Source organism: Devriesea agamarum, from assembly GCF_900070355.1.
Taxonomy (GTDB): domain Bacteria; phylum Actinomycetota; class Actinomycetes; order Actinomycetales; family Dermabacteraceae; genus Devriesea; species Devriesea agamarum.
In genome coordinates, this window is the sequence record NZ_LN849456.1 from 2249190 (window position 1) to 2710562 (window position 461373).

General features: G+C 60.7%; 381 protein-coding genes, 1 tRNA gene and 1 pseudogene (2 of these 383 running past the window's edge). 231 read left to right on the forward strand and 152 right to left on the reverse strand.

Features of this window, described 5'->3' with window-relative positions; all coding sequences use genetic code 11:
- On the forward strand, positions 1-1507 hold the 3' portion of the coding sequence (locus BN1724_RS09540) for a dipeptidyl-peptidase 5 (protein WP_058235168.1). The gene continues 830 nt to the left of window position 1, outside the view; 1507 of the gene's 2337 nt are visible here — the last part of the coding sequence; its start codon lies beyond the left edge, outside the window; it ends in the stop codon at positions 1505-1507.
- An 88-nt stretch (positions 1508-1595) separates the two neighbouring features.
- On the opposite strand, the gene BN1724_RS09545 is transcribed toward BN1724_RS09540, so the two are convergent.
- The 5 genes from BN1724_RS09545 to BN1724_RS09565 form a co-directional block, all read right to left on the reverse strand.
- On the reverse strand, positions 1596-1955 hold the full coding sequence (locus BN1724_RS09545; protein WP_058235169.1) for a hypothetical protein: 360 nt from the start codon (positions 1953-1955) through the stop codon (positions 1596-1598).
- A gap of 288 nt (positions 1956-2243) precedes the next feature.
- Positions 2244-3914, reverse strand: a complete 1671-nt coding sequence (locus tag BN1724_RS09550) for an alpha-amylase family glycosyl hydrolase (RefSeq protein WP_084252948.1) — start codon at positions 3912-3914, stop codon at positions 2244-2246.
- Between the two features lie 16 nt (positions 3915-3930).
- The gene (locus tag BN1724_RS09555; protein ID WP_084252949.1) at positions 3931-4908 is read right to left on the reverse strand and encodes a CPBP family intramembrane glutamic endopeptidase; all 978 of its coding nucleotides are present in this window, start codon (positions 4906-4908) and stop codon (positions 3931-3933) included.
- Between the two features lie 170 nt (positions 4909-5078).
- On the reverse strand, positions 5079-6476 hold the full coding sequence (locus tag BN1724_RS09560) for a serine hydrolase domain-containing protein (protein WP_058235171.1): 1398 nt from the start codon (positions 6474-6476) through the stop codon (positions 5079-5081).
- Positions 6477-6635: 159 nt separating this feature from the next.
- Positions 6636-7832 (reverse strand): carbohydrate kinase family protein, encoded by a 1197-nt coding sequence (locus BN1724_RS09565; protein ID WP_058235172.1) that lies wholly within the window; start codon positions 7830-7832, stop codon positions 6636-6638.
- Between the two features lie 187 nt (positions 7833-8019).
- Between BN1724_RS09565 and BN1724_RS09570 the strand changes: the two genes are divergently transcribed.
- Positions 8020-9564, forward strand: coding sequence for a family 4 glycosyl hydrolase (locus tag BN1724_RS09570; RefSeq protein WP_058235173.1), 1545 nt, complete (start codon positions 8020-8022; stop codon positions 9562-9564).
- Positions 9565-9592: 28 nt separating this feature from the next.
- On the opposite strand, the gene BN1724_RS13205 is transcribed toward BN1724_RS09570, so the two are convergent.
- Together BN1724_RS13205 and BN1724_RS09580 are read right to left on the reverse strand one after the other, a co-directional pair.
- The gene (locus BN1724_RS13205) at positions 9593-10099 is read right to left on the reverse strand and encodes a glutaredoxin domain-containing protein (RefSeq protein WP_197671786.1); all 507 of its coding nucleotides are present in this window, start codon (positions 10097-10099) and stop codon (positions 9593-9595) included.
- A 71-nt stretch (positions 10100-10170) separates the two neighbouring features.
- On the reverse strand, positions 10171-10881 hold the full coding sequence (locus BN1724_RS09580) for an aspartate/glutamate racemase family protein (RefSeq protein WP_058235174.1): 711 nt from the start codon (positions 10879-10881) through the stop codon (positions 10171-10173).
- 164 nt (positions 10882-11045) lie between these two features.
- Between BN1724_RS09580 and BN1724_RS09585 the strand changes: the two genes are divergently transcribed.
- Positions 11046-11954 (forward strand): LysR substrate-binding domain-containing protein, encoded by a 909-nt coding sequence (locus BN1724_RS09585; RefSeq protein WP_058235175.1) that lies wholly within the window; start codon positions 11046-11048, stop codon positions 11952-11954.
- A gap of 61 nt (positions 11955-12015) precedes the next feature.
- On the opposite strand, the gene BN1724_RS09590 is transcribed toward BN1724_RS09585, so the two are convergent.
- Together BN1724_RS09590 and BN1724_RS09595 are read right to left on the reverse strand one after the other, a co-directional pair.
- Complete coding sequence (locus BN1724_RS09590) at positions 12016-12615, reverse strand: hypothetical protein (RefSeq protein ID WP_058235176.1); 600 nt, start codon at positions 12613-12615, stop codon at positions 12016-12018.
- A 30-nt stretch (positions 12616-12645) separates the two neighbouring features.
- The gene (locus BN1724_RS09595) at positions 12646-14163 is read right to left on the reverse strand and encodes a C1 family peptidase (RefSeq protein WP_058235177.1); all 1518 of its coding nucleotides are present in this window, start codon (positions 14161-14163) and stop codon (positions 12646-12648) included.
- An 801-nt stretch (positions 14164-14964) separates the two neighbouring features.
- Here BN1724_RS09595 and BN1724_RS09600 point away from each other — a divergent pair.
- Both BN1724_RS09600 and BN1724_RS09605 read left to right on the forward strand, forming a co-directional pair.
- Complete coding sequence (locus tag BN1724_RS09600) at positions 14965-15504, forward strand: TspO/MBR family protein (protein ID WP_058235178.1); 540 nt, start codon at positions 14965-14967, stop codon at positions 15502-15504.
- Positions 15505-15815: 311 nt separating this feature from the next.
- Positions 15816-17561: a pyruvate dehydrogenase gene (locus tag BN1724_RS09605; protein ID WP_058235179.1), complete on the forward strand. Its 1746-nt coding sequence runs from the start codon at positions 15816-15818 to the stop codon at positions 17559-17561.
- A gap of 93 nt (positions 17562-17654) precedes the next feature.
- On the opposite strand, the gene BN1724_RS12965 is transcribed toward BN1724_RS09605, so the two are convergent.
- A complete protein-coding gene (locus BN1724_RS12965; RefSeq protein ID WP_157085851.1) occupies positions 17655-17816 on the reverse strand; it encodes a hypothetical protein in 162 nt (53 codons plus the stop codon).
- 236 nt (positions 17817-18052) lie between these two features.
- Between BN1724_RS12965 and BN1724_RS09610 the strand changes: the two genes are divergently transcribed.
- From BN1724_RS09610 to BN1724_RS09670, 13 genes are all read left to right on the forward strand, one after another.
- On the forward strand, positions 18053-19660 hold the full coding sequence (locus BN1724_RS09610) for a polysaccharide biosynthesis tyrosine autokinase (protein WP_058235180.1): 1608 nt from the start codon (positions 18053-18055) through the stop codon (positions 19658-19660).
- Position 19661: 1 nt separating this feature from the next.
- Complete coding sequence (locus tag BN1724_RS09615) at positions 19662-20567, forward strand: glycosyltransferase family 2 protein (protein ID WP_231928216.1); 906 nt, start codon at positions 19662-19664, stop codon at positions 20565-20567.
- Positions 20564-21583, forward strand: coding sequence for a CgeB family protein (locus tag BN1724_RS09620; RefSeq protein WP_231928217.1), 1020 nt, complete (start codon positions 20564-20566; stop codon positions 21581-21583). The genes BN1724_RS09615 and BN1724_RS09620 overlap by 4 nt, the downstream gene beginning before the upstream one ends.
- A complete protein-coding gene (locus BN1724_RS09625; protein ID WP_058235182.1) occupies positions 21574-22770 on the forward strand; it encodes a hypothetical protein in 1197 nt (398 codons plus the stop codon). Before BN1724_RS09620 ends, BN1724_RS09625 begins: the two co-directional genes overlap by 10 nt.
- Positions 22767-23477 carry an acylneuraminate cytidylyltransferase family protein gene (locus BN1724_RS09630; protein ID WP_058235183.1) on the forward strand — a complete coding sequence of 237 codons (711 nt, stop codon included), beginning with the start codon at positions 22767-22769 and terminating at the stop codon, positions 23475-23477. Before BN1724_RS09625 ends, BN1724_RS09630 begins: the two co-directional genes overlap by 4 nt.
- Entirely contained in the window at positions 23474-25723 is a 2250-nt protein-coding gene (locus BN1724_RS09635) for an N-acetylneuraminate synthase family protein (protein WP_058235184.1), read from the forward strand. The genes BN1724_RS09630 and BN1724_RS09635 overlap by 4 nt, the downstream gene beginning before the upstream one ends.
- The gene (locus BN1724_RS09640) at positions 25714-26949 is read left to right on the forward strand and encodes a glycosyltransferase family 4 protein (protein ID WP_058235185.1); all 1236 of its coding nucleotides are present in this window, start codon (positions 25714-25716) and stop codon (positions 26947-26949) included. Before BN1724_RS09635 ends, BN1724_RS09640 begins: the two co-directional genes overlap by 10 nt.
- Positions 26931-28199: an O-antigen ligase family protein gene (locus BN1724_RS09645; RefSeq protein WP_058235186.1), complete on the forward strand. Its 1269-nt coding sequence runs from the start codon at positions 26931-26933 to the stop codon at positions 28197-28199. Before BN1724_RS09640 ends, BN1724_RS09645 begins: the two co-directional genes overlap by 19 nt.
- Positions 28196-29335 (forward strand): glycosyltransferase family 4 protein, encoded by a 1140-nt coding sequence (locus tag BN1724_RS09650; RefSeq protein WP_058235187.1) that lies wholly within the window; start codon positions 28196-28198, stop codon positions 29333-29335. The genes BN1724_RS09645 and BN1724_RS09650 overlap by 4 nt, the downstream gene beginning before the upstream one ends.
- Positions 29332-30282 carry a glycosyltransferase family 2 protein gene (locus tag BN1724_RS09655; protein WP_058235188.1) on the forward strand — a complete coding sequence of 317 codons (951 nt, stop codon included), beginning with the start codon at positions 29332-29334 and terminating at the stop codon, positions 30280-30282. The genes BN1724_RS09650 and BN1724_RS09655 overlap by 4 nt, the downstream gene beginning before the upstream one ends.
- Positions 30279-31397, forward strand: coding sequence for a glycosyltransferase (locus BN1724_RS09660; protein WP_058235189.1), 1119 nt, complete (start codon positions 30279-30281; stop codon positions 31395-31397). Before BN1724_RS09655 ends, BN1724_RS09660 begins: the two co-directional genes overlap by 4 nt.
- A gap of 60 nt (positions 31398-31457) precedes the next feature.
- Entirely contained in the window at positions 31458-33530 is a 2073-nt protein-coding gene (locus BN1724_RS09665; RefSeq protein WP_058235190.1) for a glycosyltransferase, read from the forward strand.
- 81 nt (positions 33531-33611) lie between these two features.
- Complete coding sequence (locus tag BN1724_RS09670; RefSeq protein WP_058235191.1) at positions 33612-34127, forward strand: acyltransferase; 516 nt, start codon at positions 33612-33614, stop codon at positions 34125-34127.
- Positions 34128-34431: 304 nt separating this feature from the next.
- On the opposite strand, the gene BN1724_RS09675 is transcribed toward BN1724_RS09670, so the two are convergent.
- Both BN1724_RS09675 and BN1724_RS09680 read right to left on the reverse strand, forming a co-directional pair.
- A complete protein-coding gene (locus BN1724_RS09675) occupies positions 34432-35580 on the reverse strand; it encodes a glycosyltransferase family 1 protein (RefSeq protein ID WP_157085852.1) in 1149 nt (382 codons plus the stop codon).
- An 8-nt stretch (positions 35581-35588) separates the two neighbouring features.
- Positions 35589-37433 (reverse strand): ABC transporter ATP-binding protein, encoded by a 1845-nt coding sequence (locus tag BN1724_RS09680; protein WP_058235193.1) that lies wholly within the window; start codon positions 37431-37433, stop codon positions 35589-35591.
- Between the two features lie 374 nt (positions 37434-37807).
- Here BN1724_RS09680 and BN1724_RS09685 point away from each other — a divergent pair, with 374 nt between their 5' ends.
- Complete coding sequence (locus BN1724_RS09685; RefSeq protein WP_231928218.1) at positions 37808-39322, forward strand: sugar transferase; 1515 nt, start codon at positions 37808-37810, stop codon at positions 39320-39322.
- A 189-nt stretch (positions 39323-39511) separates the two neighbouring features.
- Positions 39512-39724: pseudogene (locus BN1724_RS13345) on the forward strand (VanZ family protein); the annotation flags it as partial.
- A 94-nt stretch (positions 39725-39818) separates the two neighbouring features.
- Here BN1724_RS13345 and BN1724_RS09690 read toward each other — a convergent pair.
- Positions 39819-40679 carry a nucleotidyltransferase family protein gene (locus tag BN1724_RS09690; protein WP_084252955.1) on the reverse strand — a complete coding sequence of 287 codons (861 nt, stop codon included), beginning with the start codon at positions 40677-40679 and terminating at the stop codon, positions 39819-39821.
- Between the two features lie 109 nt (positions 40680-40788).
- On the opposite strand from BN1724_RS09690, the gene manA reads away from it, so the two are divergent.
- The 3 genes from manA to BN1724_RS09705 all read left to right on the forward strand — a co-directional run bounded on the left by manA (position 40789) and on the right by BN1724_RS09705 (position 43849).
- Positions 40789-41997, forward strand: a complete 1209-nt coding sequence (manA, locus tag BN1724_RS09695; RefSeq protein ID WP_058235194.1) for a mannose-6-phosphate isomerase, class I — start codon at positions 40789-40791, stop codon at positions 41995-41997.
- Positions 41998-42059: 62 nt separating this feature from the next.
- Entirely contained in the window at positions 42060-42413 is a 354-nt protein-coding gene (locus BN1724_RS09700) for a PqqD family protein (protein WP_058235195.1), read from the forward strand.
- Complete coding sequence (locus tag BN1724_RS09705) at positions 42410-43849, forward strand: phosphoenolpyruvate carboxykinase (ATP) (protein ID WP_058235196.1); 1440 nt, start codon at positions 42410-42412, stop codon at positions 43847-43849. Before BN1724_RS09700 ends, BN1724_RS09705 begins: the two co-directional genes overlap by 4 nt.
- A gap of 224 nt (positions 43850-44073) precedes the next feature.
- Here BN1724_RS09705 and BN1724_RS09710 read toward each other — a convergent pair whose 3' ends face one another.
- Together BN1724_RS09710 and BN1724_RS09715 are read right to left on the reverse strand one after the other, a co-directional pair.
- Positions 44074-45108: a MauE/DoxX family redox-associated membrane protein gene (locus BN1724_RS09710; protein WP_058235197.1), complete on the reverse strand. Its 1035-nt coding sequence runs from the start codon at positions 45106-45108 to the stop codon at positions 44074-44076.
- A 244-nt stretch (positions 45109-45352) separates the two neighbouring features.
- The gene (locus tag BN1724_RS09715; RefSeq protein WP_058235198.1) at positions 45353-46372 is read right to left on the reverse strand and encodes a LacI family DNA-binding transcriptional regulator; all 1020 of its coding nucleotides are present in this window, start codon (positions 46370-46372) and stop codon (positions 45353-45355) included.
- A 394-nt stretch (positions 46373-46766) separates the two neighbouring features.
- Here BN1724_RS09715 and BN1724_RS09720 point away from each other — a divergent pair, with 394 nt between their 5' ends.
- From BN1724_RS09720 to BN1724_RS09750, 7 genes are all read left to right on the forward strand, one after another.
- On the forward strand, positions 46767-48701 hold the full coding sequence (locus BN1724_RS09720; RefSeq protein ID WP_058235199.1) for a choice-of-anchor M domain-containing protein: 1935 nt from the start codon (positions 46767-46769) through the stop codon (positions 48699-48701).
- Positions 48698-50500 (forward strand): anchored repeat ABC transporter, substrate-binding protein, encoded by a 1803-nt coding sequence (locus BN1724_RS09725; RefSeq protein WP_058235200.1) that lies wholly within the window; start codon positions 48698-48700, stop codon positions 50498-50500. Before BN1724_RS09720 ends, BN1724_RS09725 begins: the two co-directional genes overlap by 4 nt.
- On the forward strand, positions 50497-51717 hold the full coding sequence (locus tag BN1724_RS09730) for a choice-of-anchor M domain-containing protein (protein WP_058235201.1): 1221 nt from the start codon (positions 50497-50499) through the stop codon (positions 51715-51717). Before BN1724_RS09725 ends, BN1724_RS09730 begins: the two co-directional genes overlap by 4 nt.
- Positions 51717-52640: an anchored repeat-type ABC transporter ATP-binding subunit gene (locus BN1724_RS09735; RefSeq protein ID WP_231928290.1), complete on the forward strand. Its 924-nt coding sequence runs from the start codon at positions 51717-51719 to the stop codon at positions 52638-52640. The genes BN1724_RS09730 and BN1724_RS09735 overlap by 1 nt, the downstream gene beginning before the upstream one ends.
- On the forward strand, positions 52637-53524 hold the full coding sequence (locus BN1724_RS09740) for an anchored repeat-type ABC transporter permease subunit (protein ID WP_058235202.1): 888 nt from the start codon (positions 52637-52639) through the stop codon (positions 53522-53524). Before BN1724_RS09735 ends, BN1724_RS09740 begins: the two co-directional genes overlap by 4 nt.
- A gap of 180 nt (positions 53525-53704) precedes the next feature.
- Positions 53705-56854: a choice-of-anchor M domain-containing protein gene (locus tag BN1724_RS09745; RefSeq protein WP_058235203.1), complete on the forward strand. Its 3150-nt coding sequence runs from the start codon at positions 53705-53707 to the stop codon at positions 56852-56854.
- 243 nt (positions 56855-57097) lie between these two features.
- Positions 57098-58498 carry a M48 family metallopeptidase gene (locus BN1724_RS09750; RefSeq protein ID WP_084252956.1) on the forward strand — a complete coding sequence of 467 codons (1401 nt, stop codon included), beginning with the start codon at positions 57098-57100 and terminating at the stop codon, positions 58496-58498.
- A gap of 82 nt (positions 58499-58580) precedes the next feature.
- Here BN1724_RS09750 and BN1724_RS09755 read toward each other — a convergent pair whose 3' ends face one another.
- Positions 58581-59261, reverse strand: a complete 681-nt coding sequence (locus BN1724_RS09755; protein ID WP_172797110.1) for an arsenate-mycothiol transferase ArsC — start codon at positions 59259-59261, stop codon at positions 58581-58583.
- Positions 59262-59400: 139 nt separating this feature from the next.
- On the opposite strand from BN1724_RS09755, the gene BN1724_RS09760 reads away from it, so the two are divergent.
- From BN1724_RS09760 to BN1724_RS12970, 7 genes are all read left to right on the forward strand, one after another.
- Positions 59401-60939: an aldehyde dehydrogenase family protein gene (locus tag BN1724_RS09760; RefSeq protein ID WP_084252958.1), complete on the forward strand. Its 1539-nt coding sequence runs from the start codon at positions 59401-59403 to the stop codon at positions 60937-60939.
- A 143-nt stretch (positions 60940-61082) separates the two neighbouring features.
- The gene (locus BN1724_RS09765) at positions 61083-62030 is read left to right on the forward strand and encodes a methylenetetrahydrofolate reductase (RefSeq protein ID WP_067635273.1); all 948 of its coding nucleotides are present in this window, start codon (positions 61083-61085) and stop codon (positions 62028-62030) included.
- Between the two features lie 161 nt (positions 62031-62191).
- Entirely contained in the window at positions 62192-64585 is a 2394-nt protein-coding gene (gene metE, locus BN1724_RS09770; RefSeq protein WP_058235205.1) for a 5-methyltetrahydropteroyltriglutamate--homocysteine S-methyltransferase, read from the forward strand.
- A gap of 90 nt (positions 64586-64675) precedes the next feature.
- Positions 64676-67501, forward strand: a complete 2826-nt coding sequence (locus tag BN1724_RS09775) for a hypothetical protein (protein WP_084252959.1) — start codon at positions 64676-64678, stop codon at positions 67499-67501.
- Positions 67502-67698: 197 nt separating this feature from the next.
- Positions 67699-68046, forward strand: a complete 348-nt coding sequence (locus BN1724_RS12675) for an RHS repeat domain-containing protein (protein ID WP_172797111.1) — start codon at positions 67699-67701, stop codon at positions 68044-68046.
- 30 nt (positions 68047-68076) lie between these two features.
- The gene (locus BN1724_RS09785; protein ID WP_157085854.1) at positions 68077-68643 is read left to right on the forward strand and encodes an RHS repeat-associated core domain-containing protein; all 567 of its coding nucleotides are present in this window, start codon (positions 68077-68079) and stop codon (positions 68641-68643) included.
- Between the two features lie 1095 nt (positions 68644-69738).
- Positions 69739-70164, forward strand: a complete 426-nt coding sequence (locus tag BN1724_RS12970; RefSeq protein ID WP_157085855.1) for a hypothetical protein — start codon at positions 69739-69741, stop codon at positions 70162-70164.
- A gap of 744 nt (positions 70165-70908) precedes the next feature.
- Here the strand turns inward: BN1724_RS12970 and BN1724_RS09790 are convergent.
- From BN1724_RS09790 to BN1724_RS09865, 16 genes are all read right to left on the reverse strand, one after another.
- Positions 70909-72417 (reverse strand): DHA2 family efflux MFS transporter permease subunit, encoded by a 1509-nt coding sequence (locus BN1724_RS09790; RefSeq protein ID WP_084252962.1) that lies wholly within the window; start codon positions 72415-72417, stop codon positions 70909-70911.
- Between the two features lie 550 nt (positions 72418-72967).
- Positions 72968-73447, reverse strand: a complete 480-nt coding sequence (locus tag BN1724_RS09795) for a prepilin peptidase (RefSeq protein ID WP_058235209.1) — start codon at positions 73445-73447, stop codon at positions 72968-72970.
- A gap of 160 nt (positions 73448-73607) precedes the next feature.
- Positions 73608-74348, reverse strand: coding sequence for a hypothetical protein (locus BN1724_RS13445; protein ID WP_058235210.1), 741 nt, complete (start codon positions 74346-74348; stop codon positions 73608-73610).
- An 80-nt stretch (positions 74349-74428) separates the two neighbouring features.
- Positions 74429-74989, reverse strand: coding sequence for a hypothetical protein (locus tag BN1724_RS09805; protein ID WP_058235211.1), 561 nt, complete (start codon positions 74987-74989; stop codon positions 74429-74431).
- Positions 74986-78852 carry a LysM peptidoglycan-binding domain-containing protein gene (locus BN1724_RS09810; protein WP_058235212.1) on the reverse strand — a complete coding sequence of 1289 codons (3867 nt, stop codon included), beginning with the start codon at positions 78850-78852 and terminating at the stop codon, positions 74986-74988. The genes BN1724_RS09805 and BN1724_RS09810 overlap by 4 nt, the downstream gene beginning before the upstream one ends.
- 2 nt (positions 78853-78854) lie before the next feature.
- Positions 78855-79460 (reverse strand): pilus assembly protein TadG-related protein, encoded by a 606-nt coding sequence (locus tag BN1724_RS13500; RefSeq protein ID WP_331709457.1) that lies wholly within the window; start codon positions 79458-79460, stop codon positions 78855-78857.
- Positions 79457-80050 (reverse strand): TadE/TadG family type IV pilus assembly protein, encoded by a 594-nt coding sequence (locus BN1724_RS09820; protein WP_084252964.1) that lies wholly within the window; start codon positions 80048-80050, stop codon positions 79457-79459. Before BN1724_RS09820 ends, BN1724_RS13500 begins: the two co-directional genes overlap by 4 nt.
- Positions 80047-80433, reverse strand: a complete 387-nt coding sequence (locus BN1724_RS09825; RefSeq protein ID WP_058235215.1) for a TadE family protein — start codon at positions 80431-80433, stop codon at positions 80047-80049. Before BN1724_RS09825 ends, BN1724_RS09820 begins: the two co-directional genes overlap by 4 nt.
- Positions 80430-80627, reverse strand: a complete 198-nt coding sequence (locus BN1724_RS09830) for a hypothetical protein (RefSeq protein ID WP_058235216.1) — start codon at positions 80625-80627, stop codon at positions 80430-80432. The genes BN1724_RS09825 and BN1724_RS09830 overlap by 4 nt, the downstream gene beginning before the upstream one ends.
- A gap of 100 nt (positions 80628-80727) precedes the next feature.
- Positions 80728-81624, reverse strand: a complete 897-nt coding sequence (locus BN1724_RS09835; RefSeq protein ID WP_058235217.1) for a hypothetical protein — start codon at positions 81622-81624, stop codon at positions 80728-80730.
- The gene (locus BN1724_RS09840; RefSeq protein WP_084252965.1) at positions 81621-82511 is read right to left on the reverse strand and encodes a type II secretion system F family protein; all 891 of its coding nucleotides are present in this window, start codon (positions 82509-82511) and stop codon (positions 81621-81623) included. The genes BN1724_RS09835 and BN1724_RS09840 overlap by 4 nt, the downstream gene beginning before the upstream one ends.
- Positions 82508-84028 (reverse strand): CpaF family protein, encoded by a 1521-nt coding sequence (locus BN1724_RS09845; protein ID WP_058235219.1) that lies wholly within the window; start codon positions 84026-84028, stop codon positions 82508-82510. The genes BN1724_RS09840 and BN1724_RS09845 overlap by 4 nt, the downstream gene beginning before the upstream one ends.
- Entirely contained in the window at positions 84025-84807 is a 783-nt protein-coding gene (locus BN1724_RS09850; protein ID WP_157085857.1) for a P-loop NTPase family protein, read from the reverse strand. Before BN1724_RS09850 ends, BN1724_RS09845 begins: the two co-directional genes overlap by 4 nt.
- Positions 84804-85556, reverse strand: coding sequence for an SAF domain-containing protein (locus tag BN1724_RS09855; RefSeq protein ID WP_058235221.1), 753 nt, complete (start codon positions 85554-85556; stop codon positions 84804-84806). Before BN1724_RS09855 ends, BN1724_RS09850 begins: the two co-directional genes overlap by 4 nt.
- 256 nt (positions 85557-85812) lie before the next feature.
- Entirely contained in the window at positions 85813-87273 is a 1461-nt protein-coding gene (locus tag BN1724_RS09860; RefSeq protein WP_058235222.1) for a glycoside hydrolase family 1 protein, read from the reverse strand.
- 82 nt (positions 87274-87355) lie between these two features.
- Entirely contained in the window at positions 87356-88738 is a 1383-nt protein-coding gene (locus tag BN1724_RS09865) for an MATE family efflux transporter (protein ID WP_058235223.1), read from the reverse strand.
- A 457-nt stretch (positions 88739-89195) separates the two neighbouring features.
- Between BN1724_RS09865 and BN1724_RS09870 the strand changes: the two genes are divergently transcribed.
- Positions 89196-93116 (forward strand): efflux RND transporter permease subunit, encoded by a 3921-nt coding sequence (locus BN1724_RS09870; RefSeq protein WP_058235224.1) that lies wholly within the window; start codon positions 89196-89198, stop codon positions 93114-93116.
- Positions 93117-93196: 80 nt separating this feature from the next.
- Here the strand turns inward: BN1724_RS09870 and BN1724_RS09875 are convergent, their stop codons facing one another.
- Positions 93197-95521, reverse strand: coding sequence for an exo-alpha-sialidase (locus tag BN1724_RS09875; RefSeq protein ID WP_084252966.1), 2325 nt, complete (start codon positions 95519-95521; stop codon positions 93197-93199).
- 414 nt (positions 95522-95935) lie between these two features.
- On the opposite strand from BN1724_RS09875, the gene BN1724_RS09880 reads away from it, so the two are divergent.
- The 3 genes from BN1724_RS09880 (at position 95936) to BN1724_RS09890 (ending at position 99952) form a co-directional block, all read left to right on the forward strand.
- Complete coding sequence (locus tag BN1724_RS09880) at positions 95936-97435, forward strand: MFS transporter (RefSeq protein WP_058235225.1); 1500 nt, start codon at positions 95936-95938, stop codon at positions 97433-97435.
- Between the two features lie 237 nt (positions 97436-97672).
- A complete protein-coding gene (locus tag BN1724_RS09885; protein ID WP_058235226.1) occupies positions 97673-98992 on the forward strand; it encodes an LCP family protein in 1320 nt (439 codons plus the stop codon).
- Positions 98993-99112: 120 nt separating this feature from the next.
- Positions 99113-99952, forward strand: coding sequence for a hypothetical protein (locus tag BN1724_RS09890; RefSeq protein WP_058235227.1), 840 nt, complete (start codon positions 99113-99115; stop codon positions 99950-99952).
- Between the two features lie 161 nt (positions 99953-100113).
- On the opposite strand, the gene BN1724_RS09895 is transcribed toward BN1724_RS09890, so the two are convergent.
- Positions 100114-101661, reverse strand: a complete 1548-nt coding sequence (locus BN1724_RS09895) for a pyridoxal phosphate-dependent decarboxylase family protein (protein ID WP_231928219.1) — start codon at positions 101659-101661, stop codon at positions 100114-100116.
- A 60-nt stretch (positions 101662-101721) separates the two neighbouring features.
- Here BN1724_RS09895 and BN1724_RS09900 point away from each other — a divergent pair, with 60 nt between their 5' ends.
- Positions 101722-103095, forward strand: a complete 1374-nt coding sequence (locus BN1724_RS09900; protein WP_084252968.1) for a glycerate kinase — start codon at positions 101722-101724, stop codon at positions 103093-103095.
- A gap of 170 nt (positions 103096-103265) precedes the next feature.
- Here the strand turns inward: BN1724_RS09900 and BN1724_RS09905 are convergent, their stop codons facing one another.
- Positions 103266-104810: a peptide MFS transporter gene (locus tag BN1724_RS09905; RefSeq protein ID WP_058235942.1), complete on the reverse strand. Its 1545-nt coding sequence runs from the start codon at positions 104808-104810 to the stop codon at positions 103266-103268.
- 291 nt (positions 104811-105101) lie between these two features.
- Here BN1724_RS09905 and dnaB point away from each other — a divergent pair, with 291 nt between their 5' ends.
- The 4 genes from dnaB (at position 105102) to BN1724_RS09925 (ending at position 108526) form a co-directional block, all read left to right on the forward strand.
- The gene (dnaB, locus tag BN1724_RS09910) at positions 105102-106475 is read left to right on the forward strand and encodes a replicative DNA helicase (protein ID WP_058235229.1); all 1374 of its coding nucleotides are present in this window, start codon (positions 105102-105104) and stop codon (positions 106473-106475) included.
- Positions 106476-106559: 84 nt separating this feature from the next.
- A complete protein-coding gene (locus BN1724_RS09915; RefSeq protein WP_058235230.1) occupies positions 106560-107000 on the forward strand; it encodes an NUDIX hydrolase in 441 nt (146 codons plus the stop codon).
- Between the two features lie 150 nt (positions 107001-107150).
- A complete protein-coding gene (locus BN1724_RS09920) occupies positions 107151-107348 on the forward strand; it encodes a CsbD family protein (protein WP_058235231.1) in 198 nt (65 codons plus the stop codon).
- 68 nt (positions 107349-107416) lie between these two features.
- On the forward strand, positions 107417-108526 hold the full coding sequence (locus BN1724_RS09925; RefSeq protein ID WP_058235232.1) for a hypothetical protein: 1110 nt from the start codon (positions 107417-107419) through the stop codon (positions 108524-108526).
- Between the two features lie 46 nt (positions 108527-108572).
- Here the strand turns inward: BN1724_RS09925 and BN1724_RS09930 are convergent, their stop codons facing one another.
- Positions 108573-109469 carry a hypothetical protein gene (locus BN1724_RS09930; RefSeq protein ID WP_058235233.1) on the reverse strand — a complete coding sequence of 299 codons (897 nt, stop codon included), beginning with the start codon at positions 109467-109469 and terminating at the stop codon, positions 108573-108575.
- 101 nt (positions 109470-109570) lie between these two features.
- Positions 109571-110554: a hypothetical protein gene (locus BN1724_RS09935; RefSeq protein WP_058235234.1), complete on the reverse strand. Its 984-nt coding sequence runs from the start codon at positions 110552-110554 to the stop codon at positions 109571-109573.
- 339 nt (positions 110555-110893) lie between these two features.
- Between BN1724_RS09935 and BN1724_RS09940 the strand changes: the two genes are divergently transcribed.
- The gene (locus tag BN1724_RS09940) at positions 110894-112309 is read left to right on the forward strand and encodes a serine/threonine protein kinase (RefSeq protein ID WP_058235235.1); all 1416 of its coding nucleotides are present in this window, start codon (positions 110894-110896) and stop codon (positions 112307-112309) included.
- On the opposite strand, the gene BN1724_RS13360 is transcribed toward BN1724_RS09940, so the two are convergent.
- On the reverse strand, positions 112300-112605 hold the full coding sequence (locus BN1724_RS13360) for a DUF488 domain-containing protein (protein WP_269447063.1): 306 nt from the start codon (positions 112603-112605) through the stop codon (positions 112300-112302). The genes BN1724_RS09940 and BN1724_RS13360 overlap by 10 nt on opposite strands.
- Positions 112606-112615: 10 nt before the next feature.
- Between BN1724_RS13360 and BN1724_RS13450 the strand changes: the two genes are divergently transcribed.
- On the forward strand, positions 112616-112750 hold the full coding sequence (locus BN1724_RS13450; protein ID WP_269447065.1) for a hypothetical protein: 135 nt from the start codon (positions 112616-112618) through the stop codon (positions 112748-112750).
- A 112-nt stretch (positions 112751-112862) separates the two neighbouring features.
- Here BN1724_RS13450 and BN1724_RS09950 read toward each other — a convergent pair whose 3' ends face one another.
- Positions 112863-114518, reverse strand: a complete 1656-nt coding sequence (locus tag BN1724_RS09950) for a serine hydrolase domain-containing protein (protein ID WP_084253156.1) — start codon at positions 114516-114518, stop codon at positions 112863-112865.
- A gap of 420 nt (positions 114519-114938) precedes the next feature.
- Between BN1724_RS09950 and BN1724_RS09955 the strand changes: the two genes are divergently transcribed.
- Complete coding sequence (locus BN1724_RS09955; RefSeq protein ID WP_058235236.1) at positions 114939-115220, forward strand: hypothetical protein; 282 nt, start codon at positions 114939-114941, stop codon at positions 115218-115220.
- 314 nt (positions 115221-115534) lie between these two features.
- The gene (locus BN1724_RS09960; protein ID WP_058235943.1) at positions 115535-116311 is read left to right on the forward strand and encodes a sulfite exporter TauE/SafE family protein; all 777 of its coding nucleotides are present in this window, start codon (positions 115535-115537) and stop codon (positions 116309-116311) included.
- Between the two features lie 507 nt (positions 116312-116818).
- Here BN1724_RS09960 and BN1724_RS09970 read toward each other — a convergent pair.
- The 4 genes from BN1724_RS09970 to upp all read right to left on the reverse strand — a co-directional run bounded on the left by BN1724_RS09970 (position 116819) and on the right by upp (position 123749).
- A complete protein-coding gene (locus BN1724_RS09970; protein WP_058235238.1) occupies positions 116819-118021 on the reverse strand; it encodes an SWIM zinc finger family protein in 1203 nt (400 codons plus the stop codon).
- Positions 118018-121404, reverse strand: a complete 3387-nt coding sequence (locus BN1724_RS13105) for a DEAD/DEAH box helicase (protein ID WP_058235239.1) — start codon at positions 121402-121404, stop codon at positions 118018-118020. The genes BN1724_RS09970 and BN1724_RS13105 overlap by 4 nt, the downstream gene beginning before the upstream one ends.
- A gap of 518 nt (positions 121405-121922) precedes the next feature.
- Positions 121923-122615 (reverse strand): winged helix-turn-helix domain-containing protein, encoded by a 693-nt coding sequence (locus tag BN1724_RS09980; protein ID WP_058235240.1) that lies wholly within the window; start codon positions 122613-122615, stop codon positions 121923-121925.
- Between the two features lie 495 nt (positions 122616-123110).
- Positions 123111-123749, reverse strand: coding sequence for a uracil phosphoribosyltransferase (gene upp / locus BN1724_RS09985; RefSeq protein ID WP_058235241.1), 639 nt, complete (start codon positions 123747-123749; stop codon positions 123111-123113).
- 216 nt (positions 123750-123965) lie between these two features.
- Between upp and BN1724_RS09990 the strand changes: the two genes are divergently transcribed.
- Positions 123966-124502 (forward strand): nucleoside deaminase, encoded by a 537-nt coding sequence (locus BN1724_RS09990; protein WP_058235944.1) that lies wholly within the window; start codon positions 123966-123968, stop codon positions 124500-124502.
- Between the two features lie 124 nt (positions 124503-124626).
- Positions 124627-126507, forward strand: a complete 1881-nt coding sequence (gene asnB / locus BN1724_RS09995) for an asparagine synthase (glutamine-hydrolyzing) (protein ID WP_058235242.1) — start codon at positions 124627-124629, stop codon at positions 126505-126507.
- Between the two features lie 122 nt (positions 126508-126629).
- Here asnB and BN1724_RS10000 read toward each other — a convergent pair whose 3' ends face one another.
- The 4 genes from BN1724_RS10000 to BN1724_RS10015 form a co-directional block, all read right to left on the reverse strand.
- Positions 126630-128069: a methyltransferase domain-containing protein gene (locus BN1724_RS10000; RefSeq protein WP_084253158.1), complete on the reverse strand. Its 1440-nt coding sequence runs from the start codon at positions 128067-128069 to the stop codon at positions 126630-126632.
- Positions 128070-128104: 35 nt separating this feature from the next.
- Positions 128105-129436: an MATE family efflux transporter gene (locus tag BN1724_RS10005; RefSeq protein ID WP_058235244.1), complete on the reverse strand. Its 1332-nt coding sequence runs from the start codon at positions 129434-129436 to the stop codon at positions 128105-128107.
- A gap of 133 nt (positions 129437-129569) precedes the next feature.
- Positions 129570-132467: an ATP-dependent RNA helicase gene (locus BN1724_RS10010; RefSeq protein WP_058235245.1), complete on the reverse strand. Its 2898-nt coding sequence runs from the start codon at positions 132465-132467 to the stop codon at positions 129570-129572.
- Positions 132468-132494: 27 nt separating this feature from the next.
- Complete coding sequence (locus BN1724_RS10015; RefSeq protein WP_058235246.1) at positions 132495-132986, reverse strand: hypothetical protein; 492 nt, start codon at positions 132984-132986, stop codon at positions 132495-132497.
- A gap of 337 nt (positions 132987-133323) precedes the next feature.
- Between BN1724_RS10015 and BN1724_RS10020 the strand changes: the two genes are divergently transcribed.
- Positions 133324-134205 (forward strand): hypothetical protein, encoded by an 882-nt coding sequence (locus BN1724_RS10020; RefSeq protein ID WP_058235247.1) that lies wholly within the window; start codon positions 133324-133326, stop codon positions 134203-134205.
- 116 nt (positions 134206-134321) lie between these two features.
- Here the strand turns inward: BN1724_RS10020 and BN1724_RS10025 are convergent, their stop codons facing one another.
- Entirely contained in the window at positions 134322-135125 is an 804-nt protein-coding gene (locus BN1724_RS10025) for a glycerophosphodiester phosphodiesterase (protein WP_058235248.1), read from the reverse strand.
- 28 nt (positions 135126-135153) lie between these two features.
- Here BN1724_RS10025 and BN1724_RS10030 point away from each other — a divergent pair, with 28 nt between their 5' ends.
- Positions 135154-135960, forward strand: a complete 807-nt coding sequence (locus BN1724_RS10030) for an endonuclease/exonuclease/phosphatase family protein (protein ID WP_058235249.1) — start codon at positions 135154-135156, stop codon at positions 135958-135960.
- 308 nt (positions 135961-136268) lie between these two features.
- Here BN1724_RS10030 and BN1724_RS10035 read toward each other — a convergent pair whose 3' ends face one another.
- From BN1724_RS10035 to BN1724_RS10065, 7 genes are all read right to left on the reverse strand, one after another.
- Positions 136269-136832: a TetR/AcrR family transcriptional regulator gene (locus BN1724_RS10035; protein ID WP_058235250.1), complete on the reverse strand. Its 564-nt coding sequence runs from the start codon at positions 136830-136832 to the stop codon at positions 136269-136271.
- 185 nt (positions 136833-137017) lie between these two features.
- Positions 137018-138556, reverse strand: a complete 1539-nt coding sequence (locus tag BN1724_RS10040; protein WP_084252972.1) for an MFS transporter — start codon at positions 138554-138556, stop codon at positions 137018-137020.
- A 3-nt stretch (positions 138557-138559) separates the two neighbouring features.
- The gene (locus BN1724_RS10045) at positions 138560-139663 is read right to left on the reverse strand and encodes a DMT family transporter (protein ID WP_269447058.1); all 1104 of its coding nucleotides are present in this window, start codon (positions 139661-139663) and stop codon (positions 138560-138562) included.
- 129 nt (positions 139664-139792) lie between these two features.
- Positions 139793-140920 carry a serine/threonine protein kinase gene (locus BN1724_RS10050; RefSeq protein WP_058235251.1) on the reverse strand — a complete coding sequence of 376 codons (1128 nt, stop codon included), beginning with the start codon at positions 140918-140920 and terminating at the stop codon, positions 139793-139795.
- A 187-nt stretch (positions 140921-141107) separates the two neighbouring features.
- Positions 141108-142091, reverse strand: coding sequence for a carbamate kinase (locus BN1724_RS10055; protein ID WP_058235252.1), 984 nt, complete (start codon positions 142089-142091; stop codon positions 141108-141110).
- Positions 142092-142103: 12 nt separating this feature from the next.
- Entirely contained in the window at positions 142104-143105 is a 1002-nt protein-coding gene (gene argF, locus BN1724_RS10060) for an ornithine carbamoyltransferase (RefSeq protein WP_058235253.1), read from the reverse strand.
- Between the two features lie 130 nt (positions 143106-143235).
- Positions 143236-144474: an arginine deiminase gene (locus BN1724_RS10065; protein WP_058235254.1), complete on the reverse strand. Its 1239-nt coding sequence runs from the start codon at positions 144472-144474 to the stop codon at positions 143236-143238.
- Positions 144475-144881: 407 nt separating this feature from the next.
- Here BN1724_RS10065 and BN1724_RS10070 point away from each other — a divergent pair, with 407 nt between their 5' ends.
- Genes BN1724_RS10070 through BN1724_RS10080 form a run of 3 tightly spaced genes read left to right on the forward strand, consistent with a single transcriptional unit; the run spans position 144882 to position 149419 of the window.
- Positions 144882-147272, forward strand: coding sequence for a RecQ family ATP-dependent DNA helicase (locus BN1724_RS10070; protein WP_067635259.1), 2391 nt, complete (start codon positions 144882-144884; stop codon positions 147270-147272).
- A gap of 45 nt (positions 147273-147317) precedes the next feature.
- Positions 147318-148136: a sugar phosphate nucleotidyltransferase gene (locus tag BN1724_RS10075; protein ID WP_231928222.1), complete on the forward strand. Its 819-nt coding sequence runs from the start codon at positions 147318-147320 to the stop codon at positions 148134-148136.
- Positions 148133-149419, forward strand: coding sequence for a galactokinase family protein (locus BN1724_RS10080; RefSeq protein WP_058235257.1), 1287 nt, complete (start codon positions 148133-148135; stop codon positions 149417-149419). Before BN1724_RS10075 ends, BN1724_RS10080 begins: the two co-directional genes overlap by 4 nt.
- 280 nt (positions 149420-149699) lie before the next feature.
- On the opposite strand, the gene BN1724_RS10085 is transcribed toward BN1724_RS10080, so the two are convergent.
- Genes BN1724_RS10085 through BN1724_RS10105 form a run of 5 tightly spaced genes read right to left on the reverse strand, consistent with a single transcriptional unit; the run spans position 149700 to position 152023 of the window.
- Positions 149700-150317, reverse strand: a complete 618-nt coding sequence (locus tag BN1724_RS10085) for an Asp23/Gls24 family envelope stress response protein (RefSeq protein ID WP_058235258.1) — start codon at positions 150315-150317, stop codon at positions 149700-149702.
- Positions 150318-150330: 13 nt separating this feature from the next.
- Positions 150331-150882 (reverse strand): DUF6286 domain-containing protein, encoded by a 552-nt coding sequence (locus BN1724_RS10090; protein WP_058235259.1) that lies wholly within the window; start codon positions 150880-150882, stop codon positions 150331-150333.
- Positions 150879-151307: an Asp23/Gls24 family envelope stress response protein gene (locus BN1724_RS10095; protein ID WP_058235260.1), complete on the reverse strand. Its 429-nt coding sequence runs from the start codon at positions 151305-151307 to the stop codon at positions 150879-150881. The genes BN1724_RS10090 and BN1724_RS10095 overlap by 4 nt, the downstream gene beginning before the upstream one ends.
- Before the next feature lie 4 nt (positions 151308-151311).
- Positions 151312-151494, reverse strand: a complete 183-nt coding sequence (locus BN1724_RS10100) for a DUF2273 domain-containing protein (RefSeq protein WP_058235261.1) — start codon at positions 151492-151494, stop codon at positions 151312-151314.
- Between the two features lie 28 nt (positions 151495-151522).
- Positions 151523-152023 carry an Asp23/Gls24 family envelope stress response protein gene (locus BN1724_RS10105; protein ID WP_058235262.1) on the reverse strand — a complete coding sequence of 167 codons (501 nt, stop codon included), beginning with the start codon at positions 152021-152023 and terminating at the stop codon, positions 151523-151525.
- A gap of 189 nt (positions 152024-152212) precedes the next feature.
- Here BN1724_RS10105 and BN1724_RS10110 point away from each other — a divergent pair, with 189 nt between their 5' ends.
- A complete protein-coding gene (locus BN1724_RS10110) occupies positions 152213-152929 on the forward strand; it encodes an RNA polymerase sigma factor (RefSeq protein WP_058235263.1) in 717 nt (238 codons plus the stop codon).
- A 119-nt stretch (positions 152930-153048) separates the two neighbouring features.
- Positions 153049-153639, forward strand: coding sequence for a hypothetical protein (locus BN1724_RS10115; RefSeq protein WP_058235264.1), 591 nt, complete (start codon positions 153049-153051; stop codon positions 153637-153639).
- Position 153640: 1 nt separating this feature from the next.
- On the opposite strand, the gene BN1724_RS12975 is transcribed toward BN1724_RS10115, so the two are convergent.
- Entirely contained in the window at positions 153641-154195 is a 555-nt protein-coding gene (locus BN1724_RS12975) for a hypothetical protein (RefSeq protein ID WP_157085859.1), read from the reverse strand.
- A 103-nt stretch (positions 154196-154298) separates the two neighbouring features.
- On the opposite strand from BN1724_RS12975, the gene BN1724_RS10120 reads away from it, so the two are divergent.
- From BN1724_RS10120 to BN1724_RS13600, 4 genes are all read left to right on the forward strand, one after another.
- Positions 154299-154655 carry a helix-turn-helix domain-containing protein gene (locus BN1724_RS10120; protein WP_058235946.1) on the forward strand — a complete coding sequence of 119 codons (357 nt, stop codon included), beginning with the start codon at positions 154299-154301 and terminating at the stop codon, positions 154653-154655.
- On the forward strand, positions 154621-155301 hold the full coding sequence (locus tag BN1724_RS10125) for a hypothetical protein (RefSeq protein WP_172797112.1): 681 nt from the start codon (positions 154621-154623) through the stop codon (positions 155299-155301). Before BN1724_RS10120 ends, BN1724_RS10125 begins: the two co-directional genes overlap by 35 nt.
- Before the next feature lie 181 nt (positions 155302-155482).
- Entirely contained in the window at positions 155483-155638 is a 156-nt protein-coding gene (locus tag BN1724_RS13110) for a hypothetical protein (RefSeq protein ID WP_172797113.1), read from the forward strand.
- Entirely contained in the window at positions 155635-156018 is a 384-nt protein-coding gene (locus BN1724_RS13600) for a hypothetical protein (RefSeq protein ID WP_407919304.1), read from the forward strand. Before BN1724_RS13110 ends, BN1724_RS13600 begins: the two co-directional genes overlap by 4 nt.
- Here the strand turns inward: BN1724_RS13600 and BN1724_RS13365 are convergent.
- The gene (locus BN1724_RS13365) at positions 155900-156352 is read right to left on the reverse strand and encodes a Rossmann-fold NAD(P)-binding domain-containing protein (RefSeq protein WP_231928223.1); all 453 of its coding nucleotides are present in this window, start codon (positions 156350-156352) and stop codon (positions 155900-155902) included. The genes BN1724_RS13600 and BN1724_RS13365 overlap by 119 nt on opposite strands.
- A gap of 425 nt (positions 156353-156777) precedes the next feature.
- Here BN1724_RS13365 and BN1724_RS13605 point away from each other — a divergent pair, with 425 nt between their 5' ends.
- Positions 156778-157047, forward strand: coding sequence for an HTH domain-containing protein (locus BN1724_RS13605; RefSeq protein ID WP_084252974.1), 270 nt, complete (start codon positions 156778-156780; stop codon positions 157045-157047).
- 1145 nt (positions 157048-158192) lie between these two features.
- On the opposite strand, the gene BN1724_RS10140 is transcribed toward BN1724_RS13605, so the two are convergent.
- Positions 158193-158642, reverse strand: coding sequence for a helix-turn-helix domain-containing protein (locus BN1724_RS10140; protein WP_058235267.1), 450 nt, complete (start codon positions 158640-158642; stop codon positions 158193-158195).
- 468 nt (positions 158643-159110) lie between these two features.
- Positions 159111-160517, reverse strand: a complete 1407-nt coding sequence (locus BN1724_RS10145) for an AI-2E family transporter (RefSeq protein ID WP_058235268.1) — start codon at positions 160515-160517, stop codon at positions 159111-159113.
- Positions 160518-160642: 125 nt separating this feature from the next.
- On the opposite strand from BN1724_RS10145, the gene BN1724_RS10150 reads away from it, so the two are divergent.
- Genes BN1724_RS10150 through BN1724_RS10160 form a run of 3 tightly spaced genes read left to right on the forward strand, consistent with a single transcriptional unit; the run spans position 160643 to position 163091 of the window.
- Positions 160643-161431, forward strand: a complete 789-nt coding sequence (locus BN1724_RS10150; protein WP_058235269.1) for a hypothetical protein — start codon at positions 160643-160645, stop codon at positions 161429-161431.
- A 5-nt stretch (positions 161432-161436) separates the two neighbouring features.
- Positions 161437-162465 carry an aminotransferase class IV gene (locus BN1724_RS10155; RefSeq protein ID WP_231928224.1) on the forward strand — a complete coding sequence of 343 codons (1029 nt, stop codon included), beginning with the start codon at positions 161437-161439 and terminating at the stop codon, positions 162463-162465.
- Positions 162462-163091, forward strand: coding sequence for a class I SAM-dependent methyltransferase (locus BN1724_RS10160; protein WP_231928225.1), 630 nt, complete (start codon positions 162462-162464; stop codon positions 163089-163091). The genes BN1724_RS10155 and BN1724_RS10160 overlap by 4 nt, the downstream gene beginning before the upstream one ends.
- 81 nt (positions 163092-163172) lie before the next feature.
- On the opposite strand, the gene BN1724_RS10165 is transcribed toward BN1724_RS10160, so the two are convergent.
- The 7 genes from BN1724_RS10165 to BN1724_RS10195 form a co-directional block, all read right to left on the reverse strand.
- The gene (locus BN1724_RS10165) at positions 163173-164132 is read right to left on the reverse strand and encodes a sugar-binding transcriptional regulator (RefSeq protein ID WP_058235270.1); all 960 of its coding nucleotides are present in this window, start codon (positions 164130-164132) and stop codon (positions 163173-163175) included.
- 402 nt (positions 164133-164534) lie between these two features.
- Complete coding sequence (locus tag BN1724_RS10170) at positions 164535-165302, reverse strand: ArsR/SmtB family transcription factor (protein WP_058235271.1); 768 nt, start codon at positions 165300-165302, stop codon at positions 164535-164537.
- A 4-nt stretch (positions 165303-165306) separates the two neighbouring features.
- The gene (locus BN1724_RS10175; protein WP_058235272.1) at positions 165307-166752 is read right to left on the reverse strand and encodes an MFS transporter; all 1446 of its coding nucleotides are present in this window, start codon (positions 166750-166752) and stop codon (positions 165307-165309) included.
- Positions 166753-166828: 76 nt separating this feature from the next.
- Positions 166829-167602, reverse strand: coding sequence for an ABC transporter ATP-binding protein (locus BN1724_RS10180; RefSeq protein WP_058235273.1), 774 nt, complete (start codon positions 167600-167602; stop codon positions 166829-166831).
- 3 nt (positions 167603-167605) lie between these two features.
- Positions 167606-168643: a FecCD family ABC transporter permease gene (locus tag BN1724_RS10185; protein ID WP_058235274.1), complete on the reverse strand. Its 1038-nt coding sequence runs from the start codon at positions 168641-168643 to the stop codon at positions 167606-167608.
- The gene (locus BN1724_RS10190) at positions 168640-169449 is read right to left on the reverse strand and encodes an ABC transporter substrate-binding protein (RefSeq protein WP_231928226.1); all 810 of its coding nucleotides are present in this window, start codon (positions 169447-169449) and stop codon (positions 168640-168642) included. Before BN1724_RS10190 ends, BN1724_RS10185 begins: the two co-directional genes overlap by 4 nt.
- 472 nt (positions 169450-169921) lie before the next feature.
- A complete protein-coding gene (locus BN1724_RS10195; RefSeq protein ID WP_197671787.1) occupies positions 169922-170896 on the reverse strand; it encodes a sugar-binding transcriptional regulator in 975 nt (324 codons plus the stop codon).
- Positions 170897-171099: 203 nt separating this feature from the next.
- Between BN1724_RS10195 and BN1724_RS10200 the strand changes: the two genes are divergently transcribed.
- From BN1724_RS10200 to BN1724_RS10230, 7 genes are all read left to right on the forward strand, one after another.
- Positions 171100-172098, forward strand: coding sequence for a phosphotriesterase family protein (locus BN1724_RS10200; protein ID WP_058235276.1), 999 nt, complete (start codon positions 171100-171102; stop codon positions 172096-172098).
- A gap of 5 nt (positions 172099-172103) precedes the next feature.
- Positions 172104-172784 (forward strand): 3-dehydro-L-gulonate-6-phosphate decarboxylase, encoded by a 681-nt coding sequence (locus BN1724_RS10205; RefSeq protein ID WP_058235277.1) that lies wholly within the window; start codon positions 172104-172106, stop codon positions 172782-172784.
- A complete protein-coding gene (locus BN1724_RS10210) occupies positions 172781-173680 on the forward strand; it encodes an L-ribulose-5-phosphate 3-epimerase (RefSeq protein ID WP_058235278.1) in 900 nt (299 codons plus the stop codon). The genes BN1724_RS10205 and BN1724_RS10210 overlap by 4 nt, the downstream gene beginning before the upstream one ends.
- Positions 173681-173714: 34 nt before the next feature.
- Positions 173715-174383, forward strand: coding sequence for an L-ribulose-5-phosphate 4-epimerase (locus BN1724_RS10215; RefSeq protein ID WP_058235279.1), 669 nt, complete (start codon positions 173715-173717; stop codon positions 174381-174383).
- On the forward strand, positions 174380-175330 hold the full coding sequence (locus BN1724_RS10220) for a sugar kinase (RefSeq protein ID WP_058235280.1): 951 nt from the start codon (positions 174380-174382) through the stop codon (positions 175328-175330). The genes BN1724_RS10215 and BN1724_RS10220 overlap by 4 nt, the downstream gene beginning before the upstream one ends.
- A 4-nt stretch (positions 175331-175334) precedes the next feature.
- Positions 175335-176681, forward strand: coding sequence for an MFS transporter (locus BN1724_RS10225; RefSeq protein WP_058235281.1), 1347 nt, complete (start codon positions 175335-175337; stop codon positions 176679-176681).
- A 166-nt stretch (positions 176682-176847) separates the two neighbouring features.
- The gene (locus BN1724_RS10230) at positions 176848-177936 is read left to right on the forward strand and encodes an isoaspartyl peptidase/L-asparaginase family protein (protein ID WP_231928227.1); all 1089 of its coding nucleotides are present in this window, start codon (positions 176848-176850) and stop codon (positions 177934-177936) included.
- Positions 177937-178078: 142 nt separating this feature from the next.
- On the opposite strand, the gene BN1724_RS10235 is transcribed toward BN1724_RS10230, so the two are convergent.
- On the reverse strand, positions 178079-179002 hold the full coding sequence (locus BN1724_RS10235; RefSeq protein ID WP_231928228.1) for a DMT family transporter: 924 nt from the start codon (positions 179000-179002) through the stop codon (positions 178079-178081).
- Between the two features lie 14 nt (positions 179003-179016).
- A complete protein-coding gene (locus BN1724_RS10240) occupies positions 179017-179409 on the reverse strand; it encodes a PLD nuclease N-terminal domain-containing protein (protein WP_058235283.1) in 393 nt (130 codons plus the stop codon).
- 50 nt (positions 179410-179459) lie between these two features.
- Between BN1724_RS10240 and BN1724_RS10245 the strand changes: the two genes are divergently transcribed.
- Positions 179460-179771: a DUF4229 domain-containing protein gene (locus BN1724_RS10245; protein WP_058235284.1), complete on the forward strand. Its 312-nt coding sequence runs from the start codon at positions 179460-179462 to the stop codon at positions 179769-179771.
- Here the strand turns inward: BN1724_RS10245 and BN1724_RS10250 are convergent.
- The 3 genes from BN1724_RS10250 to BN1724_RS10260 all read right to left on the reverse strand — a co-directional run bounded on the left by BN1724_RS10250 (position 179727) and on the right by BN1724_RS10260 (position 183127).
- Positions 179727-180626, reverse strand: coding sequence for a 1,4-dihydroxy-2-naphthoate polyprenyltransferase (locus BN1724_RS10250; RefSeq protein WP_058235285.1), 900 nt, complete (start codon positions 180624-180626; stop codon positions 179727-179729). The genes BN1724_RS10245 and BN1724_RS10250 overlap by 45 nt on opposite strands.
- Before the next feature lie 129 nt (positions 180627-180755).
- Positions 180756-182117: an AMP-binding protein gene (locus BN1724_RS10255; protein ID WP_084253160.1), complete on the reverse strand. Its 1362-nt coding sequence runs from the start codon at positions 182115-182117 to the stop codon at positions 180756-180758.
- A gap of 8 nt (positions 182118-182125) precedes the next feature.
- Complete coding sequence (locus tag BN1724_RS10260; RefSeq protein WP_058235951.1) at positions 182126-183127, reverse strand: 1,4-dihydroxy-2-naphthoyl-CoA synthase; 1002 nt, start codon at positions 183125-183127, stop codon at positions 182126-182128.
- 188 nt (positions 183128-183315) lie between these two features.
- On the opposite strand from BN1724_RS10260, the gene adhP reads away from it, so the two are divergent.
- The 5 genes from adhP to BN1724_RS10285 all read left to right on the forward strand — a co-directional run bounded on the left by adhP (position 183316) and on the right by BN1724_RS10285 (position 191416).
- Positions 183316-184335, forward strand: a complete 1020-nt coding sequence (adhP, locus tag BN1724_RS10265; RefSeq protein ID WP_058235287.1) for an alcohol dehydrogenase AdhP — start codon at positions 183316-183318, stop codon at positions 184333-184335.
- Between the two features lie 127 nt (positions 184336-184462).
- Positions 184463-185467, forward strand: coding sequence for an o-succinylbenzoate synthase (locus BN1724_RS10270; RefSeq protein WP_058235952.1), 1005 nt, complete (start codon positions 184463-184465; stop codon positions 185465-185467).
- 97 nt (positions 185468-185564) lie between these two features.
- Complete coding sequence (locus BN1724_RS13370; protein ID WP_084252977.1) at positions 185565-187676, forward strand: thiamine pyrophosphate-binding protein; 2112 nt, start codon at positions 185565-185567, stop codon at positions 187674-187676.
- A 116-nt stretch (positions 187677-187792) separates the two neighbouring features.
- Complete coding sequence (locus tag BN1724_RS10280; RefSeq protein WP_231928229.1) at positions 187793-189493, forward strand: S1C family serine protease; 1701 nt, start codon at positions 187793-187795, stop codon at positions 189491-189493.
- Between the two features lie 390 nt (positions 189494-189883).
- Complete coding sequence (locus BN1724_RS10285) at positions 189884-191416, forward strand: cell division protein PerM (RefSeq protein ID WP_058235290.1); 1533 nt, start codon at positions 189884-189886, stop codon at positions 191414-191416.
- 87 nt (positions 191417-191503) lie between these two features.
- Here the strand turns inward: BN1724_RS10285 and BN1724_RS10290 are convergent, their stop codons facing one another.
- Positions 191504-191914 (reverse strand): hypothetical protein, encoded by a 411-nt coding sequence (locus BN1724_RS10290; protein WP_157085861.1) that lies wholly within the window; start codon positions 191912-191914, stop codon positions 191504-191506.
- 160 nt (positions 191915-192074) lie between these two features.
- On the opposite strand from BN1724_RS10290, the gene purN reads away from it, so the two are divergent.
- The 3 genes from purN (at position 192075) to ppk2 (ending at position 195704) form a co-directional block, all read left to right on the forward strand.
- The gene (gene purN, locus BN1724_RS13375) at positions 192075-192842 is read left to right on the forward strand and encodes a phosphoribosylglycinamide formyltransferase (RefSeq protein WP_331709459.1); all 768 of its coding nucleotides are present in this window, start codon (positions 192075-192077) and stop codon (positions 192840-192842) included.
- Positions 192843-192850: 8 nt separating this feature from the next.
- Positions 192851-194515: a bifunctional phosphoribosylaminoimidazolecarboxamide formyltransferase/IMP cyclohydrolase gene (gene purH, locus BN1724_RS10300; protein WP_231928230.1), complete on the forward strand. Its 1665-nt coding sequence runs from the start codon at positions 192851-192853 to the stop codon at positions 194513-194515.
- A 277-nt stretch (positions 194516-194792) separates the two neighbouring features.
- A complete protein-coding gene (gene ppk2 / locus BN1724_RS10305) occupies positions 194793-195704 on the forward strand; it encodes a polyphosphate kinase 2 (RefSeq protein ID WP_058235292.1) in 912 nt (303 codons plus the stop codon).
- A 235-nt stretch (positions 195705-195939) separates the two neighbouring features.
- Here the strand turns inward: ppk2 and BN1724_RS10310 are convergent, their stop codons facing one another.
- The 4 genes from BN1724_RS10310 to BN1724_RS10330 form a co-directional block, all read right to left on the reverse strand.
- Positions 195940-197589, reverse strand: coding sequence for a polysaccharide deacetylase family protein (locus BN1724_RS10310; RefSeq protein WP_058235293.1), 1650 nt, complete (start codon positions 197587-197589; stop codon positions 195940-195942).
- A 327-nt stretch (positions 197590-197916) separates the two neighbouring features.
- Complete coding sequence (locus tag BN1724_RS10320; protein ID WP_058235295.1) at positions 197917-198933, reverse strand: malate dehydrogenase; 1017 nt, start codon at positions 198931-198933, stop codon at positions 197917-197919.
- The gene (gene aspA / locus BN1724_RS10325; protein ID WP_084252979.1) at positions 198908-200416 is read right to left on the reverse strand and encodes an aspartate ammonia-lyase; all 1509 of its coding nucleotides are present in this window, start codon (positions 200414-200416) and stop codon (positions 198908-198910) included. The genes BN1724_RS10320 and aspA overlap by 26 nt, the downstream gene beginning before the upstream one ends.
- 50 nt (positions 200417-200466) lie before the next feature.
- Positions 200467-202167 (reverse strand): FAD-dependent oxidoreductase, encoded by a 1701-nt coding sequence (locus BN1724_RS10330; protein WP_058235296.1) that lies wholly within the window; start codon positions 202165-202167, stop codon positions 200467-200469.
- Positions 202168-202488: 321 nt separating this feature from the next.
- Here BN1724_RS10330 and BN1724_RS10335 point away from each other — a divergent pair, with 321 nt between their 5' ends.
- The gene (locus BN1724_RS10335; RefSeq protein ID WP_058235297.1) at positions 202489-202782 is read left to right on the forward strand and encodes a DUF3017 domain-containing protein; all 294 of its coding nucleotides are present in this window, start codon (positions 202489-202491) and stop codon (positions 202780-202782) included.
- Positions 202783-202854: 72 nt separating this feature from the next.
- Here BN1724_RS10335 and BN1724_RS10340 read toward each other — a convergent pair whose 3' ends face one another.
- Positions 202855-203514, reverse strand: a complete 660-nt coding sequence (locus BN1724_RS10340) for a carbonic anhydrase (protein WP_058235298.1) — start codon at positions 203512-203514, stop codon at positions 202855-202857.
- Between the two features lie 89 nt (positions 203515-203603).
- Between BN1724_RS10340 and BN1724_RS10345 the strand changes: the two genes are divergently transcribed.
- The 3 genes from BN1724_RS10345 to galK are packed head-to-tail and all read left to right on the forward strand — an operon-like array spanning position 203604 to position 207323.
- Positions 203604-205001, forward strand: coding sequence for a threonine/serine exporter family protein (locus tag BN1724_RS10345; protein WP_157085862.1), 1398 nt, complete (start codon positions 203604-203606; stop codon positions 204999-205001).
- Between the two features lie 14 nt (positions 205002-205015).
- Entirely contained in the window at positions 205016-206080 is a 1065-nt protein-coding gene (locus BN1724_RS10350) for a lactonase family protein (protein WP_058235299.1), read from the forward strand.
- Between the two features lie 28 nt (positions 206081-206108).
- Complete coding sequence (gene galK / locus BN1724_RS10355; RefSeq protein WP_058235300.1) at positions 206109-207323, forward strand: galactokinase; 1215 nt, start codon at positions 206109-206111, stop codon at positions 207321-207323.
- A 277-nt stretch (positions 207324-207600) separates the two neighbouring features.
- On the opposite strand, the gene BN1724_RS10360 is transcribed toward galK, so the two are convergent.
- Positions 207601-208605 (reverse strand): adenosine deaminase, encoded by a 1005-nt coding sequence (locus BN1724_RS10360; protein WP_269447059.1) that lies wholly within the window; start codon positions 208603-208605, stop codon positions 207601-207603.
- 10 nt (positions 208606-208615) lie between these two features.
- Positions 208616-209860 (reverse strand): pyridoxal phosphate-dependent aminotransferase, encoded by a 1245-nt coding sequence (locus tag BN1724_RS10365; protein WP_058235301.1) that lies wholly within the window; start codon positions 209858-209860, stop codon positions 208616-208618.
- 245 nt (positions 209861-210105) lie between these two features.
- Between BN1724_RS10365 and BN1724_RS10370 the strand changes: the two genes are divergently transcribed.
- The 5 genes from BN1724_RS10370 (at position 210106) to rplA (ending at position 212637) form a co-directional block, all read left to right on the forward strand.
- Positions 210106-210178 (forward strand) — tRNA-Trp (locus tag BN1724_RS10370).
- Positions 210179-210242: 64 nt separating this feature from the next.
- Entirely contained in the window at positions 210243-210509 is a 267-nt protein-coding gene (gene secE / locus BN1724_RS10375) for a preprotein translocase subunit SecE (protein WP_058235302.1), read from the forward strand.
- Between the two features lie 77 nt (positions 210510-210586).
- The gene (gene nusG, locus BN1724_RS10380) at positions 210587-211381 is read left to right on the forward strand and encodes a transcription termination/antitermination protein NusG (protein WP_058235303.1); all 795 of its coding nucleotides are present in this window, start codon (positions 210587-210589) and stop codon (positions 211379-211381) included.
- Between the two features lie 102 nt (positions 211382-211483).
- The gene (gene rplK / locus BN1724_RS10385; RefSeq protein WP_058235304.1) at positions 211484-211915 is read left to right on the forward strand and encodes a 50S ribosomal protein L11; all 432 of its coding nucleotides are present in this window, start codon (positions 211484-211486) and stop codon (positions 211913-211915) included.
- A 5-nt stretch (positions 211916-211920) separates the two neighbouring features.
- Complete coding sequence (gene rplA, locus BN1724_RS10390) at positions 211921-212637, forward strand: 50S ribosomal protein L1 (protein WP_058235305.1); 717 nt, start codon at positions 211921-211923, stop codon at positions 212635-212637.
- A gap of 342 nt (positions 212638-212979) precedes the next feature.
- Here the strand turns inward: rplA and adhE are convergent, their stop codons facing one another.
- Positions 212980-215646, reverse strand: a complete 2667-nt coding sequence (gene adhE, locus BN1724_RS10395; RefSeq protein WP_058235306.1) for a bifunctional acetaldehyde-CoA/alcohol dehydrogenase — start codon at positions 215644-215646, stop codon at positions 212980-212982.
- Positions 215647-216320: 674 nt separating this feature from the next.
- On the opposite strand from adhE, the gene rplJ reads away from it, so the two are divergent.
- Together rplJ and rplL are read left to right on the forward strand one after the other, a co-directional pair.
- Positions 216321-216836 carry a 50S ribosomal protein L10 gene (gene rplJ / locus BN1724_RS10400; RefSeq protein ID WP_058235307.1) on the forward strand — a complete coding sequence of 172 codons (516 nt, stop codon included), beginning with the start codon at positions 216321-216323 and terminating at the stop codon, positions 216834-216836.
- An 89-nt stretch (positions 216837-216925) separates the two neighbouring features.
- Positions 216926-217312, forward strand: a complete 387-nt coding sequence (rplL, locus tag BN1724_RS10405; RefSeq protein WP_058235955.1) for a 50S ribosomal protein L7/L12 — start codon at positions 216926-216928, stop codon at positions 217310-217312.
- A 190-nt stretch (positions 217313-217502) separates the two neighbouring features.
- Here the strand turns inward: rplL and BN1724_RS10410 are convergent, their stop codons facing one another.
- The gene (locus tag BN1724_RS10410; protein WP_058235308.1) at positions 217503-218840 is read right to left on the reverse strand and encodes a glycoside hydrolase 5 family protein; all 1338 of its coding nucleotides are present in this window, start codon (positions 218838-218840) and stop codon (positions 217503-217505) included.
- 463 nt (positions 218841-219303) lie between these two features.
- Here BN1724_RS10410 and BN1724_RS10415 point away from each other — a divergent pair, with 463 nt between their 5' ends.
- The 8 genes from BN1724_RS10415 to tuf all read left to right on the forward strand — a co-directional run bounded on the left by BN1724_RS10415 (position 219304) and on the right by tuf (position 234863).
- Positions 219304-220641 carry a LacI family DNA-binding transcriptional regulator gene (locus BN1724_RS10415; RefSeq protein ID WP_058235309.1) on the forward strand — a complete coding sequence of 446 codons (1338 nt, stop codon included), beginning with the start codon at positions 219304-219306 and terminating at the stop codon, positions 220639-220641.
- A gap of 347 nt (positions 220642-220988) precedes the next feature.
- Positions 220989-224468: a DNA-directed RNA polymerase subunit beta gene (gene rpoB / locus BN1724_RS10420; protein WP_058235310.1), complete on the forward strand. Its 3480-nt coding sequence runs from the start codon at positions 220989-220991 to the stop codon at positions 224466-224468.
- A gap of 90 nt (positions 224469-224558) precedes the next feature.
- Positions 224559-228446: a DNA-directed RNA polymerase subunit beta' gene (locus BN1724_RS10425; RefSeq protein WP_058235311.1), complete on the forward strand. Its 3888-nt coding sequence runs from the start codon at positions 224559-224561 to the stop codon at positions 228444-228446.
- A gap of 359 nt (positions 228447-228805) precedes the next feature.
- A complete protein-coding gene (locus tag BN1724_RS10430; RefSeq protein WP_058235312.1) occupies positions 228806-229960 on the forward strand; it encodes a septal ring lytic transglycosylase RlpA family protein in 1155 nt (384 codons plus the stop codon).
- Between the two features lie 519 nt (positions 229961-230479).
- Positions 230480-230854 carry a 30S ribosomal protein S12 gene (rpsL, locus tag BN1724_RS10435; RefSeq protein ID WP_058235313.1) on the forward strand — a complete coding sequence of 125 codons (375 nt, stop codon included), beginning with the start codon at positions 230480-230482 and terminating at the stop codon, positions 230852-230854.
- A complete protein-coding gene (gene rpsG, locus BN1724_RS10440) occupies positions 230854-231324 on the forward strand; it encodes a 30S ribosomal protein S7 (protein WP_058235314.1) in 471 nt (156 codons plus the stop codon). The genes rpsL and rpsG overlap by 1 nt, the downstream gene beginning before the upstream one ends.
- Before the next feature lie 71 nt (positions 231325-231395).
- The gene (fusA, locus tag BN1724_RS10445) at positions 231396-233543 is read left to right on the forward strand and encodes an elongation factor G (protein WP_058235315.1); all 2148 of its coding nucleotides are present in this window, start codon (positions 231396-231398) and stop codon (positions 233541-233543) included.
- Between the two features lie 132 nt (positions 233544-233675).
- Complete coding sequence (gene tuf, locus BN1724_RS10450; protein ID WP_058235316.1) at positions 233676-234863, forward strand: elongation factor Tu; 1188 nt, start codon at positions 233676-233678, stop codon at positions 234861-234863.
- Between the two features lie 226 nt (positions 234864-235089).
- On the opposite strand, the gene BN1724_RS13210 is transcribed toward tuf, so the two are convergent.
- Positions 235090-235968 (reverse strand): general stress protein, encoded by an 879-nt coding sequence (locus BN1724_RS13210; RefSeq protein WP_197671788.1) that lies wholly within the window; start codon positions 235966-235968, stop codon positions 235090-235092.
- Positions 235969-236244: 276 nt separating this feature from the next.
- On the opposite strand from BN1724_RS13210, the gene BN1724_RS12990 reads away from it, so the two are divergent.
- The 37 genes from BN1724_RS12990 to BN1724_RS10630 all read left to right on the forward strand — a co-directional run bounded on the left by BN1724_RS12990 (position 236245) and on the right by BN1724_RS10630 (position 262822).
- Entirely contained in the window at positions 236245-236403 is a 159-nt protein-coding gene (locus BN1724_RS12990) for a hypothetical protein (RefSeq protein ID WP_157085863.1), read from the forward strand.
- Between the two features lie 152 nt (positions 236404-236555).
- Positions 236556-236864, forward strand: coding sequence for a 30S ribosomal protein S10 (gene rpsJ / locus BN1724_RS10460; protein ID WP_006946210.1), 309 nt, complete (start codon positions 236556-236558; stop codon positions 236862-236864).
- Positions 236865-236875: 11 nt separating this feature from the next.
- Positions 236876-237556 (forward strand): 50S ribosomal protein L3, encoded by a 681-nt coding sequence (rplC, locus tag BN1724_RS10465; protein WP_058235317.1) that lies wholly within the window; start codon positions 236876-236878, stop codon positions 237554-237556.
- A 5-nt stretch (positions 237557-237561) separates the two neighbouring features.
- Positions 237562-238245 (forward strand): 50S ribosomal protein L4, encoded by a 684-nt coding sequence (rplD, locus tag BN1724_RS10470; protein WP_058235318.1) that lies wholly within the window; start codon positions 237562-237564, stop codon positions 238243-238245.
- Positions 238242-238544: a 50S ribosomal protein L23 gene (gene rplW / locus BN1724_RS10475; protein WP_058235319.1), complete on the forward strand. Its 303-nt coding sequence runs from the start codon at positions 238242-238244 to the stop codon at positions 238542-238544. The genes rplD and rplW overlap by 4 nt, the downstream gene beginning before the upstream one ends.
- A gap of 45 nt (positions 238545-238589) precedes the next feature.
- Positions 238590-239426, forward strand: a complete 837-nt coding sequence (rplB, locus tag BN1724_RS10480; RefSeq protein WP_058235320.1) for a 50S ribosomal protein L2 — start codon at positions 238590-238592, stop codon at positions 239424-239426.
- Positions 239427-239441: 15 nt separating this feature from the next.
- Complete coding sequence (gene rpsS / locus BN1724_RS10485) at positions 239442-239723, forward strand: 30S ribosomal protein S19 (protein ID WP_058235321.1); 282 nt, start codon at positions 239442-239444, stop codon at positions 239721-239723.
- A 53-nt stretch (positions 239724-239776) separates the two neighbouring features.
- Entirely contained in the window at positions 239777-240142 is a 366-nt protein-coding gene (gene rplV / locus BN1724_RS10490; protein WP_058235322.1) for a 50S ribosomal protein L22, read from the forward strand.
- Positions 240142-240966, forward strand: a complete 825-nt coding sequence (rpsC, locus tag BN1724_RS10495) for a 30S ribosomal protein S3 (RefSeq protein ID WP_058235323.1) — start codon at positions 240142-240144, stop codon at positions 240964-240966. Before rplV ends, rpsC begins: the two co-directional genes overlap by 1 nt.
- A 5-nt stretch (positions 240967-240971) precedes the next feature.
- Complete coding sequence (rplP, locus tag BN1724_RS10500; protein ID WP_058235324.1) at positions 240972-241391, forward strand: 50S ribosomal protein L16; 420 nt, start codon at positions 240972-240974, stop codon at positions 241389-241391.
- Positions 241391-241624 (forward strand): 50S ribosomal protein L29, encoded by a 234-nt coding sequence (rpmC, locus tag BN1724_RS10505; RefSeq protein ID WP_058235325.1) that lies wholly within the window; start codon positions 241391-241393, stop codon positions 241622-241624. Before rplP ends, rpmC begins: the two co-directional genes overlap by 1 nt.
- A 17-nt stretch (positions 241625-241641) precedes the next feature.
- Entirely contained in the window at positions 241642-241941 is a 300-nt protein-coding gene (gene rpsQ / locus BN1724_RS10510) for a 30S ribosomal protein S17 (RefSeq protein WP_058235326.1), read from the forward strand.
- 1606 nt (positions 241942-243547) lie between these two features.
- Entirely contained in the window at positions 243548-244453 is a 906-nt protein-coding gene (locus tag BN1724_RS10515) for an ABC transporter ATP-binding protein (RefSeq protein ID WP_058235327.1), read from the forward strand.
- A gap of 1 nt (position 244454) precedes the next feature.
- Entirely contained in the window at positions 244455-245345 is an 891-nt protein-coding gene (locus BN1724_RS10520) for a hypothetical protein (protein ID WP_058235328.1), read from the forward strand.
- A gap of 518 nt (positions 245346-245863) precedes the next feature.
- Positions 245864-247870 carry a hypothetical protein gene (locus tag BN1724_RS10525; RefSeq protein ID WP_058235329.1) on the forward strand — a complete coding sequence of 669 codons (2007 nt, stop codon included), beginning with the start codon at positions 245864-245866 and terminating at the stop codon, positions 247868-247870.
- 207 nt (positions 247871-248077) lie between these two features.
- Positions 248078-248713, forward strand: a complete 636-nt coding sequence (locus tag BN1724_RS10530) for an ABC transporter ATP-binding protein (protein WP_058235330.1) — start codon at positions 248078-248080, stop codon at positions 248711-248713.
- A gap of 487 nt (positions 248714-249200) precedes the next feature.
- Positions 249201-249569, forward strand: a complete 369-nt coding sequence (rplN, locus tag BN1724_RS10535; RefSeq protein ID WP_058235331.1) for a 50S ribosomal protein L14 — start codon at positions 249201-249203, stop codon at positions 249567-249569.
- 2 nt (positions 249570-249571) lie between these two features.
- On the forward strand, positions 249572-249964 hold the full coding sequence (gene rplX / locus BN1724_RS10540) for a 50S ribosomal protein L24 (protein ID WP_058235332.1): 393 nt from the start codon (positions 249572-249574) through the stop codon (positions 249962-249964).
- Complete coding sequence (gene rplE / locus BN1724_RS10545; RefSeq protein WP_058235333.1) at positions 249964-250533, forward strand: 50S ribosomal protein L5; 570 nt, start codon at positions 249964-249966, stop codon at positions 250531-250533. The genes rplX and rplE overlap by 1 nt, the downstream gene beginning before the upstream one ends.
- A 1-nt stretch (position 250534) precedes the next feature.
- The gene (locus BN1724_RS10550) at positions 250535-250720 is read left to right on the forward strand and encodes a type Z 30S ribosomal protein S14 (protein WP_058235334.1); all 186 of its coding nucleotides are present in this window, start codon (positions 250535-250537) and stop codon (positions 250718-250720) included.
- A 67-nt stretch (positions 250721-250787) separates the two neighbouring features.
- The gene (rpsH, locus tag BN1724_RS10555) at positions 250788-251186 is read left to right on the forward strand and encodes a 30S ribosomal protein S8 (RefSeq protein WP_058235335.1); all 399 of its coding nucleotides are present in this window, start codon (positions 250788-250790) and stop codon (positions 251184-251186) included.
- Positions 251187-251208: 22 nt separating this feature from the next.
- Entirely contained in the window at positions 251209-251751 is a 543-nt protein-coding gene (gene rplF, locus BN1724_RS10560; RefSeq protein WP_058235336.1) for a 50S ribosomal protein L6, read from the forward strand.
- Positions 251752-251753: 2 nt separating this feature from the next.
- Complete coding sequence (gene rplR, locus BN1724_RS10565; RefSeq protein ID WP_058235337.1) at positions 251754-252140, forward strand: 50S ribosomal protein L18; 387 nt, start codon at positions 251754-251756, stop codon at positions 252138-252140.
- 34 nt (positions 252141-252174) lie between these two features.
- On the forward strand, positions 252175-252861 hold the full coding sequence (rpsE, locus tag BN1724_RS10570) for a 30S ribosomal protein S5 (RefSeq protein WP_058235338.1): 687 nt from the start codon (positions 252175-252177) through the stop codon (positions 252859-252861).
- Complete coding sequence (gene rpmD / locus BN1724_RS10575; protein WP_058235339.1) at positions 252858-253040, forward strand: 50S ribosomal protein L30; 183 nt, start codon at positions 252858-252860, stop codon at positions 253038-253040. The genes rpsE and rpmD overlap by 4 nt, the downstream gene beginning before the upstream one ends.
- Before the next feature lie 3 nt (positions 253041-253043).
- Positions 253044-253508 carry a 50S ribosomal protein L15 gene (gene rplO, locus BN1724_RS10580; protein WP_058235340.1) on the forward strand — a complete coding sequence of 155 codons (465 nt, stop codon included), beginning with the start codon at positions 253044-253046 and terminating at the stop codon, positions 253506-253508.
- 158 nt (positions 253509-253666) lie between these two features.
- Positions 253667-254974: a preprotein translocase subunit SecY gene (secY, locus tag BN1724_RS10585; RefSeq protein WP_058235341.1), complete on the forward strand. Its 1308-nt coding sequence runs from the start codon at positions 253667-253669 to the stop codon at positions 254972-254974.
- 56 nt (positions 254975-255030) lie between these two features.
- Positions 255031-255597 carry an adenylate kinase gene (locus tag BN1724_RS10590; RefSeq protein WP_058235956.1) on the forward strand — a complete coding sequence of 189 codons (567 nt, stop codon included), beginning with the start codon at positions 255031-255033 and terminating at the stop codon, positions 255595-255597.
- The gene (gene map / locus BN1724_RS10595) at positions 255594-256436 is read left to right on the forward strand and encodes a type I methionyl aminopeptidase (RefSeq protein WP_084252983.1); all 843 of its coding nucleotides are present in this window, start codon (positions 255594-255596) and stop codon (positions 256434-256436) included. Before BN1724_RS10590 ends, map begins: the two co-directional genes overlap by 4 nt.
- A gap of 187 nt (positions 256437-256623) precedes the next feature.
- Positions 256624-256845, forward strand: coding sequence for a translation initiation factor IF-1 (infA, locus tag BN1724_RS10600; protein WP_058235342.1), 222 nt, complete (start codon positions 256624-256626; stop codon positions 256843-256845).
- A 30-nt stretch (positions 256846-256875) separates the two neighbouring features.
- Complete coding sequence (gene rpmJ / locus BN1724_RS12700; RefSeq protein ID WP_084252984.1) at positions 256876-256989, forward strand: 50S ribosomal protein L36; 114 nt, start codon at positions 256876-256878, stop codon at positions 256987-256989.
- A gap of 216 nt (positions 256990-257205) precedes the next feature.
- Positions 257206-257580, forward strand: coding sequence for a 30S ribosomal protein S13 (gene rpsM / locus BN1724_RS10605; RefSeq protein ID WP_058235343.1), 375 nt, complete (start codon positions 257206-257208; stop codon positions 257578-257580).
- Positions 257581-257656: 76 nt separating this feature from the next.
- Positions 257657-258064, forward strand: a complete 408-nt coding sequence (rpsK, locus tag BN1724_RS10610) for a 30S ribosomal protein S11 (RefSeq protein WP_058235344.1) — start codon at positions 257657-257659, stop codon at positions 258062-258064.
- A gap of 121 nt (positions 258065-258185) precedes the next feature.
- Positions 258186-259190 carry a DNA-directed RNA polymerase subunit alpha gene (locus tag BN1724_RS10615; protein ID WP_058235345.1) on the forward strand — a complete coding sequence of 335 codons (1005 nt, stop codon included), beginning with the start codon at positions 258186-258188 and terminating at the stop codon, positions 259188-259190.
- A 25-nt stretch (positions 259191-259215) separates the two neighbouring features.
- Positions 259216-259746: a 50S ribosomal protein L17 gene (rplQ, locus tag BN1724_RS10620; protein WP_058235346.1), complete on the forward strand. Its 531-nt coding sequence runs from the start codon at positions 259216-259218 to the stop codon at positions 259744-259746.
- 533 nt (positions 259747-260279) lie between these two features.
- Complete coding sequence (locus tag BN1724_RS10625) at positions 260280-260582, forward strand: hypothetical protein (RefSeq protein WP_157085864.1); 303 nt, start codon at positions 260280-260282, stop codon at positions 260580-260582.
- Between the two features lie 200 nt (positions 260583-260782).
- Positions 260783-262822 carry an S-layer homology domain-containing protein gene (locus BN1724_RS10630; RefSeq protein ID WP_058235348.1) on the forward strand — a complete coding sequence of 680 codons (2040 nt, stop codon included), beginning with the start codon at positions 260783-260785 and terminating at the stop codon, positions 262820-262822.
- A gap of 102 nt (positions 262823-262924) precedes the next feature.
- Here BN1724_RS10630 and BN1724_RS10635 read toward each other — a convergent pair whose 3' ends face one another.
- Together BN1724_RS10635 and purL are read right to left on the reverse strand one after the other, a co-directional pair.
- Positions 262925-265675, reverse strand: a complete 2751-nt coding sequence (locus BN1724_RS10635; RefSeq protein WP_058235349.1) for a polysaccharide pyruvyl transferase family protein — start codon at positions 265673-265675, stop codon at positions 262925-262927.
- 186 nt (positions 265676-265861) lie between these two features.
- The gene (purL, locus tag BN1724_RS10640) at positions 265862-268276 is read right to left on the reverse strand and encodes a phosphoribosylformylglycinamidine synthase subunit PurL (RefSeq protein WP_231928231.1); all 2415 of its coding nucleotides are present in this window, start codon (positions 268274-268276) and stop codon (positions 265862-265864) included.
- Between the two features lie 1103 nt (positions 268277-269379).
- On the opposite strand from purL, the gene lanKC reads away from it, so the two are divergent.
- The 5 genes from lanKC to BN1724_RS10655 all read left to right on the forward strand — a co-directional run bounded on the left by lanKC (position 269380) and on the right by BN1724_RS10655 (position 276452).
- Positions 269380-271932: a class III lanthionine synthetase LanKC gene (gene lanKC / locus BN1724_RS12705; protein ID WP_197671789.1), complete on the forward strand. Its 2553-nt coding sequence runs from the start codon at positions 269380-269382 to the stop codon at positions 271930-271932.
- Positions 271933-272161: 229 nt separating this feature from the next.
- Entirely contained in the window at positions 272162-273760 is a 1599-nt protein-coding gene (locus tag BN1724_RS12710; protein WP_172797115.1) for an ATP-binding cassette domain-containing protein, read from the forward strand.
- The gene (locus tag BN1724_RS12715) at positions 273753-274472 is read left to right on the forward strand and encodes an ABC transporter ATP-binding protein (protein ID WP_172797116.1); all 720 of its coding nucleotides are present in this window, start codon (positions 273753-273755) and stop codon (positions 274470-274472) included. The genes BN1724_RS12710 and BN1724_RS12715 overlap by 8 nt, the downstream gene beginning before the upstream one ends.
- Positions 274473-274579: 107 nt before the next feature.
- Positions 274580-275746, forward strand: coding sequence for an FtsX-like permease family protein (locus tag BN1724_RS12720; protein ID WP_172797117.1), 1167 nt, complete (start codon positions 274580-274582; stop codon positions 275744-275746).
- Positions 275733-276452, forward strand: a complete 720-nt coding sequence (locus tag BN1724_RS10655) for a hypothetical protein (protein WP_157085866.1) — start codon at positions 275733-275735, stop codon at positions 276450-276452. Before BN1724_RS12720 ends, BN1724_RS10655 begins: the two co-directional genes overlap by 14 nt.
- A gap of 469 nt (positions 276453-276921) precedes the next feature.
- Here BN1724_RS10655 and BN1724_RS10660 read toward each other — a convergent pair whose 3' ends face one another.
- Positions 276922-279117 carry an acyl-CoA dehydrogenase family protein gene (locus BN1724_RS10660; RefSeq protein ID WP_084252990.1) on the reverse strand — a complete coding sequence of 732 codons (2196 nt, stop codon included), beginning with the start codon at positions 279115-279117 and terminating at the stop codon, positions 276922-276924.
- On the reverse strand, positions 279114-279992 hold the full coding sequence (locus tag BN1724_RS10665) for a TetR/AcrR family transcriptional regulator (protein WP_231928232.1): 879 nt from the start codon (positions 279990-279992) through the stop codon (positions 279114-279116). The genes BN1724_RS10660 and BN1724_RS10665 overlap by 4 nt, the downstream gene beginning before the upstream one ends.
- A gap of 77 nt (positions 279993-280069) precedes the next feature.
- Between BN1724_RS10665 and BN1724_RS10670 the strand changes: the two genes are divergently transcribed.
- From BN1724_RS10670 to BN1724_RS12995, 5 genes are all read left to right on the forward strand, one after another.
- Positions 280070-281386 carry an acetyl-CoA C-acetyltransferase gene (locus tag BN1724_RS10670; RefSeq protein ID WP_058235353.1) on the forward strand — a complete coding sequence of 439 codons (1317 nt, stop codon included), beginning with the start codon at positions 280070-280072 and terminating at the stop codon, positions 281384-281386.
- An 86-nt stretch (positions 281387-281472) separates the two neighbouring features.
- Entirely contained in the window at positions 281473-282903 is a 1431-nt protein-coding gene (locus BN1724_RS10675; protein ID WP_084253163.1) for a 3-oxoacyl-ACP reductase, read from the forward strand.
- Positions 282903-283820 (forward strand): MaoC family dehydratase, encoded by a 918-nt coding sequence (locus tag BN1724_RS10680; RefSeq protein WP_058235354.1) that lies wholly within the window; start codon positions 282903-282905, stop codon positions 283818-283820. The genes BN1724_RS10675 and BN1724_RS10680 overlap by 1 nt, the downstream gene beginning before the upstream one ends.
- Positions 283821-283829: 9 nt before the next feature.
- Positions 283830-285890 carry a pirin family protein gene (locus tag BN1724_RS13505; RefSeq protein ID WP_157085867.1) on the forward strand — a complete coding sequence of 687 codons (2061 nt, stop codon included), beginning with the start codon at positions 283830-283832 and terminating at the stop codon, positions 285888-285890.
- Between the two features lie 146 nt (positions 285891-286036).
- Positions 286037-287575 carry a class I SAM-dependent methyltransferase gene (locus BN1724_RS12995; protein ID WP_231928233.1) on the forward strand — a complete coding sequence of 513 codons (1539 nt, stop codon included), beginning with the start codon at positions 286037-286039 and terminating at the stop codon, positions 287573-287575.
- Between the two features lie 109 nt (positions 287576-287684).
- Here the strand turns inward: BN1724_RS12995 and BN1724_RS10695 are convergent, their stop codons facing one another.
- The 3 genes from BN1724_RS10695 to BN1724_RS10705 all read right to left on the reverse strand — a co-directional run bounded on the left by BN1724_RS10695 (position 287685) and on the right by BN1724_RS10705 (position 290273).
- Positions 287685-288353: a hypothetical protein gene (locus BN1724_RS10695; protein ID WP_172797118.1), complete on the reverse strand. Its 669-nt coding sequence runs from the start codon at positions 288351-288353 to the stop codon at positions 287685-287687.
- Positions 288347-289483, reverse strand: a complete 1137-nt coding sequence (locus tag BN1724_RS10700; protein ID WP_157085869.1) for a hypothetical protein — start codon at positions 289481-289483, stop codon at positions 288347-288349. Before BN1724_RS10700 ends, BN1724_RS10695 begins: the two co-directional genes overlap by 7 nt.
- Before the next feature lie 70 nt (positions 289484-289553).
- Positions 289554-290273, reverse strand: coding sequence for an ABC transporter ATP-binding protein (locus BN1724_RS10705; protein WP_172797119.1), 720 nt, complete (start codon positions 290271-290273; stop codon positions 289554-289556).
- 463 nt (positions 290274-290736) lie between these two features.
- Between BN1724_RS10705 and BN1724_RS10710 the strand changes: the two genes are divergently transcribed.
- Complete coding sequence (locus tag BN1724_RS10710; RefSeq protein WP_058235360.1) at positions 290737-291036, forward strand: hypothetical protein; 300 nt, start codon at positions 290737-290739, stop codon at positions 291034-291036.
- A 554-nt stretch (positions 291037-291590) separates the two neighbouring features.
- Here BN1724_RS10710 and BN1724_RS10720 read toward each other — a convergent pair.
- The 3 genes from BN1724_RS10720 to purS all read right to left on the reverse strand — a co-directional run bounded on the left by BN1724_RS10720 (position 291591) and on the right by purS (position 293635).
- Positions 291591-292349, reverse strand: coding sequence for a DeoR/GlpR family DNA-binding transcription regulator (locus BN1724_RS10720; protein WP_058235362.1), 759 nt, complete (start codon positions 292347-292349; stop codon positions 291591-291593).
- 303 nt (positions 292350-292652) lie between these two features.
- Positions 292653-293378, reverse strand: coding sequence for a phosphoribosylformylglycinamidine synthase subunit PurQ (purQ, locus tag BN1724_RS10725; RefSeq protein ID WP_058235363.1), 726 nt, complete (start codon positions 293376-293378; stop codon positions 292653-292655).
- Entirely contained in the window at positions 293378-293635 is a 258-nt protein-coding gene (gene purS, locus BN1724_RS10730; RefSeq protein ID WP_058235962.1) for a phosphoribosylformylglycinamidine synthase subunit PurS, read from the reverse strand. The genes purQ and purS overlap by 1 nt, the downstream gene beginning before the upstream one ends.
- A 72-nt stretch (positions 293636-293707) precedes the next feature.
- On the opposite strand from purS, the gene BN1724_RS10735 reads away from it, so the two are divergent.
- Entirely contained in the window at positions 293708-294475 is a 768-nt protein-coding gene (locus BN1724_RS10735; RefSeq protein WP_407919305.1) for an MBL fold metallo-hydrolase, read from the forward strand.
- A gap of 114 nt (positions 294476-294589) precedes the next feature.
- On the opposite strand, the gene BN1724_RS10740 is transcribed toward BN1724_RS10735, so the two are convergent.
- Both BN1724_RS10740 and purD read right to left on the reverse strand, forming a co-directional pair.
- Complete coding sequence (locus BN1724_RS10740; protein WP_058235365.1) at positions 294590-295480, reverse strand: phosphoribosylaminoimidazolesuccinocarboxamide synthase; 891 nt, start codon at positions 295478-295480, stop codon at positions 294590-294592.
- Positions 295477-296925: a phosphoribosylamine--glycine ligase gene (purD, locus tag BN1724_RS10745; protein WP_407919306.1), complete on the reverse strand. Its 1449-nt coding sequence runs from the start codon at positions 296923-296925 to the stop codon at positions 295477-295479. The genes BN1724_RS10740 and purD overlap by 4 nt, the downstream gene beginning before the upstream one ends.
- A gap of 61 nt (positions 296926-296986) precedes the next feature.
- On the opposite strand from purD, the gene truA reads away from it, so the two are divergent.
- From truA to glmM, 6 genes are all read left to right on the forward strand, one after another.
- Positions 296987-297850: a tRNA pseudouridine(38-40) synthase TruA gene (gene truA, locus BN1724_RS10750; protein WP_058235366.1), complete on the forward strand. Its 864-nt coding sequence runs from the start codon at positions 296987-296989 to the stop codon at positions 297848-297850.
- A gap of 401 nt (positions 297851-298251) precedes the next feature.
- Positions 298252-298695 carry a 50S ribosomal protein L13 gene (gene rplM / locus BN1724_RS10755; protein ID WP_058235367.1) on the forward strand — a complete coding sequence of 148 codons (444 nt, stop codon included), beginning with the start codon at positions 298252-298254 and terminating at the stop codon, positions 298693-298695.
- 54 nt (positions 298696-298749) lie between these two features.
- Entirely contained in the window at positions 298750-299244 is a 495-nt protein-coding gene (gene rpsI, locus BN1724_RS10760) for a 30S ribosomal protein S9 (protein WP_058235368.1), read from the forward strand.
- A gap of 199 nt (positions 299245-299443) precedes the next feature.
- Positions 299444-300679 carry a PTS transporter subunit IIC gene (locus BN1724_RS10765; RefSeq protein ID WP_197671790.1) on the forward strand — a complete coding sequence of 412 codons (1236 nt, stop codon included), beginning with the start codon at positions 299444-299446 and terminating at the stop codon, positions 300677-300679.
- Positions 300679-301671, forward strand: a complete 993-nt coding sequence (locus BN1724_RS10770) for a D-2-hydroxyacid dehydrogenase (protein WP_058235369.1) — start codon at positions 300679-300681, stop codon at positions 301669-301671. Before BN1724_RS10765 ends, BN1724_RS10770 begins: the two co-directional genes overlap by 1 nt.
- Before the next feature lie 112 nt (positions 301672-301783).
- The gene (glmM, locus tag BN1724_RS10775) at positions 301784-303130 is read left to right on the forward strand and encodes a phosphoglucosamine mutase (protein ID WP_058235370.1); all 1347 of its coding nucleotides are present in this window, start codon (positions 301784-301786) and stop codon (positions 303128-303130) included.
- A gap of 141 nt (positions 303131-303271) precedes the next feature.
- On the opposite strand, the gene coaA is transcribed toward glmM, so the two are convergent.
- Positions 303272-304276: a type I pantothenate kinase gene (gene coaA / locus BN1724_RS10780; RefSeq protein ID WP_058235964.1), complete on the reverse strand. Its 1005-nt coding sequence runs from the start codon at positions 304274-304276 to the stop codon at positions 303272-303274.
- A gap of 470 nt (positions 304277-304746) precedes the next feature.
- Between coaA and glmS the strand changes: the two genes are divergently transcribed.
- From glmS to BN1724_RS10815, 7 genes are all read left to right on the forward strand, one after another.
- Complete coding sequence (glmS, locus tag BN1724_RS10785) at positions 304747-306615, forward strand: glutamine--fructose-6-phosphate transaminase (isomerizing) (RefSeq protein ID WP_058235965.1); 1869 nt, start codon at positions 304747-304749, stop codon at positions 306613-306615.
- A gap of 97 nt (positions 306616-306712) precedes the next feature.
- A complete protein-coding gene (locus tag BN1724_RS10790; RefSeq protein WP_058235371.1) occupies positions 306713-307108 on the forward strand; it encodes a holo-ACP synthase in 396 nt (131 codons plus the stop codon).
- Positions 307105-308868 (forward strand): NAD(P)H-hydrate dehydratase, encoded by a 1764-nt coding sequence (locus BN1724_RS10795; RefSeq protein WP_058235372.1) that lies wholly within the window; start codon positions 307105-307107, stop codon positions 308866-308868. Before BN1724_RS10790 ends, BN1724_RS10795 begins: the two co-directional genes overlap by 4 nt.
- 298 nt (positions 308869-309166) lie before the next feature.
- The gene (locus BN1724_RS10800) at positions 309167-310471 is read left to right on the forward strand and encodes an alanine racemase (RefSeq protein WP_058235373.1); all 1305 of its coding nucleotides are present in this window, start codon (positions 309167-309169) and stop codon (positions 310469-310471) included.
- Complete coding sequence (tsaE, locus tag BN1724_RS10805; RefSeq protein ID WP_084252994.1) at positions 310471-311178, forward strand: tRNA (adenosine(37)-N6)-threonylcarbamoyltransferase complex ATPase subunit type 1 TsaE; 708 nt, start codon at positions 310471-310473, stop codon at positions 311176-311178. Before BN1724_RS10800 ends, tsaE begins: the two co-directional genes overlap by 1 nt.
- 72 nt (positions 311179-311250) lie before the next feature.
- Complete coding sequence (tsaB, locus tag BN1724_RS10810; RefSeq protein WP_058235374.1) at positions 311251-311949, forward strand: tRNA (adenosine(37)-N6)-threonylcarbamoyltransferase complex dimerization subunit type 1 TsaB; 699 nt, start codon at positions 311251-311253, stop codon at positions 311947-311949.
- Between the two features lie 133 nt (positions 311950-312082).
- Positions 312083-312607 (forward strand): GNAT family N-acetyltransferase, encoded by a 525-nt coding sequence (locus tag BN1724_RS10815; protein WP_058235375.1) that lies wholly within the window; start codon positions 312083-312085, stop codon positions 312605-312607.
- A 68-nt stretch (positions 312608-312675) separates the two neighbouring features.
- Here BN1724_RS10815 and BN1724_RS10820 read toward each other — a convergent pair whose 3' ends face one another.
- The 3 genes from BN1724_RS10820 to BN1724_RS10830 form a co-directional block, all read right to left on the reverse strand.
- A complete protein-coding gene (locus BN1724_RS10820) occupies positions 312676-314304 on the reverse strand; it encodes a hypothetical protein (protein ID WP_058235376.1) in 1629 nt (542 codons plus the stop codon).
- Positions 314289-315167 carry an ABC transporter ATP-binding protein gene (locus BN1724_RS10825; protein ID WP_407919307.1) on the reverse strand — a complete coding sequence of 293 codons (879 nt, stop codon included), beginning with the start codon at positions 315165-315167 and terminating at the stop codon, positions 314289-314291. The genes BN1724_RS10820 and BN1724_RS10825 overlap by 16 nt, the downstream gene beginning before the upstream one ends.
- A 257-nt stretch (positions 315168-315424) precedes the next feature.
- Entirely contained in the window at positions 315425-316660 is a 1236-nt protein-coding gene (locus BN1724_RS10830; protein WP_172797120.1) for a carboxylate-amine ligase, read from the reverse strand.
- Positions 316661-316733: 73 nt separating this feature from the next.
- Here BN1724_RS10830 and BN1724_RS10835 point away from each other — a divergent pair, with 73 nt between their 5' ends.
- Complete coding sequence (locus BN1724_RS10835) at positions 316734-318017, forward strand: AI-2E family transporter (RefSeq protein WP_084252995.1); 1284 nt, start codon at positions 316734-316736, stop codon at positions 318015-318017.
- A 267-nt stretch (positions 318018-318284) separates the two neighbouring features.
- Here BN1724_RS10835 and greA read toward each other — a convergent pair whose 3' ends face one another.
- Together greA and BN1724_RS10845 are read right to left on the reverse strand one after the other, a co-directional pair.
- The gene (gene greA, locus BN1724_RS10840) at positions 318285-318779 is read right to left on the reverse strand and encodes a transcription elongation factor GreA (RefSeq protein WP_058235378.1); all 495 of its coding nucleotides are present in this window, start codon (positions 318777-318779) and stop codon (positions 318285-318287) included.
- A 301-nt stretch (positions 318780-319080) separates the two neighbouring features.
- The gene (locus BN1724_RS10845) at positions 319081-319479 is read right to left on the reverse strand and encodes a DUF4307 domain-containing protein (RefSeq protein WP_058235379.1); all 399 of its coding nucleotides are present in this window, start codon (positions 319477-319479) and stop codon (positions 319081-319083) included.
- Between the two features lie 109 nt (positions 319480-319588).
- On the opposite strand from BN1724_RS10845, the gene mca reads away from it, so the two are divergent.
- Positions 319589-320428, forward strand: coding sequence for a mycothiol conjugate amidase Mca (mca, locus tag BN1724_RS10850; protein ID WP_058235967.1), 840 nt, complete (start codon positions 319589-319591; stop codon positions 320426-320428).
- A gap of 76 nt (positions 320429-320504) precedes the next feature.
- Complete coding sequence (locus BN1724_RS10855; protein WP_058235380.1) at positions 320505-320930, forward strand: hypothetical protein; 426 nt, start codon at positions 320505-320507, stop codon at positions 320928-320930.
- On the opposite strand, the gene trhA is transcribed toward BN1724_RS10855, so the two are convergent.
- Positions 320931-321701: a PAQR family membrane homeostasis protein TrhA gene (gene trhA / locus BN1724_RS10860; RefSeq protein ID WP_084252997.1), complete on the reverse strand. Its 771-nt coding sequence runs from the start codon at positions 321699-321701 to the stop codon at positions 320931-320933.
- 155 nt (positions 321702-321856) lie between these two features.
- Here trhA and uppS point away from each other — a divergent pair, with 155 nt between their 5' ends.
- Entirely contained in the window at positions 321857-322666 is an 810-nt protein-coding gene (gene uppS, locus BN1724_RS10865) for a polyprenyl diphosphate synthase (RefSeq protein ID WP_456236266.1), read from the forward strand.
- 163 nt (positions 322667-322829) lie between these two features.
- Here the strand turns inward: uppS and BN1724_RS10870 are convergent, their stop codons facing one another.
- Positions 322830-324236, reverse strand: coding sequence for a class II fumarate hydratase (locus BN1724_RS10870; RefSeq protein ID WP_058235381.1), 1407 nt, complete (start codon positions 324234-324236; stop codon positions 322830-322832).
- Between the two features lie 66 nt (positions 324237-324302).
- Positions 324303-325244 carry a carbohydrate kinase family protein gene (locus tag BN1724_RS10875; RefSeq protein ID WP_058235382.1) on the reverse strand — a complete coding sequence of 314 codons (942 nt, stop codon included), beginning with the start codon at positions 325242-325244 and terminating at the stop codon, positions 324303-324305.
- Between the two features lie 568 nt (positions 325245-325812).
- Between BN1724_RS10875 and BN1724_RS12725 the strand changes: the two genes are divergently transcribed.
- Entirely contained in the window at positions 325813-326394 is a 582-nt protein-coding gene (locus tag BN1724_RS12725; protein ID WP_172797121.1) for a DUF4245 family protein, read from the forward strand.
- 62 nt (positions 326395-326456) lie between these two features.
- Here the strand turns inward: BN1724_RS12725 and BN1724_RS10885 are convergent, their stop codons facing one another.
- Positions 326457-326765 carry an exodeoxyribonuclease VII small subunit gene (locus BN1724_RS10885; protein ID WP_058235384.1) on the reverse strand — a complete coding sequence of 103 codons (309 nt, stop codon included), beginning with the start codon at positions 326763-326765 and terminating at the stop codon, positions 326457-326459.
- A 157-nt stretch (positions 326766-326922) separates the two neighbouring features.
- Entirely contained in the window at positions 326923-328206 is a 1284-nt protein-coding gene (gene xseA / locus BN1724_RS10890) for an exodeoxyribonuclease VII large subunit (protein WP_058235969.1), read from the reverse strand.
- A gap of 331 nt (positions 328207-328537) precedes the next feature.
- On the opposite strand from xseA, the gene BN1724_RS10895 reads away from it, so the two are divergent.
- Entirely contained in the window at positions 328538-329548 is a 1011-nt protein-coding gene (locus BN1724_RS10895) for a 4-hydroxy-3-methylbut-2-enyl diphosphate reductase (RefSeq protein WP_058235385.1), read from the forward strand.
- Between the two features lie 62 nt (positions 329549-329610).
- On the opposite strand, the gene BN1724_RS10900 is transcribed toward BN1724_RS10895, so the two are convergent.
- Positions 329611-330900 carry a DNA recombination protein RmuC gene (locus tag BN1724_RS10900; protein WP_231928236.1) on the reverse strand — a complete coding sequence of 430 codons (1290 nt, stop codon included), beginning with the start codon at positions 330898-330900 and terminating at the stop codon, positions 329611-329613.
- A gap of 215 nt (positions 330901-331115) precedes the next feature.
- On the opposite strand from BN1724_RS10900, the gene ychF reads away from it, so the two are divergent.
- The 5 genes from ychF to BN1724_RS10925 all read left to right on the forward strand — a co-directional run bounded on the left by ychF (position 331116) and on the right by BN1724_RS10925 (position 336994).
- Complete coding sequence (gene ychF, locus BN1724_RS10905) at positions 331116-332219, forward strand: redox-regulated ATPase YchF (RefSeq protein ID WP_058235386.1); 1104 nt, start codon at positions 331116-331118, stop codon at positions 332217-332219.
- On the forward strand, positions 332216-333367 hold the full coding sequence (locus BN1724_RS10910; RefSeq protein ID WP_058235387.1) for a DNA adenine methylase: 1152 nt from the start codon (positions 332216-332218) through the stop codon (positions 333365-333367). The genes ychF and BN1724_RS10910 overlap by 4 nt, the downstream gene beginning before the upstream one ends.
- Before the next feature lie 13 nt (positions 333368-333380).
- The gene (locus tag BN1724_RS10915; protein ID WP_058235388.1) at positions 333381-334094 is read left to right on the forward strand and encodes an EcoRI family type II restriction endonuclease; all 714 of its coding nucleotides are present in this window, start codon (positions 333381-333383) and stop codon (positions 334092-334094) included.
- Positions 334095-334246: 152 nt separating this feature from the next.
- Positions 334247-336283, forward strand: coding sequence for a recombinase family protein (locus BN1724_RS13390; RefSeq protein WP_269447060.1), 2037 nt, complete (start codon positions 334247-334249; stop codon positions 336281-336283).
- Between the two features lie 444 nt (positions 336284-336727).
- On the forward strand, positions 336728-336994 hold the full coding sequence (locus BN1724_RS10925) for a hypothetical protein (protein WP_058235389.1): 267 nt from the start codon (positions 336728-336730) through the stop codon (positions 336992-336994).
- Positions 336995-337133: 139 nt separating this feature from the next.
- Here BN1724_RS10925 and BN1724_RS10930 read toward each other — a convergent pair whose 3' ends face one another.
- The 5 genes from BN1724_RS10930 to BN1724_RS10950 form a co-directional block, all read right to left on the reverse strand.
- Positions 337134-337745, reverse strand: a complete 612-nt coding sequence (locus BN1724_RS10930; protein WP_058235390.1) for a response regulator transcription factor — start codon at positions 337743-337745, stop codon at positions 337134-337136.
- Positions 337742-339205 carry a sensor histidine kinase gene (locus tag BN1724_RS10935; protein WP_058235391.1) on the reverse strand — a complete coding sequence of 488 codons (1464 nt, stop codon included), beginning with the start codon at positions 339203-339205 and terminating at the stop codon, positions 337742-337744. Before BN1724_RS10935 ends, BN1724_RS10930 begins: the two co-directional genes overlap by 4 nt.
- A 314-nt stretch (positions 339206-339519) precedes the next feature.
- On the reverse strand, positions 339520-340329 hold the full coding sequence (locus BN1724_RS10940) for an ABC transporter permease (protein ID WP_058235392.1): 810 nt from the start codon (positions 340327-340329) through the stop codon (positions 339520-339522).
- Positions 340326-341372 carry an ABC transporter ATP-binding protein gene (locus BN1724_RS10945; RefSeq protein WP_197671791.1) on the reverse strand — a complete coding sequence of 349 codons (1047 nt, stop codon included), beginning with the start codon at positions 341370-341372 and terminating at the stop codon, positions 340326-340328. Before BN1724_RS10945 ends, BN1724_RS10940 begins: the two co-directional genes overlap by 4 nt.
- A 525-nt stretch (positions 341373-341897) precedes the next feature.
- A complete protein-coding gene (locus tag BN1724_RS10950) occupies positions 341898-342644 on the reverse strand; it encodes an SAM-dependent methyltransferase (RefSeq protein ID WP_058235394.1) in 747 nt (248 codons plus the stop codon).
- A 379-nt stretch (positions 342645-343023) separates the two neighbouring features.
- On the opposite strand from BN1724_RS10950, the gene BN1724_RS10955 reads away from it, so the two are divergent.
- The 3 genes from BN1724_RS10955 (at position 343024) to BN1724_RS10965 (ending at position 348172) form a co-directional block, all read left to right on the forward strand.
- Positions 343024-345201, forward strand: a complete 2178-nt coding sequence (locus BN1724_RS10955; protein WP_058235395.1) for a family 20 glycosylhydrolase — start codon at positions 343024-343026, stop codon at positions 345199-345201.
- Between the two features lie 83 nt (positions 345202-345284).
- Positions 345285-346562 (forward strand): alpha/beta fold hydrolase, encoded by a 1278-nt coding sequence (locus BN1724_RS10960; RefSeq protein WP_331709463.1) that lies wholly within the window; start codon positions 345285-345287, stop codon positions 346560-346562.
- Positions 346563-346708: 146 nt separating this feature from the next.
- A complete protein-coding gene (locus BN1724_RS10965) occupies positions 346709-348172 on the forward strand; it encodes an amino acid permease (RefSeq protein WP_058235397.1) in 1464 nt (487 codons plus the stop codon).
- A 323-nt stretch (positions 348173-348495) separates the two neighbouring features.
- Here BN1724_RS10965 and BN1724_RS10970 read toward each other — a convergent pair whose 3' ends face one another.
- The 4 genes from BN1724_RS10970 to BN1724_RS10985 all read right to left on the reverse strand — a co-directional run bounded on the left by BN1724_RS10970 (position 348496) and on the right by BN1724_RS10985 (position 350953).
- Positions 348496-348807 carry a hypothetical protein gene (locus tag BN1724_RS10970; RefSeq protein ID WP_058235398.1) on the reverse strand — a complete coding sequence of 104 codons (312 nt, stop codon included), beginning with the start codon at positions 348805-348807 and terminating at the stop codon, positions 348496-348498.
- Between the two features lie 105 nt (positions 348808-348912).
- On the reverse strand, positions 348913-349350 hold the full coding sequence (locus tag BN1724_RS10975) for a hypothetical protein (protein WP_197671792.1): 438 nt from the start codon (positions 349348-349350) through the stop codon (positions 348913-348915).
- The gene (gene scnC, locus BN1724_RS10980; RefSeq protein WP_058235399.1) at positions 349343-350068 is read right to left on the reverse strand and encodes a thiocyanate hydrolase subunit gamma; all 726 of its coding nucleotides are present in this window, start codon (positions 350066-350068) and stop codon (positions 349343-349345) included. The genes BN1724_RS10975 and scnC overlap by 8 nt, the downstream gene beginning before the upstream one ends.
- A 30-nt stretch (positions 350069-350098) precedes the next feature.
- Positions 350099-350953, reverse strand: a complete 855-nt coding sequence (locus BN1724_RS10985) for an SH3-like domain-containing protein (protein WP_058235400.1) — start codon at positions 350951-350953, stop codon at positions 350099-350101.
- Between the two features lie 830 nt (positions 350954-351783).
- On the opposite strand from BN1724_RS10985, the gene BN1724_RS10990 reads away from it, so the two are divergent.
- Positions 351784-352587, forward strand: coding sequence for a response regulator (locus BN1724_RS10990; RefSeq protein WP_084253000.1), 804 nt, complete (start codon positions 351784-351786; stop codon positions 352585-352587).
- Here BN1724_RS10990 and BN1724_RS10995 read toward each other — a convergent pair.
- The 3 genes from BN1724_RS10995 to BN1724_RS11005 all read right to left on the reverse strand — a co-directional run bounded on the left by BN1724_RS10995 (position 352514) and on the right by BN1724_RS11005 (position 358022).
- A complete protein-coding gene (locus BN1724_RS10995) occupies positions 352514-353872 on the reverse strand; it encodes a sensor histidine kinase (RefSeq protein WP_084253001.1) in 1359 nt (452 codons plus the stop codon). The genes BN1724_RS10990 and BN1724_RS10995 overlap by 74 nt on opposite strands.
- Positions 353873-354020: 148 nt before the next feature.
- The gene (locus BN1724_RS11000) at positions 354021-356642 is read right to left on the reverse strand and encodes a plasma-membrane proton-efflux P-type ATPase (protein WP_197671793.1); all 2622 of its coding nucleotides are present in this window, start codon (positions 356640-356642) and stop codon (positions 354021-354023) included.
- 1155 nt (positions 356643-357797) lie between these two features.
- Entirely contained in the window at positions 357798-358022 is a 225-nt protein-coding gene (locus tag BN1724_RS11005) for a hypothetical protein (RefSeq protein WP_058235403.1), read from the reverse strand.
- A 501-nt stretch (positions 358023-358523) separates the two neighbouring features.
- Here BN1724_RS11005 and BN1724_RS11010 point away from each other — a divergent pair.
- From BN1724_RS11010 to BN1724_RS11025, 4 genes are all read left to right on the forward strand, one after another.
- Positions 358524-358955 carry a GNAT family N-acetyltransferase gene (locus tag BN1724_RS11010; protein WP_058235404.1) on the forward strand — a complete coding sequence of 144 codons (432 nt, stop codon included), beginning with the start codon at positions 358524-358526 and terminating at the stop codon, positions 358953-358955.
- Positions 358956-359295: 340 nt separating this feature from the next.
- Positions 359296-360603 (forward strand): hypothetical protein, encoded by a 1308-nt coding sequence (locus BN1724_RS11015; protein WP_058235405.1) that lies wholly within the window; start codon positions 359296-359298, stop codon positions 360601-360603.
- A 415-nt stretch (positions 360604-361018) separates the two neighbouring features.
- Positions 361019-361678, forward strand: coding sequence for a nucleotidyltransferase domain-containing protein (locus BN1724_RS11020; RefSeq protein WP_058235406.1), 660 nt, complete (start codon positions 361019-361021; stop codon positions 361676-361678).
- A gap of 292 nt (positions 361679-361970) precedes the next feature.
- Positions 361971-362861, forward strand: coding sequence for a CDP-alcohol phosphatidyltransferase family protein (locus BN1724_RS11025; protein ID WP_197671794.1), 891 nt, complete (start codon positions 361971-361973; stop codon positions 362859-362861).
- Here the strand turns inward: BN1724_RS11025 and BN1724_RS11030 are convergent.
- Positions 362803-363975 carry a hypothetical protein gene (locus BN1724_RS11030; protein ID WP_157085871.1) on the reverse strand — a complete coding sequence of 391 codons (1173 nt, stop codon included), beginning with the start codon at positions 363973-363975 and terminating at the stop codon, positions 362803-362805. The two genes, BN1724_RS11025 and BN1724_RS11030, sit on opposite strands and share 59 nt — an antisense overlap.
- An 84-nt stretch (positions 363976-364059) precedes the next feature.
- Between BN1724_RS11030 and tpx the strand changes: the two genes are divergently transcribed.
- Positions 364060-364560: a thiol peroxidase gene (tpx, locus tag BN1724_RS11035; protein ID WP_058235408.1), complete on the forward strand. Its 501-nt coding sequence runs from the start codon at positions 364060-364062 to the stop codon at positions 364558-364560.
- A 63-nt stretch (positions 364561-364623) separates the two neighbouring features.
- Here tpx and BN1724_RS11040 read toward each other — a convergent pair whose 3' ends face one another.
- From BN1724_RS11040 to pgi, 4 genes are all read right to left on the reverse strand, one after another.
- Positions 364624-366867: an NADP-dependent isocitrate dehydrogenase gene (locus BN1724_RS11040; RefSeq protein WP_058235409.1), complete on the reverse strand. Its 2244-nt coding sequence runs from the start codon at positions 366865-366867 to the stop codon at positions 364624-364626.
- Positions 366868-367018: 151 nt separating this feature from the next.
- On the reverse strand, positions 367019-368878 hold the full coding sequence (locus BN1724_RS11045) for an AMP-dependent synthetase/ligase (RefSeq protein WP_197671795.1): 1860 nt from the start codon (positions 368876-368878) through the stop codon (positions 367019-367021).
- Positions 368879-368888: 10 nt separating this feature from the next.
- Positions 368889-369917, reverse strand: a complete 1029-nt coding sequence (locus BN1724_RS11050; RefSeq protein ID WP_058235410.1) for a 6-phosphofructokinase — start codon at positions 369915-369917, stop codon at positions 368889-368891.
- A 240-nt stretch (positions 369918-370157) separates the two neighbouring features.
- Entirely contained in the window at positions 370158-371891 is a 1734-nt protein-coding gene (gene pgi / locus BN1724_RS11055) for a glucose-6-phosphate isomerase (RefSeq protein WP_058235411.1), read from the reverse strand.
- Positions 371892-372264: 373 nt separating this feature from the next.
- On the opposite strand from pgi, the gene BN1724_RS11060 reads away from it, so the two are divergent.
- The 6 genes from BN1724_RS11060 (at position 372265) to BN1724_RS11085 (ending at position 380591) form a co-directional block, all read left to right on the forward strand.
- Positions 372265-373887, forward strand: coding sequence for a peptide ABC transporter substrate-binding protein (locus tag BN1724_RS11060; protein WP_084253003.1), 1623 nt, complete (start codon positions 372265-372267; stop codon positions 373885-373887).
- A 185-nt stretch (positions 373888-374072) separates the two neighbouring features.
- The gene (locus tag BN1724_RS11065) at positions 374073-375002 is read left to right on the forward strand and encodes an ABC transporter permease (protein ID WP_058235413.1); all 930 of its coding nucleotides are present in this window, start codon (positions 374073-374075) and stop codon (positions 375000-375002) included.
- Positions 374992-375972, forward strand: a complete 981-nt coding sequence (locus BN1724_RS11070) for an ABC transporter permease (RefSeq protein WP_058235414.1) — start codon at positions 374992-374994, stop codon at positions 375970-375972. The genes BN1724_RS11065 and BN1724_RS11070 overlap by 11 nt, the downstream gene beginning before the upstream one ends.
- Positions 375969-377813 (forward strand): dipeptide ABC transporter ATP-binding protein, encoded by a 1845-nt coding sequence (locus BN1724_RS11075; protein ID WP_084253004.1) that lies wholly within the window; start codon positions 375969-375971, stop codon positions 377811-377813. The genes BN1724_RS11070 and BN1724_RS11075 overlap by 4 nt, the downstream gene beginning before the upstream one ends.
- A gap of 361 nt (positions 377814-378174) precedes the next feature.
- Entirely contained in the window at positions 378175-380094 is a 1920-nt protein-coding gene (typA, locus tag BN1724_RS11080) for a translational GTPase TypA (protein WP_058235977.1), read from the forward strand.
- Positions 380091-380591 (forward strand): hypothetical protein, encoded by a 501-nt coding sequence (locus BN1724_RS11085; RefSeq protein ID WP_058235415.1) that lies wholly within the window; start codon positions 380091-380093, stop codon positions 380589-380591. Before typA ends, BN1724_RS11085 begins: the two co-directional genes overlap by 4 nt.
- On the opposite strand, the gene BN1724_RS13395 is transcribed toward BN1724_RS11085, so the two are convergent.
- The gene (locus BN1724_RS13395; RefSeq protein ID WP_231928238.1) at positions 380588-380980 is read right to left on the reverse strand and encodes a hypothetical protein; all 393 of its coding nucleotides are present in this window, start codon (positions 380978-380980) and stop codon (positions 380588-380590) included. The two genes, BN1724_RS11085 and BN1724_RS13395, sit on opposite strands and share 4 nt — an antisense overlap.
- Before the next feature lie 106 nt (positions 380981-381086).
- Between BN1724_RS13395 and fdxA the strand changes: the two genes are divergently transcribed.
- The 3 genes from fdxA (at position 381087) to BN1724_RS11105 (ending at position 384472) form a co-directional block, all read left to right on the forward strand.
- Entirely contained in the window at positions 381087-381416 is a 330-nt protein-coding gene (fdxA, locus tag BN1724_RS11095) for a ferredoxin (protein WP_058235416.1), read from the forward strand.
- Between the two features lie 68 nt (positions 381417-381484).
- Positions 381485-382645, forward strand: coding sequence for a succinyldiaminopimelate transaminase (gene dapC / locus BN1724_RS11100; RefSeq protein WP_058235417.1), 1161 nt, complete (start codon positions 381485-381487; stop codon positions 382643-382645).
- A 459-nt stretch (positions 382646-383104) separates the two neighbouring features.
- Positions 383105-384472, forward strand: coding sequence for a citrate synthase (locus BN1724_RS11105; RefSeq protein ID WP_084253005.1), 1368 nt, complete (start codon positions 383105-383107; stop codon positions 384470-384472).
- 2 nt (positions 384473-384474) lie between these two features.
- Here BN1724_RS11105 and BN1724_RS11110 read toward each other — a convergent pair whose 3' ends face one another.
- Complete coding sequence (locus BN1724_RS11110; protein WP_456236268.1) at positions 384475-385290, reverse strand: hypothetical protein; 816 nt, start codon at positions 385288-385290, stop codon at positions 384475-384477.
- A 247-nt stretch (positions 385291-385537) separates the two neighbouring features.
- Positions 385538-386503, reverse strand: coding sequence for a 2,3,4,5-tetrahydropyridine-2,6-dicarboxylate N-succinyltransferase (gene dapD, locus BN1724_RS11115; protein ID WP_058235980.1), 966 nt, complete (start codon positions 386501-386503; stop codon positions 385538-385540).
- Between the two features lie 55 nt (positions 386504-386558).
- Here dapD and dapE point away from each other — a divergent pair, with 55 nt between their 5' ends.
- Genes dapE through BN1724_RS12735 form a run of 4 tightly spaced genes read left to right on the forward strand, consistent with a single transcriptional unit; the run spans position 386559 to position 389089 of the window.
- On the forward strand, positions 386559-387821 hold the full coding sequence (gene dapE / locus BN1724_RS11120; protein WP_084253006.1) for a succinyl-diaminopimelate desuccinylase: 1263 nt from the start codon (positions 386559-386561) through the stop codon (positions 387819-387821).
- A gap of 9 nt (positions 387822-387830) precedes the next feature.
- Positions 387831-388613, forward strand: a complete 783-nt coding sequence (locus BN1724_RS11125) for an LOG family protein (protein ID WP_084253007.1) — start codon at positions 387831-387833, stop codon at positions 388611-388613.
- The gene (locus BN1724_RS13000; protein WP_157085872.1) at positions 388610-388879 is read left to right on the forward strand and encodes a hypothetical protein; all 270 of its coding nucleotides are present in this window, start codon (positions 388610-388612) and stop codon (positions 388877-388879) included. The genes BN1724_RS11125 and BN1724_RS13000 overlap by 4 nt, the downstream gene beginning before the upstream one ends.
- A 39-nt stretch (positions 388880-388918) precedes the next feature.
- Positions 388919-389089 (forward strand): DUF3117 domain-containing protein, encoded by a 171-nt coding sequence (locus BN1724_RS12735; protein ID WP_084253008.1) that lies wholly within the window; start codon positions 388919-388921, stop codon positions 389087-389089.
- 310 nt (positions 389090-389399) lie between these two features.
- On the opposite strand, the gene BN1724_RS11130 is transcribed toward BN1724_RS12735, so the two are convergent.
- On the reverse strand, positions 389400-390068 hold the full coding sequence (locus BN1724_RS11130; RefSeq protein ID WP_058235418.1) for an O-methyltransferase: 669 nt from the start codon (positions 390066-390068) through the stop codon (positions 389400-389402).
- Positions 390069-390240: 172 nt separating this feature from the next.
- Here BN1724_RS11130 and BN1724_RS11135 point away from each other — a divergent pair, with 172 nt between their 5' ends.
- Positions 390241-390669 (forward strand): twin-arginine translocase TatA/TatE family subunit, encoded by a 429-nt coding sequence (locus BN1724_RS11135; RefSeq protein ID WP_058235419.1) that lies wholly within the window; start codon positions 390241-390243, stop codon positions 390667-390669.
- A 184-nt stretch (positions 390670-390853) separates the two neighbouring features.
- Here BN1724_RS11135 and BN1724_RS11140 read toward each other — a convergent pair whose 3' ends face one another.
- From BN1724_RS11140 to BN1724_RS11155, 4 genes are all read right to left on the reverse strand, one after another.
- On the reverse strand, positions 390854-391990 hold the full coding sequence (locus tag BN1724_RS11140; protein ID WP_058235420.1) for a P-loop NTPase: 1137 nt from the start codon (positions 391988-391990) through the stop codon (positions 390854-390856).
- Positions 391987-392757, reverse strand: a complete 771-nt coding sequence (locus tag BN1724_RS11145) for a DUF1003 domain-containing protein (RefSeq protein WP_084253009.1) — start codon at positions 392755-392757, stop codon at positions 391987-391989. The genes BN1724_RS11140 and BN1724_RS11145 overlap by 4 nt, the downstream gene beginning before the upstream one ends.
- A gap of 3 nt (positions 392758-392760) precedes the next feature.
- Positions 392761-394068 (reverse strand): magnesium transporter MgtE N-terminal domain-containing protein, encoded by a 1308-nt coding sequence (locus BN1724_RS11150; protein WP_058235983.1) that lies wholly within the window; start codon positions 394066-394068, stop codon positions 392761-392763.
- A 61-nt stretch (positions 394069-394129) separates the two neighbouring features.
- Positions 394130-395713, reverse strand: a complete 1584-nt coding sequence (locus BN1724_RS11155; RefSeq protein ID WP_058235984.1) for an aminopeptidase P family protein — start codon at positions 395711-395713, stop codon at positions 394130-394132.
- A 107-nt stretch (positions 395714-395820) separates the two neighbouring features.
- Here BN1724_RS11155 and BN1724_RS11160 point away from each other — a divergent pair, with 107 nt between their 5' ends.
- Together BN1724_RS11160 and BN1724_RS11165 are read left to right on the forward strand one after the other, a co-directional pair.
- Positions 395821-396687: a PHP domain-containing protein gene (locus tag BN1724_RS11160; protein WP_084253010.1), complete on the forward strand. Its 867-nt coding sequence runs from the start codon at positions 395821-395823 to the stop codon at positions 396685-396687.
- A gap of 53 nt (positions 396688-396740) precedes the next feature.
- A complete protein-coding gene (locus BN1724_RS11165) occupies positions 396741-397313 on the forward strand; it encodes a MarC family protein (protein ID WP_058235986.1) in 573 nt (190 codons plus the stop codon).
- A 146-nt stretch (positions 397314-397459) separates the two neighbouring features.
- On the opposite strand, the gene BN1724_RS11170 is transcribed toward BN1724_RS11165, so the two are convergent.
- The 4 genes from BN1724_RS11170 to BN1724_RS11185 all read right to left on the reverse strand — a co-directional run bounded on the left by BN1724_RS11170 (position 397460) and on the right by BN1724_RS11185 (position 402419).
- Positions 397460-398863: a thiol-activated cytolysin family protein gene (locus tag BN1724_RS11170; RefSeq protein ID WP_172797122.1), complete on the reverse strand. Its 1404-nt coding sequence runs from the start codon at positions 398861-398863 to the stop codon at positions 397460-397462.
- Between the two features lie 865 nt (positions 398864-399728).
- A complete protein-coding gene (hypB, locus tag BN1724_RS11175; protein WP_058235422.1) occupies positions 399729-400598 on the reverse strand; it encodes a hydrogenase nickel incorporation protein HypB in 870 nt (289 codons plus the stop codon).
- Positions 400599-400818: 220 nt separating this feature from the next.
- The gene (locus BN1724_RS11180) at positions 400819-401307 is read right to left on the reverse strand and encodes a hydrogenase maturation nickel metallochaperone HypA (protein WP_197671796.1); all 489 of its coding nucleotides are present in this window, start codon (positions 401305-401307) and stop codon (positions 400819-400821) included.
- 101 nt (positions 401308-401408) lie between these two features.
- Positions 401409-402419 carry an AraC family transcriptional regulator gene (locus tag BN1724_RS11185; protein ID WP_172797123.1) on the reverse strand — a complete coding sequence of 337 codons (1011 nt, stop codon included), beginning with the start codon at positions 402417-402419 and terminating at the stop codon, positions 401409-401411.
- Positions 402420-402791: 372 nt separating this feature from the next.
- On the opposite strand from BN1724_RS11185, the gene BN1724_RS11190 reads away from it, so the two are divergent.
- From BN1724_RS11190 to BN1724_RS11240, 11 genes are read left to right on the forward strand one after another with little or no spacing between them, the layout of a single operon-like run.
- Complete coding sequence (locus BN1724_RS11190; protein ID WP_058235424.1) at positions 402792-403496, forward strand: DUF1641 domain-containing protein; 705 nt, start codon at positions 402792-402794, stop codon at positions 403494-403496.
- A complete protein-coding gene (locus BN1724_RS11195) occupies positions 403493-404464 on the forward strand; it encodes an NADH-quinone oxidoreductase subunit B family protein (protein WP_058235425.1) in 972 nt (323 codons plus the stop codon). Before BN1724_RS11190 ends, BN1724_RS11195 begins: the two co-directional genes overlap by 4 nt.
- Before the next feature lie 40 nt (positions 404465-404504).
- On the forward strand, positions 404505-406112 hold the full coding sequence (locus BN1724_RS11200; RefSeq protein ID WP_058235426.1) for a nickel-dependent hydrogenase large subunit: 1608 nt from the start codon (positions 404505-404507) through the stop codon (positions 406110-406112).
- A gap of 3 nt (positions 406113-406115) precedes the next feature.
- On the forward strand, positions 406116-406733 hold the full coding sequence (locus BN1724_RS11205) for a hydrogenase maturation protease (RefSeq protein WP_084253012.1): 618 nt from the start codon (positions 406116-406118) through the stop codon (positions 406731-406733).
- A complete protein-coding gene (locus BN1724_RS11210; RefSeq protein WP_058235427.1) occupies positions 406726-409056 on the forward strand; it encodes a hypothetical protein in 2331 nt (776 codons plus the stop codon). The genes BN1724_RS11205 and BN1724_RS11210 overlap by 8 nt, the downstream gene beginning before the upstream one ends.
- Positions 409053-411602, forward strand: coding sequence for a carbamoyltransferase HypF (locus tag BN1724_RS11215; RefSeq protein ID WP_058235428.1), 2550 nt, complete (start codon positions 409053-409055; stop codon positions 411600-411602). The genes BN1724_RS11210 and BN1724_RS11215 overlap by 4 nt, the downstream gene beginning before the upstream one ends.
- 2 nt (positions 411603-411604) lie before the next feature.
- Positions 411605-412837, forward strand: coding sequence for a HypC/HybG/HupF family hydrogenase formation chaperone (locus BN1724_RS11220; RefSeq protein ID WP_058235429.1), 1233 nt, complete (start codon positions 411605-411607; stop codon positions 412835-412837).
- Positions 412838-412848: 11 nt separating this feature from the next.
- Entirely contained in the window at positions 412849-414012 is a 1164-nt protein-coding gene (hypE, locus tag BN1724_RS11225; protein ID WP_084253013.1) for a hydrogenase expression/formation protein HypE, read from the forward strand.
- A 47-nt stretch (positions 414013-414059) separates the two neighbouring features.
- Entirely contained in the window at positions 414060-414335 is a 276-nt protein-coding gene (locus tag BN1724_RS11230) for a HypC/HybG/HupF family hydrogenase formation chaperone (RefSeq protein WP_058235430.1), read from the forward strand.
- On the forward strand, positions 414332-415477 hold the full coding sequence (gene hypD / locus BN1724_RS11235; protein ID WP_058235431.1) for a hydrogenase formation protein HypD: 1146 nt from the start codon (positions 414332-414334) through the stop codon (positions 415475-415477). The genes BN1724_RS11230 and hypD overlap by 4 nt, the downstream gene beginning before the upstream one ends.
- Positions 415478-415485: 8 nt before the next feature.
- Positions 415486-416277 (forward strand): DUF6390 family protein, encoded by a 792-nt coding sequence (locus BN1724_RS11240; RefSeq protein WP_058235432.1) that lies wholly within the window; start codon positions 415486-415488, stop codon positions 416275-416277.
- Between the two features lie 172 nt (positions 416278-416449).
- On the opposite strand, the gene BN1724_RS11245 is transcribed toward BN1724_RS11240, so the two are convergent.
- The 3 genes from BN1724_RS11245 to BN1724_RS13115 all read right to left on the reverse strand — a co-directional run bounded on the left by BN1724_RS11245 (position 416450) and on the right by BN1724_RS13115 (position 419439).
- Positions 416450-418237 (reverse strand): DEAD/DEAH box helicase, encoded by a 1788-nt coding sequence (locus BN1724_RS11245; protein ID WP_084253014.1) that lies wholly within the window; start codon positions 418235-418237, stop codon positions 416450-416452.
- A 187-nt stretch (positions 418238-418424) separates the two neighbouring features.
- Complete coding sequence (locus BN1724_RS11250) at positions 418425-418646, reverse strand: DUF3107 domain-containing protein (protein ID WP_058235433.1); 222 nt, start codon at positions 418644-418646, stop codon at positions 418425-418427.
- A 172-nt stretch (positions 418647-418818) separates the two neighbouring features.
- The gene (locus tag BN1724_RS13115; protein WP_058235434.1) at positions 418819-419439 is read right to left on the reverse strand and encodes a TetR/AcrR family transcriptional regulator; all 621 of its coding nucleotides are present in this window, start codon (positions 419437-419439) and stop codon (positions 418819-418821) included.
- A 150-nt stretch (positions 419440-419589) separates the two neighbouring features.
- On the opposite strand from BN1724_RS13115, the gene BN1724_RS11260 reads away from it, so the two are divergent.
- Positions 419590-423207 (forward strand): UrvD/REP family ATP-dependent DNA helicase, encoded by a 3618-nt coding sequence (locus tag BN1724_RS11260; RefSeq protein WP_058235435.1) that lies wholly within the window; start codon positions 419590-419592, stop codon positions 423205-423207.
- Complete coding sequence (locus tag BN1724_RS11265; RefSeq protein ID WP_058235436.1) at positions 423204-426734, forward strand: ATP-dependent helicase; 3531 nt, start codon at positions 423204-423206, stop codon at positions 426732-426734. The genes BN1724_RS11260 and BN1724_RS11265 overlap by 4 nt, the downstream gene beginning before the upstream one ends.
- On the opposite strand, the gene BN1724_RS11270 is transcribed toward BN1724_RS11265, so the two are convergent.
- Positions 426731-427933 (reverse strand): phosphotransferase, encoded by a 1203-nt coding sequence (locus tag BN1724_RS11270; protein WP_058235437.1) that lies wholly within the window; start codon positions 427931-427933, stop codon positions 426731-426733. The genes BN1724_RS11265 and BN1724_RS11270 overlap by 4 nt on opposite strands.
- A gap of 177 nt (positions 427934-428110) precedes the next feature.
- Here BN1724_RS11270 and nudC point away from each other — a divergent pair, with 177 nt between their 5' ends.
- The 6 genes from nudC (at position 428111) to BN1724_RS11300 (ending at position 435640) form a co-directional block, all read left to right on the forward strand.
- Positions 428111-429409 (forward strand): NAD(+) diphosphatase, encoded by a 1299-nt coding sequence (gene nudC, locus BN1724_RS11275; protein WP_231928240.1) that lies wholly within the window; start codon positions 428111-428113, stop codon positions 429407-429409.
- Positions 429410-430276: 867 nt separating this feature from the next.
- A complete protein-coding gene (locus tag BN1724_RS11280) occupies positions 430277-430798 on the forward strand; it encodes a hypothetical protein (RefSeq protein WP_157085874.1) in 522 nt (173 codons plus the stop codon).
- Positions 430773-431033: a hypothetical protein gene (locus BN1724_RS11285; RefSeq protein WP_157085875.1), complete on the forward strand. Its 261-nt coding sequence runs from the start codon at positions 430773-430775 to the stop codon at positions 431031-431033. Before BN1724_RS11280 ends, BN1724_RS11285 begins: the two co-directional genes overlap by 26 nt.
- Positions 431034-431472: 439 nt before the next feature.
- The gene (locus BN1724_RS11290; protein WP_058235440.1) at positions 431473-433602 is read left to right on the forward strand and encodes an ATP-dependent DNA helicase UvrD2; all 2130 of its coding nucleotides are present in this window, start codon (positions 431473-431475) and stop codon (positions 433600-433602) included.
- 510 nt (positions 433603-434112) lie between these two features.
- On the forward strand, positions 434113-434376 hold the full coding sequence (locus BN1724_RS11295) for a WhiB family transcriptional regulator (RefSeq protein ID WP_058235441.1): 264 nt from the start codon (positions 434113-434115) through the stop codon (positions 434374-434376).
- An 880-nt stretch (positions 434377-435256) separates the two neighbouring features.
- Positions 435257-435640, forward strand: coding sequence for a M48 metallopeptidase family protein (locus BN1724_RS11300; protein WP_231928241.1), 384 nt, complete (start codon positions 435257-435259; stop codon positions 435638-435640).
- Here the strand turns inward: BN1724_RS11300 and BN1724_RS11305 are convergent.
- On the reverse strand, positions 435637-436233 hold the full coding sequence (locus BN1724_RS11305; protein WP_084253016.1) for an NUDIX hydrolase: 597 nt from the start codon (positions 436231-436233) through the stop codon (positions 435637-435639). The two genes, BN1724_RS11300 and BN1724_RS11305, sit on opposite strands and share 4 nt — an antisense overlap.
- The gene (locus BN1724_RS11310) at positions 436230-437960 is read right to left on the reverse strand and encodes a zinc-dependent metalloprotease (protein WP_058235442.1); all 1731 of its coding nucleotides are present in this window, start codon (positions 437958-437960) and stop codon (positions 436230-436232) included. The genes BN1724_RS11305 and BN1724_RS11310 overlap by 4 nt, the downstream gene beginning before the upstream one ends.
- Before the next feature lie 148 nt (positions 437961-438108).
- On the opposite strand from BN1724_RS11310, the gene BN1724_RS11315 reads away from it, so the two are divergent.
- From BN1724_RS11315 to BN1724_RS11345, 7 genes are all read left to right on the forward strand, one after another.
- Positions 438109-439320, forward strand: coding sequence for a YlbL family protein (locus BN1724_RS11315; protein WP_172797124.1), 1212 nt, complete (start codon positions 438109-438111; stop codon positions 439318-439320).
- A gap of 102 nt (positions 439321-439422) precedes the next feature.
- Positions 439423-440112: an HAD family hydrolase gene (locus BN1724_RS11320; RefSeq protein WP_058235444.1), complete on the forward strand. Its 690-nt coding sequence runs from the start codon at positions 439423-439425 to the stop codon at positions 440110-440112.
- 230 nt (positions 440113-440342) lie between these two features.
- Positions 440343-442025, forward strand: coding sequence for an energy-dependent translational throttle protein EttA (gene ettA, locus BN1724_RS11325; protein ID WP_058235445.1), 1683 nt, complete (start codon positions 440343-440345; stop codon positions 442023-442025).
- 128 nt (positions 442026-442153) lie between these two features.
- Positions 442154-444715 (forward strand): alpha-glucan family phosphorylase, encoded by a 2562-nt coding sequence (glgP, locus tag BN1724_RS11330; protein ID WP_058235446.1) that lies wholly within the window; start codon positions 442154-442156, stop codon positions 444713-444715.
- 352 nt (positions 444716-445067) lie between these two features.
- On the forward strand, positions 445068-445934 hold the full coding sequence (locus BN1724_RS11335; RefSeq protein WP_058235447.1) for a carbohydrate ABC transporter permease: 867 nt from the start codon (positions 445068-445070) through the stop codon (positions 445932-445934).
- Positions 445931-446845, forward strand: a complete 915-nt coding sequence (locus tag BN1724_RS11340; protein ID WP_231928242.1) for a carbohydrate ABC transporter permease — start codon at positions 445931-445933, stop codon at positions 446843-446845. Before BN1724_RS11335 ends, BN1724_RS11340 begins: the two co-directional genes overlap by 4 nt.
- Positions 446846-446891: 46 nt before the next feature.
- Positions 446892-448223: an ABC transporter substrate-binding protein gene (locus BN1724_RS11345; protein WP_058235448.1), complete on the forward strand. Its 1332-nt coding sequence runs from the start codon at positions 446892-446894 to the stop codon at positions 448221-448223.
- 107 nt (positions 448224-448330) lie between these two features.
- On the opposite strand, the gene BN1724_RS11350 is transcribed toward BN1724_RS11345, so the two are convergent.
- Positions 448331-449212 (reverse strand): acyl-CoA thioesterase, encoded by an 882-nt coding sequence (locus tag BN1724_RS11350; RefSeq protein WP_058235449.1) that lies wholly within the window; start codon positions 449210-449212, stop codon positions 448331-448333.
- 295 nt (positions 449213-449507) lie between these two features.
- Here BN1724_RS11350 and BN1724_RS11355 point away from each other — a divergent pair, with 295 nt between their 5' ends.
- The gene (locus tag BN1724_RS11355; RefSeq protein ID WP_058235450.1) at positions 449508-449990 is read left to right on the forward strand and encodes an acyl-CoA thioesterase; all 483 of its coding nucleotides are present in this window, start codon (positions 449508-449510) and stop codon (positions 449988-449990) included.
- Positions 449991-450023: 33 nt separating this feature from the next.
- Here the strand turns inward: BN1724_RS11355 and BN1724_RS11360 are convergent, their stop codons facing one another.
- A complete protein-coding gene (locus tag BN1724_RS11360; RefSeq protein ID WP_084253019.1) occupies positions 450024-451001 on the reverse strand; it encodes a mechanosensitive ion channel family protein in 978 nt (325 codons plus the stop codon).
- Positions 451002-451374: 373 nt separating this feature from the next.
- Positions 451375-453924, reverse strand: a complete 2550-nt coding sequence (gene pepN / locus BN1724_RS11365; RefSeq protein WP_058235451.1) for an aminopeptidase N — start codon at positions 453922-453924, stop codon at positions 451375-451377.
- A 277-nt stretch (positions 453925-454201) separates the two neighbouring features.
- Here pepN and BN1724_RS11370 point away from each other — a divergent pair, with 277 nt between their 5' ends.
- Positions 454202-454669: a hypothetical protein gene (locus tag BN1724_RS11370; protein WP_058235452.1), complete on the forward strand. Its 468-nt coding sequence runs from the start codon at positions 454202-454204 to the stop codon at positions 454667-454669.
- A gap of 128 nt (positions 454670-454797) precedes the next feature.
- On the opposite strand, the gene BN1724_RS11375 is transcribed toward BN1724_RS11370, so the two are convergent.
- From BN1724_RS11375 to BN1724_RS11385, 3 genes are all read right to left on the reverse strand, one after another.
- A complete protein-coding gene (locus tag BN1724_RS11375; protein ID WP_058235453.1) occupies positions 454798-455457 on the reverse strand; it encodes a DUF402 domain-containing protein in 660 nt (219 codons plus the stop codon).
- 162 nt (positions 455458-455619) lie between these two features.
- Positions 455620-457467, reverse strand: coding sequence for an ABC transporter ATP-binding protein (locus BN1724_RS11380; protein WP_058235454.1), 1848 nt, complete (start codon positions 457465-457467; stop codon positions 455620-455622).
- Positions 457464-459221 carry an ABC transporter ATP-binding protein gene (locus tag BN1724_RS11385; protein ID WP_058235455.1) on the reverse strand — a complete coding sequence of 586 codons (1758 nt, stop codon included), beginning with the start codon at positions 459219-459221 and terminating at the stop codon, positions 457464-457466. Before BN1724_RS11385 ends, BN1724_RS11380 begins: the two co-directional genes overlap by 4 nt.
- Positions 459222-459595: 374 nt before the next feature.
- On the opposite strand from BN1724_RS11385, the gene BN1724_RS11390 reads away from it, so the two are divergent.
- From BN1724_RS11390 to BN1724_RS11400, 3 genes are all read left to right on the forward strand, one after another.
- The gene (locus BN1724_RS11390; protein ID WP_058235996.1) at positions 459596-460204 is read left to right on the forward strand and encodes a DsbA family protein; all 609 of its coding nucleotides are present in this window, start codon (positions 459596-459598) and stop codon (positions 460202-460204) included.
- Positions 460205-460377: 173 nt separating this feature from the next.
- Positions 460378-460896 (forward strand): ribose-5-phosphate isomerase, encoded by a 519-nt coding sequence (locus BN1724_RS11395; RefSeq protein WP_058235456.1) that lies wholly within the window; start codon positions 460378-460380, stop codon positions 460894-460896.
- On the forward strand, positions 460896-461373 hold the beginning of the coding sequence (locus BN1724_RS11400) for an Fpg/Nei family DNA glycosylase (RefSeq protein WP_058235457.1). Its footprint extends 527 nt past the window's final position; 478 of the gene's 1005 nt are visible here — the first part of the coding sequence; its start codon is at positions 460896-460898; its stop codon lies beyond the right edge, outside the window. Before BN1724_RS11395 ends, BN1724_RS11400 begins: the two co-directional genes overlap by 1 nt.

The window sequence follows — 461373 nt, forward strand, 5'->3', positions numbered from 1 at the left end:
ACGTCTGCAGGATCAGGATTCGAGCCAGGTTGTGACCGGGGTGCTCGGTACCGTCGTCGACCAGGTTATTGCGGGGGATACGTCCACCTCGGTGGTGCAGCCCGAATGGCTCGATGACGACCGCCTGGTCTATGCCTCGGATACCAGCGGATGGTGGAACCTCTATGAGCACAACCTGACGTCCGGCACGACGCGAGCCATTGCGCCTCGTGAAGAAGAGTTCGCCGGGCCTATGTGGGGCGTTGGTGACACCTGGTTTAAAGTCCTGGATGCGAACACGTTGCTCGTGACGCATGGAACCTCCATGACCTCACTGAGCGTGCTGAATGTCGCCACGGGAGAGCTCACCCCCGTTGAAGCCCCGCTGACCGCTTATAGCAGCATTGCCATAGGCCCGAATGATCAGGTAGTTCTCACCGGTGCTTCGCCCACCATGCTGCGCTCGATCCTGAAGGGCACACTGGTGCGGCAGGATCCGAGCTCCGCCGGCGGCGCATCCGGCGTTGACAACTCCGGCGCACACGAAGCCAGCACGAACGCATCCAACCCACATGTAGCTAGTCCAAACGAAGCTGGCTCAGACGAAGCTGGCTCAGACGAATCCACGAACGCCATCGCCTACCGGATTGACGCCCTACAAACGGTGCGCAGCTCACGCGATGACGTGATTGATCCAGGAGCACTTCCGGTGCCGGAACCGATCACGGTGCGAGGTAAGGATGGTCGGGAGGTGCATGCGATTTGCTATGCACCGCGGCTCGATGGGTACAGCGGTCCGTCCGATGAATTGCCGCCGTACATCGCGTTCGTGCACGGTGGGCCGACCGCGCAGGTAAACGGGGTGCTCTCGCTCGGTGTCGCCTACTACACCAGCAGGGGCCTAGGCGTCGTGGATATCAACTACGGCGGGTCAACCGGTTATGGTCGGGCCTACCGCGATCGCCTCAAAGGTCAGTGGGGTGTGGTGGATGTTGAGGACACCGTCGCGGTGATGGACCATCTCGTGCGCGAGGGAATCGCTGATGGTGCACGGCTTGGGATTGAGGGTGGCAGCGCGGGTGGCTGGACCACGCTGGCCTGTTTGACCAGGACTGATCGTTTCTCCGCGGGCGTGTCGAGCTACGGTGTTGCGGAGCTGATCAACTTTATCCGCGATACCCATGATTTTGAATCGCGCTACATTGACGGCTTAGTCGGCCCCTATCCGGAGCGTGAAGATCTTTATCGTGAGCGTGCTCCGCTTAGCCACGTCGATGAACTGTCCTGCCCTGTGTTGCTGTTGCAGGGCGATGAGGACCGGATTGTTCCGCCCAGCCAGTCGGAAATATTCCGCGATGCGCTCGCAGCGAAGGGGATCCCGCACGCATACTTGCTTTTCCCCGGTGAGCAGCACGGATTCCGGAAAGCAGAATCGATAATCCGCGCGTTGGAGGCGTCGCTGTCCTTCTATGGCCAGGTGTTCGGTTTTGACACTCCAGGGATTCCCGCGGTGACGCTAGCTAGGTAGCGTCACCCGACTAGCGCAACTCGACTAGCGCAACTCGGCTACCGCGCAACCCGGTTTGCGCACTCATCCGGTAAACGCTCTCATCCGGCTAACGAACTCGGCTGGCGCGGTCACTCACCAGGGCGGTAGCGCCAGCCATCGTATTAGAGACCACTAAAACAGCTGGCCAGGGACCGATTTTTTTGGCCAGCGGATGGGATAGACCAAACGCGGCCAGGTAACCGGCGCCGAGCAATCCGGCGGCTGCGGGTCCGCCCCGCGCATGCCAGGAGCGAGCCGCCCACAGCCCGGCGGCACCGAACAGAACACCTCCGAGGGGCCTCATCCCGGTTTCGCGGGCAGTGAGCCAACCACCGATAAGGCCGACGGCGACGACCGCTGCTGTCGAGACCTGATCAGCCGGTTTCAACGCGTTGACATGAGATGGAGTTTTAGCGTGAGGTTTCATATTCGTACGCTACGCCGTGGCACTGACATTGTGCTGGACCTACCGGCATTGTGCTGGACCTACCGGATCCACTAACTCGCTCGCGCCAGCCCACTCCGCCTGTGGATTCCTGAGTTGCTCCCTGACCCTGCGCGTCAATTTCTGAACCGACCGTTCAGCCCGCGCGCGGATTTTTGGGTGTGCTGCTGTCTCCGCGTCGCTACCGACAGTCCCGTGTTGAGGACAGAACCGCATACCGGGAACGCATATATCCCAGATGCTCACACAAGCCGTAGTGCGAATGAGCCGTTAGCGGCACACCGCAATCCCCATGGCCGGAACGACGCCCCAGCTCTGATCTGACTCCCGGCCCTGCCCCGGTCCATGGCTACGCGCCGGCGCCTGGCCCTGCCGTTGGCTGCGCCCCGGTTCTTGACCCTGCCGTCGGCCTTGCCCCGGTCTTTGGCTTCGATGAGACTCTGCGTCATGCTCTGAGTTCGGGCTGGCTGATGGCGTTGCAGCGGGCGGCAACGGGCCCATGTCGCGATGCCGCCCGTCCTCGCCAAGAGCAGCGCGCTCGATGATCTCGCCAGGGGCGGGGAGATCGTCAGGGAGAAGATTTAACGCCAAGGTGAGCCGGTCAGAGCCTGTGCGTGAGCTCAGCAAGATATGAACATCACGGTTGGAAAGCTTCGTGACCTCGATATTCGCGTCATACAGCCAAGGGTGACGTCGGCGCAACCCGCAGAGCCGACGGTGGATTTCAAGCAGCGTGGATCCAAGCTGGCCCTGGCAGAGCCCTGTCTCATCGGGATGATCGGGCATAGCGGGGCGGACAGCATCATCACCGCCTTCCCGATCCTCTTTCACCCCGGTGAGCGCAAACTCATCGCCCGCATAGATGCAGGGCATCCCGGGAAGCAGGGTCAACAAAGCAGTGGCGTGAACGAGCTGCCGCGGATCATTGAGACGCGAGGCGATTCGAGTGACGTCGTGGTTCCCGATAAAGGTCCAGGGAACGAACGTGCGCAGGAAACCTTGGTGCCTGGTGAGGGCGTGGTCCAGCTCGAAGAAATTCTCGTCGGTGAGAGACGACCACATTGCTTTCCACAGCTCATACTGCGTGAGCGTATGTGCGTTCGACTCGTCAATGAATGCCGGATAGTCGCCATGGATGACCTCTGCGACGAGAAGTGATTCGGGGTGGCTACGGCGGATGGCTTGAAGAATTGGCGCCCACGCCTGAGGCCCTGCGGCATAGGCAGCATCCAGACGCCAACCGTCGATCCCGGTATCTAGCCAGTGACGCATAATGGCGAGTATCCAGTCGGCGACGGCTGGATGTTCCAGGTTGAGTTCCACGAGGGCGTCGTGCCCCTCAAAACACTGCGGGGCACCGTCGTGAGTCCACCGAATCCATTGGCCATCAGAGCTTGCGGGCCCGGCGGCTAGCGCGCGTTGAACAATGTGGTGCTCGCGTGAGACGTGGTTGAAGACTCCGTCGAGTAACAGTTTCAGGCCTCGCTCGTGGCAGGCGGTCAGCAGGTGAACGAGGTCGTCCGTATCGCCCAGGCGGGGGTCGATCCGCAGGTGATCGATGGTGTCGTAGCCGTGGGTGAGGGAATCGAACACGGGGTTTAACTGGATGAGGTTCGCCCCGATTGACACGATGTGGTTTAGCCAGCCCAACAGGTGAGGCAGACGATGCTGCACAGCGTCAGTGGCTTTGCCATCGGGAAACTCGTCGGCGCGGGATCTGGGGGCGCCGCAAAATCCCAGGGGGTAGATCTGGTAGCCAATTGCGTGCCGGGCCCACTGCGGCACATCTGGAACCTCGGTGCCCAGAACCTCCTCGTCAGGGATGCCGTTGAAGGGAACGTCGCCGCCGGCAGTATCAACGGATAGTGACCGATCAGCGACGCTATTCTCAACGGGAAGATCGGAAACATCACCTGACGCTGGAAGATACGGTTCGCGCATTCTTCGAGGGTACGGCCTAAGGTCGCACCGGCGGGAACCAGCGGCGCAGGAAGCCTCCATATACGGCGATGAGCACAACGGCCGCAATCACAATCCACCCGGGCCAGCCCATCAAGGTTGCGGTCAAGGTGCTGATGTGGTCGCCGGCGGTGGAGAACCACATGATGGCGCCGGGGACAACCGCATTGACGACGCCGTGCCCGTAGGCCGAGGCCCAGATGCTCCCAGTTCGTTCTCTCAACGCCACTAAGACCGCTGCGATGCCGAAGCAGAAGATGCACATCATGACTAAGCCGAGTAGCGGCGAATCTGGATAGTTGTAGCCGAGCAGGATGAGCGGCGCATGCCACAGCCCCCAGATCACACTGCTGATCACAAGCGCCCAGCGCGGACCGACGAGCTTGCGCAGCTGCGGGAACAAATAGCCGCGCCACCCGATTTCTTCCCCCAGGGTGACGGGAATGCTAATAGCTGCGTTTACCGTGGAGCCCAGAATGCTTCCGAGGACGACTATGCCCATGGGGATGGCTAGGGCAGGCGCTTGCTGCGGAGCCGCTTGCCCAGCCGCCGACAGCTGGGCATTTAACGCCTCCTGCATCCCCGAAAAGTGCTCTAAATCCGGGCGGTAGGTGCCGACCAGAACACTTGCGGCTATCCCGATGATCGCCATAAGGAAAAAGATCACCCATGCCAGGGGTAACCCGAGCAGAAGTCTGCGCCATCCGCGGTAGGGAACGGCCAATCCGAGTGTCCGCCACCAGCGACGTTCGCCATCGACAAATCGGCTGACGATAACCGCTGAGATTGCCGGGGTCCACATCATGCCCGTTACGACAAACAAGAAAAGGGGACTGAGTAAACCGTCGCCCAGCCATAGAGGCAGGCAGACCAGCCAAGCCAGGCCCATGGAGAGAATCGTGAAGCAGATGATCCCGCGCCAGGTTGCGGGATGTTCGGACATCGCCTGCGAGGGGGTGTGGGCTGTGGTCATCATTGGTACCTTCCGCAATGCGGACCCAGGGAACAAGGGAACGCGATGTGTAGAGGTGAGGTTGTGGACACACCGTATGCCCCGATGAGGGATGATACGACTTCGGGTTGAGGCCGGTGGGATTCTCGGTACCTCACCTGGGGTGTGCGTCGATGACCTTCTTTATTCTCGTTCTAGAGTGAGCGCGGGAGGCAGATTCTGTCGGGGAGGGAGAAGAACTCGTCTGCGATTTTGACTTCTGCCCCTTCGTGCATGGCGTATGGGCGTCCATCGACGTCATCGAAGCTCACAAGTTCCCCGTGGTAGCCGTAGCCGTTGTCCAACAGTGGTAACAGGTATTCGTCGTCAACTACTTCTAATTGTTCGATCCGATAAGAGGGCCGAACAAGAGACGGGTTGATGCGCCATAGGCGGTCACCGAGAACGATCAGATCGGAGGTCTCCCACATATTGCGGTAGCGTCCGCTGACGCGTTGGGCCATCTTCAGTGACTGTTGGTCTAAAGCTCCCACGCATTGGCCGCTGCCGGCGGCGATATTAAAGATATCGAGAATGCCGCGGGCTATTTCTTCAACTGCCCGCGTGATGGTATTTGTGAACACGGTGACCGCCAGGGGGCTGTCATTGAGTACCCAGGTGCGGCCCGTGTGTCCGGGGTGGATTCCGTCGTGTCCGAAACAGCGGGGTTCTTCAATTCCCTGCATGCCGAGGGCGTAGAAGTTTTTCTCGTCGAAAGTCCAGTGACGGTAGGTCATTAGGCGTCGGTGCAGGGATACTGTCAACCGTTGATTGTGGATGAGGTTGCCGAGCAGGGTTGCGGTGGAGGCGGCGGTTCCGGCCATGCCGACCGCCGGAGTGAGAGCACCTGCCGACACATGTTCGATGGGGTGGGCGGGTTCGTCGAACTCGGTGGAGGTGTGGCCTCGGGCGAGGATGTGGGCGTCGCGTTCGTCTGCGTCGGCGGTGATGTTTTCTATGGATAGGGGCCATAGCAGGCGTTCGTACAGCAGCTCCGAGAAGCTGGACCCGGTGGCCCGCTCGATGACGTGCCCCAGCAGGGCGTATCCGATGTTGGAAAATTTGAAGTGGGCGTAGCGGGGGATGACCCGGGCGGTTTTTGAGGTCATGAACTGCATCAGTTCGTGGATGTCTGGGAACGGCCGTTCGATGTTCCAGTAGCGGGCGTCGTGCCCATCGCGAGCGAGCCCTGACATGTGGGTCATCAGTTCCAGCAGGATCACATCGCCGCACGCTGTGCCATCGGTTTCCGGAAGGTGCGTTCGTACCGGGTCGGTGAGTTCGAGCAGGCCGTCCTGGCACAGCATCAAGGTGAGGGCGGCGGTTGCGCACATTGTGTGGGCGGACAGCCGGAATCGATGGTCGGTACGCAGCGGTGTGCCGGTTGAGAGGTCGGCGATTCCTTGGGCCTCGTCCAAGATGACGTCGCCGTCGTACCAGACAGCAATTTGTAGGCCGGGCAAGCGGTATGCCTGACGGCGAATCTCGGCCCAGCGAGGGATGTAGTCGCAAGCGGAGACCGCGGCTTCTCTGGAAATGGGCTGACCTTCCATGTGGTCAATTTTACGGTCAGTTTCGTGAGGACTTGGCTGTGAATTAACGTCGATGAAAATGACGTTTAACAGGAAGTAAACGTTCAGATATTTATATTCATTCTCATTTGTTTGCGTGTCGCAGAAAACCCCGGAAACATGTCAGCGCGAGACAGGCTGCTAGCAGTTGCGGCCCCCGTGTGACATCGCCCCATGCCCGGCATCTGAAGCGAGCGCAAACGTTCCCTCCGCACGACGCACACCCTGCACCCGGTGCCGCGGCACGATATCGTCGAGAAATCCATACTGGGCCCGCAAAGCCAGCGCGTCGAGATCACCCGCCTGAGCGCGATCCCTCACGCAACGCCACCAGTCAGAAATATCGCCCCAGCCGGGCGCAGCGAGCGACCCACCAAACTGCTGCACAGCGAGCGCAGAGCACAGCGCGGAAAAGCGGAGACGCTCATCAAGCGGCCAGTTCGCAAGCGTGCCGAGAACGATCGAAGCTGCGAACACATCGCCCGCCCCGGTGGGGTCAATCGCATTCACCGCAACCGCCGGGCAAAACGCTTCCTCACCGCTCAACTGATCGATGGCGTACGCCCCGTGAACACCGTCGGTGACAATCGCCAAGGGAACACGGCGAGAGAGTGCCCGTACCGCAGAGACCGGGCTGTCGGTGCGCGTATAGCGCATAGCTTCCACCGCGTTGGGCGTGAACGCATGACAATGTTCCAAAGGGTCGAGATCGCTGGGATCCCAACGATCAGTCTCATCGAATCCGATATCCGCGAAAATACGCGTGCCGCGATGCGCGAGCTCTCGCCACCAGGTGGTATCCCCGGCTAAATCCACTAAAGCTGTCGCCGCTCGGGGCGCCTGGGCGATATTTGCGGTGAGCGAGGACGGAAGATCATGCCCATGCGTCACCATCGCTCGATCACCCCCGTAAGCCATCGACACCGTGAGCGAGGAATGGAAATCTTTAAACCGCTGCGACGCGCTGAGATCTATGCGTTCTTGGTCGCGCAGGGTATCCCACATCCAGTCCGCGTAGGCATCGTCGCCGAAACCCGCGGCAAGACCGGTGCGCAGGCCAAGACGAGCCGTTGCGGTGGCGAGATTCGCAATTCCTCCCGGACACGATCCCAACCCCTTGCTCCACAGTTCCTCTCCAGGCCCCGGCATCCGGTCGAGACCGGTAAAAACAATGTCGAAGAAAATCGTGCCGGACAGTAAAACATCGAGCGGCGGATCGGAGTCTTTACGCTGCTGAGCGAGGGGATCCCACGACCAACACGCGGCACAAAACTCCTCGTCGTGCTCGGGCTCATGGCGGGTGGTGGATTGCCTGGGCGATGGCGGCAACGGATGCATGGCGACTCCTTCGCTGCAAAACATCCTGGCACGGTCCTCGGTGATGCGGAAGCCCTGATGAGTGCGGTGATCACTCGCGGCGACTGCGCATTCGGCGGGAATTGGGGGTAACGCGGAGACTATCGTGGAGATGAGCGCCCAGCCGGGTCCACTCGACGGTCTCCTATCCACTCGGAGGTGCACGACCATGCGGCTGACAATTCTTGGCGGCGGAGGATTCAGGGTCCCCTTGGTGTACGAAGCCGTTGCTCGCGGGGCGGCCACCCCCGGCACCGGCGTAGGTATGGGGATTGATGACGTAGTTCTGCACGATGTCGACCAACGCCGACTCACCGCGATCGAACACGTTATCCGCGGCGTGATCAGCGAGCTACCCGAACCGGCACGGGCCCCGCGACTGCGCACCACCACTGACCTTGACGACGCCGTCTCAGGAGCGGACTTTATTTTCTGTGCGATCCGGGTCGGTGGCGCTCAGGGCCGGACTGTGGACGAACGAGTGGCGATGAACCTCGGGCTTTTGGGGCAGGAGACGATCGGCCCCGGAGGGCTCGCTTACGCCCTGCGCACCATCCCGGTTGCCCACCACCTAGCGCAGACCATCGCGAATCGCGCACCAAATGCGTGGGTCATAAACTTCACGAACCCCGCGGGCATCGTGACCGAGGCGATGCAGGCCGTTCTCGGCGACCGCGTCGTCGGTATCTGCGACACTCCGATTGGACTCGTGCGCCGGGTTGTGCGGTTGCTGGACTTGGACCTCGTCGCTGAAGCCGAACGGATCGACTATGACTATGTGGGCCTGAACCACCTGGGATGGCTGCGCGGGGTTCGGATTGACGGTGCCGATGCCCTCCCCGGGATTATTGCGGACGACGCTGCCCTGGATGCGATCGAGGAGGCGCGGCTCATCGGTGCCGACTGGGTCCGAGCCGAGGGCGCCCTACCCAACGAATATCTGTATTACTACCTCTTCGCCGAGGATGCGCGCCGGCGGATTGCGGCGGCTGACACTACTCGCGGCGAGTTCCTGCTCGCGCAGCAAGGACATTTTTACGACGCCGTTGCCCGGCGCATCGATACTGGTCAGGCCGGTGTGGCTGATGATGTCTTGGCTGGTGGGTGCTGTGATAGCCCGCTGTCGCTGTGGCGGCGCACCTTGCGCCAGCGCGAAGCCACCTATATGGCCGAATCCCGTGAGCAGGATCAGCAACGTCGTGAGGAAGACATCGCGGGAGGGGGCTATCAGGAGGTTGCGCTCAGGCTCATGAATGCCATCGCGACGGGGCAGAAAGCCCGCATGATTCTCGACGTCGCTAACGGTTCACTGGGTTTTGCTGACGGTTCACTGGGCGATAACGGGTCATCCCGCAGCGCTAGTCCAGTGGGTGGCGACCGCGTTGTGCCCGAACTGCCCGCCGACCTGGTCATTGAAGTGCCGTGCGATGTGGACGCTGATGGAATCCATCCGCGGGCGGTGGGGCCGGTGAGGCTCGATCACCTAGGGCGCATGGCTCGTCTGCGGGCGAGTGAACGGCTCATCATGCACGCCGCACTCACGGGTGATCGCGAACGTGCCTGGCAGGGTTTTTCCTGTCATCCGCTGGTGGATTCTCCTCGGCTGGGACGCGCTCTGCTGGAGGGGTATGAAAAGGGGCACCCGGAGATTGCGGCACTGCTGCGGTCTGCATCGACGTCGCATACGGCGACTGGCCCCCGTGACCTGGGGTAGGTGCACTGCGCCGAGAACAGCCGTCCCCTTAGGCGGAGGTTGGCCCATCCTCCGCGAGGGCATCTAAGAGTTCGCTAACAGATGGGTTGGTCAGTACTCGCTCGCCCACCAAAACCGTGGGAACCAGTTCGTTACCGTTTTGGATGGAGCGCAGATAGGCTGCGGCCTCGTCATCCTGCCAAATATTTACCCAGGTGACGTCTTTGCGGGTACCGCGAAGCGCCATCTGTAGGCGGTTGCAGTATGGGCATGCAGGCTGGAACAAGATGATGGCGTGGTGGGGGCCCTTGCGCTCCATGGCCTGGGCGAGCGGGGTGTGCTGGCTTCGGTGCGCGGGGGATACCCAGTACGACATGAAGAGGAAAAAGCCCGCCACGACGATGGCGCCAACCGGTTGCATGCGGAACAGCAGAACCCCGAAGACGATGGCAAGCGCAATGAACACGAGCGATCGAGCCCACCGCCTGATGGAGTGGGACGAGGATTCACGGCGTGCGGACGCAGAACGGTCGTGGTACTCGGAAGAAGCGGTCATGGCCGAAGCGTAACCGGCGAATCCGAATGGCAAAAGGGCGAGTCTGCGAGGGGAAGCCGAAACCGGTGGGTTTAGTGCGGGTTGCCGTCCCAACGGCCGAGCACGAAGTCAGCGCATGCCTCGGCGTGGGAGTGCATGGAGTCGATGATGGGCAGCGGAGAGCATTCGTCGGTAATCAGGTGCTCGATTTCGGTGCAGCCCAAAACGATGGCTTGGGCACCGCGTTCTTTGAGACCTTCAATCATGCGGATGTAGTAGGCGCGTGAGGCATCGGTGACGGTGCCTTTGGTGAGTTCGTCGAATACGACCCGGTCAATGTCGGCGTGTTCGCAGGCGGGAGGTACCAGGGTGGTGATGCCGTGCTGGGCTAGCCGGTCCGTGTAGAAGGTCTCGCCCATCACCCATTTGGTTCCGATCACGCCGACGGTGGTGACCTCTTTGCGACGCGCTACAGCAGCAATGGCATCGCAAATGTGAAGGAGTGGAACAGTGACGGCGGCTTGGACGGCGGGGGCTGTGCGGTGCATGAGGTTGGTGGCGATGACGACGGTCTCAGCGCCCGCCTGTTCGAGTCGGCGTGCAGAATCGGCGAGTATTTTTTCGGCTCCGGGCCAGTCTTCGGCGACTTGGCATGCTCTCACTGGTTTGAAGTCCAGGGATTCGAGCAAGATCGGGGCGCTGTAGTGACCGCCAAGTTCTTGGGCGACGATCGTGTTGATGATGCGGTAGTACTCGATGGTGGAGTACCAGCTCATTCCGCCGATGATGCCGATGGTGCGCATGGTTTGCCTTTCGGGATGCACGTGGGTCCTGCGCGGACGGCGGGTCTAGGTGCAAGATCGCGCGTCCGTAATCCATCGTGACCGACGACAGCCCGCTTAGCAATACCTGTAATACTTGAAACATACATAAGCAATACCTTTGACTGTCGGGGTACTATATCCGTGTGGATCCTCGACGTCTTCTTATTTTTCGTACCGTTGTGCGCAACGGCTCCATCGGAGCGGGCGCACGTGAACTGGGGTGGACCCAGCCCGCCGTCAGTCAGCACCTCACCGCGCTGGAAAAGGAGGTGGGGACGCAACTCCTGCTGAGAAGCTCCTCAGGTATTACCCCCACTGAAGCGGGACGCCGTTTGCATGTTCATGCAGAAGCTATTGCCGCGCAGCTGCGCACTGCCGACGAAGAAATAGCAGACTTACTCGCCTTGCGCCGGGGCAGTGTTCGCTTTGCCGCCTTCCCATCAGCCGCCGCGACCATATTTCCCCCCGCGATTGCGCATGTCTCCTCCCATGCCCCCGGGGTCGAGATCACCTTCGATGAACTTGAGCCGCCCGATGCGATTGCTCGTCTACTCGGTGGCGAGCTCGACCTCGCCGTGATCTTCCGCTATTCGTGCACCGACATCGAATGCGAGGGGACGCTGGAATGGACGGAACTGATGGACGATCCGGTGCTGCTTGCGATGCCCGCCGATCACCCACTCGCGGACAAAGACGGGCTGCGTCTGAGCGACCTCGCCAGCGAGCAATGGATTGCGGGGTGTGAACGTTGCCGAGCCCACCTCTTGGAGACCGCCCGCGATGCCGGATTCACCCCGCGTATCCGACATTCCACCGACGACTATCACGTTGTGCAGCGCCTGATCACCCACGGCGCGGGGATTGCGCTCCTGCCGGCGATCGCGCTCGACGCCTACCGCTGTGACCGCGTGGCATTTCGGGCGCTCCCGGAACTGAGCAACCGGACGCTGGGCCTCGTGCACCGTCCGGGAGCTGAACGGATCCCTGCCGTGGCGGCACTGAAAACGGCCCTGGGCGAAGCGGCCCGCAACCACAGCCGCCAAGCCAGCTGAGACAAAGACCGGGGGTGAGGTCCTGATCAGGACCTCACCCCCGGCTATTATCGGCTATGAGTTAGTCGCCGATTTTGTCGATGAGCCAGCTGGATCCCTGCTTCACCATGTGAAACGGAACCGCTAACGCATCTTTTTCATCGGTTTTGACGGTCACGAGGGCTCGACCATCGCCTTGCTTCTGAAGCCTGAACTCCATCTTGTCAATGGAGCTCGCGGCGAATGGCCCCGACTCCCCTTGACGCCCGTAGAGTCCTTCGCATCCGCCAGGCACCTCATCCATGAGTTGGCGCGCTTGGGCGGTGAAGCTTCCGCATGCGGCCTTGGCGTCGTTGCGCATCAGCGCTTCAACGAAGGCTCGTGCGGCGCCCTCTGGTTTCTTAGAGTCCACGGGAACATCCTTTCCGAGGCGTGCGGGCCCAGACACCGTAGGGGCGGGTTTGGTCCCTTCCTCGGGGGCAGGATTAGTGCTCTCCGTGGCGGCCGGAGCTGTGTCCTTCGCTGGTGACGGCGTCGGTGATTCTCCCTGCGCCGAGCAACCGGTGGCAAGGGCCAACAGAACCAGTGCCGTGGCAGCAGCCCGGCGGACTGGTTTGGTCGAACCTGTGTTGAGGTTGATCGATTTGTTGAGGGAGCGTTGCGACATAGTCTGATGCTTCATCGTGATTCCTGAGTATATGGCGATCTAGACTCAGCGTGCGTTGACGGTGAAGGCCTTGAGCGCCACGTTGGTGTTGGACCAGTTCCTTGTGGCATCCGACCACTGGCTGCCATCGCCACTCACGAAGCTCTGGTTGGACTGCGCGGTGGCCCGCGATGCGAATCCCCAGACCGGGCGTTCGAGCGGGATAGAGGCCCGACCGCTGGGAGAGGTGACCTTCACGATCGGTGCGAAGTAGGAGCCTCCGGTGACCGGGACCGGGTTGAAGTTGATGACGTGGTAGCCGGCATCCTTAATGGTGCCTTTTGCAACCGGTTTGAGGTTGCTGTTCATCAGGGACCCGTTCACCTTCGGGTTCACGTAAATCTCGTAGGTGACGCCCGGCTCGGTGGTGTAGAATCCAGCGCCGTTGACGGACTGGTTCTTATCCGAGCTAAACACGTTCGAGAACCAGCTGGTCTTTCCGAAGGATGCGCCGGAGGTCATGCCCAGCGGATCGTACTGGAAGATGTTGTCGCTGGTACCGGTGTTGCGGGTCTTGTAGACGACGTTGTTCTGGCCGACGAACGCATCGTAGTAGGACACGTAGTAGTAGCCCTTATCGCTGCCGGGCCAGTTCGCGCCCCAGCTGTTGCGGACGATCCAGGCACCGTTTCCCGGGGGCGCCTGCAGGAAGTTCGACGCGGAGTAGTTGTCGTCCCAGCCCACGATGGCTACCGCGTGGTTGGACTGACCGTAGCCGGGGTTGTACGAGGCAGCAGTCTTCCGGTTGAAGACGCCATTTTCGTTGCCGTTGATGGTGGTCTCCACGGCGCCCGAGGTGTACACCGCTTCCTTGATCGGATCGAGGTTCGTACCGCGTCTGCCTTGATCGGGAACGTACTCGGCTTCGTAGAGATCCTTAACCCGCTTCAGGCCCTTGGGGGATACGAAGTTCTTGGGCTGGTATGGATCGTCTTTTTCAGCGATCGGGCCGCTCCATCGCGCCAGGTAGGCGGTGGAGATGCTGCGGTTGCCACCCTGCTCGGGTCCCCAGTCAAAACCGTGGGTGTTGCGCATATTGGCTTCGGAGAAGTCCTCAGGATCGCCGGGCATGAGGAAGGATTCGGCGGTGGCCATAGCGGCAAAGGCCCAGCAGGATCCGTTTGGTCCTTGGTTGCGGACGGGGGTGAGTTTGTTGTGCTCGCGAAGATCGTAGCGTTCAGGCAGGTCTTTGGTCGCGGTCACGGAGCGCGTTCTGGTTGCTGAGGTCGCGGTCGTGACGGGGTTCGGGATAGCCGCAGCGCCTTTGCCTTCACGGGTCAGCTGAGCTGCTGTTTTATCGGTGCCAGCCAAGCTGGACTTTTGCCCGGACAAAGCCATCCGGGTGACTTCAGCCGTGAACTTGGGGTTGACAGCGTTAAGCGTGACCCCCTGGGCTTTATGGTTGGCGTCTTTGACGGGTGATACTGCTTGGTCGGCGGACGCGGCGATAGGCATCAGTCCGGACGCGATCATGGTTCCGGATGCGGCCAGAGCCAGCGCGGTGGACCTTAGGGTTTTCTTCACTGGGGTTCCTTCAGCGAGATTTTAAGTGGGGACATCGGGTGTTCGCGCAGCGGTGCGCTCTCTACGGTATATAGCACACAGAGTGCGGGACACGGTTTACACGAGGGATGTTTTATTTTTTAAATAAGACCTCCATTTCGAGGTAAATAATGGGCATTCCCCAGTGTATGACTTTGAGGATAACTGGGTGGGAGAGGGCTCTCTATGAAATAGAGGGTACGACGGAATCTACTTCACGAAAACCGGCCCAAAGTTCGGAAGTTTTTGGCACTAAAGTACGCCTGCGAAAAGACGATATCTACGAGTGTGAGCAATTTGTGACGTGGAGGTTTAGAGCGTTTGATGTTAGGTAACGTGTTGAGATGAGACATGTTTCGCATCGTGAGCCCGGTTGCGAGGATGGTTGCTAAATGTGCATAGAACGACCTTTTCCTCGTTATGTGCAGCATTAGTCAAAGTTGGGTGAACCGCCAATTGGTGGTGATGTATCAAACAGGAATTAGAGTGTCGTGCATTTTTCAACCGTGATGTGCGTGAAACTATTTGCGCTATTAGCAGTAAGTAGCTGGTTTGTTCTTTGTTGGGGGATGTGAGGACGCCTGTCGGTTTTGGTTGTCAAGCTCTACAGGGGGGGGAGTGTCCGTTAGATGCGTCGTACATCACACGGGTGTAGTACGGTCGAGGGATCTAGATAGACGGTTTTGGGCTGTCTATGGTCGAGTTGCCTGGCCCCGGCCACTTCTCGGTCGAGTACACGCCGCCAGCTGTGCGCTGTGCGGCCCGTATCGTAAGGAGCGCGTCATGAAGCTGCGAAATAAGCAATCCAAGAACCGCCATGGATCCTCCCGGCGTCCCTGGGTGACAGCGTTGTTGACCACCGGAGCAGTGGCCGCCGCAGCAGGAATCGGAACTGCGGTAACCGATGCGGACGGGCACTGGTATCGAAATCTGAAGAAGCCGTCCTGGCAGCCGCCACGGATCGCATTCCCGGTGGTGTGGACCGGGCTGTACGGCGCCATCGCCTGGACCTCGACCCGCACTTTAAACCAACTCGATCGCGAAGGCCGAGATAAAGAACGTCGCGCGTTTTCTCGGGCGCTAGGGGCCAATCTCGCCCTGAATGCCGGATGGAGCGTGTTGTTCTTCGGGGCGCACAAGCTGCGCGCAGCCCGGGTGGAATCGGTAGTGCTGGCGGCAAGCTCCGCGGATCTGGTGCGCCGGGTGGGTGCGGCGTCGTCCGGGCGCGGGGTTCTGCTGGCTCCCTATGCCGCGTGGACGGCTTTTGCTGCATACCTGACCCATGACATCACCCGGCGAAATGCGGACTCTCACTCCGGCTAAATGCCCAGACGATCCGGTCGGCATGTATGCGCCTTGAGTGTGAGCCGCATACACACTCGGTGCTGCTTGGCCGGCTCGGATGCTGGCCGACGCCGGGTGGAACCTACGGGAATGCATTCAGCAGGATCTCGGAAAGCTTGCAGATTCTGAGGCGTACCGTCTAAGAACAAAAGCTTGCTCCGACGACCAGTCGCATTCGCTCCGCATCAGTCATGCGCCCAGTGCGCACCACGCCATGAGCGAAAGACCATGCCGCGGATGCCAGACGATCAGCGCGCTCCACCAGCGCGCCGAGGAAGGAACAGCGCCTCATGGCACGCACCACACTCGCCCGTCTCATCGTCACCCAACTACGCGATCTCGGCGTGAAACGCATTTACGGACTGGTTGGAGACTCCCTAAACCCCGTGGTCGATGCCGTCCGCACCACCGACGGCATCGAATGGATTCACGTTCGCAACGAAGAGGCCGCAGCCTTCGCCGCAGGAGCCGAAGCACGGATCACCGGGCGCCTGGCAGTGTGCGCGGGATCCTGCGGTCCCGGTAACACCCACCTCATCCAAGGCCTATACGACGCCCACCGCGACGGAGCCCCAGTCTTAGCCATCGCCTCGCACATCCCCAGCGGAAAGATCGGGACCGGATTCTTCCAGGAAACCCACCCCGAAAAACTCTTCGACGAGTGCTCGAATTTCTGCGAGATGGTGAACTCCGGAACCCACGGAGCAACCATGCTCCACATCGCCGCCCAAACGGCGCTGGCCACCAAAGGGGTCTCGGTCATGGTCCTGCCCGGCGATATCGCCGACGAAGAAGTGGACGCCCCATTTGGCCACACCCTCGTTACCGATTTCGGCACAGTGCAACCCACTGCCTCAGGCGTAGGCGCACTCGCAGACCTGATCAACGAGGCCCGGACGGTCACACTATTTGCTGGCGCCGGGGTCCGCGGTGCCCGCGACGAAGTCCTCGCCTTGGCAGAAAAAGTAAAGGCACCCATCGGCCACGCGTTCGGCGGCAAAGAATGGATCCAATACGACAACCCCTTCGATGTCGGTATGTCGGGACTGCTTGGATACGGTGCCGCCTACGAAGCTATGCATGAAGCAGACCTGCTAATTCTGCTCGGTACCGACTTCCCGTACAGCGAGTTCCTTCCCTCTTCCAACGGCGGACCCAAAGTGGTCCAAATAGATACCGACGGTTCTCGGCTAGGCCGTCGGGTTCCCCTAGAGCTCGGGATACACGGCAACGTGGCGCTCACGGTGCAGGCGGTGCTGCCGCTCGTACACGAAAAAGCGGACCGCTCCTTCCTCAACAAGAAACTGAAGGAGCACTGCAAAGCCCTAGAAGGGGTCGTGAAGGCATACACCCGCAACGTCGAAAAGATGAAGCCCATTCACCCCGAGTATGTCGCGAGTGTGCTCGATGACCTCGCCCGCGATGACGCCGTATTTACCGTGGACACCGGAATGTGCAACGTGTGGGCCGCGCGCTACATCACCCCCGGACCACATCGGCGCGTCATCGGCTCCTGGCATCACGGAACCATGGCTAACGCCCTTCCGCAGGCCATCGGGGTTGCCGCTTCGCATCCCGAACGCCAGGTCATATCGATGTCCGGCGACGGTGGGCTCGGCATGCTCATGGGCGAGCTCCTGACCGTACGCCTGCACGATCTACCTGTGAAGATCGTAGTCTTCAACAACTCAAGCCTCGGGATGGTCAAACTAGAGATGCTGGTCGAAGGCATCCCCGACTACGAAACCGACCATGCCGCCGTCGACTACGCCGCCATCGCCAACGGATGCGGGATTCCATCCGTGCGGATCACCGATCCCAAACGCCTACCGGATGAGCTCGCAGCGGCCCTGAATACCCCCGGACCAATGCTGATCGACGTCGTAACCGACCCCGACGCACTCTCCATGCCACCGAAGATTACCGCCCAACAGATCCGCGGTTTCGCCATGGCATCCACAAAAGTCCTGTTGACCGGCGGTGTCGGAAAGATGCTCGACATGGCGCGCTCGAACATTCGCAATATTCCTCGGTGACAAGCAGCAATCCTCAGCGAGAGCCAGCCTCCCTACGTGAAAAGCAATGGTTCGCCACGAGAAGCTGACCAGGGCTCCTGCCTAAGACGTGGATCAGGGCTCCTGCCCTAAACCGCGGACCAGGGCTTTCGCACTGAGGATGCCGTCAAGGACGTCGCCGAGGACGTCGCCGAGAATACGCCGCGAAAAGGCTGGCCGGGGCGCGAGCTGAACGTCAAAAGCGAGCGCGCCCCGACCGGAGTCAAGATGTTCCATGCGTCCCACTTGACGTCGGTCCGTTAAGGAAAACCGGGTCGCTGCCGGGCTTAGAGTGATTTAGCCCGTTGTTTGGTGTGCGAAATCATGGGCCTTGCGACTGTACGGTTGCGCGGAGATCGGTAGAGTAATGAGGTCAAACGCGTTGTAACGCCGTTTGGTGCCATCCCCACCCTAAGAAGCGTCACGCCGATGGCGTGAAGGCGCCAGGCTGACCTCAAGGAGATAGGGCGACCGTGACCATCGAAGACTTCTTCCGATTGACGCTGCGTCATATCGGAATACTGATCGGCTCGATAATCGTGTGCCTTGCGGCGTCATATGGGATGTTTTCCCTGCGCACGCCCGTCTATCAAGCTAGCGCCCTCGGCTACGTCTCGGCCAACGGAGGCACCGACAGCAACGGTAACCCGGTGACCCAGGCGAGCGGCAATATGCAGCTCCAGCAGGACAAAGCACAGTCCTACCTCCCGCTGTTCACCACCCGTGCCGTCGGTGAGGGAATTGTTAAGCGGCTGGACCTGGCCGATGCAAGCCCAGACGCTATCGCCGGATCCTTGAGTGTGACGGTTGCGCCGTCAGCACCCGTGATCACGGTGACGGCCCCGGCAGCAACCCCCGAGCAAGCCCGCGATATCGCCAACGCGGCCGTAGAGTCAGCCGCCGCTGAAGCCCGGAAACTGGAAGTCGGCAGCGACAATCCCAATGCACGACCGATTGTGGCGCTCGTTCCATATCAGACGGCACTGACCCCCGGCGCCCCCGTGTCGCCAAATTTGAAGAGCTACCTCGGTGTCGGTCTGATCGTCGGAATCGTGCTTGGCTACGCCATCGCCTGGCTGCTACATCGCTCCGATACCCGCGTGCGGTCAGTGGAAGACGTCTCCAGCCACTTCGACCTTCCCGTGCTCGGCGTGATGCCAGCAATGAAAGATATGAAGCGCTCCGCCGGCGAAGCACTGCCGGAGCCCACCCACTTCGCCGTCAAAGAATCGATCCGCAAACTACGCACAAACCTGCGGTACCTCAACGTCGATAATCCTCCCCGCGTGATCGTCGTGACCTCGGCAATTCCCGCCGAAGGTAAATCCACCGTGGCAGGTAACCTCGCCCGAGTGCTCGCCCGGTCCGGGCAGAAAACCCTGCTGATCGACGCCGATCTTCGTCGCCCCGTCGTGTACGAAGAATTCGGACTCGACGGCTCTCTCGGACTGACCCAGCTGCTGTCCGGCGCTGCAGGGCTCGACGACTGCCTGATCCCGTCGAACGTGCCGAACCTTCAGGTACTGCCCGCCGGTCAGATCCCGCCGAACCCCAGTGAATTGCTGGGCTCCCACCGCATGGAATCCCTGCTGCGCGAACTGCGCAAAGAGTACTTCATCGTGATTGACGCGCCCCCGATCCTCCCCGTGACCGACGGTGTGCTGCTAGCCCGCCACGCCGACGGCGCCATCCTCGTGATCGGAGCCGGTAAAGCCCGGCGCGAAGTGCTCAAGCGTGCGGTGGATCAGCTGCGCACCGTGGACGCCAAAGTCCTCGGCGCGGTCATCAACCAGGCCTCCACCAAGTTCGTGAAACGTCTCGCGTACGGCGACGCCGAATACGGCTATGGCGTCTACGGTTACAGTGCCTACGGTTACGGCTCCGGGTACGTTAAAGGCTCAGGCCGCAAGCGGGGCGGATCCGATTCCCACGCGGAAACCGATGTTGAAGTGATTCCCGAGGTGGAACCAGTTCTCGCCGCAGAGGCCGGATCGGAGCATCGTCGGGCCAGCGGACGTCGTGCCGATGTCTCAGCGCGAGCCACCCATGCCCGGCCCAGTACGGACAGCACCGAGGTTTAACGTGGACATTACGGTGATCGTGCCCGTATACGGCCCGGCTGACGAAGCCCTACCCCTGCTTCGGGCGGTCGCCCACACCAATCCGCCGGTGCGCACGATCGTCGTAGACGACGCCTCCCCGGTTCCTGTCAACAGCCATGAACTGCCGGCATCGGTTGAGATCGTGCGGCGAGACCGCAACGGTGGATTCGGGGCGGCGGTCAACACCGGACTCAACCTGGTGCGCACCACATACGCCCTGGTTCTGAACTCCGACCTGACGATCCCAGACGGTTTCATTCCGAACCTTCTGGCGCACGCGAGCCCATTTCAGCCCGCCGTGATCGGGCCACGGGCCGTTGACCCGCACGGGCGCTCCGCATATTCGGGCCGCTATTGGACCACCACCAGACAGCAGGTGATCGAATGGCTGGTCCCGCTTGCTTCTCAACGCCACCGCGCGGTACTCCACGAAGCCGTGGGACACGACGTTCGGGCAGACCGCGCCCACGGACTGGTCCCGGTTGACTGGGTATCCGGTTGTGCCATGCTGCTGCCCGTGGAACAGGTGCGTGAGGTGGGCGGGTTCGACGAGGAGTACTTCATGTACTGCGAAGAAGTCGACCTGCAAAAGCGGCTGGCTGAGCGCGGGGTTCCCGCGCTCTTAGATGCAGATCTGACCGTGGTGCATGAAGGAGGAGGCTCCTCCAGCTCTGAACGGCGCCGACGCTGGCTAGTCGCAGCCCGGGATCGGTACGCCCGCAAATTTGGTCGGCCTCGTCTGCTTCGGCTCGGTCTGCTGAGTGCGACCGGAGTGAATCTGCTGTGGAATCTCGGGCGGCGAGCAGCGGGCCGCGCCGTGGATCCGCTGGCGGTCGCACGCTTCGAGGTGTCTCTCGTGCGCGAAGCGGCAAGGAGTGCCCGGTGACAACGACGCGACGGCTCATGCTGGTCACGCCAAACTTTCATGGATACTGGCGCAGTATTCACGAGGCGTTAGAACGGATCGGGCACCAGGTAGTAACAATCCGCTACGACGAATACGCCGGGGTCGCAGACAAAGTGCGGCTCAAGCTCGCGGTGGAATTGCCGGAGCGGCTGGGAGCGCACTCTGCGAGAGTGGCCGAACGCAGGCGTATCACAGCCCGGGTGCGGCTGGCAGTGCAGACAGTGCGCCCCGACGGCATCATCGTGATTAAAGGTGACCTGCTGGATGACACCTTCTGGCAGCTGCTGGATGAGCATCGCATCCCGCGCATCCTGTGGCTCTACGACGACCTGCACCGACACGACTACACCACGGAATTCTTGCGCCACATCGGGCCGGTGCTGTCCTACTCCGCGCAAGAAACCGAGATGCTACGCGCTGAGCACGGTGTGGATGCCACCTTCATTCCCAATGCGTTTGACCCCTACCGCGCTGAACCAGCTACTCAGCGCACAGGTGAGATCGTGTTTGTCGGCGCCAGCTATCCGAACCGAGTCGAGCTATTAGAAGGCCTAGCGCAGCGAGGACAACCAGTCCATGTGTGGGGGAGGGACTTCTCCCGGCACCCCCTGGACCGACTGCGCACCTGGTCCTGGTCTCGTCCAGCGCTTGAGGCCTCGCGCGATGTGCCCTTAGACGAGGCATACCGGATCGGGTCCCGCGCCGCCGCGGCAGTCAACATCCACGGACTGCAAACGGGCCACGCCATGCGTACCTTTGAAGTGCCCGGTATGGCAGGGGTGCTGCTCGTCGATCGCGACGACGTGGCGGACTTCTACGACGTCGGCGAGGAAGTCGCGGTATGGCACAGCATTGACGAGTTAGATGACCTGTGCACCCGTGCCCGGACAGACCGACCCTGGGCAGACGGGCTCCGTGAACGAGGCCGGCGTCGAACCCTTGCCGAGCACACCTTTGATCACCGGATGCGGAAGGTGGATGAGCTATGGGACTGAACCACCCCCGGGATATGGACGCGTGGCGACGATGGGAGGCGTCCCGACATCGTCTGCGGCGGGCTAAACACGCGCTCGCCGATCGTGTACGCCGTTCGGAAGCAGATCGCGCACCAGCCCGCTGGCAAGTGTTTACCCGCGAAGGAGTCGGTGCTCCCATCCTGGTGGCAATTGACTCCCTGACACCAACCTCGAAGGCTGCGCTGCTGGACTCCCTGGCATACCTGCGCTCGGGCGTGCTGGTGGTGGCCCCCGCAACCCTTCCGCTAAACCGCGCCCTGGCCGATGCAGCGGGCGGACAGCGACCCACCTCCCACCTCATCGACGCCACCCCCGAAGAGCTCGCGGCAGCCGTTGACCAGGCCGGAGGAGCCAAAGCGGTCGTCTCCCTGGGGCACCACCTTCCGGTGGGGGAGCTCGTGCACAACCTCGCCCGCTCCCGATCATGGCCGTCATACGTGGTGCAACACGGTGCGCTCACCCCGTACACGCCGCCTCTGCCGCAGGACACCACCCTGCTGGCCTGGTCCGCAGCCGACGCTGACTTCTGGACGGTAGGGCGCCACGATGTGCGCAGTGTGGTGGTCGGTTCCCAACTGCTGTGGCAGGCCGGTCACCGCCCGCATGAAGGATGGATCGGTGAAGCCCCGGTATTCCTCGGGCAGATGCACGGCATCGAACTTCCGCGTCGGCTCATGGGACGCGCCGCCTTGCGGTTTTGCCGCGATAACGACGCCGCCTACCGCCCCCACCCCTCAGAAAAAGACATCGCCTCCCGGCTGCGTCTGGACATGTGGAAACGGTTCGGACTACAAATCGCCCCCACCGACGTGCCACTCAGCAAACTCGACCGCCCCGTAGTGGCCGTGTTCTCCACGGGAGTGTTGGAATCTGCGGCACGCGGCATCGCCTCGTGGGTGTATTGCCCCGGCGCACCTGCGTGGGTGCGCGAGTTCTGGGACCGATACAACATGCGCGCTTGGGGCGGTGAACCCACTTCCGCCCCAGTGATCCCCGAAGATGAGCCCGCGGTCAGCGTCGCCCAGATCCTGGATGGTCCCGAAGCGCTGGATACGCATCGGACATCTGGGCAGGATATAATGGTCGATCAGGGCAAAAGAGGTGAGTCCGTGTCGAACGGGCCCTCCGGGCGCGGGCAACGGCCCGCCGGAAAGGACCAAGCGTGACGATCCTCGTCGTGATCCCCGCCCGCGGCGGGTCCAAGGGCATACCCCGCAAAAACCTTCTGCCAGTTGGGGGTAGGCCCCTGATCGCATGGACGATCGAGCAGTGCCTAGCGGCGGCCCCAGCAAGTGATCTACTGGTCACGGTCTCCACCGAAGACACCGAAATCGCGAACGTCGCCCGAGCCCACGGCGCGCATGTCATCCAACGCCCCGCCGACCTCGCGCAGGACACCACCCCGACCGAACCGGTGATCCTGCACGCCATGGACGTGGCCGAATCTCAGGGCATCGACCTGGAAGCGGTCATGTTGCTGCAAGCCACCTCACCGGTGCGGCTTCCCGGAACCCTAGATCGGGCGGTAGCCCAATTCCGCGACACGGGCTGTGACAGTTTGGTCGGTGTGCTGCCAGAGTCGCCATTCTTCTGGCATCTGCCAGAGAGCGACGGTCAGCAGCCCCGCGCCGACTACGACTGGACGGCTCGACCGCGTCGCCAGGAACTCACCCCGCATCAGCTCACCTATTTCGAGAACGGCAGCCTGTATATCACCTCCCCCCGCATCTACCGCGAGCAGAAAAACAGGATCGGCGGCCAGATCTCGCTGTTCGTGCTGGATGAACTCGAAGGCGTCGACATTGATACCCCGGCGGATATCGCCGCCGCCGAACAAATGCTTGCTCGCACAGGATGGAACCCCGCCTCATGATTCTCGACCGCCAGATCGCCCCCTACACGGTGTCGGCTCAGGACACTGCGCTGCACGCATTGCGTCGCATCAATGAGAACCAGGCGCGGATTGTTTTCGTGGTCGACGAACATGGCACCGTTCAAGGCGCCCTCACGGACGGCGACATGCGCCGCTGGCTCATCGCCCACGACCAACCGGATCTCTCCGCCCCCGCTCTGCAGATCGCTAATCGGTCGTTTGTGTCGGTGGCTGAAGGCACCCCGTTGGACGAGATGCAGGCCATGACGCGCCCGGGCCTGGATCGCATACCGGTGCTAGATGAGCGAGGCCGAATGGTCGCGGTCGCCACCACGGAAAAGATGACGTTGCGAATCGGTCGCCACATCGTGGGTCCCGGCCACCGGTCCTTGCTGATCGCTGAAATCGGGAACAACCACCAAGGCGATGTCGACCTCGCCAAGCGTCTGGTGGACCTCTGCGCGCAAGCGGGCGCGGACGTGGTCAAGTTCCAGCTGCGCGATATGGCAGCCCTGTATCGGTCCGGCGGTAGCTCCAGCTACGGAGAAGATCTCGGACCGCAATACACCATGAACCTGCTGGCAAAGTATTCGCTTAGCGCTGACGACATGCTGCGAGTGCTCGACCACTGCGCTGCCCGCGACATCGACGCGATCTGCACCCCCTGGGATATTCCGTCGGCCAATGTGCTCCATGACTACGGACTGCCAGGCTTTAAGATTGCCTCTGCCGACCTCACTAACCATGAGCTGCTGCACCACGTTGCGGGAATGCATCGTCCGATGATTATTTCCACCGGGATGAGCACCGAAGCGGAAATCCGCGACTCCGTGAACCTGGTGCGTTCGCACGGGGCACCGTATGCGCTGCTGCAATGCCAATCCACTTATCCTGCGCCGTACAAGGACGTTCACCTGCGGTACATGGACCGGCTGGCGCAGATCGGCGAGTGCCCGGTCGGCTATTCGGGCCACGAACGCGGCTGGCATGTGCCGATTGCTGCTGTCGCCCGCGGCGCCCACATCATCGAAAAGCACGTGACGGTCGATAAATCCCTCGAAGGCAACGACCATAAGGTGTCCCTGCTCCCAGACGAATTTGCCCAGATGGTGCAGCAGATCCGCGATGTGGAGCTGGCGCTGGGAAGTGACCGGCCCCGCGAAGTGACCACGGGTGAGCTGATGAACCGTGTGAACCTTGCGAAGTCCTTGGTCGCCACACGGGATCTTGCGCCGGGAGATGTGATCGCTGAAAGCGATGTGACGGTGAAAAGCCCTGGCCGTGGACTGCAACCGAACCGCCGCGCCGACCTGATCGGAAAGGTTGTGCACCGCACGGTCGCAGCCGGGGACTTCTTCTATCCCGGCGATTTAGTCGGTGAAGCCAGCACCGTTCACGAGTACTCGTTTAAACGGCCGTGGGGTCTGCCCGTGCGCTACCACGATGTGCGCCCGCTGCTTGAGGTCAGTGCCCCAGACTTCCTGGAATTCCATTTCTCCTACCGCGACATGGAAGCGGACCCGCATGCGATCTTCGCCCCGGGAGAAAAACTTCCGCAATTCTTCACCACCCATGCGCCGGACCTGTACGCCGGGGATTTCCTGATCGACCTCGCCAGCCCCGACGAGGGAATCTGGGAACGGTCGATCCGCGAAGTGCAAAACGTCATCGACATTACCCGGCAGCTGCGTGAACACTTCACCTGCGAGCAGGACCCCGTAGTCGTAGTGACCATGGGCGGTTTCTTGCCGGACCGGCATGTTTCGCTCGACGAGCGCTACCCCATGTACGAGCGCATCCAGCGAGGCTTGGAGCGCTTGGATGAGACGGGTGTGCGACTGACCGCCCAAACTTTGCCGCCGTTCCCGTGGCTGATGGGTGGCCAGCAGTTCCACAACCTGTTCATGGATCCCGAAGACACCGTGTGGTTCTGCGAGAAATATGGACGCCGCCTCACCTTCGACGTCTCCCATTCCAAGCTCGCCGCGAATTTCGCGGGCCGTCCGTTTAGCGAATACGTGGACTTAATGGGCCCCCACATTGAGCATCTGCACATTGTCGACGCCGTCGGTGTCGACGGTGAAGGTGTTCAGGTGGGCAACGGCGAAGTGGACTTCAGGGATCTAGCTGAGCGCCTGGCCGTCCATGCTCCTCACGCCTCCTTCATCCCCGAGATTTGGCAGGGTCACGTCAATAACGGCGAAGGTTTCTTTATCGCTCTCGACCGACTCCGGGCATGGCTGTGACCACTGCCGGTTCTGGTGTGCATCCGTCTGATCCGGGGGCAGATGTTCCCGATCCGGAGGTGCAGACCGCTGATGTAGGTGCGCACAGCCCCGATTCGCAAGGCAATTTCCGGATACGGACTGCCTTGTGGGTTGCTCCCGTCGCGGAGCTGGGAGGTGTTGCGCGGCACGTCCTGGATGTAGTGAAGACGGGGATTCCTGGATGGCGCGTGATTGTCCTATGTCCTCCCGGGCCGCTCGCCGAGGCGATCCGTGCGCTCAACGGAGCGGTGATCACCGGCCAGATTGGTCCCGGGTGCGCAGGAAGCAGCAAGGCGAGTGCTCAGGCATCCATCGCCACGTTGAGACGAGTGGCAGCCAGGCTGCGCCCCGACATCGTGCACACCCACCTCGCGTTCGCGGACATCGTGGCCGTCCCGGCCACCTTCGGCCTGCGCACCGCCGTCGGCACCCCCATCCGGTGTGTAAGCACCGAACACGGCATCGCGGCAGATTCACGCCTGTACAACGCATCGCTGCTCACCTCAACAGCGAAACGTCTAGCCCACACCATGCGCCTGCGCCGGTTTTCCTGTGTGATTGCGGTGTGTGAGTCTACTAAACGCGAGATTTTGCGCCAGTGGGGATACGGGCCGGGTATGCCGCCGGTGCTGGTCATCCCCAACGGCGTTGACCACCCCGACCCGGCACCCGTGCCGGCTACTGGCCTGCGAGTGCTGTCTCTAGCCCGCCTATCTCAGGAAAAACGCATTGACCGGGTCATCGAGGCCATTGCTGCGGTGCGCCAAACCCATCCTGAGGTGCGGCTGACGGTGGCGGGAATCGGCGAACGCGAACACTACCTGCGCGACTTGGCTGCACGGTTGGATCTGCAGGGCGTAGTTGACTTCCCCGGGCACATCGATGCCCGCTCGGCGTTGCTCGATCACGACGTGGTAGTGCAGTTATCCGCCTGGGAGAACTGTTCCTACACCCTGCTCGATGCCGTCGCCTATGGCCTCGGGGTCGTGGCAACCCCGGTGGGTGGCAACCCGGAAATTGTGCCGGATCGATGCTTGGTCCACGCCGACGACACCGCCACGGTCGCTGAACGCCTCATCGCGCAGGGGCTCGACCTCTCGGCCAGGCCCTCCCCCACCTCCTGGCGCTGGACCCGGGCCGCTATGTGCGCTCGGCTCAGCGAAGAGTACGACAGATTGACAGGTAGATGGCAAATAGCTCCGTAACGCTTACCGGTTCCCGCGAAACTTTCGCCCGCGCGGTCAGTGATCAGGCACACCGTACCGTCGGTATCATTCGTATTCCCGAGTTCATCGGCGGCCTGCTGCTGGTGACCGACGGCGTAAACCTCCCCGAGCTAAATTTCCCGCTGTCCCTTGTCGGAGTTGGACTGCTCGTGGTCACAATGATCGTGAGGGGCAGCCAGCGTAGCCTCGGTCGTTTCTCGGTAGCCCCCGTCATTTTTGCGCTCGCGCTGTGCTTTGTGGTGGCGGTCTCGATTACTACGGATCACTCGGCGCTTGCTAGTGACTGGGGACGGCGGGCACTGCGCATCGGGGCACTGCTTCTGTTCGCGTTCTTAGCGGCCGAGGGACGAATGGATCTGCGATCCCTTCTTAAAGGTCTGTTCGTCGGGCTTATCGCCAACACTGTGCTGTTTTATGTCGGCGTCGCCCCGGACGAATATGGCGGCTACCTCACTGGGTATCTTCAGGACAAAAACAAGGCTGGCCTGTTGTATTCCTGCGGCGGTCTGCTATTGCTGCTTTTGGCTAAAAGCAGGTGGCAGATCACGGGTGTGGTGGTATTTCTCGCCGCAACTACCTGGCTGACCGGTTCGCGTACCTCTTTGACCGGTTTGCTGGTTGCGTTCGTGTGGATGCTGCTGGTGACGCGGTGGAGCAAGTGGCCTCGGATAGTGGCCGCGGTCGTCATCATGCTGGTCGTGGATTTCGTGGAACAAAACTTTGCCCGCGTCGGCGAGTTCGCTAGCAGGCTCGGTTCGGACGAGCTGCGTGGTCGCATTGACGCCGCAGCCAGCCTCAAAACCGCGGCGTCACCCCTCCAAGGCCGTGGCCTGGGGGAAGCGTATGTGATCATCGATGACAATAAATGGTTCTACCACAATTCGTATTTGTCTTTGCTGGTCGAAGGGGGCTGGATCTACGCGCTCGTGATTGTGGGGGCCACCGTCATCATCGGGTTCGGGCCGCTTCGTGACACCCTGTATACCCGGGAAATTCGCATTGCAGAAGGCGCGATGGCTTGTCTCATGGTGTGCGCGTGGAAGCTCGGCGAAGTGTTCCTCACCAATACCTGGGCGCTGGTGCTGATGGTGAGCATGGTGACTGTTTTGATGAGGGATCGCGGAGTGAGTTGGGATGAGGTGTCCGTGTTCAACCCGCGGCTTAGCAGAGCCCTGCGCAAAGCGCAGAAGATGCCCGCGTCCTCCAGCGTGCCATGGAGGCATTCGTGAGTGCGATCGCGATTGCCGCAAATAACGGCGACATCGGCGGTGGTGAAGTGATGCAGCTTCAGATCGCTGAGGCTCTGCGCGCTCTTGGGCATCAGGTGTTGGTGGTGGGTCCATCGACCCCGGGAGACCTGGTGGCGGCTGCTGCCGAGCGCGGTTTCGATACCCGCGTCATCGCTTGCCGTGACCGCCGCACCTATATGGCCGGTCTTGCCTGGTGGAGGATGCGGAACCCGGGTATTGGGCTGTGGTGCAACGGGCTGGTACCGGCCATGGCGACCGCCGGCATGGGTCCGAGGATTGTGCATTTGCACCGGATCCCCGACCGTGTACAGAAACCGGCTGTAGTCCTTGCTCAGCGCGGCGCGGCACGTGTGCTTGTGCCGTCCCGGGCAATGTCCGACGTGATCTTCGGTGCCAGTGTCTTTGAAAACTGGACTCGCGACATTCCCTTCGCCCCGGGCGAGTGTGCCCCGATTCAACCATCCTCGGGTGAAGCATCATCTCGTGGGTCCACTCCAGGTGAGTTGCTCCCCGGTAAGCCGTTCTCGCGTCAGCTTTCCGGGCGAGGAGCCGCGACGAGGCCACTGACTATCGGGTTCCTTGGGCGTCTATCCCGCGATAAAGGTGTCGATGTTTTTGCGCGCGCCATGCGGCAGTTCCACGCCGAATACCCCGAGCAGTGCCGAGTATTAATCGCCGGAGAGTCACGCTTTACGGACGCTGAGGATCGGCAGGTGGTCGCCCATGCGCTCGCTGACATCGACGGCATTGCGGAGCGAGTCGGCTGGATCCGCCCCGAGGACTTCTTCCGCCAGGTCGACATCGCGGTATTTCCGTCAGTCTGGACGGGGGAGTCCTTTGGCCTGGTCCTCGCCGAAGCGATGGCAGCCGGGGTGCCATTCCTGATCAGTGAGATTCCACCGTTTCGGGAAGTCGCAGGGGCACATCACAGGTGGAGTGCCCCCAAAGGTGACGCGGAGACGATTGCGCGGACAGTGCGCCAGATGGCGTGCGCCGACCACCTCACCGATATCCGCCGTGCCCGGGCACGCTGGGAAAAGAAGTATTCACCGCAGGCGGGGCTCGAACGAGTGGACCGGTTACTGCATGCGCTCAGACAGGAGAGAACTGCGTGAGCACTCCACGAACATCCGTGATCGTACCCTCGCGCGGAGGAGCTCATCGCCTCCCGACCGTGTTCGACGGTTTCGCACAGCAGACGGACCCCGACTTTGAAGTGATCATCGTGTTAGACGGCGATATCGACGGGTCCCGCGCGGTGGTGGATGCTGAGCACCGGTTTGCGCTGCGCTGCGTTGAGTTTCCGGAAAACCGTGGCCGGGTCGCGGCTTTAAACGCGGGTTTCGATGCCGCGCAGGGGAGCATTCTGGTCCGCTGCGACGATGATTTGCGTGTGCCGCCCGGATTTATCGCCGCTCACGTACACGAACACGACGACGCCGCTGTCCGCGGGGAGAAAGTCGGCGTCGTGGGACCGACCTTGAACATCTTCGAGAACACCCCCTATGCGCGGGCTTACGGCAGGCGCAACGCGGAGGCGATGCTGAAACATGCCTACAGCAGGCCATCGGGGGAGACCTGGCGGCTATGGGCAGCGAACTGTTCGGTGACTAGTGCCCTATACCGAGAGATAGGCCCTTACGATTCCGACTACCGCTATTACGGATGGGAGGATGTCGATTACGGCTACCGCATCCATTGCGCCGGTCACCTCGTTGTCGTCTCTGGCGGATGCCAGGCTGACCATTTGGGGGCCGCACCGAATCTCACCTCCCGGGCACTGAGGGCTTACCAATCTGGTGCGGCGCGGCGACTGTTTGACGCCAAGCATCCGGAGGCTAGGCTGGCGCCGCCACAACCGGGCTCCGGTATCTGGGGTTTGGGGGTTGGGACGCTTGCGAGAGTCTTGACCGAACAGCGCACTCGACGGGTGGCGACGGTTTTTGATCGCCTGCTCGGTGTGGTGCCGACCCGGGTGGGGGAAAAGCTGGCGGCGCTCGCGGTGGAGGCAGCTTCGGTGGCTGGGTACCGCAGTGCACGGACACCGGAGGTGATTTTGTGACGGGTCCGCGAATTGCCATTGCGCATGACTATCTCACTCAGCGCGGGGGTGCGGAACGGCTCGTGCTCTCGATCTGTCGGGCGTTTCCCCAGGCGCAGGTGCACACCCTGTTCTATGCGCCAGACCAGACCTATCCCGAATACCGGGACATGGATATTAGGGTCTCGCCGTTAAACCGGATCGGGGTTTTCCGTCGTGACCCGCGCCTGGCGTTGCCGGTTCTCGCCGGGGCAGCCTCGGCTCTAAAGATCGAGGCCGATGTGGTGATCGCATCCTCATCGGGTTGGGCGCACGCGTTCCCGACCACAGGCCGGAAGATCGTGTACTGCCATTCCCCGGCCCGGTGGCTGTACCTTCCGGAAGATTATCTGGGTGATGCGTCTCCGTTTGACCCGAAACGGCTGGGGCTTGCGGTGCTGCGCCGCCCGCTCACACGCTGGGATCAACGCGCCGCCCGGGCAGCCGACATGTATGTGGCGAATTCTTCTGTGGTGCGGGAGCGGATCGCGCGGGTATACGGAATCGATGCCCCCACGTTATTTCCGCCGTATTCACCGCTGCTGGTGGACGGCGCTCAAACCGCGTTGCCTGCGATCCCCGGTTTCAATGCGGGCGCCGATTACTATGTCGTGGTTTCTCGCCTGCAGCCATATAAAAATGTTGATCGCGTGATTGACGCTTTCCGCACTATGCCTCAGCGTCAGCTGCTGGTGATCGGTAAGGGTCCGCTGCGAGAGCGCCTGATGGAGTCTGCGCCGGACAATGTTCACTTCGCTGAAGGCCTGAGCGATGCGAACATGCGCTGGGCGTATGCCCATGCGAAGGCGCTGGTCGCAGCGAGTCATGAGGATTTCGGTCTGACGCCGCTCGAAGCTGGAGCACATGGGGTGCCCACCATTGCTTTGCGGGCGGGAGGGTATCTGGATACGGTTCGCGACGGGGTTAACGGGTTGTTCTTTGACCAGGCTGAGGCGAAGGCAATTGCTGGCGCGATACATACTTTTGAACAGCGTGTCTGGAACAGCACCGCGGTTCGTGCTCAGGCGGAAACGTTTGCGGAGTCGCTGTTTATCGACAAGTTACGGCATTGCGTCCGAGATCTGACCAAACCTTAGGCGGCGGCTATGAATGCAGGTAAACATCGTGCATCAGATGGAAACTCGGACTTTCATGAGATGGCTGATACCGACCCGCCCCCTGGTGTCATTGCGTCTGCTCGCCTCGAATCCTCCTCGAAACCAGAAGGGTCTGACCGGGTGCAAGCAGCTACGGGAACATCGATGAAGAGCGCTTCCCCGGGCATGCAGTATCAGGTGAGCGTCATTATTCCCTGTTTTCGCTGCGATGATTTTTTACCCACTCAGCTCGACGCTCTGGCGCATCAGGAGGATGCTCCGCCCTTTGAAGTGCTGCTGTGCGACAACGGTGGCAACCGGGACCTAGCCGGGCTGGTTGAACGCTGGCGGTATGTCTTGCCGGGCTTGCGGATTGTGGATGCGACAGCACGTCGAGGAACTGCTTATGCCCGCAACCGAGGCATGGGTGAAGCTCGCGCTCCTAAGCTCCTTTTTGCCGATGCTGATGACCTGGTGATGCCGCATTGGATTGCGCGCGGGAGCCGTCAACTCGATAAGGCGCCGGCGTTTTCAGGCGGAGCTATTTCGGTGACCGCGGAGCTTATGGAGCAGGGTAGGTCTGCGGTGCTCGATTATGTTCTGCCCCGTGTTGAGCCCGATGATTACGAGCCTTTGTTGAGCGGCTCCCAAGACTATCCGCTGCTGATGGGGTGCAGCTCGGGAATGACCGCACAGTTCGCACAGGCAATTGGCGGATACGATGTCGCCTTCGCGAGCCAGGCGGAGGACAATGACCTCGCTTTTCGCATCCGCAATGCGGGCGTGCCGGTTCTTGATGCTAGCCAGGTGTGCATCGCCTATCGTCAGCGAAAAAGCTCCGAAAAAACATTCCGACAGGGTATGCGAGCGGGACTGGCACATGCTCTGCTGTGCGCCCGACACAATGCCTGGCAGTCATCTCCGGCATACCGGGGCCATTGGGTTTTACGTCCATTAAAGTATGTACTGGAGACAGCGCAATCTCGTTCCCGCTGGGATGCAGATTCGTTCGGTCGGCAAATTGGTACGGCGATAGGAAGGTTAGGTTTTGCGATGGGGCGAAGCATCCCCGCTCCGGAACTTGGAGTAGGAATGGTCCGCGACTCTGTGCCTCATGATTCTGTGTCTCGCGATTGCCCCTCGGATTCTGAGGAGAGTCTGACCGTGGATGATGCTGCGCCCAGCGAGCCGGTGGCCGGCTCTGATGAGGTGACGGTGAGTGTTGTCATCCCGTGTAAAAATGGGGCTGAGGTTATTGGCCGCCAGTTCGATGCGATTCGAGCATCTGAAGATGCCCCGCCGTTTGAAGTCATTCTCGTGGTGAACGGTTCAACCGATGGAACCTGGAATGTTGCCGAGGAGTATCGACGTCAGCATCCGGATTTCCCGCTGCGGATTATTGGCTCGGCGCCGGGGCGAGCGGGCGCACGAAATACCGGGGCGTTGGCTGCCCGCGGAAAGATTCTGGCCTTCTGTGACGCGGATGACCAGGTTTTTCCGCGTTGGCTGGTGGAGCTCACCAACATGGTTCAGCAGCATCACGGCATTGTGGGTGGCCAGATGATGCACACGGTGGTCAACTCGCCCAAGGTGCTTCGCGCCTACGGTATTGACCCGAATGAACCGGACCGTTCGCTGGCGCCCGATCCGCCTTTGGATGATGGGTCTGAGCTGCGCGACGTGGGGGAAGGGAACTTCGCGGTCTGGAAAGATGATTACCTGGCGGTGGGCGGGATGGATGAGTCCTATGAAGGTGGGCTAGAGGGCACCGACTACTGTGTCCGGTCCCACCTGGCCCGGATTCCCATTAACTATTGTCAGCGCGCTCTTATCCATTACTGGCTGCGGAATAATCCGCTGGGATCCTTCCGTCAGCAAAGAGCCCTTGCCCGCTGCAAAATACTTTTCTTTGTGCGCTTTTACAAGAGCGGGCTCTCCTCGGGTGCAAGTCTTAAATGGACTGTGAAGGGCTTTATCAAGTCCGTCCTTGCCCTGCTGCGCTGGAAGTCGTTGTCGGCTGACAAGAGGTTTGCCCTCATGCATGACCTGGGCGGGCATATTGGGTCGCTGGAAGGTCATGTTCTCTACCGGTTCCTGCGGCGGATTCCCAAACGAAAACTGATCCAACGATAGGCCGGTTGGGCTATGTGGTGCTCATTGCGGCTGGGTAGATAGGTGCGAGCCCGAGAGTGGGTTCATAAGAAGGGACTTGATATGGGAATGGGCCTGGGGACTCGCCTGCGCAAAGCCATGTTTCCTTTGGTGATGTCCGATTCTGTTCATGGGCGCCACCGCTGGAAATTGCTCAAGATGCTCGGCGTGCACGGGATGGAAAGCTGCTTTATTCAGCAGCGCTGCATATTTCGCGGGTTTTCCACTCGTATTGGTGAAGGTAGTTATATCAATTACGGTGTCTATTTCGATGATAATGCGCCGGTCATCCTGGGTCGCAATGTCGGAGTGGGTCCGATGACGAAATTTATTACCGCATCGCACCGGCTCGGCCCGTCAGAGCATCGAATATCGGGAGGGTTTGCTGGTGGCCCAATTGTTGTTGAGGACGGCTGCTGGATCGGTGCGAACGTGACTGTTTTGCCGAATGTCACCATTGGGCGAGGCTGCGTTATTGGGGCGGGAGCGGTCGTCACCCGCGATTGTGAGCCGGACGGGTTGTATGTTGGTGTTCCCGCCCGCCGTATCCGCGATCTGGATGTTGAGCCAAAGCCATAAGCTGAGCCCACATCGCAGGCTGAGCCCAATACTGAACGAGCCCTCAGGATAACGGGCCCTCAGTATAAATAGAGAAAGCGCGGACCGTGGGTCTGCCACTAGCATCATGCGTAGCTAAGTCGCCTTTTATATGCCGCGCTTAATGTTGCCTTTTAACCCTGCATTTAATAAGCCACCCTTTACTGTTATACGTAATAAGACGGCCTCTCGGGTCGTAGTGGGATAAGCCGCCCTTCACTGTCGTACCTCATAGGGTGACCGGTCATAACACGGCGGGTAAGCGGCCACGCGGAGGGGCCTGGAGTCACTCAGTCAGCAGGGCTAGCTCGCGCTCCAGTTTCGGTGCCTGGATATCGAGATCACGTGCGATCACCGCGAACCGATGCCGCCAGTCCAGCTGGTGCCGGGCGTGCCGGTGAATTCTCTTCGCGAGGTGTGGGGTCCAGCTATGAGAAGCTTCTGCGACCAGTTGCACACCAGCTGCGGGATCGTCGTGGGGAATGCGGATACTCGCCCATTCAGGAACTAACTGCCGGGCAGCTGACGCGGAAGGAACCGCCCCCACCACTACGCAGCCGTGCGCGAGGGCATCAGTCCACCGGCCCGTCAGATAGTCCTTGGTGGGATGGGTGTAGCTCGCTGGGCTGAGCAGATTGGTAAATGCGAGGACAGCACGGGCTGATCCCAGTGCGCGATGCAGCAGGGTCATCGACTCCTCTTCGGTGCGGCCAAATCCAGGTCGGCCCGCGTAGGCCACCCCGAACTTGTGGGCCAGGGCCGTGATCTCGGCGTCGTGATCCCAGGATTCGGGTTGTCTGCCGACCCGAAGGAGGTCGACTGGGCGAGGGAATGACGTCGCCACATCAGCAACCGACAGGGTGTCCGCGCCCCAGGGCAAGACCCCGATGGTTCCGGCGGCATTGTGCATCCAGTCCGCAACATCGCCATCATCCATGACGTAGAGGTGGTCGTACCATCCGCGGGTCCGGGCAATGCGAGGAATCCGATCAGACCAGAAGCTGTCGATAACCCAGCCGTTGATTGAGGCGTAACGGCGTCTGACCGAATGATCGCGCAAAATGAGATTGAGGGCCTCAGGATTCGGTGCGATGACCAGAAGATGTCGGGTGCCTGAGCGGCGTGGCGGTAAAAACAGGCGGAGTTTATCGGCCGCCGCAATGGGCGACATGTGGTCTAAGCGGATGAGCCGAGCCGGAAGGGTGGACGCGGCGAGCTGGGCCATCATCCCGACGGGACCCCATCCGCCGGTGGACACGCCCTCCACCACGATGTCCAGGCATGGTTGTGCAGTGCCGACAGCATGCGCGCTGTTAAGCGAGGCCGCAGGAGCAGCACTAGGCGGGTTATGAGAAGGGATGCGCGTGGGCGTATGTGGGTTATGAGAAGGGGTGTGCGTGGGCGTGTGCGGGGAATCGGGGTGAGACGAGGTCATAGGGCCCTTCATTTCAGGGAGCCGAGCTCGACGAGCCGCGCGAATGCGGGATTCTGATCGCGCACCTCAGAGAAGGTGCCGATACTGGTGACTTCACCGTGTTCCATAAAGGCAAGCTGATCAACATTCTTCACCGTAGATAACCGGTGGGCGACAATAATGACCGTTAGCTCTCCGTTCAGCGACTCTATGGTGCTGGTTATCCGGCTTTCCGTTTCATTGTCCAAGGCGCTGGTGGCTTCGTCGAGGATGAGAAGACTCGGATTTGAATACAGTGCCCGGGCAATCCCGATGCGTTGACGCTGCCCCCCGGAGATACGCGCACCGCCTTCACCGAGGTGGGAATCAATTCCGTTCGGCATTTCACAGACCGCGTCAAAGACATGGGCCTGGCGCAGGCATTGTTCGACCCGGTCACGATCAATATCGTGACCGAGATATCCGAACGCCACGTTCTCGGCGACAGTGCCGTTGAGGATATAGACGTCTTGGGGCACGTATCCAATGGAGGCATACCAGCCCCGAAGATTCTTGCGGATATCGGTGCCATTGGCCAGAATGCGTCCGCTGCGCGGCTCTAAAAGCCCCAGAATGTTGTCCACCAATGTGGTTTTACCGGAGCCACTGGATCCACACAGGGCAATTGAGGTGCCAGCAGGGATTGTGAGGGACACGTTTTTCAGCACGTCCTCGGAACCATCGACGTATCGGAAGCTGACTGCGTCGATGCCCAGGCTGATCGGGCAATCAGGCTCGGCCACCCGGACGATCTGACCCTGGTCATGGTCGTGTTCTGCGGCGAGGTGCGGGTATTCGGTCTCGCCAAGGCCCGATGCCGGGGTACTGGCCGCTTCAATCTGATCTAAGACGATGCAGACAGCCTTTTCTCCGGCCCGGATCGCGCCGAGTGAGCTGACCAATCTGATGAAGCTGGGAAGAATGCGAACACTGGCCGCGGCGAACAGGGTGATGGAGGTAATGGTGTCGTTTCCGTGGGCTGTCATCACAACTACCACCAGCACCGCCGCGATGCCGACAATAAAGATGATCTCCATGGCGTATTTCGGAAGATCGGTCAGCAGCATCAGCCGACGGACCTGCTGAGTGTTGCGCACCCGGGCCAGGCGGTACCGCTCTAAAAAGCGATTGGTAACCCCGTGAATCCGGGCCTCGCGGAAACCGGATACAGCGTCCAAGGAGGTTTTCCACTGGTGCCGAATGCTGTTCATGAGCTGGGCGCCGAGCGAGCGGTTAGCCCGCGCGAGCGCTAACTGCAAAATGGATACGGAGACGATGAAGTAACCGATGGCAAACAGTGATGGGCCGGGCATCGTCATGATCAACAGAATCATGATGAGAAGGATCGTAAGGCCTTCGCCGACCACAGCCATGACGGCGTTAACAACAGATGCGTAAGCGGTTGACGTTGCATCGCTGACGGAATTTAAGATGCTCGGCACTTCACGGCGGCGATGCTGCTCATAGGGTTCTTCTAGATACGTGCGCATGAGGCGGGTGCTGGTACGCACCTGTTCTCCGAAGATAAAGCCGCTGCTCCACCACTTCACCGTGAGTGAAAAAAGGGCTTTAAAAGCGAAGGCGGCAACGAGGATCGCGGCCATGATGACGGTGAGCTGCGTCCGTTCGGGATTTCCTAGGGCATCGGAAATCAGCTTGAGGTATCCGCTGTCGGTGTTCTTGCCCATGGCTAGCTCGGCCAGGGGCAGAATGGCCGCCACTCCGACGAGGTCGAGCATGGAGACGGCGTAGAGCGCAATCACGTTGAGGATGAGAAGCCAGCGGGCCCGCTTGGTGAACATGACGCGGTAAGCGCGGGCGAGAAGTGAGAGCAATGCGGAACCTTCCAACGTTCAATGGAGGTAAGTGCCTGAGACAGCACGTATGCCGCTCAAGCCTACGGTGCCTCGACGGATTTGTGCCCTGACTATCGCTTCTCCAGCAGTGTGATGATCTTCTCTATCGGGACATCTCGATGGTTCTAGCTATGGTGCGATTGGAGGAGTTGCTGGTGAAGGTGGAATTGCGTGTGAGTCGTCCTGCGTTTGGTGGCTTTTGGTGAGGTACATCCCACCCCAAATGCCGTGACAGCCGTATTGTTCATCACTATGATGAAATTCGGGGTCAGGCCCTGTGCGGGATGCAGATTAATGCCGAGCGCACGCCGGTTCCTCATCATTTGTCTGCCTTCTCGACTCCAGGAGTCTTCGTGGCCTTGGTTCATTCTGATCGGCACGTTGGCGTCGATCCCATGGTGCCTGCGATAGCTACGGGTCCGTTGCGCGGTCAACGTTTTCGGCGTCCCCGGCGCCACTACCGGCGTCTTGTGTCATCGCTAGTTGTCGTTGGTGATGTTGCTGTTCTTGCGCTTGCGACCTGGTTTGGCAGCGAAGCACGAAGAGCTATCCCTGTTCTTGTTGATGCCCGAGATCTCGACGACGCGATCCGTCAAGCCAGTCTCGTCATTGCGGTGGCCTGGTTTGTATCCCTAGCTGTTTTCGGCGCCTATAGGACGCGTCTTTTGACCCAGGGCACCGAAATGTACCGCAACGTGCTGCGCGCCAGCCTCACAGCCGCCGGGCTGATAGGGGTTGGCGCGTATCTTTTGCAGATCCCGCTATCGCGCGGCTTCTTCGTGGCGATGGGGCTCTTTGCCCTGGTCGGTCTGCTGATATCGCGGTTTTTCGTGCGCCGGATCCTGCACCTGATGCATCGACGCGGCATGTTGCTGGACCGAGTGCTGATGGTCGGATCGCTACACCATGTGGAGTCGGTTGCTGCAACGCTGACGCGTGAGTCCTGGTTGGGGTATCGGGTGGTCGGCGCCGTCGTGAACGCGCAGGATTTCAATGCAGCCGAAGAAACTGGAATCCAGATTCTCGGCGACCAAACCCAGCTCCATGATGTGATCACTTCTGTGCGTCCTTCGGTGCTGGTCTTTACCGAAGGGGCTTCCCGCAGCACTGATGAATTTCGGCGCTTGGCGTGGGAATTGGAAGCGAGCGAGATTGAGATGATCGTGGTCCCGTCGCTGTCGGAGATTTCCAGTGACCGGGTGTCGATGCGGCCGGTTGCGGGATTGCCCATCGTTCACCTTGAGCGGCCCCGCGCTGAAGCTGCCACCCGTTGGACCAAACGCATGGTCGATATCGCCGGGGCTGCCTGCATCCTTGCCTGCATCGCTCCTTTGATGGCGATAGTTGCCCTGTGGATCCGGCTCCACGACCGGGGGTCGGTGCTGTTCCGGCAAACCAGAGTCGGTCGAGACGGCAAGGAATTTACCCTTCTGAAGTTCCGGACCATGGTTCCGGATGCGGAACGAAAACTTGCCGAACTCACCCCGGGAACGGCCGACCGCGGAAACGTCATCATGTTCAAGATGTCCAAAGATCCGCGAGTCACCCGCCCGGGAGCGTTTTTGCGCCGCTACAGCATCGATGAATTGCCGCAGCTGTATAACGTGCTGCGTGGCGATATGAGCTTGATCGGGCCTAGACCTGCTTTACCCCGCGAAGTTGCTCGATATGACGAAATGGCGGTGCGGCGACTGTCGGTGCGTCCGGGAATTACCGGGCTCTGGCAGGTCTCCGGGCGCAGTGATCTATCCTGGCAGGAAACCGTGCGCTTGGATCTGTTTTACGTGGACAACTGGTCCTTGGTACAGGATGTAAGCATTTTACTGCGCACCGCGCGGGCTGTTCTCTCGCCTCGCGGGGCATACTGAGACGTGACGTCACGCCCCACTCATTTGGATAGCTCTGTGCCGCGGTCTCTGTGTGCGGTTGCCTATGCGGTGGCTGTGCTCAGCCTCGTGGCCGGAGGAGTTCTCGTTTTATGGCCTAGCGGTTGGGCCGTTAACCGTTTAGTGGTATTTCTCTACTACCGCGCTGTGCAACCGCTCGGTTTAGCGGAGATGATTAGTCTCGACCGATTTGATGACCTGCTCAACGTGGCGCTCTTTGTTCCGCTGGTCGCGGCGTTAACCATTATTCGGCGGACGTGGTGGTGGGTTGTCGCCGGGGTGGTATTGAGTGGCGGTATTGAGCTTTTCCAAGCCCTAGTGATGACACAGCGGTATGGCACGGTGACCGACGTTATCTCCAATAGCTGCGGCGTTCTCATCGGCGCCCTGATCGGGCGTGGCATGTGGTGGATCGCTGTCAGCCGTGCCCGTCACACCCGTCACCGGGGCGGTATTCGCCAAGACGCCCGAGGTGTGACTAATCGTCCACACGACGCCGGTGATGCAGCAGAGACATCGCCGCACGTGGAAAACGCAAAAACCACTCCTGGATGCAATCCCGGAGGGTCGGCGTCCGCCCCAGGCGCAAACGCAGGTGATCGGGGTTGACATGAAGCGCATCCCACAAAATCGCGGCGCGAGCACGGACCCCGCGTGCATCGCGGAACCGCGCACGCCACACCTCACCTGGGTCCTCTCCCGCAAGCACGGCCGTCCACAGATAGAAGCCGGGCTTACCGCGCATCGCAGGCAGGTTTCCGGTGGCAGCGGCAAACGGAACCTCACCGCCGAGATCGTGGGCGAGGCGGGTCAGATCCTCGCGTTTATCTGCCGACAGAATCTCCCAGGTGCGGTTGCGATCATGCCCAGACTTGCCCATTGCATCCCGCGCCGAATGCAAAAGCAGCAGCAGACGCTGACCTCGCAGCGATGGCACCTCGATATCCCAGCCTGCCAGCGTGACTTTCTCCCGTTCCGCCCACAGCGTCTCGAAGGTGCGAACCGGATCCTGGTCGAGGCCCGGGAACGTGCGATGCACATCCACCGTGCCCCAGGTGCGGTGGTAAAACGTCGCGGCGTGATGGAACACCGAGCCATGCCGGAAGTGGGTGATCTGCTCCCAGTCATGCGCTATCAGGGTGCTAAGATACTGTTCGACGTCATGTGGGTGAATTATGACGTCGCAATCGCTGCTCGCAGGGCGTCCATCTGCAAGCTTGGGATGCAGAGCCACTCCTTTGATATGCAGAATGCGGGCGCCTGCCTCGCGTCCGATGAATTCAAGGCAGGCGTGCCCGAGCTCCAAAAGAGCCGGGATGGAAACCTGATCGATGGACATGTGACCATCGTAGGTGCATTGCGGACATCGGACCGAACCAGGTCCGGATGGGCAGGCGCTCAGGACGGAACAGTACGTCCCTCGAGAACGACGATAAGGACACGACGACATGTGGATGCTTGAGGGGCGGCGCCAGTCCTATGCCTGGGGCTCGGTCGATGCGTTGCCGCGTCTCCTGGGGGTGGAGCCCGATCAGGATCCATTTGCTGAGATCTGGTTCGGTGCCCATCCCGTGGCGCCGGCACTAGTGCAGCGAGATGGCGGGCCGATCACGCTTGATGCGTTCATCCAATCCCAACCTCGGCGCGTGCTGGGGGATGCTTCACTGCGTAGATTCGGGCCCACACTGCCCTATCTGCTGAAGATGATTGCTCCGGCCAAACCTCTGTCGCTTCAGGTGCATCCGAGCCTGAACCATGCCCGGGAGTCCTATGCTGCGGAAAACGCAGCCGGTATCGCGCTGGATGATCCGGCGCGCAACTATCGCGATGACAATCACAAGCCTGAAATGATTTTCGCCCTCAGCCGGTTCGAGGCTCTGTGCGGCTTTCGCACCCCTCGTCGCGCGGCATCCATCTTGGAGGGACTGGGCGTAGATCTCACAGATCGTTTGCACGCACTGCTGTGCTCGCAGCCGACGGCGACAGGTATGCGTGCGGCATTTCGGGCACTGCTGTCCCCGCACATTGAAGTCACACCCACGATGATTGAACAGGTGGTTGTCGCTTGCTCGCATCGCCTGTGCGAAGGCACGTCGCCGTCGCCCCGTATCGATGCGATTGTCGCTTCGCTGCACGAGCACCATCCGGGGGATCCCGGGGTGCTGACCGCCCTTCTACTGAATCCAGTCACGCTTGAGGCGGGGGAAGCGATGTTTGTTCCGGCGGGGGCTGTTCACTGTTACCTGAGCGGGCTCGCTGTGGAGATTATGGCTGCATCAGATAACGTGCTGCGAGCTGGGCTTACGCCCAAGCGGGTTGACGCGGACGAAATGCTGCGCTGCGTCAGTTGTGTGGCAGCTCCTCCCATGCGGGTGGCCGCTGAACGGGCTGTCGGCGGCACCGATGTGTTTTACGCACCGGTCGATGATTTTGAACTGTCGGTAACCCGGTTAGAAGGCGGCAGGTCATTTCAGCCGCGCACTCGGATTCCGGGGTCCGGGGCTCGGATCTTACTGGCGGTTGAGGGGGAGATCTTGGTGGAGACCGGAACGGGCCGCATGCTGGTGCGCGCGGGAGAAGCCGTGCTGGTCGCCGACGAGGATGGGGACGTGTGGGCTGGCGGTTGCGGGTGCGTGGTTCAGGGGGCGGTTCCGTGACTCAGTCCCGCGTAGTGAACACTCCGGGTGGGTCGGGGTCATCGCCTGTATCGTCACGAAACATGGTGACACTTCACCCGTGGGTGGCTTTTACCGACGACGGCGAGGACTTAGCACTGGGCAGGATTCCGGATGGGCCCGTGGTGCGGGTATCTGGGCCCGTTGCCATCCTGTGCGATCTGCTGATCGCACGCCGAGAGCAGGAGGGCCCAGGTTTGCGCGTTGACGATCTGCTGACGGAAGTCCTCGAAAGCTACGATGATGTTCCCGATCAGGCGCGGGATCAGCTTCTTGGGCTGCTCAATGATCTGGTCGCTCACGGCTTTGTGGTGGTTAGCGATGGCATGTCCGCGAGTTCGGGGGAACGGGAGCACATCCGACCAGGACGACCCCAGCAGGAGCGACCTAGCCGATGAATCACTCTGACCAGGATCCACCGAGACATGGCTTCACAGGTGCCATTGATGCGCAAGGTGCTGTGCATATGCGGGGCGTTGAGTATCCCCAGTGCACTGGAGATACCCAGAGTGTGGGATCTTCCGATTCCCTGTCGCACCCGGATTACTTAGATATTGAAGCTGCTGGCTGCTGGGCGCGCATTAGATTGCCCGAGGATGCTGATGCTAGAGCGCATTTGATCTCTCTATGGGGGCATCTGCGTGCCGCTGATTCGCCCGTGTGCCAAGGGCGGTTGGCGGGCGTTGAACAGCGGATGTCTGCCGAACCTTCGATCGTGGTCGGTCCACCAACAAGTTTGGGGCCCGGTTACGACTTTGACCTATCGGGTCAGCTCACGCTGGAACTGCTGTGCCACCTGGTGGGGTCGCGACTGCTGTTGCATGCCGGGGTGGTTGATGTCGATGATCTCGGTCCGGTGCTGCTGATCGGACCCTCAGGGGCGGGCAAATCGACCGCTACCATCGAGTTGGCTCGCCACGGACTTTACCTCACCGACGAAATGGCCTGCCTAGACCCGCGGACCCTCGCGGTTGAGGCCTATGCCAAACCGATATCTCGGGTGGTGAGTGAGGGACAACGACCTACGGATTCGATTCGTTCGCGCTACAAAGAAGACTTTGCGCCATCGGCGCTGGGCATGCGCGTCGGCGATCGAGCTAGTGCGCCGGTCGCGGTGGTGCTGCTGGAACGCAGTGACCATCACCAGGGGCCGCCCGTGCTCACGTCGGCCTCGTTGATGGAAGCGTTGCCCTTTATCGTGAGCCAGTCCAGCTCGGTGTGGGCGCTGCCGGACGCGTTGCAGCTGCTAGTGCGATTGTGCCGGGGCCAGTTTGGGGTGCTCAAGGCGTCCTACCGGGAAGCTGGTGATCTGGTGACAGCGCTGCGCAGTTCCCTGACTGGCGCCCCGGAACAGATGTGGGAGCATCTGCCGCTCTCGCAGGCGGTGGGTGTGGCTGCGGGGCAGACGACGAAGAACTCAGGTGATTTTTCAGGCACGGTCTGCTCTGCACGCATGATCGAATCCGCACATGCGTTTGGCTTAGCGGGCACGATTGGCCCCGCCCATCCGGTCGAGCCCAGTGACTCAGGAACCGAGACCATTGAGGGTAAGGATTTAACCGGCTGCTCCTACCAGTTGCTTCCCTTTGCTGATGCGGGGCTCCTGCCGGAAGGGTTGATGATTTTGCGCGACAGTCAGGTCATCACCTTGAGCGGGGCTGGCGCTGCCGTGTGGCTATCCCTGTACGAAGATGGCGTGTTGTCCTATGCCCAGCTTTTAGAGTATGCGCTGAACTCCGGAGAAGACGTTCCTCCCGCCCTGATCGAGGACGGTCTGCGCACTGCGTTGAGCAGCCTCATTGGCAACCGGCTAGCGACGACTCTCCCCAGCTAAGGCACAGATACGGGCTGGCTGACAGAAACCCGGGGGAGTTGGGCGTAGGTCCGGGCGCAACTGGCTATACCAGAGCGGGGCAAGGGGCCGAGCGTTTCCGTGTGCATTGGGGGTGCAAGGCTCGTGGGGTGCAAGGCTCGTGGGGTGCAAGGTTTGCGGGGCGTAAGGCTTGCGGAGCGCCCTGGATCGGAGCGGTTTGCTCTGGTTACCCGGGAGTGCTCTGGTTACCCGGGAATGCCCGGGGCCGAGGTGCTCTCCGACAGGTGCTCGGTCACCTCGGTGTGAATGTCGCGCACAAACTGAATAATCTGGTCGGGTCCGGATACTGGCCCACCGGCCAGCAGGCCATCAGCTCCTAACAAGACCGCTGAAGGTGCGCCGGGGTAGTCCATGACCAGTGACACGCTGTCGTTGTGGTCGAACAGGATGTTCGCATCCTCAATACCGTGGTCACGGATTTTTTGTATTCCGTCATCGTCCGAGGTGCCGAAAACCATGACTTTCACATCGAGAATGCTTGATAGTGAGCGGGTCCACTCGGGAACGAGGGGCAACACATCGTGGCAGTACCGGCACCAGGGCGTCACCATGACCAGCACGACGGCCCGTGTGCTGGCGAGCTGGCGAAGAGTCACATTCTCACCGGCAGACGTTGTGGCAAGACCCATCGGGATGGGTGTGCGGAGGTAGTCGTCTTCAGCCGGGGATAAACCGGATGAGGGGGCAGCTGCTCGGCCCGGGCTGAGGATGAGCGACGCCAGCACCCCGGCGGCGCACAGCGCGATCAGGCCCCATAGCGCAGACCATCCATGCTCAGACAAGTAGGACCATAGCCCGCCGCCAAGCGTAGATACCAGCGAAAAAACAAGGGCGAAGCCGAGCAGAAGAAGATTGCGGACTAGGGTGCGGACGGTGACCTGCATCGGGGCAAGCTTGCCGAAACAGCCACAGTCAACAGGATCATCGAACCGCAGCGCCCGCGCGATGAGCACCGTATAGACCAGCATGAGGGCGACCGTTGCCCACGCCGCGGCGCGTCCGAGCATCCCCGCCGCACCTCCTAGGCCCGTGAGCGTCAACCCGATGGCGAGCAGAGCTTCGATGGTCGGCAGACACAGCGCCCACCAGGTTTTCTCGAACGGTCGGGGTAGACGCAGGTCACGTGCGGCCCGACGGGTCCCAGGAACATCCAGGTATTTGGCGATGGCACTGACCGCCAGCACGGCAGTCAGCACGAACCAGCAGATCACGACGAACATGCCAGGATTTCCTTTCACTTTCCGTCTCGCTGCGTTCTGCGGCGCTGCGGCTCAGCCAGGCGGTTTCTGCCGGTGATGTGTCATTCAATTATGTTCTGTCGGGCGCGCGGGATGGTCCATCAGCGTTTTGAGGCCCCACCCGCGTTCCGGAGGGACTGCGGCGTTATTGGGTCCGATCAGCATTTTGGAGGCCTCGCCTGTGTCTCAGAGGGCCCGCGGGCATTCTGAATGGGTCGTCCGGTGCTCAGCTGTTCGGCGGGGCGGTGGATCCCCGCAGGATGAGATCGGCTGGGATCTCCACGGATTCGGTGTCCAGTCCTAGCGCGAGACGGGTGGCAGCAGCGCCAATCTGTGAGAAACGCAAGCGTACGGTAGACAGGGCGGGAGTCATCGCGGAGGCGTACGGGTGGTCGTCAAACCCGATAATTGACACCTTGCCGGGGACGGAGATGCCCAAAGCCGTGAGTTCAGCAACGACGCCAGCGGCAAGGTCATCATTTCCGCACAGCACCGCGGTGGTCCGGCGCTCTGCGACAATGCGGGCCAGTCGACGACCCGTAGTGACCGACCAACCGACGCCCAGCGGTTCGGGCCGGTTCAGTCCGCGAGCGGCTAGTGCGTCGCGCCAGCCTTGGGCACGAGGGTCTGGATAGTTGGCCGGGGGCACGCCAATGTAGTCGACGTGATGATGCCCGAGGTCGAGCAGATAGTCGGTGGCCTGCTGTGCTCCGCGGCGGTCGTCGGTCCAAGCGCGCGGGTACTGTTCGGTTTCTCCGTCTGGTTGGCCACCGGCGATTGCGAGGGGGAGATCTACGGGTAGTTCGTGGATCAGTGTGTTGCAGGGGGTATCGAACTCCATGACCACAACGCCATCGAGTTTTTCAGTCAGGAGCTGGGCGATGGTGTCGGCGCGCGATGCGACTGCGCCTGGCACGAGGTGGATGGTCAGATTCGCGTCTAGATCGCGGGCTGTGTCCAGGGCGCCGGCCAGTGTCATCCAGTATCCGCTGCGGCTGATATCGCTGGTGAGGATGGCGACATGCGGGCGGGCGGGTTCGTTTCTTCTGCCTTTGAGGTAGCCGAGTTCGCGGGCTGCCTCCTGCACGGCGCGGTGAGTTGGGGAGCTGGAGGCGTCCTCGCGTGGCGAGTGGTGATTGGTGGACAGGGCTCGTGAGGCGGTGGGGATGGATACTCCTGCCCGCTGCGCAACGTCGCGCAGATGTGGGGGTTGCCAGGGTCGGCGCGGGGGGACGGGTTGTGACACGAGACCATCGTGTCACGCCGGGGTAGGCCGTCGGAGTTTTATCGTGAGATTTAGAAGATTAGCGACAGTGTTGTCGGCGGGTGGGACTGTGGGTCGGTTGGGGTGTGCGGGTAGTTGGGGGATGTTCTTGTGGCGCCCGGGGTGGTTCCAACGTTTCGGTGGCTGTGGCTTTTGTGGGTGTTAAAACGCCTGGTAAATGCGTGCACAGGAAGGTATTGAGGGGGTTGTTGTGATGTGTGTGACTGTTCGTTTGTGTAGTTGAGTGGCCCAGATGAGAGGTCGTACACTTGTCGCCTGTTGAGAATGACAATCACCACCCTTCCCGATTTGGTGACCGTTCACAGAGCATCGGCACTGAAACACCCCGCTGAAACATGGAAAGACCGAGGCGCCCGTGACCCCCGCACGCCCAAGCCACTCCTCAACCCGCACTCAGCCCTCTGACTTCCGCCACCGCATCCTCGCGGCAATCTTCGCCTTCGCGCTCGCCAGCGGACTCATCCTGGTCGGAGGACCCGCCGCCCACGCGCGCGTGATCGTCCTCGACCACGGACACATGGACCTCTTCACCGTCACCGCATCCGGAAATCAGCTCTCCCTCGCACTCAAGGAAGACGTCACCGGCCACCACGTGTCACGCAACCCGGGCGAGGTCATCGTCGGCGTCAAAGACCAGGCCTACACCAACTCGACCGCGTCCCTGCCCGGCATCGGCACTGCGGGATACGCCCTGCCGCAAACCCAAAACCCCTCCCTGCCCTGGCCCGGATGGGACACCCAAGGTGTTGCGCAAGCCGGATTTGGCAGCGTCGACATTATCTTTTCCCAGGTCAAAGGGCCGGGCAACGTGTACCTCTGGCAGCAAAACCCCGCTGGTGGGGTAAAGCCAATGCTCGCCAACGGATCAGCCCGAATCACTTCAGGGGCCATCCTCACCCAAGCTGAACCCGCCCACACCCACGCAAACTGGCTGTTTACCAGGCCCGGCGTGTACACCATGGCGGTCTATGCTCGCGCCCACAAGGGCGGGCAATGGGCTCAAACGCCCGCTTACTGGTACACCTTCTCCGTCGGCACCAAAAACATCCCCGGCGCACAGGGCACAGCCAAACCCGGACGAGCCAGCAGCCCAGGCCGAGCCGAACGCCCCGCCGGCGCACCAGGGGCCGCACCACAAGGCCAGGCACAATCAGGGGCCATGCCACCGGGTGCCCCGGGCGGAACCGACCCGGGTGCGGTACCCGGCGGCATTGACCGCCCCGCCGGAGAGAATCCGGCAGCCCCCGGCGCCCAAGCGCAGCAAGCCCCGACCATGTGCACGCCTCGCACCCAGACCGACACCATCACCACAGCCCAAGCCGATGAACTGCGCCCGCAGCAACTCACCGCAACCGGTGGAACGATCACCATCCCCGCCAATACCCACGTTCACCCCAACTGGGTATTCACCAAACCGGGACAGTACACCGTGCGGATCACGCAAAAAGCCACCCGGACCGACGGTAAACAGGTCACCGCACCAGTCACCCTGCGCTTTGACGTTGGCGGACATGGCAACGCCGACAACGGGCACTTCGACCTCGGGAGCATCCTGCGCGGCGGTGAGCTGATCGCCGAAGTGAAAGACGACCGGCACCAGCCCGCCACCTGGGCACCCCCAGAGACGTTCACCTTCGGACTATCGGATCGAGCAAAAACCACTGCTCCGGCAGGCATCGGCTTCATCGCCCCCGAAGGCAGCGGCATCCACATGATCTCCTCCACCCAGGTCGAAGGAGTTCCCTGGCTCGGAGCCAACACCCAGCATGAAAGCATCACCGGTGGCACCACCGGACCGGTGACCTGGACACTCGACGCCGTCGAGGGCCCCGGCGCACTCGCCGCCTTTACCTCCGGTAACTTCGGAGCGGTCGTGGGGCAGCGCTGGTTCGGCGGGGTAAAAGCCTCTGCCGCCTCCGTCTTCAGCCCGAATCAAGACGGCACCGTCATCCGAACCACCACGGTCGGTGTTGACCCCGAAGGCAAGCCCTGCGACCCCTTCGCCGCCAGCACCGCGAACCCCCGCGCGGCTGCGCCCGCCCCGGCAGCCCACGCACCCAGCAACCAGGCTGCCATCCAGCCAGTCTCCGCGCAGGGACCATCCTGGGCACTTTTGATCGGCATTGCCCTCGCAGCCGCCGGAGTTGCCGTGTTCGTCACCGCGCTGGTGATCTACCTGGCGATCCGTCGCAAGCTGGCGCAGTCCGCCGCCGCTCCCACAGATGCGACCGCCGACCAAACCTCAGAGACCTCTCAGCCCTCTGACACCCCTGATCAGCCCCAAGCATGAGAATCTCCCCCCGGATCGCTGCGGCACTCACGGCCGCAGCGCTCATTCTCAGCGGCTGCCAGGTTTCTGGCTCATCAGCTGATTCCAAGGCCGGCATCGGCGCGTCTTCCCAGCGCGCCGATGCCCAACAACTCGGCCGAGGCACCCCCTTAAACCTGGTCGCCACCACCGGGTTCATCGGCGATATGGTCCGGCAGGTCGCAGGGACCCGAGGGCACGTCACCACGCTGATCCCCGAGGGCGCCGACCCGCACACTTACGAGCCGAGCCTTGCCAATGTGCGCTCCATCGCGTACGCCGACGCAGCGTTTACTAACGGGCTGCTGCTTGAAGAAACCTCGCTGCTGCGCGCCGTCACCGCGAATCTTCCCGACGGCGTCGATGCGGTGGCCCTGGCGGAACTCGCACCCAAGTACGGAGGGGTGCATCGCAGACTCGTGGAAGACCCATCACTGGGAACAATCTGGCTCGGTCTGCGGGTGCGTGGACGCGCAGCGGGGCTTGACCCCACCACCTACAACAACGCCGAAGTGCGGACCATCGCGACCCGGGTGGAGGGGCCCGGCGCGCTGTTCGCATACACCACCGGAACGTTCGGCCAACCTCAGTCCTATATCGACTCCGCCAACGGACTCGACGACCACGACCGCATCGCGCTACCGCTGAACGCGCACACCCACATGTCATGGGCGTTCAGCACCCCCGGGGTCTACCGTCTGCACGTACGCAGCGACCTGATCGCACACCCCGATGCCGCTGCTCAACCCTTGTCTTCAAGCGTGATCACCATCGCCGTCGGCGTCGATCCCCGGACAATTCCCGGGATGGAAGGTGCCGAGGTGCTCGACGCCGGTCACACCGACATCACCACCGACCTCGGCCAGAAAAACATTGTGCTTCAGGCCGACACCGCTGCCAAGCCCCCTGAGACTGCCGACCGCTCCGCCCCGACGGCGAATCGCGCTGCCCCGCCTGCGGACAATCACCTCCCCGCCAGCGGGCACCGCGACCTCGACCCCGCGCACACCGTGATCGCGGTACCCCAGGCCGCATTAACCGAAATCCCACCCTCCCCAGCTTTTCGATTCCTGGGCAACCCAGGCCGTGAAATCTACCAACTGCCGCAGGCCGTGCTCGGCAAACACGTTCACGGCGAAATCGACCCTCACCTCTGGCACGACGTCGACAACGGCATCGCCTATGTCGAAGCGATCCGTGACCACTTGAGTTCTGTTGACCCCAGCGGCGCCTCGACTTATCGGGAGAACGCCAACCGGTATATCGGGGAGCTCAGAACTGCCCAGCGGTATATCCATGACGTGCTGGCGCGGATACCGGTGGACCGGCGACGCCTGGTTACCGCCCATGACGCGTTCGGATACCTCGGCGCGGCAGAGCACTTGCAGATCGCCGGTTTCGTCACCCCAACGCCCGGGGTCGAAGCCTCCACGCGGGACCTGGTTGCCCTATCCCGGACGCTGACTTCGCTGCACATTCCGGCCGTGTTCGTCGAACCCAACCTCGCAAACGGTTCCCGCGACCTGATGGCAACTGCCCGAGCCGCCGGGGTGCAGATCTGCTCCATCTACGGGGACTCGTTCGCCGGACCAGTGCACTCCTATGTCGGCCTGGTGACCGAGAACGCCTACCAGCTGTCCACCTGTTTGCTTCCCGAATCGCTGCCGCCGCCACGGTTTGGACCCACGGCGTTCCCGCAGCACATCAGCACCTCAATCCCGAATACCTCAACCCCCGGCTCATCCCCGGCATCGCCTCGAACCGCGAAGGAACCGACATGACTAGCCTCCGCCCCCGGGCGGATGCGGCCCACACCCCGCATCCCGCCGCACAGAGCGCCCACACGGCAGTTCTCACGGTGCTTGCCCTGCTTACCACTGTGCTCGCTGTGTTCGCACTGTTCCCGATCTGGGCAGGCAGCGCCCGAGCCGATAATCCGGCTCCGAGCCCGGACCCCTCCCAGCATCGCGCGCCCACCATTCAGCAACCCGTTGACCCCGCGCTCACCCAACAGGTCAACGCGAACGAACCAATTGCCCCCAAGGGAACCCCGGTCGCCATCTCCGCCGGACACGTCGATATGGGTCCGCGCTATCTGAATGGGACGTGGGAACTCATGATCCGCGACGACTCCAGCCAGACCCCGATCTGGCGGCACATTGACGATGTGGTGCTCGTGGTCAGCGATGCCGGACGCCAGACCCTTCCCGCCGGACATGACTATGACTTCACCGGTGCCCGCGCTGGTCAGACCGTATATACGGTGCCGCAACAAGAGATCCCCGGAGTGGTCTGGCTCGGCTGGAACACTCAAGCCCCGGAGGTCGCCCACTCGGCGCGTGACGGTGTCACCCTGTCGTACGAAGGGCATCAGGGACCGGGCCAGGCCACGGTTTTCTTACAGTCAGGAAACTTCGGTAAACCACAGCAACTGTTCAGCTCTGCGATTGACCACGCCCAGTCGATCTTCGTAGACCTTGGCACCCATACCCACGCCAACTGGGTATTCACCGAACCGGGAATACACCAGCTTCGTATCGGGGCACGTACGACCCTTGCCGACGGCACCACGGTGACCGACGCCCGGCAACTGCGCTTTGCGGTCGGACAGGGCACCGACCCGCAGCAGGCACTCGCCGCCACCTGGGACCGCGGCCACCAGCTCAGCCCAGCCGAAAACTCAGCACCCGGCGCATCCGATAGCGCAGGCCGCGACGGTTCGCTCCAACTGGTCGCAGGCGTGGTCATAGCCGTCATCGTTGTCCTGATCATCGTGATCGTGATTGCGGTGCTCTCCGCACGCTCCCGCCGCCGGGCCCGCGCCGCCGCCTATGCGGAGAACGCGCAGCAAGCCGACGAACAAAACGCCGCAGGTCAGGGTACTGACGGTCGGGATACCGGAGTTCACGGGGCTGAAGGCCACAGCTCCGGAGGCCAACAAGCCGACGGGACCCAGACAGGTGAGGACAGCAGCAGCCGACCCGGGGAGCGTTCGTGATGTCATCGGCGACCCCCGCGGCAAGCGCTATGGCGGCTGCGGTCGAGGGAACTGGACCCGAAGGCATGGGAACCGAGGGCACTGCGACCGCCCCCGCCGCCCCCGCCATCCCCGCAGCTCCTGTCGGTTCAGCGGAGTCAGCCACCTCTAAGCGGCACTCGGGTGATCCCGTCCTCGTGATCCGCGACCTCGACGTGGACCTCGGCGGTCGGGCCGTACTGCGCGGCGTCAGCACGCAGCTACGGGTCGGGGAATTTGCGGCCCTGCTCGGCCCCAACGGGGCAGGGAAAACCACCCTGCTGCGGACGATAATGCAGCTGATTCCGGCCCGATCAGGGTCGGTAACAATCTCGGGAACCAGCGGACGCAGCGCGGTCAGCGCCCTCGGATATGTGCCGCAACGACACGATGTGACCTGGGACTTCCCCATCTCCGTGGAAGGGGTGGTGCTATCGGGGTTTACCGGGCGCGGCCTCCCGTTTTGGCGACGCCCCGGTGTGACGCATTTTCGCGCAGTCGCCCAAGCCCTTGCCAAAGTGCGGATGACGGACTTTGCCAACCGCACGCTCGCGGAGTTATCCGGAGGGCAGCGGCAGCGGGTCTTGATCGCCCGCGCACTGGTGACCGACCCCAACCTGCTCCTGCTCGATGAGCCGTTTACCGGATTGGACGACCCCAGTCAGGACCTTCTGATGGACCTGTTTCGCGAGCTAGCAGCTGAAGGACGCACTGTGCTGATGTCCACCCACGACCTCGCCTCCGCCGTCGATATCTGTGACCGGTTGCTGCTGATCAACGGGCGACTAGTTGCCGATGCGCCGCCCAGCCAGCTCACCGAACCGTCGATGTGGATTGACACGTTCGGCACCCGATCGACCTCGCTTGTGCGGCGCGCAGTGTGCTCATCGGAGGTGTCCGCGTGATCTCTCCGCTGGACTTCATACACGACCTGTTCACCCCACAGTTAGCATTCCTGCCACGGGCGCTGGTCGTGGCGGCCCTCTCGTCGGTGATCTGCGGTGTGGTCGGTTGCCATGTGGTGTTGCGCGGTATGGCATTTATTGGAGAAGCCGTGGCCCACTCGGTGTTCCCAGGCATCACCATCGCGTTTGCCCTGCAAACCTCCCTCCTGCTGGGTGGGGCGGTTTCCGGCATCGCCGTGGCCCTGATGATCGCGGTGTTTTCCCAGAACCGTCGCCTACGCGAAGACACCCTGATCGGGGTATTTTTCGCCGCTGCATTCAGCGTGGGCTTGGTGGTGATTTCCCGAACCCCGGGATACACCGGTTCGTTGCAGTCGTTCCTCTTCGGGTCCCTCACCGGCGTGACCGATGACGACGTGGTGGTGGTTGCCGTGATCGGGGGCGTTGTGCTCGCGGTGCTGCTGCTTTTCCAGCGGTACCTGGTGGCTGCCGGACTCGACCGGGAATCTGCCCGAGCCGCACACCTGCCGGTGTTTTGGATAGACATCCTCATCTACCTGTCGGTGACCGCAGCCGTCGTGATGAGCGTGCGGACCATCGGCAACATTTTGGTGCTCGCGCTGCTGGTCACACCCGCGGCCACCGCCCGGATGCTGACCGACCGGCTCGGCACGATGATGGCGCTCGCACCCACATTCGGACTCGTCGCGTCCTGTTTAGGGATCTATCTGTCCTGGTCATTGGCGATTCCGACCGGTGCTGCGATCGTCTTGTGTTCCACCGTCCTGTTCATTCTCACCTGGTGCGCGGCACCTCGACGGGGTGCGATCAGCATGCTGGTGCGCTCCTGGAGGGGGCGCAGCACAACACGTGAGGTGGCCTGATTGTTTTTCCGAGAGACCCGTTTCCGATAGATCCGTTGTCAACGGATCTGCCCCCAGGCGGGCTGAGCAGACACCCCTACTCCCCAGATTTAGCGGTCTAGCTGACCGCACCCATGTACGCATAGGCCTTGAGCCGCACACATCGCGAGAACCAAAACGCGTGGTCGAAAGGATACTGTTATGACAAGTCCTCCCACGACCGGAATGCACACCGGTCGTCTCCCCGAGCGCTCGCCGCTCCGATCCCCAAGATGGCATCGCATCGTCCAGATGCTTCGTCGCTGGGGAAAGGTCCCGGGCGCAGCCGTTGCCATCGCGGCGATGCTGCTGATGCTCACGATTCCCGTCGCCCAGGCCACCGTAGATGTGCCGGGCGACTCCGACCACAAGCCGGGTATCCGCAGCGATGGCCCGGTGGTACCCCGTGACCTCAAAGTGGCGAAGGATTCACCGTTCGCGGCCCCGGGAGTGAAAGCTGACACTGCCGGCAAGGTTCCGCATATGTGCGCTGGTAAGCGACTGGTGTACCACGCACATGTGGACGCTGCATATGTGACCCGCAAAAACGGCAAACTCTCCGTGATGGTCGTAGACGGTAGCGCGGTCACCAACGCCGATGACGTCTGCATCCGGCTGCCGCAGGAAGGTAGGGCGAGCGACGGCACCGAGGTGTCACGCATGGTGGTTCCCGTCGAGGATCGCTACCGTTTCCTGGGCGCCCCGGGCCGGATTGTGTGGTGGGCACCGATCACCAATATGGGGAATTGGGAACCGGTGTGGGCCGGGGTTGGCGCGTTTGATCCCGCTCACGAACATAAGGTACCGACAGATGTTCGGTTTGGCGCCGCAGATTTGTCGCTTGTGGAGACCCGCGGGCCCGGGCGGGTGGAACTTTTCTCCTATCAGCAGGGCGCCCCCGGCGGTGGTCGGCTGCTGTCATCGGTGGATAAGAATTACTCCACTGTCACCTTGAGCGTCGGTTCGCACACGCACAATAACTGGACCTTCACTAAACCGGGCGCATATCAGCTGATGTTCCAAGCGTCGCTGGTGGTTGAGAGCACCCGAGAAAAACAGCAAACCCCCAAGACTCCCGTCACCTGGCTGGTGGGGACTGACGAACAGGTGGGGCTTCCGCAGGGCACAACTACCGGCTTGTACCCGATCCGAAAAACCGCGGAGGATATTCGCACCGAACTTGGGTTGAAAGACCCGGGGGAGGCCCCGGAACCCGATAAGCCATCGCCGACTCCGGCCGATGACAAGCGACCGCCGACAGTTACCCGAGATCAGCTTGAGGCCCAGGCTAAACAGGCCTGGACGGACAACCAGTTTGCTCCCAAGCATCCGGTCACTGCCGAAAGCCTCATTCTGAAGGCAACCGGAGGTGGTCAAAAACCGGATGGTTCCATTGCGCCGTTTGATGCCGTCTGGGCATTACGGAATAAAGACGGTAAGACCGCCGACGACACAGTGGATCCTTATGAACGCATTCTTGAGGTTCCCGATGCGACCCTGACCTGTTTGCCTGATAAACCGGGTGTTCGCGACCTGCGCGCCCACACCCGGGGCAACTGGTCGTGGCATCTCAGCAGTAAACCCGGGTCGGTAGCGCCGCGTATCGGTATTGACAGCACGAAAGCGGATCGGACGGGCTTGGTGCGACCGCTGTGGGCCTACCTCAGCTATGCGGTCGGACCGGAACGCGGTGTGATGGCCAGCGGAAAATGGAGCGAGGACGGTTCCTCATTCACTCCGTTGATGCGCAGTGACAGCACGGGCCCGCGCGATATCGAAGAGCTGGAGAAGCCCGGCCTCTCGTATTCCGACTATTACTTCACGCATCCCGGAATTTATGCCGCGACCGTGTCTGTCATGGGCGCCTACAAAGGTGATGATAAGTTCGCCAATGGCGACCGGAATATGTATATTGCCGTCGGCAACGAGGCAATTAACTATGTGCGGGAACTACGCGGCGATAAAAACAAATTGCCGACGGGTAAATATCCGTCATGCTCACCTGATTCCAAACCGGATCCGAAACCGGCTCCTGAGCCGAAGCCTGCACCCAAACCAGAGCCGAAACCCAAGCCAGAGCCCAAACCGGCTCCTAAGCCTGAGCCCGGACCCAAACCAGCCCCTGAGCCCGGCGTAAAGCCCGACGCGGATAAAGCCCGCAAAGAAGTCTCGGCAATCTGGGGTCTGCCAGAGGTTTTAATCCACACCGGACACATGGACCAGGCGGCCTACCTAGAAAAAGAAGGGCTGCGCGTAGCCCTCAAGGATGGTGCCGACCCGACGCACGAAGTTCAGCGCCCGTCGGGAACCTTCAGCTATGCGGTGCCTGATCGGGCAAAGCTGACCATCCCCGCGCAGGCCCGAGGATTCGAGAAAATCCGTCCCCACACCGAGAAGGATCAGGTATGGGTGCTGCCCCAGGTGCAAGACCCGCATCTGCCCTGGCTCGGATTCTCAACCGAAGCCATTGACTACAGTCAGCTCGCCCCGGGTTCAGCGGTCACCGTCACCATCGGTGAGTTCTCAGGCCCCGGCGCCATGTTCACCGGTCACACTGGCATTGTCGGCAACGAAACCGCGTTGGATTCCACCAACCCAGCCAGCGCACTGGTGTATTCGGCACCTGCTCACGACCATCAGAATTTCTTCTTCACCCGACAGGGCGCCTACAAAGTGTCCTTCCGCTTCACCGCGACCCTGAAAAACGGTCAGAAGGTGAGCAAGGATCTGAAGACCTCCTTCCTGGTCGGTGACGCCTATGTGGCAGCAGGTGATGCCCTACTCGCTGCAAAGCCGGGCCCTGGTAAGCCCGATAAGCCAGGTAAGCCCGGTCAACCGGGTGACCCGGGTCAGCCCCCCGCCCCGAGTGTTCCGCCGGCTCCTCCGGGGCCTGCTAACCCTGCCACTCCGTCTGATCCGGCTCCGGCGCCGGTACCTGCCCCTCCGGCGGCACCGATGGCTCCTCAGCCCAACCTCGCGGCTGGTCCGGGGCCGATAGGGCCAGACTCAGCACTCCCGGCTGCTGCCGTGCTCGCTCGCAACTCGGTAACCGACACGTCGTTACCGCCGGCAGATGAGCCCGCTCCCGCCCCGGGAGAGGCAGGTGCAGTGCAAGGACCAGGACAGTCCACGCCCGGTGCGCGTGCGCTCACCCCGCTGTCGCCGGTCGCGGCTCCCGGTTCCGCGCAGGCCCTCTCCGTTGAGACTGTGTCGAGTTTTTGGGCTGGTGTGCTGAGCTCAGCCGGTGTGGTTCTGATCGGCGGCGGTATCGCCCTCGGGATTCTTGCGGCGCGAGCCCTGCGCAAACAGTAGGTGCCGTAAGAGCAGTAACCACTCGTCCAGCAGTAACATTTCGGAGCCCGTCGGTGGCCCGTCCGGTTTGTGTTCTCGCGTCTTCCGCTGCGGCGGTCGATGCCTGGCAGCCGGGCGGGCCATCTTTATATGGCCATGGAACCAACGAAGGTCGGATAGTCCTGACGAGACCAGCTTTTAGGCTAGAGAAGCTTTTGGGTGGGGAAGCAGTTTCCGCCACCATGCCAAGTGTTCAGGAGTGTCATGCCGCCGACAGTGATGGGACCCGGTCTGCCGGGTAAAGTGCCAGCCCCTAACCTGATCAACGGGGCGACTACGCACGGTCTGCTAGGTAGACGCCGTATTCGTCATCCCGGAGAGATCCCGCTTCTGGTGATCGGCATTGTGTTTACCGTGCTGGTCTACCTGGGGTGGTGGTTCGCCTTGATCCTCACCGTCATCAACCTGGCACGCGGCAGTGGCCCCACAATATTCAGCATCGACAGCGATTATCTCGACCTGTTTATGGTGCTGGGGGCATTGCCACTGCTCCTATGGGTAGCCCGTGCGTTTATGTACGGACGGATGAGAGCGAACGGCGTGAAAATGTCCCTCACCCAGTTCCCCGAGGGGTACCGCATGGTGGTTGAGGCGGCAGAAGATTTTGGTCTGCGCAGGGTTCCCGACGCCTATGTGATCTCCGGAGGCGGGACGGTGAACGCGTTTGCTGTCGGTCATGGATTCAGGCGGTTCGTGACCGTGCACTCTGACCTATTTGAGGTGGGCGGTACGGCCCGCGACCCCGAGGCCTTACGGTTTGTGATCGCCCATGAAGTAGGCCATCTCGCAGCTGGTCACGTGGGCTATTTCCGGCTGCTGTTTACCCAGCTCTTTCGGGTCATACCGTTTGTGGGTGATGCGTTCTCTCGGTCCCAGGAATACACCGCCGATAACTACGGGTATGCGCACTGTCCGCAGGGTGCACCCGGTGTCATGGCCCTGCTGTCCGGAGGGAAATATTTAAACGCCCACGTGAATGTGCACGAACTTGCCGACCGCGCTGCCAGCGAAAAAGGGTTCTGGGTACACGTGGTGAACTGGCGCTCATCTCATCCCGTGATCACGTGGCGAACTCACGCGCTCAGGGACCGAAATCGCCCCGGGCGTCTGTTCTTCCGTCCGCGTACGCAGGGCTATGAGTCGCCGTTGCCGTCCGGTCATGATTTCACCGAGTACTGGCCGAGCCCGCAGGAAGTGCGGGATCTGCTCGATCGCACCCGCGGCCTGCGCAACCCGCAGCTGGAGCCGCAATTTGGTCGGTATCCCGGGGTCGATTACAGCGATGGTCCGCGCACCATTGATATTCAGGTGGCGCATCCATTCACGCGCCGGGATATCGCCTCAACCTCGGGTATGGGGTACTCGTATTCCGCCTCTACGCCGCACGGCCACAATGGTCCTGGCTACGGCCACAATGGATCGGGTTATGCACACAATGCGCCCCGCCATGGACACGACTCAGGCACAGGTTATGGCCATACCGCGGGTCAAGATCAGAGCCACGTTACGGGCCAGCCTCACAACCCGGGCCCGGGTCCGGATCGGGGACAGGCACAAGACCAGGGCCGACATCAGGACCCAGATCAAGGCCAAGGTCAGGGCTAAAGCGTGGCTTAAGGTCAAGGCCAGGGTTAGGGCCACGGTTAAGGCCTGGGTTTAGGCCCAAGGCCAAGGAACAGTGGCGAGCTCAGCTGCGATGCCGCCCTAACCGTGGGGTTGGGCTGAGCCATCCCGCCAGGGTTCGTACGTGCTGTTCAATTAATGCGGCGGCGGTCGTAGCCACCTCGGGGGATTGCCGGTACGGATCCGGGATATCGGGTACCTCGCGTGCGCGCAAGGTGCGCGTCCACTCGGCGATGGTCTGCGCTGTTGGCGGGCCGAGCACCACGAGCGACGGCACGCCCGTCAGCACACCCGTGCGGCGCGCAAAAACCGGCCAGTCCTCGATAATCCGCGACCGCTGCTCCCAGGTCATGGTGAGCACCAGGTCGGAGTTACTCATGATCTCCCAGTCGAGCTGACGGGCTCGAAACTGCGGGGCCTGCCATCCGCGGTCGGTCAACGGAGCATGCATTTCACGGGCGATCGGGTGGCGCGACATGGCTGTGGTGCCAGCCGAGGCAACCCCGACACGCTCTTTGGTGGGCAGCCCATCGGGCAGCAGGTGGACTAACGCCACCTCGGCAAACGGGGACCGGCAGACGTTGCCGGTGCACACGAATAGGACCCTCGGTGGCCGCGACGGCGCAGGTGTTGACGCAGCTGGCGCTGAGGCAAGGGATCCCGACCGGGGGGATCCCCCGGGGGCTTGGGGGGTGGCGGCGCGGCGGCGACCGCGAGGTGTCCTGGTCTCCCGCTGAGCGTTCACCCTGACATGTGTATTAGAGAATGGGGATTTGGGCAAGTACGCGGGTGTGGTGGTACGTGACACAGTGGGAGCTGAGGAACGTGACACGATGGGGCCGACGTTGTTCACTGTGCTTCACGCCGTGGGGAGGAGAGACGCGATGACCTCTGCGCAAGACCAGGTGGGCGCCGCCTCGCCGGATCGCCATGATGAACCATCGGCGCCTGATATTTCGACCGTTGGCTCGTATGCTGGTTCGTGTGGGGAACGTGAACCTGAGGATGTGCCCGCGGCGGTAGCCCAGGTGATGGCGGCTCAACGCGAGGCTTTTGAGGTGGGGTGCACGGCATCGCTTGTTGCTCGCCGCAACGCATTAATCGCCTTGCGCACGGCTGTCCTCGAGGAGACCCCTGCGATCTGCCGGGCTCTGCACGAGGACCTCGGGAAGTCAGCCGATGAGGCCCGGGTGACGGAAATTTCTCTGGTTGTGTCCGAGATTGACCATATGCTGAAGCATTTTGTGCGCTGGCTGAACCCGCAGCGGTTGCCGTTACCGCTGTCCTTGCGACCGGCAACGGCTCGGCTCTGGCGGGAACCGCTCGGGGTGTGCCTTGTGATCGCGCCCTGGAACTATCCGGTGCAGTTAGCGCTAGCCCCGCTGGTTGCGGCTATCGCGGGAGGAAACAGTGCGGTGCTGGCGCCCAGTGAGCTCGCCCCCGCCACGTCCCGCGTGCTTCACCGGATTGTGTCCTCGCGGTTACCCACCGGGTTTTGCCGGGTGATTGAGGGCGGCGCCGACGTGAAGAAAGAACTTTTGCGTCACCGTTTCGACCATATTTTCTACACCGGTGGGGCCCGCGTGGGCCGGATCGTGGCGCGGGCAGCAGCCGAACATCTGAGCCCGGTCACGCTCGAACTTGGCGGAAAATCTCCGGTGTATGTGGGCGATGACCTTCGACAGACCGAACTAGAAGTTGCTGCACGCCACATCGCGTGGGGAAAGTTTACGAATGCGGGGCAGACCTGCGTCGCCCCCGACTATGTCATGGCATCCCCGGCGATGCTTGAGCGTCTGGTGCCCGCTCTGCGCTGCGCCATCACCGCCATGTACGGTGAAAACCCGGCCACCTCCCCGGACTATGGACGGATTATCTCGGCTGAGCACCACCGTAGGCTCGTGGGGCTGCTGAACCCGGATCGGATCGTGCACGGGGGACAGCACGAGAGCACGACCCGCTACCTCGCACCCACCGTGATGGCCCCGGTGACCTGGGACGACGATGTGATGGCGGACGAAATCTTTGGGCCGATCCTCCCGCTGGTTGCGGTGGATGGTCCCGCAGCGGCGATTCATGCCATCCGATCCCGCGACAAACCACTGACGATATATGTCTTTACCCGCGATAAGACCGCGCGGACCCTGCTGACCAGGCACACCTCGTCTGGTTCCGTGGTGATGGGGATGACCCTGGCTCATCTCGCTGCGCCCGCGGTGCCGTTCGGCGGGGTGGGGGAGTCCGGGTACGGCGCCTACCACGGACGCACGGGGTTAGAGACGTTCACCCACGCCAAGCCGGTGGTGGTTAAACCGCTCCTGCCAGACACTCTTGCTCTGGGTCGTCCGCCAATTCGCCCGGCTGCCCGTGCCGCTTTGAAAGCGCTCGGTGTGGTGCGCGGACGAGATACCCCGCTCGATTAACGCGAACAGGCACATCGGCACACCGCGGTATACCATCCGCTGACCACGTGAAATGCCGGTCCATCTGACCCACACCGTCATATAGAGTCATCCAACGCCGCGTTCGATGACGGGTGCACAAGCACCTCATTAACGTCGCGGTTATGTGCCCCAATCCTTTACCGCAACCACCGCCCACAGCCCCCGCGCTCGGGCCATCCCGGGTTCGCAGGCCGGCCGTCAGCTACGAGCTGTTCCCTGCTCGCGGCGATCAGAGTTTTGACAAGCTTCGCCACACCGTCGCCGAACTGGAAGCCACTGCCCCGGACTATGTGTCGGTCACCTGCGCATCGGGCCGAACCAATTTGAATCGGATGATTGAACTGGTCGACCATCTGCTGTGGCGCACCCGGCTACGGCCACTGGTGCATCTGACCTGCGTCGGATCGACGCCGCAGGCGTTAGAACAGGTTGTGCGCGACCTGCTTGGACGCGGAGTGCGTGGCATTCTCGCCCTGCGCGGAGACACCCCTTCTGGTTACAGCCCTGACGAGGACGAGTTTCCGTTCGCCCGCTACCTCGTGGAACTCATTCGCCGCGTGGAACGCGAAGAGACCGCAGCTCTTGCGGCTGGGCGCCTCGCGGTGGGAGTTGCTGCGTACGCACAGAAACATCCCGAATCTCCATCGCTTCGCCACGACGTGGAAGTACTCCTGAGCAAAGAACGCTCCGGCGCTGACTTCGCAATCACACAAGTGTTCTTCAACCCGTTGGAGTACACCAACTTGGTCAGCAGGGCGCGCCGTGCCGGTGTCACCATTCCGATCATTCCCGGCTTCGTGCCAATGACCTCGGTGCGCAGACTCACCCGCCTAGCAGAACTGTCCGGGGTGCACTGCCCTGACCAGCATCTTCATGCGCTTGAGGTGGCAACCAGTGACGCGCAGCGCCGCAGGATCGGAGTGCGCGCCACGGTGGAACTGGCTCGGGCGGCGCTCGATGCCGGAGCACCCGGTATCCATCTCTTCACGTTTAACGAGCACGCCGACGCGCTCGATGTGCTCGACCAGCTCGACCTCAGCCGGTATCGCGCTCCGGCGCTCGCCGTGTAGACCGCCCACCGTTTCACCTGCGCCGTCAATCCTGTCGCCTCGGCTTGTTCTGCCATCCCGGATCGTCCTGCCGTGTGGATCGCTACCCGCGGCCCTCGCCCAACTCACCCTCACTCATCCACCCGCCCCTCGACATCAACACCATCACTCTTGGAGGACCCATGCCCGCGAACCCATTGCGCACCACCGCTGCCGACCGGCTGTCGTCCCCACCTCGTTTCCCTGCTGCGAGCATCATCGGGTATCCGCGGATAGGCCGTGACCGCGAGCTGAAAAAAGCCGAGGAAGCGTATTGGGCTGGGAGCATCGACCAGGCCGCATTAGAGGACGAAGCCCGTCGTGTCCGCGCTGCTACCCGGATTCGTCTAGCTGAACTGGGACTGGATGAGCCGTCAGCCCGTCCAGACACATTTAGTTTTTACGACCAGGTGCTTGATGTGGCCGTCACTGTCGGTGCTATTTCTGCCCGGTTTGGAAACATTGCTCATCCCTCGCATCCGATCGACCTCAATGATTACTTCACGCTTGCCCGCGGACACGCCACCCAGGTGCCGTTGGAAATGACCAAATGGTTCGACTCCAACTATCACTACCTGGTGCCTGAAATTGGGCCTTCCACCGCGCTGCGACTGGCATCGCGCCGACTCATCGATCAGGTGCGAGAAGCCGCTGCCGACGGCGACATTGTGCGGCCAGTGCTGGTGGGACCGGTGACATTCCTCCTGCTCGCGAAGCCTGAGCCGGGAGCACCCGCGGGCTTTGATCCGCTGGATCGCTTGGATGATCTGGTGGGGGTATATGCCGAATTGCTGTCCGAACTGCGCGCCGCCGGAGCGCAGTGGGTGCAGCTGGATGAACCGGGGTTGGTAGCCGATCAGCGAATTGATTCCACCCAGCTCGCCGATGCCATCGCTCGTGCTGAAGGACGTTTAGCTGCTCTCGCCTCCCGGCCGGCGCTGTTTGTGACCACTCCCTACGGCGACCTCGGCTCTCTGCTGCCGGCCCTGCTTGCCACCGGGGTGGAGGCCGTGCACCTTGACCTCGTCCGCGGCGCATTGCCATCGGTGAAGGACCTGTCCGGTCTCGGCTCGACCCAGCTCGTGGCCGGGGTGGTTGATGGACACAATGTGTGGCGCACTGATCTTGGCACCGCTGCCGCGAAACTCGCTGCGTTGGGTGAGCTGGTGACTGAGGTTGGCGGCGATGCGTCCGCTGTATCAGTCTCCACCTCCACGTCGTTACTGCACGTACCCCACGACGTCACCCGGGAAACCAGCCTGCCCGACCACCTGGTGCGCGCACTCGCCTTCGCCGACCAGAAAGTGCAGGAAGTGCTCGCCCTGGCACAAGGCCACACCCATGACGGCTTGGCGATTACTGTCGGCCGGGTTGATGGCCCACAGTCGGTGGCGCGCACCGGTCACGGAGTTAGCCGCGAGGATGTGAGGGCGCGAGTGGCTGCGCTCACCGACGCCGACCGCACTCGTACCGCGTACGCCGACCGGGCAGGTGTGCAGCGTGAAACCCACCAGCTGCCTCTGCTGCCCACGACCACAATTGGCTCCTTCCCGCAGACCCGCGACGTGCGCCAAGCTCGTTCCGGTGTGCGGTCGGGGCGGATCACTCAGGACGAGTACACCCGGATCATGAGGGACGAAATCCGTCGGGTGATCGATGTGCAGGAGTCCATCGGACTAGATGTGCTGGTGCATGGGGAGCCGGAACGCAACGACATGGTGCAGTATTTCGCCGAACACCTAGATGGCTTTGCCACCACCATTCATGGCTGGGTGCAAAGCTACGGATCGCGCTGCACCAGGCCATCCATCCTGTGGGGAGATGTCACACGGCCCGCGCCGATCACCGTGGAATGGTCGGCGTACGCGCAGTCGCTCAGCGCGCGTCCGGTTAAAGGCATGCTGACCGGTCCGGTCACGATCCTGGCCTGGTCCTTCGTGCGCGACGACCAACCCCTCGGCGAGACCGCAGACCAGGTGGCATTGGCACTGCGGGATGAAATAGCAGATCTTGAAACGGCCGGTATCGGCATCATCCAGGTCGACGAACCGGCGCTGCGCGAACTGCTGCCACTGCGCGGGGCCGACCAGGGCGAGTATCTGCGCTGGTCTGTCGGCTCGTTCCGGCTCGCTACGGCGGGGGCGCAAGATTCCACGCAGATTCATACCCATTTGTGCTACAGCGAGTTCGGCGAGGTGATCGATGCTATTGACGCCCTCGATGCCGATGTCACCAGCATTGAATCTGCCCGCTCCAAAATGGAGATTCTCAGTGCGCTGGATACGTGCGACTTTGCCCGTGGGATTGGTCCAGGCGTGTGGGACATTCACTCCCCGCGGGTGCCATCCGCTGAGGAAATAAGTGATTTGCTTCGCTCAGCGCTGCGACATGTTCCCGCGGATCGACTGTGGGTTAACCCGGACTGCGGTTTGAAAACCCGCGGCTACCTGGAAACGGAGGCAAGCCTCATTAATCTGGTGTCCGCTACTCGCCAGGTTCGCGAGCACATTGTCCCGGGGTTGGTCGGTGTAGGGTAATGGCGGAAACTTCGGAAACACTGTGACACGGAAGTCGGATCCGAGGTTTCTCGATCCCATTTCCCGCAGTGTCCCGAAGGGGGAGCCAGGATGCCCGAGCCATATGAATACGGTGGCGAACACTCGAAGAAGGGCCAAGGGGGTGAAGCGTCACCCCCGCCAGGTCCTCCGCCCGCTGCTGGCGGTCCGGCCCCAACCCATCGCGCACCAGTAGGAGGCCCAGGCCAGGGCAGCGGCCCGGTCCCGCCGACTCCTCCGGCTGGACCACAGGGGCCACCGGCTGGTCCGCAGGGCCCTGGTAACATGCCTGCCGCCGGTGCGCCGGGATCTGCCGTCATGCAGTCCCCCGGCGGGCACCCGGGCATGACCCCGCCCTCAGCGAATACCGGATTGGATTTCAGCCGGCTCGGTATCACCAACCCGCTTCCGTCGCTGGCCGTGACCGGGATTTCCTATCTGGTCACCCTGATCGTGTCCTTTGGGCTGGGGGTGATGGCGCTCTTCTTAACCGCCATGGCATTCTCCAGCTCAGGGCCACGGAGGGGCGCAGACTTTTCCAGCCTTCAAGAAACCTTCTCAGGTTTCGGGTTCGTCGTGCGCTCCGCATTCCAGTTCATCGCGCTCGCCTTCTTCGGTGAGGTGGGCATCAACAGCGTGGACGGGACCCAAGCCGGCGTGGTGATGGTGCCCTTCTTATTGCTCCTCATCAATGCGGGAATCATGGTGCTGGGCGGACGCTTTATTCAGCGTCGTCAGCCGAGCACCAGCCCGCTCGGGATCTGGGCACACTCTCTCCTGAGCGGCCTGGTGATGGCTATCGTGGTCGTCCTGTTCGCCTTTATGGCGGCGTTCAACGTGCCGGCAGGGCCCGGTTTTGCCGGGGGAGATTTCCATGGTGCCGGGGCGCGCAGCTTCTTCGGCGCGTTCATCATCACGACGCTGATGCTGGCATGCGGACGTTTCAGCGTGCGTCCGAATTCCGTATGGTGGATCCGCCTGCACGATGTGTGGGCCGCTATTCGCCTCGCGATTGGCCACACGGTGGTTTTCGTCATCCTCGCGGGCGTGTGGGGTTTCCTCTGCATCACCGTGGCGTCCCTCCTCGCGGGGGATGGACTTGGCTTCCTCGCGGTTTTGCTCATCGTCCCGGTGGTGTTGGGCCAGGTCATTGCGTTCGTCGCGGGGCTTGGAATGCTGTCCTCGGTTTCGCGAGAAGGCTCCTCGAACTTGATGTTTGGTGGCCAAACCAGCATCAGTGATTCCATGTCGATGTTCGGCATGCTGCCCTGGTACGTCTGGCTGGTGTGGATCCTGATTGGTCTGGCATTGCTTGTGCTGATGTCCATCGCCTGGGATCGCTACCGGCCCCGTCCGACTGACACGGTAGGTAACGTGGTGTCGTGGGCGGCTTTGCCCGTGGTGTACTTCGTCGGTTCGATTCTGCTGATGATGATTGGTGGCATTTCTGGTTATGCCTCCATGGGTCGCCTTGCAAACTTCAACATGTCGATCGGCTTGGCTGTGTGGACCCCGCTGCTCGGCATTGTGCTGGGCGCCATTATCGAAGGACTCTCCCGCGTGCTCGGCCCCTTGGCACAGGGCATCATCCCCGGTCGGATTGGGCGCCGTCTGCGTCCAGAAGCGGCTTTGGTGGCGGCAGCTGCTGCAACCGTGCCTGCGGGTGCCGGTGTTGCGGCCACGGGCGGTCCGGGTGCCGGAGTTCCCGGTACAGGTGGTCCTGAGCTGGGCGCTGCCCCGGCGGCTCAGCAGCCGATATCCGGCGCTCAGGCGCCCGGTGCTCAGACATTTGGCCCCCAGGTGTCCGGTGCGCAGGGGAATACCGCAACCGCGTCTGTGCTCCCGACGACCGAACGCAAGCCACTCTCACCGAAAGCCAAGAAGCGCCTCGTCCTCGGCAGTGTGATCGGTGGCGGAGTCTTGGTCGTGGCGGTCGCACTGCTGATCACGGTCAATGTGGTGGGCAGTATGTTCTCGCCGCGTCACACCGTCGAGTCGTACCTCGACGCGCTCAAAGATGGGCGGGTTGAGGAGGCGATGAAGATTGCTGACCCGCTTGTTGAGAAGGATAAAAAAGTTCTTCTGACTGATGAAGTTTACGGTCCAGCTAAAAAGAAGATCGACGGGTACACGATCGCCACGGTCGAGGATAAGGGCGATACCGCAACCGTGGATGTTCAGGTAACGCAAGATGGTAGGCCGGCGTGGGTGAAGTTTAATCTGCGCCGCTCCGGAACCGAATGGTTAGTGTTTCCTCGTTGGGCGTTAGACCGACAGGAAATTCCAAGTATTTCTGCCACCGTCCCCGAGGGGACTCAGAAGATCCTCGTGAACGGGAAAGCTGTCGATGTGAAAGGGTTAATTAAAGACGGATCGCTGTCGCTTCCGGTATTTCCCGGAGAATACACGGTGAGCATCCCTACGGATGGAAAACTTTTTGAGTCGAGCAACTCAAAAACCTGGGTCTCGGCCGACTACTTAGGGCAAGGTTTTTCAGTCGAGGCTAGAGATCTCAAGTTCTCCCTGACAGAAGCTGGGAAAAAAGAGCTCGACAAACAGGTGCGAGCCAAGATCGACAAATGTGCTCAATCTACTGAAACTAATCCTGTGGATTGCCCCTTGGAGGCATATGTTTACTTTGGTGAAAATCAGGAAAAGAAAGGCTCGTGGGCTATAGTCAGCTACCCGACCCTTGAGGTCGATGACTACCGTAATGGTCGTTGGCATTTCAGCACCGACTACTCGTCAGGTCGAGGGAAAGCCACCTTCAGCTATCAGAGAACTGGGTTTGACGGGACTCAAACGCAAGAGAAGCAAGATAGCACTTTCACTGTTGCTGGAGATGTGACGATAGCACCGGACAGCAAGAGCCTCCAGATTAAGTACTCCGACTACTGAGATCTGTCTGGATTCTGAAATCATTGTTGTCCATGTGAGCGATTAACGATTGAGCTCGGCCGCGACGAGAGGATACTTTCCTCCGTCATGGGCCGGGCTCAATTCTTGTGGTTGAAGGGTCGTCTCGGGTGTGTGGATGGGTGAAACGGGACTGTGCCCCGTGTGGGTGGGAACATGCGAGTGGGGTGGACCGGTGTGTGCGGGCTCTAACTGAATGCGGGAGGGTGTGGTGGGTTGGGGAGGATGTGACGACCTTGGGGTGTGTAAGTGGTGTGGTGACTCTGGCTGATAACACGGGTTGTGATGCTTTCCAGGTTGATAGCCCGGTGGATGCTGTGGGGTTGCGATCGTGGGTGCATGACTCAGGTGGTCGGCTGATCCGTGAGACTGGTCCGGAGGGGACCCGAACCTATACCTATGACTCCGCGGGGCAGCTCACCGCGGTTATGTATCCGGATGTGTCCTCGGCGCGGTTTGTGTGTGATGGGCTCGGACGACGGGTCCGGGAGACCGGTTCGGATGGGGTGGTGAGGGAGTATGGGTGAGATACCCGTAGCTATCTGAACACTGTGACTATGCGTGATGCGGAGGGGACGGCCCTTCGTGAGTGTCGGGTGCGGGTTGATGCTGTGGGTGAGCTCGCCGTGATCGGCAGCACCCCGGTGTGGTGGGATACCGCCAGCCCCTACCCGACACTAATGGGTGTTGGGGAGAGTCAGGTGCTCTCGGTTCCGGGTGTGGGCACGGGTGGTCTATCGATTGGTGGCTTGGAGTGGATGGATGCCCGGGCCTATGACCCGACAACGCGTGGCTTTTTGTCGATGGATCCGTTAGAACCCATCCTCGGATCAGACTGGGCAGGAAACCCGTACTCGTACGCGGGGAACAACCCGTTAAATATGGTGGACCCGACGGGGCTGCGCCCGTTAACGGATGCGGAGCTGAAGGAGTTTGACCGGTCCAGTCGGGGTCATTGGGAATGCTTCGCTGGCACCGCACTCGTTATAGCGGGCGTGGCGTTGATGTGTACCGGTTTCGGCGGTCCAATAGGCGTGGTGATCATCGGGGCTGTATTGGGAGCTATGACCTCTGCGGGTGCATGCGTTATTTCGCAAAAAGCCGTTGCCGGTGAGGTTGACTAGGGCCAGGTTGGTAAGGATGCTGTTGCTGGTGCGGTGAGTGGTGGTGCGACAGTGTTGGGCAAGGTTGCAGGCATAGCTGGACGTGGGAGTCGGATTGTGAAGCCTTTTGCGTAGCAGTGTGGTGCGTGGGTCCCTTGCTAATGGCTTTGGTGGGGCGGCGGGTAACGTCGCCGCGACAGCGCTTGATCCTAACGCTGATCACAGCCTTCAAGGGTATGCGAGTGCCGCGGGACGGGGTTTTGTGGTCAGTGGTGCGGGCTCTTTTGTGGCTGGTAAAGCCGGTCCGGCTTATGGGGCGCGTGTAGCAACCGAACATCCGGAGTTAAATAAGGTCGTATCTAAAATTGCGCGGCATGCTGCCCCAAGGAATGTTGCGGGTATTCTCGACGAACAGTTTGCTGATCGGACGATTGGGGCGGCGACTTCCATGGCGAATGTTCTTCTAGAACCAGGTGCTTCAGAAGCCAAAGCAGTATTAGAAGCAATAATTGAAGGGGCAGCTAATGGCGGTGGTGGCCCAACTTCGGGTCTTCACGCGAGGGCTTCGGTGCGAATGAGGAGTATGCATGGTCAAACGCAGTCTAGCGAAGAGTGCTAGATCACGGCAGGAGAGAATAAAGATCGGCTGCTGCACGGCACTGTACTATCACTGTTTGCTATTATCATTCTTTTTCTTTTCAATCTATTTTCTGATAAGGTTGACATTAAACAATAGTAATGTGAAGTAATTTCGGCTCACGGCACTCACGTGTCGTAGCTACTGATGAAGGATCAACCGCCTTTACCAGTACTCAGTATAGGCCAAAAACTGTGGGCCGATAGCAATCGGTAAAGGTTTAAATATAAAAGTATAAGGAGGAAGTTACGAAGCAATCTTACCTGAACGGGAATATTTATTTGACATATGCTAGTTTTCTCGAATTATTTGGATGAACATGATGTCGGAACATTCCTTCGCCGCAGTCTTATCTTGTGATAAATTGACGCCATAAAGATCGTACCGCAGATGCCGGTGATGGTAATTCAAAATATCAGTCCTGTGTATTTTTGTGTAAAGTATTTACATTAAGAATCCGAGTAGAGTGAGGAGCGTGCATGGCCGTGTGTAGTCGACCGAAAAATAAGCGGACGTGGTGGGATGCCGTTAAAACTTGGTTAACGTTTATCTTTTTGTTCTTGTGTTTAGTTTTTGATGCTACGTTTCTTGCGAGTCCTTACTTAGATACGCTGGGCATTCAGGAGTGGCTTTGCGAAGTGAAATCAACGTCAACATATATTAAAAATAAGGGGGGAAGTAAAAATAGTATAGGCTCGCCTGGGGTAGTCATATACACGAAGGAGTGCGGTCGAATCATATATTCCTGGGGTGTTAATGACAGCAATAGGGATAAGCTGGCAAGATCATTTAAGGTGGGGCATGAATATATTTTTGAAATTGGCTGGTTTTCTAGAGTTATCATGAAAAGTTTTCCCAATGGGATTCCGTCGGTGCAATCATATCGTTTGGCTAATGATGCTTAAATATTTACATGTATAAGGATATGAACTCCACCGTATGGAGGCTCAATGGCGGGTAAAGGTGCACCGGTGGCCTAGCATGAGCGTTTATGCAAAGTCTTGGATATCGGTAAAAGATTGCGCATGACCACGCGCAATCGGACGAAAACTACGAAGCTACTGCGAGAAGCTGCAAGCATTGGCTGATGCTAGGCGGCGGGTGTGCGGTGGTAGCTTTTATTGTGACGGGTTTTCCTAAAGAGGATGTTTGGGTATTTGGGTATTCAGCAGCGATATAGTGGCATAGTTCCTGTTCAGGGGCGAGGAACGCTCCGCTGGAGGCAGGGGATCCGTGACGCTTGTGAGTGTAGGCGTACACAATAAAAACCATGGATAAATATCTATTACCAGTAGCGTGGACCTTAGAATCCAGTACGAGGAGACGGACACCTGTATCTCCGAACATGAATACATTTTTGCGTTCGCTGGTAGCCCCAGGTCGTTATGCTGACGACGATGCCCAAGGCTGTCCCGTATGCACAGTCTTATCGTCTCGTGGAATAACGCAACTAAATAGTGGCTTCGTGGGTGCTTCGGATATCACCGCATGCTATCCCCGACGTAAACCCGAGCTGCTAGCTAGCTCAGCCTCCCGCGCTCCTTACCCTGCGCCATCACACTCCGCACCCTAACCCGCACCCGGCCCGTGCGGGTCTAAACCTGGTTCCCAGCACCGAGCGGGTCTATGCCATACGCAGGCGACTCGGGTTAGGGAAGACCCTCAGACCTGCTCAATACATCCTCTCCCGTATCCGCGTCGTCCGCGACCTCTGCCTGGGCCTCGGTTTTACGCACCCAAAGCGTGCACACCAACGCCCCCGTCATCAACACGGCGCCGAATGTGAAAGCCGTAGCCGCGCCATGTGCCACCGCCTGAGCCGCCGCAGCCCCATCGGCGATAAGCGCCGCGCTGCGGGTAGACATCACGGTGACGAACAGAGCGGTACCGGCAGCTGCCGCCACCTGCTGGGCCGTGCCCACCGTGGCAGAGCCATGACTGTAAAGGTGCGGTGGAAGGGACCCGAGCGCGGTAGAAAACAGAGGTGTGAAGGTCAGACCGAGCCCGAAACTCAACACCAAATGCCCGACCAGAATGCCCCACCAAGGCGTGGTTGCACTGATCATCGAAAAGCCCCACAGCACGGCCATGACCAGGCCGCATCCGGGGATCAGCAACGGCCGAGCACCGATCCGATCGTAAAGACGTCCGACGCTGGGTGCCAGCAATCCCATGAGCAGACCACCCGGAAGCAGCATCAGACCCACCTGCAATGTGTCCAGGCCCAGCGATGATTGCAGATAAATCGGCAGTAAAATTACGATCCCGAACAGGGCCGCCATAGCGAGCATCAATGTTGCGGTGGCGAACGAGAACGTGTGCCGAGTGAACGTCCGCAAATCCAGCAGTGCCCGGTCATGCTTTTGCAGCTGTAGCTGCCTGATAATGAACAGTACGAACGCAACCGCCCCAACAGCTGCCGGAATTGCGGCGGACGCAAGGCCAGACCCGGCACCGGATACGGTCTCTGCGCTGCCTGATGTTTCGTGCCCACCACCGAGTGAGGTCAAACCAAACACCAGGCCCCCAAAACCCAGCGCCGATAACACAATGGAGACGACATCAATACGTTGATGCCTGGTCTGGGAGACGTTCTCGATACGCCGCAGCCCCACGATCAACATCGCTATAGCGATGGGAAGCACCGCCAGGAACAAAAACCGCCACGGTAAAAATCGAAGAATCAGCCCGGACATCGTCGGCCCAATCGCAGGGGCCACGGAGATCACCACGGAAATGTTCCCCATCACCCGGCCCCGATGGTCAGCCGGGACCAGATCCATCACCGTGGTCATCAAAAGCGGCATCATGACGGCTGTGCCGCTGGCTTGCACTATCCGTCCGAACAGGAGCGGTGAAAACGACGGTGCAATCGCGCAAACCAGCGTGCCAAGACTGAAAAGACTCATGGCGAGCATGAACACCTGTCGCGTCGGAAACCTTTGCAGAAGAAATCCCGTGATCGGGATGATAACCGCCATGGTTAGCATGAACGCGGTCGCCAGCCATTGGACGGTCACCGCATCCACGTCCAGATCGTGCATCAGGTGGTTGAGGGCAACGGACAGGATGGTCTCGTTGAGGATGACAACGAAGGTGCTCACCATCAGTATCGCGATGACGAGCCGGTGTGCGCGGGGTTGAGTGGTGTTTTGCATCTGGTGAGTAGCCGGTTGTTCTTTCGGAAGGTGTGCTTGGTGTCTGTGTCGGTGTCGGTGTCGGTGTTTGTGTCCAGGTTTGTACCCGGGGGTGGGTCTGGGCTACACCTGGAGTGGTTGTGCTGACATGTCTGCGGGTGCCGTCGCCGCACAAGGGCGCCGGGCAAAGGGTCGGTGGAATACCCCTAGCAGGGGAGGCGCGACCTAGTCATCGGCTCAGGTATGCGTAGGCAGACTTGTGTCCGTTCAGAAGCGTTCATGCCGCTGGAAGCTACCAGCGTGAGGGGCTGCCCCGGCACAGGGCCGTTGCGGTAGGGAGTCTTTTGGGCGATGACTCGTTGGGGGATAGACCACTGAGTTGGATGGGGAATCGTCGATCACCGGAATAGGGTACGGAAGTTTGTGGCGGTAGGCGAGAGATTTTCCGATGTGTGTGTGACCACGATGTGTAGGCATCCGGTTGGGTGCGCGGAGGTGGCGGATGGGCCCCATTGTCGGCCGCTAGCTGTTTGGGTGGCTCGCGGACGCCACCCGACCCGGTGCGAGAGACTTAAAGTCCGGGAATAACTAAGACGGCGCAGGTGGCGATGATCAGGCCGGGACCGTAGGCAACGAATTGCGTTGATTCGCGGTGTCTTCGTTTCTGCCCTATAGCAACGCCAAGTGTGATGAGGCTGCCGCACCATAGGGCGAGGAAAGTTGCTGTGAGCGAAATGTAACCGGTATATAGCGAAAGACCCCCGGTTAAAATAACATCCCCAAAACCGAGGTTACCTCGCGATATTGCGAACAGGATATTGAACAGTACGAACACTGTTCCAGCCGTGATTAAGGCATAAATAATATGCATGGCGCTGTCGTGAAGCGAAGCAAAACTGAGCAAAAGTGCGCCCGCGACTATGAGGGCAATGTTCCAAGTGAATGGCAGTCGATGATATTTCCAGTCGGATACAGTAAGGCGGAATCCGATGATGATGAATGCCGCTAGAGCGGGCCATAGTTCAGGTTGAGTAAGAAACAATGTGCTCACCAGTTTCGTTGAAATGTTGCATGCCGGTTCTGGCTTTCACCGGGGGCCTTTGCCTTTGAGGGCATCGCTGCGCGGGCGGTGTATGACGTCGGTTGGTGGCTGTGGGTGGTGTTTGCTGGTTGGTGTTGGTGTTGGTGTTGGTGTTGGTGGGTGGGGTGGTTTAGGTGAGGGGTGTGGCGAGGGTGGTGTATTGGGTGATGAGGAGTTGTTTGGTGGTGGTGAGGGTGAGGGGGATGGTGCCGTGTTGGGTGGGGGTGGTCCAGGTGATGGTCCAGTGGGCGGTGGTGGTGATGGTGTAGGTGTGGTGGGGTTGGTGGGTGCTGGTGTGGGTGTAGGTGTGTCCGCAGGTGGGGGAGGGGTTGGTGCCGTGTCCGGGGTAGGGGGTTGTGGTGGTGCAGGTGAGGGTGGTGTTATCGCCGGTGGTGATGGTGAGGTGGGTGAGGTGGGCGGTGGCGGTGATGGTGGTGGTGTGGTTGGGGGTGGTGGCGGTGATGGTGAGGGGTCCGGTGGTGTGGGGGTTGGGTGTGGTCCAGAACCAGACGGGAAGGCCGACGGCTCCGGGGGTGTGGGGGTTGTCGGGGGTGGAGTGGAGGGTGGGTGGTTGGAGGTGCATGGTGTTGAGGATGGTGGTGGTGATGGTGGTGGGTGTGTGGGGTGGTGTGTTGGGTGTGGGTGTGGTTGGTGTGGTGGGGTGTGGGGCGTTGATGGTGGCGGTGAGGTTGGTGTGGGGGAAGTGGATGGTGTAGCCCTGGGTGGTGGGGGTGAGGGTTGTGGTGGGTGGTGTGGCGGGCACGGCGCTGGCGTGGGGGTGGCCACTGGTGTTAGCGGTGGGCGTGGTGGTCGTGGTTTCCGTGGCGCGGACCGTGACCGAACCTTTGTACTGCCCGCCGTAGTTATTCACCTCGATCGATTCGTTGTGATCCGCTCTAGCTGTTGCCGGATAGATTGCTAGGACAGATCCACACGTTATTAAGGTGGTAATTATTTTCCGAAGTGTTGCGCGCATGTTGTACCTTCCGGGTAGTAGCCCATTTCTTTGATCATCCAGGGGGATTTATCGTCTCGGCGAGTGAGCGTAAATCGTCCGACCCATTCCCCGATGCCGAGGTTTTTGATCTTCACGGGGTGACCGTCTTTGCTGGCTTTTTGGTCGCGGATGTTGTTGCAGAATTCGATGATGGAGGTGGTGCTGGTGGTGTTGATGGTGGTCCAGTCGGTGAGGTGTCGTGGCCCGGTGATGATGGCTCCGGTGGCTGCGTTGTCCTTATCTCCTTCTTCGCTTTTAGCGGCGACGTCAGGAACGAGGAATTCGTGGTTGTAGCGGAGGTCTTTCCAGCCGTGGGCGGCGGCTTGGTCGGCGGCATTGAAGAAGTTTTGGACGCGTTCTTTGGGGTTTTGTTGTGCGATGGGTTTTGGGGTGGGAGAGGCTGTTGTGGTGTGGGTTGGGGTGGGTGGTGGGGTGTGTGAGGCGCAGGCCGTGGTCAGGGCGAGGCTGAGCAGAGCCAAGGTGAGGGTGGCGGTGCGACGCATAACGGAGGTCATAGCGTGTCCTTACTGTGATGTGGTGGGGGTGTCATTCGACGTCTGCGGCCAACTTGGTGGGTAAGACGTTTGGTTGCCGCGGAGAGCTCAAAGTTGTGCTGTGTGGCGGATGCGAGAAGTTCCTCGGCGTGATGGCGATGCAACTCCGGGTTATCTCGGGTGGCGAGGAGCCTAAGCTGCCAGAGCATTTCGATGAGCGGGTCGGTGCGCAGACCGTGCTCAACGGCCCACAATGCGGTGGTGGTATCGCCGACATCGAGTGCTCGCTGCGCGAGTTCATGCGCGATATCTGCCGCATCTTGAATCATGACGGCACGGGCGGGTGCGGCCCAGGCGTATCTGCCTGCACCGTCCCACGCGCACGGCTGTCCACGGACAAGACGAAGTGCGTCGGCCAGATGTTCCGCGGGGACTTCGCCGCGGATATTTGCAATGCGGTGAAGACGGGCCCAGTCGCTGGTCACGTCCTCGCTGAAGTGAACTGGGGCGGTGTCACTATCGGGGAGGTCAAGATAGGCGTGCCCGTCATCGTTCATGCCAAACCATCGGCGCACTTGGGATAGTGCTCTCATCCGCGCGCTTCGCGTCACGGTTTGGCCGGGCCACAGGTCAGCACACAGCTCGGTGCAGGGAGCGTCTGGGAACAGGTGGAGGTAGATTGCGACCTCGACGGTTTCGGCCATAGCTGCTGGATCGACCGCTCCGCGCGCGTTCTGAACGGCAGGCGTTCCGTAACATCTCAGAAATGGAGCGGTCGGCGGGTGGCTGGGCCTATCGTGAAGGTCCTCGGCCCTGAGAAGCTGCTCGCTTCGCTTAGGCAGGGCAAGAACCTGGATGGGGCTGCCGCTGATTCCGGGGGTATAGCTGTTGGTGTTGGTGTTGGTGTTGGTGCTAGTGCCGGTGTCGGCTTTGGCGTGCGGGTGTGGCGGTCGCGCCGATGCTGGCGCCTGCGGTGAGATCAATGTCGGACGGTCGTCTACAACGGGCAGTGGTCTGAGCGCGGTGGCATCCGCAGCTCGTTCGGTCACCGACGACGCGGCGAGGGCATCGAGAAGATGGGAGGCGTCCTCCTCGCATACACAATGAGGTACGACGCTCACCGCAATCGGGTCCAAAATGGCCGCTTGATCAGAGTAAATATTCAGCGTCCACGGCGAGGGTAAATGATCGTCGGATAGGGCTTCACTATGGTGATCGAGGCGGTTGTTGTTGTCGGTGACGATCACGGTGCTCACCAGATCGGGAAAAGCCCGAATCAGGTTGATCAGGCGCTGACGGTCGGTCGCGGAGAGATCAGGCCCGATCACGACGAGCTCGGGTGGCCACAGCTCATTAGTGACGCCGTCGAGTCTGGCTCTGGATGCACTGGAATAACCGTGCTGAGCCAACGCGCTGCGCCGACGCACGAGCTTGTGCTCCAGCTCACGACACCGTGAAGGCACATCCGGTGTGCAATGAACCTGCCCTGGATCAAACGCTCGATCGATATCCTCGCCTAGTCCTATGACGGTGATCAGCAGATCAGATGCCCACGGACTGGTGGCGCAAAACAAAATCATTGCCCGCAGCACCGACCGGGCATCGCCATCGCGCGCAGTGACACCGAGATTGGCGAGATGTTCCAGGTTCACCAGAAAAGGTTCACCGTGGTCTTCACCCAGTGGAAGCAAGAGGGGATAGGGGAAAGGAGCTGGTGAGTCCAGGTCATCACCCAATGGGAATGCTGCGGGGAGTCGCCAGCACGACCCCTCCGAGGTGGGTTCAAAGGGGGCCGGGAGAACCGCCGCGGAAGCAAAGCGAAACTCGAGATACTCCTCGGTGCACCTCATGAAAACCAGATCGGGTAGGTACCCGCGCATGTCCGCGTTGACGGCTACTACCTTTCGTACAGCCCTGCTGATGCGTGTGGTCAGTTCGGGGTTGGTTCGACGGATCAGATGCCGTTCATCCTCGGCAAGGCGCTGGATCAGACCCGGTATAGCCTCGCGGGCACTGCGTTGGCGCTGAGCACGCAGGCGGCGGGCGGCGAGGAGCCCGATAATGCTGGTTGCAGCGATCACCCCGAGCCCGCCCCAGGGGGCAGATGTGCCGAGGCTCGACCATAGAGACGACTCGTCGTGAGGTTCGGCAGCGTTATAGGTGGGGCCGGCAGCGTTGTTGGTGGGTCCGGTTGTGTTGGCAGGCCCGGCTTTGTTGGTGATGCCGGCAGCGTTGTCGGTAGGTCTGGTCGTGCTGTTGGCGGGGCCGGAAGTGTCGATTGACGCGGCGGTTCCGCTGAAGGGGGCAGTGCCGGCAGATCCGCTGCCCTGTGCGTCTTCGGAGGGTCTTTCGGCTGGGCTGACGGGGCTAGCTGGTGCGGCTGGTCTGGCGGCGTCAGCCGATGTGCTTTGTTCGGTGGTGTCAGCGCGTCCGCGGGTATCGACGGGAGCGTCCGGGTCCACGGGAGCTGGTGCGCTCAGTGGGTGCGGCGGTTTAGCTGTCTGCTGAGCAACAGCCGCCGGACCGTGCGGATCGCTTTGGGTTTGTGCACTATCCCGCCCAGCGTGCGGAGGATGCGGTCGGGGTTCCAATCGGTGCGGAGTACGAGGCGAAGCGTACGGTTGTTGACCCGGCGCGTCGGGCCGATGCACCGATTTAGTCGCTGCATCGGGGGTGGTGTTCGGAATGGTCAACGTCCATCCGTCGACGATGAGATTCGGGTCGCTGAGCGCACGCCCGTCAAACTGGCGCACTCCAGCATTCGCGGTGAAAATCTGATGCCAGCGGTGTGCGTCCCCGTAGTACTTTTTGGCGTAACCGGACAGTGTGTCATGAGGTCCGACGGTCACCACGACCGGTTGAGCGGCGGGTAGGCGCAGGGTCCATCCCGGAGTAAGCCAGGCGTTGGGGCCCGGTTCCAGAGCGTCGCCGTCTGGCTGGGTGACTCCGCTGTTCAGCTCGGAGATCTCCCGCCACCGGCTCCCATTACCGAGGTGGGTGTTCGCAAGCGACCACAGGGTATCCCCTGATCGGACGGTGACACTCTGGGTCGGAGAGTCGTGATCACCCCCAAGATGGGAGACGATCTCCGAACGTTGGCGCTGTAGCTTTTCGGCCTGCGCGTCTCTGGTGGCCGCGGCATAGGCAGGCGATGTGGATTGCTGATCGTGGGCGGGTGGCTGGACATCCACAGTGGGTGGCTGGACATCCGTACTGGGTGGCTGGATATCCGTACTGGGTGGCTCGGCATCCGCATTGGGCGGCTTATTAGCCACGGATGGCTGGTAGGCCGCTGAGACCGATTGATAAGACTCCGTAAGAGATGCGCCCGGATACGGGCCGACCAGATGTCCTCCGGGGGCGGTGGCCGCAGTCGCCATTGTTTGCGCCTCGGACGTCCCGGAGGCGAGTGGCGCGGATGCCACGCGGTCGGGTACCGGGGAGCTGTCGGAGAGGGCTATGCTGGCCCCGCGCAGAAGAACGGGAGCTCCAAAACCACTGATCACAGCGGTAATCAGCAAAGTGGCGGCACCCTGCTGCACCGTCAGCGCGCGGATGTGGGGAATACGTACCCCTTTGGCTCTGGCGACCAGGTCGAGTCCGACGGAGACCACGAACGTGCCCCAGGCGATCCATCCGATCCACACCACAGCGCCCAGAGCGATATTAAGGGTGTTCGTCGAGGTCGCCAGCGTTGAGAACTCATCCAGCGTTGGCAGACGGGATGGGAAGGGGTTGCCGTAACACAGCACAAGCGCGGAGGGGATTCCGCCGACGAGCACCCCCAATATGCCCAGGGCGACCAGGGCCTTGGCGGCTTTCACGACAGAAAACCTCGGGTGCGCGGTTACGGCGGGGACAGTGGTTCGGGCTGAGGTTGTCATGGTTATCCCTCCCCGGGCGGTGTGGCGAGAAGGTCGATCTGGGCGGTGCGGGTGGCCGAGACGTCCTGGATGCCGATCATTGCGAGAAAGACGGTGGGTCTATGGACGGTGACGCTCACGCGTATGGTGTGTCCGTCGACCATGTCCACGGCGCCGGTGGCACCGGCCTGGTGCAGGAAACGCGTGGCCGATTCCATGGCGGCCGGAGTGCTTAAAGCGGGTGGCCTTCCGGATGCGATAGGAAGGGCAGCCAAGTACTGAGCGCCGCTGCGGGCTGCTTGCTGGGAGATGGATGCTGCTTCGGAGCCGGCTGTCATTTTGGCTCCGCCGTCAACCATCAGCCCTGCGACCAGGACTAATGCAATGACTAGGACCGCTGTTAGTGGCGAAATCTCACCGCGGTCGCGGGCCGCGGTGGTGCGTGCACGCCTGCAGATACGTGGTTCGCACACCCTTAGACCGCGTTCACCCCGCCAGATCCTGCTACGTCGCGCTTTCCAAATACGGGACCACACTGCGGCATGGCATTGGGGAGGGGACGTCGTGCGAGGTGGGGTGCAGACACCAGCTTGAGCCCAAGAATGACTGGCATGTAGTGGTGCGTTCATGACCTCTCCCGGTATCGGTCCAGCGGGGACACAGTGGTGACGGTGACCTCGGTGTGGCCAGGCAGCCCAGGGAGGTGAAAGACCTGGTCGAGCTTGAGATCGCAGGTCACGGTGGATCGCACGGCTGCGATGGTTCCCGGCGGCGAGGTGAACGCAGTTGGGTCGATGTCCACGCGCACTGATGCACATGAGAGGTTCTGAGCCCGCAGCTCCCGGGTGAACAGGGCGCGAGTGTGTGCGCTTGCCTCGCTGGCATTTAAGGCGAGGGTGGCGCTGCGGACTGCTGACCAGGCAGAGGAGTCAACTGCTTGACGTGCCATTGCGAGGCGGCCGCCGACGAGAACCAGCCCAAGAATGAGAAGGAGCACCGGGGCTAAAACCGCGAGTTCAACACTGGAGGATCCGCGTTCGCACTGTCGCACCAACGAGGTGTATGCCGTGCTTTGGTGCACCGGCGCCGCTGTCGATTCGCATCCTCGCGCCGTGCCGGATGGCCCACGGTTTTGAGCTGTGCCGGATGGCCCGCATCCTAGCCGCCGCATCCCCAACGACGACCTTGGTAGTGCCGGGGTGCACGTCGCGGGGATCATGGTGTGAACTCCTCAATCGGAGAGGTTGAGGTTTGTGTGATCAGCGGTAGCTCCAGACCGGGGATCAACGACAGAGCATGGCCGGTGACTGTGACGCTGACACTCGTGGGGTTCCGACGGCTGGTCACGGTGTAGTCGCGCAAAATGCCGTTGTCTTCGGCGCGGAGCACCTCGCGGGTGACGGCGACACCGGACGGTTCGGGAGACTCATGCAGTGCGGCAGACATCGATCCGTCGTGCGCCGCATACATCGCGGTGGTTCGGGCAGAAAACCAGAAACCGCAGTGCACGACCAGCAGAATTAAGCCGAGGGCAGCGGGCAGAGTGATGGCAGCTTCGGTGGCGTTTCCGCGACTCAGCCAGGAGTATCGACGCGATGTCATTTGAGCTCGGCCATTTTGGTCTCGATGAACGCTTTGATCCCGGTAAGAACCACGAAGGCGAGTGCGACTCCGACCACGGCCATCAGCACGTACTCGACAGTTGAGGTTCCGAGCGAACGAGAGGTACGGGCTTTGTGGAAGTGGACCTGGATGAGCCCGGTGAGAAATGAGATGGTGCTGAGTAGCGCGGTCATAACAGATACCTTTCGAGAGTTGTCAGGTGAGTTAGCTGGTGAGGTTCAGGCGGCTAAGTAGGTGGCGGGTTGGCTGGGTGGCGTTGTTGAGTCCGCGCAGCTATGACGGCACGGCGAGCTTGAGCAGGGCGGGAGCAATCAGCAGCCCAATAAAAGCCGCGGCGAGCAGGGCGACCGGGAGGCTGAGCCCTTCGGACTGAGCATTGGCCTGGGCCTGGTCATCGCGCAGGTGCCCGATCCGGACGGCATGGGCCCGCGCCCGCAGGCTTTCCCAGATCGATACGCCTTCTTCGCCGGAGAGACGGACAATGTCGGCGATCTCGTCGAGTTCTTTTAGGCCAAATTCGGCACCGAGTTCGCGCAGGTCATCCCAGGCATTGGTGCCGCGCAGCCGAGCTCGTTCAATGATTTGCCGGATGCGCAGGAACAGCTCGTTGTCACCAACCAGGGACGCATCGATCATGGCCTGGGTGGATCCGGCCCCGCCGATTTTTGCGAGCGCTATGAAGTCGATGTAGGCCGCAAGAATGCGGCTGCAGCGGTGGCGGGCGCGTGCAGCCTGTTTACGAACCGCGAGATCAGGAAGCAGGAAAAAGACGATGCCGAGTATCACCATCAGCCCTACGGTGAGGAAGGGCGGTGGGGCTAAACCGAGGATGAATGCAAAGGCACCCAAAACGATGGGAAGAAGAAATCCTAAGAAGCTGAGCAGAGCTTTGCGCCCGTAGAAGGCAGTTGAGGTCAGGCCGAGCAGGGCGAGGTCTCGGGTGGGGGTCACAATGCCTGGAAGCGAGGTGACGAGGCGTTCAATTTGCTGGCCCAGTCTGTATTCGATGGGAAGTTTGTCGCCGGTAAGGCCCGGAGCCTGCGATGCGCTGTGGCCGTCGAGATGAGATAAGGCGGCGCGTAGCTGCGGTGACGCGGGTATAGCGGCGTATATGAGCAGGGTGAGTCCGAGGCCGGCGATGGCTCCGTCTATCAAAATGAACGCCATCATCGGATACTCCCGGCACAGTGCGAGGTTGATGGAGACTGGCTGATCCCGGGGCCGTGCAAAATCCGGTCGGGGATGGTTTCGGCGGTGGCGCGGTGCATCCACCACAGGGCGAATGCGAACAGCGTTATCAGTGTGACCAGGATCAGCTGCCCCAGCCCAGTGTGGAACGGGGCGACATATTCGGGGTTGAGCAGGAATTCTGTAGCGAGCACAAGAATGGCGATCAGACTGATCATGCGCGCATTGGCTCGCGGTTTCGCCCGGTCAGCTTCGATGTGTCGGCGCATCGCGACGTCGTCGGCAATGGTTTCTGCACACCCGGTCAGCAACCGGGCAAGTCCTTGACCGCGTCGGCGCGAACCCAAAATGAGTGCGCCGACCATTAAATCCCCGGTGGGGTCGGCGAGATCATCAGCGAACTGCCCCAGGGCGGTATCAATTGGAACCCCCGCATGTAGCCGCGCGCCGAGCAGTCCCACTTCATCTGCAATTGGTGCAGGAGCTGAGCGTTGAGAGGCGAGAATGGCCTGTTCAATGCCGGCACCGGCACCGAGAACACCCGCCATAGACCGGGTCCACTCTTCCATGGCGTTTAACCGGGCAATGGTTGCGGTGGACGTGGAGCGGGGAATGAACTTCGGGGCGATCACGATGATGGCGGGTACCGCGATCACCGATGCGATATACCCGGTCACCAGCCACGCTACGATCCCGCCGCCGACCGCACCGGCAGCAATCCCGGCTGATTTATTGCGTGCTGACAGTGCGATACGGCGTGGGGGACGAGTGGCCAGGTCGCGGATGCGCTGCGGGCGCACTCCAGCCCACACCGCCCAGCATCCCAGCCCTGCCATGATGACGAGCAGGGCCGCCAGAATCGGCATCATCGGGATCCTCCCGCTGTTAAATACGGCTCCAGGTCGCGATACCAGACGGGCTTTGCAACGTTGACGGCGCCGTGCGGGGAATAGGTCCACAGCCCGGTGGTGGCGACAGCGCCGTTTTCCCCTGGTTCGTAGCTGTTGACGGCGGTCACGCGGCGCTGTGGTGAGGCGAGGCCATCGGGTCCGACGACGCGAACCACGTCAACGAATACGGCGAGGTCGATATTTTCGGCGACTTGGCGTCGCGCGAAATCTTCGGTCACTCTGCCGTCTTTGCGGGCGAGGGTGACAATCCGACCGGGAATAGCGCAGGGGCTTTTCGCGTGGATGGTGGACAGGCTTCCCGAACCGGTTTGCATGGCCTCAAACATGGAGATCACTTCGGGCCCCAGAATTTCGCCGACGATGAGTCGGTCGAGGTTCATCCGGAAGGTGTCGCGTGCCAGGTCGTCCATGGTGATTTCGCCGATGGGGCGCCCCTGCGCGTCTTTTTCGTCGCTTCCCGGCACCGCCTCTAAGGCGATGAGGCGTCGGTGACGGTCGTGTCCGAGCAGATCCAGATGCAGTTCAAAGGTAGATTCCAGGGTTGCGATTTTCTCCCAGGGATCAATTTCGTTGATGAGTGCCCGTAGCAGTGTGGTTTTTCCGGCCCCTTGGGCCCCGCCCACGATGATGGATTTACGGGCCTTCACTGCGGCGCGCAGGAAGTCGGCGAGGTCGGCGGGCATCACATCGAGTTCCACCAGGCTGTTGAGGTCGACATCGATGAGCCGGTGCACTCTGATGGTGGCGCACGGGGGATCGACGATCCAGCCGGTTGCTTGAAGGCGCGCACGCGGGCCGAGGCTCATGTGCAGTCGGGGGTGTGCCGGGTCAAAACTTTTACCCTGCTGGGTTGCGAAGAATGCCAGGGTGGAGAGCAGTTCGTCATTGCTGTCGGCGATGGGCTCAGACTGTCCGAAGACGTTTCCGACGCGTTGAATGAGCACGTCATCCGAGCCGTATATCTCGATGTTTTCGATGGTGGGGTCATCGAGCAGGGGTTGAAGCCGCCCGAAGCCGAACAGGCTTTCCATGACTGCTCGGCAGATGTCTCGTCGTTGCGCATTTGTCCACGACGGCAGGCCCCGGTCAATCCGATCTTGGTCGTGATCGGAGATATAGCCGGTGGTCAGATGCATGGCGCGTGCACGGTGGCTATCGGGGTCCAGCCCGTCGTCGACGTTGAGGGCTAGTGCTTGGGCAACCTTTGATCGAAGATCGGTCACCGCTGCCCAGGTGTCGCGATCCAGCATGGTGGAGGAGCTGGCCTGGCCCGCGTCGGCTGAGCGCGGTCGCCCCAGGTGGGTTGAGCATGATCGCTTATTGTCGGTGTTTGGTTGGTCAGGGCCATCCCGGTCTGGGCGGTGGGGTAACCAGGCGTGATGATTGTGCGGCTCAGCGGTGCGGCTTAGCTGGTTTGCACACGCTTCGCTAAGGGGGAGGTCGGAGAAGAGCGGAAGGTGCTGAGGCTGCGTCATGAGATTTCCCCGGCCAGAAGAGTCCGCCTGGTGGTGGCTGTTTTGTATGCGAGCGAGGCGAGACGATGGATGGATTTCAGGTGTCGGCTGGACTCGAAATTGCGTGGGCGCGGGCTACCCGATGAAAGATGCATAGCTGTTTTCGGGCTCCACGGCACCGTCCCCAGGAGCGGCCTTTTGATCGTGGCTCGGGTTTCACGGGCGCTGTAGGTTCCGGGCGCATCGACGGCGACCAGGTGCAGCGACGGGATAGTGGTGTCCTGGTCGGCAGTATCAGTTCGATGTGCAAGGGCTGCCCGGACCGCCATCACGGAGGGAATGGTGGGGCGCAGCAGAAGCATCGAAAGGTCGGCGCTGTGCAGTAACGCGGTGGCGCAATAGGGTGCATGGAGCCGACCGAGGTCGGCGATGACATCGATTCCGGCGCGGTCGAGTTCACGGAACGCGAATCCGAGCATGTCCCATCGAGTGGCCAGTGCCCGGCCCTGCAGAGGATTGAGCAGCCCCGGGATGACCCGTCGGATGCGGTCCTGTTCACCGGTGAGCGGAATGGACTGATGAAGAAGCTGCTCTTCTAGGTCAGGACCGGGAAGAAAGTCGATGAGGGTGGCAGTGGGAGCGATACGACCGGCGAAATATCCGGCGAGGGTGGGCGAATATCCCACGGTGTCTGCTTCCACCAAAATCGCGTCACGAGGCCAGGTGAGAGCGAGTGCGAGTGCCGTGGTGGAGACGCCGGGCGATCCGTGAGCCGAGCACAGTGCGTAGAGCATGGTCATTTCTCCCGCGACATGACGGCGAGCCCAATGCGCCCGGATGCCGAGAGTGAGGTCACGGCGTGAATATCCTGGCTGGACACAATGACTTGGATGGCGATGGTGCCGCGCGGGCTCGCTGATCCGACGCGAAGCACCGTCGCGTCAATCTGGCTGTCCGTGCTCGAATCGGGGCTGTCGCTGACTGGGTCGCTGTTGGGGCGCGGGGTGCTGAGCAGGCAGATTTTGTCGCCGGGAACGATGCTGTCGACGGGGACCTGGGCGCTGTTGAACTCAATGGAGATAATGGCTTTTCCGGCCTCGGGAAGATCGGTAGCGGATACCTGGCTCGGACTGAGGATGCTTCCGCGGGGAATTGTGCTGGTGGCGTGCCGACCGATGAGTGAGGTGAGGGAGGAAGCCTCCACTCGTTTAACGCCCGGGGGCAGGTTGACGGTGGTTTCGGCGAGATCTTTGCGGGTGATTGTCTGGCCCCACGCGATGTCGTGGGTGCTCACCACAACTTTTTCGGTGGCCGACAGCTGGTTCGCGATCCACCAGGCCCCGACGGCGCAGACAGCGATGAGTGCGATCCCGAGTGCAATCAGAGATGGACGCCGCCGCGAGGGAAGCGGCTGGGCGAGGGTTTGTGGGGTGGCGGGGCTTTGTGGGGTGGCGGGGGTGGAGTACGCCGACTTAGGCCCGGGTGCGGATGGTGACGATGAGTGCGCATCCGGGGGTGCGGTGCTGGTTTTCTTAGCGCGCAGCGTCATGGTGTTTCTTTCTGGACGCGGCTGGCTCGTTACCGTCGCGGTGCGTTCGAGTGCATGCGCGAGGTGGCCTGGTGGTCGTGTCCGTTCTCAGGTGGCCCCTGGAGGGGTGGACGAGAGCGATGCTAGACCCAGAAAGCCCTATAAAGGGTGTTGCGGAAGAAACTGTGGATAACCCAGTGAGGGGTCCATAACGTGCTGGTCGCGCTGGATGTGGTGGCCGTTCGGCGGTCTAAACCTGCTGATGCCGATGCGGGTCCTACGACTCAGGCTGAGGTTGCAATGAGCTCCCGTGAGTGGCGATGACACGCTGATACCACTCAAAAGACTTCTTACGATAGCGGGCTAAACTGCCAGTACCGTCATCGTTGCGGTCAACGTAAATGAACCCGTAGCGCTTGGACATTTGTCCGCTGGATGCTGACACACAGTCGATGCATCCCCAGGTGGTGTATCCCAAGATTTTCACGCCGTCCTCAATGGCCTCGCGAACCTGCACCAGGTGATCATTGAGATAGGCGATGCGGTAGTCGTCCTCGACCTTGGGCGTGCCATCGGGGCCGGTGGTCAAAACATCCCGAGCACCCAGCCCGTTTTCCACGATGAAAAGCGGTTTTTGCCATCGGTCCCAGAACTGGTTGAGCACGATGCGTAAACCGATGGGGTCGATCTGCCACCCCCACTGTGAGGCGGGGAGGGTGGGGTTGGGTAGACCGCCCATCAGGTTGCCTTCGCCTGGTTCGATGTCCTGGGTAACGCCATCGCAGATAGACATGTAGTAGCTGAAGGATACGAAATCCACTGTGTGCCTCAGGGTGTCTCGGTCATCCGCGGTGATATCCAAATCGATGCCGTGCTCGCGCAACATGCGCAAGAAATAGCCCGGATATTCACCGCGAACGTGAACATCGCTGAATGCGAGGGAATCGTGGTCGGTGCGCTGCGCAGCGAGCACGTCTCGTGGATCCGGGGTGAGTGGATAGACCGGAAGAGCGATGACCATGCAACCTACTTTGGCCTCGGGCATCATCTCGTGCGCCATGCGGGTCACCGATGCGGAGGCAACGAGTTCGTGATGCACGGCGTGGTAGAGGTCCGCGGGTTTGAGCTGGTCAGCCGGTGTGAGGATTCCTCCGGACATCAGCGGTTGATGCAACACCGAGTTAATTTCGTTAAATGTCAGCCACAGTTTGACGCGGTGTCCGAACCGTTCAAAAAGTGTGCGGGCATAGCGTTCGTAGAACCTGATCATGCGGCGATCAGTCCACCCGCCATAGGTTTTCGCTAAATGCAGCGGGGTTTCGTAGTGACTTATAGTCACCATCGGTTCGATGCCGTGGCGCTCTAATTCATCGAGGAGGCGATCGTAAAAGGCGAGGCCTTCTTCGTTTGGCTGCTCTTCATCTCCGCGCGGAAAAATGCGCGACCACGCAATGGAGAACCGGAAAACTGTGAAACCCAGGTCGGCGAAAAGAGCAATGTCTTCCGCGTATCGGTGGTAAAAGTCGATGCCCTGTAGCTTGAGATTGTCACCCGTGGGTTCTGCGGTCGGCGGTGCCTGCACCCCTTGGGGCATGACATCTTGAATGGACAGCCCTTTGCCGCCGTCCCGATAGGCTCCTTCGACCTGGTTCGCAGCGACGGCGCCACCCCAGAGAAAACCCTTTGGAAAAGGTTTCACACTGGATGTGCCGGTGAGGTCGGTGCGGGTGGTTCTCATAGGACACCTTTCGGCGCGGTTTTCGGTGGCGTTCAGGATATTCCATGTGGCCGGGATGCTTTGCCCGGGGGTGCAGGGCGTTTTAGTGAAGCTGCATCCATGCGTCGGTGCGCACCCGCAGGCCGAGGGTAACGGCCCGGACGGTCATGAAGACGAAGCAAAACGAGCACCATAAGCCGACCAGTGCCCACAGCCCACCTGGGAGGAGAGCTGATATGGCAACGGTGGCGGGAAGAAAGACTGCGAGGGTGATGGCGGCGGCTTTAGCGAGGTAGGGGGCGTCGCCCGCGCCCATTAAGACCCCGTCGAGGACGAACACATAGCCGGCCAGTGGTTGCGCGAGCAGCAAAACAAACAGCACAGCGCGCAAATTCGCTCGCACTGCTGGATCCGGGCTAAATATGTCCGGCAACAGGAACGACGATGCCAACATGACTAGCGCCACGAGGGTTCCTCCGCACACGCCCCACAGCATGAGTCGTCGGGTTACCGCGTGTACTCCGGCGCGATCACCTGCCCCCAGCATTCGCCCGGTCAAGGCTTGTCCGGCGATAGCCAGAGCATCAAGGGCCATGGTGACCAGGTTGAAGACCGACATGGCCGCTTGGTGCGCGGCGAGCTGCACGGCTCCGAGCCGGAGCGCAGCGACGGTCATTGTGATCAGCACGATTCGCAGACACAGCGTCCTGATGAGCATCGGCACGGATTCGCGCCACGCTGATGTCACATCGGCATGCCGCAGCCGAAGGCTCACGCCCTTGGGGCGCGCGGAGCGAATAACGACGGCGAGCAAACAAATAGCCATACCCCACTGCACCAGCACGGTCCCCAGTGCTGACCCCGCAATGCCGAGCCCGGCGGGAAAGACAAATGCCCAGTTCAAAGGCACATTAACGGCTGCTCCGACGCCTGCCACAAGGAACGGAGTGCGGGTGTCTTGTAAGCCTCGGACCAGCCCGGTTGCTGCCAGCACGGCCAGCATCGCAGGAAGGCCGAGAGCGGAGATCCGCAGGTATGTCGTGGCCTCGTGCCCCACCGCGGAGGTGGGACCAAATAGGTTGACGATCAGACCGGAGCCGGGCAGGAGCACAGCCATGCACAGCAGGCCAACCAGGAGCGCGAGCCAGCAGGCGTCAATTCCTTTGGACAGCGCTTCGGTCTGACGGCCAGCGCCCAAAGCGCGGGAGACCGATGCGGTGGTGGAGTAGGCGAGGAACACCGACAGGCCGACCACCGTGGTCAAAATTGTGGAGGCAATGCCGAGGCCGGCTAGGGCGTCGGTCGAGACGTGGCCAACAAATGCGGAATCGGCGAGGAGGAACAGAGGTTCGGCCACGAGCGCGCCGAGAGCGGGCCCGGCCAAGCGGATGATCTCTCGGTCGTGGTGGCGTCGGGATGCTGCCGGGTGATGATCTGGTGGTGAAGGAGGCGGCGGCGAGGGCGGCGAGGAAGCTGCGTGGGGCATGAAGCCATTGTGGTAGCGGAGTACGACATTCCACATTGCGGGGCGTGGTGAGATCGCCCGCACCGGGCAGGTGCCGCGTGAGATTGGACTAGTACGGGTCGGGCGACGAATGGGTTAACGCTGGGTTATTGGGGTGAATGTTCTGAGGTAATTCGGATCGATAAACAATGAGATAGCCGATATTCCCTTGCGGTGCCATGTAGAAGTATCGTGCGGGAATGTCCAGAGGTTAATTCACCTTTCATCTATGGCCGGCGCATGGCGGATGGCTGAATGTCATAGGTTCGTGATGATATGGAGCGGGCGTTGACGCAAGGGCCCCGGCGCATGGTGGATCAACTCGCATGGTGGGTCCACCCGGATTGTGAATCCAGGTGCACGGTGGATCCATCGGTGTCGCGCTACCTTGCCCGTCGATCGCCCCTGGACTGCCTGTCTCCGACCGGAACGGAATCTGATGAAGTTACTTGCCAACGTGAGCTTGAAGAACCGGTCCTTCATCGCACTGGTGTGTGTGGTGGTCTCGATTCTTGGCGCGTACGCGATGACGACCTTGAGGCAGGAACTCATTCCGTCGCTGGATCTTCCACAGATTCGGATCGTCACCTCGCAGTCTGGCGCGTCGGCGGAGCAGATCGAACAGAAGATTTCGGCGCCGATTGAACAGGCCGTACGCGGGCTGGAAAACGTCGACAGTACCTCCTCGACGTCCCGATCCGGTGTTTCGATGGTTACGGTTGAGCTGACCTATGGAACCGATGTCGCCCGCAGTGCCAATAAGGTGGATGCCGCGATTGGGCGGTTAAAGGATCGCTTGCCGGAGGGAGTCGATCCGCAGGTGATTGCCGGTGGGGCCTCGGAGATTCCGGCCCTGGTAACCGCCGTATCCTCCGACTCCGACCAGGGGCAGCTGGCCGATCGTCTGCGCACCACCGTGGTACCCGCTTTGGAAAAACTCGACGGCGTCTCTTCTGTGGTGCTGGCCGGAGCCCCCACCAAAATTGTGCGCGTCATTCCTCAACAGGAGAAACTCACCGCCTCAGGGTTGACGGTTTCCGATGTCGAGAACGCAATTAAAAATGCTGGCTCATCGCTCCCCGGCGGCACCGTCACCCGTGGCAACCAGGCGCTGGATGTCACCATCGGCAAGGACTTTTCATCGCTGGACCAGCTGCGAACGCTCATGGTGACGCCCTCAGCCCCGGCTGCCACCCCTCCCCCCAAGGCAGGCCGGGCGCAAACGCTGAGCCGCAACACAGTGCAACGCAAACCGGTGCAGCTGTCGTCCGTGGCGAGCGTGGAACACGTCGAAAAGGACGCAACCTCGATTAGCCGTACCAACGGGCGTGAATCACTGGTGTTGGTGGTGACCGCTGAGGCAAATGGCAATGTCGTCGACGTATCCAAGGAAGTCAGTCAGAAGCTCGATGATCTGTTGCCGACCGTGGGTGGAAACGCGCACAGTGACGTCGTATTCGACCAGGCCCCATTTATTCGGCAATCCATTGACTCGCTCGCCACAGAAGGTCTGCTCGGTCTGGGTTTCGCCATTGTGGTGATCCTGCTGTTCTTGCTCTCGGTGCGATCCACCCTCGTGACCGCCATTTCGATTCCACTCAGTGTGCTCATGGCATTCCTGGGCATGCTGGTCTTCGGGTACACGCTCAATATGCTCACCCTGGCCGCCCTGACCATTTCCATCGGGCGGGTGGTGGATGACTCGATCGTGGTGATCGAGAACATTAAGCGGCACCTGACCTACGGCGAACCGAAGATGCAGGCGGTGGTCGCGGCGGTGAAGGAAGTCGCCGGAGCTGTCACGTCCTCAACCCTGGCAACCGTAATCGTGTTCCTGCCGATCGCCGTCGTCACCGGTATGGCCGGCGAGCTGTTCAGACCGTTCTCGCTGACCGTGGCCATTGCCATGCTGTCGTCGCTGTTCGTGTCACTGACGATTGTTCCGGTGCTCGCCTTCTGGTTCCTTAAAGGCAACTACGGGAAAGATCCTCGGGAAACCGCGGCAATCCGAGACCGGGCGGAGCAGCGCGAAGAACGCAGTATCTTGCACCGGCTCTATTCACCAGTGCTGCGAGTTACCCAGGCGCACCGGATCGTGACGATTCTGGTGTCGATAGCGATTGTGGTCGGCACCGGATTCCTATTCCCGCTGATGACGCTGAACTTCCTCGGTGACTCTGGGCAGAATCTTGCCTCCTTCTCGCAAACTCTGCCCAACGGCACCAGTTTGAAAGAATCATCAGAAAAAGCTGCTGAGGCAGAGAAAGCGCTGCTGGGCATCGACGGTGTGACGACAGTGCAAACCACCATCGGTGCGGGCCAATTCAGCACCGGTGGTCAGCCGAACGAAATCACCTATGCGATCACCACGAAGGATGACGCTGACCAAGAGGCCTTGCGCCATCGCATTGATGACACGTTGAAATCTCTGCCCGACCATGGCGATATCTCTATGCAGGCCTCCGGAGGCCCCGGCGGCGCATCCACGGTCAATATTGATATCACCGGGCCGACCGCTACCGCGCGACGCGATGCAAATGACTTGATCATGGATCAGCTGGCGAATCCTCCGGCGAGTGTGTCGCAGGTGACTAGCGATCTGACCGCTGACCAGCCCGCCGTGGTGATCAGTGTGAAATCGAAGGAGGCCGCCGCTCGCGGCTTAACCGAGTCCGCCATTGTGGGGCTAGTAGCTCAGGAACTGAACCCGTCCTCCATCGGAAAAGTGTCCCTGGATGGTACCGACACGGATATTTACGTCGCCGGTGACACCAAGCCTGTGACCCTGAACGATCTGACGAAACTCTCCATCGCAGGCGTCCCGCTGACTGACCTCGCAACCATCGAAGAACGCAATGTGGTGCCGGAGCTGTCTACCAAGAACACGCAAGCTACGGTCACCATTGCTCTGACCCCGGCAGGGCAGGACGTCGGTGCGGTGATGAAGGTGGCGCAGGATTCGATTGACGCTGTCAAACTTCCCGACGGTGCCAGGGCGAGCGTGGGCGGCGCCGCAGACGACATCTCCCAGACCTTCGGCCAGATTGGTATCGCGATTCTCGCCGCAATTTTGCTGGTGTACGTGCTGTTGGTGTGGATCTTTAAGTCTCTGGTGCAGCCGCTGATTCTGCTGGTTTCGATTCCCTTTGCGGCAACCGGTGCGTTCGGCCTGCTGGTGTTGACTAACACCCCGCTGGGCTTGCCCTCCATGATCGGCCTGTTGATGCTGATCGGTATCGTCGTGACCAACGCAATTGTTTTGGTTGATCTGGTCAACCAATATCGACGTGACGGGATGCCGCTCGACGAGGCCATTCGCAGCGGTGCGAGGCGACGACTTCGCCCGATTTTGATGACGGCTGCGGCCACGATTTTCGCGCTGCTTCCGATGGCATTGGGCATCACCGGCTACAGCGCCTTCATCTCGAAGCCGTTGGCCGTGGTGGTCATCGGTGGTTTGGTGTCCTCAACCCTGCTCACGCTGGTGCTGGTACCGGTTCTCTACCGCATGGTCGAAGGCCCGGGTGAAAAGCGCAGACTCCGCCGTGAGGCTGAGCAGGCTGAACGTGATCGGCGTGCAACCCGGGAACGCCACGAGCAGGCTGGCGCGAGTTTTGTGGCGCGTCCCGGGAATGCCACTGCGCGTCCCGGGAATGCCACTAAGCGCCCCGTGAACGTCACCGGCCGTCCAGCGAGCGCTTTCACGGATTTCGCCGCAACCTCTGCGCGGGGTACCGCAACAGGGCAGGGCGGTGTCGCAGTGCAGAGCGGTGCGACAGGGCGGGGCGGTGCGTCAAGCCGCAATGCGGTGACTGGCCGTCATGCTGCGCTGAGTCGTGATGTTGTGATGTCGGGTCGTGATGCTATGCCGGGCGGTGGCGCCGTATCAGGGCGTGATGCTGCTTCGGGTCGTGATGCTGGCTCAGGGCGTCATGCTGTCCCGGGCCGCAGGGCTGCGATGGGGGCTGCTGTCCACGCATCGTCGGGCACCGCCACCGCGGGCTCAGCAAACACTTCTATCCGCTCAGCAAACACCTCGGTGCGTCCAGCGAACTCCTCCATGGGCTCAGCGACCGCACCGATGCGTTCAGCGACCGCACCGATGCGTTCAGCGACCGCACCGATGCGTTCAGCGACCGCACCGGGGCACTCAGCGAACTATGCCGCGCGCCCTGTGAACGGTCCAGTTCGCTCGGCGAAAGGTCAGGTCCCCAGGTCACGCGGTGCACGAGCGGCAAACGCGGTCCTTGAGACGGTGCGTCGCCGCGGGAAAGAGCTCAAAGAGCGCGGCGGCATTGTCGGGATCATCGCTGAGCGTCGGCAACGCGGAAAGTCGAAACGTGGGCGCACGTCACGATGACAATGTCCCGCCCGGACCGCAGATCGGGGTCCAGGCGGGATGTCAGACCGATGCACCTTTGCCCCATCGGGGCCAGTGCGTCAGCTACAGGTGCTGCGCGACTGGGTGAGCCAGGTCAGTGGCAAAATCGTCAGAAACAGCCCCTGACATTCCCGCTCCCACAACAGCGCCAGATCGCCGTTAGGGAGCTGGGTCATGCACTGGTAGACGTAGTGACGCGGGTTAAAGACCCGGTTATGCGGCCACGTCTGACCATCGTCGTAGGACAGGCGAAGCACACCGCAACCGCGGAATGGCAGCATCTTCGATGCATTCGCGAACACAACGGCCTCACGGCCCGCATCATCAGTCACCCGGACGGCGTTGGGCTGCGAAAAAATTTCCGTGAGCTGGTCAATGAAATCGACCGGCCCCCAGGTCTGGCCACCGTCACGGCTGACCGCATGCGCCACCCGACCCGACGGATGCTGGTTGCGCATATACACGTGGACCTCACCGTCGCTGCCCTCCACGAGCACCGATTCGTGCAGTGAGCCGCGGTCATCGCTCAGATCTCGCGAAGAAATCTCCACGCCGTCAAGCAGACGCCCATCATTCGGGGAGGCGCCCCGCGTCCAGGTGTGGCCGCCGTCATCGCTGAAGATCGCGGCGCAGGAGAACGTGATGCCCTCTTCGTGGTTGTAGTAGACCGGCACCAGGATCCTGCCCGCATGCTCACCGCGCTGCAGCTGAATACCGTTACCCGGGGACGTTCCGAAGAACCGCATCCACGGTTCTTTGACCTGGGAGGTGAGGTCAATGGGGTCACTCCACGTCTGACCGTCATCGTCGCTGACGATCATCTGCAGGTATGCGGTAGGTACGGCGAGCAGGGTTTCGTTCGGGTCCACGCCCGGTGCCAGGTGGATATTGCCGGCCGCAGCCCCGTCCCGGGTCACATTGCCCTGGGCATCGACTCGGTAGGTGGTCGGGTTGCCGTCGGCATCGCAGACAGTGCCGTCGGTGTCGAGGAGGAAGGCGTGGCCCGCTCGGTCGTGCAGGATACGCCGACCATCATCCGCAAATCCGGTGCCGAGACTGCTATTGGGCTGGCCGATACCACCGGGGAAATGATCGATCAGAACCAGAACTCGCCCACTTTTGCGGTCTTGAACCAACACGGAGTCGATCACGGAGGATCCGAGAGCTCCGCTGCCCGGATAGGTAATCAGAGTACGGGCCTCATCCCAGGTCTGCCCGCCGTCCAGGCTGCGACGCATGACAAAGTCGATGTCGTTGGGGCTGTCGTTGGGGATGCTCACTCGTTTGTCGGCTCCGGCGAGGATAACCCCGGAATCAAGGGTGATCAGTGAGGGGATCCGGTAGCTACGCGAGCTCTGATATCCCGTGTCAAAAAGCGCGCGGGTGGGCAGAGGCTCTACCCCGGCGAGGCGTTTAACCTGGTGGTCGCTGAGATAGAGGTCGTAGATCATGGCGGTCTGCGCTTCGCCGAAGAGGCGGCTTCCGGTGAGGTCGATGCCCACCACAACCCGCTCAACCTCTCCGAGGTCGGCGAAGAATGCGGTGCCGCTGACATGCGCCACTTGGTATCCGTCGACGTAGAGGTCGACGGCGCCGCGTCCGCTAACCAGTACGACGTCGTGCCACTGGCCATCGTCCCACTGGCCTCCGGCGTAGACGTCGGCGATCTGTTCACCGTCCTGGTAGGCGCGGTATGTCAGCGAACCGTTGTCGATGGCAAGTTCCAGCATTCCGCGGATTCCGCGCGCTGCGATGATGGTGCCGCCCTGGCCGCGTCCGCGGGTGCGGAAGAGTGCCCGTAGCGCGCCGTCATCGAGCTTGCCGCATCGTCGGGCGTCGCGGTTCGATAGTGCGGAGGCTGCGAACTCGACGAATGATTTGACCGGGGGGCACTGGGCCACGGTGGCGCGAGGGGAGAGGGGCGCGTCCCAGATCATTAGGCGGGAGGGCTCCATAATGCCCTCGGGGTCGATGCGCAGTGAGGTCAGTGCGATGTCTGCGAACCAGGCGGTGGTGGTGGCCGAGAACGCTTCGTAGCCGTCGACGATGACGTGGGTGCCGGTGTGGTCCACGGTGAGGCCGAGGGTGTGGGTGACTCCGTCGTCGAGGCCACGGGCGTCTTCAGCATCCAGGAGGCGGTGTTCATCGCTGTGTCGGACGGTGCCGGATAGGCGTCCGCCGTTGATAGCCAGGGTGAGTTCGCCGTTCTCGCCCTCGGCGACGAGGACAGGGCCGTCGATTCGAGAGGAGATCTGAAGTAGGAGGGTGCCGGAGCGGTTCTCAGCGAGATCGCGGATATCGCTGAGGGCGGCCTGAATGGAACGTGAGTCCCCGGCGACATCTCGTATGAGGGTCGGTGCGTTGTCCGCGGGGTGCTCGGGCATTGGTGTCCTTTCGGTGGTGTGGCGTGGTAGGCGGGACGGTGAGGGTGGTCGTGGGGACGTGGCAGTGATGGGTTGTGTTACACATCACCACATAGACATCTGATGTCTTATGTTTCCACAGTGATCTCTGGGACACAACTCCCCAGGCGCCGGGTTTGCGACCCCGGTCCTTCCGTCATCGGGTTGTGGTCCTTCCGCTATCGGGTTGCGACCCTTTCGACATGGGGCTGCGGCCTTTCTGTGAAGCTGGGCCTTTTCGCCGCGGGTCGTACCTTTCGCCGTGGGGCTGGACCCTTTGGGTGTGGAGTTGTAACCCTTTCGTTACGGGGTGGAAGCTAGTTGACCACGCCCCTAGTTGCCACTATGTTTACGCAACATCAGACGTCTGATGACCTAGTGGACTAGGAGCCCCTCATGAATCCCTCCCCACCCGATGCCCCCGCTAAACGGTGGTGGCAACACCTAGACCGCAGAAGCTGGAAAGCATTTTTTGCCGCCTGGCTAGGAGTTCTTCTCGACGGGTACGACTTCGTCCTGATTTCATTCGCACTCCCGTCAATCATCGTCGCCTTCGACCTCAGCCTCGTCGAAGGCGCATCGCTAATCTCCGCCGCGTTTATCTCCCGCTGGCTCGGCGGGCTCATCCTCGGAGCCGTAGGAGACCGGTTCGGACGTAAACCGGCGATGGTCATCTCCATGGTGCTGTTTGCCGCGGGCTCCGTCGCTCTGGCATTCGCGCCGAGCTACTGGTTCCTCTTCTTCTTCCGACTCGTCATCGGGTTTGCGATGGCGGGTGAATACTCCTCCTCCGCTACCTACGTCATCGAGTCCTGGCCCAAGCACATGCGCAATAAGGCCTCTGGATTCCTGCTGTCAGGATTCGCATTCGGTGTGATCCTCGCCGCTCAGGTGGACAAGCTAATTATGTCGACCATTGAGGTGTGGTTCCCCGGCTGGGGATGGCGCGCACTGTTCTTGACCGGTATCGTCCCCATCGTTTTGGCGATTTATATGCGCCGCACCCTGCCCGAAGCCGCCGACTGGGAGGAGGCCCAAAAGCAGAAAGCCGCAGCAACAGATGCTCCGCGCGAAACCGATATGCTCACCGTCCTGTTCACCGGGACGCGCAAAATCCCGAACATCATCGGTGTGATCATGGCCGCCGCCACATTGCTGGCAATCTTCGGAGAGTTCGGGTTGCCACACTGGGCGGTGGCCGTGCTCGCGGTGATCGCGGCAGCAGTCTTTATCGGATTCATCGTCCAGTTTGATTCTCGACGCTGGATGATCGGCGTCGCGATTATGGTGACGATCTTCGCCTCGTTCATGTACACCTGGCCCATCCAGGGTTTGCTGCCCACCTATCTCAAAGACGTCGGCATGAATCCCGAGACGGTCGCCAACGTGGTCAGCCTCGCAGGGCTCGGTAACGCCTGCGGCTACATCCTCGCGGGATTCCTCGGAGACATCATTGGCATGCGGCGCTGGTATGCGATCAGCCTGATCATTTCTCAGATTCTGGTGTTCCCCCTGTTTATGCAGGGTGGCGAGTATGTGCTGCTGGTGGGCATTTTGCTCTTCTTCAACCAGATGTTCGGGCAGGGTGTGTCCGGTCTGCTGCCGAAATGGGTCTCCAGCTACTTCCCGGTGGAAAAGCGAGCTGCTGGTCTCGGGTTCTGTTACAACGTCGGTGCGCTGGGCGGCGCCGTGGGGCCGGTGCTCGGCGCAGCGCTTGCCAGCACGTATTCGCTGGGGACGGCTTTGGCTGTGCTGTCGGTTGGATTCGCATTGATTGTGATCCTCTCCATTGGCCTGAACATCCCGAGGATTTTGCAAAAGCTGGTGAATCGCGACGTGGTGCGACCGGAAGACGGCAACGACGAAATCCTCGCCGACCCCGCTGCGACGGCCTGATTCACCCGTTCCACGCTGCGCTCTCCATTGCGCACTGTGATCTGGTGGCCGGAGATTGCGCGGTCCGGGCTGTCGGCGGTGCGAGTTTTGTTGGATGCGGCCCTGTGCTCGCCCCGTAAGGGTGAGTGCAGGGCTGCCTGGCATCAGCACAAACGTATCCTCAGGCAATATTCAGAATTTGTTCATGGGGCATCCGGAGTAGGGGCTTAGGGTCCCTTCGACTACCCAGGAGGTTCCATGTCTGTTTCCACCCGCACTGTGAGGCGTCGCGTTCACGTACGTCGCAGACGCGTCATTCTCGGGGTTTTTCTTGCGATTGTGCTGGTGGTCGGCGGCATGCTGGCCTACACCGCGTACCACGCTCAGATGGCATCCTCGAAAGTATTTCGCGGCGGCGGCAACCTCGCCGACCTCGTCACCGGTGAGCCACTGGACCACGACGCACAAGGCAGAACCGCAATCGTCGTGTTCGGAACCTCCCAGGACGACGCCTCCCACGCCAACGGCCCCGGCGGTCAGGGAATGTGGCTGACGGACTCCATCCAAATGCTGGTGCTCGATCCCAAGCACCACTCCACCACGATGGTGGCGATTCCCCGAGATCTTTGGGTGAAGCAACCCCAAAAATGCATCGTGGGCAGCGGATCCAAGATCAACGCCATATACGAATGCGGCGCCGGATTCTTCGACACCCCGCAGTCCAAAATCTCGGCCTACAACGTGCACGATGCCGCCGGTGCTGGCTCACTCACCAAAGTACTCGGCGACGTAACCGGCATCACACCCCAGTACTGGGTGCACGTGGACTACTCCGCGTTGCGTGACGCCGTGGATGCCGTCGGCGGAATCGACATAAACATCACCGGTGACGGAGCCGACGGAATCTTCGATGCGAATCTCGACCTCCACTGCTCCAAAGACCAGGGCGCTGACGCCCGCGGAATGTGCCACATGGTCGACTATCCGCACAACGGTAACTACCACCTCGACGGCCTCCACTCCCTCGCCCTTGCCCGTGCGCGCGGAGACTACAAACCAGGTCAGCCACGCGCTCGCGGACTCGCCCACGGTGACGCTGACCGGCAAGCAAACCAGCAAAAGATCATGGAAGCTCTGCGTGCCCAAGCGATGAGCGCAGGGGTTTTGACCAATCCTGAAAAGGTGAACTCACTGATCGAGGCCCTCAGCAACCACGTGTCGACCAACCTGTCGGTGGGACAGGCACGCACCCTCGCTAACGACCTGGGCGCATCCCAGAAAACCGTCCGATTCGGCATTGCCTCGGCGAAGACTCCGCTGCTCAAGAACGCGCTGGTGCACGGACAAGCCGCATTAGCCCCCATGAGTGGCACGTACGACTACAACGACATCCGGCGCGCCGTCGCCGAAGCCACCGGTGGTCCCATGCCCACCTACAGTGCACCCACGGCAACAGATGATGCGCAAAGCTCGGGAGCGAGCAAAACGATGTCGTCCGGGAACATGGCCCATGAACACCGCGTTCCGTTTGAACGCCACCGTGAGAGCGAGGATAGGAAGTCGTATCACAATCGTTAAGGCCATCCCCCATGGTTCGATGATGCTCTCTCGTGAGATTATGGAGCTACCGTCCACGCTGTTTGCCGCCACCTGGCGGCAAACCTCACGCCGATCTTGGAGCTCCGCGAGAACCTGCCGATGACATCGCCTTCTGATCTGCCGTCTCCCCTTGATCTGCCCGCGCTGCCTGATGTCTCGCCTCCGATAGCCCCGGCACAGATGGCACCTGTGCCGGAGGATCCGATTGCCGTTGATGGATCTGTGCTCAGACCGGATGTTGCTCCGACCCGAGATCCAGGAGAAGAAAGGCGAGCTGCCCGGGCGACTGCTGCCCGGATTCTGCTAGAAGCCGGATGTCTCGAAGAATCCGTGAGCTTATGCGGCGCTGCGCTTGCCGCCCTGAACACACCAGCACAGGGCAAGGGCGCCGGGCCGGCTGGGACCAGCGGAGGTAGTACCGGTTATTTGGGACGACGTTCACGACGCATCGCGGGGCGACGCGCCCGCCGCGAAGGCGCCACTACCAGTGCGATTCGCACCATCATGCCCGATGAGACTTCCGATACCGCCCGCAGCATTGAAGTGTGGGACCACGGGGTGGATGTGCGGATGATGATTGCGCTTGCCGAGGGGTCCGCTCTGGCTGCGCACCGGCCCACCTCCCCGGTCGTGCCCACTTCTCCGCCGACCCTGCGGCGCTTTGAACGGTTACTGGATCAAGTCGCCCGCGCCATCGAGGATGTGCCCACCGGCGCCGAGGCGCGTGCCCGGTTCTGGAGCGTCTACATCGACGATCGGGCCTTCACGATTTTGGCGACCGCAGGTGACCGCGAACTGGCGATGACGCGAGGACGGGCGGCACTGGCAGGCTGGGATCGGCTCGGGGAGTCTGTTCACCGCGACCGTCTCGCCCGGGAATTTGAACAGTTCGTCGGCGCCCCGAAATCTCGATCCCGTCGCAGTCGATCCCGCCGGTAACCACGGCGCTATTGCCCGTGTATACGGCCGCAATGGCTCAGATAGGTGATGGTCTACAGACCTTAGATCTCAAGGGTCCAGGAAGCGCCAGATCGCGCGAGCCCTCAGTGCCCATGGGATCGTCCGGCTTTGCATAATCCCTGGGAGCAGAGGATTTCAAGTTAGGAACCGTCAGGTGAGTTCATGGTGGTTCCGAGCACCTCAATCACAGCCTGCGGATCGGTTTCAGGGTTGGTAAAAGCCAGCCGCAACGCGGTGCGTCCCCCATGTCGGGTGGGAATACACAGGATCTGACCACTATGAGAAAGTCGATCCGACCAGCGTTGATACGCAGCCGCGTCCCATCCAGGGCGGAAGAACACCACCACGGATAGCTCTGGTTCCAGCGCGAGCTCAAGATGATCCATCGCCTCAATCGCCCGAGCCACCGTGCGCGCCGTGTCCAGACACCGCTCCACGGCGGCGGTGTACCGATTGGTACCATGCGTGGCCAGCGAATACCACAGGGGCAAGCCCCGGGCACGGCGTGAGAGATGAGCCGCGAGGTCGGCGGGATTGGATTCATCCCGCGCGATCTGATCCAGATAATCGGCGTGCTGGGAATGCGCTGCGGAGGCGAGCGCCGGATCGCGGTAGAGCAGCGCACAGCAATCGTACGGTGCGAAAAGCCACTTGTGAGGATCGACGATAAAACTATCGGCCTGTTCGATCCCGGCAAACCGTTCCCGGGCGCTCGGGGCGGCAAGGGCTGCTCCGCCGTAAGCGCCGTCCACATGAACCCAGATGCCGCGGCGGTGAGCAACCTCGGTAATACTCGCGATGTCATCCACGATGCCAGCATTGGTGGATCCAGCTGAGGCGACCACCGCGATAATCTCTGGATGCTCTGCACACGCCTGCTCCACGGCGGCACCGGTCAAATGCCCGTGAGCGTCGGCGGGTACGGTCACCACTTCGATGTCCAGCAGGGATGCGCTGGATCGGACCGAGGAATGGGCGGATTCTGCGCATACGAGCTTCCATCCGTTCGCTGGACGGCGACCGCGCCAGGTCCGGGCTGTTTGGCGGGCCGTGGCCAGCGCAGAAAGGTTCCCGGAGGTTCCGCCCGACACAAAGACCCCACCGGCGCTCTCAGGCCATTCCAGAAGGTCCAGAATCCAGCGCAGAGCTTGGTTTTCCGCGCAGATCGCGCCCGCGCCGGCTTCCCAAATCCCCGCGTAAATATTTGCTGCCGACACGGCGGTGTCGAAGGCAACCGCGGCCCGGGTGGGCGCCCCCGGAATGTAAGCGAGGTTCATCGGGTCATCAGCGGCCCGGGTCGCAGGGACAATCACCCGGTCAAAAAGTTCGAGCGCACGCTCATATCCGATGCCATCCGGGGTCACCGTCTGGCCGAGATCGCGCATCAAATCTGACGCTGAGCGGGCCGTATGTTTGGGGTCCGACGGGGCGACCGTATGCTCAGCGGCCCACGCGAGTGCGGACGACACCGCGTCAGACTCGTCTCCCCAAATCGCTGAGGGCGGTCGACACTGCTGTGCGCGGTTCGCCGCATCGGTAAACGCTTCATTGACGACGTCCCGCTCGGGGTCTGTTGGGGTTGTCGGACTCTGTTTGACGCAGGCCGAGGTTATTGCAGGGCGTCCGGGGCTGGATGAGGTGGTGCGAGCTGGAGCGTTGTCATCGGAGACTGCATCATTGGAGGTCACAGAACTTAATAGTGACATGAGAGCTCGGGAATTGTCTGGGTATCGGCGTAGGCTCAGCTCATGGAAGCTAGGCAGTGCCGACGCCACATATCATCCGATCCGGGTGGGACCCCGCCTCGGTTGGTGCTGGCCCCGGACTCCTTTAAAGGTTCGATGAGCGCTTATCAGGTTGCCCAGGTGATGGCTGATGCGGTGCGACGGTTGTGGCCCGATGCCGTCTGCGATCTAGTGCCAATGTCCGACGGGGGTGAGGGTTTCGCCTGCGCGCTCGCGGGTGCGCTCGGGGCTCGATGGCAGGAGATTGAGGTGGCCGGCCCGAATGGCACCGCCGTGACCGCTCGTATTGCGTGGGCGGGTGATTGCGCGGTGCTTGAGGTGGCCGAAGCGGTCGGCCTGCATCTGCTTGGCCCCGGGGATTGTGGGCTTTTGTTCCGCAGTAGCCGGGGCGTGGGGGAGATGATTCGGGCCGCGCTCGATCAGGGGGCGCGACGGATTGTGGTTGGACTCGGGGGCACCTGCACGAACGATGGCGGGGCGGGAATGCTAGTTGCGCTCGGCGTCCGTTTCCTCGACGGCCACGGGCGGGATCTCGACCCGTCACCGCACGCTTTAGCGGGCCTGGTGCGCATTGACGCCAGCGGGCTTGACCCTCGGATCGCCCGCACCCAGATCGAGGTTGCCTGCGATGTGACCGCGCCTTTGTGCGGTCCTGCGGGTGCCAGTGCCATTTTCGGTCCCCAAAAGGGGGCGTCGGCGGATGACGTGATCGTCTTGGATGCGCTTCTCGCGCGGATGGCCGGGCTGTGGGAGGCCATCCCCGCAAGCTCTTTGATACCGTCAATGTCCGTGAGCGCAGCCGGGCTTACTCCGGGGCGCTGTGGGGCCAATGAGGGCCCGAATGATGCTGGCCCAGGGTACGACCGCGCAGCTCATGACAATCCTGATGGTCGCACAAATGGTGTCGAGCCGGATAAATGCCACTCGGTTGATAGTGGGGCGGAGTTTAATGCCAACTCCCCTGGCGCCGGGGCCGCCGGTGGCCTCGGGTATGCCTTTGGTCGGGTACTCGGTGCGCGCCTGGTTCCGGGAGTGGATTTGGTGGCGCGGACCGTTGGCCTGCGAGAACGCATTGCGTCGGCGGATTTAGTGTTGACGGGGGAAGGCAGTGTGGATGCTCAAACCCTGGCCGGGAAGACCCCCGCCGGAGTCGCGAGTGTGGCACAGGAGCTACAGGTTCCGTGCATCGCTTTTGCAGGGCGGATCGGCGCTGGGGCTGAGGAATTGTACGAGCATGGTTTCCACGCGCTGGTGCCGATCACACCCTGCCCGATGTCGCTGGCTGAGGCGTTGGCGGCAGCACCGGATAACCTTGTCCGGGCGGTGGATATGGCGCTGCGGCTGATTGCGGTGGCAAGGACAAAAACGACCGCCTGAACTCCATCCGAAGATGAGGTCCAGGCGGCTGCTTTCGCGATGCGCCGATCACACTGTGGGCAGCAACCGTAGACGCCACCTCACAGGGTGCGGCAGCCCAGTCGTTGGTTTTAGATCAGTTACCGCCGCCAGTCCAGCTCACAGACGCCAGCTCAGGTGACGGTATCGTCTCAGTCGATGCCGCGCATCGCACGGTGCACCGGCCGGGATATCGCCAGCATGACCACGCCGATTCCGATGGTGATCGCTCCGAGGACGCCGAAGTATGCGCCCTCGTTCTCGGCAGAATAGAACTCTGCGAGGTAACCCGACAGAGCCGTTCCCAAGGCCACCGAAAGATAAAACAGGGCCACCATCATCACCGGGAACGCTTTGGGGGCGAGCTTCGATGCCAAGGACATCCCCACCGGTGACAGGCACAGCTCACCCAGCGTGGCCACGCCCAGGATGAGCACGATCCACAGCACCGGCACACCCGTGACTCCCACCATCGGCAGGAACAGCACAAACGCGGAGCCCATCAAGATAATGCCGAGCCCGAACTTCAGTGGTGTGTTCGGCTGGCGCTTACCGAGCTTGGTCCACAGCATCGCGAACAGCGGTGCGAGCAGGATGATGAACACCGCGTTGATGGACTGGACCCACGAGACCGGCATCACCAAGTCGAGGAACGGAATGTGGCGATCCAGTCGTTTGTCGGAATAGATAGTGACTACCGTGAACTGCTGCTGATACAGCGCCCAGAACGCGGCCGACCCGATGAACATGGGGATAAACGAATAGATGCGAGAGCGTTCGGTGCTGTCGATCTTGGAGGAGGTGAGAATAACTGCGAACAGGGCAACCGCTGCTAGCGCCGTCACAACAATTACCGTGGGGGCGAGATTCTCAGTGGTCACAATTCCAGTGATAAACGCCAGTGCGATGAGTGCGATACCCGCCAGACCGATCAGGATGGCCCGCAGGCGATGTGCGCGCGGCAGCGGGTTGGGGATGACGCGCACGGTGTCGGGAAGGTGTTTGCGATTCATGGCGTACTGGATGAGGCCCAGTGCCATGAAGACCGCCGCCAGACCGAAACCGGCGTGGAAACCGGCTCCGGGGTTGCCGAGGCTTGTCAGTCCTAACGTTCGGAAGAAGTCAGGGCCCTGGGCCTGGGCGAGACCGGTCAGTAGCGGGCCAAACAGCGCGCCGACATTGATCCCCATGTAGAACACCGAGAATCCGGCATCGCGCCGGGTGTCGCCGATGGCGTAGAGGCTTCCCACCAGGGTTGTCGCCGACGTTTTGAGACATCCTGAACCCAGGGCGATGCAGACCAGGCCGACCGCGAGTCCGAGGACTCCGGGGATCAGGGCCAAGGAGATGTGTCCGCACATGATGAGGATGGCGGCGTAGAACATCATTCGTTCCGGGCCGAGCAGGCGGTCGGCGATCCAGCCGCCGAGGATGCATGCCAGATAGACCGTGCCACCGTAGGCGCCAACGATTCCGGCTGCTACTGACTGTTCAATGCCCAGTCCGCCCCGCTCGGCGGTGTAGTACATGTAGATGAGCAGGATGCCCTGCATGCCGTAGAAGCTGAAGCGCTCCCACATTTCGACGCAAAACAGGTTCGCCAACGAGAACGGATGACCGAAAAAAGTTTTCCCGGACGGGTTATGTTCATCGATGTTCTCGGGGGTACCTTGTGTGTCCACGGTGACGTCTTGCATGAGATCCTGGGATGGTTTTTCCAGCTCATGCGCGGTCCCGTGTAGCTTGTGGTCGCTGTTCATGACCGTTTATCCTCACCTGGCATCTCGCGTTGGGCAACCCCTGCAGGTCAGGGGTGGCTGTGACGGCCTCATGGGCGCGCCAGGATCGGCGAGTGGGGTGTCAGACCGGCTTCCTAGAATAAGCGGGCTACACGGTGTGAGTTGGGCGGCGAGAGACGCGCGGAAGATTCGTCAGGTGCCGGGTGCATGTGTGTGAACCGTCCGAGTACGGAATCAGCGAGGAGTGAAATGAGCCAGCACGATGCTTTCGAGCCGGGGCCAGATCGGGGGCTCGAACGCACGCCGCCGCAGGACTTAAACGCTGAGCGCGGCGTCTTGGGTGGAATGATGCTCTCTAAGGACGCCATCGCCGATGTGGTCGAACGGGTGCGGGCGAATGATTTTTACCGTCCCGCACACGAAATGATTTACGAGGCCATTATCGACCTGTACGGGCGCGGTGAACCCGCTGACCTGGTGACGGTCTCTGATGAGCTTACGAAGCGCGGTGAGCTGCAGCGGATCGGGGGAGGCGCCTACCTCGCAGATCTCATCGACATGGTGCCCACCGCAGCCAATGCGGGTTTTTATGCCGATATCGTGGCTGAGCGTTCGGTGCTGCGCCGTCTGGTGGAGGCGGGAACCCGCATCGTTCAATTGGGTTATGCCGCCGACGGCGGTGAAGTGGTGGACGTGGTCAACGAGGCCCAGGCGCAGGTTTATGCGGTAACCGAGCGCAATCAGTCTGAAGATTTCGTTCCTCTCGGCGAGGTGATCGAGAGCACTGTCGACGCGATTGAAGCGACCCAGGGGCGCGGCGGACAGGTGACCGGTGTGCCCACTGGTTTCGCGGAGTTCGATGAGCTGACGCAAGGTTTGCACGGCGGGCAGCTGATCATTTTCGCGGGTCGGCCCGCCATGGGTAAGACCACCCTGGGGATGGATGTGCTGCGCAGCGCGTCTATCCACAACGGTAAAACGTCGGTCATTTTCTCCTTGGAGATGGACCGTACCGAAATCACCATGCGTTTACTGTCAGCGGAGTCGCAGGTGCCGATGAGCCGGATGCGTGATGGCACCATGGATGACCGTGACTGGCAGGCACTGGCCAAAGCCATGAGCCGGATTGGCGATGCCCCCCTGTTCATGGATGACAGCGCCAATATGACGCTGATGGAAATCCGCGCGAAATGTCGGCGGCTTAAACAAAAGCACGATCTTCAAGTGGTAGTCATCGACTATCTACAGCTGATGAGTTCCGGAAAACGGGTGGAGTCGCGCCAGCAGGAAGTCAGTGAGTTCTCCCGTGCCCTGAAACTTTTGGCCAAAGAATTAGATGTGCCGGTCATCGCGATTTCGCAGCTGAACCGCGGCAGCGAGCAGCGCCAAGACAAAAAACCGATGATGAGTGACCTGCGCGAGTCCGGGTCGATTGAACAGGATGCTGACCTGATCGTGCTAATTCACCGCGAGGACTACTACGAACGGGAGTCACCTCGCGCGGGCGAAGCGGACCTGATCGTGGCCAAGCACCGTAACGGCGCCACGAAAACCATTCCGGTGGCATTTGAAGGCCACTATTCGCGCTTCAAAGACATGGCCGGAGGCGGTTTCGCGGGGTAGTTCCGAGCAGCTGTTGGGGTTGTGTGGCTGGCTGGCGCCGGACTGTCGGCGTATGCCGCTTCGAGCCAGCGATAGCCTGGGTCCATGCCCAGTGGATTCGACACCCGCCTCGCTGCCTACGGAGTGATCGTGCGTGATCAACAGATTCTGCTTGCACGCTGGGTGGGGGCTGGCTCTCCACGATGGACCCTGCCCGGGGGAGGTGTCGAATTGGATGAAACCCTGGAAGAGGGGGTGATCCGAGAAATTCGCGAGGAAACCGGGTATCAGGCGGAACTCGACGGCGTGATCGGTGTGCGCACCGTAGTGATTCCCAGCGACCAGCGGTTAAGCCCTGAGGCACAGGGTCGTCCGCTCAAAGGGGTTGGGGTGATCTACCGGGCACGGGTGGTTGGCGGGCAGCTCGTGTCTGAAATCGGCGGAAGCACCGACTGCGCCGCGTGGATACCGCTGCGCGAGGTGGTGAACCTTCCCCGCGTGGAACTGGTGGATCAGGCTTTCTGTATGGCGGGACTGTCCGTCTAGAGCACCTTCGGATTATTGAGTATCATAGGTAACCGGATGAACGTGGGTATCTTGGGCATCTAGATCGGCAGATCCGCTGACCCGACTAGCCCTATGTTGCCCGGAACACGTAATGTGGGTGTTCCAAGACCGCCACAGAAAGGAACAATTATGAGCCTCGGCGATAAGATCCAGAACAAGGCCCAGGAGCTCGCAGGCAAGGCCAAGGAAGTCATTGGCGATCTCACGGATGACAAGAGCAAGGAAGCTGAAGGTAAGGGCGACCAGGCTGAAGCCGGCGTGCGCCAGGCAGGCGAGAACGTCAAGGATGCTGCCAAGAACATTAAAGATGGTCTGACCGGCAACTGATCGGCGTTGTAAGCGATATATCCCCGGTCCGTTTCCCATATGGGAAGGGATCGGGGATTATCTTTGCTATGGCTGCTGAAGAGATTGACTCGCGGCTTTTGGACATAGCCGATCACCTCGCCCAATCCTCCCCTCAGTACACTCAGCGCACCGTCGGACACTGGAGTCTTGACGACGGCGGCGCCCTGGCGGGGAGCGTTGTGGCGATCGTCCACGGTGGTGATCATTGGGATGTATTCAGCGTGGACGTGGACGAGCATCTTATCCGCAGCGTGCACAGTTTTCTCGCCCAGAGCGAGTATCACTGGCTGCGACTGGTTGTATCCAGGGATCAGCCGTTGCAGTGGCAGGTCGGCGGGCTCAGAGCTGATGAGGCGCCAGTTGGGGGCGCGCGTGGAGGCGCCGGCGCGCTCGTTGATGGCGGTCATCGACGCCAGATTGCGGCCGATGAACTCGCACGTTTCCGTCGCGAATACGGCGATGTTCCCCTGGGTGCGTTATCGGGTGCTCCGCCAGGGCAGCAAGATCTCGACGCCGAATTTCCGCTCTTGCTGGCTGAGCAGACTCCGCTTCCTCATTCTCGCGAGATGCTGTGGGAGGGTTCACCACGCGCATTAGACAGGATTGCGGATCTCATCATCGACCAGGCACCTGCGAGATGGCTGCGCATTGTGATGGTGGATTTGCGGGTGAGTCCGGTTGCCGGAGGCGACGACGGGTACGGACCGAGTATCGTCATGGACGGCGACTCGCTGGGTGCAGGGGATGAGAGAGATAGTTTCGTAAAGCGCAGGCGCGTGTGTGTCGGCGGCGCGATTATCGACCATGCAGGCAACCTTGTTCCGCTTGCGCTGAGGCCTTTTGCGCGTCGGGATGGTGCTTTTTTGGGCAGGCTGGGTGATGACTTCCGTGAGATTCGGACCGACATCGCTGTGGCAGGTTTTCCAGAACCCGATGCACTGGAAATTGCGGTGGATCGAACCGGTCAACGGGTTATCTGCGCCAGTTTTGATCTGGGCCTCACCTCGCGTGATATCCCGGGCCATCCGGCAGTCCATGACGCGTATTACCACTTGAGATTGCGCGCCCCGGAGATAGAAAAAATCCGCGAGCAATTGGAACCGCAAACCTGGTGGGACCGGGTCCGCAGCAGGCTTCGTTTATCCCGAGGGTGGTAGAGGGCCTCCGGATATGAGGGCCTGACGCCCGGATATCAGTTTCTGACTACCAGCCGTCGGCTTCCTCTGAGCGGGTCATTGGACCCGTGGAAACGTCCTTTCGTACAGCGTGGTACCAGGCGAGGCAGTGTTCAGTGAGGGTGTCTCGGGCGACCTGTGAGGAGTCTGCTTCGGTTGAGGATGAGACTGCGGCCTGAATATCCTGCAAAATGGCCCACGGTTGCATGCTCAGCACGGCACCTGAACGCTGAGTGTGCATCACATGCGGATGGGCGAGCGCCTTATTCACCAGGTGCCCGGTGGGCTGGAATGTGTACCAATCCCCGCCGCCACGTCGCAGCAGTTCGCCGATCAGCTGCTCGCAGATGTCGTCGTCTGCTCCGGACAGAATGTGCTGACACACCGCGTCCATGGCTACATCAATGTCTTGACTAGGGTCGATGGTTTCACCCGGCGTGCTGCTCTCACCTGGCTCGGCGTTCTTACTCGGGTTGATGTTCTCGCTCGGGCGGGTGTTGCTGGGATTCGGGTGGGCTGCCTCCATGAGCTGGTGCATCTCATGGGACCAGGTGTGGCTGAGTCGTTCGTCTGCGGCACGCATGATCCACGACATGGGATTGAGGTAGCCGCCGCGGGGTCCAGTGAGGGCCACAATCGGCCAGTTGACACAGGGGGTCGAGGCCGGACAATGCTGGTCGTGGTCGTGGTCGTGGTCGTGGTCGTGGTCGTGGTCGTGGGGCTGCCAGGTGCCGCCGATCTGATGGATGGCTGTTTGCCCGATCATCAATGCAAACGGGGTAGCCGCTTCCAGCGAGACGTCTTTGCTGCTCGGAAATGTGTTGAAGGCGATATCTTGCACCACATCGAGTGCGGTAAGGCTGAATGAGTCCGCCCCTGTCAGTGGCCTGATCTCCCGAATGAACTCGTCGAGAATCGGGCTCATTTGCGCCCACCATGACTGGATGAACTCAGCGCCAGGGTGCGAGGGAATCCTCTCTGCGCCGGGACGGGAGGATGAAGGCGGATTCACAGATGTAGATGGTCTCATGGGCAGAACGTCGCTGTCTGCGGGTCTCCCTGATTGAGCGCGGAGTTCCGGTTGTCGAGATCTGAGGGCGTAACCGTGGGATGGTTGATGACGTGTTCCATCGTGAGGCGCTGAACCCGTTGGTCAGTGGGGTTGTCGGCAAGGGCGGGAATCACCATGCCCTGGTGAGCTTTGGAGGCGCAGACGTCCAGACCGCTCACCGCTGCCTGCATTGTCTTCGTGGAGCTACCGATTGCAGATTCACTGGTCGGCAGTGATGCCCCGACGCGGACCGCGTAAATCCCGGCCCGCGTCCGGGCTGGGTTCAGCACGGTGTAGGCGATCACGCCCCCGAAAATGAGCCGGTTTGCAGCGGGATTGGTGGACTCGACGTACCACGAGGCGCACATTCGGGGTGAACCCACTATGGCGTAGGCGTCGGCAAACGCGGTGCGGAAAAAGTAGCCGTTGTCCTGTGTCCAAGCGGATTGAAGCTCCTGAGCCCAAGTCGTCGGGGCGTAGGCAATCAGAAGCTTTCGCTGATCTTCCCAGGACTTGTGCATGTATTGGGCAGGGGAGAGGAACGCGGCGCTGAGAAAACGGGTGAGAGCGTCGCGGGCTGAGACCAGTGCTGGATCTTCTAGCCCGGGGTGTTGCGGATCGGTGGGGCTCGGTGTGCCTGGTGCGGGAATTGGGGTGGGGTGAGGGGTCACGGGCAGCTTGCGCATGTTATCTGCCGTTCCCTCGACCCAGAGTGCGGGGTCGAGGTGAGCGAGGGGATCCTGAGGAATAGCGGTGGCGGACCCAGAGCGCGAGGGTGCAGAACTTAATGAGGGGTCGGCAGTGGGAGACGGATCGACCGACATATCCGCGGCACCCGGCATCGACTGGTTGCGGGCACATCCAGAGATCGCGCAGGCCAGGCTGACGCTGCCTGAGGCGAGAAGCCTGCGCCGGGTCAAGGTCCCGTGTTTTGCTTTGGGTATGGATCCCTCATCCATGTCATCACTGTAGCGATAGCATCCGACATCTAAGGTATGTCTAGACTTTTTTCGGTTTGAGTTTGGGGTTGGGTTTGTAAAAGGGTCGTCTGGCCCGATTGCCCGGTCTGGTGTCGAGCCTGATTGTTCGGTCTGGTGTCCAGTCTGATTGTCCGGTCTGGCGTTCAGCTTGACTGTCCGGTCTAGCGGCCAGCTTGACTGTCCGGTCTGGCGGCCAGACCGACTGCGTGCCTAAGTGTCGGTTTTGCCTTATGTGGGGTTCTGATTGTCAGGTATTGACGAGGCGTTTTCATTGTTTGTACCCAATAGGAAGTATGGCGTGTTTACGATAGGCGCGTTATGGCTGATGTGCTTGCGGGTCGCTTTATCCTCATCGATCTGATCGCGAAGGGTGGATCGGGGTGGGTCTGGCGAGCCTGGGATGCAAAACGTGGGCAGGTCTGCGCGGCGAAGGTTTTACGCCAGCGCGATTCAGCTGACTTATTGCGGTTTGTGCGAGAAAAGAGCGCTACATTCGAGCATCCGCATGTGCTAACGCCTTACGGGTGGGGCGCTGAGGATGCTCACGTTGTGCTAGCGATGCCGCTGGTGAGCGGCGGAAACCTTGAGATGTTGCTGCGACGGTACGGCAGACTCCAAGAAAGCGCCGTCGCGGTCATCCTCTCTCAGCTACTCGACGGGCTGAGTGTGGTGCATGCCCACGACTGGGTGCATCGGGACGTCAAACCCGCCAATATCCTGTTCGAGCCGAGTGGGACTGGGCCTCTGCGCAGTCGTCTGACGGATTTTGGAATCGCGATGCACCGCGCCGACATCCGGTTTACCGGGGTTGGCATGATCAACGGAACTCCGGGTTACATTGCTCCCGAACTGTTCCACCTGGCTGAGCCCGAACCGTCGCACGATCTTTACGCGGCAGGCATGGTTGCCCTGGTGGCCTTGAATTGGCCCGTTGAGCTGCACGACGGGCCGCTCACCTCGGAGGAAACGGATCAATACCTCGCCTCTGCGTCACCGGCTCTGTCCGAGGTGATTCGAGGTCTGGTGGCGGACAATCTTGAGCAACGCTATCGCGCAGCCGAGGTCGCGCGTTATGAGTTTCAACCTGCTGCGGACCTACTGCCTGTGACGTTTGCGGATGGCACGCCCATCGACATTGTGGATGTTTTGCCGCCGCTTGACTCTTCGCTGATCCCCGAGATGTCGGCGTCGAGTGTGGCATCGGGTGTGGCGTCGAGTGTGGCATCGGGTGTGGCGTCGAGTGTGGCATCGGGTGTGGCGTCGCCCGCGCTTGGCGCCTCGTCTACCGCTCTGAGCTCGGACGATGAGTCGCCACCGGATGATGAGTCGCCACCGAGAAAGCTTCGCTTACCCCGAGCTGCTATCCGGTGGATTGCCGACAGACCACAGCGCATAATCGCGACCGCGGTCACCGGGGCAGCCGTGCTCGCCCTGAGCGGGATCTCACTGAGTGGCTATCTGATCCCCGACGCTGGACGGTCCGCGGCTACGTCGCCCGAGCCGACTAAAACTAGGCAGACATCATCCGGAGCTGCGCCCTCGGATACAGGGCTACAGGCCGACGCGCCGCAGGCCGACACGACGCGGACGGCCCCTCCGACAGCGGCCCGGATGCCCGAGGTTACCGAGCATCAGGGCTGCCCACCTGCCCAGGTAGGAAGCATCGGCAGACTACCGGACGGGCGCTATGTATCCTGCTCCCGGGTCATGGGCGGTACGTATGCTTACCGCTGAGCCGTCGCAAACGCAGAACGCAACACGTCGGCAAGGATCACCGCGTGGTTGATTCTCGGATCTCGTGCCGCATACAGCATGACGATCCGCCCTACCGACCGATGAGAGTTCACGAATTCAATCAGGGCTGGTGCGGCCTCGAGCTCAGCTCGGTAGCGTCGGGAGAACTCGTCAAAACGTTCGGGCTCATGGTCAAACCACCTACGCAGCTCTGGCGACGGCGCGAGCTCTTGAGCCCACTCGACGCCCTGGAGGTCGGTCTTGCTCACACCGCGCGGCCACAGCCGATCGACCAGGACAAAGGCGGTGGCAGGTTCCGCCGGTGACCTGAGCTCAGGCGTCGATGCCCGCGGGGTAAGCGTCGATGACTTTGTGTCAGGTGCCGATGACCTTGCGTCAGGCGTCGTTGATCTCGGGTGCGACGCCTGCTCAGCGCGGTGAACCAGCTGGCCGTGACGTTCGGACCGGAAGACGTACACCCGTTCACACGCAATCACAGGCCCCGTGCCGTTGAGATGCGGCACGGGGACGTCATGATCGTGAACGCGGCCTGTCATGAGGCAGACGAGCTCCCCGCTTTATCGCTGTCTGCATTGGCGCTACTGGCGCTCTTGATACCGCTGAGGGATTCATCTTTAGGAGGTGCGACGGCAACCGTATCGAGCGCCTGAATCAGAGCCTGAGCCCGCGGATCCATCAACAGGTCAATGCGCAGGTTCTTCGGCTCTCCATCGGGGTTTGATACCTTCCCCGGGAACGTCCACCGAACCTGCGCGGGGCTGAGCACCACCGGCTCAGGCCAGTCATCACCCAGGTCAATACCGGTATCCGCGATGGCTTTATCGAGGCGACGGCGCCGTTCGGCCCGAGGGATGTCGAGATCCATATTGTCGGCAAACCACTGATCAGCCAGCGCCGAATCATCGGTTCGCAGCCAGTCCATAGCGGCGCGCATAGCGTCACGGGTGCGGTCAGCTAGCGGCAAGTTTGATTCGTTGGCCTGTCCTTTGCGTTCCAGCTGCGCCAGGTCCACAGGATCCTGGGACGGCTCACCGTCACGAAGCTTTGGACGAGTCAGCAGCTGAGGCTCTATGCGCAGCACGGTGCGCATCGCCTCCATCGACAACGCGATCCCTGGCGCATATTTCGAGTTAGCCAGCACAATCATGCCCAGGCCGCTACTGCGATGCCAGCACATAAACGACCCGTAGCCGGGATAACCGCCGGAATGAGAGATGATCTCTCCAAGGTCTGGGAATCGCTCGACCACCAGGCCAAATCCGTAACCAGCGAGGCGATCAAAGCCACGACCATCTGGGAGCACCGGTGGCGTCAGTGACCGGTACGCCTGCTGCATTTCCCGACGGGATGCCGTGCTGAGAAGCGACTGGTCCTGATCCGCGGCATCCGCACTGTTTGCCGCGGCAAGGAACCGGACCCAGCGGGCGACATCCTCCACCGTGGAGTACAAACCCGCCATGGCGCCGTACACTCCGGGGCTGTCGAAGGGAACCGGCTCGAACCTAGTGGCATCCTCACGGTCTGCCAGGCGGTGACCAGCGGCGATTCGCTGCGGGTCCAGACCTTCGCGATCAAACGCGGTATCCCGCATGCCGAGGGGTTTGATAAAACGCTGAATGATCTCGTCGGCATACGAGTGCCCGGTGATCCGGGTGATGATCTCGCCGAGGATCACGTAGCCGGTGTTGGAATACTCGAAACCGGTCCCGGGCCGATGCACGAATCCGAGCCCTGCCCGCAACATAGTGGAGAAATTCTCCCGCGTCATTGCTTCTTGCCGGTCGCCCCACGGATTGTCGGTGACCAACCCGGCGCTCATGGTCAAGAGATTCCGCACTGTAATCGCGGGGCAGTCTGCGGTCGGCAGCAATACCTCGGACAGTTCGGGAACGTAGTTGGCGGCGGCATCGTCCAGGCGAAGACGGCCTTCATCGCGCAGCGCAAGAATCGTTGCGGCAGTAAACGACTTGGTCATCGAGGCAATCCGCGAGATCGTGCGCGGTCCAGGCACCTGACTGTTGGCATCGGGCTGACCATCGCGGATCAACGTCGTTCCCGCGCCGCCACTGGCCAGTAACTCATGATCGGTACCGAATCCTCCGACTAACCCCCAGGCCAGTCCGCAAGTTCGATGGTCTGCAACGGCTTTGTCGGCGAGGCTCTGCAAGGCAGCGGTCATATCGTGCATGGTCCCCAGCGTATCGCTGGCCGAACCGATGAGCTGGGGATACGGCGGGGATCGGTGGTCGTGGCGGTGGCGCGGCAGGGCATTGGAATGCGTGGCACGGTAGAGCCTTGCAATATGTGCCACGGAAGGGTCTTGAAATCTGTGGCAAGGGAGGGCATTGGAGTCTGGGACGTGACGGGCTCTTGGCGCGAAAGACAAGGCATAATATGTGATGTGGCCTGCAATGACGCATGCGTGGCGTGTATGGCATCACCACAGCCCCGACGAGGTGAGGAGTCTTATGAGGTGTGACGTGTGTGCGCTGTCAGAGCGTCCGGTGACGGCAGGGACTGGGAAATCGAGTGCGAACCGTGGCGCGAATGCAGGTTCGGACTCGGGCGTGAGCTTGAGTGCGGATTTGGATGTGTGGAGTGTGCTCGCATGAAAACGCAAAGCCGAGAGATTGTTTTTAAGAAGATATCACTTTCTATGCTTATTGCAAACGTCGTATTTATTGGCGTTATACTAGGCATCGATGTGTTCGAGTTTAGGATTGCAATATATTCAACTGTCATCGCATTCACTATTTCGGGAATAATCCTGTCGGCTCTCAGCAGATCGGTGTGGCTGGTTATCTTGCATGTGGTGGTTGGATGGCTTTCTCTTCCTCTCATTTTTGGTCTGGCGTATTTCGCTCAAATGATGGTCGATGGAACTCCCTGAGGTTCTTATCTGGAAGGCTTTTTGGACTCCCATAAGTTGGAGCTGATGAGATCGTTACTATGTCCGGGGTCTGGGTGGAGGTGATGTTATGGCTGAGGTGCTTCCACTGGTAATTGCTAGGTCGCCGATATTTGAGGCTGGCTAGTTGGGTGGTGTGCCTCGTTTCCAGCTCGTTCTGGCGCGGGCGCCTGGTGGGGCCTTGGGTATGCCACTGGCTTCGTGGACATCTTGCCGGGCGGCGGAGGTATGCGGGGCTGCGCATGTTTCCCTGAGCTGCAAACGTTTCCCCGTGATGTCCGCGCTAATCTTTGGTGGTGTTTGACGTACCTGTGGCCTCTGCGACTGCCTGGATTCTGCTCGCGGTGGCTGCGCTCATCGTTGGACTGTCTAAAACCGCAATTCCTGGCGCCACAACGGTGGCGGTGGCGATGTTCGCGAGTGTCCTGCCTGCTCGCGAATCCACCGGTGCGCTGTTAGTTTTGCTGCTAATCGGGGATCTGCTGGCGATCTGGTCCTACCGGCGTGATGTGGACTGGCGGACCCTGTTTCGTTTGATCCCGACGGTGCTGGTAGGCGTTGTTGCGGGTGCGATATTTCTCGACTATGCATCGGATTCCACGGTGCGCAGGGTCATCGGGATCGTCTTACTGGCGCTGCTCGCGCTCACCCTCGTGCGTCGCGCGCTTGCATCTCGCAGGGCACGTCCGCAGTCTAGGGGGCTTGAACGGCGCCCGGTGCACCCGGTTGAGGCCGGTGGATACGGCGCGCTTGGCGGGTTCACCACGATGGTGGCTAACGCTGGCGGACCGGTGATGAGCCTATATTTTTTGGCGATGCGATTACCGGTCACTCGTTTTCTTGGGACGACCGCGTATTTCTTCTTCGCGGTGAACCTAGTGAAGTTGCCATTTCAAATTGGAATCGGGTTGCTGAGTCCGCACATTCTGCTGCTTGATCTGGTGCTCGCCCCGCTGGTGATCGTTGCTGCGTGGGGTGGGCGGGCGCTTGCTCGCCGAATTGATCAACGGCTATTCGATGCGTTGATGCTCATTCTGACTGGCATTGGTGCACTGAATTTGATGTTTGGGTGAAGGTGCTCTATTCGGTGCGGTGTTGATGTTGTCTGATGCATGTATGCAGCTCTATTGGATATTGCTGAGAAACTACTGTTAGTTGAGTTGGGGATAGACGTTGCCGATCGTTCTTTAGCTCTGCTTGCAATGCGTAAGGGTGAGACCTCTTGTGCATGCCTGGATGATTTGTTAGAATATCGTGAAAATAACTCTATATAACTCAACTGTTAAAATACGACGAAGTTTAATGCTGGGGTGACTAGTGTGGAGTTTAACATTTTAAAACTCGCCGCCGTGATTGTGGGCTATGTGTTGCTGATCATCGTCGCAGTTTCATACCCGGGATTCGTGGTGTTTTGCGCTGCGCTAGCGGGATCTCTCGCCCCACTCCTCATCTCTCTCATATTGAAAATAAGGAGGGAGAGTAAACCGCATAGCTACCCCGCGTAGGTTGGCTTCAGGGCTTCAGGGCTTCAGGGCTTCAGGGCTTCAGGGCTTCAGGGGCTCGCGGGCGCGGCATCGGCCTTATTGGTCAGCCGGGGACGTTTCCTTGCCCTCCGTGCCGTAGAACGCTGCAAAGAACGCCAACTCATCTGGGTTGAGCACATCGGCGAGAAGCGAGATCTGAGCCCGTGCGGGTGAAAATTCGCGTCTCGCATCGGAGTGTGTAGTCAACCTGTCTCCGTCGAGGGAGGACGGGTCACCCGGGGGCGGCGGGCTACTTGGGGATAACAGCTGGTCTGGATGACCTGTGCGACCCTGCGCCTGACTACCACCAGAACACCGCCCCTGCCCAGATGTAGAGTCCCCCGCCGCGTAACTGCCTGAGCAAGCTGGACCGCGCGAAGCCATCGAATTGGTCTCGATGCCCAAAGACGACGGTGCCGCCTCGCTATGGGTTGAGTGCCCGGCTATATCGGGATCATTCCGAGACGTGACCCCAGGGCTGTCGGGCGGAGATGCCCAGGTCGTACGCGTATCCGCCACAAGCGCATCACGGTGAGGGGGACCGGGCGGCGACGCATTGCCGTGAGGGGCGCCAGGTGATGGCCCATTGACTGAGGTCTCACCAGATGTGCGGATTAGGTCCTCAATGCTGAGGCCGCGCCAGGTCAAAAGATGAGCCGGAGCAGCATCGAGTTCTTCAACCACCGCGAAAACCAAGGCACACACATGGATGCACGGGCCAGGCCACTCAGGGCATGAACAATCGAAGGTGAGCGCCGCAGGACCAGCCGGTAGGAGCGAAACGTCATCGCTTTGAAGACGCGCCTCGATCTCCACGGGATAATGACCACCAGCCAGCTGAGCAGCCAACCCCGGTGCGGCCCGCAGATAGTGCAGAGCCACAACACGATCATCTGGGGACAAGGGCGCTAGACACAGGTGCGCTATAGCGTGTACCGACTCCCCGCTGTCGCCGGTACCAGACCCTCTGATGACATCGCCCTTACTGGCGGTATCGTTCTTGGTGCCGACATCGGACCCGCTGACGGTATTGGACCCGTTAAAGAGGGCGTTATCGGCCACACCAGGAGCCGTATCTGTGACGGCTCCAGCAATGCGGCCAGGCTGTACATCGATCCATTGCACCCGACCTGCCCGGGCGGCTCGACGCCCCCGCGTTGCCCGAGGACGCCCCAATAGTTCTTCGACGGTGTCGCACAGGGCGCGCCCCCACCAGTTATTGCCGATAGGGCCGCGTTGTGATCGCAAAACAATGCTCATCCGATACCACCTGCCGTATCGAGGGCGAAGAGGTCGAGCAGACGTGACGGGTCGAGGTTAGCGATCCAGCTTTCGCCGCTGCCCACGCTGAGCTCAGCGAGAGCAGCTTTATCCGCGAGCACGCTGTCAATGCGCTCCTCAATTGTGCCTGCACACACGAGGCGGCGCACTTGAACCGTTCGCGTTTGTCCGATGCGGTAGGCACGGTCGGTTGCTTGATTCTCGACGGCTGGATTCCACCAGCGGTCGATATGCACCACCTGGCTCGCTGCCGTCAGGGTGAGGCCGGTGCCACCGGCTCGAAGGGACAGCAGCATTGCGCCGGGCCCGGGCGAGCGCTGGAACTCCTCCACCATGGCGTCTCGATCCGGTTTTGATAGGCCGCCATGTAAAAAGGGGATGGTCATTGCGAAGCGTTCTTGCCAGTACGGCACGAGGAGGTCGCCGAAGCGTCGGAACTGGGTGAACAGAAGCATTTTCTCGCCATCGGCAAATGCGGTGTCCATCAGGTCATCGAGGAGGTCGAGCTTGCCGGAGCGATGTTCACCGTTGCGCAGGAGCGCGCTGCCATCGTCCAGATAGTGCGCAGGGTGGTTACACACCTGTTTGAGTTTGGTGAGGGTGGAGACGACCACGGCGCGTCGGCGTTTATCGTCGGCTTCGGCGACATTGCGCATCATGTCGGCCACGAGCGCTTCGTACAGGCCGGCCTGCTCGGGGGTCAGTGTGGCGGTGGCGGTCATCTCCTGTTTTTCAGGCAGGTCCGTGATGATGGAGCGGTCAGATTTTTCGCGGCGCAAAATAAACGGTGCGGTTAGCGCTTTGAGACGGGTCAACGCAGATTCGTCGTTGTCGTGCTCGATGGGCCGGGCGATGCGTTCCTCGAATGCCGTTGCGGAACCGAGCAGTCCCGGGTTGACCACATCCAGAATCGTTCGTAGGTCGGCGAGTCGATTCTCGACCGGTGTTCCCGTCAGTGCAATGCGCCGACCCTGCGGCAGGCTGCGTGCGGCGCGGGAGACTGCGGTGGTGTGGTTTTTGAGGTGCTGAGCCTCATCGAACACCACTCGATGCCAGCTGACTGAGGTGAGGTCGCTCAGGTCACGGGCCAGCAGACTATACGTGGTGACGGTGATGTCGTGCTGGGATGCTTCGCGGGTGAATTCCTCGCGGTGGTAGCGGGCGGCTCCATGATGAAGATGCACCGTGAGGTGGGGAGCGAAACGCGCCAGCTCACGCTGCCAAGATCCAGTGACCGACATGGGGCACACCAGCAAGGTGGGACCCGGTGGGGTCTGTGCGTGTTCTCGTTCGCGGCATAGCAGGGCGATTAGCTGGATTGTTTTTCCAAGCCCCATATCGTCGGCGAGGATGGCTCCGAGACCGAGGTCATCGAGCATGCTGAGCCAGTCCAGGCCGCGCTTCTGATACGGGCGAAGCTGAGCCTGTAAGGTCTGAGGTTGATCGCGGGGACCGGTCGATGTGTTGTGTGCGCTGACCCGAGAAAACAGTGCCTCAAGGTGGCCGCGCGCTGTGATGGGGGCGATCGCCACCCCGTCGGCCTCAGGCGATGCGAGCAGCGCAAAATACTGCTGAAGCGTGAGTTCGCCCTCGAGTGAGCTGCCCAGTGAACTGCTGCCTGAGCCCTCGGCTGAACCATCAATCAGGCTGCCGAACATGCCGGTATCTGTGCTGGTGGCTGACGCGCTTGCATCGGCTGAGGCTGCCTTGATGCCGCCGGTTTTGGACGGCCAGGCCGCATAGGCGGGACGTCGCCGCCCGGACCGGAAGGCTTCCATGAACCGTTCTGCGGCCCGCACGGTGGACCGGTCTAGTCGAACCCATTGCCCTCGCAGATAGACCAGGTCAGCCTGAGACTGGCGAATCTGTTCGAGTTCTTCGTCGGTCAGCTCTACATCCCCGATAGCGGTCTTAAAGGAGAACCGCACCATGGAGGCCAAGCCGAATGCTGCTTCCCGTTGTTCATCGGATGCGGCAGCGTCCTCGACCTGAGGCCGGATCGTGGCTTTGACGGTTGTCCACTCGCGCGGCAGCAACACTGTCACACCGCGGGCCTCTAAGTGCGGACCGTCGTCGGTGAGGAATCTAGATGCCTGGTTGGTGCTGAGCAGCCAGGTAAACCCGGTGGCATCGGTGGTGGCATCGGCGAGATGTGGCACCAGGCGGAGGATGTTACCGGCGGCTTGGGAGGCGGCTGAGGCTGTGAGGTCATGGGTGGCGAGCAGGTCCGCTACCGGATGGACGGTGCCGTCTTCCTCCCGCACGCAGGTTTGGAGTGGCCAGACGGTGGCGGCGGGGTTGATATGGGACCGATGCGCTGATCCCGGAGGTTGTCCCGCCCCCGCAGATGGCCGTGTGCCCGAGGGTGGCGAGGAGACATACGAGCTGGCGCCATCAAAGCCGTCAAAACCGTCGCCCGCACCGCCGCCACCGGCAGTACGCGGCTCACAGAGTCGGACCAGAAGGTCTCGGCGGCTATCGAGGAGCTGGATTGAACTGCGCCCGGAAGCAATGAAGCGATCGAGCGCCGTTTGGATCGCTCGCCTGCGCGGCAGATCGATGGTGAACTCTGGATCGGGCCCGGTCAGAGCCCGCACCAGAACAGATTCCGTCGTCTGCTTGGCTGTGGGGTGGGTGAGGGGTTCGGCAGATGGGGAGTCGCGCACAGGAGATTCAGGACGCGCGGGGGATGGCACCTGGGATGAGCGTACGGCGCGACGCGCATGTGCATCCACGAGATGATCCACCAGCACTTGCGCCGGGCCCTGCCCGAGCCGCGCAGTGAGGGCGTCAGGAGGAACTAGATCAGTGGCGTGCCAGCGTGCTCGGGCGCGGTTTGCCGAGGAGTCGGCGGTCCAGACATCCTCCACCACGGGGCGAACTAGGCGCTTGTGAACAGCAGCAGCTGCCTGGTGACTAGCTAGGGCAGCGGCGATTAGATCGGGCGGGGCCAGCAACTCATCATCCAGGCGTGCCGCCGTGTTCGCAGTGGCAAGGTCAGCGAGGAGGGCGGTGGGCGTCGTTTTATCCAGGGTGTTCGTGCCGTGTGAGCTGAGGCTGTGCAGATGCGTGCTGAGCACGGTGAGAAGCGCGACGGCATCGTCGGGGTGAATTGGCCGACAGGGGACTGTGCGCATGGAGCCGCCGGGCTTTGCCAGAACTTCGCATCGGTGCCGCAGCCGACCGTCGCCAAAGATTCGATGCAGGGCGGGCGCGAGGTTAGCCGCGCCCGCGGTGAGTGTCGCCAGAAGCTCTTCAGCGGAGTCGACGGCGCGGGAACGACCGGGAGAAGTCGCCTCACGCACCCATGCCACAGGCCCCAGTTGGGGGTCTGCGGTGAGGTGCAGGCGGCGATCTGGCATGTCCTCGATCGTAGGGGAGGGCACTGACATACGAGGATTGCCGCCCATCGGTCGTAGATGCTGCTCGCACGTACGAGGTGGTATCTCTAACCCGACTGAATGCCGTAATAGCGGCATATGGGAAAGGTTTGTGGGCGCGATGGTGCACGCCGAGGAGTAATCAGACAAATATTTAACGTGACGAACCGCACATTAAGGTGGGGAAATGGGGTAGAGAGACGGGTGTAAACAGTGTTTGACCTGGGAAAACCTATCCCTATCTCGGGTTCACGCGGCATGTTTACACAGGTGCTGAAGCCCTCGTAGACTCGCATTGCGGACGCCGAGCGACCCCCCTCGCTGGCGGCGTCCTGGGCAGGCCCATTTTCCAGGTTCCCCCACCTCGGCGGGTCTGCCTCCTCGGAAACCCGGTCCTAACCCCGCCGGGAACGAGGAAGGCGAGCGGTCCGTGAGCCCCCGGTATCGGGCGCGCGCTCCGGACCGCTCGCCATTTTTATCGTTCCGAGCTAGTCAGATAATCAGCCGAAAATGTGGACGTCACTGCCTGGATCCAGACGGTAGCCACTGCCTCGGGCCGTGCTAATCAGCCGACGGTAGCGACCGAGCTTATTGCGTACCCGCCGCACATGAACATCCACGGTTCGCTCGCCGGTCTCCCCCTGATTCTGGGCCCACACCGTATTCATGAGTTCGGTGCGCTCCACGACCCTCCGTGCATTGCGCGCAAGGTAGGCCAACAGCTCGAATTCCTTATACGTGAAATCGATATCGTTGCCATCCAGACGTACGCGACGTCCGTGCAGGTCGATGCTCAGCCCGGGAGCAAGGTCAGAGCCGGTGAAGGAGGGGCTCACCGCCGTGGCGCTCTGGGTGCGGGCCCGCAGTATTGCCAAATCGCGGCGTGCCGGGGCATTCGGCGAGACCACGCCGGTCCGACGGGGCTGCGTTGCGCTGGAGGGGGCAAGAGCCGTGACCCGACGATTAGTGGTCGGTGATGCTGCCAGGTGTGCGTCACGACGTCGAATGGGATCCACCGCACGTACGGCGCGAGCGGTGGATGCCGCGCCGAGGGCGTGAGCGTGGGCCCGCAGCGTTTCGGTGAATCGGGCAGCATCGTGAGGAGTGCTGCCAGGGGGAAGGGTCAGCGTCAAAATGACAGTGATATCTTCGCGCTGAGCAGAGGGGACAGGGGCCAAGGGTGCGATGCTCATGGGATGACTCCGATGCATGAAAGCCTGATGTGAAACCGGGATCCCGTCAGAAGTCGGGCCGTGCTCCCGGGGCACCTGGAGCCCACGCCGGTGGCTGGCTCCTGTCAGCCGGCCACCTATTGGTCGTATCGAACGCTTAGAGGCTCGGCTGACGTCGCATCATCGACATGCACATGCCGCACATCGCCGGCATCATGACAGGCGCGCAGGGCGCGGTCACGAGGGGGCGGTAAGCGGTAGACATAGAAAAGATTGTGGTGCGATGCGTTCACACTGCGCAACGCTTTGTTCGCAATTCGAGACAGTGCACGTCAGCGCCATCACCGGACCGCCGTCTCGGGCACGCGGCTTATGCCGGTGCTGCCTAAGGGCGCCGCCAAAGAGGGCTATCTGAGGGGTCAGCCTGCGAAGACAGCTCCCGGGTACGCGGCGCTGACATCGGCCCTGCCGCCGCAACTACCTATCGCACTGTTGCGGCGGCGACATCAGCGGGTTCTAGTCGACGACACCAAACAGGCGGTCGCCCGCGTCACCAAGACCCGGAACGATGTAGCCCTTCTCATCTAGACGCTCGTCAATTGCAGCGGTCACCACGGTGACATGTGCCTCGGGGTCAACAGCCTGACGCATCGTCTCCAGACCTTCCGGAGCTGACAACAAGGTCACGCAGGTAATGTCGTGAGCGCCGCGAGCCACCAGATACTCAACCGTGGCAATGAGTGTGTGCCCCGTTGCAAGCATCGGATCCAGCACGAAGCACTGCCGACCGGTGAGATCATCCGGCAGCCGGTTCGCATAAGTGGTCACGTCGAGAGTTTCCTCGTTGCGAACCATCCCGAGGAATCCAACCTCAGCGGTAGGCAGCAACCGGGTCATCCCATCGAGCATTCCCAACCCTGCCCGCAACACCGGAACCACCATGGGTTTCGGATTCGTCAACCGGGTTCCCACCATAGGAGCGACCGGAGTTTCAATGTTCACATCGGCCACCGCAACATTGCGGGTCGCCTCATACGCCAGGAGTGTCACCAGCTCATCAGCCAGCTGCCGAAAGACAGAAGAGTGAGTCTCTTTGTTCCGCAACACGGTGAGCTTATGGGCGACAAGCGGGTGATTGATCTCCAGAACGCGCATGAGCTGAATCTACAGGACAATGGAAGCATGACGGAGGGATCAGCGGACTTCACGCGGCCAGATGCGGGCCATACCACGCGCGAACTTACCGATGAGACAGCCGCTAGCCCCCGGGGCGAGACAGCTAGTCGCGTCACCCCTCGAATCTCCGCGCAGAGCAACGAGCATCTGGAATCGGACAACCTGGGAAATTGGCACCCCGGTGATGATGAGTTGATGCGCCGCGCTTTAGAGGTGGCCCGGCAGGCTGCGCAGAGTGGGGATGATGGTGCCAGTGCTGGACATGTCGCAGGTAATGGCGGGAATGACCTCACAGCGCGCGCAGATATTCCCATCGGTGCGGTGGTTGCCGACGAAAACGGTCACATCATCGCGGTGGCGGGAAATCGGCGGGAGGCCGACCAAGACCCCACGGCGCACGCCGAAATTCTTGCGTTGCGGGAAGCTGCCCGGATACGTGGCCGGTGGAACCTCACCGGATGCACCCTGGCCGTCACCCTGGAGCCGTGCACCATGTGCGCCGGGGCGATTGTGCTCTCCCGCATCGATCGTCTGATTATCGGAGCGATGGACCCCAAAGCAGGCGCCGCCGGATCGCTGTACGACCTGGTACGTGAGCCTCGGTTAAATCACCGGGTACAGCTAGTGACGGGAGTGCGCGGTGACGAGTGTTCCCATCTGCTTAAAGAGTTCTTTCGTTCCCTGCGTGCACGCGGCAAGCGACGAGATCTATCGGGGCGAGACGAAAGCTGACCGAGCGTGTGAAAAATGCGGGATTGGTGAAGCGTCCGTGTGCTGAGTAGACGGACCGGGCTATTCATTGGAAGACTCAAGGCATGTCGTACGGGCCGAGTGGCTCGGCGGAAAGGGACGAGCTGTGTGCGGAATTGCGGGATATCACGGGCTAACCAATGCCGGTGAAGCGTTGCTGGAGAACATGAACTGTTGCCAGCAGCATCGAGGTCCGGATGGAACCGGGACTTTTGTGGATGACGGTGTGGGCCTCGCTCATCAGCGGCTCGCCATTATTGACGTGGACCACGGCCAACAGCCGATGCGTTCCGAGGATGGACGCTTCACCCTTGCCTACAACGGTGAGGTCTACAACTATCTGGAATTGCGCGCTGAGCTAGAGGACTTGGGTCGGACCTTCCGCACCGACTCCGACACTGAAGTTGTTCTTCAGGCGTATGCCGAATGGGGAACACAAGCGTTCGACCGCTTTAACGGCATGTGGGGACTGGCGATATGGGACAGCCAGGAACGCACTCTGGTGCTGTCACGAGATCACTTTGGGATCAAACCGATTTATGTCGCCGAGGTGTCGCAGGACGATGGCCGACCGGGGATTCTTTTCGCCTCGGAGATCAAAGGCATTCTCGCGTACGACGGAATAACCGCGCGGCCCAATGAACGCGCGATCTACCGCTACATCATGCACCGCATCCACGAGCAGGGCCGGGAAACCTTCTTCCACGGGATTGAACGTCTCCAGCCCGGCGAAATGATGATCCTGACCGATCAGGGGGTTCGCCGCGAGCCCTACACCAGGCTGCGCCAGGAACTGCTCGAGAATTCCCATATCGAACGGACGTATGACGCCGCTGCGGTCGCGGAATACCGACGCCGATTCGTGGAATCGGTGCGGTTGCGCTTGCAGTCAGAGGTTCCGGTGGGAACCTCATTGTCTGGCGGACTCGATTCGTCTGCGGTCGCGGTGGTGATTAATAAACTGCTTGCCGACGGGGAACAAACATCGACCGCATCGGTCGGGTCGCAGCAAAATACGTTCTCGGCGGTGTTCCCGAACTCGATCAACGATGAAGAAAAGTACGTTGACGATGTGCTTGAGCTCTGCGCGGGTAAGGTCAACGCCCACAAAATCAAGCCCTCGCCGTCCGGATTTTTAGAGGACCTGCGCGACTTCGTGCGCACCCAGGAAGAACCGATCATCTCCACCGGCCCTTACGCCCAGTACTGCGTGATGCGCGAAGCGACCAAGCACGTCACGGTGTTGCTGGACGGACAGGGCGCCGACGAGATGATGGCCGGATACATCCCGTATTACTTCGTGTACTTCCGTCAGCTGCGCGACCGCCGTCGCTACCTGAAACTTGCGTTGGAATTCGTGCGTTCCCTCGACATTTTGTGGCGCCTGGGCCGCTTTAGGGTACTGGGTAAATTGAAACGGGCCAAGAACGTCGATAACCGGTCGTTCCTGCGTCAGGGATTCGTGCAAGCCTATCGAGGCGAATCTTTCCCCGTGGAGCAACGCAATCTGAAAAAGCGCCTAGTGCAGGACCTTTTTGAGAACTCACTTCCGTCTCTTCTGCGGTACGAAGACAAGAACACCATGCGGTTTTCCTTGGAGGGGCGCGTGCCGTTCCTCGACAAGGAGGTCGTAAAGTTTCTATTCAGCCTTTCCGACGACGCCATTATTCACGCGGGCTGGAATAAGCGGGCCCTACGCGACGCCACCCGGGGGCTATTGCCCGGCAGCATTTCCGGGCGCCGCAACAAGATCGGCTTCACGACGCCTCAGGACGAGTGGTTCCGCTCCATGCACTCAGAAATCCGTTCCATTTTGGCCTCGGAATCATTTGGTTCGCGCCCGTGGTTCGACCAGAAAGCTATTCTCGCGGCCTTTGATGACTACATCGCTGGTCGGATCGGTAATGCAAATGCGCCTCTGTGGCGCCTGGTCAACGTCGAGCTGTGGATGCGGGAGTTCATCGACCAGAGCCCGACCGCGCACTGAGGGTGCGATCGGGGCCGCGGTACGAACTGAACCTCGGCTGACTGGCGCGACTTCGTCTGACTGTGGTGACCTGGACGGACATGACTGTCCAGGTCACCTCGGCGGGCCGCTCGTATGGGTGCTTAGCTGCCAGCGGGGCGCACCAGACGCACGATGACCTCACCGTGCGTGGTGTGCGGGAACATGTCGAGCAGTCGCGCCTCCTCGGCCCGCCACGACGGCATTGCCGCAAGATCCCGCGCTAGCGACTCGGGGTTGCAGCTGGAATAGATGACGTGCCGGGCTGTGCTGGATTCCAGCAGATGCGCAAGCTCACCCAAACCGCGCCGCGGCGGATTCACGATCACGAGATCGGGATGGGTGAGCTGTGCGCGTGCCCAGGCCAGGGCGTCGGCGGCGATGAACTGCGCGTGCAGGCTTTCGGCTGTCTTGTCAGCGCTCACGTCCATTTCCGCACTCGAGTTCAGCTCAGCACTCGTATGTGCGCCCGCGGTTGTCTGCATACTCGCGTTCATCTCGGCGTGAGCGTCTCTCAGCGCCGCAAAGCTGCGCCGGGCGCTGTCGATCGCTTGGTCTGACAGCTCCACCCCGGTGACGTAACGGCCCGGTGCCACCGCGTGCACGGCGAATCCACCGACTCCGCAGAAAAGATCCCACACCGTCGCAGGCTGGAGGGCGTTAATCCAGGTGCGAGCTTGGTCGTATAGGGCGGCGGCCACGGCGGTATTCGTCTGGAAGAAACTCTGCGGGCGCAAATGCAGCGTAATTGCGGTGGTGGGGTGCTCGGGCTGGGTCTGTGCGGACACCTGCGTGCCCACCAACACCGGTGAGTGCGCCGCCGCTAGGGTGTGTGCTGCCGCGAGTGATTGCGCTGTAGACGGTTGCACCGTAGCCGGGGTGTGTGCTGCCGCCGATGCGCTCACGAGGGGCATGGGCAGGGTGCTGTGCTCGGTCAGCACTATCTCTTGTGGGCCTTCCAGCACCGCTTTATGTTCGGGCTGAATATTGATCGACACTACCCGGATCGCAGGCGCGGCCTGCAGCAAGGCCGGCAGGTGCTCGCGCAGACGCGGGACGGGTTTAGGGCTGCGCAGCACGATCCGCACCATCACCTGATCATTTGGCGAGCACGTGACGAGTGCGAATTTCGCGTCGCCCCGGCGGAGCCTCACATCGTAGGGAGGCACTTGGGCACGCCGCAGCCACGAGGCCACCAGCGGAAGAACAGCGTGGATAATCGGCGGGTACAGCGGACAATCAGTGAGGTCGACGGGCCGTCCCTCGGGATCCACGAGTCCGAGCACAGGGGCGTTGGTGGAACCGCCCACCACCATTTTTGCTTTATTGCGGAAACCTGTGACAGCGCTCGAAACTGGCGGCAGCCAGCGCAACCTAGGCGCGACGGGTGCGAGCATGGTCTCGACTCGTTGCTGGGCACTATGAATCTGACGCGCATACGGAATATCGAGCAGGGTGCATGAGCGACAGCGGTGCGCATCGAAATGGCTGCACAGCGTGCGGGGTGAGGCAACTGCGTTGCGAGAAAGCGAGGTGGAAGGCATGGCAGAACCAGTGTAAAAGCGCACAGGCTCGCTGTTCACCCGGCACCTGTGCCCTGCCGCAGAACATACTCTCTGACCTGGACGTGACTGATCGTGCATCGAAGAATCCAGTAGGCGGCGAGCCCAATAAAGGGGAAAATGCCGCCGACGATAAGGCTAAGGATCAGAGCCACGGGGATTTGCGCGACCCATACTCCCATCGCATTACCCGCGAACTCCCGGTTGGTCAGACCATATAGACGTAACAGCGTGACATTGCCGTAGGTTAAACCGGCGATAGGGCACAGTACCGACACAATAACGATCGATAATCGAAAAGCATCGCCCACGGTGTGATCCGGGGAAAGAATCGGCGAGACCGCTAAACCGGTCAGAAGAATAGTCGCGCCCACAATAAAACCGATCACGCAAAACATTTGACGCACCTGTGGGGCTCCGCGTCGTATATGATCAGGGTTTTCCGCGTACGTTTGGCCCAGAATGTATAACGCTCCTGAGGATGCGCTGGATATCGCAATGAATGCCAGAAGGTGCAATTGAACTCCGAACCGCATTCCGGCCAGCGTCGCCGCTCCCGCCGACGATAGAAGCAGGGTGAACACAATGTTCCCGCCGTAGTCCACCACGGCAGACCCCACCGCTGGCCAGGCCAGTTTTGGCCATCCTGCATACGTGCTGAGCACCGTGTGGTCAGTGCGTTGTCGAGTGCGATACTTTGCGATGAGTGCCAGGAGAATGGGAACAGGTAACACGGTGCTGAGAGTGCTCCCGATTCCCGCGCCCAGAGCGCCGAGTTCAGGTGCCAAAGCGATGCCGTACACAAAAAAGAAGTCAAAAATCAGATTTGCAGGCGCAGAAATTGCAAACACGAGAAGTGGTATTCGGGTCCGCCCCCACACCACCAATGTGACAGCCATCGCCGAACTAGCAATCTCGAAAACGAGGCTGGGAGATCGCGCCGCGCTATACGTTAAAGCGTCGGACCACATGGCATTATCTGTGCTGAAATATCCGATCACGGAACATGCTGCTATGACAGCTGCAAGAAAAGCGGCGATCGGTAAAAGCCGTCCGAGCATAATGCGCAAGCCCGCGGTTTCACGGTAGCCAGCATTATTGCTGCGAAGTCTCGGCGCCAGAATCCGGTAGGCCATGAGCCCACTGAGTAAGGCGTTGATAGGAAGCTCGTACAGCGCTGCGCCCAAAGAAACCCCGGCGAGCGCCGGGGTGGAATAGTGAGCGACGAGCAGTGAATCCGTGAGCCCGACCGCGATACTGCCGACCGAGGCGAGCAGCGGTGGCCAGGTGTATCGAAGTAGCTCACCGGGATGCAGGAGACGACGCGATGTCGCTGATTGCTTGCTCATCACTCAGTTGGAACTCCTGCTCGCTGCGCAGAACACGCCATATCGGGCCGGCAGAGCCCGCAGATATGCGCCGCGCCGTTGCCTATGCTTTCCCTCAGCGCTATAGAGCAGCTTCATAACCGTTCCAGTCGCCCTAAGCGTCGCGTAGCCTGCGCGTGGTGAGAGCAGTTGCCTCATGCGTCCAAGGATCTTCGGGCCACGGATGCTTCGGATACCGTCCCCTCATCTCCTTGCGAACCTCCTGATACGGGCCTGACCAAAAAGACGCGAGATCGTCGGTCACTGCGACCGGTCGGCGCGCCGGGGAGAGCAGATTGAAGAGGAGTCGGACCCGACCGTGAAGAAGAGACGGAGTGCGTTCAAGCCCAAAGCACTCCTGAAGTTTCACGGCGACGACGGGCCGAGGCAAGGTGCTCGCGCTCGCATCACCACCGGGTGCGGGTGTCGGCAGCACGTTCGAGGACTTGCTGCTATCGGATACGGGCTCTGACGTGGGGCGGGGATAGTCCTCAGGAGCCGGATACGTCAGCCGAACCCGGGACCCGGACGGAACGTTCAGATGCGTTGGGGCTAGCTCATCGAGCTGGGAAGCTTCCGGCCAGGGCAGTAGAGTGCGCAGCACCTCGAGCAGAGAGGGAACTCGCGTCGGGGACGAGGAGGATGACATTACCGTGGCGAGAACATCCTCATGCTGGGTCAGCACGGTCACCAGACCCGCGTCACTGACATCCGGCCATGGCGCACCTACATGAGCATGCACAAACATCAGTCGGCGGCGCAGGTCGTCGGCCTTTGGGCAGTTGCGAAGGCGCCCTATGCCTTCGCGGATCAGATGCTCGGCGACAGCGTGAATGGCCTGCTCAGCGGGCGGGCTCATAGGAGTGGACGATAATTCGATGGCACCGAGCCTGGCTACCCGGCGCGCTGAGATGGCGCCGTCCCGGGTGATGTCAGTGAGCACCGTGTGTCGGTGTGACCCAGGTGCGGCCAATAGCGCAACGTCGAGATTGATCGGTGCTGCCGCCCGGATCACCGCACCGGCCTCATGGGCTTTGGCCCCGGGGGTTCGGGTCACATCCGCAACGGCAAGAAATTCGTGGTGTGCGAGCGCGGATCCGTGCGGCACTGTGGCGCGAGTTCCTGACGCGAGGAGATATTGGGTGCGGTCGGAGGAGGTCACTCTGGGTGAGACCCGCCGGGCGATACGCTCGGGTGCAGCCAGGGCGAGGATCAGGCCGTCAGCCAGCTGGTTTGGAATTCCATCACGGCGAACGTTATCGGCGATGTCTGGTCGGGTGATGTCTGTTTGGGCGACGGCTGGATGGGTAGCGTCTGGCTGGGTGACGCCTGGAGGGCCGGGTTCCGATTGGCGATCAGCACCTGGGAGACGGTTGGCCACCGGCAGCCCGGCTGAGCTTGCCTCGGGTGTCCCGAGTAGCCGGAGCAGCCGATCTCGTTCGTGCCGCCAGGATGCCGCCAAAGCGGAGTCGTCACCTCGTCGGAGCCGCCCTAAAACGGCCGTCACATCCGCGTCCGGATAGCGAACATCTGAGGTGAGCAGAGCGATGACTTCAGCCGCCCGTCGGGCACCTGGGCGCGATGATCTGCCGTCCGCATCCAGCACCGCAGCTCCCCGGATCAAGGCGTGGGCGTGCCTCGGGTCGGCAGGAATACGGGCTAACCTTTTGCCATAGGCACTGGCGGATCCATCCGGGTGCACGGCGCCCAAATTCTTGAGTGTCTGCTCAGCGTCGTCGGCGGCCTTGTCCGGTAACGGCTCGGGCAGACGCAGTCCTCGTCCGCGAGGTGTGCCCCAACACGCGAGGGTCAACACGGCATCAACCAAATCAGCCGTGCGGACCTCCGGGGTGGGAAAGGCCGGAGCGCGGGCGGCATCGTATTCGCTGTAACAGCGCACCACAGTGCCCGGTCCCAGCCGGGCTGCGCGACCGGCACGCTGCGCGCATGAAGCCGATGCTGCGGAGACGGTGACTAGGCCGTGCATGCCCCGCACGGAATCGCGCCGTGGCTCACGAGCAAGCCCGGTGTCGATGACGAGGCGGACACCGGGCACTGTCAGGGAGGACTCGGCGACAGCCGTCGACACGATGAGGCGCGCACGGTCTGAGGCACTGCGCCCCGCAATCACCCGATCCTGGTCGCGCGCGGTGAGCCCACCGTGCAGGGAGAGGACGTCCATATCGTCGTTGGCTAGGCAGCGGGCGCGTTGGACGATGTGTTCAACTTCCCGCACACCGGGAGCAAAAACCAGCGCGTTGCTCAGCGGCTCATCGCTGAGTGCTTCGCGCAAACTGGTTACCGCCACCCGGGCGACATGGTCGAGGAAATCCCGTTCCACCCCGCGCGGGCCGAGTCTAGTACCGGACGGCGGTGCCCAACGCACGCTCAGCGGGTGCTGGGTCGCCGGACAGCTGAGGATCGGAGCCGGCGAGGTGTCGGTGCCAAGCACCTGGGCGAAGCGGTCCGCATCTACCGTGGCGGACATTGCGACCAGGCTCAGATCATCGCGCAGTTCTCTTAGATCGCGGAGCATACCGATCAGTAGGTCGGTGTCGAGAGCGCGCTCGTGCACTTCGTCCAGGACGACGGCGCCGATCTCGGCGAGTTCAGGGTCGGTGAGCACACGACGCAGTAACACACCCGGGGTGCAGAACTCGATCACTGTCTCGGGTCCGATGCGATGCTCGCCGCGGACACTGAATCCAACTATGTCGCCGACGGATGTGCTGGTCAGCTGGGCTAAACGTCGGGCTGCTGCACGGGCGGCGATCCGACGGGGCTGGGTGACAATCACGCGTTGGGCTGAGGTGAGGTTCGCGATCGCAGGAGGTATGAGCGTGGTTTTCCCCGACCCTGGCGGTGCCTGGATGACGGCCACCCCGTTGCCGTGGGCGAGTGTGGATGGGAGCGCAGCCAGCAGATCGACCGCCGCGAGACCGCGCCCTATGCGCTCAAGGTTGAACGGACGTGTCGATGAGGGCGCGGCATGGGGGTGAGATGGTCTGGGCACGACGCCATTGTCGCAACTAGGAGATAACTAGTTGGTCAGGTCCACTTCGATCCGGTTCTCGCAGATACTGCTGACCGAGAATGTCCATGGGCCCTGGGAGAAGGTATCGCCGAGACTTAGGTTCGTATGAGCTGTGGTTTGGCCATTCATGATGGTCACAATATCGACCTGAGCGGAATGGTTTGCTTTAGCGTGCACACTGCCAAACCTCAGGGTGAGCTCACTGCCTTGACGCGGTGACACAGCCGGATCTGATGCCTCCGCTCCCTTCACCAGGAGGTGCGTCCCCTCATATGTGCACGTCGAGGCAATGGCTGAGGGGTCGAGAGGCTGGTATGCGCCGTCCGGGGCACTAGGTGTGGTTGTGGCGGTGCTTTTCTCCGTGACCACCACCTTGCCTGAGGGGGTGGATGAGGAGGCCGTGGATGGCGACGGGGTGGTTTGTTCATTGCCTCCGGAGCAGCCGGCTAAGGCTGTGACGACCATGAGGAGGGACGCGGGCACAAGAACTCGGCGCATGAGGCTCCTAACGTGATGGTCACGGCTCACAGTGGGGTTGTCGCGCACGGGTGGCGATGACAGGGCACGCGGGGCCCAATGTAGCCGACCGCTGGCTGGGGCGGAAGGTTTCACAGTGAACCGCGCGGGACTGCGGGTGTGACGATGGCGTGAGCGCATGACTATATCTGTTCAACACGGTAACCTCGCTGACACGGTCGTCCTATACCAACCTGCTCGCGTAGATATGCGTGCAGGTACAGCGTTTCTTGAGCCGGGTGCAGGCCATGTGTGTGACGAAAACTGGGTACGCACCGTCACGCGTGGCGACTTTTAGACACTTAAGAGGTGAAGGCAGATGCGGGAGGCTCGCAAGCCGAACCCGGGCGTTTTGCGCGGGAGTATTGACCCTGCCCGCCGGGTGCGCCCCGTGGACTGGACCAGTCACCTTCGCGATCGACCGCGTCAGGATGTTGACACGTTGAGTTCGTCTTCTCGGGAGGGCTCCCAGGCTCCCGCCCCTGGTGACTGCCAATCCTTTGGCCTGGGAAACCCGACCCAACCATCGGCCCAACCCACACCAGGCCGATTAGAGGCTCAACGCAGCCCCCGTCGGCGGCCTACCGCCATATCCATCGTGCCGGTGCCGTCCCCGCCTCCCGCAGATGCTCTGGTGACGTTGGATGACGACCGTTCGATGAAGCCGCTGACTATTCCCGGCGAAGAACAGCTGCGGCTCGTAGGAATCGACTCCCTTGACCGCGACGCGATTGTGTTGACGGTTGCCGACCCGCACGAGGCGTGGACTAGTGATGCGGGGCGCAGCGACCATTTTCTACGCGGCCAGCTATGCGTCCAGGTGGAGCGGGCACACAACACGGTGGTCGGGGTGTTTACGCGGGGGTATTCACTCGCCGTGCGGCCTGAGATCACCGAGTATGTTCGCGGCGCCGCATTTAGACACGGTCAGCCCGGTGAGGGGGAGGTCGCCGATGTGTCGGCTCGGCCTCGATCGGGTGGGCTAGGGACGCGGCACCCCACGACGAGCCGTGAACTCCTCGCCCGGCTGCGGGAGGCGGGTTTTGAGGTGCGTACCTCTGGGAAGACACACGGTCGAATTACGCATCCGGACTACCCGGGGCTTTTTGTTCCGTGGTCGAGTTCCCCTTCCGATGTGCGCTATTCGCGTCACGTGGTGGCGCAGGTGCGGCGTGTATTCGGGATCGACCTGCGAACCTGAACTGTGAACGTGAACTGCGAACCTGAACTGTGCCCGCTGAGGTGGTTGGCGCAGCGCGTGATGGGAGGCTGTCGCCCCTGGTCAGAACTCCGTGCGGCGGAATAGCGCTGGCGGGATCAGGTCAGCAGCTTATCCACGCAAGCCTGGCACCACGCCGGATCGTCTGCGGTGAGGGTGCTGACTCCGCAGGCAAGGGCCCGCCGAACCTGGTCATAGGTGTGCACAGTCCAGATTCCGACGGTGCGACCGGCCGCATGTTCGGTTGCAAACGCCTTAGGGTCGATTCCTGCCACGCTAAAGGCAACTTGATCAATCCCCAATGCGTTTGCGGCCTCGGTTACTTCCGGGGAGGGAACGTCGGCCAGAAGTGTGCAGGGAAGCTCGGGTGCAAGCTGGCGGACCCGTTCAAGAGCTGTCACAGAAAACGAAATGATCCGCACGCGGACGGCGGCGTCAGTGTCGCGGACACGTCGTGCTACCGGTTCGGCGGCCGCATCAGCCTTTATCTCGATCAGCAGCTGAGGAGCCGACCCGTCAGCCAGGGGTGCGGATCCCATCAGTGCCAGGGTTTCATCCAGCGTTGGCACCGGCTCACCATCGGCGAGAAGGCACTCCCGCACCTCAGCAAGCGTGAGATCGGCGATAGCGCCTGTGGTCCTGCCCGCGGTTGCGGTCCGGTCCAAGGTGGCGTCGTGGTGGACGACGACCGCGCCGTCGCGAGTGGCGTGGACATCCACTTCAACCGCGCGGGCTCCGTCATTCAGAGCATGCCGCACAGATGAGAGGGTGTTTTCGGGTGCGAAGCTGGCGGCTCCGCGATGACCGATGACCAGTGGTGAACGTGGGGTACCCGGTGTTTGCGACCGTTCTTCCTGGGGTGAGAAGTGTAGATGGGCGGCGGACGATGGCCGGTGTTCCATAAGGACATCCTAGGGTTAGCTTGGTGCCATGGGATTGCACCGTAGTGATGGCCTGCGAATTATGACCTACAACATTCGGATGGACACCGGGGAGACTCTGCCGGGAGATCCTGACCATTGGCCATCGAGGGGTCCGGGCGCCTTGGCTCTGATGGCTTTGCACGAGCCGGACCTGATGGGATTGCAGGAAGTTTTGCCTCATCAGCGGGCTGATTTAATGCCAGCGCTGATAGGTCAGTACGAGGTGCTCGGCTACGGGCGCGACGGCGGCAGCCATGGCGAAGCGAACCTCATTCTGGTGCGGCGGGATCGTTTTGAGGTGCTGGAGTGGGATCAGCGTTGGCTCTCCACCACCCCGGATGTCATCGGGTCGCGGGATTGGGACACTGGGTGCACCCGCATTGTGGTGTCTGCACGGCTTCGGGATCGACGCGATGGCTCGGTCCTCACCCACCTCAATACTCATCTCGATAATGCCTCCGAGCAGGCGCGGCGGGAAGGGGCCAAAATCCTGCTCGCGACGGCGAAGGCTGCTGCGGACCGCGGTGATCGAGTGGTGCTGACCGGGGACTTTAACTGTGGGTCGGCAAGTCCTGCTCATCGGATTCTGACGGAGACGGGCGACCTGCTCGATGCGTGGGATAGTGCCCAGGCGCCGGCGGGGCCTGAGGTTGGCAGTTTTATTGACTACGGAGAGCCTCAGCCCGGTGGGGTGCGGATCGACTGGATTATGGTAAGTCCCGAGTGGCAGGTTCTCACCTGTTCGCTGGTGACAGAGCGGCCCGGTGGCCGGTGGCCGAGTGATCACGCGCCGGTGGTGGCGGATCTCCTGTAGTTTTCCGGGTGTAGCGCCTCGGTGTGTTTATTGCATCGTGGCCGCGTTTCATAAAAAGTGGACCCCGGCCTGTCCCCACAGGCCGGGGTCATCCCTTTCCCCAGCACTACCGGTTGTGCTGCGGACACCCCCTCCTCAGTGGGTGGCCGCTCCGGCGGTGCGTAAGACTTATATAACTACTCTAAGCAGGGTTTTCACTGTGGTGGACCTTCGGCTTTCCTGGGAATTAATACCCGGACCTGTGTTTAGCTGTGAAAGCTAACGGCTATAGACGGTGGAACACCGTAAAACACCTGGTGAATCCAATGTTATGCAGTTTTCAACAGATGTTTAACCAGGGGAATAGCGTCGTCATGCACGGCGCGCCCTTCAGAGAGAGCGGACACCGCGGCGCCGTCGATCACGGCCAGCAAAAGCTGCGGTGAGACGGACTCTGCCGACGACCGCGCGAGGACCCGTTGCAGCGCTGCATCCAAGCGGGCACGCCCCGACGCATAGGCCTGGGCGACCGGTTCAAACTGTCCTGCTGAGAGCAGCTGCAAATAGTGACTCAGCAGAGTCTCGTCGGAGGGGAGACAGGCTCGCATGATCAGGTCCGTGACCTCGTCCTCACTGAGCGGATCCGCTCGAGCCTCCGCTTCCGTGGCGACTCGTTCTGCGCGCTGGGCCCAGCGTTCGATGTTGACCTTCCCACCCTCAGCCAACAGCTCCGTCAATCCCGCGAAGTAATAGGTGGTGGCGGAGAGGGAGCAGCCGACCCGGCGGGCCACACTGCGGTGAGAAACAGCTGCCGGACCGGATTCACGAATGATGTCCGCGCAGGCGAGAATGATTTCTTCTCGACGGCGGGCTCCTCTAACGGACGCGGTCATGCTGCTCACCTCGGATGGGTTTGATGGGGTGCAAGGCCCGGGCGGGGGCCTGTGGCATCTTGGCACATGACGGACACGGCTCCAACGCGAAGTATCAGAACTCGGACAGCTGAGATTGCTGACGGTTGCACGGCCCACCTCATCAAGGGGCCGGGCTCGCGGCGGCGAGATTCTGCGGGCCTCTCCTACCCGGTCGGTGTTGGATGTGCCTCGGGTACCGAGCTTAGAGAGTGCCCGGAGCGGTCACGGGCCGCGAGCATGGCGAAGAAGGCGAACAGTGAGACTGCGACCAAATACCAAGCTGGCGCGAGGTGGTCACCGGTGATATCGACGAGCCAGGTGGCGACAAACGGAGCGGAGCCTCCGAAGATGGCGTTGGCGGCGTTGAAACTGATGGCGAATCCCGAGTACCGAACTTCGGTGGGAAAGGTCTCGGTGAGGAACGTGGCCAACGTGCCGTCGTTGGCGGTCAGCATGATGCAGAAAATGATTTCCACGCTGATGACCACCAGGAGCGAGGTGTGGTCAAGAAGTATGAAGAGGGGTACAGATCCAACCACGAACGCGATGGCTGCGAACAGCAGCATTCGCCGCCGGCCTAACCGGTCAGACAGATGACCCATCATGAAAATGAGCGCAATATAGACCACCAGGGTGATGGTGGTTGCCAGTGAGGAGTCTTGCTGCGGGAGTCCGATCACCTTATTCAAATACGTCGGCATGTAGTTCAGCACGATGTAAAAAGCGACGGCATTGAGGCAACTGACGCCGAATGCGATCATGAGCGGGCGTCGATAATGGGTGATGAGGGTCCGCAGGGGGCGTTTCGGGGTCGCCGATAGGCTGTCATTGGCTATCGACAGATCCGTGTGCTCGATGGTCCGGCCATCGAGCACAGTCCGGCCGACAAGCTCATCATCGAGCTGATCGTAGGACGGTGTGGATTCATCTGGCTGGATCTGGTTGCTCAGCTTCGCTGCGGCGTCCGAGTTGCCAGCGGAATCTACATCGGCGCTGGCTGCGGCTGAGCTTGACGATCCGCTCACTCGTTCCACCATGTCGCGGTACACCGGTGAATCTTCAAGCCGAACACTGACGTAGCGTCCGACCAGTCCGAGTGGCCCAGCAAGCAGGAAGGGAATGCGCCAGCCGATGCTCTCCATCATGTCGGCGGGCATCAGGGCATACATTAAGGTCACCAGAACTGAGCCGCCGAGCATCCCGGCAGCGGTCGAGGCTGGCACCAGCGAGGTGTACATACCGCGTCGGCGAGTGGGGGCGTACTCCGCGAGGAAGGTAGCTGCTCCGGCGTATTCACCGGCGGCGGAAAAGCCCTGCACCATGCGCAGCAGCAGCAGAGCCAAGGGCGCGGCGAGTCCAATCGTGGCGTATCCCGGAAGTAGGCCGATCAAAAACGATGAGGCCGACATCAACAGGATCGCCCAGGATAACGCCCATCGACGCCCGTATCGGTCGCCCCAGGTACCCCATAGCATCGCGCCAATGGGTCTCAAAATGAAGGACAGCGCAAAAATGCCGAAGGTGGCGAGCAGACCGGACGCTTGGGAGGTCTCCGGAAAGAAAACGGTGGTGATAGTTGCCGCGAGGTAGCCGTAGGAGGCGTAGTCAAACCATTCGACGAAGTTGCCGAGGAAGCCCGCGGCCGCGGCACGACGCACCACATGCTGTGAGGTGTCGTGCCGCGGTCCGTTGGTCGTGGTCACGGGTTAGGCCCTTTCATGAGCTGACCCGGTCTGAGAGTCGGATGGTGGTGGGTCGGCGCTACCGAGCCCAGCGGAGGCGTGCGCCGGTTGACCGGCTTGAGCCTCGCGGCGGCGGCGCGGAGATAAAACGAGTTCGACCAGCATTGGTCCCATACCGCCAATTATGATGCACAGACCGCCGATTGCTCCGATCAGGGTCAGGGACTCATGCCAGATGAGCGCTCCGAGAACCAACGCCACCACGCATTCCCAGTAGGAGACCGTGGACAGTTCAACCGCCATCAGATGCTTGCCGGCCACGACCAGCAGGCCGATGGCAAACAGTCCGCAGAAGATGAACATGCCAACTGCCCAAGCCCAGTTGGTGCCGGTCATCACGGTCAACGGGTTCGTGGGGTCCAGTAGCGTCAGGCGCAGAGCCATCACGATGAGGGCCCCGGCGGCGCCGAAGATGAAGTTCCACAGGCCGCGCACCTCGGAGTCGATATCTGCGCGGTACCGGTAGAAGAATAGAGCTAGACCGTAGAACACACCGGATGCCAAGCCGAACAGGTCACCGACCAGCTTGTGTGGGTATCCGGGGGCGGACCCTAATTCGAGACCGATTTTGAAGCCTTCATTTTGTGTCCAGCTGATCAGACCGATGGTCATCAGCATTCCGATGAATACCAGACACAGGAACGCAGCGTTGCGCAGAGATATCCGCTCTTTGCGGAAGATACGGGCCAGGATCGCTGAGAAGAGCGGTCCAGTGTAGATCAGGAAGACCGCGTTTGCGATCGTGGTCATCAGTGTCGCCGAAACGTAGAGCGCCAGTGATGCGCCAATGGCCACGCCGCCCGCGACCACCGTGAAGGAGATGCGGGTGGAACGCAGACGACTCAGTTTGCGCACGGCGATGATGATGAGGAACATCCCGAGGGCGCCCACGGCCATGCGTCCGAGCGCGAGGAAGTCCCCGGTGATATAGCTCGATCCGGTCGCGGGATCGACAGGTGTGGCCAGGCGACCGAAGGTCCCCACGAATCCCATACCCGTCGCAGACAGAATCATCGTGAGGAAGCCGAGCTTCTTGTTCATAACCGTTCCGAGCGGAGTGACGGTCATGGGTCCTGGTGTGCTCGCATTGGGCGAGATGGCGGAGCCAGAAGATGAGGTGGAGGACATTGCGGTGCCTTTCAAGCGGCGCGGTCCGGGCGCCATGATGACGACCGGACCGCGCGCTGTTGGGGACGCTCAGACGAGCGTCGGATCCTCGACCTGGTTCGGGAAGTAATCCTGGCAGGTGCCTTCACGGTAAACGTCCGCGGTGGCGCAGTGCAGGCCGCCGCCGAAGGCGTAGGCATCGCGGAACGGTACCGGGATCACGTTCATCCCGAGCTTGTCCATCTGCTCCATCTGGTGGACCTCACTGGCTTCCACACAGACCGTCTTGTGGTCAATGACCAGGCAGTTCATCGACAGCCAGACGGAGGAGTAGCACAGTGCCGGCGGTTCGGTGTGAGCGGGCTGAGCCGCATCCACGATCTGCCAGTCATTTGCCTCGAAGATCTTGCGCTGTTCTTCGGGCAGCGGGCGGTGCGGGTTGTTGATGATCAGGCCCGGCCGCAGCGGTACGAAGGTCGCGTCGATGTGAATCGGGTAAGGATCGCCCGGGAAGTTCACCGCGTGCACCCGGAAGTCTGGGTAGTAGCGCTTGAACCATTCCATCGCCTTGCGGTTGGTGGTCAGACCGTGCTGGATAAACAGGTCCTTGCCCACCCGCATCACGTCAGCGGCATCCCACATCGGCTCGTGCTCGGTGGTGACGAAGTCCTTGTTAGCGGTGCGCACCAGGCGCTCCTCAAGGGAGATCTTCTCGTCGTAGTAGTTGTGCTTGTAGGACTTGTCCGTCAGGCGCGGGCGGGGTGCCTGAGTCCACTTGAACTCGGGGTCTTCTTCAAAGTACTGGTCCATCAGATCCCAGTAGGCCAGGTACTCAAAGTAGCGGCAGCGGAACGAGTTGGCCGAGGCCATGATTTCATTACCGATGGTGAGCAGGATGTCGCGGGGCGGCATGCAGGTCATCATCGAATCGTTGCGGAAGTCCGGCGTCTGGATGTGCTGGTTCCACTGCAACGGGGTGGGCCGGTCAACCTTGATTCCCAAGCCTTCAAGAATCTTGACGTAGTTGTTCAGCTGCTCGTTAGCCTTTTCCACTGTTTCCAGCGGACGGGGACCCCACATGCCTCGCATGGCCGAGTCGATCGGCACTTTCTCCGAGGTGGCGGGCTCTTCCGGTGGGATCACTGAATGATCGGCGACCCCGACAATCACGTGCTTCAGTGGATCGAAGTCGTTCCACGAATTCACGATCTTTGCCATTGTTTTCTCCTCTTCGAGTGGTGTGTGTCCTTCTGCGGACACGGTTGGTGATGTGTCCAATCTGGACACGGTTGTGTGGTGGGTTGACGTATAAGGGGCTGACGTGCCCGAACGACCGACGGGGCCGGTGCTTGGATTGCTGGATACCCGAGGTTGGCTATCCGGGCACGTCTCATGAGAGCGTCGATTAACCTCGGCGCAGGCGGGTATCGCCTCCCGGTTCGGGGAGCGCGGGGATAACTTCCTCTGGTCCGGCGTAATCGCCCCGCGGGGTAATGATGGTGCCGCGAGTTCCTCGGACAATATTTTGAGCATCAGCCAGGCGTCCGATGGCCGCGTTATCGCCGGTGAGTTCGACGAAGCGGCAAGCCGCGTCGACCTTGGGGCCCATGGAACCGGCAGCAAATCCCTTGGACCGCAGCATGGCGGGCGTGGCGCGCGTAATGGGTGCTTGTTCGGGTGTGCCGTACCCGTCCATAACGGCTTCGACGTCAGTGAGGATCATCAGCAGATCCGCTTCCAGGGCTTCGGCTAGAACGGCTGCCGTGAGGTCTTTGTCGACCACAGCTTCCACGCCACGCAGGCGTCCGCTTTCGTCACGGACCACGGGAACACCGCCGCCACCTGCGCATACGACCACCGCTCCGGCATCGAGAAGTCGCCGGATGAGGCGGGTTTCGATGACGCGCTGCGGGCGGGGCGAGCCGACCACACGCCGGAAATATTTCCCATCCGGCTTCATGACCCAGCCGCGTTCTTCGGCGAGTTTATGAGCGGTCTCTTCGTCGTATACCTCGCCGACAAATTTTGTTGGGTTCTCGAAGGCGGGGTCGCCTGCGAGCACGAGGGTCTGGTTAATAATTGCCGCCACATGGCGTCCGGGCAGGTTGGACTGCAGGGATTGCAGCAGCCAGTACCCGATCATTCCCTGGGTCATAGCGCCCAGGGTGTCGAAGGGGTAGGGGCGGGTGAGGTTCGGGTCGTTCGCGGATTCCAAGGCCAGCACGCCGACCTGGGGGCCATTGCCGTGGGTAATGATGAGCTCGTGCTCATCGGCGAGCGGGGCCAGGGCTTTAACGGCTTCTTCAACGTGGTTGATCTGGACGGAGGCGTCTGGGGTTTCACCCCGTTCGAGTAGGGCGTTGCCTCCGAGAGCGATGACGATACGCATAGTTGGTGTTCCTCACTCGCCCAGGGTTGCGACCATCACGGCCTTGATGGTGTGCATTCGGTTTTCCGCCTGGTCAAAGACGATTGAGGCGTCTGATTCAAAGACTTCGTCGGTGACCTCGAGGGATGGCATCCCGGTCTTTTCGTAGATGTCCTCGCCCACCGTGGTGTGGCGGTCGTGGAATGCGGGAAGGCAGTGCATGAACTTCACGTCCGGGTTACCGGTGGCTTCCATCAAAGCGGTGTTGACCTGGTAACGCTTGAGCAGTTCGATGCGCTCGTCCCAGACCTCCTTGGGTTCGCCCATGGAGACCCACACGTCGGTGTAGAGGAAGTCGCAGCCGCGCACGCCTTCGATTTCGTCTTCGGTGTGGGTGATGCGTCCGCCGGTACGCTCAGCGATGCGCTGGGCTTCGTCGATCCAGTGCTGGTCATTCCATAGGGAGCGCGGGCCGACGATCCTCACGTCCATACCCACCATGACACCGGCGATCATCAGGGAGTTCGCAACGTTATTCCGGCCGTCTCCGAGGTAGGCGAAGGTGATGTCGGAGTAGTCCTTGCCGCTGGCTTCCTTCATGGTGAACAGGTCGCACAGCATCTGGGTGGGGTGCCAGTCGTCGGTGAGACCGTTCCATACCGGCACTCCGGACAGCTCGGCCAGGGTCTCGACGTGGCTCTGCTTAGAGCCACGGAATTCGATGCCGTCGTAGTAGCGTCCGAGCACGCGGGCGGTGTCGGCGACGGACTCTTTGTGCCCCATCTGGGAGCCACTGGGATCGAGGTAGGTAACGTTGGCGCCTTGGTCGTAGGCAGCCACTTCAAACGAGCAGCGGGTGCGGGTGGATGTCTTTTCAAAGATCAGGGCGATGTTCTTGCCGACGAGGCGCTTTTCCTCGGTTCCGTTCTTCTTCGCGGTCTTGAGCTCGCCGGATAGTTCGAGCAGGGATAGCCATTCCTCAGTGGTGAAATCGAGTTCGCGGAGGAAGGATCGGCCGTGGAGTGGGTGGCGCATCGAGGGTCCTTTCGGTGGTGGTAATAGTTGCTTTGTTGTCGTGCTGATATAGGGGTCTTAGAGGGTCAACGGTAGGCGTCAAAGTGGACCTACCGTTGCCCTGGTTTGCTATGCGGTGAGCCTGGGACGATCAGGAGTTCTTCTGATCCAGCGGCACCCGGGTGACCGGGCAGCTCATGCAGCGGGGGCCGCCGCGGCCGCGTCCCAGTTCGGAACCGGGTACTTCGATGACCTCAATGCCCTGCGAGCGGAGATAGCTGTTGGTGGCGGTGTTGCGTTCGTAAGCCATGACCACGCCGGGGCGGATAGTGAGCAGATTGCAGCCGTCGTCCCACTGTTCCCGTTCGGCGGCGATGGAATCCTGCGGGGTGGTGAGCAGTCGGATGTCTTTGAGACCGAGTGCCTGGGCGATGACCTCGCGCATCCGTTCTGGCGGTTCGTGGCGGACGTCAATCTTGCCGCTGCTCGCACCGGGGCGAATGACGGAGGTCGGAACGGAACCGAGATTCTGGTACGAGGTGAAGGACTCTTCGTCGACCATGGTCATGACGGTGTCCAGGTGCATCATGGCCCGGGTTGCGGGCATGTGGACGGCGACGACTTGGTCGGCGCGTCCGGCGTCGAACAGGGTGCGCGAGAGGCGCTCAATGCCCTGTGGGGTAGTGCGTTCGCCTATGCCGATCAGGACGCTGCGGTTGCCGATCACCAGGATGTCGCCACCTTCGAGGCCTGCGGGGCCTTCGTAGAGCGGGTCGCCCCAGTGGTTGATGTCGGCGTCTCGGAAGGAGGGGTGCCAGCGGTAGATCGCTTCAAAGGCGATGGCTTCGCGCTGACGGGCTGGTTTGCGCATCGAGTTGACGCTGACGCCGTCGAAAATCCACGCGGAAGTATCGCGGGTGAACAGGTGGTTGGGCAGGGGTGCGAGGATGAGGTCGTCGGGGCGCATACCGTCAAAGACGACGGAGTGGGGATCGCCAGTGTGCTGGAAGAGCTCACCTTTGCTGATGCCTGCGATCAGCAGTTCGGTTAGTTCGGGGGCGGTCAGGTTTTCGGCGTAGCTGCGCAGGGCGTCGGTTCCGCCGAGACCGTAAAGCCGTTCGTCGATGACGTGATCGAGGATGAACGCGCGAGCTTCGGGAACCTCAAGGGTACCGGTGAGGAGGTCGGTGAGATAGATGACCTCGACTCCCTCGTTGCGCAGCAGGTTGGCGAAGGCATCATGTTCGACTTTGGCTTCGTCGAGCCACAGCACATCGTCGAAGAGTAGTTCGTCTTTATTGGTGGGAGTGAGTCTGGTCATCTCAGGCCCCGGGCGGTGCAGGATCACCTGCCGGAGGGTTCCGACCTCGGAGTCAACTCGGTACGTCATCGTGTGTCGCTTTCCAGGTTCGGGAGTCGGCACTGCTGTGTGCGGTCTCGGCTCCGAATGAATGGGTATCGATTAGTGCTTAGCTTGCCATGAAGTGGTACATGCGTACCAAGGACCATAGTCCCCGCAGGTAAATCCCTATTTTTGGTGTGTGAAGCAAATGTGACGCTGCACACCTATGCAACTTTTTCAGCGACGTCGGTCGCACTGAGTGCATAGTTATACAGAAATGGAGATGTGATGTCTAGCACATCATGGTGTGCATGGCGGTATCCACACATATGCGCTCAGGGTTTATATATGGCTCTGGGTTCGTTTGTCATATCTGGCTACCGTGTGGCGCGTCTGTCGGCCGTATGTCGTATCTGACTGCCACACTGTGGGCACCGACCGAAAGGAGTGGGGCAGTGGACCGCAATTCCTTGCGACACGAAGCGCTGGACATCCTTCGCCAACTGACGGGCAACCCGGAAGCCGTTTTCCACGATGGTCAGTACGAAGCGATCGCAGCCCTGGTGGCTGAGCGTCGACGCGCGCTCGTGGTGCAGCGCACAGGGTGGGGTAAGTCGGCTGTGTACTTCATCGCGGCCCTGCTGCAGCGGCGTCGTGGCTATGGCCCCGCGCTCATCATCTCTCCATTGTTGGCTCTTATGCGCGACCAACTGAGCGCCGCCCACCGCGCAGGTGTTCATGCCCTCACCATCAACTCGTCGAACGCGGCTGAATGGAATGACATCGCCGATCAACTCGACGCCGACGCGGTTGATGCCCTGCTCATCTCCCCGGAGAGACTGGTCAACCCATCTTTTCGAGAACGCCACGCCCCTCGTTTGATCGAACGCTGCGGACTGCTCGTGATTGACGAAGCGCATTGCGTCTCCGACTGGGGGCACGATTTCCGTCCCGACTATCGCCGATTGCGCGACCTGGTCGCCGAACTCGGGACCGGTATCCCCATCCTCGCCACCACGGCCACTGCCAATGCGCGGGTCGTGGCCGATATCAAGGAACAACTCGGGGGACGCCCCGGGCATTCTCCGATCAAGCATGTTCCAACTGACCATTTTCCAACTGAGCATTCTCCGACTGACCATGCGTCACCTGGCCATATTCCAACTGACCACTGTCTGGCCGATTATTCTTCAGCCGGGCAGGGCGCCATAGATCCGTCGCCATCACAAAACCGGGCCTCAGGTGCGGTGCTGACCTTGCGCGGACCGCTGGCACGCACCTCTTTGCAACTAGGTGTGCTGGCCCTGCCTACCGACCGCGACCGACTGGCCTACCTATCCGCTCACCTCGATGCCTTCCCGGGCTCAGGCATCATCTACACGTTGACCGTCTCCGCCGCGGAAGATGTCGCTCGTCTGCTGGATGCACCGCATCGCCCCGTGCGGGCCTACACCGGTCGAACAGACGCTGATGAGCGCCTACACCTCGAACACGCCCTGCGCACCAACCAGGTCAAAGCATTAGTGGCAACCAGTGCGCTCGGGATGGGATTCGACAAACCCGACCTGGGGTTCGTCATCCACCTCGGTGCCCCGAGCTCGCCCGTCGCCTACTACCAGCAGGTCGGGCGCGCCGGGCGCGGGGTGAGCAACGCCTGCGTCTTACTTCTGCCCGGAGCCGAAGACCGGCGCATCTGGGAGTACTTCGCGTCCGCCACCATGCCCTCGCAGCAGGCCGCAGACCAGGTGCTCGATGCGTTGAATCGCGCAGCCTCCCCGCTGTCCACGATTGTTCTGGAATCTAGGATTAACCTGCGCCGCAGCTCATTAGAGCTGCTGCTAAAAGTGCTCGCAGTGGACGGAGCTGTGCGCAGCGTCCATGGTGGGTGGATCGCCACCGGTCAGAGCTGGACGTACGACGCCGAGCGTTACGCACGCATCGCTGCCAGCCGCCACGCCGAACAAAACGCGATGATCGAGTACGAAAACGGCGTGATATGCCGGATGGAATTCCTCACCCGGCAACTGGACGACATCGCCCCCGCCACCTGCGGGCGCTGCGATGTCTGTGCCGGCCCTTGGTATCCGCTGCCCGGTCAGGAACTTATCGATGCCTCAGCCAAAGTTGAGGCCATCACCTCTGCCGTAGGCATTCCAATTGAACCCCGCAAGCTTTGGCCCAAAGGGCTCGACCAACTCGCCAAATTCAGGAGCTCACACTCCCAGGGGACTGGCGCACCGACGGCACAGCAAGGCAACGCATCGGGCAGCACATCGCGCGGATCGTCCTGGGCGGCACCCACAGGCCGCATCAGTACAGCCGAACGCCCCGAAACAGGTCGAGCGCTCGCCCGGCGCAGCGACCTCGGATGGGCCGCGCGACTATCGCAAGTATTTCGGCGCGATGACAACGGACACCCCGTGGATGCCCCCATCCCAAACGACCTCGGACGCGGCGTGGTGCGGACACTGGCGGATTGGGACTGGGAAGTTCGCCCCGTTGCCGTCGTGGCAATGCCATCGCTCTCACGCCCCCAGCTCATCGACTCCCTGGCACGAGGCATCGCCCAGACCGGGAACCTGCCCTACCTTGGCGCTCTCGATTTCGCCCCCACCGCTAAGCAGCCGCACGGCGCAGTCAATAGCGTTTTCCGAATCGCCGAACTCTGGGGGCGCTGGGTCATCGGCCCAGACCTTCGTGACCGCCTGCACCAACTCGGTGGGCAGCCGATTCTGCTGGTCGACGACATTGTCAACACCCGGTGGAGCATCAACCTCGCTGCCCGGGAACTGCGCCGAGCCGGATCTGGGCCGGTGCTGCCGTTCGCCCTGGCCATTGAGGGGTAGTGAATGAGCTGTATGTCCCCTCCACCTCGCACTACACTCACCAGGGTGACGCATGCACTTGCACCCACAAAAGCAGTGATCATGGCCCGCGGGCTAGGAACTCGAATGCGCGCGCCCGACGCCGCCGCGCAGCTCACCGAGGATCAAGCCAAGGTAGCCGCATCCGGTGTAAAAGCAATGATCGATGTCGGCCGCCCCTTCATGGACTACCTGCTCAGCTCCCTTGCCGACGCCGGATTCACTGAGGTGTGCCTCGTGATTGGCCCGGAGCACGATGCCGTCCGCGAGTATGTCTGCTCGCTTCCCGCCAGCCGGTTGAAGGTCACCACCGCCATCCAGGCCGAACCCAAAGGGACAGCGGACGCCGTCGCCGCCGCGGAAAGCTTCGCCGCCGGGGACCGAATCCTGGTGCTGAACTCCGACAACTACTATCCCGCCGAAGTACTGGCAGCACTGCGAGAAGCCCCCGGAAGCGCCACCGTGGGGTTTGACCGCCAGGCACTGATCGCCGGATCAAACATCCCCGCCGAGCGAATCAGTGCCTTCGCCCTCATGCGAACCGACAGCAACCGACTGACTCACATCATTGAAAAACCAGCCCCCCATGACCTCGCGAGATACGGCGCCACCGCTGCAGTCAGCATGAACTGCTGGCTATTCACCCCGGCGATCTTCGACGCTTGCCGGCGCGTTCAGCCATCACCTCGTGGAGAATTGGAAATCGTCGACGCTGTGCGACTCGCCCTCGCCGGTGGTGAGGTCTTCACCGTGGTACCGGCAGCTGCAGGCATTTTGGATATAGGGAGCCGAGGAGACATCGCCGCTGTGGCTGCGGCACTTGCGAACGTGGAGGTATCGCTATGACCGCAACCACACGGGTGAGCTGGTTCGTGCCGGGCCGCATCGAAATACTCGGTAAGCACACCGACTACGCAGGTGGGCGCTCGCTGCTCGCAGCGGTTGATTGCGGACACACCGTCACAGCTACCACAGTGAGCGAGGGCGATGAGGCCGCGCCCTCCGCTCAGCCAAATGCCACAACGTTAGCCCCTAGCCCGCGCATCATCACAGCGACGTCCGCAAGTGCCCCCGACGTGGTGACGGTGGACCTCGACCACCCTGACAAGAACGCCGAATCGACACCGGGCCAAGGTCTATGGTCTGGGTATGTGCAGGCTGTTGTTAAGCGTCTGGACGCCAATTTCCCCGGTATGATCAGCAGCGCGCAGCTGCACGTGCAATCCGACCTTCCACTCGCGGCAGGAATGTCCAGCTCCTCAGCGCTCATCGTTGGACTCGCGCTCAGTCTGATCGACCTGTTCGGTCTGCGAGAGCATCCCGCCTTCCAACAGGCCATCACCGGCCTGGAAAGCCTCGCTGAATACTGCGGATGCATTGAAAACGGTCAGAGCTACGGCGCTTTAGCCGGGCATCGGGGAGTGGGCACCTTCGGCGGCAGTGAAGACCACACCGCGATGCTGTGCGGCCAAAACGCTGCGCTCGTGCAGTATTCCTTCTGCCCGATCAAACACGAAGCCACCATTCCTTTCCCCAATGATCTGGCACTCGTGGTCGGGGTATCCGGGGTGAGCGCCGAAAAAACAGGCGCGGCCATGGGGCTGTACAACCAGGCGAGCCTTGCCACACAAGACCTCCTCGACCACTGGCAGCGAGCTACCGGGCGGGCAGATGCCACCTTGGCCGCCGCGGTGCGCGCAGACGATCAGGCTGCTGATCGACTGGCTGCGCTCGTGTCAGATCGTGATGACCTCACCCGTCGTATGCGCCAGTTCGTCAGCGAGAGTGAACATCTGGTTCCCGCCGCGGCGCAGGCACTTCGGGCCGGCGATCTAGACGAGTTCGGCCGGCTGGTCGATCAGTCTCAGCGATACGCCGAGGATGATCTTGGCAACCAGGTTCCGCAGACGATCCGAATGCAGCGCCTCGCCCGCGACCTCGGAGCCATTGCCGCCAGCGCTTTCGGGGCAGGCTTTGGTGGAAGCGTGTGGGCGATGGTCCCATCCTCTGACGCCGAGGACTTCGCCCAGCGATGGATGTCAGCCTATGCAACGGAGTTTCCCACCGAGGCCAAGGCCAGCTCAGTGCTGGTGACCAGGCCCGGGCCTCCTGCGCACCGGGTGCTATAGGGCGCGTATCGCCGGTATTGGGGTGAGTGCAGCTCGCCCTTGGCGCCCTAGGTTGCGCGTTGAGTGTCGCTACAACTTCACATAGTTGCGCCCCGTCGGCAGATAGCCAACGGGGCACAACTATTGTCCGGCTACATCAGAGCCGGAATCGTACGAGGTTAGGCCGGACACAGAGCCAACGCCTTACCCGAGCCGAGCTGGACATAAAGACCGTGCCACAGCCGGGGCCAGGTCAAGAACGCGTTGGGCCCGACGACGATATCGCGACGACGTAGGAGCTCTAAGCCAGAACTACACTGCGACGCGACGGAGCCGAACCGCCAGCTCGGATGCGCACACCCACCTCGGTGAACTCAACACCCAGCGCACGCTGAGCATCGGGGATCACCTGCGATTCAAGGTCGTTGAGAACCTGGCGGGCATCTGCTCGATCCTCCACCCGAATCTCCATCATCAGGCCTGGGTTGTGAGAACTTCCCACAAGACGGGCCCTCGCTCCGCTGACGCCGCTGAGATCCTGCACGTCATCGGCAATAGCATCGCTGATGGCGCTCGTGACCACCTCTGTGCGGCTGGGTTCTCCGTCCGAGGAGTAGGAGAACTGTGAGGGGCTGGGGCTACGGGGGATCTGTCGCAGGGCGAAGAAAAGGCCGATAATCACCAAGATCACGCCGACTGCTATACCGATTGACCAGCCGGTGGTCGAAGCGATAGCTGACACCGCTGACTCCGGCACAAGGTGATCGCCGGGAGCGGGAAGCTTCGCCGAGGTTCCCGGCCAGGTTGCGCCTTTACCCACGCCTGCGGCGAGCAGGATCCAGCCGGTGCCCACGGCGAGCACCAGCAAGCCGACGATAATCAGGATGACGCGATTGGAGGCATGAGGTCTGCTGCTCATCGTGTATCCCCTTTCAGGAGGTGCGAATACGCACGCGAACGCGCGGAGTAGAGACCAATCCGAGCCCGTCCAAGCGAGTTTGCACCCGCTTTTGGATTCGGTCACCTAAATCACCGGACTCGTGCAGCGGTGTCTGCACGCGAATCTCCATCCGACGCCCACGACAGGTGGCCCGGGCAGAGGTAACTCCGTCGAGGCTCTGGGCACTAGCGGACGCAAACTGCTCAAGATCCCGCGGCGGAATCACAATTTCCCGTTGCTGACCGGGTGCATGATCCGGAGCTGACAGCTCCAAAGCAGAGCGGGCGCCAGGGATGATGCCCGCCAGTAAGCAGATCAGGCCAAGGCACACCAACACAATGGCGATGGTCCACCCGGCAGGTGAATCGATCACCAGCGCGCGGATCTGGTCACCGAGAGAGGTGATCCACGACGGGATCTCGGTTTTGCTGAGCATACTGATCGAGACAGCACACACGAGGATTCCGATCAGAAGCAGAATAATCCCGAGAATGATCATGGGAATGCTTCGGTACGGACGATGAAGCAGGCTGGGAGCTTTCACAAGACCCTCCTGGTGCCTAAGTCGTGGCTGGCCCTGACGAGACGACGCACCACAATGTCAACTTGCCCGACCCGCACCCCGGCGAGGCGTTCAACCTCGCGAGAAATGCGTTCACGCAAGATGGTGCATGTTTCCTCAATATTGCGCGGATACTCCACGGCGATTGTGCAGGTTAAAAAAGCCATCCGGCCGTCGAGCCGGACATCGACCTTAGGGGCGCGATCCAGATCGGCACGGTCGCCAAGTCCGAACGGCGTGCTCTGAGGGGCCCCCACACCGGGGACCTGAGAAGCAATGGTCGCAGCCGTCTTGCGAACTACCTTGTCGGCAATCTCAAGACGCCCCCGCGAGCTGAGGCCCGGGTTAGACCCGGACCTCACCTGCGGGGAGTGCGACGGGGCGGTGGTGGTGCCAGGCGCACTCATGGGATCACCACCGGTCGGATGAGGATCCGAAGAGATCCTTCACATCCAGCTTTCCCTCAACGATGCGCCCAATCACCAGTCCGATGACGCCGCATACGACGACCACGATGGCTTCCCAGACGCCGCCGAAGGCGAGGGCGAAACCGATGATGAGTCCGAAGATCAGTCCGATGCGCGATGCGCTCATGACTCAGTCCTTCCGGTGGGTTCGAGAATCAGGCGAGAGAATCGGAGCGCGAAGACTTCTTGTCGTGGTCTTCGCCGTCGTCATCGGGCAGATGAACGTCAGAGATGCTGATGTTGACCTCGACTACCTCGAGTCCGGTTGCGTATTCCACAGCGTCGATGACCGAGGAGCGCACCTGGTCAGCGATTTCTACAGCGGAGTAGCCGAACTCGATAATGATGGTGAGGTCGATGGCGGCCTGAACCTCACCGGTCTCCACACTCACGCCACCTGAGACGTTGGTGCGGGAGCCGGGGATACGCTCGGTTACCGCATTGAGGGCGCGACGGGCGGTGCTGCCCATTGCGTGCACGCCGGGGACCTGGCGGGCGGCCATGCCGGCGACCTTCTGAACCACGCCGTCGGCGATGGTCGTGGTGCCTTCGTTGGTCTTCAGGGGGGACTCAATCTCGCCACTGGTTTTGGTGGCTTCGACCTCGTTCTCCTTGACGTCCTTGGTGAGGTCCTTTGAAACGTTGTTAGCAGCCATGTCGAGATCCTTCTCTTGAGCTGGGAGCACCCGCTGATGACGGGCTTTAGCTGCAAAGCCGACAAACGGCCTTGCTCTCATAGGACGTTATATAGAGATAGAACGTCACGCAAGTCGTCTGACTATCTCAGGATGCGAGACATTTTGATGAAATGTGCAGGTCATTCTAGGAAGAGTAGTCTGGAGGTAATGGTCGAGCACACGGTAATTTCGCGGGAACTGGGGTCCTATGTTGCCCAATCTGCGACTGGTACCGCCACCCTGGCTGAGGCCGCAAAGATCGACGATGCAAAAAATGGTGCCGCACCTATTGATGTGGTGACGACTGGCACCGCCGTTGCGGCGGATCCCGCCACTTTGGTGGCCCGGGCGAAAGATGGTGACTCAGAGGCTTTTGCGTGCCTGATTGCGCGGCTGGAACCGGGCATGGTCCGCTACGCCTGCCGCTTCGCCGGAGGCGCACTGGATGCAGAAGACCTGGTGCAGGACACCTTGGTTGATGCCTGGCGTAGCCTCGGTGATTTAGATCGACCGGAGGCCATGACTGCTTGGGTGTACCGCTCGCTTCAACGCCGGTGTGCATCTGCCGTCCGGACCGCGGCCCGTCGCGCAACCCGAAGCTGGGAGCCGGATTGTTTGCCGGAGGGTTTGCGGCCCTGGCAAAGCGGTGGCGTCTCAGATCAAGATCCAGCCGACGTGGTCGAACAGCGTCAGCTAGTTCGCAGTTTGGGGCTTGCTCTGGATTCCCTCGACGCTGAATTGCGTGTGTGTTGGTTGCGTCGCGAGGTCGATCAGATGAGCTATGAGGACATTGCCAGAGTGTCTGGGGTGCAATCATCCACTGTGCGAGGTCGACTTGCCCGCGCGCGAACAAAGCTCGCGGCCTCAATGGGAGAGTGGCGATAAATAGATGCATAACCGATATCGGAGACCTAGCCAATATTGATTGATGTGGTCAGTGTCGGCTACACGCTTTATATCGGCATGATCGACGGGGATTGCATTAGTCGGAGTGGAGGACGAATATGACGCCGAACCAGGCAACGGAGAACACGAAGTCGACCGGAGACCGCACGCACACCACAGGACCGGCTAGCAACCCGGTCTTGGAAGGGGTTGTGCTGGGTCCCGACGAGTCCGCGCGAAGGGCAGGGCGTCCACCGGCACAGACGGCTGATACCCACAAAACCCGTGCGGGCAGCGGAACGACCCCAGAAACCGTTGGCCCCTTGACCGATCCGGAGGCGACCTCCGACAGCGGGCCTATGCACGTTCTCGATGCCATTGCCGGCGTGGTGCTCGCAACGCCGGGTGTGATCCGCTTTGAACCGTCCGTGCGGGGCAGTGTGGTTCACGCTCTTCGACGCGGTGTGGTGGCTGCGGCCTCCTTGCGCCCGGAACACTCCGGTGAGCGAGTCGCGGGGCGTAGCGGCCTGTATCCGGAGCTCAATGGACAGGAACTATCGGTCCGGATCGAAATCGCTGCTGATCTGCGCTATCCGGCGACCGCCACCGCGGACGCCGTCCGGGCCCGGGTGCGGGAGCAAATACGCCGCGCAAATCTACGGCCCGGCAAAGTCGATGTCGCGGTGCTCGCGATGGATACCTCGGACTAGGTCAGCTTCCGCCCCGGGCTAGGCTGGGCAAGGTGCGTGACGGGGACAGCCTGGTTCTGCCGTTCGTCGCGCGCTTGGCGAACTCGGCACGGTGGCCTACCCCGTCGAGCCGAACGGCTTCATCATCGCGTGCCGGGTCATCCCCATCGCCGACATCACGGCTGAATGTGCTGATGGGCTGCTTATGGACTCCGCACGGGAGAAGTCGGTGACGACCGCGAACAAGGTTCGGAACATGGTGTCGCTCATGTTCGACTGGGCGATCCAGCAGGGGTATTTCTCGGCTGCCGGGTCGATTCACAACACACGGTACGGAGCGGTCGTTGTGGCGAGCCACGTTCTCAACCCCGAATGCAATCCATGCGACGTGCTGTTCACAGCAGAGCGGGGCCGTCCGCGCGACCCCAGCGTGGTCGGCGAGTTGCTCAGGAGGTTCCGCTGCGAGTTCGAGCCGGAACTGGTGGCTATTGGGGATGACGCCGAGAATCTCACCTCGGCAGCCTCCGCAAGGCGGTCGCTGTCGCAGTATCAGACACGGCTGGCGTCGAGGTCGCACGCTACCTGCTCGGGCGCAGCAGTACCAACATTAAGGCTCAAGAAGGGGATAACTTATGAACACTTGTATTGTTCAGAGTGTGCAGATAGAGGTAGGGTGGGGCATGACCATGACGACCTTGACAATCAACCCGGAGGACGTGCGCTCCAGCGCCGGGGCGAACCCGGCTTGGCTGGAGCAGGTCGCCGCGTACGTGCAACAGGCGGCAGCCGATGGCGAGACGGTAACGCTGACGGCAAAGCGCCGCATGATGACCCCTGAGCAGGTCGCCGACGCGATGGGCGTGTCTCGTCCCACCATCTCGCGGAAGATCAAAGCGGGGGAGATTCGCGCGGTCAAGGTCGGCAATCGCAATCGCATCCCCTACGAGGAGTTCGAGCGGTACTGGCGCAAGACGATGGGCGACCTTGTGGAGCTGACACGCGATGAACTCCGTGGCGACCTCTTCGGTGATCAGTGAGCTGACGCGCGTTCTCCTTGACGCGAACATCATCGCTAAGCCCATCACTCGGACTCTGCTGATCGTCGGCGGGGTGCCGAGCGGCTTCCGCGCCTTCTGGAGCCGGGCAGCTGAGCGGGAGGCCCAGGTGCACATGCGCCCGAGGGCGTTGTCGCCATCGAGTGTCCGGGAACGATTCGATCTCCTGCTCGGGCCGACCGGCGCGGGTGCGGAACGCTTCGGAGGCACGAAGGGCGCGGATCGGCAGATCCTTGCCGATGCTGCGGCAGCGGGCGCGCGCTTCCTGGTCACCGAGGATGTGGACGATTACGGACTGGACGATCTTGCTAGCGTTGGCATCTCGGCGGCGAACCCCGATCTGTTCCTCGCCTCGCGGCTCACCCGCGATGCCTACTCGACGGTGATCGACCTGTTTGTCGAGCGTCAGCTCAACCCGCCGACCACGTCCGCGCAATTCCACGCCGCCATCGCCAAGAACCACCCGCGCCTGTTCACCGCACACGCGGACCTCTACGAGGTCGAACCCGAACGCAGCATCCACGGCGAACCGGAGGTGATCTTTCGCGGCGCGCGCTGCCTGCGCTGCGAGCAGATCATCGCCAACCCCACCACGATCGTCGACGGGCTCGGCCCGGAGTGCCGCTGAGCTACAGCATCGGGGTGTTGCCCAGCGGAGCGGGCAACACCCCAGCGAGCGCCTTAACGTTAATCCGGAACTCCGGGTCGTCCTCAGCATGGCGCTGTGCCGCTTCGAGTTTGGCCCTCACGTCACCCGTCGTCCTCGTGCCGTGGGTCTCGTGGGGGTTGGAGGGCAGTTTGCTGCGACCTTGCTCCTCCTTGCGACGACCGTCTTCATGGACTTCTCGCTGGCGCTGCTGTACATCCTGATATTTGCTCAGTCGGCGTTCGGTGCATTCACCTCCCCTACCCGGCGCCCTACATCAGATTCCTCCTACCGGCTTCGTCTGTCCCAGCTGCGATGAGCCTCTACATGCTGAGCATGAACATGGGCCAAATCATTGGGCCGCTTCTGGGTGGACTGTTGCTTGACCGGAACACTATCGGAGTAATCTTTGGCATCCACTCGATAATGCTCGCACCCTACTTTTTATCTGTTGCAACGCTCCCAGACATTGAGCCTGCGTCTCAGGAGAGGCTAGGCGTTGGGGCGGGTCATGGGTTCTCCATACGCAGTGGTCGGCCCCAGGATGGGTCGTCCACTGCGTTGGTGGTGGAATGCCAGGTCACAAGGCGGGGAGGAGTGTGTCGTGGATCCAGCCAGCGAGCTGCGTGGGGGTCGTGCTGGTTGCTGTGCGCGGTTGTTCCGGGTGGAAGTCGTCGCGCAGTCCGGTCTGGTCTGTGAGGAGCTTGGCCACGTCATTCCAGGACAGATCCAGGGGCCCGTGGACCGCCTGAACCCGGCGGCCGTGCCATGACGTGTTCAACAGCGTTAGCGCAGCCACTTCAGCGATATCGCGTGGCGCGACCCAGCTGAGCCGCTGCCTCAGGGGCAGGACTGTGCGCAGCCGCCCCTGGCGCACGTCCTCCAGGCTCAGCAGCAGGTTGGTGAAGAAGTAGCCGCAACGTAGGTGGGTCACATCGGAGGCCAGGGCATCGAGGGCGACCTCGGTGGCGGCCAGGCCGTCGATCTCCCCGACGCCGTGGCGCTTCTCCGCACCGACGCTGCTTTGGAACACGATCCGGCCGATGGTATTGGCCTCGGCTGCGGTGACGATCGCCTGGGTGACTCGAGCGTAGTCGCCCAGCGGATCGGCTGACGCGGTGCTGGGATCAACCCAGTAGATGGCATCGACTCCGCGGGTGGCCTCGGTGACCTGCCGGGGTCGGTGGAGTCGGCCTCCACGATATCGGCGTAAGGGAGGACCTCGTGGGGGATCTTGGACGGGGTGCGGGCCAGCAGGAGGGGTCGCACCCCGGCACGGATCAGCATTCGGGTCAGGTGGGCGCCGACGTTTCCTGTCAGGGTGGTGACAGCGATACGCATGGGAGTCTCCTCTCGGGGCTGCTCTTGCTATGACACTAACGACAGATGAGGCCTGTTCCTGGCCTCCTCTTGATCGAGAATCAGTGCATGGACAGTCCCTAATCACGATCACTACGCCTGCTGGCACTGCTCCAAACGGGCCGCCGATGGACCGTGGCTGACCTCGCGGGCCGGCTGAACGTGGCACCTCGGACGGTGCGCCGTGATGTTGCCTGGCTGCGAACGCTGGGCTACGACGTGCAGTCCCACCCAGGCCTCGGCGGGGCCTACGTCTTGCGGGTATCAAGATCCCGCCGCTACTTTTGGACGCCGACGAGGTCTGCACGCTCATCACGGGGCTCCTGCTCCTTGAAGCAGGCCTTGAGGACGTCACCGCGACCACCGTGATAACCAAGCTGGGACGGTTCCTGCCACCCAGCCTGCGCCAACGGGCCGTCGCCACCGCCACTACCACCCAGGTCCTCACAACCACCCATGCGGTCGACTGGCCCGTGATTGGGATGATCGCGGACACCAGCGCAGGGATACGAGGCCCGTCACTTCCCACACGAGTCCGTCCAGCACTGGCTCCTCACCGATTTCGGCCGCCCCACACAACACGACAACTAACCATGAGCACCACTCGGATCGATCTCTAACCGCATTGACACGCAGCGGGGATACCGACCCCGACCAGGGGCCGGTCTGGGCAGATCGACACGGCGTCAGTGCGATTGACGGAACCATGACCGCAGGATCACGAATAAGGGCAGCTTGGGCACGACGAGGTTCATACCCTCGTCCGCCAGCCCCGGTAGCGGGCGACACTGGGCGGCCCTTCACAACCCGGTATGCACTGCGGGCTTAAACCCTCACGCGAAATCCACAATAAACCTCAAGGTGTCTCGGTAGCTGGGGCTAGCTGTTTATTCCCCAGAAGTATCTAATCTAAAGCTCTTGCGTTTTATTGTAAAAAATCTATAAAACACCGACCATGCCATTGCGGCATACAGCAGCATGTTCCCGCTATTGAATAAGTGAACCACAGGAATCGCTGCTGTCATAAAAATATGTGCTACCACCGTCAATCCTGCTACCCTCAGAGCGCCCCGCTTGTAACTCTGAGCAGCAGTCAACCAGATCAGCGAAAAAAAGAATATTAAAAATAATATCCTACTAAGCCCCTCCACTAGGGTTACGCTAGTGACCAGAACAACTGGTGGTAGGGAGAGCCAGATAATTTGGATCTCCCTACCACCAGAATCTAGGCAGGACGCAGAGGCACTTCGTACCTTCTCGGTATAGGCCCTATCGCTGTAGATAATGATCCTCCCATAGAATCTTAAATGTTCTAGTGAGCCGGCTTGACTCCACCTAGAGCACCTCCAAGAATACCCGGCCCCGGAGAGCGACGTCGGGGAACGAAGCGCGAACCTCCTCAAGCAGCCGACGATGGAGACGGTCCCGCTGACGTGGCGGTCGGTGTATTGACGCCAAGCTCCTGCCCCGGCTTCGAGAGCTGTCGGACCGTCTCGATATGTCGGGCGATCTCCTCAGAGTCCATGACGACGATTAAACACGACCTGGTAGATATCATCGTCGATAAGCCCGCAACGCACGGCCGCCGATACCTCGGCCCACGTTCCCGGCGGATCCACAGCTAGGCCGTCGTACCCATCACTCGTCCCCCGCTCCGCATAGGGGAAACGCGCGAGTTCATCCTCAAGCTGACTGCGGTCAATGATGCCTGCCGCGAACCGCTCGCAGATCTCCATCGGCGTTGCTCCAGAAAACCCCTCCACGGGCATGGTCACACGCTCGGCAGCCTTCAACGCTGCCGACACGGAAGGCTGTGCAATACCCAGCCACGCCGCGATCTGCCGCTGCGTGTATCGCCCGCCCAGCTGTCGCAGCTGGCGATGGTAGTCCAGATCGTCGATCTCGCGACGGTGGCGCAGCTGCACCGCTGCGCGTACCTCCGCCGGAACCTGAGTAGTCGTCATCTCGACCACCTCCTATAGGAAACCCTATCAATAGTGATAGACACATCTATCACTCTGTGCGCTCAAATGCCCGCCGAACGCTCGAGGCGCCCACGCGGAGCGCGCGGGCGGTGTCGGCGACGGACCCGCCGGCGGCGCGCAACTCGGCCTCCTGCGCCTGCAGGTCCTCCTCCCTAGTGCTCACCGGGGCCTGCGGCACCGGATACTGCGGCTTCCGGAATCGACCGTTTTGGGCGCGTCAACCGACACCTAACAGATCAACTACAACTCGAGGTCAACATCGACCGCATGGTCATTCAGTTGTGACCGACTTTGATCGGCAGGGTGTGGGTAGTGTCAGGGGAAATTTTCCACTGCGCGGTGTCGGGCCCGTCTAAGGGTTTGATTTAGGTGACCAGCCCGTCTGTAGCCAGGTGGATCAGCGTGGTCCACGCAGTTTCACGTCCGATACCGGGTCAGCACAACAGGTCATTCCCGACCCGGTCCGGAAGAGCTTGCCGCATTCGGCCCTGAAGAACCCGAGTTCGCGCTGGAGTCCGAATTGGAGGCTGAGTCCGAGATGGACTCCGCATCGGTGTCGATCTTCGCTTTACCGTCAGATGTCGTGAGATCGGGGCTGACCCCCGCGCCCTTTCCCCGCCGCCGGGCTCCGGCCCATGCCACCACCTGAGCGGCGAAGTTCGCGACCTGATTGGTTTCCAACGGGCCCGGATCGCGACCAACTAGGTAGACCACCATGCGGTTGATGGTCGCAATGGCAGGCACCGCGAGCAGCGCTCCCGAGATCCCCATCAGCGCGGTTCCGGCAGCGACGCCGAGCACTACCGCCAGCGGATGCACCGCTACGGCGCGGCCCATGATGAACGGCTGCAACCCGTGGGCCTCGACCTGATGAACGACGATCACAATGCCGAGCATGACGAGCGCAGCGACCCAGCCCTGGGTGACCAAGGCGAGGATGCATACCAGAAGCCCGGACAGCACGGCGCCAACCAGCGGCACAAACGACACCAAGAACACCAGCACGAACACCGGGAGCAACAGAGGCGCGGGAATTTGCAGGATCGCCGCGCCAATGGTGATCCCCACTGCGTCAATGGCCGCAACCAGGATCTGCACCCGGGTGTAGTGGGCGAGAGTGTCCCAGCCGCACACCAGGGCGCCCGCGGTGCGCGCCCGCGCCGGTTCGGGCAGCAGGCGCATTATCCAGCTGGTGATGAGTTTGCCGTCCAGCAGGAAGAACACCGTGGTGAACAGGGCGACGATGACGCCGATCAGGAATTCGCTGGCACCGGTTGCTGCCCCAACTGCGCCTCCCACGATGTCGGAGGAATGCTCATTCAACGCCTTTTGCAGTTGCTCTAGCCCCTTGGCGAGCATGTCGGATGCCTGGGACGAGCTGAGCCCGAAGGGCCCCGCTTTGATGAAGCTGTCGATGTTGTCCAGACCGTGCGAGACCTGGTCGCGCATCTGCTGAAAACCTTCGGCGAGCTGCTGACCGACGATGGTGAGCAGACCCAGAATCAGCAGAATGAAACCAATAACGGTGGTGATCACGGCAATCCCGCGCGGCAGATGCATGCGCACGAGCCAGTTCACCACCGGGGCGAGCAGTGCCGCTAACAGCAGGGCGATTAGAGCGGGCAGGATCACGGTGGCGTACACCGAGGAGGCGGCCCAGATGATGATGCCAAGCCCCAGAATGACCAGGATCAGTCGCCACGAATACGCAGCTGCCACCTGTAACGGCATCGGGACGTACGAGCTGGCGGGGCGCCCGTTGCCGTTGAGGCCTGCGAGGTCGGTGGAACCGATGGACTGTGTTGAGGTCGAGGTGCTGTCAGTGCCTGGAGGGGAGGAGGTCTGATCGGGCATGGGCGCATAGTAGACCGTGTGGCCGAGAATTTCGCGGCCTCGGTGCAGGGGTGGACGGCTAGAGCATTCAGATGGGGCATAGGGTCTGCGACGCGCGGCAGGCAAGGTATGCCAAAGTTGGTGTCATGAGACCTCATATTCGCTGGCCCGAACCACCGCATCCGCTCGATGTGCGCTTACTGCGCCCGAATATTGAGCGCCTCACGTCATTGGTGGAGCGATCATCTGGTCGTCTCGCGCAGGTGCCATCGCTGATGGATGACGCGGACACGGCTGCTGACATTCCTCCTGTGCTGGTTCCTTTGGCCGAAGAATTTGCCGGGGTCCGGGTCGGGGATGGGCTCGCTGTGTCTCTGCTTGCGGATGAGCGCAGCGATCTCGGTCCGTACACGCTGCTGGGAGCGGCGACGACGTTCTACCCCCTGATGGAATCAGGTGAGAGCGCCGTGATTCTCACGATTGACGCGGACGGAAATCCTGGGAGCGTGCTCGGAATTGGGGAAGACCTGTCGGTCAGTTACCTGGCGTCGGACCTTGCCGGATTCCTGTGCCTGACAGCGGATGTACTGGAGTTCGCCCTCGATCATTCGGAGTCCGCGCTGGACGTCGAACAGATCGCGATGATGCTGATCAACGGTGGTGTTGATCAGCGTGCCGATGATGACGGTGAAAACCGAGCCCACGGTGAGGCGCCCATCGTGCAATGGCAGGGCATCGACGCTGTGGGCGCCGCTGATCTTCAGCTTCCCAATCACGCCGTGGCCTGGGCTGATCTGCGCGAGGCGGCTAGCGGTTCGGTGGTTGACCCGCTGGCCTTCGACACCGGCGATGACCCCCTGGAAACCCGTCTCGGCTGGACCTGCGGCGGTTTGATCCTGTGGATAGCAGGCTCTGAACCGGGCGGCGTAGCATGAGCGTTATGTCGACTGATGCTGCCGCAACGCCGCCCTCTGATCCGTCTGCTGCCCCCTCTGACTCCTCCGCCGTGTCCTCCGGCTCGTCCATCAAGGCCCCCGGTAGCACTCTGGGTGTCGATCAGCCGAAACCTGAACGCGCCGTTTTAGTGATGATCCACCGGGTGCTCGATGAAGGACCCGGTGCATCGGATACCGAGCTGACCAAGCTCCCACGGTTCACAGTGGTCCCCGAAGATCACCCGCAACTGCGGGCCACTGACCTGGGCCTGACCCGCGGCGATGGGGTTTTCGAGACCATCGGTGTATTCGATGGTGTTCCGATGAACCTGGGGCCGCATCTGAAGCGGCTCGCACACAGTGCGCAGATGCTGGATCTTGGCCATATCGATCAGGGCCTGATTGCTGAAGCAGCGACCGCTGGCATTGACGCCCATGACCCGGTGGCTGAACTGACCGTCCGAGTGGTGCTGACGCGCGGCGTCGAAGGCGACGGACACCCCACCGGCTGGGTGCACGCCCGCACCGCAGCTGACTACGGCCCTGAACGCGAAGGTATCGACGTAGTGTGCCTGGACCGGGGACTGTCCTCCACCGTGGCGAGCACCAGCCCGTGGTTGCTCGCGGGAGCCAAAACCATTTCGTATGCCGTGAACATGGCAGTGTTGCGCGAGGCTGCCCGCCGTGGGGCGCAGGACGTGCTGTTTGTATCCTCCGATGGATACGCACTCGAAGGTCCCACCTCGACGCTGCTGGTCAAAGAGGGAGATCACCTGGTGACCACTCCGGCTGACGCGGGAATTCTCGCCGGGACCTGCATCCGGTCTGTCTTTGATGCTCTCAACGGACAGTACACGTGCACCGAGGAACTGATGAGCCTGGAGCGGGTGAAGTCTGCTGACGCTGCCTGGCTGCTGTCCAGCAGTCGCCTGGTGGCACCGATTAACCACCTGGATGAGACCGCGCTCGGGCGCGATCATGGCCTTGACACTCGCATCTTTGCCATTCTCAGCGGCCGAGGGGAGAACGCGTGAGCGCCACCCGACCCGAATCCCACTGGGAGCGCATGACGCGTCAGAATCCCGCACATTCCACCTGGTACATTCAGCGTTTCCGCGATATGCGGGAACGGGGCGATGATCTCGACGGTGAAGCCCGGTGCGCGGATGCGATGGTTCCTCGCGGTTCGAGGATCTTGGATGCCGGATGTGGGCCGGGTCGGGTCTCCATCGCATTGGCCGACCGAGGCCACACGGTGACCGGGATCGACATCGACCCGGTGCTGATTCAAGAGGCCCAGCGAGATGCTGCATCCCGGTGTCTAGGACAGCCGGAGTTCATTGTCGGCGATATTTGCACGATGAGCCCGCAAACGGTTCCGGGTTATCCCTTCGACCTGATCGTGTGCGCCGGTAACGTGATGACGTTCCTAGCGGAGGGGACTCAGCGCGATGCGCTCGCGGCAATGTGCGCGGTTCTCGCCCCCGACGGCAGGGCTGTGGTCGGTTTTGGTACGGGTCGTGGCTATCCAGCCGACGCGTTTTTCGTCGATATCGAGGATGCTGGGTTACGGGTTGAGAACTGTTTTTCGACCTGGGATCTGCGACCGTGGCACGACGGCGGGAACTTCATCGTGGCGGTGCTCGGAAAGGCATCGTAATCGGGGTTGTTATGCCTGGCCTGCGCCAGCGGGCACCATAGATCGTGTCCGCGGATGCGGCGGTGCTATGCCCTGGGGACGTTAGCTCCGGGCGAGCACCGCCTCGGCGAGGGACGTATCGACGACCAGCATGTTGATAATTCCCGACCTGAGGGCTCCGATCACTCCGCCCGCTTTCTCAAGCCCAGCGGCCACTCCGATCACCTGTTTAATGCTTTTCAACTGGTCGAGAGTCACCCCGACAATCCGCTGTGAGGTGGGTGGACCCAGTGGTTTGCCCAGCGCGTCGAAAAACTGTCCGCACATATCGCCGACGGGTTTTTGAGCCAGAAACTTGGCGTACTCGTCCTGGGACAGGTTCATTCCTTGCAATAGATGAGGCGATGAATGCATGCCGTGGGATCCAATACCGACCATGGCCAGGTCAACTGCTGCTGCCTGCCTCAATACGGTGCGGATGGATCGCTCCTGCAAAAACGTTTCGCAGGCTCTGGCCGATTCCACCACTGCGGGGGCGTACACGCGTTCTGCTCGAGTGCCGAGCCGGTCTGCGAGCCGTTGCGCTACGGAATCGCCGCCTTCCAGCGTGTCTAATGCGCTCAGGCCCCCGACCAGCGGGATCACTACGGGGGCTGATGGGCGGCGCAGCGGGCGTAGATGGGAGACGACATCCTGCAGTGTGTGCCCCCAGCTGATTCCAATGGAGCGGACTTTGCGGGCGCGTTCATACAGGAGGTCGGCGCTGGTGCGGGCGACTACGTCCAGCGGTTTTTCTCGTGGGCCTGGGGCGACGACGACTGGTTCTCGCAGGTTAAATCGGGACCGCAGAGCCCGCTCTAGGGCGCCGTCGCGGACTGCCGGAGCGTCGGGGTCATGGATGGTGATCTCGACGATGCCCCGCTCACGCGCCTGTGAAAGTATCCGGGACACGTTTGAGCGAGAGACATCGAGTTCGCGCGCTATTTCGGCTTGGGAGCGTCCCTGGTCGTAATACAGGCGGGCGGCCTGCACGAGCATGTCCGTGTCGCGGTGCGCGGGCAAGGAGACTCCTTTACTAGTGGTGACCCTGCCATTGTGCACCTTTGTGAGGATTAATGGCTGTGAGGGGCTGTGTCTCGTCGGGCCGTGCTGCGCAGGAGTTTGAGCCTGGCAGAGGAGCTGCTGCTCGTAGGGTCGGTCAGAACAAAGACCAGCTGGAGAAGATCAACGCGTTTAAGGGCTTCCCTAATGCCCCACACAACGCACCGCTTAAAGCGATATATAGCGCATAGGCCGCTGTTTGGGTGGTAGATGAGGATCTATCCATCGACGTGTGATACCGGGATATGTAACGGGTGTATCGGAACGGTGGTCAACCGGCGTGCTGGAAGGATGGCCAGCTGACCTCACGAAACGATGGACAACTGGGCTGCCGAAACGGTAGGTAATCGATCTGCCGAAACCTCACCCCTGAAGATACTGATCGAGTTCAGCATGCCCGGCATCGGTCAGGACCAGTTCGCGCGGCTTAGAGCGACGCTTGACTAAACCGCGCTCCAAAAGACTGGTCAGCAAGGCGGCGCCGAGCCCGCCGGCAAGATGATGAGCCTGCTCCGTCCAATCCACGCACACTTTTAGGGCAGGTCGCCGCGCCGCGAGAACAGATGGAAGATCCACTCCGAATCGGGTAAAGACCTGCTCGGCCCGGTCGCCGAACTCGTACGGTGCATGTTTGAGAGTGGCCGACACGGGTTCATTGGGTCCCCGCCGGGTTCCGGGGTCGCCGTCGGTCCGAACCAGGCCCTTCTCGGCGACAATACCGCGAAATAGGCCGGTGCCGAGTTCCCCAGCCGCGTGATCGTAGCAGGTGCGGGCGGTTTTTAACCGGGCGAGGCGGGTTGAGCCCGATAGCGAATGGGCCAGTCCCGCTGGGGGACCGGGCACAATCGCCGCGAGGGTTTCCAGCGCTTCGCCGATGCGTTCATTGGTGAGCCGGTAATAGCGGTGTCGTCCTGAGGTCCAGGATTCGACGAAACCGGCGTTCTGTAGCCGCTTCAGATGCCCACTCATGGTGGAGGGTGTCACACCGGCCTCGGCGGCGAGATATGAGGCGGGCAGGGAACGGCCATCACACAGGGCGATGATCAGCCGGGCGCGGGATAGATCGGCCAGGCACGCGGCGGCCTCGGCAACCCGATATTCCTCACCGGTGGATGACAGCGGAGTGGGCATAGCGTCAGTGTCCTTCATGCACAGTGTTCACACCAGTATCGGGGGATTGCGTGTTCTCCGGGGCTGTGTGCGATGGCCGCGAGAGTACCCTGCGCTGGACTCCGATGCAGGCCAGCGCGGCGATCACGAAGAGCACAGCACTTGTAATCAGCAGAAGGTCGGTGTGGGAGAGAAACGTCGATGGGGATGCGGTGCTACCTGCGAGAGCGGCGCAGATCGCCACCCCCACCGCTCCGCCAACCTGACGTGCGGTGTTCGAGAGCCCGGATGCGGTCCCTGATCGGTCAGGAAGCGCGGCCATCGCGGCATCCACAACCCCCACCACCAAAATCCCGATACCGAGCCCCCAGAGCACCAGGCCGATGGCAAGGACGGGTCCGAACGAGAGATCGGTAATCGCCAGGACGATAAAACCGATGGCCCCGATGACCGCACCAATCGCTGCGGTGGGCAGCGCTCCGATCCACCGAACCATTCGGGACGCCAGCGGCGCCGCGAGCGGGGTGGGAATGAACAGGAACAGCACCGCGCCCCCGGATGCCAAGGCGGATAGCCCATGAATGCTTTGAAGTGCCTGGGTGAGCACAAACAGAATTCCGAGCGTGCACAGATTCATGACCCCTGCGACGAGCACCGGCACCATGAGTCGTCCTCGGCGGATCACCGCAGAGGACAGCATCGGATCGGGATGTCGGCGTTCATGGACCCAAAACAACACCAGCGATACCAGTGCCACCAGTAGCAATCCTGCGCTCAGAAGCGATGAACGCTCCCATTCGATCACGGCGGCGATGAACGCCCCGAGGGCGGCTGCCGACAGGACGGCTCCCCACAGGTCCACCGCTTGCCCCCGGTTTGGCGCGGTTCTCGGCGCGGTGCGCATCACCCCGAGCAGCGCAAGTAGTCCGAGTGGAACCGATAACCAGAACACGGACCTCACCCCAAATAGGTTCACAAGAATGCCTCCGAGCAAAGGTCCTGCCGGAAGGGCGGCTCCACCGATAGCAGCCCAGATTGCGACGGCCCGGGACCGTGCTGTCGGGTCGGGGAACGCATTGGTGAGCAGGGCGAGGGTTCCGGGGAGCATCAGGCCGGCGGCTATCCCCTGAACGAGTCGCGCCACAACCAGAACTGCGAAGGTAGGGGCGAGTGCGCAGGCAACGGAGGCGAGGGTCACCCCGAGCAGTCCGACGCACACGATCTGGCGGTGTCCGAGTCGGTCGCCGATTGACCCTGCCGCAAGCAAAAGTGCTCCGAGCGGGATCGCGTAGGCGTCGACAGTCCAGGCGAGGGGAGGGCCAGTTACCGCAAATGTCGACGAAATTGCGGGTAGGGCGACGTTAACAACTGTGACGTCGAGCAGGATCAGGAAGTATCCAAGGCACATCGCGGTGACAAATCCTCGACGGGGCCCGGTGTTCAGTGGTGCATTCGCGTGCGACTTCGGCATACCTCCACCGTGCACCCGAAATGCTTCGGTGCTCACCGAAGTGTGTGCGCAGGTGTGTGCGGGTGGATGGCGTTAATTAAGCCAGGCTAGACCACGAAAACCGTAAGCGATCCGTTGCTTCAACTGTGCCGTTGACCTGGAAATGCTGTCGGACGAGCTCATCGGTGAGAATTTCTTGAACCGGTCCGGCGGCGACCACGTGCCCGGCATTCATGACCAGGAGGTAGTCAGCGAATGCAGCGGCTAAATCGAGGTCATGGATCACTGCGACGGTGGTCAGCCCCACCTCGCGGACCTGACTCAGCAAATCGATTTGATGCCGAAGATCGAGATGATTCGTCGGCTCATCCAGCAGCAAAGCCTGCGGTTCTTGGGCAAGGGCGCGTGCCAGTTGAACCCGTTGTTTTTCGCCACCGGACAGATGCGACCAGCGACGGGATGCCAGATCCGCAATCCCGGTCATGCGCATGGAGCGGTCAACCGCCCCATCTTCGCGAATATGCCCCCAGCGGCCCCGATGAGGGATACGGCCCAATGCAACCACATCGCGCACCTCTAAATCCACGGTAGCCCGAGGAACTTGCTCTAAGAGCGCCATGATTCGGGCCCGTTGTCGACGGGGAATCTGAGCGAGCTTCTTATCGTGCACCCAGACGGTGCCGGTAGTGGGGGTACGCAGTCCGGCGAGTAGGTGAAGCAGAGTGGTTTTCCCTGAACCGTTGAGCCCAATGATCATCGTCATCTGATCTCGCGGAATCTGGATGGTGATGCCGTCGACAATGGTTTTCCCGTCGACGCACCAGCTCAAATCCTCGGTCCGAAACATCACTTGACCTGCGGACTCAGTCATAGCTTAGGACCTCCTGGCCTGTCGGCGCAGCAAGATGACCAGAACTGGAGCACCAACCGCGGCGGTGACCACCCCAACAGGTATTTCTTCCCCTGGTGCCAGAGAGCGTGCGGCGGTATCAGACCAAACCATCAGCAGGGCCCCCGCGAATGCGCTGGTGGGTAAAAGGAAATGATGGCGCGGTCCCACCATTAAACGGACGATATGTGGCACTGTGAGCCCAACAAACCCGATCGGACCGACATAGGACACGCACAGGGCGGTTGCAAGCGCCGTACCGACCATAAAGCTCCAGCGCACGAAGGTCACCGGAATGCCCAGGGACATCGCGGATACATCCCCAAAGGCGAAGGCGTCGAGGATCCGAGCGAAAATCATCGCCACAAATGTGCACAGCGCAGCGGCAGCAAGGAGCACAATCGCCTGTGACCAGCGAACCCCCGTAAAAGCACCGAGGGTCCAAGCCATTGCTGAACGGGCTGCGTCGCGGGTTCCGACCACCATGATGAGCAGGGAGGTGGCTGCTCCACATAACTGACCGACGGCAACGCCTGCCAAAATGGTCCGTCCCGGTGGTAGCTGCCCCGACCGGCCGGTTGCCATCGCCAGGACCAACACCAATGCTCCGATAGCACCGATAAATGATGCCAATGCCATCAGGGTGGTTTGGGTAAAGGCGCTGGAAATGCCAAGCACGAGAACGGCGACCGCCCCAACGGATGCGCCATTGGAGATGCCCAGCAAATACGGGTCGGCCAGTTCATTACCGGTGAGGGTCTGTAACACGGCACCGCACAGAGCCAATATCACCCCGACAGTGACGGCTCCGAGAACCCTTGGCGCCCGCATGTCCCAGACGATCTGGTCCGTGAGCGGGGTGACGTTTCGCCCTTCACTCAGCCGCATCCGACGTGCTACTACGTCAATAACTTCGGTAAGTGACAGGTGCACCGACCCAATGGAGAGAACAATTAAGCAGCTGAGAGCTAGAGCGAACGCCAGGACGGCGAGCCAGATTCCAGTGCGAGTGCCGGCCTTCACCGGGCGGAAAGGGTGTGGAGGCCATCGCTGACAGCTTTGGCTCCGTCGACTAGGCGTGCTCCTGGGGTGGATTCGGCAAAGGGGATAACAATGAATGCCTTGGATTTCACCGCGGGTAGATTTTTCAGCACGGGGTCATTGGCAAGATAGTCCTGTTTTTTCTGTGCGCTATCCCAATCAGCGTCAGCGAAAACGATCACATCAGGGTTGGCTTTCACCACGTTTTCCCAGGACACGCTGGCCCATCCCTTATCGATATCGCCGAAAATATTCGTGGCACCCACCGCCGACATAATGAGCTGCGGGCCGCCGGCACCTGCCCCTGCGAACGGTGTTTTATCGCCGGAGTCGTACCAGAAAATCTTCTTCCCCTTACCGGCAGCGGTTTTTTCCACCGTAGCGAGGGTCTTTTTCTGTTCAGCAATCAAGTTTTTGGCGGCGTCCGGTTGGCCGAAGATCGCGCCGACGTCATTCAGCTCTCCCCAGACATTGTCGAAGGTTGCGTCGGCCTTTTTCCCGTCGGGGCAGGAGAACGGGCTGAGATAGGTTTTTATCCCTTTTTTAGCGAGATCTTCGCGGGTGCCGACTCCTTCTTTGTCGGTGAATGCGCTCGCATAGGATGCCAGGACCACATCGGGTGTCGCGGAGATCAGTTTCTCTTTGCTGGGATAGTTTTTGGCGAGCACGGGGACCGACTCGTACGCTGCCTTCCATTTTTCCGGCACGGGGCTGTCTAGATAGGCGGTTCCCACAAGGTGCTTGTGGAGGCCGAGGCTCAAAACCTCTTCCGTGGCGCCCTGGTTCACGGTGATTCCCCGTGTGGCCGGGCGATCAAAGTGCAAGGTCTGGCCACAATTTGTGAGGGTAAAGGCCTGAGCGTTTGCGGTGGTTGAGGTTGAAGATGAGGATGCGGATGGGGTTGAGGATTGTGGTGCTCCCGCGCACGCGGCGAGGCCAGTCATAGCGCTTAATGTGGCGACGAAGCAGAGAAGTCTCGTCGTGGGTCGTGGCTTAGCGAAAAAGTGCGACGGTGCCATGGGACGCTTTCTGTCACGAGTTCTCGGGGGGAGAACGAGAAGGCCTGGATACGGCAGTAGGTTAGGTGTGGCTTCTTGGGATTTTCCGAGAATTACTACCTGGCCATGACTGAAGTCCTAGGGGTGAGCATTGAGGCAGTGTGGCCGGTGGTGTGGTCGGCGGCTCACAGGCGGGTTGTTTGTGAACGTTTTAACTTGGATGTACACCTTGTCTACAGGGCGGTCTGATCAGGGTGTGGTTTTACCGCTGGGTGTCATCAACCAGCAGTTCAACCGCGGTCTCGCGGTCGGTAACCAGCGCGGACACGAATCCGCCTGCGATAGCCGCCCGGATCGCCTCCACTTTCTCACGCCCCCACGCGACGCCGATCACCAGTGGGATCGAGCGCATGCGAGAGGGATCCACGGAGATGGTTCTCGCGCATAGCGGGGTGTCTACATGGGAACCGTCGGCAGCGAAATGGTGCCCGCAAATATGGCCCACAGCTTGGGAATGTGTCAGGTGGGCCGACATTTCCACGTTCTCGTGCCCGTCGAAAATATGTCCGGAGCGGCCTCGCAGCACGGCACCGATTCCGACCAGGGCAACGTCAGCCCGGGCGGCCAGCTCGAGGGTGGTCGCCACCTGGTCCTCTTGCCTAAGGGCGATAGCTAAGGCCGATGAGGCGACCACCAGCGGAACCGGCAGGGCGTGGTAGCGGCCGCCAAGCTTAGCCGCCATGCGACGGCAGGCTTCGGGAGAGTCCAACAAGGTGTCGGAGCGCCCCACGCTGCCGATCATCTGCACCACCCGGGATTGGGTGCGTTCAAGTTTCGGCATTGCATCGACCGTGGCCGCGACCGCCATCCCGTTTGAAATGGCGAGCACGACGTCGTCCTGGGTGCTTTCGATGACCAGGTCGGCGGCGCAGCGGGCAACAGCGGTCGGGGTGGACATGGCGCCGCCGGATTCTGCGACTCGGACGGCTTTGAGGCCGAATTGGCGCGTCAGTGCTTCTTCGACGGTGAGCACTCGTTCTAACGGGTGGGAGATGTGGACGGTGACGATCCCGCGGCGCCGGGCCTCGGCAAGGAGCCGGGAGACAGTCGGACGCGAGTAACCGATTCTCTGGGCGATAGCGCCCTGGCTGAGGTTGTTTTCGTAGTACAGGCGTGCCACGTCCAACAGCAACGAGATGTGGTGCCGTTCCTCCATGGTCGCGGTACGCGTGATCATCTGTTCATGTTATCGCTGTCACGATAATGGTTTCGGGACTGAACTCCCAGTTAGATCACGGGAAGACGTCGCAATCTAGTGGATGCGTGAACCGATGTTCATGCGGGTGGTGGTGAATGCTCTACGAGCTGCCTACATTCACAACGTATCCAGGGCGCGGATTACCGAGGATGTCCGGCCCCATTATCGAAGGAGATCGTCCCATGGCAGCTAAGCCTTTTGCCCGCACTATCCGAGGCGATGTTGATCCGGCGACGCTCGGTGTGGTTAACGCCCACGATCACCTCATCCGGGTGGGGGCCGGAGAGGTTTACATCGACCGCGACCACCAGCTCGACTCGGTCGAGAAAGCCATCGAAGAAGGCACCTACTTCGCCGAAGCCTCCAAGAAATGGAGCCCGAACGGCGGCACCGTCGTCGATATGTGCCCCATCAACTGTGGCCGCGACCTGGACAAACTCGCCGAAGTTGAGGCCGCCGTCGACGGTCTGCAGGTCATTGCCACCACCGGCTTCCACCGCGAACACGTCTACCTAGAGACCCAATCCCACTGGGTGAGCCGCTACAGCGTAGAGAAAATCGCTGAACTGATCATCGCCGACATCGAAGAAGGCATCGACCGCCACGACTACTCCGGCCCCGTCGTCGAACGCACCCCCTACAAGGCAGGCTGCATCAAAGTCGCCACCGCCTACGGCAAAATCACCGCGTTTGAACGCAAATGCATGGAAGCCTGTGCCATCGCCTCCATCGAAACCGGCGCCCCGATCAACACCCACACCACCTACGGCACCTGCGGCCTCGAACAAGCACAAGAACTCAAAAAAATGGGAGTTCCCGCCGACCGGATCGCCATCGGCCACATCCAGCGCAACGCCGACGTGTTCTACCTGCAGCAGATCCTCGACGAAGGCGTCTACCTCGAAATCGACGGCACCTACCGCATCAAATACCAGCCCGACTCCAACCGCATCATGGAACTGCGTGAACTCGGCGAGAAAGGCTACGGCGACCGCATCCTGCTCGGCACCGATTCCGGCAAACGCGGATACCAGAAGGCATACGGCGCAGTGACCGGCGTCGACTTCAACCCCGCGGTAGACGGCCCCCGCATGATCGCCGAAGGATTCGACCCCGAGTACGTCCACAAGCTCCTCATGCTCAACGGCCAGCGTTTCTTCACCATGCGAGTCGAGGGCTAAGAACCATGGAAGGTGCTCGCCACCCACGCCTGCAAATCGCACTCGACACAACCGATCTGCCCTCCGCGCTGCGCCCGCTCAACGCCGCCATCGACCACGTCGATGTCATTGAATGCGGCACGATCCTGATCATCAACGAGGGGCTACGTGCCGTCCGCGAAATCCGGGCGCTCTACCCCAACACCACGATCCTCGCGGACGTCCGCATCGCTGAAGCAGGCAACCTGATCGCCCGCAACTGCCTAGACGCTGGCGCGAACTGGGTCAGCTGTGTCGCCGGAGCCTCCCTGACCACCATCGAACAGGTAGTCAAAGTCGCGGATGAACTCGGCGGCGAAATTCAGGTAGAGCTGAACGACGACCACTACACGCTCGACAAAGCCCGCCAATGGCGCGACATCGGCGTGCAACACGTCATCGTCAAACGCTCGCGCGACCTCGAAGCCGCGGGAATCCTCGAATGGACCTCCCGCGACCTCGACCGAATCGCCGAAGTTAAACAGCTGGGATTCACCGTCACCGTCACCGGAGGAATCAAAGCCGACGAACTCGATGTCTTCCAAGGTGCCCCGGTAGATGTCGTGATCGCAGGACGTGAAATCGTCAAAGCCAATGACCCCCACGCCGCCGCCGCCAAGCTGCAGCAGCGCATTGCGGAAGTCTGGGCAGATGGGCGCGCCTCATGAGCGAACACTGCGGATGCGAATGCTCGCCAGGCCGCCACAACGACGGCGCCATCTCCCTCGGGATCTACGAGAAGGCCCTGCGCCACACCGGGGACTGGGACGCGTTTTTCGCTGACGCCCGCGATGCGGGTTTCAGCTTCGTTGACCTCAGCGTCGACGAAAGTCCCGAACGGCGCGAACGCCTCACCTGGCCCAGCGCCGAACGCCGAGTCCTGCGCGACACCGCCCGCCGATACGGCATACAGATCGGCGGACTATGCCTATCCGTCCACCGAGCCGTCGGACCAGGTTCAGCCGACCCAGCCGTGCGCGCCGAAGCCGCCCGGATTTTCCGGGACGGAATCGACCTGTGCCAAGACCTTGGCATCCCCGTTTTGCAAGTCGCCGGCTACTACGCGTACTACGAACAGCCCGACCCGGACCAGCGTGCCCGCTACATCGAGACCCTGGCCCAGGCAGTGCCCCACGCGGCCCGCGCCGGGGTGTTACTCGGCATCGAAAACGTCGACGGCAACGATGTCACCTCGATCAGCGGAGCGATGGAGATCGTGCGCGACATTGACTCGCCGTGGCTTCAGCTCTACCCAGACATCGGAAACATCGCTGAACAGCAGCTGGACACCCGCGACGAACTGCGCGCTGGACGCGGTCACATGCTGGCCCTGCACGTCAAAGACGTGCTGGTCGGTGAACCACGGCGGATCCCCTTTGGCCAAGGTGTCGCGGACTTCCCAACCGCTTTCGATGAACTCGCCCGGCAGCAATGGTCAGGTCGAATCATGCTCGAAATGTGGAACGACGACGCCCCGGACTCCGCTGCGATCAGCGCCCGCTCGCGTGAACTGATCGCCGGATGGCTGCGCACAGCCGGTCTGACGATCAGCACCCACGCCTAAACCCCACCACACCGCACCCCACCAGGAGGCAAAGATGCTTGAACAGTTGAAAGAAGAGGTGTGCGAGGGCAACCTCGCGCTTGCGAGATCCGGACTCGTCGCGTGGACCGGAGGGAATCTTTCCGCTCGCGACGAGAGCGGCGACGTGATCGTGATTAAGCCGTCCGGCGTGCGCTACAGCGAAATGACACCGGACGATATGGTCGTAGTGTCCATGGACGGGCGCGTGATTGAAGGCCATCGCGGACCATCCTCCGATACCCAGTCCCACCTTGGGATTTACCGGGGTCGAGACGACGTGCGCAGCGTTGTGCACACGCACTCGCGGTACGCCACTGCCTTTGCGGCAGTGGGTCGAGAAATCCCCTGCTGCCTGACCGCTATCGCTGACGAATTCGGGGGACCTGTGCCCTGTGGCGGGTACGCACCCATCGGCGGCGACGCCATCGGGCGCGAAGTCCTCGCAAAAATTGGGCGCTCCCCGGCTATCTTGATGAAACAGCACGGCGTGTTCACCATCGGACCGTCCATTAACAAGGCTCTGCAAGCCGCCGTCATGGTCGAAGACGTGGCACGCACCGTCGCCATCGCGGAATCTCTAGGAGACATCGAAATCCTGCCCGACGAGGAAATCGAAGCCAACTACGACCGCTACCACAACCGGTACGGAACCATGGCTGCCAGTCTGGGGGTGACGGCATGACCTACGACCTCACCACGATTGGTGAAGGACAGATCCGCCTGACCGTAGATAAAGGCGAACGCCTGGTCTCAGCCCGGCAGCTGCGCATGACCGCGGCCTGCAGCGAAGCGAACGTTGCCGGTCTGCTCTCCCAACTCGGACGCCACACCTCCTGGTCATCGGTGATGCCGCAGGGGGACCTCTCCGAGCGGGTGCTTCAGGAATTCCGCAGTGTAGGTGTGGATCTCTCCCATATGGTGCGGGTTCCCGAGGGTCGCGTCGCCCTATATTTCATGGAACCCGGTGAGTTCCCGATGCCCGGCAAAGTCACCTACGACCGCCAGTGCACCCCGTTTAGGGACGCGAAAATTGAGGACTTCGACTGGGACACCATGCTCGATGCCCGAATCCTGTTCCTCACCGGCATTACCGCAGCTCTAACCGAGAACACGGCGCGTTTGGTGCGCTATGCTGCCGACGCCGCCGCCGAACGCGGCGTGGACATCGTCCTAGACGTCAACCATCGCACCATGCTGTGGAGTGGCGACCAGGCCCGCGAGGTCCTCACCCCGATTGCAGAAAAAGCCACGGTGCTGTTTTGCTCCCGCAAAGACGGCGCCACCGTCTTTGGCATCAACGGAAATGGCCCCGAGGTCTGCCACGCTTTGCGCTCGCGCTTTGGTAGCCGGCACGTCGTCTCCACGGACCAGGTGGAGGGTGTCTACCTGTCCTCAGAAGACGCCGGCGAACACACCTTTACGGTGCAGCGGGTTCCCGTGGTCGACCGGCCCGGCGCCGGCGACTCCTTCGTTGCGGGAACGCTGCATGGTGTCCTGGCCGGAAGCGTTATGGACGGCGTCTCCTTCGGAATGCGCACCGCAGCCTACGCCCTTACCCACCACGGCGATCTCACCCATATTTCGCCGCGAGAACTCGATATTCCCGTGACGACAGACATTGTGAGGTGATCGTATGAACGCCACCGCATCATCGCCCACCGCGTATGAACAGATCGACTCCCGTCCTCTTACCAAGAATCAAAAGAGCCTCATTTCCCTGGTCGTGATGGGAAACCTGTCGGAGTTTTTCGACATGTTCCTGATCGGTTTCGTCGTGGCACTGCTGACGAAACCATGGCACCTCACCGGCTTTGAAGCCGGGACGATCCTGGCCTGCTCGGGGCTCGGCACGGTTCTCGGCGCCATCCTCTGGGGCCGACTCGCCGACCACATGGGCCGACGTCACGCATTCTTCTGGTGCGTCGTCATGTTCGTCGGCTTCACCGCGCTCACACTGCTGACACCGGACCGCGGCTGGTGGATGCTCGCCATTTTGCGGGTAGGCGTCGGCATCGGCGTCGGCGGATTGAACATCACCTCAATCCCGTACGTCCAAGAGTTCGTGCCGTCCAAGCATCGCGGCCTGCTTGCGGGCCTCGGGTCCGTGTTCATTCCGCTGGGACTCTTCCTCGGCTCGGTCTCGCAGAAAATCGTCGGTGACGATTGGCGTTTGCTGATCGCACTGGGCTGCCTGCCAGTACTCTTGCTGATCTGGTTGCATTTCGTCCCGGAATCGCCCCGGTATTTCCAGAGCAAAGGCCGTGACGACGACGCGCGCAAAGCCCTCGCCTGGGCGTTGGAGCTTCCGATCGAGAAAGTGGGATCCCTGCCGCCGCTCGAAGAAACCTCGGCAGCCTCCTACCGTGTGGTGTTCACAAAGTATCTGCGACCGCTGATCGTGGTCACCTTGGGCTCATTCTGCTTCATCATGGGTGGCTTCGCCGTACAGTCCTGGGGACAGACCCTGCTCAAAGATGGGTTTGGCTACAGCGTGGGCACCGTAGCGCTGCTGTTCATGCTGGTTTCGTTCGCCGATCTCATTGGCCGTCTCGGATCGGCGTTCCTCGCGGACTTAATTGGCCGCCGCACCACCATGTTCCTGTTCGGCCTGCTGGGTGCGGTGGGCTGCTTTATCGCGGCTTTCTCACATCACAGCGGTGTTGTGTTCTTCATTGCGGTTCTCGTCATCATGATGTTTGGCGACGGTGCATTCGGCATTCTCAACGCCTTCGGCGCTGAACAGTTCCCGACGGCGGCGCGTTCAACCGGCCTTGGCCTCGGCTACGGCATCGGCGCCACCGCGAAAATCATCGGCCCCGCACTGCTGGGTTTCATGATCGGCGGAAACGCGGTGAAACAAAATGTCACCTTGGATGTGATCACCCCAGCGTTCAGCTTCTTCGGAATCTGCCTGATCATCGGCGCCATCACCTACCTGTTTGCACGGGAGACCAAGGGCAAGTCGCTGGAAGAAATTTAGGGCATCGCCACAACGGGAGCACTCGCTCACCCCGCAACTAGCGGACGACCACGGAGTTTTGGCCTTGGGCCGGACCCGTGGTCGTCTGCGTGAGATGGGGCAGTATCCATGAAAGCCTGAATAAATCCTCGGACAGGCTGATCGGCGAAGCGCTACCATGCCAACCGTGTCCAACACTCCCGCATCCCCGGAAAAACTCTCGGCGCATCCCGCCAACCCCACCAGCAGCCTGACGATCCCTGGCCCGGCCCGCACTGCCACCGCGTGCCCCACCCGGGCATTTAGCATCGTGGTGCATGCAGGTGCAGGTTCGCGCACCGAGGAACTCAGCCTCGAAGCCCAAGCCGACTACGAAGAGGGCCTTCGCGCCGCGCACGCGGCAGGGGAGAAGATCTTAGAGCGCGGCGGCAGCGCCGTGGATGCGGTGTGCGCCGCGGTCGCGGAACTGGAAGATAACCCCCTGTTTAACGCTGGACGAGGTGCAGCGTTGACCTCCGAAGGGCGCGTCGAACTCGATGCCTGTGTGATGGACGGCGGCAGTAACGCCATGCCCACAGATACTTCTGCCCGCCCGGATGCGGCAGCGGATATGGCATCGATGGCTGATACGCAGGCCCAGCCGGTTCACGGTCTGCCGCGAGCGGGCGCGGTGGCAACCCTGACGGGTGCGCGCAATCCAGTCCGGATGGCACGTGCAGTGCTCGACGAAGGCCGCCATGTGCTGATGATGGGGGTGGATACTGAGCGCATCGCGGCCTACGGATGCGAGACCGCCCCGGCGGCCTATTTCATCACCGAGGCGCGGCGGACCCAGCTGGAACGAGTGCGCGCCGGACTCGAAGAAGGTGAAAAACACGGCACCGTCGGAGCAGTGGCCCGGGACGCGTCGGGTCGCCTCGCGGCGGCCACTTCCACCGGTGGCCTGGTCAACCAGGCCCCCGGACGGGTCGGGGACACCCCGGTGGCAGGTGCCGGAACCTATGCCCGAACCGGCCTGGTGGCGATTTCCTGCACGGGCACCGGGGAAGCGTTCATCGAGGCGTGCACCGGGCACGAGATAGCCTCACGGATGCGATACCGCGAAGACGACCTGGAAACGGCGCTCGCCGGGGTTCTGGATGAGGAGATTGGACCGCGCTGCGCAGACGGCGGCATTATCGGCGTGGATGCGCGGGGACGGATCGTTGTGGCTCTGAACGCGGAGGCCATGTTCGCGGCGTGGCGCGACGGCGACGAAATTGTGGTGACCGTCTGACGGAGCTTTCTGCCGGTGACGGCACCAGTGATGTCATGGCAGGTCTGGGTCGTATAAGGGTGCCGACCAGCTAGCGTGTCTTGGCGCCGATGAGTGCGCGGGGTTATGTGCCAACGCGCCAGGTCTCATGAGGTGCGGCGGATTACACGCGGCGACGCCGGGCGGTGATACCTGCCGCGAGCAGGGTGAGCACGGCCCCAGCCAAGGTTGTCCACACCAGATGGGTTCCGGGCGCGGGAGCGATCGTATCCAGCAGAACAGACCCCGTGATTTGCCCGGCAATAGTGGTCATTGCCAGGGTCAACACCCCCAAGGTGTGCACCAGCTGAGCAGAAATAGCAATAAAAGCCACCCCGATCACCCCGCCAATGTAGAGAATCGGATCCGTCGGTAGAGCCCGCGGCGGGCCACTCACACCCACGTGAATCAACGCACCGATCACCAACAAGATCGTGCCGAGCACGAAATTCGCCAGGGTCGCCGTTAAATAGTGGCCCGAATGGGTGGAGACTCGCCCGTTGACCGCTTGTTGCAGGCCGACAAACACTCCGGCGATAACCGGCAGAATGAGCAGCCCCCACGGGATGCTGTGTTGCGCCGTAGTGATTCCTTCTCCCGACATCGCGAGGATCACCGCCGCCACCATGAGCACCGCACCCAGTACCCGAGAGACCGAAAGCTGACGGGGTCCGCCTGGTCCGAGCCCCACGCGGTCCACCACCAGGCTGGTTACGGTCTGTCCGGCGACCAAGCTGACAACGAACAGCGCCACCCCGATGGACGCCACGGTGAGACTCTGTGCCAGGATCAGCATGCCGCCCCCGACACCTCCAAGAGCGAGGTACCAGGGAAAACGTCGTTGCCAAAGGTCGTGGCAGAACTGGGCGGTGGCGCATCGGGCCCGGGGCAGAGCCAAGGTACATGTGGCCACCAAAATCAAGCCACTCCCGAACGATATGGCTGCGGCCACGTAGCCATCGTCGAGCTCAGCGGCCAGCTGACCATTGATGCGCGACTGCACGGCAAGTAAGACGCCACTCAAGACTGTTAACGGAATAGCCCACACGGAACGCCTCGGGATCAGTCGTCGTGCCGTGGATGCTCGCCCCGAGGATTCTCGTCCGGCTGCTCTTTACGCTGCTGTTCCCGGCGACGGCGTCTGATGTCCTCATCGAGCTTGCGCAAAAACTCTGGGTCCTCATCGGGAGCCATGGGGCGTCGACGGCGGGTAGCTTCCCGTCGGCGAGCCAGCTCATCGCGCAGTTCTCGACGGACGCCGGTGACACCAGCGATGCTGCGATCTTTGCCGACTAAGATCCATGCGATTGGCCCCGCGACGGGGACCAGTGCAATCACGATGAGCCACACGAATTTTGGCAGCCCTTTGATTCGCGTGTCGTCGGTGGACGCGCAGTCGGCAATCGCATAGATGGTCAGAGCAATTATCACGATCGCGAGGATGACCCTGGGCATGTAGCCAGTGTATCGGCAGCTTTTTGTTCCGCCCGATAGAGTGGTTTACCGTGCGAGACCTTCTGCTGTATGTCTTTCTTCGCGTCCTCATTTTCGCGGCCCTGTGGTGGCTGCTGTATTGGATTGGGCTCGGGAGTTTAGCCCTGAGCGGGATTTTTGCCGCGGTTCTCGCGATGCTGGTGTCAATTCTTGTCCTCGGGCGTCCCCGGCAGGGCATTGCGTTGCGTTGGGAACAAGCGGATGCGCGTCGCCGTGCGCGCAAGGCTCCGGTCCGCGATCACGACGCCGATGCTGAAGATCAGCTCATCGACGGTTCCTCACCCGAGGGTGCGGTGCAACAGCGCTCCGGCGAGAACCAGTAACGAGAACACCAGTTCCAGGCGGCCACTCGACCCGAGGGCCGGGATGAGGTCGTATCCGGTGAGGCGTCTGATCAGCACATCCCGAAGCGGGGCGATAGTCAGCGGCAATGCGCCGGCCACTAAAGCGACCCAGGGGGCTGAGATGATCACCGGAATCATGAGAGCAAACGGGACCAGCAGCAATGCGACGATCAGTCGGCGCGAGGCTGAGTCGCCGATGCGCACCGACAGGGTGAGTTTGCCGCTAGCCCGGTCAGTGGGGATATCCCGCAGATTATTAATGACCAGAAGCGATACGGCGAGTAACCCGACAGCGCACGCCGCACACACCGCGCCGATGCTGACTGTGCCGGCAATCAGATAGCTGGTGCCCAAAACTGCCACCAGCCCAAAAAACACGAACACGAAGACTTCGCCGAGCCCTCGGTACCCGTACGGGTTCGTTCCACCGGTGTAGAACCAGGCGGCGGCGATTGCGGCGATGCCGACCAGCACCATCCACCAGGCTCCGGCGAGTGCGACCAGGGTCAATCCGCAGATGGCGCCGACGGCAAAGCAGATGAAGGCAGCGCGTTTGACCGCGGCGGGTCGAGCTGCCCCGGAACCGGTGAGGCGGAAAGGTCCGACTCGTTGGTCGTCTGTGCCCCGGATGCCGTCGGAATAGTCATTGGCATAGTTCACGCCGATTTGCAGTGCGAGACAAAGCCCGAGTGCCAGCAGGGCACGAGGGATGGTAATGCTTGGTTTGAGACCCGCTTCAATAATCGCCAGCGCGGTGCCCACGGCAACGGGCGCGACGGCGGCGGGTAACGTTTTGGGGCGGGCTGCGCTGATCCACTGGGCGGGACTGGCCACGGAACTCCTTGAGGCAATATCGATGGACTGAGACGGTGCTGTGAGGCAACCGGCTGAAGCACCTGGCACGGGTGTAGCCGTTGTCACGGCTGGCACGGGTGTAGCCGCGGGCCTGTGCTCAGGTGCTGGTCACTGTGGCTGTTCGCCGTCGTGAAGCTGAGACAGCGCAAGGTCTGTCGCTGCGGACCTGTCGATCTTACCGATCCCGAGCCGGGGAAGTTCTTCCACGGCAAGTAGCCGGTGCGGAGTGTGCCAGCGTTTGAGCCCGAGGCTACGTAGGTGATTGCGTACGTCATCGCGCGAGGGCAGCTGCTTGCCCGCCTCTGGTGAACACACCAGCAACGCCACGGGTGCTTGGCCCCATTCAGGATCGGGGATACCGACCACGGTTGCTTCACGCACACCCGGCATAGTTGCCAGGGCCCGCTCGACGTCCTGCGGAAGGATTTTCTGCCCGCCGCTGATGATGACGTCATCCGCCCGCCCCAGCACGGTCAGGAGCACATCGGGGGTCGCAGAGGTGATGGGTCCGGTGACGGTGGTGGATGCGGTGGGATCCAGCCGCGCCAGATCTGAGGTGGGCAAAGGCCTCGGGAAAAGGTCAGCGTGTCCGTCGGGGAATAGGTACCCCAAACCCAGGGTGGGGGAGTCAATCAGCAGACGGTCATCGCGAAGGGTGAGCTGGACCCCGCGCAGAGGACGACGATCATAGACGCATCCCCCGGCGGTTTCGCTGGACCCATAGGTGGTGACCACGTGTGCGCCGAGCGTGCAGGCATCCTCCAGGAGATCAGGGGAGGTGGCGGCGCCGCCGACCAGAATCGCGTCGAAACTGCTGAGCGCATCGGCTATGGACCGCGCGGTAGCGGCATCTGCGGTGGCGGCGTTGATCAGGCGCTGTAGCTGGGTGGGAACCAGCGAGGTGAATCGTCGGGGTGCGCCCTGGCTCTGGGCATGGACATGAAACGCCTCGACAGCATGTAGGAAATGGTCGGGGGTGAACGTCTGGGAGAGGTCTGCTAGTCCGGGCTCGTATCCGGCGGCGAGCGACCGGCAAAGCACCTGGATCCCGGCGATATGGGTGGGTGGAAGCAGGCACAGCCATACTCCAGCACCACCCAGGGCACGATCGGTGATGTCCCATGACGCTTTTAAAGACGCCAGGGAATGCGCCACGGCTTTGGCGGTGCCTGTGCTGCCAGAGGTCGGGACCACCAAAACAGTGCTGTTGAGCGCCTTCGGTAACCTCCCCGGAGCAGGAAACGGGCCCAGCCATACCCGGGCGGGGATAGATTCCTCAGTGGCGATGGATGCGACAGCGCTGGGTGCAATGACACCGGGGCCATCCCCGGATACGGCGGGGAAGGGGGTGGCGGGGCGCCGGCCATCTAGACAGGATGTCGCCACAGGACGCAGCGCCTCGCAGTGCTCGCGCAACGACGCAAGAGATCTGTCATAGGGCGCAGGGATGCGCCAATCCAGCTCGTTCATACCCACGCCTAGCCCTGGGGGTGGGGAAAGGGCGACCAGTCGGGTTCACGCCGCTGCAAAAAGGCATCCCGTCCCTCCACAGCCTCATCCGTCATATAGGCCAGCCGGGTAGCTTCCCCCGCAAAAACCTGCTGACCCATCAGGCCGTCGTCGGTGAGATTGAAAGCGAACTTCAGCATCCGAATAGCCTGCGGCGATTTGGTTCCGATAATGCGGGCCATCTCCAAGGCGGCATCCTCCAACTCGGCGTGGGGAACCACCCTATTGACCGCGCCCCAAGCGTAGGCATCCTCCGCTGAGTATTCCTCGGCCAGGAAGAAAATCTCCCGAGCCCGTTTCTGGCCAACCTGCTTTGCAAGATAGGCGCTCCCGTACCCGCCATCAAAACTGCCGACATTCGCATCGGTTTGCTTAAACCGAGCATGCTCGCGCGAGGCAATCGACAGATCGGCCACCACATGCAGGGAATGCCCCCCGCCTGCCGCCCAACCACCAACCACAGCGATCACCACTTTGCCCATGGTGCGGATGAGCCGCTGACATTCCAGGATGTGCAACCGTCCGGCCTGCCCTGGGATGACGCTGGCCGAGCTGACACCGTCGGCGTACTGGTATCCCGATCGGCCACGAATGCGCTGGTCACCGCCGGAACAAAAAGCCCATCCGCCGTCCTTGGGTGACGGACCATTCCCGGTCAGCAAAATCACGCCCACCCCCGGGTCGAGCCGCGCATGGTCCAACGCCCTAAAAAGCTCATCCACCGTGTGCGGCCGAAACGCATTGCGCACCTCGGGCCGGTCAAACGCAATCCGCACGCAGTTCAGATCGCGCACGGTGCCGTCGGCCTGACGGTCAACCGCTCGGTGATAAGTGATGTCTGTGAAGGCGGGACCGGAGAGCTCATCGGGGCCGATGTCCCGCCACCGGTCAGGGTCGAAAGTTTCGGAAACCTGGCGCGGTCGCTTATCGGTCGCGGGCGCGGAGGCGGACAGGCGCTCAGAATCTGGCATATGCACAGAATACTGGGCCGCAGGTACGGCGCTGCTGGTGGGACCGAACAATGGGGGAGAACCCGGGTCGGGCTGTGGCCTCCGTCGGGCTGCCTCTGAGGTCAAAAGTCCCGGTCAGAAGGGGTCTGATAGGGCAAGGATGGAGGTGTCTCCTCCTAGAGGCACCCCCATCATTCTTAGGAGTTTCTATGACCACCATGCACGCTGCCGTTGTCCCATCGCTAGGGGCTCAGCTCGACGTGAAAGAGGTTGAGATCCCGGAGCCCGGCCCCGGACAGGTCCTCGTCAAGAACATCGCCTCCGGCGTGTGCCACACCGATCTGCACGCCGCTAAAGGCGACTGGCCGGTGAAGCCTACGCCTCCGTTCATCCCCGGGCATGAGGGCGTCGGACGGGTTGAGAAGCTTGGCGAAGGCGTCACCGATCTCAAGGTTGGTGACCTCGTGGGCAACGCTTGGCTGTGGTCGGCATGCGGTCACTGCCAGTACTGCCGTACCGGATGGGAGACCCTGTGCGAATCCCAGGAGATGGGCGGCTACACCGTAAACGGTTCGTTCGGTGAATACATGCTGGTGGACGCCACCTACGCACCTCGTCTGCCCGAGGGTGTGGACCCGTACGAGGTGGCCCCGATCCTGTGCGCAGGGGTCACCGTGTACAAGGGCCTGAAGATGACCGAGACTCGCCCGGGCGAATGGGTTGTGATCTCCGGTCTCGGCGGCCTTGGACACATCGCGGTGCAGTACGCGAAGGCGATGGGGATGCGGGTCGTCGGCGTGGATATCGCCCAGGAGAAGCTGGACCTCGCGCTCAGCCACGGCGCGGACCTGGTGGTTAACGCGGCCACCGAAGATCCCGGTACGTTCGTTCAGGAGAAGATCGGCGGCGCCCACGGTGTGCTGGTGACCGCTGTGCATCCGCAGGCATTTGCGCAGGCCACCGCCATGGTTCGTCGCGGCGCTACGGTTGTGTTCAACGGTCTTCCCCCCGGCGACTTCCCGGCATCGATCTTCGACATCGTGCTGCGCGGTCTGACCATCCGCGGCTCCATCGTGGGCACGCGTCAGGACATGGTCGAAGCTATCGAGTTCTACGCTGCCGGCCAGATTAAGCCCACGGTTAAGACTCGTCCGCTGGCCGATATCAACGAGATCTTCGACGACCTCGAGCACGGCCGCATTGATGGCCGCATCGTGTTGAAGTACTGATCGCATCAGCCATCTGAGCACGACACGGCGGGCGAGAGCATCTAGCTTTTTGCCCCCGTGTCACCGGTGTCCGGGCCGGTCGCGGGGTCGCCCCGTGGCCGGTCCGGTCGTGTTTTACCCTGCTGATATGGCTGAATCACCCGCACGGCTCACAGTTCCCCCTACCTTGCGTGAGCAGGGAATCGACGACGCCATCTGCTGGTCGATCCCCATGACCACTCGGTTTCGCCGGATCACGGTTCGCGATGGAGTGCTGCTGAAAGGACCAGCCGGGTGGGGTGAATTCTCTCCCTTTTGGGATTATGACCCGCCGGAATCCTCGGCCTGGCTGCGGGCCGCACTTGAGGTGGCGACCTCGGATTATCCCCGTCCGCTCCGGGATCGAGTCGGAGTGAATGTGACGGTGCCGGTGGTATCTGCCGAATGCGCTGCCCAGCTGGTGGCGAGCAGTTCGTGTCGCACGGCCAAAGTGAAAGTGGCTGATCCGGGGACCAGCCTGGATCAGGATGTGGAACGGGTAGCGGCTGTGCGCGATGCGCTGGGGCCAGGCGGGATGATTCGGGTTGATGCCAATGCTGCCTGGGACGTTCCGAGCGCTGTGGACGCTATTCGTCGTTTGGACCGTGCCGCGAACGGCCTGGACTATGTGGAGCAACCGTGTCCGACGCAGGAGGACTTAGCCGCGGTGCGTCGCCTGGTTAACGTGCCTATCGCCGCGGATGAGCTGGTGCGGCGCGTTGAGGACCCGTTGCGCATTGCTCGCAGCGGTGCGGCGGATCTGCTGATTATGAAGGTTCAGCCGCTCGGTGGGGTGAGGCGTTGTCTGGAGCTTGCCGAGCAAGCTGGGCTGCCGGTGGTGGTCTCGAGCGCGCTGGAATCCACCGTTGGGCTCGACGCGGGAATTGCTTTAGCAGCCTCGTTGCCGGGCACCGCGCACGACGGTGGTCTGGGTACCATCCGTTTATTTACAGGGGATCTCGTGAGCAGATCCGCAATCCCGACTGGGGGAATGCTGGAGGTGCCCGCCACCCGGGCCTGCCCCAATCCGGGGTTACTCGCCCGATTCGCCGCCGACCCGAACCTGCGGAGCCGGTGGCAGCATCGACTCGATGCCTGCGCCGCTTTACTGTGAGATCCTCGCCACGCTCGATCCCCGAACACCGTCATCGGCCTGGTGAGGACGCCGGGCGGAAACCCAAACTCTCCGATGCGCGCATTAGGCTCGGATTATGCTCTCTGCGCTGCCGTCTCCTGTGTGCTGTCCCGTGCCTGCTCCGTGTGGCTCGGGTGCGGTGCGTGCCGCGGCGGTTTTTTGGCGCAGCCTGATCGCACTGGGCTTGCGAGAAGTGGTGATCGCGCCAGGGTCGAGGTCTGCCCCGTTGGTGCATGCACTGCGCAATCCGATTGTGCACGAAGTGAGCGATGACCTGCGTGTTCACGTGCGTATTGACGAACGGGCCGCCGCATTTACAGCGCTGGGTTTCGCGTTGGAGGACCCGTCCCGGCCCGCCGCCGTGGTGACCACGTCGGGAACCGCGGTCACCCACCTCATGGCTGCGGCCTCGGAGGCGCATCATTCAAGGCTTCCGCTCATCTTGATCACGGCTGATCGCCCGGCGGAGTTGCGCGAGACCGGTGCCAACCAGGCGGGCCGCCAGGCGCAACTGTTTCGGGATGTTGCGCGATGGCATTTTGATGTGCCAGCGCCGGGTGCGCTGGATGCGACCGAACTAGAACTGCGCACGATGGCGAATGTGGCTGCCCGCGCCATGGCGATTGCGACCGGGGATCACCCCGGACCGGTTCATCTCAACCTTGGATTCCGTGACCCGCTTGTGCCAGCGGTGACGGACACAACCGTCGCCGACTCGTCTGCCGGTGATGTACCAGCCGTTAATGGGTCCGCTGCGCCGATCGCTCTCCCGTTAACGCGGCGCGTGGGCGTGTCCCGGCCCGTGCCGGTCCTGTTGCCCGCGTGCGCCCGCACCGTGGTGATGGCGGGTGATAAGGCAGAGATCTGGGGGAGTGGCCCACATGACCCGGGTCCAGACGGCTGGGATGCGGGCCCCGGAGGTCCAGATGGGTGGGGTCTAGATGGCTGGGGTTCAGACGCCGGGGGTCCAGATGGCCGGATTGCGGACTGGGCCGCGCGGCATCGACTGCCGCTCTTTGCCGAACCTAGTTCAGGCGCTCGGCGGCCTGGTCCTGGTCTCATCACCCGCTACCTGGACATGCTTCCCGATGTACTTGCCACCCCAGGGCATCCGCTGCGTCCCCGTCGGGTCATCGTGGCTGGGCATACCACGCTTTCTCGGTCTGTTCTCAGCGGGCTGTTGGCTGCGGATGACATTGAGCTCGTGGTTATGTCGGATGATCCGCTATGGCCTGACGCTGCTCGGCGCGCCAGCCTAGTGGCGTCCCGGATTGAGCTCGACTCGGACGCGGAAACCGATCGTGAACAGGATCTGTTTGCGCAAGCTTGGGAGCGCGCCGAACAGGACCTCGGTCAGGCCTTCACCGTGCAGACTCTTCCCTGGCAAACCCGTGCTGCTCTCGCGGTCTGGGAGGCTACGGGTCCGCGCGACACATTGGTGTTGGCGTCGTCGAGTTTAATTCGCGACCTCGAACGCTATGCCCCAGCCACCTCGGGCCGGATTCTTTCTCATCGGGGATTGGCTGGTATTGACGGAACCTCCGCAACAGCGGTTGGCGTGGCGTTAGGGATGGCACGACGGGTCGGACGCGTGGCGAGCGGGTTCGGAGACGTTGCTGGCGGGACCGAACCCGGCGTGAGTGTGCCAGAACATGGCGCTGGCGTGCCGGAACATGGCACTGGTGTCTCAGAACATGGCGCTTGTGGGGCCGAGCCCGGCGTGAGTGTGTCAGAACATGGCGCTGGTGTGCCGGAACATGGCGTTTGTGGGGCCGAGCCCGCCGTCAGTGGGGCCGAGTGTGTCGCCGGTGACTTAGAGCATGGTGATGGCGATTCGGCGCAGGCTAACCAGGATCGAGCTCGGTGTCGGGCTCTGCTGGGGGATCTCGCCGCGTTGCACGATCTGACGGGTCTGTTGATTGGCCCCCTTGAAGAACGCCCTGATCTCGACGTGGTGGTTGTTGACGATGGCGGCGGACGGATTTTTGGGGGTCTTGAGCACGCGTCCGCCGGTGAGGACATTCTCAGCAGGTTCTTCACCACCCCTCACGGGGCCGATATCGCTGCGATAGCTAAAGGTCTGGGTGCGAGCGTGGTGACGGCAGACTGTGACGCGCTGCCCTCGGTTCTGAAGACCCCGTCAGTGGGGGTTCGGGTGATCGTCATTCGAGACGATGACCCTGCTTAGCGCCAAAAATTCCCCGTGAACTGGTCGTATATGCACAGTTCGTGCACAGCTAGAGTCCAGGGCCGGTCTAGGGTGGTGCGATTATCTGTCTCGTGCCCGACACAACGAGGAGCAGCATGATGTCAAGCGAACAACGAGACCAAGAGCTTGGGTCTGGACATGGCGGAAGCGGGTTTGGACGCCCTGTGCGCCCCGAGCCTGCATCGAACACTCCTAATCAGATTCCGCAGCAGCAGGGGTTAGCTCACAGCCAGCCGGGGTCGGGGCAGGACCAGCAGGGGGCGCCGGGGGAAAATCAGCCGGGCCATGCCGCACCGGAGCCGGAGCGCAGCCGATGGCAGCGCACGGAGCGAGTGGAATATCCGACTGAATCCTTTGACCAACCCACGGAACGCCTAGGTCAGTTCCCCGCGGGATCATCGACAGCGAGCTATAACCAGGCGCCATCCAATCCGACTTTGCCTTTACCAGGCTCCCCATCGCCCTATGAGCCGTCGCCGTACGCGCAGGCTCAGCCCGATCCGAACTCGCAGTCCGAGGTGGGATTCACACCTCCTGCAGGCGGGTTCTCCGTACCTCCCGGCGGGGGGATGCCTCCCGCAGGCGGCGCTGTACCTCCCGGTGGGAACGGTCCGGTTCCGCCAGGAGGCCCGATCCCTCCGTTTGGGGGCTACGGCGCACCTACCCCCGGTGCCGTCACGACCGCCTCACGCCGTGGGCCGGGATGGTTTGCTGTCATCGCTATCGCGGTGGTCGCCGCACTTCTCGGCGCCGTGGGAGCGTTCACCGCCGGCATCGGATACAACGCAATTGCGGGAGTGGCGGCCGATTCCAACACCGTGTCCGCGCCACAACAGGCGGAGCCACCTGCGAAGAACTCCACCGCTAACGCCCCGAACTGGGAAGACGTGGCGAAAGCGGTGGCCCCGAGCGTGGTCGCTATTACGGTGCAGACCGGCCAGGGCGCTGCCGAGGGTACCGGCATCATCTTGGATGCCCGCGGCACTATCGTGACCAATAACCACGTGGTGCAGGGTGCTGACCGGATTGCGGTGACCCTGCACGATGGTCGCACCTACTGGGCCCGCACGGTCGGGACTGACCCCTCCACCGATATTGCCGTGATCCGCTTGCAGGATCCGCCGAAAGGCCTGAAGCCTGCAACTCTCGGCGATTCCGCCAAGGTGGTGGTAGGTCAGCCAGTGATGGCGCTCGGTACGCCGCTCGGTCTGCAAAACACGGTGACCACCGGCATTGTCTCGGCGGTGAACCGGCCCGTGAGCACTAGCTCTGATTCGTCGAACCCGAAGGACTCGGCGTTCACCTCCGCGATCCAGACCGACGCGTCGATCAACCAGGGCAACTCCGGTGGTCCTCTGGTCGATGCCCAGGGCTACGTGATCGGCATCAACTCGGCGATTGCTTCTACCGGGAACGGCAGGGAGAACGCGGGCAGCATCGGCCTCGGTTTCGCGATCCCCGTGAACACGGTCAAGCTCATTGCTGATCAGCTGATCAGCAAGGGAACCGCGCAGCATGCCCTGCTGGGAGTCACGGCGACTGACGGTACCGCCACCGTGGGCACCACGATTTACCGCGGCGCGAAGGTTGTGGAGATCGTTCCGAACTCGCCGGCAGCAAGCGGTGGTCTCGCCGTAGGAGATCTTGTGACCAAGGTTGATGACGTCAATATTGGCAGTGCCACCGCCCTCACCGCGTATGTGCGCAGCTTGCCGGTTGGCTCGTCCCACAAGCTCACCGTGTTGCGCGGACAGGACGAAAAGGTGCTCGACATCAAGCTGTCGTCAGCAGACTGACACGGTCGGAACCACGTAGCGATTGAGCTGCGGAGTCGGGACCTGTCGTCAGCAAGCTGACACGGTCGGAACCTGGCTGCGGTCGCTGCAACGTCATAGACCTGTCTGAACCTGACTGAGATCGGCCAGGGCGCACTCATGCAAACATCATGAGGCGCGCCCTGGCCATCGCGCGTCTTTAGGGTCGCCGGTACGCCGGATGCACTCAGATGCAACGCCGTCCCGGCTGCGGCCCACACGGATGTGGAGCACCAAAATAGGGGACTCTGTGGTGAGGACATCACCGGTGATTGTGCGACACCCGTCCGCCGTGCTGGACACTGCCGACCTGCAACGACACCATGGGAGCAGGCATGCGGCCATCGGGCCGTCCAGGATGGAGGCTGCCGCGTGAGCGCGAACACTACCGAGAAGATCACCTCACCTGTCCTCATGGGGATCTCCTCGGCTGTTCTGACAGCTCTGATTGGGGTCACGCTATGCGTGGTGACGGCACTTATTGGCCTGATGACCGCAGGGGGATCCGGACTCACCACGCTCGATGCCATCATGCTGGGTCTGAACGCATTCTTGCTGTCCCACGGGGGAAGTCTGTTACTGACCACAGGGGTGATCGACGGAATTTTCTCGCTCACCCCGCTGGGTCTTGCCGCGATATTGATCTGGATCGGCGCTGCGTTTGTGCGGCGAATGGTTCGATCGCTGTATCCGATTAATGAGGACGGCTCAGCGCGAGACGGTGGCCTCCGCGATGTCTTGAGCTTGGGGCTAGCCCATATTATCACCTATGCCAGTTTAGTCTTTGTGGTGACGATGGTGAGCCGCCACCATTCCTTTCACGCGATCTTGGTCTCTGTGGTGGCATCCGGCCTGTTGGTCGCAGTGGTGTCTTTCGTGGTCGGCTACTATCTTGCGCTGCGTCGGGAACTGAAAGACACCGGTCATGGCAGTCCGTTAGATCGTCTTCCGAGCCTTTACGGTGCGTTGTTCCGCAGTGTGGGGCTGACCCTCGCCGGACTTTTCGGGGCGGGGATGCTGGCTGTCAGCGTCGCGATTGTGGTTGCGTTTCCACAGGTGGCAGGAATGCAAACGCGTCTGGATCCGGGGATCGGCGGGGGTGCGGTGCTCACCTTGATTCAGCTCGCCTTGCTGCCGACGTTCGGGTTGTGGGCCCTATCAGTGCTGGTCGGTGGTGGATTCAACGTTGGTTTAGGCACCACGTTTTCATTGCAGGGCACGACGGGTGGGGTTCTTCCTCAGCTTCCGTTGCTAGCTGCTCTTCCCGGCCCGAGCACGGCGACCGCTGGAGGTTGGGCTCTGCTTCTGGTGCCCGCGCTCATTATCGGGTTTGGGGCGGTCTGCCTGACTCGGGAGGTCCGGCATTTGTCCACGCGAGAGCGCATCATTGGATACATCTTGTATCCGGTCGGTGTGCTGGTCGGTGTGCTGATCATGATTAGTGCGGCGCGCGGGGGAATCGGTAATGGCCGTTTGCGTTCGCTCGGGCCAGATATCGCCGCGACGGTGGGGCCACTTGGTGGTCTGATTTTGTTGGCGACCGGGGTGGTGCTGCTGGTGGTGGTGAGTCCGCTGCGGGTTCGTTTACTGAACGTGAGGGCTGGGATCGGCGATACGGTAGCGCGTCTGTGGGAGCGGGTTGAACGAGCTGAGCGCAAGGAACACGAAGCACTGTCAGGTTCTAAGACCGCCGTACCAAGTTCAGCGGATTCTTCCTCGGATCCAGGGACGCCTAAACAAGGTGCAGAGGGTTCTGAGGAAACCTCGGAAGCCTCTGGCATCGCGATCCCTTCCAGTGCGCGGCGCCAGGTTTTCAGTGCACGCCTGCCAGGGCTGGCGGCGCACGATAAGCCTCCGACAGCTACCCCAACGGATGCTAAAAACGACCCCGCGGATCACGAGTGATTCCTGGCCGGGTATAGCCGCGTCTTAATCGACAGCTCGGGGCCTGCGCTGCGAATACGCTGAGCCCCTAAGGTGTGTTTGGCGAGGTCAGCGGCCTGATAGCCCTGAGATCCACGAGGTAATGTCGTTTTGAGTCTGCTGAGTGCAGCTGGCAACGGCCTCATGGGTTAGCGCCTGGCTGCGGCATTCCTCAGCGGAGGAAATCGGCCCGTAGAACAGCAGACTGAGCGCGCTGCCACCGATCAGTAGCAGACACGCGGGTACACCGAACAGCGTGGTCAATACGGCGACGGCTCGGCGGGGCGTGCGCAGCCCTGCGATCAGCATGCGGATCAGAAACACCATCCCCATGATCCCGAATACCCCGGAGAAAAGACTCGTGGGCAGGGGAAACAGCATGGCGATCCAGGCACAGACCAAGCACAAAGTCACATAGCCCAGCGACCTGGTGTACATGGAGGTTGCTCGATCAGGACGGGGGCGGTGCTCAGTGCTCACCGAACTATTCTGCCTGACATTGCGCCCTGTTCCACTGTCGGCTCGGTCTCGATGTGGTCTACACCGGTCACATACAAGACATCCTGTCGCGTCACCGGTGCTGCTGCCCGAGCTGTGGCACCAAATCGACGCGACCGAGTGGGGCCGTTACTCTTGGACCGTGCGCACCCAGGTCGTCGTACTTATCTCTGGTCACGGATCCAATCTTCTCGCTCTGCTTGAGGATGCCCATCGTGGTGGTGAGGATTCGCCGTACCAGATTGTCGGTGTCATTGCCGACCGCGAGGCTCCCGGCCTTAGTCATGCGGACCGTCGCGGTATCCCGACCACAATCGTGCGCTGCTCTGATTATTCAAACCGCGCCGCCTGGGATTGTGCCCTTGCCGAGGCCATAGCCAGCTTCGCGCCGGACTTAGTGGTTCTGGCCGGTTTCATGAAACTTTTGGGCTCGTCGGTGCTTGATCGGTTCCCGGGCCGCATCATCAATACTCACCCCGCGCTTCTTCCCGCCTTCCCCGGTGCCCACGGTGTCCGCGATGCTCTGGCCTATGGGGTAAAAGTCAGTGGAGCGTCGGTGATCGAGGTTGACGCGGGTGTTGATACCGGCCGTATCCTCGCGCAGACCGCCGTGCCAGTGTTGGACGACGACACCGAGGACACCCTGCACGAGCGAATCAAAGCTGTTGAGCACGTCATGCTCGTTGAGGTGGTGCGCCAGCTGGCCGCCGGGCTGTCTTCCGGTGTCTCGGGCGCGTCCCACGACCCTGGCTGCTCGGCACCTCTGTCAGGAGCGGACTCCCGCCCGGTCTCTGGTTCGGCCTCCGGTGATGAATCGCAGGCCGCGTCCGGTCCCGAACCGCAGGCGGCCTCTCCTATATCCGTGCCGGTTTCGGCATCTGTTGTTTCCCCTCCCGTTTCGTCAACCTAAGGAGAACTGTGACCGCATCGTCGACCCACTCGATCGCATTTGAAGGTGAACGGCAGCCGGTGCGGCGCGCGTTGATATCCGTATTCGACAAGACGGGTGTGGCGGACCTAGGACGGTCGTTAGCCGCGGAGGGAGTGGAGCTGATCTCCACGGGCTCCACTGCCGCGGTGCTGAGGGAGGCTGGTCTGCGTGTGCGGGAGGTCTCCGAGGTGACGGGTTACCCCGAGTGTCTGGATGGTCGGGTGAAAACCTTGCATCCTGCCGTTCACGCGGGGATTCTCGCCGATCGTCGACGCGCTGAACATCGTGAACAGCTCGCCGATCAGGGTGTCGAGGCATTCGACCTGGTGGTAGTGAACCTCTATCCATTTGAGCAGACGGTGGCGGATGGGGGTACGCATGATGAAGTGATCGAAAAGATCGACATCGGCGGACCGACCTTGTTGCGCGGTGCGGCGAAAAACTATGCGAACTGTGCGGTGGTGGTTGACCCTCGCGATTACGACGGGGTTGCACAGGCGGTGCGAACGGGTGGATTCACTGAACAGCAGCGGCTGAGTTTGGCGACCGTGGCATTTGATCACGTTGCGGATTACGATGCGGCCATCGCGCTGTGGATGCGTGAGCGGGCAGATAAGACCCAGACCCAGGATGAACAGTCCGAGACATTCGATCTGTTCTCGGTGGCGGACGAAGACATGCGTCTGCTCGGGTTGCGAGCTCTGCGTTACGGAGAGAACCCGCATCAGCGTGCGCGTCTGCAGTGGGACGACGATGCTCCTGACGGACAACCGTACGGACTTGCCGGTGCATTGCAGCTGGGTGGCAAGGAGATGAGCTACAACAATTACGTGGACGCGGACGCCGCGGTGCGCGCTGCGCTCGATCACGACGCCCCGTGCGCTGTGGTGATGAAGCACAATAACCCGTGCGGTATCGCGGTGGGTGACCCGCAGGCGGATGATCCGATTGCCGACGCGCACACTAAAGCTCATGCCACGGACCCGGTGTCGGCTTACGGCGGTGTGATCGCGGTGAATCGCCGGGTCACGCTTGGCCTTGCGCGCCAGATTAAGCCGGTGTTTACCGAAGTGATTGTGGCCCCTGACTACGACGAGGATGCGCTGGACCTGCTGCGAACCAAGAAGAATCTGCGTATCTTGCGGGTGGCGATGCAACGGGATAGTGGTCTGGAGACGCGTCAGATCTGGGGAGGCCGCCTGCTGCAGGATGTCGATGCCGTGGATGCACCGGGCGATGACCCCTCAGGTTGGACGTTGGTTGCGGGCGCTCCCGCTGACGATCAGACCTTGTCAGATTTGGCCTTCGCCTGGCGCGCCGTGCGTGCGCCAAAGTCCAACGCGATTGTGCTGGCCAAGGGTGGGGCGGCCACCGGAATTGGGATGGGTCAGGTGAACCGGGTGGACTCCTGCAAACTGGCGATTGAACGGGCTAATACGCTCGCATCTGACGGTCAGGAGCGGGCACGGGGCAGCGTGGCGGCCTCGGATGCGTTTTTCCCGTTCGCCGATGGCCCACAGTTATTAATCGATGCCGGGGTGCGTGCCATTGTGCAACCGGGCGGGTCGATTCGCGACGATGAAGTGATTGCCGCGTGTGAGGCCGCTGGCATCACCATGTATGTCACGGGGACTCGCCACTTTGCCCACTGAGGATAGATCCCGGGGGACACAACGAGAGAGATAGCCATGATGCTGTCTGCCCTTTCGGTGTTCGTGCCGCGGGGTCTTCCCTGACGGGTTCCCTAAGGTTCGTTGCTGCTTACGCGGTTGGAAACTTGCGCGAGGCGTCTCTAGGTTGTCGACGGGCCGGTGATCTTAGCCTTCAGCGGCGCGTACGGTCCATGGTCCCGTCGATTTCGCCCTCGTCGATGGCCTGTGCTCGATAGGGTGGATGCCATCTATCCTGCGACGTTCGAGGAGGCCGTTGATGGCACCGCATAAGTTCCCCAACCAGAATCTGCGCGAGTATATTGAGCATCTTCGCGAGGCTGGGTATCGGGTGACGGAGGGCCATACCCCGGATCCAGATCTGATCGATCCCCAGGGCAACCCGGTCTACACCTGGCAGGAGGGCTACCCCTACAAGACCCGAATGGATCGGGACGAATATGAGCTGGAGAAGTATCGACTGCAGGTTGAACTGCTGAAGTTCCAGTACTGGCTGGAGGACCACGGGAAAAAAGTCATCATCTTGTTCGAGGGGCGTGATGCGGCGGGCAAAGGCGGCACGATCAAACGCTTCACAGAACATTTGAATCCCCGCACAGCCCGGGTTGTCGCCCTGAATAAGCCGAGTGACCGTGAGCTGGGGCAGTGGTATTTCCAGCGGTATATCCAGCATTTGCCCACGTCGGGGGAGATGGTTCTGTTCGATCGGTCGTGGTACAACCGCGCAGGCGTGGAACGAGTGATGGGTTTTTGTACTGACCGGGAGTATGAGACTTTTATGGCTCAGGCTCCGCAGTTTGAGCGGATGCTGGTTGATTCCGGGATCCACGTCACGAAGTTCTGGTTCTCCGTCTCCCAGACCGAGCAGCGCACCCGGTTTGCGATCCGCCAGCTCGACCCGGTTCGGCAGTGGAAGCTTTCCCCAATGGATCTGGAGTCGTTGGGCCGGTGGGAGGACTATACGGCGGCCAAGGAGGAGATGTTCCGCCGGACGGATAAGAAGTACGCGCCGTGGACGATTATCCGCTCCAACGATAAGAAGCGGGCGCGCCTGAATGCGATGCGGTACTTCTTGAATCAGTTCGATTATGACGGCAAGGACCCGAACGTGGTGACCGCGCCCGACCCGAAGCTGGTCATGCGCGGTAAAAATGAAGAGGCCGACGAGTAAGGGGTGTAAAACTCGCCGGCCTCCGGTCAGGAGACTTCATTGTATGTCACCTGACGCCTCGATTGCAACCTATTGTCTGGGACGAATCGATTATTGCTGGTAAATTTGATAATTAGCCTAATCTCTGACTGATATCAGTTTATTAACTGAGGAGGGCCCTTAAGGCCACCTTCCTGAGGTGGTCTTAAGGGCCCATTGTTTTATGGCTAATTGCGAGTTGGTGACCGACCTCGAACTAGCGAGTGAAGTCGAACCCGCGGGTGTACCACTTTCCGGCGTACATCTGGTTTTGGCCGATCTCCGAACAGGTCATGGTGGTGTAGCCCTCGGCCTCAAGATTCTTGAGGATCTGCGGCACTGCCTTCACTGAGGTCGGATGGATTTCGTGCATCAGCACAATCGCGCCGCGGCGGGCGTTCTTCTTCACAGAGTCGATATTGTGCTGGACGTTGCGGTACTTCCAGTCTTCGGTATCGACGTACCACAGCTGAACGCTCTGGCTCTGGGCGCCGACCGAGTCGTCGACGAGGTGATTGTGTGCGCCGTAGGGCGGGCGCATTGTCAGCGGTCGACGGCCCATATGCTTGGCCAGTTCGTCGGTCACTCCGATGATTTGCTGATCTAGTTTCGGTCCTTGGGCGACCTTCGTCAGGGGTGGGTGTGACCAGGAATGGCAGCCAAGTTCTTGCCCGGCGGCGGCGGTGTCTGCGCTGTATTTAGGGGCGGCATGAGAGCTGCGGCCGATATTAAAGAATGAGGCTGCGGCTTTGTTGGTGCGCAGGGTGGTCAATAGTTCCCCGTTGAGTTCCGGACTGGGCCCGTCGTCAAAGGACATGCAGATAGCTTTGAGTCGTGAACCGTCGGGGGCGCACACCGTGGCCGGACGGACTCCGGGGCCTGAGCGGGGTGCCAGCTGGGAGACGGGGCCGGGGCCCGGGTCGGCGGCGCGGGCTTTCTGCGGTTCGGGCAGGTTCGTGACCTGCTCGTACAGGGCGTCACCGTCGTAACGCTTGTTGCCGGATCCGTCGGGTCGCTTAATACTGTTTTTATCGAACGCAGCCGGGGTCATGACAGCAGCTTTAGCGGCGCGACCGAAGGGGGACAGGAATGGTTCAGCCGTGGCGGCGTCCATGGTGACCAGTTGCGGGCCTTGGGTGTTGTCAACCTTGGCGGCTGGGAAGAGCAGCTGTAGCTCGCCCTTGCGGGAGAACATGATGGCGGGTCCGTTACCGAACGGTCGCGGCTGTTCCTGTAAAAAGGTGTCGAGTCCTTGTGTGTCGAGGTTCTTAACCTTTGCGCCGGCAGTCTGAACCGCCTTGGAGAACTCGCCCCATTTCTCTGGGAGGATGAGGGCTGGCGAGGTGACTGCGCGGTCGCGGCTGGCGTCGTACCAGACCACGCTCGGGGCGGTATCTTTGCCGACGGTTCCGGTGAGAATAGCGCCGAGGACGGATGCTGCCGAGGCGAAAATCTTCCCGCGAATACTCAGCGTGCCTTTGTCCTGTAAATAGCTGTGTTCCCTCAGGATCTTATTGACCGCGATATCGATACCTTCAACTAGTCCTCTGGCGGGGCCGGGGACAGGGAACTGAACGTCGATCGGTGATTCGATTTTTGACATGTCCGCCATCGTGAATCCTTCGACCTTGTCGTTTAAGGTCGGCAGATCCTGAATAGCGGCCTCATGCGGGGCTGCGGTGGGCGAGGGGGAGCCTTTCGATGCTGACGAACCACCTTGACGGGACGTGGTGTCATTGGTGCATGCAGCGACCGCCGCGATCGTGGCGACCGAGAGAGCTCCGCTCGCGAGGACGGCCCGTCGGTTTGGGCCACCATCGGAATGCTCAGCGGACTGCCATGGGCGGCGTGGGCGGCGTGCTTCCACAGGTATATCTCCTCCTCGTCGTACAAGTGTTCAGTCGCGTGCTGAGGGAATTTCCATCCCCTCTCTTTACCTGGCTTTTACTTATACTCTTCGATCCTGATGGATTCGCCCTCTCGGCCCCAGGTTTTGATGTTGCACTCATCACATTTTAAGGCGGACCTGGTCACAATTCCGACGAGGTGTGCTTCGGTGTGGCGGCGAGTTGAATTGCGCCGCCACGCTACGCCGCCTCGCTGCGCCGCCACGCCATAAGGGGTGGTGACTAGGTCAAAACCCGGATGGGCATCAGATTCCAGCAAGCCAGGTGCCCGAAAGCCCACCCCTCAACTACGAAAGCAACCCGAGACTTTTGATCGCCTCCCGCTCATCCAGAACCTCCTGAAGCGTGTCCGCAAAGGCCTCAGATAGCTCAGGATCGGGCACCAACTCCGTGGCCACCTCCCAAGATCCGTTGACCGAACGGGCTGGTGCAGAGAACACAACCCCCTCGGGTACGCCATACCAGCCCTGGGATGGAAGGGCGACGCTGGTCGTGCTCGCCGTACCGCGAACCCAATCCCGGCAGTGCAACACCACCGCGTGCGCAGCGGACGCAGCCGACGAAGCGCCCAGTGCGTCGATGATGGTGGCACCCCGCTGCGCAACGTCCACGCGCAGTTCAGTGTGGGCCCAATGGGCATCCACGAGATCCCGAGCGGGCTGCGCGCCAATAGTGGCATGAGAAATATCGGGAACCTGCGATGCGGAATGGTTGCCCCAGACCACCACCCCGTCGACCTCACCTGGAAGAACGCCAACAGCTTCAGCGAGGCGAGCTACGGTGCGCTGATGGTCCAGCCGCATGAGAGCGGTGACCTGCGACGGAGCTAAATGCGGCGCATGTGCCGCGAGCACCAGAGCATTGGTGTTTGCCGGATTGCCCACCACAACCACCCGCACATCCGGGCGCGCCGCCGAAAGAGCCCGTCCTAGGTCGCGGAAAATCGCGCCATTAGCCTCAAGCAGATCCCGACGCTCCATACCCGGTCCGCGCGGACGAGACCCCACGCACATCACCAGATCGGTATCGCGCAGAGCCTCTTCAGGATCAGTGAACACCTGAATGTCTGACAGCACCGGCGATGCCAGATCGCTCAGCTCCATGGCAATCCCCTCGGCAGCCCGCTGCGCGGCAGGGATCTCCAAAAGATTCAAGCGAATCGGCACATCACCGCCGTGCACAGCACCGAGCGCGAGGTGCGACAACAACGAATAGCCGATGCGTCCGCTGGCCCCTGTCACTGTGATCGTGCGGGGGCGGTCGAAACCACCTGCGTGGTCAGCTGCCCTGTGGGTCGGGGTCATGAGAGGCCTCCATCGTGGCTGGCGAGGCGATTTCGCCGGAATCGGTCAATGGAACATCCAGCACCGGAATAGTGCCGGTTTCGGTCGGGCGGTACGGAGCGGTCATACGGGCAGGAGACAACAGCGAATCCAGATGGGCACGATCTAAAAGCCCCGCTTCAATGACCAGATCGGCAACGGGCCGACCGGTTTCCAATGCCCGTTCAGCGATCTCGGATGCTTTGGAGTATCCGATCACTGGAACCAGCGCGGTCACCACACCGATAGACGAATGCAAATAGTTCGCAAGCACATCGCGGTTGGCGGTAATACCCCGCACACACCGTTCAGAAAGTGTACGCATTGCCCGGGTCATCACCCGGGTCGATTCCAAAATGTTGAATGCGATAACCGGTTCAAAAGCATTCAGTTGTAACTGCCCAGCCTCCGCTGCGAACGTGACCGTGAGGTCATTGCCAATCACCTCGAACGCCACCTGGTTTACGACCTCGGGAATCACCGGGTTGACCTTGCCCGGCATAATCGAGCTGCCCGGCTGAGTAGCCGGAAGGTTAATCTCGTTCAACCCGGTGCGCGGGCCAGACGACAGCAAACGAAGATCATTGCAGATCTTTGAAATTTTGACCGCAATGCGCTTGAGCACCCCAGAGAACGTGACGAACGCGCCGGTGTCACTCGTCGCCTCCACCAGGTCATCCGCGAGCACAAAGTCGATCCCGGTTTCCTTCCTCAGCTCCGCGACCACTGCCGGGGCGTAGCGAGGATCGGTAGTAATCCCGGTGCCAATCGCCGTGGCACCCATATTGATTTCATGGAACAACCGTGCGGTCCGGGTCAGCCGTTCCACATCCTCATGGATAGTGGTGGCAAAACCGCGGAACTCTTGCCCGAGAGTCATCGGAACCGCATCCTGCATCTGGGTGCGGCCCACTTTCAGCACATCGGAAAACTCCTGCCCCTTGGCACGCAAATCAGCGATCAGGGTGTCCATCGCCTCGGCGAGCGCAGGGAACGACAACAAAATAGCTAGCCGCACCGCAGTCGGGTACACATCGTTGGTCGACTGTCCCAAATTCACATGGTTATTGGGATGCAGATATTCGTACTCACCTTTGCGATGCCCGAGTATCTCCAGCGCCCGATTCGCGATCACCTCGTTGGCATTCATATTCGTGCTGGTGCCAGCGCCACCTTGGATCACATCGACCACAAACTGGTCGTGCAAAGCGCCGCCTGCAATCTCTTGACACGCCTGTTCGATGGCTTCAGCCTGTGCGGTTTCGAGCACGCCAAGCTGCTGGTTGGCGCGGGCAGCAGCGAGCTTGACCAGGGCCAGCGCCCGAATCAGATGCGGAAAGTGCGACAGAGGAACATCGGTGATGCGGAAATTCTCCCGGGCCCGAAGGGTTTGAATGCCGTAGTAGACGTCGTCCGGGACTTCGCGGTCGCCAAGCAGGTCGTGCTCGGTGCGCAGATTACTCATGAACTCTTAGCTCCTGGGAATCGGTTTGTCGGCATCATCACCGACGTAGATCATGCTAACCCGCGTTTAAGTGTGATGGCTGGGTCGATCAACTTTTGGGGGTCAACAAAGAGCGGGCTCTGCGATGTCCATCGGCGCAGCGTAGAGCGCACCGCCGAAGTGTCTTTGGGTGCATCCGCCGCTAAAACGGGTCCGAGTGCCCACCCGCCACCGATAGCAATCAGCCCAATGGCGGTGAGCGGATCACCCGGTGATGGGGCACATTCGCGGGCCGCTAGGGCCACGTCACCGGGGAAATCACGAGTCTTGTCGGCGCCTATCCATTGGGCGGCATTGCGCCCGCGCACCACCACCGCGCCTATCCGTTGCACATTGTCGTCGTGACCGGCGGTGAAAACCTGAATCTCTCGGCCGAACAGCGTGGTGAATGCCGGGAGAGCAGCGGCAACCGGGAGCGTGCCCGGCTCGGAGGCGTGAGGCTCTGCGGTGCGGTTAGATTGCCCATGTGAGCTGTGGTGATGTCCGACGGTGTCGCCCATAGACATTGGCTCACAGGTCTCGTTCCCCTCCACCTCTTTTCTCTTCTCCTCTGCCGCTTTCCTCTCCGCTTCCGCCGCAGCGAGCAGATCGGCACCAGCCTGCCCTGAGGCGACCGCCCGGTTCCAGCGCCCTGCGCACCACTGCGCAGCGTCCCCAATCGCGAGCACGCGCCCGTGTGCGAGGACCTGACCGTTACCGTCAAGCACCCGCTGCAGGGAATCGGTCGCCACATGCGGGGTGAGTGCGATATCGGTGTCCGCTAGCCATGCGGTCGCTGGATGAGTTCCAATGGCCCACACCGTGGGTTGCGGGGACGTTTCGGTGTCCTCATGCGTAGACAGTTGGATTTTCACTCCAGAGTCGAGCGCCCAGGAGGTGGGAATAGCCCCGAGCGCGCCAAGATGGGAGGCGAGCAACGGCATCCGCCGGGTCACAATGGTGGCCGGTACGCCGTGGTGACGCGCGGCGGAAGCGGTTTCGAGGCCGATCCATCCGCCGCCATGGATGAGCACTCCTCGCCCAGCAGATGCGGCATCCTCAGCCCATTGCGCGCGCAACCGATTGGCATCCGACGGCCACCGAAGCGAAAGGCGATCCCCCCGAGTTGTGCGGTGATCACTGATCGGAGTGCGTGCAACAGCTCCCGTGGCAATCACTACCCACGACGCCGACATAATTCTCTGCCCTGAACCATCCCCGCCGTCATCGACGATCACCTGGATGGGCTCGGTCGCTCGATTCTTCCCGCCGGTTGACGAGGGTGGTGTGGCAGAAGAAGGCAGATGCAGACCAAGCGCCCGCGTCTTCGGGTGCAGCCTCAGGCGGCCCTGCTGGGCATACTCGGCGCTGAGCTGGAACTGTTCCATGAGCGACGGGGGAGTGTGAGCCGTCGGGGAGAGAATTGCGTCCGTTATCTGCGGCGCGCTCTGCGCTGAATAGGCCGCTCGCCCCGCTAAAAGAGACGGGCTCTGCACCGAACGGGGAGCGTCAGCTAACGACTGAGAAGTTGCCATCCTTTGTGGGTTGGGAAGCGGTTGGAGCAAGAGATCTTTGGTCACCGATCTCGGATCCGCGGCGAAGTTCTCGGCATCAGCAGCGTCAATGACTGTCACCCTGACGTGAGGTGATGTGCGCAGGAGGTGAGCAGCGAAGGCGAGCCCTGAAACGGATGCCCCGATCACCAGAACAGACGTGTGGGCGGAAGAAGTCACGTTCTCATTGTGCTAGGCCCGTCGCAGCCGTGCACGACTGCTGTCCAGCCGTGCACGATTGCTGTCCAGCCGTACACGATTGCTGTCCAGAGGTGCACGATTTGCTGTCCAGCCGTGCATGATCGGCGTTTCAGAGGTGTCTCAGAGTGTCTCAGCGATGTTTCAGTCAGTGATGATCGGTACCTCGGTCATGCATGATCGGTATCCCAGCGATAAAGAATGACTGGCTTTACCGTGCGCGATCATGGTCGTTGTCGGCGCGATCACCGCGGAGAACCCATCAACACGACATAGACGCCGTGATCCCTTTAGGATGCCGGAGTGACATCACGACGGGATCCCTTCACACTGCGCGCGGCTATTCAGCGTCAGCTTGTGCTCGTCGTCGCCCTGCCGCTGGCATTTTTGATCATCGTGTTCGGTGCATTCGGATTCGCAGCGGAGGCCGGGATTGCACTCGCCGTGCTGCTAGGAGCGCTCGCCGTGCTGCGGGCGGTTTTGCCTATCGGCTGGGTCGGGGCGCTTGCCGTGCGGACGCGGGCCGTAGACGTCGCAGTCTTGACAACGTTTGCTGTGGCACTGGTTTTGCTCGCTCTGTCAGCACCAAACCTCTGACGGAGCGCCGCAGTAAGACGCCGCGGTCAGCGGTGCGTACTCAACCCCTGTTCTCACGCAGGTCCTCCTATTCTAGGTCGCGTCGACCTGCGCAAATATGTCACCGGTTGGTGGTGACACGAGACGTACGCGTCCGTCATTGAGCTGATACACCCCGCCTGCGATCAGAAGCTGATGCCGCTGTGCCGTCTTAGACACGATTGACGATGACTGTGCGATGCTCAGCATTGTGGCCCGAACATGCTGGTCAATATCGGGAATAGCCGCGGCTGGTTCCACGATCGGTTCGCCGGGTTGTTCCAGATGAGGCCTGATGCGGTCGGTCAAGGTTCCGATGCGCCCAGGTGGTCGCGGCGCACCAGCCATCACGGCCCGAGTTGCGGCGAGTGCCCCGCACCCTTCATGACCGAGCACAAACACCAGGGGCACATGCAACACCGCGACGGCGAACTCAATGGACGCAAGCGATGAATCCCCGACCACCTGGCCCGCGTTGCGGATGACGAATAGATCGCCGAGCCCGTGGTCAAACGCGATTTCCACAGGAACTCGCGAATCTGAGCATCCGAGCACTGCGGCGAACGGCTCCTGCCCGGCCAAAAGCTCATCGCGACGGCCTGGATGCTGGTTCATGCGGACCGCTGCGTCCTCGGCAAAGCGTTGGTTCCCGTCGAGCAGCGCTTTCAGTGCGCGATGAGGTCCGGGATGGGAGGCGGCAATCCGATGCGGCACGAGGTCTCCTGGGGCGGTTGGGGAATGTGACCCATCGTAGGGTCGATGGACTCTCGCACGGCGAGCGGTCCGTATGTCACGATCGAGGCGTGAACAGCGAGAGCCAGCGACTTCACGCGATCTTCAATCATGCGATCCGGACAGGTGAGCTTATGCTCGCCAATGGAGCGTCGGCTGCTGACGTCACCGCGTCGATACTGCGTATTGTGACGGCCTCGGGGATCAGAGACGTGTCGGCCACCGTGACGTTCACGGAAATATCGCTGTCCCATCTGCCCGGGCCCTATGCGGTTCCCTTCACCCGGATGCGGGTGGTAGAGGCACGAACCCAAGATTTCGGGCGCTTAGACGCCTTGGAGAACGCTACCCAGCGCTATTGCACCGGTGAGATTTCGCTCTCAGAAGCGGTGGAAGAACTTGAGGCAATTCAGCAGCGTCGGCAGGGATACCCTCGCTGGCTAGTTTTGTCCGCGTGGGGCTTGATGGGAGGATCAGCCGCCCTGGGACTGGGCAGTGGCACCTTGGTTGCGGTCGCGGCGGCGATTTCCGCCATGGTGCTGACCGTGATGATCGAGATGCTGGGGTCACGGCGGGTTCCCGATTTTTACATTCAGGTGTGCGGTGGTTTCGTGGCCACCATCGCTGCGATTGTGGTGCAGTTCGTCGACCCGGGCGTCAACTCCTCACTGGTCGTGATTTCCTGCCTGATTGTACTGCTCGCGGGCCTGACCTCGATTGGCGCGGTGCAAGACGCCATCACCGGATGGTATCTGACTGCGAACGGACGAATCCTAGAGACGGTGTTACTCACCCTGGGATTGGTCGTCGGGGTGCAAGGCGGAATTCTGCTGGCCGACCGGTTTGGGTCGGATATCTCGGTGTCGACGTCGATGCCGGTAACCCTCGCGTCGTTCACCGTGTTGCTGATAGCGAACTCTTTGATCGGTTTGGGCTATGCGGTGGGAACTCATATGCCAGCCCGGGTCCTTCCGGCGGCGGTTGCCACGTCAGCTGTGGCGGGCGCCATCACGGTGGGTTTAGAAGTCGCCGGGGTGCAGCGAACCTGGGCGGCGGGCTTTGCATCCTGCGCGGTGGGCCTTGCCGCGGTCATATTTGGGCGCAGGCTGCGCACCCCGGCGCTGTTGTTCGTGATGTGCGGGGTGGTGCCGTTGGTGCCCGGTTCGGTGATTTACCGCGGTTTGTTCGGGCTGCAAAACGATCCTGACCAGGGAATGCTGGATCTTCTGACCGCGGCGGGGATTGCCATAGCGCTCGCCGCGGGCGCCGTTTTTGGTCAATTTGTGGCCACAGCGCTCAGTTGGCGGATAGCTCGAGCCGGTAGCGCATTCATGCCCGTGATCTCCGCGCCGTTCTCCACTGTGCGTCGTCGTCGGCGCGCAACTTCGATGGGACGACGCTGGAATCGCAGACAGACGGGACCGAGCGTGGATACGATGACGACCACCAAGCCGTCCGATCTCACGTAACCCTAGGAGTCAATATGGACACCCTTGTCGCAACCGGGTGCTACACCACCGCGACCGGAGGCCGCGGTAAAGGGATCGGCTTGTGGAAGCTCGATTCTGATGCCCTCGCGTTGAGATTGCTCGGGTACGTGGAGGCGGACTCTCCTTCGTTTTTGGCGTGGCATCCCACCCTGCCGGTTCTGTACGCGGTACACGAAACCGCTCCGACGCAGGTCAGCGCGTTCCGGCTGGTCGGAGAGGACAGCGATACGCCCAGCTTGGAATCCACAGGGACGCTGACCCTCAGCGGCGAGGGGGGCTGCCACATTGTGGTGGGTCCGCGCGCGCAGACAGTGATCATCTCTGAATACACCTCCGGAATGGTGGAGACCATTTCCCTCACGGAGGATGGTTCCCTCGGCGACGTGATCGACGTTGACGATCACCATTCCTACGGGCGTACCCGCACGCCGCACCCGCACCAGTGCATTCTGATGCCCGGCACCGGCGACAAACGGTTCCTAGTCAGCGACCTGGGACTTGACCGCCTGTTCAGTTACGAACAGGCCGGGGACGGTCACATCGAGATGACCGGTGAAATCGTCCTGGAACGGGGGAGCGGGCCGCGTCATGTCGCTGCGGACCACGAGAGTGGGAACCTGTATGTTGCATGCGAGCTGGATGGCACGCTCGTGACTGTTCGGCGTGATGTGGAGCACGTGTCGGAGGCTGTGTGGCCGCGGGTGGAACCAACCTATTCGGTGGTCTCGCGCATCCCGGCGTCCAGTGTGAGCGGCCCGAATGCTGTCTCCCACATTCAAGTGTCCCAGCGTGAAAACTTTGTGCTGGTCGCTAATCGGGGCCCGGATTCGCTCAGCGCGTTCTCGCTCGGCGGTATGATCCCCGAACATGTGAGCGAAATCGGGGTTGGAGCTTCCCCGCGCCATTTCGCGCATGTCGAGGACCTCGTGCTGGTCGCGGCCCAGGAGGCCGACCGTATTGACCTCGTCCGCTGGTCTCGTGACGGCGAGTTGGAAATCGCTGCCGACCCGGTACCCAGCCCATCTGTGACCTGTATCGCGCCCAAGCTCCGGGCGTGAGTGCATATCCACCTCGGAGGATTACCCCGTGAACACCAGCCCTTCTCCCATCTTTACGGAGGCCCCTGACCGCGTAGATGCCGCGGCCCGGGTGAGTGATCAGTTCGTTGAGGTGTTCGGGTACAGCCCGGACGGGGTGTGGTCGGCGCCGGGCCGCGTCAACATTATTGGAGAGCACGTCGACTATCAGGACGGCCTGTGCTTGCCGATGGCGATCGAACATCGCTGTTTTGTGGCTGCAGCCCGCACCCCCGCCGATGTGGTGCGTCTGCGCAGTGTGCAAAGCGATGAGGTCTTTGAAGGGAACTTCCGCGACCTGGCTCCGGGCGAAGTCCCGGGCTGGGCCGCCTATGTTGCCGGTGTGCTGTGGGCGGTTCGCCCCTATATGGCGGGCTCTCAGCCCGGCGGCGTGGACATCCTGGTCGATGGTTATGTTCCGCTGGGTTCGGGTTTGTCCTCCTCGGCGTCCCTGGAATGCTCAGTAGTGACCACCGTGGATTCGCTGCTCAGCCTCGGCATGAGCGACGCGGAGAAGATCCGCGCCGCTATTCGTGCGGAGACCGAATTCGCGGGCGCGTCCACGGGTGGTTTGGATCAGTCGGCGTCTGTTCTGTGTACCGAGGGGCACGCGATTGTTCTGGACTGTCGCGATATCAGCACCCGGTCGGTGCCCTGGGATCTGGGGCGGCAAGGTCTTGCGCTGCTGGTGATCGACACTAAGGCCGAGCACTCCCATGTTGACGGTGAGTATGTTGCGCGCCGCCGCGATAGTGAGGCTGCGGCTAAGGCGTTGGGTGTGGCAACTCTGCGCGAGGTCCAGGCGGCTGATCTGGACTCGCTGCTGCCTCGCATTGAGGATGAGACCGTGCGTCGTCGGGCCCGACACGTGGTTACCGAGATTCAGCGGGTCCGTGATTTCGCGGACCTATTGAACGCGGGCACGGTGCGGGCTCACGTGGACGCTCTCGGCGCCCTGATGAACGCCTCGCACAACTCTCTGCGCGACGACTACGAGGTGACCTGCAAGGAACTCGATCTGGCGGTGGACACGGCCCGCAGTGCGGGCGCTTATGGTGCCCGGATGACCGGCGGCGGGTTCGGTGGCAGCGCCATCGCTTTGGTGGAGGAGGACAAGGTCCAGGAAACTGCTCAGGCGATTGCTGACGCTTTTGCTGCGCAGGGTTTGCGTGCTCCGCAGTTCATCGTCTCGATTGCGGCTGACGGCGCCGGTCAGGACCGCTGAGCCGGTGGCCTTTCAGCACCGCTGAACTGCTGGCCTGCAGAGACGCTGAGCTTGAGCTAGCGACCGACCAGGACCGCTAACGTCTTGACTGGACGCGAGACACCGTCATTGATGGCGCCTCGCGTCCAGTTTTTTTGTGTGTGCCGGGGCGCTTTTGTCTCTGTGTCCTCGGCGCGAGCTCACGATGTATCCGTGGTGGGTACACACATGTCTTACGATCCTTTACCGGCCCTGTCCGTCAGTAGTGACACCCGGTTGTATGCCGATATCAGGTTCGCTACGCCGCTATCCAGCGATCTATTCCGCGTAGGAGCCGCTGTTTCACCTCGTCTTCGGCGCGCGATGCGAGCACCGAGGAGCGGGCGAGATCTGCGAGTTCCCGGTCGGTAAATCCGAGTCGCCGCGCGGTCTCATACTGGTCCAGCAAACGAGTGCCAAACAGCAGGGGGTCATCCGCGCCGAGAGCAACCCGGGCCCCCGCTGACACCAGGTGGCGCAGGGGGACCTCATTCTCGTGACGGTACACACCGAGCGACACATTGGATCCTGGACAGACTTCGAGGGCGACGCCAGCCTGCACAATGTCGTCGAGCAGGCGGGGATCTTCGCTCGCACGCACCCCGTGACCGAGCCGGTCAGGACGCAAACTATTCAGCACTTCGCGAATATGCTCCGGACCGAGCAGCTCTCCGCCGTGAGGAACCAGGGCCAATCCCGCTCGGGACGCAATTTTGAACGCGGGTCCAAACTCCGACGTCACCCCGCGGCGTTCGTCGTTGGACAGGCCGAACGCCACCACTCGTCCCGCATGTTTGGCGGCTAGGCGGGCCAGCACCCGGGCATCTAAAGGGTGACGGGTCCGGGAGGCGGCAACGATAACCCCGATGCTGACCCCGGTGTCCTTCTCCGCCTGAGCAGCCTCATCGAGCACGATCTCCAAGGCTGGTGTAATGCCGCCGACAAACGGCGCGTAACTGGTCGGGTCAACCTGGATTTCCAGGCGCCCAGAGCCCTCTTGGGCATCATCTTGGGCGGCTTCGCGCACAATACGTCGCATCGCGGATTCATCGCGGACGACCGCCCGTGCGGCATCGTAATGCCGTTGGAAGCGAAACCAGCCACGGGCAGTAGGCTCAAGACGCAGGGGATCTTCATCGTCGAGCCCACGCATCAGCCGAATACGGTGCTGATGCGCAAGCTCGTACAGGGTGTCCCTGCGCATCGAGCCGGTGAAATGCAGATGCAAATGCGCTTTGGGAAGGTCCCGCAAATCACGAGGCACGAGCCGCGCCTTAGCGGGCGAGCAAACGCTGAACGCGCTCGATTCCCTCGACGAGATCATCGTCGGCTAGGGCGTAGGAAAACCGCAGGTGGCCCGGTGCACCGAATGCTTCGCCCGGCACGGCCGCGACTTCGGCCTCGTCCAAAATCAGTTCAGCCAGCTCAGCGGAGGTTGAGACGCGGTGACCGGCGATTTCAGTGCCCAAAGCAGCTGAGACATCCGGGAAGGCGTAAAACGCGCCTTGCGGAGTGGGAACGTTGAATTGAGGAATCTCCGACAGCATCTGGATGATCGTGCGGCGCCTGCGGTCAAACGCTTCTCGCATCCGGGTGACCTCATCCATCTCGCCGGTCAGTGCGGCAATTGCGGCTCTCTGGGCCACATTGCACGTGTTGGAGGTCAGATGGGACTGAAGGTTTGAGGCGGCTTTCACCACATCAGCAGGCCCGATCAGCCATCCCACGCGCCAACCGGTCATCGCGAACGTCTTGGCGACACCGTTGAGCAGGACACAGTGATCAGCAAGTTCCGGAACAGCGTCGAGGACGGAGGTGAACACCGCCCCGTCATAGGTCAGGTGTTGATAGATTTCGTCGGAAATCACCCACACGTTGTGCTCAAGGGCCCAGCGTCCAATGTCCTTGATTAACTCGGGGCTGGCGACAGCACCGGTCGGGTTTGACGGCGAACACAGCACAAGCGCCTTGGTCGCGGGGGTGCGGGCGGCTTCAAGCTGTTCGATCGTGGGGAGGTATCCCTGGTCAACTCCGGAAAACACTTCAACCACCCGGGCGCCGGTGAGCTGGATGGCCTCGGGGTACGTGGTCCAGTACGGTGCGGGCAGAATAACCTCGTCGCCCGGATCTAAAAGAGTCTGAAACGCCTGGTATACAGCCTGTTTGCCGCCGTTGGTGACAAGCACCTGGGACGGTTCAACCTCAATGTGGTCGTAGCGCTTCGTCGCGTCGGCAATGGCCTGGCGCAGCTCGGGCAGGCCCGCGCACGGCGTATAGCGGTGGTTGCGGGTATCGGCGCAGGCTTCCTGGGCCGCCGCCACGATGTGTGCCGGAGTGGGGAAGTCGGGTTCACCCGCACCGAAACCGATAACCGGTCGGCCTTCTGCTTTAAGTCGTTTCGCTTTGGCATCCACGACCAGCGTGGCTGATTCCGAAATGGATCCGATGAGATGGGATATACGGGCGCGGGTGTTGTCGGTCACGACACCTATCGTGGCAGATGGCAGCTGGGATGTCATAGGAATCTGAGATTGGCGTATGCGGGTGCTGTAAGAACTAGGCGGCATGCAGACGGGGAATCACCCGGGCCTAAGAACTCAGTCCTCGAGATCGGTGTTCAAGATAGGTGCTCGGGATCTGTGCAGCGCATTTGAAGCCTCACAATGCGCTCTGGATGTGAGGTCGCTCAATCCGATTCGACCGAACGGCCCGCTGACCCTATGATGGACCTCGGTCTGTCCCTCGGTTATGAGGGCAACTGTTTAGGGTAGTGGCGCAATTGGTAGCGCAGCGGTCTCCAAAACCGCAGGTTGCAGGTTCGAGTCCTGTCTACCCTGCTCCGTCCCCCCGGATCCACCGAGGGGAGGCACGATGACGCGACGAGAACGGAACGCGAGGAACGTGAACTCAGCGCAGAAGCCGGCTAAGCCCGGCTCAGGCGAGCCCGCTACGCGGGGTCGGGGAAACCCGTTCCTGGCGATCGGGCTGTTTGTGCGTCAGGTCATCGCCGAACTGAAAAAGGTTGTCACCCCGACGAAGCAGGAACTGTGGTCGTATTCGATCACCGTGCTGCTGTTTGTGATCGTGATGATCCTGATCGTGTTCGGACTCGACATCGTGTTCGGCTGGCTTGCACGCGTAACTTTTGCGGGGTCTGCCGCCGGCTGAGCCGGACGCATGCACCAGTGGCGCAGGGCTGAACCCTGACCACCACCCCTACGTCGGATACGAAAGCAGGTTGCACGGTGAGTGACGAGAAGTCGGAGGAGATCCTCGACCACGATGTCGAGGCCGACGAAATGCCTAAGGCCCCCGCTGCGGCCGATGATCACAACGAATCAGCTGACGACACCGTTAACGCCGAATCGGCTGACGCCGTGGATAGCGCCGACGAGACTGCGGACCAGGCTGAGGCCGAAGATTCCGGTTCCCACCTGCCTGAAGAGGAAGATCCGGCTGCCCTTCTGCGCCGTAAGCTGCGCAGCGCGCCGGGCGAATGGTATGTCGTACATTCCTATTCGGGGCACGAAAACCGGGTGAAGAACCAGCTCACCACCCGCATCGAAACCCAGTCCATGGAGGATTACATCTTCCAGGTTGAGGTTCCGATGGAGGATGCCGTCGAGATTAAGAACGGCCAGAAGAAAATGGTGCGCCGGGTACGAGTTCCCGGTTACGTGCTGGTTCGCATGGAGCTGACCGATGAGTCCTGGGGCTGTGTGCGGCACACCCCGGGTGTGACCGGATTCGTGGGCAATAGCCATCAGCCGGTCCCGCTTAGCTTCGATGAGATTTACCAGATGCTGTTGCCGATGATTGAACTGTCGGAACGGCCCACCTCCAAGAAGTCTTCTAAGCCGGAGAAGGTTCCCGCCTTTGAAGTAGGCGAGTCTGTCACCGTCATGGAAGGGCCGTTTGAAACCATGCCGGCCACTATCGCCGAAATCGATGGCGAACACCAAAAGCTCCGGGTTCTTGTGTCCATCTTTGGGCGTGAGACCCCGGTTGAGCTCGCGTTTAACCAGGTCGCCAAGATCTGAGCCGCGGGCTTATCCCGCACCGTTCCGCTGAGCGGGACGCGTCGGGTTGCAGTGGGAGGGGCGTCACCGCCCTGCCCGGACCACGACACACAAGGAAGAGCTATGCCTCCTAAGAAGAAGGTCGCGAGCCTCATCAAGCTCCAGATCAACGCGGGTGCTGCAACGCCCGCCCCGCCGATCGGCCCGGCACTCGGCGCCGCCGGCGTGAACATCATGGAGTTCTGCAAGGCGTACAACGCGGCAACCGAGTCGCAGCGCGGCTCCGTCATCCCCGTTGAAATCACGGTGTACGAGGACCGCTCGTTCACCTTCATCACCAAGACCCCGCCGGCTGCCGAGCTGATCAAGAAGGCCGCCGGACTGGATAAGGGTTCGTCTACCCCGCACAGCGTCAAGGTCGGTTCGATCACGATGGCTCAGTGCAAAGAGATCGCGGAAACTAAGATGCCCGATCTCAACGCGAACGATATCGACGCGGCAGCCAAGATTGTGGCCGGAACCGCGAAGTCCATGGGCATCACGGTGGAGGGCTGAGACAGATGGCATTTCGTAGCAAGGGTTACAAGGACGCTGCCGCAAAGATCGAGGCCGGGCGGTTCTACGCTCCTCTCGACGCCGTACGTCTGGCCCAGAAGACCTCCCCGGCTAAGTTCGACGCCTCTGTTGAGGTTGCGATGTGCCTGGGCGTGGATCCCCGCAAGGCCGACCAGATGGTGCGCGGTACCGTCAACCTGCCGAACGGCACCGGTAAGACCGCCCGCGTGATCGTGTTCGCCACCGGCCCGCAGGCCGAGGCCGCAGTGGAAGCTGGCGCCGACGAGGTTGGCTCTGACGAGCTGATCGCGAAGGTCGCAGGCGGCTGGACCGACTTCGATGCCGCTGTCGCCACCCCGAACCTGATGGGCAAGGTTGGCAAGCTGGGCCGCGTGCTTGGCCCCCGCGGCCTCATGCCGAACCCCAAGACCGGCACCGTCACCATGGACACCGCTAAGGCTGTGGCTGACATCAAGGGTGGCAAGATCGAGTTCCGCACCGACCGCGCCGCGAACCTGCACTTCATCATCGGTAAGACCTCATTCACCGATCAGCAGCTCATGGAGAACTACGTGGCGGCGCTGGAGGAGATCCTGCGTCTGAAGCCGTCCTCCTCCAAGGGTCGTTACATCACGAAGATCACCGTGTCCACCACCATGGGCCCGGGCATCCCGGTCGACGTGAACCGTACTCGTAACCTCACCGAGGGCGAGGACGCCTGAGCTTCATCGCTCGCTGATTGAGGCTCAACGCTGACATCGCACAGGCCCCTGATCCACAACGGATCGGGGGCCTGTGCTTATATCGGATCCTGTTGACAACGGGCCCTGCATACAACCGGCCCTGTTGACAGCGGGTCCTGCATACGGCGGGTCCCGTTGACCATGGACCCTGCGTACAACGGACCCTATTGGGACGGGCTGAACACGCGAATTCATCGGCAGACAGTCACCGCGATAGGGACGCGACGGAAGATCGAGCGGTTAGCAACTAACCCGAGCGCATAAAGAAGCGGGCGCGGTGTGTGTTCACACCGCGCCCGCCCCTCACTGACGACTAATTCATCAGTTCTTAGCCTTTGGCTTGTCCTTCTTGGAGGACTTAGGAGCTGAGGCCTGCTTCTTGGTGAAGCCAACCTCGCCCTCATAGGCGTCGTAAATGATTTCCTTCAGTTCTGACACGAGCGGCTGCTTCGGATTCGCGGGGGTGCACTGATCCTCGAAGGCGCGATCAGCCAGCTGATCCACCACCCGGTCCAAATGAGCCTTGTCCACGCCGTTGGCCTTCAGCGAGGTCTCGATACCGAGGTCGTGAGCGAGCTTATAGATCTCGTCGATGAGGGACTGAACGCCCTCCTCCACGGTGTTGGCCTTGAAGCCCATGTAGCGGGCGAACTCTGCCAGATCCTTGTCAGCGCGGTAGGACTCGTACTTCGGGAAGATCGAGTGCTTGTACGGCTTCTGCGCGTTGTAGTGGACGACATGCGGCAGGAAGATCGCGTTGGTGCGTCCGTGAGCGAGATTGAACTCCGCACCGCACTTGTGCGAGAGCGAGTGCACAATGCCCAAAAAGGCGTTCGCGAATGCCATACCGGCCATCGCCGATGCGTTGTGCATCTTCTCCTTGGCGTCCATGTCCTTATCCAGAACCGCAGCGCGCAGGTTCTCGAAGATGAGCTGTGCGGCCCGCATCGACAGACCACGGGTGTAGTCGCTGGCCATGACCGATACGTAGGACTCGATAGCGTGGGTCAGCGCATCCAAGCCGGAATCGGCGGCAGTCCTCGGCGGAACCGTGTCGACGAACTGGGCGTCCACGATGGCGACATTCGGGGTGATGGCGTAGTCGGCCAGCGGATACTTCACATGCGTTTCGGCGTCGGTGATCACGGCGAACGGCGTGCACTCCGAACCGGTTCCCGAGGTGGTCGGGATCGCGACGAACTGGGCTTTCTCGCCGAGCTTGGGGAAACGGTAGGTACGTTTGCGGATATCCATGAACTTCTGCTTCATGCCGAAGTATGAGGATTCGGGCTGCTCGTAGAACAGCCACATGCCCTTGGCTGCGTCCATGGCAGAGCCGCCACCCAGCGCGATAATGCAGTCGGGCTTAAACTCGTTCATGAGCTGAGCGCCCTTGAACACGGTGGTTGACGTCGGGTTCGGTTCCACCTCGGAGAAAATCGTCCACGCGATCTCGTTCTTGCGCTTCTTCAGGTGGTGGATCAAAACATCCACGTAATTGAACTGCACCATGCCGGGATCGGTGACGATAAATACGCGCTCAATCGCGGGCATCTTTTGCAGGTACTGCACGGAGTAGCGCTCGAAATAGGTCTTCGGTGGGATCTTGAACCACTGCATGTTGTTACGCCGTTCTGCGATGCGCTTTATGTTAATGAGGTCCACGGCGCTGACGTTGTGGGATACCGAGTTGTGGCCGTAGGAACCGCAGCCCAGGGTCAGCGAGGGGACGAGACCGTTGTAGACGTCGCCGATACCGCCGAGTGCGCTCGGTGCATTGCATATGATGCGGCAGGCTTTCATCGCCAAACCGAAGGCGAGTTCGACTTCGCGGTCGGTGGTGTGGATGACAGCGGTGTGTCCGAGACCGCCGTAATTGAGCATCTGGCGTGCGAACTCGAATCCTTCATCTTGGCTGGACACGGTGGTCATCGCGAGAACCGGGCAGAGCTTTTCATGAGACAGCGGGTCCTGGGGGCCTACGCTCTCGATGGGGGCGATCAGCAGTTTGGTGTCGGCAGGAACCTCGATCCCTGCCTGCTGGGCAATCCACTGGGCGGTGTGTCCAACCACGACGGGGCTAATGCCGCCGCCTTCGGTGACCATGTACGCCTCAAGCTTCTTCTTTTCCTCGGGGCTGAGGACGTAACCGCCGTAGGCCGCGAACTCTGCGAGCACGGCGTCTGCGATTTCCTGATCGATGATGATTCCCTGCTCGGAGGCGCAGATCATGCCGTTGTCGAAGGTCTTGGAGATGAGTAGATCGTTGACGGCACGCTGAATCTTGGCGGTCTTCTCAATGTAGACCGGCACGTTGCCGGGGCCCACGCCGAGGGCAGGCTTTCCGGTGGAGTAGGCCGACTGCACCATTCCGGAACCGCCGGTGGCCAGCACCAAGGCGATGGACGGGTGGTTCATCAGCAGCTTGGTGGCTTCCAGCGAGGGCTGGCTGATCCACTGGATGCAGTGTTCGGGGGCTCCTGCTGCGCGTGCGGCTTCATACATCACTTCGGCCGCGCGGGTGGAGCACTGCTGGGCGCTGGGGTGAAAAGCGAACACTATCGGGTTGCGTGTCTTCAGTGCGATTAGACACTTGAACATCACGGTCGAGGTCGGGTTGGTGACCGGGGTTACACCCGCAACCACGCCCACGGGCTCTGCGATCTCCGTAATGCCCTGCTGCTTGTCCTCAGCGATGACGCCGACGGTGCGGTTGTACTTAACGGAGTTCCAAATGTATTCGGTCGCGAAAACGTTCTTAACGCATTTATCTTCGTACAGACCGCGTCCGGTTTCGTCGACGGCGAGTCTGGCCAACTGCATATGCTGGTCGACGCCGGCGAGCGCCATGGCGTGCACGATAGCGTCGATTCGCTCCTGATCGAAAGAATCGAAGGCTTGCAGGGCCGTGCTGGCGCGGCTTGCTAGCTCATCGATGACGGCTGCGACGTCGGGGGAATCGGGCATCTGGGTGGCTGATGGGGTCATGTCCTTGCCTCGTGCTCGGTGGATGACGCGCTGTCAGTGGCGTCGAGCCTCACGCTACGGATGGGGAGCGGGACCGGCAACGGCGCGTTGCCTTAGTGACGTGTCTCGGTGTGATGGCGGATTAAATATTGAAAAACCGCAGGTCAAGACGGGTTCATTGGGGTATTTGGGATGCTGCTGGGTGAGGTCTGGGCGGGGACTGATCGAGGTGGTGAGTGGCGCGGTCGGGCGCTGACCGCACTGTAAGACGGGGCGAAGGTCCCGTCCCTGCCAGGGGTTTTGATGGTCAAATAGATCCTGGGTGCGAAGAACCGTGAACCAGGAGCGCCCCCTAATGGTGGTGTTGTGGTGTCCGGGTGGGTGCGACGCGGGACAACGGTCCCCGGCTTGTCCTGATGTGACCGACCTCGCCACGTTGATGTGAGGCAGCTCGCCCGCCGCGTCGTAGCGGCACTCTCGGTGCCTGTCGTACCCTGTAATCACCGAAGACCGCCGGTCGTTATCTCCGCCCATCGGAGATGACTGAAGGTTCCCGAACGGGACGGCCTGCGCAGGTGTGAGAAGTTCTTGAAGGCTTTGCTATGTGCAGAGCTATGTTCGAGCCTCGACGCCTGCGTCGGGGCTTTTTCCGTATCTGGCCCTCAGACCGGCAGCCGACCTCTGGAAGGAGGGCCATGGCGAGGCCTGACAAGGCAGCTGCCGTTGCCGAACTCGCGGAATTGTTCCGTGAGTCGAATGCGGCCGTGCTGACCGAGTACCGCGGGCTCAGCGTGCAGAAGCTCAAGGAGCTTCGTCGTGCACTCGGAGCCGATACCACCTACGCCGTGGTGAAGAACACGCTGACCGAGATTGCGGCGAAGGATGCCGGCATCGATGCCTTTGAAGGCAAGTTGCAGGGTCCCACCGCTATCGCGTTCATCAAGGGCGAGCCGGTGCAGCCGGCCAAGGTCCTGCGTGACTTCGCCAAGGACAACCCCCAACTGGTCATCAAGTCCGGTTACTTCGAGGGCAAGGCCCTCTCGGAAGATGACGTGAAGAAGCTGGCGGACCTCGAGTCCCGCGAGGTTCTTTTGGCCAAGACCGCTGGCGCCCTCAAGGCGTCCATGTCCAAGGCCGTATTTGTTCTCGCGGCGCCACTGTCGAAGACTGTGCGCACCGTGGACGCGCTGCGCGCCAAGCAGGAGGGCTGAGGTCGCGCCTGCGGGCTCGACGTCAGTTCATCTACCACCCCCGGAATCCGGCGCGAGTGCGCGCCACCAAGCAGGAAGGACTTGCCATCATGGCGAAGCTCAGCAACGAAGAGCTCATCGAAGCTTTCAAGGAAATGACCCTCATCGAGCTCTCTGAGTTCGTGAAGCAGTTCGAAGAGGTCTTCGACGTGACCGCTGCTGCCCCCGTTGCAGTGGCTGCTGCCGGTGCCGCCGGTGACGACTCCGCCGCCGCCGAGGAAGAGAAGGACGAGTTCGACGTCGTCCTCGAGTCCGTTGGCTCGGCCAAGATCGCCGTCATCAAAGAGGTCCGTGCGCTCACCTCGCTCGGTCTGAAGGAAGCCAAGGAGCTGGTTGACAACGCTCCGAAGCCGGTCCTGGAGAAGGTTGCCAAGGACGCTGCCGAGAAGGCCAAGGAGCAGCTTGAGGGCGCTGGCGCTACCGTCACCCTGAAGTGATTTGACGCCGTCGATACGGCGGCATTGCGTCGGAGAATATGACGCTTAAAGGGGCCATCCCGCGATATGCGGGACGGCCCCTTTTTTATGTGTCGGCCCCTTCGTTATGCCTCGGCGCCTTTGTTATGTGTCAGATTTCTGCTGGGGGTCGACCCTTTTTGTGGGTCGACTCAGCCTCGCAGGTGGTGTCTCAGCCAGCGCGGGTGGCGGCGGCTCCTCCGGTCGCAGCGACCTGAATTGCCTCTCGACGTGTGCAATCTGCGTCAGAGGGGTCGCGCCGGACAGCTCGCACGGCGGGGCGAGCGCCGTCCTTAGCGGCCTGCATCCAGCGTTCAAAGAAGGCCCCGCCCGGGGCACACTGGGCGCGCAAGGGCAGTTCTCCGGTTCCAATCTCTAGATCCAGCACCTCAGTGCGCGGTGCGGGGGTAACGCGCGATGCCTCGCCGGCAGGGGTGGAGAAAGCGGCCGCTAGTTCACCGAATACTCGCCCGGATTCTTTGACTTTGCCGTTGGCGTCGAAGAGGCCAAGGGTGTGCTCGAGCGGGGGGAAATCGGCGAGGTCGGTGGAGACGTCGTGCGAGCACCACCAGGTGATGCCCCACAGGTTGGTGCAGTCCAGGGAGGTGGTGACGGTGTCGTGGATGAATCCAGGGACGTCGTCGATATCGAGCACGTTCAGCGGGGCGCCGACTTCTTGCAGCCACACTGGGCGGCTGGGATCGGTCTGGAATCCGCGGGCGAGTTCGAGGAAGTATTCGGCGTGGTGGGAGGTTTCAAACGAGCGGGCACCATATCGTTGCGCGGTGCCGTTAAAAACCCAAGAGTGCACCACGGTGGCGTCACCGAGTTGCGCCGAGTGGGTGGGTGTGAATGGATGAGCATCCAAATGCCAGGCGGCGTCGTAGGAAGCCAGGGTGTGTAGGCCCTCAGGGTGGGCTTCGCGGCAGGCAGAGAGCATGGTGCGGGTCCACTGTTCGGCCCCGGCGACGCTGACGCGGTCGGGGTCGGGGTGGGGGTCTCCCGAGAACTGGTTGATTTCGTTGCCGAGGGTTGTGCCCAGGAAGTTGGGGGCGTCCGCCAGGCGCTCGGTGAGTCGGCGAACCAGCTCGGCGGTGGAGGTGACGACCTCTGTATCGCTAAACATGTTTCGGCGATGCCAGGTGGTGAGCCAGGACGGTACGAAGTCAAAGCTGGATAGGTGTCCTTGGAGAGCATCGACGGTGGCGTCGAGTCCCACCTCGGCAGCAGCGTCGACTACCGAACGCACCTGGTCCAGGGCCGCGGACCGGATAAGTGTGCGGTTGGGCTGGAGGATAGGCCACAGCGGGAAAAGTCGGATGTGGTCGAGCCCGAGCTCAGCAATCGCGGTGAGATCGGCGCGGACCGAGTCGAGGTCCAGGTCGAGCCAATGATGAAACCAACCCTCGCGAGGTGTGTAGTTCACTCCAAAACGTGGCCCGGAAATGCGCTGGGCCGCGGGGGTGTGCGTGGCGGTGGGTACCGTCGCGCGGGGGAAGTCGTCGGCCATCACGGCTCCTTCGATGGATGGAATTGACAAAAGTAGCGGCGCATAGATCGACTGAGGTCTCCTGGTCGTCGTATGGTGCCGCTTCTGAATGAGCCTACTTTATCGTTAAAGCTAGAGCCAGTGATATTGGCGGGACCATGCATTGTCAGACTGCGATGTCTGACATGTGACAGGCTTATCTTCCAGGAGTCGTCCGCATATGGTGCGCGCGGTGTGCTCGATGCGCTCTTACGGGCCTAAACTCCTGTGAATCAATCACCATCGACCGACGGATACCAGATCGACCAAAATGTGTAGCCGGTGTGAGAGATCGTTGCCTTCCCGTACGGAGATGGCAGCGCGCATGGAAATCGCCCGGATCGAACCGGACAGAGATGACAGAGATGGTCGGACGGACGGAGATGGTCGATCACATAAGAGATGTAGGTGCGAGGGAGCCCGATAATGAGGAACCGAGGGTTAGATGTCTAAGTCAGGATTTGAGCCTGCGACAACGAAACCGTCGCGGGCAGCAGAGGTCACGGAAAAACAGGCAGTGACAACGCAAGAAATAACAGCCAAAGCAGCAACGGCAGACGTAGCAACCACAAAAGCAGTGACATCACACGACGACGTAGCAGACAGAGAAACAACGCATACCTCAACGACGACAACACAAGCCCCGCACACTCAGGTCCTCACGGGTGAGGATGGGGCGGCACAAACAGCCGGACCAACCGATACCGGCAGTAACACCGGAACCAAACGAGGACGACGCGCGGGCCGCACCACCATTGCCGAAATCGCCCGCGTCGCCGGAGTGACGCCCACCGCGGTATCCATGGCGGTCAATGGCCGGTCAGGGGTATCGGATGCTACGAGGGCGCGCATCCTCGAAATTGCTCGCGAGATGAACTGGGAGCCGTCGCACGCCGCCCGGGCGCTCGCCGGAGCCAGCGTGAAGTGCATTGGTATCGCACTATCCAGGCCCGCCGACGTCCTGGGGGAGGAAGCGTTCTTCGGAGCGTTTTTGGCTGGGCTCCAAGACGTATTCAGCCAAGCGGACTACTCACTGCAAATGAAGATTGTGCCGGGAGTGGTGGAAGAAGCCGAAACCTATCGACGGTGGTTTGCTCAAGGTCGCGTGGACGGCATCATGCTGCTGGACCTGCGTTCCCAGGATCCGCGGGTTCCGGTCTTGGAAAAGCTCGGCAAACCCACGCTGGTTGTGGGGGGACCGGGACATCATGGCAGCCTTCCGAGTGTGTGGGTGGATGACGCCGCCGCCGTGCATGCGATCCTGGCCCACCTGCACTCGCTCGGACATCGCCAGGTGGCGCGCATCGGAGGTGACCCCACCTTTTTACACACGGTCGAGCGCCATGCTGCCTTCGCCCGGGTGTGCGTGGAGTTCGGAATGTGGGGGCACCAGCTGAGCGTCGGGTTTGACCCGGCGGAAGCTGAACGGGCCACGCGAGAGCTACTGTCCTCGCCTGCCGCGCCTACCGCCATCGTGTATGACTCCGACGCGATGACGATGGCCGCTCTGCACATGATTTCCGACCTCGGATGGAGCGTGCCCGGCGATGTGTCGTTGGTCTCGTTTGAAGATTCCGTGGCGTGCCGCAGCTACCGTCCCAGCATCACGGCAATTGGCCGCGATGCCGTGGACTACGGCAGGTTCGCAGCCCGCCGAATTCTCGCCATTGTGGAGGGGCGAGACGCGGGGGAGATCGAACAGGTCGCCGCCACGCCGGAGCTGATCGTGCGCGAATCGACGGGACCGGTCAAAGGGTCACCGGTTTCCATTTCTGCTGGATAAGGGTAGTTTCGCGGGTGTCCAACGGTATTTGGGAGTCCGCGAGACGCATGCGTTTGAGCGTGTCGCTTGACGTTCAGGAGGAACCTCGCCATGCTGGTTGCCGACGAGAGCTGTTCCTGTCGCCGCGATAGCGCTCAGCACAGACGCTGTGTGACCCTCGCACCCGCTTTGCGGTTGACAATCGGACAGGAGGCTCCGCCTTCCGCGCCAGGCATATGGCGGTCGACGCGGATGGGTCAGGGAGGGCTGAGACCCCTTGAATCCATCCGTGCCCTTTGTTATGCTCATGGTTTGCGCTGCCCTAATTGCGCCATCCCCGTCAGTCGTTGGCCTGTGGAAGGATCACCTTGGCTGCCACGAGCACCGAAAACACCGCCGCCCGCACTCTCTCACCTCGCGTCACGTTCGCGAAACTGGGAGACCCTCTTGAGCTTCCCGATCTTCTGTCGCTGCAAACTCGCAGCTTCGACTGGCTTCTCGGTAACGAGCGGTGGCAGGAGCGGATCGCTCTCGCCCAGGCCGAAGGACGCAACGACGAGTCCATGCGTTCGGGCCTCGCCGATATCTTCGAGGAAATCTCCCCGATCGAGGACTTCGGCGGCAATATGTCGCTGTCTTTCCGCGATCACACCTTCGACGAACCGAAATACACCGTTGAAGAGTGCAAGGAAAAGGACCTCACCTACGCAGCTCCGCTCTATGTCATTGCGGAGTTCATGAACAACGAGACGGGCGAAATTAAAACCCAGACCGTGTTCATGGGCGACTTCCCACTGATGACGGACAAGGGCACGTTCATCATCAACGGTACCGAGCGCGTGGTCGTCTCCCAGCTCGTGCGCAGCCCCGGCGTGTACTTCGAGGAAAGCATCGATAAGTCGAGTGACAAGCACGTTTACTCGGCAAAGATCATTCCCTCGCGCGGCGCGTGGCTGGAATTCGAGGTCGATAAGCGCGACCAGGTGGGTGTGCGTATCGACCGCAAGCGCAAGCAGTCCGTGACCACGCTGCTGCAGGCGTTGGGCATGAGTCACTCCGAAATCCTTGAAGAGTTCGGCGAGTACGAGTCCATGCGGACCACCCTGGAAAAGGACCGCATCACCTCGCAGGATGAAGCCCTGATCGACATTTACCGCAAGCTGCGCCCGGGCGAGCCGCCGACCCGCGACGCCGGTGAAAACCTGCTGAATGGCCTGTACTTCCAGGAAAAGCGCTACGACCTGGCGAAGGTCGGCCGCTACAAGATCAACAAAAAGCTGGGGCTGACCAACCCGCTGGACGAGTCCACCCTCACGCTGGTGGACGTGGTTGCCACCATTAAGTACATCGTCGCTTTGCACGATGGCCTTAAAGAGGTCACCAGTGTCGACGGCAAGCGCGTGCGCGTTGAGACCGACGATATCGACCACTTCGGTAACCGTCGTATCCGCGCCGTGGGCGAGCTGATCCAGAACCAGGTGCGCACCGGTCTGTCCCGTATGGAGCGCGTGGTCCGCGAACGCATGACCACCCAGGACGTCGAGGCCATCACGCCCCTGACCCTGATCAACATTCGTCCGGTGACCGCTGCAATCAAAGAGTTCTTTGGCACCAGCCAGCTCTCGCAGTTCATGGACCAGAACAACCCGCTGTCGGGTCTAACCCACAAGCGTCGTCTGTCGGCGCTCGGCCCCGGTGGTCTTTCTCGCGACCGTGCGGGCATGGAAGTTCGCGACGTTCACCCCTCGCACTACGGCCGCATGTGCCCGATTGAAACCCCTGAAGGCCCGAACATCGGCCTGATCGGCTCGCTGGCGACCTTCGCGCGGATCAACCCGTTCGGCTTCGTCGAAACCCCCTACCGCAAGGTGGAAAACGGCCAGGTCACTGACGAGATCGTCTACCTGGCAGCTGACGACGAAGACCGTCACGTGATCGCCCAGGCCAACGCGCCACTGGATGAGAACGGTCGCTTCATTGAGGACCACGTTCTGGTGCGTTTGACCGGTGGTGAGCCCGACCTTGTGCCCACCGCTGAAGTTGACTACATGGACGTTTCCGCGCGTCAGATGGTCTCCGTCGCCACCGCGATGATTCCCTTCCTGGAGCACGACGACGCCAACCGCGCCCTGATGGGCTCGAACATGCAGCGCCAGGCTGTGCCGCTGCTGCGCACCGAGATGCCGCTGGTCGGCACCGGTATGGAGCGGCGCGCCGCCGTGGACGCAGGCGACGTGGTCGTGGCCGAGAAGGCCGGTGTGATCGAAGAGCTCTCCGCCGATCTGATCACCGTGATGGCTGACGACGGTACCCGCCAGACCTACCCGATCGGTAAGTTCCAGCGCTCCAACGCGGGCAACTGCTACAACCAGCGCGTGCTGTTTGACGAGGGAGACCGTGTCGAAGCCGGCTCGATTCTGGCTGACGGCCCCTCCACCGATGACGGCGAACTCTCGCTGGGTAAGAACCTGCTGGTCGCCTTCATGTCCTGGGAAGGCCACAACTTTGAGGACGGCATCATCCTGTCCTCGCGCATGGTTCAGGACGACGTCCTCACCTCGGTTCACATCGAAGAGCACGAAGTCGACGCCCGCGACACCAAGCTCGGTAAGGAAGAAATCACCCGCGACATCCCGAACGTGGGCGATGACGTACTCGCCGACCTCGACGAGCGCGGCATCATCCGGATCGGCGCCGAGGTTGAGCCGGGCGACATCCTGGTGGGTAAGGTCACCCCGAAGGGTGAAACTGAGCTCACCCCGGAAGAGCGCCTGCTGCGCGCCATCTTCGGTGAGAAGGCACGCGAGGTGCGCGACACCTCGCTGCGCGTACCCCACGGCGAGTCCGGCACCGTCATTGGTGTGCGGGTCTTCAACGCGGACGATGAGTCCGACACCCTTCCGGCAGGCGTGAACGAAATGGTGCGCGTCTACATCGCCCAGAAGCGCAAGATCACCGACGGCGACAAGCTCGCAGGCCGCCACGGCAACAAGGGCGTGATCGCGAAGATCCTCCCCGTCGAAGACATGCCCTTCCTCGAAGACGGCACCCCGGTCGACATCATCTTGAACCCGATGGGTGTTCCCGGACGTATGAACATCGGACAGGTGATGGAAACCCACCTCGGTTGGGTCGCCAAATCAGGCTGGGAAGTGGATCCGAAAGCCGACTTCGCGAAGGACCTGCCCGAAGCTGCGCTCCGCGGCGAGCCCGGCACCCCGGTCGCGGTTCCGGTGTTCGACGGTTTATCGGACAAGGAACTCAACGGCTTGCTGGAGTCCACCATCCCCAACCGTGACGGTGTGCGGATGATCGGTGAGCAGGGTAAAGCGCGACTGTTTGACGGACGTTCGGGTGAGCCGTTCCCGGCACCGATCTCCGTCGGCTACATGTACATCCTGAAGCTGCACCACCTGGTGGACGACAAGCTGCACGCCCGCTCCACCGGCCCGTACTCGATGATTACCCAGCAGCCGCTGGGTGGTAAGGCGCAGTTCGGCGGTCAGCGCTTCGGTGAGATGGAAGTGTGGGCCCTGGAGGCCTACGGTGCGGCGTACGCGCTGCAGGAACTTCTGACCATCAAGTCCGACGACGTCCCCGGCCGTGTGAAGGTGTACGAGGCGATCGTGAAGGGCGAGAACATCCCCGAGCCGGGCATCCCCGAGTCCTTCAAGGTTTTGCTGAAGGAAATGCAGTCCCTGTGCCTGAACGTCGAGGTCCTCTCCAGCGAGGGTGACTCGATCGAGATGCGGGACAACGACGAAGATGTCTTCCGCGCTGCGGAGGAGCTCGGAATTGACCTGTCGCGCCGGCCCCACGAGGGCGTCGGCTCCATCGAAGAGGTCTGACGGACCGGCAGGTGGCGGCACACGCCACCTGCCTCCTCGACCCCCCAGATCCATCAGACCTGACTTTTCCTGACACGAGAGAAGGACACTGTGCTCGACGTCAACTACTTCGACGAGCTGCGCATCGGACTTGCGACCGCTGACGACATTCGTACCTGGTCCCACGGCGAAGTGAAGAAGCCGGAGACCATTAACTACCGCACCCTGAAGCCCGAAAAGGACGGCCTCTTCTGCGAGAAGATCTTCGGCCCCACCCGCGACTGGGAGTGCTACTGCGGTAAATACAAGCGGGTGCGCTTCAAAGGCATCATCTGCGAACGCTGCGGCGTGGAGGTCACCAAGGCCAACGTGCGGCGCGAACGCATGGGCCACGTGGAGCTCGCCGCCCCCGTCACCCACATCTGGTATTTCAAGGGTGTCCCCAGCCGCCTCGGCTATCTGCTCGACCTCGCCCCGAAGGACCTCGAAAAGGTCATCTACTTCGCGGCTTACATGATCACCAGTGTGGACGAGCAGGCTCGCCACGAGGACATGCCCGACCTTCAGGCTCGGTACGACCTCGAAGTTAAAGAACTGATCAATGAGCGGGATGCGGCCATTAATAGCCGCGCCGTCTCCGCGGAGAAGGATCTCGCCCAGCTGGAAGCCGAAGGCGCCAAGGCCGATGCCAAGCGCAAGGTCCGCGACTCCGCAGAACGCGAGCAGGCCCAGATCCGCAAGAAGTACGACGCGGAGATCGACCGGATCGCCGCCATCTGGGAGCGTTTCCGTAACCTGAAGGTCGCTGACCTCGAAGGTGATGAGCAGCTCTATCGCGCCATGAAACAGCGCTACGGCACCTACTTTGAAGGTGGCATGGGCGCCGAAGCGATTCAGCGCCGCCTGATGGACTTCGACCTCGACGCTGAAGCGGTCTCCCTGCGCGAAACCATTGCCACCGGTAAGGGCCAGCGCAAAGCTCGCGCCTTGAAGCGTCTGAAAGTGGTGTCGGCCTTCCTGAACACCACCAACTCGCCCACCGGTATGGTGCTCGACTGCATTCCGGTGATCCCGCCGGAGCTGCGCCCGATGGTTCAGCTGGATGGTGGCCGCTTTGCGACCTCCGACCTGAACGACCTGTACCGTCGCGTGATCAACCGCAACAACCGTCTGAAGCGCCTCATCGACCTCGGCGCTCCCGAGATCATCGTGAACAACGAGAAGCGGATGCTTCAGGAGGCCGTGGACTCACTGTTCGACAATGGCCGCCGTGGACGTCCGGTGACCGGCCCGGGCAACCGCCCGTTGAAGTCACTCTCGGACATGCTCAAGGGCAAGCAGGGTCGTTTCCGTCAGAACCTGCTGGGTAAGCGCGTGGACTACTCGGGCCGAAGCGTGATCGTGAATGGTCCGCAGCTCAAACTCCACCAGTGCGGTCTGCCCAAGGGTATGGCTCTTGAACTGTTCAAGCCGTTCGTGATGAAGCGCCTGGTCGACCTGTCCCATGCGCAAAACGTCAAGGCCGCTAAGCGGATGGTTGACCGCGCGCGCCCCGAGGTGTGGGACGTCCTCGAAGAGGTCATCACCGAGCACCCCGTGCTGCTTAACCGTGCACCGACCCTGCACCGTCTGGGTATTCAGGCGTTTGAGCCGCAGCTGGTCGAAGGTAAAGCCATCCACCTGCACCCGCTGGTGTGTGGCGCCTTCAACGCCGACTTCGACGGCGACCAGATGGCTGTTCACCTGCCGCTGTCCGCAGAGGCACAGGCTGAAGCCCGCATCCTCATGCTGTCCAGCAACAACATCTTGAAGCCTTCGGATGGACGCCCTGTGACCATGCCCAGCCAGGACATGATCATCGGTCTATACCACCTGACCACGCTGAAGGAAGATGCTCCGGGCGCCGGACGGTTCTTCTCTTCCGAGGCCGAAGCAATCATGGCCTACGACCGCGGTGAGCTGGACCTGAACGCCCCGGTTACGATTCGTTTCACCGACATCGTGCCGCCGGAAGGTTATGAACTGCCCGAAGGCTGGCAGCCGGGCGATCCGCTGCTGCTGGAGACGACCCTCGGCACCGTGTACTTCAACGAGACCCTTCCCGAGGACTACCCGTACGTGACGGGCCAGGTCGGCAAGAAGCGTCTGGGCACGATCGTGAATGAACTCGCCGAACGCTACCCGAAGGTGCAGGTGTCGGCTTCGCTGGACGCCCTGAAGTCCTACGGCTTCTCCTGGTCCACCCGATCGGGTGTTTCCTTCGCGTTCTCCGACGTGGTGGCTCCGCCCAACAAGGCGGAAATTCTCGCGAAGTACGAGGCCAAAGCCGCTCAGGTGCAGGAGAACCGCGAGCTGGGTCTGGTCTCCGAAGCGGAGCGCAACAGCGAGCTGATTGACATCTGGACCGAGGCGACCAATGAAGTCGACAAGGCCATGCGGGCGAACTTCCCGAAGGACAACACCATCATGAGGATGGTGCACTCCCAGGCCCGTGGTAACTGGATGCAGATCCGTCAGATCGCCGGTATGCGCGGTCTGGTGCAGTCGCCAAAGGGTGACATTATTCCGCGTCCGATCCTCTCGAACTACCGCGAGGGTCTGTCGGTGCTGGAGTACTTCATCGCCTCCCACGGCTCCCGCAAGGGTCTGGCTGATACCGCGTTGAAGACGGCCCAGTCCGGTTACCTCACCCGTCGTCTCGTGGACGTGTCCCAGGACGTGATCGTTCGCGAACACGACTGCGGCACCCGTAAGGGTCTGAAACTGGCTATTGGTCAGGTTGAGGGCGACCACGTTGTCCTTGCTGACAATGTGGAGACCACCGCGTATGGCCGGACCTTGGCCGAAAAGGTAGTTGCTGAGGACGGCACTGTTCTCGCAGAGGCCGGGGACGACGCCGGTGACGTGCTGATCGCCAAGCTGGTGGCTGCGGGCGTCACCGAGATCAAGGTGCGTTCCGTGCTCACCTGTGATTCTGCTGTCGGCACCTGTGCCCTGTGCTACGGGCGTTCGCTGGCCACCGGCAAGCTGGTGGATATCGGTGAGGCCGTGGGTATTATCGCTGCCCAGTCCATCGGTGAGCCCGGAACTCAGCTGACCATGCGTACCTTCCACACCGGTGGTGTGGCTAGCGCTGACGGTGACATCACCCATGGTCTGCCCCGTGTTCAGGAGCTGTTTGAGGCCCGGACGCCCAATGGCTTCGCCCCGATCAGCGACACGGCTGGCCGCGTCGAAATCGAGGAAACCGAGAAGCAGCGCAAGATCACCATCACCCCGGAGGGCGACGGCGAGCCGGTCACCTACACGGTGTCCCGCCGCGTGACCCTGCGGGTAGCAGACGGTGACCGCATTGAGGTCGGTACCCAGCTCACCCAGGGCTCGGTGGATCCGAAGCAGGTGCTGCGTATCCTCGGCCCGCGTGCGGTGCAAAAGCACCTGGTGGACGAGGTCCAGAAGGTGTACATCTCGCAGGGTGTGGACATTCACGCCAAGCACATCGAGGTGATCGTGCGGCAGATGCTGCGCCGGGTCACCATTATCGAGTCGGGTGACACCGATCTGCTGCCGGGTGACTTCAGCGAGCGCGTGCGCTTCGAGCAGGAAAACCGTCGGGTGATCGCCGAGGGCGGTCAGCCTGCGTCGGGTCGTCCTGAGCTGATGGGTATCACCAAGGCGTCGCTGGCCACCGAATCGTGGCTGTCGGCGGCATCCTTCCAGGAGACCACTCGCGTGCTCACCGAAGCTGCGATGAACCGCAAGAGCGATTCGCTGCTGGGTCTGAAGGAAAACGTCATCATCGGTAAGCTCATCCCGGCTGGTACGGGCCTGTCTCGTTACCGCCACATCGAGGTTGAGCCGACTGATGAAGCCAAGGCGTCGATGTACCAGGTGCCGAGCTACGACGAGCTGGATTTCTCGGGGTACGGTACCGGACACAGCACCGTGAACCTGGATGATCTGGATTTCAGTGACCCGTTCCGCACGGATTTCCGCTGACTCAATAGTTTGACCGCTGTGAAGCCGTCTCCCATGAGGGAGGCGGCTTCGCCGTATTTGTAGGACACCTCACGCCTCCCGTCAACGGTCGGTAAAACCTCTGAAGGTCCGTGGCAAAACTCAGGCGATGTCCCGTGACTGTGGGCCGATTGAACGCGAGGATCTATATATCCCCTCCACCTCCGTGGTCCCGCGCCGTTTCATGGACGGCGCACATGTACATAACTGATGGTGCGCATGCGACGAGTTGTGACTGTGTGAGGCGCCGTAGCTAGGCCCCGCATGACGTGCGCGAGCGCGATCCGGAGGCTCCGCCTGAGCACCGTGTTCAGGTGTAGACGATGTGAAGGACAGTATTTGTGAAGAAACTGCCAGTGCTCGGTGCGACCGCTGCCCTCGTCTTCGGAGGCGGAACTGTCGCCTACGCCTCGCAGACCGAAGTTCACCTCGATGTGAACGGTGACGTCAGCACAATCCGCACGTTCGACAGGACCGTGGGTGACGTGTTGGGTTCGCACGGCATCGACATTCAGCCTCACACCTTTGTGGCACCCGGTCCCAATACTGCTCTCAGCAGTGGCACCACTATCAAAGTGAAGACGGCGAAGCTGGTGGGTGTCACCGTGGGCACCAAAACCACTGCGGTGTGGACCACCGGTTCCACCTATGCTGATGCGCTCAAAGGGCTGAAGCTGGATCTGTCGGATGCGAAGTACTCTGTGGATCCTTCGACCCCGCTCGGCGATAACCCGAAGCGGATTGAGGTCAAGCTCGCCAAGCACATCACGCTGGTTCAGGGCGGTCAGTCCAAGCCGTTGACCTCATATGCGAGCACCGTAGGCGGAATGCTGACGGAAAATCCGTCCAGTCCGATCGCTGATGGCGATGACCAGGTGACCCCCGGACGTGAAACCCCGTTGGAGAGCGGTATGACGGTCACCGTGAAGACGGTTGACCAAAAGCGCATCGTGAACGTTGAGACGATTCCGCACGGCACCAAGAGTGTCGACTCTGATTCCCTGGACAAAGGGAAAACTCAGGTGAAGACCAAGGGCGTGGACGGCACCCGTGAGGTGGTGACGTTGCAGATGCTGATTGATGGCCAGGTTGTCGGCACCCAGGTTGTTTCAGACAGTGTCACCAAACAGCCGGTGGAGGAAGTGGTGCTGAAGGGTACCCGCCCTGCGCAGGATAGTGACTCAGGTGACGGCGCGTCGGCAGTTCCCGCGGGTTCGGGTACCACCTGCCAGGCGTCTAACTACTGGCAGGGTCAGATGACGGCCAATGGTGAACGTTTCAACCCCAATGCGATGACTGCGGCGAGCAAGACCCTTCCGTTTGGAACCAAGATCCGCGTTACCAATCCCTCGACGGGAGCGACCGTGGTGGTGCGGATTAATGACCGTGGCCCGTATGTCGGTGGCCGGTGCCTGGACTTGTCACGCGGCGCCTTTGCCAAGATCGGCAATCTCAGTTCCGGCGTGATGACGGTCCGCTACCAGGTGATTGGATAATTGCCGTCGCTAGCTGAGGCGGAGCAACAGCTCATGGAGTTCTCGCTCATAGAACGAGGAGCCTAGCTAGCAGAGTAATGACCACCCAGTGAGACGGCTACTGCCGCTCCTTGCAGGGGTTCCGTGCGTGAAGCGCGGGACCCCTGCGGTGTCTTTAGGCTTCAAACTGTGAGGCAGACCGCCAGAAACCACCTTTGACGAGGTCATGCGCCCGTCGGTAGACTGGGGAACTGTGTCCAAGGTGCCCTCTGGCCTTTTTTGAACACGTCGCTTTCCACAGTGCCTTCGCTGCTCGACGCAAGGTGCCGCACAGTGACGAGGAAAAAGGGATAAGGTGCCGGCCGCACACGGGCCCGGGGACGACTCCCGGATCCGTGCGGGTCGCCGTCGAGGCCTCGACACGCCCGAGCTCGGGTGTGGGAGGTTGCGGGTCGCGAGGCCGCCGGCTATCACCGGTGGTCGCAAGCAGTCGATCCTTCTGTCCGAACAGGTCAGAGGGCTACACAGAGAAGAGAACAAGTGCCCACAATCCAGCAGTTGGTGCGCAAGGGCCGGCAGGATAAGTCTGCCAAGTCCAAGACGCCCGCGCTGAAGGGAAGCCCCCAGCGCCGCGGCGTGTGCACGCGCGTCTACACCACCACCCCGAAGAAGCCGAACTCGGCGCTGCGCAAGATCGCGCGTGTTCGCCTGTCCTCCGGCATTGAGGTGACCGCCTACATTCCGGGCGTCGGCCACAACCTCCAGGAGCACTCGATCGTGCTCGTGCGCGGTGGCCGTGTGAAGGACCTCCCCGGTGTTCGCTACAAGATCATCCGTGGCTCCCTCGATACCCAGGGTGTGAAGGGCCGCCAGCAGGCGCGCTCTCGCTACGGCGCAAAGAAGGAGAAGAAGTAATGCCTCGTAAGGGTTCTGCTCCCAAGCGCCAGCTCGTGGTCGATCCGGTGTACGGTTCGCCTCTGGTCACCCAGCTCATCAACAAGGTTTTGCTCGACGGCAAGAAGACCATCGCCGAAGGCATCGTCTACGAAGCCCTCGAAGGTTGCCGCGAGAAGAACGGCCAGGATCCGGTCGTCACCCTCAAGAAGGCTATGGACAACATCCGTCCGACCCTTGAGGTTCGCTCCCGCCGCGTCGGCGGCGCAACCTACCAGGTGCCAGTCGAGGTGCGCGCAGGCCGTGCAACCACCCTCGCGCTGCGCTGGTTGGTTACCTACGCCCGCGCCCGCCGCGAGCACACCATGACTGAACGCCTGATGAACGAGATTCTCGACGCCTCCAACGGCCTCGGGGCCGCCGTCAAGCGTCGCGAGGACACCCACAAGATGGCGGAGTCCAACCGGGCATTTGCCCACTACCGCTGGTGAGTTCCTAACCGGAACCCACCGTCGACATACAAGAAGACGGTCCGACCCCCAGCCTAGAAAGGCAGTTGCCCGTGGCACTCGCAGTGCTCAAGGACCTTAAGAAGGTCCGCAACATCGGCATCATGGCGCACATTGATGCCGGCAAAACCACCACCACCGAGCGCATCCTGTTCTACACCGGTGTTAACTACAAGATCGGTGAGACCCACGACGGCGCGTCGACCATGGACTGGATGGAACAGGAACAGGAACGCGGCATCACGATTACGTCCGCCGCGACCACCTGTTACTGGAACGATAACCAGATCAACATTATCGACACCCCTGGTCACGTGGACTTCACGGTCGAGGTGGAGCGTTCGCTGCGCGTGCTCGACGGTGCCGTTGCAGTCTTCGACGGTAAAGAGGGTGTTGAGCCCCAGTCGGAGACAGTGTGGCGGCAGGCCGACAAGTACAACGTGCCGCGTATCTGCTTCGTCAACAAGATGGACAAACTGGGGGCGGACTTCTTCTTCACCGTCCGCACCATCATCGATCGCCTCGGCGCTAAGCCCATCGTGATGCAGGTGCCGATCGGTGCCGAAAACGACTTCACCGGCGTGATCGACCTCGTCGAAATGAAGGCGTACACCTGGCCGGAGAAGTTCCCCGAGGACAACCCGAAGTTCAACGCCAAGAAGGGCGATGACACCAAGGGCCAGCTCGAGGTCGTCGTCGAGATCCCCGAGGATCTGCGCGACGTGGTCGATGAGTACCGCGCCAAGCTGGTTGAGGATGTCGCCGAGTCCTCCGAAGAGCTGATGGAGAAGTACCTCGAAGAGGGCGATCTCAGCATCGAGGACATCAAGGCCGGCATCCGCGAGCTGACCATCACCTCGCAGGCATACCCGGTGTTCTGCGGTTCAGCGTTCAAGAACAAGGGCGTGCAGCCCATGCTCGACGCTGTGATCGATTACCTTCCCTCGCCGCTGGATGTTCCGGCAATGGTCGGCCACAAGCCGAGCGACGAAGATGTAGAGATCACCCGCACCCCGTCGGTTGAGGAGCCCTTCAGCGCTCTCGCGTTCAAGGTAGCGACCCACCCGTTCTTCGGTTCACTCACCTATGTGCGTGTGTACTCCGGTCACGTCGAGTCTGGCGCTCAGGTGCTGAACGCGACCACCGGTAAGAAAGAGCGCATCGGCAAGCTGTTCCAGATGCACTCCAACAAGGAGAACCCGGTGGAGGAGGCCTTTGCAGGCCACATTTACGCCTTCATCGGCCTGAAGGACACCACCACGGGCGACACCCTGTGCGATATCAACAACCCGGTGCGTCTGGAATCCATGAGCTTCCCCGAGCCCGTCATCTCGGTGGCCATCGAGCCCAAGACGAAGGGCGACCAGGAGAAGCTGTCCATGGCGATCCAGAAGCTCGCCAAGGAAGACCCGACCTTCCAGGTGCAGCTGGATGAGGAAAGCGGCCAGACCGTTATCCGCGGTATGGGCGAGCTTCACCTCGACATCCTCGTGGACCGTATGCGTCGCGAGTTCAAAGTTGAGGCGAACATCGGTAAGCCCCAGGTGGCCTACCGTGAAACCATCCGCCGCACGGTGGAAAAGTACGAGTACACCCACAAGAAGCAGACCGGTGGTTCCGGCCAGTTCGGTAAGGTGCAGGTCACCTTCGCCCCGCTGACCGACGCCGAAGAGGGTGTGTTCTACGAGTTCGAGAACCTGGTCACCGGTGGCCGCATTCCGCGCGAGTACATTCCGAGCGTGGACGCGGGCATTAAGGACGCCCTGCAAAATGGTGTTCTTGCCGGTTACCCGGTGGTGGGCATCAAGGCGTCGCTGATTGACGGTGCCTACCACGACGTTGACTCCTCCGAAATGGCGTTTAAGATCGCCGGCTCGATGTGTGCCAAAGAGGCCCTGAAGAAGGCTAATCCGGTTCTGCTGGAGCCCCTGATGGACGTCGAGGTGCGCACCCCGGAGGAGTACATGGGAGATGTCATCGGCGACCTGAACTCGCGACGCGGGCAGGTGCAGTCGATGGAGGACGCGAGCGGGGTCAAGATCGTCCGTGCTCTCGTCCCGCTGTCGGAGATGTTCGGGTACGTCGGTGACCTTCGGTCTAAGACCCAGGGTCGCGCGATGTACACGATGCAGTTCCACAGCTACGCGGAGGTCCCGAGGAACATTTCCGAGGAGATCGTCGCGAAGACCCGGGGCGAGTAAGGCCCACGGTCAGACAGGTAGGATATTCCGACCCGTAGGCCACAGGGATCTGACCTGGGCGAGGTCGCTCCGAAGGCGGCCCGCCCACCCGTGTGGAACCAATTACGAGACCAGTCCTAGGAGGACACCACCATGGCGAAGGCCAAGTTCGAGCGGACTAAGCCGCACGTAAACATCGGAACCATTGGTCACGTCGACCACGGTAAGACCACGCTGACCGCGGCCATCTCGAAGGTGCTGTACGAGAAGTACCCGGATCTGAACGAGAAGCGTGACTTCGATCAGATCGACAACGCGCCGGAAGAGAAGCAGCGCGGTATTACGATCAATATTTCCCACATTGAGTACCAGACCGAGAAGCGTCACTACGCTCACGTGGACGCCCCGGGTCACGCCGACTACATCAAGAACATGATCACCGGTGCGGCTCAGATGGACGGCGCGATCCTCGTGGTTGCCGCCACCGACGGTCCGATGGCTCAGACCCGCGAGCACGTTCTGCTCGCCCGCCAGGTGGGTGTTCCCTACCTGCTGGTCGCGCTGAACAAGGCTGACATGGTTGACGACGAGGAAATCCTCGAGCTCGTCGAGATGGAGGTCCGTGAGCTGCTGGGTTCGCAGGAGTTCGACGAGGATGCCCCGGTTATCCGCGTGTCGGCTCTGAAGGCTCTCGAGGGCGACCCGGAGTGGGTCAAGTCCGTCGAGGACCTCATGGCTGCTGTCGACGAGTCCATCCCGGATCCGGTTCGCGACATGGACAAGCCGTTCCTCATGCCCATCGAGGACGTCTTCACCATCACCGGTCGTGGCACCGTTGTCACCGGTAAGGTCGAGCGTGGAAAGCTGCCGATCAACTCCGAGGTCGAGATCGTGGGTATCCGCGAGCCGCAGAAGACCACGGTCACCGGTATTGAAATGTTCCACAAGCAGATGGACGAGGCGTGGGCCGGCGAGAACTGTGGTCTGCTCCTGCGTGGCACCAAGCGTGAGGACGTCGAGCGCGGCCAGGTTGTCGTGAAGCCGGGTTCGATCACCCCGCACACCAACTTCGAGGCTCAGGTCTACATCCTGTCCAAGGACGAGGGCGGCCGTCACAACCCGTTCTACTCGAACTACCGTCCGCAGTTCTACTTCCGTACCACCGACGTTACCGGCGTCATCACGCTGCCTGAGGGCACCGAGATGGTTATGCCCGGCGACTCCACGGAGATGTCGGTTGAGCTGATCCAGCCGATCGCTATGGAAGAGGGCCTCGGCTTCGCTATCCGTGAGGGTGGCCGCACCGTTGGCTCCGGCCGCGTCACCAAGGTCACCAAGTGATTAACCGCCTCTAAGGCGCTCTGATCTTGGAGCACCAAGGGCCCGATCCTTCAGGGGATCGGGCCCTTGTTTATATGTATGAGGTTTGAGATAGGCGGTAGGCGGTGCAGTTGGGTGTGGTTTCGGTTGGGTGTGGTGCTGGCCCATAGCCACAACCACAGCCACAGCCACAGCCGTAGCCACAGTCGAGGCTATGGGCCAGTTGGTTAGGTCGTTCCTAGATCCGTTAGTTGGAGCGTGGGGTGCTGGGTCCGCCGGGCTGCTGGTTCGGTGTATCGGGTCCTGTGTTTTCATTGGCACCATTCACGTTATCGACACCATTGGCACCGGCGGGTTTATGGGATTCATTCAACCTGTTGGGGTGAGTGGAACCATCGGTGGGCGCGGGCATCCCGTATTGGGGGCGGGGCCGGGCAGGCGGTTCGGTGCCAGTTTGCTGCTGGTCGTGGGCTGGTGCGGGAATGCCATAGGTCGGACGGTTGGGGTTCTGGGTAGGTGCGGTATGTGCGGCCTGTGGCGGGTGCCCGGTGGCTGAGGGGTAGTGCGGTGTCCGGGTGTGCTGCGGCTGGGCGGCCGGGGGATAGTGGCTGGGATGGGTCGGTGCATAGTGTTGGGCCGGGCCGGTACTCCCGACGTTGTGCAGGAGGTTTCGGGCTTGGTCGAGGTAACGGTGCTCGACCATGAGTTCGTACTGCATGGGGATCGTCGCGGTCATGGAGGTGAAGTCACGTTTGCCACCGAGGGATGCGTTTCCGATGGCAGCCCAGATCGCTCCAAAGACCAGCCCCATGAGGATCACTGAAATCACCGCGTAAAACGGGGTGCGGGAGATCAGCATGAACATGGCGCCGACGAATAAGCCGAGCCAGGCCCCCGATAGCGCGCCGCTGAGCAGGACTCGCCCCCAGGTGCGGCGTCCGGTCACTCGTTCGATGAGTTTGAGGTCGGTGCCGACGATCATCGTGTTTTGGACCGGGAAATTGTGGTCAGCGAGGGTGTCCACCACGGCCTGGACTTCTTCGTAGGTGCTGTACACCCCGAGTGAGCGGGGGTATTCCAGCCGGTACAGGCGGGCGGTGAGGGGGGAGGAGGCTGGCGTTGTCATGTGATGACACTAGGGGTGGGCAAGGAAAATCGACTGGAAATTAGCTGTGTGTCGGCTGAGAAATTTGCCAAGGTGGCGAGCTGGGAAGGGTGTCTATCTGGGATGGGTTGAGATCGCACCGCCGAGTCAGCGGTCAGATTCGGGTTAGACGCGCCCGGATGGCCACGTTCAGAGTGTTTAAATCAGCGCGTTCACAGCGTTCGGCACACATCTTGTGATCGGACACACCAGAAGTTCATCTTGTTGCTCGCGGATCCCTCTGGCAAACTAATGGAGTTGTCTGCGCGAGTCGTCATGCCCGGTTCCGTTCCGGCGGCGAAGAGCTTTGAAGGTCACACGAGCTTCAAGATCTCACCGTCTGCGAATGATCACCGGAAGAAGGCTCGGCCCGAGGATGCGAACGATGTGAAACTGCATCGAATGCGCATCGCTTGAGGGTAACGCAGTCAGTAAGGGATCCGTCCGGAGCGGCGGGTGTGCTTCGGCGCGCCCGTGGCGCGCTCTACTAGGGCGACACACCCGACCGCGGGTGCCGGTGGATCCCCTGGAAATGTCAGCAGCGGTTTCAAGAGAGAGAGTCGAACCCCATGGCGGGACAGAAAATCCGCATCCGGCTCAAGTCGTACGACCACGAGGTGATCGACAGCTCGGCGCGCAAAATCGTCGACACTGTCACCCGCGCTGGTGCAACGGTTGTGGGCCCGGTGCCGCTGCCGACCGAGAAGAACGTGTTCTGCGTCATCCGGTCGCCCCACAAGTACAAGGACTCCCGTGAGCACTTCGAGATGCGCACGCACAAGCGTCTCATCGACATCGTCGACCCCACTCCCAAGGCTGTGGATTCGCTGATGCGCCTCGATCTGCCGGCGGACGTCAACATCGAGATCAAGCTCTGAGGTATCGGAACATGAGCAACGAACTGACAGGGCAGCGTGCGCGTGTCATCACCGGTGTGCTCGGGACCAAGGTCGGCATGACCCAGGTCTGGGACGAGAACGGCAAGCTCGTGCCGGTCACCGTCGTCCAAGCCGGCCCGTGTGTCGTCACCCAGGTGCGCACCGCCGAGACCGACGGCTACGACTCGGTCCAGATCGCCTACGGGCAGATCGACCCCCGCAAGGTCACCAAGCCGCTGCGCGGACACTTCGAGAAGGCTGGGGTTACCCCGCGCCGTCACCTCGTGGAGCTGCGCACCATCAACGCCGCCGACTACCAGCTTGGCCAGGAGATCACCGCTGAGGTGTTCGAGGCCGGTCAGAAAGTCGACGTCGTGGGCACCACCAAAGGTAAGGGCACCGCGGGCGTCATGAAGCGCCACGGGTTCTCCGGTGTGGGCGCGTCACACGGCGCGCACCGTAACCACCGCAAGCCCGGTTCCATCGGCGGCGCCTCCACCCCCGGACGCGTGTTCAAGGGCCTGCGTATGGCCGGCCGCATGGGCAACGTCCGCGCCAGTGTCCAGAACCTGACCGTGCACGCGGTCGACGCCGACAAGGGCCTCGTGCTCGTTAAGGGTGCCGTTCCCGGCCCCAAGGGCGGCATCGTGCTCGTCCGGTCGGCCGTCAAGAGCCCCGCGAAGGAGGCCTGAGTTAGATGGCAGCCAACCTGACCGTCGACGTCCTCGACCCAGCGGGCAAGAAGTCCGGCACCGCCGAGCTGCCCGCGTCGATCTTCGACGTCCAGACCAACGTTCCCCTGATTCACCAGGTGGTCGTGGCCCAGCTCGCTGCGGCTCGCCAGGGAACACATAAGACCAAGACCCGTGGCGAAGTTCGCGGCGGCGGCAAGAAGCCGTACAAGCAGAAGGGCACCGGTCGCGCTCGTCAGGGCTCGACCCGCGCACCTCAGTTCGCCGGTGGTGGCATCGTGCATGGCCCAGTGCCGCGCGACTACAGCCAGCGCACCCCGAAGAAGATGAAGGCAGCCGCCCTGCGCGGAGCCCTCTCTGACCGGGCTCGCAACGGCCGCATCCACGTCATTACCGCGCTGCTCGAAGGTGAAAAGCCGTCGACTCGCTCCGTGGTGAAGACCCTCTCCGCGGTGTCCGAACGGCCGCATCGCCTCGTGGTGATCCGCCGCGACGACGACCTCGGCGCTCTGTCGGCCCGCAACCTCGCCGACGTGCACGTTCTCTACGCCGATCAGCTGAACACCTACGACGTCATGCTCAGCGACGACGTCGTGTTCACCTCGGGTGCGCTTGAGGATTTTGTTGCCAGTGCGACGCTCGCCGCCCCGAAGACCGCGGTTGCCGCGGGTGAGGAGGAGTCGAAGTGACGACCCTGAACAAGGACCCGCGCGACATCCTGCTCGCGCCGGTTGTGTCCGAAAAGAGCTACGGCCTGATGGACGAGGGCAAGTACACCTTCCTGGTGGACCCGCGCGCCAACAAGACCGAAATCAAAGTGGCCATTGAGAAGATCTTCGACGTGAAGGTCGCCTCCGTGAACACCATGAACCGGCAGGGCAAAACCCGTCGGACCCGTTTCGGCATGGGCAAGCGCAAGGACACCAAGCGCGCCATCGTGACCCTGGCCGAAGGCACCATCGACATCTTCGGGGGTTCGGTCGCCTGAGGCGGCCGATCCGCGAAGCACTAGAGAGCACGAGGAAAACCCACCATGGGAATTCGCAAGTACAAGCCGACTACGCCGGGCCGTCGCGGCTCGAGCGTGAGCGACTTCGTCGAGATCACGCGCTCCGAGCCGGAGAAGTCGCTGGTCCGTCCGCTGCACAAGACCGGTGGCCGCAACGCCAACGGCCGGATCACCTCCCGTCATCGGGGTGGCGGTCACAAGCGGGCCTACCGGCTCATCGACTTCCGCCGTCACGACAAGGACGGTTTGAAGGCCAAGGTCGCGCATATTGAATACGACCCCAACCGCACCGCACGCATCGCGCTGCTGCACTACGAGGACGGCGATAAGCGCTACATCCTCGCACCGGCCAAGCTGCGTCAGGGCGACTGGATCGAAAACGGTCCGGGCGCGGACATCAAGCCCGGCAACAACCTGCCGCTGCGCAACATTCCGCTCGGTACCGTGATTCACGCCATCGAACTGCGGCCCGGCGGCGGAGCCAAGATCGCTCGCTCCGCAGGCGCCTCGGTCCAGCTGGTCGCTAAGGACGGGCCGTACGCGCAGCTGCGCATGCCCTCCGGTGAGGTCCGTAACGTCGACGCGCGCTGCCGCGCCACCGTCGGCGAGGTTGGCAACGCAGAGCAGTCCAACATCAACTGGGGCAAAGCCGGGCGCATGCGCTGGAAGGGCAAGCGTCCGCACGTCCGCGGTGTCGTGATGAACCCGGTCGACCACCCGCACGGTGGTGGCGAGGGTCGCACCTCCGGCGGCCGTCACCCGGTGTCGCCCTGGGGCAAGCCCGAGGGTCGTACCCGGCGCCCCAACAAGGAAAGCGACAAGCTCATCGTGCGTCGTCGGCGCACCGGCAAGAAGCGCTGATAGGGAGACACAACGATGCCACGTAGCCTCAGCAAAGGCCCCTTCGTCGACGATCACCTGCAAAAGAAGGTGGACGCTCAGAACGAAAAGGGCACCAAGAACCTCATCAAGACGTGGTCGCGTCGTTCGGTTATTACCCCGGACTTCCTCGGCCACACCTTCGCAGTGCACGACGGCCGCAAGCACGTCACGGTGTTCGTCACCGAGTCGATGGTCGGCCATAAGCTCGGCGAGTTCGCGCCCACGCGGACTTTCAAGGGCCACGTTAAGGACGACAAGAAGGGCCGCCGCCGCTGACCCCCGGGTCAGTAGCAGCGCTCTTCTTCACGCGAGAAGAAAGCAGGACAGCAATGGAAGCCAAGGCGCAGGTGCGGTACCTCCGCACGTCGCCCATGAAGGCCCGGCGCGTCGTGGACCTGATCCGTGGCAAGCAGACGAGCGAAGCTCTGGACGTTCTGCGGTTCGCACCGCAGGCCGCCAGCGAGCCCGTTCTGAAGCTGGTCGAGTCTGCAATCGCCAACGCCCGGGTGAAGGCCGACCAGGCCGGTGAACGCTTCGATGAGCGCGAGCTCGTCGTCGCGCAGGCCTACGTCGACGAAGGACCGACCATGAAGCGCATCCGGCCGCGCGCTCAGGGTCGTGCGGACCAGATTAAGAAGCGCACCAGCCACATCACGGTGGTGGTCGCCCCCGCGAAGAAGAAGGAGACCCGCTAGTGGGCCAGAAGGTCAATCCGAACGGGTTCCGCCTAGGGATCACCACGGAGCACACCAGCCGGTGGTTCGCCGACTCCACCAAGGAGGGCCAGCGGTACCGCGATTACGTGAAAGAAGACGTCGCGATCCGCAAGCTCATGTCCGAGGGCCTGGAGCGCGCGGGCATCTCCAAGGTTGAGATCGAACGCACCCGCGATCGTGTTCGAGTCGACTTGCACACCGCCCGCCCGGGCATCGTCATCGGCCGCCGCGGCGCCGAAGCCGAGCGCCTGCGCGGTGCGCTGGAAAAGCTGACCGGCAAGCAGATTCAGCTGAACATCCTCGAGGTGAAGAACCCCGAAGCTGATGCACAGCTGGTCGCCCAGGGTATTGCCGAGCAGCTGGCGAGCCGTGTGTCCTTCCGTCGCGCTATGCGCAAGGGCATTCAGTCCGCGCAGCGCGCCGGAGCTAAGGGCATCCGGGTGGCCGTGTCCGGTCGCCTCGGCGGCGCCGAAATGAGCCGTAGCGAGTTCTACCGCGAAGGGCGCGTGCCGCTGCACACCCTCCGCGCGAACATCGACTATGGCTTCTACGAGGCCCGCACCGCCTTCGGCCGTATCGGCGTGAAGGTCTGGATCTACAAGGGCGACGTCACCGCCAAGGAGCTCGCGGCCCAGGCTGCGGCACAGGCCCCCCGGTCTGGCCGTGGACCTCGCGCCGAGCGCCCCCGCGGACGTCGCAACGAGCGCAACGCCGCCGCACGTCGGGAGCAGAGCCAGCAGGCCCCTGCCGCCGCCAGTGCAGAGCCGGCTGCTGCGCCCGCTGAGAACGGAACGGAGGCCTGAGGGACATGCTGATCCCGCGCAGGACCAAACACCGCAAGCAGCACCATCCCGGTCGCAGCGGTATGTCCAAGGGCGGCACCGAGCTCGCGTTCGGTGAGTACGGCATTCAGGCGCTTGCGCCCGCCTACGTCACCAACCGCCAGATCGAGTCGGCCCGTATCGCCATGACCCGCTACATGAAGCGTGGCGGCAAGGTGTTCATCAATATTTACCCCGACCGTCCGCTGACCAAGAAGCCTGCCGAAGTCCGTATGGGTTCCGGTAAGGGTTCTGTGGAGTGGTGGATTGCGAACGTGAAGCCCGGACGGGTCATGTTCGAGGTCGCCGGTGTCCCGGAGGAGGTCGCGCGCGAGGCGCTGCGCCTGGCCGTGCACAAGCTCCCGATGAAGTGCCGCATTCTCTCTCGTGAGGGGGACGACATCTGATGGCAGCGACGAAACTCACCGCGACCGAACTGGACGCGATGGACGACCAGAAGCTGGCCGCCGAGCTAGCCAAGGCTAAGGACGAGCTGTTCAAGCTCCGTTTCCAGTCAGCCACGGGGCAGCTTGAGAGCCACGCCCGTCTGCGCTCGGTGAAGAAGGACATCGCGCGGATCTACACGATTCTGCGCGAACGCGAGCTGGGGATCCGCCAGGCTCCCGACGCCGCCGAGTGAAAGCGAAGCGAGGAGACATGAGCGAGAACCAGAATCAGGCCCCGGCCGTTGAGGCCGAGGGTGTTGAGCGCCCCTACCGTAAAGTGCAGCGCGGCTACGTCGTCTCGGACAAGATGGATAAGACCATCGTGGTCGAGGTCGAAGAGCGCGTGAAGCACTCTCTTTACGGCAAGGTTATGCGCAAGACCAAGAAGTTTAAGGCCCACGATGAGGAGAACACCGCCGGTATCGGCGACCGCGTCCTCATTATGGAGACTCGGCCGCTGTCGGCCACCAAGCGGTGGCGTCTGGTCGAGATCCTCGAAAAGGCCAAGTGATCTGAGCGGTTAGCGCTGCGGCGCTATCTGTTTCACCCCGGTGGGCCGGTTCTCTACGGAGGACCGGCCCACCGGGGTTTTGCGGTGGCCTATGTTTAATTGGTGTTATTTGGGAATTCAAGCTAAATATACTTTTAACGCTAGGACTGTCTCGAATAGGATTCGAGCATCTTTTAGGTATCTAAATGCCTCGAGTATCGCATCCCAGAAATTATTCTATTTAGTGGTCTAGGTTTTATGTCATTTTGTTCCGTCACGGTAGGGTTAGTTAACTCGACCGTGGGAATGCTTTAAGACTGTCTGGCGCATTGCATTTGTGTAGGTTTTTAGAGTCAAAATCCCCGCGATGCATATGTCGATTGTAACGTTACGCACGAGTATCGAACATTTCCTGGTTTGCGCTAAAATATATATACTTTTATTCGGGGCGGACTCTAAGTGGCGGGGCTATACATTTAGCTGTATCACTGATCCTGGTCCGGCGGCGAAGGCGAAAACCAGACTCTTTGGCTGTGTTGTAGGTGTCAAGAGGTAAGAGTGGATGATGTTGTGACTTTCACGCTCGGTTTGCAACCCACAAAGTCTCTTTTTATGTGTTCAGTTAGCCAGCCCCGAAGGTGACGTTATTCCTTTAGAAGATATTACCATGAATATCTAATGTCGCTGGCGAAACTGCATGGTACGTCTTGATGCAGTGAGTACCGTTGTTCAATATTTGCGTATATCATCTTCGTTGAACCACGCGCTAAAATCTCAGCAATCGATGGTTGTTTGCTAAAAGTCCGATAACATAGCTCGGATTGCACTGTTTATAGCGTATTACGTCGGCGAAACGGAACAGCTATGTGACGTCTTGTGGACCATGCATGTCAAAAGCGCCGCTGTGGTGGAGCGCCTCGGCGGAACCAGTACACATGCGAATGTAGTGCAATAATCCTGTTGCTGAACTCAGATTTAACCATGTATAAGGAGTTTTCGTGGAGCTGTTTTTAAGTATATGTGGAGAAGTTGATCGGTCGATATTGAATCTATTAACTTGATAATAGGCATTAGAACTACGGTATGCACTGGATGTGCCTAAGACGCCTACGGGTAAGGCTTCTATTTGAAGGCGCTGAAGATAAATAGCTGTATTGATTTCCGGGTCACTATGCTTGTCCCCGAAGTCGTCATTGGCCAATGATGATGTTCTCCCCCGACGACTTGTGTGGCAAGTTGCCTGGATCTAACATCTAGGTTTAGATGAGGGGCATTAAAATCTAAGGGTATCGAGTCTGATTAGCCTGATGTGCCGGTGACCGTGTGTGTAGGATTTGTGCGGTGTGCGGGCAGTTGTGTATAATCAATTTCGACTACGAAGTCAAGCGGGAGTCCGCTAGCGGCATCCACGCTCAGGCGGCAAGTGTCTGCCCGCGAGGTTTTCCTGCATCTGGGCAGGTCGAATGGTCAAACCTGGCCATTTGGTTAGTCCGCGATGGAGAGATGACATCCTGGGAGAGGGTGTCACGAAAGGTTGATCTTGGAGAATCTATACATTGTGGTATCGGCCTGAGCGAGTTAGCGGTCGGGTGCTCTGGAAACTCTGATCCCAAGCTAAGGAACAGTAATGGTTGTAGCTATCAGTTGTCGGAATCTGTTAAAAAGGTATAAAACCGGCACTACTGCACTAGATGGCGTCACTCTAGAGGTGGAGCAGGGTCATATTCATGGTCTTGTGGGGCGTAATGGTGCAGGTAAAACCACGTTGATGAAGTGTCTGGTTAACCTTGTGAAGCCTACCTCTGGGGACATCACTGTTCTGGGGCAGGATGTGCGTGTGGCGGGTTCCAGTCGGGCGGTCGGTGCGCTTATTGAATCGCCGGCATTTTACCCTCACCTAAGTGCGCGGCGTAATCTAGAGTTATTTGCGAACTACTTTGGTGTGCCCAAATCTGAGGTGGATAGGGTACTCCAGATCGTTGGATTGACGCAGCGAGCGAAAGGGAAAGCGACGAAATACTCGCTGGGAATGAAGCAGCGCTTAGGCGTGGCTATTGCGATGTTGGGGAATCCCCCATTGCTCATCCTGGATGAACCGGTCAATGGGCTTGATCCACAAGCTATTGCTGACATGCGTGACGCACTCCGCCTGTTGCGTGACCAAGGGATAACGGTACTTCTGTCTAGCCACCTTTTAGGTGAGGTTGACCAGCTATGCGATCGTGTAAGCATCTTGGAGGCTGGAAAGCTTATTGCTGAAGGCACTCCGAGCGAGTTGCGTAATCGGTTTAATCAAAATGCGCCCGTTCAAGTAAATGTTGATGATGTGTCGCGAGCCACTGATATTGTTCGGCCATTGGTTCAAAGTGTTGAACGCGCTGGTGAGCATGCGCTAATTATGTATCTGGGTTCCCAAAAATCCGCCCCCGACGTAATAAAAGCGCTAGTGGAAGGCGGTATAGAAGTAGGTGGCTTCGAGCGTCAAGATTCGCTAGAAGCTGCATACCTGGCCATTACCAGAGAGGAAGCCTGACATGAACGCTGTGCACGGCTCGAGCCCATCCATGTCGCCAGAACTTGGTAGGGTTATTTTTACGGACCTCAAGGCGACGTTCTCCCGCCCAGCGGTATGGGTATGTATTGCTGTTTGGTTTATCCAAATTGGAATTTTCGCTTATTTAATCCAATTTATTGGATATCAATCGCTGAAGAGTGCTGGAGACCCGCAGTCACTTGTATATGCGAAAATCATGCGGAGTCAGATTACTGTGTCGGGGTCTGGCAATCAGGTTCTGGTTTCTGTCCCGCTTTTCGGATTGCCTGTTGCGGTCGTCGTGGGAGCAGTTCTTGCTGCTGCTGACCACAAAGCCCGATCGTTGGGTCTCATTGTAGGGCGTCTTCGGCGAAGGTCTACGCTGACTCTGGCAAGGTGTATCTCAATCTTGATAGTTACGGGTGTCATGGCGCTCTCCACGGTGTTCCTTGCCTTGGCAGCAGCATCAATCGTCGGTGTTGTACTTGGTGACTCTGATAGCTTTGATCCAAGTAGATTTTTTGCTGCCGCTGGTGCAACGTGGTTGGCATTATTTGCCTACGCGAGTTTCGGAGCTGCGTTGTCATATATCTTTAAAGGTGCTATGACCGGGATGCTCACCGCTATGGGCTGGATGCTGGGTGTCGAAATGCTGATAATTGGGACTCTGGCAAAATTTGTCGGGTTTTTCGCGTATATTCAGCATGGCTTACTTTCAACGAGTGTTGGGTCTCTTTCGAGTGCCCTTGCTGATGGAAATTTCCCAGCGGAAAATACCCCGGGTGTTAACGCTGTAAATAGTGGAGTTATGGCTCTTCTCGTAATCTGTATCTGGATCATCGTTTCTATCGCGATCTCTATTGTGGTTCAGAATCGACGGGACATTACCTGAGTAGATTCATATCAGTGCTTGTTGAGTATTGCAGGCTAAATTTGCGGTTTAATTAATTGTAGGTCGGTCTGCCTGTTTGGGTAGGCCGACCCTCTGCTGACATGGGCGTCATAATTTAACCATACAGTCGTAACCGGCTAGTGAACTCGGCATGCTGCCGTGTGATATGTTCGATGTCTACAGTGCTGTCCGAGATGGCGTTGCAGTGTCGTGTATAGAATGATACGAAAGAGTTCATTGGGATTCCAACTATAGTATTGTATCGCCTTGTCGACTTTCGGGGAGGGGGTATGGTAAATTTGTGTAAATACTATTCCTGCTATCTAGTTAACAGATGTTGCAGCTCTTCAATTTTTATGACATAAAAATGTCATCCCGTTAAATCTGTCCTTTTGCTGAAAAATATTCACTTAATGAATATAAGCGTACGTCATGATGGGTGATCATCAGTATCGCTAAGTTGTCTGCTAAAAAATATTGAACTGTCAATTCCAATTGAGTGGAATTGGCACCTCTTTATGTTTGTCTTCATCCTACTTAAGCTGGTATGCGTGGTCCTTCGTTTCTATCTGCGTTTTTCGTGTGTCATCTTCGCCTTGATGCTGGGATTTTTTACGGTCACCGTGATCCAGCAAGATGAGGCCAAATTTCCGATGGGGACCCAGCAAAGCTTGACCCTGATGCTGGATCAAAGCCAGGCATTGAAAAGCGAGGTGGCTCAAAGCCTGGATGCCGTCGCGCAAGAAACTGGAATATCGCTGTATAAAGACGGAACAGGACTGAGTACCGATCAGGGTGATCGCACGCTAATCGGCTTTGGACGTGTTTCATTAGGTAAAATACCTTGGTTCTCTCCAGGGGGTAAAGGTGCCGTGGTTGGACCGCACGACATTGGCGATGCGCCGCTCGGTGGCCGCTATGTCACCAGTGAATGCGACGCATCATGTCAGGAACAACTCTCAACCTGGGCAAAAGGCCACGGAGCGGAAATCAACTGGGGGCCAATACGGAGCCTTCATCAGCACATTCAAGGTTTTTTGCTGAACACGGGTACCGGTATGGCGCTCATATCGGCAATCCTTTTGGTTATTGCGGCTTTCATCGCGCTCACCTCAGCATCTGCACGAACCAATAACCTCCTGCTGATGGGAGGGGTCTCGCTTCGACGGATCCAGGCTAGAGCAACCATCTCCCCAACCCAGACGATTCTTGCCTGGAGCGCATGTGGCGCTGCTATATGTTGCGGATGGATCATTGCTACCCGCGGGGCTCAGCATATCCAAAAGTTCTTAAGCTATTGGTTAGTTTTGGCAGCACTCTTTATCGGCGTTATGGTTGTGATCGTTGCGCTAAGCGCTAGAGTATTCCGGCCTAGCATCGGAAATGTGGCGGCTCGGCGAGTCCCTTTAGTGAAGTTACGGATTGCTGGTATTGGGGTACGTCTTTGTATTGTGATACTGGTTGCCGTAATGGTCCCATATAGCTTAACAATGTTGTTAGGTGCGCAAGCTGTTCAAAAACAAGCTGAACGGTGGAACAACGTTGGTGATGCGGTGTCGGTCTCGTTCCTGACGGCTATTGATGATGCTGCTTACCGCGCCAGTTTTCTAGAAAACCTAAACCGCACAATGGACTCGGCAGATGTGCGTCGGAACCTGCTGCTCTCATTGCCACTCGATCGGAACGTCGAAGTTCCTCCGTCTGCTCTCGGTGAATATGACCATATCGTCATAGTCTCTGAATCCTTCCTGCGACAAATGAACTACACTGGCAACGGTGCGCCTACATCGAAAAAGGTCGATTTTATAGACGGCGGCAATCTGTCTCCTGAACTGAGCGGGATGTTGTACGAGAGCCTGCAAATCCTCGTGAAGGATCCGTCACAGATTTCTCGTCATATTCGATACGCGGCTATCCCGGGAGTATCGGATTTCCCGATTTTAGGCCACGGATATACAAGTGCCTCCAACCCTCTGCTCCTCGTGGTTGATGATCCAGTATCGGTGTTCAAAACCGAGGCTTTTCTGGAACCGGCTATAGCGTCGGGAAATCTAGTCTTCTCACAGCCGGAGCAGGTCAAAACTGTTTTTGCGCGCAACGGTGTGACCTCAATGGTTTCGTCTGTCGATTCCGTGGCGGCTAGCTATCGGATCGTTGCCCGACAAGCCAGCGAGCAGGTACGCGATACGCTCGCGGGAATCGCGGTGGCCGTGCTCTCTGTGGGTATTTCAGCAATCCAGGGCGCGGGTCTGTGGGCCGGCGCGCGGCGCAGGCTGATCTTTGCCCGGCACTCGTTCGGAGTTTCGTATTTGGCTATCTCCGCCCGTGCGCTCTTACTCGAAGGCATCGTAGCGGCTTTCGCGGCAGCCATAGCCTTGCTCGTGGCCTGGGTGCAGGGTCTTTCCGTGGATTTAATCATCGCCAGTTCGATTGCGGTTCCCTTGATCTATATCGGTTTATGTGTGGCGTGCTACCGGTTCGCGGCTCATGCGGCCTTTCGCACTGTGGTGGGGCGCCATGCCTAACCACGTGAACCGAGGGCCGGAGTATGCGCTCCGGGGACTGGCGCCGCAGGTATCGCCGCACTGGGAACCCACACGCCACGGGACGGTGTGGTGTCCATTGGCATATCTCCGAGCGCCTTTACATGAAGAATCCCTGCGCGAATACCGCCCCATAAACACCGTCAAGATCTCGATATTTACCGAGTGCTACTTACTAAAGGGGATGTCATGAAATTAGAGGTGCGGGACCTAGCCGTTGACATCGGCCACCGCAAGATATTTAGCGATGTGAACCTGTCATGCCAGTCCGGCCAGCTCGTGGCCCTCGTCGGCGCTTCCGGGTCGGGTAAAACCACGCTGCTGAACTGTCTGGGGCAGTTGCAACGGGCCAGTTCAGGAAGCATTCGGATCAACGGTGAGGAAGCTTCGCACTGGTCAGACCGTAGGCGCGCCCGGTTCTGGCGGCAAAGCGCGGCCTTCGTATATCAGGACTACGGTATCGTCGAAGAAGAATCGGTCGGGTTCAACGTGGCGCTCTCCGACATCCCGGTATTCCGTCGCCGCCCACGGATCACCAACCGGCTACGCGAATGCTTGGACGCGGTCGGCCTCGGAGGCCGTGAATCTGAACCAGTGAGCGTTCTGTCCGGGGGAGAGAAACAGCGGTGTGGAGTGGCCAGGGCGCTATATAAGAAGGCGGAGTGCCTATTCGTCGATGAGCCGACCGCGTCTCTAGATGCGGCCAACCGCAAGGCCATCTCCGAGCTTCTGGTCAGCTCTGCCCGCTCGGGAGCTCTCGTGATCGTTGCAACCCATGACGACCAGCTCGCCGCCGAAGCCGACCAAACCCTCCTGCTCAGCTGACCGGCAGCGCCTGAAGTTCATTCCAGTGCGCCCAGCTGATCAGCCGTTCCGCCAAACTGGACGGCCCCACAAAGCCCACTGGCGCCGCAGGTCGCCCCGCATGAGCAAGGTCATAGTCTCAGCCGTGTTAGACCCCTATCGCCGCTTGTGCGCCATCCCGTATGCTTGACGGGTTGCGAATCCGCGCACTCGAATATCGCGCCCACAGTGCATGCCATCCCAGATGGCAGCATCACGGGAATCGTCCGCGAGGACGAGGCGCTAGGGAAGCGGAGGTAGCGGACACTGCGATGGACCCCGACGGAGACCTCGCACCGGATGCAAATTCGTGTGCCCGAGTCTGTCGGAGGTTTTTTCGTGCCCAGTGCCCGCCCAGACCGCGGTCTGGGCAACAAGTCCACCATCCGTTCCGCAAGGCTCACCCCGGTCCACGGCCCTCGGCCCGTCCGCCGGGACCCGAGAACCGGCGAGACGACAGGAGTACGTAGTGATCCAGCAGGAGTCGCGACTCAAAGTCGCCGACAACACGGGGGCGAAGCAGATTCTCTGCATCCGTGTTCTCGGTGGCTCCGGTCGCCGTTATGCGAGCATCGGCGACGTCATCGTGGCGACCGTCAAGGACGCCATCCCCGGCGGCAACGTCAAAAAAGGCGACGTCGTCAAAGCCGTCGTCGTGCGCACGACCAAGGAACGTCGTCGTCCCGACGGTTCCTACATCCGTTTCGACGAGAACGCGGCGGTGATCCTCAAGAACGACGGCGAGCCGCGTGGCACCCGTATCTTCGGCCCGGTTGGCCGTGAGCTGCGCGATAAGCGGTTCATGAAGATCATCTCGCTGGCACCGGAGGTGCTGTGACCATGCCGAAGATGAAGATTAAAAAGGGTGACCTGGTTCAGGTCATCACCGGTCGCACCAGCGATGAAGACAAAGCTGCCAAGCGCAATCTGAAGGCTGGCGACAAGGGAAAGCAGGGCCGCGTGCTCGAAGTTTTCCCGGACGAGCAGAAGGTTCTGGTTGAGGGCGTTAACCGCCGCACCCACCACCTGAAGCCGGGGCAGCAGGCCGGAAGCCGCGCGGGCGGGATCGAGCACCGCGAGGCGCCGATCCACGTGTCCAACGTGGCGCTGGTTGACCCCTCCGATAACAAGCCCACCAAGGTCGGTTTCCGCGTCGAGTCCGTCGAGGTCGAGGGCGGCCGCACCAAGCAGGTCCGAGTGCGCTACTCCAAGCGCACGGGGAAGGACATCTGATGACCGAGACCCAGACCCCCCGCCAGCTCCCGCGGCTGAAGTCCGTCTACCGCGACGAGATTAAGAACAAGCTCACCGAGCAGTTCGGCTACAAGAACGTCATGCTGGTGCCCGGCCTGACCAAGATCGTCGTGAACATGGGCGTCGGCGACGCCGCACGCGACTCCAAGGTCATCGACGGTGCGATCCGCGACCTCGCGGCGATCACCGGCCAGAAACCGCAGGTCACCAAGGCCCGCAAGTCCATCGCCCAGTTCAAACTGCGTGAAGGCATGCCCATTGGTTGCCATGTCACCCTGCGCGGTGACCGCATGTGGGAGTTCCTGGACCGTCTGCTGTCCACTGCTCTTCCGCGTATCCGCGACTTCCGCGGCCTCTCGCCGAAGCAGTTCGACGGGAACGGCAACTACACCTTCGGTCTGACGGAGCAGGTCATGTTCCACGAGATCGACCAGGACAAGATCGACCGTGTCCGCGGTATGGACATCACGGTCGTGACCACCGCGAAGACCGACGACGAGGGACGCGCGCTGCTCAAGCTGCTCGGCTTCCCCTTCAAGGAGAACTGACATGGCCAAGACTGCCCTGATTAAGAAGCAGGAGCGCAAGCCGAAGTTCGCGGTGCGCGCCTACACCCGATGCCAGAAGTGCGGACGTCCGCACTCGGTGTACCGCAAGTTCGGCCTGTGCCGCATCTGCGTGCGGGAGATGGCTCACCGCGGTGAGCTGCCCGGCGTGACAAAGAGCAGCTGGTAAGGACAACACCACAGGTCCCAGCGTCCATGGGACGTAGGGAAACCACGGTGAGAAAAGAGCAACCGACATGACAATGACTGATCCGATCGCGGATATGCTCACGCGCCTGCGGAACGCCAACTCGGCGTACCACGAGTCCGTGTCCATGCCGTATTCCAAGCTGAAGTCCCGCATCGCGGACATCCTGAAGGCTGAGGGCTACATCCTCGGCTGGCATGAAGAAGAGGCCGAGGTCGGCAAGACCCTGGTCCTGGACCTCAAGTACGGCAAGAGCCGTGAGCGCGCCATCTCTGGTGTTCGCCGCATCTCCAAGCCGGGCCTGCGGGTCTACGCCAAGTCCACCAACCTGCCCAAGGTTCTCGGCGGCCTCGGCGTGGCAATTCTGTCCACGTCCTCCGGCCTCCTGACCGACAAGCAGGCTGCCAAGAAGGGTGTGGGTGGGGAAGTCCTCGCCTACATCTGGTAACCGGGAAAGGAGCATCCAGACCATGTCTCGAATTGGACGTCTGCCGGTCCCGGTGCCGGAGAAGATCGAGAACGTAACCATTGACGGTCAGGTCGTGACCGTTAAAGGCCCCAAGGGAGAACTCAGCCATACGGTGCCCGCGCCGCTGACGGTCGAGCGCGGTGAAGACGGCAGCATCGTCGTCAGCCGCCCGGACGACGAGCGCGTGAGCAAGTCGCTGCACGGGCTGACCCGCACCCTTGTGAACAACATGGTCCTCGGCGTGACCGAGGGCTACACCAAGAAGCTCGAAATCGTCGGCACGGGCTACCGTGTCGTCGCCAAGGGCTCGGACCTCGAGTTCGCCCTCGGGTTTTCCCACCCGGTGATTGTGAAGGCCCCCGAAGGCATCACCTTCAGCGTGGAGACCCCGACGAAGTTTTCGGTGTCAGGCATCGATAAGCAGCAGGTCGGCGAAGTAGCGGCGAACATCCGTAAGATCCGCAAGCCCGAGCCGTACAAGGGCAAGGGCGTGCGCTACGCAGGCGAGAACGTCCTGCGCAAGGCCGGAAAGGCTGGTAAGTGATTATGGGTTACGCACACAAGCACACCAGCGGCGGAGCCGGTACCCGCACCCGTGCCCGGGGGCGTCGTCACCTGCGTCTACGCAAGCGCATCGTGGGCACGGCCGAGCGGCCGCGTCTGGTTGTCACCCGCTCCTCGCGGCACGTGTTCGTCCAGGTGGTCGACGACTCCAAGGGCATCACCCTGGTGTCTGGCTCCACCTTCGAGGCGGAACTGCGCGCCACCGAGGCGACTAAGACCGACAAGGCTCGCCGCGTGGGCGTCCTGGTCGGCGAACGCGCCAAGGCGGCCGGGATCGAAAGCGTCGTCTTCGACCGCTCGGGGAACAAGTACCACGGCCGCGTGGCCGCCGTTGCTGACGGCGCCCGCGAGGCTGGGCTGACCCTGTGATCGCCCCTGGACCGGAAGAGAAGAGGATTTGACCATGGCTGCACAGCAGCGGAATAACGGTCCCGCGAATAACGGTCGTCGGGGCGAGGGCGAGGATCGTCGGGGCGAGTCCCGCGATTCGCGTCAGGGCGGACGTCGCGGCGAAGGCCGCGGCCGCCAGGAAGCGGAAAAGTCAGCGTTCGTCGAGCGCGTTGTGACCATCAACCGCGTGTCGAAGGTCGTCAAGGGCGGTCGTCGTTTCTCCTTCACCGCACTGGTTGTGGTGGGCGATGGCGATGGCACCGTCGGCGTTGGCTACGGCAAGGCTAAGGAAGTTCCCGCGGCGATTGCCAAGGGTGTTGAGGAGGCGAAGAAGAGCTTCTTCCGTGTTCCCCGCATCCAGGGCACCATCACTCACCCGGTGCAGGGTGAGGAAGCCGCCGGCGTCGTGCTCCTGCGCCCGGCCGCTCCCGGTACCGGTGTAATCGCCGGTGGTCCGGTGCGCGCCGTGCTCGAGTGCGCTGGCGTGCACGATGTGCTCTCCAAGTCGCTCGGTTCCTCCAACGCGATCAACATCGTGCGGGCAACCATCGCGGCGCTGAAGGGCCTTGAGGAACCTGAAGCGGTTGCGGCTCGCCGTGGCCTGCCTGTGGAGCACGTCGTTCCGGCGCAGCTCCTGCGGGCTCAGGCTGCTGGTCGTGCGGCGGCTCGTGCCGATCGTGAAGCAAAGGCAGGTGCGTGATGCAGCTGAAGGTGACCCAGACCAGGTCAGAGATCGGCGGTAAGCAGAACCAGCGCGACACCCTGCGTAGCCTCGGGCTCAAGCGCATCGGTGACGTCGTGGTGAAAGAAGACCGCCCCGAAATCCGCGGCATGATCCGCACCGTCACCCACCTGGTGACGGTTGAAGAGGTGGAGTGATCCATGAGCGATAAGACCACGAGCGAAGGCCCGCTGAAGCTCCACGACCTGCGTCCGGCCCCCGGCGCCAAAACCGCGAAGACCCGCGTGGGTCGCGGTGAGGCGTCCAAGGGTAAGACTGCTGGCCGTGGTACCAAGGGTACGAAAGCCCGCTACCAGGTTCCCGCCACGTTTGAAGGTGGGCAGATGCCGCTGCACATGCGTCTGCCGAAGCTTCGCGGGTTCACCAACCCGTTCCGTGTGGAATACCAGGTTGTGAACCTGATGACGCTGCAGAGGCTGTTCCCCGAGGGCGGCGACGTCACGGTGGAAGAGCTCGTAGCCAAGGGCGCGGTGCGCAAGAACCAGCTGGTGAAGGTGCTCGGCACCGGAGAGGTGTCTGTCGCGTTGAACGTGACGGCTCATAAGTTCTCCGGCTCCGCGCAGGAGAAGATTACCGCCGCTGGCGGTACCGTCACCACGCTGTGACTTTTTGACGGGGCACCGGGGCACAGAATAGTCTGTGCCCCGGTGCCCCGTTTCTGTATCCAGGGCCGTTATTGGCCACGCCTGCATGCGCGGCTCAGCCGACGCTGTCGGCGCTCTCGCTCCCGGGACCCCGGGGTGATCTGACTAAAGGAGGACAGGTGCTCAACGCCTTCGTCCGTGCATTCCGCACGCCGGAGTTGCGCAATAAGCTGCTGTTCACACTCGCTTTGCTCGTCATCTACCGGCTCGGGGTTTTCATCCCGGCACCCGGAGTGAACTACCAGAACGTGTTGTTCTGTGTTGACCAGCAGCGCCATTCTGGTGACGCGAACGTGCTGGGCATGATCAATCTGTTCTCCGGCGGCGCTTTGCTTCAGCTCTCCATTTTCGCGCTCGGCGTGATGCCGTACATTACGGCGTCGATCATCATCCAGCTGCTGCGCGTGGTGATCCCACGTTTTGAAGCGCTCCATAAGGAAGGGCAGTCCGGCACCGCCAAGCTGACCCAGTACACCCGTTACTTGACCATCGGGCTCGCAGTGCTGCAGTCCACGGTCATTATTACGACGGTGCGTACGGGCCAGTTCTTCCACGGGTGCGCTGTCAGCCCGATCCCCGACGACAACATCATCGTGCTCTTGCTGATGATCGTCGCGATGACCGCGGGCACCGGTCTGATCATGTGGATGGGTGAAATTATTACCGAGCGCGGGGTCGGCAACGGCATGTCGATCCTCATTTTCACCTCCATTGCCGCAGGATTCCCAGCCTCCCTCGGCCAGATCCTGACCGGCCAGGGTTGGTTTACCTTCTCCATCATCATCGTGGTGGGTCTGCTGGTGATCGTCGGCGTGATCTTCGTGGAACAGTCCCAGCGGCAGATCCCGGTGCAGTACGCCAAACGCATGATTGGCCGCCGGCTCTACGGCGGAACCTCCACCTACATTCCGATCAAGGTCAACCAGGCTGGCGTGATCCCGGTGATCTTCGCGTCCTCAATCCTCGCGTTGCCGCACCTTGCAACCTCCTTCGGCGCGCCGGACGCAGGCTGGGTGCAGTGGATTAACAACAACTTGGTTCCCGGCCAGGGCTTCTCCTGGATGTACACCACCGTGTACCTGATCCTGATTATCTTCTTCGCGTTCTTCTACGTGTCGATCACTTTCAACCCGGAAGAGATCGCCGACAACATGAAGAAGTACGGTGGTTTCATCCCCGGTGTGCGCGCCGGACGGCCCACCGAACGCTACCTGCAATACGTGATCAACCGGATCCTGACCCCAGGTTCGCTCTACCTCGGTGTGATCTCGCTGATCCCGCTGCTCGCGTTTGCGTTCCTCGGAGCCGACCAAAACTTCCCATTCGGCGGAGCCTCCATTTTGATCATTGTTGGCGTGGGTCTGGATACGGTTAAGCAGATCGATGCCAAGCTTCAGCAACACCATTACGAAGGAATTCTCCGGTGAGCTTTCAGACCTCCGACGCCTCCCAGACAGCCACCCACACCCACACCGGAGGTGGCCTGCGCAAACTGCTCATCATCGGTGCGCCGGGTGCGGGCAAGGGTACCCAAGCTGCTCGCATCTCAAAGCAGCTCGGCATCCCGGCTATTTCCACCGGAGATATTTTCCGTGCCAACGTGTCACAGTCCACGGAGCTCGGGGTGCTTGCCAAGTCCTATATGGACAAGGGCGAGTACGTCCCCGATGAGGTCACCAACGATATGGTGGCGGACCGGCTTCGCCACGATGACGCACAGGACGGTTTTCTGCTCGACGGGTATCCCCGGACCCTTGCCCAGGTGCAGGCGTTAGATGCGATGCTCGGCGACGACGGTCTCGATGCCGTGCTCCTGCTGGAGGTTGACACTGACGCGGTGATTGGCCGCCTGGTGCAGCGAGGCCGCGAACAGGGCCGCAGCGATGACACCGAAGAAACCATCCGGCATCGGCTAGAGGTCTACGCTGAGCAGACCGCCCCGCTGATCGACGTGTACGAACAGCGCGGCCTGGTGCATCGGATCGATGGCATGGCCAATATTGACGAGGTCACGGGGCGCCTCATGGCCGTTTTGGGTTCACCCGCGTGAGCTGGCGGCGCCGGGAGCGCGTTGAACTGAAGACCCCCGAACAGATCGCGCTCATGCGACGTGCGGGAGCATTAATAGCTGAGGTGCATCGACAGGTGCGCGAAGCTATTCAGCCGGGCGTTACGACATTGCAGCTCGACACCCTGGCCGAAACCATCATCCGTGACCACGGCGCGACCCCGAACTTTAAGGGATACCAAGGGTTTCCCGCGACACTGTGCGTCAGCGTCAACGAGGAAATTGTGCACGGCATCCCCGGTGACCGTGTGATTCATGACGGCGATGTGGTGTCCGTGGACGGGGGATGTGTCGTCGAAGGCTGGCATTCCGACAGTGCCTTTACCGCCATTGCTGGTCAGCCGCGAAACGACGAGGATGTGCGGTTGGTGGACGTCACCGAACGTGCGATGTGGGCTGGTATTGCGGCGTTTGCCTCGGCAAACCGGGTCGGTGATATCGGTGCGGCAGTGGAAGACGAAGTGTTTTCCCTGGTCGGTGAGGAGCTGTGCCACCTGGAAGATTTCGGCGGCCACGGCATTGGAACCGCTATGCACCAACCGCCCGACGTCATGAACTTTCGCACCCGCGATCGCGGACCGAAAGTGTGCGCTGGGATGTGCCTGGCTATTGAGCCGATGCTGGTCGATGGTCCCGCGGATTACGCCGTGCTCGAAGATGACTGGACGATTGTGACCACCAGTGGTCGCCGGGCAGCGCACTGGGAGCATTCGGTGGCGCGGACGGATGACGGGATCTTGGTGCTGACCGCCGCGGACGGTGGGGTAGCGGGCCTGGAACCGTTTGGTGTAACACCGGTCAGTGATCCGCTTACCGCGTGAGGCACTTCATGCTGGTCGCCCCGTGTCAAACGGCGTGAGCCCGCGTACGATGGATAACTGGGTGTGTGCCCGCGTCCCTGCATGTTCTGATTCCGTCCTGACGGATGAACAGCTGCGTCCGGGAAGAGCACATCTCGGATGAACGACGGTTGACGCCCCTGCGGGGGCGAGAGAGTCAGTGGAGGCCATGGCCAAAAAAGACGGTGTGATCGAGATCGAGGGGACTGTCACTGAGGCGCTGCCCAACGCTTTCTTCCGGGTCCAACTGGAGAATGGGCACATGGTTCTCGCGCATATTTCCGGCAAAATGCGTCAGCATTACATCCGGATTCTGCCCGAGGACCGGGTCGTTGTGGAACTGAGTCCTTACGACCTCGACCGTGGACGCATCGTCTACCGCTATAAGTGATCCGGCCGTCCCGTAACGGAGAAGGGTGTCATGAAGGTTAACCCGAGTGTTAAGAAGATCTGCGACAAGTGCAAGGTGATTTCTCGCCACAGCCGCGTCATGGTGATTTGCGAAAACCCGCGCCACAAACAGCGCCAGGGTTGAGAAAACGGCGCTAACGCACTGAGCTGAGGCACAGTCGTGAAGGCGCTACCCGCCCAACGGATCAATGATCCAGGGCACGACAATTGAAGATCCGACATCAACCTGACCTGAGGCTTAGGCGAGGTAAACCCGCGGTACGGAGGCCGCGGCGGGGAGAACGTGCGTACCCCGAGGTGTCGGCTCAGGCCTCCGGAAAACAGTAGGAGAACTGCACACATGGCACGTCTGGCAGGCGTTGACCTCCCCCGCGAAAAGCGGCTCGAGGTCGCACTGACCTATATCTTCGGCGTGGGTAAAACCCGCGCTCAGGAGACCCTGGCTGCAACCGGGATCTCCGGGGACAAGCGAGTTCGGGATCTCGGTGACGAAGAACTGGTTGCACTGCGCGACCACATCGAGGGTAACTACAAGATCGAGGGTGATCTGCGTCGCGAAATCGCCGCTGACATCCGGCGCAAGGTTGAGATTGGCTGCTACGAGGGGCTGCGCCACCGCCGTGGCCTGCCCGTGCGCGGTCAGCGGACGAAGACTAACGCCCGCACCCGTAAGGGCCCCAAGCGCACCGTGGCCGGCAAGAAGAAGGCCCGCTGACCCCAGCAGTAGCTCCGCGGGGTTCCGTTCGGCGCCTCGCATAGACCACCTCTACCTACCCGAGGAGTAACGGCACATGCCTCCCAAGAGCCGTCAGGCTTCCGCAGCCCGCAAGCCGCGCCGCAAGGATAAAAAGAATGTTGTGAGCGGTCAGGCTCACATCAAGAGCACGTTTAACAACACCATCGTCTCCATCACCGACCCGACTGGCGCGGTGATCTCCTGGGCTTCATCCGGCCAGGTTGGCTTCAAGGGCTCTCGTAAGTCCACCCCGTTCGCCGCGCAGCTCGCGGCCGAGGCTGCCGCCCGCCGCGCTCAGGAGCATGGCATGAAGAAGGTTGACGTTTTCGTCAAGGGCCCGGGTTCCGGTCGCGAGACCGCCATCCGCTCCCTGACCGCTGCTGGCCTCGAGGTCGGCTCGATTCAGGACGTCACCCCCCAGCCCCACAACGGTTGCCGCCCGCCCAAGCGTCGGCGCGTCTGACACCCTCCGCCGACCCGTCGCTGCGTCACATTTTCGCGATCCGCAGCGATGACGGTCGGCGGACACCAGACCCAATCTCGTCTGAGCGTCATATGGCGGACGCTCGCAGAAAGGACAGAACGTGCTTATTGCACAGCGCCCCACGCTGACCGAAGAGGTCGTTTCCGAGTACCGTTCACGGTTTGTGATCGAACCGCTGGAACCCGGCTTCGGGTACACCTTGGGCAACTCCATGCGGCGGACCCTGCTTTCCTCCATCCCCGGTGCAGCCGTCACCTCCATTCGGATCGACGGTGTTCTGCACGAATTCAGCACCGTCCCCGGTGTGAAAGAGGACGTCACCGAGATCATCCTGAACATCAAGAACCTGGTCGTCTCCTCCGAGAACGACGAACCGGTCGTGATGTACCTGCGCAAGCAGGGTTCAGGCGAGGTCACCGCGGCAGACATTACGCCGCCTGCTGGTGTCGAGATCCACAACCCGGATTTGCACATTGCCTCCCTCAACTCCAAGGGTCGCCTTGAGGTCGAGCTGATTGTCGAGCGCGGACGCGGATACGTCTCCGCTCAGCAGAACAAGTCGGGCGACGGCGAAATTGGCCGCATCCCGGTTGACTCGATTTACTCGCCGGTTCTCAAGGTGACGTACAAGGTTGAGGCCACCCGTGTTGAGCAGCGGACCGACTTTGATCGCCTGGTGATTGACGTCGAAACCAAGCCTGCTATCACCCCTCGTGATGCTGTGGCGTCGGCAGGTAAAACCCTGGTCGAGCTGTTCGGGCTTGCTCATGAGCTCAACGTCGAGGCCGAGGGCATCGACATCGGCCCGTCCCCGACGGACCAGGCTCTCGCCGCCGATCTGGCGCTGCCGATCAACGACCTCAACCTGACGGTGCGTTCTTACAACTGCCTCATGCGTGAGGGTGTGCACACTGTGGGAGAGCTCGTGGCCCGCAGTGAGGCTGACCTGCTCGACATCCGCAACTTCGGTCAAAAGTCGATTGACGAGGTCAAGGCGAAACTCGCCGAAATGGGCCTGGCACTGAAGGATTCCCCGCCCGGATTTGACCCGTCCACCGTGCTCGACTCCTACGGTGACGACGAGTTCGGCGACGACCAGTACTGAGATTCTTTAAGCAAGGAGAACGACCATGCCTGCACCCACCAAGGGCGCACGCCTCGGCGGGTCCTCGGCCCACCAGAAGGCGATCCTGGCGAACCTCGCCACGGAGCTGTTCCGCCACAAGGCCATCAAGACCACCGAAAGCCGCGCCAAGCGTCTGCGTCCCCACGCGGAGCGTCTTGTTACCTTCGCGAAGAAAGGCGATCTTGCCTCTCGTCGCCAGGTGATGCGCACCATTAAGGACAAGGGCGTTGTGCACGAGCTCTTCACAGAGATCGCGCCGACCTTTGCCGAGCGTCCGGGCGGTTACACCCGGATCATCAAGATCGCTCCCCGCAAGGGCGACAACGCCCCCATGGCGGTTATCGAACTCGTCCAGGAGGCCTACAGCCCCAAGCAGGCTGTGGTGAAGGAGGCCGAGGCAGCGGCGAAGAACGCAGCCAAGGATAGCTCTGACACTCCGGCTGATGAGGCCGCGACCCCGGCCGAAGAGGTTGAGGAGACGGCCGCAGCTGAGGAGTCAGCCTCCGAGGAGAAGACCGAGGCGAAGGACGCCTGATCGCGTCGTGACACCCTAAGAGCGGGGGTCGTATCCATCTGGATACGACCCCCGCTCTTTGCGTTCGCCGGATGCGTGCCGTTGCCTCCATTGGGTGTCTGCCTTTGCCTCCATTAGATGTGTGCCCTTGTATCCGCTGGGTGTGCACCTTTGCACGCGCCGGATGTGCGCCTTTGCATGCGTCGGGTATTCAATGCGGTGTGAGTGTTCAATGGGCGTGGTGTTCGTTGCGGAGCGGTGCGGGCCACCGGGGGTGTTGCCGCTTAACCAAACGGTGGGTGAGAGCAATGACACAGATGCCGATGTCGGGGAGATCGGTTCAACAGGCTCGCGTCGGCGGAGAATCTGCGGGGTCGCAGATTACTGTCTGGAAAATAGATGTAATATGGTAAACGGATAGTTTTCGAGGTGTAGAGATGCGGCCCTGTTTGGTCGGTTTTCACGGGTTAACACCTGCCTGCGGGTTCAGATCATTCAGGATGACGGGGTTCGTCGATGTTGCCGCGCTTATCGCAATGTGGAGGTGGTGCCTAATGAAAAAGGAGAGGTTGATATTTATAATTAGCTGGCTCTCAATTTGTTTTGTGACAGTTATGATCGGATTGCCGTTCTTTCATTACGTCATCACAGCGCATCGGATGCCGGATGGTGACGAGGTTGGGTCGTGGTTCGCAGATATTGGACATTGGTGGTGGTGTATCACCACATATGGTGTTGTACTCGTTGCGGACCATTATCAAGAAGATCGACCAAAACGTGTGGCGTTGACGATGGGTGCTGGGATTTGTGGAATTGTTTTGTCGGTCGGGGTTTTGGTGTTCGTTTATCTTTCGTGAAATTCGCGCCCCGTTATTACTTCCAAGTAAAATGACTTGTTGGCTTTTGGGAGTAGGTGTTCGGTACCCTTTTTCACCGCAGATTGGTCCCACCGGTATGCACCCCTGACCGATAGTGTCCGGGACATCGTTTTCGGGGTTGTAACTCGACTCGTAGGCATAGACGATGGGTCCCGCTTCCCCAAGCAATGGAGTCAGATATGTCGTCCTCATTTTCTCAGCGTCCCGTACCTCGTAGAGTTCCGCTGCAGCTTGCCGCACTGGGGGTGACCTCACTAGCCCTAGGCCCGGCCACGCTTGCATCAGCCGCAGCAGACCTGATTCCCGCAGCCGGACCGTCGCCCGGAAACGGCCTCACACCGCTAGCGCCCGTTCTCGTTGGAACCGACCGCGCCGATGTGCCCGGAGCTCTGCACGATTCGGTTCCCCTGTCCCAAGGGCGGGCGCTTCGCCCCGAAAAATCTGGTCGCGCTGTTCCCAGTCCTCGCAGCATGAACGACCTTGAAGACCCGGTTCTCCACAGCCTGCCCGCCCGAGCAGTCGATACCCCTGACCACGGTCTAGTCGGCGTCACCTGGCCCGGATGTCCCGCCCCCGACCGCGTCGAACTGAGGTCGCTGAACGCGGACGGCAGCTGGGGACGCTGGATGGTGGCTGAACTTGCGCACGGTACCGACGGGCAGGTTCGCGGCACCGAACCGGTGTGGGTTGGAGATGCCACAGCGGTTGCGGTGCGTGCCGTACGAGGTGGATCCGATGTGTCAACCGAGCTGGTGTTAGCCCGGATCGGGACACCCGTGACAGCAGAGGATAAACATGTCACCTCCGCCCACACGGGTGGGCCCGGACGGGGCGCGGCAAGTGCCCTGTCGGGATTCGGTGCGGGCACATCCGTCGACACGGCTGGACTCGCCAGCGGGGGACGATCTGCTAGCCCCGCGCCCTGGTATCTCGCCCCGCGGGTCATCTCCCGGGCAGGATGGGGCGCCGATGAATCCATGCGCAAAGGCGAACCGACCTACGCCCCGGAGCTGAAAGCCGCGGTGCTGCACCACACCTACGGCTCGAACAATTACACCCGCGAACAGTCCCCAGCGATTATTCGTGGAATCCTGCGCTACCATACCCAGGACCTCGGATGGAACGACATCGGCTATAACGCACTAGTTGACCGGTTCGGCCAAATCTTTGAAGGTCGATTCGGCGGATTAAATCGCAACGTCGTGGGCGCTCATGCAAAGGGCTCAAATACCGGAACCTTCGGCATTTCCATGATGGGTGACAACACAACGGTCGATCCCACGCCCGCTCAGCTCGCCGCAGTCGCCGACATGATGGCTTGGCGGCTCGGCGGAACCTATATTTTCGACGTCAACACTAAAGTAACGATCGATACCAAATCCCAGCCGAGGATCTTCGGACACCGCGACGCCCACTCCGGCGGAACCGCGTGCCCTGGCGACGCTGGATACCGAGCCCTGCCCAAGGTGCGCTCCATGGTCTCCGAACGGCTTGAAAAATATCGCACCAGCTCCTACCAGGCGTGGCGCGAACACGGGGGAGCCAAAACGCTGGGGACAGTCACCCATTCGGCGGCCCTCAGCGGAGGAATCTACCTCACGCGTACGTCCGAGGATTACACCATCAAGCAGTACCCGGACGGCAGCGCGCAGGTATTCGCGAGCGACGACTTCACGGACGTTCCGTTAGGCACCATGTTCCGCACCGAAATTCGGTGGATGCGCAGCCGGGACATATCGACCGGCTGGGACGACGGTAGCTACCGCCCTCGCGCCGGCACCAATCGCGACGCCATGGCCGCGTTCATTTACCGTTGGGTCGGTTCCCCCGCATTTACCCCGCCGCAGGTGCCCCCATTTGTGGATATTCACCCGTCCACGCAGTTCTATCGGGAAATGACCTGGCTCAAAGCCAAAGGTATTAGCGCCGGATGGCCCGACCGCACCTATCGGCCCTGGTCGGTTATGACCCGGGAAGCAATGGCTGCATTCCTCTATCGGATCGCAGGCGCACCGCCCGTATCACTGCCTGCATCGTCGCCGTTTAAAGATGTTTCATCCACCAGCCAGCACTACCGGGCTGTGGTTTGGATGGCACGCACCGGCATTACCACCGGCTATCCAGATGGAACCTTCCGACCCGGTGAGCCGGTACAACGTGACGCCATGGCCGCTTTCCTCTTCCGCTACGAGGAACAGGGGCTTCCGAAGCGCGTGTGATCAGTCATTGCGAGGGGTTCGTCGTCAAAGAGCTCCAAGAGCTGTAGCGGTCGCGGGCCCGTTTCCCTTCTGGGGCGACGGGCCCGCGACCTATCCGTCTTCTTAACGTCCGGGACGAAGCCCCCGGTACATGTTCTTGGCACGGGAATAGGTGTCGCGCGCCTTTGCATAGGTGCGGCGGACCCGGTTGGCTCCGCGGTAGGTCCGAGACGTCACCAGGGCCTCAAGATCCTGACGGGCACGCTGTGCGGCGTGTTCAGCCTCAGCTAACTGCAGTGAACGCTGATGATCCCAGGACAGAGCCCGGTCCGTATCGGCGCGAGCATGGTCAGCTTCCCGCGATAACGCAAGCGCCGTGATCCGGACTGCTTCCGTGAGGCGGGCCCAGTCGCCGGTCGGGTTGAGGCTTGGCGCATCCGTCGGCAGGTCAGAGGCCGGCGTGGTGGTTGCGATGTGTTCACCGTGCGCCGCCGCCGATACCCGGTCCCACCACTGATCATGGCCCGCGCGATAGGTAGCGCGACGCTGCGCCAGATGCTTACCGACCTCATCGCGGCGAGTCCACAGTTCCTGAGCGGCCTCGGCGGCCAGCTCCATGCCCTGCGCATCGGCCCAGGTACACCATTGGCCCATGCCCCACGCATCCAAGGCACCGCGCAGACGCACATCGGTGTAATCATCGGGAATCAGCCCAAGTGTCGGAACACCGGCTGGTAGCGCAAAGATAGCCGGGTGATACCGGGAAGTTAGCACCATGTGTGCCCGACGCGTCACCGACGCCACGGTACGAGCGGGAAGGATCGGAAGCAGGGTCACCGGGCTGGCCGCGTGTGCCGCGATCATGCGATTGATGCCGAGATCCCCGTCGTTGGTTCCCGGGATAGCCATATGCGGAAGCAGAACCGCTTCAAGCCCCGTGATGCTGTAGATGCGTTCGAGTAGCTGGGTAAACGCCTCAATGTGCACTCCCGGGGTGACGGTCACGGCCAAGAATGAGTCTGGTACCGGAACCGGCAGCTGCTCGAGGTCGACGATGTCGGAAAACGGCCCCGACTCCAAGAAAGTGGCGTCGTCCAGACCAGCGAAACAATCAATCCCCGCGCTGGTCAACAAATCTGAGGAGAAACGCTCCCGCGCCGACACCAGGTCCGCGGTGGCAAGCGCCCGCAGCATGAGGTCGCGATCCGTATCGGTCAGCGTGGGGCCAAACGTCTGGCCGGAAACAATCACCGGTCGTTGGCAGGCAACCGCGACGGCGATCACAGCGATTCGTTCCATCAACAGCCAGCCGTACCGCGAGTTCATATTGCCGCCACCGGCGATCAGCACCGCGTCGCAGCCCTGTATCTGCTGGATCAACCGCGCCACCGGTTCACGGTGCTCAGGGGCGAGCTCGCGCCGGGAATGCACATGCTCCACCACATTGTCGAGCAGCATTTCGCGCTCGGCAGGGGCAGGGGGGAATGTGAACGTGGGGACCGCCTCGATCTGCGGTCCGAAGTGTCGGCGAGTGTGCTCGACATCGCGGGTCAGCAGCACCGGGGTGAGCTGGCGTGCGGTCAGTTCGTCGACTGCGGCGTGAGCCATCGCCTCATCGCCTGCGTGATAGCGCTCCTGGCCGATGTCGCCGAGCACCAGCACCCGTCCGGTGCCCGGCCTCGGGGTGATCCAGCGGGGGAGCGGACGGGTGGGTAGATCAATGCGTCCATCCTGACGCGGCGCCTGGTCGGTATCGAGCAGAACATCGGGGGTGTGGGTGGCACTGTCTGCGTCCGAGCTGCCGCGTCCGTTTGAGGCGCCGCTGTCGGGCCCCGTACTGTCGGGCCCCGCACTGCCGGGCCGGGTCACCACACCCGCGTCCTGATATTCGGTGCCGCCGCCGGACTCCTTGCCTCGGCTACACAATCCCGCGCGACGACCACCACCAGTGCCGTTGCCCCGACTAGCCCTACCGTCGTCCCCAGTGTCGTGACGCTCTTGCACCAACTGATCCAAGATACGCTGCTGGTCACGAAGCTGGATGCTGGTGAGCTCGTGCAAATGAGCGAGGTACAAGAACAACCCCGTCTGCCCGGCATCGAGACCAGACCGAATATGACTCTGACGCACCCACGCATCCCACCCGTGATGGTGGGACGGCTCGGCATCGCTATTGTCCGCCGCGCTGCCCGTGGCAGGACGACGCGACCACAAAGCCAGAGGCTCATCGGCTAAAAACCCGACGTCAAACCGGGCCCACAGACGCAGATTGAACTCCCAGTCGCCCACGACGGGAAGTCGCTCATCATAGAGACCGATCTGGTCATACACTCGCCGACGCACCAGCAAGGAGATGGGGACAACGCGGTTATACCGAAGGAACTCCTGAATGGTCAGGTGGCGCAGCTCCGGGTGAAACCATTCGCGCCGATCCTCAATCAGCAGGTCCCCTTCGGCATGCTCATGCAGTAACACGGTGCGCACCGCAACCGCCGCATGCTCAGGGTGTTCACGCAGGTGAGCAGCCGTGCGGGTCAAAAACTCCGGCTCCCACAGGTCATCGTCATCATGAATCGCAACAGCGTCCACGCGCTCGCCGAGCTCACTAGCCCAAGCGTCGGCAGCCCGAATAGCAGCGTTGGAGGCAGCTTCCATACCGTGCGGCTGCTGGTGGTGAATAACTCGCACCCGGTCGCGGAAAGCACCGGTGAGGCGGTCTACCTCCTGGTTCACCGCAGCAGGTTCGCCGCCGTCGTTCACCACTACCACCAGCGGTTGCAGAGTTTGCTCCGCGATGTTCGCGAGAGCACGGCGCAGAAACACCCGTCGATCTTTCGTGCGGACAACCACGGCAATCAGCGGTGGGTGAGGCATGTTGGGGAACTCTCCTCGGCGTCGAACACACTGGCAGACCACGCGAGTTCTCGCGTTGTGCCAGGTGGGCAGCACATTCTGTAAACAACATAGCGGTGAATGCGGTTCGCAATCTCGCGTGCAGCGGCTAGGTCGAGGTGATCGAACCTAACCGCTGGATACAGAAAGCAATGGCTATTTCTGAGCTTACCCTGCGAAATACCGTGGCAGCGTGGCCCGCGATGCCTGCGCAAGTTGCGAAAGCGGAAGACGGAACTGGTCCTGGACCTCAAGCGCGTCACCTGTGGTCACACCGAGCCGAAGCATCGGGAAACCGCGTGCCGTGCACATGTCGGTAAACCGGACCTCTTCGCTGCGCGGGACCGATACTAAAGCGCGTCCTTGCGACTCTGAGAAGAGAGCGACGAACGGGTCGATCCCGTCGCGCTCACATAGGCCATCCAGCACAATCCGTGCACCCACTGAGAATCGCAGGCAGGAATCAACCAGTGCCTGGGCGAGACCACCTTCGGACAGATCGTGTGCCGCATCGACCATTCCGTCGCGGGAGGCTGCGACCAGGATCTCGGCGAGTTCCCGTTCGACCTTCAGGTCCACAACCGGGGGCATGCCACCGAGGTGGGAATGGATGACATCCGCCCAGGCGCTGCCTGATAGTTCCTCTCGCGTCGTCCCGAGCAGGAAAATCGCTTGGCCCTGATCTTTCCATCCGGACGGGGTCCGCCGGGACACATCGTCGAGTACCCCGAGAACACCCACCACGGGCGTGGGGGGGATAGCCGAGTCGATCAGCCCAGGTTCACCGGTGGAGTTGTACAGCGACACGTTGCCACCGGTAACCGGCACCTCCAACTCGCGGCAGGCATCGGCGAGCCCCGTGATGGCCTGGACCAGCTGCCACATCGGGCCGGGATCTTCCGGTGAGCCGAAGTTCAAACAGTCGGTGACCGCGAGCGGTTTCGCACCAGTGGTTGCGACATTGCGGTAGGCCTCAGCCAGTGCCGCCTGAGCTCCCGTATACGGATCCAATTTCGCGTAGCGACCGTTAGCATCGGTGGCTATGGCCACGCCAAGCCCGGTGCTCTCATCCACGCGTACAATTCCTGCGTCGTCCGGCATCGCCAAAGCAATGTTGCCGCCGACGTACCGGTCGTACTGGTCGGTGATCCACGCGCTGGATGCCAAGTTCGGGGAACTCGCTAGTGCGAGAACGGTCTGCGCGAGGTCCTCGCCGCTGCTGGGTCGAGGTAACGCTTCGGCGCGGTCAGCTTGCAGCTCATCTTGCCAGCTGGGCCGGGCATATGGACGCTGATAGGTCGGCCCCTCGTGCGCAACCGTCTTCGGATCGACATCGACAATCCGGTGTCCGTTGTGGTCGATGGTGAGGCGGCCAGTGCCGGTGACTTCACCGATGACCGCGGTCTCCACATCCCATTTCGCTGTCGTGTTGAGGAATTCTTCAAGCTTGTCCGGACGCACCACGGCCATCATGCGTTCCTGGGACTCCGACATCAGAATCTCGCCAGCGGTTAGGGTCGGATCGCGCAGCAGAACCTTTTCAAGGTCCACGTGCATCCCGCCGTCACCGTTGGATGCGAGCTCACTGGTGGCGCAGGAAATTCCTGCTGCGCCGAGGTCCTGGATGCCTTCGACAAGGCCGTGGGCGAACAGGTCCAGGCAGCATTCGATCAGAACCTTCTCCATGAAGGGGTCGCCCACTTGCACACTCGGGCGCTTGGTGGGACCACCTTCGGTGAACGTTTCCGACGCCAGAATGGACGCGCCGCCGATTCCGTCGCCCCCCGTGCGGGCACCGAACAGCACCACTTTGTTTCCGGTGCCTGACGCATTGGCGAGGTGGATGTCGTCATGGCGCATCACCCCGACGCACAGGGCGTTCACCAGCGGGTTTCCCTGGTAGCAGGGGTCGAATACGGTTTCGCCGCCGATGTTGGGCAGGCCAAGTGAGTTGCCGTAGCCACCGATCCCGGCGACGACGCCGTGGACGACGCGCGCGGTGTCGGGATGGTCGACGGCGCCAAATCGCAGCTGGTCCATCACCGCGACGGGGCGCGCACCCATGGAGATAATGTCGCGCACGATGCCGCCCACACCGGTGGCCGCGCCCTGATAGGGCTCGACGAAGCTGGGGTGGTTGTGCGATTCGACCTTGAAGGTCACCGCCCATCCTTCGCCGATATCCACCACGCCTGCGTTTTCTCCGATGCCAACCAGCAGGTGCTGGCGCATGGCCTCGGTGGTTTTGTCGCCGAACTGGCGCAGATGCACTTTGGAGGATTTGTAGCTGCAGTGCTCGGACCACATGACGGAGTACATGGCGAGTTCCGCTGCTGTGGGACGTCGCCCTAGGATTTCGCGGATGTGCTCGTATTCGTCGCTGGTCAACCCCAGGTCAGCGAACGGTAGGGGTAGATCTGGGGTTGCGGCTGCGTGCTCAACCGTGTCCGGCGGTTGTGCCTGCGGGGAGTGTGCCCCCGAGGGCTGTACCGACGGGGTTTTGGTCCCCGGGGATGGTTGGTTGGCGGTCGCTGGGTTCATCGCAGGGGGAGTGGTCGGCGCTGGGGGCTCGGTGGCGGTCATACGGCGTGAAGATCCCGTCGTGGAGCAGGGGCGGATGACGCGCACTAGTCTACGGTGCGCTCTGTGCGCTGCACGCCCGATGCCCGGGTCCACTTTGGGATGTGCATCCAAGCCTCTCTGTTTGGCAGTGATTAGAGGTAACAAGTAAGCTATTCTCACTATGCAGCACCGAGTCTACCGAGTACTGGTGCCAAGCTCGTCAGGATATACATCCCGAGAGATGGATTAAGAGATATTGTATGCAGGAAGTAACTTCTCCTAAGTTACCCGATCTTAAAATTATAAATTTTAGATAACACAAATGGCAGGGCGTTGTAATCTTACCTCTGTCTATGAGTTGGTGAAATGCGCGAGATCCTTGTCGCTCTACACAACTGAAACTTCGGTTAGTCAATCGAGAAATAATATAAAGCTACATAGACGGAAAGTGAAAGGATTCACTAATATCCCCCATACTGTGTTGCCGTTTATAATGGTTTGCGGTGGCCGTATTTCTGTGGCAATATATTAGGCCAATATCGCATGGATGATTGCGTTGACACTAGTGGAATTGGTTGCTAAGGGACACTCAACTCTAACCGTTTTTACAAAATGACACACAACGCGGCGCGCGGCTATCTCTACGCGGTGCGTCCAGGGGTTTAAAGGGTGTTGGACTTTGAGGTTGAAACGCAGGACGAACGTTTCTTGAGAAATATAAATAATGCATGAGCTCGCTTTAATTGCATCACATTAGCGAGGCTTTTGCACTGGCTAAATATTAGGCAAATAGAACACTTATAGCGCAGATTTAAGCAAATAAATCGCTAAGCGCTTTATTGTGTAAATAATATGCCCACCAAAGAGTGTATTTATCAAAAATATTATTTAAAAGTTATAGCATAGCAAATAAAAATATATCGGAAATAATTATAAAACCGTAAAAGTCTATAAATAACGGGTGATTAAGTATTTAAGCAATACGCAAAGGGGGACATTGGTCCCGCGAAAATGTTGAATTATGTTGATCAGGATTCGATAAAAGTAAAGAAAAAGTAAAATCCTGTTGTGATTGCAGCTGGTTTCCCAATAGATTTAAGTCCAGGCACAGAGAGGAGCCTAAAGTGGATAGTCAAGCCGAGAGATACTCTTTCGCATCATCTCTATACTATGAGCGACCTCACTATGGCACGCACGAGATTGATAGGGTGCCACCGGAACTTGAGGTGGAAGTTGATGGGTATAAGCGGCATGTTTCTGACGCCTGGATTGAATACACTCCGTGCGATCTCAATTTGCCTGAACAAGGTTGGAAAGCTCATATCGGCGCAACTCCAGATAACTATCTTAAAACAATTAATCTAGTTAGTCGTTTCTGTTTTAAAAAAGGATTCGCTTTTAAAAGCGCTCCCACGTTAAGAAGCTTTATATTTGCGTGCTCGAAAGCGGCCTCAAGAGAATCCTCTGGGAAGCTTATAACAATATATCTTACAAGCCAGAAGGATTTAAAAGTACTCGTTGAAGAATTGGCTCCTATTCTGCGCGGCAAGCCGGGTGCATATATTTTAAGCGATCTCCAAATCGCCGATAGTCAACTATACGTCCGATACGGGGCGTTCAAAAAAATGCTGTGTGCTACCACCAATGGCATAGTGTTGCCTGCTATTAAAACTCCCAAAGGCGATTTTGAAGCCGATCCGAGATTACCAATCTTTAGGCCACCGAAATGGGTTAAAATTCCAGAGGTACTACAAGAATCGGTAGCTCGTCGAAGTGATCAGGAAAAAGAAAAGTTTCCTTACCGCGTGATTGATGTGTTGCACTATTCAAATTCCGGAGGTGTCTATTTATGTAGTGACGAAAGTGGCCAAGAGTTTGTTGTAAAAGAGGCGAGAACTCATGCTGGACTTGATGCAGGGTTAAATGATGCCGTTGTCAGACTAAAAAATGAAGTTAACATACTCGAACATCTCAACACTGTATGTTTAGATGTAAGGGTTCCGGTTGTATTAGAAAAGTTCTCTATTCAATGTAGTGAGTTTGCCGCCTTTAAGCGAATTCAAGGCCATACGTTCCACCAATTGGCGGCCGAACGTAATCCTTTACTAGGCGACCGCGTTAGCGACTCGCAGATTCAAGAATATACGATTTGGGTTGAATCGATATTGGCTCAGACGCGAGATATGCTAGGAAAAATTCATGATGCGGGTATTATTTATGGCGATTTACATCCAAAGAATATTTTAATCGACGAAGAAGGGCAAGTATCATTTATAGATTTTGAAACTGCCTCTTTTGATGTTGTAAACTATGAACAGCGCTTGGCCGCAGCGGGTTTCGGTGCTCCGAAGGGTCTTGGTGGTATAGATGTGGATCTGTACGCCTTGGAGAGGTTATTGTTATGGGCATATTATCCGCTAGTGTATATGTTAGATGTTGCTCCCACCAAATATGAAAAGCTTGTAGAACGTATACAGCATAATTATGGGTTACATCTTAAGTTACCACTGCACAGCAAAATCAGTTCTATCACTGATATTGGAAAAAATGCAGATCTTAAACTTAAGTCCGAGTCAATTTCTAATTCGTTACATCGAGGGTTATTAAATGTTCATGACCCTAACCGAAAAGATAGATTAGTGCCCGGAAACTATAGGGTTTTCGATTCCCATCCCGCATCTTTTTTTTACGGAAGCTCTGGTGTTATATGGGCTTTAGACAAGTGTGGTTATGAAATTCCCGAGGAATGGATTGCCTGGCAACGTGAAAGTTATGAAAACCGGAGCTTTAATAGCATTGGTCTAGAGTCTGGTGTTGCTGGTCCAATAATTACGGAAACTTCACTCGGATCGTCGCGATACATCAAGAGGTTGCTGAAATGCGGACTTCGACTTTTGAATAGCACGCCTCTAATAACTATTCGACACGGTGTTTCTGCTCTATTAGTTGCGCTTGCTAGGGCGGCGGCGTATGGAGTTGTTGATCACGACCAAATAAAGAGCTGTGCGTTACCGTTAGTGGAAGAAATTAAGAAGCTTGTAAAACTTAACAGCCTTGCAAGAAACAAATTCACGGCCGATTTTCCATTGCCTACTAACGTTGTTCCTAGGAACTGGGGTTTGATGGACGGTTGGACTGGTGTTTCAGTCGCCTTAAATAACTGGGGGAAGTTATTTAACGATTTGGAATGCATTGACCTTGCGAGAGATAGCATCGAGCGGGATATCGCTACACTAAGGGTACATCCTCGGTTTGGAACTGCTGGCCTTGATAAGGGTTATAAACAAGACCCGTATCTCGAGTCCGGTTCTTCAGGTGTATTCTACGCCGCCAAGCTGATTGGGTACGAACTTGAATCAGATATGGAAAATTCTTTAAAACGTGCTTGTGGCTCTCTTCTGTACACTGATTGTGGGATGCTTGCAGGATTAGCCGGTCAGATGTGCGCACTAACTTATCAAGGTGATAACACATCTAGCCTGTGTCTTGATAGGTTAGTGCGGGACTACCAATTGTACGGCGTTGAGACTCCCGAGGGGCAGGCGACAACGTTTGGCGCGTTCGCTCATAAACTATCCTATGACTATGGAACTGGATCAGCTGGGTACTTACTCGCTGTGAGCTATTGTCAGGGAAGTTCAACAGAGTTTATTCCTCTTGGGATGCCAAGGTTTTAGAGATGATAGAAAGGAGGTGAAAAGCATGTCAGTTTTTGAATTGCAAGGGCTGTCTAGCGATGTCACAGTTACGGCGGCAGTAAGTACCCAGAGCAATCACTGTGATGACACCAGCACGATAAGTCTGTTCTGCAGCTAGCTGGAATTGGGGTGGATGATACTGCATACCCATATGCATGTTTTATCCACCCCTTTTTTATATTACCGGCGGCAGTTTATAAGAGTCGAGATGAGTATGATTGCGGCACTGCGAAACGCTTTAAGCCATAAACCGATTCTATCAGCTTTTGCAATTTTGTCTATCTGCATTGAAGCTGGACTCTCGGTTGGCCCGGCATTAATTGCTAAAAACATTGTTGATGCCGGAGTCATCTCAAAGGATATGACCGGGGTGGTATATTGGTCAACAATACTTATGCTTTTAACCTTTACCGTGGGCGGAATAGTATATTTTTCGCAATATGCGTTTGCTGTGATTGCTGAAGATTCAGTGTATTCTCTTCGGACCAAAGCTATAAGTTCCACACTCGTACGCAATACTCAATTCGTCATTGGGGATGTTCCGACAATAGTAGAGAGGATTCAAAGGGATATTCTTGCGTGGCGTGAGTTTTTGGCCTTATCGGCACCCCAGTTGTTACGTAGCACTATAGGGTTCGTGGTAGCACTAGCTGCGTTAGCTTTTTTGGATAACCTGCTATTGATAGTCGCTCTTGCGGCGACTATTCCGTATTTAACTATTATATGCATAATGCGGAAATATGTAAAAAATGCTTCGGCCCGTGAAATGAATCGCAGGGCTACTGCTACATCGATGATAAGCCAGTTATATTCTGAATCAGCACATCAAACAATTGTTACACTGAATGCCAGTTCCAATCCGATAAATTATATAACCGAGCGATTGTTCGGGCAGCGAAATGCGTCGTTAAGCTTACTGCAAACGTCTATTAATTTGCGTTTATCCCTCGATGTCATCGCTGGTATAGCTACAACAAGCGCTTATCTGGTAGCCTCTATTCACGCGGCAGAAGGGACCGTAAGTTCTGGAGGAATTGTCGCAGCAGCAGCCTTATTCATGAAATTACTTAACCCTATTGGATCGGTTGTTAACATAGTCACTATGGCTTCAGGGGCTAAGCTTTCTCTGTCGCGCATAGCAGAACTAACCAAAGGTGCGAATGGTAATGACTATTGCGGAAAGCCAATTAGCAGCAGTATGACTATCCCCGAAATGCGAATTCACTATTCTAAAGATCGTCAACCTATTTGTGTTGACCCTTTCAAAGTTGAGAGAGGTGTACCTGTACGGATCGCAGGCTCCTCGGGCGCGGGTAAGACTACAATAATGAGAACTATATGCGGATTAATCTCAGCTAATAGTTATGTTGATGCATGTAGTACAGACTGGACATCAATAGCTCGGTCGTGCTATATTTCTGCTAAGCCATGGATTATTGATGGCACTATTAAAGATAATATTCTCCTGTTTAGTGATCCGTCGCTATCAGAAATTAATTCGGCTATAGATGCTTGCTGCCTTCGAGAATTTGTTAATCGACTACCAGATGGCCTAGATACGGTCATCTCAAAAAGCACTCAGGTTTCGTCAGGCGAGATGCAAAGAATAGGAATTGTTCGATGCATTTTAGCGAAACCTGATTTATTAGTTTTAGATGAAGCTACAAGCAATTTGGACCCTAGAACCGAGCGTGCAGTCTTAAAAAATGTATCTACTCTTATGTCTGATAAATTTTTCATTTATTCGACACATAAAAATTCGGATCTGCATAGCAAAGTAGTACATGTAGGAGATTCTCGTGCTTAGCGTTCAGGAAGTAAGCTTTAATTACCGCAGTGTAGGCCCTAATGAATTTAGTGTGTCCGGTTTGAATTTAACTGTTCCCGATGGAGGGATAGTGTCTCTCGTGGGCCCTTCTGGTGCAGGAAAATCAACGATTCTAAACATTTTAAGCGGTATTGCGTGTCCCACTTCAGGAAAAGTTTTTTGGGATAGCATGGATATATGGGCTATGAATCAGCGACAGCGATTGGCCTTTCGACGCCGCTATATTGGACAGATATTTCAAGATTTTCACTTATTGCCGGCTCTAACCCTAAAAGAGAACATTCAACTCTCGGCTCGGTTGGTGGGGCAGAATATCCCACTGAAAAGCATAGTGAGTATGTCGGATAATCTTGGCATAGCATCTCTATTGGATAGATTTCCTAGCGAGGTCTCGGGTGGACAACAACAGCGTTGTGCGGTGGCACGCGCAATTTTGCTAGGGCCTCGCATACTGTTGGCAGATGAGGCGACTGCTAATCTTGATACTTATACGAGCCTCGAGATTATAAAGGTGTTTCGGCGGGTTGCGGTTTGTACAGGTTGTGTCGTTGTGCTTTCAACGCATGATCCATTTATTGCCGCTCAGGCCGATTCTGTTCATGTGATACGCGAAGGTATGGTGCATAAAACCTTAAAGGCAGTTGCTGCAGAGGACGTTTCTGCAGCGGTAGTCAGGGCGGTTGGAGGATGAAATATTACATTCTAAAAACTCTTCGCATTCATCTACTGCATGACTGGTGTATAACTTATTCTTGCTTGGCTCTATCGACACTTCTAATTCTATTATTAGACGTAAGCATGTTCAATGGAGCTTTGGGTCCGAAAAGTTATCGCGCCGTTTGGTCCTTTGTGGGCATAGGGGTTTTTTTGTGTGGAGTTTTATGTTTAATTGTTCTAAAAAAAGCCATTAGCCTTAGTATCCAAGCCCGGTCGCGAGAGTGGCGAGTTCTATCGGATATGGGGGTCGCTACTACTGCGTTACGTGCAGGTTACTTTTTTGAGGCTGCATTATCTGGGATGTTGGGCATTATTTTGGGAATATTTACAACATTTATATTCAGATACGGATATATGAAACTATTAAGTAAGACAAATCTTTTTCCGCAAGATGGGAGGATATTCCCATCCTGTGAAGCTGTGCTTATTGCAAGTTCTTTTACTATTTCGCTATTGGTATTTTTGGCTGCATCTGCGGGACCAGGCATTACCTTGATATCACGCCGCCCGTATTCGAAATACTGGAATTTTACATGGATTATTTCCAACATTATTGCGCTGGTATTTTTTGCCGGCTCCCTCAGGGCGTATTTGCAACAGTTCTCTTTGGTTAATCGGGCTAGTTACTCTGCCGGAGTTGGGATTGCGGCCACGATTTCCGCACTATGTTTGTGTGGATTTATTAGTTCGCTATGGGTTAGAGTTGGACTACGTTTACTGCGCTCATTTAACATTCCATGTCTGCATCTAGCGTTATCCTATCATCGGGATACTTCAAACCCGTGCCATAGTCTTACCGCTGGAATCCTTGCGTTTATCAGCTTTTCGGCCATTCCTTTGGTTACCATCAAGGCGACCGATAATGCGCAATTCATGCGAGCGTTTATGGTGCTGCAGCTTCCCATATATATTTTTGTCAGCGCCAACATGGTAAATATGACTATGGCTGGCGCTGCCTCGTTACGCGAGGATAGTTTGAAGTTACTTGATCTGGGCTATTTGCCTAATCAAATCCGGGCCCTAGTCCTTCTAACGTCGTTGATAAGTTGGATTTTAGGTGCGGGATCTGCAGGAGTAGTTATTTTTGGTACCGCGTCGCTTAACCCATATATTGCTGAGTCTTTCACCACAGGGACTAATTTCACAGCTTTACTTGCTTTTCCCTTCGTTTTAAGCTTTATGTTAGTCATACTGGCTGCTTGTTGGCAGCTTAGCCGCATGAGAGGATATTTCTATGCTGAAACGTAGTCATATTGGCTTCTTGGGAGTATGTCTGATTTTGGTTAGTTTTTTAACTGGTTGCGACCTGCGGGGCACAGCTAATGTTAATAGGGATGGAAGTGTGCATGTCGTCGCTACCGCTTCTTTCCCGAAGGCTACCGCTGATGAGCAAAAACTTACATGTGAACGTGTGCTCAGGGACTTGGTTGGCAATGATTTATCCATATCGGCATTGAAAGTACAGACAAAAAATACCCGCGAAGATTTACTTTGCTCTTTTGAAGGGAGCCTTGTTCATCATCCGGATGTCGATATTGAAATCAAACACGATGAAATATTGATTTATATTAGCTCAATTGAAAATTTTCCGGAATCATATTTTTCTGTCTCAAAGTTTAGGTTTACGATCATAATGCCAGGCCTGGTTAAAAGTACTAGTGGTGGTGTTAAACAAGGGAACAAGGTCGAGATCACAGATCTGTCTCAGTTGGAAAACTTGTCCATCGTGGCTGCAGCGGATGCGGAAAATAGTCTACAAAATCGCGATAAGAAGCCTGAGGATTATCAAAAAGTTGATGGTGCATTTAATGACGTGAATGATGATCCTGCCCATCAGTCTGCATGGGAGCGAAATGGTACTTTAATTTTTATCAGTCTTACTATCCTTGTAGTGTTCATGATTGCGGCCGGCGTAGCTATATTTCACAAATTAAAGAAACGAGGAAAAATCTAGATTAGGTATATCTAGTTCCTAGATTGGTTGGTTTGGGTTCCAAGTTTCAGTGTTTGATTTTATTGGGCGATAAGCTATAATTTGTAGCGTCCCGGGCGATCGACTCTACTACCTCGAACGGTTTGCTTGATAGCTATCCAGAGCGGTTATGGCTGCGACCCGATATATTTGGAATCCGGATTTTAGATTAATTCTTGAATGATTTATTAGATAATTGGTTATTCTGTGTTGGGCGGTGTTGTGGGAATCCGATGGGTGGATTTCTGAAGGTGTTATCCACGGCGGTTTCGGTAATATCATGTATGCCGGGATTATGATGCTTGTAGGAGCCTTAGAAGAGGTAGGAAGCAGTTTGTTGGTGGAGGCTGTGCTCACGCGTCGACGCGTGATCGCGGCCTAAGTGCGGATGTGATCTAGCGCCGACCCGTCGGCTTCGGCCGAGTAATCAGTCCCGCCCCACGACAGCGCGTTATCCGCGAGCGGTTCGCCGGGCCTCTCGCGCCAGGACTTTCTCACTGACCGGCGCGTTTGAGCGTGCCCGTTCACGACGGTGCCAGGCCGCGGCTTCCTCCTGACGTTGCTTTTCCTCGCCCAGAGCGATAGGCGCCCGCAGGTGTTCAGGAGCGAAGTCAAAACCCGCGACCAAGTCCATGACATGGGGCCGCAGCTTCCACAGCAACCGGTTGATATATCCCCGCAGCGTGCGGCCACGCTGGGCGGACAATAGGCCGTTGAGCAGATACCAGGACAGCTCGTTTTCAATCAGCGTGAGCCCGAACAGATCCCTTAGACGCTTTAACGTTTTGTGGGTGCCGGGATCTTTCACCTCGTGTAAGGCGTTCGTAAAGGCTTTCCACCGCACCAAATCCGCATACGCCCGGGCGGCATCCAGCATTTCGAGCTGGTGACGGTTGACCAGAGCCGCCGCCTTATCCGGGCTGAGCTTGGTGGCTGGGCGCAGGGCCAGCGCGAGTTCTTCGACGGTGAGCCGGGCCCGCTCGGTGAGCATCGCTTCTTGGAAGTCGGCGTGGCGCATGGTGATAGCAGAGCGTTTAACCGAACCAGCGTCCACAGCGGTTTGCATGAGGCGATGAAACGGTGTGTGCCGACGGGAGAGAGTTTCAGCCCTCGACGCGAGGTACTTCCCGACCCCGAGCCCGGCAACCGAGCGAAGCTCCGCCGAATAATCCGCGAGCAGACGCTTAGCCACGAGCTGCAAGAGCACCGTGTTATCGCCTTCAAAGGTGGCGTAGACATCCAGATCGTGGTGCAGTGAAGTCAGCCGGTTTTCCGCGAGGAAACCCTGTCCGCCGCAGGCTTCTCGGCATTCCTGGATGGTGTCCAGCGCCAGCCGGGTCGAGGTGGGTTTGAGCGCTGCCGCTAGGGTTTCGAGGTTTTCCCTCGCTTCCGGGGTGTCGCCGCGACCGGAGAAGACCTCGTCGAATCCGATCAGCAGTTCGTCGTGGGCGAATGCTCCGGCGTAGGTGGCTGCAAGTTTGGGCACGAGGCGGTCCAGGTGCGCCTGATAGTCCAGCAGAACTGTTTCGTCACCCTCACCGACGCCGAACTGTCGCCGCTGGGAGGCATAGGTGAGGGCGATGGCTAGCGCTAACTGGGTGGCACGGTTTGCGGCGCCATCGAGGGATACACGGCCTTGAACCAGGGTGCTGAGCATGGTGAAGAAGCGTCGCCCGGGTGAGGCGATGGGGGAGGTGTAGGTGCCGTCCGGGGCGACGTCCCCATAGCGGTTGAGCAGATTGGTACGCGGTACTCGGACCTGGTCAAACCACAACCGTCCATTGTCGATACCGTTTAACCCGCCTTTGGGACCGTCATCGTCGCCGTTCACGCCGGGTAGGAAGTTCCCCTCGTCATCGCGGATTGGCACGTAGAAGCAGTGCACTCCGTGGTCGATGCCACGGGTGATGAGCCGGGCAAAGACAGTGGCCGCTTTGGCGTGCAGCGCCGCATTTCCTAGGTAGTCCTTACGCGCGGCGGTGAAGGGGGTGGTGATCACCCACTCGTCGGCAGACTCATCGTAGGTGGCGGTGGTTCCGAGCGCGGAGACATCCGAACCATGGCCCGTTTCAGTCATCGCAAAAGCGCCCGGGGTGGTCAGAGTCATGGCGTCTTCGACCCAGCGCCGGTGCTGATCTTCGGTGCCCAGCTGCAAGATAGCGGCCGTGAACAGTCCCCACTGGACCCCCGCTTTAATTTGCAGCGACGGGTCGGCGAGCACAAGTTCTTCAAACCCGGCGAGATTCGCACCGTGGTCGTTGGCCCCGCCCAAATATTCGGGCAGCATGATGCGGGAGACTCCGTCGCGGGCGAGAAGATGAAGCTGTTCGAGCACCCGTGCTCGGTGTTCGGCGACGCTGAGGTCGTCTTTACGGTGGAGCTCAGGGCGTTTGACGCGTTCGCGCGCGGTACGGCGCACTTCCGGCCAGGACCCGAGCAGCATCGTGCGCAGGATGTCAATGTCTGCTCGGGCTGAATCCGTGGATTTCTCGGAGCTCAGCTCGGACGGGTTTGCATCGACGTGGGGGATTTTTGGACCGAGCTGGGGGACGGCGTTGCGCAAGCGATTGAGTGGCGCCGAGAGGCTAGACAGGGGGCTGGTGATGTATGACAGGTGACTCGTGCCATTCGGTCGTTGAGTGGTCATGTTGGTAGTCCCTTCATGAGCCAGCCGACGATGTCATCGGTGAGATCTTCGGCTGTGAGGTGGGTTTCGGTTCGCATCCACCAGTCGACTGACGCTTGGACGAAGCCAACTACGCCGGTAGCCCAGGCCCGGGTGCGCTCGGCATCGAGCTCGGTGTGGACGGATGCGGCGATCAGGCGGCTGACTGACTGGAGGAAATGGTTCAGTCCGTCACTGGGACGGGTAATGAACTGGTAGACGTGCGGTGAGGAACTTGCGGTTGCGATATATGCGCCGACCATGGCGCGGATGCGAGCTTCGCCGCCGTCATGGGGATATGGGGAGGGGGTGGTCCGGCGGGTGTTATCGGTGTCAGACGAAGGGGTAATCGGTGCAGAATCATCGGCACTCAGGGTGGGCAGTGTGCCCTCAACCTGCGCCATTTCATGCAGGAGCCGCCGGTGCATTGCCGTGAGGATGTGCAGGCCGATGGCTCGTTGGAGTTGGGCTTTGTCGGAGAAATAGCGGTAGACGATGGATTTCGAGGTGCCTGAGGCTGCCGCGATGTCCTCCATCGTCACGTCCGGGCCTTTTTCGTGGATGACATGCCGGGCCACGTCCAAAAGAGCCGCCCGACGTTCTTCCCGGTGTCGAACCCAGCGGGAAGTACGGCCATCAGTGTGGCCGCCAGCTGACGCAGAGGATGGGCCCTTCTTGTCGGTATGAGGGGCAGAGGTTGTGGTGGTGTGATCGGTGGTGTTTGTGACGTCGATAAGCGCTGCCACCGCTGCCGATATGGGGCGCGACAATGGCCGTCCAGCCGACGTTGACGCGGAGGGCGTCGAGGGTGCCGGTGGGGCGGTTTTAGTGCGAAGGGCTTGCGCGTCGATGTTCACGAAACCTAAAGTATCAAGTACTCGCGGTTCCAGGTAATGGTTTCGCGAAAATTTCCCTCAACGAGGAGTGCCACACCGTGACGCAGACCAAATCGCCGAGCACCGTCCGTGACGCCGTCATCATTGGCGGCAACCGCCTACCGTTCGCCCGACACGGAGGTGCCTACGCCCACGCCACCAACCAAGATCTTTTCACCGCCGCTCTGGACGGGCTCGTCGCCCGATTCGGACTTCAAGGCGCCCAGCTCGGCGAAGTCGCTGGCGGCGCTGTTCTCAAACACTCCAAAGACTTCAACCTCACCCGTGAATGCGTGCTCGGATCAGCACTTGCACCGCAGACACCCGCTATTGACCTGCAAAAAGCCTGCGCAACCGGGCTCGAAGCGGTCAACTATATTGCGAATAAAATCCGGCTGGGACAAATCGATAATGGCGTTGCCGGAGGAGTCGACTCAGCCTCCGATGCACCCATCGTGGTCTCCGACCGGCTGCGTCGGCTACTGCATCGGTTAAACCGCGCCCGCACCCTCAGCCAGCGCATCGCCCTCCTCAAAATGATCAGACCCAAAGACCTCGCCCCCGTCGCCCCCCAGGCTGCTGAACCGCGTACGGGACTGAGCATGGGCCAGCATCAGGCACTGACTACCAGCCGCTGGAACATCAGCCGCGAAGACCAAGACGCCTTCGCCCTGACCTCGCACGCGCGACTCGCCGCCGCTTACGACAGCGGATTCTTCGACGACCTCCTCACTGGGTATCAAGGGCTCAGCCGCGACGAAAACCTGCGCCCGAACTCCACCATGAAAAACCTTGCCCGGTTGAAAGTGGCATTCGGAGGGGCAGACGGCACCATGACCGCAGGAAACTCCACCCCCCTGACCGACGGCGCGTCTGCCGTGCTGCTGGGCACCCCCGACTGGGCGGCAGAGCGAAACCTTCCAGTTCTGGCGCGTTTCGTAGACGCGCGTACCGCCGCAGTTGACTTCCTTCACGGGGACGAAGGCTTGCTCATGGCGCCCGCCTACGCCGTGCCTGCGCTGCTGACCGCCCACGGCCTGGGCCTAGACGACCTCGACCGCATCGAAATCCATGAAGCGTTCGCCTCCACTGTGCTAGCGACGCTAGCCGCCTGGGAATCCGAGGAGTTCTGCCGTGACCGGCTGGGATTGAGGCAAGCATTCGGCACGGTGAACCGAGAACGGCTCAATGTTCACGGATCATCGCTCGCCGCAGGCCACCCCTTCGCAGCCACCGGCGGTCGCATCGTCGCCACGCTGGCTAAAGAGCTGAACCAGTGCGCTCGTCAGACGGGCAAGACTGCCCGCGGTCTGATCTCGGTGTGCGCTGCCGGAGGGCAGGGTGTGGTCGCCTTGCTCGAATCGGACCCGTCATAGCCGTGGTGTTGCTTTGCCGCCGCTGACCGCGCGAACGTCGCGCTATCCCGTACTGTGAAATGGCCGCCCGACAGATCGGAAAAACCATGCCGTCTTCATCGAAAAACCGAGACTCACGATCGCACAATCCGGGGGCTCGTTCTATCGCGAACTCCGCGGCAGCTCTAGGAACAGACAGCACCTCGGATACGTACGCCAAGCTAGTGGAGAGCAGACTGGGAGCGGGCCTGGCGAAAACTCTCTCCCTGCCACAACCCGCTACGCTTGCGCGACGCGCCGACCGCCCCGAAGCCGTCCTATCCCCGGTTGTGATCCTCGGGGCTGGGCCAACCGCCGACCACCTAGCCCAGACACTGCTGTCCTGGAACGCCGACGTCAGACGCCGCCCCGAGGGTTTGCGTCGCATCGGCGCGATCGTTATCGTCCTCGACGATCTCAACCATCCCAGTGAACTCGGACCGCAGGTCTTACCCGCGGCGAACATGCTGCGGGCGCTGAGCCCGGGTGCCCGCATTGTGACGCTCTCGCGGATCCCCGACGGGAAGGATGTCGCCCGCGACGCGGCGCGCGGGGCCGTCGAAGGGTTCATGCGCTCCCTCGCCCACGAAATGCGCGCGGGGTCCACGGTCAACGGGATTCAACTGGGGTCGGGGGTTGACGTCAAAGCTCCCGGTGTGCTCAGTGCCCTACGCTTTTTCCTCTCCGCGCGCTCGGCCTACGTCAGTGGACAGTTCCTCCCTGTAACCTCCGCTGGCGGACGAATCCCGGACGATTGGGATAAGCCCTTGACCGGGACCACCGCACTGGTGACCGGCGCGGCCCGCGGAATCGGCGCCTCCATTGCGCGGGTCTTAGCGCACGACGGAGCCCGACTAGTCATCCTCGATATACCCGGCGCCGGAAGCGACCTCGCGAACCTCGCCAACGAATTGCATGCCGTCCCCATTCAACTGGATATTACGGCTGACAATGCGCCTAAACGGCTAGTTCATGCCCTCGCCGACCGCGACCTGCGCCTGGACATCGTCGTGCACAATGCCGGGATTACCCGCGACCGCATGTTCGCCGCCATGACAGAAGAACGCTGGGATCCGGTCATCGACGTCAACATTGCGGCAGAGCTGGCCCTCGACGATGCGCTGCTCGCCTCCGAACAGACGGCCCCCGACCCGCGGATTGTCTGCCTCGCCTCCACCAGCGGCATCGCCGGAAACCGGGGACAAACCAACTATGCCGCCGCCAAAGCAGGCGTAATCGCCATGGTCGCCGCCCTGGCGCCCCAGCTCGCCGAACACGGCGGAACCGCGAACGCCGTCGCACCTGGTTTTATCGAAACCATGATGACGGCCCGGATGCCCGTGCTCACCCGTCAGATGGCGCGGCGTGCGAACTCCCTGCACCAGGGAGGGCTTCCTGTGGATGTAGCTGAAGCCGTTGCCTTTTTCGCCTCCCCGGCTGCCGCCGGAATCCAAGGGCAAACCTTGAGGGTTTGCGGCCAAAGTCTGGTGGGTAAGTGATGCAGGTTCGTGACCTCAGCGATGTTCCCTCGTTCGCTGCCGTATACGCTGCGGCGCTCAGCAGATCGCTGCGCCGCCATCGGCACCGGCAGCTACCGCAGGTGCGTTATCGAGTGCGAAAAGTTCGGATCGACCCGGCCCGCGCGGCGGCGTTTGATCATTTAGTCGGCGGGGTTGCAACCGATGTGGTGCACCCCGGGATTTTGCACGTACTCGCATTCCCCGTCTCCCTCGCCCTAATGGCCTCGCCCACTTTCCCGGTGCCTCTGCTGGGGCTGATCCATATGCGAAACTCGGTTCTGCAACACCGCCCCTTACGGTTCGGTGAAACCGTGGACGTCGAATGCGGCGTGCAAAACCTCACCCCGCATCCCAAAGGGGCCACCTTTGAAGCGGTCACCACCTTGCATAGCGGGCGCGACATTATTGCCACCGACGTCTCCACGTATCTGTCGCGCGGGGCGGCGGCTCGTCAGATCACGTCAGGGTTGACGACGGCTGCTTTGACACCGGGTCGACGGGCCGCAAGATCAGCAGCGTCGTTCACCCCGCCGGAGGCCACAGCCCGCTGGCGTCTCGGCCCGGAGACCGGACGTCGTTATGCGGAGGTCTCCGGGGATGTGAATCCCATCCATTTATCGGCCCCCACCGCACGCCTTTTCGGTTTCGATCGAGCAATCGCCCACGGGATGTATACGGCATCCCGTGCGCTGACGGCTGCGCGCCCCGATATGAGTAAACCGCTCAGGTGGGACGTAGATTTTGAAGCGCCCGTTAAGTTACCGGCAACCGTTGACCTGGCATTCCGGGACCGCCCGGGGGTTACCGATTATGTCGGCTGGCGTCCTGTTTGTGGAAACTCACCGGCACGTCGCCATTTTGTAGGCGCTGTGACGACAGTGGGTGATGCTTCGTAAACTTGCCGGGTGAGCACGGACCCGGACTACGACGCAACGGCCCCGTGTCCTTCGCGCCCTCGTCGGGGTCGAAGGGCGCGCTACCCCGTTGCGTCTACGTTCTCGGATCACGGCGTCGAGGTTTTGCCTTTTCAAACCCATATGAACACCCCCTCAACCCACGGCTCGATGGCGAGCATGCATTTAGGAACCTCCTTTGCCGCAGGAGCCTCGACAAGGCCAGCGCCATCTCTTGAGCCTGCTCGACGCGTCGAGGGCTCTGCTCGCCGCGCCGACGGGTCCGAAAGACATCGCGAGAGGTTTGACCCGCACGCCCATGGGCTTGACGGACATGCCGACCCACCAGGCTCACCAATCACCCTGACTGGAAAACTGCTTCCACCCGGGGAAGAAGAACACGGGTTATCTGTGCGGCAGTTTCTGCCCTGCCGCCGCCGAACCATGATCGGTTCCTGGTGTCTGCTGGATGCGTTTGAAACCAGAGGCATGCACCGTCGAGGTGGGGTGGGTCTGCCACGGCATCCTCACACCGGGCTCGCACATGTCAGCTGGCTCTTCGATGGAGCGATCACCCACCGGGACTCGCTTGGACATCATGTTCTCGTACAGCCGGGAGCCATGAGCTTTATGTTCGCTGGCCGCGGCATGTCGCACTCCGAATTTTCGGTGGCAGACGCCACGATCCTGCGCGGTATCCGGCTGTGGCTGGCACTGCCAGAGACGGCACGCTGCGCCCCGCCGTCCTTTCAGCTGTACGAGGCGCCTCAGCGTGCTCTCTGCGGGGTGAGCCTGCGGGCCGCGCTAGGCAGTGTGTGCGGTCGGGTCGGCTCGGGTAGTCAGCAGCGGATATTCGCTGAAGCGAGTCCAGTGAATACCCCTCGGGGCACGGTTTTAGCCGAGGTTGCTCTGGAACCGGGTACCGCGGTCGAACTAGACCTCGTGCCTGGATGGGACCACGCGATCTACGTCGACCACGGCGATCTGTCCGTCGTGATACCGGGAACAAACGGGACGTCGGTGCTGCGCGAAATGCTGGGTGTTCTTGAGCTCGATATGACTGGTGATGTCGACGCATTGAACGCCCGCAACTTTGCGCGGCCCCTGGGTGGGGTCACAGCGGACGCGGGCAAAGTGCTCGTACTGTGGCCCGGAGCCTCCAAAGTTCGGTTGAAGGCAGGGCGCAGTTCTGTTCGGCTGTTACTGCTCGGGGGAGAACCGCTCGGCGAGCAGATCCTCATGTGGTGGAACTTTATTGGTCGTAGCCACGGTGAGATCGTGAGCTTGCGTCAGGCGTGGCACACGGCAATCGGGGCCAATGATGATGAGAACATCGACCCGGGCAAGGCATCGCCCTCTGGGCCTGCGCTCAGGCCCTCGAACCTTCCGCTCGCGGAGGCGTCCTTCCCGCTGACGCCGCAGGCCCTTGCTTCAACATCGTCGGATGGTCCTCGTGAGGTACCGTCCCGTGCTCTGGCGGCTCCGGGTTCCCCCTTATCGCCAGAGCATGGCGATATGACGCATCTGGGGCGACGCGCCCGGCGAGAACAGCTGCATCCCGGTGATGAACGATTACATCCCGATGTTGAACGATTGCATCCCGGTGACAGACCAGGCAGCGCGACCTCGTCCACCATGGTCCAGCAGAAACCGACCCGCTGGGAAACCGTGTGCGAGGACCACATCGACGACGATGACGAGTGCTGTGTGCCGTTGGATGAGGCTGGTTTTATCTTTGATAGCGGTCCTCTTGTGCGTGATCACCGGCGCGGGACATCAGGTGATCGCCCCGGGGCGCATAGCGACACCGACGGGGCACGTGATCGTCGGTATGGCACGAGCGATGATCGGGCTGAGGCCTTAAGCGATAGGCACGGGCCGCGCGAGCATCTCGATGAGGCGAAGGAACGCCAGTACGAACGCCGCTACAGGCGAAGGGAGCCGCAGCCCCACGATCTCCTGCACGGTGAATCATTCAGTTGCGACCCCTCGTTCTTCGGACCGTTTGCACTAGATACCCCGGATCCGATTCCTGCGCCACCGTTACCCAGGGTGACGTTAAAACCTCGCTGACTCCTCAAACTCACTAAAGGGCGCATCGTTATGAAAACGGGGCTGACTCATCAAACCCACGTTTAGTCGTCGCGCAGTGTCATGGTGAGCGCGTGGTGGGCGCCGGTCGGCGTCAAGGTGTGCCCCGCCGCCGATACACTGCCAGCATGCTCGATGACCTCACCGCATACCTTGCCCCTGGGCCTGCTCGCCTGCCCGTCGATGCCGTCTTGGCCGACGACACGGACCGTCTGATTCTGTCCACGGCGGAGGATGAGGGGTTATGTGAGCGTGACGGTGATGTGCTGATTATCGACGACGCGCATGGTGCGCTCACCCTAGCCACGCTTCGCCGAGTGACCGTCTCAGCGAATGCCGATCCAAGGAACGCCAACCCAGCCAATTCCTGCTTAGAGAACGCCGACCTAGCCAATTCCTGCTTAGAGAACGCCGACCGAGGGAATACCAGTCCAGAGAGTGCCAGTCCAGGGAGTGTCGGCCCAGGTGACACAGGCTATGATGCCGCGTCTGCTGGTCTAGATCGCAATGTGGTGGTGTGGTGCGCCTCCCAGTCGGCGGCGCTCGCCGTGCGCGAAAGCGTGGACGCTGCTATCACAGCGGGTGCATTGGATGAGCGAGCGCACGCCCAGCTGAAGATTGCGGGTCTGGACCCCAATACCCCGGTTGACCTCGGCGAACTGATGGCGACGCACAATGTGTCGATGCTATTGATGCGACTGCCAAAGACACTCGCGGCTTTGGAACGAACCGTGTATTCGGCGGCACATCACGGATGCTCAGCCATCGTCGCGGGTGGCCGAATTAAACATATGAACCTTTCTCAGAATGAGGTACTGAGTCGGGGGTTTGAACGGGTGCACGCCACCCGTGGCCTGAAGAAAGCGCGATGCCTCGTCGCGCAAGGCCCATTGGCGCATGGCGCGCAAGGCCCATTGGCGCATGGCGCGCAAGGCCCATCGCCACATATGCCTGAGGCAGGCGAGGCGTCGGCGGTAAGCAGCGAGTGGGCGAAGGACAATCGCGAGGTTCCCCAGACGCTCCAAACCATTCAGGAGACGCTCCAAACCATCCGGGGCGCGGCCCCAGGGCGTGCGCCGCAGCCTACCCAAGGCCAGTGGAACGGGATCGAGCTGCGCGGTATCGGTGGCGTCTTTGGTAGCGCAAAAGCCGATGCTGGCAGTGTGCTTCTGCTTGAGACTCTGCGTCGGAGTTTTCGCAAGGCACCGTCGGGCCACCCGGTGAACCGGGTGGAACGCGCCATCGATTTTGGTTGTGGCAACGGTTTACTCACCGCCGAATTGGCACGGCTCCTACCGGACGCAGAGATTATTGGCAGCGACGACGACCTCGACGCGGTGTCGTCCACCCGGGCCACTCTGGCAGCGAGCGGTCTTGAGCGGGAGGGTATTCACGTGCGTTGGGACCATTCGCTGTCCCAGGAACGTGATGCGTCGGCGGATCTCATTGTGCTCAACCCGCCGTTCCATCAGGGGTATGCGATTGTTCCCGGTCAGATCCAGGCTTTGTTCGACGCCTGCGCGCGGGTTCTGCGTCCGGGTGGCGAGCTCTGGGTGGTACACAATTCGCACCTGCGCTACCGGATGGAGATGGAGCGTCGAGTGGGTCCGGTGGATCAGTTAGCTCGGGACCGTCGCTTCACCGTGCTGCGCGCCACCGCCGTGTAGGGTGTGCGCGGGCGCTGAGAAGGGTGCATATGACCGCTGAATAGATGCTCGGCATCGAGGCGGTGCTGGCGGTTCGCTCGATGTGGCGACTAGTTCGTTCTGGGGGCAGCTAGTTGCGCCGCCGCAGGACTCCCAGCCCGCTGAGCGCGATCACGACGATCAGTACCGCGGCACTGACGATGAGGCGCGGCAGGGATTCGATGCGGTTGATCAGCAGAATCGGATTGGAGCTCAGCATAATTCCCAGGGCCGCGTAGACGAATGGGATCAGCCATGCCCATGCCGCGCTCAGCAGATGCGTGCATACCCCAAGCAGGGCAATCACGGCGAACATGTTAGTCAGCGCCACCACCCAGGCCCCAGGGTCACCGGAGAGGAGTCCAGTGAGGAGGGCGGCCGCGCTGCTACAGACCGCGACGATACCGAGAATCCCAGCATCGATTGCTGCACAGCGACGAGGGTTTAAACGTTCCACCCAGCGCATGGGCGACTGTAAGAACGAGCTGATAATCGGGAGGGTGAGCAGTGGTAGGTACAGGTAGCCGTAGGCTAGGTGGTCCCGCTTAGCGCTGAGGGGATCCGGCGGTGCAGCGGGAACCGGGAAGGACGAAATCGCGACGCAGATTCCCGCGGCCACGAGGAAGGCCAGCCCATGAAGCATCGGACGGTGTACGCGCAACCACAGCATTCTGGCACCTGGCAGGCGCTTGTCCGAGGTCCGGGCCTTTGGCAGTCGGTCTTTCGGTCCCTGGCTACTCGGTAGATGGTCGGTCAGCATCCCGCCCCCAATCCGTGGTGCCACCAGGCGAGCTGGTCTTCCACGCTCTTTGAGGGCAGATTGCCCAAAGAATCGTCGGGGGTGGGGGTCCAGCCCAAGCGGAAAGAAAGCCAGTCGAAACGCTGAAATTTAACCAGGTGATCGCAGGTTTCCCGCCCAGATGCGGCTAAAGCGAGCATCTGGGCGGGATAAGCAGCAATATCTGACGTGGGAAGCTCTGCGTCATTGGCCTGAGACTTTAACCCTAATTCGACGTAACGAGCTGGCCTAGCCGATGTTGGAAGAACCTTTTCCACTTTCTCTGCGCCGTTGAGCAGAGCGGGAAGAAAACGCTCGTGGTCGGTGAAGACACACACCTCAGTGTGCCCAGTGCTCTGACAGCTCATAGCCGTGGAGTCTTTGATGGTGTTCGCTCGTTCAATGGGCCCGGTGACCAGCAATATCGCTCCGATTATGGCGGACAGTGCACTTAACGTTGTGATGGTTCTCCGGGAGCGGGATATGAGACATCCCGCAACGGCTAAAAGTATGGCAAGGGAGATGAAGAAGAAAACCTGCCCAATATAGAACCGATGCGCCGGCATTAAAGGGAGTGGCATAGAAATGCCCGGAGAAACGCTGAAGTTGGTGAAGATTGAAGGGTCGAAAGCAGCGCCAATGACGGGGGCAAGGAAGCCGAGGATTACCAGCGTAGGAAAGGCGAATGCCGGATGCCAGATGCGGCCAAGGAGATGTCCCGCGAACACTTGGCAGCAGAAGAACGCCAGCGACGCGATCGCAGGCCATGCGGAAGGGTGCGAAGGCCGGGGGTTGACCGCCAGGGTTATCGCATAGGCAGTGAGTGCGAGGATGACCCACCCGGCTAATGGCCAGCAGATCACCTGCCACATCGCGTGAAGCGAACCGCGCCAGCCCGGTGCGTATTGGCGCAGCTGGTGCAGTGCTCGTCCATTGCGCTGTGCGTCGAGGCAGATCAATAGGGAGGCCAGCAATCCGCACAGGAGAGCGGTTACACCGATGCTCTGACCTGTGTCGTTCCAATCTCCTATCCACGAGGTGTCCTCCCGCATCCGGAGGGCACCGGAGACGAGGACGGCAAGACATGCGAGGTGGGGAAGTCTGATTCTCATCGGCCCGACTGTTAACGGTCTGTCTCTCATGAGGCGGCCCTCAAAACACTCACGAGTCGACTCGAGATGTTCATGGGATGGCCTTCGGGTTCGGTAGGGGACTCGACATCGCAGCGATAAACACCTCGTCGAGATCATCGTCGGCCGATGCCTGATAGGCGGTGCGGAACTCCTGAACAGATCCGTGGAAAAGCGACGTGCCCTCACGCAAAAGAATGAGGTCATCAGTGACGGAGCTCAGATCCGCTAATGCATGGGAGGAGACGATAACGATTCGTTCCTGTCCGAGCTCGTGGATCATCGACAAAATGCTGCGACGCTGGATCGGGTCGAGATCGTTGGTCGGTTCATCTAGGAGGACGACCTGCGGGGAGTGTGCGATGGCGCAGCATATGGCGAGGCGTCGGATGGTGCCGCCCGAGAGCTTCCGGCAGGGCCGCTCCGCGTATTCTGCGAGGTCGAAACGTTCGAGGAGAGTTCGGGCCTGACCGATTGTGGCGTTTGACCTGTCCCTATGAAGCCAGGCGGTGTATCGCAGGACCTCGACGGGAGTGAGGTCGCGGGGCAGCGTGGGGTTTTGGGGCAGCATGCCGAGGTTTTCAGCCTGCAACGGCGCACCATTGAGGGTGATACGTCCCTTGGCTTTGCGAATCAGACCGGCTAAAGAATGCAGCAGCGTAGTTTTCCCTGCCCCATTCGGACCAGCTAGCAGAGTGACGCCGCATGTGACGGTAAGTTTTGGTATCTCCAACGAGAAACCGGAGTAGGTGACGCTCACCTGCTCGAGCATGAGCCGCATCGTCTGCTCGAGCCGTATTGACGCAGTGGCAGGATGAGAGTTGGAAACCAACGGTACTCACCGCCCTCAGCCGACGGGTGATGTCAGGCGCTGGATGGCTGTCGGACGGGGCGTTTTGTAGCGGGCGCTCGCCGATATCAGCGTGGTTGTGCATCGGATAGCTCGCATCATTGGGGTCTCCGAACGGGATAAAGAAGGGATAGTTCAGGCGTCCTTCTCGCGACGATATAGCCGCAGTATTGCCGAGGTCAAAGGGGGCGCGAACAGTGCCGCTGCCTTGGTGTGACCTCTTTTGCGTGCGTCATCAAAGCACCAAGAACCATCGAGGCCTGCTGCATTGTCAGATCGCGCACGGCACGTCGTCGAAAGATCCTCCTACCTCCACGTAAAACACTCCGCAGGGTAAAGCCGGTCGATGGATTAAAAGCTGGTCCGCCTGTGCAAAACTTGCGTCATGTATCCCATTGACGAGCCGCTCTCGCCCGCAGATATCGAACTTCTCGAACAGGCAGGGGTTACCGCACGTCTGCTCCGCCGGTTTCCTGTCGACGGACCGTTTACGCTTGATGAAGCGAAGGAGCTCACCAAATATGATGTCCCTGCTTTGCTTGCCATGCTGCGATCGGCACCGGTTGACGAGCCCTTTGCGCCGGAACAAGTGATCGAAGCTGCCCGCAGAGGTACCTACCCTGAGGGGGCCTTCAACGATGACGGCCCAATATCCGCCGCAGAGTACATCGACCGATTGCGCTGATTAGCCTTGCTGGGACTCGTGGGTGGCTGAGATGTCCTTGCTGACGGCACCAAGGGCATCTCAGGTTCGTCCTGCTAAGAACCGGTGGCGCTGCTTACGGATTTTGTGTACGACTTCCGGCCTAGCTCTGGCAGGGCAGGCCGATCAATTACGCCCTATGAGCCGCCGATGCCAAGGTTACGTACGACCTGCGGACCAGCTCCGGCACGTCGATCAACTGCGCCCTGTGCACCGCTGCTCCTAAAACTGACGCATTGGCTGTCATTGATTGAGTTATCGCGACGGTGAGCGCCGCCGGTTACTTTTCTGCCTATCTCCTCGAATCGCAGCCGCGATGATAACCACGAAGGCCACTGTTAACGGAATCCACAGCGAAACCAAGACATCGCCCAGACTCCTGTCGGTGATGGCGGAATATAACCAGACCGCGCCTCCCGCGAGCAGTAAGAAGACAGCCACGGTGGTAACTAGGCGAAATACCAGGTCTTGGAGGCTAGAGGAGGTCGTCGGCCGCATCTTCACGGGGTAGTCCTTTCCGTATCAGCTATGTGTTTTTAGTCGGCGATATGAACTATGACCCCGGCGGTGCGGAATTCGTCGAGCGCAGATTCGGGGGCGTCGGCGGTGGTGACGAGGTCGTTAATGTCGTCGAGGTCGGCGAAGCGGAAGCTTGAGGTGCGGGAAAGTTTGTCGCCGGTCGCAGCCAAAATCACGTGGGCCGAGGAGGCGATGATTGCTTGTTTGACTTTTGCGTCTTCGTGGGTGGTGACCGTGAGGCCGTTGCTTGGGGTGGCGGAACAGGTTCCGATAATGGCGACGTCGGCCCGGAAGTCCTTGAGTGCGGCGATGGATTCGCTGGCGGTGGTGCGCAGGCTCCCGGGTTTGATCTGTCCGCCGGGGGTTATGACGGTGGCGGCCTCTGATTCGCCGAGGGGAACGGCTGAGCGCAGGGAGAGGCAAAGTGCGGTCAGGGGTTTGCCGACGAGTGCGTGCGCGATCGCGACGGTGGTGGAGCCGTTGTCGAGGATGATCGACATGTCGTCGTGGATGAGGGAGGCGACGAGGCGAGCGATTGACTCTTTGTCGTCCGCGTGTTCTGCGGCGCGTAAGGCGTATGGCTGCGGGGTTCCGCGCAAATTGACAGCTACTGCCCCTCCGTGGATGCGGCGCAGCAGGCCGTGACCTGCGAGGTCGGCGAGGTCTCGGCGGATGGTGATTGCGGAGGCGCCGGTGAGCTGGACTAGTGCGTCGACTGATACGGGTTGTGTACCCAACGCGCGAATGATCGTCTTATGTCGAGATGACCGTTGCATATGATCATTTGATCATCAACAGTAGCCGCATGACAACCATCATCAGCAATCTATGGCACCTATTTGTCACGCGTGGACTGCGGATTACCGGCGCAATGACCGCACAGCTCGACCTCGACCGGCTAGATTTCGCCGACCCCGACTAGAGACAGATCGACCCCGGTTAGGCCCGAGTCAAGCCCGACTGGGTGCGAGCCGAATCCAACTACGGGTAGGCCGAGCCCGACCGGATGCACGCCGACCCCGACTGGATGCACGCCAACCCCGACAAGGTCAGGCCGACCCCGGCTAAGGGTAGTCAGCCTAGGCCGCGAACGCCGAGATGACCGAGGTAAAAAATGCCAGGCCATCGGTTCCAGTGCGAGTGCCCTGCCCGGGCTCGTCAGGACCGAAACCGACCTCGACGGCATGCTCCGGATGCGGCATCAACCCGACCACATTGCCTGCGGCATTCGTAATCCCCGCGATGTCACGCACGGAGCCGTTGGGATTCACCTCGGTACCCGCCGGGCCACCCACCGCCCCCGACACGTAACGGAAGACGATCCGTCCCTCAGCCTCCAGCTCATCAGCGGTGCGCTGGTCGCACACAAACTGGCCATCCTGGTTCTTCAGCGGAATCCGAATCACCTGACCGGCCTCGAAATCAGAGGTCCATGCCGTCCGGTTGTTCTCCACGCGCAACGGCTGGTCGCGGCAGATGAAGGTGCGGTGAGCATTCTTGATCATGGCGCCAGGCAGCAGATGCGTTTCGGTGAGAATTTGAAATCCGTTACAGATCCCGAGCACCGGCATTCCGCCGCGGGCCGCATCGGCCACCGTTTCCATGACCGGAGCAAACCGACTGATCGCTCCGGCGCGCAAATAGTCGCCGTAAGAGAATCCGCCGGGAAGAACCACCGCATCGACGCCATGCAGATTGCCGTCGGCATGCCACAGCGACACCGGCTGCGCCCCGGCCACACGAATCGCGCGCAACGCATCCCGATCATCCAGGGATCCGGGGAACGTGACGACGCCGATCCGCATCAGGCGTCCTTCTCTGCGGCGCGAACGGACACCACATCTTCGATGACCGGGTTGGACAAAAGAATTCGGGCGGCCTCAGCGGCGCGGGCCAGGACCTCCTCGGTCACCTCGCCCTCCACCTCAAGCTCGAAGCGCTTACCTTGGCGCACACCGGTAAATCCGTGCAGTCCAAGCCGGGGCAGCGCCCCGGCGACCGCCTTACCTTGAGGGTCTAAAATCTCGGGCTTCGGCATGACGTCGACGACAACGCGTCCCATGTGCTCTCCCTCGGGGTCGGTGCGCGGGCGGCAGATGACGCGCACCATTCTAGAGTGAAATGGCAGGTGGTGATGACGCAGTCCGCTGTGGGCACTAGATTGGTAATACACCCCGAAGATGGGGGCTTACGACGAGGAAAAGGGCCTGCCGTGAAGATTCGCCATTACCGCCATTCGTGCATGAGTGTCAGCCTCGCCGGGAAACAGTTGCTCGTGGATCCAGGCAATTTCTCCGACCCCGTGGTCGGCAGCCTGACGGGCCTTTCTGCGGTGCTGCTTACCCATGGACATGCCGACCATGCTGACCCGGATCTCATTGACCGGGTGGTGCTGCGCAATCCGTCTGCCCGGCTATTAGCCGACCCTGAGACCGCTCGCACGCTTGGAAAAGCGGAGCGGAATATTGAGGCGCTTCCCCCGGGACACGAGGTGCACCTGCCTGGAGATATTCGCATTAACGCCATCGGCGGCCAGCATGCGGTGATTCACTCCGATATCCCGCGGGTGGCCAACGTCGGTTTAGTAGTGACGGCACCGGGTGAACCCCGGTTGGGAATCACCGGTGACAGTCTCGATGTGCTGTCCGAATGGACCGGGGTCGATGTTCTCGCCGCGCCGTTAATGGCCCCGTGGAGCAACCTATCCGAGACCATCGAGTTCGTGCGGGCAGCTCGTCCCAAGCGGTTTCTGCCGGTGCACGATGGTCTTTTGACACCGCAGGGTCGTGCGATGTACATGCGCCAGCTGATCGCCCACGCCCCGGCTGGAACCGAAATCCTGGACTGGCCGACCTCTCAAACGGTCACCATTCGTTCTGACGTGGGTGGTATCGACTTCTAAACCGCATCGCCTGCGGTCTCACTGAGCGGGTGGGCCCAGCGTCGAGCCTCAGCTGAACTTGACGCTCGGCCATCGAGGCTCGACTAGAGCCAGCTCCCGGTCAGAATCGCTTAACTAGAACCGGGTTCCAGTCAAACGCTCATACGCCTCAACGTAGCGGGCACGGGTGCGATCAACGACTTCGGATGGCAAGACCGGCGGGGCAGTATCGCTTCGCCGGTCCCAACCGGAGGCCGGACTATTCAGCCACGACCGCAGCACCTGCTTGTCCATGCTCGGCGGAGCAGACCCGACCCGATAATCGGCGCGGTCCCAAAACCGTGAGGAATCAGGCGTGAGCACTTCGTCGCCGAGCGTCAGCGTCCCGTCGAGCCGGCTGTGCCCAAACTCCAGTTTGGTGTCCGCGATGATTAATCCCCGCTCCGAGGCGATGGCTTGTGCACGACGGTAGATCTCGATAGTGAGGTATTCCAGGTCGGTCCCAAGGCGCTCGCCGATCAGGTCTCGTGCCTGCGCCACCGTGATGTTCTCATCGTGCTCGCCCTGCTCAGCTTTGGTCGCCGGAGTAAACAGGGGCTGCGGGAGCGGGGACGCATCGACCAAACCGGCAGGCAGTAAATGCCCACCGACGGCGCCATCGCGCTGATAGTCGGCTAGCCCCGATCCGGTGAGGTATCCGCGCACCACGCATTCGATAGGCACCATATCCAGCCCTCGGCACAGCAGCGCGCGCCCTGCGACCTCAGCGGGCACCTGATCGGATGAAATCACATGGTGCGGGACGATATCGGCCAGCTGTTCAAACCAGAACAGACTGATCGCGGTGAGAATCCGGCCCTTGTCCGGGATCTCGGGACTCAACACATGGTCGAACGCGCTGATGCGGTCGGTGGCAACCATCAACACGTCGTGAGCTGACGCTGGGTCCTCGCCAGTGCGTACATACAGCTCGCGGACTTTGCCTGAGGCGACGTGATCCCAGCCGGGAAGTGTCGGCACGCTCATGACTCACCGTCCTCGGAGGCTGCGGACCGGGACCCGGGTCGGGATGCTACCTGGGATGCTGCAAGAGCAATATCGGTGCGGAAATGCGCACCCGGCAGTGAAACCTCGCGAAGCCCGGCGTAGGCGACCTTTCGCGCCGACGCCAGATCGACTCCCGTGCCGACCGTGCACAGCACCCGGCCCCCGGCGGAGATCAGCTGTCCGTCCTGATGGCACGATGTTCCCGCGTGCAGAACATGGGCGCCGGTGGCTGGAACGCGGTCAAGGCCCGTGATCGGGTCTCCGGTGCGCGGCGTGCCTGGGTAGCCGTCGGCAGCGAGAACCACCGCCACTGCTGCGTCCTCGCTCCATTCCAGCGGTCCCACCCGGTCGAGGGTTCCGGTGGCCGCGGCCAGCAACACGCTAGACAGCGGGGTGCGCAGTCGTTCCAGGACCACCTGGGTTTCCGGGTCGCCAAAGCGCACGTTGAACTCGACCACCCGCACACCGCGCGAGGTGAGCGCAAGACCGATGAACAGCAGACCACTAAACGGGGTGCCACGGCGCACCATGTCGCGCAGAGTCGGCCGGGCTACGCGTTCGACGACCTCGTCAACGAGTTCGGACGGGGCCCATGGAAGCGGCGAATACGCCCCCATACCCCCGGTGTTGGGGCCTTCATTGTTGGTGAAGGCCCGTTTGAAATCCTGGGCGGGCGCTAACGGAATGACGTCCTCACCGTCGCAAATACAGAACAGGGACAGTTCGGGGCCGTCGAGGAATTCTTCGAGCAGCACCGAACTGCCGGGCTCAGCAAGGCAGGTCCGGGCGTGGGCGAGTGCCTCATCCCGGTTGGGGGTCACCACCACCCCCTTACCGGCGGCGAGACCATCGGCCTTAACCACATAGGGAATAGCTGCCGTATAGGGAACGGTGTCTAGATGGGGGTCTTGACCTGCGCCGGGATCTGCCACCAGATCGGGAGACGTTGCCCTATCGGCGGACTGCTCCCCGGGTGGATTCACCGTGTCCAGACCAGCGTCCACCTCATCGAGGGCGGTGCACACCACGGCGCTTGCCGTCGGCACACCGGCACTGCGCATCACCTCTTTGGCGAATGACTTTGAGCCTTCTAACCGGGCCGCGGCTGCGCTCGGGCCGAACACTGGGTGCCCATCGGCCCGCAGATCATCGGCGATTCCAGCGACCAGCGGGGCTTCGGGTCCGATGACGATCAGGCCGGGTTGTAGTTCCCGAGCCAGAGCGATCAGTCCGTTTCGGTCGTTCACAGACACGTTGTGGCGGGTCACGGTCTGGCCGTGGCACGTGGACGGGTCGCTCATCCCGGGGTTACCCGGGGCGACATGAATGTCGGGGGTGGGGTTTTCGCGGGCGAACGCGCGCACAATGGCGTGTTCACGCCCTCCGGATCCGATGACGAGAATACTCAGGGGGCTGGTAGTCACAGGGAAAGAGTAGCGGTCCGCGCGCTCATCGGACTGGGCATCTTGCCACTACGATCTCGATATGTCTTATCGCGTCCGCCTCGACCTCGCCTACGACGGAACAGCTTTCCACGGTTGGGCGCGCCAGCCGGGGCAACGAACCGTGCAAGGTGCCCTCGAGGCCGCGCTCAGCACCGTGATGCGCAGCGAGGTCAGCGTGACGGTGGCGGGGCGGACGGATGCCGGGGTCCACGCGCGAGGGCAGGTCGCTCACCTGGATGTTGACCCTGAGGCGTGGGAAGCGTTGCCCGGTCGCTCCGACCGGACTCCCGGCGATGCGCTGCTTGGACGCCTGATTGCGCTGCTTCCCGCGGATATTGCGGTGCAGCGGGCTCGGAGAGTTCCCGACGAGTTCGACGCGCGGTTCGCGGCTTTACATCGGACCTACCGGTACCGGATTTGTGACCGGGTAGAGCGTCGCGATCCGATGCGGCGCGATGTGCTGTGGCATCGCCGCCCGCTCGACGTCGAGGCAATGCAGAACAGTGCCCAAGCCCTTCTCGGCGAACACGATTTTTTGTCGTTCTGTCGGCCTCGTGAGGGGGCTAGCACTATTCGGACACTGATCGACCTGTTCTGGGAGCGACCCCATGAGGGACATGCCGACGCCGGGCTGGTGGTGGCAACGGTTCGAGCCGACGCGTTTTGTCACCACATGGTGCGGTCCCTGGTGGGGGCTGCGCTCGCCGTGGGGGAGGGGCGGCGCCCGGTGTCCTGGCCGAGGGAACTGCTAGAAGCCTGCACACGGGAGTCCTCAGGGGCAGCCCCCATGGCGCCGGCCACGGGCTTGACCTTGGAAAGCGTTGTCTATCCGCCGGTGGGGATGTTGGCGGATCAAGTACGAGCTGCGCGCACCCGACGTGGCCCAACTGATACGACGATATGAACCGCTCTGGTCAACGCTGAAAACTACCCATTGACATAGACACTGCGTGGAGTCGGACACATTTTTTTCCAGGGTTTTATGGCAAGACCCGTCTGACAAGCAGAATTGCAGGTCGCGCGCTCGTTTAGCCGCTGGGACCCATTGACCGGAGCGTCATTGCCCCGTAACCTTTGAGGTCGTTGTGCCCTGTTGCGCACCCGGAATGCTGCCGTCTCTCACACCGTCAGCCTGCGGGTCCTCACACGCAACCGATCCCCGAATGGGGCAGGCCTGGGCGCAACCCCTGTACACGGTCATGCTTTTGCCGAAGGAAGCGTGTCCACGGTCCATCGAACCGTGCTTTGCAGACCGGGCGCATCGGCGCACGGGCACAAGGCACCCGACGAGAGAAGAAGGCACGAGTGCGTACGTTCACCCCGAAGGCCGACGATGTCGAGCGTTCTTGGTACGTCATCGACGCAACGGATGTCGTCCTCGGCCGGCTCGCTTCCCAGGCTGCAACTTTGCTGCGGGGCAAGCACAAGCCGGTCTTCGCACCCCACGTGGATGCAGGCGACTTCGTCATCATCATCAACGCTGAGAAGGTTGCCCTGACTGGCAACAAGCGCGAGACCAAGCTGGCTTACCGCCACTCCGGATACCCCGGTGGTCTGCGCTCCACGAAGTACTCCGAACTGCTTGAGAAGCGCCCCGACCGGGCTATCGAGAAGGCTGTCAAGGGCATGCTGCCCAAGAACTCCCTCGCGGCCCAGCAGCTCAAGAAGCTCAAGGTCTACGCCGGCCCGGAGCACCCGCACGCGGCGCAGAAGCCTGTCGCGTTCACCATCGACCAGGTGGCGCAGTAACGGGCCCGGCCCGTGCTCCGCTGAGACCACACGTAGAGACATCTGAGGAGAATCGTGGCAGAGACCACCACCACCGAAGACATTGATGTCGACGACGCGCCGACGAGCTACACGACCGAGTCGGTCGAGGAGGTCGTCGTTGGCCGCGGGTCGTCCATCACCGCACCCGGCGCCGGAACCGGACGCCGTAAGGAAGCCGTCGCCCGCGTCCGCCTGATCCCCGGATCGGGTGAATGGAAGATCAACGGGCGCTCCCTGGAGGAGTACTTCCCGAACAAGGTCCACCAGCAGATCGTTGGAGAGCCCTTCAAGGTTCTCGACCTGCAGGGCCGTTTCGACGTCGTCGCCCGCATCAGCGGCGGCGGCGTATCCGGCCAGGCCGGTGCTCTGCGCTTGGGTGTTGCCCGTGCGCTGAACGAAATCGACGTGGACAACAACCGTCCGACCCTGAAGAAGGCCGGATTCCTCACACGTGACGCCCGCGTCATCGAGCGGAAGAAGGCCGGTTTGAAGAAGGCCCGCAAGGCACCGCAGTACTCCAAGCGCTGAGTTCCTTCTTCACTGTGCACAGCACAAGGCCCCCGTTACACACGCAACGGGGGCCTTGTGCATTATTGACCTCGTATTTCCACTCTGGCTCAGCAGTCGATTGGCTTACCAGCTGATCTCATCTGCTCGGCTCCGGCTTACCAGCTGGATCTCCCTTTCCCCTGGCCCCCACAAGGCGCCTTCGCTATAAGGACCCATTGTGTTCGACACTCGTATGACGCCGAAGCTCTTCCTCGACCGCGTGCTCAACGGCGCGGCAATCGGAATCGTTGTCGGTCTCGTTCCCAACGCCATCACCGGGGAATTATTTAAATTCCTCGCTCGCACCTATCCCGGTATCGGCCTGTTCTCCACCCTGCACGAAGTAGTGGTCGGTCTCCAATTCACTGTCCCCGTGATCGTCGGGGTTCTCATCGGGATGCAGTTCTCTTTCACCGCGGTCCAAACGGTTATCGTCGGTACCGCAACCTTTGTTGGATCGGGTGCCATGCAGTTCACCTCCGACGGGGTGGTCAAGCTAGTCGGAATCGGCGACCTCATCAACACCATGCTGACCGCCTCAGTGGCGGTGCTTATCCTCGCCCTGGTCGGTAACCGCCTGGGAAGTCTCACCGTGCTCTTCCTGCCCATTATCGGTGGCGGGCTTTCTGGGCTCATCGGCCTGTTGACATTGCCGTATGTCCGGTCGATCACCGGGGCTATTGGGGCGCTGGTCAACGCCATCGCCAAAGACAGCAACCTCGGTGTTTTCGCGGCGGTGCTGATCGCCGTTATCTTCGCCATCATGATCGTCTCCCCGATCTCTACCGTCGGCGTTGCCCTCGCAATCGGCATTGACGGCCCCGCATCGGGTGCCGCCAATCTCGGTATCGCAGCGGCCGCTGCCATGCTCATGGTGGGCAGCCTCCGGATCAACTCCGCCGGCGTGACCTGGTCGGTGTTCCTGGGTGCGATGAAGATGATGATGGGTAACCTCATTAAGCATCCGATTATGGTGCTGCCGCTGGCCCTGGTTGCCGGCGTGACGGGCCTGGTTGGCGGGCTGGTAGGCATCACCGGCACTCCCGCTTCCGCGGGCTTTGGTCATTCGGGTCTGGTCGGTCCAATTGCTGCCCTGCAAGGTATGCATGGATCGGTGCTCGCCAATATGGGCATTCTGGTCGTGGTCTACTTTGTGGTGCCGATTGGATTGGCTGTTTTGGTGCATTGGCTGCTCGCCTACCGGACTGGCGTGTACGCGCCGTCGATCTTCGCGTTTTCCGCGCAGGCTGCGCCCGCACCGAAACAGGACGCCGCGCCGAAGCAGGATTCCGCAACGAACCACGGCGACAAGGTGGATAGTCCCTCTGCGCCGGTGTCGGACACCGAGACAGACAAACCCGCCGCGACGTCATCCGACGCCAGCGGACTCGATGATGAAAGGGCTGGTTCCTGATGAAAATTCTGTTTATGGGCGTGCGCGACGACGAACGCGCCGCGGTTGGCTCATGGAGCGCCGCTCACCCCGAACATGACGTCACCACCACCACTGATGTTCTGACGGCTAAGACGGTCGATACCCTCAAGGGTTACGACACGGTCACCGTTCAGCAGGTCATCGTCCCTGAGGCTGAGGTCTACCCGCGTCTGCGTGAACTGGGCATCACCCAGCTGTCTAGCCGTACCGCCGGGGTGGATATGTATGACCTTGAGCGTGCACGCGAATACGGCATCAGCGTGAGCAACGTTCCGGTGTATTCCCCCAATGCTATCGCCGAGTTCGCTCTCACCAGCGCTTTGCATCTGACCCGTCGTTTCCCGGTGATCCTGGACCGGATGGCTGAACAAGATTTCCGTTTCGCAGGGATGATCGGTCGCGAGCTGGCCACCATGACCGTTGCGATTCTCGGAACCGGGTCGATCGGTCTTGTTACCGCCCGGCACTTCCGTTCCCTGGGGGCGCGCGTGATCGGCTATGACCCGTTCCCTCGGGATGAGTTCCATGAGATCGGTCAGTACATCGACACTATTGAGGAGGCAGTTGCTGACGCCGACCTCATCTCCTTGCACATGCCTGCCATGGCCGATAACCATCATCTGTTTAACGCGGACATGTTCGCTCGTATGCGCCGCGGCGCCATCTTGGTGAACTGCGCCCGCGGAGCTCTCGTGGACTCCGAGGCGCTTTTGGAAGCGCTGAATTCCGGTCAACTTGGCGGGGCTGCACTCGACACGTACGAGAACGAACAGCGGTATTTCCGTGCCGACTGGAGAGAACGCGACCTGGGTGACCCGACTCTGGAAGCGCTGCTCAATCACCCGGCTGTTCTCGTCACCCCTCACGTCGCGTTCTACACCGACACCGCGGTGGAAAACCTGGTTTATGGCGGGCTCGATAACGCGGTGGAGGCGGCCACTCGGGGCACCTGCGCCTCCGTGATGAACTGAGCCACTCGCTCAATCCGAGCGGTCTCACACTGTAACCTGAGGTTGACTTTTACCACCGGCTGTCTGCCGCAGACCTAAGCGGCGGACGGTCGGGCTAATGGAAGGAAACACTATGACCCGAATCTTTGGCACCGACGGTGTGCGCGGAACCGCGAACGAGGACATCACCGCAGAACTCGCGGTGGACCTAGCGGTCGCGGCCGCCCACATTCTGGCTACCTTCGGGGCCTTCGATGAGGGACGCGCCCGGGCCATCGTCGCCCGGGACACCCGGCCCTCGGGTCACTTCCTGTCGGCAGCTGTGTGCGCGGGTCTCGCCTCCGCCGGGGTGGATGTTCAAGACGCCGGGGTGCTGCCCACCCCGGGCCTTGCCTACCTGGTACAGTCCACCGGAGCCGACCTCGGGGTGATGATCTCCGCCTCTCACAACCCGATGGAAGACAACGGCATTAAATTCCTCGCTCGCGGCGGGATCAAGTTGCCCGACGAGGTTGAAAACGCCATTGAAAGCCGTCTGCGCGAGGACTGGAACCGACCCAAGGGAACCCAGGTCGGCACCATCACGCCTTACCCGAACCCGGTGGAACAGTATGTGGGCCACCTGGTCCAAACGGTGCCGAGGCCCTTGGACGGGCTGGTGATTGTCGCCGACTGCGCAAATGGGGCCGCCGCCGTCACGGGTCCGCTCGCTTTGCGGGCCGCTGGCGCCACCGTGCACGTGATGGGTGACCTCACCGACGGTAAACAAATCAACGAGGAATGCGGCTCAACCCATATGGACGCGCTGTGTGCCCGCGTGCGCGAAGTTGGTGCAGATGCAGGGGTTGCGTTCGACGGTGACGCTGACCGGTTCCTGGCTGTGGACGCCAACGGCAATGTGGTGGACGGCGATCAGATCATGGGTATTCTCGCCCTCGCCTTGAAGGATCGCGGCGAGCTCGTGGACAACGTGCTGGTGACCACGGTGATGTCGAATCTTGGGCTGCGGCTGGGTATGCGTGAGCACGGGGTGTCTTTGAACCAGACGGCGGTGGGGGACCGCTATGTGCTTGAAGAAATGGCGCGCGGTGGGTACTCGCTTGGCGGGGAACAGTCCGGCCACGTGATTATGAGCGCCCATGCCACCACCGGCGACGGTGAGTTGACGGCATTGCATGTGCTGGCGCGTATGGCGCAGACCGGTCGTTCACTTGCTGATCTCGCCTCGGTGGTTCAGCGGTTGCCGCAGGTCATGTTGAATGTGCGCGGGGTCGATAAAGCGCGCGCGTCCATTGATCATGAAGTGCTCGATGCGGTGGAAGAAGCTGAGCGCGAGCTCGGGGACTCCGGTCGGGTTCTGCTGCGCCCGTCTGGCACGGAGCCGGTGGTGCGCGTGATGGTTGAGGCAGCCACACAGGAGGAGGCTCAGCGCGTCGCCGATCATTTGGCCGGCGTGGTGCGTTCACGCCTGTCACTGTGACCGGGATGAGTAGCCGGGATGAGTTGACGCCGTGACCCGGATGGGCTGACGCTGCAGCCCGCATGAGTCGACGCCATGGCCCGGATTAGAAGGGCCGGTACGCTGTGACGCGGAGGTGCTGTTGCTGTGGCCTGGACGCAGTCAGATGCGGCGCAGGAGCACTTTGTGCACGTGGTGGTCTGATCCCTTGCGCAATACCAGGTCCGCGCGTCCGCGCGTGGGTAGCACGTTTTCCATCAGGTTTGGGCCGTTGATCTCTCGCCAGATGCTGCCCGCGAGCTCGACCGCGTCTTCGTCCGACAGATCAGCGAAGCGCCGGAAATAGGAGCTGGGATCGGTAAACGCCGTCCGCCTTAACGATAGGAAACGCTCGACATACCAGCGTTGAACGTCTTCCGGTTTGGCATCGACGTAAATCGAGAAATCGAAGAAGTCGGAGATTGCCACTCCGACTCGTCCGTCGGTGCGCGGCCTGGACGGCTGCAAGACATTGAGTCCTTCGAGAATGAGCACGTCCGGCCGCTCCACCACCACCTCAGCACCCGGCACGATGTCGTATACCAGATGCGAATACACCGGAGCTACCACGCGTTCCTTACCGCTTTTGACATCGGAGACGAACCGCAGCAGCGATCGACGGTTATACGACTCGGGAAAACCCTTGCGCGCCATGAGTCCGCGTCGTTCCAGTTCCGCATTGGGACGCAAAAACCCGTCGGTGGTCACCAACTGAACCCGAGGGGTGTCGGGCCAGCGGGCCATGAGCTCACGCAGGAGCCGGGCCGTGGTGGATTTACCAACCGCTACCGAACCGGCGACTGCGATCACGAACGGGGTGCGCACTAAGTTGTCGCCCAGGAAGGCGCTGCGCTGTTCACGAAGCTTTTGAGCTGCCGCAACTTGCAGGTTGAGCAGGTGCGAGATGGGGCGATAGACGTCATCGACCTCGCGTAGATCCAGCCGTTCGCCAAGCCCACGGATGTGCTCGACATCCTCCGCGGTCAGCGGCAACGGGGTTTGTTCAGATAGTCGCGCCCATTCCTCGCGACCAATCTCGTCGAATAGTGTCCAGTTCGACGATGTGGCGGACCTCGAGGTGGGCGGCCGGTGCTCTGACGCAGCTGGGGCCGATGACGGGGCGCTCATGGTGTCCCATTGTTCCACCCGGGATGTCCCACTCGGTACGCGGACGGTCGCATAGAGGGCTTTGGGTATGTCCGATGGCCCGGTCGGGCAAGGTCCTGCCGGGCGCGCGGCCCGGGCGTGTGGCCCGAGTGGACGGGCCGGGTGGACGGGCCGGGTGCGCAGCCCAAGTGGACGGCTTGATGGCGCGGGCCGAATAGGTGCGGTGTCGAGCGGACGTCCAGGCAGGATGCCGCCTAGGCGGGCCGTTTAGGCGATAGACCCTGAATCTTTGGATAGCTCAGCCAGCCCATGTGGTAGGACTCATAACCGCGGCTCGGAGATCTTCTGACCGGCGCTAATCTCTGCGGCTGTGCGCGTTTCTCATCGAATCGTGATCAAAGTGCGCGCGAACCACCGTGGGCCGGACGAAGGTTCCTAGTCTCCCCGCGAAAACGCTCATGACGTGCGCCTTTGTTGCGTACGCTGGCGCTATGTGCGGAATCGTGGGCTACGCCGGACCGGCGACAGAGACTCTGACGGATCACCCCACCGAGGTGGTGTTGCAGGGGTTGACACGCCTTGAATATCGCGGATACGACTCAGCCGGTGTGGTCGTCATTGATGACGGCGCTTTGAAGATCACGAAACGGGCAGGCAAGATCGCCAACCTGTCTGCGGCCCTGGAAGGACAGCGGGCCACGCGCAGTCAGGTCGCTATCGGGCACACCCGGTGGGCCACACATGGAGCCCCGACCGACTCCAATGCACACCCCCACGCCGGTGGACGCAACGGTGAGCTTGCCTTGGTCCACAACGGGATTATCGAGAACTTCACGTCCTTGCGTGAGGAACTGGTCGCCGAAGGATTCCCGTTCAGCTCAGAAACTGACTCCGAGGTGGCCGCGCATTTAGTGGCCCGCGAGTTCGGACGCTGCGGGGATTTAACCCAGGCGATGCGCCAGGCCGTATCCCTTCTCGACGGAGCCTTCACATTGCTGGCCGTGCACACGGCAGATCCCGACCGCGTGGTGGCGGCACGGCGAAATTCCCCCCTGGTGGTAGGGCTCGGCGAGGGTGAAAACTTCCTCGGATCCGACGTGGCCGCGTTCATCGGTTTCACCAAGGAAGCGATGGAGATCGGCCAGGATCAAATCGTCACCATCACCGCGGATGAAGTTCGCGTGATCGGGTTCGACGGGAAACCGGTCGAGGACGTGAAGCGGTACACCATCGAGTGGGATGCCAGCGCCGCGCAAAAGGGCGGGCACGACTCCTTTATGGAAAAGGAGATCGAAGAGCAGGCGCGAGCCGTGGCTGACACATTGCTCGGCCGCATCGAACACGGGGCGCTGCACCTGGACGAGATGCGCATCGAAGAGGGAGTGCTGCGCAGGATCGACAAAATTATCGTGGTGGCCTGCGGGACGGCGGCAAACGCCGGGGCGGTCGTGAAGTATGCCATCGAGCACTGGTGTCGTATCCCGGTGGAGGTGGAGCTGGCCCACGAGTTCCGGTACCGCGACCCTGTGGTGACGGAGAAAACGCTGGTCGTGGCTATTTCCCAGTCTGGCGAAACCATGGACACACTGATGGCGGTGCGCCACGCCCAGGAACAGGGGGCGAAGGTGGTCGCGATCTGTAACACCCGCGGATCCACGATTCCGCGTGAGTCGGACGCGGCCCTATACCTGCATGTGGGGCCAGAAATTGCGGTGGCTTCTACCAAAGCCTATTTGGGACAGATCACCGCTTGCTATTTGTTGGGGCTGTATCTCGCCCAGGTGCGCGGCAACCTTTTCCCCGACGAAATCGCGGAAAAGATGCGCCAGCTTCAGGATATCCCGGACAAGATTCAGCAGGTGTTGGACGGGATGGATGAGGTGCGCGACCTGGCGCGGAGCATGGTGGAGACCACCTCGGTGCTATTCCTAGGGCGGCATGTGGGCTATCCGACCGCCATGGAAGGTGCTCTGAAGCTCAAAGAGATTGCCTATATCCATGCGGAAGGTTTTGCCGCCGGTGAGTTGAAGCATGGCCCGATTGCGTTAGTCGATGACGGTCAACCGGTGTTCGTGATTGTGCCGTCGCCCAAGGGCCGGGATTCTTTGCACTCCAAAGTGGTCTCCAATATTCAGGAAATCCGGGCTCGCGGAGCTAAGACGCTGGTGATCGCGGAAGAGGGCGATCACGATGTCGAGCAGTTTGCCGATGTTGTGATTCGGGTTCCGCGCACGCCGGTGCTGATGGCCCCGTTGCTGACGGTTATTCCTCTGCAAGTGTTCGCTTGCGAGCTGGCCAGGGCTAAGGGACTCGATGTTGACCAACCGCGCAATCTCGCGAAGTCCGTCACCGTCGAGTGACGTCCAGTCGTGGGATCCAGGGCCGTGGATCCCACGTAAGCCTCTGTCCGGGCACGCCAACGGTGGGGTGTTCGGGCAGAGGCGATACGCTCTAGATGTGGAGTGGAGTGAATACCGTCCGGAGGTTGGCGACTCGGTCGTTGGGGTGGGAGTCGACGTGGTCGACATCGCCCGTTTCTCCGCCGCCCTGGACCGCACGCCCGCTCTGCGAGATCGTTTGTTCACGGAGGCTGAAAGAGATCTGCCGCGTGCCTCACTGGCCGCACGCTTTGCCGCCAAAGAAGCCTTGGGTAAAGCACTGGGAACTCCGGGCGATTTTTCCTGGCAGGATGTCCACATCGCATCCACCTCCGCGCGCAGACCGTATTTTGTGATTCGAGGTCAGGTACGCCGTTGTGCCGAGCAGCTTGGGGTGCGCCGATTGCACCTTTCCCTCACCCACGACGCGGGTATCGCCTCTGCCATGGTGGTCGCTGAAAGGGAGCGGACATGATTCGAGCAGATTTTCCCGAAGTAGTGCGGGCCGCGGAACGAACCTTCCTCGGGCCCGACGAGAGCGGACCCGGTGCGGCAGCGCGCGCTGCTCAGGAACTTTTCCTGATGCGCCGGGCCGCTTTTTCTATTGCCGTGCACGCGGTGGAGATGCTTCGACAACGCACCGGAGGTATCGCTGGTAGGCGCGTGATCTTGCTGGTCGGGGCCGGGAAAAACGGCGGGGACGCGCTATTTGCCGGGGTGACGCTCCGTGAGCGGGGCGCCACAGTGGTTGCAGTGCAGACGATGGACCGCATCCATGCGGCGGGCCTTGCCGCGTTCCGGGACAGCGGCGGGCAGCTTGTTCCGTGCCCCGACGATCTGGACGCACTGTTCGCTGGGGCTGACCTGGTGGTCGATGGAATCCTGGGCAGCGGTGCCCGTCCGGGACTGACCCCGCAGCTCAGACAGGTGCTTGCGGCTGCCCGGAAAGTCGCTCCGGTGTTAGCGGTGGATCTACCGAGCGGTATCGACCCCAGAACAGGGGCAATTCCTGAACCGGTGGCGGGCGCGGACCTCACGGTGGCCTGCGGTGGTGTGATGGCGGGTTTGCTGTTGCCACCAGCGGATGCCTTGGTTGGGGAGATTCGTGTAGCCGATCTGGACTTCGCCCCGTATCTCCCGGCGGTCTCTGCGGTTCGCCGGTTCCAGGACGATGAGATTTCTGCGCTCTGGCCCATTCCCGAACGTACGGAAACCAAGTATTCGCGAGGCGTGGTGGGTGTTTTCGCGGGCTCTAACGCCTACCCCGGCGCCGGAGTGTTGGCGTGCCTCGGTGCGGTGCGTTCAGGGGGTGGAATGGTGCGCTACATCGGCCCGCAAGCCGTGAAAACCCTGGTGGTTGAGCACCTGCCGGAAGTAGTCGGAGAGAACCCGGCCAGCGCGATCGGGCCTCACGCGAAAAAATGCGACGCCTATGTGATCGGCCCTGGTCTGCTACCGGAGGATGCAACCCATGGGGCCGCCCGGGAGCTATGCACAACCGCCCAGCGCGCGGTTATCGATGCAGGTGCGCTCGACATTGTGCCGGCTCGTGACCAGCATGGAGACGCGGGTCCTGTGCGCCCGCACGTGGTCCTGACCCCGCATGCGGCTGAGGCAGCCCGCCTGGCGGAACGCCTGGGGGTGGCCCACGATCTCGCGCCGGCGGTGCTGGTGAAGAACTTGGCCCGGGCTACGGGAACCACCGTGCTGCTCAAAGGTGCCACGACGCTGATAGCGCCCGGCGATGATCCTGATGCCTTGATATCGCAGTCGGATGCAACCCCGGCTCTCGCCACCGCTGGTGCGGGTGATGTGCTCGCGGGAATTATCGGGACCCTGCTGGCTGCTGGGGTAGACGGGCCGTCGGCGGCTGCTGTGGGCGCTGCGGTGCACGGTCGGGCTGCGCGCTTGGCCGCCCGGGTACCGAGTCTGAACAGCGGAGGCGCTGTGCCTGTTCAATGCGGCTATTCGCCGGAAGAGATGCCGATTCCTCTGAGGGCCTCGGACGTCGCTGCCGCGATTCCGACGGTTCTGGCGGCGTTGCGGGATAGGCATGATGAAGGGCCGGGGCAGGTCGCGGCTCAGGGGACGTATGCGCGCGACGGACAGGTCGACCGGCGGGTCTCATCGGCTTCTGGTGGTCAGACGATACGTGTAGGGGCACTGGGGCGTCGGGATCTATCCGTGCGTGCGGGGCACACTATCCGTCGAACCCGGGTGCCGCGCCGAGCTTAAGTTGCGCCGTGACCACCGGCTGAGGTTCGCACGTCCTAGTTGTAGCTGGGCCGGCACTAGCTTGTAGCCAGGCCGGAACTAGTCTGAGCGTTTCTGGCAGCAGTTCCCACCGTCTGAAGATCGTGTTTATGAGGCCTGGCAATGTGCGGATGTGTTTTCGTGGCCGGAACTTTCCACTGAGGCTGCTTCCAAGAGTGGACCCACGCCTCAGGACTAAGCTAAAACCTATGGCCAGACGATGCTCCCACACCCAAGGATGCCCTCCGCTCCGACGTATCGTCCTCGGTGGGCGTACCCAGTGAACGCGAGGGTCCCAGCTCGGGTCAGCATTGATACGCAGGCGTTGACCGACAACGCCCGCGCCCTGCACCGTGTGCTCGCGCCGGGCGCGCAGTTAATGGCTGTGGTGAAAGCTGACGGTTATGGCCACGGACTGGTGACGGCGGCACGTGCGGCGCTCGCCGGGGGCGCCAGTTGGCTCGGTGTCGCCCACCCCGACAGCGCACTCGCTCTACGCGATGCTGGAATCACCGCGCCGATTCTCGCCTGGCTGCCGTCCCCGGGCACCGCTGACCTGCTGTGTGAGGTTATCGCCCGCAATGTTGAGGTGGGTGCGGGTTCCGTTGACATGCTGGATGTGATAGCGACGGCGGCTCGTGCGGCGGGGCGGATGGCTCGGGTGCATCTGGAACTCGATACCGGGTTTGGACGGGGCGGAGTCATTGAATCTGGCGTGACCGAATTGGTGGGGCACGCCGCTGATCTGGCTGCATCGGGCGCGCTGGAGGTCGTCGGGGCTTGGACCCATCTGGCTGTGGCCGATGAGCCGGACCGTCCCGAAACCGACGATCAGCTTCGATGTTTTGATCGCGGGTGCACGCTGATTGAGCGGGTTCTTAAGGAACGCGACCTGCCTGCTCTGCGCTGGCGCCATGCCGCGAATTCCGCAGCGATTCTCACCCGTCCGGATGCGCACTACAACCTGGTGCGCGCGGGTATCGCGCTATACGGGTACCCCCCGGTGTCTGCGTCGATGCCGGATGATGTGCTCGATGAGAGTATCGAGGATGCCGAGGTCAGGATCCGTCGTAGGACGGAGGCTGGCCCTCAGCCTCAGCCTCCGTCGCCGCCACAGCCACGGCTCCAGCCTAAGTCTCGGCCTGAGCCGGATTCACAATCTCAGCCACAGCCGTTTCTGCGCCCGGCTATGACCCTCAGCGGAGAATTAGCGCTGGTTAAACGAGTGAACGCCGGTCAAGGGGTGTCGTATGGCCTGACCCATATGTGCGACCGCGACACCGTATTGGGGATTGTTCCGGTGGGGTACGCCGACGGTTTACATCGTGCGGCCTCTGGCGGTGTGCGGGTCCTGGTGGAGACGGCAGCGGGCGCTATTTGCGTCCCGCAAATCGGACGCATCTGCATGGACCAAATTGTGCTCGATCTCGGACCGGATGCGGCGGCGCGGGTAGGCGATAAAGTGGTTCTCTTCGGTGATGGCCCGGTGACGGCGGATAACTGGGCCCAAGCTGCCGGAACGATTGCGTATGAAGTGCTGACCTCGGTGTCGTCGAGGATTCCGCGCGAGACCCAGGAGGACTGATGACACTCGATGACGCATCCTCAGTGAGCGTGCCGACCTCGGGCGCGGGGTGCACGCGCCGGATCGCGGATATCATCGCGTCCCATCTGAACGCCGGTGATCTGCTGGTCCTGGATGGTGAGTTGGGCGCAGGCAAAACCACATTTACTCAGGGGCTTGGGCAGCGGCTGGGTGTCCGCGGTCCGGTCACGTCCCCAACGTTCGTGATCGCGCGGGTTCACCCGGCTGAAACAGGGACGGTCGATTTGGTTCATGTGGATGCTTATCGCCTTGATTCCGTCCTCGATATTGACGATCTCGATCTCGATGCCGATCTGGATACGGCGGTGACGGTGGTCGAGTGGGGCCGGGGCCGTGTCGAGCATCTGACGGATTCGCACCTGAGGGTGGAGATTTTGCGATCTCGTGGGGGTGATGATGCCGAGGCTCGTTCAACCATGCAGGGGGATGAGGACCTGGATGAGCAGCGGTCTATTCGCTTGACGGCATACGGGCCGCGTTGGCAGGGCGAGAGGTTCCACGAGCTAGCGCAGGCACTTCGGGCCGGCTCTAAGAATGTCGGCTCTGACCGCGATACCCAGACGAACCATGCCGAGATAAACCATGCCCAGATGAGTCATGCCCTGTCGAACGATACCCAGGCGAACGATAATCGCGCCCAAATTAACCCGGTGCATAACCTCGGCACGCATGATGCTCATGAGTGACCCGCATATCCGTTGCGCTAGTGCGGACCGTGCACACCCGCACGACCCCCACCCACAGGAAGGCCCTTTCGTATGATCCTCGGTTTGGACACCTCCGGCGCGGTGTCGGTGGCTCTCGCTGATGCATCCGGCGCTGAGATTCTTGCCCAGCGCACGGATACCCGGGCTCGCCATCATGCTGAAGTGGTGATTCCACTCATTGATGAGGTGGTTACCGCTGCTGGTTATACGAGGCAAGACCTCACCTCCGTGGTGGTGGGGCGGGGCCCGGGCCCATTCACGGGGCTGAGGGTTGGGTTGGTAACTGCCCGCAGCATTGCCGCTATTCTCGGGATTCCTGTGCGTGGAGTCTGCTCGCTGGATGGCCTTGCCCGCCAGGTGATAGATCGGTTAGCTCCGCGGGATGGGATGACCATTGGTATTGCGACCGATGCTCGGCGCCGTGAGGTGTACTGGGCTCGCTACCGGTACGAGGGTGGTTATGTGCAGCGTCAGGAAGGTCCAGCGGTGTCCTCACCTCAGGAGGCCGCTGCGGCTCTGGCTCAGTGCGATATTGTCGCGGGTCGGGGCGCAGCGATATACCCGGATGTTTTAGCGGCTACACCTGATGTCCGAGACATTTTGGATGCGGAGGCGGAAGCTCTGATTCACGTGGCATCTGCTTATGCGGCGCTGTCGATGTCCGAGGAGCTGGAGTCAACGGACCCTCTATACCTGCGTCAGCCGGACGCTGCGGTTCCCACCCGGCGCAAAAGCGCGTTAGGCGGATAGCCGAGCGATGGACGGCGGTCGGGCTATGCCGAAACAGTGTGCTGGATCGGTGGAACAAGCCGGGACGAGGAAAAAACCCAGACCCGGGAAACAAACCGGATCCGGGGGACAAACCAGGTTGGGGCGGCAGGGCATGCCGGTGCATCAAACGGTACCCAAAACGGCACCGAGGTCTGATGCCTCGGGCGATGTGGTGCTGAGACCCGCCTCATGGGCGGATCTGGACCAGCTTTCTCAGCTGGAGCAGGTTCTTTTTCCCGACGAGGCGTGGGACCTATCGATGCTCCTTCAGGAAATAGGGCACCCGGCCCGACGCTATGTGATCGCGTGTCCGGCCCACGACGTTGACACGGTGATCGGCTATGCGGGGATCATGCTGGGACCGGATGAGGCAGAGATTCACACCATCGGAACGGTGCAACCCGGTCGAGGTATTGGGACTCGACTTTTGGATTGGTGTGCACTCACAGCCCAGCAAGCCGGTGCTCAACGGATTTTCCTGGAAGTTCGGGAGGACAATGCTCGTGCCCGAACCTTTTACCGCTCGCATGGGTGGGGGGAAATCTGGATTCGGCGCGGGTACTACCGCACGCCTTGCGGGCCGGTCGATGCGGTGGTCATGGCGCTTGATCTGCCGCCTATGAACCCGACTGATTAATTAAGTGATGCGCAGGCCGTGGCGATCTAGCTTTACAGCTTAATCGCCACGGCCCAATGCATGCGCGTTTACTTGAAGGCGCGAACCTTCTGGAAGATATCCACGTACCGTTTGTTAAGGATCTTCTTATTGATGTGCATAAATAAGAAGAAGAGACCCACTCCGGTGAGGAGCCCGACTGGACCGGCAACCCAGAGCGCCCAACGCTGTCCGAAGAACCCAAATATCCCGAGGATAAATGCGGGAATCATCGGCACCCACATCCCGAAGGTCGCAATAAAAGATGCAAGAACTGCATTCACCGAGTTAGAGGACCGGTCTTTAAATGGGCTGGTGCCAGGCGCTGCTGCTGGGAACGCCAGAATTACGGCGGTGAGCAGTGAAATCGCTCCCGAGCCTAGGTACATCCCGATGGATATGAGCAGAAGCGGCACGATGAGTACTGGGAGTCCGAATAGTGACGGAACCACGATCGTGGCCAGGATGATGAAGGGTAGGGTAAACAGTGCCTCGGCAATTATGCGTCCCAGTAGGTTTGAGCGAGCATCGAGACCGGCGGTGATATTGACCCAGCCGGCGGGCCCGTCCATGCCGATCTCATTCATGAGCGAACCACCGGTCAAACTTGCAACTAAAAGGATGCCAAAAATGCCCAGGAAAGACATATGAGGGTTCACTAGGCCCATGCCGATGAAAAAGATGAGCATGAGCGGGGTGATTCCAATAGCACCGACATAGCGTGAGTCGCGTCGCCAGTATTTGAGGGAGCGCCCGGCGACCGCGCCGAGTGGATTTGAGGGCAGGAACTTCGGGACGAGGGCAGTGACTTTCGTGGTTCCTGAGGACTCATCGCCGAGCAGTGCTTGAAGCATTGACTCCTCAATGGTTCGGCGCCACCAGCGCCACAACAAGACGATGGTGGCCGCAGCGACCAGCGCCCGGACAATGGCTGCGAGATAGTCCCCATCGGCGAGGTCGAATGGAACGCAAAAGGCGGCGCCGAAAGGCGTCCAAGCCAAAATCTTAATCGCCGCGGTTAGTGCCTCAACCGAAACCGGCATCCCTAATTCCGTGGCGGAGCTGATCAGGTAGAACTCACCGCCGAAAAGAACCGCGATGAAAAGAATCAAAAGTATTGGACCCATGATCTCGCGGCGTTTACGCGAGGACGTCTGCAAAGCCGCCCGAGCGAGAACAGCCCGTGGCCCCAGTAAGCATGTGATGTAGCCTGCGGCTATCGCAATGGGTAGCGCGATAATTGTCAGCACCGTGTTGAGAGTTCCGACGCCTGGGTTCATGAGCACCCAGAACACGGAGACAACTCCCACCATGAGGGCAACCAGCAGAGTGAACAGGGAGGGCAGTGAAATAGCTGCTGCCGCTAGTAGCCCGGGCTGTAGATCGCGGGCGCGTCGCCCCAAAACCGCGAACTTACGAAGGTCCAGGGTGTCATCGACACCGAAAGCCAACAGCGGTCCTAACAACCACAATAAAATCGCGAGGACGCCCAGGCCGCGGGCAAGCATTCCAAAATAATCGTTGCCTGCTGTGGACATCGTGATGAGGCCGGCCATGATAGTGAAAAGAAAACCGACTCCGTACAGGCAGCCAATAATGGTCCCGATCAGCTTGCCGATGTTCTTACGAAATGATCGCCGCCACAGCAGGAACTTGAGACGAATCAGGACACGAGCCATGACAGCTGCCCCTCCTGAACGCGCTTGCCGCCCACCAGGGAAATGAACGTATCCACCAAGGAGTCCTGTTCGCGGACCTCATCTAGCGTGCCGGAGGCTAACACTGAACCGTTGGACACAATCGCGACGTGACTGCACAGGCCTTCAACCAGTTCCATCACGTGGCTAGACAAAATGACGGTGCCGCCTGCAGCGACAAAGGAGTTCAGAATTTCTCGGATGACCTGCCCAGATACTGGGTCAACGGCCTCGAAAGGCTCATCCAAGACTAAGAATTTCGGGGCGTGAATGAGCGCGCAGGCGAGCAGAACCTTTTTCGTCATACCGGCTGAGAAGTCGACGACCAGTTTCCCGTCTTCGCCGGCAAGGTCCATCGTGTCAAGCAGGCTCTGGATGCGTTCGCTCAGCACGTTCGGGTCCAGCCCGCGGATCAACCCGACGTAGGTCAGCAGTTCGCGCGCGGTCAGCCGGTCAAATGCGCGTAGGCCGTCGGCGAGCACGCCCATGGCCTGCTTTGCTGCGGGTGGGTCCTGCCAGACATCGTGTCCGAGGACTACCGCGGTTCCGGCATCGGGGCGCAGCAATCCTGTCGCCATGGACAGGGTGGTGGTTTTTCCTGCACCGTTCGGCCCCACCATGCCGAAGAATGATCCGCGCGGAATGTCGAGGTCGATGCCGTGGACAACTTCGCGTCGATCAAAGGACTTTCGGAGGCCGCGGATGGCTAGAGCGGGCGCTGAAAGATCAGCTGCCAACGGTGCGATATGGCCTCGCCTCATCTGGTCGGGTGCCGGGGGAGGGGAGAACTCAGGTGTGGGATTCGGTTCCGGACGGGCAGCGGTGCTGGCATCGGGGGTGTCCATACGTCGTACTGTAGATCGTTGTTTCCACACATGGAGATCACGTTCGGCAGAGCCGACATGAGACTTTAGTCGAGATCTGTGGCGCTACCCCCATGCGTTGGGCTTGAATCGGGCGCGGGGTGCTGCAAGTCGTCCGCTCGAATACGTATTCCTGGCCCTAAAAAGTGACCCCGGAGCTAAACCCAGTGCGCTCCAATGGTCGCCGTCTCCGTAGGAATGATGATCGCTGGCGAGGTGGACGCATGTGGGGCGGTTTGTTACTGAATTGGGGGGATATCGAGGCTGTTCTCACGGGTAGCCCGCATTAGCGACGTTGTGAGATGTCGGGACGCGTGCTCGTTGAGAGTCAGGGGTTCAATAACCGCCGACATAATGTTTGGCGGCGTGGCATCTGGGTTATCTGCCGCAGGGTCAATGCCGATAGCTCGGCGCATCCGAGCGCTTGGGGTGCCTGCCGCCAAAATTCGTTCAATGAGTTCGAGGTCATCCAGGCAACCCAGGCGCTGAGCGGTGGGGTATAAACGATGCACCAGGTCGCACAGTGAGTCCTCAGCGCAGCCAAGGGTCCCCGCCCGGTCGAGAATAAGCTGCGCCTTGGTGCCGTAGCGCGCTGCCCGCCATTTATTCTGTTCAACCTGCCAGCGCTCAAGCCTGGGCAGTTCCTTTCCTTCATCTAGGTGTGAGGACAGATATTCGACCAAGCATTGGATGAGCGCGGCGATCCCGCGGACTTCTGTCAGCGTTGGAACACCATCGCAGATGCGCACCTCAAGCGTGCCGAGCGCCGGCACCGGTCGAATATCCCAGCGCAGTTCCGCGAGTTCTGTGATGGCACCGGCTCGTTGCATACCGCGCACAACCTCGGTGTACTCCTGCCAGGTGTGGATGTCGGTGGGAAGACCCGCTGTGGGGAGTTGTTGGAACAGCATGGTTCGCTGAGAGGCATACCCGGTGTCTTCCCCCTCCCAAAATGGGCTCGAGGTGCTCAATGCCAGCAGCTGTCCCCCATAGGTGAGTAACCCATTCATCAGGGGCACGAGTTTCGCTGGATTCTCGACCCCGACGTGGACGTGCACCCCATAGATTGCCATCTGCCGACCCCACCAGCCGGTGTGCTCAATGAGACGCTGATATCGGTCATGATCGCTGAGGTGTTGTGTCCGCCATGGCGCCGACGGGTGGGTGCCGACGCTGGTAATTCCAACTCCTAATGAATCGCATACTGTGTAGACCTGCTCCAAAAGTGAGCTGAGCTGCTCGGCTGCTGTCGTCACGGTCGGACATATTCCGGTGACCAATTCCATCGTGTTGCGCAGCATCTCGCCGACAATGCGATGCCCGTCAATTTCGGATTTAGGTAGTCTTTTTTCGCGTAAAGCGGCGAGAATGTCTAAAGCGCATTGACGGGGCTGTCCGGTCTCCTGATCGAGCAGTAGGACCTCCCACTCGACACCGAGGGTTGAACGAGGGGACGATATGACGGGCAGTTCCACGTCGCCATTGTGCGGCATAAGTCCGTACACCCGTAGAGTGGGCTCGACGTCTGGACCGATTTAAGGAGAACCGATGGCCGCGACTGAACGTCCGACCTACCGTCAAGAGGATCAGGAAATTCCGATTGGTTACCGTCGTATCGCTGCATGGGGCTGGAGATTCTTAGTCGCCGTCGCGGTGCTCTGGGTCCTCGCCAAGATCATCGCCCCTATCACGACACTGGTGATCCCGGTCCTCGTGGCGGTGCTGCTCGCAGCATTTTTGATGCCATTGGTGAAGCTGTTAACCAAGTACACGTTTTTGCCACGCGGCGCATCCGCGGGGATCGTTTTAATCGGTATGGTTGCCGTGGTCTCTGGCATGTTTGTCTTGGCCGGGCGCCAGCTGATGGAGGAATCGGGGAAGATCTCCGAAGCAACCGTAATCGGGTTCCAAAAGGTGACACAGATTGCGAGCGACACCTTTAACCTGGATCTCAATAACTTGAATCAGTACACGGATCAACTGATCCGCGAAGTGCAAAGCCACTCCGGCAGCATCCTTCAGGGCGCGTTAACCGGGTTCTCGACGGTCAGCAATATTGTCGCCGGTCTGATTCTGTGCCTGTTCACCCTGTTCTTTTTCCTGGCGAGCGGAGACCGCATCTGGCGGTGGGTCGTGTGTCTGCTACCGGCGCAGGCCCGTATTCCCGCGCACGAGTCATTCCGTCGCGGTTGGCGGGCGCTATCGGCGTATGTGCGCACCCAGGTGTTGGTGGCCGCGGTGGACGCGGTGAGCATCGCGGTCGGCATGTTCATTCCCTGGGTTGGGCTCGGATCATACGCGGTGCCGATTGGCCTGCTGGTGTTCATGTTCTCCTTCGTGCCGATCGTCGGCGCCATCGTGTCCGGCGTGGTTGCCGTGCTTTTGGCCTTGGTGTTGAAGGGATGGGTCGCGGCGATCATCATGATCGGCATCGTGCTTGCGGTTCAGCAGATCGAAGGCAACATTCTCCAGCCGTTCCTGATGGGCAACGCCGTGAACATCCACCCGCTCGCGGTCTTACTCGGGGTCGCAGGCGGCACCATGGTGGCCGGTATCCCTGGCGCGCTCTTTGCGATCCCGATGATTGCTTTCCTCAACTCTGTCCTGCTCTACCTCACCGGACGTGACGGCGCCCCTGAGATGGGCGTGGATCCGGCAGCTCAAGAACTCGTGAAACGACCAGCCGGGGCGTCATCGCCGATACCGCAACCGCGTATGCCCGGGCATCGTCCGAGCGTTCCTGGTCCGTTGGTGGCCAGGCCGTCACGGATTCGTCGGATGCGGGCCGCCTCCGGTGGTCGGGGCCGTCGGGCGCGGCGAACCAACTTTTAGCTGCGCTTTTCCCGTCGGGCCGTGAATCTGGTTGTACCCGGCCCGGACCGGGGCGCTGTTTGCGGGCGGTAGGTGCCATATCGCATCCTCCACCAGCCCATCCGGTGCAGCCGACAAGAACAACAAAGGCCCGTCCCCTCCTCATCGTGAGGGGACGGGCCTTTGCGACGGTCTTAGCGGCCTAAGCGTGAGGGCTCAGCAGCGAGCCTCCATAAGATGGCTTCTGCGCTTTGAATCCTCTGCGTGTCGAACCGAGGATGTACCTGGTCAGTGCCCGCGATACGGAGACGCTTTCTTAATCTCAAGCTTGAGGGTCTTGCCGTTTGGCGCGGTGTAGTCGATGCTATCGCCGACCTTGGCACCACTGATGGCTTCCCCGAGCGGCGACTGGGGTGAGAACACCTCAAGGTCATCTTCCCCGTCGGCAATTTCCCGATTGCCCAGCAGGAAAGTCCGATCCTTGCCAGCCATGGACAAGGTCACCACCATGCCCGGTTCCACCACGCCATCGTCGTCGGGGGCGGCACCCACCACAGCATTCTTGAGAAGGATCTTCAGCTCCGCGATGCGGGCCTCCTGCTTTCCCTGCTCTTCTCGGGCTGCATGGTAGCCACCGTTTTCCTTGAGGTCGCCCTCATCGCGAGCTGCGGCGATGCGCTCGGCGATCTCGGCGCGGCCCGGGCCTTCGAGGTTCTCCAGCTCTGCAGTCAAGCGGTCGAACGCCTCCTGCGTCAGCCAGGTGCCGTTGCTCTGCGTGCTCACGGGTTCTCTCCTGATGATCGATTGACATTGTTCCCACCGGCAGTGGGACGGGGTTCGTACAAAGACGTAGGACACATGCCAGGCATGTGTCCCGCAAAAATGCCCCGTTTACTTGATCACCCGTCGCACCCGGCTTGTCCGGCACCTAGTGGGCCGGCCACATCCCGGGATCGACGGGAGTTACGACATTCTACACGGGCGCCGCTCAGTCGTGTTCTAGGCCACGTTGGGTGCTGATGTTGATGCTCGTGTTTGATGTTGGCGCGCGTGCTTGCGGGGTCTATCGTTCGGTCCACGCTGCCTAACGTGCGGTGCAGTCCATCACGTCGGCGCTCACCGCTGGTTGCTGGGTGCGGATCACAACCCGATGTGTAGAGATCGCGGATTTTTGAGCGGGAATATCAGTGGAGAGGAACCCAACCTGGGCTCGGTGCGAATCGAAGGCCTGCACGCGGCACCGTGCCTCGGTTCCGGGCGACATTGTGACCTGAAATGACATGGCGACTTCGTGATTGCTCACGTGCTCGTACGACAGGGTTTGAGTGCGGATCGGGACCGAAGCCACCTGGATGCCGACATAGACCACCACCGCGAGAAAAACGACGGCCAACGCAATCACGCCAATCACAGCGCGGCGACGGGTAGCGGGGGTGCGGCGAATGCCGTACCGCTCCTGCATGGGTTCGGGGAGCGATGACATGCGACTATTCTGGCAGAGGCCGGGGCTGGGCGTGCGCGCTCGCCCACGTCGGACTCAGCGGGAGGATCCACCGGTGAATAATCCGGTCAACGACACACAGTTACGCCTGATGGCGGTGCATGCACACCCTGACGACGAGTCGAGCAAGGGTGCGGCAGCTATGGCGAAATACGTCGATGAGGGCTGCCGGGTTGTGGTGGTGACCTGCACCGGTGGAGAACGTGGGGACATCCTCAATCCACGGATGGTCAATGATCCCGAAGCGGTGTCTGATCTTCCGGCGCTGCGCCGTCGGGAAATGGCAGCCGCCGCCAAGATTCTCGGCGTGGAGCATCGCTGGCTCGGATTCGTCGATTCGGGTCTCCCTGAGGGCGATCCGATGACAAATCTCCCTGAGGGTTGTTTTGCGCGCGAGGATCTTGACGTTGCTACCCGGGCGCTAGTCGCACAGGTGCGGGAGTTTCGTCCCCATGTGATGACCACCTATGACGAGAACGGTGGGTATCCGCATCCGGACCACATTATGTGCCATCGGGTGAGCGTTGCCGCGTTCACCCAGGCCGCTAACCCTGACTATGCGCCGGAGTTGGGGGAGCCGTGGGAGGTCGCCAAACTGTATTACATCAACGGTTTTCATCGGCGTCGGATCGCTGCTCTGCACGGTTATCTGATCGAAAATGGCCAGCCGTCACCGTTTGAAGAGTGGGTGACTCGGTTTGATGAGGCGCACGACCGGTTGATCACAACCCAGATTGACGTGCGGGATTACTTGCAGCGACGCGATGATGCTCTGCGCGCTCATGCAACCCAGATAGATCCGGATGGCAGTTTCTTCAGCGTACCGTTGGAGGCCCAGCGCTATGTGTGGCCCACTGATGACTATGAGCTGCGAGTTTCGCGTATAGGTGTCACCCTGCCGGAAGATGATCTGTTTGCTGGCCTGCGGTGACAGATTTCGGCGGATGCCGACCATCGGGAAGCACAGTAGCTAACGTACGAAAGCGATGAGCGAGGAGCCGACAGTAATGCATGAGGTAGCTATGAATCCGGCGGATCTGTTTGCCCGCCCGTCGACGTTTAACTCCGTCACCGTATCGCCGGGGCTGATCGGTTTTATCGCGACCTTCGCGGTGGTGGTGGTGACGGTGCTTTTGCTGGTCGATATGTCACGGCGTGTGCGCAGGATGCAAGCGCGCGCGGATGTGGAACGCCGTGAAGCGGAGATCGCTGAGGCTGCGGGTCGTGCATCGGATACCGACAAAGTGGCAGATGCTGTAGGCCCAGGTTCGGAAGGCGTCGCACGTTCAGAAGCCGCCGCAGATTCAGGTGCGGCAGACGCTGATCACAATGCGCGAGGTGCTGATGCCGGCACGGCAGCGAAAGATGTCACGACCGAACCGGCAGCAGACGACGCCGATGCCGATGACCGTTCCGCGGAGGAGCGAAACTAGCTACACCGTGGCGACGGCCAGCCATACCGCGATGAAGTGACACACAAACGCGGTGACGGTGAAGGCGTGAAAGATTTCGTGGAATCCGAACCAGTATGGCGACGGGTTGGGGCGCTTTAGCCCGTAGACGACGGCACCCACCGTGTAGAGCAGACCACCGGCCACCAGAAGGCTGACCACGGCCCAGCCGCCGGTGTGGAGCATCTGCGGCATGTAAAAGATCGCCACCCAGCCGAGAGCCACGTACGCAGGCACGTAGAGCCAGCGCGGGGCAGAGGTCCAAAACAGTCGGAATATCACACCGAGAGCTGCACCGCCCCAGCAGATGAACAGCAAGATGGTGGCTTGGGTGTGGGACAGCAGAGTGACCGCGAGAGGCGTGTAGGTTCCCGCGATGATCAAGAAAATGTTGGCGTGGTCGAAGCGGCGCAGAATAATTGCTCCGCGCTGCGACCAGGTTCCTCGGTGATAGGTCGCGCTTATGCCAAACAGCATCCCCGCGGTGACAACGAAGACTGCGCATGCCAGCCGGCTGGCGAGCGTGGGTCCGAAGGCGATCAGAAGGGTCCCGGCGATAATCGATGTCGGGAAGGTAAAGAGGTGAATCCATCCTCGTAAACGGGGTTTTGCTGCTGCTGCGGCTTCGTGCAAACCGCGGACGATGGTGTTGTCGGTACCAGTGTGTGCCGTGTCCTTGGCAGGGGGCGCCTCAAGGGGTGCCGCGGTGCCACGTCCGACCGGTGAATGACCCGGGGTGGAGTGAGACGTCATTCGGTTAGCTTAACTTACGCAACCGTAGGTAGTGGGAGTCAGCTGTTGATGAGCGGTGTCGATCCTGTGAACACCGTGCGAACCTGGCGCCTGTGCGCGGAGGTCATGCCGCGAGTACGGAATAATATTGGTATGACCGACCGGGAGGAGGGGGAGTGAATCTTCCCGCCGTTCTCTACCGCCTATACGAGCGCAGACTGGAACGAGGCTTACGGCCATCGGAGTTACCGGGCCACGTGGCAGTCATTATTGATGGCAATCGTCGATGGGCGCGCACGTTCGGTGCGACCGCGGCCGAGGGGCACCGCCAAGGTGGCGCTAAAATCACCGAGTTTCTTTCCTGGTGCGAGGAACTGCGAATACCGGTGGCGACTGTATGGATGCTGTCCACCGAAAACCTCAGCCGCGACCGGGCCGAGCTCGACGAGCTCTATCGGATTATCGCCGGAGTCGTAGAAGATATCGGTAAACGCGGGTGGAAGGTTCAACTCGCCGGTGCGGCTGACCTCTTACCCTGCGAGGTGGTCCAAAAAATCCACGCAGTCCAAGACCGAGACATCGTGTCATCGCCACTCACCGTCAATGTGGCAGTTGGATACGGCGGCCGCCGCGAAATCACCGACGCGGTGCGAAACCTCCTCCTGGATGCCGACCAGGCCGGGCTCACCCCCGCCGAACTCGCCGCCACGCTCACACCGGAGTCCATTGCCGAGCATCTTTACACCAAAGGGCAACCTGACCCAGACCTGATCATCCGGACCTCCGGTGAACAGCGACTTTCGGGTTTTTGTTGTGGCAGTCGGTGCATTCCGAATTCTATTTCTGCGAAACATATTGGCCAGGTTTTCGCCGCGTGGATTTCCTGCGGGCCCTGCGCGATTATGCCGACCGGGAGCGTCGCTTCGGCGCCTAAGACGTCACTGCGAGGCATAGCCACATCACGAAGACGCAGGCACATCGTGTAGTCGTAGGCACATCATCGAGCCGTAGGTACATTACGAAGTCGTAGGCGCATTATGGAAGCGTGAGCATGTCAGCGGCATAGCCACGTCACGACAATGAGGGCCGGGCAGTGGTGCCCGGCCCTCACACTAGCCTTATATACGCGCCCTCAATAACGTAGGGCACCTACCCCTTTGGGGTCGTCATGGACAGCACATCGAGTGCTTCATCGAGCTGATCTTCGGTGATGTCACCACTTTCAACAAAACCAAGCGCAATGGTTGCTTCACGGATCGTGAGATCCTCGGCCACCGCGTGCTTAGCGATCTTCGCTGCATTCTCGTAGCCGATGAGCTTATTCAACGGAGTCACAATCGACGGCGACATTTCCGCGTAAGCGCGAGCGCGATCCTCATTGGCAACCAATCCATCAATGGTCTTATCCGCCAATGCAAGCACCGCATTGGTTAGCAAACGGATCGACTCCAGCAGACTCGTGCCCATGAGCGGAATCTGCACATTGAGTTCAAAATTCCCCTGGGCTCCGCCCCATGCGACGGCGGCGTCATTTCCAACCACCCGCGCACAGACCATGAGAACAGCCTCGGGAATCACGGGGTTCACCTTGCCCGGCATGATGGAACTGCCCGGCTGTAAATCTGGTAGCGCAATCTCTCCGAGCCCAGTGTTCGGTCCCGAGCCCATCCAGCGAAGGTCGTTGCAAATCTTCGTGAGCGAAACCGCGAGTGTGCGCAAGGCGCCAGACATCTCTACCAGGCCGTCGCGGGTGGACTGCGCCTCAAAATGGTTGCGGGCTTCGGTCAATCGCAGATCGGTCTGCTCGGCGAGCAGTTCAATCACTCGCTGCGGGAAACCCGTGGGGGTGTTGATACCGGTGCCCACCGCCGTGCCGCCTAACGGCACCTCGGCCGTCCGCGGTAGGGCTGCTTCAACGCGTTCAATGCCGTACCGCACCGCCGCCGCGTATCCGCTGAACTCCTGGCCCAGCGTGACTGGGGTGGCATCCATTAAATGGGTACGGCCCGACTTCACCACATGGCTCCAGGCAGCGGATTTCTTTTCCAGTGCCTCCGCGAGATGGGCTAACGCAGGCAGCAGGGAATGGGTGACGGCGCTAGCTGCCGCCACATGAACCGACGTCGGGAACACATCGTTGGATGACTGCGAAGCATTCACATGGTCATTGGGGTGGATCTCACGGCCCGAAATCCGGGAGGCGATGGTGGCAAGCACCTCGTTCATGTTCATGTTCGAGCTGGTTCCCGAACCGGTCTGATACACATCCACCGGGAACTGATCGTCGTGATGGCCATTAATCACTTCATCGGCGGCCGCCACAATCGCATCCACGACGTCGTCAGGCAGAACCTGGAGCTCACCGTTGGCCCGGGCCGCAGCCTTCTTGACCTGCGCCAGGGCATGGATATGGGCGGGTTCCAAACCCTGTCCGGAAATCGGAAAGTTCTGGACGGCGCGCTGCGTCTGTGCACGGTATAGCGCCTGGGCTGGCACCCGGACTTCGCCCATCGTGTCGTGTTCAATGCGGTACTCGGTCTGGTCGGTCTCGGCCATGAGAACGTGTCCTTTGTACGTTGTATTCGGATGGTGTTTCAGTCGGGTTGTACAGATACAGGTCTACTACTCGGCGCTTAAAGAATCGAGATCAGCTAACCACGGAGGATTGGCCCCGTGGCGTGAAACCGTGATCGCTGCGCATCGCGCCGCATGGGTGAGTACCTCGGTGAGCTCCGGAAGCGATATGCTGCGCAGCTGCTCGCGACGCTTGGCCCCGAGCAGATCTTTGCGCGCCAATGCATCGAGGATACCCGCAGAGAAGGTGTCACCGGCGCCCACCGTATCGGCCACTTGCACCCGCACCCCAGGTATCTCCACGCGGCCCTGCCGGCACACCCCGAGGGCACCGTCACCACCGCGCGTAACAGCTACAAACGCCGGTCCAAGGCCCAACCAAGTGCGGGCAATGCTTTCGACATCATCGGTGCCGTACATCCAGGCGATGTCTTCGTCGCTCGCCTTGACCACATCGGACAGAGCGATGATCTTTTCAACGGTGGCGCGGACATTCTCGGGTGAGCCCATGAGAGCTGGGCGGGCGTTCGGATCGTAGGAGATCGTCGCGTGGTCGCGCGTGCTGTGCAGAACCTCGATCACGCTATCGGCTCCGGGGGGAAGAACCGCCGCAATCGAGGAGGTGTGCACGCCGTCAAGATGCTCTGGAATCCCGGAGGAGTTGGGTGACCAGAAGATATCGAAGGTGTAGCTGGCTGCGCCGGTCTCGTCCAGCTCGGCAAGCGCTGTGGACGTGGGGTGGGACGTATCAATGCTCCCCGGTGTCAAGGTCACCGATGAGGCTTCGATGTGCTGGCGGATCGCATCTCCCCGAGCATCAGCTCCGATCTGGGTGAGGAGGTGAGAGGTGTGTCCGAGCCGCCCCAGGGTGACGGCAACGTTCATGGGGCTTCCGCCCGGATATTCCGTGTGGGTGCCGTCCTTGGTGACGACGATGTCAACGAGTGCTTCCCCAACGGTTAAGAATTGTGCATTCACGGGCTCGATCATCGCAGATGGGTGCGGGTGAATCCAATGGGGAGGTCCCGAGGTCGCGGTGGGGTTCGGGGTGGTGGCGATCAGGGACAGTTTCTTGGCGGGCGGGTTTAGGCGTGGATGGGTTTATTTATGGATGGGTTTGGGGGCGGGCGGAATACGTTTGATGCTTAGGGGCCGTTTGAGGTGACCGCGAGGATGGGGGAGTGAAGGGTGGGGTTTAGGTGAGTGCATCCGGGGGCGCTCACAAGGTAACGGGGAGGGCGAGCAGTGAACTCGTGTGGTGCCGTGGGGGCGCGTGCGGGATTCATGGGACAGAATTGTCGTCATGCCATCACCAACCGTGGATGACCCGCAGCCGCCTTCATCGCCGAGGGATACGAAATCGTGTGCGCCAAAGCTAGCTGGGGCCGAGGTTAGAGCTTCGGGTGTGGCCGCCACGAGTGATCGAGGCGCGGCCGAGGGGCCGGAGTCAGATCGGGCTGAGATACCTGAGTTAGCTGGGGCCGAGGTGCAGATCCCACACGGCTCTGGCACGGAGCATCCGGAATTTTCTACTGCACCGAGGCCCGCGCATGGGCGGGTGACGAAGACGAGCCTGTCGGTGAAAAATATGGTGTGGGCGATTGGGCTCAACCTTGCGTTAGTCCTGGTGGTTGCGGGGATTGTGATTCTGCCGCAGTCGCAGACGGCAGACGCACCCCAGGGCTCTTCCCAGTCGACTACGAACCTGCCGGTGATTGCGAAGCAGGCCGAGGGGTCGGTGCCGTTTCCCGTGATGGTGCCAAGGCTTGGTGATGGATGGAAAGTGACTACTGTCAGGCTGTTGAGCGGTGATCACCCTGTGTGGACGGCGACGTGGTCTTCACCAGCTGGCGCCGCGGTCACGATGCGTCAAAGCCGTGATATTACGCCAGCTGCTATTCACGATGCTCAGCCCGGTGTGCGCAGATCAGGCCATGCGACGGTCGACGGGGTCACCTGTGATACCTATACCGCGACGGGCTCTGCCCAGTCGGCGGCTGATGGCGATGCGTCGGTGAAGGCGGTGCGTGCTCTTGCCTGTCCTGGTCCGGCATGGGGTCTGATCGTGACGGGAACAACCTCTCAGCAGGAACTGATTGATGTAGCTACGGCTGCTATTCGATCCGTGCCCCGCGCCTGATACATGAGGCCTGTCGCATCGGAGTATGGAGGGTGATAAGACGCAGGTTTTCGCGCCGCGGTTTACCCGTTGGTCTCCCGGGTGGCGATGACCGCGTTTAAGCGTTCTCTGGCACCGTGTAGCCATTGGTCGCAGCGGGCCGCGAGCTGTTCGCCGCGCTCCCATAGCGCAATGGATGCCTCTAAGTCCGTGGATCCCGCCTCAAGCTGTTGTACGACTTGAACGAGTTCGTCGCGAGCCTGTTCGTAACTCAGGTGGGCTATTTCGGGTGGGAGCTGCATCTCGGGCTCGGATGCGTGAGCGGAGTCCGAGTTGGTGTCGAGGTTGTTGTCAATCTCGGATGAGGTATCAGGGGTTTTTGCTGGTGTCATGGGATCTCCTGATCGTGAGTGATAGGTCGGTACGTGATGATCACTGGGTAAAGACGAGGTGAGCGGTGCTTAGTGGATGACGGATGACATGCTGATGATGTGTACGGGCACTGGGCGGATCTTGGGTGGGTCCTATGTGGGCGCTGGATTCTGTGGGTCAGGTCGAAACGGGGTGCGAGATCTCGGTATGAGCTAAAGGGTCCTGTTCAGTGCGTACGGCTCCGAATCGTCCTTCGGCAACCCGGACCGAGAGCTGAGCGCCAATTGGAAGCTCGGTGGGGTCTGTCACGACGGATCCGTTCTCAGATTGGACCACGGCATATCCGCGTTGCAGGGTGTTCAAGGGGGAGAGTGCTCTGAGCTGCCGCGTGAGGTGTCGGATTTCGTCGTGCCCACGGTAGAGCCGGGCATGAGTTAACGTCCGAGCTAGCGCGATGCGCCCGCGAATGAAGTCTGCGTGAGTGTCCACAATTGTTTCGGGGCACGCCAAAACCGGGCGTGAACGAAGAGAGTCGAGTGCTGCTTGGTCTTGATCTAAGCGTCGGCGCAAGATACTGCGAAGGTGAATGCGCGCGCCGTCGATCTGTTCGCGCTCGGTGGCGAGGTCGGGCACGATCTGTTTGGCCGCATCGGTGGGGGTTGAGGCCCGCAGGTCCGCGACTAGGTCAAGTAACGGGGTATCCACCTCGTGCCCGATGGCGGAGACGATCGGGGTTGTGCATGAAGCTGCTAGGCGGATGAGCTGCTCATCAGAGAACGGTAGAAGGTCTTCCAGTGATCCGCCGCCGCGCGAGATCACGATGACATCGACGTCATCGAGTTCTTCGAGTTCGCGCAAGGCCCCCATCACTTCGCCGACCGCTTTATCGCCTTGAACGGCGACTTCACGAATTTGGAATGCAATGGCGGGCCACCGGCGCTGCGCATTGACGACCACGTCCCGTTCAGCGGCTGAGGCTCGCCCGCAGATCAGGCCGACTGTTCGCGGTAAAAATGGCAGTGGTCGTTTGCGGTCGGCGTCGAACAGCCCTTCTGCAGCGAGAACACGCTTGAGATGTTCGAGCCTGGCTAGGAGTTCGCCGATGCCGACCGGTCGAATGTCGTCGGCTTCAAGTTGCAGGCTTCCACGTTTTGACCAGAACGTGGGTTTGGCATGGATCACAATGCGTGCCCCGGGCACGAGCTCAGCTCCGGTGGAGCGCAACACGTATTCCCGAACTGGGACTGAGAACGACATATCTACATCAACGTCCCGCAGAGTCATAAAGGCCATGCCGCTTCCTGGCCGTCGGTTGAGCTGTATGAGCTCGCCTTCGACCCACAGGGCAGACATGCGCGATATATATTCGCCGACCTTGACGCTGAGCAGCCGCAGCGGCCAGGGGTTGTCTGCGGTGGTCTCGGCAGCTGTTGCAGCGAGAGTGGAAGCGGGTTCGGTCATGGTGAACACTGTGCCATGCCTCTATGACAAACGTGGCGTGTTGACGTATGCGGTGGAAATCTGGGTGGCGCGGGTGGTGGTTGAACGTGGGTAGTGGTTGATCACGCACGCCGGTTGAACGAGGGCGGCGGTTGGAAGAGGGCGGTCGAGTGTGCGTGGCGGTTGATTGTGGGGGCAGATGGTCGAGTGTGTGTGCGTGGTCGTTGATTGTGGGTGGCGTATGGTCACAGGCGGTGATTGATTGTGAAGGGGGCGTGAGGATTCAGCTCTGTTTGGTCTGGCGGTGAACTGTGCCACGCCACGCTGTCGGGGCCTTCCGTAGGATGGTTGGGTGAGCCCAAAACGAGTTCTATTGGCCGAGCCGCGAGGCTATTGCGCCGGAGTTGACCGCGCGGTGGTCGCTGTTGAGCGTGCCCTGGAGCATTACGACGAGACGGTGTATGTCCGCCACGAGATCGTGCACAACAAATATGTTGTTGAGCGTTTGCGCGAGCAAGGGGCTGTGTTCGTGAAAGAGGTGGATGAGGTTCCTGAAGGGGCGCTTGTCATTTTCTCTGCTCACGGGGTGTCTCCGAGGGTGCGGGAGGAGGCTGCTGCGCGGAATCTGCGCACAATTGATGCCACCTGTCCGCTGGTGACCAAAGTGCACAAGGAAGCGGTGCGCTTTGCCAAGGACGACTATGACATTTTGCTCGTGGGTCATACGGGTCATGAAGAGGTGGAGGGCACTGCGGGGGAGGCGCCTGACCATGTGCAGGTGGTGAATTCACCGGAGGATACGGATCAGGTCACTGTGCGGGATCCGTCCAAGGTGGTGTGGCTGTCGCAGACCACGTTGAGTGTGGATGAGACTATGGAGACCGTTGATCGTTTGCGGAAGCGGTTTCCGCTGTTGGCGTCGCCTCCGAGTGATGACATTTGTTATGCGACCCAGAACCGGCAGGTTGCGGTGAAGAAAATCGCGCCTGAGAGTGACCTAGTTTTGGTGGTTGGTTCTGCTAATTCGTCGAACTCGGTTCGTCTGATGGAGGTTGCAAAAGAAAACGGCGCTCGCGATGCTCATCGGATCGATGCGATTGATGAGCTCGAAGATGCTTGGTTTGACGGGGTGGAAACGGTTGGCGTGACTTCGGGTGCGTCGGTCCCGGAGGTCCTTGTGCAACAGCTTTTGGATGAGCTTGCCCGGCGCGGGTACGGGAATGTTGAACCGGTGCGCACCGCCACCGAGGATCTTATGTTTTCCCTGCCGAGGGAACTTCGCCAGGAAATGAAGAAAAGTGGCGAGACGGATCGACGGGTGCGGCCTTCGGCCCGAGGCGGATGCAACGACGGCCTGGCCTAGTATTCGTCTGAGCGGACGTCATTGAGTGATTTCTTGTTCACATTTGAGGGCGCACCGGGTGTTTATGCTCCTTCTTGTGCGGCGTTGCGGGGACTTCCCATCGTGAACTTGGTGATCTGCTGATCCGCCGAGGCGGCATTCGCGAGATCGGCGATTTCGTCGTCGGACAAGGTCGTTGGGCGTCGTTCAATATCGGAGATTTCAGCGAGTGGGGTTCCCGCGATGGAAAGATCCTCGAACCGGCGGGCGGTCACTAAGACCCGGGAGCGCAAAGATCCGAGTGAGTCGTTATAGGCACCAACGGATGCTTCCAGGCTTCGACCCAGTTTCTGTACGTGCCCTAGGTAGGTGCCTAGCCGGTGGTGCAGCGTCCGACCCGCATCTAAAATCGCCTGGGTATTGCGATTTAATGCATCGGTGCGCCAGGTGTGAGCAACGGTGCGCAGCAGCGCCATCAAGGTTGAGGGGGTGGCGATTACGACGTCCCGGGCGAAAGCCTGTTCAAAAAGGGTGGGGTCTTCTTCCAGCGCAGCTGCCACGAATCCGTCGGCGGGTACGAACAGCACCACAAATTCCGGTGAGTCGCCGAGAGCAGACCAGTACGACTTTGCCGATAGCTTGTCGATATGAGAGCGCAGGGCCTTGGCATGGTCGCGGCGCCGACGCGCTGAAATGGATTCATCCTCGCTGCTGACAGCCTCTAAATACGCCTCCATCGGCACTTTCGCATCCACCACAACGTGGCGCCCACCGGACAGATGCACCACGAGATCCGGGCGCTGGCCACCATCTCCCGACACGTTCCGGCTCGCGGCCTGCTCTGTGAAATCGCAATGCTCGATCATGCCCGATGCTTCGACCACGCGGCGCAACTGCACCTCACCCCATCGGCCTCGCGCGGTCGGCGCCCTCAGAGCACTGACCAGGGCATTGGTGCCCTGTTGAAGCGATACAGACTGCTGAGCTAAAGCGCGCAACTGTTCTTGCAGCTCGCTTTCTGCCCGGGTACGTGCGGCATCAGTACGGGCCAACGACCGTTCCAGTAAAGCGAGAGTCTGGGCAACCGGTTGAACAGTTTGACGCAGGGCCGAGTCACGCAACTTATCCCGTGCATCCTGCTCAGCCTGCTCACGATCCCAACGTTCACTGGCGAGGTGTAAAAGCTGCTCCGAACTGGACCGCAGGGCCTTAGCTGATGCGGCTTCAAGCTCTGAGCTGAGACGGTTACGGTCTGCGAGTAAGAGCTCCATCGCCCCAAGGCGTGCGCGCAACACCGCCCACATCCCGCCCGCGCCGAGCGCAACGCCCACCGCCAGCATGAGCAGAGCCATAAACAGAGTGCCGATATCCATGGTTCCAGCAGACCACGGGGGTATGACATTTGAAAACTGGGTTCGGTGTGACCCGTGAACAGGTCCCTGGTAGGCACGGCCTCCAGTGGCGGGCGTGGCGTCCAGTGGTAGACGCCGGTGGGCAGGGCAGCCCCAGAGATGCCGGACGACCTGCTGAAAGCTGTTCGACCAGTTGCGCGCGACGAGCGGACCGTAAGCGCCTAGACTTCTCTCTTGTGGCTCTTACTATCGGAATCGTCGGTCTGCCCAACGTCGGCAAGTCAACCCTGTTTAACGCTCTGACCCGCGCAGAGGTGCTCGCTGCGAACTATCCGTTCGCGACGATCGACCCCAACGTTGGGGTCGTTCCGCTACCAGACCCGCGGCTTGACCAGCTCGCTCAGGTGTTCGGCAGCGAGCGAACCGTCCCGGCGTCCGTATCGTTCGTCGATATCGCGGGCATTGTGAAAGGTGCGAGCGAGGGCGAAGGGCTGGGGAACAAATTCCTCGCCAACATCCGGGAGGCTGACGCCATCTGTCAGGTGACCCGCGCATTTGCTGATCCCGACGTCACCCACGTCTCCGGTGCAGTCGATCCGGCGGCTGACATGGAGGTCATCACCACGGAGTTGATCCTGGCGGACCTGCAAACCTTGGAAAATGCACGCCCCCGGGTCGAAAAAGAAGTCAAGCGCAAGCTCACAGAGCCTACTGTGCTTGATGCCATGGATAAGGCAAAGGTGCTTCTGGAAAGCGGTAAGACTCTGTTCCAAGGCGCGAAAGCAGCCGGAATTGACGTAGAACCGCTGCGAGAACTCCACCTCATGACCGCTAAACCCTTCATCTACGTGTTTAATACGGATGAAGAAGGTCTGTCCGACACCGCGATGCAGGAAAAAATTCGGGCCGAGGTCGCCCCCGCTGAAGCTATTTTCCTGGACGCAAAATTTGAGTCCGAGCTGATCGAACTTGAACCTGATGAAGCCGCAGAAATGCTGGAATCCACCGGGCAAAGCGAATCTGGCTTAGATAAGCTCGCCCGCGTCGGCTTCGATACTTTGGGCTTGCAAACCTTCCTCACCGCAGGCCCCAAAGAAGCGCGCGCCTGGACCATCAAGAAAGGCGCGACCGCCCCGGAGGCTGCCGGCGTTATCCACACGGACTTCCAAAAAGGCTTTATTAAAGCCGAGGTGGTCTCCTTTGAACATCTGATCGAAGCCGGTTCCGTCGCCGACGCCAAGGCTAAAGGCTGGGTACGGATGGAAGGCAAAGAGTACGTGATGGTCGACGGGGATGTGGTGGAGTTCCGTACAGGTCTTACGTCAGGAAGCAAGAAATGAGTCAGGCGACGCTCTTCGAGCTTGGGCTCGACAACCAGGTAGAGCCCGGTGAAGACCCTTCCTACCTGACTCGACAGCTCGTTACCTATATCGGGAACAAGCGCGGCCTGGCCGGTCCGATCAGTCAGGCTGTCATCGATGCGCGAAATCGACTCGGCGGGCGAAAGTTGAGGTCGATCGACCTGTTCGCGGGTTCCGGGTTCGTCGCGCGCCTCTTGAAGAAGCATTCATCGCTGGTGGCGTCGAACGACCTGGAACTGTATGCGCAGGCGATTGGGGAGTGCTTCCTCGCTGACCGTGATGAGGCGCTGCTGGCCGAGGCGGCGCAGCACGCCGACCGCCTCAACCGTGCCGCGCTCGACGGGGCGTCGCACGACGGCTTTATCCGTGAGCTGTATTCCCCATCTAACGACCAATACATCCAGTTAGGCGAGCGAGTCTTTTACTCGAACGACAACGCGCGCCGCCTCGATTATTACGTCCAGGAGTTGGCGAAACTGCCGGAAGAGATCCGTTGCCTTCTTCTCGGGCCGCTGCTGTCAAGCGCATCGATTCATGCGAACACCGGAGGCGTCTTCAAGGGGTTCTATAAGGACAAGAATACCGGCATCGGCAAGTTTGGCGCGGCGGCTGGCGATGCCACGAGTCGGATCCTCTCCCCGATTACTCTCGAAGCGCCGGTTCAGAGCGTTTTCCGGTCCGAGCATGAAGTCTTTCGACGAGATGCTAATGACCTTGCACCCGATTTGGAATCCTTCGACCTGGTGTACATCGACCCTCCCTACAACCAGCACCCCTACGGGTCCAACTACTTCATGCTCAACCTCCTCGTGAACTATGAGCGTCCCGAGAAAGTGAGTCGGGTTTCCGGCATTCCGACGGACTGGAACCGCTCGGGGTACAACGTCAAGAAGCGATCTCTGACGCTCCTCGCTGACCTCTTCGAGAAAATCCGAGCGCGATTCCTCCTCGTGTCGTTCAACTCCGAGGGTTACGTGTCCACGGAGGAGATCAAGGGAGTGCTGGGCGCGCACGGTCGCGTCGATGAGGAGGTTTTGAAGTACAACACCTACCGCGCCAGCAGGAACCTGCGCGATAGGCCGATCCACGTGAACGAGCACCTTTTCCTGCTCGATCGAGAGGGCTGAGGAGAGGACTGAAATGGCTCAGAAAGCACGACTTCGGCAGAATCGCTATGGGACTGTCATCAACACGACCTCGTCGAAGCAGGAGATTCAGCTCGGCGACGCGCTCGTCAACGCCACTGAGCGTCTGACTGAGAAGTTCGGTATCGCGTTCAAGCATGAGAAGAAAGTGATGCTCGCTGACATCGTCGCCTCCCTCCGCGGCAGCTTCCCAACGGTGTCGTTCGGCGATCCGCTACCGAACACGTTCATGAGTCCCGACGGGGGCATTCTCTCGATCATGGCGGCGGACAGCGAGCGTACGTTCCCCGTGCTGATCACGGAAGTGAAGAACCAGGGGACCAACGACCTGCGGACGCAAGAAGGTCTGAAGAAGCAGGCGATGGGTAATGCCATCGAGCGCCTCGGGAAGAATGTGATCGGCTTCCGTGCAATGATGCTGGAAGACGGCATAATCCCCTTCGTGTGCTTCGGTTATGGCTGGGACTTCCATGAAGGCAGCTCGATTCTCGACCGAGTGAAGACCATCGCAATGTTTGGTGAGTTGAACCAAGTGAATGTCATCCCCGAGGGCGAAGAGGGTCTTTTCAACCGTGGCAGCTTCTTCTTCCGCCTGGAGCCGTGGTCCTTGGAGGAAATGTCGGATGTCATGTTCGACGTCGGGAGCCGCGCGATTCACTACTACTTCGCCAAGTTTGGCGACGACAGATTCAGGATGATCGGATCCTGACCTGCCGCTCAGTACCATCGGTAGAGGCTGGTCGTTCGAGGTCCCCGTGACTTAACGGTTGCGAGGGCCTTCGTGTACCGCGGACACGCAGATCGAACTCTTCGCCTCAGATGTAAGAGCGCGACGGCTAGAGTGCTGTACGGGGTTACTTCTTGCGGTATCGTTGGCTCACTAACGATCGCTCGTCCGCGCCCCGCAAGGCAGCCATCTACCTCCGAATCTCTCAGGAACGCGAGATGGACGGGCTCGCTATCGACCGCCAGCGCGAGGACTGTGAGAACCTCGCCCGGTTCCGGCGCTGGGAGGTCGTCGAGATCTACGTGGACCAGTCGAAGAGTGCCACTAACCGGACTGCTATCCGCCCGGATTATGACCGCATGGTCGCCGACTACCTGCTCGGACGGTTCGACGCGATCATCTGCTACGACCTCGATAGGCTCCCCAGACAGCCCCGGCAGCTGGAGGACTGGATCGACGCCGCCGAGCTGCGAGGACTCGCCCTCGTCACGGCCAACGGCGATGCAGACCTCTCCACCGACGGCGGGAGGATGTATGCATGCATCAAGGCCGCCGTGGCTAGTGCCGAGATGGAGCCCCAGTACCAGACAACCGGGCGATCAGTACCGCAGTGGCGAAAACGATTGCTCCTGAAGTTGAGGATTTGCGTGCCTAATAACGAGTTCGGAGATTTCCAGACCCCTCTCGGGCTAGCGACGCAGTGCCTTACCGTGCTTGGCCTGTCGGGGAACGCCCGAATCTTCGAGCCCACATGCGGTCAGGGTTCATTCCTTGAGGCCGCGACAAAGCTTGCACCGGATTCCGAGCGGTTCGGCGTGGAGATCAACCCGGAGTATTCCGCTCACGCGTCTAAGTGGGGCATGATCAGCACAGCTAACGTCTTCCAGATCACGATGCCTGATGCAGCCGCATGGGAGGATGATGGCCCGCTCTTTGTCGTGGGCAATCCGCCGTGGGTGACGGCTGCTGAACTCAAGAGGATGGACTCGGAGAATCTCCCACCGAAGGAGAACTTCAAGCAGGTTAAGGGTCTTGACGCCCTCCTGGGGGCATCGAACTTCGATGTCTGTGAGTACATCATCCTCAAAGCTCTACGCGAATTCTCGGGCCAGCAGTTCATGCTTGGCATGCTCTGCAAAACACAGGTCGCTCGCAATGTGATCGAGTACGCCTCAACCATCGCATTGCCTATTGCCAACGCAGCGATCTACCGCATCGATGCCCTACGCTGGTTCGGCGCCGGCGTCGACGCCTGCTGGTTCACCGTTGAAGTAAACCCCACAGTTGACGAGCCCGATTACACCGTCTCGATCTTTCAGGATGTGTTCGAGCCGGGAGCACGGCCTGTGAGGAGATTTGGCGTCGTCGACTCGCTCTTGGTGTCAGACGTCGATAAATACATGTCCGTGCGCCAGGCGGATGGCAAGTCGCCGTACGTGTGGAGGTCCGGCCTCAAGCATGATGCATCCAGCGTATTCGAGCTCGTCGCTAGCCCGCAGCCGACAACCAAGAAGGGCGTACAGCTCGACCTGGAGCCAGAATATGTATTTCCGTTCCTTAAGAGCACGGATGTCTTCCGGGGTCGGCACCGTGTACACAGCAAGTGGGTTATCGTCCCTCAGATGGAGTTTGGAGCTGACACCAAGCACCTACGCACGAATGCTCCCAAGCTTTGGAACTACTTCAAGGCCAATGCCGAGGCTCTCGACGGGCGTAAGTCGACGATATACAAGAACCGCCCGCGGTTCTCTGTGTTTGGACACGGCGAATACACGTTCGCGCCTTACAAGGTTGCTGTTTCCGGCTTGCACAAGGAACCGGTGTTCCGGCTCGTGTCGCCGCTCAATGACCAACCTGTCGTCCTGGATGACACATGCTATCTGTTGCCCTTTGATGACCCGACAGAGGCGGCTGTCGTCACGGCGATCTTGAATAGCCCAGAGTGCGTCGCACTAATCAACTCCCTCGTGTTTTGGGATTCGAAGCGCCCGATCACCAAAAAGCTGTTATCTCGGCTTGACCTTAATCGCCTTCCCGTGAACGCTGATGTTATCGCCGCTGAAGCGGAGGCTGAGGCCCAAGCCCTCATGCTCCCATTCAATCCTGACCGTGCCATTGGGCTGATCGGTCGACTAGGCGAAACAACTGAGCCGGTGGCTATGCTCTTCTAAGACTGGTCACGTGGTGTCTCAATCAGTATGCCGACACTGCCCAGTATCCATAGGGCAGCTTCCAGCCATACCGTGCGGTCCTGTATGTAGAACCAAATGCGGGCGGTTCCCTTCGTCGTTGATTTATGTTGCTAGCGCTCATGAGTCTTCCCGCCGCGTGTGATGACGCAGAGCTCGCCCGCCTTGTCTCATTTTCCCGTTGACATGGTTAGGGTCGCTCCACGATGTCGTTGTCATCCAGCGATTCGAGATTATCGGCGTGGAGGCCTGAGGCGAGGGCTGTTGCCATGTCCTTCCAGGACGTTAGCTCAGCAATCGTTAGGCGCGGCTAACTGGTAGTGAACGACACCCTCGCTCAACCCCCACACCACCCGATGACAGATGTCATGAATTCGGTGACGCCTGTGCCTATTTGCTGCGTCGCGAAACTGGCACGGTTGAAGCATGACTAGATGGACACAGGATGAGCAACCGCAGCAGGCCCGGGTCAATCGGAGTTTTGCTGCGGACATGATGAGCATCGGCCCGGCGTCCACCCTCGGCAGGGAATTATTGGCGGCTGTACTTCAGATCGGTGTGGTGGCGCTGCTGCTCTTTGTGATTGTCCCGGATCGGCTTCCCGATCTGTGGCGTTGGGTGTTACTGACCGTAACGCTTATCTATTTTGTGGTTCGCTTCGCCGCGGGTTTTCCGAAGTGGCGCCGGCATTAAGGGTCAAATATGACGCATTGGTTCGTGAAGACCCGGCTTCATCATCGGTATAAAACTCGGCCCCAGTCTCGGTATCGGTGTGAAAATCTGGCGTCACTATCGACATTAATGCTCAACTATCGATACTAAAGCCCGCCGTTTAAATCCACCCTTCATTCCACGCTATTCTCGCTGCGGAGACGCGGGTTTCTGCGCCGAGCTTGGTCATTGCTGTGGATAGGTAGTTGCGCACTGTGCCTTGCGCTAAATGGGTACGTTCGGCGATGACGCGGATTGTTGCCCCGTCCAGGGCTTCTCTGAGTACTTCGATCTCCCGATCTGTCAGTGGGCAGTTGCTTTCGGACAGGGCTGCGGTGGCGACTGTTCCGTCCACGTAGCGACCGCCGCTATGGACCGTGCGGAGGATATGCGGGAGTTCCTTCACCGAGGTTGCTTTGGTGACGAATGCGAGGACGCCTGCGTCGAGTGCGCGCCGCAGTACCGCAGGCCGGGCGTACCTGGTGAGCAGGATTACCCGTGTTTCCGGCGAGCGAGTTTTGATGGCGTTCGCGACTTCCAATCCGTCGAGCTTCGGCATTTCTAGGTCGAGCACGGCGATGTCGGGCCGAATGCGCCCGATCACCTCGGTAGCTTCCTTGCCGTCTTGGGCTGTGCCGACGATCTCGATGTCCTCTTCCAGACCGAGCAGCGTCACAATTGCTTCCCGTAGCAGCAGCTCATCATCGGCAAGAACCACGCGGATCCGGTTCATTCGAGATTTCCTTTCACTGGCGAACCGTTGTCGGTGACGATGGCATCTGCGGGCTTCGTTGGCATTGAATGAGTGCGGTCGCTGGCCTGGATTCTGTGGTTTGCCATGTCGCTGTCTGACATTCCCTCGACTGTTATTTTGCTGTCTGGCGTTCCCCTATCTAACGTCGTAGCGCCTCGGCTATGTACATCGCCCATGGGGAGGGGAAGCCAGCAGGAAAGGCGTCCACCGCGTTCCTGGGTGAAGTCGAGTGTGCCGCCCATCGCCCGGTAACGTTCGGCGAGCATTATCAGGCCAGCCCCGGACGGGCGGCCAGCCGCAGGCGGTTGGGTTGCCTCCGACGACTGTCCCGCCCTGTATCGTGCTGGTTTTAAGTACGCAGGCTGGGACTTTGCCACTGCTGCGCCCGGGCCGGAATCGGTGACGACCAGCGCAATCCCGGCACGTCTATGACGTGGCTGCTGACGGACCGAAAGTGAGCAGCTGTGCGCTTGGGTGTGCTTAAGAATGTTCGTGATCCCTTCCCGGACACTCAGGCCGAGCAGGCGATCAGTGTCGTCGTCGAGACCGGATATTCCAATCGTGTCCCGGGTGACCTCGATGCCTGCGGAGCGGAGCACCCGAACCGCGTTAGCTATTTCCTCATCCAGTCGAACCTCCCGATTCGCGTGGACGAGGCGATGCATTTCATCCAATGCATCCAGCGTGATGGCCTGGATGCGCTCGGCGTGCTGAGCGGCGGCGGCGTAGTCCGCCCGGTCAATAAGTCGGCTGACGAGCTCCGCTTCGACGGTGATCAGGCCGAGGTGTTGCCCCTGAATGTCGTGGAGGTCTCCGGCGAACCGTTTCCGTTCGGTGATGACGGCGCGCTCGGCCTCCAAGGTGCGCAGGTCATCCAGTTCGATCAGGAGAATGTAGATCGAATCCTGTCCGATCACTCCGAGGGCGATCAGCGCTGCGACAAGCAGTGTCAGCCCGTCCCAGCTGTGCCCTTGGGCCATATCGATCACAAAGGTTGCCAGGCCCGTTGCGAGCGTGACCGCAAACAGTCGCACGATGCCCGACCAGAAAGGCCCCGTGCATATCGCGCTCAGAGCCCAGGTCAGAGGAATCGCGACAGCGACAGTCGGTGATTTCGAGGCGGGCACCAGGGTGATGACCGTCAGCGTCATGAGCAGCACGGCGATCCGCAACGCACGCCGCACTGCCGGCCCACGCAGCCACCGAACACCCCGATGATGCGGTGCGAATTCCGCTATAACCAGGAATGACGCTCCCGCACTTACGCACACTGAGGCGAGTATTGCAGGGATCACCACGGCCGCCGGGCGCGGTGCCTGAATGAAAGAAATAGCTGGGGCGATGAGTGTCCCGAGTGCCAAGAGAATATGCGTGAGGTGAACATAGGCGAAGATCGCGCGGAAACGATCATGGTCTGACGCTGATCCGGGTCGGTTCATATCCACCTCCGTATGTGGCCTCGTCTGTGCGCTGTGTGGATGCCATCATCATCTCCCGGGTTTGCTGTGCATCGCCGCCTTTGGATGAGGGGATCGCCAGGTGCGGTATCAGTTCATCTTGTGGTTCTGCGTTGCGAACCCAGCACCGAGTGCCGCCGTCATCGCGATTGTCCTTTGGCGTCAACCTTCGTCTTCATGGCAACCGTCCTCGTAGTGTTAATCGTCGGCTTCACACCGATGACCGGTTAACCGTCCGCTTCCCGCGGATAACCGTCGTCTTCACGCCGATGCCTTACACAACGCCAACCTGTCGTTTAATGTCGACGCTCCCAACGGAACGTTTTCCAGCTGATCAGAGTCAGAATGACGATCCACGCGACCATATAGATGAGGTCGAGGAGGATCGGCCCGACCCTCATCGCATCCGAGTGCCATCCGACCGTTGCGAGGTGTCCGTTGGCTACCAAGGGCACAGCAGCTAAAGCCCGGGCAATTCCGGGATCCACAGCCGGGAGCACAGATACCGCACTCATTGCGGCGATAAAGAACGGCATCATGGTCCACTGCGCTTTTTCAGGCGTGGAGGTGAAGCCGCTGGTCGTAATCCCAGCTAGATCCGCGATGACGATACCCAGGAGTGCTGAGATCGCCACCCACATCGGGTTCTGCGGCAAAGGTGCACCGAGGATCACCAAACCGGTGAAGACCGCAAGGATCTGGACGATGCCCACCAGCAGTGGTGGTACGAGCAGTCCCGTGATGATGCCGGCGTTCGGCAACGCGGTGGTGCGCAGGCGCTTGAGGGCGAGAGTGTGCCGGCGGGCGGTCAGAGTATTCAGCGCGACAAAGTAGACGGTAATGCACTGGACGGCGACTAGGTTTCGTCCGGCAATGTGGGCCCACGCCTGCGGGTTGTTGGAGTTTTCGGTGACCGCTGTGATCGCGATGAGACCAGCTGGAAGTAACAAGGTGAGAGCGATCATCGCGGGCTGCCGCACAAAGGTAAGAGTTTCCGCGCAGGCTAAAGCCCACAGCAGCTGGATGGGACGCTTAGCTCGGCGCGGCGATGGATGCCGCAGGGCGTGCCGTTGTGGTTTCGATGAGGTGGCAGGGCCTGTGGTCATGGCGTGGCCTTTCGGTGAGCAGTACCAGAGGGGTTGTGAGCCGAATCCCCGTTGTCGACAGTGGTGGCCTGATGGCCAGCCTGATGGCCGGTGCTCCCCCTCAAGGACGGGCTCTCGTCAAGAACCGGGATGGGCGCGTTGCTCGGTGCATTGACCGCAGGCACCTCGAAAAATACGTCTTCGAGTGAGGCCGGTGAGCAGCGCAGTTGGTGCAACGGGAGGTTGTGGGACCGGGCCCAATCGATGACTGCTCCCACATCGAGCTGCAATAGCGGGGTTCGGATGGTGACGGTGAGGTCGTCGTCGGTTCGGCTGATCTCGACCTCTCCACGGACCGTCCGCTGAAGTTCGGCTAGGTGAGTGTTCGATAAGTGTCCGCGGAAGCTAATGTGTGCGGGGATTGAAGCCAGAACCTCCGTCATCGGACCTTCGATCGCGACGCATCCGCGGTCAAGAATCGTGACGTGATCGGCGAGGTTTTGCGCCTCGTCGAGATAGTGGGTGGTGAGCAGGATGGTTGATCCTTTGGCGTTGAGCTCGCGGATGATGTCCCACATGGTTCGACGTGACTGCGGATCCAGGCCGGTGGTTGGTTCGTCCAGCACGATCAGCTCCGGGTGCCCCCAGATTGCCATTGCAAAATCTAGACGGCGCCGCTCACCTCCAGATAGAACCGCTACTGGGGTTTTTCGCCGATGCATCAGGCCGACGACCTCCAACACCCGGTCAATGGAGTCTTCCCGGACGTTTAATCCCCGCCAGAGCGAGAGCTGCCCGAGCACGGTCATTTCATCGACGAGTCCGGACTCCTGAAGCATGGTGCCGGTGCGCGCCGCCACCGCGGTTCGGTGCCGCCAGGGATCCTGTCCGAAGACCCTCACCGTTCCACTGCGTGGGCGGTGAAATCCTTGAATGGTTTCCAACAGCGTGGTTTTGCCTGCTCCGTTGGTGCCGAGAAGAGCATGGATCCGACCCTCTTGAACTGTGAACGAGACCTCGTTGACTGCGGTGAATTGTCCGTAGGTGCAGGTCAGAGAGTCCACTGCGACAGCATGTGATTCCGTTGCGACAGCGTGTGTTTCCCCCACGATGGCGGTTGTAGGTGCCGTTGCGGATGTCGGCTCCGCGGGCGATGCCGGAGTCGCAGCTGTTGCCGACACCGTGGTAGACACCGGGGTCGCAGTGGTCGCGGATCTGGTGTGGGATCGGTTGTGCGGGCGATGCTCGATCATGCTTCAACCATGTCTGGGTCGCTACCAAGGGGGCCAGGCACGGTCGTCACCGGTCTACATGACATCTGTCATCGGGGGAGGCAGGGCGGTACGCAGAACGTGAGCGAGGGTGCTCAGTGCCGTTAGTGTGCACTGCGGTGCAGAGCACTGGATGGTGCGCGGTAGGCGGCGCGTCGGTGACACCGCGAATGCGCTATGGGCGAGGCAGAAGATGGATGCTTCGCCTCGCCCATAGCGCGTTAGCCCGTGGATGCCCTGACAGCGGAGATATTCGCCCGCTAAAACCCTCGGCTCACTCGTCCGCGGGCACTGGTTATGTGCGGTGGGGTTCCTGTTTTACCGCGCGATCAGTGCGAATAGCCCCCAGCCGAGGTGGGCTCGGATGTATGTCGCGTACTGTTGCGGTTCGGTGCGCAGCAGCCTTCGGACCTCGTCGTGGAGTTCATGCTCGGGGTTCGCGTCGGCCCACCTGCGCATGGCCAGCCACTGCGGGGCCTGGTAGCGGTCCCAGGATTCTTCGGTGGAGCAGACCATATCGACTACGTCGTAGCCCTCGGTATTGAACAGCGCTAAAAGCTCTGGCAGTGGGAAGAAAGTTCCTGCATGCGAGAGCCCGCACCCGTCGATCACCTCGGGGGTGGGGTGTCCGTTGCGCCAGTACGGCTCACCGATCAGCAGGATGCCGCCGGGCTTCAGGCTGCGGCTTAGCAGTTTCAATGTGCCCAGGGCGCCGCCGCCGATCCAGGTCGCGCCCATGCATATGGCGATATCGACAGGGTCCTTCGCCACGTAGTTGGAGGCGTCGGCCTCGATGAACTGTACGGACTCGCTCACGCCGAGTTCGGCGGCGCGAGCATGGGCCTGGGCGAGGAAGTCGGCGCTCAGATCCACGCCGATGCCGGTGGTTTGGTGATCGCGGGCCCAGGTGGTGAGGAGCTCACCAGATCCGCACGCCAGGTCGAGGATGGTGGCGCCTGCCGGGAGATCTAGTCGGTCGCCGAAATCGGACAGCTGCCGTTCGGTGAGTGGATTGTGGATGCGGTGTCGGGACTCACGAATAGAAAAAATACGAAGGTCGAACATGTTGGTGCTCCTTACGCTGTTTTGGTGTGCCATGGGGCATGGTGGTGGGAAAGCCGTGGGCCGGCGACAGGACCTTCATGCTGCATCGAACCTTTCATTGGAATCTGGTCGGGTAAGTGCGACCAGGAGGAACTTCGGATGAGTTCGTCAGCGTCGATGGTAGGAAACAAAGGCTGCGATGCCCAGCGAATTATTGACTGGATATGACGGTGTTGCGATCTATACGAGCACCAATGCGCAGAAACCGTAGAGGCCTGCGAGTCAGCCAGCCGCGCGACCTGCGGGCCTTAGTTCCCGACGTGACTTGGGTCGCAAGTGATACGCTCCTCAGAATTCGTCCGGACCTTATGGGTCACCTTGTCGTTATTGAGGAGCAACGATGGTCCGTTTTCGTCCTGTGGTGGCGGCGCTCGCCACAATTGTGCTCGGTGCTACCGGTTTGAGTACCGGCGCATCTGCCGCCCCCCACGATCCCTCAGCGGCGCAAAGCCATGTTGGCGCGCCGCTGACCGCTAGTGTCCCGGATCTAGGCCTCGTGCCAGTGCCGGCGAAACTTACCCAAAAAACCTCGGAACCTGGGTTCACTGTGAACCGGAAAACCGTGATCTTGGCGGCTCCCGACGCGATGGCATCGGCGGAGCTCTTGGCGCAGGTTATGCGCCGTTCAACCGGTTATCCGCTGCCCGTGAAGCCACTGCACCCAAAGTCTGCTCAGCAGCAAATCCAGCAGGTGCAACAGGAGGTGCAGCAGCACGTCCAGCAGCCGGTGAGAAAAGCCAATGCGATTGTGCTGGAATCGGCGACGCCTCAGGAGGTGCCGTCGGCTGCCGAGGGATATCGACTCGAGAGCAGCACTCATGACGTGCGTATCAGCGCGGTCACAGACCACGGATTCTTCAACGGCATGCGTACCCTGCTGCAACTGCTACCGGGTTTCATCCACTCGTCGCAGGCTGTGCGCAGCCAATGGGTGATCCCGGCTGTTGATATCCAAGACGCCCCACGCTTTTCCCACCGGGCAATCATGCTCGATGTGGCCCGGTCATTCCTCACGGTCGATGAAGTGAAGTCCGTGCTGGATCACATGGCCGACGTTAAAATGAGTGTTCTGCACCTACACCTGGCTGATGACCAGGGATGGCGCATTCAGGTCACGAACGATGGGCGCGTCCCCGGTGACGATATTGACTACACTCGGTTGACCTCCATCTCAGGGGCCACCGCCATGGGTACGCACGGCGGCCAGGGATTCCCGGAGAAGGGGCGCACCGGTTTTTACACCCAAGATGACTACCGGGAACTTGTGAAGTACGCCGCGGAGCGCCACATTACGGTGATACCCGAAATTGATCTTCCCGGTCATACAAATGCGGCACTGCACGCGATTCCGCAACTCAACACCCCGGGGTCATCGCATGCGGCCACCGCAGAAAATCCCACCGCTCCGGCGAATGGAACGGGATCTGTGGGGTACTCCTACCTGGATCCGAACAGCCCGGTGACGTTCACCTTCATCAAGCATGTCCTGACCCAGCTCGCTGAGATCACTCCGGGCCAATACATGCATGTCGGCGGCGATGAATCGCACGACATGACCAAGCGATACGGCACCGCCGGATACACGGAGTTCCTGGCCAAGGTCAAGCACATCGTCGATGAGACCGGTAAAAAGCCGATGGGCTGGAATGAATACGCCTCAGTCCCGCTAGAACCGGGCGATGCGGTTCAGTACTGGTGGGGCGACACCTCCCACACCGTGGCTGCGGTTAAAGATCGGGGTGCCAAAGTCGTGATGTCCCGCGGACAGTCGTCCTACCTCGACCAGAAGTACAACGCGAAGACTCCGCTTGGTTTGGCCTGGGCCTGCAGCGGAACCTGTGACGTGCGCCAGTACTACGACTGGGATCCGGGTACAGTTGTCAAAGGCATCGACGACTCCGGCATCCTCGGACCGGAGGCGCCACTGTGGTCAGAAACGGTGCGCGGTGTATCACAGGCAGAGTTTTTGGTCTGGCCGCGCGCCATAGCTCACGCCGAAATCGGCTGGAGTCCGCAAAACCGTCGCAACGTCGATCAGTTCCTGCAGCGTCTAGCTCACCAAGGAGTGGCGCTCACAGCTGAGGGCGCAAACTTCTACGACACCCCGCAGGCAAAGTGGTCCGCCGAAGTGGCCGGAATCGATGCCCAGGCCCGCGCCGATCGGCCAGCCACGATGGATGTGGGGCTGATCGCGGCTCCAGGGACGGTTGTCTCCGCTGATAAGCAGCAGCTCGGCCCGGATCTGAAAGACGACGCCGACGGTGTATCCGCATCGGTTCTCACCGAGGGAACCAAGGCTGTCATCGACTGGGGAGATGGTTCCACCTCACCTGCGACGCTGAACCTGAAGGATCCGCGTTCGTCGATCCGACGCACCGGCATGATCGGTGTCTCCGGTAACCACCGTTACGCATCCGCTGGCACCTACCAGGGCACGATCACAGTGAATAGCCCGGCAGCGGGCGGTTCGACCGCGTCGGCCATGAAGGTACCGTTCACGGTGACCGTGCGGCGGTAAATAACCGTACGGCGATAAATATTTGTAGGATCGCACGATCCCGGGCACCGACTTGTCGGTGCCCGGGATTAGGATCTATGGCCATGACACATGTGAAGGGCTCTGCCACACTCAACGGCTTGCACCTGACCGAGCACACGCTCACTGTTCCACTGGTATACGAGGATCTCGCCCATGGCGGATCGTCAGATTCCCGTACCCTGGAGATTTTTGCGCGGGTTGCCACGCGCCCCGGAGGCGAGCACCTTCCCTACCTGGTGTTCCTTCAGGGCGGGCCGGGATGTGAGGCCCCGAGGCCATCGTTCTCTCCGCTGCAACCGAACTGGCTCGACGCCGCACTCGAGCACTACCAGCTGGTGTTGCTCGACCAGCGCGGCACCGGACGGTCCACCCCGGTCGGTGACGACACCCTTGAGCGCCTTGGCTCCGACGCCACAGCGGAATATCTCACCCATCTGCGCGCCGATTCGATTGTGAATGACTGTGAGGCACTGCGCGAACACCTAGGGGTCGAGCGCTGGAGCGTGCTCGGCCAGTCCTTCGGCGGTTTCACACTGCTGAACTACCTCAGCCGATTCCCTGAATCCGTTGAATCCGCCTACTTCACCGGCGGCTTGTCGGCGGTCGGTCGGCCCAGCGACGACATCTATGCGCTGTGTTACGACAAAATGCGTGATGCCACCGAGGCGTTTTACCGGCGTTTTCCCCAGCATCGGGACACGATTCGAGGACTGGTGGAGCAATGCCGAGCAGGTGAGATCACCCTTCCCGACGGGGAAATCGTCTCGGAATCTCGGTTGCGCAGTCTCGGACACTGCCTCGGGTCGAACGACGGCTGGCTCGGTTTGCACTACCTCCTGGAATGCGATCCGCGCAGCAACGCCTTCCGCTACGATCTCGCCTCACTCTTACCGTACGGCGGTCGTAACCCCCTGTATTACGTCATCCACGAATCCTCATATGCCGACGGCTGCGTCACGGATTGGGCTGCTGAGCGCACTATGCCCGGAGACTTCCGAGATGACGTCACCTTGCTCACCGGCGAACACGTGCGGCGTGAATGGCTCGACACGGTTCCGGCATTAATGCCGTGGAAAGAGGTCGCCTTGCGGATTGCCGCGCATGAATGGCCTCGCGTGTATGACGCCGATGCCTTAGCGGCATCGGGTGCTCATGGGGCAGCGGCCGTGTACTACACCGACGTCTATGTTCCAGTTGAGTTCTCCATGCAGACGGCGAGGCTCCTGCCAGGCGTGCGCACCTTTGTGACCAGTGAGCATGAGCACAACGGTTTGCGGGCGAGCGGCGGAGAGCTGCTGTCACACCTGATTGATCTCGCCCATGGTCGTGTTGTTCGCTGAGCTGACCATGTTGTGCGGGCATGGTGTCCCCGTGCGTGACCTGTCCACTCATGGGCGCTGTACGCACGGGGTCGCGGCGGCGCAGTACCATCGGCGGACGTACGTCCATTCTGGGACTTAAAAACCTCATCTATGAGGAGAGGACAATGCCCGAACCCGTCACACCGGCCGCGACATCTGACGGCGGTTTAAAGAGAACTCTGTCCAGCAGACATATGCAAATGATCGCCATTGGCGGGGCGATTGGCACGGGCTTATTCGTGGCATCTGGTGGGACTATTGCTAAGGCAGGGCCAGGGGGTGCGCTGGCCGCCTATGTCGCCATCGGTTTTATGGTGCTGTTGCTTATGCAATCTCTGGGTGAGATGGCAAGCCATATGCCGGTGTCTGGTTCGTTCCAGGTGTATGCCACCCGGTTCGTTAGCCCGTCATTCGGATTCGCAATCGGATGGAACTACTGGTTTAACTGGGCAATCACCGTGGCTGCGGAGCTTGTGGCATCCGGGATCGTAATGTCGTTTTGGCTCCCGCAGGTCCCCGGTTGGATATGGGCCGGTATTTTCCTCGTGATCTTGACGGGGATGAACGCCCTGTCGGCACGGGCCTATGGTGAAGGGGAATTCTGGTTTGCCGCAATTAAAGTGGCAACGGTCATCATTTTCATCGTGACCGGCGTGCTCATGATCGCCGGTATCCTCGGCGGTACTTCACCAGGTTTTTCAAACTGGACGACCGGTGATGCCCCGTTTCACGGCGGGTTTCTCGCCATTATCAGCGTGTTCATGATTGCAGGGTTTTCTTTCCAGGGCACCGAACTGGTCGGGGTGGCGGCTGGGGAATCAGCGAATCCGCGCCGCGATGTTCCCAAGGCTATCCACAGCGTGTTCTGGCGGATCATGCTCTTTTATGTCGGGGCCATTATCATCATTGGTTTCCTCGTCCCCTTCACAGATCCGAATCTGCTGCGCAACGATGCCTCCGACATCGCTTACTCACCCTTCACATTGGTGTTTGAGCGCGCCGGGATCGCGTTTGCTGCCGCGCTCATGAACGCGGTTATTCTCACCGCAATTTTGTCGGCTGGTAATTCCGGCCTCTACGCATCCTCCCGGATGCTTCATGCGCTCGCGCACGAAGGTCAGGCCCCCAAGATTTTTGGAAAAGTGAATCGGCGCGGTGTGCCGATGGCTGCGCTGCTGGCCACCTCAGCGGTAGGGCTTTTCGCTTTTCTGACGGCCTTAATTGGACAGGGCGCGGCATACACCTGGTTGCTCAATGTCTCGGGACTGTCCGGGTTCATTGTGTGGGTGGGAATCGCAATCTGTCACTACAGGTTCCGTCGCGCATATGTGAGACAAGGCCACGATGTACGCTCCTTGCCGTACCGTGCGCCGTGGTTTCCGCTGGGTCCGCTCGTCGCATTTGGGATGTGCGTGGTGGTGATTCTTGGGCAGAACTACGAAGCTATTTTTGACGGCCAGCTCGTCCAAGTGTTGAGTTCTTACATCGGACTGCCCGTATTTCTCGCGGTGTGGCTGATCCACTGGTTCGTCACCAAATCCAAGGTTGTGCGCCTGGAAGACATGGATGTGTCGGGGCACGAGGTGTGATGATCGCGCACGGTCGTCCCTGACTGTCACAGCCGCGGTCTAGTTGATCGATGTCAAAGATTGTTTGTTGGGCTTCGGGGTCGTGCGGGTGCTGACATGTATATTCACGACCGGCCATGAACTGATCAATTGATTGCCGAGTGAATTTGTTGGGGCTACGGGCACAGCGAGTTTCGTGGTCTGGGAGCCCTTAAACACTGAACCTCGATCAGATGCTTACAACAAAACCCCGGTGACCCGTCGCTATCAACGATGGTCACCGGGGTTGTTGAACGGCAAGCCTGCGCGTGATCCGTTCACCTGGTCGTGCGTGACAACGAGACCTAGTCTCGGAAGGCTACGAGGTGGAACGGCCGGGGGGCTGGATTGCCCTGTGGATCGTAGGTGTTGACCTGCATCACTCGGGGGCTTTCCGTCAACTTCACCGTGCAAAAACCGGGGTCGACGCTCTCCATGCCGGCAGCACCAACGATGCAAGAGAAGTTGGTCTTGACATCGCCGCCCTGCAGCGGGACTTTCCACGTAATTTCGTAAACCCCGGTGTCGATGTTCTCGCAGGACTCAATCATGAATCCGCGGCAGATAAATCCGTCGCTTGCGACGACGCAAGCGAGGCGGTCGGGTTCGACAGCCATGTGTGGTCCTTTCGTATCGGCGCCGACTCTTTCAGCGCGCTTTCGTGTGGGTGCCGACCGCGAACCTATGCTCGCGGTCGGCACCCGGGAACCGTAGGAAATGTACTAGTCGTCCAGGCGCGCCTTAACAGCCTTGAGGCGTTCTTCCAGGTCCTTTTCGTCGATGAGCCCGCGAGCGACGAGGCTATGGGCCACCGCCACGATCTGGCTCTCGGGGAAGGGAAGATCCTTGTAACGTTCCTGCAGCAAAACGTCTTCCTCGTTGCGGCGCTCTACGAAGGTGGGGGCTCCGGCGCGAGGGTTGGTGCAGGCAGCATCATCCAAAGCATCGCATAGGCCATCCATGTAGGTCTTCCACGGGGGAAGATCCTTATCGACGCCGTACTTTTCTGCGAGTGCGCCCCAGGTCTGCTCCTTGCGCGTAGACAGTTCCTCCAGGAAGGGGACCCTCTTGTCTAAGAAATGAGGGTTAACCCGTTGGCGGACGAAGTCCTTGTCTAAGTCGGTAAGGGGGGCTGCGTTTTCTTCCTTTAACTCACTCATGGTGGGCACCTCGCTTCGCCTTACGTACACGATCTGCGGTGACATTGCTGGTTACGCCCGGCTTGGGCAGTGCGACGCCGATCAGGCAGTCGCGGGTGGCGATTTCCGCCAGCTGATCTTCGCTCCAGCCTTCGGTGCCCTCAGGACGCACCGGCAGAACCATGAAGCGGTGCTTTTGGTTGGAGTCCTCGACGCGGATCTCCACATCCTCGGGCAAGTAGGTTCCGAACTCGGCGAGCACATCGCGCGGGTGACGCACGATCCGACGCCGGTAGTTCGGCGTGCGGTACCACTCAGGGGAGTTGCCGAGCAGCGGGCGGGGGTAGCAGGAGCACAGCGTGCACACGATAACGTGGTGCAGCTTCGGGGTATCTTCCAGAATATGCAATGCGGTGAAATCGCTTGGGGTGCCGAACCCGGTGGGCTGCATCCAGTCCACACCCACGGTCTTGCACGCTTCCATCGGCTTTTCCAGAGCGAATTTCTTGAAGTCCTCGTCTAGCCAGCACTTGGCGACCAGGTGCGAGGCCGGGGTGGGACCGATCTTCTCCGCAAATTCCGAGAAGGCGCGGAAGTCTTCGGCGGTGAAGATGCCTTTTTCGAGGCAGAGCTCGCGCACGGCGACCTCTAGGGCCTCAAAGTCTGACACCTCTTCCACGACGGGCGCATGGGGCCGGTGTTCGTGGATATTAGTGCCACAGATCTTATTCTCTTCCATGGTGTCTCCTTATATTGAGGGTCGATGAGGTCAGGCGGCTTTGAGCCAACGCTCGGGAATTTCCGTTTGCACGGTGTCTTTTGACGAGCCGACATAGTCGGGCCAGAGGTCTTTCATCTTGAAGCGCACGATGTAGAACCACTCGGGCTTGGGTGAACCGATGGCTTCGTAATCGAAGGCTTCATCTTCGGCGGCGGGAGACTCGTAGGCTACGGTTGCGATCTCGCCGATGGCTCCGCGAACGTATTCCTGAGTCCTGGTATAGAAGATGGCCTGCCAGTCCCGCACTATGACAGAGTCGCCGACCTTGAACTTCGCCGGATCAGCCTGACCCGCGTAGACCTGGGGGTCGCCCTTGCCCTTCGCGTGAACGTGATGTTTATTGCGAGGAATGTCCTTGCCGTCGCTGATAAAGCGAGGTTGCGGTTCAAGCAACTCACCCGGGGCGACGTTCTTAGCGCGTTCCCTCACCTCGTTAAACTTCGCCGTCAGTTCGGTCAGGGTAATCAGGTGCTTGTCAATCAGAACCCGGGGGATGCCCATCAGCCAGCGACCGTAGTACGGGAGTCCGAGGTACATAGCGCGCCCGAGATCAACATTGTGCAGGCGACGCCGCTCCTCAGAGACCCAGATTCCGCGCCAGGCTAAAACCTCGCACATAAGGTAGGTGTTGTGTTCCCAGTTCTCGTCCTGTTTTTCGATGAACTCAATGGGTGCGTCGAGTTCCCCGCCGACGTCGTGTTGGGTCTTTAAGTAAGCGGACAGACGCTCATTGCTGAGCTCGTAGGGGGCATCAGGGAGGTCCTGGAATGCCGAGCGCAGCTGGTGCACCAGTGCGAGTTTTTCTGAGCGTTCCTCGGGGGTGATGGTTGGGGATGTGGTCATGGACGGTCCCTCCTTGTGAGGTAGGTGTCGTGATTCGGTGCGGCCGTGTAACGGGTCGCTCCGAGGGTGGGGGACGCAATGTGGTTCTGCGTCCCTGCAGGGTGACTATCGACCTCCTTCATGAAGCGTCCCCTGGTCGGCGGCACGTGGGAATGTGTTCCCATCGCGGTTTTGGTCCATGTGAGGCGGTCATCCTCGAGTGGTGGGGGTGAGACGCCAACCTTGGCTACACGCTTCCGTTTCTCTTGTGTGAACACAATAGCTGCGCAACTTTGAAGATTCCTGTGAATTGGATTACCGGAAAATGGTGAGCCGGGAAGTTTCCTGAGAGGAAGGCGTTGACCTGCAAATATGTATCAAAAATCGGGGATTCTATATTTAAATATAGGTCCACCGAATATTGTGTGTTTGGACTGCATGAAAACTGGGTGCTTGTCGGTCTGAAGATTTGGTGTCTGGTTTAGTGGGGAGGTGATAGGCGAGATCGGAACCAAAGTCGGGGGGCAAGGATGGAGGCTGGAGTGTGGGTCAGGGGTGAGCACGGAGTCGAGGTGTGATGGAAATGGGTTAGGCATGGGCCGGTAGGTGAGAAGGTTCGACGAGTGAGGGGGACTCAATCAGGGAGTGGACTCGATGTGGGCCCGAATTGGGAGCTATGGGTATAGTCTCTCACATTACCCAGGGAAACTAGAGCAAACGCGCATCATTGGCGATTACGTTGACCTCATAAATAGATATGACAGTTCATGAAGTCGATAGACAGGGAATTGTCCCCGCATAAAGGTCTCCGTTGTGCGGGAGGTCGGTCAGTATGTGGAGGGATTGAGACAATGATTGATTACTTTTCGCCTGCAGATGCGTCCTCGTTGAAAGAATCCACTCGTCCAGCAAATTCCTTGGCTCCGCTAAACTTACCGTTGTCAGCAGAACCCCCGTCCGGTGAAGGCTTCGCTCGCACTCGTGGCATTCGCGATGCCTCGCCTCGGCGTCCATTGCGGGTTTTTATCGTGGATGACCATGAGATCGTTCGGCGCGGACTGGTGGGCCTTATAGCGTCTCATAACTGGTTTATCGTGGTGGGGGAGGCGGCTACTGCTGCCCAAGCCATCGCACTGGTTCCCCGCGCATGCCCCGACGTCGTCCTGATGGACTTCCGGCTCCCCGACGGATCAGGTATCGACGCCTGCCGAGCTATCCGGTCCGAACATCCGCAAATTCCTTTTGTGATACTTACGAGTTACGACGATGATAAGGCGATGTTGTCGGCGGTTATGGCGGGCGCAAGTGCTTACATTCTCAAACAGGTTCGTGGCATGGATTTACTCGCGGTGATGGAACAGGTGGCTAGGGGGGCGAACCTTTTACCCCGTGACCGCATAGACGCTATAAAAGCGAAGTTAACTCAGAGTGATCCGTTGCATGCCCCGGAACTAGCCGAGTTGACCCAACGAGAACGGGACGTGCTAGCCCTGGTCGCTGACGGTTTAACCAATCGACAGATTGCGCGGAGGCTGGACCTGGTCGAAAAGACGGTGAAAAACTACGTGACGTCGATTCTGTCTAAGTTGGGGATGAGTAGCCGGACTCAGGCTGCGGTGCTGGTGGAGCGTCTGCGCAGCCAAAACCCGGGCTAATGGGGATCTGCCAGCGCAGCAGGGTTCCCCGTTGACCATCTAAATAGGACACGGTCAGGGAACCTCCCTGGTCAGCTGCTCGAGCTTGGAGATTCGCGAGTCCGCTCATACGTTCAAGGCGATCAGGATGAAAGCCAACACCGTCATCGCGCACTTCAATCCGCACGGTGTTAGCGACGGATACCGTCACGTCAATGCGTTGAGCTCCGGCGTGGCGGGCCGCGTTCGATACCCCTTCGCGGACGACGGCGAGAATGTCTCGAGCGATGGCATCGGAGAGGGATGGATATTGTCCGCTGAGTGTCAGTGCGGGGCTAAAGCCCAGCGCTGCACCAATATCCGCGAGTAGGTTCTCCAAATCTGACCGCAGCGATAATGCGGCATGTTCATGCCGGAGCGAATATATGGTGCTGCGAATATCACGAATGGTGTCATCCAGGTCGTCGATCACATCGTCCACGCGCACGCGCATTTCCGGACGAAATGATGGTTGCATCGCATCGAGCGTAAGTCCGATGGCAAACAGACGCTGAATCGCCTGGTCGTGCAGGTCGCGTGCGATCCGGTCGCGGTCTTTGATGAGCGCTTGACGGGTACGACCGGCGGTGTGTTCGGCGAGTAGAACGTGGCTGATTAGTTCATTCAGCAGCGGTTCGGCCAGGGCGCCCAGCTGGGTTAAGCCGCGCGGACCCAGGTCTGCCGAGGTGGATTGGTTGCGATCATGAACCGGGCCGGACACAGACAAGATCCCGGTAAGAGCTGGCGTGGGATGAAAGGAGACCATCAGAACCGCGACATGCTGACCGTCGGGTAGTTTTTGCCCGGTGAACGGATGGATTGAGTCATGATGGCTCAATCCAAGCGGAACATCCAGTGCGGATGGCGCGAGTAGGTCGTTATGTTCCCATGTCCGCGGTCCTTGCGCACTGGGGGCTTGGCAGGGACGTTGACATGGCGCGACCACCTCTTGGGTGATGACGGGTTGCACTAGGTGACGGACCCGGCGTTCATCGCACCCGCGGCCTGATACGGCGAGAGCATGAAGATGGTGGGCACATCCGACGGCGAGAAATCCGTGGTCAGCACCCTCAAACATTCCGAGCGCACTGCGCAGCGCGGAGTTCAAAGCGCCTCGAATTTGCGAGCCTTGGGGAGGTGTGAGCGTTGAGACTAGCTCGTCGTACGGATTATCGATGCTCACCGAGTGCAGGCACGGGAAGTGCTGGTTGGCAGGGCACATTGGGGCGGAATGCTGGTCCGTATGGGAGTTGGATTGAGACATCATTGTTCTCCTTGGTTGTGGCCCCTGGCCTCGGTGTGGCTAGCGTTCGCTGGCTCGGGGTGACGATGATGCACTGTTTGAGGTGCGATGATGACGCGCTGGCTCCGGTCGCGATAAACGGCGACCGGAGCCAGATAAGTGATGAGTATTTTTAGGCGGGGTCGGTAATCATATGGTGGTCCATGCCGGTGCGACGTTTATGCGCCGCCGCCCAGCATTTGTTGAACAGCACCTTGCAGCAGTCCACGACCACAACTTCCACAGCGACGAACAGGAACACCCATCCGGCTGTTGACCATCCAATACCTTGCGGGAGGATAATCCCGTAGACGGCGAGCAAGGTCGCGATGGTTTGCGTGATCAGCACTGAAGCCATCAGCACCCAAGCCGGGCGAAGCTTAAATGCAAATCCTCGCTGGCGGGCCAGGAAGATCGTGAGCTGACCGGCAACCGACAGTTTCAGGTACACCATGGTCTGTAAAGCCGCCGAGTCGAGCCCAAGCACGAGCTTGCCGAAGAGGAAACAACCGAAGCTGAAGATCACACCGGTCACACCTAGGATGGCGGCTTCGGACACCACGAATTTCATATCCCAGCGATTTGGCCGGCGTCCGGGTCGGACTCGGTCGAAGGCGACAGTGATGATGGAGAAGTCATTCAATATCGCGAGCAGCACGATCATGAGAGCGGTGATTGGGTAGGTATTGAATGTCAGCACGCACAAGGTGATGAAGATGAGTACGCGGATCGTTTCGGAGATCCGGTAGATCGTATAGTTCTCCATCCGTGCGAACACTTCGCGGGCGATTTCCACAGCGTGGGTCACGACGGACAAGCCCGGTGCTGTCAGCACCAGGTCGGCAGCTGATTTAGCGGCGTCGGTCGCTCCTGAGACGGCAATGCCTGCATTGGCCTGCTTTAAGGCAGGCGCATCGTTTACGCCATCACCGGTCATGCCGACGATGGCGTCGCCGTCATTTTGCAGTGCTTGGACGATCATGAACTTATGCTCGGGGAAGACTTCACCAACCCCATCGGCGCCCTTGATGAGTTCAGCGACCTCCTGCTCAGGAATGCCTTCCAGTGCACCGGCAGGCACGATGTTGTCACCGAGTCCAACCATGCGAGCGGTCTCTTTGGCAATAGCGACCTGGTCGCCGGTAATCATCTTGACATCAATCCCCAGGGATTTCGCCGTCGCAATGGTGTCGGCGGTATCGTCTCGCGGCGGATCGAACATGGCGAGTACACCGTCAAGATGCCAACCCCTGCTGTCCGAGGTGGCGATGGCCAGCGCTCGGTAGCCGTGGGAGGCGAGTTCTTTCACTTCGGTGTTGAGGAAGTCGATTTCATTCTGGTCCGCGAGCAGGGCGGCCACTGCTTGCGGTGCCCCTTTGGTGCACTCATACCGGATCCCAGACTCGGTGTAGACCGCGTTGGTCCGCTTACTGACCGGATCAAAGGGGGTGAAGGAGTTCACGACACCGTTGGTCAAGGGAGAAGCCACAGGCCGAGCGGCAATGCGGGCGACTTTCCCCTGTGACTGTGCCTCAGCTTCGTCTGCAGCATCGGCATCTGCCTCGTGCACAGCATCTGGGTTAGACAGCAGCAGGTATTCGCGACGAATCAGATTGTCGATCGGGTCGTGTCCGGGAACCGGATCAGAGGCCACCACGGCCTGGCGCAAAACCCGTTCCTTCGTGGCATCTTTCCACGTCAACACGTCCCGCAGGCTGAGTTTGTTCTGCGTGAGGGTTCCGGTTTTATCGCTACATAGAACGGTCATGCCAGACATCTCTTCGATGGCTGACATCGTGGACACGATGGCCTTGTGTTTGGTCAGCTGCCGAGCTCCAAGCACCATCGTGATCTGAAGAACTGTCGGTAGTGCTGCGGGAATCGCAGCGACGAGTAGCACCAGCGCAAACGATACGAATCCGAGGAAGTGTTCTTGCCTGATCAGAGAGGCAAGGCCGAGCACGCAGACCAAGACAATGGCGAGAATGACCAGCGACTTGCCGACTCCCATCACACCTTTTTGGAAGTGGGAGACGTTCTTAGCTTCGGCGACGAGCTTCGCCGTTGCACCAAAGAAGGTGTGTGCCCCGGTGTTGATCACCACGCCGGTCATGGTGCCCTTTTGCACAGCGGATCCGGAAAATGCGAGGCCTCCGGGCTGCCGATCGACAGGAAGTGATTCCCCGGTCAAAGCAGCTTGGTCTAGCGAGCAGTAATCGCCCCCGATGAGCTTTAGATCAGCGGGTACTACATCGCCGAGCGTGATCTGCACGATGTCGCCGGGTACGAGGTCTCGGGCGTCTATTTCCGTGAAGGTGCCATCGCGGCGCACCATGGCGGTTTGCGATAGCTCTTTTTTCAGCTCAGCAACGGCGTCGTCAGCTTTACGTCGCTCAACAAACTCGATGGTCGCGTTGAAGACCAACAGGACGCTGATGATGATCAAATCTGACCAGTGTTGGACGATCGCCGAGAGTATCGCGGCGACTTCAATCAGCCAGGGAATTGGTCCCCAATATCCGCGTAAGTAATCGAGGAATGGAGTCTTTTTCGTGTCGTCGAGGGCGTTCGGGCCAAATTTCTCGAGCCGGGATGCGGCATCCTGAGAACTCAGGCCATCGGTGCTGGCTTCAAGCTGCGCCAGCACATCTGTTATCGAAATGTTTTCGTAATCACTCGTCGTTTTTCTCGCCTCGGGATCAAGGCCGGCGGCGCCGGTCATACCCGAGGCAGTGACGGGAGTTGTTGTCGTCATCAGTGTGGTCACCTCGATGGTGAAGATTTTCGGATGCCCGTGCGGTGGCAACGGGCGGGGCAAGTCGTGGGCGACGGCGCGGCGTCACCGAACTGCAGAGTCAAGGGCTTGAAGCGCGACCGCGTGTCAACGTGTCTGGCACGGTGCTGGTCCTTGAGCTGGATATCGAGGGGACATGTGATGCCCCGGTGGCAGGTATGCCCGGGCCAGGGCGTGTGGTCCTCGCAGCCATAGTGTGTGTCCTCAATACGTGGAGATCAGGTGCGATGTGGCAGATCCGGTGATACCGGTGCGCCGCACCCGTGTATGTCTGAGGTCGACGTTAGGAACCGATTCGGAGCGTTCATTGCGAGGGTTCTGGACACTTGCTGAGGCATCTTAGGGGTGGATCGGTTCGCGCACGGGATAATGCACCCGTTGGCCCGGGACCCTGAAACTGGGTTGTTGACCTGCGAAGACTAGGAAACTCCCGGCACCGTGTCAGACCAGACAGTTTGATCCGGGCGTCTGTGTTCGCGTGCTGAAGATCACCGTGATGTCCGGCCGACGATGGTGGGTTAGAGACCGAGGTTCGCATCGCTTTTTGCCCTTGAGGAAGATATTGGATGCTCGCCTAGCTGGCTCGTCGGGCGGGTGGATAGCTGGCCGGGTGCGTGGTTGGTTCGTTGACGCGCTGACGTTTCGCAGGGCGGACAGATCGCTTATCAGACGCGTAGGTAGGTGGCCGGGGTGGGGCGGGCGCAGTTGGTTGGACGGAGGTGCAAATACGTACTGGTCGCTTAGATCGCGCTGATTGGCTGGGATGGGGCAGATATTTCGCCAAATGTATGGATCGCTTGGCAGATACGCAGATGGGCGTCCGAGCGGTCGGTGTTGGCCTAGATGCATTAATGGTTAGCCACAGGTGCAGGACAGTCGTTTGGCAATTACATATGTGGCAACTCGTAGGCGTTCAGGGAATTAGCGCGCGCCCGGGACATCACCGACAGGTGGGTCGGGGCATAAAAGTACGTCCGTGACGTGCGATCGTGCGGCGCTTTGATCATGCAGTGCAGCTATAAGGACCTAGGCCCGAGAAGGTGTGCGCTTTCGCGGTTGCCAGCTGATGAATATCGTCCAGATCAATGCAATTGACGCTAGAGATGTAGGCAGCCATCAGATGGACACATAGAAGTCATGCACATCGAGGTCTACAGGAAAGAACAGGCAGGTCAGCAGGCCTGTTACTCCAAGAATTGTCGCGCTTGCCGTCCAGGTCAATGGCGACTTTCCCTCGCGCCCCCGACCCAACTTCACCTGAGCGATTGAGATGATCAGCGCAGTAAAGGACCCGAGTGTAAGGACGAGTGGAATCAGCTGTACAAAGTCTTTAATGAGCATGCTAGGCAACTCCTTCGCTGCAATATTCCCAATAAATTTGCACCTATCCCAAGTGTAAATTTGAGTAAGTTATGTTGGCCTAGATTTTAGCACAAGCTCTTAGCGGTGGATAGTGCCTTGGACTGTCTAATCTGTGGAGAGATTGTGAACCTTAGGTTTGGGATGAGTGAGGGAGCGAAGCGAGTTGTGTTTTCGTTTATGTTCTGGTTTCTCGCTGTCGTTTCTAGAGTTGGTTCTCTAGTGAGCCTTGCAAGAACCTGATTGGCAGAGAACTGGCGACGACAATAAAATGCTGCGCCCCGATCGAAAACGAAGGTAGGGGCGACCCGGGATGCTGGTTCGGGTTGGTAGTTCGAGGATGGGTAGGTGCAGCCAACGCCTGTGCGTTCGCCCTGATCATGAGCTCGTCATTGCGGAAGGCGGAATGAGAGTGCGCAGCGCCGTCGGGGGGCTTTGAGAACCTTAATGTGGTTGGTGCCTGCGCATAGTTAAACTAGGGGAATGGTGAAGATGCCTCAAGAGTATGCCCTGTCCAGCGGTGAATCGTGCGAGCAAGACGAACTCGTAGCCCTGTATACCTCGGTCGGGTGGACCTCCTATACGAGTGACCCGGCGCTTCTGGAGTGCGCTATAGCCGGATCCACCTATGTTGTGACTGCGCGCAAAGACGGTGAGTTGGTGGGACTGGCTCGTGTCATCAGCGATGGGGCCAGCATCGCTTACCTGCAGGATGTTTTGGTGCATCCAGAACATCGGCGGCGTGGCCTGGCGAGTGCGTTGGTGGCACAGGCATTTCTCCCCTTTGAATCCGTGCGGCAAAAAGTGCTTCTCACAGATGCTGAGCCCGGTCAGCGTGCGTTTTACGAAAGTCTCGGCTTGACTGAAATTCGAGATCTTCCCGGTGATGGGTTGCGGGCGTTCGTGCGGATGTGACTCGCAGGTCGAGGGTGGTGTTGTGACTAGCAGCGTGGGTTGGTTCGTACGAGGATGTGCCCGCCGGCGTCGGGTGACCGGCTCTTTGTGGCAGCGGCGACTTGTGGATATCGTTCGACGCCTGAAGTGGACGGATAGGTGTGCATGCTCATGAGCCGTGTGGGTTAGCCGAGCTCGCGGCTGAGGCATATCGCGGTGGTTTCGATTAGGGGATTGAGTCGTCTATATCGATCCCAATCTTGACGAATGAAGGTATGATCGCGCCGCTTGCGACATGTAGCCGAAATTTTTATATTTTGCAGCAAACCTCAACATTGTTATGCGGGAAAGGTCTGGAGTCATGGCGAAGAAAGATAAAAGTGGAGACGAAGGTTTTAGTAACGCAACACCTGACCCTGACGAACGGTGGGGTAAAGTTTTGCGCGGAATGGCTTGGTCGATGTTCATTCCGGCTATAATTGTGTCGATGATTGCGGCTCTCAGTATGCTGCAAAATGGGACGGTAGTTTTTGTTTTTCCATACATTTCCGGCCAGGAAATGCTGACGATCTTTGGATTGCTGTTTGCTGCCGCGCTTACCGTTTTTGCGGTAGCCTTTGGTGTCGGGCCTAAGCAAAAGGTGCAAAGCCCAGCGAGAGCTGATTTTCTGGGATCTCTCGGAACGTTAATTTCGGTGGCTGCCTGGGGTGCCGGTTTGGTTAGCATCATTCAGTCCTTATCTTTCGATGGGCGCCAGCTTCTTGATTTGCCAATACGTGTCAATTTTTACCGACTATTTGGCTCCCTATTTTTCTCTGTAATTACTTCATTGACGGCTTCTTGTGTCGTGGTCTTTTCTAGATTGCCACGAAAAACGTGGAATGAATACCGGGTCAAAACGGCCAATGAAATTCGCGCCATGTTGCGGGGTCTCCCGTCTGAGAAATTGTCGACGAGGGAGCTAATCCTTCAAGGATTCGCGATGTTCGGGCTACCTGTGCTGGTGACTTTTATCGTGGCTAAGGTTTGGTTTTCGCATGCAGGGGCGAGTCTATTTGCGTTCGTTTCATTTGTGTTGTGTTGTATGATATTTGTTTTTGTGGTCGTTATGACTAAATGGCATCGCATGAACCGAAAAGGTTTATACCGGACTGCGAGAGCTTGTGTGATTTTTATATCAGCTTTGATGGTGGTGCAAGTTAGTTTGTCTTTTCTTGTCGCAATGTTGCATCGAAATCTCGTTGCCAACACTGATGATCTTTTGCGGGCTGCTTTTCATTCCTTTGCTGTTGGCGTAGGTGTGGTTGCTTTTCCGTTTTTCATTGCCTGGATGCTTTCTCACCCGTACAAAAATAGTCAGAAGCCAGGTTTAATTCTTTATAAAGTTATCTGCATACAGCGGAAACGGCTCAAATTCCTAGAATGTAGCTCGAAAGAAAATGTTGGGATTCTTGAAAGAACCCGAAACTTTGTGCGGCAGAAGGCTCTGAGTGGAAAACGCTTAGGTAAGTTGTTCGGTCATTTTCAAGAGCGCGCGGATGATGCAAAAAGAGTTCGATATTTAATGGTTGGGACTGCCGGCTGTATCGCAATTATCGCAATTTCTCAAGCGTATGTGTTCATATATGTAGGGGAATTTATCCTCAAGGCGATAGGGATTGTTCACTAGGGGGAGTTGGCGAATCTAGTTACCCTTACACCTTTTCAAATCTGTCCTACCCCGCCCCTTTCCTACCGTTCGTCTTGCCGCCCGCGCACCCTCCGAATCCGACTCAATTCCCGAAAACCCGGTGACACCACCTAGTCGCCGAAGTGTGCCGTGTAGACGACATGTAGAGCATCGTCGGCTCGGTCCCATTGGAGGCCCGAACGCGCCGATATCTTAAAGAACATGAACGACGCGGCAGGCTCGTCCAATATCTAATCCTTGCCCGGCCTGTGTCACCTAAGGCCCCCTCTATGTAACTCGCCGAATCTCAAACAGGATCCTAGGTAGGGTGCCCCAAGAAGCCCGCACCCCAGCCCGACAAAATTTGTCTGACATCTCTCTATCATTTGTCGGTGATGCATGACACACTAGGTGTGTGACCTATGAGACGATCTTTCGCAGCCGCCATCGGATGCCCCGTACCCAGGGGAGCGCGTCGCACCATATCCGCGCGATTTCCGAGGTGACGCAAAGTGCTCGTCGTCATGGAGGTGAAGCCTGGCTGTGGGGAGGCTGGGCCATGGACTTCGTCGTCGGACGAGTCACCCGTGAGCATTCGGGCGTCGATTTCTTCGTTGACCATCGGTACTTAGACGCGGTGGTGGCGGATCTCGTATTTAACGGGTGGATTGTGCGCAACCCTGCACGCGCTCATATCCAAGCCCATCTGTCTCGGCGGCGGGTCGATTTATACCTCACTCCTATTGCTCACCGGGATCTACATCGACCCCACGTACCTGTGGGGCCATGGGCAGGGACTCCGTGGCCGGATACTGCGTTAACGGATGCGCACGATGTGACACTCGGGGGAGTCGGCGCCAAGTGCATCAGCGTGGACGCACAGATCGAATGCAAAGAACGTATTCCGGGATGGACGGGCCGGGCTGTGCGCGATAAAGATCTGGCAGATCTGGTTGTGCTACGCGGTCTCAGCCGAGACATGAATCGTGTGGAATACTCCGCGTCGCAAGGTGACGTGACGACGTGCCAGACCAGTGCTGCGGGTGCGGTCGTAGCGGCGGGTGAATACGCGTAACACTGTTGTGCACCGTGGATGACAACCTATATGCGAGGTATAGCTACGGCCCTTAACGCGCTAAACGCCATGCTTCGGTCACAGCTGATTCTCTGACGCAATATAAGGTCACATATCTTCCTCGCTAATTGTGACCGGCTCCCTCGTATGGCCTTGGGCATAGGCGTTAGTCTTCGACCATGCATTCAGCCGATTCTTTTTGCCGGAGGGTCATCACCCCTTCCTTTCCGCCAAGATCCAGCTACTATGCACCAGTTTGCCTCAACGGTCGGTGCAGCGGACGGGGGATCCGGTGAATTTAACTCCGAACGGCGCGGATGCTCACAACGACGCGCAAAAGCCCGCCATCGAATCGACTGATCAACCTTTCGCTACGCCGATCAACCAACCCAGCACGATGCCAGTGGCTCAGTCCGCCGTACCGTCAATCGATCACTCCGTCACTGCTTTGACCGACCGCCCCACCGTGCGTCAGCGGGTAGCTGCGTGGGGAGTGCACGCGTTCACCATGTCGGGAGTGGTCTGGGCGCTGCTCGCATTCCATGCGCTGTATCGCGACGACGTGCGGGGCATGTGGGGTTGGCTCGCTATCGCATTAATCGTGGATGCCCTCGACGGAACGCTGGCCCGCAAAGCCCGGGTCCGTGAGGTGGTGCCGTGGTTTGACGGGGTTGTGCTCGACCTGGTCGTCGACTACCTCACCTGGACCTTCATCCCGGCGGCATTTATTGCCTACCACCTCAACGTAGGCCCCGAGCCGTGGCCGATCATCGTGGCGGCAGTCATCTGCGTGTCTTCCATGTTCTGCTACTGCAACAAGGGCATGAAATCTAACGACAACTACTTCGTGGGTTTCCCGGCTGCCTGGAACGTGGTCGCTGTGTGCCTATGGATCCTCGATCTCCCAACCTGGGCGAATCTTCTGGTCGTCGCTATCTTCTCGGTGCTCACGGTGGTTCCGTGGACCTATTTACATCCATTCCGAGTACGGAAACTCATGATCCCGAATATTGTCGCCGTGGCAGTATGGATCGCCACCACCGCAATTATTGTGGCCACTGATAAGGGCAACGACACGATGGTGACGGTGCTGTGGTGGGTGACGGGCTTGTGGTTCCTTCTGGTTAGTGCGTTGAGGACCCTGCACGGCGAGGAACCGGCGAAGACTTCGCCTGCCGCCTGACGTCGGCGGCAGACGGCGCATCGGGCTTGGAGCCGGCGGACTGCCGTTCAGTTGGCGTGCGATGAGCCGATTGCCGATCAGACTTACGTTTAGCCAATTGCCGGTCGGTAACATGCTGTTTACTTAGTGCATCGTCAGCTGTGTTAGACCTGGCCGGCGGCTTCTTTAAGAAGCCGGCGATTCGCTTCGTGCGGTATGCCTTGACGACTTCCAGCAAAATTCCCGACACGATCAGCGCGATAACCACCGCTACCACGAGGGGTGGGTAGTCATCCCCGTTCCACCAGAAATACACGTACGGGGCTACGAAAGTCACCACGGTGACAACCATGCCAGTTATTCGCACCGGAAGGTTCTTGCCAGTGATTGCTGCCAAGAGACCCCAGGTGTAGGGGATAGCGGTAATCAGATCGATTGCCCACAGCATCAGCAGTGACCCCTGAAACTCGGGCACAAAAGTCACCGGAAGTGCGCGCAGCGCTGAATACACGAGCACAATGAGGTACGCGAAGAAATTGGGGTTGCGCAGGATCCGGGAGACGGCGCTGCGGTGACGGATAGGAACCCCGGCGTCGGATAGCTTCGCGGCGTGAGCTCTGGGGATGCGCAGGGTATCCACCCCGTGCAGACTCGCGCTGATCTCCTCACGTTCGGGACTATGCGGTTTCACGAGCTCCAGGGCGAGCGCGCTCGGTTTGATCGCGAGCGGAACCTGACCGTCACGCTGGGGGCCGACGCGTCTGACTGTGCCGCGACCAAACCGAGCCTGCCAGGCGTTTGCTTGACCGGTCGGAAGCGCCGCGAGCCACACCAAAACCCCGTCCTTTAACGCGGCATATAGCGCGGAGGAAAACTCGCGGAAGCGCTTGAGGGACAGGTCTGGTTGGCTCTCGGGTGGACAGCTTTGACCTCGGGTGCGGCTGGGGGCTTCATCGGTGTCGGACGCTTTAACTGTTTGCCGTAAATCGGAAGGGTTGAGCTCGACCAGCATCGGGCATTCCCGCACATTGCGGGTCGTTAAAGAGGTTAATAGTGGGGTGCCAGCGGCATCGGACAGCGCTCCGGGAGATATTACGAAGCGGTCGACAATGTCGAGATGAGAAAGTGATGGCACACAGGCAAGTTTAGTAACACGCGGGACGTGGACTGTGGACGGCCTGCCCTTGTGGCGATGGCAGATTCTGGCGAGGATGGGTGTATGGCTGACATTACTTTGCGAGGAAAACCGGTGACGACCACGGGATATCTTCCTGAGGTTGGGCACATCGCTCCATCTTTTACCTTGGTAGGTGCGGACCTCGGGGACGTGCGCGACGAGGACTACCGAGGTCAACGTCTCATCCTGAACGTCTTCCCCAGCATTGATACCGGCATCTGCGCCACGAGCGTGCGGAAGTTTAACGAGCTGGCTGCGTCGCTAGAGAACACCGTCGTGATCTGTGTGTCGGCGGATCTTCCGTTCGCGCAGGCTCGGTTCTGCGGCGCTGAAGGCATCGACAACGTCGTGGTTGGATCCACGTTCAGGTCGACCTTCGGTCGCGACTATGGAGTGCAGTTCGCTGACGGTCCGATGGCTGGTTTGTGCTCGCGCGCGGTGGTGGTTCTGGACTCAGATCGCCGGGTGCTGCACGCTGAGCAGGTGCCCGAGATTGGGCAGGAACCGAATTACGACGCAGCTCTGGCCGCGCTGTCTAAGTAGGCGATGCCTGGAGCATGAGGAGCCTGGCGATAAAACCGCCAGGCTCCTCAGCGACCAGATTCCTTACGCGGTGGTGATATCCGCGTGAGCCAGGTTGGAGATGATCCGATTGAACGTGGCCGACGGACGCATCACCGCGGCAACCTTCTCCGGGTCGGGACGGTAGTAGCCGCCGAGGTCCACAGGCTTACCCTGAACTGCGATTAGCTCGGATGAAATCGCATCTTCTTGGCGTGAGAGCTCGTGTGCCACCTGAGCGAAAGCGTCCGCGAGCTGCGGATCCTCAGTCTGTTCTGCGAGTTCACGCGCCCAGAACATCGCTAAATAAAAATGGCTGCCGCGGTTATCGATACCGCCAAGTTTGCGAGATGGCGACTTTCCCTGGTTTAAAAGCGTCTCGGTGGCGCGGTCGAGCGCGTCGGCAATCACCCCAGCGCGGTCATTATCAGTGGTGCGCGCCAAGTGTCGTAAAGACTCCGCAAGGGCGAGGAACTCGCCGAGGCTATCCCAGCGAAGATAATCCTCCTCGATCAACTGCTGCACATGCTTCGGTGCGCTGCCTCCCGCGCCGGTCTCGAACAGGCCGCCACCGTGCATCAGGGGCACGACGGACAGCATCTTGGCGCTGGTCCCCAGTTCCATAATCGGAAAGAGGTCGGTGAGGTAATCGCGCAGCACGTTGCCGGTGACGGAAATGGTGTCCTTGCCGCGTCGGATCCGTTCCAGCGAGAATCGCGTCGCCTCAACGGGGGAGAGGATACGCAGGTCAAGGCCGTCGGTATCCTCCTGTGCAAGATATTCCTCGACCTTGGCGATCAGATTGCGGTCATGGGCGCGTTGCGGGTCGAGCCAGAACACCGCAGGCATCCCGGACAGGCGTGCACGACGAACCGCAAGGGCTACCCAGTCGCGGATCGGCGCGTCTTTAGCCTGGCAGGCTCGCACAATGTCTCCGACCGCGACCTCATGGCTCATCAACATGTCACCGCTGTGAGAGCGAACCTCTACGGTGCCCGCAGATTCCATCACGTGGGTCTTGTCATGGCTGCCGTATTCCTCGGCTTTTTGGGCCATCAACCCGACGTTGGGTACCGTTCCCATCGTGGTCGGGTCGAAAGCGCCGTGAGCCTGACAGTCCTCAATCACAGCTTGGTAGACCCCGGCGTAGGAGGAATCGGGAATGACCGCGAGGGTATCGGCTTCCTCTCCGCTCGGTCCCCACATCTTGCCGCCGTTGCGGATCATCGCGGGCATTGAGGCGTCGACGATGACGTCGGAGGGGACGTGCAGATTCGTGATCCCGCGGTCGGAATTGACCATGGCAAGTCGCGGTCCGTCGGCGAGCTCACGGGTAAAGGCGTCGCGAATTTCGGTGGCGAGTGCCTTGTCGTCGAGTTGGTCGAGCCCGGAAAGAATTCCTCCGAGCCCGTTGTGTGCACTGAGCCCGGCTGCGGCAAGGGCATCCCCGTATTGCTCGAATGTGCGTGGGAAAAATGCGCGGACCACATGGCCGAAAATGACTGGGTCGCTGACCTTCATCATGGTGGCCTTTAAATGCACGGAAAACAGCACATCGTTGGCTTTGGCTGCGGCCACCTGGGTTGCGAGGAATGCATCGAGAGCTGCGGCTCGCATCACCGTAAAGTCAATGATCTCGCCGCTACGTACTGGAATGCTGGAATTCAGCACCGTTTCGGTGCCGTCGTGAGCGATGTGGAGTATCTGGAGGGTGTCATCGTGGTCCATCACGACGGACTGCTCATTGCTGCGGAAATCGTCCGAGCCCATGGTGGCCACCGTGGTTGCCGAATCCTTCGCCCATGGCGCCATGCGGTGCGGATGCTTTCGGGCGTAGTTCTTCACCGCCGCAGGGGCTCTGCGATCAGAGTTGCCTTCGCGCAGCACCGGGTTGACCGCGGAACCTTTCACCGCGTCATAGCGGGCCCGAATCTCACGTTCATCGTCGCACGAGGGTGACTCGGGGTAGTCGGGAAGGTCGTATCCCTGTGCTTGTAATTCAGAGATTGCGGCCCGTAACTGGGGCACGGACGCGGAAATATTGGGAAGCTTAATGATGTTTGCTTCGGGTTTCTGGGCGAGCTGACCGAGCTCGCTCAGGGCATCGCCCACCCGCTGAGCTTCGGGTAGCCGATCGGAGAACGCGGCGAGAATGCGCCCGGCCAGGGAAATGTCCCGGGTCTGAACGTCGATGCCTGCGGCGGTGGCGAAGGCATCTAAAACCGGGAGAAAAGAGGCCGTAGCCAGCATCGGTGCTTCGTCGGTGTGGGTGTAAATGATGCGCGACATACTCGGGGTAGCTCCCTTGGTGCGGGTGTAGCTCGGTTGGCGCCGAACCAATTTATCTTGACATCAAGACTACCTGAGTGTGCGCGGTCTCGCAGCCGGCCCTAAATCACCGATGCGATTGCGCGAGATTAGCTCTTGAAGGAGAGCGAGATTAATCCTCGGGGTAGAGCGAGCGCACCGTATCCGCGTACTTTTCCAACACGATGCCGCGCCGAACCTTCATCGTCGCCGTCATCTCACCGGAATCAATATCGAGCTCATGGGTGAGAATCGCAAAACGCTTCACCGTCTCCCAGCGGGCCAACCTGCTATTAGCGATCGCAACATACTTTTCAATGGAGGCGTGGATCTGGGGCATCTGCGTGAGCTCTTCGTACGAAGCATCAGGATGCCCGTGTCGTTTGCCCCAGGTGAGCAGCGAATTTTGATCCAACGTGAGCAGCGCTGAAATGTACTTGCGGCCCTCACCGACCACCACGGCCTGCGACAGGTACGGGCAGGCCGCCATCAGCGCCGACTCGACTTCGGCAGGAGATACGTACTTGCCGCCAGAGGTCTTAATGAGGTCCTTTTTACGGTCGGTAATCGTCAGCGTGCCGTCATCGGCCAGGGTGCCGATATCACCCGTGTGCAGCCAACCATCCTTCAACACGTCCGCGGTGAGCTCCGGGGCTTTGTAGTATCCGCGCATGATGCCGGGGCCGCGCACGAGAATCTCGCCGTCGTCTGCGATCCGCACGGTGGAACCCGGCGCCACCTTCCCGACGGTGCCAAACTGCGGCTCCCACGGCTTAGAGAAAAAGGTGACCGCGCACGACTCTGTCACACCGTACCCTTCGACCAGCAAAATGTTTGCCGCATGGAACCAGCGCTGGATGCGCGGCGACAGCTTCGCAGAACCCGAAATGAAGTAGCGCAAACGGCCACCCATCATGGATCGCAGCGTAGAAAACACCAGTCGATCCGCAATCTTTTCCTCAAGTCGCAGCATAAACGGGGGACGCCGATGGTGCAGCCGGTAGGGGCTGGTGCGGGCGCCCACGGCGAAGGCCCAATGGGATAGACGGTGCTTAATCCCACCCTTGGGGAACTTCGTAATGACCGCCGCGCGCACCTTCTCAAAGATCCTGGGGACCCCGCACATGGCGGTGGGACGGACCACCTGGAGGTTGTCGAAAATTTTGTCCACGCGGCCGTCAATTGCGGTAACGGCGCCGTGAGACATCGCGATCAGGTTCAGGCATTTGCCGAAAGCATGTGACAGCGGCAGCCACACAAAATGCACGTCGCTTTCATCCAACAGCCCCAAGGTGTGCCAGGCAGCGGCCTGATACAGCCAAGCATCGTGGGTAATCTCGACGCCTTTAGGACGACCAGTCGTGCCGGACGTGTAAATAAGCGTCGCTAAATCGTCGGGCCCGGTGCGGTCAATGCGTTCGCGCACGCAGGACGGATTCTCGGCCAGGTAGGCGCGCCCCTCCTGTTCCAGCTGAGACCACGCAATGACCCGGGGGTCACTTTCCTCCACCGATCCTCTCAGGAGCACGATAGTTTCTAGAGCCGATGACTGACCGCTCGCATCCGCAGACAGCATCCGCTCAAGAATCTCCGGGTTCTCAGCGATAGCGAACCGGGCTTCTGAATGCTCGAGGATGTAGGCGTAATCGTCTTCGCGAGCGTTGGGGTAAATCGTGGTGGTAATACCGCCGATGCAGTTGTTCGCGAAATCGGATACCACCCACTCGATACGCGTTGAGGAAGCGATGGCGAGCCGGTCACCCTGATTGAGACCCTGGGCAATCAAACCGGCAGCCATTGTGTGACACCATCGGCGGAAATCCGCCCAGGTCATCGACTTCCAGTTGTCGTCTTCGTCGGGGAACATCCAGCCGATGGCGTCGGGGGTGGAGTCCGGTTTGTCATCGAGGGCAACGCCAATTGACGGGAATCGTCCCTCGATAATGCGAATTTTCTCGTCGCTCAGCGTGGAGGTATCAAGTGGAACGGGCACGCTTTGGATCCTAGCCGAACAGGACTTTTGCTTCATCCCAACGCGACTTGGGCACCTTCTTCACGTTGTCCAAAGCGTCGGTGAACGGCACGGTCACGATGTCGGTCCCGCGCAGAGCCACCATTTTCCCGAAGTGGTTTTTGTGAGCCAGATCTACCGCCGCCATGCCGAGCCGGGTCGCCAGCACCCGGTCGTACGCGGTCGGTTCGCCGCCGCGCTGAATGTGCCCGAGCACGGTCGACCGCGATTCGATGCCGAGACGCTCTTCGATGATCGGAGCTAGCGTGGTCGCAATACCTCCGAAGCGGGGGCGGCCAAACTCGTCGAGTTCGTAATGGCCAAATTCGTCCCCTGAATCCTTGGGGACGAACCCTTCGGCAACCACAACCAATGGTGCGCGGCCACGATCCCATGCCGACTGGACATATTCACAGATTTGGTCAACGGACAGCGGAAATTCGGGAATGCAGATGACGTGGGCGCCGGCCGCCATCCCGGCGTGCAGGGCGATCCAGCCGACTGATCGCCCCATGACCTCGGCGACCATGCAGCGGTGGTGGGAATCGCCCGTCATCCGCAACCGGTCGAGTGCTTCGGTTGCGACCTCGACCCCGGTGTTAAACCCGAAGGTGTAGTCGGTCGCGTCGAGATCGTTATCAACCGTTTTGGGCACGCCGACCACCGGTACGCCTGCCTCGAAGAGACGATTGGCTGTGTACAGGGTTCCGTCTCCACCGATGGCGATCAGAGCATCAACCTCGTGGCGTTCCATGTTTTTCAGCACCAGTTCAGCGCCGCCAGACCCATCTTTGAAAGGGTTGGAGCGGGACGTGCCGAGGATGGTGCCACCGATCCGTCCGATACCGCGCACACGATGGCGGGGTAACTGGATGAAGTTATCTTCGAGCACGCCGCGCCAGCCATCGCGATAACCGATGAACTCGTTTTCGTAGACCATGGTCCCTTTGAGGACGGCGCCGCGAATCACGGCGTTCAGGCCCGGGCAGTCGCCACCAGAGGTGAGGATGCCGATCTTCATGCTGTTCCCTTTCCGCAGATGGCCAGGCGGGGTGTGCCCTCCATGGTCATGGTGTGGTCAGTGTTCGATGCCGGTCGGGCACAGCGTTGGACCCGTTCCGCAGTGTATCGGTGATCGATAAGGACACCTTGTAGGGTTCAACGCTGCGGCCCAACCGTGCGATGAGGCGTGAGGCCTTAGAGCTCCGGCATTGCGATAGAGCTCGGGTGTTGCCTTAGAGCTCCGGCATCGCGGTAGAGCTCAGGCGTTGCGATGCGCCCGGTAGTACTCGATGAGGGCGGTGGTGGAGGAGTCTTCCCCGTCCAACGCTCCTGGTTCACCGGCAACCGCCGGGGTGAGCTTCTTCGCCAGTTGCTTACCCAGTTCCACGCCCCACTGGTCGAAGGAATTAATGCCCCAGACGGCACCTTCGACGAAGGTGATGTGCTCGTACAGGGCGATCAGCTGTCCCAGGGTCTCAGGGGTGAGCGCAGGGGCCATGATCGAGGTGGTCGGGCGGTCCCCGGAGAACATTCGGGCCGGAACCAGAGAGCCTTCGGTGCCTTCGCTGCGCACTTCCTCCTCAGTTTTGCCAAAGGCTAGCGCTTTGGTCTGAGCGAAGAAGTTCGCAAGGAACAGCTCGTGCACATCCACGCCGTCGTCTTTCAGATCGTGGACGGGGTTGGCGAACGCGATGAAATCGGCCGGGATTAACCGGGTTCCCTGGTGAATCAGCTGATAGAAAGCGTGCTGACCGTTGGTTCCGGGTTCTCCCCAGAACACTTCCCCGGTCTCCGTGACGACAGGAGAGCCATCCCACCGCACGGACTTGCCGTTGGACTCCATCGTGAGCTGCTGAAGATACGCAGGGAAGCGGTGCAGGTACTGGCAGTAGGGCAAAATCGCATGGGTTTCGGCTTCCAGGAAGTTCACGTTCCACACGTTCAGCATGCCCATGAGCAGGGGAACGTTAGTCTCAGCCGGAGCGGTGCGGAAGTGCTCATCCATGGCGTGGAACCCGGCGAGTAGCCGAGCGAACACCTCGGGTCCAAAGACAGTTGCGAGCACGGTTCCAATGGCCGAATCCACCGAATAGCGGCCACCGACCCAGTTCCAGAAACCGAACGTGTTGCGCGGGTCGATGCCGAACTCTTCGACTTTGTCGAGCGCTGTCGAGACGGCGACAAAGTGCTTCGCGACGGCCAGACGGGATGTGTCGTCGGCGAGGTCATCCTGCGCCGTAGTGAGCACGCCGCGCTCGCGCAGTGCATCAAGCAGCCATGCCCGTACCAGGCGGGCATTGGTTAAGGTCTCCAGGGTGGTGAAGGTCTTGGATGCGACGATCACCAGGGTGGTTTCGGGGTCGAGGTCACGCACTGTTTCCCCGACGTCGGTCGGATCGATATTGGAGATGAAGCGCGCGCTGAGCCCCTCTTGAGCGTAGGGACGAAGTGCTTCGTACACCATGACTGGCCCGAGATCAGAGCCGCCGATACCGATGTTGACCACTGTTTCAATGCGTTTGCCGGTGATACCGGTCCATTCGCCGGAGCGCACCTTAATGGCAAACTCGTAGACGCGGTTCAGGGTGGCGTGCACATCCTCATCGACGTTCTGGCCATCCACTGTGAGCGGATCAGTGGCCTTTGCTGGACGCCGCAAAGCGGTGTGTAAAACTGCTCGGTCTTCAGTGGTATTGATGTGGGCGCCAGCGAACATTGCGTCCCGGCGTTCGAGGACACCTGTGTCTTCGGCAAGACGCAGTAACAGTGCTACGGTCTCGTCGGTGATCAGATTCTTCGACAGGTCCACGTGTAAATCAGCGGCGTCGAAGGTGAGGCGGGCGGCACGCTCGGGGTCGGCCGCGAACCATTCGCGCAAGCTACCGTCGAGATTTTCATCGTGCTCTTCGAGAGCGGCCCAGGCCGGAGTGGAGGTGGGGTCAACCGGGGATGCGGCGGGATCGTACGAGCTGGAAGAAGTGGTGTCGGTCATGCATTCATTGTGCCCTGGCAGTTCGAGGATGTGCTGAGCAGGTATCAGGAGGTCAGGTCCCATCCCGTGTGAGCAGGCACGTTGCAGGTAGGGTGCACGGCTAGCTGCGAAGGGGAAGACAGCCCGATGAGTGTGGAAAACGTCGGTGGTGGGGGCCTGTCCGCTTCTAGGTGAGCACAACCACAGGAAAGAACCGCTATATCTCACAAATTTTTTGAGAAAAGAGAACGGATTCCAAATTGTTACCGAAAAAATTGCGGGCATTGAGCATCTAGATGTCACACTCTTGGGTAACCCTGCGTATACCGGTGGGAAACATGCCCGCCTGGCACTGACGCGGGCCTCCTCATCCACAACTTTAAGGGGCGGACATATGGCATTGTCACGGCGGAAACTCATGGTGGGCGCGATTGCTGCGCCTGGACTCGCTTTTACTCTTGCAGCCTGTGGCACATCCACAAGCAGCGATAGCGGTGTCGTTCTCGCCAACGGCACCGAACCAGAGAATCCTCTGGTTCCCACCAACACCAACGAGGTGGGCGGCGGTCGCGTGGTCACGAGCGTCTTTGCCGGTCTTGTGTATTACGACGACAAAGGCAAGGTGCACAGCGATGTGGCCGAGTCCATCGAGTCGCAGGACAAGCAGACCTGGACGATCAAGGCGAAGAAGGATCAGGTCTTCAGCGATGGCTCCCCGGTCACCGCTAAGTCCTTCGTTGATGCCTGGAACTTTGGGGCGCTATCAACTAATGCCCAGAAGTCCTCCAGCCACTTCGACCCGATCGAAGGTTTCGAGGCGGTCGCCCCAGCTGAGGGTGATCCCACTGCCAAAGAAATGTCAGGGCTGAAGGTTGTCGATGACCACACCTTCACCGTCAAGCTGGTTTCCCCGCAGTCCGACTTCCCCAAACGACTTGGTTACACCGCTTATTCGCCAATGCCCGAATCGGCCTTTAAGGATATGAAGGCGTACGGCGAAAAGCCGGTAGGTAACGGCCCGTATGTCGTGGAAACCTGGGACCACCAAAAGCAGATTGTGTTGGTTCCCAATGAGAAGTACAACGGTCCGCGTAAGCCGAAGAACAAGGGCCTCACCTTTGTGTTCTATTCCGATCCGGAGACCATGTACAACGACCTTCAGTCCGGCGGCGTAGATGTGGTGGATCAGATTCCCAACAGCCAACTGGCCACGTTCAAGCAGGATCTCGGCGACCGTGCGGTCAACGATCCGGGTTCTTTGTTCCAGTCGTTCACCGTCGCTCAGAACGATCCAAACTTCAGCGGTGAGGCCGGTAAACTTCGCCGAAAAGCGCTGTCCATGGCGATTAACCGCGAAGAAATCTGCACCAAGCTGTTCCACAACACTCGCACCCCGGCCACCGACTTCGTTCCGCCGACCATTGAGGGCGGTGGAAGCACAGATATCCCCGGTCGCGAAGTCCTGACCTACGACAAGGCCAAAGCGCAGGACCTGTGGAAGCAGGCCGAGGCGATTCAGCCGTTCAAGGCTCCGTTCACCCTCGCCTACAACGCGGACGGTCCGCACAAAGACTGGGTCGAGGCAGTGTGCAATTCGATTAAGAACACCCTCGGCATTGATGCACAGCCCAAGCCGTACCCCGCGTTCGGTGAGTTCCGCAAGCAGATCACAGAACGGAAGATGACCGGCGGCTACCGGACCGGTTGGCAGGCCGACTACCCGTCGATCTACAACTTCCTGGCCCCGCTGTACTCCACCGCAGCAGCCGATGGGCGCGGAAGCAACGACGGCGATTACAAGAACCCCGAGTTCGACAAACTCATCGGCGAGGGGCTCGCCGCCACCGACGATAAGACAGCCATGGAGAAGTTCCGCGCCGCCGAAACGGTGCTGTTCGAGGACCTCCCGGCGATTCCCCTGTGGTACCAGAACTCTCTCGGCGGGTACTCCACCGCGGTGAAAGATGTTCGCTTCGGCTGGGACACCGTGCCGATTTACCAGGACGTCGCCAAGTAACTATCCGAACAGCGGTAAAGCTCTCGCGCTCGTGAAGAGCGTATGCGCGGCGGCGGGGCGCCTTTGACGTGCCCCCTTGCACGAGTTTGGGACGGTAACGTCCGGATCTGATCTCGACCGGGGCCGCCCCGCCGCTGCGCTAGAGAGCTTTCTCGCCCGTTTCCTATGCCACCGGGAGGCACGACGTGGTCTGGTACATCATCCGCCGCATCCTCCAGATGATCCCCGTTTTCCTCGGGGCTACCTTCATCATCTATGTCATGGTCTTCGCCGTTCAGGGAGACCCCGTCGCTGCGCTCGGCGGCGACAAATCTCTGTCACCTGCTATTCAGGCGCAAATCAGACAGCAATACAACCTCGATAAACCGTTCCTCGTGCAGTGGTTGCTGTACATCGGGAACGTTCTACAAGGCGACTTTGGGATGACGTTCTCCGGGCGTCCCATCATCGATGACATCGCACGAGCATTCCCCACCACTGTTCGGCTCGCAATCATCGCGGTCGTCATCGAGACTATTTTTGGGGTTACCGCAGGCGTGATCGCAGGACTGCGCAAAGGCACTTGGATCGACACCACGCTGCTAATGGTGTCCCTGCTGGTAATCGCGGTCCCTACCTTCGTCATCGGTTTCGTGGCCCAATTCTTCCTCGGCGTGAAGCTCGGGGTAGTGCCGATCAATGTCGGACGCGACCCCTCCTTTATGAACCTGCTGCTGCCCGGGTTCGTACTGGGTGCGGTGTCGTTCGCCTACGTGCTGCGGCTGACCCGCACCTCCATCGCTGAAACCGTGACCGCCGACCACGTGCGCACCGCCACCGCGAAAGGCCTAGGCCGCGGGGCCGTCGTATCCCGCCATATTCTGCGTAACTCCCTGATCCCGGTCGTCACCTTCGTCGGCGCCGACCTCGGGGCACTGATGGGCGGAGCGATCGTGACCGAAGGCATCTTCAATATCAACGGCATCGGATCAGAACTGTTCCACGCCATCGGTCACGGAGAGGCACCCAAGGTGGTCTCCATTGTGACGATGCTGGTCATCGTGTTCTTGATCGCCAACTTGATCGTGGACCTGCTCTACGCCGTGCTCGACCCGAGGATCCGCTATGCACACTGACACCGCACAGCCCCTATCCGGGGGAGCCCGGTCTGCACGCCCGGGACAAGAACACCGGGTTGCCCCGCTGGAGGAAACTCCGCTGCAGGCCGTCGACGCTGTCGATACCTCCGGCACCCCGCGCTCCATGTGGGGCGAAGCAGCTCACAACCTCGTGCGCAACCCGGTGTTTATCGTCTCCGCGCTGCTGATTCTTTTCCTGCTCGTGGTGGCGATTATCCCGCAGCTGTTCACATCAGCCGACCCGAACTTCGGGGATCTCGCCCGGGCCAACCAAAAACCCGGCGGTGAGCATCTGTTCGGAACCGACCGGCAAGGGTACGACGTCTATGCTCGCGTCATTTACGGAACCCGCACGTCCGTGATGGTCGGCTTTTTGACGATGCTGCTGTCCACGCTGATCGGCGGCGTGATGGGTGCGGTATCCGGGTATGTTGGCGGCTGGTTCGATGAGCTGCTCTCCCGGGTGACCGATATCTTCTTCGCGATCCCGCTGATTCTCGGCGCCATCGTGATTGCGCAGCGATTCCAAAACAACACGACAGTGTGGACCGTCATCCTGGTGCTCAGCATTTTCGGATGGACCAGCGTTGCCCGTATTATGCGCGGCGCCGTGATCTCCACCAAGAGCCAGGACTTCGTGGTGGCCTCCCGTGCGCTCGGGGCCGGTCCCGTCACCAATTTGCTCAAGCATGTGGTGCCCAATGCGATTGCTCCGGTGATTGTGACCGCCACCGTGAACCTCGGGGTATTCATCGTGGCTGAAGCCACCCTGTCATTCCTCGGCGTCGGTCTGCCCCGCAGTGACGTGTCCTGGGGCGGAGATATCTCGAACGCGCGGGAAGCCCTGCGCACGAATCCGATGATCCTGTTCTATCCGTCGCTAGCGCTCGCGGTGACCGTATTGGCCTTCATCATGCTCGGTGATGCCGTCCGCGATGCGCTTGACCCGAAGGCGAGGAAGCGATGAGCCCCCTCGACACCTCCGTTGTGTCCGACCAGTCCCCAGACCAGAGCCCTACCCCCAGCTCTGAACACACCCCAGATCAGACTGGCGAGCACGCCCCCGCCGACCAGGACGGCACCACAGCGCCCCTGCTCGAGTTGCGGGACGTGCACATCACCTTCACCACCTCGACCGGGCCGGTTGACGCCGTGCGCGGCGTGGACCTCACCCTGTACCCGGGTCAGACCGTCGCAATCGTCGGGGAATCCGGGTCGGGTAAATCCACCACCGCCATGTCTATCGCCAGGCTTCTGCCCGACAACGGCAAAGTCACCGGCGGCAGCATCCTGTTTGACGGTAAAGAGCTGGTCGGCGCGAAAGACAAGGACATCCAGCTGCTGCGCGGGCGGGACATCGGTCTTGTGCCGCAGGACCCGATGAGCAACCTGAACCCGATGTGGAAAGTCGGATTCCAGATTAAAGAAGCGCTCGTCGCTAACGGGATAGCCAAAGGGGCTGACGCGGATACACGCGTGGTGGAGCTGCTGGAAGAAGCCGGTCTAAGCGATGCTAAGCGTCGGGCTAACCAGTATCCGCATGAGTTCTCCGGCGGTATGCGCCAGCGCGCGCTGATCGCGATGGGCCTGGCTGCTCGACCGAAACTGCTGATCGCCGACGAACCCACCTCGGCGCTGGATGTGACGGTGCAGCGCACCATTTTGGACCATCTGGAAACTCTGACCGCCCAGCTCGGAACGTCCGTGCTGCTTATTACCCACGACCTGGGCTTGGCCGCTGAACGTGCCCAGCACTTGGTGGTGATGTACAAGGGGCGGGTAGTCGAATCCGGGCCTGCCCTGGACATCCTTCAAAGCCCTGAACACCCGTACACCAAACGGCTGATAGCAGCCGCGCCATCTTTGGCTTCGCGTCGTCTGGTCTCGGCGAAGAACCGAGCGAGCATCGTGGCGGAAGCCAAAGCGCATGCCGCCGAGCATTTTGCACCCGACACCGCTGGTGAAGGAACGGGACCTGCTGCGGATGACGAGGTGATCCGGGTTGAGAACGTGTCGAAAGTTTTCCGTCTACGCGGGTCTGTCCCGTGGAAGTCCACGCCGTTTACCGCGGTGGACGACGTCTCGCTGACCCTTCGCCGGGGTACCACCACCGCAATTGTGGGGGAGTCCGGATCCGGGAAATCCACGCTGGCACAGATGGTGCTCAAACTGTTAGAACCCACCTCGGGGCGGATCTTCTTTGAGGGCCGCGATATTTCCAAGGTCAAGGGTCGCGAAGAGATGGATCTGCGGCGCAAAGTGCAGCCAATCTTCCAAAACCCATACGGGACCCTGGACCCAATGTATTCCATTTTCCGCACCATTGAGGAACCTTTGCGGCTACACCGGATCGGCAACGCTAAAACCCGGGAAGCGAAGGTACGCGACCTGCTGGACAAAGTGGGCTTGCCCGCGTCCATGCTGCGCCGCTACCCCAATGAGCTGTCGGGTGGGCAGCGCCAGCGCATCGCCATTGCCCGCGCGCTCGCCTTGGATCCGGAAGTGGTTGTCTGTGACGAAGCGGTGTCAGCACTCGACGTGTTGGTGCAAGCCCAGGTTTTGGAGCTTCTCAATGACCTCCAAGCTGAACTCGGGTTGTCGTACCTCTTCATCACCCACGATCTCGCCGTGGTGCGCCAGATCGCCGATGAAGCGGTGGTGATGGAAAAGGGCAAGGTGGTCGAGCAGGACACCACCGACCGGGTCTTCCACCATCCTCGGGAGGACTACACTCGGCAGCTGCTGGCCGCTATTCCCGGCGGGTCTATTCCGCTGGCTGGGGCCGAAGAGATTCACGTCGAGGGCTAAAAACCTCGACGGTTGGGAAGATCAACGGCTGAGCACGTCGACAGCTGAACAGCTCCGCAGCGCAGCACGTCCGCGGTGCAGCACGATGACAGCCAGCCCTACCCCGGGGAGTATCCGGAGACGTAGTTCGGATACTCCCCGGGATGGCACTCCCCGGTATCCAGATGTGATCAGGTAAACCCAAATCGCGCTCGCTCAGCTGCCACCAGCAACGAGCGAGTCAGACGTGACCAGGCAGACCACCTGATACTCACCGCACTGAGGCCGCGCGGGGTACGATGACAAAGCGGTGGGCACCGCTTTGTTGTGGCGGCGTCGCACCACCGTCCACAGCACCCCGAGTCTCACAGAGCGGATTCCCATGCCCTTGCGTCACCGCACCGATCTGCGCAACGTCGCGATCGTCGCCCACGTCGACCACGGTAAAACCACCCTTGTCGACGCCATGCTTACCCAGGGTGGAGCGTTCCACGATCATGACCACCATGAGGAACGCGCGATGGACTCGGGCGAGCTAGAACGCGAAAAGGGCATCACCATCCTCGCGAAGAACACCGCGATTCTTTATAACGGTCCGTCGGCGGATGCCGTGGGCGAAACCAACGGCATCACAATCAACGTGATTGACACCCCCGGACACGCCGACTTCGGCGGCGAGGTGGAACGCGGTCTGTCCATGGTGGACGGCGTAGTGTTGCTCGTTGACGCCTCCGAAGGGCCGCTGCCGCAGACTCGTTTCGTGCTGCGCAAGGCACTCGCGGCTAAGCTCCCGGTGATTCTCGTAGTCAACAAGGTAGACCGACCGGATTCACGGATCGACGCAGTGGTGCACGAAAGCACCGATCTGCTGCTCGGGCTCGCCTCTGACCTCGCCGACGAAGTGCCCGATCTCGATATTGACGCTGTGTTGGATGTGCCGGTGGTTTACGCCTCCGCCAAAGCCGGGCGCGCAAGCCTCACCCAGCCAGGCGACGGACAGCTGCCCGACGAGGACACGGTCGAGGCACTGTTCAAAACCATTATTGAGAAGATCCCCGCCCCCGCCTACGACGATGAGATGCCGTTACAAGCGCATGTCACCAACCTGGATGCGTCGCCGTTCCTCGGGCGTCTGGCACTGTTGCGGATTTTCAACGGCACCCTGCGCAAGGGGCAGACGGTTGCCTGGGCCCGCCATGACGGTTCATTAAGCAGTGTGAAGATCACCGAGCTGCTGGAAACCAGGGGTTTGGAACGGGTCCCGATGGAGCAGGCGAAGCCCGGCGATATCGTGGCTGTGGCCGGTATCTCCGACATCATGATCGGTGAAACCCTGACCGACCTTGACGACCCCAGACCGTTGCCGCTAATCACCGTGGATGATCCCGCGATCTCTATGACCATCGGCATCAACACCTCCCCGCTGGCGGGCCGGGTCAAGGGCGCGAAGGTGACCGCCCGCCAGGTTAAGGACCGCCTGGATCGCGAACTGGTCGGCAACGTGTCGTTGCGAGTCCTGCCCACCGACCGCCCCGATGCCTGGGAGGTCCAGGGGCGCGGAGAATTGGCGCTGGCAATTCTGGTTGAACAGATGCGCCGCGAAGGCTTTGAACTGACCGTGGGTAAGCCGCAGGTGCTCACCAAGGACATCGACGGCAAGATCTGCGAACCCGTCGAACGCATGACCATTGACGTGCCCGAAGAATATCTGGGTACGGTCACTCAGCTGATGGCCTCCCGCAAGGGCCGCATGGAAACGATGAGTAACCACGGCAGCGGCTGGGTGCGCATGGAATTCACGGTGCCGTCGCGCGGTCTGATCGGATTCCGCACAAAGTTCCTCACCGACACCCGGGGAACCGGTATCGCTTCGTCCATTGCTGAAGGCTATGAGCCGTGGCTGGGCGACATCGAATTCCGTTCCACCGGTTCGCTGGTTGCTGACCGGGCCGGTTCTGTCACCCCGTACGCCATGATTAACCTGCAAGAACGCGGATCTTTCTTCGTGGAACCCACCAGTGAGGTGTACGAAGGTCAGGTCGTGGGTGAAAACTCTCGCAACGAAGACATGGACGTCAACATCACCAAAGAAAAGAAACTGACGAACATGCGCTCGTCCACGGCCGACGCATTCGAGAATCTGGTGCCCCCGCGCAAACTCACCCTTGAAGAGTCCCTTGAATTTGCTGCTGAGGACGAATGCTGTGAGGTCACGCCGGAGTCGGTGCGGATTCGCAAGGTCGTCTTGGATGCTCAAGAGCGCGCCAAGCTGCGGTCACGGAAGAAGACCAACGCGCGATGACCGCCCCGCAGGCACCCCTGGACCGTCAAAGGCTCAGTAACTCCAGCCCGAACCTGGGAGAGAGTGAGCGGCGGGTGTCGCTGCTCGCCCAGGTGGTGCTGGGGGCGGTGACCGGCGCACTGTCGGTCACCTTCATGGTGCTTATCCACCGATCCAGCGTTGATATCCTGGGGGTGACGATTCCCCTCGGTCTGATTATCGGGGCAGTGTTCCAGCTGTTCACGGCGCTATTTCTGGGGATGGCCACCGGGCATAAGCTGCCGCTGGTTGTGCACGGTGTGGTCTGGGGGCTGCTGTTCATGCCGTTCAGTGGCCCGGGCCTGGGTGGCGGGGTTTTGATCCCGGCGTCGATTCAGGATGTCTTCCAATGGCAGGCCATCGCGGTGCAGGTCTTGGGCCTCGGTATTCCCTTTGGCGCGGCTGCACTCATGTGGGTGCGTGCGATCCACCGGATACAAAGACAGCGCCGAGCAGATCGGTCGGGCCGCGGTCGTTAAGCTCTTGCGGGCCGACGGGCAGGCGGCGGAGGAACTTCCTTATATGCTGCGATATCCCGTCGAGGAATGACGGCTGCGCCGCGTTTGGTCATCACGGTGACGGTATTGGCTGTGGTCTCAGCGATATATCCGAGGGCGTCGGTATGGCCGACCCCGTGAACCGCTCTATCAATCCGGTACCGGATAGTCACCCTGATGCCGACCTGTAGTACTTCGTTGGCCCTGGCGTCGTTTCTATGTGGTTCGGAGTTCTCAGACGAGGGTCGCCTCCGATGCGCATCCGGATCAATATCGGTGTTCAGTGCCGTCGCCAAGATGCGATGGTCCTGTGAGGAGTCGGTGTCAGTCGCGTCACGACCGCGTGCTGCATCGTGTTCAGAGCTACCCATAGGGGCGATAATAGGTGAGCCCTACGGCCCCGGGTCTTAAGGCGAGCCCATTCGGTTCTCCGCCCGCCGCCACCACCACCACCGTATGGATCGGAAGGATGGATCCGTGACCTACGTGATCGCTCTGCCCTGTGTGGACGTCAAGGATCGTGCTTGCGTAGATGAATGTCCTGTGGACTGCATCTACGAAGGCAACCGGACGCTGTACATTCAGCCGGACGAGTGCGTTGACTGCGGAGCCTGTGAACCGGTGTGCCCAGTCGAGGCGATCTACTATGAAGATGACCTGCCCGACCAGTGGAGCGATTACTACAAAGCCAATGTCGAGTTCTTTGACGACCTGGGTGCTCCCGGCGGTGCCGCGAAAATGGGTGTCATCGACAAGGACCACCCGCTGATCGAGGCCCTTCCTCCGCAAGGTGAAGCGGCGCATTAAACGCGGTGCCGCGGTTTATTAGTGATATCCAGACTTGGCTTGTCATACGGGCGTCGTAGTCTGACGCTATGAATTCGCTCGCTGCACGCCTGCCAGATTTTCCGTGGGACAGCCTCGCGCCTCATCGCGAGCGCGCCCTCGCCCATCCGGGCGGCATTGTCGACCTCTCCGTGGGGACCCCGGTAGATTCGGTGCCGCCTTCACTCCAGGAGGCGCTGGCGGCAGCAGCAGACGCCCACGGCTATCCGACGACCATTGGAACGGTGGCCTTGCGCGACGCGCTGGTGCGGTTCGCGATCCGCGAGCGTCAGGCCCCCAGCTCATGCAGTCATGACCATGTGCTGCCGACGATTGGCTCCAAGGAACTGGTGGCACACCTGCCGTTCCAGCTCGGTGTGGGGCCAGGAGACGTGGTGGCCTTCCCGCACATCGCCTACCCCACGTATGACATTGGGGCTCGGCTCGCTCGCGCGGACGCCGCACCGGTGGATATTGCCCGGCTCGCGCGGGAAGGCGACGCCGCATTTGAGCACCCCGATATTGCCTCTCGGGTGAGGTTGCTTTGGCTGAACTCTCCGTCAAACCCGACCGGTGAGGTGCTGGATATACACCAGCTTCGGGCACTGGTGGCCTGGGCTAAGCAGCGCAATGTTGTGATTGCCTCCGACGAGTGCTACGCCCTGCTGACCTGGGACGTTGATGAGGCGCCGTCCATTTTGGATCCTCGGGTCCATGACGGTGACCTCAGCGGTTTGTTGTGCGTGTACTCACTGTCCAAGCAATCGAACCTGGCTGGCTACCGCGCCGCGTTTACCGCCGGGGATCCCGCCCTGATCGCACAGCTGAGGCTGATCCGTAAACAGTCCGGGATGATGCTTCCGGGGCCGATACAGGCTGCGATGGCCGTTGCGCTGGACGACCAGGACACAGTGCGGCAGCAGCGCGAGATCTATTGCGAACGTCGGCAGATATTGCGCGGTGCTCTGATCGATGCCGGTGCCCGGATCGAAGGCTCACAAGCGGGCTTATATCTGTGGACGACATTCGATGAACCCGCTATGACCACCGTGGAACGACTGGCTGAGCACGGTATTTTGTGTGCCCCCGGCACGTTTTACGGCGAGGCCGGCGAGAAGTTTGTGCGGATCGCGATGACCGTTTCACTCGACCGTGTGAAGCTGGCAGCGGATCGTCTCCGTGAGGCATATGTGGGGCCGGCCCGGATCTAAGGGGGACGGGCCGAGCCTAAGGGAGTCGGGCCGGCCTTGGCCGATGAACTCGGCGCGTTGGCTGAGAGCATTGGCTTGTTGGCTGGGAGTGCTCGCCTGTTGGATGAGGTGGCGGGCACTGCCGACTCAGAAGCGTGGTGCTGCCGGATGAGACGCAGCGCGGCCCTGTCCGAGGCGCGCTGGCGCATCGAACAGCGAAAATCGAGTAGGGTAGAGAAAAATTCCTTGAGGTAAAGATAGTTTAGAAAGGCTAAAACCCGGCCCCTGATCGTCCCCGTCGACGCGGCGTGCTCGCATGAACAGACCGTCACGGGTAACAGAACAGGCCCGCTTTTCGGGCACCTTACGCTTCGATGAACGTAAAGCCAGTCCTGCATACAGGGCATTGTCGAGGACTGGATGCGGCGTCACGGTGCACACCGTCGACTCCGATGCGATGTCATGACTGGAGGATTCACAATGTCAAAGAAGACCCCTGCTCGTTCCCAGATCACGCTGAACGAAACGACCCTGGACCTCGACGTCGTGGAGGCTGTGGAAGGTAACCCCGGCCTATCCGTGGGACCGTTGCGCGCCCAAACTGGGCACGTCACCTATGACCCAGGTTTTATGAACACGGCGATGACAAAATCGGCGATCAGCTATATCGACGGTGACGCCGGAGTTTTGCGCTACCGCGGGTATCCGATTGAACAGCTCGCTGAACACTCGACCTACCTCGAAGTCGCCTATCTACTCATCCACGGCGAACTACCCACCCGAGGCCAGCTCGACCGCTTCACAAGCTCAGTTGAACGCAGGACCCTGCTCGATGAACGGTTTAAACACCTGTTCGATGGTTTCCCCCGCGATGCCCACCCGATGGCTGTTTTACAGGCCGGAGTCTCGGCCCTGTCGACCTTCTACCAGGACAGCCTCGATCCGTTCGATGACGAGCAGGTCAGGATCTCCACCGCCCGTCTGCTAGCAAAGCTGCCGACCATGGCTGCCTATGCGCTGCGGGTCTCGAGGGGGCACGCCTTGATGTACCCGGACAACCGGTTGTCTCTCATCGAGAACTTCCTGCGTCTAACCTTCGGTTTCCCTGCCGAACAGTACATCGCCGACCCGGTCATTGTCCGAGCCATGGAGCAGCTGTTTATCCTGCACGCCGATCACGAACAAAACTGCTCAGCCTCGGCTGTGCGGCTGGTGGGATCCGCTCAGGCCAACCTCTTCACCTCCATTTCCGCCGGGATTGGCGCGCTGTCGGGCCCCTCCCACGGTGGCGCAAACGCTGCGGTGATGGAGATGCTGAATGAAATCCGAGACTCCGGCGGGGACGTCGACCGGTTTATGACCAGGGTGAAAAACCGGGAAGATGGCGTGCGTCTGATGGGCTTTGGCCATCGGGTGTACAAGAATTACGACCCGCGCGCCCGGATCGTGAAGAAGATTGCCGACCTGGTTCTCGACCGTTTAGGGATTCAGGACGAACGTCTAGATATGGCGATGAGGCTGGAAGAAATCGCGCTCAATGACGACTACTTCGTGGAGCGGCGCCTGTACCCGAACGTCGATTTCTACACCGGCATCATCTATAAAGCACTCGGGTTCCCCACGCATATGTTCACCGTGCTATTCGCGATTGGTCGCCTGCCCGGATGGATCGCGCAATGGACCGAGATGATTCACGACCCGGAAACCAAGATCGGGCGCCCTCGCCAGATCTACACCGGCCGCCCTGAACGCGTCTACGTTCCAATGAATGAGCGCACCGGCACGTCGGAGCTGCGCTTAGCTGATCTGGCTCGGGAACTAGAGAAGGAAAACCGCAGCAATAAATAGCCCTAGCTACCCTCACCCGCGAATAGCACCACGACACGGTCAGGGCGGGCGGTGGCTTTCGTAGCCCAGGTGGCATCCTGAGAAGATCGGTTCCACACCCGATGCTGGTATGCCACCAGGGTGACGTGGTAATTGGCGGCTTCAGCCACCGCCCAGTTCGCGAGCGCCCATCCAAGACGTTGATCATGTCCCGGGTCAATGACCAGGGCCGTTGCGCCGCTACCCGTGGGAACTGGCACCGAGTCGGTGGCGAACACCTCTGAGGCTGCGGCGAGATTCGTCCGGACTGAGGTGCCAAGCCGCCGCGGGAACTGGCGCTGAACTTCTTTCTCCAAGGCTCGAGGGTCCGACGGCCCGGATGCCGGTGCCAGGTCGCAGGTCAGTTCTGGTCCGGACTCGCCGGTGAGAGCGGACGCAAAGAGCCGACCTTCCACTTCGTGATCTGCGTAGGCATCGGGGAATGCAGAGCGCTGCACCTTCTGGGCGGCCACCGTGATCGGCATGGACTCGTATCCCTTGATCTTCACCAAGCCGTCGTAAAACTTATTGGTGGAATAAATCGGGTCCAGAATCTGCTGCGGGGTACCCCAACCTTGCGAGGGGCGTTGTTGAAACAGGCCTAACGAGTCGCGGTCGCCGTGCTCAATATTGCGCAGCTGAGACTCCTGATAGGCCGTGGCTAAGGCGATGGTCCCGGCACGTGGCGGAAGATTGCGGTCCACGCCGGTGGCGACGATCAATGCCGCGTTGGAGGTCTGCTCAGTGTCATACGAATGGGAGGTTCCCAAACCGCGGGCCATGCAACGACCCGAGCGGATGCCGCTGTCGAATCTGGTTAACGCTGCCCAGGTGCCAAGTCCAACCAACACCAGCACCAGTGCAAAACAACTGATGGTGAGGCACGGTCCACCTCGTCGCCGTCGAGATCCGGAGCCTGAGCCAGAACCTTTCTGCCGACTCGCGGCGGACTGCGATCCTGCTGAACGTTGCCGCCGGGGCGCACCCGATCCGCGCACTGCACGAGGGCGGTGCGCGGACCTGTTCTGGGGTGCGCTCGGCGTCATGCTAGTTCGCGTGTAGGTCTGCGTTGAGCGAGACCGTTTGGCCGGAACGCGGAACAACTTCCACCGCCCCGGTCAGGGAATTGCGCCGGAACAGCAGGTTCGAGACCCCGGACAGTTCGCGTGCCTTAACGGTCCGGGCTTCACCCGTGCCCTTGGCATCGGACAGGATGCGCACTTTGGTTCCGGCGGTGACGTACAGGCCGGCCTCGACCACGCAGTCATCGCCGAGCGCAATTCCGATGCCGGCTTCAGCACCAACCAGGGACCGCTTGCCCACTCGTACCCGTTCAGTGCCGCCGCCGGAAAGCGTGCCCATGGTGGAGGCGCCACCGCCAATATCGGCCCCGTCTTCCACCACAACACCCTGCGAAATACGCCCTTCCACCATTGAGGTGCCTAGGGTTCCGGCGTTGAAGTTGACGAATCCTTCGTGCATGACGGTCGTGCCCTCGGCCAGATGAGCGCCCAGCCGTACTCGGTCGGCATCCCCGATCCGCACCCCGCTCGGAATGACGTAGTCCACCATGCGGGGGAATTTGTCCACGCTATACACGGTGGGGGTGCGTCCGGCCGCTTTCAGGGCGAGCCGGGTGCGCTCAAAATCAACGGGTGAACAGGGCCCTTCAGAGGTCCACACCACGTTGGCGAGTGTGCCAAACAGGCCGTCAAGATTTAGGGAATTTGGTTGCACCAATCGGTGGGAAAGCAAATGCAGTCGAAGGTATGCGTCCGCGGCATCTTTCGGGGGATCTTGTAGCGTGATCCGCGTCAGGGCAACCTCACGGCGCACACTGCGGGGGGCATCCTCATCGGCGCAGGCTTCAAGGTCGGCATACTGATCGGCATGGTGCGGAGTCTTAGGGCCGTCGCCAAGCTGAGGTGACGGATACCAAACGTCCAGGATGACGCCGTCGGTGGTCACGGTGGCCAGGCCCAGGCCCCAGGCGGTTTCAGGGGATGAAGTCATGGCAGCAGTGTAGAGGTGCGCGGGCAGGCGCCCCAGGATGCGGCACAATCGGGGTATGGCTCCACCCTCCGCGCACCAAAACTCCGCCTCCGAGTCCACATCCGCCGACTCCGCACTCTCCAAGCCCGTACTTTCCGAGTCTCCGCTGGCCAGCACCTCGCCTACCAGCCGTCGGTCCGCCGGTGCTGCATCTCCTGCCACGTTGCTCGTGGGCGCCAAACCAGCACCCGTTCTCGATCCGGCGGGTGACGTCGTGGATGTCACCCGGGACATTGTCAACATCGAATCGGTGTCGGGGAATGAAGGCCGGCTGGCGGATGCTGTTGAGGCAGTGTTGCGGTCCGCCGCGCACCTGCGCGTTGAACGTGACGGCGACACCGTGGTCGCTCGAACAAACCTTGGGCGGCCAACTCGGGTTGTGATCGCTGGGCACTTGGACACTGTGCCGCTGGCAGATAATCTCCCCGCCACATTTCGCACCCGTGACGGCATCGACGAACTAGTCGGACGCGGCACCGTGGATATGAAAGGGGGAGTGGCCTCGCAGCTTAAAGCCGCAGCACAGGTTCATTCTCCGGTGCACGACGTCACCTGGATTTTTTACGATCATGAAGAGGTAGCGGCGGAAGATAACGCGCTCACTCGCATCGCTGCCACCCGCCCCGAGCTGCTCGCAGGGGACTTCGCCATTTTGGGTGAGCCCACTGCCGGTGCAGTCGAGGGGGGCTGCAAAGGCACCATGCGGTGCGATATCCGAACTCGTGGGGTTGCCGCCCACTCGGCGCGCGATTGGGTGGGACACAACGCCATCCATGATCTCGCGCCAGTTCTGACCCGGCTCGCTTCATATACGGCTCGGGAGGTGACCATCGACGGGTTGGTCTACCGGGAGTGCTTGAATGCAGTGCGCATTAGCGGGGGTATCGCGGGCAACGTGATTCCCGACGGGGCTTGCGTGACCGTGAACTATCGCTTCGCACCGGACCGCGATGTCGCCGCGGCTGAAGCCCATATCCGGGAGGTACTGGCCGGGCTGGATGTCGAGATCACGGTCACGGACTCCGCTCCGGGCGCGCTGCCGGGGCTGTCACACCCGGTAGCGCAGGAATTCGTGACCGCGCTCGGGCCCGACGCGATGGTGCGCGCAAAACAGGGGTGGACGGATGTGGCTCGGTTCAGTGCACTGGGTGTTCCCGCGATCAATTTCGGGCCAGGGGATCCTTTGCTCGCGCACACCGACGATGAACATGTGCCGCTCAGCCAGTTGCGTGAGTGCCACGATGTTTTGGTCACCTGGTTAACAGGTGGTGCTCGGTAGGCTCTGCCCATGAAGACTTCCCTACACGGCCCCTCGCCCGAGGACAGTTCTAGTCAGCTCCCCGAGCATGCGAATCAGGATTACCGCAAAGGCCCCGTTACTCTGCGTGGTTCGCAACGCCCGGTTCGCACCACGGATCAAAAGCTGCTGGAAGAAACTGGGCCCGCTGACTGGGTGCACGCTGATCCGTGGCGTGTGCTTAGGATTCAATCCGAGTTCGTGGAAGGGTTCGGTGCCCTGGCCGAACTGGGGCCAGCGATTTCGATTTTCGGTTCGGCCAGAACACCGGTGGACCACAAGCATTACGCGCTCGCTGAAGAGATTGCGCGCGGCATTGTGGATCTCGGTTATGCCGTGATCACCGGTGGTGGTCCCGGCATCATGGAGGCGGGTAACAAAGGCGCCAAAGAAGCTGGCGGTGTCAGCGTCGGGTTGGGTATCGAACTGCCCTTCGAGCAGGGGATGAACCAGTATGTCGAGCTTGGTGTTGATTTTCGGTACTTCTTTGCCCGCAAGACCATGTTCGTGAAGTATTCGCAGGGTTTTGTGGTGATGCCCGGAGGCTTTGGAACGTTTGACGAACTATTTGAAGCGCTCTGCCTCACCCAAACCCATAAGGTCCAAAAATTCCCGCTGATTCTGGTGGGTGCGGACTATTGGAAGGGTCTGTTGGACTGGGTGCGCGACACCGTCGAGGTGTACGGTGCGGTGTCCCCGGGCGATATTGATTTAGTGCGCGTTGCGGACAGCGCTCCGGAGGTGCTGGATATTCTTCGCGAGATCAAGCCGTGACGCTGCTGTTGCTCGCGGTGGCCATCGTGGTGGCGGTTCTCAGTGTTGCCGTGGCTACCGGTCGATTAGGGGACGGAATGCTACCCCCGTCGCCCCTGGGGCGTCGGCGAGTTGGTCGTCGGCGCGCCCGCTCATGGCGCCGGGTGCCGCTGGGCCGGGACGAGTGGCTGAGCAGCCAAGGCGATGGCGTACAGGCAGCTCCGTCAGGCACCGGTTCGTCATGTATTGACCTAGCACGACGCAGGATGCTTCCAGACCTGAGATAATAGGGCTGACAGATCTATTCCCTAAAGGAAGGCAGCCCCATGGCCGCAATGAAGCCACGAACCGGTGACGGACCGCTGGAGGTCGTGGAGGAGGGGCGCAGCATCATTATGCGGGTACCGCTGGAAGGCGGTGGACGCTTGGTGGTCGAGATCAACTCCTCAGAAGCGACCGCGCTCCGCGACGCGCTTGAAGGCGTCATCAAGTCCTAATCTCATCCGGGCCGTGCGCAGCCTGACCTCCCGTTGCGTGCAGTCCACCTCACCGGGACCCGTAGAAGGCGACACCTCGCGACGATTCGGTCGCGCATTGCCATGGTGAAAGTCATGTGAGGCGCGCAGCGTCATCAGGTGCCGTCGCCTACGGGGCCCGGTTTTTTGTCGGGCTTATTCGTCTGGGTGGTCAGGGATTTGTTAGCGGTCAGGGATTTGTTATGGGTACTACGGGTACGGTGTTCGTCCCATCCGCGATCATCTGCTGTGCGATAGGCAGCTCAGCCGCTATGCGATTGCGCTAGGCAGCTCAGCGAGAATGTGCCGGGATGGTCCTCACAGCGGCTAGCAGCCCGTCCCCGGATGGGAGTAGCGCCGACATAAGATCGGGCGATTCCCGCACGGTTTTCAACAGTCCCCGGATACGGGTTGTGGTCTCGTCACGTGCCGCAGGGTCGGCCACCCGGTCATGGAAGAGCGCATGATCCATTACGAGGACACCGCCCGGCCTGAGCAAACGCACAGCCTGCGGCAGCAACTCCTCAGCGTCAGAGTCGTCAGCTGAAAAAACCACCATGTCGTATGCGCCCTCGGTCAGTCGGCCAAGAACAGTCAACGGCGCCCCGGCAATGGTGCGCACTCGGGCAGAGCGAATCCCCGCCTCGCAAAAAGCCTCCCGGGCAGCCCGCTGGTTTTCCACTTCGCGGTCAATAGTGGTGAGAACCCCGGCATCCCCCATACCTGCGAGGATGTACAGCGAGCCCACCCCAGCCCCGGTGCCGATTTCTACGGCTGCGGTCGCGCGGGTGGTGGCGGCCAGCAATCGCAAGGCAGCGCCGACTCCCTGATGCAAAGCAGCGGCGCCCAACTCTGCCCCGCGTTCGCGTGCCCGAGCGATGACCGAGGGGTCTAAGAACACTGCTTGCTCGTCCACGAACTCCTCGCAGTGTGCCCAACCTGCGGCTTTACCCGATGCCATGGATGCCTTCCCTCGCTGTGATGTCCTTAAAGGGTACAGGGTACGGGCCCGTTACGTACCGGCCGTTTGCTTGACCGGACCGTGACCTTAAGGGCAGGAATGACGCTCATCCTGATCTGCCATAATGGACGCCGGGTGTCCGTCCCGCGAGGCGCGAGATTGAGGTGAGGCAGTGAGCATTTTCGGGATCAGCGGCTGGGAGTTCGTTATCCTGCTGCTTGTTTTCCTGGTCGTCATTGGACCTCAGCGGTTACCCGAATACACCCGGCACTTGGTTGGCTTTGTGAAAAAGGCCCGCAAGTTTGTTGATGAATCTCGGTCCACCGTGGAAAACGAGATGGGGATCGCAGTTGAGGACCTCAAAAAATACGATCCCCGACAGTTCGACCCACGCCGCATTGTGCGCGAAGCATGGGGCGACACCAATCCGGTGGAAGACCTGGTCAACGACACCAAGGGTTTGATGAGCTCATCGTCCTCGTCGGCGTCTGCATCGGCAGCCGGGGCGGCTTTGTTGGCCGCTGGCACCTATGACATCGACGGCGGTAGCACGGTTGAGGATAGTAACGGTCGGGCGCCGTTCGATCCCGAAGCAACCTGAACAGCTCCTGTTTTCCAAGCGAATGCGGCGCTACCAACGGTTCCAGAGTCATTATCTCTAGTTAAACCGCGGTCGTATCCTGCCCCATTGATCGTGTGGGCTACCAAGACTTGGTTGCGTGCGCTACCAAAACTGAATAGCCCAGATACCTGGCTGCGCAGCCTGCGTCGATACTCGGGCCGATTTACTGCACGTTGAGGTTGAGTTTGCGACCGCCGAGCCCCCGCGGCATGTGCGCGAGCGTATCAGCCACCTGCCGCAAGGCGCGGGCGGCGGCGCACTCAGGTGTTCCGATCACCACCGGAATCCCGGCATCGGCGCCTGCGCGCAGCTGAGGTTCAAGCGGGATCTGCCCGAGAACAGGCACCTCATAACCGAGCCGTGCCGATAGCGACTGCGCCACCCGTTGACCGCCACCCGAACCGAACACCTCAATGCGCTCGCCCCCCGGCGCATCCAACCAGCTCATGTTCTCCACCACTCCAGCGACTTTCTGGTCAACGCCCGCGGCAAGTGACCCCACACGTTCGGCCACATCGGACGCAGTGGGCTGCGGGGTGGTGACCACCACCAGCTCAGCCCCCGGCAGCAATTGCGTCACCGAAATAGCGACGTCACCGGTCCCGGGGGGAAGATCGAGCAGCAGAACATCCAGATCGCCCCAGAACACATCGGTGGCGAACTGTTCAATGGCCCGGTGCAGTTTCGGGCCCCGCCACACCACCGCTTGCCCTGGCGGAACAAACATGCCGATGCTCATCACCTTCACACCGTGGCCGGTCGGCGGCATCAACAGGTCATCCACCTTAGTGGGCTGCTGGGTTATGCCCAGCATCGCCGGAATCGAGAAGCCGTGAATGTCGGCGTCGAGCACCCCGACTCGTAGCCCGGATGCCGCCATCGCGGCGGCAAGGTTTGCGGTGACAGAGGATTTTCCGACCCCTCCTTTGCCTGAGCCGATCGCGAGCACACGGGTCAATGAGGTAGGACGGTTGAAGGGGATATCCCGGGTGCCTCCGGCCGAGCGCAGCCGCTCCGTGAGGGCCTGGCGCTGCTCGGGGGTCATGGCGCCGAGGTCAACATCCACCGTGCCCACCTCTGGCACAGCCGTGAGCGCTCGCTCCACGTCGGCGCGGATCCGCTCGCTCATCGGGCAGCCGGGAATAGTCAAAAGGATGCGGACCCTCACGTGGGTGCCCTCAACCTGGATCGATTCCACCATGTCCAAGTCGGTAATGGGACGGTGGATTTCAGGGTCGTGCACCGTAGCGAGGGCGGCCCGCAGATCGGCCTCAGAGGGTGCGGGTGCTGATGCGGTCACGGCGTCATCCCTTGGTTGTGATCGGTGGTGGCCGCGCTCACCGTGGAGGGCGCGGTCGGGTGTGGTTCCTGGTCGGTATGTAACGGCGGCGGGGCCTGAGACGCTGATCGGGAAGAGGCGTGCTCTGACGAGGGCTGGTCAATCAGTTGATTTTCTATGCGCAGTTCGCGGCGCATCTCCTGGGCAAGTTCAGCCCGTAACTCAGCGATGAGCTCCTGGCGCAGTTGCTGGAAGTCTTCCCGCCACGCCTCGCGCATGTTCTCTTGGTCGGCGGTGTCGAGGTCAGACACGAGGTCGCGCAGTTCACTGCGCACAAAGTCTCTGGTTGCTACCTCCGATAGTGCCAAACGCAGCACGGCAATTTCGCGGGTGATGTAGTCGGTGGTGGCGTGGTTGCGTTCGTTGCGCTGCCGATCCTGTTCGGCCTGGACACGGTCGCGGTCATCCTGCCGGTTTTGTGCCAGCAGCAGCAGGGGGGCAGCGTACGATGCCTGCAGAGAGAGGATCAACGTTAACAGGGTGAAGTTCAAAGCCCGGGGGTCGAACTGCATCGACTCGGGTAGGAATGTGTTCCAGGCCAGCCAGACGGCACAGAAAATGGTCATCCCGACTAAGAACGCGGGTGTTCCCATAAACCGCGCGAACGTTTCGGAGACACGTCCGAAGGCATCCGAGCGCGGACGCATTCGAGGCCACCATCGCAGGCGGGGCTGCTGCGGCGTGTCGATCGAATAGGTGCTTTTCTTGGCGCTCTTCTTATCGGCCATAGGTCACCCCCTCGTGGTGTTCGAGATCGCTCCAATATCGATGGAACCCGTAGTGGTCGCTGGTTCATCCTGCTCGCGCCAGTCCTCAGGAAGCACATGGTCGAGCACATCGTCCACGGTCACCGCGCCGAGCAGCTGCCCATGTTTATCGCACACCGCGATATTGACCAGGTTGTAGGTTGCCATTTGCCGGGTGACTTCGTGCAGCATGGCGTCGGGGCCGACCCAAACCCGGTCCGCATCCAGAATTTCACCGACGGGACGGTCGGGAGGTTCTCGCAGAAGATGCTGGAAGTGAACCATGCCGAGCATCTTGCCGGTGGGGGTCTCCATAGGTTGCCGACACACGTAGACCAAGGAGGCGAGAGCGGGGGAGAGCTCCTGCCGGGAGATCATCGCCAAACAGTGCGCGATGGGGGTTTCGGGGGAGACGATCAGCGGCTCAGTCGTCATCATGCCGCCCGCCGTGTATTCGTCGTACGCCATCAGTCGGCGCACGTCTTCTGCTTCTTCCGGCTCCATCAGGCCGAGTAGCTGCTGTGCAACAGGTTCAGGGAGCTCCTGCACCACGTCGGCGGCGTCGTCAGGATCCATGGCATCCAGCACGTCGGCGGCCCGGTCGGAATCTAAACGGGTCATGAGATCCACGCGAATATCTTCGGGAAGCTCTTCGAGCACGTCGGCGAGACGTTCATCGGTCAGCTCCCCCGCAAGCTCAACCCGTCGTTTCGGATCGATCTCTTGGAAGATATCGCCGAGGTCTGCCGGACGCAGATCTTCATAGGAGGCGAGCAGAAGGGCCGCAGACTGTTCCTCCTGAGTGCCAAACAGACCGGTAACATCCGAGGCAGACACGGTGAAACTATCGTGACGACCAGTCAAGCGTGAGCGCAGCCCTCCGGTTCTGCGCCGCCGGATAAACAGTTTGGACACTTCCCAGTCACCACTGTGGCGACGGTCGAGAGCCACATCCTCAACGGTGGCTTCACCGGAGCCGTCGCTCAAACGCACTACGCGTTCAAGCAGGTCCCCAATCACCAGCTGCTCACTGCGCCGCTTTTCAAACCGGCGCATGTTCAGCAGCCCGGACATAATGACTTGTCCCGCGTCGATCGAGGTGACCCGGGTGATCGGAAGGAACACCCGGCGCCGTCCCGACACCTCCACTACGAATCCGACCGCGCGCGCAGGTGTCGCCCGGGGCTGGGGCACCACGACAATGTCGCGGATTTTCCCGACGGAGTCCCCGATGGGGTCAAAGACAGTCGTTCCCACCAGTCGGGCGGCAAAAAATCTGCTGGTTGTGGCGATCACGCGCACAGCCTAACGCGCGGTCGGATGAAACCGGGAGTGAGGGCTCGGCTATCTGAGCTCATCGGGTGGCAGCGATATCTGCCATCCAGCGCTCGATGTCCTCAGCGCGGCGCGGAAGTGCTTTGGACAGATTCTCGACACCGGTTTCGGTCACCAGCACGTCGTCTTCAATCCGCACCCCGATCCCGCGCATCTCCTCGGGCACTGAGAGGTCGTTATCCATGAAGTACAAGCCCGGCTCAATGGTGAACACCATGCCCGGAACCAGTTCGGCATCCAAGTACATTTCGCGACGGGCCTGCGCACAGTCGTGTACATCCATGCCGAGGTGGTGGCTGGTTCCATGCACCATCCAACGCCGGTGGTATTGGCCGTCGGGAGCGAGGGACTCCTCCGGTGTGCAGGGCAGCAGGCCCCATTCATGCAGGTGGCGAACGATCACCTTCATAGCTTCGGTGTGCAGATCCCGGAACTTTACTCCGGGGCGCGCAAACGCGAATGCTGCGTCAGCTGCTTCCAGCACGGCATCGTAAATGCGGCGTTGGACCGGGGTGAACTGGCCTGAAATGGGGAGGGTGCGGGTGATGTCGGCGGTGTAGAGGCTGTCCACCTCGACTCCGGCATCGATCAGCACCAGGTCACCTTCGCGCACACTGCCGTCATTGCGGATCCAGTGCAGGGTGCACGCGTGGCCGCCAGCTGCGGCGATGGTGTCGTACCCGATGCCGTTGCCTTCGGCGCGTGCGGTGGTCTCAAAGACCCCTTCGATAATCCGTTCACCGCGACGATGCGCTACCGCTCGGGGAAGGTTTCGCACGACTTCCTCGAAACCGGAGATTGTGGCATCCACAGCTTCGCGCAACTGACCAATTTCAAAGCTGTCTTTGATCAGACGCTGCTCAGAAGCAAACTCGGCGAGTGCATCGTGCTCGGCTTCGGCACTGTCGCCGGTAGGTAGACCATTTTGGCTGCGAATCTCGGTCACCATGGCTTCGACCTCAGCGTCGACCTCGCGGATGATCAGTAAGTTCATCTGATCGCCGACATCTTTGGCCAGCGCGTCGTGCAGTGAGGTGATGTGCTGGCAGGAGATCCCAATCCGGGTTTCTACCTCATCCAGCGTGGGACGTCGGCCCACCCAGAGCTCGCCGTACCGCGAATCCGCATAAAACTCGGTAGTGTCATAGCCTGCCCGCGGACGGAAGAAATAGGTTGCTGCTGCTTTGGCCGGATTCTCGCGGTCGGGCTCGACCACTAACACACTGTCGGGTTCTTCGTCGGTGCCAAGGCCCGAGTAGTACGCGAACGCGGTGTGGGGGCGGAAGCGGTAGTCGGTGTCGTTCGACCGGACCTTATACACACCGGCGGGGAACACGAGACGGGTGTTGGGGAAGCGTTGCACCAGCCGGTCGAGGCGGGCGGGAGTAAAGTCCGCGACATCACGCCGGATCGCCGGGGGGACGGTGTCATCCCAATTTTTGGCGATGAACTCACGGAATGCTTGGCTCTGTGGCCGCTGAGATCGGGCATCGCCGCGGGAGGTGAGGTCCTTGGTCTGGTCGGAGCTCGATGGGTTCGTTTCCGATGAGCCCGAAGTGGTGGTGGCCTGAGAACTGGTGGTCTTCTCCTCGTCGGTATTCACGTTCTGTATCGTCTCACGATCTGCTGCACGCTCAAGGGGCGCGCAGTGGGCACCGCCTCGTGGGGTGGTCTGAAGCTGGTGCGGCGGGGAGGGCACAATAAGTCACTATGGACCGGGACTTGAGGATTGACCTGCATACGCACTCCACGCATTCCGATGGCACAGATAGTGTGCCGGAGCTCCTGCGAGCTGCTGCCGAAGCCGGGGTGGGGGCGATTGGTCTGACTGATCACGACACGTTCTCTGGGTGGGATGAGGCTCGGGTGTGGTCGGCGCGCGTGGGTGTGGCGGTGATTCCCGGGTGCGAGGTGTCCACTGAATATGAGCATCACAGTGTGCACGTGTTGGCGCTTCTGCCTGATCCGTCGCCAGGTACAGATTTGGCTAAGGATATGGCGAGAGCTCGATCTTCCCGGGATGATCGCGCCCGCCATATGGTTGAGTTGATCTCCCGCGATTACCCTGTGACCTGGCAGGATGTGCAGGCTCAGCTCGGGGGAGCGCAGACCGTGGTTGGTCGTCCGCATATCGCGGATGCGCTGGTTGAGGCGGGAATCGTTCCAGACCGTAGCGCGGCGTTTGCGGATATCCTCACCGTCGATGGTCCGTACTACGTCAGGCATTACGCGCCTGACCCGGTGCGCGCGGTGCAGCAGATTTGTTCTGCGGGTGGGGTGGCGATTGCTGCCCACCCGGGATCGGTCAGCCGAGGCTGGGTGCTACCCGACGATGTGCTGGAGGCGATGATTGAGGCGGGGCTCGCGGGAATTGAGGTCGATCATCGTGAACACGATGCTCAAACCCGCCGTCGACTGGCGTCGTTAGCTGCGGCGCACGGTCTGTTGACCACTGGATCGAGCGATTACCATGGGACCGGAAAACCCAACCGGCTCGGAGAGAACCTCACGAGTCCCGACGTGCTGGCCGCGATCATCGCTCGCGCCACGAGTGAAACCGAGGTCTTTGCCCCGTGAACGTGGTCGATCTGCGCTTCCTCGCGGAAGTGTTCGTGACGCTTTTTGTCATCATGGACCCTCCGGGCACCATTCCGATCTTTATGTCGCTCACGAACTCGATGACGGCAAAGCAACGTTCAAAAGCGGCGCTCACCGCGGTGGGTGTGGCGTTGCTGGTGATTGGTATTTTCGCCATTTTTGGTCAGGCGATTATGTCGTATATGCATATTTCGCTGCCTGCGTTGCAGGGGGCCGGTGGGTTGCTGCTGCTTCTGGTGGCAATGCAGCTGCTGACCGGTAAAGAGGAGGAGATGGCGGCTGCGAACGGGGTCAACGTGGCGCTGGTGCCGCTTGGAACACCGCTGCTCGCTGGTCCCGGTGCAATCGTGGTGATGATGCTGTTTATGCAGCGTGCTAACGGCGAGTTTTCGCATTACAGCGCAATATTTGTGGCGTTGATTGGGATGGCCGTTGTCCTCTATGTGTTTATGAGGTTCGCCGGGGTGATTGCGAAGGTTCTCGGTCAGGGCGGGGTCACCTTAGTGACCCGGATCGCCGGTGTGTTGCTTGCCGCAATTAGCGTGCAAATGATTGCCGACGCCGTGAAGGCATTTCTTGTGAGCTGGGGTTTGATAACTGGCTGACCAGGCCTGGCTGTGTGTAGCCGTTGCCCGGGTGATTTAGATGGAGACAGGGGCGCTTGCCTGACCGGGAATTCGGTTCAGGCAAGCGCCCCTGTGCGGTGCGGACCTATTTGTGGTTCTGGCCCTATCTGTGTGGCCGATTCGCCTTACTTGGCGGGTTCGGTCACGTCGTTTGTAGCCCAGGCGATCAAGGTGGTGCCCCTAAGGGTGACCGTGCGCTCGTGAACCTGCGGCAGGTCGCGGGCGTCAATCACGGTCCGCCACCAATCCCAGGCCAGGCCGGTGGCTTCGCGGGCGAACACATTGATGTTCCTGGCGTTGGCAGGCAGGGAGATGATTGTCGAGTAACCAATGGTGCGGTCGGCCCAGTTGCCTTCCCATTCCTTAGGAGTCGAAATCTCCTTGCCGGCCTTATCGAAGCTGATCTCGTTCCACGTCACCTTGAACTGTGCAACGTAGCTGCCCTTGTTCTTCAGGATCAAAGAGCCCTGCTTGAAGACTTCCCGGCGGGTCTCGATGTAGTCAGAGTTCGACAGCACCAGCGCTTTTGCGTTGTTCTTCAGGAACCGGGTGGTGTAAGAGATCGGTGCACCCGGGTTCTTGCGGGAGTAGTTCGCGCCCTCGTTGATGACCGCACGCAGCTGATCCAGGTTGCCGGTGATGACCTTGGCCTGGCCGGAGGAGGCGCCGCCGTACACCACGGCGCGCACCGAGGTGTTCTTGAGGATCTCGGAGTACTTGGTCGATGCATTAATGTCGTGACCCTTGAACGCTGCGCTGAAGGCTGCGGAGACCTCGTTTGAGGTGGAGGTGGTCTCCAGTTTCACAAACATGCGGCGGCCATAGTGAACGTCGGATACGTAGACCGGCGGCGTGGAGGCGGAGACGCCGGCGCGCTTGAGATCATCGACAGTCCCGGCGATCATCGCGGAGGGGCTCTGCGGAGCATCCACACTGACCGTGTAGTAGATCTGCGTGAAGGAGGCGACAGCCACCTGCTTTTCGCCGCGGTGAATCGCTTCAAAATCGATGCCAAGCTTCGCGACGGCGGGGCTATTTGCGTAGCCAAACTTCGCTTCCACCTGGGACTTCGAGTAGACCATGGTCTCTTCGAACTGCATCTTGGCCGGGATCTCGGGGTATTCTTTGCCCGGTCCGGCGTTCCAAGTTTCCAGGAGAGAGTTCACCGCGCCCCCAACCGATGAACGCGTGGGGCTGTCGACGGTGAGAGTTCCGGTCTTGCCCGCCAGGCCGGGCAGATCCAGGCTGACCTGGACCGGCTTGCGGGGGACGCTCACGATGGTGGGCGTGTTGCGGACGAGTTCGCGGTTTGCCAGCAGCAGAGCGCCGGGGTACACCTCAGCGACCGTTCCGTTAATGATTGAGATATCAGCGTCAGCTGAGGAGATTGACTTTTTCTCCCGGCTGACGACGACAAAGGTGCCGCCTTGCATCGACCCGGTGGTTACGGGGGTGTTCGTGATCTTGTCGCCGTCGACGGCGAGGATGGCGTCGGGGTTGTAGTTGAGCGAGCCGACAAAGGCGTCCACCGAGGATGTGTCGGCGCCTGGGGTGGAGCCAGCGAAAGATGACGTCGTCGGCAGGGCGGCCAGGAGACCGCCGATTCCGACGGAACGAAGAAATGTGCGGCGATGCATGGAGTGTCTTCCTTGGTAAAAGTGGGGTGAAGTTAGCTTTGGTGAGCTTATTACCGAGATGCGACGGGAAGTAAACGATCGATGCGCGTGTTGTATGCGTTCAAGTGCATCATTGTTGCCGGTTTACTTACCCGTAAAGATCTCCTTTCTGCAGGTAGGAGATCACATGGTACCTGATCAGGGAGATGGCTCTCTGCGATCTATGGCTCTCGATGGCGGAGCTTGGCAATACTGATCGGTTTCGAGGACCAGATCAGGGCATCCGCAAAGAACGTGACCTAAGATAGGGTTACCTTACTTAGATGCATCGATGCTGGTTGCAACGGTTTTAAAGGTGAAGCTGGCACGGCGAGAGGTGAGCCGTCGACCGTTGCAGAGTGGTAAACGACTCAATGTCAAGTGCTGCAATACTAAAGTATTTGTCGCCCGGCACTAAGGTGCCATGACGGGTTGTAGATTACTCAACTAGCGAGTAATCAAAGGTAGTTGAACCGCCTTTTGTTGGGTTGGGTGATGTGAAAATTTAACCATCAACCCTAGATATCCCGAGAACGTGCCGTTTTGCACGGGCGCCGCGAGCGCTGTGGGTGTAATTGGGCCGCAGCAAAGCTGTGTGATGGGGTGAGTAGCTGAGGGAAAGGCGTGCTATAGGCCCAGGACCTAAAGGGACATAGGTCCCGGGCGCCACAGGGAAAAACTCACGTTTATGATCCGCAGTCTCCCAGGTGCAGGCTGCCCTCACTGCGGATGACCGGCGTTAGATGCTCGACCTCACCCAATCCAACCACGGCTGCATACCCTCGCCAGTTCGGGCACTGACCTGGAAAATGTGTGCAGCGGGATTGACATCTCGGATGTTCGATATGAGCGCCTCCAGATCAAAGTCCAAATGGGGCAGTAGATCCACCTTGTTGATCACCACGGCATCGACCGACTTGAACATCACTGGGTACTTCAGGGGTTTATCTTCCCCCTCGGTCACAGATGCGACCATCGCTTTAACGTGCTCGCCGACATCGAACTCAGCTGGGCACACCAGGTTCCCGACGTTCTCAATCACCAACAAATCCAACTGGTCAAGATCTAATTGTTCAAGGGCGCGCGACACCATCGGAGCATCGAGATGGCATTCTCCGCCGAAGCCATTTCCGGTGTTCAGAAGCGAGACCTGTGCGGCATCAGCGTGAAGATGATCGGCATCCAGAGAGGTTTCGATATCCCCTTCGATAATGCCGATTCGCAGGTGGCCGGAGAGTGATTTGAGTGTGCGGGACAGGAGAGTGGTCTTACCTGCCCCCGGCGAGGACATCAGATTCACCACTCGCACGCCAGCCGCGTCAAAGGCGGCTCGGTTGGCCTCTGCTTTCCGGTCGTTTTCCGAGAAAATCCGTTCCAGCACATCGATCCGCTCACCGCCCGTCGCGTAGCCCGAATGGTCCCCAATGGCCTCCTGGTGTGCGGCATCGTTGAGGTGTGCCGTGCCGGTTACTGGTGTGAGGTCGGGATGGTAGTCGAGGTCATGGTCGTGGGGATGGTCGTGGCTGTGGCTGTGGCTGTGGTCGTGCTCGTGGCCGTCATGGTGATGATCGTGACCGGTGCCGTTATCGTGCCGGTGGAAGCGTCCCATCGGTGTCCTCCTTGACGTCAAATCAGTAGTGGTCCTGTGCGAGCGAAGCATGAGGCGGGGTGCATGTGATGCACCCGGGTGTGTGGTGTATGCGGATGTGTGATGCGCCCGGATGCGCGATGAGTCCGGATGATGTCAATTCTGGTCGGAAGAGTGCCGGCCCGTGGGTGGAACGAGAGAAATCCTTTGGGGGAAGGGTAGTTGAATGAGGGAGGGATTATCAGAGGGAGCGCGGGGCTGGTGGAGACGGGTTATCATCGGGGGCCGTCGTCAGCGAGCGCACCATGAACTCCTCGCCGCGAACCACGCGCACCCGTCGGCTGTTGCAGGCTCCGCAGAGGAAACGAAGCGGCCCCTCGGTGCGGGTCAGAGCCAGACAGTCCACGCATTCCAGCTCCCCTGGAATGTGGTTGATACTGAGGCGTGAGCCACTAAGCGAGGTACCGTCGCTGACCAGTGACCAGCAGTAGACCAGAGTGTCCGGTACGACCTGGCGCAGCTGACCAACATCGAGATCGATTGTTGCGATGCGGTGGTCCCCAGCAGCGCGGACCACGATGTCGTAGATGGCGCGACATAGCGACAACTCATGCACCCTTTGATCATAGGCATCGATTCCCGTTGAGGTGTCGGCACGGTCGATATTCGCGGTCCAGTGGTTAAGGTCGGGTAGCGGGGCGGCGAGTTCTCGTCCGTGTGAAAGGTGCAACGGGCTCAAACACTACGTACGGCCAGCCCGACAATGACTGTCGCCAGCCCGGCAAGGATTACCGTTAGCCCGGCAATGACTGCCGCTGGCATGAACGGTGCTTACTGTTGGCCGTGACGATGCAGTTGTCGTGAGGACCTCAGGCGCAGTGTGTGCGAGGGCAGCTCCCCGAACCGTGCGCGATACTCCGAGGAGAAACGGCCTGGGTGGGTGAGCCCGTAAGACCGGGCAATTGCCGCCACGGACACCCCGTGCCCGGGATGGCGTCCCAAGAGCTCGCTTCGGATCAGATCTAGACGTCGGTTGCGTACATAACGTGAAGGGGTGACCCCTAGTTCGCGGCGGAACGCGGCCTGCAATGTTCGCTCTGAGACGTGGAGTTCGCGGGCAAGCAGACTTGGGGTCGCTGTGTCGATGCAGCATTCGACCAGTTCAATGGCGTCGCGCACCAACGATGTACGCGAGTTGGTGGGGATTTGCCGCATGGAGGGGTCCTGGGCGAGGACGAGGGAGGATGCAAGCATCTCCGCCAGGGCCCCGACCCCTCGTCCCTGGGATAGCGGTGACGCCGGGGTCATTGCTTCGGCCAGGAGGAGAGACAGAATAGCGTTCCAGCGCATAGCGTCGGGCCGGGTCAGGTCGAAAAAGGTCTCCAACATGGTGGGCAGGTGATCCGTGCGGGCGGTATATCGTGCGCTGACCCGCTCAACTAGCTCTGCGTCGATAGCCACGATGCGCACGGGGCACGGTGGTTTCAGATCAATGAGGACTCGCTGCCCCGGATGAGCCACGGCCCCCAATAAAGGTGAGGTCTTTACCTTCGTTGACCCGACCTGGACGGACGCGAATCCGCTGGTCGGAATGACTAAGGCGTATCCGGCTTGCCAGTGGGGGATGTCGATATGGGAGGGGGATTGAATATCCAGATGTGCGCACCAGATGCCGGGCAGATCTAGTGCGTGTGCGTGGGCACTGAATGGGGTGTGGCGGGAGGTTCCGGCGGGCTGAGCAATGCTGAGAGGTCCCAAGATGCGTCCGAGCAGATGTTCGGCTTCTAACCGGGATTCGACCGTGAAGATCGGGTGCGCGGCAAACGGGGCAGGCGCTGTCACAGGGCGGGGTGGAGTGGTCAGGTGAGCTGCGGTGACAGGGTGAGGTGGGGTAACAGGGTGGGGTGTGGTGGTCGGGTGAGCAGCGCTGATAGGGGCAGGTGTCGGAGGGGGCGCAGGCATAGTGACGGGGGTGAGTCCGGGGTGAGTGTCTATACGACCGTGCATCGCTAAAACTCACTTTCGGTCTCGCTGGTTCAGATGCGTGGCTGTGCCTGCGCAGGATCGTAGCTTTCACATTGTTCGGATTCAGGATAGTGACATCGGAAATCGGATAGAAGAGAAGCCGCTCACAGAACTAACGTCGAGGTAGCGGTCAGCGGGCTGTCCATGCCCGCGGGCTCTTGACGTCAGCAAGCTCTTCAAGGAGGAGCAATGACACCTATCGGCCACGAGCAGCAAGAAACTGCAGCACCACCCAACGGCATGAACCCGCGCCCGCCAGGCGAACCAGCCCTAGACCCAAACGCCACCCAACGCGCACGCGGTGAGCAGGTTCTCGACGACCTCACCGTGCGCTTGGGCGATCCGAAAGTTGCGCGCGGCCTCACCCTCCTGCTCGACAATGCCGAGCACCTAGCGACCATCGCCCTCATGATCGGAGGTGTGCTCGAACGAGGCAACGAAATCGCCGGAAATGTCGCCAGCGGAGCCGCCGAGATGAAAAAGGCCCTCGGCGCACAAGACGTTAGCCATCTTATGAACGACGGAAAAACCGTGATCAACGCGGTCCCGCACATAACCCCGCTGCTTGCCAAAGCCTCAGACAGCGGAATCTTCGAGGCGCTGACCGCATCGACCATGTTCGACCCCGATGTCATCGACTCCCTGACCGTGATGTCTAAAGCGTTGTGTGAGGCCTCAGAGAGTGCCGTCTACGGAGATGACAAACCCGTCAAAATAACCACCCTGATCAGAGCGCTGCGCGACCCCGCTATCAACCGGGCCTTGAAATTCTGTCTCACCATGGCCGCCGCAATGGGGCGGGAACTGGATCCCGACACCGGCGAGTTCCACCAGCGCGTCAGCGCCCGCGGGTCAGCCCGCCACGACCCGTCCACCGAACGGAGTATCCGATGACCAGCGTCCTATGGCTCCAAGCGGGAGCCTGCTCAGGAAACACCATGTCGTTCTTGAACGCCGAAGAGCCAAGCGTCGTCGACCTGATCGTCGACTTCGGCTTAGAGGTGCTCTGGCACCCGAGCCTCGGCCTTGAACTTGGCGCACAAGCCAAGAAAATTTTCGCCGACTGTGCCTCCGGAGCGCGAGACCTCGATATTTTCGTGCTGGAAGGATCCGTTATCCGCGGGCCGAACGGAACCGGTCGCTTCGACATGTTCGCCGACCGGCCGATGATGGAATGGATCGACGAGCTCGCCAACCGAGCCAAAATAGTAGTGGCCATCGGAGACTGCGCCTGCTACGGCGGACTGAACGTGGTTCCACCAAACCCCTCGGAATCCATCGGTTTGCAGTTTGACCGCACCGTTGAAGGCGGCTTCCTCGGCAAAGACTGGACCGCTGCGTCAGGTTTACCCGTCATCAACATTCCAGGCTGTCCCGCCCACCCCGACTGGATCACCCAGATCCTAGTAGCGCTCGCCACCGACCGGGCCGGCGACCTAGCCCTGGACGAATACCATCGCCCGACCACATTCTTCACCAGCTTCGTACACAACGGGTGCACTCGCAATACGTTCTTTGAATACAAACAAGACACCAACGGTTGGGGCGAAGGAACTCGCACCGGATGCCTGTTCTACGAATTCGGATGCCGCGGACCGATGACCCATGGCCCATGCAACCGGATCCTGTGGAACCGCCAGTCATCAAAAACCCGGGCCGGGATGCCTTGCCAAGGCTGCACTGAACCCGAGTTCCCGTTCTACGACCTCGAACCGGGCACCGTATTCCACACCCAGAAAATCTCCGGGACCGTCCCCGTGGACCTACCACCAGGACAAGACCACATGACGTATATGGCCATGGCAGCGGCCGCAAAAGTGGCGGCACCTGCATGGAGCACCCAGGACATGTTCGTCGTCTGACCACTGAAAACGCTCTGACTGCAGGAAAGGTCCGCAACTCATGGGCACCATTGAACTGAACGTCTCCCCGCTCGGCCGAGTCGAAGGAGACCTCGATGTCTCCGTCACCGTCACCGATGGCGTCGTCACCGACGCCTGGACGCACGCGGTGATGTTCCGTGGCTTTGAAACCATCCTGCGCGGAAAAGACCCGCAGGCAGGCCTGATCATGACCCCGCGTATCTGCGGCATCTGCGGCGGAAGCCATCTGTACAAGGCGGCATACGCCCTCGATACCGCGTGGAGGACCCACGTTCCCCACAACGCCACCCTGGTGCGCAATATCGCCCAAGCATGCGAAACCTTGCAATCGATTCCACGCTACTTTTACGCGCTCTTCGCCATCGACCTCACCCACGAAAAATATGCGTCCTCACCGCTGTATGAGGAGGCGTGCCGCCGCTTCTCCGTCTACACCGGAACGTCGTACCAAAAAGGCGTGGTGCTGTCTGGAAAACCCGTCGAAGTGTACGCAATCCTCGGCGGACAATGGCCCCACAGCTCATTCATGATTCCCGGCGGAATTATGGGTGCTCCCACTCTCTCGGATATCACCCGCTCCACCGCCATCCTGAAGAACTGGAAAGACGCCTGGTTAGAAGGAGAGTTCCTCGGCTGTAGCGTTGAGCGCTGGTTAGAAAACCGCAGTTGGGATGATGTTTTAGCCTGGCTGGACGAAAAACAGGAACACGCCGAATCAGACCTCGGTTTCTTTATCCGGTATTGCCTGGACATCGGATTAGATAGCTACGGACAGGGTGTTGGTAACTATCTGTCGATGGGCTCGTTCTTCGACCCCGAGGCCTACCAACACCCGACCATTGATAGCCGTCAAGGAGCCGTCTCCACCCGCGGCGGCATATACCTCGACTCCCAATTCCACGAGTTCGATCAGGCCAATGTCACCGAAGACGTCGCCTACTCACACTACAAAGGTGGTGACGGCGTACATCCGTTCGATGGTACCCAGGACGCCATCGACCCAGAGATCGGGAAGAAAGACGGAAAATACTCGTTCGCCAAAGCTCCCCGCTATACCGTCCCCGGACACCGCAAAACCCCGTTTGAAACAGGTCCGCTGGCCCGGCGCATCATGGCCGGACAAAAGCGCACCGCCGCCTACCATGACGAAGACCCGCTATTCCTCGATGTGCTGAAGGTAAAAGGCCCCAGCGTATTCACCCGCCAGTTCGCTCGTCTGCACGAAGCGCCGCTGTACTACACCAAAGTGATGGACTGGCTCGCCGCCCTCGACCTCCACGGATCCTTCCACACCCCGTGTGAAGACCCAGGTAGCGGCAAAGGATGGGGCGCAACCGAAGCGGCCCGCGGCGCACTCGCGGACTGGATCGTGCTCGAAGACGGCAAGATCGCCAACTACAACGTGATCACCCCCGGGGCATGGAATATGGGTCCGCGAGATGAACACGGAGCGCGCGGCCCGGTGGAAGAAGCCCTGGTCGGATCCCCGGTCCATAACCTGGAAGACCCCGTCGAACTCGGACACGTCGCCCGCTCCTTCGACTCCTGCCTGGTGTGCACGGTCCACACGTATGACGGAAAAACCGGTCGTGAAATGAGCAAGTTCGTCATCAACGAGATGGTCTGACGGATGGCGGTTGCTCGCGACCACGGCCCGACGATAAGCACCCGCGACCCGTCCCAAGTCCAACCGTGGCACCTGCTCAGCGACGACTCGCCCCCGTCGTACCGAGTGCTGGTTATCGGCTGCGGCAATGTGCTGCGCGGGGACGATGCAGCCGGCCCGGTGCTGGTGCGCAGGCTCTGGGACCGCGACCTCGACATCGTGCGCACCGGCCAGGTACGGATCCTGGACGCGGGAACCTCCGGGATGGACGTCGCGTTTGCCATGAGAGGGGTCCGCGACGTCATCATCGTGGATGCCGCACGCACCGGCGCGGATCCCGGTACGCTGATGGAAGTCCCAGGGGAGGTGCTTGAACAGCTACCACCCGCCGGAGGCATCCATTCCCACCAGTTTCGTTGGGATCATGCCCTCGGATTCGGTCGGTGGCTGCTCGGGCCATACTTTCCCCGGCAGGTGTCGGTCTTCCTCATCGAGGCATCCTGCTGTGATCCGGGAGGTGTGCTGTCCCCAGCGGTCGATGCTGCCGTCGATCGCCTCGCCGCTGCTCTCATCCCACGTCTGGAGGCGCTTGCCATGGCATCCGAGCACGATTCCGCCACAGCGGTGACCGCCGATGGGTGAACGAGATCAAGAGAATAAGGCAGCTGTCAATGAACAGGTTCCGCCAACCAGGCAGGGACTGACAGTCGAGATCACCGACCGCGGATATATCAGGCTCGGTCCTGAGCTCAGGGAGCTCTTTCCCCAGGATCGGTGCGCTCTCCTGCGGACCGGACCTGCCCGCCTGGTTGTGATGCCGATGTCGCATCTCACCCCCGGTGCCGCCGTGCTCAAAACCGTGGATCCTGACGGAAGCCGGTCAGTTCTCGCCGTGGAAGCCCTCGGGCATGGCCACCCTGTCGGACGGATGTCTGCCCATCTCCACGCAAAGCGCCTGCTGATCGACCTCCCAACCCCAGCGAGCGACAACTCACTGCTCACCCGCCCGCAACCGGTGGGAGTTTTCCCTCTGCCAGCAGGTTTGTTACTGATCGATACCTCCCACGGGCCTGCGGCTGAGCATGTCCGCGAAGAACTTATCCTGGGTCAGCGCCCGCACAAGTGGCCAGACGCCCTGGCCGCGGTCCAATACGCTTACAACGGCGACCTCGACACCGCCCGCGACCTGCTGCGCACCGCCATAACCGAGACCCCCAACGATCTGGTCAGCCGGTACAACCTCTTCGTCCTTGCCCCCGAGGATGCCAGTACGCCCCAGCGGGAAGCCCTGCGGGCAGATCTCAACAGGGTCGGGTTGGCTCCGCTGTTCGATGCTGCTGAGATTGCCCTCGGCCTCACCATCTCATTCCCGGAGGACCCCTCGCATACCTGCGAGGGGGAACTCGCCGCCCTGGTGAGGATGGCCCGTGCAGCGCTCAATGACGAAGACGCTCACGCCGTGCCCACCGCTGCGCTCGGTGAGCTCACTCTGGCTGCCACGGATGCCCGTTCGGTCTCGCCCGTGCTCGCCGCCCTGATCCTTGCCGATGTTGCCTCCCGAACCGGTGATGCTGAGGCTGCCACCAGCGCAATTGATGTTCTCGCCACCACCGATCTCAACTCAGCCCACGCGGAAGCGTTACTCATCCGGGGCGAGATCCTTCACCGCCAGGGCGCTGACCACGAGAACGGCGCAGGAATTCAGCGCGCAGTCGCGGATTATCAGGCGGCTCTGTCCTTGCTGGCCTCGAGCCCAGCACCCAATCCTCAGGAGGGGGAAGCAGGCACGGGACGCATGGACCAGGCTGGGAACTCCTTCCTGCGTGCACGAGCCCATCTAGATCTCGGAACCGCATATTTAGCGGGCCCACGCCTGGAAGCTTCGGACGACCTGCGGTACGCCGTCGCTGTGCAATCGCTGCGCGAAGCAGCCCGCCTGTATGCCGACGCCCCGGATGCAACAAACCGGCCCGAATGGTCGGCGGCTACCCTAAACCTTGCTAATGCGCTGGTCCATGCACCGTCCACCCATGCACGAGACAACCTCATGGAAGCAGTGGACCTCTATACCCGGGTGCTGGCAACCCGCGATGCCGATAAGGATCCGGGCGGTTATGCGCGGGTGCTGGCTAATCAGGGAACTGCGCTGGGTCACCTCGGGCTGCTCGGGGATGCGCGCATGCGCTTGCAGGATGCTAAACGTCTGTTCCAGCGGGCGGGGGATTGTGACGCGGTTGCCTTGGTGGAGGACGCGCTCGCGATGGTGCCCGCCCTGTGCGACCAGCTGCGCTTGGAGAACAATCTCAGAGAGGGCGGTATCCCGGATTCAGGCGATGGTCTGCGGTCAAAGCAGCCGCGGTCAAAACAGCCGCAGCCGGAGCAGAACCCTTCAGGCCAACCCACCGGAGCCGCACCGACCGATGTCGAAACCCTTGCGCGCGCCCTAGATGACGCCGACGCCGCACTGAACGACCTCGATGAGGAGGTCCGGCGCACCGTCGAGAACTGGCGAGGTGCTGAATCGCGCCTGGTGTTCGCGGGGCTCGCACAGATCGTGCGCACCCTCCGATCCCAATCTCCACAAGCGCTCGACGCCCTGGTCGATGACCCGCTGGTGCGGATGCTGTTTGTCAGCCACGGCATTATGCGCCTACCTCGCCCCGACCCCGGTGTGGCCGGATCAGGTGGTCGTCGTGGACAGACTGGTTCGCTGCCCTTCGTGCCGGTAACGGCCCTCGGACCACGAGCCGGGATACCGTCGGTTCAGCCCGTAACGGCCTCGGGCAGCGCGCCAGCATCGGATGGGCTCTTCCCTTCCGACCAGGACGGTTGTGGCCCAGCTGAGCGCACAACTCCACGAGGTGACGCGATGACAGCGACACCTGGGGGACACTCACCCTATGGTGGATGCTGCGCCGCACCTCCTGAGACGCCACCATCTAACCCGGGTGCATCGCCCTCATGACCGCTGCCAACGACACTGTCAACCTGGTGAGGGTATCGAGCACCCTCACCGGTGTAGTGCAAGGGGTCGGCTTTCGTCCGCACGTCGCTCGCATGTCTGAACGATTCGCTGTCACCGGCTGGTGCGGTAACGACGATGTCAGCGTCTTCCTTGAGGCACAGGGACCTCCCGCACAGGTGCAAGCGTTCCTGACCGCCGTGGTAGACCAGGCACCCCCGCTCGCCCGGGTGATCGGCAAAGAGCAGCGCAGTATCGACCCGGTACCCGACGAAAACGGTTTTACCATCGTGCCTTCGCGGCATCGGCCAGGCGCGAGAAGTTTGATTCCACCTGATGTGGCCCTATGCGAGGACTGCGCTCGAGAGCTCGCTAATCCCGAGGACCGCCGTTACGCCTACCCGTTTATTACCTGCACAAATTGCGGACCGCGGCTCAGCATTATTGAGGATCTTCCCTACGACCGGCCCGCGACCACCATGCGTGATTTCCCCCTATGCTCGGCCTGCCATAGGGAGTATCAGGATGTTACTGATCGTCGGTTCCACGCCCAACCCATCGGTTGCTTCGAGTGCGGACCCCATTTATGGATTGTCAGCTCTCAGGAGATTCCCAAGCTCGACCCGTTCGCCATGATGCGCCAGAGCGTGCAGCCTGGCCATGCTCAGCAGGAGGGCGCGGTGATTCCCTCAGACTTCCTGGATGGACGAGGCACCCCGCGGGATCGTGCCAGCCAGCTGAGTGTGCTGAATGACGCCCGGCAGCGGCTGCGCCGCGGAGAGATCCTGGCTGTGAAAGGCATCGGGGGCTTCCATCTGATGTGCGACGCGCGCAACCAGGAAGCGGTTGCGCGTTTGCGCCAGCGCAAGCACCGCCCCGATAAGCCCTTCGCCGTGATGGTTAAAGACCTCGCGACAGCCCGAGAACTTGCGGTACTCGACCCTGATGCTGAGCGCCTGCTGACCTCACCTGCGCGCCCGATCGTGATCGTCCCGGCCCGGGAGGCTTGGGCCGAGGATAGTCAGGATCGCCGGCATACAAGTTCCCGCAGGCCCCTGGCAGCGCAGATTGCCCCGGGCACATCAGAGATAGGCATTTTGCTTCCCTACGCCCCGATTCACATGCTGCTTTTCGGATCAAACGCTGCTGACGACATCAGCACCACGCCGATGCCCGACGTGCTCGTCGCAACCTCAGGCAACCTCTCCGATGAGCCCTTAGCGTGGACTAATCGCGACGCTCTGACCAATCTGTGCCACATTGCGGATGCGTTTGTTCTGAACAACCGGGATATTGCCGTCCCGGTGGAAGACTCAGTGTTCCGCGGCACCGTGCCGTCGCGGAGGTCACGCGGATATGCACCGTTGCCTTTACCGCTGCCCCAGCCCACGCCGTCGGTGGTCCTCGGGGTCGGAGGGGAAATGAAGAACGCGTTTACCCTGCTTCACCACAACCTTGCGTTCAGCTCACCGCATCTAGGAGACATGGGTTCACTCGCCTCGAGCAGGGCCCATGCCGCAGCTGTTCACGCCATGCTGCATATGCATCGCACCGTTCCGGACGTGCTGGTACACGATCAACACCCCGGTTACGCAACTACCCGGTTCGCTCAGCACTACGCAGACGAACACCCGCAGGTGCGCGTGCTGGCCGTGCAACATCACCATGCTCATGCGGTGTCGCTGCTGGCTGAGCACGGCCTCCTCGGGCACTCAGCCGTGGTGGCCGCAATCGACGGAACCGGCTACGGAAGCGATGGCACCATCTGGGGCGGTGAAATCCTCGCGATTGACCCGGATGTCATCACTGCGACCCGTCTCGGCCATCTTCCAGCGTTCCCGTTGATGGGTGGGGACTCCGCGGTGAAACGACCCTGGATCAGCGCGCTGGGCCTTGTGCATGCCCTCTCTCTGCGCTCTCGCCAATACCGACTCTTCCCTGAAGTTCCCCCGACAGCCCGAGAAACCGTGCAAGCGCAGATAGATCGGGGCCAAGCGGTCATGACCACCTCGCTGGGGCGCACCCTGGATGGTTTCGCTGCGATCCTCGGTCTCTGCCAGGAACAGACCTTTGAAGCTCAGGCCCCGACCCTGCTTGAACAGGCAGCTGCCAGGGCTCGGCCTCGAACATTCCACAGCGCCGCGGATCGACCGAGGCATGACACGGGCCCTAGGCATAAACTGCGCGCGCAGTATCAGCGCATTATTGAGCGCGCATGTCAGGGAGAGGACCCGTGTGAGCTCGCGTGGCAGCTGCACGTCGTCATTGCTGAGGCACTGGCCGATGCCCTGATACGCGCAGCTGAGCACACGGGGGCGCGGATTCTCGGCCTCAGTGGGGGAGCCGCATTAAACAACATATTGACCGAGATCATCCGCGATCGCATCGGTCAGGCTGGACATACGCTCCTGATCCACAAGGCTGTTCCCGCTAACGATGGTGGTCTCGGGCTAGGCCAAGCCGCGCTCGGTGCTTACGCGATGACCAGCACATATACAACGATCCCCGTTGTCTGTCGGGCTGATTCGCTACCGAATGGAGAGCTCTGATTATGTGTTTCGCAATTCCTGGACGCGTTCTATCGGTCGCTGACGATGCCACCGGTAACAGGCGAGCACTTGTTGACATCGTGGGAGAACAACGCGAAGCGAGTCTCGCCTGGATACCGGACATCGAGGTCGGGGAGTGGGTAATCATTCACGCGGGCTATGCCATGACTCGAGTGCCGCCAGAACAGGCTGAATCCATCATCGCCGATATGCAGAACCTCCACTTGCTGGCGTCAGAACATGACGAGGGCCTTAAACCAACTATTGCTGGCCGTGGACTGAGTAACAGCACAGGACGCGGGCTGAGCGTCGGTGAGGCTCGCGCGCCGATCGACGCTGACTTGGCCAATCCGCACCGGGCAGGGGAGGCGGAATGCGGTGCTGCGGATGATGACCTGCCTGATCAGCCCGCCGCGCTAGAAAATGGCCTACGCGCTGTCACACTGCTTCTTCGCGCGCCCTCTGCGCGCCGAGCACTTACCTGCGGGCCTGGAACGGCAGCGTTGGTAGCGCACGGATGGGTGCAGCTTGGCGGGTCAGTGTGTCGTGACCTCGTGCCGGTTAACGATGACAAACAACCTGACGTGCCTACAGGCAGGGACGTGCTGACGGGCGGTGAGGCTGGTGGGGATGGGGATGGTATGAAGCGTGACGATGACATGTTGAGCGCAGGTAACTTACCGCGAACCGATACACCGACTGGGCTGCACCTGCCACGGTGGTGGAGGGATGCTGCGGCCCACCTTGCGCCCGGAGACATCGTGTTCCTGGTCGGGGCTTGGCAAGGACGCGACGAGTTGCTGCGCAGGATTCCATTGCGTCGGGCGCACACAGTGTGGATCGGTTCCCGTTGTGATGCCCCGCCGCCTGACCTCGCGGATGCGCGGCTCATTCTTGATTCCTCGCCCGCAACCCTCACCTTTGACGAGGGCCTTGACCGGATTGCAGCTGAGCTGTCAGATGCTGTCGCTGATCTCCACGGGGCACTCACGCAGACGCCACAGATCACCGATGACGACCAGCCCAGCCACGGCGTCGATTATTGCGTGACCTGTTCAGATGAGGGTCGGATCGGTGAAATTTTGAGCTGCCCGTCGGAACCAGGGGATTTTGCGCGGGTCCTCACGGAGTGCGGAATTGAGGATATAGACACCACTTTGATCGGAGCCCCGCCACCGGGAACATTGATTCTCATCCATGCCCAGCAAGCCCTGCAAACCATCACCGAAAGCTGACCTGAACCGACATGTGTGAACACCCCACAGGCACCGGCACCACAAAGAACACCCTGGCGACGCCCAAAAATCGGCTCAATCAGGATGAAGGTCAGGTGCGTCAGCGGATCGAGACCGTTCGTCGCCGGCGGCCACCATTGTCCGACGAGGTCATTACGCTCGCCCACGGTGCCGGAGGTAAAGCGTCGGCTGCCCTGGTTGATGCCATCTTCATGGAAACCTACGGCAATGATGTCCTGAATGGGCGAGGAGATTCCGGTCTCTTACCGTTTACCGAGCTCTGTGCCCGCAGCAACGGTGAGGGCGGTGCATTGGCGATGTCCACCGACAGCTATGTGGTGACCCCGCTAACCTTCCCCGGAGGATCCATCGGTCACCTCGCTGTTCACGGGACCGTCAATGACCTCTCTGTCGCCGGAGCTGAGCCGATAGCACTCAGCGCCGCATTTGTGCTGGAAGAAGGCCTGCCGGTGACGACCCTTCGCGACATCGTGCGGGATATGGCCGACGCTGCCGCCGCCTGTGGTATCCGGATCATTACCGGCGACACCAAAGTGGTGGCTAAAGGCTCAGCGGACGGCCTGTTCATCACCACTGCGGGCATCGGTATGGTGCCCGCTCACCTATCTCTCGGTGCGCAGCACGTGCGCCCGGGCGACCGCATTATCGTCTCCGGCGCTATCGGCGATCACGGCATGGCGGTCATGGCAGCCCGCGGCGACCTTGCGATTCTCGCCCCGATCGCCTCAGACACCAGGCCCGTCACCCCGATGACCAAGGCCTTACTTGAGGCCGTTCCCACCACGCGGTGGATGCGCGATGCGACCCGCGGTGGCCTCGGAACTGTTGTGAACGAACTCGCAGCCGACACGGGACTCGGCGTGGCACTACACGAGGACGCCATCACGGTCCACGACATGACCCGGGGCGCATGCGACATGCTCGGGATCGACCCGCTGTACGTCGCGAACGAAGGAGTATTCGTTGCCGTCGTGCCAGAAAACCATGCGGACGAGGCGCTCGCCGCGATTCGCAGTGTCCCAGGCGGACACGAAGCGAGCATCGCCGGACGCACAGTATCTGAACCCGCCGGCAATGTGGTGATGGTGACCGCGTTCGGCGGTACCCGGATGGTTGACATGCTGGTAGGAGACCCTTTGCCGCGTATCTGCTGATCCACAACCCCAGACCACCCGACCGCTTCGCAGCGAAGGACTCCATCATGTGTCTTGGTATTCCAGCCGAAATTGTCACCATTCATCAAGATGACCCCGCGATTGCTACCGTCGCGATTTCTGGGGTAACCCGTGATATTTCCATAGATTTAGTGGCTGACCAGTCCCCGAGCCCCGGGGATTGGGTGCTGGTCCACGTCGGTTTTGCCATGTCGCTGATAGATGAGCATGAAGCAGCGGCAACCCTCGACCAGATCAAGAAACTCGGGGGTAATACCTTCGAGGACGAATTCGACAGCTATAAAGAAAGCGCCATCCGATGAAGTACGTGGACGAGTTTCGTAACCCTCAGGCTGCTCGGGAACTTCTCCATCGGATTGATCAGCTGGCTAACCAGCTCGAACGGCCCCACGCCTTCATGGAAGTGTGCGGGGGACATACTCACACCATTTACCGGCACGGGCTTGAACAGCTCATGCCCGCACACGTCGAATTCATTCACGGGCCAGGATGTCCCGTCTGCGTGATTCCGATGGGACGGGTCGATGATGCGCTGTGGCTGGCCCGCCAACCCGACGTTATCTTCACAACCTTCGGCGACATGATGCGGGTTCCAGGTACCCAGGGGTCACTGTTGGATGCGAAGGCATCGGGCAGCGATGTTCGCTTTGTTTATTCGCCGTTGGATGCCTTAAAGATAGCCCGCGATAACCCGGATCGAGACGTGGTGTTCTTTGCGGTGGGGTTTGAAACCACGGCCCCATCGACGGCAGTCACCATTGCTAGGGCTCGTCGGGACAACATCAAAAACTTCTCGATTTTTTGCAACCATGTGCGCATTGAACCGCCATTGCGGGCGATCCTTAATGCCGGAGATTCGCGCATCGACGGCTTTATTGGGCCGGGGCACGTGGCGACGGTCGTCGGCTCCCACGCTTTTGAGTTCGTCCCCAGCAGCTATGGGCTTCCGGTGGTGGTGACCGGGTTCGAGCCGTTGGACATTTTGCAAAGCGTTGTCATGTTGGTCGAACAGTATGTCAGCGGCGATGTTGCCGCCGGTCGAGCTCGAGTTGAAAACCAGTACGCACGGGTGGTTCGGGATCGAGGCAATGAGGAGGCGCTCAGTCTGCTCGAGGACGTTTTTGTTCACCGCGAAACGTTTGAATGGCGCGGGCTCGGCTTTATTGAAGACTCCGGACTCGGAATCCGGGACGAATACGCCGACTTTGACGCCGAAAAACGTTATGCCCTGCCTGGACGTCGGGTCGCGGATCCTCCCGCCTGTGAATGCGGATCGGTGCTGGTAGGCGCGATTAAACCGTGGGAATGCAAGGTTTTCGGTACCGCCTGCACCCCGCAGAAACCGATCGGCACGTGCATGGTGTCACCGGAGGGGGCGTGCGCCGCGTACTACAACTTTGGACGCCTAGATCGGGCCACGGCCCGGGCAGTGGCCCAGCAGTGATTTCGGACGTGACCAGGCCACCAACCCCGGGCGAAGTGCGTTTTGCTCGGTATGCCCTCACCCCGAACGATCTCGGCTATTGTGGCCCGCTGACGTCAGTGATCCGTGAGATTGCTACAGACCGAGCGCTCGCCGGTGGTTGGCGGAAGACCACAGTTGGCGCCGGCACCGTCCCCAAAATCCTGACAGCGTTTTCCGGAGCGGGGCTCTACCACCGCATCCTGGCTGAACTGCTGGACACAGATTGCCTCAGCGAGGACGTGGTGCAGGCGTACTGGCTGGGGGTGGGCATCGACGCCGTTGACGCAGCGAAGTTCTCGCAGCGGCTGCTTCACGAGGTGCAGACCATCGCCGGGCATTACTGGGCACATCTCGACGAGTCACTTGCCCAGGAGGTGCGCCCGACCCATGCGTTTCACGTGTACGGCATCTACCCGTGGTCGCGGCTGCTGAGTACGGGTAGACCAGAGCCCGTCCAGGTTCTTAATTCGTGCCGTCTGCGGGTGGGACGGGTGCTGTCGGTCAATGGCGACTCGCTGATGGTCAGCACGGACACCCTGATCTATGAGGGGGATGCGGCTCACCTCGAAGCGCGCACCCCCCGCCTCCTTACCCGCGAGGAGACCCTCCAGGTCACGACCCGTCTACGGGGTATTGACCCCGGGGCGATCGTTGCCGTGCACTGGGGGGAAGCATGTGATGTCCTCACTGAGGATCAGGCGCGCGCAGTGCGCACAGCCGACGCCGTTCAGCGCGAACTTACGTCTGCCCGACTAGGCGCGGCGAAGGCCTCCTCCTGACAGGCTTCCTGTTCCTGTTCCTGCTGCGCTGCCGCCGCATCGTGACGTGTTCAATGCACCCGCGATGCCCCGGGGGGATGCTCCTGTCCCAGAGAGCTATGCCTTGGGAAGGTTGTCGCGCCCTGAGGACTTTGAACTGGAGACACGGCGGGTCAGCAGCGGTGTGAACGGATTACGAAGTGGCGTCCTGGGCCTGACCGCGTCCACCACGAGAGCGGCGGCGACGGCGCGTCGAACTCTTCGCGGAGGATTCGGACGCCGCTGCGGACAAAGCTGAGGATGCCCCGGCTGAAGTAGAGACTGCCCCGGCTGATTCTGACGCCGTTGCGGACGAGGTGGACGCAGCCTCGGATGGGGCCACGCCCGATTGTCCACTACCGCTCACCACCTCACCGGCTACGCGCTTTGTACGCGACCGGGTGCGCTGGCGGCGAGGTTTATCTGACCGAGTGGCTTCAGGATCGCGCGCCGTCGCCCCTGCGCCATCGCTGCCTCGGCGGGAACGACTGTCGCCGGAGCTTTCAGAGCGACGCGACCGCGCGCCGCGAGAGCTGCCGTCGCCCCGACGGGACTGATCTTTACCATGACGACCCCGAGCATCGGGGCCACCAAGATCTTCAAGCCGTTCAGCGCCCAGCCCTTCACGGGTGCGCTGGTCACGCGGAAGCGTACCCTTCGTGCCTTCCGGAATATCGAGATCGGTAAACAGGTGGGGCGACGTCGAGTAGGTTTCGGGAACCTCAGTGCTTTCCAGCCCGAGCGCACGCGCAATCAGCGCCCACCGGGCAAGATCTTCCCAATCCACGAACGTGATCGCCGTGCCCTGCTTTCCGGCGCGGCCCGTGCGGCCCGTGCGGTGCAGGTAGGTCTTGTCATCATCTGGACAGTTGTAGTTGACCACGTGGGTGACATCGTCCACGTCAATACCGCGAGCAGCCACATCGGTGGCGATCAACACGTCGACTTTGCCGTGGCGGAACGCCCGCAGCGCCTGTTCACGGGCCCCCTGACCGAGGTCTCCATGCAGCGGAGCCGCGGCGAAACCGCGCCGTTGAAGATCCTCGGCGACACGGTCTGCTTCGCGTTTAGTCCGGGTAAACACGATAGACAAACCACGACCGCGCGCCTGCAGCATACGGGCAAGCACCTCGATCTTGTCGAGGGCATGTGCGCGATAGACGACCTGCTTAATGTCGGCCTTCGTGCGGGAGGTGTCACCCGGATCGTGGGCTCGAATATGGGTCGGCTGTTTCATGTACCGCCGAGCCAGGGCCACGATCGGTCCGGGCATCGTGGCTGAAAACAGCATCGTCTGGCGTTCCGACGGCACCGCACCGAGCAGCTTTTCGATGTCCTCAAGGAAGCCCAGATCGAGCATTTCGTCAGCCTCATCGAGCACAGCAATGCGCACGTGCGAAAGATCCAGGTACTTCTGACGCATGAGATCAATCAGACGACCAGGGGTTCCCACCACAATCTCGACGCCCTCAGTGAGCGCCTCAATCTGCGGGTCGTAACTGCGTCCACCATAGACGGTGACGATTCGGATGCTGCGCCGGGATGAGGCTGCTTCGAGGTCACCCGCCACCTGAATAGCAAGTTCGCGGGTGGGCAGCACCACCAAGGCCTGCGGTTTGCCGATGGGCAGAGCTAGCGGGTTGTCCTCACCGGGACCAACCACGTTTTCCAGCATGGGAATACCGAAGCCCAAGGTTTTCCCCGTGCCGGTCTTAGCCTGGCCGATGATGTCGCGTCCGCCGAGCGCAACCGGCAGGGTCATCGACTGAATGGGGAACGGAGAGATGATGCCTTTGGCGGCGAGTGCATCGACGGTCTCGCGGCGGATCGGAAAATCCGCGAAAGTACGCTGATCCTGCTCCGCAGGACGGGGGGAGGCGCTCACGTCATCGGCGCCGATAATGGTGGGGGTCTGTTCTGGCACTGTCCAGCCTTCTGTCATGGATTCGACCCTTCATGCTAACCCGCGGCGTCATATAAGCCACAGGTGCGGGGGCGAGGTCACATGCGAAAGGTCACCGCAAACACGTTTTCGGGCCCCGCTGCACATGTATGCAGCCGGGGCCCGATAGATCACGTGGGATGGTTCTCACCGGTAAAGCGTGAGGTGAGGACGATACGCGGGGACCTCAGCCGAGGAAACCGACGCGACGCGGCTGATCAGTGGAAATCTCCACGTAAGCGATCTTGGCGCCCGGAACCAGCACGGTTCGTCCCTTGCCGTCACGCAAGGTCAACGCCTCGCCAGCGGCCATCGCACTTTCTACCCGCGGCATCACATCAGCTTCGGTTTCTTCCGATTCCACGACGATCTCTCGCGGGGAGTGCTGCACACCGATGCGGATCTCCATGTCGGTCTCCTTCGTTCTCGCCGGGAATAGCAGGCTCACCCTGGTCTGAGCGCGCCTGGATCTCGCTGCTTCTACGGTCTTGTGTTCTCTAGTCTCGTGCGCCGTGTATCGACACTCATCGGGTCGACGACATAGCGCGGCTAGTTTACCGTGCCGGTCAGGCGGAGCTGGACTAGATCTTCCGGTTGGGATCCCGAGCGGGGTAGGCCATCAGGCCGTGCGCAATAAATGAGGCCACGACATTGGCTGCGTGTTCACGATGTGAATCGTCATCCGTGCTGTAAGCAGCTGCCGCTGCCTGCACCAATGTGGCCAAGGTGCTGCCAAGCACTTGCGCATCAGCAGTGGGAATAACGCGGTGGGTGGTGAGCATATCGGCGATTTGCTGCGCACACCCGCGCAAAATAGAATCCACCGCCTCCACAATGCGCGGCGAAATGGAGTCTTGGCCGAAGAATAATTTGAATGTCGCACCCGGTCGAGCGACCAGGTCAACAAAGGCTTTCACGCCGCGTTCAGCCCGCTCCACGGTGGAGTGACCAGGTAAATCTGCGACCTCAGCAATAGCGTGTTGAAGCGCTTCACCGAGATCTGCGACGACCGCAAGATAAAGCTCTTCTTTTGACGTGAAATGCTGATACAACACCGGTTTTGTGACACCTGCTCCCGCTGCGATGTCATCCATTGACGTCGCGTGGTAGCCCCTTGAACCAAAATGGGAGGTGGCAACCATGAGGAGCTGCGCCCGGCGTCGGGCGCGTGGCATGCGGCGTTGGCCGGACTGTTCGGGCACGGAAATCTCCCTCGGTGACGGAAACAAAGTCGATCGGCAGCCCAGGTTTGTGCCACGGGCACAGCCCGTTACCGCAGGTGGACTCGCCGACCTCCTCGTCAAAGTGTAAGGCCAACTCGAAAAGGCCGGGTGCTGTGATCGAATGGAGGCATGTCGTCTTCGCTTGCGTTTCCAGATCAGCCCGAGGCGCATGGACCGTTGGCGGAGGGTGTCGCTGAGCCCCGGATCCGGCTCGCCCCGCCCTATCTGGCCGACGTGCCGGTTCCATTCAGCGAGGATGAACTCGCAGCAGATCGTCGGGGTGACTCGGATGAGGGTTTGGTTGGGGCGCCCCATGCCGCGCGCCGCGCGATCTCCCAACTGAAAGCGGGCAATGACGTCCTGATCTACGGGCCCCCGGTGAGCGGACGCACCCGCCTTGTCCTCACCGTGGCCGAGGCTTTAGCCCATACCCATCGGGTTTTGATCCTCGCCCCCAGGCGCCAGGCCGCGACGAGGCTGAGGGATGCCGCTGCGCTCTCGAACCAATCACAACCGGGCCGCATTCTGGACGTCGCAACCCCGTCAGCAGCAGCATTTTCACTGATCACACAGGATGAGCTTCGGCAAGGCCGAGGAGCACCAGCCCTGCTCACCGGTGCGGACCAAGATGCGTTAATCGCCGACCTGCTCACCACACTCACCCCGGAATGGCCACTAGACCTCGCTCCCGGCGCAACCACTCTCCCGGGATTTCGCACGGAAATTCGTGACGTGATGATGCGCTGCGCCGAAGCGGGGCTATCGCCTGACGCCTTGGCAGCGCTGGGGCAGCAAGGCGGTCGGGAATCCTGGCAAGTTCTGGCCCAGCTGTACCGCGACTATCTAGACGTGCTGGACCTTCAAGGCCGGACTGCGCTCGATGCAGGGCTGAGACTCGACCCTGCGCGGCTGGTGCGAGTGGCCGCGGAACGTTTGCATCAATCGCGCAATGCTCAGATGGCAGTATCCGAGGATGAATCGACCGGACGGCGCTGGGATGTGGTGCTCGTCGATGATGCTCAGGATCTCACCGTCGCGGGGCTCGAGTTAGTGACCCAGTTGGTCAGCGCAGGAGCGCGTTTCCTCGCCACCTCGTGCCCTGATCTCGCGGTAGAAACCTTCCGTGGCGCCGTGGTTGATGCATCGCGCAGGCTCGGCGATGCGTTGCGGAATCAGGGGCGCACGGTTCACGAGATTGCCCTGTCCGCGCCGACCGGATCGGAGGTTGTGGAACGGCTGCGCGAACACTTGCCGCTTGCCGGGGCTCCGTCCATCTCGCGACACCGCATCGAAATCCCGGCGGATAGCCAGCTTGACTCCGGCCCTACAGATGGGGTTGATTCCGATTCAACAGTCGGGGTTGATTATGCAGTGCTCGAGCCGCCAAAAGTCGATGTGATGCGCCTTGACGATGCTGACGCGGAAGCGCGAACCATCGCGACGGTCCTGCGTGACCTCCACCACCGCGATGGGGTGGCATACGACGACATGGCTGTCATCACCCGGTCGGTGGCCCAGATGGAGGCACTGGCAGACCGGCTATATCTGCTCGGACTGCCCGTGCGGACACCGGTGATCGCCACACCGTTACGAGATGATCCGGCGGTCAGGGACCTGCTGCGAATCGTCGATATCGGGCATGCATGCACCGAGACTGCTCACCCTGACCAGGTGCTCACTCCGGCGGACGCAGATGAACTGCTCACTGGCCCGTTTGGTGATGCCGACGCATTGCGCATCCGTCGAATTAGACGACTGCTGCTAGATGCTGACGCCCGCGCCCGCCGCCATCCCCATGGACGAGACAACTCCCTACCTGAGGACAACACGGCGGAGGATACGCCTGAGTCGCTGCCACACACCCCCATCGAATCCGACGGGTCGATTCCCGCGTCCTCGTTGCTCCTGGTCAGGGCGCTCCTCGGAATATCTCATGTGTTAGATAGCGATGCGCTCACGCGGGCCGAGCACCTGGATCGAGACCGCACGCTAACCCCTGCCCTCAGAGTGCGAGACATGATCGCAGCGGTGGCACGTTGCCCGCAGGACGCCGCCCCCGGTGAAGTGCTTTGGGCCGCTTGGGATGCAGCCCACCTTGCCCGAGGCTGGCAGCGCGCGGCGTTGCACGAGGAAAACGACGGCACAGGAGGAGCCCGAGCCCGCTTGGCAACGCGCAGATTAGACGCTATGACCAGGCTCTTCGCCGCAGCGGAACGGTTTTCTGAGCGGAGGCCACACGCTGGTATCGGGGATTTTATCGACCATGTGCGCGCCCAGGCTGTTCCTGAGGATTCTCTGGCTCCCCGAGCGATTGCCGCCGGGAAAGTTACTCTTGCAACGCCCGCTGCCGTGGCCGGGCTGACCTTCGACACAGTGGTTGTGGCAGGTCTCCAAGAAGGGGCCTGGCCCAATACCCGGCTGCGCTCAACGGTTCTAGGCGCGGCTGAACTGGGTCTGATACTCGCAGGGTACGACGTGCCCAAGACCCCCGCGGCGCTGCGCGCGATGCAGCGGAAAGTTGTGATCGACGATGAAGTTCGGCTTGCGGTCAGCGCCATCAGCCGAGGCAGGCGACGCGTGCTGCTGACCGCTGTCGATACCCCGGAGGAACCGGCCTCGGCTTTCGTCGATATTGCTGAGGGATGCCGTGATGAACGCTGGCTAGATCGAGATGTTCTCACCCGAGATCCAGGACCGGCTCCTGATGCTCGACGTTTGGTGGCAGGCCTGCGTCGGAACCTTGCCTATAGCGATGCCGCCGGTGACGAGCAGGAGCAGGTCGATGCCCGGCCCGGGGCCCAGACACCGCTGGCCGCGCGACTGCTGCGCACTTTAGCCGCGCACCACGTTCACGGATGCGACCCTGACCTTTGGTATCACCAAAAACCCAGCAGCACCGCACCCATGCTCAACGAGGATGACGACGTCGTCCTATCCCCATCCGCATTGGAGAAACTAACCTCCTGCCCACAACAGTGGCTCTTTGAGCGGGTCGGAGGGTCCCGGCCCGCAGCTATCCCGCAGCAACTCGGCACAGCACTGCACCGTCTAGCCGAAGAAAATCCGCGAGCCGCTGCCCCCGATCTGCTGGCCACCTTCCAAGCCCGCACCCGGCACTTAAACCTTGGCCGCACCTGGCTCGACCGGCGACTGCGTGAACGCGCTGAGAAAGCGATTGCGTTGCTCGGGGAGCACCTGGCGGGAGATCGGGAAGCAATTGCGGTCGAAGCCCCGTTCACAACCCGGCTCGGTCACGTCGTGCTGCGCGGCACGATCGACCGCATTGAACGCAGTGGTGATGCGTTGACCATCGTCGATTTGAAAACCGGTGCCACCGCTCGGTCAGCCGCCGACGTCGCTACGGATCTACAGCTCGGCGCCTACCAGGTGGCAGTGCGCGACGGCGCGGTTGAAGCAGTCCGTGAGGCAACCATCCACAACAGCGTCGCCGAAACCGAACCCGCTGCTACCACCTGCGCCGACACCGCTTGTGATGATGCCCCCAGGGCACAACATGCGCTCGCCGGTGCCGAACTGGTGTATGTCGGCACCCCCACCCGGCGTCCGTCCTATCGCCGTCAGGTTGCCCTGCATAAGGCCGAAGACCCGACCTGGATCGACGAAGCGATAGCACGCGCAGGTCAGGCAGCACGGGGAGCTGAGGTCGTAGCAGCCGCCAATATTCGTTGCGATACCTGCCCGGTTCGTCGATCGTGCAGTGTGTGGCCAGAAGGAGCACAGCTATGAACACTGCTGGCCTGAAAGCTGTCGACGTCGCCCGGCTCATGGGACTGCCCGAGCCGACTGACGAACAACGTGCTGTGATCGAAGCCCCGCTAGCACCGCAGCTCGTGGTCGCCGGGGCGGGAAGTGGAAAAACCGAAACCATGGCCTCACGGGTGGTCTACCTGGTGGCGACAGGTCAGGTGGAACCCCGGCAGGTCCTCGGCCTGACCTTCACGCGCAAAGCTGCCCACGAGTTGGCTGAACGCATCACGCTTCGACTCGCGGGACTCGCTGAAGCCATGCGCCGAGAAGGGCTGGAGATTCCACCGGGTTTAGCGGGCGCAGGTGATGTCCTTGGCACCCAGAAAGTGCGGGTTGCGACCTACAACGGGTACGCCCTCGACCTGGTGCGCGAACACGCGTTGCGTCTAGGCCTGGATCCGGACCTGAAAGTGCTGTCTCCCTCGGCCTCATGGCAGTTGGCCTACGACATCGTGACCTCGTGGGCAGGGGAGCTAGACCTAGATGCTTCGCCTGCCACAGTCACCTCGGCCTTGCTTTCGCTGGCTGGATCCACCGCCGAACATTTGGTGCCGCTTCACGATGTCGTGGAAGAGTTTGATCGGATCGAGCAGCATGTCACCACGATTCCACTCCAGCATGAGGGCAGGCGACGCACGATGCCCGCCCCGGTGGCATCAGCACTCAAAGCTGTGCGTTCGCGCCGAGCAGTGATCCCGCTGGTGGAGGAATATCAACGGCGGAAAAACACCCTGGGCGCTATCGACTACGCCGACCAGGTGCGGCTTGCCGCTCAACTTGCCACCAACGCCGACGCGGTACGCACCACCGAACGAGACCTGCACCGGCTGGTGTTGCTCGATGAGTTCCAAGACACCTCGTACGCGCAGCTAGTCTTCCTCACGGGCCTGTACGGGCAGGGCCACGCCACCTGCGCCGTTGGTGACCCGCAGCAGGCTATTTACGCCTGGCGCGGTGCCTCGTCAGCATCGCTGGCCGACTATATTCCGCGGGCTGCGGGCCAGGATTGTCCGACGATCCAATCCAATCTGTCGACGTCGTGGCGAAACGACCGGGCGGTTTTGGCGGTCGCTGACCGTCTTGCCGCGCCTTTGCGGGTACGCGACCAGGCGCTGCGCATCCCGGTCTTGCAGCCCAGACCCGGGGCTGACGTCGGTGAGGTGAAGCTGCTTCGTTCCGCCGACACCCGCGAGGAGGCCCGTCAGATCGCGGCTTGGGTGGTGGAACAACGCGCTCATAACCAGGGGTCGAGCGCCGCGGTGCTGGTGCGTGCTCGGCGTCAGATACCGGCGATTGCTGAGGCTCTGCGCGAGGCCGGGCTGCCGGTGGAGGTGCATGGGTTGGGTGGTCTGCTGCATCGTCCCGAGGTCGCTGATGTCAGGGCTCTGCTGGACTGTGTTCACGACCCGTCCCGCGGGGATGCGGTGATGAGACTTCTGACCGGGTCAGCTGTTCGCCTGGGAGCACGTGACCTCTCGGTTCTTGGGCGATGGCGTTCACAGTTGGCCGCGCAGCGACGCTCCCGCGCCGAGTCGGCCCAGACGAGCCGGGATCCGCAGGCTCCGCTGCTGGTTGCTGATGACCACGCGGAGGAGGTCACCCTGCTGGATGCACTGGATGACCTGCCCTCAGATAGCTGGCGAGATGGCGACGGGCGGGAACTGAGCGAGGCGGCCCGTCATCGCTTGCGGTATCTGGCGACGAGGCTGCGTTATCTACGTCGCCGCCTGGCGCTGCCCCTGCCCGATCTGGTGCAGTCGGCGATTGAAGCGTTAAACCTCGATATTGAGCTGCTCGCCGATCCTGAGCGGCACCCTGGGGAGGCATTGCGTGATCTTGCCGCATTTCGCCGTCACGCCGCAGATTTTGAACGCTCAGCGGTGCGCCCGGGCCTTGGCGCCTTCCTCGCCCTGCTGGACATAGCTGAGGACACCGAGGCAGGTCTGGCGTTGGAGGCTCGGGAATCAGAGGTTGACCCTCACGCGGTCACGGTCATCACGATGCACGCCGCCAAAGGTCTTGAATGGGATGTGGTAGCGGTCGCTGGCATGGTGGAGGGGACCTTGCCGTCGTACGACTTGCGCCGTGCTAAAGCGGGTGAGGATGGCCGGGTGCGTGTGCGGGCATCCGGCTGGCTCGGCCCGCTGCGGGACGCCGATATCCCGCCGTCGCTGCGCGGGGATGCCCATGCTCTTCCCGACGTGTCTTGGATGGACGCCGCAACCCAGGTCGAGGTGGAGGACATCCTCACTGACTATCAGGAGCGGCGGGGCGAGGAGGACATCGCCGAGGATCGGCGCTTGGCATACGTGGCGTTAACTCGGGCACGTCATGCGTTGCTGCTCTCGGCACCGGCATGGCAAGAAGGTGCGGTAAACCCCCGTGAACCGTCGAGGTTTTGGCGCGAAGCAGCGGACACGATGGGTGCCGATCATGTGACTGAAGAAGATGTCCCTGCGGAGAATCCACTGGCCAGGGCCTCGCGCCGTGGTACGTGGCCGCCGCCTGTGGGTGAACGGGAAGCGCGCCGGGAACGGATCGCTGATGTGGTGGCAGCCTCACCGCCGTGGGAGTTTGCGCGAACCGACGGCCAGGATGATGCTCAGGATGGCGATGCCGAGGATGATGTCCACGCTGGCGATATTCACGATGGTGATGACATTAAGGCCGGTCAGGCCAACTCCGTGGACCTGGAGGAGGCTGAACTGATCGAAGCGGTGCGACGTGTACTCGCCGATCGCGCAGCCTCCGCGGGCCCGTTGCTGGTGCCGACGCCGCGCCGGATCACGGCCTCTGAGGTGGTTGCCCGCGCCACCAACCCGGAACGGGTCGTGGTGGATCTTTTACGTCCGCTGCCCCGCCGTCCGAGTGCGTCGGCTCGGCGCGGCACCGATTTTCACGCCTGGGTGCAGCGCCGGATCGAGGGTGGAGCGTTGCTGGAACTGGATGAACTGAACGAACTTGAGGTGTTCGCCGATGCTCCGGATGACACGATGCGTGATCGGAAAATGCGCGAGCTGTACCTGGGGTCGGCGTGGGCTGCTCACACCCCGCTCGAGGTGGAGTTACCGGTTCAGGTGAGACTGGGCGAGGTGACCATCGGCGGGGTTATTGACGCCGTGTTCGCGCTGGCGGACGTCGCCTCTATCCTCGGCGACGGTGATCGTGACGGCGGTGGACGACGTGACGGCGGTGCCAGTGTTAAGGATGGTGTGAATGATGAGGATGGTGCCAGTGATGAGAGTGGTGTGAGTGATGAGGATGGCCCCAAGGGCGTGGTGATCGTTGACTGGAAAACGGGCCGGCCCCCACATGGTCAAGCGAAAGAAGCGCGCAACCTGCAGCTATCGCTATACCGACTCGCCTACCACGACGCCACTGGCTTGCCTCTGGATAGCATCCGCACGGCGTTCCACTACGTGAGTGACAACCTCACGGTGGAGGTCACCGCGCATCCTTCTCGCGATGTCCTCAGAGATCTGGTCTCACCAGGCGGGGAGAGCTAACTCCGGGTGTTGTCTGGCCGAGCATCCTCCGGTGTGGCCTCGTGCCGTGTGGTGGCGCGATCATGCTCGGCCCCTTGAGAGTCATGTGCGATGCCATCGTGTTCCCGCTCGGGGTCGCCAAGTTCCCGCTCGGCGGCACGGTGGTCTTGATCGGTAACACGGTGGTCCTGATCTGAGGTGAGATGATCGTATCCGTCCGTGTGATAGTCCTCCTCAGCCGCGAGGTCATCGAACGCCTGTTCCGCTTCGAGCCGGGCGATTTCGGCGAGATCGGATTCGAGGTCGGCGAGCATTCCGTCGGCATCGCGAATCACTGATTCGTCGTTGGCGTCGATACCGTGCAAAAGCCAATCCAGTACGGCGAACTCGCCCAGGATGTGAGCGCGGTCCACGAGCTGAGGGTCGGGTGCCTTCCCCGCCGCGCTGATGGTTTCGGTGTACGCGCTAAACAGAACATCCCACATGTCGGGGTTCAGGGTCGAAACCAGCCAGGCGAGGTCTGTGGCCGGATCATCGACCCGAGCCGACCCCCAGTGGAGAATGCCCGAGAAGATCCCGGTGGTTGCTGTTGACGGATGCGTTTGTGCGGTCAGAAGATGATCTTCCGACAGTTCCCCGTGAACGAAGCGCGGTGTGTATGTCCACAGTTGATCATCGTCCATGACGTGTTCCCACCGCTGGGCCACGGTAGGAGGCAGACGATGCCCAGCATCCTGAATCCGGGCGAGGCGGGCACGGTGCCGAGCGCGGGTCTCTGCCGGGCTGAACACCTCCACGCAACTGGTTTCGGCGAGGTCGCGAGGGACCGCGTGGATCTGAGCGATAAGCCGTCCGAGGGACCGGGCGGTCCCCTCGTCGTCCTGTAGCTGAGTGAAGTGAAGTGGGGTGCCGGGAAGCGCCGGGCACACGACTGCGCGGCCTCCCTCGGGCAGACGGGCATATCCCTCGGGTCGCTGCACCACGTCCCGCAACGGCGTGCGGGCGAGCATGTCGAGCACGACGATCTCAGCTTCTGAGCGAGCTCCCGCGGTGTCGGTCCGGGCCGCGGAGACGGTCCAGCGGCGACCTTGGGAATCGACGATGCCCGCCACATCGTATTCTTCGGAATCCGACGAAATGATGGCGGCTGTCCGCACCGGTTCCACGCCGCGCACGGCCGCGCTCACCAGGGCGGCCAGGGTGTAGGGAGATCGTTGCACTCAACTACCGTACGACGTTCAGCGGGAGAGATGCCCGAACTTGTGAGTGTGGCGCCGTCTTTAGGTGTCGAAGTCGGTCTTTACGGGCCGACATGGGCTGGAATGTGAGGGCGCAACGAAATACGTCAGGAATACGCATACCGAGTGTGGTGAAGATGCTCGGCGTACGGTGAGCTCATGTGTAGCGCTAGCGCCTCCAACCTCAGCCGAGTCGGGTTTCACGAGTCGGGCTTCGACCAGACACGCCCTCAGCGGGCTGTATCGCATCGGGAAGGATCCAGCCAGAACGCTTCTGACCGGGCATGCTCCATGCAGACCACTTCTGATCAGCCAGGCATCATTTTGGCAAGCCGGGAACAGAGCCCGGATAAGCAGAGCTTGGACAAACAGCGGCTGGATGGACAGAGCCAGGTTAAGCAGAGCCGGGATAGGCAGAGCTTGTATAAACAGCGGCTGGATGGGCAGAGCCAGGACGGACAGTGGTTGGATGGGCCGCCACTCCTGCGGAACTCATCGATCACGACGTCATTTATGCAAACCTCCATGAATCGAGATGCTGAGTCGCGCGAAGGTGATGGTGAGGATCCTCTGGCGCCGGGGCCCGATGTTCGGTATCTACCCACCAGCGGAACCATGGTGGCAGTGCGTGAGCTTGATTCACGTGCTTTAACTGGAGATTCGGATACCGCTCCTGTCGCTGGACCGCAGCTGTATCCGCTGGAGTTGGCATTAGAACATGATGATCCGACCACGGATCCTGAGGATTTGTGTTATCTCGGCAGATGGCAGGGCCTTCGGATTATGTCGGCGATGACCCCGCGAGCTAGTGGCGAAATTGATGATCCTGGCCGGTGTCTGCGCGACTTACGCGAACTAGCGGACCGACTGCCCCGTGACCAGATGGCGTTTGCGCTGACCGCGGTCGCAATGGGCGCGTGGCACAGTGCGGTGAGGCATTGCCCTCGCTGTGGGACGCGCCTGATGCGGCTGCGAGCGGGATGGGTACAGCGGTGTCCCGAGGATAAGTCTTTGCATTTCCCGCGCACGGACCCTGCTGTGATTATGGCGATCCGGGACCCTAAGGACCGCTTGTTGTTGGCACAGGGGGCAACCTTTCGTGCACCCCGTGCTCACTCGGTGCTTGCGGGGTACGTGGAACCGGGGGAGACAGCGGAATCGGCGGTAGCTCGTGAGGCGGCCGAGGAGGTCGGGGTAGAGGTTGCAGAGGTCGAATACATCGGCTCGCAGCCGTGGCCATTTCCGGGTTCGCTCATGCTCGGATTCAGGGCCTGGACATCCACTTGCGTGGATAATGACGATCTGGTTTTACAAGAAGGTGAAATCGCGTCGGCGGCGTGGTACACCCGCGAGGAGCTTGCCGAGGCGATCCAGCACAAACGCATCACCCTTCCCGGAAGGGCATCTATTTCTCGACCGTTAATTGAGGACTGGTTTGGAGGGCCATTGCCCTATTAGATAGGTGGGTTTTCTTGCAGGGTGATCGGCCAGTGGGTCTTGGAGGCTGTAGCTAGCAGATACAGCTCATTGTCTTATTTTTTGATTCGTTTCAGTCTAATGAAACCCTTGAGCTGGTTTGTGGGAGTTTGAGGCTGCGCGGACTTGCTAGTCATTTTTTATTGGCACCTTGCATGTTATTCCCTGGTATGCGTTAAATATTTTTGATATCCAAAACGTTACGGGTGAACATGAATTCCAAACTCTATTTTTGAGTATATGTGGTTGGTGAAAGTTTTAGCAGACGTAATTTTATGGTGACCGTAAGAATCGGCGTGAAGCGGGTAGGGTAGCATGCCGTGTAGGCAAGTCGATTAAGTAATCTCGTCTGGCCCAAGATGCCTTTAACCTTGATCGTGGAAATGCTCCCTAGATTGAGGTTCTTCTCGGCACGCTGGGACGATCAGCGTAGATTTCAGATCTGAGATGGCTGATGTTAAGGATTTATCCCTCCAAGAGAAGCTCACGTCTCGCAAAGATGGTTAACGGACCGCCGGAAAATCGTGTGTGTAGGATAAATATCCTAAGTGCATTTACATGACTTAGGTCAATATTATTGGATTATCGATAAATTGAGTCAATATTTTAATAATACATAAATTTGCGAGAAATGACGGATTGGATGCGAGTCGGGCGCATTGATGCTGATACCGAAAACACTCCGCGGCTGTCAACCCCTCTAGAGGTGAGGATTGTTTGGTTGCCGGAACCTCTTTATGCTCAAAAGTATACGCGTTATGCCCCGTTGTAGATATGAGCCCTCTGATGAATTTAGAGTGTCCGATATCGCATCAAGTGGCGCGATGTGGTCGCATACAAATGGAGGAGATGATGTCCACACGACGTAGCTTTATGCTGAAGGCGGCACCGGTTGCTGTGCTTGGCGCCGTGTTGCTTCCGGTTTCTCCGGCCGTCAGTGCGAGAACTGTGGAGCTTGACGAAGCAGGGCTTCTCGAAGCTGCGAAACGCATCGATTCCATTCCAGATTCTGCCCTTAAGAGTGATGAAGCCTATGAGAGGTGGAAAAAAGAGAATCTCGCGATAGCACCGCGCGGAGGTATAGGGTGCGGTTTGGCTATCACCACCGGTCTAGCATCAACTGCCTTTGTGGCCGCCAAGGTATTTAAGATTAAGGCAGCAATTAAAGCGGCTGGAGGGGCCAAAAAGTTTGTGGATCTTTTGATCACAGGATTTAAGGTCGCCAAAGCAGAGGGTAAAAGCAATGCTGCCGCGCTAGAATTTGCTGCGCAGGAGGCGGCGCAGTCTGGCGGAAAAGAAGTGGCAGTAGCCATCCTCGATCTAATTTCGCTCAAGGATGTTCTTAGTGAATGCTTTGGAGTGGAGCTCTGATAAAATGGCAGACGCATCGAAAAAGTCGGAAGTTAAAACCCTTTTCTCATCTTCTCAAGCCTTAAATTGGGGCCTACTTTTCGGGGTGTTAGCTTTTGTAATCAAAAATCTTTTTAGCGGACAGCTGGGGCAATATGTTGCACTGCTCTTTGGTTTATTATTTCTGTTTTGCGCAATTGTGTATGTCGTAAATACTGTTAAAGAATTTGCGGCGGAGCGAAAGGCGTCTGAGTAAATCCGGGAGGTTGAGGCGGATCTACTCAGCGATTATTTAATGAGATTCCCTTGAAGATTTGCTTTGAAATCTTGTAGGGATATACTCGATGAACATATCCCTGTATCGTTTTACCTTATTAAAAGATATGGATTTTAAGTCAACTTCCGATTAATGTTCTATGAATTTAAAAGTGTCGATATATGGACGCTATCTATATTTTTAATTGCGGAACGCTTATTGCTATTGAATTTTACATTTGATGATGCTCTAGCCGGGGTCGGCGGGGGCACAAAGAGTGAAGCCCGGGAAGGTTAGAAGGCGGACTCGGTTGCGCCCGTCTCAGCTGTTGGTCAGGGCGCAGTCGCGGGCTTAGCCGCCCCAGTTGTCCCCACTTCCGCAGATCCCCGGTCCCGTACATTAAAGTCCCCGATTCCTGCACCTGGCAGACTGGGGGATTATGGCCACGTCAGAAACTTCCCGTGAGACCCCCGCGAGTCCTGAAGCGCTTTTGGATGCGCTCGACCCTGACCAGCGGGAGGTTGCGACCGGTTTTGGACAGCCTGTGTGTGTGCTCGCCGGTGCTGGCAGCGGTAAAACGCGAGCGATCACGCACCGCATCGCCTACGCAGTGGCCACGGGGCAACAAAATCCCCGCCACATTATGGCGCTGACCTTCACCACCAAAGCTGCCGCAGAGATGAGATCCCGGCTCGCGGACCTCGGCTGCCCAGGAGTGCAGGCGAGGACTTTTCACTCAGCTGCCCTGCGTCAACTGCGACATTTTTGGCCCCGGGCGATCGGTGGGGCGATGCCCCAGATCATGCCGCACAAAATCGCCGCAGTGGCGGAGGCTTGTCGGCGACTGCATCTGACCGTGGATAGGGCTGCTCTGCGGGATATTGCCTCTGAGGTGGAGTGGTCCAAAGTGTCGATGGTGGTCCCAGAGGACTATGCGGTGGCCGCGCAGGCGGCTAAGCGCTCCGGGGTAGCGGGATTCGATGCGACTTCCATCGCCCGGATCATTGCCCGCTACGAGGATGTGAAACACGACAGTCAGATGATCGACTTCGAGGATGTCCTCGTCCTCACCCAAGGGATTTTGACGGACCGACCCGACATCGCCCGGGAAGTTCGGGCCCAGTACCGGCATTTCGTGGTCGATGAATATCAGGATGTCTCTCCGCTGCAGCATCGTCTACTGTCCACCTGGCTAGGTACCTCGCACGATGTGTGCGTGGTCGGCGATGCATCCCAAACCATTTATTCGTTTGCCGGTGCCACCTCGTCTTACCTGCTCAATTTTCGACGTGATCATCCCCAGGCCAGGGTATTGAAACTGACCCGGAACTATCGTTCGGCCCCGACGATTGTGTCGGCCGCTAACGCTGTGCTGGATGCTGCACGGGGTCCCAACCGGGCGGCTCGCCTGGATTTGGTTTCGCAGCGTTCCGGCGGAGAACCGCCAGTGGTGGAGTGTTTTTCCGACGACGTGGAAGAAGCTGAAGGTGTGGCTGCGCGAATCGCATCCATGCTCGACGATGGCCGCACAGCGTCGAGCATCGCAATTCTTTTCCGAACCAATGCCCAAAGTGAAGGCTTTGAACAAGCGCTGTCGGCGCGCGGGATCGGTTATTTGGTGCGAGGCGGTGAACGGTTTTTTGAACGGGCCGAGGTGCGCCGGGCCATGGTTGCTTTGCGGGGGGTCACGAAAGTGGCGGGCGCCGACGAGGATGTTGTGCGAACCGTGGAAGATGTGCTCGGTTCACAAGGGTGGGCGAAGGTCGCTCCTGAAACCACCGGGGCCGTACGCGATCGCTGGGAATCCCTAAATGCCCTGGTAGAGCTCGCGCGGACAGTTGCGGCTCGGCCCGGCGCAGGCATCGTGGACTATGTGCGGGAGCTTGAGGAGCGGGCCGAAGCTCAGAACGCCCCGACCGTCGATGGGATCACGTTGGCCTCCATTCATGCGGCGAAGGGGCTCGAATGGGATGTTGTGTTCGTGGTCGGAGCGAGCGAAGGTCTTTTGCCGATTTCCATGGCGAAAGACGATGTTGCTATTGAGGAAGAGCGGCGGCTGTTCTACGTGGCGTTGACGCGGGCCCGGGATGTGCTCACCGTGAGTTGGGCTCAATCCCGCACGCCCGGTGCCCGTGGCAGTCGGCGTCCGTCCCGATTCCTGGACGGGATGGTTCCGGGAAGCGGATCGAAGGGGCAGGGGCGTGAACGAGGCCCGGTGGCGCGTCGTACAGGTCGTCGCAGTGCCACGATTTTCAGCGCCTGCCGGGTGTGCGGGCAGGCCTTGACGGATCCTGCGCAGCAGAAAGTGGGGCGCTGTGAGAACTGTCCGCCCAGTTACAGCGAGGAGTTGCTGAGGGCACTCAAAGCGTGGCGGCGAGAAGTCGCCCGGGAGGCGAAGGTTCCTGCGTTTGTGGTGTTCACGGATGCGACGTTGGATGCGATTGCCGAGCGGACCCCGTCTTCGCCTGCCGAATTGCTGGCCATTCCTGGAGTTGGGCAGGCGAAATTGGAGCGCTATGGTGAGGCGGTGTTCGCGCTGCTGGCTGACCATGTGGCCGCTGGGTCCTGATCAGATCAAGTGGAGCGCGCCGACGTGAACGTTGGGATGACCGTCACCGCGGTAACGCATGCGCCTCAGTGACGCACGCGCTGGGATGTGCCCCAGAGTGTTTCCGTCGGGGCGCATCCGTCAGATGTGACGCCGAAAAGTTATCTTCGCAGGTCAAAAAATGATTGGTGTTCCTCGCGAGGTCGTATAGAGTACCTAGCGAACATCGTTGATCGTCGCGGTTCGGGAAGCCGGAGCGCGCTCATGAAGAGGAGGTGCTGAAGTGATAACAAATATCGGAATTGGATCGTTCGGCATCTATAACGCGCTACCAGTGCGCCCTCTTCCAGGCATTTTGGGTTCCCCAGTGCGCCCAAAGAGGGTCGCGTTCTCGCGTCAGCCTAGCTGCTAGGTAGACGTCCCTCCGTTCGTGAGGGATGAAAACTCTGCGGCAGTGACGCCGCCGGGCGGATAGCCCTCCCAGGTCGATATGACCTCCGCAATCCACGACGATAATAGAAGCTTTTTACGATGACTGACGTCCTGATATCCGATATGTCAACCTCTCTGCCCTGCCAAGAGGTGCATTCTGAACTGTTTTTCGCTGAATCTCCCGCCGACCTGGCGCGAGCAAAGGCCCTGTGTGCTGAATGCCCGCTGCAGCAAGCCTGTTTGGATGGTGCTAGGCAACGCCGTGAACCCTGGGGAGTCTGGGGCGGAGAGATCTTCGTCGATGGCGCCACTGTCGCTGTGAAGCGTCCGCGGGGCCGTCCCCGGAAAACCGCTGTCGCCTGAACCACCCCTATAAAGCGGAGGAAACAAGCGGGCGCATTCCACAACTCAGCCAGATCCGGTCTGCTGGATGCGACTTAGTATGAGCTGAGCGATTTGGCGGTGTGACGCTTTGGGCGGGTTAACCCGATTGACCACATGTGAGTGTGGGCCACCACGCGGTGGCCCACACTTCTCATGCGTATGACAGGAACCCAGAGCTTCGGGAGATTATTCCCGGTCGTCGCGCGTCAGAACTCATATGTGCCGACGTGGGCAAGCCGCGGATGAGGAAGTGCTCTGTGTCATCCTGTCTGCGCCCGGCGCAGTGCACAACCGATGAGAACCTCACCGCGCAGGTGAAGAGCTCATGCCTTGTCTGGGCCGGGCCGGATGTGTCCTGCTGGGCTTGGGGCCCCGGGGACGCTCAGCACCACGCGCACCTTCCCCGTGTACGTTCTGCTAGTTATCCCGGGACCCCAGCTGAATTGAAACGTAGCCCGTCGGGGAGGTCGCGGTCAAAGACGGAAACCTCTCTTCGTGTGGACAAGTCTGTCCACTGTGTGGATGAGTTGTGGGAATCGCCGACACGACTGTGCATATCCTGGGGGATAACTCCATCGCGACACGCCGAAACCTAGCCTGTGAACAGCACGTATAAAATCCACACCGCGAAAAAGTGGTCGAGTCTGAGAATCTGTGTTCTATGATCCGAGGGGTTCCACATAATGGACCGGACAGCGGGGCGAATGAACATCCGCGCGGTCCGCGGGGGGAACCCGTTGTCGTTCGGCGGTCTACACGCCGGCGTCGCACAGTCACCGCAACCCGTCGGGATGGATGCATCGAGATCGCAGTTCCCGCGACGATGTCACGCAGACAAGAGCGCGAATGGATTGACCGTATGGTCGCTCGCCTTGCCCGGCGGGATTCATCGCGCAACCTGGGCGATGCGGAGCTGATGGACCTGGCAACCCGGCTGTCGCGAGAATACCTAGACTCGCTAGCGGTTCCGGTTAGCGTCACCTGGTCTACCCGCCAAAACAGTCGATGGGGATCATGCACCCCGGCTGACGGCACTATCCGGTTGTCGTCGCGGTTACGCACGATGCCCGCATGGGTTTTTCACTATGTGCTGCTGCATGAACTCACGCACCTGCTAGTTCCCGACCACGGGCCTGATTTTTGGGCATGGATGCAGCGCTACCCCCGCGCTGAACGCGCCCGAGGTTTCCTCGAAGGCGTGGCTTTTGCCCGGGACCAGCCCGATGCGAATGACGTGGATTAAACGCGAACCAGGTTGAGTTTGCGCAGCGTGTCCGGAAGGTCGCTGATCACGGTAGCTGGCAGCTGATCCAGTCGATGCCATGCCACCGCAACGCTTTCATCGCTGCATCGCAGAGGCACCTCAGAGGCTTCACCCCGGGTGCGGAACAGGAACTGGACATCCCAGTGGGTGCGGCATCGATGAAACGCCGATGTGAGCCGATGACGGTTCAAAATGGCTGGGCCTTGGACGACGCGTTCCAGGTCGCTGGAGGAGAGCCCAAGCTCCTCAGCTACTTCACGACGGGCCGCCTGCTCAAATGAGGGCTCGCCCGGTTCGAGGTGTCCGCCCGGTTGCAACCAGCGTTCTAGTTTGCGATGTAACACCAGTGCAAGGTGACAACCAGCGGCGTCAATGACATGCGCGCTCGCGGTGAAGTGCTCAGGCGGTCCGGACTTCCAGAGCGCACTCGAGTCGTGATCGAGCAGCGTGCGGTATTCGGCGAGCAGATCGGGATCGACCGCTGGTCCGCACGCATCAAATTCTCGACGAAATGCATCCAGAAATGCATCCAGCGGGGGTGCGGGCCGCTGGGTGGTGGGGCTTGAGTTCATCGGGTTGGCGTACCGGGTGCGTTGCCGCCTGAGGGGCCATCGTGGTGACCGTCGTGGCCGTCGGGGTTGTCGTTCGACGGGCCGTCGGGTTTGCCCTCTGATCGGCCATGGTCATCATCGTGATCCGGCCCGTGATCATCCTCGCCGTCCGATCCGCGGCCAGCCTGATCCGGGGCGTAGGCCCCATTCCCGCTGGTGCCGAGCTCATCAGCATTCACCTTGCCGCTGCTCACCCCACCAGAGGTGTCCTCACGCGGCGCGTTCTCCGCTCCTTCGCCGCGCAGCAACTTTTCCAACTCGGCGTCGAAGTCCTCGGGAAGGGAGACCTGCTCGGGTCCAGGCTGATCCCCGGCGGTCCCGGACTGGGCGCATGGTGAGGATCCCGAGGATGATGCATCAGCCTGAGCAGCGGGGCGCGGAGGTTGCGGAGTTCCCGATAGGACATCGGAGCTAGGTAACAGGTCCGGGTGCCCCCAGACTCGTTCGCGGCCCGCAGCACCTTCGGTGGCGAATACCGCGTCCCACCAGGAAAGAGCCTCACGAATTCGACGCGGACGAAGCTCAAGGCCCACCACTGCAGCCAACATCTGCTCGGCTGGCCCGCCGGAGGCGCGACGACGGCGGATGGTCTCGCGCATGGCATCGAGCCGCGGCAATTTTCCATCGAGGGCTTGAGCCACCACATGATCTACCCAGCCTTCAATCAGGGCCAGCGTGGTGGCGAGTTCTTCCAGCGCCCGTTCCTGCGATTCGGACCGGGTGAACTCGAACACCCCTTCTGGCAGGGCACCGGACAGAGCCGACGGATCCGAGACATCAAGATCCCGCATCATGTCTTCAAGGTGGCCCAGATCAAGCGTGATCCCGCGGGCGTAGTCCTCAATCGCTCCGAAGAGGTGCTCTGCGAGCCACGGAGTGCTGCGGAAAAGCGCACAGTGGGCTACTTCCCGCGCGGCCAAGAAGATTCGTAAGGCCGACGGATCGAGATCGGTTCCGTCCAGGAAGTCATTGATATTGGCAGCCAACAGGGACGGTTGCGCATCGGGGACCAGAGGCAGGCCGAGATCCGTACCGCCAAACACCTCGCGGGCCAGCGATCCAATGGCATGGCCGAACTGAACGCCGAACATGGTGCCACCCATTCGGGTCAGCATCTCGGAGACATCACCGACACCCGGGACCGAGGGCATCTCACCCATTTGATGCTTCAACGCGTCGCCGATGGCCCGCGCCATATACAGCGAGACCGGTTCCACCGTCTTCTGCCAGCGGGGAAGGGTTTTTTCCACCCAGGTAGCGCGGCTCCACACAGCCGGGGGCGCTGTAGGCACATCGACGTCGACCACCTGACCCAGCCACAGGCTCGCCACATGGGCGGCCTCCACGAGATTTCGCACCTGGGTCGGATTCGGGGCGGGATCACCGGGTGATCCCTTCGGCTCAGGCATGCCCGGCATCCGCACCGCGCCATGGGCGGTCTGCCGAGCGAGATCCCGGCCCAGTGTCCAGTTCACCGGTCCGTCCCCACCCTGGGCCATGAGGTGTTGCATCTGAGCGGCAGCGGCTCGTAGTTGCACGGGATCAGTGGGCAGACCAGCTTGGCGGGCGAGCTCGCCTAAGTCCATGCCATCTAAGGTGCCCGGAGGCAACTGTCCGCCGAAGATCTGCTCGAGAAAGGCGCGCAGGTTCTCCTCGTCGGGACCAGGTGTATGCGATGGATTGGTCACGGCGTGCTCCAGCCTCGTCGGATCGGGATGCCGAACTCCTCCGATTAATCGGGTGGTTCAGCGGGTACTGACTACTCCAGCGTATCGGGGTCGGGGTGAAGGCTGTGTGAATACGCGCCTAGGAAGACCTGTGCGGCACAATGGACAGATGAGTTCCTTCGCCGACGACCGTTCGCCGGGCGATCAGTCCCCGCACCGTATGCCACACGACGTGCAGTCTGCTGCGTCTGAGAACCCGGTGCCGACATCGCCGGTTGGGTTATCGGGTACGCAGGATACGCCCCCCACGAAGAAATTGAGGTGGCGACCTTATGCGGGCGTTGTGGGCCTGCTGGGAATGTGTTTCACCCTGTTGATTGGATTGCTCATACCGGTCCCCTACGTGATCGAAAAACCCGGTCCAGCGTTTAACACGCTGGGCGCCCCGCAGGGAACCAAGATTATCGACGTGAAGGGCCACCAGACCTACACCACTTCCGGAGCGCTCAGTATGACCACCGTGTCGGTGGAGGGAGCCCCTGGGAATACGGTGCACGCCACCGATGTTCTCAAGGCCTGGCTCAATAGCGACGAAGCGGTTGCTCCTCGGGAAGCATTCTTCCCTCCAGGACAATCGCAGTCGCAGGTTCAGCTGGTCAACACCGTTCAGATGACGACCTCGCAGGACTTGGCAGTGGCAGCAGCATTGAGCGCGCTGAAGATTCCGTATCAACGGTCAGTGATCGTGGCGGGAGTCGGACACGATGCGGCGGCCCTCGGGGTGCTCGAGCCTGGTGATCGGATCATCGCTTTACGTGGGGAAACCGAGGCGGATGCGCAGGGGTATCGCACCTTAGCTGGTTCTTCGCCTGCTGGACAGAAAATTCCGGTGGTGGTGCGTCGGAACGGTCGCGATCTCAAGCTTGAGGTGCCCACCAAAGTGGTGGACGGACGCTCGCTTATGGGCGTCGTGCTCAGCGACGGCTACCAATTCCCCTTTGACGTATCCATTAACTTGCAAGATGTGGGAGGTCCCAGCGCAGGCATGATGTTCGCGCTCGGGGTTTATGACACCTTAACCCCCGGCTCGTTGACCGGTGGCCAGAACATCGCGGGCACCGGAACCATCGATGCACAGGGGCAAGTAGGCTCTATTGGTGGTATTCGGCAAAAGATGATCGGTGCCCACAGTGGGGGAGCGCGGTTCTTCCTTGCCCCCGCAGCCAACTGCTCACAGGTGGTCGGTCACATCCCCGAGAACCTTCAGGTGGTTCGCGTGAATACATTGGATGACGCGATTCGTGCGGTTACCGCCATTGGGAAGACAGGTAATGCGCAGGGCCTGCCCACGTGCACCGGCACATCGGAGGCCGCACATTAATCGCAGGGTGTATTCAGTTCCGTATCGCACTGCGTGTTGGTATCGCAATGTATGTCGGTATCGCACCGCGTTACAGTGCCGGCAACCTCGCAAGGAGAAACCATGAGCGCAAAGAAAACACGGACACGCGAGAGCGCCGTGACGGTGGTGTTCGATTTCGGGGGTGTTCTCAGTGCCGGCACCGACCCCGTGGATGCCCTGCACGAGATCCTCGGTGGTGACCGGACAGAGATCAGCAAAGCCTACTGGTCAGCACGGTCGGCCTTCGACTCTGGCGCCGTGGATGCCGGGGACTACTACGACCACCTGGCTGAGGCCGCAGGGATTGACGAGCTGACCGAGGACGAGGTCGAGGATCTCGCCGCAGCGGATAATGCCTACTGGCTTCGGCTCGCTCCCGAAAGCCGGGCACTTCTCCACGACCTTGCACGCTCCGGGACCCGGATCGCGGTGCTTTCCAATGCGCCGGCAACCTTCGCTGAAGCGGTGCGACAGGCCGACTGGTTTGAAGCGGTTTGCCTCGGGGTGTTCTCGGGCGAAGAAAAAATCTCCAAACCCGACCCCGAGATTTACCGGGTATTGCTGGACGCTTTAGCGCATGAGACCGGGGGCGTGAGCATCCCCAACCGGATCGTGTTTTTTGATGACCGTGAGGCCAATGTCGCCGCTGCCCGAGCGCTTGGGATCGATGCCCACCTGTGGCCGGCCAATGATTCTGTAGCAGTTGGTCAACGTCCTGGCTGGCAGGTTGCTCGCGCGGTGTTGGCAGACCGCGGGCTCATCCTGGACTAAGGCGGTACCACAGGCACGATTAATGCGGTACGGCGGGCGACATTAGTGAGGTGCCACAGGCATGATGAATGCGGTATCACGGGCAATCGGTCGGGGTGGTCATCGTAACCGCCCGTGAGCAGTAGTCGCCGGGTAGGCTGGCTACGACCATCCAGCATCTGATTTGAGCAGCATCCGAGTTAAGCAGCATTGTTAAGCAGCATCTGAGATAAGAGGAGAACAGCACTTCCGTGGCTGAATTCATTTACACCATGTACAAGGCCCGTAAGGCCGTCGGTGACAAGGTCATTCTCGATGACGTCTCCATGAGTTTCTATCCCGGCGCGAAGATCGGCATGGTGGGTCCGAACGGTGCGGGAAAGTCCACCATTTTAAAGATCATGGCCGGGCTCGATCAGCCGTCCAATGGTGAAGCCCGGCTGTCCCCGGGATACAGCGTGGGCATCTTGTTGCAGGAGCCCCCGCTGGATGAATCCAAGACCGTGCTCGAAAATGTTCAGGAAGGCATGGGGGAGCTGTACCGCAAGGTTCAGCGGTTTAACCAGATCGGTGAAGAAATGGCCGAGGAGGGCGCCGATTTTGACGCGCTCATGAACGAGATGGGTAAACTCCAGACCGACATCGATGCCGCTGACGGCTGGGATCTGGACTCCCAGCTCGAACAGGCCATGGATGCACTGCGCTGTCCACCGGGGGATGAGCCGGTGACCCATCTGTCCGGTGGTGAACGTCGACGGGTTGCCCTGTGCAAACTGCTGCTGGAAAAGCCCGACCTGCTGCTGCTGGACGAGCCGACGAACCACCTCGATGCGGAAAGCGTGCTCTGGCTCGAACAGCACCTGGCGAAATACGAAGGTGCGGTTATTGCGGTCACCCACGACCGGTACTTCCTCGACCATGTTGCCCAGTGGATCGCTGAAGTGGATCGCGGTCACCTCTACCCGTATGAGGGTAACTACTCGACCTATCTCGAGAAGAAGCAGGAACGTCTAACTGTTCAGGGTAAAAAAGACGCCAAGCTGCAAAAGCGTCTTAAGGAAGAACTGGAATGGGTGCGTTCTAATGCGAAGGGACGCCAGGCAAAGTCTAAAGCACGCCTGGCCCGCTATGAAGAAATGGCGGCGGAAGCGGAGCGTTTCCGGAAACTCGACTTTGAAGAAATTACCATTCCTCCGGGCCCGCGGCTGGGCAATGTGGTCATCAATGCATCGAATCTGAAGAAGGGATTCGGGGACCGGGTACTGATCGACGGACTGTCGTTCTCGCTTCCGCGCAACGGCATCGTCGGTGTCGTCGGTCCGAACGGTGTGGGTAAGACCACGCTGTTTAAAACCCTGGTCGGGTTGGAACCTTTGGACGGCGGTGAGCTGAAGATTGGTGAGACCGTCAAGATCAGCTATGTCGACCAGAACCGTGAAAACATTGACCCGGAAAAAACCCTCTGGGAAGTTGTGTCCGACGGGCTGGACTTTATTCACGTCGGCAATGTGGAGATCCCCTCCCGCGCCTATGTATCGCAGTTCGGATTTAAGGGCCCTGATCAGCAGAAGAAAGCGGGCGTTCTTTCCGGCGGTGAGCGCAACCGTTTGAACCTGGCCCTCACCTTGAAACAGGGTGGCAACCTGCTCCTGCTGGACGAGCCGACGAACGACCTAGACGTGGAAACCCTGTCGTCCCTGGAAAACGCCCTGCTGGCGTTCCCGGGATGCGCTGTGGTCGTTTCTCACGACCGCTGGTTCCTTGACCGCGTGGCCACCCACATTCTCGCCTATGAAGGCACCGACCAGAACCCCTCAGAGTGGTACTGGTTTGAAGGAAACTTTGAAGGATACGAGGAGAACAAGGTCAAGCGACTGGGACCTGAGGCAGCTCGCCCCCATCGGGTTACCCACCGCAAGCTGACCCGCAGCTGAGCCGGGTGGCGCAGCGCTGAGAGTTAGTGAGCGCGGCTGCGAGAGCTGAGAGCCCTCGTGGTCGCGCTCACTTTGCTCCGGCAGTGGTGTGGCGAGCCGTCCTCATAAGGGTCCTGTACCTTGTGAGCATGAAGCCAATCCAGACGATTCGTGTTGCCTCCGACTTGCCGGAGCAACTTACGCCCCTGCGCGATCTTGCCTTGAACCTGCGGTGGACGTGGCGCCAGGACACTAAAGATCTCTTCCGATACATCGACCCGGAGGCATTTTCACGCTCCGGCGAGAGCCCGATTGGGATGCTCCCCTTAGTGCGCTCAGGTCGTCTGGCAGAACTTGCCCGCGACGAGGAGTTTTTGGCGCGAATGCGCGGTGAACTCGGTGAACTCGAGGCGTATATGTCCTCGGACCGCTGGTTCCAGCGGACGGTGGAATCGACCCCGGGCGCAGTCCCGAGCATCGCCTATTTCTCGATGGAGTTCGGGGTGACGCCCACGCTGCCGATCTACTCGGGTGGGCTGGGGATTCTCGCCGGAGACCATTTGAAATCCGCCTCCGACCTGGGTGTTCCGCTGGTCGGCATCGGGTTGCTCTACCAGTATGGGTATTTCTCCCAGAGCTTGAACCGCGAGGGTTGGCAGCAGGAAAACTACCAGGTCAACCATCCGTCAGACCTGCCGATCCTGCCGGTTGTGGATAGTGCCGGCCAGCATCTGACCGTTCACGTCTCCCTGCCCGGTAATCGTGATGTCGCGGTGCAGGTGTGGAAGGCACAGGTGGGCCGAATCCCGCTGCTGCTACTCGACACCAATATCGAGGTCAACGACGACGAAGCCCGCCACATTACCGACCGGCTCTACGGTGGGGATCCCGCCCATCGGATCCGCCAAGAAATCGTGCTCGGTATTGCCGGGGTGCGTGCGGTGCATGCGTTTTGTGATCTTGTCGATCATCCGCAGCCGCAGGTGTTCCATTTGAATGAAGGGCATGCCGGCTTCTCCGGTCTGGAGCGGATCGGACAATTGATGCGGCAGGGCCATAGCTTTGACGCTGCGCTGGGCCTGGTGCGTGCGGGCACCATCTTCACCACCCATACCCCGGTTCCGGCAGGTATCGACCGGTTCGAGACTTCCCAGTTGCGGTACTACCTGGATGCCTGTGACCAGGGCACGTCTCGTCTGATTGATGGGTTGCCGGTGGAGGCTGCGCTCACCCTCGGGCAGGAAGATGACGGGCATACCTTCAACATGGCGCACATGGGCTTTAGGCTCGCCCAGCGGGCCAACGGGGTTTCGGCTCTGCACGGGGTGGTCTCGCGCGAAATGTTCAGGGATCTTTACCCTGGATTTGACGCGGCGGAGGTGCCCATCACCTCGATCACCAATGGTGTGCATCGGCGCACCTGGATCTCCGGCCACATGGATGAGCTCTACCGCAAAGCGATGGGCTCGGTCGATATGGCTTCGGCATCCGATTGGGGGCCGCTCGGTGGCCTGTGCGATGACGATATTGTCGGCGTGCGCAATCGTCTGCGCGGAGAACTGGTGGATATGGCCCGCACCCACCTCCACGGCGCGTGGCTTCGTCGCGGAGCCGATGCCGCGGAGCTCGGGTGGACGCGCGAGGTGCTTGACCCCAACATCCTTACGGTCGGGTTTGCCCGACGGGTCTCCACTTACAAACGCTTGACGCTGATGCTGGAGGACCCTGAACGTCTGCGCCGTCTGTTGCTGGATCCTGAGCGCCCAGTGCAGTTCGTCATCGCTGGTAAAGCTCATCCGGCTGACCGTCCGGGCAAAGAGTTCATGCAGAAAATGGTGCAATTTGCTGACGAGCAGGGTGTCCGCCACCGCATTGTTTTCCTCCCCGATTACGACATCAAAATGGCATCGGTGTTGGTTGCAGGTTCGGATGTGTGGCTGAACAATCCGATTAGGCCCGAGGAAGCCTCAGGGACTTCGGGAATGAAGGCTGTTTTGAATGGCGGTCTCACCTTCTCGATTTCCGATGGCTGGTGGGATGAGATGGCCACGGACGAGGCTGGGTGGACGATTCCTACCGTGGACAGCCCAGATCAGGCGTACCGCAACCGTTTGGAGTCTGATGCTCTGTACGACATTTTGGAGCACCGGATTATTCCGCTGTTCTATGAACGCGATGAGCATGGGCATTCACAGGGATGGCTGGCGAAGATCCGTCATTCGCTGGTGAATATCGCTCCGCGCATCACCGCAACCAGGATGGTCCGCGACTACGTTAACGAACTGTATGTTCCTGCGGCTCGGGCGGCGGCGGTTTTTGAGGATGCCCCGGATCTGGCGGAAGAGTTCTCGGTGTGGAAAGCGAAAGTGTGTGATGCGTGGTCGGGACTGCGGATCGCTGATGTCTGCACCTCTCAATCAGAAAGCAGCGTGCTGGCCACGGGGCAGGAGCTGGAACTGGTCGCCGATGTCGATCTGAATGGACTTGCTGATTGTGATGTGGCGGTGGAAGCAGCCATCGGTACGGTCGATGCGGGCGGAGACATTCTCGATCCGACCATGATTCGACTCATCCGTCGCGAAGATGGTCGGTATAGTGCGCGGTTTACGCTCCAGATTCCCGGTGACTACGGTTATGCATTGCGGGTTGTTCCCGATCACTGCGTGCTGGCTTCACGGGCAGAGCTCGGTCTGGTGCGATACGTGGACTGAGGTATCGGGCCTGGTGCCTGACTGGTGGGCGTGCGATGGACATTCCTCATCGCACGCCCGCAGGGTTTGGTCACCTGCGGGGCCACGTGCAGGGGCATCTGCGGGTTCTGATCTCCCGTGTGCTTTACCCGTCTGCTCAACGGTTTAATATTGCATGATCGGGAAATTTTGATCCTCGGGTAGCGCACGTTGTTCGAGCCAGACCATGACCGCATTGCATCGAGACGCCGAGTGCGGTTCGACTCGCCGATAATGACTAGGTGAGGTGATCGCGGCCTCCATGACCCGTGGGCCCATGGGTTGTGGGCGCGAGCTCCACGAGCCGCGAGGGCAATGACGAGAGGTAGCGCCAATGATTCGACTGCGCAGGCCCCTGTGGGCCTGGCTATTGCTGGCGCCCTCGCTCATAGGGGTCGTCACCTTCCTCCTGTTCCCGGTGCTACTTGCCCTGTACGTCTCACTCACCAACTGGGACCTCATCGGGAACCGGACATTCGTTGGCCTAGATAATTACCGGGGGCTGCTCGCAGACGGGCAGCTTATCAACTCCCTCCTGGTCACGGCGCTGTTTACCGTGATTTCCGTGCCGGTGTCACTGGCAATCGGCCTGATGCTCGCGACCCAGCTGGTTAAAGCCCTGCCAGGCTCTGGGATAGCGCGCGTTCTGATCGTCATCCCCTGGGTATGCGCTCCACTGGCACTGGGCGTGGTGTGGAAATGGATTTTCCAACCCACCGGCGGCGCACTCAATTCGATCCTCGGCGTGCGCATTGAATGGTTAACCGATCTGAATCTAGCGCTGCCAGCGGTAGCGTTTGTGGCGATCTGGCAAAACGTCGGGTACATTTCCCTGTTCTTCCAGGCCGGACTATCCAAGATCCCCACCTCCATTTATGAAGCAGCGGTTTTAGACGGTGCGGGTAGATTCCGCATGCTCACATCTATGACCTTGCCCTTGCTGCGCCCGACCACCTTTTTTCTAGCGGTAACCCAGGTAGTCGCGAGTTTCCAGGTCTTCGACACGGTCTACGCCCTCACCGGCGGCGGACCACAACACCGGACGGAAGTCGTGGCCTCGCTGATCTATCGCGAGGCGTTCGTGTCGTTCCGGCTCGGTCGGGCTAGCGCGATCGCGGTGGTGTTATTTGTGCTTCTCGTGCTGATCACAGTGGTGCAGCAGCGGTGGTTTTCTCGCCGCATCACCTATGACATGTCATGACCGAACACCGAGATATGAAATCCAGCCGAGGGATTACATTAAGCCGAGGTGCCCGGCCTAGCCGTAGGCATACCGTATTCGGGCGCCGCACCGGAGCGGGGGAGGCAATCCTCGCCTACGCAATCCTGCTCGTGGCAGCCATCCTCACGCTCGCCCCCTTTGCGCTCAGCGTGATGACCGCGCTGAAAACACCACACCAGCTGGTCACCGACAGTCCACTCGCGCTGCCGGCCCCACCCACGCTGGCCAATATCGCGGACCTATTTACCCGCCCCGACGGATTTATTACCCCTATTGCGGTCACCGTACAAATGGTGTTGGTTCTGCTCATCGGGCAGCTCACCTTCTCGATACTCGCCGCCTTCGCGTTTGCAAACCTGCGGTTTCCAGGCCGGGATGCTCTTTTCTGGGTATACGTCGCGACCTTGATGGTGCCGCAGGTCGTGATCGTAGTTCCGCTGTACCTCATGATGTCTGAAGCGGGATTGCGCGACACCTTCTGGGGACTGGTGCTGCCGTTTGTGCTCGGCTCCCCGTATGCGATTTTCCTTTTGCGGGAAAACTTCCGGTCGATTCCGCATGAACTGGTGGACGCAATGCGTATTGATGGCGCTGGCCCGCTCAGGGTGCTGTGGCACCTGATTGTGCCGCTCAACCGCCCCATTATCGTCACCCTCGCATTAATTACCGTGGTCACGCACTGGAACAACTTCATGTGGCCGTTGGTGATTACATCCTCCCCGACCTGGCGAACAATTACGGTGGCTACTGCTGCGCTGCAAACTCAGTACAACGAAAACTGGACGCTGGTGATGGCTGCAACCACCTTGGCCATGTTGCCGTTGACCCTGCTATTTATTGTGTTCCAGCGTCAAATAACTCGGTCTATCGGAGCGACGACGCTGCGCTAGGTCATGCACAATGTATGTCAGACCCCCATCGACGAGAGGAATTCCGATGACGACGCGACGTGCCGTCCTCATGGCCGCAGGAGCAACCGGAGCATTGGGGGCGCTCGCAGCGTGTTCGCCCTCCGCGCCGTCTGCCGGTAAGTCCTCAGGCTCAGCCTCCAACCGTAAAGCGGTCACATTTCGTCTGTGGGATGACACCGCAAAACCCGCGTACGAGGAGTCCTTTAAAGCCTTTACCGCTCAGACGGGTTATCCGGTCGAAATTCAGTTGGTGCCGTGGGAAAGCTATTGGACGAAACTTCCGCTGGATATCGCCAGCGGTGACGCCGCCGACGTCTTTTGGATGAACTCAGCGAACTACGTTCAGTTCCAGCAGTCGGGGAACCTCATGAACGTGTCCACAGAGGTGGGCAACGGCGAGGGTGCATGGGAGAAAAGCGTGGTGGACCTCTACACCCGCGATGGCGGATTGTGGGGAGTCCCGCAGCTATGGGATTCCATCGCGGTGTTCTACAACAAGAAACTCACCGAGGCCGCTGGGGTTGACCCGAGCGCCTTGACCTTTGTTCCGGGCGACGGATCAGGAGACACCCTGATCGAGGCCGCCCGCAAGCTCACCGTTGATGACGCGGGTAAACACCCGGGTGAGGACGGCTTCGCCAAGGATCGCCGGGCGGTCTACGGGTTTAATGCCCAGGCAGACCGGCAAGCTGTTATCGGCTGCTTCCTCGCCTCCAATGGCGGGACCTGGCAAGAACATGACAAGTACGTGTTTGATTCTCCGGAAGGTGTGGGTGCTTTCCAGTACCTGTCCGATCTCATTAATAAGTATGTCGTGGCTCCGTCAGCCGCAGATACGAACCAGAATGGCAATCTGACCCGCGATCTGTTTATTCAAGGCAAATTGGGCCTGTTTCAAAGCGGTCCATACAACCTGAAGAATATTTACGAGGGTGTCCAACAGTCCTTCCCCTGGGCGATAGCGCCCTTAGTGGCGGGGCCCGCCGGTGGACTATCCGTTGTGCACGGGGTGGTTGCGGCGGGAAATGCCAAAACTAAGAACAAAGAAGGCGCGACGAAACTGCTGAGCTGGCTCGGTAGTGCTGAGGGCCAGCGACCGATTGCCACCCACGGGGTGGCCTTCCCCGCTCATCGCGATGTGCAAAAAGACTTCGTGGACTTCTGGAAAGCGAAGAACGTTGACGTCAACCAGTTCATCGCGGCGGCGAAGCACTCTGTTCAGGCCGACACCGGTGCCAAAGCGAACGCCGGTCTCACCGCGGCGATGCCGACCTTCCAAGAGATTCTGATGGGTCGGATTCCCGCTGCCGACGGGCTGAAGAAAGCGCAGGCCGATGGAAACGCTGCGATGGGCTGAGCGCGGGCTACGCACCGCCCCCAATTCTCCCGCGGGTATAGCCTCGCCATGGCGACCAGGACCAACCGCTGCGGGAATGGTCCTCTCCTCTACGGGTGTGGACAACTCTATGACCGGCGCGGGGGCCTCAGCATCCCTTCCTGCGTGACGGTTGCGAGCAAGCTTCCGTCGCGGGAAAACACCTTGCCGGTGGTTAGCCCGCGCCCGCCCGACGCAGAGGGTGACTGCTGCACGTAAAGCATCCACTGATTGATGTTCGGTCGACGATGCCACCAGATCGCATGGTCGAGGCTCGCAGCCCGCACACCCGGGGTAGACCAGGCCAGGCCATGTCGACGCAGGATCGGCTCGAAGGGCGTGTAGTCGGTGGCGAACGCCAAAATAGCGTCGTGCACCAGATCTGGCGCATCGATGGGACTGATCGCACGCATCCACACCATTTGCTGTGCGCACGCCTCACCTGCCGGATCGATATAGATCGGGTCGGTTACGTGCCGGATGTCAATCGGTCGTGCAGTCGACCAGTATCGCGCCGTGGGATGATCCACCCCGTCCAAAACCTCGGCGGTGGTAGGCAAGGTATCCGGGTCTGGGGCATCCGGTGCACAATCCTGGTGTTCTAACCCGTCCTGCATCATCTGGAAGGAAGCGGTCATCACCAAAATGGGCCGTTCATGCTGGATAGCCATGACCCGACGGGCCGTAAAAGAGTTGCCATCGCGAAGCCGCTCCACCTCAAATGAAATCTGTTCGCGCGGATCGCCGGCACGCAGAAAATAAGCGTGCATGGAATGGATGTGCCGATCTTCCGCGACGGTTCGCCCCGCCGCGACGACCGCCTGTCCCATCACTTGACCGCCAAAAACATGACCACCAGGATGAGACTCAGTGGGACCAATGAAGCGATCGGGAATGACAGCGCCGGAGGCATCCCTGGCGGGGGTAAGGTCGAGCAGGGATAGCAACGTATCGGCCGGGCTGTGGGGCATGCGCCGCTCCTTTCAGGGGCAGTATCGCTTCAAAAGAACAAGTATTACCGGTGACGCGGAAGCAGGACTAGCGAAGAGCGCGTGTCACTTCGCAGTCGTGAGCGTGATCCAATAGCAGGCATCGCGCAATAGTACGTGGTGGGTTGAGTTGGTGCGTGGTGGGTTGACGAGGGTACGGCTCCTCGTGGAAAAGAGCACTCTAAGCACGGTCCAGTGGGGTGCGCAGGTCAGGCCATAGACGAAGCCAGCATGGCGGGTCGGATGCACGGTGCGTTCAGCATGCCAGACTAGGCGCATGGCCTTTTTGGATATTCCGTTACCGATCCGCTGGGAAGATCTCGACGGATACCGCCATGTCAATAACGTCTCGATCATGCGGTTGTTAGAAGAGGCGAGGGTTCAAGCATTTTGGCAGGCCCCTGCAGACCATATAGCCCTCGGCGCCGTGAATTACCCGACCGCTCTTCCCGTGACCGGTGCCGATAGCCAGGTCCACACCGTGGTCGCCTCGAATCGAGTCGAATATCGACGCCAGCTGGGCTACCGCCGTGACGGCGTGATTGTGCGGCTGTGGATTTCCAAACTCGGCGGAGCCAGCCTCACCATCGATTATCTGATTCTCACCAGGGATGATCCAGATGGCCGCGACCCGTATGCGGCGGCTCGGACCGCGCTCGTGACCGTGGACGCGAGCACCGGAAAACCTGTGCGGCTGGACGCTGAAGCCCGCGACGTGCTTGAACGGTACACAAACCCACCGCTCAGCTTCCGCGAATAACGACTATCCGCGAGCGGGTAGGCACACACCCGGCTACTGTTGTGCCTCCTGGAACCGCGGCAGGGCAAACGTGATCCCTTCACGCGTGAACTCGCGTCGGATTCGACGGCGCAGCTCCTGCTCAACATCCCATTGTGCTCCCGGAGAGGTTTTGCCAAGCACCCGCCGCTGATACCGGGCGCCATCGACCGCTAAGATGCCGCTAACCGTCGGGACTTCGTAGAGGCGATCATGCCAGGTGGGATCCTCGCTGATCTCCTGCACGATGCGGTCCAACACGTCGGTGACTTTGGCATCGTCGTTGGTCTGGTCGAGGTCGAGCATCACCATCGCGTTAGCAAAGCCCCGCGACTTATTGCCGATACGAATGATTTCACCGTTGCGCACTGACCACAGCACGCCGTCGATGCCGCGCACCTGAGTGACCCGCAAATTGATGTTCTCAACGGTTCCGGAGGCAAACTGGAGGTCAACAATGTCGCCGACGCCGATCATGTCCTCAAACAGCATCATGATCCCGGCGATCACATCTTTAATGATGGTTTGGGCGCCGATACCGGCGGCGAGTCCAGCCACCCCGAGACCGGCGATAATCGGCGCAATATTGATGCCAAGCGCAGACAGAATCATGATGATTGCGATGACGATGATGGCTGCGGACGCAACATTCCGGCACACCTGGGACAGAGTTTCGGCGCGCTGTTTCCGCCGTGCCTGAGCAGTTTTTTCGTCCCGAGAACTGGCGCTTCGTCGCACCACCGCATTTGTCATCGAGCGCAGGGTGGAGCTGCCCGCGAGCATGGTGCGGAAGATCCGGTTAATGAGCCAGCCAGCCGCGATCCTGGTGACAAAGGCCAGCACTAAGATGACGAGAATCTGCACCCCGCCTGACAGCAGCCAGTTCTTCCCGTGCTCGAGCACGGTCGTCGCCTGATCGATTTTGCCTTCGGCACGAAGCAGCGGATGCTCGGTGAGCTGTGATGCGTCAAGTGATAGGACGGTCTCAAGCATGGGCCCACCCTAGACACGTGCGGGCCGGGTGCGTCCAGCGCTCCCCGCCCGGTCGTCGCGGTCCTCACACCAATGCGTGGCTTTACACCTCAGGTCGGACCATCGGCGCACGGACTTTGAACCACCGACTCGCGGTCCATGAACAAGTTGGCGCCCGGTTCGTGAACAAGTTGACGCCCCGTCCGCGAACAGTTAACAAGTCAACACCCGGTCCGTGAACAGGTAACAAGTCAACGCCCGGCCCAAGGCCGCTGGCGTGCGGTCCGAGGTCGCTGGCGCACGGGCCAGAGCCCTGGCCCTCATTAAAGCGAATAACGGTCCGGGGCCCACCACCTCGGCGTGCCCCGGACCGTTACTCGCGGCTATTCAGCGACTAGATGTCGGCGGCGTGCACGCGCAAGCTCCGCTTTACCTCGTCCAGGGCCTCCAGCACCGGACGGCGCAGCCCGATCGGTGCCTGCGAATGGGCCTCAAGCCAGGCTTCGGCTCGCGCAGCCAACTCGGCGGTGGGGAAGCGTCGAGGGAAGTAGCCCTGGATAATCCTGGTGGCGATTTCGCTGGTCCGCTCGTTCCAGACCGTATCCAGAGCATCGAAATACCGGGGGGTGTACTCGTCGATCAACGACGGATCATTGACCCGGACGAATCCAAGTGCGACCGCAGTCACCGACTCGTTCGCGAGCTCATCCTGCTCAACGGTGATCTGCCATGCCTGTGCCTTCGCCTCAGGCGTTGGCAAAGCGGCCTTGGCGGTGTAGGCGCTCTTGCGACCCGACTGGGTGTCATCCTTAGCCAGCACCGCGTCAATATCGTCGAGATCAAAACGTCCGCCGGCAGCCAACGCAATAGTCAGGTTCCAACGTAGGTCCACGTCGATCTCGCGACCGGGAAGTTCCTCGGTGCCATCGAACAGGCCTTGAATGTGATCAAGCTGCTCAGGCGTGGTTGCAAGGGCTGCAAATGAGGTGAGGAACTGCAGCTGATGGTCTGACCCTGGCTTCGCCTGGTTGGCCATAGTCCACAGCGCGTCAGCAACCCGCTCGGCGCGGTCCTGACGCAGAGCAGGCGCAGCGTAATTGCGGGTGACGGTAGTCAGGCGGCCCAGCAGAGTGCGAACCACCGAGGAATCCGGCTCACCGGTGAGATTGGCCAACAGCAGATCGGTGTACCGGCTGGCTGGCAGTTCAGTATCGCGCACCATGTCCCAGGCAGCGCCCCAGATCAAGGTGCGGGCCAACGAGTCATCGATATCGCGCAGATGCTCAATAGCGGTGTCCAAAGACTGCGCATCCAGTCGGATCTTGGCGTACGCGAGGTCGTCGTCGTTGATCAGCCACAGGTCGGCACGTTGACCCGCGAGCTCAGGAACGTCGGTGCGAGCTCCGTCGACGTCAATTTCCACCTGGTGAGTGCGGGTCAAACGGCCACCCTGCAGGGTGTAGCCGCCGATACGCAGACGGTGCGGACGCAGCGTGGGATAGTCGGCGGGCGCTTCCTGCTCCACAGCAAAGGAAGTGACGGTACCGTCCTCACTCCGCTGAATCACCGGGCGCAGTAGCGTAACCCCAGCTTTTTCCAGCCAAAGGCTCGACCAGGTACCAAGGTCGCGTCCGCTGGTTTTCTCCAGCTCGACCAGCAGGTCTTTAAGCTCGGTGTTGCCCCAGGCGTGCGCCCGGAAGTAGGCGCGCAAGCCCTCGAAGAAGGCGTCTTCGCCAACATAGGCAACCAGCTGACGCAGCACCGACGCGCCCTTGGCGTAGGTAATGCCGTCAAAGTTGGTTTCTACCGCGTCGAAGTCCACCATGTCAGCCACAATCGGGTGAGTGGACGGCAGCTGGTCCTCGGCGTACGCCCATTCCTTTTCCATCGAGGAGAACGTGGTCCAGGCGCCGGTCCACTTGGTGGCCTCAGCCATGCACGTGGTGGAGGCGAATTCCGCGAAGGATTCATTCAGCCACAGGTCATCCCACCACCTCATGGTGACCAGATCACCGAACCACATGTGCGCCAGTTCGTGCAGAATCGTCAGGTCCCGACGTTCACGAATCGCGTCACTGACCTCTGACCGGAAAACATAGGATTCGACGTAGGTGACGCAACCCGGATTTTCCATAGCGCCCATGTTGTATTCGGGCACAAAGATCTGGTCGTATTTACGGAACGGGAAATCACAATCGAAACGCTCTTCGTAGAACGCGATACCTTTTTCGGTAATGTCGATAACGTTCTGCGGATCCACGTACTGGGCGAGTGACGCGCGAGCGAACACCCCCATCGGGATAGTGCGCCCATCGCGGGTGGTGACGCTGCCTTCACCACCCTGGTAATTGCCTGCTACCAGCGCTGTTAAATAGGTGGAAATGCGCTCGGTGGGGCTGAACTCCCACGTGGCGACCCCATCTCCGGCAGGAACCGGCTCGGGAGTGGGGGAGTTCGACATGACGCGCCAGTGATCCGGGGCGGTCACCGTGAACCGGAACGTCGCTTTCAGATCGGGCTGTTCAAAACACGCGAACATGCGGCGGGCGTCGGACACCTCAAACTGGGTATAGAGGTACACCTCATCATCTACCGGGTCCACGAAACGATGGAGCCCTTCGCCGGTGTTCATGTAGGCGCCGTCAGCCAGGACCCGCACCACATTCTCGCCTTCACGCACTGCGGGCAGGCTGATCCGGGCACCGTCAAACCGTTCCGCAGGGTTCGGTAGCACGTCGCCGTTGAGCTCAATTTCGTGCACCGCCGGCGCGATCAGATCCACGAATGTTTCTCGCGCCGCCGAAGCGGTGAACCGAATCGTGGTTTCGGTGCGAAATGTGGTGGGCCCCGTGGTCAGGTCGAGACGGACGTCGTACGAATCGGTGGCGAGGAATGACGCCCTCTCTTGGGCTTCGGCGCGCTGAAGGTTTTCGGTGGCGGGCACGTATCTCATCCTTGTCTGGCCGGCACGGCCATGGTGCGTACGCCGGTCCAAGACCGGCATGGTCGGGACACAGCGGTGTGTCCTCCTCCATCTTGCCACTGGTCCGTGACTTGCGATGTGTCATGGCCTGGGCGAGTGGGGTTCTGTCGCGGAAACATCGTCGCCAATCGATTCACCGTCCCGTCGTGCTCCAGGGAGCTGCTCATCGCCTCGCATCCGGGTTTGGCAGTGGGGCAGCGCATACAATAAAAGCGGGGCGAAAGGACGGTGGCTAGGCATGCGGATGCATGAACTCGAGGTGGTTTTGAAGGGGATGCGCCCGGACTATCTCGAGGTGTTGTCGGGCCTGAAACATAGGGCTGGGCCGCCCAGCGTGGTTCGCGACATCGGCAATATGCTCAGACCTGACGAAGAGTGTCTATCTGCCCTCGCCACCTCGCAACCGTTCGGGCGGGGGCGTCGTGCCCGCCATCTGGCAGTGTTAACGACCGAACGGATTCTGCTCGGAGCCGCCAACGGCAGGTCCGGGGCTGTTCTGGGAGTCGCCCAAATTGCACTCGATCAAGTCGAACGGGTACGCCGTTGGCGTGGATTGCGGCATAGTCGGATAGCCCTGGAAGGGACGCCCTACCCCGGGATGAGTGATCGAAGGCTCGCAAAATTTACGCGGTGCAAACCTCGGGATGCCCGGGCATTCGTTAGAGCTTTGCGCGAAGTGCTAAAAGACCGGCATACCCGCGTATAAAAACATATAAAAACGCTTCAGCTCTTGTGCTCGTAGCCCCCACCTCGCGCCGCAAGCCGCACCTCTCGCCTCGCGATGCGCGCCGTAGATTCCACCCAGCCTCCTGCTATGCAGCCCCAACTGTGATCTCAACGCTTCAACGTGAGGTCCAGATCCCAGGTGTAGTGAGCGGGCAGCTGGGGGATAGGCCACGCCGGATTCGGGAAAAAGTGTTCCCAGCCCGCGTTAAACGGATACTTCCACCCGGTGACCACCTTCTCCGCTTGCCGACCGTACTCGCGGATGCGGGCCACTTCCTCCGCTGTGAAATAGCCGGTCCGCTGCGCGCCCTCTAACTCGTCTTCGTCCTTGTAATGGAAGTCGCGCCGCGGCAAAACCACCATATCGAGCACCAAATCCCGGGACCTGATCCCCTCATCGGTGCGTTCATACGGTGTTTCAAGATTGATGTAGTAACAACCTAACGAGCCATCGTCTTTATAAAACAGCCACACCGAAAACGGGGTGTCAGGCAGGCCGATCATCAAAATGCCATTGCCTGTCCACAGCTGTTTGGACTGCACCCGGTGGGCCGTAAACATCCCCTCATCCCCAGCTCGACGCAAGGGCGAGCCGTTGTCGAGCACCGGAAGCAGAACTTCGGTGCCGGGAGCAATCCACAGCACAATGCCACGATCATCATCGAGCACACAGGTGCCCGGGCGAACAGTAATAGTCGGGTGAGCGTGGGTGTAGTACGTCCACGTCACCATGTCGCCGGGTTTCCACCGGCGTGGTGCGCACGTCATAGAAATTGTCCTGGCCGGTCGGCTCCGCGGGCGCGCCAGGACGGCGGCCGACCGTCTAACGCGTGAACTCTCAGGGCGACATGTGAGGCCACCCGCGGAGGGAACGAGTATGGGCCGAGCCTACCGGACCGTTCCCTGCGCGTCGTGCCGAGACGAGAAGGTTCAGTGCGTTTCCGTGGACCACGCCGACCACAAGGTGGCGTATTGTCCGTTCAGATCGAGCAGCTCCCGATGGGTGCCCTGTTCAATCAGTCGCCCATTTTCCATGACGCATATGCGGTCAGCGCGCGCCGCCTGAGACAGACGGTGCGCGACAATCAAAGTGGTGCGACCCGCAGAGGCCGCCAGCGCGCCCTGTTCGAGCACGCGGGCACCGAAGGACCCTTCATCAGCGGTGGCCTCATCCATCACCAGAATGCGCGGATCTTGCAACACAATCCGGGCGAGCGCCAGATGCTGGGCCTGCTCCGGGGTGAGTCGATGACCTTTTTCTCCGACCAGGGTGTTAATGCTGTCAGGGAGGGCCGCCACCCAACCATCAGCTTGCACCGTGCGCAGAGCGCGCCACAGATCCTCATCGCTTGCCTCAGGATTCACCAAGCGCAAATCCTCGGCGAGAGTCCCTTTGAAGACGTGCGTGTCCTGACTGATGATCGAGCCGTATGACCGCTGGACAGCGATATCCATCTCCCCCAGAGGTACCCCGCCCCACAAAACCTCGCCGTGGGTGGGGCGCAGCGTTCCCGAAATAATGGCTGCAAGGGTGGATTTCCCGGCCCCGGACGTGCCGACGAACGCCACTGTCTGGCCTGGTGCGATGCTGAGGTCCAAAGGCTGAAGCACCGTGCGTTCAACGCCGTCGGCGTCGGTGAGATAGGCATGGGAGACGCCGCGCACGGTGATGGAACTATCGCGCGGGGTCTTATACGCCTGAGTTCTGGCCCGATCAGTCGGCGGGATCGTATCAATCACCCCGATCATGCGGGTCAGGCTCGCGCCCGCTGACTGCAAGCTGTCAGCCATGAAGATCAGAAATGCCAGTGGCCAAAAAAGAGACACGAAGTACAGCCCGCCCGCCGTGGCCTGGCCAACGCTGATCTCCTTCCATCCCACCAGGAAATATCCGGCGATCAGAACCAGGACGATGCCGAGCATTTCTGCCTTGTTGAAGAATGCCGTCACCTTGGCCACAAGTTCGGAGAGCTGAAGGCTGAGTCCGTAGGCGATGCGGGAAAAGTGCGACACCCTTCCCACCTGGCGGTCTTCAATGGCGTAAGCGTGTACGGTTGGTGCGCCTTGGATCGAGCTGAGCAGCGCTTGGGCGCGATTACCGAGGGCCACACGCTCTTGCCGGTATAGCCGTGAGGAGCGCGGCAAATACCACCGCAGAGCCCACACGTAGATCGGAAGAACAAGCAGACCAGCGATCAGCATCCGCCAGTCCACCGACGCGATCCCGGCGAACACGAAGATCACCGTGAGCACGGTGGTGATCAGGTTAGGAACAACCTGGTTAATCGTGCGAGAGGCCACATCGACGTCATCGGCTACTCGTGACAGAGCGTCTCCGATCCCGGCTTTTTCCATTGTGCCGTTGGGCAGATTAAGCGCACGGTCGATCACATCCTCACGCATCTGCGCCAGAATCGTCTGGCCGAGCACCGCAATCTGGCCCCAACACAGAGCGCCGGTGATACCGCCAATAATGCCGACGGCCCCGATGGCCCCGGCCATCCACAGCACACCATCGACGCCTTGCCCGCTGGTAACCACGTCGACGATCTGCCCGATCAACCGAGGAATTGAGGCGGTGGAGATAGCCCAGATCACGGCCGGCACGAGCGCGGCGATGGTTGCGGCTGGACGCTTTGCGGCGGCGCGCAGCATATAGACAGTTGCTCGACGTCCGGTCGCGATCGGCAGCAAGTCGCGATGCTTGGCGACGGATGCTTCGATCTCTTCCAGGGTCGGGACATCGGATAGAGAATCCGATGAGGCTGTGGTGGTCATCGTAGAACGGTCTCCGTATACAGGGGCACTTCGCGTGCCAGGTTGTGGTGAGATCCGGCGGCTGCCACGTGGCCGTCGCGAACGAACACCACTCGGTCGCAGATTGTCAGCAGAGCGGGCGCGTGGGTGATCAGCAGCGTGCGCTCGCCATTCCCGCGTCGAAAATCGGTCATACCGTCCGCAATTTTTTGTTCGGTGACGGCATCGACAGCGGTGGTCGGGTCGTGCAGGATCAAGATCGGGGTCTTAGCGGCAAAGGCGCGCGCCAATGCCACTCGTTGACGCTGGCCACCAGACAGGTTGGTTCCGCCTTCTTGAATCTCTGAGTCCATACCGTCGGGCAACAGGGTCAACACGTCCGAGGCGCCTGCGGCGTCGATAGCGTTACGGACGTCTTGATCTGATCCGTCGGCGCAGCGCGTGAGAACTTGGTCGCGCAACGTACCTTCAAAAAGGTCGACGTGGTGGGGTTCAACCAGCATGATGTCCCGGGCGGCGAGCGCTGAGGAGCGAACCAACGTGGTGTCGCCGATCTTCACACTGCCTGAGCTGTTATTCGCATGGGAGGCGTGTAATGCATCTAGGACCTCTCGCGCTTCTTTCGGGGTGCTGCAGACCAGGCCGACGATCTGGTCGGGCTCGATCCGCAGCTTGAGGCCATGCAGGTTGTCAGTGGTCAGGTCGTCAATAACTAGGTCTCCCGCTGGAATGCGGGCCACATGCTGTGTTTTATGCGGCGAATGGCTGAGTTCATTCAGCAGGTCCGCTATGCGATTGGCTGAGCCCTTCACCGAGGCCCAGTACACGGCGGCTTCGCCGATTGAATCCAGCTGACCCACTAGGGCCTGACTAATTCCAATGATCGCAATAAACGCCCCGATGCTGATCCGGTCGTTCACAGCGAAATAGCCGGTCAGGCTAGCGATCACGGCAATCATGAGGAAGCCGACCCCGAGCGTTAAACCGTATCCGAGGCCACCGAATTGGGCGTTGCGCACCGAAGCGGCTAGGGCCCGCCGGGAACCGAATCGGTACCGCTGGTTCGCCGCGTGTTGCGCACCCAAACCCTGCAAAACCCGTAACCCTTTGACCAGGTCGGTGGCGGTGGCGGAGGCTTCGGCGTTGGCCTCCTGTTGAGCGGTATGACGTTTAGTCATCACCGGGCCGATTAACCGGGTGATGAGCAGAACGAAGACAACCCCGATCACCACTGCAATAGCGATCCGCCAGTCGAGGACCAGCAGGACAATCACAGTGCCGGCAAGTGTCACGAACACCGGCATATAGAACTCGAACGCCGCGTACACGACCTGACCAGCGCGGTCAGCATCGGAGGTGGCGATGGACAGAATCTCGCCCGAGGACCGATTGGTGGGTCGTGCCCGAGGATCTAAGACCGCTTCGGTAATACGGACGCGCTGACGATGGATCTCCTCGAAACTGGCGCGCTTGAGCCGCAGGTACGCAATCTGCCAGCACTTCAAGCCGAGATAGATATCAGCGGCCAAAAGAAACAGCATCACGATCAGCATGATGGGCGACTGCGGCATAATCGCCCGGTCTACGGTCAGACCGACCAGTGCGGGCGTGAGTGTCTCTAAGACGTTAGATAAGAGCGCCAGAGGGAACCCGATCAGCACGGCCTTTTTCTGGCGCGCGATCATGTCGAGCACGATGTTGACCCCGGTCAGTGGGCGTGGACCGAGGCCTGGAGCTGAAGATGAGGAGGAATCGCTGCGACGCGAAAAGAGCATGGAAACTATCCCAGTGCACGAATATGGGTCGGCGCAAGGCATTTTCACGTCCCGGAGCGGCTATTTAAGAACCCTTTGCGTAAGGCCTTAAGGGGTGGGCGTCGTCGTTCGCCACCATGGGGTGCTGTGCTTGACGTCACAACTGGTGCTGCTCGATGTCACAGCTGGTGCTGCTCGACTGCGCCGTCGGCGTCGGTGCTGCAGACGATGGTCGATGCCGTGTCCTCCAGCGGGCATCCGAGGTGGAACAATGGTTTTGTGCTGAGCTCACTGCGTGGAAAGAGCCGCCCCGGCGGTGCAGTGAACCTGGCCAACGGTGCGCGGCATTCGCGGACCTGGCCCCCTTGTATTCGATGACGCTTGAGGAGATGTCGATGCCTGAGACTCGCGTGGAAATGTGGTTCGACCCGACTTGCCCGTGGGCTTGGATGACCAGCCGCTGGTTAAAGAACGCGCAGGAAGTACGCGATATTGAGGTGACGTTTTCCGTCATGTCTTTGTCCGTTCTGAACCAGGGGCGCGATCTTGATCCTGACTATCGTCGTGCTATGGATCAGGCGTGGGGGCCGGTGCGCGTCGCAATAGCGGTGGAGCAAGCCGGGGGCAAGGCCGCTCTCGACGCCTATTACACGGCCTTTGGCGAGGCTTTCCACGTGCACGGTGACCGGGACCCCATCTCTGTGATGCAGAAGGCGGTGTCGGCTGCCGGAGTGGACGTGCCGGTTGCGCAGGTGAGCGCGTCCGATGAACTCGACGATGCACTACGCGCTTCGCACCAGCGGGCGATAGACCTGGTCGGCAATGACGTCGGCACCCCGGTGATCTCCTTCGGCGAAGGCACGGCCTATTTCGGGCCGGTGGTCTCCCCAGCCCCGCGCGGTGAGGATGCGGGCCGATTACTCGACGGTCTGCGCATGATGAGCGCTGTCCCCGGATTCTTCGAGCTCAAGCGCAGCCGGACAGTTGGGCCGATTCTCGACTGAGTCGTGGCCCACTAGCATGTGCGAAAGCGACGAGCAGGTGCGAAAGCGACGAGCAGGCACGTCGTGACCGGCGACCAGGCGTCGACCGGGAGGCTATACCATCTGGTCGACGTCCCACCCGCCGGCCCGTCGCGCACACATCACATAGGTATAACCAGGAAGAAGAACCGTATATGCGTATCCACATTGGAACCGATCATGCCGGCTTTGACGTAAAGAACCGGCTGGTCAACAGCCTTAGAGCAAAGGGCCATGAGGTGATTGACCACGGCGCGCACACCTTCGATGCGCTGGATGATTACCCGCCGTTTTGCACTGCCGTCGGACAGGGCGTCGTCGATGATCAGGAACAGGGCCGGGAGGCTCTGGGCATTGTGATCGGTGGATCTGGCAATGGCGAGCAGATCGCGGCGAATAAAGTCGCGGGAGTTCGCGCGGCCTTAGTGTGGAACGAAGACACCGCCAAGCTCGCCCGCGAGCACAATGACGCCAATGTGGTGTCCGTCGGCGCTCGTCAGCACGGCGAAACTGAGCTGGATGAACTCATCGACTTATTTATCGCCACCCCGTTTAGCGGTGAACAGCGTCATCAACGGCGTATTGATCTTCTCGCCCAGTTCGAGCGCACCGGTGGGTACGGCGAGGTAGCCGACGGCGGGATGTCCGACACCGAGCCGGTGCCGACGCGCTGATGCCCGAGGGTCATACGATCCACCGGCTCGCCGACGCTTTGCGCGGGGCCTTCGGCGGTGATGCGGTTGCCCTGACGAGTCCGCAGGGGCGCTTTGCCGCCGAAGCTGATTCCTTGACCGGGCAGGTTCTCATCGCGGCGGAAGCCGTGGGGAAGCATCTGTTTCTCGGTTTCGGCCCGGCGGCAGACGATGAGCCGGCGCGGTATGTGCATATCCACCTCGGATTGTATGGATCCTGGACTTTTGCCGGGGACTCCACCTTCTCTCAGGTCCAGGCCATCGGCGCCCCGCGTAAACGCGTGGGGGAGCGGGAGAGCACAACCGGGGACGCTCGCGACGCCTGGCAACATCTCAAACCTGGGCCGAATGTGCGACTGCGCATGGCCGGCAGACACGGCCTTGCCGACCTCACTGGTCCCAATACCTGCGAGGTGGTGGATGCGCGAGGACGGCACAACATTCTGACTCGCCTTGGAC

Coding starts and splice junctions, on each gene's coding strand:
- BN1724_RS09545 (WP_058235169.1), bottom strand. CDS start 1,955: ATGAAACCTCACGCTAAAACTCCATCTCATGTCAACGCGTTGAAACCG.
- BN1724_RS09550 (WP_084252948.1), bottom strand. CDS start 3,914: ATGCGCGAACCGTATCTTCCAGCGTCAGGTGATGTTTCCGATCTTCCC.
- BN1724_RS09555 (WP_084252949.1), bottom strand. CDS start 4,908: ATGATGACCACAGCCCACACCCCCTCGCAGGCGATGTCCGAACATCCC.
- BN1724_RS09560 (WP_058235171.1), bottom strand. CDS start 6,476: ATGGAAGGTCAGCCCATTTCCAGAGAAGCCGCGGTCTCCGCTTGCGAC.
- BN1724_RS09565 (WP_058235172.1), bottom strand. CDS start 7,832: ATGCATCCGTTGCCGCCATCGCCCAGGCAATCCACCACCCGCCATGAG.
- BN1724_RS09570 (WP_058235173.1), top strand. CDS start 8,020: ATGCGGCTGACAATTCTTGGCGGCGGAGGATTCAGGGTCCCCTTGGTG.
- BN1724_RS13205 (WP_197671786.1), bottom strand. CDS start 10,099: ATGACCGCTTCTTCCGAGTACCACGACCGTTCTGCGTCCGCACGCCGT.
- BN1724_RS09580 (WP_058235174.1), bottom strand. CDS start 10,881: ATGCGCACCATCGGCATCATCGGCGGAATGAGCTGGTACTCCACCATC.
- BN1724_RS09590 (WP_058235176.1), bottom strand. CDS start 12,615: ATGAAGCATCAGACTATGTCGCAACGCTCCCTCAACAAATCGATCAAC.
- BN1724_RS09600 (WP_058235178.1), top strand. CDS start 14,965: ATGAAGCTGCGAAATAAGCAATCCAAGAACCGCCATGGATCCTCCCGG.
- BN1724_RS09605 (WP_058235179.1), top strand. CDS start 15,816: ATGGCACGCACCACACTCGCCCGTCTCATCGTCACCCAACTACGCGAT.
- BN1724_RS12965 (WP_157085851.1), bottom strand. CDS start 17,816: ATGGAACATCTTGACTCCGGTCGGGGCGCGCTCGCTTTTGACGTTCAG.
- BN1724_RS09625 (WP_058235182.1), top strand. CDS start 21,574: ATGGGACTGAACCACCCCCGGGATATGGACGCGTGGCGACGATGGGAG.
- BN1724_RS09635 (WP_058235184.1), top strand. CDS start 23,474: ATGATTCTCGACCGCCAGATCGCCCCCTACACGGTGTCGGCTCAGGAC.
- BN1724_RS09640 (WP_058235185.1), top strand. CDS start 25,714: ATGGCTGTGACCACTGCCGGTTCTGGTGTGCATCCGTCTGATCCGGGG.
- BN1724_RS09645 (WP_058235186.1), top strand. CDS start 26,931: ATGGCAAATAGCTCCGTAACGCTTACCGGTTCCCGCGAAACTTTCGCC.
- BN1724_RS09665 (WP_058235190.1), top strand. CDS start 31,458: ATGGCTGATACCGACCCGCCCCCTGGTGTCATTGCGTCTGCTCGCCTC.
- BN1724_RS09670 (WP_058235191.1), top strand. CDS start 33,612: ATGGGAATGGGCCTGGGGACTCGCCTGCGCAAAGCCATGTTTCCTTTG.
- BN1724_RS09675 (WP_157085852.1), bottom strand. CDS start 35,580: ATGACCTCGTCTCACCCCGATTCCCCGCACACGCCCACGCACACCCCT.
- BN1724_RS09690 (WP_084252955.1), bottom strand. CDS start 40,679: ATGTCCATCGATCAGGTTTCCATCCCGGCTCTTTTGGAGCTCGGGCAC.
- manA (WP_058235194.1), top strand. CDS start 40,789: ATGTGGATGCTTGAGGGGCGGCGCCAGTCCTATGCCTGGGGCTCGGTC.
- BN1724_RS09700 (WP_058235195.1), top strand. CDS start 42,060: ATGGTGACACTTCACCCGTGGGTGGCTTTTACCGACGACGGCGAGGAC.
- BN1724_RS09705 (WP_058235196.1), top strand. CDS start 42,410: ATGAATCACTCTGACCAGGATCCACCGAGACATGGCTTCACAGGTGCC.
- BN1724_RS09710 (WP_058235197.1), bottom strand. CDS start 45,108: ATGTTCGTCGTGATCTGCTGGTTCGTGCTGACTGCCGTGCTGGCGGTC.
- BN1724_RS09725 (WP_058235200.1), top strand. CDS start 48,698: ATGAGAATCTCCCCCCGGATCGCTGCGGCACTCACGGCCGCAGCGCTC.
- BN1724_RS09730 (WP_058235201.1), top strand. CDS start 50,497: ATGACTAGCCTCCGCCCCCGGGCGGATGCGGCCCACACCCCGCATCCC.
- BN1724_RS09735 (WP_231928290.1), top strand. CDS start 51,717: ATGTCATCGGCGACCCCCGCGGCAAGCGCTATGGCGGCTGCGGTCGAG.
- BN1724_RS09745 (WP_058235203.1), top strand. CDS start 53,705: ATGACAAGTCCTCCCACGACCGGAATGCACACCGGTCGTCTCCCCGAG.
- BN1724_RS09750 (WP_084252956.1), top strand. CDS start 57,098: ATGCCGCCGACAGTGATGGGACCCGGTCTGCCGGGTAAAGTGCCAGCC.
- BN1724_RS09760 (WP_084252958.1), top strand. CDS start 59,401: ATGACCTCTGCGCAAGACCAGGTGGGCGCCGCCTCGCCGGATCGCCAT.
- BN1724_RS09765 (WP_067635273.1), top strand. CDS start 61,083: ATGTGCCCCAATCCTTTACCGCAACCACCGCCCACAGCCCCCGCGCTC.
- metE (WP_058235205.1), top strand. CDS start 62,192: ATGCCCGCGAACCCATTGCGCACCACCGCTGCCGACCGGCTGTCGTCC.
- BN1724_RS09775 (WP_084252959.1), top strand. CDS start 64,676: ATGCCCGAGCCATATGAATACGGTGGCGAACACTCGAAGAAGGGCCAA.
- BN1724_RS09785 (WP_157085854.1), top strand. CDS start 68,077: ATGCGTGATGCGGAGGGGACGGCCCTTCGTGAGTGTCGGGTGCGGGTT.
- BN1724_RS12970 (WP_157085855.1), top strand. CDS start 69,739: ATGGCCGTGTGTAGTCGACCGAAAAATAAGCGGACGTGGTGGGATGCC.
- BN1724_RS09790 (WP_084252962.1), bottom strand. CDS start 72,417: ATGCAAAACACCACTCAACCCCGCGCACACCGGCTCGTCATCGCGATA.
- BN1724_RS09805 (WP_058235211.1), bottom strand. CDS start 74,989: ATGACCTCCGTTATGCGTCGCACCGCCACCCTCACCTTGGCTCTGCTC.
- BN1724_RS09810 (WP_058235212.1), bottom strand. CDS start 78,852: ATGACAACCTCAGCCCGAACCACTGTCCCCGCCGTAACCGCGCACCCG.
- BN1724_RS13500 (WP_331709457.1), bottom strand. CDS start 79,460: ATGAACGCACCACTACATGCCAGTCATTCTTGGGCTCAAGCTGGTGTC.
- BN1724_RS09820 (WP_084252964.1), bottom strand. CDS start 80,050: ATGATCCCCGCGACGTGCACCCCGGCACTACCAAGGTCGTCGTTGGGG.
- BN1724_RS09825 (WP_058235215.1), bottom strand. CDS start 80,433: ATGACATCGCGTCGATACTCCTGGCTGAGTCGCGGAAACGCCACCGAA.
- BN1724_RS09830 (WP_058235216.1), bottom strand. CDS start 80,627: ATGACCGCGCTACTCAGCACCATCTCATTTCTCACCGGGCTCATCCAG.
- BN1724_RS09835 (WP_058235217.1), bottom strand. CDS start 81,624: ATGATGGCGTTCATTTTGATAGACGGAGCCATCGCCGGCCTCGGACTC.
- BN1724_RS09840 (WP_084252965.1), bottom strand. CDS start 82,511: ATGATGCCGATTCTGGCGGCCCTGCTCGTCATCATGGCAGGGCTGGGA.
- BN1724_RS09845 (WP_058235219.1), bottom strand. CDS start 84,028: ATGACGCAGCCTCAGCACCTTCCGCTCTTCTCCGACCTCCCCCTTAGC.
- BN1724_RS09850 (WP_157085857.1), bottom strand. CDS start 84,807: ATGACCATGCTCTACGCACTGTGCTCGGCTCACGGATCGCCCGGCGTC.
- BN1724_RS09855 (WP_058235221.1), bottom strand. CDS start 85,556: ATGACGCTGCGCGCTAAGAAAACCAGCACCGCACCCCCGGATGCGCAC.
- BN1724_RS09860 (WP_058235222.1), bottom strand. CDS start 87,273: ATGAGAACCACCCGCACCGACCTCACCGGCACATCCAGTGTGAAACCT.
- BN1724_RS09865 (WP_058235223.1), bottom strand. CDS start 88,738: ATGCCCCACGCAGCTTCCTCGCCGCCCTCGCCGCCGCCTCCTTCACCA.
- BN1724_RS09870 (WP_058235224.1), top strand. CDS start 89,196: ATGAAGTTACTTGCCAACGTGAGCTTGAAGAACCGGTCCTTCATCGCA.
- BN1724_RS09875 (WP_084252966.1), bottom strand. CDS start 95,521: ATGCCCGAGCACCCCGCGGACAACGCACCGACCCTCATACGAGATGTC.
- BN1724_RS09880 (WP_058235225.1), top strand. CDS start 95,936: ATGAATCCCTCCCCACCCGATGCCCCCGCTAAACGGTGGTGGCAACAC.
- BN1724_RS09885 (WP_058235226.1), top strand. CDS start 97,673: ATGTCTGTTTCCACCCGCACTGTGAGGCGTCGCGTTCACGTACGTCGC.
- BN1724_RS09890 (WP_058235227.1), top strand. CDS start 99,113: ATGACATCGCCTTCTGATCTGCCGTCTCCCCTTGATCTGCCCGCGCTG.
- BN1724_RS09900 (WP_084252968.1), top strand. CDS start 101,722: ATGGAAGCTAGGCAGTGCCGACGCCACATATCATCCGATCCGGGTGGG.
- BN1724_RS09905 (WP_058235942.1), bottom strand. CDS start 104,810: ATGCAAGACGTCACCGTGGACACACAAGGTACCCCCGAGAACATCGAT.
- dnaB (WP_058235229.1), top strand. CDS start 105,102: ATGAGCCAGCACGATGCTTTCGAGCCGGGGCCAGATCGGGGGCTCGAA.
- BN1724_RS09915 (WP_058235230.1), top strand. CDS start 106,560: ATGCCCAGTGGATTCGACACCCGCCTCGCTGCCTACGGAGTGATCGTG.
- BN1724_RS09920 (WP_058235231.1), top strand. CDS start 107,151: ATGAGCCTCGGCGATAAGATCCAGAACAAGGCCCAGGAGCTCGCAGGC.
- BN1724_RS09925 (WP_058235232.1), top strand. CDS start 107,417: ATGGCTGCTGAAGAGATTGACTCGCGGCTTTTGGACATAGCCGATCAC.
- BN1724_RS09930 (WP_058235233.1), bottom strand. CDS start 109,469: ATGAGCCCGATTCTCGACGAGTTCATTCGGGAGATCAGGCCACTGACA.
- BN1724_RS09935 (WP_058235234.1), bottom strand. CDS start 110,554: ATGGATGAGGGATCCATACCCAAAGCAAAACACGGGACCTTGACCCGG.
- BN1724_RS09940 (WP_058235235.1), top strand. CDS start 110,894: ATGGCTGATGTGCTTGCGGGTCGCTTTATCCTCATCGATCTGATCGCG.
- BN1724_RS09950 (WP_084253156.1), bottom strand. CDS start 114,518: ATGCACGATATGACCGCTGCCTTGCAGAGCCTCGCCGACAAAGCCGTT.
- BN1724_RS09955 (WP_058235236.1), top strand. CDS start 114,939: ATGAAAACGCAAAGCCGAGAGATTGTTTTTAAGAAGATATCACTTTCT.
- BN1724_RS09970 (WP_058235238.1), bottom strand. CDS start 118,021: ATGAGCATTGTTTTGCGATCACAACGCGGCCCTATCGGCAATAACTGG.
- BN1724_RS13105 (WP_058235239.1), bottom strand. CDS start 121,404: ATGCCAGATCGCCGCCTGCACCTCACCGCAGACCCCCAACTGGGGCCT.
- BN1724_RS09980 (WP_058235240.1), bottom strand. CDS start 122,615: ATGAGCATCGCACCCTTGGCCCCTGTCCCCTCTGCTCAGCGCGAAGAT.
- upp (WP_058235241.1), bottom strand. CDS start 123,749: ATGCGCGTTCTGGAGATCAATCACCCGCTTGTCGCCCATAAGCTCACC.
- BN1724_RS09990 (WP_058235944.1), top strand. CDS start 123,966: ATGCGCCGCGCTTTAGAGGTGGCCCGGCAGGCTGCGCAGAGTGGGGAT.
- BN1724_RS10000 (WP_084253158.1), bottom strand. CDS start 128,069: ATGCCTTCCACCTCGCTTTCTCGCAACGCAGTTGCCTCACCCCGCACG.
- BN1724_RS10005 (WP_058235244.1), bottom strand. CDS start 129,436: ATGAGCAAGCAATCAGCGACATCGCGTCGTCTCCTGCATCCCGGTGAG.
- BN1724_RS10015 (WP_058235246.1), bottom strand. CDS start 132,986: ATGCGCCGAGTTCTTGTGCCCGCGTCCCTCCTCATGGTCGTCACAGCC.
- BN1724_RS10020 (WP_058235247.1), top strand. CDS start 133,324: ATGCGGGAGGCTCGCAAGCCGAACCCGGGCGTTTTGCGCGGGAGTATT.
- BN1724_RS10025 (WP_058235248.1), bottom strand. CDS start 135,125: ATGGAACACCGGCCATCGTCCGCCGCCCATCTACACTTCTCACCCCAG.
- BN1724_RS10030 (WP_058235249.1), top strand. CDS start 135,154: ATGGGATTGCACCGTAGTGATGGCCTGCGAATTATGACCTACAACATT.
- BN1724_RS10035 (WP_058235250.1), bottom strand. CDS start 136,832: ATGACCGCGTCCGTTAGAGGAGCCCGCCGTCGAGAAGAAATCATTCTC.
- BN1724_RS10045 (WP_269447058.1), bottom strand. CDS start 139,663: ATGACCGTCACTCCGCTCGGAACGGTTATGAACAAGAAGCTCGGCTTC.
- BN1724_RS10050 (WP_058235251.1), bottom strand. CDS start 140,920: ATGGCAAAGATCGTGAATTCGTGGAACGACTTCGATCCACTGAAGCAC.
- BN1724_RS10055 (WP_058235252.1), bottom strand. CDS start 142,091: ATGCGTATCGTCATCGCTCTCGGAGGCAACGCCCTACTCGAACGGGGT.
- argF (WP_058235253.1), bottom strand. CDS start 143,105: ATGCGCCACCCACTCCACGGCCGATCCTTCCTCCGCGAACTCGATTTC.
- BN1724_RS10065 (WP_058235254.1), bottom strand. CDS start 144,474: ATGACGTACCGAGTTGACTCCGAGGTCGGAACCCTCCGGCAGGTGATC.
- BN1724_RS10080 (WP_058235257.1), top strand. CDS start 148,133: ATGACCGCAACCACACGGGTGAGCTGGTTCGTGCCGGGCCGCATCGAA.
- BN1724_RS10085 (WP_058235258.1), bottom strand. CDS start 150,317: ATGAGCAGCAGACCTCATGCCTCCAATCGCGTCATCCTGATTATCGTC.
- BN1724_RS10095 (WP_058235260.1), bottom strand. CDS start 151,307: ATGAGTGCGCCTGGCACCACCACCGCCCCGTCGCACTCCCCGCAGGTG.
- BN1724_RS10100 (WP_058235261.1), bottom strand. CDS start 151,494: ATGAGCGCATCGCGCATCGGACTGATCTTCGGACTCATCATCGGTTTC.
- BN1724_RS10105 (WP_058235262.1), bottom strand. CDS start 152,023: ATGGCTGCTAACAACGTTTCAAAGGACCTCACCAAGGACGTCAAGGAG.
- BN1724_RS10110 (WP_058235263.1), top strand. CDS start 152,213: ATGGTCGAGCACACGGTAATTTCGCGGGAACTGGGGTCCTATGTTGCC.
- BN1724_RS10115 (WP_058235264.1), top strand. CDS start 153,049: ATGACGCCGAACCAGGCAACGGAGAACACGAAGTCGACCGGAGACCGC.
- BN1724_RS10120 (WP_058235946.1), top strand. CDS start 154,299: ATGACCATGACGACCTTGACAATCAACCCGGAGGACGTGCGCTCCAGC.
- BN1724_RS10125 (WP_172797112.1), top strand. CDS start 154,621: ATGAACTCCGTGGCGACCTCTTCGGTGATCAGTGAGCTGACGCGCGTT.
- BN1724_RS13600 (WP_407919304.1), top strand. CDS start 155,635: ATGAGCCTCTACATGCTGAGCATGAACATGGGCCAAATCATTGGGCCG.
- BN1724_RS10140 (WP_058235267.1), bottom strand. CDS start 158,642: ATGACGACTACTCAGGTTCCGGCGGAGGTACGCGCAGCGGTGCAGCTG.
- BN1724_RS10145 (WP_058235268.1), bottom strand. CDS start 160,517: ATGCCCGATCAGACCTCCTCCCCTCCAGGCACTGACAGCACCTCGACC.
- BN1724_RS10150 (WP_058235269.1), top strand. CDS start 160,643: ATGAGACCTCATATTCGCTGGCCCGAACCACCGCATCCGCTCGATGTG.
- BN1724_RS10155 (WP_231928224.1), top strand. CDS start 161,437: ATGTCGACTGATGCTGCCGCAACGCCGCCCTCTGATCCGTCTGCTGCC.
- BN1724_RS10170 (WP_058235271.1), bottom strand. CDS start 165,302: ATGCCCACTCCGCTGTCATCCACCGGTGAGGAATATCGGGTTGCCGAG.
- BN1724_RS10175 (WP_058235272.1), bottom strand. CDS start 166,752: ATGCCGAAGTCGCACGCGAATGCACCACTGAACACCGGGCCCCGTCGA.
- BN1724_RS10180 (WP_058235273.1), bottom strand. CDS start 167,602: ATGACTGAGTCCGCAGGTCAAGTGATGTTTCGGACCGAGGATTTGAGC.
- BN1724_RS10195 (WP_197671787.1), bottom strand. CDS start 170,896: ATGATCACGCGTACCGCGACCATGGAGGAACGGCACCACATCTCGTTG.
- BN1724_RS10200 (WP_058235276.1), top strand. CDS start 171,100: ATGGCAGCTAAGCCTTTTGCCCGCACTATCCGAGGCGATGTTGATCCG.
- BN1724_RS10205 (WP_058235277.1), top strand. CDS start 172,104: ATGGAAGGTGCTCGCCACCCACGCCTGCAAATCGCACTCGACACAACC.
- BN1724_RS10210 (WP_058235278.1), top strand. CDS start 172,781: ATGAGCGAACACTGCGGATGCGAATGCTCGCCAGGCCGCCACAACGAC.
- BN1724_RS10215 (WP_058235279.1), top strand. CDS start 173,715: ATGCTTGAACAGTTGAAAGAAGAGGTGTGCGAGGGCAACCTCGCGCTT.
- BN1724_RS10220 (WP_058235280.1), top strand. CDS start 174,380: ATGACCTACGACCTCACCACGATTGGTGAAGGACAGATCCGCCTGACC.
- BN1724_RS10225 (WP_058235281.1), top strand. CDS start 175,335: ATGAACGCCACCGCATCATCGCCCACCGCGTATGAACAGATCGACTCC.
- BN1724_RS10240 (WP_058235283.1), bottom strand. CDS start 179,409: ATGCCCAGGGTCATCCTCGCGATCGTGATAATTGCTCTGACCATCTAT.
- BN1724_RS10255 (WP_084253160.1), bottom strand. CDS start 182,117: ATGAACGAGCTGGATTGGCGCATCCCTGCGCCCTATGACAGATCTCTT.
- BN1724_RS10260 (WP_058235951.1), bottom strand. CDS start 183,127: ATGCCAGATTCTGAGCGCCTGTCCGCCTCCGCGCCCGCGACCGATAAG.
- adhP (WP_058235287.1), top strand. CDS start 183,316: ATGACCACCATGCACGCTGCCGTTGTCCCATCGCTAGGGGCTCAGCTC.
- BN1724_RS10270 (WP_058235952.1), top strand. CDS start 184,463: ATGGCTGAATCACCCGCACGGCTCACAGTTCCCCCTACCTTGCGTGAG.
- BN1724_RS13370 (WP_084252977.1), top strand. CDS start 185,565: ATGCTCTCTGCGCTGCCGTCTCCTGTGTGCTGTCCCGTGCCTGCTCCG.
- BN1724_RS10280 (WP_231928229.1), top strand. CDS start 187,793: ATGATGTCAAGCGAACAACGAGACCAAGAGCTTGGGTCTGGACATGGC.
- ppk2 (WP_058235292.1), top strand. CDS start 194,793: ATGGCACCGCATAAGTTCCCCAACCAGAATCTGCGCGAGTATATTGAG.
- BN1724_RS10320 (WP_058235295.1), bottom strand. CDS start 198,933: ATGACCCCGACCCACAGGGCAGCTGACCACGCAGGTGGTTTCGACCGC.
- aspA (WP_084252979.1), bottom strand. CDS start 200,416: ATGAGTAATCTGCGCACCGAGCACGACCTGCTTGGCGACCGCGAAGTC.
- BN1724_RS10350 (WP_058235299.1), top strand. CDS start 205,016: ATGGACACCCTTGTCGCAACCGGGTGCTACACCACCGCGACCGGAGGC.
- BN1724_RS10365 (WP_058235301.1), bottom strand. CDS start 209,860: ATGACATCCCAGCTGCCATCTGCCACGATAGGTGTCGTGACCGACAAC.
- rplK (WP_058235304.1), top strand. CDS start 211,484: ATGCCTCCTAAGAAGAAGGTCGCGAGCCTCATCAAGCTCCAGATCAAC.
- rplA (WP_058235305.1), top strand. CDS start 211,921: ATGGCATTTCGTAGCAAGGGTTACAAGGACGCTGCCGCAAAGATCGAG.
- adhE (WP_058235306.1), bottom strand. CDS start 215,646: ATGACCCCATCAGCCACCCAGATGCCCGATTCCCCCGACGTCGCAGCC.
- rplJ (WP_058235307.1), top strand. CDS start 216,321: ATGGCGAGGCCTGACAAGGCAGCTGCCGTTGCCGAACTCGCGGAATTG.
- rplL (WP_058235955.1), top strand. CDS start 216,926: ATGGCGAAGCTCAGCAACGAAGAGCTCATCGAAGCTTTCAAGGAAATG.
- BN1724_RS10410 (WP_058235308.1), bottom strand. CDS start 218,840: ATGGCCGACGACTTCCCCCGCGCGACGGTACCCACCGCCACGCACACC.
- BN1724_RS10415 (WP_058235309.1), top strand. CDS start 219,304: ATGTCTAAGTCAGGATTTGAGCCTGCGACAACGAAACCGTCGCGGGCA.
- rpsG (WP_058235314.1), top strand. CDS start 230,854: ATGCCTCGTAAGGGTTCTGCTCCCAAGCGCCAGCTCGTGGTCGATCCG.
- tuf (WP_058235316.1), top strand. CDS start 233,676: ATGGCGAAGGCCAAGTTCGAGCGGACTAAGCCGCACGTAAACATCGGA.
- BN1724_RS13210 (WP_197671788.1), bottom strand. CDS start 235,968: ATGACAACGCCAGCCTCCTCCCCCCTCACCGCCCGCCTGTACCGGCTG.
- rpsJ (WP_006946210.1), top strand. CDS start 236,556: ATGGCGGGACAGAAAATCCGCATCCGGCTCAAGTCGTACGACCACGAG.
- rplC (WP_058235317.1), top strand. CDS start 236,876: ATGAGCAACGAACTGACAGGGCAGCGTGCGCGTGTCATCACCGGTGTG.
- rplD (WP_058235318.1), top strand. CDS start 237,562: ATGGCAGCCAACCTGACCGTCGACGTCCTCGACCCAGCGGGCAAGAAG.
- rplB (WP_058235320.1), top strand. CDS start 238,590: ATGGGAATTCGCAAGTACAAGCCGACTACGCCGGGCCGTCGCGGCTCG.
- rpsS (WP_058235321.1), top strand. CDS start 239,442: ATGCCACGTAGCCTCAGCAAAGGCCCCTTCGTCGACGATCACCTGCAA.
- rplV (WP_058235322.1), top strand. CDS start 239,777: ATGGAAGCCAAGGCGCAGGTGCGGTACCTCCGCACGTCGCCCATGAAG.
- rplP (WP_058235324.1), top strand. CDS start 240,972: ATGCTGATCCCGCGCAGGACCAAACACCGCAAGCAGCACCATCCCGGT.
- rpmC (WP_058235325.1), top strand. CDS start 241,391: ATGGCAGCGACGAAACTCACCGCGACCGAACTGGACGCGATGGACGAC.
- rpsQ (WP_058235326.1), top strand. CDS start 241,642: ATGAGCGAGAACCAGAATCAGGCCCCGGCCGTTGAGGCCGAGGGTGTT.
- BN1724_RS10515 (WP_058235327.1), top strand. CDS start 243,548: ATGGTTGTAGCTATCAGTTGTCGGAATCTGTTAAAAAGGTATAAAACC.
- BN1724_RS10520 (WP_058235328.1), top strand. CDS start 244,455: ATGAACGCTGTGCACGGCTCGAGCCCATCCATGTCGCCAGAACTTGGT.
- BN1724_RS10525 (WP_058235329.1), top strand. CDS start 245,864: ATGTTTGTCTTCATCCTACTTAAGCTGGTATGCGTGGTCCTTCGTTTC.
- BN1724_RS10530 (WP_058235330.1), top strand. CDS start 248,078: ATGAAATTAGAGGTGCGGGACCTAGCCGTTGACATCGGCCACCGCAAG.
- rplX (WP_058235332.1), top strand. CDS start 249,572: ATGCCGAAGATGAAGATTAAAAAGGGTGACCTGGTTCAGGTCATCACC.
- rplE (WP_058235333.1), top strand. CDS start 249,964: ATGACCGAGACCCAGACCCCCCGCCAGCTCCCGCGGCTGAAGTCCGTC.
- BN1724_RS10550 (WP_058235334.1), top strand. CDS start 250,535: ATGGCCAAGACTGCCCTGATTAAGAAGCAGGAGCGCAAGCCGAAGTTC.
- rpsH (WP_058235335.1), top strand. CDS start 250,788: ATGACAATGACTGATCCGATCGCGGATATGCTCACGCGCCTGCGGAAC.
- rplF (WP_058235336.1), top strand. CDS start 251,209: ATGTCTCGAATTGGACGTCTGCCGGTCCCGGTGCCGGAGAAGATCGAG.
- rplR (WP_058235337.1), top strand. CDS start 251,754: ATGGGTTACGCACACAAGCACACCAGCGGCGGAGCCGGTACCCGCACC.
- rpsE (WP_058235338.1), top strand. CDS start 252,175: ATGGCTGCACAGCAGCGGAATAACGGTCCCGCGAATAACGGTCGTCGG.
- rplO (WP_058235340.1), top strand. CDS start 253,044: ATGAGCGATAAGACCACGAGCGAAGGCCCGCTGAAGCTCCACGACCTG.
- infA (WP_058235342.1), top strand. CDS start 256,624: ATGGCCAAAAAAGACGGTGTGATCGAGATCGAGGGGACTGTCACTGAG.
- rpmJ (WP_084252984.1), top strand. CDS start 256,876: ATGAAGGTTAACCCGAGTGTTAAGAAGATCTGCGACAAGTGCAAGGTG.
- rpsM (WP_058235343.1), top strand. CDS start 257,206: ATGGCACGTCTGGCAGGCGTTGACCTCCCCCGCGAAAAGCGGCTCGAG.
- rpsK (WP_058235344.1), top strand. CDS start 257,657: ATGCCTCCCAAGAGCCGTCAGGCTTCCGCAGCCCGCAAGCCGCGCCGC.
- rplQ (WP_058235346.1), top strand. CDS start 259,216: ATGCCTGCACCCACCAAGGGCGCACGCCTCGGCGGGTCCTCGGCCCAC.
- BN1724_RS10625 (WP_157085864.1), top strand. CDS start 260,280: ATGAAAAAGGAGAGGTTGATATTTATAATTAGCTGGCTCTCAATTTGT.
- BN1724_RS10630 (WP_058235348.1), top strand. CDS start 260,783: ATGTCGTCCTCATTTTCTCAGCGTCCCGTACCTCGTAGAGTTCCGCTG.
- BN1724_RS10635 (WP_058235349.1), bottom strand. CDS start 265,675: ATGCCTCACCCACCGCTGATTGCCGTGGTTGTCCGCACGAAAGATCGA.
- purL (WP_231928231.1), bottom strand. CDS start 268,276: ATGACCGCCACCGAGCCCCCAGCGCCGACCACTCCCCCTGCGATGAAC.
- BN1724_RS12710 (WP_172797115.1), top strand. CDS start 272,162: ATGAGTATGATTGCGGCACTGCGAAACGCTTTAAGCCATAAACCGATT.
- BN1724_RS12720 (WP_172797117.1), top strand. CDS start 274,580: ATGTTCAATGGAGCTTTGGGTCCGAAAAGTTATCGCGCCGTTTGGTCC.
- BN1724_RS10655 (WP_157085866.1), top strand. CDS start 275,733: ATGCTGAAACGTAGTCATATTGGCTTCTTGGGAGTATGTCTGATTTTG.
- BN1724_RS10660 (WP_084252990.1), bottom strand. CDS start 279,117: ATGACCACTCAACGACCGAATGGCACGAGTCACCTGTCATACATCACC.
- BN1724_RS10675 (WP_084253163.1), top strand. CDS start 281,473: ATGCCGTCTTCATCGAAAAACCGAGACTCACGATCGCACAATCCGGGG.
- BN1724_RS10680 (WP_058235354.1), top strand. CDS start 282,903: ATGCAGGTTCGTGACCTCAGCGATGTTCCCTCGTTCGCTGCCGTATAC.
- BN1724_RS12995 (WP_231928233.1), top strand. CDS start 286,037: ATGCTCGATGACCTCACCGCATACCTTGCCCCTGGGCCTGCTCGCCTG.
- BN1724_RS10695 (WP_172797118.1), bottom strand. CDS start 288,353: ATGCTGACCGACCATCTACCGAGTAGCCAGGGACCGAAAGACCGACTG.
- BN1724_RS10700 (WP_157085869.1), bottom strand. CDS start 289,483: ATGAGAATCAGACTTCCCCACCTCGCATGTCTTGCCGTCCTCGTCTCC.
- BN1724_RS10705 (WP_172797119.1), bottom strand. CDS start 290,273: ATGCTCGAGCAGGTGAGCGTCACCTACTCCGGTTTCTCGTTGGAGATA.
- BN1724_RS10710 (WP_058235360.1), top strand. CDS start 290,737: ATGTATCCCATTGACGAGCCGCTCTCGCCCGCAGATATCGAACTTCTC.
- BN1724_RS10720 (WP_058235362.1), bottom strand. CDS start 292,349: ATGCAACGGTCATCTCGACATAAGACGATCATTCGCGCGTTGGGTACA.
- purQ (WP_058235363.1), bottom strand. CDS start 293,378: ATGCGGATCGGCGTCGTCACGTTCCCCGGATCCCTGGATGATCGGGAT.
- purS (WP_058235962.1), bottom strand. CDS start 293,635: ATGGGACGCGTTGTCGTCGACGTCATGCCGAAGCCCGAGATTTTAGAC.
- BN1724_RS10735 (WP_407919305.1), top strand. CDS start 293,708: ATGACGCAGTCCGCTGTGGGCACTAGATTGGTAATACACCCCGAAGAT.
- BN1724_RS10740 (WP_058235365.1), bottom strand. CDS start 295,480: ATGAGCGTGCCGACACTTCCCGGCTGGGATCACGTCGCCTCAGGCAAA.
- truA (WP_058235366.1), top strand. CDS start 296,987: ATGTCTTATCGCGTCCGCCTCGACCTCGCCTACGACGGAACAGCTTTC.
- BN1724_RS10770 (WP_058235369.1), top strand. CDS start 300,679: ATGAAAATTCTGTTTATGGGCGTGCGCGACGACGAACGCGCCGCGGTT.
- glmM (WP_058235370.1), top strand. CDS start 301,784: ATGACCCGAATCTTTGGCACCGACGGTGTGCGCGGAACCGCGAACGAG.
- coaA (WP_058235964.1), bottom strand. CDS start 304,276: ATGAGCGCCCCGTCATCGGCCCCAGCTGCGTCAGAGCACCGGCCGCCC.
- glmS (WP_058235965.1), top strand. CDS start 304,747: ATGTGCGGAATCGTGGGCTACGCCGGACCGGCGACAGAGACTCTGACG.
- BN1724_RS10795 (WP_058235372.1), top strand. CDS start 307,105: ATGATTCGAGCAGATTTTCCCGAAGTAGTGCGGGCCGCGGAACGAACC.
- tsaE (WP_084252994.1), top strand. CDS start 310,471: ATGACACTCGATGACGCATCCTCAGTGAGCGTGCCGACCTCGGGCGCG.
- tsaB (WP_058235374.1), top strand. CDS start 311,251: ATGATCCTCGGTTTGGACACCTCCGGCGCGGTGTCGGTGGCTCTCGCT.
- BN1724_RS10815 (WP_058235375.1), top strand. CDS start 312,083: ATGCCGGTGCATCAAACGGTACCCAAAACGGCACCGAGGTCTGATGCC.
- BN1724_RS10820 (WP_058235376.1), bottom strand. CDS start 314,304: ATGGCTCGTGTCCTGATTCGTCTCAAGTTCCTGCTGTGGCGGCGATCA.
- BN1724_RS10825 (WP_407919307.1), bottom strand. CDS start 315,167: ATGGACACCCCCGATGCCAGCACCGCTGCCCGTCCGGAACCGAATCCC.
- BN1724_RS10835 (WP_084252995.1), top strand. CDS start 316,734: ATGGCCGCGACTGAACGTCCGACCTACCGTCAAGAGGATCAGGAAATT.
- BN1724_RS10845 (WP_058235379.1), bottom strand. CDS start 319,479: ATGTCATCGCTCCCCGAACCCATGCAGGAGCGGTACGGCATTCGCCGC.
- mca (WP_058235967.1), top strand. CDS start 319,589: ATGGCGGTGCATGCACACCCTGACGACGAGTCGAGCAAGGGTGCGGCA.
- BN1724_RS10855 (WP_058235380.1), top strand. CDS start 320,505: ATGCATGAGGTAGCTATGAATCCGGCGGATCTGTTTGCCCGCCCGTCG.
- trhA (WP_084252997.1), bottom strand. CDS start 321,701: ATGACGTCTCACTCCACCCCGGGTCATTCACCGGTCGGACGTGGCACC.
- BN1724_RS10870 (WP_058235381.1), bottom strand. CDS start 324,236: ATGGCCGAGACCGACCAGACCGAGTACCGCATTGAACACGACACGATG.
- BN1724_RS10875 (WP_058235382.1), bottom strand. CDS start 325,244: ATGATCGAGCCCGTGAATGCACAATTCTTAACCGTTGGGGAAGCACTC.
- BN1724_RS10885 (WP_058235384.1), bottom strand. CDS start 326,765: ATGACACCAGCAAAAACCCCTGATACCTCATCCGAGATTGACAACAAC.
- xseA (WP_058235969.1), bottom strand. CDS start 328,206: ATGACCGAACCCGCTTCCACTCTCGCTGCAACAGCTGCCGAGACCACC.
- BN1724_RS10900 (WP_231928236.1), bottom strand. CDS start 330,900: ATGGATATCGGCACTCTGTTTATGGCTCTGCTCATGCTGGCGGTGGGC.
- BN1724_RS10910 (WP_058235387.1), top strand. CDS start 332,216: ATGAGTCAGGCGACGCTCTTCGAGCTTGGGCTCGACAACCAGGTAGAG.
- BN1724_RS10915 (WP_058235388.1), top strand. CDS start 333,381: ATGGCTCAGAAAGCACGACTTCGGCAGAATCGCTATGGGACTGTCATC.
- BN1724_RS10925 (WP_058235389.1), top strand. CDS start 336,728: ATGACTAGATGGACACAGGATGAGCAACCGCAGCAGGCCCGGGTCAAT.
- BN1724_RS10930 (WP_058235390.1), bottom strand. CDS start 337,745: ATGAACCGGATCCGCGTGGTTCTTGCCGATGATGAGCTGCTGCTACGG.
- BN1724_RS10935 (WP_058235391.1), bottom strand. CDS start 339,205: ATGAACCGACCCGGATCAGCGTCAGACCATGATCGTTTCCGCGCGATC.
- BN1724_RS10940 (WP_058235392.1), bottom strand. CDS start 340,329: ATGACCACAGGCCCTGCCACCTCATCGAAACCACAACGGCACGCCCTG.
- BN1724_RS10950 (WP_058235394.1), bottom strand. CDS start 342,644: ATGTTCGACCTTCGTATTTTTTCTATTCGTGAGTCCCGACACCGCATC.
- BN1724_RS10955 (WP_058235395.1), top strand. CDS start 343,024: ATGGTCCGTTTTCGTCCTGTGGTGGCGGCGCTCGCCACAATTGTGCTC.
- BN1724_RS10960 (WP_331709463.1), top strand. CDS start 345,285: ATGACACATGTGAAGGGCTCTGCCACACTCAACGGCTTGCACCTGACC.
- BN1724_RS10965 (WP_058235397.1), top strand. CDS start 346,709: ATGCCCGAACCCGTCACACCGGCCGCGACATCTGACGGCGGTTTAAAG.
- BN1724_RS10970 (WP_058235398.1), bottom strand. CDS start 348,807: ATGGCTGTCGAACCCGACCGCCTCGCTTGCGTCGTCGCAAGCGACGGA.
- BN1724_RS10975 (WP_197671792.1), bottom strand. CDS start 349,350: ATGAGTGAGTTAAAGGAAGAAAACGCAGCCCCCCTTACCGACTTAGAC.
- scnC (WP_058235399.1), bottom strand. CDS start 350,068: ATGGAAGAGAATAAGATCTGTGGCACTAATATCCACGAACACCGGCCC.
- BN1724_RS10985 (WP_058235400.1), bottom strand. CDS start 350,953: ATGACCACATCCCCAACCATCACCCCCGAGGAACGCTCAGAAAAACTC.
- BN1724_RS10990 (WP_084253000.1), top strand. CDS start 351,784: ATGATTGATTACTTTTCGCCTGCAGATGCGTCCTCGTTGAAAGAATCC.
- BN1724_RS10995 (WP_084253001.1), bottom strand. CDS start 353,872: ATGATGTCTCAATCCAACTCCCATACGGACCAGCATTCCGCCCCAATG.
- BN1724_RS11000 (WP_197671793.1), bottom strand. CDS start 356,642: ATGACGACAACAACTCCCGTCACTGCCTCGGGTATGACCGGCGCCGCC.
- BN1724_RS11005 (WP_058235403.1), bottom strand. CDS start 358,022: ATGCTCATTAAAGACTTTGTACAGCTGATTCCACTCGTCCTTACACTC.
- BN1724_RS11010 (WP_058235404.1), top strand. CDS start 358,524: ATGGTGAAGATGCCTCAAGAGTATGCCCTGTCCAGCGGTGAATCGTGC.
- BN1724_RS11015 (WP_058235405.1), top strand. CDS start 359,296: ATGGCGAAGAAAGATAAAAGTGGAGACGAAGGTTTTAGTAACGCAACA.
- tpx (WP_058235408.1), top strand. CDS start 364,060: ATGGCTGACATTACTTTGCGAGGAAAACCGGTGACGACCACGGGATAT.
- BN1724_RS11040 (WP_058235409.1), bottom strand. CDS start 366,867: ATGTCGCGCATCATTTACACCCACACCGACGAAGCACCGATGCTGGCT.
- BN1724_RS11050 (WP_058235410.1), bottom strand. CDS start 369,917: ATGAAGATCGGCATCCTCACCTCTGGTGGCGACTGCCCGGGCCTGAAC.
- pgi (WP_058235411.1), bottom strand. CDS start 371,891: ATGACCGACACCACTTCTTCCAGCTCGTACGATCCCGCCGCATCCCCG.
- BN1724_RS11060 (WP_084253003.1), top strand. CDS start 372,265: ATGGCATTGTCACGGCGGAAACTCATGGTGGGCGCGATTGCTGCGCCT.
- BN1724_RS11070 (WP_058235414.1), top strand. CDS start 374,992: ATGCACACTGACACCGCACAGCCCCTATCCGGGGGAGCCCGGTCTGCA.
- BN1724_RS11075 (WP_084253004.1), top strand. CDS start 375,969: ATGAGCCCCCTCGACACCTCCGTTGTGTCCGACCAGTCCCCAGACCAG.
- typA (WP_058235977.1), top strand. CDS start 378,175: ATGCCCTTGCGTCACCGCACCGATCTGCGCAACGTCGCGATCGTCGCC.
- BN1724_RS11085 (WP_058235415.1), top strand. CDS start 380,091: ATGACCGCCCCGCAGGCACCCCTGGACCGTCAAAGGCTCAGTAACTCC.
- BN1724_RS13395 (WP_231928238.1), bottom strand. CDS start 380,980: ATGGGTAGCTCTGAACACGATGCAGCACGCGGTCGTGACGCGACTGAC.
- dapC (WP_058235417.1), top strand. CDS start 381,485: ATGAATTCGCTCGCTGCACGCCTGCCAGATTTTCCGTGGGACAGCCTC.
- BN1724_RS11105 (WP_084253005.1), top strand. CDS start 383,105: ATGTCAAAGAAGACCCCTGCTCGTTCCCAGATCACGCTGAACGAAACG.
- dapD (WP_058235980.1), bottom strand. CDS start 386,503: ATGACTTCATCCCCTGAAACCGCCTGGGGCCTGGGCCTGGCCACCGTG.
- dapE (WP_084253006.1), top strand. CDS start 386,559: ATGGCTCCACCCTCCGCGCACCAAAACTCCGCCTCCGAGTCCACATCC.
- BN1724_RS11125 (WP_084253007.1), top strand. CDS start 387,831: ATGAAGACTTCCCTACACGGCCCCTCGCCCGAGGACAGTTCTAGTCAG.
- BN1724_RS12735 (WP_084253008.1), top strand. CDS start 388,919: ATGGCCGCAATGAAGCCACGAACCGGTGACGGACCGCTGGAGGTCGTG.
- BN1724_RS11130 (WP_058235418.1), bottom strand. CDS start 390,068: ATGGCATCGGGTAAAGCCGCAGGTTGGGCACACTGCGAGGAGTTCGTG.
- BN1724_RS11145 (WP_084253009.1), bottom strand. CDS start 392,757: ATGGCCGATAAGAAGAGCGCCAAGAAAAGCACCTATTCGATCGACACG.
- BN1724_RS11160 (WP_084253010.1), top strand. CDS start 395,821: ATGGACCGGGACTTGAGGATTGACCTGCATACGCACTCCACGCATTCC.
- BN1724_RS11165 (WP_058235986.1), top strand. CDS start 396,741: ATGGACCCTCCGGGCACCATTCCGATCTTTATGTCGCTCACGAACTCG.
- hypB (WP_058235422.1), bottom strand. CDS start 400,598: ATGGGACGCTTCCACCGGCACGATAACGGCACCGGTCACGATCATCAC.
- BN1724_RS11190 (WP_058235424.1), top strand. CDS start 402,792: ATGACACCTATCGGCCACGAGCAGCAAGAAACTGCAGCACCACCCAAC.
- BN1724_RS11195 (WP_058235425.1), top strand. CDS start 403,493: ATGACCAGCGTCCTATGGCTCCAAGCGGGAGCCTGCTCAGGAAACACC.
- BN1724_RS11200 (WP_058235426.1), top strand. CDS start 404,505: ATGGGCACCATTGAACTGAACGTCTCCCCGCTCGGCCGAGTCGAAGGA.
- BN1724_RS11205 (WP_084253012.1), top strand. CDS start 406,116: ATGGCGGTTGCTCGCGACCACGGCCCGACGATAAGCACCCGCGACCCG.
- BN1724_RS11210 (WP_058235427.1), top strand. CDS start 406,726: ATGGGTGAACGAGATCAAGAGAATAAGGCAGCTGTCAATGAACAGGTT.
- BN1724_RS11215 (WP_058235428.1), top strand. CDS start 409,053: ATGACCGCTGCCAACGACACTGTCAACCTGGTGAGGGTATCGAGCACC.
- BN1724_RS11220 (WP_058235429.1), top strand. CDS start 411,605: ATGTGTTTCGCAATTCCTGGACGCGTTCTATCGGTCGCTGACGATGCC.
- hypE (WP_084253013.1), top strand. CDS start 412,849: ATGTGTGAACACCCCACAGGCACCGGCACCACAAAGAACACCCTGGCG.
- BN1724_RS11230 (WP_058235430.1), top strand. CDS start 414,060: ATGTGTCTTGGTATTCCAGCCGAAATTGTCACCATTCATCAAGATGAC.
- hypD (WP_058235431.1), top strand. CDS start 414,332: ATGAAGTACGTGGACGAGTTTCGTAACCCTCAGGCTGCTCGGGAACTT.
- BN1724_RS11245 (WP_084253014.1), bottom strand. CDS start 418,237: ATGACAGAAGGCTGGACAGTGCCAGAACAGACCCCCACCATTATCGGC.
- BN1724_RS11250 (WP_058235433.1), bottom strand. CDS start 418,646: ATGGAGATCCGCATCGGTGTGCAGCACTCCCCGCGAGAGATCGTCGTG.
- BN1724_RS11260 (WP_058235435.1), top strand. CDS start 419,590: ATGTCGTCTTCGCTTGCGTTTCCAGATCAGCCCGAGGCGCATGGACCG.
- BN1724_RS11265 (WP_058235436.1), top strand. CDS start 423,204: ATGAACACTGCTGGCCTGAAAGCTGTCGACGTCGCCCGGCTCATGGGA.
- nudC (WP_231928240.1), top strand. CDS start 428,111: ATGTGTAGCGCTAGCGCCTCCAACCTCAGCCGAGTCGGGTTTCACGAG.
- BN1724_RS11280 (WP_157085874.1), top strand. CDS start 430,277: ATGATGTCCACACGACGTAGCTTTATGCTGAAGGCGGCACCGGTTGCT.
- BN1724_RS11290 (WP_058235440.1), top strand. CDS start 431,473: ATGGCCACGTCAGAAACTTCCCGTGAGACCCCCGCGAGTCCTGAAGCG.
- BN1724_RS11295 (WP_058235441.1), top strand. CDS start 434,113: ATGACTGACGTCCTGATATCCGATATGTCAACCTCTCTGCCCTGCCAA.
- BN1724_RS11300 (WP_231928241.1), top strand. CDS start 435,257: ATGGTCGCTCGCCTTGCCCGGCGGGATTCATCGCGCAACCTGGGCGAT.
- BN1724_RS11305 (WP_084253016.1), bottom strand. CDS start 436,233: ATGAACTCAAGCCCCACCACCCAGCGGCCCGCACCCCCGCTGGATGCA.
- BN1724_RS11315 (WP_172797124.1), top strand. CDS start 438,109: ATGAGTTCCTTCGCCGACGACCGTTCGCCGGGCGATCAGTCCCCGCAC.
- BN1724_RS11320 (WP_058235444.1), top strand. CDS start 439,423: ATGAGCGCAAAGAAAACACGGACACGCGAGAGCGCCGTGACGGTGGTG.
- glgP (WP_058235446.1), top strand. CDS start 442,154: ATGAAGCCAATCCAGACGATTCGTGTTGCCTCCGACTTGCCGGAGCAA.
- BN1724_RS11335 (WP_058235447.1), top strand. CDS start 445,068: ATGATTCGACTGCGCAGGCCCCTGTGGGCCTGGCTATTGCTGGCGCCC.
- BN1724_RS11340 (WP_231928242.1), top strand. CDS start 445,931: ATGACCGAACACCGAGATATGAAATCCAGCCGAGGGATTACATTAAGC.
- BN1724_RS11345 (WP_058235448.1), top strand. CDS start 446,892: ATGACGACGCGACGTGCCGTCCTCATGGCCGCAGGAGCAACCGGAGCA.
- BN1724_RS11350 (WP_058235449.1), bottom strand. CDS start 449,212: ATGCCCCACAGCCCGGCCGATACGTTGCTATCCCTGCTCGACCTTACC.
- BN1724_RS11355 (WP_058235450.1), top strand. CDS start 449,508: ATGGCCTTTTTGGATATTCCGTTACCGATCCGCTGGGAAGATCTCGAC.
- BN1724_RS11360 (WP_084253019.1), bottom strand. CDS start 451,001: ATGCTTGAGACCGTCCTATCACTTGACGCATCACAGCTCACCGAGCAT.
- BN1724_RS11370 (WP_058235452.1), top strand. CDS start 454,202: ATGCGGATGCATGAACTCGAGGTGGTTTTGAAGGGGATGCGCCCGGAC.
- BN1724_RS11375 (WP_058235453.1), bottom strand. CDS start 455,457: ATGACGTGCGCACCACGCCGGTGGAAACCCGGCGACATGGTGACGTGG.
- BN1724_RS11380 (WP_058235454.1), bottom strand. CDS start 457,467: ATGACCACCACAGCCTCATCGGATTCTCTATCCGATGTCCCGACCCTG.
- BN1724_RS11385 (WP_058235455.1), bottom strand. CDS start 459,221: ATGCTCTTTTCGCGTCGCAGCGATTCCTCCTCATCTTCAGCTCCAGGC.
- BN1724_RS11390 (WP_058235996.1), top strand. CDS start 459,596: ATGCCTGAGACTCGCGTGGAAATGTGGTTCGACCCGACTTGCCCGTGG.
- BN1724_RS11395 (WP_058235456.1), top strand. CDS start 460,378: ATGCGTATCCACATTGGAACCGATCATGCCGGCTTTGACGTAAAGAAC.